Origin of the sequence: Agrobacterium sp. O3.4 (assembly GCF_041414895.1) — a bacterium.
In the GTDB taxonomy this organism is placed as follows: Bacteria; Pseudomonadota; Alphaproteobacteria; order Rhizobiales; family Rhizobiaceae; genus Agrobacterium; species Agrobacterium cucumeris.
Genome location: NZ_JALPZP010000002.1, coordinates 457,727 through 919,099, shown reverse-complemented (window position 1 = coordinate 919,099; position 461,373 = coordinate 457,727). Strand labels below are relative to the sequence as shown.

General features: G+C 59.4%; 418 protein-coding genes, 4 pseudogenes and 3 riboswitches (1 of these 425 running past the window's edge). Of the genes and pseudogenes, 164 read left to right on the top strand and 258 right to left on the bottom strand.

The window, feature by feature from the left end:
* The 5 genes from xylA to M0412_RS16905 all read right to left on the bottom strand — a co-directional run.
* Positions 1-712, bottom strand: partial view of a xylose isomerase gene (gene xylA / locus M0412_RS16925; RefSeq protein ID WP_269699467.1) — the 5' portion only. It extends 599 nt beyond the left edge of the window; the window shows 712 of its 1,311 coding nt (coding positions 1-712); its start codon is at positions 710-712; the stop codon falls past the left edge of the window.
* A gap of 206 nt (positions 713-918) precedes the next feature.
* On the bottom strand, positions 919-2,373 hold the full coding sequence (gene xylB, locus M0412_RS16920) for a xylulokinase (RefSeq protein WP_142842821.1): 1,455 nt from the start codon (positions 2,371-2,373) through the stop codon (positions 919-921).
* A gap of 103 nt (positions 2,374-2,476) precedes the next feature.
* Entirely contained in the window at positions 2,477-3,499 is a 1,023-nt protein-coding gene (locus M0412_RS16915) for a LacI family DNA-binding transcriptional regulator (protein ID WP_142842762.1), read from the bottom strand.
* 358 nt (positions 3,500-3,857) lie between these two features.
* Positions 3,858-5,441 carry a DHA2 family efflux MFS transporter permease subunit gene (locus M0412_RS16910; RefSeq protein ID WP_142842761.1) on the bottom strand — a complete coding sequence of 528 codons (1,584 nt, stop codon included), beginning with the start codon at positions 5,439-5,441 and terminating at the stop codon, positions 3,858-3,860.
* Between the two features lie 21 nt (positions 5,442-5,462).
* A complete protein-coding gene (locus M0412_RS16905) occupies positions 5,463-6,677 on the bottom strand; it encodes an HlyD family secretion protein (RefSeq protein WP_142842760.1) in 1,215 nt (404 codons plus the stop codon).
* Between the two features lie 160 nt (positions 6,678-6,837).
* Between M0412_RS16905 and M0412_RS16900 the strand changes: the two genes are divergently transcribed.
* From M0412_RS16900 to lysS, 5 genes are all read left to right on the top strand, one after another.
* Entirely contained in the window at positions 6,838-7,524 is a 687-nt protein-coding gene (locus tag M0412_RS16900) for a TetR/AcrR family transcriptional regulator (protein WP_142842759.1), read from the top strand.
* Positions 7,525-7,687: 163 nt separating this feature from the next.
* The gene (locus M0412_RS16895) at positions 7,688-8,428 is read left to right on the top strand and encodes a TerC family protein (RefSeq protein WP_269699466.1); all 741 of its coding nucleotides are present in this window, start codon (positions 7,688-7,690) and stop codon (positions 8,426-8,428) included.
* Positions 8,429-8,631: 203 nt separating this feature from the next.
* Positions 8,632-10,404: an SLC13 family permease gene (locus M0412_RS16890; RefSeq protein ID WP_142842757.1), complete on the top strand. Its 1,773-nt coding sequence runs from the start codon at positions 8,632-8,634 to the stop codon at positions 10,402-10,404.
* Between the two features lie 210 nt (positions 10,405-10,614).
* Complete coding sequence (gltX, locus tag M0412_RS16885; RefSeq protein WP_269699465.1) at positions 10,615-12,072, top strand: glutamate--tRNA ligase; 1,458 nt, start codon at positions 10,615-10,617, stop codon at positions 12,070-12,072.
* A gap of 248 nt (positions 12,073-12,320) precedes the next feature.
* Positions 12,321-13,820, top strand: a complete 1,500-nt coding sequence (lysS, locus tag M0412_RS16880; RefSeq protein ID WP_269699464.1) for a lysine--tRNA ligase — start codon at positions 12,321-12,323, stop codon at positions 13,818-13,820.
* Positions 13,821-13,895: 75 nt separating this feature from the next.
* Here the strand turns inward: lysS and M0412_RS16875 are convergent, their stop codons facing one another.
* A complete protein-coding gene (locus tag M0412_RS16875; RefSeq protein WP_269699463.1) occupies positions 13,896-14,828 on the bottom strand; it encodes a hypothetical protein in 933 nt (310 codons plus the stop codon).
* Positions 14,829-15,114: 286 nt separating this feature from the next.
* Between M0412_RS16875 and M0412_RS16870 the strand changes: the two genes are divergently transcribed.
* The 5 genes from M0412_RS16870 to M0412_RS16850 all read left to right on the top strand — a co-directional run bounded on the left by M0412_RS16870 (position 15,115) and on the right by M0412_RS16850 (position 18,885).
* Entirely contained in the window at positions 15,115-16,005 is an 891-nt protein-coding gene (locus M0412_RS16870) for a metal ABC transporter substrate-binding protein (protein ID WP_269699462.1), read from the top strand.
* Entirely contained in the window at positions 16,002-16,910 is a 909-nt protein-coding gene (locus M0412_RS16865) for a manganese/iron ABC transporter ATP-binding protein (RefSeq protein ID WP_269699461.1), read from the top strand. Before M0412_RS16870 ends, M0412_RS16865 begins: the two co-directional genes overlap by 4 nt.
* Entirely contained in the window at positions 16,891-17,751 is an 861-nt protein-coding gene (locus M0412_RS16860; RefSeq protein ID WP_269699460.1) for a metal ABC transporter permease, read from the top strand. Before M0412_RS16865 ends, M0412_RS16860 begins: the two co-directional genes overlap by 20 nt.
* Complete coding sequence (locus M0412_RS16855) at positions 17,748-18,602, top strand: metal ABC transporter permease (protein ID WP_269699459.1); 855 nt, start codon at positions 17,748-17,750, stop codon at positions 18,600-18,602. The genes M0412_RS16860 and M0412_RS16855 overlap by 4 nt, the downstream gene beginning before the upstream one ends.
* 109 nt (positions 18,603-18,711) lie before the next feature.
* Positions 18,712-18,885, top strand: a complete 174-nt coding sequence (locus M0412_RS16850; protein WP_003499086.1) for a DUF1328 domain-containing protein — start codon at positions 18,712-18,714, stop codon at positions 18,883-18,885.
* Between the two features lie 57 nt (positions 18,886-18,942).
* On the opposite strand, the gene M0412_RS16845 is transcribed toward M0412_RS16850, so the two are convergent.
* Positions 18,943-19,674 carry an SDR family oxidoreductase gene (locus M0412_RS16845; protein ID WP_153516615.1) on the bottom strand — a complete coding sequence of 244 codons (732 nt, stop codon included), beginning with the start codon at positions 19,672-19,674 and terminating at the stop codon, positions 18,943-18,945.
* 155 nt (positions 19,675-19,829) lie between these two features.
* Here M0412_RS16845 and M0412_RS16840 point away from each other — a divergent pair, with 155 nt between their 5' ends.
* Positions 19,830-20,603 carry an IclR family transcriptional regulator gene (locus M0412_RS16840; RefSeq protein ID WP_269699457.1) on the top strand — a complete coding sequence of 258 codons (774 nt, stop codon included), beginning with the start codon at positions 19,830-19,832 and terminating at the stop codon, positions 20,601-20,603.
* A gap of 105 nt (positions 20,604-20,708) precedes the next feature.
* On the opposite strand, the gene tal is transcribed toward M0412_RS16840, so the two are convergent.
* Positions 20,709-21,674 carry a transaldolase gene (gene tal / locus M0412_RS16835; RefSeq protein ID WP_269699456.1) on the bottom strand — a complete coding sequence of 322 codons (966 nt, stop codon included), beginning with the start codon at positions 21,672-21,674 and terminating at the stop codon, positions 20,709-20,711.
* 194 nt (positions 21,675-21,868) lie between these two features.
* Here tal and M0412_RS16830 point away from each other — a divergent pair, with 194 nt between their 5' ends.
* The gene (locus tag M0412_RS16830; RefSeq protein WP_142842747.1) at positions 21,869-22,855 is read left to right on the top strand and encodes a sugar-binding transcriptional regulator; all 987 of its coding nucleotides are present in this window, start codon (positions 21,869-21,871) and stop codon (positions 22,853-22,855) included.
* A 219-nt stretch (positions 22,856-23,074) separates the two neighbouring features.
* On the opposite strand, the gene M0412_RS16825 is transcribed toward M0412_RS16830, so the two are convergent.
* Positions 23,075-23,947, bottom strand: coding sequence for a bifunctional helix-turn-helix domain-containing protein/methylated-DNA--[protein]-cysteine S-methyltransferase (locus M0412_RS16825; protein WP_142842746.1), 873 nt, complete (start codon positions 23,945-23,947; stop codon positions 23,075-23,077).
* A 206-nt stretch (positions 23,948-24,153) separates the two neighbouring features.
* On the opposite strand from M0412_RS16825, the gene M0412_RS16820 reads away from it, so the two are divergent.
* The 6 genes from M0412_RS16820 (at position 24,154) to uxuA (M0412_RS16795) (ending at position 30,296) form a co-directional block, all read left to right on the top strand.
* Positions 24,154-24,870: a FadR/GntR family transcriptional regulator gene (locus tag M0412_RS16820; RefSeq protein ID WP_142842745.1), complete on the top strand. Its 717-nt coding sequence runs from the start codon at positions 24,154-24,156 to the stop codon at positions 24,868-24,870.
* A 63-nt stretch (positions 24,871-24,933) separates the two neighbouring features.
* The gene (locus tag M0412_RS16815) at positions 24,934-25,908 is read left to right on the top strand and encodes a sialic acid TRAP transporter substrate-binding protein SiaP (RefSeq protein WP_110760313.1); all 975 of its coding nucleotides are present in this window, start codon (positions 24,934-24,936) and stop codon (positions 25,906-25,908) included.
* 60 nt (positions 25,909-25,968) lie between these two features.
* A complete protein-coding gene (locus M0412_RS16810) occupies positions 25,969-26,541 on the top strand; it encodes a TRAP transporter small permease (RefSeq protein WP_020809476.1) in 573 nt (190 codons plus the stop codon).
* A 4-nt stretch (positions 26,542-26,545) separates the two neighbouring features.
* Positions 26,546-27,952, top strand: coding sequence for a TRAP transporter large permease (locus M0412_RS16805; protein WP_142842744.1), 1,407 nt, complete (start codon positions 26,546-26,548; stop codon positions 27,950-27,952).
* A gap of 72 nt (positions 27,953-28,024) precedes the next feature.
* Entirely contained in the window at positions 28,025-29,071 is a 1,047-nt protein-coding gene (locus M0412_RS16800; protein ID WP_142842743.1) for an L-idonate 5-dehydrogenase, read from the top strand.
* Between the two features lie 16 nt (positions 29,072-29,087).
* A complete protein-coding gene (gene uxuA / locus M0412_RS16795) occupies positions 29,088-30,296 on the top strand; it encodes a mannonate dehydratase (RefSeq protein WP_269699455.1) in 1,209 nt (402 codons plus the stop codon).
* A 16-nt stretch (positions 30,297-30,312) separates the two neighbouring features.
* Here the strand turns inward: uxuA (M0412_RS16795) and M0412_RS16790 are convergent, their stop codons facing one another.
* Positions 30,313-30,693 carry an antibiotic resistance protein VanZ gene (locus tag M0412_RS16790; protein WP_269699454.1) on the bottom strand — a complete coding sequence of 127 codons (381 nt, stop codon included), beginning with the start codon at positions 30,691-30,693 and terminating at the stop codon, positions 30,313-30,315.
* Positions 30,694-30,938: 245 nt separating this feature from the next.
* Between M0412_RS16790 and M0412_RS16785 the strand changes: the two genes are divergently transcribed.
* Together M0412_RS16785 and aztD are read left to right on the top strand one after the other, a co-directional pair.
* Positions 30,939-32,450: an aldehyde dehydrogenase (NADP(+)) gene (locus M0412_RS16785; RefSeq protein ID WP_127755851.1), complete on the top strand. Its 1,512-nt coding sequence runs from the start codon at positions 30,939-30,941 to the stop codon at positions 32,448-32,450.
* Positions 32,451-32,729: 279 nt separating this feature from the next.
* Positions 32,730-33,980 carry a zinc metallochaperone AztD gene (gene aztD, locus M0412_RS16780; RefSeq protein WP_269699453.1) on the top strand — a complete coding sequence of 417 codons (1,251 nt, stop codon included), beginning with the start codon at positions 32,730-32,732 and terminating at the stop codon, positions 33,978-33,980.
* Positions 33,981-34,049: 69 nt separating this feature from the next.
* Here the strand turns inward: aztD and M0412_RS16775 are convergent, their stop codons facing one another.
* Genes M0412_RS16775 through M0412_RS16760 form a run of 4 tightly spaced genes read right to left on the bottom strand, consistent with a single transcriptional unit; the run spans position 34,050 to position 38,916 of the window.
* Positions 34,050-35,048, bottom strand: a complete 999-nt coding sequence (locus M0412_RS16775) for a TRAP transporter substrate-binding protein (RefSeq protein ID WP_269699452.1) — start codon at positions 35,046-35,048, stop codon at positions 34,050-34,052.
* 16 nt (positions 35,049-35,064) lie between these two features.
* Positions 35,065-36,897 (bottom strand): TRAP transporter large permease subunit, encoded by a 1,833-nt coding sequence (locus M0412_RS16770; protein ID WP_269699451.1) that lies wholly within the window; start codon positions 36,895-36,897, stop codon positions 35,065-35,067.
* 28 nt (positions 36,898-36,925) lie between these two features.
* Positions 36,926-38,053 carry an LLM class flavin-dependent oxidoreductase gene (locus M0412_RS16765; RefSeq protein WP_269699450.1) on the bottom strand — a complete coding sequence of 376 codons (1,128 nt, stop codon included), beginning with the start codon at positions 38,051-38,053 and terminating at the stop codon, positions 36,926-36,928.
* Positions 38,050-38,916: an ABC transporter substrate-binding protein gene (locus M0412_RS16760; protein ID WP_269699448.1), complete on the bottom strand. Its 867-nt coding sequence runs from the start codon at positions 38,914-38,916 to the stop codon at positions 38,050-38,052. The genes M0412_RS16765 and M0412_RS16760 overlap by 4 nt, the downstream gene beginning before the upstream one ends.
* 211 nt (positions 38,917-39,127) lie before the next feature.
* Here M0412_RS16760 and M0412_RS16755 point away from each other — a divergent pair, with 211 nt between their 5' ends.
* Positions 39,128-39,493 (top strand): helix-turn-helix transcriptional regulator, encoded by a 366-nt coding sequence (locus M0412_RS16755; RefSeq protein ID WP_065117652.1) that lies wholly within the window; start codon positions 39,128-39,130, stop codon positions 39,491-39,493.
* A gap of 1 nt (position 39,494) precedes the next feature.
* Positions 39,495-40,124, top strand: a complete 630-nt coding sequence (locus tag M0412_RS16750) for a glutathione S-transferase family protein (RefSeq protein ID WP_269699447.1) — start codon at positions 39,495-39,497, stop codon at positions 40,122-40,124.
* Here the strand turns inward: M0412_RS16750 and M0412_RS16745 are convergent.
* Both M0412_RS16745 and M0412_RS16740 read right to left on the bottom strand, forming a co-directional pair.
* A complete protein-coding gene (locus M0412_RS16745) occupies positions 40,121-41,956 on the bottom strand; it encodes an ABC transporter ATP-binding protein (RefSeq protein WP_269699446.1) in 1,836 nt (611 codons plus the stop codon). The genes M0412_RS16750 and M0412_RS16745 overlap by 4 nt on opposite strands.
* 215 nt (positions 41,957-42,171) lie before the next feature.
* The gene (locus M0412_RS16740; RefSeq protein ID WP_080820943.1) at positions 42,172-43,368 is read right to left on the bottom strand and encodes an aminotransferase class V-fold PLP-dependent enzyme; all 1,197 of its coding nucleotides are present in this window, start codon (positions 43,366-43,368) and stop codon (positions 42,172-42,174) included.
* Between the two features lie 87 nt (positions 43,369-43,455).
* Here M0412_RS16740 and M0412_RS16735 point away from each other — a divergent pair, with 87 nt between their 5' ends.
* Positions 43,456-44,292 carry an IclR family transcriptional regulator gene (locus tag M0412_RS16735; protein WP_065117648.1) on the top strand — a complete coding sequence of 279 codons (837 nt, stop codon included), beginning with the start codon at positions 43,456-43,458 and terminating at the stop codon, positions 44,290-44,292.
* 6 nt (positions 44,293-44,298) lie between these two features.
* Here M0412_RS16735 and M0412_RS16730 read toward each other — a convergent pair whose 3' ends face one another.
* The 5 genes from M0412_RS16730 to M0412_RS16710 form a co-directional block, all read right to left on the bottom strand.
* Positions 44,299-44,793, bottom strand: a complete 495-nt coding sequence (locus M0412_RS16730; protein WP_020011822.1) for a RidA family protein — start codon at positions 44,791-44,793, stop codon at positions 44,299-44,301.
* Between the two features lie 79 nt (positions 44,794-44,872).
* Complete coding sequence (locus M0412_RS16725; RefSeq protein WP_080819110.1) at positions 44,873-46,096, bottom strand: amidohydrolase/deacetylase family metallohydrolase; 1,224 nt, start codon at positions 46,094-46,096, stop codon at positions 44,873-44,875.
* A gap of 1 nt (position 46,097) precedes the next feature.
* On the bottom strand, positions 46,098-46,973 hold the full coding sequence (locus M0412_RS16720) for an ABC transporter permease (RefSeq protein ID WP_065117645.1): 876 nt from the start codon (positions 46,971-46,973) through the stop codon (positions 46,098-46,100).
* The gene (locus M0412_RS16715) at positions 46,973-47,914 is read right to left on the bottom strand and encodes an ABC transporter permease (protein ID WP_269699445.1); all 942 of its coding nucleotides are present in this window, start codon (positions 47,912-47,914) and stop codon (positions 46,973-46,975) included. The genes M0412_RS16720 and M0412_RS16715 overlap by 1 nt, the downstream gene beginning before the upstream one ends.
* A gap of 264 nt (positions 47,915-48,178) precedes the next feature.
* A complete protein-coding gene (locus tag M0412_RS16710) occupies positions 48,179-49,705 on the bottom strand; it encodes an ABC transporter substrate-binding protein (protein ID WP_269699444.1) in 1,527 nt (508 codons plus the stop codon).
* A gap of 435 nt (positions 49,706-50,140) precedes the next feature.
* On the opposite strand from M0412_RS16710, the gene M0412_RS16705 reads away from it, so the two are divergent.
* From M0412_RS16705 to M0412_RS16670, 8 genes are all read left to right on the top strand, one after another.
* A complete protein-coding gene (locus tag M0412_RS16705; protein ID WP_142842732.1) occupies positions 50,141-51,265 on the top strand; it encodes a glycosyltransferase family 4 protein in 1,125 nt (374 codons plus the stop codon).
* A 309-nt stretch (positions 51,266-51,574) separates the two neighbouring features.
* On the top strand, positions 51,575-53,311 hold the full coding sequence (locus M0412_RS16700; protein ID WP_269699443.1) for a type I secretion system permease/ATPase: 1,737 nt from the start codon (positions 51,575-51,577) through the stop codon (positions 53,309-53,311).
* Positions 53,304-54,617, top strand: a complete 1,314-nt coding sequence (locus M0412_RS16695) for an HlyD family type I secretion periplasmic adaptor subunit (protein ID WP_269699442.1) — start codon at positions 53,304-53,306, stop codon at positions 54,615-54,617. Before M0412_RS16700 ends, M0412_RS16695 begins: the two co-directional genes overlap by 8 nt.
* 191 nt (positions 54,618-54,808) lie before the next feature.
* Entirely contained in the window at positions 54,809-55,771 is a 963-nt protein-coding gene (locus M0412_RS16690; protein ID WP_269699441.1) for a rhizobiocin, read from the top strand.
* 149 nt (positions 55,772-55,920) lie between these two features.
* A complete protein-coding gene (locus M0412_RS16685; RefSeq protein ID WP_269699440.1) occupies positions 55,921-56,970 on the top strand; it encodes an acyltransferase family protein in 1,050 nt (349 codons plus the stop codon).
* Between the two features lie 384 nt (positions 56,971-57,354).
* Positions 57,355-58,551 carry a polysaccharide biosynthesis/export family protein gene (locus M0412_RS16680; protein ID WP_269699439.1) on the top strand — a complete coding sequence of 399 codons (1,197 nt, stop codon included), beginning with the start codon at positions 57,355-57,357 and terminating at the stop codon, positions 58,549-58,551.
* Between the two features lie 397 nt (positions 58,552-58,948).
* Complete coding sequence (locus M0412_RS16675) at positions 58,949-60,235, top strand: efflux RND transporter periplasmic adaptor subunit (RefSeq protein WP_269699438.1); 1,287 nt, start codon at positions 58,949-58,951, stop codon at positions 60,233-60,235.
* Positions 60,232-63,372: an efflux RND transporter permease subunit gene (locus M0412_RS16670; RefSeq protein ID WP_269699437.1), complete on the top strand. Its 3,141-nt coding sequence runs from the start codon at positions 60,232-60,234 to the stop codon at positions 63,370-63,372. Before M0412_RS16675 ends, M0412_RS16670 begins: the two co-directional genes overlap by 4 nt.
* 61 nt (positions 63,373-63,433) lie before the next feature.
* Here the strand turns inward: M0412_RS16670 and M0412_RS16665 are convergent, their stop codons facing one another.
* The 5 genes from M0412_RS16665 to M0412_RS16645 all read right to left on the bottom strand — a co-directional run bounded on the left by M0412_RS16665 (position 63,434) and on the right by M0412_RS16645 (position 70,966).
* Entirely contained in the window at positions 63,434-64,009 is a 576-nt protein-coding gene (locus M0412_RS16665; protein ID WP_269699436.1) for an invasion associated locus B family protein, read from the bottom strand.
* On the bottom strand, positions 64,009-68,148 hold the full coding sequence (locus M0412_RS16660) for an autotransporter domain-containing protein (protein WP_269699435.1): 4,140 nt from the start codon (positions 68,146-68,148) through the stop codon (positions 64,009-64,011). Before M0412_RS16660 ends, M0412_RS16665 begins: the two co-directional genes overlap by 1 nt.
* A gap of 237 nt (positions 68,149-68,385) precedes the next feature.
* Positions 68,386-68,910, bottom strand: a complete 525-nt coding sequence (locus tag M0412_RS16655) for a flavin reductase family protein (RefSeq protein WP_142842818.1) — start codon at positions 68,908-68,910, stop codon at positions 68,386-68,388.
* A gap of 5 nt (positions 68,911-68,915) precedes the next feature.
* Positions 68,916-69,809 (bottom strand): aldo/keto reductase family oxidoreductase, encoded by an 894-nt coding sequence (locus M0412_RS16650; RefSeq protein ID WP_142842722.1) that lies wholly within the window; start codon positions 69,807-69,809, stop codon positions 68,916-68,918.
* Positions 69,809-70,966, bottom strand: a complete 1,158-nt coding sequence (locus M0412_RS16645; protein WP_065117634.1) for an LLM class flavin-dependent oxidoreductase — start codon at positions 70,964-70,966, stop codon at positions 69,809-69,811. The genes M0412_RS16650 and M0412_RS16645 overlap by 1 nt, the downstream gene beginning before the upstream one ends.
* A gap of 100 nt (positions 70,967-71,066) precedes the next feature.
* Between M0412_RS16645 and M0412_RS16640 the strand changes: the two genes are divergently transcribed.
* From M0412_RS16640 to thiD, 11 genes are all read left to right on the top strand, one after another.
* The gene (locus M0412_RS16640) at positions 71,067-71,771 is read left to right on the top strand and encodes a GntR family transcriptional regulator (protein ID WP_142842720.1); all 705 of its coding nucleotides are present in this window, start codon (positions 71,067-71,069) and stop codon (positions 71,769-71,771) included.
* A gap of 335 nt (positions 71,772-72,106) precedes the next feature.
* Positions 72,107-73,183 carry an ABC transporter ATP-binding protein gene (locus tag M0412_RS16635; RefSeq protein ID WP_269699434.1) on the top strand — a complete coding sequence of 359 codons (1,077 nt, stop codon included), beginning with the start codon at positions 72,107-72,109 and terminating at the stop codon, positions 73,181-73,183.
* A 52-nt stretch (positions 73,184-73,235) separates the two neighbouring features.
* Positions 73,236-74,471 carry an ABC transporter substrate-binding protein gene (locus M0412_RS16630; protein ID WP_065117631.1) on the top strand — a complete coding sequence of 412 codons (1,236 nt, stop codon included), beginning with the start codon at positions 73,236-73,238 and terminating at the stop codon, positions 74,469-74,471.
* Positions 74,472-74,645: 174 nt separating this feature from the next.
* Positions 74,646-75,557, top strand: coding sequence for a carbohydrate ABC transporter permease (locus M0412_RS16625; protein ID WP_003519885.1), 912 nt, complete (start codon positions 74,646-74,648; stop codon positions 75,555-75,557).
* Positions 75,558-75,561: 4 nt separating this feature from the next.
* The gene (locus M0412_RS16620) at positions 75,562-76,416 is read left to right on the top strand and encodes a carbohydrate ABC transporter permease (protein ID WP_035220846.1); all 855 of its coding nucleotides are present in this window, start codon (positions 75,562-75,564) and stop codon (positions 76,414-76,416) included.
* 12 nt (positions 76,417-76,428) lie between these two features.
* Positions 76,429-78,420: an alpha-glucosidase gene (locus M0412_RS16615; RefSeq protein WP_269699433.1), complete on the top strand. Its 1,992-nt coding sequence runs from the start codon at positions 76,429-76,431 to the stop codon at positions 78,418-78,420.
* Positions 78,421-78,456: 36 nt separating this feature from the next.
* Positions 78,457-78,559, top strand: a riboswitch (TPP riboswitch).
* Between the two features lie 128 nt (positions 78,560-78,687).
* Complete coding sequence (locus M0412_RS16610) at positions 78,688-79,473, top strand: ABC transporter permease (RefSeq protein WP_269699432.1); 786 nt, start codon at positions 78,688-78,690, stop codon at positions 79,471-79,473.
* On the top strand, positions 79,470-80,420 hold the full coding sequence (locus tag M0412_RS16605) for an ABC transporter substrate-binding protein (protein ID WP_269699431.1): 951 nt from the start codon (positions 79,470-79,472) through the stop codon (positions 80,418-80,420). Before M0412_RS16610 ends, M0412_RS16605 begins: the two co-directional genes overlap by 4 nt.
* Complete coding sequence (locus M0412_RS16600) at positions 80,417-81,157, top strand: hydroxyethylthiazole kinase (RefSeq protein WP_142842715.1); 741 nt, start codon at positions 80,417-80,419, stop codon at positions 81,155-81,157. Before M0412_RS16605 ends, M0412_RS16600 begins: the two co-directional genes overlap by 4 nt.
* Complete coding sequence (gene thiE, locus M0412_RS16595; protein ID WP_142842714.1) at positions 81,144-81,806, top strand: thiamine phosphate synthase; 663 nt, start codon at positions 81,144-81,146, stop codon at positions 81,804-81,806. Before M0412_RS16600 ends, thiE begins: the two co-directional genes overlap by 14 nt.
* Positions 81,803-82,597, top strand: coding sequence for a bifunctional hydroxymethylpyrimidine kinase/phosphomethylpyrimidine kinase (thiD, locus tag M0412_RS16590; protein ID WP_269699430.1), 795 nt, complete (start codon positions 81,803-81,805; stop codon positions 82,595-82,597). The genes thiE and thiD overlap by 4 nt, the downstream gene beginning before the upstream one ends.
* 217 nt (positions 82,598-82,814) lie before the next feature.
* Here thiD and M0412_RS16585 read toward each other — a convergent pair whose 3' ends face one another.
* Positions 82,815-83,273 carry an Lrp/AsnC family transcriptional regulator gene (locus M0412_RS16585; protein ID WP_003500727.1) on the bottom strand — a complete coding sequence of 153 codons (459 nt, stop codon included), beginning with the start codon at positions 83,271-83,273 and terminating at the stop codon, positions 82,815-82,817.
* 127 nt (positions 83,274-83,400) lie between these two features.
* On the opposite strand from M0412_RS16585, the pseudogene alr reads away from it, so the two are divergent.
* From alr to M0412_RS16570, 3 genes and pseudogenes are all read left to right on the top strand, one after another.
* A pseudogene (alr, locus tag M0412_RS16580) lies at positions 83,401-84,568 on the top strand (alanine racemase).
* A gap of 7 nt (positions 84,569-84,575) precedes the next feature.
* The gene (locus M0412_RS16575; RefSeq protein ID WP_269699428.1) at positions 84,576-85,832 is read left to right on the top strand and encodes a D-amino acid dehydrogenase; all 1,257 of its coding nucleotides are present in this window, start codon (positions 84,576-84,578) and stop codon (positions 85,830-85,832) included.
* A 179-nt stretch (positions 85,833-86,011) separates the two neighbouring features.
* Positions 86,012-86,515, top strand: a complete 504-nt coding sequence (locus M0412_RS16570; protein ID WP_052819027.1) for a BA14K family protein — start codon at positions 86,012-86,014, stop codon at positions 86,513-86,515.
* Between the two features lie 201 nt (positions 86,516-86,716).
* Here M0412_RS16570 and M0412_RS16565 read toward each other — a convergent pair whose 3' ends face one another.
* Positions 86,717-88,072 (bottom strand): sigma-54 dependent transcriptional regulator, encoded by a 1,356-nt coding sequence (locus M0412_RS16565; protein WP_269699427.1) that lies wholly within the window; start codon positions 88,070-88,072, stop codon positions 86,717-86,719.
* A 1-nt stretch (position 88,073) separates the two neighbouring features.
* Complete coding sequence (locus M0412_RS16560) at positions 88,074-89,915, bottom strand: sensor histidine kinase (RefSeq protein ID WP_269699426.1); 1,842 nt, start codon at positions 89,913-89,915, stop codon at positions 88,074-88,076.
* A 236-nt stretch (positions 89,916-90,151) separates the two neighbouring features.
* Between M0412_RS16560 and M0412_RS16555 the strand changes: the two genes are divergently transcribed.
* Together M0412_RS16555 and M0412_RS16550 are read left to right on the top strand one after the other, a co-directional pair.
* Entirely contained in the window at positions 90,152-91,501 is a 1,350-nt protein-coding gene (locus M0412_RS16555; RefSeq protein ID WP_269699425.1) for a dicarboxylate/amino acid:cation symporter, read from the top strand.
* A gap of 183 nt (positions 91,502-91,684) precedes the next feature.
* On the top strand, positions 91,685-92,122 hold the full coding sequence (locus M0412_RS16550) for an EamA family transporter (RefSeq protein WP_269699424.1): 438 nt from the start codon (positions 91,685-91,687) through the stop codon (positions 92,120-92,122).
* A gap of 44 nt (positions 92,123-92,166) precedes the next feature.
* Here the strand turns inward: M0412_RS16550 and M0412_RS16545 are convergent, their stop codons facing one another.
* Both M0412_RS16545 and M0412_RS16540 read right to left on the bottom strand, forming a co-directional pair.
* Positions 92,167-93,519 carry an aspartate aminotransferase family protein gene (locus M0412_RS16545; RefSeq protein WP_269699423.1) on the bottom strand — a complete coding sequence of 451 codons (1,353 nt, stop codon included), beginning with the start codon at positions 93,517-93,519 and terminating at the stop codon, positions 92,167-92,169.
* Between the two features lie 38 nt (positions 93,520-93,557).
* Complete coding sequence (locus tag M0412_RS16540) at positions 93,558-94,292, bottom strand: SDR family NAD(P)-dependent oxidoreductase (RefSeq protein WP_194287719.1); 735 nt, start codon at positions 94,290-94,292, stop codon at positions 93,558-93,560.
* Positions 94,293-94,526: 234 nt separating this feature from the next.
* On the opposite strand from M0412_RS16540, the gene M0412_RS16535 reads away from it, so the two are divergent.
* Positions 94,527-96,173, top strand: a complete 1,647-nt coding sequence (locus M0412_RS16535) for a GNAT family N-acetyltransferase (RefSeq protein ID WP_269699422.1) — start codon at positions 94,527-94,529, stop codon at positions 96,171-96,173.
* A 57-nt stretch (positions 96,174-96,230) separates the two neighbouring features.
* Positions 96,231-97,385: an amidohydrolase gene (locus M0412_RS16530; RefSeq protein WP_269699421.1), complete on the top strand. Its 1,155-nt coding sequence runs from the start codon at positions 96,231-96,233 to the stop codon at positions 97,383-97,385.
* Positions 97,386-97,423: 38 nt separating this feature from the next.
* Here M0412_RS16530 and M0412_RS16525 read toward each other — a convergent pair whose 3' ends face one another.
* The 5 genes from M0412_RS16525 to bcsN form a co-directional block, all read right to left on the bottom strand.
* A complete protein-coding gene (locus M0412_RS16525) occupies positions 97,424-99,772 on the bottom strand; it encodes a cellulose synthase (protein WP_269699420.1) in 2,349 nt (782 codons plus the stop codon).
* Positions 99,763-100,818 (bottom strand): glycosyl hydrolase family 8, encoded by a 1,056-nt coding sequence (locus tag M0412_RS16520; RefSeq protein WP_269699419.1) that lies wholly within the window; start codon positions 100,816-100,818, stop codon positions 99,763-99,765. The genes M0412_RS16525 and M0412_RS16520 overlap by 10 nt, the downstream gene beginning before the upstream one ends.
* The gene (locus M0412_RS16515) at positions 100,815-103,289 is read right to left on the bottom strand and encodes a cellulose biosynthesis cyclic di-GMP-binding regulatory protein BcsB (protein WP_269699418.1); all 2,475 of its coding nucleotides are present in this window, start codon (positions 103,287-103,289) and stop codon (positions 100,815-100,817) included. Before M0412_RS16515 ends, M0412_RS16520 begins: the two co-directional genes overlap by 4 nt.
* The gene (gene bcsA, locus M0412_RS16510; RefSeq protein WP_269699417.1) at positions 103,286-105,475 is read right to left on the bottom strand and encodes a UDP-forming cellulose synthase catalytic subunit; all 2,190 of its coding nucleotides are present in this window, start codon (positions 105,473-105,475) and stop codon (positions 103,286-103,288) included. Before bcsA ends, M0412_RS16515 begins: the two co-directional genes overlap by 4 nt.
* Positions 105,476-105,542: 67 nt before the next feature.
* Positions 105,543-106,445 carry a cellulose biosynthesis protein BcsN gene (gene bcsN, locus M0412_RS16505; protein ID WP_269699416.1) on the bottom strand — a complete coding sequence of 301 codons (903 nt, stop codon included), beginning with the start codon at positions 106,443-106,445 and terminating at the stop codon, positions 105,543-105,545.
* Between the two features lie 432 nt (positions 106,446-106,877).
* On the opposite strand from bcsN, the gene M0412_RS16500 reads away from it, so the two are divergent.
* On the top strand, positions 106,878-108,062 hold the full coding sequence (locus M0412_RS16500; RefSeq protein WP_269699415.1) for an AGE family epimerase/isomerase: 1,185 nt from the start codon (positions 106,878-106,880) through the stop codon (positions 108,060-108,062).
* A 52-nt stretch (positions 108,063-108,114) separates the two neighbouring features.
* Here M0412_RS16500 and M0412_RS16495 read toward each other — a convergent pair whose 3' ends face one another.
* The 5 genes from M0412_RS16495 to M0412_RS16475 are packed head-to-tail and all read right to left on the bottom strand — an operon-like array spanning position 108,115 to position 113,560.
* On the bottom strand, positions 108,115-109,077 hold the full coding sequence (locus tag M0412_RS16495; protein WP_269699414.1) for a glycoside hydrolase family 26 protein: 963 nt from the start codon (positions 109,075-109,077) through the stop codon (positions 108,115-108,117).
* A gap of 13 nt (positions 109,078-109,090) precedes the next feature.
* Positions 109,091-109,594 carry a DUF995 domain-containing protein gene (locus M0412_RS16490; protein WP_269699413.1) on the bottom strand — a complete coding sequence of 168 codons (504 nt, stop codon included), beginning with the start codon at positions 109,592-109,594 and terminating at the stop codon, positions 109,091-109,093.
* Between the two features lie 15 nt (positions 109,595-109,609).
* On the bottom strand, positions 109,610-111,556 hold the full coding sequence (locus M0412_RS16485; protein ID WP_269699412.1) for a glycosyltransferase family 2 protein: 1,947 nt from the start codon (positions 111,554-111,556) through the stop codon (positions 109,610-109,612).
* A complete protein-coding gene (gene galE / locus M0412_RS16480) occupies positions 111,553-112,536 on the bottom strand; it encodes a UDP-glucose 4-epimerase GalE (RefSeq protein WP_269699411.1) in 984 nt (327 codons plus the stop codon). Before galE ends, M0412_RS16485 begins: the two co-directional genes overlap by 4 nt.
* A gap of 1 nt (position 112,537) precedes the next feature.
* Entirely contained in the window at positions 112,538-113,560 is a 1,023-nt protein-coding gene (locus M0412_RS16475) for a UDP-glucuronic acid decarboxylase family protein (RefSeq protein ID WP_269699410.1), read from the bottom strand.
* Positions 113,561-113,956: 396 nt separating this feature from the next.
* On the opposite strand from M0412_RS16475, the gene M0412_RS16470 reads away from it, so the two are divergent.
* Positions 113,957-114,307, top strand: a complete 351-nt coding sequence (locus tag M0412_RS16470) for a hypothetical protein (RefSeq protein ID WP_269699409.1) — start codon at positions 113,957-113,959, stop codon at positions 114,305-114,307.
* 59 nt (positions 114,308-114,366) lie between these two features.
* On the opposite strand, the gene M0412_RS16465 is transcribed toward M0412_RS16470, so the two are convergent.
* Complete coding sequence (locus tag M0412_RS16465; RefSeq protein ID WP_142842693.1) at positions 114,367-115,137, bottom strand: helix-turn-helix transcriptional regulator; 771 nt, start codon at positions 115,135-115,137, stop codon at positions 114,367-114,369.
* 905 nt (positions 115,138-116,042) lie between these two features.
* Here M0412_RS16465 and M0412_RS16460 point away from each other — a divergent pair.
* The 5 genes from M0412_RS16460 to M0412_RS16440 all read left to right on the top strand — a co-directional run bounded on the left by M0412_RS16460 (position 116,043) and on the right by M0412_RS16440 (position 123,404).
* Positions 116,043-117,002, top strand: a complete 960-nt coding sequence (locus tag M0412_RS16460) for a fibrinogen-binding protein (RefSeq protein WP_142842692.1) — start codon at positions 116,043-116,045, stop codon at positions 117,000-117,002.
* Positions 117,003-117,152: 150 nt separating this feature from the next.
* On the top strand, positions 117,153-119,171 hold the full coding sequence (locus M0412_RS16455) for a hypothetical protein (protein ID WP_269699408.1): 2,019 nt from the start codon (positions 117,153-117,155) through the stop codon (positions 119,169-119,171).
* An 81-nt stretch (positions 119,172-119,252) separates the two neighbouring features.
* Positions 119,253-121,457 carry a type I secretion system permease/ATPase gene (locus M0412_RS16450; protein ID WP_269699407.1) on the top strand — a complete coding sequence of 735 codons (2,205 nt, stop codon included), beginning with the start codon at positions 119,253-119,255 and terminating at the stop codon, positions 121,455-121,457.
* Positions 121,458-121,465: 8 nt separating this feature from the next.
* Entirely contained in the window at positions 121,466-122,824 is a 1,359-nt protein-coding gene (locus tag M0412_RS16445) for an HlyD family type I secretion periplasmic adaptor subunit (protein WP_269699406.1), read from the top strand.
* 85 nt (positions 122,825-122,909) lie between these two features.
* Positions 122,910-123,404, top strand: a complete 495-nt coding sequence (locus tag M0412_RS16440; RefSeq protein WP_142842688.1) for a hypothetical protein — start codon at positions 122,910-122,912, stop codon at positions 123,402-123,404.
* Here M0412_RS16440 and M0412_RS16435 read toward each other — a convergent pair.
* The 4 genes from M0412_RS16435 to M0412_RS16420 form a co-directional block, all read right to left on the bottom strand.
* Entirely contained in the window at positions 123,401-124,669 is a 1,269-nt protein-coding gene (locus tag M0412_RS16435) for an O-antigen ligase (protein ID WP_269699405.1), read from the bottom strand. The genes M0412_RS16440 and M0412_RS16435 overlap by 4 nt on opposite strands.
* Positions 124,670-124,676: 7 nt before the next feature.
* Positions 124,677-125,936, bottom strand: a complete 1,260-nt coding sequence (locus M0412_RS16430) for a polysaccharide biosynthesis/export family protein (protein ID WP_142842686.1) — start codon at positions 125,934-125,936, stop codon at positions 124,677-124,679.
* Positions 125,937-126,126: 190 nt separating this feature from the next.
* The gene (locus M0412_RS16425; RefSeq protein WP_142842685.1) at positions 126,127-126,807 is read right to left on the bottom strand and encodes a sugar transferase; all 681 of its coding nucleotides are present in this window, start codon (positions 126,805-126,807) and stop codon (positions 126,127-126,129) included.
* A gap of 619 nt (positions 126,808-127,426) precedes the next feature.
* Complete coding sequence (locus M0412_RS16420) at positions 127,427-127,975, bottom strand: cupin domain-containing protein (protein ID WP_142842684.1); 549 nt, start codon at positions 127,973-127,975, stop codon at positions 127,427-127,429.
* A gap of 146 nt (positions 127,976-128,121) precedes the next feature.
* On the opposite strand from M0412_RS16420, the gene M0412_RS16415 reads away from it, so the two are divergent.
* Complete coding sequence (locus M0412_RS16415; protein ID WP_269699404.1) at positions 128,122-129,456, top strand: aspartate aminotransferase family protein; 1,335 nt, start codon at positions 128,122-128,124, stop codon at positions 129,454-129,456.
* A 145-nt stretch (positions 129,457-129,601) separates the two neighbouring features.
* The gene (locus M0412_RS16410; protein ID WP_269699403.1) at positions 129,602-131,422 is read left to right on the top strand and encodes a methyl-accepting chemotaxis protein; all 1,821 of its coding nucleotides are present in this window, start codon (positions 129,602-129,604) and stop codon (positions 131,420-131,422) included.
* A 74-nt stretch (positions 131,423-131,496) separates the two neighbouring features.
* On the opposite strand, the gene M0412_RS16405 is transcribed toward M0412_RS16410, so the two are convergent.
* The 4 genes from M0412_RS16405 to M0412_RS16390 all read right to left on the bottom strand — a co-directional run bounded on the left by M0412_RS16405 (position 131,497) and on the right by M0412_RS16390 (position 134,695).
* Positions 131,497-132,282 (bottom strand): L,D-transpeptidase, encoded by a 786-nt coding sequence (locus tag M0412_RS16405; RefSeq protein WP_046801347.1) that lies wholly within the window; start codon positions 132,280-132,282, stop codon positions 131,497-131,499.
* A 19-nt stretch (positions 132,283-132,301) separates the two neighbouring features.
* Entirely contained in the window at positions 132,302-133,357 is a 1,056-nt protein-coding gene (locus M0412_RS16400; protein WP_269699402.1) for a murein L,D-transpeptidase family protein, read from the bottom strand.
* Between the two features lie 172 nt (positions 133,358-133,529).
* A complete protein-coding gene (locus tag M0412_RS16395; RefSeq protein ID WP_269699401.1) occupies positions 133,530-134,315 on the bottom strand; it encodes an SDR family NAD(P)-dependent oxidoreductase in 786 nt (261 codons plus the stop codon).
* Positions 134,312-134,695, bottom strand: a complete 384-nt coding sequence (locus tag M0412_RS16390; protein WP_269699400.1) for a hypothetical protein — start codon at positions 134,693-134,695, stop codon at positions 134,312-134,314. Before M0412_RS16390 ends, M0412_RS16395 begins: the two co-directional genes overlap by 4 nt.
* A gap of 97 nt (positions 134,696-134,792) precedes the next feature.
* On the opposite strand from M0412_RS16390, the gene M0412_RS16385 reads away from it, so the two are divergent.
* Positions 134,793-135,383: a DNA-3-methyladenine glycosylase gene (locus tag M0412_RS16385; protein WP_269699399.1), complete on the top strand. Its 591-nt coding sequence runs from the start codon at positions 134,793-134,795 to the stop codon at positions 135,381-135,383.
* Here the strand turns inward: M0412_RS16385 and M0412_RS16380 are convergent.
* The 3 genes from M0412_RS16380 to M0412_RS16370 all read right to left on the bottom strand — a co-directional run bounded on the left by M0412_RS16380 (position 135,380) and on the right by M0412_RS16370 (position 137,148).
* Complete coding sequence (locus M0412_RS16380; protein WP_080842802.1) at positions 135,380-135,538, bottom strand: hypothetical protein; 159 nt, start codon at positions 135,536-135,538, stop codon at positions 135,380-135,382. The genes M0412_RS16385 and M0412_RS16380 overlap by 4 nt on opposite strands.
* 224 nt (positions 135,539-135,762) lie before the next feature.
* A complete protein-coding gene (locus M0412_RS16375; protein ID WP_269699398.1) occupies positions 135,763-135,960 on the bottom strand; it encodes a hypothetical protein in 198 nt (65 codons plus the stop codon).
* A 174-nt stretch (positions 135,961-136,134) separates the two neighbouring features.
* Positions 136,135-137,148, bottom strand: a complete 1,014-nt coding sequence (locus M0412_RS16370) for a substrate-binding domain-containing protein (RefSeq protein ID WP_269699397.1) — start codon at positions 137,146-137,148, stop codon at positions 136,135-136,137.
* Between the two features lie 267 nt (positions 137,149-137,415).
* On the opposite strand from M0412_RS16370, the gene M0412_RS16365 reads away from it, so the two are divergent.
* From M0412_RS16365 to M0412_RS16340, 6 genes are all read left to right on the top strand, one after another.
* Positions 137,416-138,681: an ABC transporter substrate-binding protein gene (locus tag M0412_RS16365; protein ID WP_269699396.1), complete on the top strand. Its 1,266-nt coding sequence runs from the start codon at positions 137,416-137,418 to the stop codon at positions 138,679-138,681.
* 64 nt (positions 138,682-138,745) lie between these two features.
* Positions 138,746-139,720: a carbohydrate ABC transporter permease gene (locus tag M0412_RS16360; protein ID WP_137004722.1), complete on the top strand. Its 975-nt coding sequence runs from the start codon at positions 138,746-138,748 to the stop codon at positions 139,718-139,720.
* Entirely contained in the window at positions 139,717-140,550 is an 834-nt protein-coding gene (locus tag M0412_RS16355; RefSeq protein WP_003523786.1) for a carbohydrate ABC transporter permease, read from the top strand. Before M0412_RS16360 ends, M0412_RS16355 begins: the two co-directional genes overlap by 4 nt.
* Before the next feature lie 10 nt (positions 140,551-140,560).
* The gene (locus tag M0412_RS16350; protein WP_269699395.1) at positions 140,561-141,589 is read left to right on the top strand and encodes an ABC transporter ATP-binding protein; all 1,029 of its coding nucleotides are present in this window, start codon (positions 140,561-140,563) and stop codon (positions 141,587-141,589) included.
* Between the two features lie 57 nt (positions 141,590-141,646).
* Positions 141,647-142,432 (top strand): ThuA domain-containing protein, encoded by a 786-nt coding sequence (locus tag M0412_RS16345; protein WP_046801358.1) that lies wholly within the window; start codon positions 141,647-141,649, stop codon positions 142,430-142,432.
* 6 nt (positions 142,433-142,438) lie between these two features.
* Entirely contained in the window at positions 142,439-143,488 is a 1,050-nt protein-coding gene (locus M0412_RS16340; protein ID WP_269699393.1) for a Gfo/Idh/MocA family protein, read from the top strand.
* 216 nt (positions 143,489-143,704) lie between these two features.
* On the opposite strand, the gene queE is transcribed toward M0412_RS16340, so the two are convergent.
* The 10 genes from queE to M0412_RS16290 form a co-directional block, all read right to left on the bottom strand.
* Positions 143,705-144,460: a 7-carboxy-7-deazaguanine synthase QueE gene (gene queE, locus M0412_RS16335; RefSeq protein ID WP_269699392.1), complete on the bottom strand. Its 756-nt coding sequence runs from the start codon at positions 144,458-144,460 to the stop codon at positions 143,705-143,707.
* On the bottom strand, positions 144,457-144,813 hold the full coding sequence (queD, locus tag M0412_RS16330) for a 6-carboxytetrahydropterin synthase QueD (protein ID WP_065117574.1): 357 nt from the start codon (positions 144,811-144,813) through the stop codon (positions 144,457-144,459). The genes queE and queD overlap by 4 nt, the downstream gene beginning before the upstream one ends.
* Complete coding sequence (queC, locus tag M0412_RS16325; RefSeq protein WP_142855870.1) at positions 144,813-145,523, bottom strand: 7-cyano-7-deazaguanine synthase QueC; 711 nt, start codon at positions 145,521-145,523, stop codon at positions 144,813-144,815. The genes queD and queC overlap by 1 nt, the downstream gene beginning before the upstream one ends.
* Before the next feature lie 143 nt (positions 145,524-145,666).
* A complete protein-coding gene (locus M0412_RS16320) occupies positions 145,667-146,800 on the bottom strand; it encodes a Gfo/Idh/MocA family protein (RefSeq protein ID WP_269699391.1) in 1,134 nt (377 codons plus the stop codon).
* Positions 146,801-146,823: 23 nt separating this feature from the next.
* Positions 146,824-147,588, bottom strand: a complete 765-nt coding sequence (locus M0412_RS16315) for a sugar phosphate isomerase/epimerase (protein ID WP_269699390.1) — start codon at positions 147,586-147,588, stop codon at positions 146,824-146,826.
* Positions 147,589-147,642: 54 nt separating this feature from the next.
* The gene (locus M0412_RS16310; RefSeq protein ID WP_269699389.1) at positions 147,643-148,731 is read right to left on the bottom strand and encodes an ABC transporter ATP-binding protein; all 1,089 of its coding nucleotides are present in this window, start codon (positions 148,729-148,731) and stop codon (positions 147,643-147,645) included.
* 5 nt (positions 148,732-148,736) lie between these two features.
* On the bottom strand, positions 148,737-149,678 hold the full coding sequence (locus M0412_RS16305) for a carbohydrate ABC transporter permease (RefSeq protein ID WP_003525110.1): 942 nt from the start codon (positions 149,676-149,678) through the stop codon (positions 148,737-148,739).
* A complete protein-coding gene (locus tag M0412_RS16300) occupies positions 149,671-150,573 on the bottom strand; it encodes a carbohydrate ABC transporter permease (RefSeq protein WP_142842667.1) in 903 nt (300 codons plus the stop codon). Before M0412_RS16300 ends, M0412_RS16305 begins: the two co-directional genes overlap by 8 nt.
* Before the next feature lie 143 nt (positions 150,574-150,716).
* On the bottom strand, positions 150,717-151,949 hold the full coding sequence (locus M0412_RS16295; RefSeq protein ID WP_142842666.1) for an ABC transporter substrate-binding protein: 1,233 nt from the start codon (positions 151,947-151,949) through the stop codon (positions 150,717-150,719).
* Between the two features lie 270 nt (positions 151,950-152,219).
* Positions 152,220-153,650: a mannose-1-phosphate guanylyltransferase/mannose-6-phosphate isomerase gene (locus M0412_RS16290; protein WP_142842665.1), complete on the bottom strand. Its 1,431-nt coding sequence runs from the start codon at positions 153,648-153,650 to the stop codon at positions 152,220-152,222.
* Positions 153,651-154,108: 458 nt separating this feature from the next.
* Between M0412_RS16290 and M0412_RS16285 the strand changes: the two genes are divergently transcribed.
* The 7 genes from M0412_RS16285 to M0412_RS16255 all read left to right on the top strand — a co-directional run bounded on the left by M0412_RS16285 (position 154,109) and on the right by M0412_RS16255 (position 162,841).
* Positions 154,109-156,397 (top strand): NADP-dependent malic enzyme, encoded by a 2,289-nt coding sequence (locus tag M0412_RS16285; RefSeq protein WP_142842664.1) that lies wholly within the window; start codon positions 154,109-154,111, stop codon positions 156,395-156,397.
* Positions 156,398-156,788: 391 nt separating this feature from the next.
* A complete protein-coding gene (locus M0412_RS16280) occupies positions 156,789-157,628 on the top strand; it encodes a transporter substrate-binding domain-containing protein (RefSeq protein WP_142842663.1) in 840 nt (279 codons plus the stop codon).
* A 192-nt stretch (positions 157,629-157,820) separates the two neighbouring features.
* Positions 157,821-158,564 (top strand): amino acid ABC transporter permease, encoded by a 744-nt coding sequence (locus M0412_RS16275; RefSeq protein ID WP_142842662.1) that lies wholly within the window; start codon positions 157,821-157,823, stop codon positions 158,562-158,564.
* The gene (locus M0412_RS16270; RefSeq protein WP_142842661.1) at positions 158,561-159,343 is read left to right on the top strand and encodes an amino acid ABC transporter permease; all 783 of its coding nucleotides are present in this window, start codon (positions 158,561-158,563) and stop codon (positions 159,341-159,343) included. The genes M0412_RS16275 and M0412_RS16270 overlap by 4 nt, the downstream gene beginning before the upstream one ends.
* Before the next feature lie 12 nt (positions 159,344-159,355).
* A complete protein-coding gene (locus M0412_RS16265) occupies positions 159,356-160,153 on the top strand; it encodes an amino acid ABC transporter ATP-binding protein (protein ID WP_142842660.1) in 798 nt (265 codons plus the stop codon).
* A gap of 4 nt (positions 160,154-160,157) precedes the next feature.
* Positions 160,158-161,504, top strand: coding sequence for an MmgE/PrpD family protein (locus M0412_RS16260; protein ID WP_142842659.1), 1,347 nt, complete (start codon positions 160,158-160,160; stop codon positions 161,502-161,504).
* Between the two features lie 26 nt (positions 161,505-161,530).
* Positions 161,531-162,841 (top strand): LLM class flavin-dependent oxidoreductase, encoded by a 1,311-nt coding sequence (locus M0412_RS16255; RefSeq protein ID WP_142842658.1) that lies wholly within the window; start codon positions 161,531-161,533, stop codon positions 162,839-162,841.
* An 82-nt stretch (positions 162,842-162,923) separates the two neighbouring features.
* Here the strand turns inward: M0412_RS16255 and M0412_RS16250 are convergent, their stop codons facing one another.
* Complete coding sequence (locus M0412_RS16250) at positions 162,924-164,660, bottom strand: PAS domain-containing methyl-accepting chemotaxis protein (RefSeq protein ID WP_142842657.1); 1,737 nt, start codon at positions 164,658-164,660, stop codon at positions 162,924-162,926.
* A gap of 329 nt (positions 164,661-164,989) precedes the next feature.
* On the opposite strand from M0412_RS16250, the gene M0412_RS16245 reads away from it, so the two are divergent.
* Positions 164,990-166,243, top strand: coding sequence for an FAD-binding oxidoreductase (locus M0412_RS16245; protein ID WP_142842656.1), 1,254 nt, complete (start codon positions 164,990-164,992; stop codon positions 166,241-166,243).
* 49 nt (positions 166,244-166,292) lie between these two features.
* Here M0412_RS16245 and M0412_RS16240 read toward each other — a convergent pair whose 3' ends face one another.
* Together M0412_RS16240 and M0412_RS16235 are read right to left on the bottom strand one after the other, a co-directional pair.
* Positions 166,293-166,826 carry a hypothetical protein gene (locus M0412_RS16240; protein WP_269699388.1) on the bottom strand — a complete coding sequence of 178 codons (534 nt, stop codon included), beginning with the start codon at positions 166,824-166,826 and terminating at the stop codon, positions 166,293-166,295.
* Positions 166,827-166,894: 68 nt separating this feature from the next.
* The gene (locus tag M0412_RS16235; RefSeq protein ID WP_161991423.1) at positions 166,895-167,119 is read right to left on the bottom strand and encodes an aa3-type cytochrome c oxidase subunit IV; all 225 of its coding nucleotides are present in this window, start codon (positions 167,117-167,119) and stop codon (positions 166,895-166,897) included.
* Positions 167,120-167,533: 414 nt separating this feature from the next.
* Between M0412_RS16235 and M0412_RS16230 the strand changes: the two genes are divergently transcribed.
* Both M0412_RS16230 and M0412_RS16225 read left to right on the top strand, forming a co-directional pair.
* The gene (locus tag M0412_RS16230) at positions 167,534-168,073 is read left to right on the top strand and encodes a TRAP transporter small permease subunit (RefSeq protein WP_269699387.1); all 540 of its coding nucleotides are present in this window, start codon (positions 167,534-167,536) and stop codon (positions 168,071-168,073) included.
* A gap of 32 nt (positions 168,074-168,105) precedes the next feature.
* Positions 168,106-169,575 carry a TRAP transporter large permease subunit gene (locus tag M0412_RS16225; protein WP_269699386.1) on the top strand — a complete coding sequence of 490 codons (1,470 nt, stop codon included), beginning with the start codon at positions 168,106-168,108 and terminating at the stop codon, positions 169,573-169,575.
* 390 nt (positions 169,576-169,965) lie between these two features.
* Here the strand turns inward: M0412_RS16225 and M0412_RS16220 are convergent, their stop codons facing one another.
* The gene (locus tag M0412_RS16220; RefSeq protein WP_269699385.1) at positions 169,966-171,060 is read right to left on the bottom strand and encodes a TRAP transporter substrate-binding protein; all 1,095 of its coding nucleotides are present in this window, start codon (positions 171,058-171,060) and stop codon (positions 169,966-169,968) included.
* 292 nt (positions 171,061-171,352) lie between these two features.
* On the opposite strand from M0412_RS16220, the gene M0412_RS16215 reads away from it, so the two are divergent.
* Entirely contained in the window at positions 171,353-172,108 is a 756-nt protein-coding gene (locus M0412_RS16215; protein ID WP_269699384.1) for a gamma-glutamyl-gamma-aminobutyrate hydrolase family protein, read from the top strand.
* A 118-nt stretch (positions 172,109-172,226) separates the two neighbouring features.
* Here M0412_RS16215 and M0412_RS16210 read toward each other — a convergent pair whose 3' ends face one another.
* The 17 genes and pseudogenes from M0412_RS16210 to M0412_RS16130 form a co-directional block, all read right to left on the bottom strand.
* Positions 172,227-173,258, bottom strand: coding sequence for an ABC transporter permease (locus M0412_RS16210; RefSeq protein ID WP_142842649.1), 1,032 nt, complete (start codon positions 173,256-173,258; stop codon positions 172,227-172,229).
* 32 nt (positions 173,259-173,290) lie between these two features.
* Positions 173,291-174,832, bottom strand: coding sequence for a sugar ABC transporter ATP-binding protein (locus M0412_RS16205; RefSeq protein ID WP_269699383.1), 1,542 nt, complete (start codon positions 174,830-174,832; stop codon positions 173,291-173,293).
* Positions 174,833-175,069: 237 nt separating this feature from the next.
* Positions 175,070-175,999 (bottom strand): sugar ABC transporter substrate-binding protein, encoded by a 930-nt coding sequence (locus tag M0412_RS16200; RefSeq protein WP_142842647.1) that lies wholly within the window; start codon positions 175,997-175,999, stop codon positions 175,070-175,072.
* Between the two features lie 371 nt (positions 176,000-176,370).
* Positions 176,371-177,813, bottom strand: coding sequence for a M20 family metallopeptidase (locus M0412_RS16195; RefSeq protein ID WP_142842646.1), 1,443 nt, complete (start codon positions 177,811-177,813; stop codon positions 176,371-176,373).
* 127 nt (positions 177,814-177,940) lie between these two features.
* A complete protein-coding gene (locus M0412_RS16190) occupies positions 177,941-179,485 on the bottom strand; it encodes an ABC transporter substrate-binding protein (protein WP_269699382.1) in 1,545 nt (514 codons plus the stop codon).
* Between the two features lie 36 nt (positions 179,486-179,521).
* On the bottom strand, positions 179,522-180,358 hold the full coding sequence (locus M0412_RS16185) for a serine hydrolase (protein ID WP_269699381.1): 837 nt from the start codon (positions 180,356-180,358) through the stop codon (positions 179,522-179,524).
* A 13-nt stretch (positions 180,359-180,371) separates the two neighbouring features.
* Complete coding sequence (locus M0412_RS16180; protein WP_269699380.1) at positions 180,372-182,006, bottom strand: ABC transporter ATP-binding protein; 1,635 nt, start codon at positions 182,004-182,006, stop codon at positions 180,372-180,374.
* Positions 182,003-182,821 (bottom strand): ABC transporter permease, encoded by an 819-nt coding sequence (locus M0412_RS16175; protein ID WP_003524591.1) that lies wholly within the window; start codon positions 182,819-182,821, stop codon positions 182,003-182,005. Before M0412_RS16175 ends, M0412_RS16180 begins: the two co-directional genes overlap by 4 nt.
* Positions 182,818-183,762, bottom strand: coding sequence for an ABC transporter permease (locus tag M0412_RS16170; RefSeq protein ID WP_269699379.1), 945 nt, complete (start codon positions 183,760-183,762; stop codon positions 182,818-182,820). The genes M0412_RS16175 and M0412_RS16170 overlap by 4 nt, the downstream gene beginning before the upstream one ends.
* A gap of 180 nt (positions 183,763-183,942) precedes the next feature.
* Positions 183,943-184,848: a LysR family transcriptional regulator gene (locus M0412_RS16165; RefSeq protein WP_110757939.1), complete on the bottom strand. Its 906-nt coding sequence runs from the start codon at positions 184,846-184,848 to the stop codon at positions 183,943-183,945.
* 103 nt (positions 184,849-184,951) lie between these two features.
* Positions 184,952-185,896, bottom strand: coding sequence for an isoaspartyl peptidase/L-asparaginase family protein (locus M0412_RS16160; protein WP_269699378.1), 945 nt, complete (start codon positions 185,894-185,896; stop codon positions 184,952-184,954).
* 44 nt (positions 185,897-185,940) lie between these two features.
* Positions 185,941-186,111, bottom strand: a pseudogene (locus M0412_RS16155) (hydantoinase/oxoprolinase family protein); the annotation flags it as partial.
* A gap of 69 nt (positions 186,112-186,180) precedes the next feature.
* Positions 186,181-186,891 carry a ribonuclease activity regulator RraA gene (locus M0412_RS16150; protein WP_142842640.1) on the bottom strand — a complete coding sequence of 237 codons (711 nt, stop codon included), beginning with the start codon at positions 186,889-186,891 and terminating at the stop codon, positions 186,181-186,183.
* Between the two features lie 56 nt (positions 186,892-186,947).
* Positions 186,948-188,672, bottom strand: a complete 1,725-nt coding sequence (gene araD, locus M0412_RS16145; protein WP_269699377.1) for an L-arabinonate dehydratase — start codon at positions 188,670-188,672, stop codon at positions 186,948-186,950.
* Between the two features lies 1 nt (position 188,673).
* Positions 188,674-189,753: a Gfo/Idh/MocA family protein gene (locus tag M0412_RS16140; protein WP_269699376.1), complete on the bottom strand. Its 1,080-nt coding sequence runs from the start codon at positions 189,751-189,753 to the stop codon at positions 188,674-188,676.
* Positions 189,750-190,766, bottom strand: a complete 1,017-nt coding sequence (locus tag M0412_RS16135; RefSeq protein WP_269699375.1) for a Gfo/Idh/MocA family protein — start codon at positions 190,764-190,766, stop codon at positions 189,750-189,752. Before M0412_RS16135 ends, M0412_RS16140 begins: the two co-directional genes overlap by 4 nt.
* Positions 190,759-191,811: a Gfo/Idh/MocA family protein gene (locus tag M0412_RS16130; RefSeq protein ID WP_269699374.1), complete on the bottom strand. Its 1,053-nt coding sequence runs from the start codon at positions 191,809-191,811 to the stop codon at positions 190,759-190,761. Before M0412_RS16130 ends, M0412_RS16135 begins: the two co-directional genes overlap by 8 nt.
* 118 nt (positions 191,812-191,929) lie before the next feature.
* Here M0412_RS16130 and M0412_RS16125 point away from each other — a divergent pair, with 118 nt between their 5' ends.
* Both M0412_RS16125 and M0412_RS16120 read left to right on the top strand, forming a co-directional pair.
* Positions 191,930-192,643, top strand: a complete 714-nt coding sequence (locus M0412_RS16125) for a GntR family transcriptional regulator (protein ID WP_142842635.1) — start codon at positions 191,930-191,932, stop codon at positions 192,641-192,643.
* 46 nt (positions 192,644-192,689) lie between these two features.
* On the top strand, positions 192,690-193,598 hold the full coding sequence (locus tag M0412_RS16120; protein ID WP_269699372.1) for an SMP-30/gluconolactonase/LRE family protein: 909 nt from the start codon (positions 192,690-192,692) through the stop codon (positions 193,596-193,598).
* A 24-nt stretch (positions 193,599-193,622) separates the two neighbouring features.
* Here M0412_RS16120 and M0412_RS16115 read toward each other — a convergent pair whose 3' ends face one another.
* The 7 genes and pseudogenes from M0412_RS16115 to M0412_RS16085 form a co-directional block, all read right to left on the bottom strand.
* A complete protein-coding gene (locus tag M0412_RS16115; RefSeq protein ID WP_269699371.1) occupies positions 193,623-194,936 on the bottom strand; it encodes an HlyD family type I secretion periplasmic adaptor subunit in 1,314 nt (437 codons plus the stop codon).
* Positions 194,923-196,785, bottom strand: a complete 1,863-nt coding sequence (locus tag M0412_RS16110) for a type I secretion system permease/ATPase (protein WP_269699370.1) — start codon at positions 196,783-196,785, stop codon at positions 194,923-194,925. The genes M0412_RS16115 and M0412_RS16110 overlap by 14 nt, the downstream gene beginning before the upstream one ends.
* Positions 196,786-196,799: 14 nt before the next feature.
* Entirely contained in the window at positions 196,800-197,555 is a 756-nt protein-coding gene (locus M0412_RS16105) for a hypothetical protein (RefSeq protein WP_269699369.1), read from the bottom strand.
* Between the two features lie 104 nt (positions 197,556-197,659).
* Complete coding sequence (locus tag M0412_RS16100; protein ID WP_269699368.1) at positions 197,660-200,434, bottom strand: TonB-dependent receptor; 2,775 nt, start codon at positions 200,432-200,434, stop codon at positions 197,660-197,662.
* Between the two features lie 147 nt (positions 200,435-200,581).
* Complete coding sequence (locus M0412_RS16095) at positions 200,582-201,577, bottom strand: FecR family protein (RefSeq protein WP_269699367.1); 996 nt, start codon at positions 201,575-201,577, stop codon at positions 200,582-200,584.
* Between the two features lie 112 nt (positions 201,578-201,689).
* Positions 201,690-202,190: an RNA polymerase sigma factor gene (locus M0412_RS16090; RefSeq protein ID WP_269699366.1), complete on the bottom strand. Its 501-nt coding sequence runs from the start codon at positions 202,188-202,190 to the stop codon at positions 201,690-201,692.
* A gap of 195 nt (positions 202,191-202,385) precedes the next feature.
* Positions 202,386-202,555: pseudogene (locus M0412_RS16085) on the bottom strand (LysR substrate-binding domain-containing protein); the annotation flags it as partial.
* A gap of 325 nt (positions 202,556-202,880) precedes the next feature.
* On the opposite strand from M0412_RS16085, the gene M0412_RS16080 reads away from it, so the two are divergent.
* From M0412_RS16080 to M0412_RS16070, 3 genes are read left to right on the top strand one after another with little or no spacing between them, the layout of a single operon-like run.
* On the top strand, positions 202,881-203,990 hold the full coding sequence (locus tag M0412_RS16080; RefSeq protein ID WP_269699365.1) for a 2Fe-2S iron-sulfur cluster-binding protein: 1,110 nt from the start codon (positions 202,881-202,883) through the stop codon (positions 203,988-203,990).
* Positions 203,991-204,032: 42 nt separating this feature from the next.
* On the top strand, positions 204,033-205,154 hold the full coding sequence (gene hisC / locus M0412_RS16075) for a histidinol-phosphate transaminase (protein WP_269699364.1): 1,122 nt from the start codon (positions 204,033-204,035) through the stop codon (positions 205,152-205,154).
* Entirely contained in the window at positions 205,151-206,572 is a 1,422-nt protein-coding gene (locus M0412_RS16070) for an FAD-binding oxidoreductase (protein WP_269699363.1), read from the top strand. The genes hisC and M0412_RS16070 overlap by 4 nt, the downstream gene beginning before the upstream one ends.
* A 58-nt stretch (positions 206,573-206,630) precedes the next feature.
* Here M0412_RS16070 and gfa read toward each other — a convergent pair whose 3' ends face one another.
* From gfa to M0412_RS16035, 7 genes are all read right to left on the bottom strand, one after another.
* Complete coding sequence (gfa, locus tag M0412_RS16065) at positions 206,631-207,203, bottom strand: S-(hydroxymethyl)glutathione synthase (RefSeq protein ID WP_269699362.1); 573 nt, start codon at positions 207,201-207,203, stop codon at positions 206,631-206,633.
* A gap of 64 nt (positions 207,204-207,267) precedes the next feature.
* The gene (locus M0412_RS16060) at positions 207,268-208,395 is read right to left on the bottom strand and encodes an S-(hydroxymethyl)glutathione dehydrogenase/class III alcohol dehydrogenase (protein ID WP_269699361.1); all 1,128 of its coding nucleotides are present in this window, start codon (positions 208,393-208,395) and stop codon (positions 207,268-207,270) included.
* 137 nt (positions 208,396-208,532) lie between these two features.
* The gene (locus M0412_RS16055) at positions 208,533-209,219 is read right to left on the bottom strand and encodes an ABC transporter permease (protein WP_269699360.1); all 687 of its coding nucleotides are present in this window, start codon (positions 209,217-209,219) and stop codon (positions 208,533-208,535) included.
* 4 nt (positions 209,220-209,223) lie between these two features.
* Positions 209,224-209,931: an ABC transporter permease gene (locus M0412_RS16050; RefSeq protein WP_269699359.1), complete on the bottom strand. Its 708-nt coding sequence runs from the start codon at positions 209,929-209,931 to the stop codon at positions 209,224-209,226.
* Between the two features lie 138 nt (positions 209,932-210,069).
* A complete protein-coding gene (locus M0412_RS16045; RefSeq protein ID WP_269699530.1) occupies positions 210,070-210,864 on the bottom strand; it encodes a transporter substrate-binding domain-containing protein in 795 nt (264 codons plus the stop codon).
* A gap of 74 nt (positions 210,865-210,938) precedes the next feature.
* Positions 210,939-212,912: a DUF2817 domain-containing protein gene (locus M0412_RS16040; protein WP_269699358.1), complete on the bottom strand. Its 1,974-nt coding sequence runs from the start codon at positions 212,910-212,912 to the stop codon at positions 210,939-210,941.
* Between the two features lie 136 nt (positions 212,913-213,048).
* Positions 213,049-214,089, bottom strand: a complete 1,041-nt coding sequence (locus M0412_RS16035; protein WP_142843548.1) for an aromatic ring-hydroxylating dioxygenase subunit alpha — start codon at positions 214,087-214,089, stop codon at positions 213,049-213,051.
* Between the two features lie 132 nt (positions 214,090-214,221).
* Here M0412_RS16035 and M0412_RS16030 point away from each other — a divergent pair, with 132 nt between their 5' ends.
* Positions 214,222-215,142, top strand: a complete 921-nt coding sequence (locus M0412_RS16030) for a LysR family transcriptional regulator (RefSeq protein WP_142843647.1) — start codon at positions 214,222-214,224, stop codon at positions 215,140-215,142.
* A gap of 27 nt (positions 215,143-215,169) precedes the next feature.
* Here the strand turns inward: M0412_RS16030 and M0412_RS16025 are convergent, their stop codons facing one another.
* From M0412_RS16025 to M0412_RS16005, 5 genes are all read right to left on the bottom strand, one after another.
* Complete coding sequence (locus M0412_RS16025; RefSeq protein WP_269699357.1) at positions 215,170-216,099, bottom strand: homocysteine S-methyltransferase family protein; 930 nt, start codon at positions 216,097-216,099, stop codon at positions 215,170-215,172.
* A gap of 78 nt (positions 216,100-216,177) precedes the next feature.
* Entirely contained in the window at positions 216,178-216,867 is a 690-nt protein-coding gene (locus tag M0412_RS16020) for an ABC transporter permease (RefSeq protein WP_269699356.1), read from the bottom strand.
* Between the two features lie 12 nt (positions 216,868-216,879).
* Complete coding sequence (locus M0412_RS16015; RefSeq protein WP_142843551.1) at positions 216,880-217,605, bottom strand: ABC transporter permease; 726 nt, start codon at positions 217,603-217,605, stop codon at positions 216,880-216,882.
* 11 nt (positions 217,606-217,616) lie between these two features.
* Positions 217,617-218,390, bottom strand: a complete 774-nt coding sequence (locus M0412_RS16010) for a transporter substrate-binding domain-containing protein (RefSeq protein ID WP_269699355.1) — start codon at positions 218,388-218,390, stop codon at positions 217,617-217,619.
* A gap of 48 nt (positions 218,391-218,438) precedes the next feature.
* Complete coding sequence (locus tag M0412_RS16005; protein ID WP_269699354.1) at positions 218,439-219,218, bottom strand: ABC transporter ATP-binding protein; 780 nt, start codon at positions 219,216-219,218, stop codon at positions 218,439-218,441.
* A gap of 167 nt (positions 219,219-219,385) precedes the next feature.
* Here M0412_RS16005 and M0412_RS16000 point away from each other — a divergent pair, with 167 nt between their 5' ends.
* Entirely contained in the window at positions 219,386-219,850 is a 465-nt protein-coding gene (locus M0412_RS16000) for an Lrp/AsnC family transcriptional regulator (RefSeq protein WP_269699353.1), read from the top strand.
* 74 nt (positions 219,851-219,924) lie between these two features.
* Here the strand turns inward: M0412_RS16000 and M0412_RS15995 are convergent, their stop codons facing one another.
* Positions 219,925-220,287: a MerR family transcriptional regulator gene (locus M0412_RS15995; RefSeq protein ID WP_142843555.1), complete on the bottom strand. Its 363-nt coding sequence runs from the start codon at positions 220,285-220,287 to the stop codon at positions 219,925-219,927.
* 78 nt (positions 220,288-220,365) lie between these two features.
* On the opposite strand from M0412_RS15995, the gene M0412_RS15990 reads away from it, so the two are divergent.
* On the top strand, positions 220,366-221,178 hold the full coding sequence (locus M0412_RS15990; RefSeq protein WP_269699352.1) for an aminotransferase class IV family protein: 813 nt from the start codon (positions 220,366-220,368) through the stop codon (positions 221,176-221,178).
* A gap of 152 nt (positions 221,179-221,330) precedes the next feature.
* On the opposite strand, the gene M0412_RS15985 is transcribed toward M0412_RS15990, so the two are convergent.
* From M0412_RS15985 to M0412_RS15975, 3 genes are read right to left on the bottom strand one after another with little or no spacing between them, the layout of a single operon-like run.
* Positions 221,331-222,368 (bottom strand): sensor histidine kinase, encoded by a 1,038-nt coding sequence (locus M0412_RS15985; protein WP_269699351.1) that lies wholly within the window; start codon positions 222,366-222,368, stop codon positions 221,331-221,333.
* A 4-nt stretch (positions 222,369-222,372) separates the two neighbouring features.
* Positions 222,373-222,810 (bottom strand): response regulator, encoded by a 438-nt coding sequence (locus M0412_RS15980; RefSeq protein WP_142843558.1) that lies wholly within the window; start codon positions 222,808-222,810, stop codon positions 222,373-222,375.
* Positions 222,807-224,261, bottom strand: a complete 1,455-nt coding sequence (locus M0412_RS15975; protein WP_269699349.1) for a CHASE3 domain-containing protein — start codon at positions 224,259-224,261, stop codon at positions 222,807-222,809. The genes M0412_RS15980 and M0412_RS15975 overlap by 4 nt, the downstream gene beginning before the upstream one ends.
* Positions 224,262-224,472: 211 nt before the next feature.
* On the opposite strand from M0412_RS15975, the gene M0412_RS15970 reads away from it, so the two are divergent.
* On the top strand, positions 224,473-224,847 hold the full coding sequence (locus M0412_RS15970) for a response regulator (RefSeq protein ID WP_269699347.1): 375 nt from the start codon (positions 224,473-224,475) through the stop codon (positions 224,845-224,847).
* 57 nt (positions 224,848-224,904) lie between these two features.
* Here the strand turns inward: M0412_RS15970 and M0412_RS15965 are convergent, their stop codons facing one another.
* The 5 genes from M0412_RS15965 to M0412_RS15945 form a co-directional block, all read right to left on the bottom strand.
* The gene (locus tag M0412_RS15965; RefSeq protein WP_269699345.1) at positions 224,905-225,921 is read right to left on the bottom strand and encodes a sensor histidine kinase; all 1,017 of its coding nucleotides are present in this window, start codon (positions 225,919-225,921) and stop codon (positions 224,905-224,907) included.
* Entirely contained in the window at positions 225,911-226,366 is a 456-nt protein-coding gene (locus M0412_RS15960; protein ID WP_269699344.1) for a response regulator, read from the bottom strand. Before M0412_RS15960 ends, M0412_RS15965 begins: the two co-directional genes overlap by 11 nt.
* Positions 226,359-228,569: an ATP-binding protein gene (locus tag M0412_RS15955; protein ID WP_269699343.1), complete on the bottom strand. Its 2,211-nt coding sequence runs from the start codon at positions 228,567-228,569 to the stop codon at positions 226,359-226,361. The genes M0412_RS15960 and M0412_RS15955 overlap by 8 nt, the downstream gene beginning before the upstream one ends.
* Before the next feature lie 150 nt (positions 228,570-228,719).
* Positions 228,720-229,751, bottom strand: coding sequence for a cyclopropane-fatty-acyl-phospholipid synthase family protein (locus tag M0412_RS15950; RefSeq protein WP_269699342.1), 1,032 nt, complete (start codon positions 229,749-229,751; stop codon positions 228,720-228,722).
* Positions 229,748-230,536: a DUF1295 domain-containing protein gene (locus M0412_RS15945; protein ID WP_269699341.1), complete on the bottom strand. Its 789-nt coding sequence runs from the start codon at positions 230,534-230,536 to the stop codon at positions 229,748-229,750. Before M0412_RS15945 ends, M0412_RS15950 begins: the two co-directional genes overlap by 4 nt.
* A gap of 191 nt (positions 230,537-230,727) precedes the next feature.
* Here M0412_RS15945 and M0412_RS15940 point away from each other — a divergent pair, with 191 nt between their 5' ends.
* The 7 genes from M0412_RS15940 (at position 230,728) to M0412_RS15910 (ending at position 236,449) form a co-directional block, all read left to right on the top strand.
* On the top strand, positions 230,728-232,101 hold the full coding sequence (locus M0412_RS15940) for an NAD(P)/FAD-dependent oxidoreductase (protein WP_269699340.1): 1,374 nt from the start codon (positions 230,728-230,730) through the stop codon (positions 232,099-232,101).
* Positions 232,098-232,919, top strand: a complete 822-nt coding sequence (locus tag M0412_RS15935) for a DUF1365 domain-containing protein (RefSeq protein ID WP_269699339.1) — start codon at positions 232,098-232,100, stop codon at positions 232,917-232,919. The genes M0412_RS15940 and M0412_RS15935 overlap by 4 nt, the downstream gene beginning before the upstream one ends.
* A complete protein-coding gene (locus M0412_RS15930; protein WP_142843567.1) occupies positions 232,906-234,138 on the top strand; it encodes a cyclopropane-fatty-acyl-phospholipid synthase family protein in 1,233 nt (410 codons plus the stop codon). Before M0412_RS15935 ends, M0412_RS15930 begins: the two co-directional genes overlap by 14 nt.
* Before the next feature lie 27 nt (positions 234,139-234,165).
* Positions 234,166-234,543 carry a DUF2147 domain-containing protein gene (locus M0412_RS15925; RefSeq protein WP_269699336.1) on the top strand — a complete coding sequence of 126 codons (378 nt, stop codon included), beginning with the start codon at positions 234,166-234,168 and terminating at the stop codon, positions 234,541-234,543.
* Positions 234,544-234,636: 93 nt separating this feature from the next.
* A complete protein-coding gene (locus M0412_RS15920; RefSeq protein ID WP_269699334.1) occupies positions 234,637-235,068 on the top strand; it encodes a DUF2177 family protein in 432 nt (143 codons plus the stop codon).
* 131 nt (positions 235,069-235,199) lie between these two features.
* Positions 235,200-235,742: a sigma-70 family RNA polymerase sigma factor gene (locus tag M0412_RS15915; protein WP_269699331.1), complete on the top strand. Its 543-nt coding sequence runs from the start codon at positions 235,200-235,202 to the stop codon at positions 235,740-235,742.
* Positions 235,739-236,449: an anti-sigma factor domain-containing protein gene (locus tag M0412_RS15910; RefSeq protein WP_269699330.1), complete on the top strand. Its 711-nt coding sequence runs from the start codon at positions 235,739-235,741 to the stop codon at positions 236,447-236,449. The genes M0412_RS15915 and M0412_RS15910 overlap by 4 nt, the downstream gene beginning before the upstream one ends.
* Positions 236,450-236,537: 88 nt before the next feature.
* On the opposite strand, the gene M0412_RS15905 is transcribed toward M0412_RS15910, so the two are convergent.
* Entirely contained in the window at positions 236,538-237,311 is a 774-nt protein-coding gene (locus tag M0412_RS15905) for an SDR family oxidoreductase (RefSeq protein ID WP_142843572.1), read from the bottom strand.
* A gap of 88 nt (positions 237,312-237,399) precedes the next feature.
* Between M0412_RS15905 and M0412_RS15900 the strand changes: the two genes are divergently transcribed.
* Complete coding sequence (locus M0412_RS15900) at positions 237,400-238,044, top strand: TetR/AcrR family transcriptional regulator (RefSeq protein ID WP_269699328.1); 645 nt, start codon at positions 237,400-237,402, stop codon at positions 238,042-238,044.
* A gap of 85 nt (positions 238,045-238,129) precedes the next feature.
* Here the strand turns inward: M0412_RS15900 and M0412_RS15895 are convergent, their stop codons facing one another.
* Entirely contained in the window at positions 238,130-239,620 is a 1,491-nt protein-coding gene (locus tag M0412_RS15895) for a PLP-dependent aminotransferase family protein (protein ID WP_269699326.1), read from the bottom strand.
* Between the two features lie 110 nt (positions 239,621-239,730).
* Here M0412_RS15895 and M0412_RS15890 point away from each other — a divergent pair, with 110 nt between their 5' ends.
* A complete protein-coding gene (locus tag M0412_RS15890; protein WP_269699325.1) occupies positions 239,731-240,963 on the top strand; it encodes a benzoate/H(+) symporter BenE family transporter in 1,233 nt (410 codons plus the stop codon).
* A gap of 168 nt (positions 240,964-241,131) precedes the next feature.
* On the opposite strand, the gene uxuA (M0412_RS15885) is transcribed toward M0412_RS15890, so the two are convergent.
* Positions 241,132-242,322, bottom strand: a complete 1,191-nt coding sequence (gene uxuA / locus M0412_RS15885) for a mannonate dehydratase (protein ID WP_269699529.1) — start codon at positions 242,320-242,322, stop codon at positions 241,132-241,134.
* 201 nt (positions 242,323-242,523) lie between these two features.
* On the opposite strand from uxuA (M0412_RS15885), the gene M0412_RS15880 reads away from it, so the two are divergent.
* From M0412_RS15880 to M0412_RS15845, 8 genes are all read left to right on the top strand, one after another.
* On the top strand, positions 242,524-243,264 hold the full coding sequence (locus M0412_RS15880; RefSeq protein ID WP_269699324.1) for a FadR/GntR family transcriptional regulator: 741 nt from the start codon (positions 242,524-242,526) through the stop codon (positions 243,262-243,264).
* A gap of 120 nt (positions 243,265-243,384) precedes the next feature.
* Positions 243,385-244,344, top strand: a complete 960-nt coding sequence (locus M0412_RS15875) for a substrate-binding domain-containing protein (protein ID WP_269699323.1) — start codon at positions 243,385-243,387, stop codon at positions 244,342-244,344.
* A gap of 68 nt (positions 244,345-244,412) precedes the next feature.
* On the top strand, positions 244,413-245,957 hold the full coding sequence (locus tag M0412_RS15870) for a sugar ABC transporter ATP-binding protein (RefSeq protein ID WP_269699321.1): 1,545 nt from the start codon (positions 244,413-244,415) through the stop codon (positions 245,955-245,957).
* Positions 245,954-246,946 (top strand): ABC transporter permease, encoded by a 993-nt coding sequence (locus M0412_RS15865; protein WP_161991486.1) that lies wholly within the window; start codon positions 245,954-245,956, stop codon positions 246,944-246,946. The genes M0412_RS15870 and M0412_RS15865 overlap by 4 nt, the downstream gene beginning before the upstream one ends.
* Before the next feature lie 100 nt (positions 246,947-247,046).
* Positions 247,047-247,832 (top strand): SDR family NAD(P)-dependent oxidoreductase, encoded by a 786-nt coding sequence (locus M0412_RS15860; RefSeq protein ID WP_269699320.1) that lies wholly within the window; start codon positions 247,047-247,049, stop codon positions 247,830-247,832.
* Positions 247,833-247,851: 19 nt separating this feature from the next.
* Positions 247,852-248,964, top strand: coding sequence for a mannonate dehydratase (locus M0412_RS15855; protein ID WP_269699319.1), 1,113 nt, complete (start codon positions 247,852-247,854; stop codon positions 248,962-248,964).
* 9 nt (positions 248,965-248,973) lie between these two features.
* Entirely contained in the window at positions 248,974-249,867 is an 894-nt protein-coding gene (locus M0412_RS15850) for an SMP-30/gluconolactonase/LRE family protein (protein WP_269699308.1), read from the top strand.
* Positions 249,864-250,889: a hypothetical protein gene (locus M0412_RS15845; protein WP_269699307.1), complete on the top strand. Its 1,026-nt coding sequence runs from the start codon at positions 249,864-249,866 to the stop codon at positions 250,887-250,889. Before M0412_RS15850 ends, M0412_RS15845 begins: the two co-directional genes overlap by 4 nt.
* Before the next feature lie 145 nt (positions 250,890-251,034).
* Here M0412_RS15845 and M0412_RS15840 read toward each other — a convergent pair whose 3' ends face one another.
* The 6 genes from M0412_RS15840 to M0412_RS15815 form a co-directional block, all read right to left on the bottom strand.
* Complete coding sequence (locus M0412_RS15840) at positions 251,035-251,730, bottom strand: superoxide dismutase (protein WP_142843583.1); 696 nt, start codon at positions 251,728-251,730, stop codon at positions 251,035-251,037.
* Between the two features lie 183 nt (positions 251,731-251,913).
* On the bottom strand, positions 251,914-253,941 hold the full coding sequence (locus M0412_RS15835; protein WP_305765219.1) for a hybrid sensor histidine kinase/response regulator: 2,028 nt from the start codon (positions 253,939-253,941) through the stop codon (positions 251,914-251,916).
* Positions 253,919-255,433 carry an ATPase domain-containing protein gene (locus M0412_RS15830; protein ID WP_269699527.1) on the bottom strand — a complete coding sequence of 505 codons (1,515 nt, stop codon included), beginning with the start codon at positions 255,431-255,433 and terminating at the stop codon, positions 253,919-253,921. Before M0412_RS15830 ends, M0412_RS15835 begins: the two co-directional genes overlap by 23 nt.
* 542 nt (positions 255,434-255,975) lie before the next feature.
* Positions 255,976-256,509: an invasion associated locus B family protein gene (locus M0412_RS15825; protein WP_161991488.1), complete on the bottom strand. Its 534-nt coding sequence runs from the start codon at positions 256,507-256,509 to the stop codon at positions 255,976-255,978.
* Positions 256,510-256,590: 81 nt separating this feature from the next.
* Positions 256,591-257,154 (bottom strand): invasion associated locus B family protein, encoded by a 564-nt coding sequence (locus tag M0412_RS15820; RefSeq protein WP_269699306.1) that lies wholly within the window; start codon positions 257,152-257,154, stop codon positions 256,591-256,593.
* Between the two features lie 10 nt (positions 257,155-257,164).
* Positions 257,165-262,552, bottom strand: coding sequence for a YadA-like family protein (locus M0412_RS15815; RefSeq protein ID WP_269699305.1), 5,388 nt, complete (start codon positions 262,550-262,552; stop codon positions 257,165-257,167).
* Positions 262,553-263,171: 619 nt separating this feature from the next.
* Here M0412_RS15815 and M0412_RS15810 point away from each other — a divergent pair.
* Complete coding sequence (locus tag M0412_RS15810) at positions 263,172-263,969, top strand: EAL domain-containing protein (protein WP_269699304.1); 798 nt, start codon at positions 263,172-263,174, stop codon at positions 263,967-263,969.
* Between the two features lie 78 nt (positions 263,970-264,047).
* Here the strand turns inward: M0412_RS15810 and M0412_RS15805 are convergent, their stop codons facing one another.
* Together M0412_RS15805 and M0412_RS15800 are read right to left on the bottom strand one after the other, a co-directional pair.
* A complete protein-coding gene (locus tag M0412_RS15805; protein WP_269699303.1) occupies positions 264,048-265,799 on the bottom strand; it encodes a tetratricopeptide repeat protein in 1,752 nt (583 codons plus the stop codon).
* Between the two features lie 182 nt (positions 265,800-265,981).
* Positions 265,982-267,661: a hypothetical protein gene (locus M0412_RS15800; protein WP_269699301.1), complete on the bottom strand. Its 1,680-nt coding sequence runs from the start codon at positions 267,659-267,661 to the stop codon at positions 265,982-265,984.
* A gap of 782 nt (positions 267,662-268,443) precedes the next feature.
* On the opposite strand from M0412_RS15800, the gene M0412_RS15795 reads away from it, so the two are divergent.
* Both M0412_RS15795 and M0412_RS15790 read left to right on the top strand, forming a co-directional pair.
* Positions 268,444-269,898 (top strand): amidohydrolase family protein, encoded by a 1,455-nt coding sequence (locus M0412_RS15795; protein ID WP_269699300.1) that lies wholly within the window; start codon positions 268,444-268,446, stop codon positions 269,896-269,898.
* Between the two features lie 12 nt (positions 269,899-269,910).
* Positions 269,911-270,759 (top strand): hypothetical protein, encoded by an 849-nt coding sequence (locus M0412_RS15790; RefSeq protein ID WP_269699299.1) that lies wholly within the window; start codon positions 269,911-269,913, stop codon positions 270,757-270,759.
* Positions 270,760-270,840: 81 nt separating this feature from the next.
* Here the strand turns inward: M0412_RS15790 and M0412_RS15785 are convergent, their stop codons facing one another.
* From M0412_RS15785 to M0412_RS15775, 3 genes are read right to left on the bottom strand one after another with little or no spacing between them, the layout of a single operon-like run.
* Positions 270,841-271,341: a flavin reductase gene (locus tag M0412_RS15785; protein WP_269699298.1), complete on the bottom strand. Its 501-nt coding sequence runs from the start codon at positions 271,339-271,341 to the stop codon at positions 270,841-270,843.
* Between the two features lie 27 nt (positions 271,342-271,368).
* Positions 271,369-272,397, bottom strand: coding sequence for a methionine synthase (locus M0412_RS15780; RefSeq protein WP_269699296.1), 1,029 nt, complete (start codon positions 272,395-272,397; stop codon positions 271,369-271,371).
* A 27-nt stretch (positions 272,398-272,424) separates the two neighbouring features.
* The gene (locus M0412_RS15775; protein WP_269699526.1) at positions 272,425-273,408 is read right to left on the bottom strand and encodes a DUF1852 domain-containing protein; all 984 of its coding nucleotides are present in this window, start codon (positions 273,406-273,408) and stop codon (positions 272,425-272,427) included.
* A gap of 349 nt (positions 273,409-273,757) precedes the next feature.
* Positions 273,758-273,964, top strand: a riboswitch (cobalamin riboswitch).
* A gap of 97 nt (positions 273,965-274,061) precedes the next feature.
* Here M0412_RS15775 and M0412_RS15770 point away from each other — a divergent pair.
* Entirely contained in the window at positions 274,062-274,895 is an 834-nt protein-coding gene (locus M0412_RS15770; RefSeq protein WP_269699294.1) for an acyl-CoA thioesterase, read from the top strand.
* Between the two features lies 1 nt (position 274,896).
* The gene (locus tag M0412_RS15765) at positions 274,897-275,778 is read left to right on the top strand and encodes a LysR family transcriptional regulator (protein WP_269699293.1); all 882 of its coding nucleotides are present in this window, start codon (positions 274,897-274,899) and stop codon (positions 275,776-275,778) included.
* A 205-nt stretch (positions 275,779-275,983) separates the two neighbouring features.
* On the opposite strand, the gene M0412_RS15760 is transcribed toward M0412_RS15765, so the two are convergent.
* The 9 genes from M0412_RS15760 to M0412_RS15720 all read right to left on the bottom strand — a co-directional run bounded on the left by M0412_RS15760 (position 275,984) and on the right by M0412_RS15720 (position 286,430).
* On the bottom strand, positions 275,984-277,933 hold the full coding sequence (locus M0412_RS15760) for a MacB family efflux pump subunit (protein WP_269699292.1): 1,950 nt from the start codon (positions 277,931-277,933) through the stop codon (positions 275,984-275,986).
* Between the two features lie 8 nt (positions 277,934-277,941).
* The gene (locus M0412_RS15755; RefSeq protein ID WP_269699291.1) at positions 277,942-279,135 is read right to left on the bottom strand and encodes an efflux RND transporter periplasmic adaptor subunit; all 1,194 of its coding nucleotides are present in this window, start codon (positions 279,133-279,135) and stop codon (positions 277,942-277,944) included.
* A 247-nt stretch (positions 279,136-279,382) separates the two neighbouring features.
* Entirely contained in the window at positions 279,383-280,732 is a 1,350-nt protein-coding gene (locus M0412_RS15750; RefSeq protein ID WP_142843597.1) for a HAMP domain-containing sensor histidine kinase, read from the bottom strand.
* Position 280,733: 1 nt separating this feature from the next.
* Entirely contained in the window at positions 280,734-281,408 is a 675-nt protein-coding gene (locus M0412_RS15745; RefSeq protein ID WP_080820132.1) for a response regulator transcription factor, read from the bottom strand.
* Between the two features lie 198 nt (positions 281,409-281,606).
* On the bottom strand, positions 281,607-281,891 hold the full coding sequence (locus M0412_RS15740; protein WP_110760633.1) for a YMGG-like glycine zipper-containing protein: 285 nt from the start codon (positions 281,889-281,891) through the stop codon (positions 281,607-281,609).
* 359 nt (positions 281,892-282,250) lie between these two features.
* Positions 282,251-283,003 carry an ABC transporter ATP-binding protein gene (locus tag M0412_RS15735; RefSeq protein ID WP_046801414.1) on the bottom strand — a complete coding sequence of 251 codons (753 nt, stop codon included), beginning with the start codon at positions 283,001-283,003 and terminating at the stop codon, positions 282,251-282,253.
* Positions 282,997-284,064, bottom strand: coding sequence for an iron ABC transporter permease (locus M0412_RS15730; RefSeq protein WP_269699289.1), 1,068 nt, complete (start codon positions 284,062-284,064; stop codon positions 282,997-282,999). The genes M0412_RS15735 and M0412_RS15730 overlap by 7 nt, the downstream gene beginning before the upstream one ends.
* Complete coding sequence (locus M0412_RS15725; protein ID WP_142843600.1) at positions 284,061-285,200, bottom strand: ABC transporter substrate-binding protein; 1,140 nt, start codon at positions 285,198-285,200, stop codon at positions 284,061-284,063. Before M0412_RS15725 ends, M0412_RS15730 begins: the two co-directional genes overlap by 4 nt.
* A 96-nt stretch (positions 285,201-285,296) precedes the next feature.
* Positions 285,297-286,430, bottom strand: a complete 1,134-nt coding sequence (locus M0412_RS15720; protein ID WP_142843601.1) for an ABC transporter substrate-binding protein — start codon at positions 286,428-286,430, stop codon at positions 285,297-285,299.
* 113 nt (positions 286,431-286,543) lie between these two features.
* Between M0412_RS15720 and M0412_RS15715 the strand changes: the two genes are divergently transcribed.
* Positions 286,544-287,392 (top strand): class I SAM-dependent methyltransferase, encoded by an 849-nt coding sequence (locus tag M0412_RS15715; RefSeq protein ID WP_142843602.1) that lies wholly within the window; start codon positions 286,544-286,546, stop codon positions 287,390-287,392.
* Positions 287,393-287,514: 122 nt separating this feature from the next.
* Here the strand turns inward: M0412_RS15715 and M0412_RS15710 are convergent, their stop codons facing one another.
* From M0412_RS15710 to M0412_RS15690, 5 genes are all read right to left on the bottom strand, one after another.
* Complete coding sequence (locus M0412_RS15710; protein WP_142843603.1) at positions 287,515-287,988, bottom strand: pseudoazurin; 474 nt, start codon at positions 287,986-287,988, stop codon at positions 287,515-287,517.
* Positions 287,985-288,785, bottom strand: coding sequence for an ABC transporter ATP-binding protein (locus tag M0412_RS15705; RefSeq protein WP_269699288.1), 801 nt, complete (start codon positions 288,783-288,785; stop codon positions 287,985-287,987). The genes M0412_RS15710 and M0412_RS15705 overlap by 4 nt, the downstream gene beginning before the upstream one ends.
* The gene (locus M0412_RS15700; RefSeq protein ID WP_269699287.1) at positions 288,782-289,810 is read right to left on the bottom strand and encodes an iron ABC transporter permease; all 1,029 of its coding nucleotides are present in this window, start codon (positions 289,808-289,810) and stop codon (positions 288,782-288,784) included. Before M0412_RS15700 ends, M0412_RS15705 begins: the two co-directional genes overlap by 4 nt.
* Positions 289,807-290,838, bottom strand: coding sequence for an ABC transporter substrate-binding protein (locus M0412_RS15695; RefSeq protein ID WP_142843605.1), 1,032 nt, complete (start codon positions 290,836-290,838; stop codon positions 289,807-289,809). Before M0412_RS15695 ends, M0412_RS15700 begins: the two co-directional genes overlap by 4 nt.
* Before the next feature lie 159 nt (positions 290,839-290,997).
* A riboswitch (cobalamin riboswitch) is annotated at positions 290,998-291,233 on the bottom strand.
* A gap of 128 nt (positions 291,234-291,361) precedes the next feature.
* On the bottom strand, positions 291,362-292,240 hold the full coding sequence (locus tag M0412_RS15690; RefSeq protein WP_269699286.1) for a GNAT family N-acetyltransferase: 879 nt from the start codon (positions 292,238-292,240) through the stop codon (positions 291,362-291,364).
* A gap of 231 nt (positions 292,241-292,471) precedes the next feature.
* Here M0412_RS15690 and argE point away from each other — a divergent pair, with 231 nt between their 5' ends.
* From argE to M0412_RS15660, 6 genes are all read left to right on the top strand, one after another.
* Entirely contained in the window at positions 292,472-293,596 is a 1,125-nt protein-coding gene (gene argE / locus M0412_RS15685) for an acetylornithine deacetylase (RefSeq protein WP_269699285.1), read from the top strand.
* 18 nt (positions 293,597-293,614) lie between these two features.
* Entirely contained in the window at positions 293,615-294,541 is a 927-nt protein-coding gene (locus M0412_RS15680) for a glyoxylate/hydroxypyruvate reductase A (protein WP_269699284.1), read from the top strand.
* Between the two features lie 28 nt (positions 294,542-294,569).
* Positions 294,570-294,926, top strand: coding sequence for a cupin domain-containing protein (locus M0412_RS15675; RefSeq protein ID WP_004438300.1), 357 nt, complete (start codon positions 294,570-294,572; stop codon positions 294,924-294,926).
* A gap of 190 nt (positions 294,927-295,116) precedes the next feature.
* A complete protein-coding gene (locus M0412_RS15670) occupies positions 295,117-296,580 on the top strand; it encodes an aldehyde dehydrogenase (RefSeq protein ID WP_269699282.1) in 1,464 nt (487 codons plus the stop codon).
* Positions 296,581-296,593: 13 nt separating this feature from the next.
* A complete protein-coding gene (locus tag M0412_RS15665; protein WP_269699280.1) occupies positions 296,594-297,637 on the top strand; it encodes a tartrate dehydrogenase in 1,044 nt (347 codons plus the stop codon).
* A 15-nt stretch (positions 297,638-297,652) separates the two neighbouring features.
* The gene (locus tag M0412_RS15660) at positions 297,653-299,110 is read left to right on the top strand and encodes an NAD-dependent succinate-semialdehyde dehydrogenase (RefSeq protein WP_269699279.1); all 1,458 of its coding nucleotides are present in this window, start codon (positions 297,653-297,655) and stop codon (positions 299,108-299,110) included.
* Positions 299,111-299,324: 214 nt separating this feature from the next.
* On the opposite strand, the gene M0412_RS15655 is transcribed toward M0412_RS15660, so the two are convergent.
* Positions 299,325-300,599, bottom strand: coding sequence for an FAD-binding oxidoreductase (locus M0412_RS15655; RefSeq protein ID WP_269699278.1), 1,275 nt, complete (start codon positions 300,597-300,599; stop codon positions 299,325-299,327).
* A 15-nt stretch (positions 300,600-300,614) separates the two neighbouring features.
* Positions 300,615-301,283: a haloacid dehalogenase type II gene (locus tag M0412_RS15650; RefSeq protein WP_269699277.1), complete on the bottom strand. Its 669-nt coding sequence runs from the start codon at positions 301,281-301,283 to the stop codon at positions 300,615-300,617.
* Positions 301,284-301,606: 323 nt separating this feature from the next.
* Here M0412_RS15650 and M0412_RS15645 point away from each other — a divergent pair, with 323 nt between their 5' ends.
* The 7 genes from M0412_RS15645 to M0412_RS15615 all read left to right on the top strand — a co-directional run bounded on the left by M0412_RS15645 (position 301,607) and on the right by M0412_RS15615 (position 310,071).
* The gene (locus M0412_RS15645; RefSeq protein ID WP_269699276.1) at positions 301,607-302,443 is read left to right on the top strand and encodes a GNAT family N-acetyltransferase; all 837 of its coding nucleotides are present in this window, start codon (positions 301,607-301,609) and stop codon (positions 302,441-302,443) included.
* Positions 302,444-302,471: 28 nt separating this feature from the next.
* Positions 302,472-303,845: an aspartate aminotransferase family protein gene (locus M0412_RS15640; RefSeq protein ID WP_142843616.1), complete on the top strand. Its 1,374-nt coding sequence runs from the start codon at positions 302,472-302,474 to the stop codon at positions 303,843-303,845.
* Between the two features lie 256 nt (positions 303,846-304,101).
* On the top strand, positions 304,102-304,815 hold the full coding sequence (locus tag M0412_RS15635; protein WP_269699275.1) for an HAD-IA family hydrolase: 714 nt from the start codon (positions 304,102-304,104) through the stop codon (positions 304,813-304,815).
* Positions 304,816-304,909: 94 nt separating this feature from the next.
* Positions 304,910-306,520: an ABC transporter substrate-binding protein gene (locus tag M0412_RS15630; protein ID WP_269699273.1), complete on the top strand. Its 1,611-nt coding sequence runs from the start codon at positions 304,910-304,912 to the stop codon at positions 306,518-306,520.
* Positions 306,521-306,614: 94 nt separating this feature from the next.
* A complete protein-coding gene (locus tag M0412_RS15625) occupies positions 306,615-307,565 on the top strand; it encodes an ABC transporter permease (RefSeq protein WP_065117497.1) in 951 nt (316 codons plus the stop codon).
* Entirely contained in the window at positions 307,565-308,416 is an 852-nt protein-coding gene (locus M0412_RS15620) for an ABC transporter permease (protein ID WP_142843619.1), read from the top strand. The genes M0412_RS15625 and M0412_RS15620 overlap by 1 nt, the downstream gene beginning before the upstream one ends.
* Positions 308,416-310,071 (top strand): ABC transporter ATP-binding protein, encoded by a 1,656-nt coding sequence (locus M0412_RS15615; RefSeq protein WP_269699272.1) that lies wholly within the window; start codon positions 308,416-308,418, stop codon positions 310,069-310,071. The genes M0412_RS15620 and M0412_RS15615 overlap by 1 nt, the downstream gene beginning before the upstream one ends.
* Before the next feature lie 251 nt (positions 310,072-310,322).
* On the opposite strand, the gene M0412_RS15610 is transcribed toward M0412_RS15615, so the two are convergent.
* Positions 310,323-310,799, bottom strand: coding sequence for an Lrp/AsnC family transcriptional regulator (locus M0412_RS15610; protein ID WP_046801438.1), 477 nt, complete (start codon positions 310,797-310,799; stop codon positions 310,323-310,325).
* A 232-nt stretch (positions 310,800-311,031) separates the two neighbouring features.
* Here M0412_RS15610 and M0412_RS15605 point away from each other — a divergent pair, with 232 nt between their 5' ends.
* Positions 311,032-312,357, top strand: a complete 1,326-nt coding sequence (locus M0412_RS15605; protein ID WP_269699270.1) for an FAD-binding oxidoreductase — start codon at positions 311,032-311,034, stop codon at positions 312,355-312,357.
* A 68-nt stretch (positions 312,358-312,425) separates the two neighbouring features.
* Here the strand turns inward: M0412_RS15605 and M0412_RS15600 are convergent, their stop codons facing one another.
* The 7 genes from M0412_RS15600 to M0412_RS15570 form a co-directional block, all read right to left on the bottom strand.
* The gene (locus M0412_RS15600; protein ID WP_269699269.1) at positions 312,426-313,361 is read right to left on the bottom strand and encodes an ABC transporter substrate-binding protein; all 936 of its coding nucleotides are present in this window, start codon (positions 313,359-313,361) and stop codon (positions 312,426-312,428) included.
* A gap of 118 nt (positions 313,362-313,479) precedes the next feature.
* Positions 313,480-314,418, bottom strand: coding sequence for an ABC transporter substrate-binding protein (locus M0412_RS15595; protein WP_269699268.1), 939 nt, complete (start codon positions 314,416-314,418; stop codon positions 313,480-313,482).
* Positions 314,419-314,439: 21 nt separating this feature from the next.
* Entirely contained in the window at positions 314,440-316,242 is a 1,803-nt protein-coding gene (locus tag M0412_RS15590) for an amino acid ABC transporter permease/ATP-binding protein (RefSeq protein ID WP_269699266.1), read from the bottom strand.
* A gap of 12 nt (positions 316,243-316,254) precedes the next feature.
* A complete protein-coding gene (locus tag M0412_RS15585; protein ID WP_269699265.1) occupies positions 316,255-316,812 on the bottom strand; it encodes a GNAT family N-acetyltransferase in 558 nt (185 codons plus the stop codon).
* Between the two features lie 21 nt (positions 316,813-316,833).
* The gene (locus M0412_RS15580) at positions 316,834-318,021 is read right to left on the bottom strand and encodes a M20 aminoacylase family protein (protein ID WP_269699263.1); all 1,188 of its coding nucleotides are present in this window, start codon (positions 318,019-318,021) and stop codon (positions 316,834-316,836) included.
* Positions 318,022-318,101: 80 nt separating this feature from the next.
* Positions 318,102-319,442 (bottom strand): LLM class flavin-dependent oxidoreductase, encoded by a 1,341-nt coding sequence (locus tag M0412_RS15575; RefSeq protein WP_269699262.1) that lies wholly within the window; start codon positions 319,440-319,442, stop codon positions 318,102-318,104.
* 22 nt (positions 319,443-319,464) lie between these two features.
* Positions 319,465-320,469, bottom strand: a complete 1,005-nt coding sequence (locus tag M0412_RS15570) for an LLM class flavin-dependent oxidoreductase (RefSeq protein ID WP_269699261.1) — start codon at positions 320,467-320,469, stop codon at positions 319,465-319,467.
* Between the two features lie 303 nt (positions 320,470-320,772).
* Here M0412_RS15570 and M0412_RS15565 point away from each other — a divergent pair, with 303 nt between their 5' ends.
* Positions 320,773-321,222 (top strand): Rrf2 family transcriptional regulator, encoded by a 450-nt coding sequence (locus tag M0412_RS15565; RefSeq protein WP_046801485.1) that lies wholly within the window; start codon positions 320,773-320,775, stop codon positions 321,220-321,222.
* Positions 321,223-321,229: 7 nt separating this feature from the next.
* Here the strand turns inward: M0412_RS15565 and M0412_RS15560 are convergent, their stop codons facing one another.
* The 6 genes from M0412_RS15560 to M0412_RS15535 all read right to left on the bottom strand — a co-directional run bounded on the left by M0412_RS15560 (position 321,230) and on the right by M0412_RS15535 (position 326,429).
* Positions 321,230-322,174 carry an acyl-CoA dehydrogenase gene (locus M0412_RS15560; protein WP_142843629.1) on the bottom strand — a complete coding sequence of 315 codons (945 nt, stop codon included), beginning with the start codon at positions 322,172-322,174 and terminating at the stop codon, positions 321,230-321,232.
* A 40-nt stretch (positions 322,175-322,214) separates the two neighbouring features.
* Positions 322,215-322,760: a flavin reductase family protein gene (locus M0412_RS15555; protein ID WP_142843630.1), complete on the bottom strand. Its 546-nt coding sequence runs from the start codon at positions 322,758-322,760 to the stop codon at positions 322,215-322,217.
* A gap of 266 nt (positions 322,761-323,026) precedes the next feature.
* Positions 323,027-323,224, bottom strand: coding sequence for a hypothetical protein (locus M0412_RS15550; RefSeq protein ID WP_269699258.1), 198 nt, complete (start codon positions 323,222-323,224; stop codon positions 323,027-323,029).
* 178 nt (positions 323,225-323,402) lie between these two features.
* A complete protein-coding gene (locus M0412_RS15545) occupies positions 323,403-324,581 on the bottom strand; it encodes a YeeE/YedE family protein (protein WP_269699257.1) in 1,179 nt (392 codons plus the stop codon).
* Between the two features lie 75 nt (positions 324,582-324,656).
* Positions 324,657-325,586: a sulfurtransferase gene (locus M0412_RS15540; RefSeq protein ID WP_269699256.1), complete on the bottom strand. Its 930-nt coding sequence runs from the start codon at positions 325,584-325,586 to the stop codon at positions 324,657-324,659.
* Between the two features lie 219 nt (positions 325,587-325,805).
* Positions 325,806-326,429, bottom strand: a complete 624-nt coding sequence (locus tag M0412_RS15535; RefSeq protein WP_269699255.1) for an alpha/beta hydrolase — start codon at positions 326,427-326,429, stop codon at positions 325,806-325,808.
* A gap of 332 nt (positions 326,430-326,761) precedes the next feature.
* On the opposite strand from M0412_RS15535, the gene M0412_RS15530 reads away from it, so the two are divergent.
* Positions 326,762-327,832 (top strand): LLM class flavin-dependent oxidoreductase, encoded by a 1,071-nt coding sequence (locus M0412_RS15530; RefSeq protein WP_142843635.1) that lies wholly within the window; start codon positions 326,762-326,764, stop codon positions 327,830-327,832.
* Positions 327,833-327,889: 57 nt separating this feature from the next.
* On the opposite strand, the gene M0412_RS15525 is transcribed toward M0412_RS15530, so the two are convergent.
* The 3 genes from M0412_RS15525 to M0412_RS15515 all read right to left on the bottom strand — a co-directional run bounded on the left by M0412_RS15525 (position 327,890) and on the right by M0412_RS15515 (position 331,771).
* A complete protein-coding gene (locus M0412_RS15525; protein WP_269699254.1) occupies positions 327,890-329,068 on the bottom strand; it encodes an acyl-CoA dehydrogenase family protein in 1,179 nt (392 codons plus the stop codon).
* Positions 329,065-330,096, bottom strand: a complete 1,032-nt coding sequence (locus tag M0412_RS15520; RefSeq protein ID WP_269699253.1) for an ABC transporter substrate-binding protein — start codon at positions 330,094-330,096, stop codon at positions 329,065-329,067. The genes M0412_RS15525 and M0412_RS15520 overlap by 4 nt, the downstream gene beginning before the upstream one ends.
* Before the next feature lie 67 nt (positions 330,097-330,163).
* Positions 330,164-331,771, bottom strand: a complete 1,608-nt coding sequence (locus tag M0412_RS15515; RefSeq protein ID WP_269699252.1) for an ABC transporter substrate-binding protein — start codon at positions 331,769-331,771, stop codon at positions 330,164-330,166.
* 270 nt (positions 331,772-332,041) lie between these two features.
* Here M0412_RS15515 and M0412_RS15510 point away from each other — a divergent pair, with 270 nt between their 5' ends.
* From M0412_RS15510 to M0412_RS15480, 7 genes are all read left to right on the top strand, one after another.
* Positions 332,042-333,031 carry an ABC transporter permease gene (locus tag M0412_RS15510; protein WP_065117478.1) on the top strand — a complete coding sequence of 330 codons (990 nt, stop codon included), beginning with the start codon at positions 332,042-332,044 and terminating at the stop codon, positions 333,029-333,031.
* Positions 333,028-334,023, top strand: a complete 996-nt coding sequence (locus M0412_RS15505; protein ID WP_065117477.1) for an ABC transporter permease — start codon at positions 333,028-333,030, stop codon at positions 334,021-334,023. The genes M0412_RS15510 and M0412_RS15505 overlap by 4 nt, the downstream gene beginning before the upstream one ends.
* Positions 334,020-335,018: an ABC transporter ATP-binding protein gene (locus tag M0412_RS15500; RefSeq protein ID WP_142843639.1), complete on the top strand. Its 999-nt coding sequence runs from the start codon at positions 334,020-334,022 to the stop codon at positions 335,016-335,018. Before M0412_RS15505 ends, M0412_RS15500 begins: the two co-directional genes overlap by 4 nt.
* Positions 334,996-335,931, top strand: coding sequence for an ABC transporter ATP-binding protein (locus tag M0412_RS15495; protein WP_174033855.1), 936 nt, complete (start codon positions 334,996-334,998; stop codon positions 335,929-335,931). Before M0412_RS15500 ends, M0412_RS15495 begins: the two co-directional genes overlap by 23 nt.
* A gap of 18 nt (positions 335,932-335,949) precedes the next feature.
* Complete coding sequence (locus tag M0412_RS15490) at positions 335,950-337,005, top strand: aldo/keto reductase (RefSeq protein WP_065117474.1); 1,056 nt, start codon at positions 335,950-335,952, stop codon at positions 337,003-337,005.
* Positions 337,006-337,074: 69 nt separating this feature from the next.
* Positions 337,075-338,313: an acyl-CoA dehydrogenase family protein gene (locus tag M0412_RS15485; RefSeq protein WP_269699249.1), complete on the top strand. Its 1,239-nt coding sequence runs from the start codon at positions 337,075-337,077 to the stop codon at positions 338,311-338,313.
* A 37-nt stretch (positions 338,314-338,350) separates the two neighbouring features.
* Positions 338,351-339,322 carry a LysR substrate-binding domain-containing protein gene (locus M0412_RS15480; RefSeq protein ID WP_269699248.1) on the top strand — a complete coding sequence of 324 codons (972 nt, stop codon included), beginning with the start codon at positions 338,351-338,353 and terminating at the stop codon, positions 339,320-339,322.
* 16 nt (positions 339,323-339,338) lie between these two features.
* On the opposite strand, the gene M0412_RS15475 is transcribed toward M0412_RS15480, so the two are convergent.
* The 59 genes from M0412_RS15475 to M0412_RS15185 form a co-directional block, all read right to left on the bottom strand.
* The gene (locus M0412_RS15475; protein WP_269699247.1) at positions 339,339-340,691 is read right to left on the bottom strand and encodes an LLM class flavin-dependent oxidoreductase; all 1,353 of its coding nucleotides are present in this window, start codon (positions 340,689-340,691) and stop codon (positions 339,339-339,341) included.
* A 48-nt stretch (positions 340,692-340,739) separates the two neighbouring features.
* Positions 340,740-342,335 (bottom strand): ABC transporter substrate-binding protein, encoded by a 1,596-nt coding sequence (locus M0412_RS15470; RefSeq protein WP_269699246.1) that lies wholly within the window; start codon positions 342,333-342,335, stop codon positions 340,740-340,742.
* 39 nt (positions 342,336-342,374) lie between these two features.
* Positions 342,375-342,725, bottom strand: coding sequence for a DUF3088 domain-containing protein (locus tag M0412_RS15465; protein ID WP_142843646.1), 351 nt, complete (start codon positions 342,723-342,725; stop codon positions 342,375-342,377).
* Positions 342,726-343,055: 330 nt separating this feature from the next.
* The gene (locus tag M0412_RS15460) at positions 343,056-343,517 is read right to left on the bottom strand and encodes a hypothetical protein (protein WP_269699245.1); all 462 of its coding nucleotides are present in this window, start codon (positions 343,515-343,517) and stop codon (positions 343,056-343,058) included.
* Positions 343,518-343,584: 67 nt separating this feature from the next.
* Positions 343,585-344,388, bottom strand: coding sequence for a DNA adenine methylase (locus M0412_RS15455; protein ID WP_269699244.1), 804 nt, complete (start codon positions 344,386-344,388; stop codon positions 343,585-343,587).
* Between the two features lie 284 nt (positions 344,389-344,672).
* On the bottom strand, positions 344,673-345,647 hold the full coding sequence (locus M0412_RS15450; protein WP_309568463.1) for a contractile injection system protein, VgrG/Pvc8 family: 975 nt from the start codon (positions 345,645-345,647) through the stop codon (positions 344,673-344,675).
* Positions 345,647-345,910: a tail protein X gene (locus M0412_RS15445; RefSeq protein ID WP_269699241.1), complete on the bottom strand. Its 264-nt coding sequence runs from the start codon at positions 345,908-345,910 to the stop codon at positions 345,647-345,649. The genes M0412_RS15450 and M0412_RS15445 overlap by 1 nt, the downstream gene beginning before the upstream one ends.
* Complete coding sequence (locus M0412_RS15440; RefSeq protein WP_269699240.1) at positions 345,907-346,338, bottom strand: phage tail protein; 432 nt, start codon at positions 346,336-346,338, stop codon at positions 345,907-345,909. Before M0412_RS15440 ends, M0412_RS15445 begins: the two co-directional genes overlap by 4 nt.
* A complete protein-coding gene (locus tag M0412_RS15435) occupies positions 346,338-348,653 on the bottom strand; it encodes a phage tail tape measure protein (protein ID WP_269699239.1) in 2,316 nt (771 codons plus the stop codon). The genes M0412_RS15440 and M0412_RS15435 overlap by 1 nt, the downstream gene beginning before the upstream one ends.
* A gap of 114 nt (positions 348,654-348,767) precedes the next feature.
* Positions 348,768-349,085 (bottom strand): hypothetical protein, encoded by a 318-nt coding sequence (locus tag M0412_RS15430; protein WP_269699238.1) that lies wholly within the window; start codon positions 349,083-349,085, stop codon positions 348,768-348,770.
* 102 nt (positions 349,086-349,187) lie between these two features.
* Entirely contained in the window at positions 349,188-349,706 is a 519-nt protein-coding gene (locus M0412_RS15425) for a phage major tail tube protein (RefSeq protein WP_269699237.1), read from the bottom strand.
* Between the two features lie 9 nt (positions 349,707-349,715).
* A complete protein-coding gene (locus M0412_RS15420) occupies positions 349,716-350,990 on the bottom strand; it encodes a phage tail sheath subtilisin-like domain-containing protein (RefSeq protein WP_269699236.1) in 1,275 nt (424 codons plus the stop codon).
* Positions 350,991-351,143: 153 nt separating this feature from the next.
* Positions 351,144-351,524 carry a hypothetical protein gene (locus tag M0412_RS15415; protein WP_269699235.1) on the bottom strand — a complete coding sequence of 127 codons (381 nt, stop codon included), beginning with the start codon at positions 351,522-351,524 and terminating at the stop codon, positions 351,144-351,146.
* 31 nt (positions 351,525-351,555) lie between these two features.
* The gene (locus M0412_RS15410) at positions 351,556-353,058 is read right to left on the bottom strand and encodes a hypothetical protein (RefSeq protein WP_269699234.1); all 1,503 of its coding nucleotides are present in this window, start codon (positions 353,056-353,058) and stop codon (positions 351,556-351,558) included.
* Complete coding sequence (locus M0412_RS15405; protein WP_269699233.1) at positions 353,030-353,197, bottom strand: hypothetical protein; 168 nt, start codon at positions 353,195-353,197, stop codon at positions 353,030-353,032. The genes M0412_RS15410 and M0412_RS15405 overlap by 29 nt, the downstream gene beginning before the upstream one ends.
* Before the next feature lie 13 nt (positions 353,198-353,210).
* On the bottom strand, positions 353,211-355,475 hold the full coding sequence (locus tag M0412_RS15400; protein WP_269699232.1) for a hypothetical protein: 2,265 nt from the start codon (positions 355,473-355,475) through the stop codon (positions 353,211-353,213).
* A gap of 15 nt (positions 355,476-355,490) precedes the next feature.
* Entirely contained in the window at positions 355,491-356,153 is a 663-nt protein-coding gene (locus M0412_RS15395; protein WP_269699231.1) for a phage tail protein I, read from the bottom strand.
* Positions 356,150-357,088, bottom strand: coding sequence for a baseplate J/gp47 family protein (locus M0412_RS15390; protein WP_269699230.1), 939 nt, complete (start codon positions 357,086-357,088; stop codon positions 356,150-356,152). The genes M0412_RS15395 and M0412_RS15390 overlap by 4 nt, the downstream gene beginning before the upstream one ends.
* Complete coding sequence (locus M0412_RS15385; protein WP_099087248.1) at positions 357,085-357,462, bottom strand: GPW/gp25 family protein; 378 nt, start codon at positions 357,460-357,462, stop codon at positions 357,085-357,087. Before M0412_RS15385 ends, M0412_RS15390 begins: the two co-directional genes overlap by 4 nt.
* A gap of 3 nt (positions 357,463-357,465) precedes the next feature.
* On the bottom strand, positions 357,466-357,684 hold the full coding sequence (locus M0412_RS15380) for a hypothetical protein (RefSeq protein ID WP_269699227.1): 219 nt from the start codon (positions 357,682-357,684) through the stop codon (positions 357,466-357,468).
* An 11-nt stretch (positions 357,685-357,695) separates the two neighbouring features.
* Entirely contained in the window at positions 357,696-358,247 is a 552-nt protein-coding gene (locus tag M0412_RS15375) for a phage baseplate protein (RefSeq protein WP_269699226.1), read from the bottom strand.
* Positions 358,240-358,761: a hypothetical protein gene (locus tag M0412_RS15370; protein WP_269699225.1), complete on the bottom strand. Its 522-nt coding sequence runs from the start codon at positions 358,759-358,761 to the stop codon at positions 358,240-358,242. The genes M0412_RS15375 and M0412_RS15370 overlap by 8 nt, the downstream gene beginning before the upstream one ends.
* Positions 358,758-359,246 (bottom strand): phage virion morphogenesis protein, encoded by a 489-nt coding sequence (locus M0412_RS15365; RefSeq protein WP_269699224.1) that lies wholly within the window; start codon positions 359,244-359,246, stop codon positions 358,758-358,760. The genes M0412_RS15370 and M0412_RS15365 overlap by 4 nt, the downstream gene beginning before the upstream one ends.
* Positions 359,243-359,662 carry a gp436 family protein gene (locus M0412_RS15360; RefSeq protein ID WP_269699223.1) on the bottom strand — a complete coding sequence of 140 codons (420 nt, stop codon included), beginning with the start codon at positions 359,660-359,662 and terminating at the stop codon, positions 359,243-359,245. The genes M0412_RS15365 and M0412_RS15360 overlap by 4 nt, the downstream gene beginning before the upstream one ends.
* A 72-nt stretch (positions 359,663-359,734) precedes the next feature.
* Entirely contained in the window at positions 359,735-360,190 is a 456-nt protein-coding gene (locus tag M0412_RS15355) for a hypothetical protein (protein WP_269699222.1), read from the bottom strand.
* 70 nt (positions 360,191-360,260) lie between these two features.
* Positions 360,261-361,238 (bottom strand): capsid protein, encoded by a 978-nt coding sequence (locus M0412_RS15350; RefSeq protein WP_269699221.1) that lies wholly within the window; start codon positions 361,236-361,238, stop codon positions 360,261-360,263.
* Between the two features lie 17 nt (positions 361,239-361,255).
* Complete coding sequence (locus tag M0412_RS15345) at positions 361,256-361,636, bottom strand: hypothetical protein (protein ID WP_052817234.1); 381 nt, start codon at positions 361,634-361,636, stop codon at positions 361,256-361,258.
* On the bottom strand, positions 361,633-362,730 hold the full coding sequence (locus M0412_RS15340) for a phage protease (RefSeq protein ID WP_269699220.1): 1,098 nt from the start codon (positions 362,728-362,730) through the stop codon (positions 361,633-361,635). The genes M0412_RS15345 and M0412_RS15340 overlap by 4 nt, the downstream gene beginning before the upstream one ends.
* Positions 362,731-363,065: 335 nt before the next feature.
* Entirely contained in the window at positions 363,066-364,283 is a 1,218-nt protein-coding gene (locus tag M0412_RS15335; protein ID WP_269699219.1) for a phage minor head protein, read from the bottom strand.
* Positions 364,270-365,889 carry a DUF935 domain-containing protein gene (locus M0412_RS15330; RefSeq protein WP_269699218.1) on the bottom strand — a complete coding sequence of 540 codons (1,620 nt, stop codon included), beginning with the start codon at positions 365,887-365,889 and terminating at the stop codon, positions 364,270-364,272. The genes M0412_RS15335 and M0412_RS15330 overlap by 14 nt, the downstream gene beginning before the upstream one ends.
* Positions 365,889-367,415, bottom strand: a complete 1,527-nt coding sequence (locus M0412_RS15325) for a hypothetical protein (RefSeq protein WP_269699525.1) — start codon at positions 367,413-367,415, stop codon at positions 365,889-365,891. The genes M0412_RS15330 and M0412_RS15325 overlap by 1 nt, the downstream gene beginning before the upstream one ends.
* Positions 367,416-367,551: 136 nt before the next feature.
* Complete coding sequence (locus M0412_RS15320; protein WP_156316008.1) at positions 367,552-367,728, bottom strand: hypothetical protein; 177 nt, start codon at positions 367,726-367,728, stop codon at positions 367,552-367,554.
* A complete protein-coding gene (locus M0412_RS15315) occupies positions 367,725-368,360 on the bottom strand; it encodes a DUF3486 family protein (RefSeq protein WP_269699217.1) in 636 nt (211 codons plus the stop codon). The genes M0412_RS15320 and M0412_RS15315 overlap by 4 nt, the downstream gene beginning before the upstream one ends.
* Entirely contained in the window at positions 368,357-368,671 is a 315-nt protein-coding gene (locus tag M0412_RS15310) for a hypothetical protein (protein WP_052817246.1), read from the bottom strand. Before M0412_RS15310 ends, M0412_RS15315 begins: the two co-directional genes overlap by 4 nt.
* Positions 368,664-369,056, bottom strand: coding sequence for a DUF2730 family protein (locus M0412_RS15305; RefSeq protein ID WP_269699216.1), 393 nt, complete (start codon positions 369,054-369,056; stop codon positions 368,664-368,666). The genes M0412_RS15310 and M0412_RS15305 overlap by 8 nt, the downstream gene beginning before the upstream one ends.
* The gene (locus tag M0412_RS15300) at positions 369,053-369,271 is read right to left on the bottom strand and encodes a TraR/DksA C4-type zinc finger protein (protein ID WP_052817252.1); all 219 of its coding nucleotides are present in this window, start codon (positions 369,269-369,271) and stop codon (positions 369,053-369,055) included. Before M0412_RS15300 ends, M0412_RS15305 begins: the two co-directional genes overlap by 4 nt.
* Positions 369,268-369,801, bottom strand: a complete 534-nt coding sequence (locus M0412_RS15295) for a hypothetical protein (protein ID WP_174000509.1) — start codon at positions 369,799-369,801, stop codon at positions 369,268-369,270. Before M0412_RS15295 ends, M0412_RS15300 begins: the two co-directional genes overlap by 4 nt.
* 1 nt (position 369,802) lies before the next feature.
* On the bottom strand, positions 369,803-370,774 hold the full coding sequence (locus tag M0412_RS15290) for a glycoside hydrolase family protein (RefSeq protein ID WP_269699215.1): 972 nt from the start codon (positions 370,772-370,774) through the stop codon (positions 369,803-369,805).
* Positions 370,775-370,873: 99 nt separating this feature from the next.
* A complete protein-coding gene (locus M0412_RS15285; protein ID WP_269699214.1) occupies positions 370,874-371,266 on the bottom strand; it encodes a helix-turn-helix domain-containing protein in 393 nt (130 codons plus the stop codon).
* Entirely contained in the window at positions 371,256-371,450 is a 195-nt protein-coding gene (locus M0412_RS15280) for a hypothetical protein (protein WP_269699213.1), read from the bottom strand. Before M0412_RS15280 ends, M0412_RS15285 begins: the two co-directional genes overlap by 11 nt.
* Positions 371,451-371,467: 17 nt before the next feature.
* A complete protein-coding gene (locus M0412_RS15275) occupies positions 371,468-371,917 on the bottom strand; it encodes a hypothetical protein (RefSeq protein WP_052817265.1) in 450 nt (149 codons plus the stop codon).
* The gene (locus M0412_RS15270) at positions 371,917-372,567 is read right to left on the bottom strand and encodes a regulatory protein GemA (RefSeq protein ID WP_269699211.1); all 651 of its coding nucleotides are present in this window, start codon (positions 372,565-372,567) and stop codon (positions 371,917-371,919) included. The genes M0412_RS15275 and M0412_RS15270 overlap by 1 nt, the downstream gene beginning before the upstream one ends.
* Positions 372,564-373,079 (bottom strand): MT-A70 family methyltransferase, encoded by a 516-nt coding sequence (locus M0412_RS15265; RefSeq protein WP_269699210.1) that lies wholly within the window; start codon positions 373,077-373,079, stop codon positions 372,564-372,566. The genes M0412_RS15270 and M0412_RS15265 overlap by 4 nt, the downstream gene beginning before the upstream one ends.
* 59 nt (positions 373,080-373,138) lie before the next feature.
* Positions 373,139-373,387, bottom strand: a complete 249-nt coding sequence (locus M0412_RS15260; RefSeq protein ID WP_269699208.1) for a hypothetical protein — start codon at positions 373,385-373,387, stop codon at positions 373,139-373,141.
* Entirely contained in the window at positions 373,384-373,635 is a 252-nt protein-coding gene (locus M0412_RS15255) for a hypothetical protein (RefSeq protein ID WP_269699207.1), read from the bottom strand. Before M0412_RS15255 ends, M0412_RS15260 begins: the two co-directional genes overlap by 4 nt.
* Positions 373,625-373,828 carry a hypothetical protein gene (locus tag M0412_RS15250; protein ID WP_172873593.1) on the bottom strand — a complete coding sequence of 68 codons (204 nt, stop codon included), beginning with the start codon at positions 373,826-373,828 and terminating at the stop codon, positions 373,625-373,627. The genes M0412_RS15255 and M0412_RS15250 overlap by 11 nt, the downstream gene beginning before the upstream one ends.
* Positions 373,825-374,517: a DUF2786 domain-containing protein gene (locus M0412_RS15245; RefSeq protein ID WP_269699206.1), complete on the bottom strand. Its 693-nt coding sequence runs from the start codon at positions 374,515-374,517 to the stop codon at positions 373,825-373,827. The genes M0412_RS15250 and M0412_RS15245 overlap by 4 nt, the downstream gene beginning before the upstream one ends.
* On the bottom strand, positions 374,514-374,723 hold the full coding sequence (locus M0412_RS15240) for a hypothetical protein (protein ID WP_269699205.1): 210 nt from the start codon (positions 374,721-374,723) through the stop codon (positions 374,514-374,516). Before M0412_RS15240 ends, M0412_RS15245 begins: the two co-directional genes overlap by 4 nt.
* Positions 374,720-374,998 carry a hypothetical protein gene (locus M0412_RS15235; protein ID WP_269699204.1) on the bottom strand — a complete coding sequence of 93 codons (279 nt, stop codon included), beginning with the start codon at positions 374,996-374,998 and terminating at the stop codon, positions 374,720-374,722. Before M0412_RS15235 ends, M0412_RS15240 begins: the two co-directional genes overlap by 4 nt.
* Positions 374,999-375,008: 10 nt before the next feature.
* Positions 375,009-375,536 carry a host-nuclease inhibitor Gam family protein gene (locus M0412_RS15230; protein ID WP_269699203.1) on the bottom strand — a complete coding sequence of 176 codons (528 nt, stop codon included), beginning with the start codon at positions 375,534-375,536 and terminating at the stop codon, positions 375,009-375,011.
* 62 nt (positions 375,537-375,598) lie between these two features.
* Complete coding sequence (locus M0412_RS15225; protein ID WP_269699202.1) at positions 375,599-375,889, bottom strand: hypothetical protein; 291 nt, start codon at positions 375,887-375,889, stop codon at positions 375,599-375,601.
* Entirely contained in the window at positions 375,876-376,274 is a 399-nt protein-coding gene (locus M0412_RS15220) for a transcriptional regulator (RefSeq protein ID WP_269699201.1), read from the bottom strand. The genes M0412_RS15225 and M0412_RS15220 overlap by 14 nt, the downstream gene beginning before the upstream one ends.
* Positions 376,271-376,906, bottom strand: coding sequence for a hypothetical protein (locus M0412_RS15215; protein WP_269699200.1), 636 nt, complete (start codon positions 376,904-376,906; stop codon positions 376,271-376,273). Before M0412_RS15215 ends, M0412_RS15220 begins: the two co-directional genes overlap by 4 nt.
* Positions 376,906-377,664 (bottom strand): AAA family ATPase, encoded by a 759-nt coding sequence (locus tag M0412_RS15210; protein ID WP_269699199.1) that lies wholly within the window; start codon positions 377,662-377,664, stop codon positions 376,906-376,908. The genes M0412_RS15215 and M0412_RS15210 overlap by 1 nt, the downstream gene beginning before the upstream one ends.
* 62 nt (positions 377,665-377,726) lie before the next feature.
* Positions 377,727-379,976 (bottom strand): DDE-type integrase/transposase/recombinase, encoded by a 2,250-nt coding sequence (locus tag M0412_RS15205; protein WP_269699198.1) that lies wholly within the window; start codon positions 379,974-379,976, stop codon positions 377,727-377,729.
* The gene (locus M0412_RS15200) at positions 379,973-380,146 is read right to left on the bottom strand and encodes a hypothetical protein (protein WP_156316010.1); all 174 of its coding nucleotides are present in this window, start codon (positions 380,144-380,146) and stop codon (positions 379,973-379,975) included. The genes M0412_RS15205 and M0412_RS15200 overlap by 4 nt, the downstream gene beginning before the upstream one ends.
* Positions 380,143-380,607 carry a hypothetical protein gene (locus tag M0412_RS15195; RefSeq protein ID WP_052817297.1) on the bottom strand — a complete coding sequence of 155 codons (465 nt, stop codon included), beginning with the start codon at positions 380,605-380,607 and terminating at the stop codon, positions 380,143-380,145. The genes M0412_RS15200 and M0412_RS15195 overlap by 4 nt, the downstream gene beginning before the upstream one ends.
* On the bottom strand, positions 380,604-381,455 hold the full coding sequence (locus M0412_RS15190; protein ID WP_269699197.1) for a ParB N-terminal domain-containing protein: 852 nt from the start codon (positions 381,453-381,455) through the stop codon (positions 380,604-380,606). The genes M0412_RS15195 and M0412_RS15190 overlap by 4 nt, the downstream gene beginning before the upstream one ends.
* Positions 381,456-381,502: 47 nt before the next feature.
* Entirely contained in the window at positions 381,503-381,808 is a 306-nt protein-coding gene (locus M0412_RS15185; protein WP_052817301.1) for a helix-turn-helix domain-containing protein, read from the bottom strand.
* Between the two features lie 247 nt (positions 381,809-382,055).
* Between M0412_RS15185 and M0412_RS15180 the strand changes: the two genes are divergently transcribed.
* Positions 382,056-382,754, top strand: coding sequence for a helix-turn-helix transcriptional regulator (locus M0412_RS15180; RefSeq protein WP_269699196.1), 699 nt, complete (start codon positions 382,056-382,058; stop codon positions 382,752-382,754).
* Positions 382,755-383,108: 354 nt separating this feature from the next.
* On the opposite strand, the gene M0412_RS15175 is transcribed toward M0412_RS15180, so the two are convergent.
* The 5 genes from M0412_RS15175 to M0412_RS15155 form a co-directional block, all read right to left on the bottom strand.
* Positions 383,109-384,698: an ABC transporter substrate-binding protein gene (locus tag M0412_RS15175; RefSeq protein WP_269699195.1), complete on the bottom strand. Its 1,590-nt coding sequence runs from the start codon at positions 384,696-384,698 to the stop codon at positions 383,109-383,111.
* Between the two features lie 34 nt (positions 384,699-384,732).
* Complete coding sequence (locus M0412_RS15170; protein WP_269699194.1) at positions 384,733-385,932, bottom strand: M20 aminoacylase family protein; 1,200 nt, start codon at positions 385,930-385,932, stop codon at positions 384,733-384,735.
* Between the two features lie 93 nt (positions 385,933-386,025).
* Positions 386,026-387,210, bottom strand: a complete 1,185-nt coding sequence (locus M0412_RS15165) for an LLM class flavin-dependent oxidoreductase (RefSeq protein ID WP_269699193.1) — start codon at positions 387,208-387,210, stop codon at positions 386,026-386,028.
* Complete coding sequence (locus M0412_RS15160) at positions 387,201-388,097, bottom strand: NmrA family NAD(P)-binding protein (RefSeq protein ID WP_269699192.1); 897 nt, start codon at positions 388,095-388,097, stop codon at positions 387,201-387,203. The genes M0412_RS15165 and M0412_RS15160 overlap by 10 nt, the downstream gene beginning before the upstream one ends.
* Before the next feature lie 7 nt (positions 388,098-388,104).
* Positions 388,105-389,172 carry an ABC transporter substrate-binding protein gene (locus M0412_RS15155; protein WP_269699191.1) on the bottom strand — a complete coding sequence of 356 codons (1,068 nt, stop codon included), beginning with the start codon at positions 389,170-389,172 and terminating at the stop codon, positions 388,105-388,107.
* Between the two features lie 355 nt (positions 389,173-389,527).
* Here M0412_RS15155 and M0412_RS15150 point away from each other — a divergent pair, with 355 nt between their 5' ends.
* A complete protein-coding gene (locus tag M0412_RS15150; protein ID WP_269699190.1) occupies positions 389,528-390,835 on the top strand; it encodes an NtaA/DmoA family FMN-dependent monooxygenase in 1,308 nt (435 codons plus the stop codon).
* Positions 390,836-390,921: 86 nt separating this feature from the next.
* Here the strand turns inward: M0412_RS15150 and M0412_RS15145 are convergent, their stop codons facing one another.
* Positions 390,922-391,950 (bottom strand): LLM class flavin-dependent oxidoreductase, encoded by a 1,029-nt coding sequence (locus M0412_RS15145; protein ID WP_269699189.1) that lies wholly within the window; start codon positions 391,948-391,950, stop codon positions 390,922-390,924.
* A gap of 421 nt (positions 391,951-392,371) precedes the next feature.
* Here M0412_RS15145 and M0412_RS15140 point away from each other — a divergent pair, with 421 nt between their 5' ends.
* The 3 genes and pseudogenes from M0412_RS15140 to M0412_RS15130 all read left to right on the top strand — a co-directional run bounded on the left by M0412_RS15140 (position 392,372) and on the right by M0412_RS15130 (position 395,835).
* A complete protein-coding gene (locus M0412_RS15140) occupies positions 392,372-393,520 on the top strand; it encodes a mandelate racemase family protein (protein ID WP_269699188.1) in 1,149 nt (382 codons plus the stop codon).
* A gap of 6 nt (positions 393,521-393,526) precedes the next feature.
* Positions 393,527-394,155, top strand: a pseudogene (locus M0412_RS15135) (SGNH/GDSL hydrolase family protein).
* Between the two features lie 81 nt (positions 394,156-394,236).
* Positions 394,237-395,835, top strand: coding sequence for an ABC transporter substrate-binding protein (locus tag M0412_RS15130; RefSeq protein ID WP_269699187.1), 1,599 nt, complete (start codon positions 394,237-394,239; stop codon positions 395,833-395,835).
* Between the two features lie 381 nt (positions 395,836-396,216).
* Here the strand turns inward: M0412_RS15130 and M0412_RS15125 are convergent, their stop codons facing one another.
* The 4 genes from M0412_RS15125 to M0412_RS15110 are packed head-to-tail and all read right to left on the bottom strand — an operon-like array spanning position 396,217 to position 399,725.
* The gene (locus tag M0412_RS15125) at positions 396,217-396,975 is read right to left on the bottom strand and encodes an ABC transporter ATP-binding protein (protein WP_269699186.1); all 759 of its coding nucleotides are present in this window, start codon (positions 396,973-396,975) and stop codon (positions 396,217-396,219) included.
* Positions 396,975-397,811: an ABC transporter ATP-binding protein gene (locus tag M0412_RS15120; RefSeq protein ID WP_269699185.1), complete on the bottom strand. Its 837-nt coding sequence runs from the start codon at positions 397,809-397,811 to the stop codon at positions 396,975-396,977. The genes M0412_RS15125 and M0412_RS15120 overlap by 1 nt, the downstream gene beginning before the upstream one ends.
* 4 nt (positions 397,812-397,815) lie before the next feature.
* Positions 397,816-398,703 carry an ABC transporter permease gene (locus M0412_RS15115; RefSeq protein ID WP_269699184.1) on the bottom strand — a complete coding sequence of 296 codons (888 nt, stop codon included), beginning with the start codon at positions 398,701-398,703 and terminating at the stop codon, positions 397,816-397,818.
* Positions 398,703-399,725, bottom strand: a complete 1,023-nt coding sequence (locus tag M0412_RS15110; RefSeq protein WP_046801475.1) for an ABC transporter permease — start codon at positions 399,723-399,725, stop codon at positions 398,703-398,705. The genes M0412_RS15115 and M0412_RS15110 overlap by 1 nt, the downstream gene beginning before the upstream one ends.
* Before the next feature lie 317 nt (positions 399,726-400,042).
* Between M0412_RS15110 and M0412_RS15105 the strand changes: the two genes are divergently transcribed.
* Positions 400,043-400,678: a LysE family translocator gene (locus M0412_RS15105; protein ID WP_269699181.1), complete on the top strand. Its 636-nt coding sequence runs from the start codon at positions 400,043-400,045 to the stop codon at positions 400,676-400,678.
* Positions 400,679-400,704: 26 nt separating this feature from the next.
* Here M0412_RS15105 and M0412_RS15100 read toward each other — a convergent pair whose 3' ends face one another.
* Entirely contained in the window at positions 400,705-401,436 is a 732-nt protein-coding gene (locus tag M0412_RS15100) for a FadR/GntR family transcriptional regulator (protein ID WP_269699180.1), read from the bottom strand.
* 200 nt (positions 401,437-401,636) lie between these two features.
* Here M0412_RS15100 and blh point away from each other — a divergent pair, with 200 nt between their 5' ends.
* Genes blh through M0412_RS15080 form a run of 4 tightly spaced genes read left to right on the top strand, consistent with a single transcriptional unit; the run spans position 401,637 to position 404,117 of the window.
* Positions 401,637-402,932 carry a bifunctional sulfur transferase/dioxygenase Blh gene (gene blh / locus M0412_RS15095; protein WP_269699177.1) on the top strand — a complete coding sequence of 432 codons (1,296 nt, stop codon included), beginning with the start codon at positions 401,637-401,639 and terminating at the stop codon, positions 402,930-402,932.
* Positions 402,926-403,279, top strand: a complete 354-nt coding sequence (gene bigR / locus M0412_RS15090; protein ID WP_269699176.1) for a sulfite-sensing transcriptional repressor BigR — start codon at positions 402,926-402,928, stop codon at positions 403,277-403,279. The genes blh and bigR overlap by 7 nt, the downstream gene beginning before the upstream one ends.
* Positions 403,276-403,683: a YeeE/YedE family protein gene (locus M0412_RS15085; protein ID WP_269699174.1), complete on the top strand. Its 408-nt coding sequence runs from the start codon at positions 403,276-403,278 to the stop codon at positions 403,681-403,683. Before bigR ends, M0412_RS15085 begins: the two co-directional genes overlap by 4 nt.
* On the top strand, positions 403,680-404,117 hold the full coding sequence (locus M0412_RS15080; RefSeq protein ID WP_269699173.1) for a YeeE/YedE family protein: 438 nt from the start codon (positions 403,680-403,682) through the stop codon (positions 404,115-404,117). Before M0412_RS15085 ends, M0412_RS15080 begins: the two co-directional genes overlap by 4 nt.
* 78 nt (positions 404,118-404,195) lie before the next feature.
* Here M0412_RS15080 and gpmI read toward each other — a convergent pair whose 3' ends face one another.
* From gpmI to M0412_RS15050, 6 genes are all read right to left on the bottom strand, one after another.
* Positions 404,196-405,713, bottom strand: coding sequence for a 2,3-bisphosphoglycerate-independent phosphoglycerate mutase (gpmI, locus tag M0412_RS15075; RefSeq protein ID WP_269699172.1), 1,518 nt, complete (start codon positions 405,711-405,713; stop codon positions 404,196-404,198).
* Between the two features lie 209 nt (positions 405,714-405,922).
* Positions 405,923-407,179, bottom strand: coding sequence for a dihydrolipoamide acetyltransferase family protein (locus M0412_RS15070; RefSeq protein WP_269699170.1), 1,257 nt, complete (start codon positions 407,177-407,179; stop codon positions 405,923-405,925).
* A 2-nt stretch (positions 407,180-407,181) separates the two neighbouring features.
* Positions 407,182-408,195: an alpha-ketoacid dehydrogenase subunit beta gene (locus M0412_RS15065; protein WP_153514590.1), complete on the bottom strand. Its 1,014-nt coding sequence runs from the start codon at positions 408,193-408,195 to the stop codon at positions 407,182-407,184.
* A gap of 3 nt (positions 408,196-408,198) precedes the next feature.
* Entirely contained in the window at positions 408,199-409,437 is a 1,239-nt protein-coding gene (locus tag M0412_RS15060; RefSeq protein WP_142841382.1) for a 3-methyl-2-oxobutanoate dehydrogenase (2-methylpropanoyl-transferring) subunit alpha, read from the bottom strand.
* Between the two features lie 176 nt (positions 409,438-409,613).
* Complete coding sequence (locus M0412_RS15055) at positions 409,614-410,741, bottom strand: acyl-CoA dehydrogenase family protein (protein ID WP_142841384.1); 1,128 nt, start codon at positions 410,739-410,741, stop codon at positions 409,614-409,616.
* A 12-nt stretch (positions 410,742-410,753) separates the two neighbouring features.
* Positions 410,754-411,917, bottom strand: coding sequence for an acetyl-CoA C-acyltransferase (locus M0412_RS15050; protein WP_269699169.1), 1,164 nt, complete (start codon positions 411,915-411,917; stop codon positions 410,754-410,756).
* A gap of 183 nt (positions 411,918-412,100) precedes the next feature.
* Here M0412_RS15050 and M0412_RS15045 point away from each other — a divergent pair, with 183 nt between their 5' ends.
* From M0412_RS15045 to panB, 8 genes are all read left to right on the top strand, one after another.
* Positions 412,101-412,574 carry an Lrp/AsnC family transcriptional regulator gene (locus M0412_RS15045; protein WP_003524741.1) on the top strand — a complete coding sequence of 158 codons (474 nt, stop codon included), beginning with the start codon at positions 412,101-412,103 and terminating at the stop codon, positions 412,572-412,574.
* Positions 412,575-412,649: 75 nt separating this feature from the next.
* On the top strand, positions 412,650-413,822 hold the full coding sequence (locus M0412_RS15040; protein WP_269699168.1) for an isovaleryl-CoA dehydrogenase: 1,173 nt from the start codon (positions 412,650-412,652) through the stop codon (positions 413,820-413,822).
* Between the two features lie 7 nt (positions 413,823-413,829).
* A complete protein-coding gene (locus tag M0412_RS15035; RefSeq protein WP_269699167.1) occupies positions 413,830-415,431 on the top strand; it encodes a carboxyl transferase domain-containing protein in 1,602 nt (533 codons plus the stop codon).
* A 7-nt stretch (positions 415,432-415,438) separates the two neighbouring features.
* Positions 415,439-417,436: an acetyl/propionyl/methylcrotonyl-CoA carboxylase subunit alpha gene (locus tag M0412_RS15030; RefSeq protein WP_269699166.1), complete on the top strand. Its 1,998-nt coding sequence runs from the start codon at positions 415,439-415,441 to the stop codon at positions 417,434-417,436.
* Position 417,437: 1 nt separating this feature from the next.
* Complete coding sequence (locus M0412_RS15025) at positions 417,438-418,364, top strand: hydroxymethylglutaryl-CoA lyase (RefSeq protein WP_269699165.1); 927 nt, start codon at positions 417,438-417,440, stop codon at positions 418,362-418,364.
* Entirely contained in the window at positions 418,354-419,130 is a 777-nt protein-coding gene (locus M0412_RS15020; protein WP_269699164.1) for an enoyl-CoA hydratase-related protein, read from the top strand. The genes M0412_RS15025 and M0412_RS15020 overlap by 11 nt, the downstream gene beginning before the upstream one ends.
* Positions 419,131-419,271: 141 nt before the next feature.
* On the top strand, positions 419,272-420,150 hold the full coding sequence (gene panC / locus M0412_RS15015) for a pantoate--beta-alanine ligase (protein WP_269699163.1): 879 nt from the start codon (positions 419,272-419,274) through the stop codon (positions 420,148-420,150).
* The gene (gene panB, locus M0412_RS15010; protein ID WP_269699162.1) at positions 420,147-420,986 is read left to right on the top strand and encodes a 3-methyl-2-oxobutanoate hydroxymethyltransferase; all 840 of its coding nucleotides are present in this window, start codon (positions 420,147-420,149) and stop codon (positions 420,984-420,986) included. Before panC ends, panB begins: the two co-directional genes overlap by 4 nt.
* A 204-nt stretch (positions 420,987-421,190) precedes the next feature.
* Here the strand turns inward: panB and rhaI are convergent, their stop codons facing one another.
* Both rhaI and M0412_RS15000 read right to left on the bottom strand, forming a co-directional pair.
* Positions 421,191-422,483 (bottom strand): L-rhamnose catabolism isomerase, encoded by a 1,293-nt coding sequence (gene rhaI, locus M0412_RS15005; RefSeq protein ID WP_269699161.1) that lies wholly within the window; start codon positions 422,481-422,483, stop codon positions 421,191-421,193.
* Positions 422,484-422,672: 189 nt separating this feature from the next.
* Positions 422,673-424,769: a bifunctional rhamnulose-1-phosphate aldolase/short-chain dehydrogenase gene (locus tag M0412_RS15000; RefSeq protein ID WP_269699160.1), complete on the bottom strand. Its 2,097-nt coding sequence runs from the start codon at positions 424,767-424,769 to the stop codon at positions 422,673-422,675.
* Between the two features lie 200 nt (positions 424,770-424,969).
* Here M0412_RS15000 and M0412_RS14995 point away from each other — a divergent pair, with 200 nt between their 5' ends.
* The 7 genes from M0412_RS14995 (at position 424,970) to M0412_RS14965 (ending at position 432,340) form a co-directional block, all read left to right on the top strand.
* The gene (locus M0412_RS14995; protein WP_065118076.1) at positions 424,970-425,800 is read left to right on the top strand and encodes a DeoR/GlpR family DNA-binding transcription regulator; all 831 of its coding nucleotides are present in this window, start codon (positions 424,970-424,972) and stop codon (positions 425,798-425,800) included.
* Between the two features lie 47 nt (positions 425,801-425,847).
* Positions 425,848-426,858, top strand: coding sequence for a rhamnose ABC transporter substrate-binding protein (gene rhaS, locus M0412_RS14990; RefSeq protein WP_065118075.1), 1,011 nt, complete (start codon positions 425,848-425,850; stop codon positions 426,856-426,858).
* Positions 426,859-427,085: 227 nt separating this feature from the next.
* Entirely contained in the window at positions 427,086-428,618 is a 1,533-nt protein-coding gene (locus M0412_RS14985; RefSeq protein WP_269699159.1) for a sugar ABC transporter ATP-binding protein, read from the top strand.
* 13 nt (positions 428,619-428,631) lie between these two features.
* Positions 428,632-429,633, top strand: coding sequence for an ABC transporter permease (locus M0412_RS14980; RefSeq protein WP_269699158.1), 1,002 nt, complete (start codon positions 428,632-428,634; stop codon positions 429,631-429,633).
* Positions 429,630-430,634 carry an ABC transporter permease gene (locus M0412_RS14975; protein ID WP_269699157.1) on the top strand — a complete coding sequence of 335 codons (1,005 nt, stop codon included), beginning with the start codon at positions 429,630-429,632 and terminating at the stop codon, positions 430,632-430,634. The genes M0412_RS14980 and M0412_RS14975 overlap by 4 nt, the downstream gene beginning before the upstream one ends.
* Positions 430,635-430,637: 3 nt before the next feature.
* Positions 430,638-430,961, top strand: a complete 324-nt coding sequence (gene rhaM, locus M0412_RS14970) for an L-rhamnose mutarotase (protein WP_269699156.1) — start codon at positions 430,638-430,640, stop codon at positions 430,959-430,961.
* On the top strand, positions 430,958-432,340 hold the full coding sequence (locus M0412_RS14965; RefSeq protein ID WP_269699155.1) for an FGGY-family carbohydrate kinase: 1,383 nt from the start codon (positions 430,958-430,960) through the stop codon (positions 432,338-432,340). Before rhaM ends, M0412_RS14965 begins: the two co-directional genes overlap by 4 nt.
* A 54-nt stretch (positions 432,341-432,394) precedes the next feature.
* Here the strand turns inward: M0412_RS14965 and M0412_RS14960 are convergent, their stop codons facing one another.
* The 4 genes from M0412_RS14960 to M0412_RS14945 form a co-directional block, all read right to left on the bottom strand.
* Positions 432,395-433,231, bottom strand: a complete 837-nt coding sequence (locus M0412_RS14960) for an alpha/beta fold hydrolase (RefSeq protein ID WP_269699154.1) — start codon at positions 433,229-433,231, stop codon at positions 432,395-432,397.
* Between the two features lie 261 nt (positions 433,232-433,492).
* Entirely contained in the window at positions 433,493-434,188 is a 696-nt protein-coding gene (locus M0412_RS14955) for an FkbM family methyltransferase (RefSeq protein WP_142841408.1), read from the bottom strand.
* Positions 434,189-434,348: 160 nt separating this feature from the next.
* Positions 434,349-436,283 (bottom strand): bifunctional diguanylate cyclase/phosphodiesterase, encoded by a 1,935-nt coding sequence (locus M0412_RS14950; RefSeq protein WP_269699153.1) that lies wholly within the window; start codon positions 436,281-436,283, stop codon positions 434,349-434,351.
* 9 nt (positions 436,284-436,292) lie between these two features.
* Positions 436,293-436,799: an oxidoreductase gene (locus M0412_RS14945; RefSeq protein WP_142841410.1), complete on the bottom strand. Its 507-nt coding sequence runs from the start codon at positions 436,797-436,799 to the stop codon at positions 436,293-436,295.
* A 623-nt stretch (positions 436,800-437,422) separates the two neighbouring features.
* Between M0412_RS14945 and M0412_RS14940 the strand changes: the two genes are divergently transcribed.
* On the top strand, positions 437,423-438,859 hold the full coding sequence (locus M0412_RS14940; protein ID WP_269699152.1) for an NAD-dependent succinate-semialdehyde dehydrogenase: 1,437 nt from the start codon (positions 437,423-437,425) through the stop codon (positions 438,857-438,859).
* Between the two features lie 237 nt (positions 438,860-439,096).
* The gene (locus M0412_RS14935; RefSeq protein WP_269699151.1) at positions 439,097-440,194 is read left to right on the top strand and encodes a DNA alkylation repair protein; all 1,098 of its coding nucleotides are present in this window, start codon (positions 439,097-439,099) and stop codon (positions 440,192-440,194) included.
* Positions 440,195-440,210: 16 nt separating this feature from the next.
* Here the strand turns inward: M0412_RS14935 and M0412_RS14930 are convergent, their stop codons facing one another.
* From M0412_RS14930 to M0412_RS14910, 5 genes are all read right to left on the bottom strand, one after another.
* A complete protein-coding gene (locus M0412_RS14930; protein WP_269699150.1) occupies positions 440,211-441,236 on the bottom strand; it encodes a sulfate/molybdate ABC transporter ATP-binding protein in 1,026 nt (341 codons plus the stop codon).
* A gap of 5 nt (positions 441,237-441,241) precedes the next feature.
* Positions 441,242-442,129 carry a sulfate ABC transporter permease subunit CysW gene (cysW, locus tag M0412_RS14925; RefSeq protein ID WP_142841414.1) on the bottom strand — a complete coding sequence of 296 codons (888 nt, stop codon included), beginning with the start codon at positions 442,127-442,129 and terminating at the stop codon, positions 441,242-441,244.
* 3 nt (positions 442,130-442,132) lie between these two features.
* Entirely contained in the window at positions 442,133-442,954 is an 822-nt protein-coding gene (cysT, locus tag M0412_RS14920; RefSeq protein ID WP_269699149.1) for a sulfate ABC transporter permease subunit CysT, read from the bottom strand.
* Between the two features lie 76 nt (positions 442,955-443,030).
* A complete protein-coding gene (cysP, locus tag M0412_RS14915) occupies positions 443,031-444,017 on the bottom strand; it encodes a thiosulfate ABC transporter substrate-binding protein CysP (protein WP_142841416.1) in 987 nt (328 codons plus the stop codon).
* A gap of 169 nt (positions 444,018-444,186) precedes the next feature.
* Positions 444,187-445,257, bottom strand: a complete 1,071-nt coding sequence (locus M0412_RS14910; RefSeq protein ID WP_269699148.1) for an enoyl-CoA hydratase/isomerase family protein — start codon at positions 445,255-445,257, stop codon at positions 444,187-444,189.
* A gap of 282 nt (positions 445,258-445,539) precedes the next feature.
* Between M0412_RS14910 and M0412_RS14905 the strand changes: the two genes are divergently transcribed.
* The gene (locus M0412_RS14905; protein ID WP_153514546.1) at positions 445,540-445,800 is read left to right on the top strand and encodes a DUF2934 domain-containing protein; all 261 of its coding nucleotides are present in this window, start codon (positions 445,540-445,542) and stop codon (positions 445,798-445,800) included.
* A 70-nt stretch (positions 445,801-445,870) separates the two neighbouring features.
* Here the strand turns inward: M0412_RS14905 and M0412_RS14900 are convergent, their stop codons facing one another.
* Positions 445,871-446,716: an SH3 domain-containing protein gene (locus M0412_RS14900; protein ID WP_269699147.1), complete on the bottom strand. Its 846-nt coding sequence runs from the start codon at positions 446,714-446,716 to the stop codon at positions 445,871-445,873.
* 257 nt (positions 446,717-446,973) lie between these two features.
* On the opposite strand from M0412_RS14900, the gene ubiG reads away from it, so the two are divergent.
* Positions 446,974-447,720: a bifunctional 2-polyprenyl-6-hydroxyphenol methylase/3-demethylubiquinol 3-O-methyltransferase UbiG gene (gene ubiG, locus M0412_RS14895; protein WP_269699146.1), complete on the top strand. Its 747-nt coding sequence runs from the start codon at positions 446,974-446,976 to the stop codon at positions 447,718-447,720.
* Positions 447,721-447,728: 8 nt separating this feature from the next.
* Here ubiG and M0412_RS14890 read toward each other — a convergent pair whose 3' ends face one another.
* Genes M0412_RS14890 through M0412_RS14870 form a run of 5 tightly spaced genes read right to left on the bottom strand, consistent with a single transcriptional unit; the run spans position 447,729 to position 450,723 of the window.
* Positions 447,729-448,298: a DUF3291 domain-containing protein gene (locus M0412_RS14890; protein WP_269699145.1), complete on the bottom strand. Its 570-nt coding sequence runs from the start codon at positions 448,296-448,298 to the stop codon at positions 447,729-447,731.
* Between the two features lie 8 nt (positions 448,299-448,306).
* Complete coding sequence (locus tag M0412_RS14885; protein WP_142841421.1) at positions 448,307-448,735, bottom strand: DUF1178 family protein; 429 nt, start codon at positions 448,733-448,735, stop codon at positions 448,307-448,309.
* On the bottom strand, positions 448,732-449,592 hold the full coding sequence (locus M0412_RS14880; protein ID WP_269699144.1) for a carbon-nitrogen hydrolase family protein: 861 nt from the start codon (positions 449,590-449,592) through the stop codon (positions 448,732-448,734). Before M0412_RS14880 ends, M0412_RS14885 begins: the two co-directional genes overlap by 4 nt.
* Positions 449,593-449,616: 24 nt before the next feature.
* A complete protein-coding gene (gene grxC, locus M0412_RS14875; RefSeq protein WP_046801873.1) occupies positions 449,617-449,871 on the bottom strand; it encodes a glutaredoxin 3 in 255 nt (84 codons plus the stop codon).
* A 60-nt stretch (positions 449,872-449,931) separates the two neighbouring features.
* Positions 449,932-450,723, bottom strand: coding sequence for a ComF family protein (locus M0412_RS14870; RefSeq protein WP_269699143.1), 792 nt, complete (start codon positions 450,721-450,723; stop codon positions 449,932-449,934).
* A 142-nt stretch (positions 450,724-450,865) separates the two neighbouring features.
* Here M0412_RS14870 and M0412_RS14865 point away from each other — a divergent pair, with 142 nt between their 5' ends.
* Positions 450,866-451,747 (top strand): methyltransferase domain-containing protein, encoded by an 882-nt coding sequence (locus tag M0412_RS14865; protein WP_269699524.1) that lies wholly within the window; start codon positions 450,866-450,868, stop codon positions 451,745-451,747.
* An 18-nt stretch (positions 451,748-451,765) separates the two neighbouring features.
* Here the strand turns inward: M0412_RS14865 and M0412_RS14860 are convergent, their stop codons facing one another.
* The 6 genes from M0412_RS14860 to M0412_RS14835 form a co-directional block, all read right to left on the bottom strand.
* On the bottom strand, positions 451,766-451,957 hold the full coding sequence (locus M0412_RS14860) for a Flp family type IVb pilin (RefSeq protein WP_269699141.1): 192 nt from the start codon (positions 451,955-451,957) through the stop codon (positions 451,766-451,768).
* A 96-nt stretch (positions 451,958-452,053) separates the two neighbouring features.
* Positions 452,054-452,368 (bottom strand): hypothetical protein, encoded by a 315-nt coding sequence (locus M0412_RS14855; protein ID WP_142841425.1) that lies wholly within the window; start codon positions 452,366-452,368, stop codon positions 452,054-452,056.
* A 158-nt stretch (positions 452,369-452,526) separates the two neighbouring features.
* Positions 452,527-452,940, bottom strand: coding sequence for an 8-oxo-dGTP diphosphatase MutT (gene mutT, locus M0412_RS14850; protein ID WP_046801869.1), 414 nt, complete (start codon positions 452,938-452,940; stop codon positions 452,527-452,529).
* Positions 452,937-453,728, bottom strand: coding sequence for an N-acetyltransferase (locus M0412_RS14845; RefSeq protein ID WP_269699139.1), 792 nt, complete (start codon positions 453,726-453,728; stop codon positions 452,937-452,939). Before M0412_RS14845 ends, mutT begins: the two co-directional genes overlap by 4 nt.
* Positions 453,729-453,746: 18 nt before the next feature.
* A complete protein-coding gene (gene argJ / locus M0412_RS14840) occupies positions 453,747-454,988 on the bottom strand; it encodes a bifunctional glutamate N-acetyltransferase/amino-acid acetyltransferase ArgJ (protein WP_142841427.1) in 1,242 nt (413 codons plus the stop codon).
* A gap of 92 nt (positions 454,989-455,080) precedes the next feature.
* Entirely contained in the window at positions 455,081-455,947 is an 867-nt protein-coding gene (locus tag M0412_RS14835; RefSeq protein ID WP_142841428.1) for a peptidylprolyl isomerase, read from the bottom strand.
* A gap of 243 nt (positions 455,948-456,190) precedes the next feature.
* On the opposite strand from M0412_RS14835, the gene secA reads away from it, so the two are divergent.
* The 3 genes from secA to M0412_RS14820 all read left to right on the top strand — a co-directional run bounded on the left by secA (position 456,191) and on the right by M0412_RS14820 (position 461,316).
* Positions 456,191-458,899 (top strand): preprotein translocase subunit SecA, encoded by a 2,709-nt coding sequence (secA, locus tag M0412_RS14830; protein WP_269699138.1) that lies wholly within the window; start codon positions 456,191-456,193, stop codon positions 458,897-458,899.
* Positions 458,900-459,138: 239 nt separating this feature from the next.
* Entirely contained in the window at positions 459,139-460,032 is an 894-nt protein-coding gene (locus M0412_RS14825) for a DMT family transporter (protein ID WP_269699137.1), read from the top strand.
* A gap of 81 nt (positions 460,033-460,113) precedes the next feature.
* Positions 460,114-461,316: an acyltransferase family protein gene (locus M0412_RS14820; protein ID WP_269699136.1), complete on the top strand. Its 1,203-nt coding sequence runs from the start codon at positions 460,114-460,116 to the stop codon at positions 461,314-461,316.
* Positions 461,317-461,373: the final 57 nt, after the last annotated feature.

Below are 461,373 nucleotides of genomic sequence, written 5' to 3'. Positions count from 1 at the left end.
TCGGCTCCTGCGGTTTCGGCTCGATCAGGATCGTGCCTTCAAAGCCGATCTTGTATTTATATTCCACCACCAGATTGAGGAAGCGGCCAAGCTGGTCCAGCTCACGCGACAGATCGGTATTGAGCAGCGTTTCGTAACCTTCGCGGCCACCCCACAGAACGTAGTTCGCGCCACCGAGCTTCTTGGTGGCGTCCATGCAGGTCTTCACGGTCGCGGCGGAGAAAGCGAAGACATCCGGGTCCGGATTGGTTGCCGCACCGGACATGAAACGCCGGTTGGAGAAGAGGTTCGCCGTGCCCCACAGCAGTTTCACGCCGGTCTGAGCCTGCTTTTCAGCAAAATAATCAACGATTTCGTTGAGGTTCTTCGTGTTCTCAGCAAAGTTTTTGCCTTCCGGACGCACATCCGCATCGTGGAAGCAATAAAACGGCGAGCCGAGCAGCGAGAAGAACTCAAAAGCCACATCTGCCTTCAGCTTCGCAGCCTGCATGCTGTCTTCGAACCAAGGACGCTCAAATGTCTGGCCGCCGAAGGGGTCACCGCCCGGCCAGGTGAAGGTGTGCCAGTAGGCCACCGCGAAACGCAGGTGATCTTCCATGCGCTTGCCGGCAACGATTTCATCGGGGTTGTAATGGCGGAAGGCCAGCGGGTTGGTGCTGTCGGGGCCTTCATATTTGATCTTGGCGATATCGCCGAAAAAACCTGTGCTCATGGTGGGTCCTCCTATGGTGGGTCTAGATGAAATGCCGGAGGGTTCGGTTACCCCCCTCTGTCCTGCCGGACATCTCCCCCACAAGGGGGGAGATCAGATGCCGTACTCGCTCGTTCCATGGGCGAGGTGTCCGCCGCTTGTCGATCTCCCCCCTTGTGGGGGAGATGTCCGGCAGGACAGAGGGGGGTAGCCACACCCCCAATACCTCAATGCGAAAGCGCCCGAATAGCCGGATAAAGCGCGTGATACCGCCGATAAGCCTCCTCATAGGCCCCAGCCAGATCAGACACCGGCTCAATCGTCCGCGCCGTCTCCGGCTGCGAGCAAACCGCCACCGGATCAGCCCCTGTCGCGGCAATCAGACCAAGACGGGCCGCACCGAAGGCCGCGCCGAAATCGCCCTCTGCCGGAATATCCACCGGCACGCCGAGCGAGGTGGCGATCGAGGCCAGCCAATAGGCCGAACGCGAACCACCGCCGATGGCGGTGACGCGCGAAATTGAGGTGCCGGCAGATTTCAGCGCTTCGAGATTGTCGCGGATGGCAAAGGTGACACCTTCCAGCACCGCCTGTGTCAGCGCCTTGCGGTCGCTTTCATGCGAAAGACCGATGAAGGAGCCGCGAATGGCCGCGTCATTATGCGGTGTGCGCTCGCCGGAAAGATAGGGCGCGAAGGTAACGCCGGTTGGCGCAAGCAGCGTCTCTCCCAGCTCGCCGGTCAGATCGGCGGCGGATTGGCCGGTGAGGCGCGAATACCAGTTCAGCGCATCGGTGGCGGAGAGGATGACGCCCATCTGGTGCCAGGTGTTGGGCAGCGCATGGCAGAAGGCGTGCACGGCGCTTTCCGGCTTCGGCAGATAAGACGCGTTGGCGGCAAACAGCACGCCTGATGTGCCAAGCGACACGAAGGCGTGGCCTTCCTTCACCGTGCCCATGCCGCAGGCGGAAGCGGCATTGTCACCCGCGCCGCCGGCCACCACGGTGCGGCCGGAAATGCCCCATTCGGACGCGAGTTCGGCGCGGAGCACGCCCGCCTCATCCGTGCCTTCCACCAGCGACGGCATGTGTTTTTCATCGAGGCCGGTGGCGGCGAGAAGTTCGGACGACCATTTGCGCGCCCCGGTATCGAGCCATGAGGTGCCGGCGGAGTCGGACATTTCCGAGATATATTCGCCCGTCAGCCACAGACGAAGATAATCCTTCGGCAGCAGTACCTTCGCCACTTTCGCAAAGATTTCAGGTTCGTTCTTCGCCACCCAGGCAAGCTTCGGCGCGGTGAAACCGGGGAAGACGATATTGCCGGTGATCTTGCGGAAACGCGGATCGGCATCGAGCGCAGCCGCCTCGGCATGGGAACGCGTGTCGTTCCACAGGATGCAGGGGCGCAACACCTTACCATCAGCATCAACAAGCGTCGCGCCGTGCATCTGGCCGGAGAGGCCAATGCCCTTTACGGCGGAAAGCTCTTTCGGGAACTTCTGCTTCAGGCCAGCAACGGCGGTTTTCGTGGCGACGATCCAGTCCGCCGGGTTCTGTTCCGACCAGCCATGATGCGGACGCGAAACCTCAAGCGAGCCATTGGCCGAGCCGACGATCTTCTGATCGCCATCCATCAGCAGGGCTTTGATGCCTGAAGTGCCAAGGTCGAGACCGAGATACATGTATTTCTCCATTCCGGCGCTCCATGCGCCACTTTCAGCGTTTTTTAAAAGTCACCGCATTTCCGGATGGAAAACCGGCGGCCACTTTTCCTGGAAAAGCTTGTCAGGGCAGATTGTCCCTGAGGAATATGTCGATACGGATACGTTCCTGCGCCGCGATGACAGACTGGCCGTCCGCACGTGCCTTCAACACGCGGATGGCGCTGCGCACCTCGTGGCCGGCATCCTGATTGAGCACGGCGTCAAGCACGCCTTCCCGCAGCGCATTGGCGGTGTTTTCCGTCAGTTCGTGGGCAATGACAGACAACGGCCTTTCACCGCCGGCGGCTCTCAGCGCCCGGATGAGGCCGCGATTACCGGCGCCGAGGCTGTAGATGCCTGACAGCGCGACATTGCCGAGCGCTCCGGCAACCAGCGCCTCGACGGTTGCCGGGTCATCCTTGCCCTCCAGTACCGGCAGAAGCCGCAATTGCGGAAATTCAGCCTCGATGACGGCGCGAAAACCTTCCAGACGTTCGCGATGGTCACGCACCAGCATGGAACCGGCGACAACGGCGATATCGCCGCCACGGCTGGAGAGGAAACGTCCCATCAGGCTCGCCGCCGTGCGCCCCGCCGCGGCATTGTCCACACCGGCATAATGGTCACGGCGTGAGCCGGAAAGATCGGAAACCAGCGTCACCGTGGCGATGCCGTCTTCCGCCAGCCGGTCTGCCGCTTCCGCCACATCTTGCGAATCGGTGGCGACGAAAGCCACGCCGGAGGGTTTTTCCCGCCGCGCCACTTCCAGTGCCTCGGTCAGCGCCGCGGCATTAAAGGGCGGCACCTCGATGATGCGGATCGCCGTGCGCTCCAGATGGGAGCGGGAGGCGGCAGCCCGCACCTCGGCCCTGAGTGTGGCCATGAAGGAATTGTCGTTGCCCGGCAGGATGAAGACCAGCGAATAATTGCGGCCCTTGGCCAGATTGGCGGCGGCGATATCGCGGACATAACCAAGCTCGGCAATCGCCGCCTCCACCCGGGCGCGGGTGGCGGCGTGGACGCCCGGACGCATGTTCAGCACTCGGTCGATGGTGGCGAGGCTGACGCCTGCGCGCTCGGCAATATCATGAACTGTCGGCTTCATGGCTCCTCCCCTCGCCCTTGAATATCCAGCTTTGGCACCGAGGTAAACCGAAAAATGATGTACGTACCTCATATTTCTTGGAAAGGCAGTGTGGAGGTCAGCGGCTCTTCGCAAAACGGTGCCGCTTGTTTCTTCTCCCCGCCGGGGAGAAGGTGGCCCGAAGGGTCGGATGAGGGGGCGACGTTAGCGATTGACCGAGAGCTTGCCCCCTCATCCCGCCGCCGCGACCTTCTCCCCCACGGGGAGAAGAAATATGCCGCACCCGCTCGCCCCGTATCCACTGCGGCAACAGGCAGACAAAAAAAGGGGCCGTCATTTTCGACGGCCCCAGCTCTGCGGTGGATGGGAGGGGATTTTTTTAGTGCGCCGCGTCTGGCGGCGGCGCTGCCTTGGGTTTCTGGATCAGGATCGTCATGAAGATCAGGCTGCCGAACAAAAGCGTCAGCGCGAAGAACACATCCGCGAAGGCCAAGATCCATGCCTGCTGCGAGACCATGCCGACCAGTTTCTTGATCGCGACGGACGCGCCGTCCAGCCCGTAGGAATCATAGTTCGCGCCGACATTGTTCAGCCATTCCAGCGCCTGCGGATTGGAGTAGCTGATATGTTCTGCCAGCCGCACATAGTGATCGTCGGTGCGCTGCGACAGCATGGTGTTGATGACCGCAAGGCCGACCGCGCCGCCAAGGTTACGGGTGAGGTTGAACAGGCCCGACGCATTGCGGATGCGGGCGGGCGGCAGCGTGCCGAGCGCGATGTTGTTGATCGGCACCATGCACATCATCAGGCCAAAACCGCGCAGGATCTGCGGGATCAGCAGTTCATAGAAGTCCCAGTCGGTCGTCACATAGGTCATGATCCACGTGCCGCAACCGAAGCTGATGAAGCCGATGGCCATCATCGCCCGCGGGTCGAGCTTGGTGGAGACCTTGCCGGCGATCGGCGCGGTGAAGAACATGGCAAGGCCGGAAACGAACATGGTCTCGCCGATCATCAGGGCATCGTAACCCCTGACCCGGCCGAGATAGAGCGGGTAGAGATAGGTCAGGCCATAAAGCCCGATGCCCATGACGAAGGAAAACAGCGAGCCGATGGAGAAGTTTCTATCGGCGAAGGCGCGGATATCCACGACCGGGAATTCCACCTTGAAGGCGCGCCAGAAGAACACCACCGCACCGATGACCATGGCGATGGACCCGATCACGATACGTTCGTCGTTGAACCAGTCCTTGTTGTTGCCTTCTTCCAGCACATATTCCAGCGATCCGAGGAAGACCCCCATGGAGATGAGGCCCCACCAGTCGAATTTCTTCCAGAGCGACCGTTCCGGCTTGTCGAAATCGATCAGGCTCCAGGTCAGGATGGTGACGATGATGCCCGGAATGATGTTGACGAGGAACAGCCAGTGCCAGGAAAAGGCATTGGAGAGATAACCGCCGACCGTCGGGCCGATGGTGGGCGCAAGCGTGGCGACCAGACCGATGATCGGCGAGACGACGGAGCGCTTCGACGGCGGGAAGATGGTAAAGGCCGCCGCGAAGACGGAGGGGATCATGCCGCCGCCGATAAAGCCCTGGATCGCCCGGTAGACGATCATCTGGTCGATATTGGTGGCGGTGGCGCAGAGCGCGCTCGAAAGCGTGAAGCCGGCAGCACAGGTGGCAAACAGCACGCGCGTGGACAGGATGCGCGCCAGCGTACCTGACAGCGGAATCATGATCACTTCGGCGATCAGATAGGAGGTCTGCACCCAGGCGATCTCATCCGACCCCGCACCGAGGCCGGCCTGGATTTCCGCCAGCGAGGCGGAAACGATCTGAATATCGAGAATGGACATGAACATGCCGAAGACCATCGCAAAGAACGCGATGAGCCTGCGCCTGTCCATCGGAGGATCGGCGGGGATCGAGGCCCCGCCCGTACCGACAACCGTAGCCGCCATGATCTTGCCCTCAACGAAGCCTTACTTGGCCTGCGGGTTAACTTGCGCCGTTTTCGTGGTTTCCGGCGCCGTGCGGGTATCGACATCAACCACCACGCTCAAGCCCGCGCGCAGATTGTGCTTTGCAAGGTCTTCCTTGGAGAAGACGATACGAACAGGCACGCGCTGGATGACCTTGGTAAAGTTGCCCGTGGCGTTTTCCGGCGGCAGCATCGAGAAGACCGAGCCGGAGCCGGGCGAGATCGACTGCACCGTGCCTTCAATGGTCGCATCATTGAATGCATCCACATGCACGCGCACCTTCGAGCCGGGCACCACGCTGGCCAGCTGCGTTTCCTTGAAATTGGCGTCGATATAAAGCTCATTCATCGGCACCAGCGAAGCCAGACGCTTGCCAACCGAGACGAGATCACCCGTCTGCACCGCCAGATTGCCGATGACGCCGTCATATGGCGCTTTCAGCACGGTGAAGGACAGGTCACGAGCGGCCTTGTCGCGGGAAAGCTGCAGCGAGCGGATGGTGCTCTCGGCTTCCTCGCGCTGGGCGCGCAGCAGCTCGACATTGGCTTTTGCCGAGGAGATCGCCGCATCGCCGGCCACGACATTCGCCCTGGCCTGATCGAGCGCGACCTGGGCGCTGTCGGAAGCGGCAACGGTGCCAACATCCTTCGCCTGCAATTCGCTGGCGCGCTTCTGGGTGATTTCGGCACCACGAAGGGCGGCATCCAGCGCGCCTTTCTGGGCGACGGCCTGTTCCTGCGACGCCTCGCCGCCGACGATCTGCGCATCGATACGCTTCAGCGACAGTTCCTCGGTGCGGATCTGGGCCTCAGCCTGATCGAGCGCGATGCGATAGTCGCCATCGTCGAGCGTCACGAGCGGATCACCCGCCTTGACTTCCTGGTTTTCAACCACATTCACCTTGGCAACGTAACCCGACACCTTGGGTGCGATGACGGCGATGTCACCTTCTATATAGGCATCATCGGTCGAGACCATGAAGCGGCCATCGATCCACCAGTTGTAACCGTACCAGCCGGCACCGGCCAGAAGGGCGACGGCGATGACCGGCAGAAGCTTCGAACGCTTCTTCTGCTTCGGAGCAGCGGTTGTCTGGGGCGGCTGTTGCGGCGGGGCATCTGCCGGCTTTGCCGGAGAGGTCTCGGCCTTGGCGGAGATATCCGCCTCTTCCGCATCGTTGACGGCGCGAACCGCGCTATTCTTCTGGGCCGACATGAGAGTATACCGTGATAGATTGAAGAAAGTTTTTCGAACTGAACCGTTCGGTTCGATTGACATAATCTCTTTCCTGACACATATCAAGTGTTATCGAACCGATTGGTTCGACGTCTGGTTAATTTTTTTTACGCCATTGTGGTGCTAGGAGGCGATAACGATGGCAGGGGAAAACATGGATATGGAAGCGGACATGGAAACGGGCTGTCCCGGAAACCCCGCCGGGCGTTTTGCGGCGGGTGAGGACCCGGCTAAGCGCGAGCAGATTCTCGCCGGTGCCTGGCGCGTTTTCAAGCGCAAGGGCTTCGACGCCGCCAGCATGAACGACATCACCCGGGAAGCAGGCGTTTCCAAGGGCACGATCTATGTCTATTTCTCCAATAAGGAAGATCTGTTCGCCGCCCTCGTCGATCAGCACCGGCAGGAGTTCGCCACCTCCATGCGCAACATTCTGGCCGGCACCGAAGAGGTGCGCGAAGGCCTGAAGCAGTTCGGCAAGGCCTTCGCCAACAAGATGATCTGTTCAGACATGGTCCCCGCCATGCGCTCGGTCATCGGCGTCATCGACCGCATGCCGAAGCTGGCGCAGCGTTTTTTCATCGCAGCACCCAACAATGTGCGCACCGTGCTTCAGGATTTCATCGAGCATCACGTCGCGCTCGGACACCTGAAAGTCGACGACGTCGAGCTTGCCGCCCGGCAATATATAGAGCTTTCCACCGGCACCTTCTTCAAGCTGCGCCTGTTCGGCGAAATCGATGGCCCGGTTCCCGAAGAGGAACTCGACCGGGTGATCAACAGCGCCATCACGGTATTCATGGCGGCTTACGGAACCAACAGGGCCTGACTTCATTCAGCAACGGCACCAGCGCCGACACCCGGCCTGCGCGAAATTTCGATGAAATCTTGCGTGGTGGGGGCCTCATGCGCTTGTTTCTCGCGTATTGCGCTATAAATTCCACCCACCGAATGTTTCGGCTGGCCTTGTTGCTGAAAGGAAATTTCCCCTGATGGAGTCCATTCTCCCTCTTCTGTCCGATCCCGCCGCCTGGGTGGCGCTCGTCACGCTGATCGTCATGGAGGTCGTGCTCGGCATCGACAACCTGATCTTCATCTCGATCCTGACCAACAAGCTGCCGCCTGAACAGCGCGAAAAAGCCCGCAAGATCGGCATCGGCCTTGCCCTCGTCATGCGTCTCGGTCTGCTCGGCACCGTTGCCTGGATCGTGCAGCTCACCACACCGGTGTTTGAAGTCTTCGGCCACGCCTTCTCGTGGAAGGACATGATCCTGATCGCCGGCGGTCTCTTCCTCGTCTGGAAGGCCACCAAGGAAATTCACCACAATGTCGATCCTGAAGATCACAAGGAAGACATGGTGGGCGGCCCGGTGGCGATGAACTTCGGCGCGGCCATCGGCCAGATCCTGCTGCTCGACCTCGTCTTTTCGGTCGACAGCATCATCACCGCCGTCGGCATGACACCGCACCTGCCGATCATGATCGTCGCCGTCGTCGTTGCCGTTGCCGTGATGCTGCTTGCCGCAACACCGCTCGCCAACTTCATCGAGCGCAACCCGACCATCGTCATGCTAGCGCTCGCCTTCCTGATGATGATCGGCACCACGCTGATCGCCGAAGGCATGGGCTTCCATGTGCCGAAGGGTTACGTCTATGCCGCCATGGCGTTTTCGGCGCTAGTGGAGGTGCTCAACATGTTTGCGCGCAATGCGCGGCAGCGCAAGAAGGCGTAGGCTTCGGGCGACACCCGGCATTAACACCCCGGTGTTAACGCCCCGGTATCAACGCGATTGTCTCCGTCATGCCGGATCAAATCCGGCATGACGGAGAGATATGAAGCTCCGGCCCGGAACCGCATGACCCCGCCTTGCGTTCTTCGGCACCATCACCGATAGAGCCCTCTACCGGCGCCTCTCCTTCGAAAGCACAGGCAAGCATGACGACCGACCAGATCCTCGCCTTCACCGTGATCGCCGGCATGATGGCAGCATTCATCTGGGACAGGTTTCGTTACGACGTCATCGCCTGCAGTGCATTGCTGGTGGCGGTGGCGCTTGGTGTCGTGCCGTTCAACAAGGCTTTCTCCGGTTTTTCCGATGATATCGTCATCATCGTCGCAAGCGCGCTGATCGTCAGTTCGGCCGTGGCGCGCTCGGGGGTCGTTGACATGACGATCAAGAAATATTTCCCGGAAATGCACTCCAAGGGCCTGCAACTGGCCTTTCTGATGATCGTCGTCGCCATCATGTCGGCCTTCATCAAGAATATCGGCGCACTTGCCATCATGATGCCGGTCGCTTTCCAGTTTGCCCGCAAATCCGGCAGCCCCGTCTCCTATTATCTGATGCCGATGGCCTTTGCCGCGCTGCTTGGCGGGCTGATGACGCAGATCGGCACCTCGCCCAACATCGTCGTTTCCCGATTGCGCGAAGAAATGACCGGCCAGAGCTTTTCGATGTTCGACTTCACCCCCGTCGGTGCGGGGTTGACAGTGATCGGCATCATCTTCCTGACCTTCGGTTACCGGCTTTTGCCGGTGCGCAACCGCCAGCAGGCATCGGTGGAAGATGCCCTCGATCAGGCGGCCTATACGGCGGAGGCAACGCTGCCGGCCGACAGCACCTTTGCCGACAGGCCGCTGCGCGAACTCTTGAAACAGGCCGACGGCGACGTGATCGCCAGCACCATCCTGCGCGGACCGCGGCGCATCTCCCCCTTCCCCGACGTCAAGCTGAAGGCCGGCGACACGGTTCTGCTGGAAGGCAGCCCCGAAGGGCTGGACCGCATCGTTTCGCAGGCGAAATTGCTGCTCTCCGGCAAACCGCTGACCGAAAACGGCCAGAAAACCGGCGATCTCATCTCCATGGAAGCGGTGATCAGCAATGAATCGGTGCTGAGTGGCATTTCCGCCCGCGAGCTTTCGCTGTCCTATACGCGCGGCGTCAATCTGATCGCCGTCAGCCGCCGCGGCCAGCGCGTCAGCCAGCGGCTCTCTGAGCTGACCCTGCAGGCGGGCGATGTCATTCTGTTGCAGGGCAGCCGCAAGAACCTGCCGCAGGTGCTGCAGGAATTTTCCCTTCTGCCGCTGGCCCAGCGTGAAATCCTGCTCGGCGTGCAGCGCCGCGCGCTTTTGCCCGTCATCGTGCTGGCCGCCGCCATGCTTGCCGCCGGCAGCGGGCTGGTGCCGGTCTCGGTCGCCTTTTTCGCCGCCGCCTTCCTGATGATCGTCGTCGGCGCAATCCCGCTTGCCGAAGTCTATAAATCCATCGACGGGCCGATCCTCGTCATGCTCGCCGCCCTTATTCCCGTCAGCGACAGTCTTCGCACCAGCGGCGCCAGTGAATTGATCGCCGCCTGGCTCGGCCAGGCGGCGCAGGGGCTGCCGCCTTTCGCGGCGCTCGGCATGATCCTGCTTACCGCCATGGCGGTAACACCCTTCCTCAACAATGCCGCCACCGTGCTGGTCATGGCCCCCATCGCCGCCGGTTTTGCCACCACGCTCGGTTTCCGGCCGGAAGCTTTCCTGATGGCGGTGGCGATCGGTGCCGGCTGCGACTTCCTCACCCCCATAGGCCACCAGTGCAATACGCTTGTCATGGGCCCGGGCGGTTACCGTTTCAGCGATTATCCGCGACTTGGCCTGCCGCTGTCGATCATGATCGTCATCGCCAGCATTCCGATGCTGCTTTACGTCTGGCCGGTCAACTAGGCGCGGCTCGCCCCGGGGAAGACGGCGCAAGCTCCTTATTTCCTTGACGCCTGCGGTATAATATGGCCTAAGCCGATGCCGAACGGGAATGTGCAAAAGGTACTTTATTTGTGCCTTTCGACATGATTTCCTGCCGCATCCAAACGAAAACTTCGTGATATACGGGTGAAACCACCCATATTTCAGCCACGTCCACGACGAGTGAATTTCATGACCACTTCCGGCGTTCGCGTCCGCATTGCACCTTCCCCCACCGGCGAGCCGCATGTCGGCACCGCCTATATCGCGCTGTTCAACTATCTCTTCGCCCAGAAACACGGCGGCGAGTTCATCCTGCGCATCGAGGATACCGACGCCACCCGCTCGACCCTTGAATATGAGCAGAAGGTGCTGGAAGCCCTGCGCTGGACCGGCCTCACCTGGTCGGAAGGCCCCGATGTCGGCGGCCCTTACGGCCCCTACCGCCAGTCGGAACGCAAGTCCATGTACTGGCCCTATGCCGAAGAGCTGCTGGAAAAGGGCCACGCCTTCCGCTGTTTCTGCACGCCCGAGCGGCTGGAAGAAATGCGCGAGGCGCAGCGCGCCGCCGGCAAGCCGCCGAAATATGACGGCCACTGCCTTAACCTCAAGGCCGAGGAAGTCACCGCCCGCGTCGCCGCCGGCGAGGCCAATGTCGTGCGCATGAAAATCCCGACCGAAGGCTCGTGTGATTTCCATGACGGTGTTTATGGCGATGTCTCGATCCCGTGGGATTCTGTCGACATGCAGGTGCTGATCAAGGCCGACGGCATGCCGACCTATCACATGGCCAACGTCATCGACGACCATCTGATGAAGATCACCCATGTAGCGCGCGGCGAAGAGTGGCTGGCCTCCGTGCCCAAGCACATCCTGCTTTACCGTTATTTCGGCTGGGAGCAGCCGGTGTTCATGCATCTCTCGCTGATGCGCAATGCCGACAAGTCGAAGCTTTCCAAGCGCAAGAACCCGACCTCGATCTCCTATTATTCCGCGCTGGGTTACCTGCCGGAAGCGCTGATGAACTTCCTCGGCCTTTTCTTCATCCAGATCGCCGAAGGCGAAGAGCTCCTGACCATGGACGAGCTGGCGGCGAAGTTCGATCCGGAAGCGCTTTCCAAGGCCGGTGCCATCTTCGATATCCAGAAGCTGGACTGGCTGAACGGCCGCTGGCTGCGCGAGAAGCTTTCCCCGGAAGAATTCATTGCCCGCACGCTGGAATGGGCGATGGAAAATGCCCGCCTGACCGAAGGCCTGAAGCTTGCCCAGAGCCGCATTTCGAGACTCGGCGAGTTGCCGAACCTTGCAGGCTTCCTGCTTTCGAGCGATGTCGGCCTGACGCCGGCTTCCTTTGCCGGGCTGAAGAGCAAACCGGAGGAAATTCACGAAATCCTCACCACGGTTGCCGCAGACCTCGAGAAGATGCCGGACTGGAACGTGGAAGCGATCGAGGCCGAACTGCGCGATGTGGCCGAACGCACGGGCAAGAAGCTGCGCGTCGTGACGCCGCCGCTTTTCGTCGCCGTCTCCGGTTCCTCGCGCTCGCTGCCGCTGTTTGACTCGATGGCGCTGCTCGGCCGCTCCGTTGTGCGCCAGCGGTTGAAGATGGCGATCGCCGTTGTGGCCACGATGGTTGGCAGCGGAAGCTGATAGTTATGTGCTGGCGGTGACGGCAGCACACTGAAATATATCCCTCTGCTTGGGGTACCCCCTCTGCCCTGCCGGGCATCTCCCCCACAAGGGGGGAGATCAGGTGCTGAACCCGCTCGTTTCTTGGGCAAGGTGCCAGCCGCTTGTCGATCTCCCTCCTTGTGGGGGAGATGTCCGGCAGGACAGAGGGGGGTAACCCAGAGCGCCAAGGGTAACCGCAACGAACAAGCCCGTTAAAGGCCAACACCATGAACGACAAGACGACCGAAACCACCGTCCTCTCCTCCGACGCGACAGAAGTGCGCCGCCAGAAACTTGCGCTGCTGCGCGAGCAGATCGGTGACGTCTATCCGGCGCATTTCCACCGCACCATGAGCAATGCGGAGCTTTCGGAAAAATACGCCGATATCGAAGCCGACGTCGAAACCGGCGATACGGTGACGGTTGCCGGTCGCGTTTATTCCTCGCGCAATTCCGGCATGTTCATGGATATCCATGACGCCTCCGGCAAGGTGCAGATCTTCTCCCACAAGGATACGACACCGGAAGCGGCGCGCAACCTTTTGCCGATGATCGATATCGGCGACATCATTGGCGTCACCGGCAAGGTGCGCCGCACCAAGCGCGGCGAGCTGACGATCAACGCCGAAGAAATCACCATGCTGACGAAGTCGCTGCTGCCGATGCCCGAGAAGTGGCACGGCGTCTCCGACATCGAGCTGCGTTACCGCAAGCGTCATCTGGACATCCTCTCCAACGAGGAATCCAAGCTGCGCTTCCTGCAACGCTCGAAAATCCTTTCCGGCATCCGCCGCTTCATGGAGACCGAAGGCTTCCTCGAGGTGGAAACGCCGATGCTGCAGACCATCTATGGCGGCGCGACGGCTGATCCGTTCAAGACCTTCCACAACACGCTGAAGATGGACATGTATCTGCGCATCGCGCCGGAACTGTTCCTGAAGCGCACGCTGGTTTCAGGCCTGACCGACAAGGTCTTTGAAATCAACCGCAACTTCCGCAACGAAGGCGTCTCCACAAGGCACAATCCTGAATTCACCATGATGGAGTGCTACTGGGCCTATGCCGATTACGAGGACATCATGGGTCTCGTGGAGCGGCTGTTCGAGACGCTGGCAATTGCCCTTCACGGCACGACCGAAGTAGAATTCCAGGGCCAGACGATTTCCTTCAAGGGCCCGTTCAAGCGCGTGCCGATGCCTGACGCGGTGAAGGAAGCAACCGGCATCGACTTCCTTGCCCTCAAGACGGATGAAGAAGCCCGCGCCGCCGCCAAGGCTGCCGGCTTCGCTGTCGAAAAGGACTGGACCTGGGGCGAATGCCTTGCCTTCATCTTTGAAGAAAAGGTCGAAGGCACGCTGATCCAGCCGAGCCATGTGACGCATTTCCCGAAGGACATTTCGCCCTTCGCCAAGGAAGTGCCGGGCGAACCGCGCCTCGTCGAGCGTTTCGAAAGCTATTGCAACGCCTGGGAAGTGGGCAACGCCTTCTCCGAACTCAACGATCCGGAAGAGCAGCGCCGCCGCATGGTGGAACAGCTGGAACAGGCGCACGCCCGTGGCGAAAAAGACAAGCAGCTGGACGAGGAATTCCTCGACGCCATTGACCAGGGCATGCCGCCCGCCGGTGGTCTCGGCATCGGCGTCGATCGCCTGATCATGCTGCTCACCAACGCCCCGTCGATCCGCGACGTCATCCTCTTCCCGGCCCGCCGCAACAAGGTGGATTGATCGAACGAAAACGAAGGCGGCCGCATGGCCGCCTTCGCTCTTCAAGCTCGGGACCGGCCCACTTCCTCACAACCCTTAATGCCCGGCCTTACCCGCAGCCGGCTCCTCAGCCGGCGCAGTCTCAGTCGCCGGTTTTTCCTCCGCCGCCTGCGCGGTCGTTGAGCCTTTTCCGAAAATCAGCGATTTCAGATAGGTCAGGCTGAAGATGCTGCCGCCATCGGCTTCCGGTGTCGAAGTCAGCAATTCATCGGCACCGGGTTCGCCCCGTGCTTCGGGAGACGGCTGTTCTCCATGCGCTTCCGCACCGGCCCCGCCTTCGTCCGCCTCCGCGGGTGCTGCACCATGGCCGCTGCCCTCATCCTTGGCTTCGCCATGTCCGGCAGCGCCTTTCGCAGCCTTGCCTTCATGGCCTTCCGAACCGGCATCCGAAGCTGGCGTCGCGCAATCGGCGGTATCGCTGAGGCTCGCGGCCATGGTTTCGGCGTCCTCAAGCGGCAGATCGATACGCAGCCCATAAAACTGGCCGCTGCCATTGGCCGCGCCATCATAATAAAAAGCGGAATAACGCTGGGCATCGGCGCCCTGCGGAATCTTGGTGGGATCAGGAATGAAGACGACCTGTGCGGCAATGGCCCGGCCGCGCATTTCCGAACGCAATTGCGGGCCATTCCTGTCGAGCACCGAAACCTGCACCAGATCGGGCTTCTGTTTGTCGTAAACCGCTTTGGCGACGCGGAGCGCGGTCTTCAACCGCTCCGTGCCATCACCGCCTGCGGTGCGGATGAATTTGCGCACCCATAAGGAACCGTTCTTGCGGATGTTGACCGTCTGGACTGCGTCGCAGGAAAGCCCGTTGGTGGAAGCGTAGGATGGGCCAAGCAGCCGATCGCTGCCGATGAACACGGCAGCAGAACCGGTCGCACCCGCCAAAAGCAGGATCCCGCCTACGATCACAACGAGTTTGCGCGAAAACCGCATTCGTCCGAATACAGCTTTCACCCACAACATCCTGACATCAAGTACCCCGCCTTATCGCCCTCACCCCGAAACGTGGCTCTGATGATGAGAAACACACGCGGGATAAGCTCGCAACCTCGCTGTCCGAGCCTTACGATACTGCCGCTTTCTCATTGAAAAAAGTTTAACCACCCCGGCGCAACGCCGGCAAAAACGCACCATTTTCAGACATTTTCAAATGCTGCTAAATTGCGAATGATTTGCAATAGCGTTGACAAGCGTGATTTTATAACAGATGGTATTGCGAATTAATCGCAACAAACATTCGGTGACAGACGTGAACTTCCAGAAAATCCGGCATGCTCTTTTTGCTTTCTCACTTTTTCTCCCCGCAGCCGCGGTGGCGCAGGAAAAACCGAAGGTGGTGACGACCTTCACTATCATCGCCGACATGGCCCGCAACGTGGCGGGGGATGCGGCTGAAGTGGAAAGCATTACAAAACCGGGCGCTGAAATTCACAACTACCAGCCAACCCCGCGCGACATCCTCAAAGCCCGCAAGGCCGATCTGGTATTGCGCAATGGCCTCAATCTGGAATTGTGGTTTGAAAAATTCCTGGCCAACCTCTCCGGCGTGCCGAGCGTGACGGTGAGCGACGGTGTGGAACCCATGGCGATCAGCGGCGGCGCCTATCAGGGAAAACCCAATCCACACGCCTGGATGTCCCCCGATAACGCATTGATCTATGTGGAAAATATCCGCAAGGGCCTTGCCGAGATCGACCCTGCCCATGCCGATGTCTATGCCGCAAATGCCAAGGCCTATTCGGACAAGATCAAGGCCACCGTCCAGCCCATTCGTGATACGCTTTCCGTTCTGCCGGAAAACAAGCGCTGGTTGGTAACGAGTGAAGGTGCCTTCTCCTATCTCGCCCGCGATTTCGGGCTGAAGGAACTGTTCCTGTGGCCGGTCAATGCCGACAGCCAGGGCACACCGCAGCAGGTCCGCGGCGTAATCGACGCCATGCGCGAGCACAATATCCAGGTCATCTTCAGCGAAAGCACGGTTTCCGCCGATCCAGCCGAACAGGTGGCCAAGGAAACCGGCGCAACCTATGGCGGCATACTCTACGTGGATTCGCTGAGCGAAGCGGACGGCCCGGTTCCGACCTATCTCGATCTGCTGCGGGTGACGAGCGAGACCATCGCAAAAGGCCTGTCATCATGAGGATGGGCGGTAAAAAAATAGCCGGCGGCCTTACGGTTCAAAATGCGACAGTGACCTATCGCAATGGCCACACCGCATTAAGAAATGCCAGCTTTTCCATTCCCCGCGGAACGATCACTGCACTTGTCGGCGTCAATGGCGCCGGCAAGTCCACGATTTTCAAGGCGATCATGGGTTTCGTGCCGCTGGCCGCCGGTTCCGTCTCGATCTTCGACCTGCCGGTGAAGGAAGCGCTCCGGAAAAACCTCGTTGCCTATGTGCCGCAGGCCGAGGAGGTGGACTGGAGCTTTCCGGTGCTGGTGGAGGATGTGGTGATGATGGGCCGTTATGGCCACATGAACTTCCTGCGCATCCCCTCCAAACGCGATCACCAGATGGTGGAAGAGGCGCTGAAACGCGTCAACATGCTCGATTATCGCAAAAGGCAGATCGGCGAGCTTTCCGGCGGGCAGAAGAAGCGGGTGTTTCTGGCCCGCGCACTGGCGCAGGAGGGTCAGGTCATCCTGCTCGACGAACCCTTCACCGGTGTCGACGTAACGACGGAAGAACAGATCGTCGCACTTCTGAAAGCGCTGCGCGACGAAGGCCGCGTCATGCTGGTCTCCACCCACAATCTCGGCAGCGTGCCGGAATTCTGTGACCGCGCCGTCTTCGTCAAGGGCACGGTTCTGGCGTCAGGCAAGACAGAGGATACCTTTACCGAGGAAAACCTGCAAAAAGCCTTCGGCGGCAGCCTGCGCCACTTCATCCTTGGCGGGGCCGACCTGCATGACGATGCCGATCCACGCCGGGTAAAGGTCATCACCGATGACGAACGGCCCTTCGTGATTTACGGCAGGAATGGCCAGAACGGCCATGATCCCGAGGCTTCGAAAGAAAAAGTCGATGATAAACAGCCTTCTTGAGCCCTTCACCTATGGCTACATGCTGAACGCCATCTGGGTCAGCGCGCTGGTCGGCGGCGTCTGCGGTTTTCTGTCTGCCTATCTGATGCTGAAGGGCTGGTCGCTGATCGGCGATGCGCTCTCCCATGCCATCGTTCCGGGTGTCGCCGGCGCCTATATGCTCGGCCTGCCCTTTTCCCTCGGGGCCTTTCTTTCCGGTGGGCTTGCCGCCGGCTCCATGCTGTTCCTGAACCAGAAGACGAGGCTCAAGGAAGACGCGATCATCGGGCTGATCTTCACCTCGTTTTTCGGGCTGGGGCTGTTCATGGTCTCGCTGTCGCCGACCTCGATCAATATCCAGACCATCGTGCTTGGCAATATCCTGGCAATCACCACCGAAGACACCATCCAGCTGGCGCTGATCGGCGGCATCAGCCTTTTGGTTCTGGCATTAAAATGGCGCGACTTCATGGTGGTGTTTTTCGATGAAAACCATGCCCGCACCGTGGGGCTGAAGCCTGAAGTGCTGAAGGTGATCTTCTTCACCCTGCTCGCCGCCTCCACGGTGGCCGCACTGCAGACGGTTGGGGCCTTCCTCGTCGTCGCCATGGTGGTGACGCCGGGCGCCACCGCCTATCTCTTGACCGACCGTTTCGAGCGGCTGATCCTGATGAGCCTCATCATCGGCGCGGCCACCAGTTTCGTGGGCGCCTATCTCAGCTATTTCCTCGATGGCGCCACCGGCGGCGTCATCGTTGTGCTGCAAACCGCGATCTTCCTGACTGCCTTTATATTTGCGCCCAAACATGGCCTGCTCGCCTCCAGGGCCAAGGCCCGCAAGGCACTGGAGGAAACGCCATGAGCGAATATCTCGAACTCGCCATCCTGCCGTTTCAATTGCCTTTCATGCAATATGCCTTCGTGATCACCCTGATGATCGCGGTGCCGATGGCGATGCTCTCCTGTTTTCTGGTGCTGAAGGGCTGGTCGCTGATGGGGGATGCGGTTTCCCACGCCGTGCTGCCGGGCGTGGTGATCGCCTATATCGTCAGCATTCCGCTTTCGATCGGCGCCTTCATCGCCGGCATGATCTGCGCGCTCGGCACCGGTTTCATCAAGGAAAACAGCCGCATCAAGGAAGATACGGTGCTCGGCATCGTCTTTTCCGGCATGTTCGGGCTGGGGCTGGTGCTTTACGTGAAGGTGCAGAGCGACATGCACCTCGATCACATCCTCTTCGGCGACATGCTGGGCATTGCCCCGTCAGACATGCTGGAGACCGGTCTGATCGCGCTTTTCGCCACGCTGTTCCTCGGGCTGCTGCGCAAGGATCTGCTGGTGAATGCTTTCGATCCGCAACATGCCAAGGCAATCGGTCTGCCGGTGCGTATTCTGCACTATGGTCTGCTGATGGTTCTGTCGCTCACCGTGGTCGGCGCGCTGAAAGCCGTGGGCATCATTCTCTCGGTCGCCATGCTGGTGACGCCGGGTGCAATCGCCTTCCTGCTGACACGGCGCTTTTCCGCCATGCTTGTCGTCGCCATCATGGTGGCGGTCGTCTCATCACTGTCAGGCATATGGCTGAGCTTCCTGATCGACAGTGCGCCGGCCCCCACCATCGTGCTGTTCATGAGCATCGCCTTCGTCGCAACCTTCATCCGCACCACCTGGAAAGCCCGCCGGATTGACGCGGCGGCTGAAAAAGGAATTTAAAACAACGATTTTTGCGGGCGCATGGAACATTTTCGCCTTTTGCGCGTCATTTTCAAGAGTCCGCTGCGAGGCGGCAGACTCTTGAAAATTAAGCGAAAGGGGAAGCTCCATGCTGAAATGGGCTCTTATTTTCTTTGTTATTTCTTTGATTGCGGGCGTATTCGGCTTTACCGGCATTTCGGCAGCGGCGGCGGGCGTGGCCCGAATTCTGTTCTTCATCGCCGTGGTGATCTTCCTGGTCTTCCTCGTGCTTGCACTGATGGCCGGAAGCGCCGTCGTCTGAATAAAAAAGGCGACCGGCTTTTACGCCGGTCGCCTCTTCTCTTTTCTTTTAAAAAGCTCAGCCCGTCCAGCCGCCGTCGATCACATGGATCTGGCCGGTGGTGAAGCCTGCCTCATCCGAAGCAAGGTAAGTGACGAGCGCGGCGATTTCTTCCGGCGTCGCGATGCGACCCATCGGCTGGCGGGCAATGAAGTCCGCGAGCGCCTGTTCGTAATTGCCAGTGGCGCGCAGGCGGTCATGCAAGGACGGGCTATCGACCGTGCCGGGGCAGATGGCGTTGCAGCGGATACCCTTGGTGACGAAATCGGCGGCGATGGCCTTCGTCAGACCCACGACGGCCGCTTTGGATGCGGTATAAGCGAAGCGGTTCGGCACGCCCTTCACGCTTGATGCAACCGAGGACATGTTGACGATCGCGCCCTTGCCCTTTTCCAGCATGCCGGGCAGGAAGGCGCGGCAGGTGCGATACATGGCCTTGGCATTGAGATCGAACGAGAAATCCCAGTCTTTTTCCTCGCAATCGAGAATGGTACCGGAATGCACGAAACCGGCGCAGTTGAACAGCACGTCGGCATGGCCGATATCGGCGGCGAAATCCTTGACGCCTTCGCCATCCAGCACGTTCAGAACCCGCGTTTCCGCACCCTTCAGGGTGGAAAGCGCCTGTTCGTTGATATCGGTGGCGATGACGCGCGCGCCAAGCGAGATGAACCGCTCCGCCGTCGCCCGGCCGATACCCTGGCCGGCGGCGGTGATCACCACTGTCCGGCCGTTAAAATCCTGCACCATGAATAGCCTCCCGCTATAGCGCGCCCGCCCATCGGGGTTCAGGCCGCTGAATTTCAGTGATCTCAAATATGGATCGACAATTCATATGTAAACGCGGTATTCATATGGCGTCAAGCAAACTTGCGCCGCAACCGCGCAAAACGCATCGAGGCCAGATGACAGAAGACGACAGCGAAAGATACCGCGCCCCCGCCCTCGACAAGGGCCTGGACATTCTCGAGCTTCTGGCCCGCACCGATGGCGGGCTGACACAGATCGAGATCGCCAAGGCCGTCGGCAAAAGCCCCAACGAGCTTTACCGCATGCTTGACCGGTTGGTGCGCCGGGGTTACGTGCAGCGGCTTGAGGGCGACCGTTTTTCGCTGACGCTGAAAATGTTCGGGCTGGCGCATTTCCACGCGCCGGTCCGCCGGCTCGTTTCTTTTGCCGCGCCTGTCATGCGTGATTTTTCCGCAAGCGCCGAACAGGCCTGCCATCTGGCCGTTTATGACCGCGGCAGCGTTGTCGTTATCGCCCAGCAGGAATCCTCCACCTATTGGGCCATGTCGATGCGGGTGGGCGCGCAGATGAGCCTGTTCCACACCGGCTCCGGCCATGTGCTGCTCGCCTTCCAGACCGAAGCGCAGCGCGAGATCATGATCACCGAACAGGTGCGCGGCAGTGGCGAGACCGTGCCTCCCGATCTCACCGAGCGGCTACGGCAGGTACGCAGCAACGGTTTCGAATCCATGGACAGCCTGCAGACCGCTGGCGTCCGCAATATTTCCGCCCCGGTGCTGACGCTCGACGGCACGGCGCTTGCCGTCATCACCTGCCCCTATATCACGCCGCTTGGTGGCAAGGCGCCCACGCGTGAGGCTTGCGAAGGGCTGATCCGCGATGCGGCAAAGCGCATTTCCGAGGTGGCGACTGGAAAAGGAACCGACTAAGGCGAACAAAAAAACGCGACCGGCAGGGGACCGATCGCGTTTTGAGTGACTGGAGATTTATGCTGTGTAAACGCAAGGGGAACGTGGATTGTTCCCCTTTTTTTATCAGGCCGCAGCCAGCGTCAGTTCCTTGCGGACCATTTCGCGCAGCGTCACCAGATCCTTGGCGAACAGGCGGATGCCTTCCGAGAGCTTCTCGGTTGCCATTGCGTCTTCGTTCATTGCCCAGCGGAATGCCTTTTCATCGAGCGACTTCAGCGGCTCGGGCTTGGCATTGTCCGGCGAGAGCTTGCGCTCCAGTTTGCCGCTGTCCTTGTCCAGCTCTTCCAGCAGCGCCGGGCTGATCGTCAGGCGATCGCAACCGGCAAGCGCTTCGATTTCGCCGACGTTGCGGAAGGACGCGCCCATGACGACGGTGCTGATGCCATTGGCCTTGTAGTAGTTGTAGATGCTGCGCACCGAAACAACGCCCGGATCGGTCTCGGCGGTGTAGTTCTCACCGGTGGACTTCTTGTACCAGTCGAGGATACGGCCGACGAAAGGCGAAATGAGGAAGACCTTGGCTTCGGCGCAGGCAATTGCCTGAGCCTGCGAGAAGAGCAGCGTCAAGTTGCAATCGATGCCTTCGGACTGGAGAACCTCGGCTGCCTTGATGCCTTCCCAGGTGGAAGCAAGCTTGATGAGGATGCGCTCGCGCTCGATGCCGCGCTCCTTATAGGCCGCGATGATCTGGTGCGCCTTGGCGATGGAAGCCTGCGTATCGAAAGAGAGGTCGGCATCCACTTCGGTGGAGACGCGGCCGGGAACGAGACCCGCAAGTGCAGCGCCAACGGAAATGGCAAGACGGTCTGCAACGGCGGCAACCACGGCGTCGGACTGGCCGCCCTGCGTCTTGCCCCATGCGACGGCTTCCTTCACCGCATCCGCAAAGGCCGGCGTGCCGAGTGCCTTCAGAACGATGGTGGGGTTGGTGGTGCAATCAACCGGCTTCAGGCGCGCAACCGCCTCGATATCGCCGGTGTCGGCAACAACCGTGGTGATGGCGCGAAGTTGTTCGAGTTTGGACGTCATATCGAATGATCCTTCATGATCTCTTGAAAACTTGCTCACCCGTCTTTTCGTTCCCGCACCATGGGTGCGCCCAAGGCCGAAATCGCGGTTTGTCCGGCTCCGACTATCGCAAGCGGCACGGTCGAAAGTCAAGACATTTGCGCATCGCAATTGACATAAGTTTCACGCCTGCGATACTCCGTACGATAAAGAGAATGGCGGAAACCGTGGCGAAACTGAGAAGAGAAACCCATACGGCCTATTCGGAAGCGGCATCGCTGAGGCTGCGCGCCGCTTGGCTTTATTATAACCAGGGCATGACGCAAAAAGACGTCGCCGAAAAACTGGGGATCAGCCGCTCCACCGTCATCCGCCTGCTCGACGAGGCGATGAAACGCTCGGAAGTGCAGATCTGGATCAATGAGGGCATCGAGGATTTCGTGGCGCTGGCCGGCCAGCTGGAAGCGGCCTACGGGCTGGATGAGGCCGTCATCATCCCCTGTCCCGAGAAGGCAAGCGCCGAAAGCACCGCCAAGGCGGTCGGTCTGGCACTTGGGCAATTCCTCTCCGAGGTGGTGCCGAACGGCGCCACCATCGGTGTCGGCTGGGGCCGCACCATGACCGCCTCGCTTTCCAGCTTTCGTCCGCCGCGCCGGGAAAACTGCAAGGTCGTCTCGCTGCTCGGCGGTATCGTCGCCGTGCACCAGACCAACCCCCTCGACTACACCTGGCGGCTGGCAAGCGCGCTTGGGGCCGAATGTTACATGTTTCTGGCACCGCTGCTGGTGGATTCCGTTGAGACCAAACGGGCACTGATCGAAAAATGCGGGCTCGCCACACTTTACGATCTGGCCGAGACGCTGGACCTTGCCATCGTTTCCTGCGGCGATATCGGCCCGCATTCCACATCGCTGTCGGAAGGTTTCATTTCGAAGGAGACGCTGCGCGAACTCATCGATGCCGGCTGCGTCTGCGATACCATGTTTAACTTCATCGATGCGGAAGGCCGCTCCGTCGACCACCCGATCAACGAGCGCGCCATGGCGATCGATCTCGATACGCTGCGCAAGGCCAAACACATCGTTCTCGCCTCTGGCGGCGCCCACCGCGCCATCGCCATCCGCGCCACCATCAAACGCACCGGCTGCAACACGCTGATCACCGATGAGGCGGCGGCGCGGGCGTTGATGGAGCTGGTTTAGGCTTCACGCTTAAAACACCCTGCCATTGCGGGACTGAGTTGAGGCCTTCTCGGTTTTATTCTCCCCGTCATACCGGCCTTGAGCCGGTATCCAGCCAGCCCAAGTCCTTGGGCTGAAAAGACTCTTTCCGTCGCGCAGACGCACGCCGGCTGGATTCCGGCTCAAGGCCGGAATGACGGAAGTGGTACGAAAGTTCGGCAAAGACAATCCAGGTCTCTCTCAAACCTTACCCGTCTCCCAACCAAGCATCGCCCGCTTGCGGGTCAGCCCCCAGTGATAACCCGTCAGCGCCCCGCTTTTGCCGACGGCACGGTGGCAGGGGACAACGAAGGAGACCGGGTTGGCGCCGACCGCGGCACCCACGGCGCGGGATGCTGTGGGCTGACCGATATCACAGGCGATGTGGGAATAGGTGACGGCGCGACCCATCGGGATTTTCAGCAGGCTTTCCCACACCCGCACCTGAAAATCCGTGCCGAGCAGCACGACACGCAGCGGCCTGTCCGACTGCCATAAAGACGGTTCGAAAATACGGGCGGCGTAAGATGCGGTCGCCTCGCGATCTTCGACATAATCGGCATTCGGCCAGCGGCCGGCCATATCTTCGAAACAGGCCCTTTCTTCGCCCGGATCGGCAAAAGCGCAGCCGGCAAGGCCTCGATCCGTCACCATGACCAATGCAAGACCGAAGGGCGAAGCGTGGAAACCGTAGCGGATCGTCAGCCCGCCGCCCTTGGCCTTCCATTCGCCGGGCGACATGGCCTCATGGGTGACGAACAGATCGTGCAGGCGGCCCGGCCCCGACATGCCAACCTCGATCGAGGTTTCGAGCAGCGGTAGATCTTCCTCGCGCAGCAACCTCTTGGCATGATCGAGCGTCACGGCCTGCAGGAATGCCTTGGGCGACAGACCGGCCCAGCGGGTGAAGGTTTTCTGCAATTGCGTCGGCGACTGGCCGAGCCTTGCGGCAATGGCTTCGAGGGAGGGCTGCTCGCGATAATCCAGCGTCAAAAGCTCGATAACCCCGCGTACCGTCTCGTAATCGGTGCCGATGGGGGTGATGTCTTCATTCAGCATGATGTTGGCGTTCATTGCATTTCTCCTAACGCCTCACACAAAACCACTAAAGCGCGTTCGTCTCCACCCGTTTCTTGCGTCCAACATTCTTCGATCTGGAGCAAGGCAATTTTCCACTCACGGTCCGATTGACAGCACCGCATAAATGTTCCCTAATAAAATTGGTAAGACAATCTTACCGCTTGCGCGAAGGGGGGAGACTTTCGCGCTGGGAGGATATCATGTTTGTGGCTCTGGAGCCGCGCCGCCTTTACCGGCTGGTCGCGGAACAAATTCGCTTGCTCATCGAGAGCGGGGAACTGACGGATGGTCAGCGCCTGCCGGCGGAACGCGACCTTGCCGAACGCTTCGGCGTATCCCGCCCGACAGTGCGGGAGGCGCTGATCGTTCTGGAAGTGGAAGGTCATATCCACATCCGCATGGGTTCGGGCGTTTATGTAAACGCATCGCGCAAACCGGACGCGCAAAAGCCGCCAATGCCGGATGCGCATGGGCCATTCGAAATCCTGCAGGCGCGCTGCATCATCGAAAGTGCGATTGCGGAAGAGGCCGCACGGCTTGCCACACCGGAATGCATCGCCAAGCTCGATGATATCATCGAACGCATGGCCGGCGCGCTCGACAGCTCGCCACAGGCGCTCAATTTCGACCGGGCCTTCCACACCGCGATTGCCGATATCATCGGCAATTCGGCGCTCAATCGCTTTACCGGCCTGATCTATGACGAGCGCAGCCTGTCACCCTTTTTCGAAAAGCTCGCCAGCTATTTCGAGGGACCGCACACATGGAACCTCGCCGTGCAGGAGCACCGCGCAATCCGCGACGCCATTGCCGCCAACGACCCGGAAGGTGCCCGCGAGGCGATGCGGCAGCATCTGACGCTGTCGCAAAAGAGATTTTCCGAGAGTTTCGGGGAGGAAACAATCGGGGAAGAGTGACCGTCGCCGCAACCGGCAACGGAAAAAACAGCACATCTGGCTTTAATTCGGGAGGAGTTAAGAATGAAAATCAGATTGTCGACTTTGATGGGCGCAACAGCCGCCATCCTGCTTTCCGCCCTGGCGGCGCAGGCACAGACCACGCTGAAATGGGCGCATGTCTACGAGACTTCCGAACCGTTCCACACCGATTCGGTCTGGGCGGCGGAAGAGATCGCCAAGCGCACCGATGGCCGTTACAAGGTGGATGTTTTCCCCGCCTCGCAGCTTGGCAAGGAAGCCGATATCAATCAAGGCCTGAAGATCGGCACCGTTGACATCATCATCTCCGGTTCGAGCTTTGCCGCACGTGATTTCAAGCCGATCGGCGTCACCTATTTCCCTTACATCTTCCGCGATCCGAGCCATCTGATCGCCTATACCAAGAGCGATATCTTCAAGCGCCTCGCCAAGGGTTATGAAGACAAGACCGGCAACCACATCGCCGCCGTCAGCTATTACGGCACGCGCCACACCACATCCAACAAGCCGATTGCCGCCTGCGCCGACATGGCGGGCCTGAAGATGCGCGTTCCCGACGTTCCGGCCTATCTGGCCATGCCGCGCGCCTGCGGCGCCAACACCACGCCGATTGCCTTCGCGGAAGTCTATCTGGCGCTGCAGAACGGCACCGTCGATGCGCAGGAAAATCCGCTGACCACCATCGAGGCGAAGAAGTTCTTCGAAGTGCAGAAGAACATCGTCCTGACCGGCCACATCGTTGACCACCTCAACACGGTGATCTCGAAGAACCTCTGGTCGCAGCTCTCCGATGACGACAAGAAAATCTTCACCGAAGTCATGCAGGAAGCCGCCGAGCGGACCACCAAGACCATCGATGAACGCGAGAAAAGCCTCGTCGAAGACTTCAAGAAGCGCGGCCTGACCGTTGCCGAAGTCGACAAGGCCGACTTCGAAAAGAACGTCATCGAAAAAGTGAAGTTCGAGGACTTCGGTTACGACAAGGCCGACTGGGAAGCCATTCGCGCCGTCAAGTGAGCCAAGATCCGGTGCGGCTTCTTTGCCGCACCGCCCTTTCTCTCCAGACGGGATATCTCAATGTCGCAGGAAATCCATACTCAGGTCACCCCTGAGGAACTCGCCCATACGTTCGATGAGGCGCCGCCCGAGGTCGATCTCAAGGTCTATTCATTCGAGGACTGGGTCACGCTCGGCCTTTTCTGGCTGATGACGGGCTGCGTGTTCCTTCAGTTCTTCACCCGCTACGTGCTCAACAACAGTTACGCCTGGACGGAAGAAATCGCCGTCAACTGCCTGATCGGCGTGGTGTTTTTAGGGTCGGTCATGTGCGTGCGTATGTCGCGCCACATTCAGGTGGATGTGCTTTATCACTATGTGCCGCCGCAGGTGGCCCGCGCCATGTCGATCCTTGTCGATGTGCTGCGCATCCTGTTCTTCGCCTACACGTCCTGGCTGATGTGGCGTTATCTGGAAATTGTCGCGGATGAGGAAATGGTCACCGTGGCGCTGCCGCGCAACATCGTTTTCTACACGGTTCTGGCGGCATTTGTCTTGATGTTCTTCCGGTCCGTGCAGGTGTTCATCGCCAATATGCAGCGCGGCTATTCCGTTCTGGAACGGCCCGAAGAATTCCAGAGCGCGGGGGATTGATCAGATGCTGCTTCTTATCGGCTCATTTCTTCTGCTGATGGTAATCGGCCTGCCGGTCGCCATTTCCATGGCCTCGGCGTCGCTGCTCTATATCGTGTTCTACAACGTCGCGCCTGATATCATCGCGGCGCAGCGCCTGATCGCCGGTGTGGAAAGCTTCCCGCTTCTGGCCGTTCCCTTCTTCATCCTTGCCGGCAATCTCATGAACACGGCAGGGGTGACCGGACGCATCTATTCCTTCGCCGTCGCACTGGTCGGCTGGATGAAGGGTGGTCTCGCGCAGGTCAACATCATCGGCTCGGTGATTTTTTCCGGCATGTCCGGCACAGCACTTGCCGATGCGGCCGGGATCGGCACCATCGAAATCAAGGCCATGAAGGACCACGGTTATCCGGTCGAAGCGGCCGTCGGCGTTACTGCCGCCTCCGCGACGCTCGGGCCGATCTTCCCGCCATCGCTGCCCTTCGTCATCTACGGCATGATGGCGAATGTCTCGATCGGCGCACTGTTCATGGCCGGCATCGTCCCGGGCGTCGTCATGACGCTGTTGATGATGATCACGGTTGCGGTCTTCGCTTATATCAAGGGCTGGGGCTCCGACACGCCGTTCAGCCTCAGAACCATCTTCGGCGCATCGATAGAAGTCTTCGTGGTGATGATGGTGCCGCTCGGCATCTATATCCTCACGGCATTCGGCCTGTCGCTCAACCTGTCGATCCTGATCGTGCTGGTCATCCTGCTCGCCTGCGACTGGTATTTCGACTTCTCCGCCGTGATGGCGCTGATGACGCCTGTCATCCTGATAGGCGGCATGACCATGGGCTGGTTCACGCCAACGGAAGCCGCCGTTGCCGCCGTTCTGTGGTCGCTGTTCCTCGGGCTCGTCCGTTACCGGACGATGACCTTCAAGACGCTGGCAAAATCGACCTTCGACACCATCGAAACGACCGCTTCGGTGCTCTTCATCGTCGCGGCGGCCTCCGTCTTCGCATGGCTGCTGACCGTCAGTCAGGCCGCACAGCTTCTGTCGGCGGCGATCCTGACGATCACCGACAGCAAGTGGATATTCCTCGTGCTGGTCAACCTCCTGATGCTGTTCGTCGGCTGCTTCCTCGATACGATCGCGGCGATCACCATCCTCGTGCCGATCCTGTTGCCGCTGGTGCTGCAATTCAATATCGACCCGGTGCATTTCGGCCTGATCATCACGCTCAACCTGATGATAGGGCTGCTGCATCCGCCGCTCGGCATGGTGCTGTTCGTGCTCTCGCGCGTGGCGAAACTCTCCGTCGAGCGCACCACCATCGCCATCCTGCCGTGGCTGGTGCCGCTGTTCGTGGCGCTGCTGCTGATCACCTTCATTCCGGCAATCACCTTGTGGCTGCCGACCGAAATGGGCCTGATCCGCTGACGCAAACATCATTGCCCGCGCGGTTCGCCGCGCGGGTTCATCCATAAAACACCCATAAATGAGGGCATCGTCATGCAGACACGCGTGGCACGTCTACACGGCGTTAAGGACATCCGCGTCGAAACCCAGGAGCTTGTGGCTCCCGGCCCCGGCGAAGTGCTGCTCACCATGGCGGCAGGCGGCATCTGCGGCTCCGATCTGCATTATTATCAGGATGGCGGTTTCGGCCCGGTGCGGGTGCGCGAGCCGATCATCTGCGGTCACGAGGCATCCGGCCATATCGCGGCTTTGGGCGCTGGCGCCAGCGGGCTCGCCATCGGCCAGCTCGTCGCTGTCAATCCGTCGCAGCCCTGCGGCCATTGCCAGTTCTGCCTGAAGGGCCAGCCGATCCATTGCCTCGAGATGCGCTTCATGGGCAGTGCCATGCGCCTGCCACATGAGCAGGGCATGTTCCGCGACCGGCTGGTGGTTCCGGCAAAACAATGCGCAACATTTTCAGACGCGACCTCGCCCGCCGAGGCCGCCTGCACCGAACCGCTCGCCGTCTGCCTGCATGCAGTTGCCCAGGCCGGCGATCTGACAGGTGCGAAGGTGCTGGTCACCGGCGCCGGTCCCATCGGCCTTCTGACCATTGCCGCCGCCCGCCATGCCGGCGCCGGCACCATCGTCGCCACCGATCTCACCGATGCCGCGCTGGAACGCGCACCCGCGATGGGTGCCGACCGCACCATCAATGTCGCGAAGGACGCGGAGGCGCTTTTGCCCTATCAGGACAACAAAGGTTATTTCGACGTCATTTTCGATTGCTCCGCCGCCGGCCCCGCCCTTCGAACCGCCTTTGCCTGCGTGCGCCCGCGCGGCACCATCGTACAGGTGGGCGTCACCGGCGACATCACCATTCCGCTCAATGCATTGGTGGGCAAGGAAATCCTCTGGCGCGGCTCGCAGCGTTTCCATGATGAATTCGCCATCGCCGCCGGGCTTATCTCCACGCACGGGATCGATGTGCGGCCGATCATTTCCCACAGCTTCCCGCTTGGCGAGGCGAAAGCGGCCTTTGAACAGGCCGGAGACCGCTCCGCCGCCTGCAAGGTGCAACTGACATTTTCAGCAGACTGATATTTGAGGATTTAAGATGAGACATACATGGCGCTGGTTCGGCCCAGTCGACAAGGTCACGGTTCAGGATGCGGCTCAGGCGGGTGCGGAAGGCATCGTCAGCGCGTTGCACCACATCGCCACCGGTGACGTCTGGCCGGTGGACGAAATCACCAAACGGCATGAGGCGATCAGGGCCGGCGGGCTTTATTGGGACGTGGTTGAAAGCGTACCCGTCTCCGAAGATATCAAGACCCAGACCGGGGATTGGAAAAATCACATCGCCAACTGGCAGGAAACCCTGCGCCGCCTCTCCGCCTCCGGCATCCGTACCGTCTGCTATAATTTCATGCCGGTGCTGGACTGGACCCGCACCGACCTTCGCTGGGAAACCAGACACGGCGCAAAGGCGATGCGCTTCGATCTTCCCGATTTCGCCGCCTTCGACATTCATATTCTGAAACGCCCGGACGCCAGGGCCGACTATCCGGACTGGCTGCTGGAGGAAGCGGCAAAACGCTTCGCCGAGATGCCGGATACAAAAATCACCGCGCTCGGGCGCAATATCGGCGCTGGCCTGCCCGGCTCGGCGGATGGTTATACGCTCGCCCAGCTGCTCGAAAAACTGCGCTCCTATCACGGCGTCAACCGTGAAAGGCTGCAGCAGAACCTGATCGACTTTCTCTCCGAGGTGACACCGGTTGCCGAGGAAGTGGGCATCAACATCTGCGCCCATGGTGATGATCCGCCTTGGCCGCTGCTCGGCCTGCCGCGTATTCTTTCAACGGAAGACGACTACGCCCATATGCTGTCGCAGGTCGACAGCCGCGCCAATGGCGTGACGCTCTGCACCGGCTCGCTTGGCGCTCGGGCGGATAACGACCTGCCCTTCATCGCCAGCCGTTTTGCCGATCGCATCCATTTCGTGCATCTGCGCAATGTGACGCGTGACACCGATACCGTGCCCTGCTCCTTCTTCGAGGACGAACATCTGGAAGGCGGCACCGACATGGTCGCCGTCATCGCCGCACTTCTGTCGGAGGAAACCCGCCGTCGCGCCGAAGGCCGTGAAGACCACACCATTCCGATGCGTCCCGACCACGGACAGGAAATCCTCGACGACCTGACGCGGGGCGCGCAGCCCGGTTATCCCGCCATCGGCCGCCTTAAGGGGCTAGCGGAGCTGCGCGGCATCGAACGCACCCTGTCGCATGGCCGTTTCGGGCTGGGAACGAGCGCCGAATGAGTTCCTTAGTCCGTCATCACGGCCTTGAGTCGGAATGACGGATCAGAGAACCTGCGGTCAATCGTGCCCTGAGCTGGAGATAGGAAAGAGCGGCCAGCCCACCGGCTATGGCGCCGGCGGCTTTCACCGCGGCGTCCATCAGATGCGGATGCCGTGTGGGCGACAAAAACTGCAGCGCCTCGATACCAAAAGCCGCAGTGACGCCCGCAACGATGACGGCGAGCCAGTGGCGCGGATAGGCAAACACGAAGGCGGCCGAGCAGAAGGCGAAGGCGGCGGCACGGTCTATCCCCACCGTCGTCAGCGTGTGAGGCCGAAAGCCGATGGGACAGATTGTAACGATCACGATCAGCAGAAAAACCGACCAGGCGATGTATTTCGGAAGTCTATTTGTCATCATGACGTCATATAAAACGCCGTGCGCGTAAACGGAAGCGGGTGTTTTTCACGTCTCGCCCAATTAATCACACTTTTTGGTCAAATAGTTGAGAAACCGCCTTTCGCTCAGGCCCCGCACGGGCTAAGGCAGAAGGCAACCGGGCGAGGATCGCGGCTGATGGCGTTTGTGCTGTCGCCTTTCGGTCCATGTCGCGGTGTCGGGTGGATTTTCCACGCAGGATCAGATTTTCAGGGAAGAGCACAATGAGTTTCAAGCCGCACGGCAAACATCTGGTTGCAGGAGAATGGGTCGCAACGGAAGCAAAATTCCGCAGCGAGCCTGCACATGGCGAGGCTTTCGATTTTTCGGTCGGCACGGTCGATCTGGTGAACAAGGCTGCGGAAGCTGCTGAAGAAGCCTTCTGGAGCTACGGCTACACCACCCGCGAAGAGCGCGCCGCATTCCTCGACACCATCGCCGATGAGATCGAAGCGCGCGCCGACGCCATAACCGAAATCGGCTCGTCCGAGACCGGCCTGCCCGCCGGACGCCTGCAGGGCGAACGTGGCCGCACCGTTGGCCAGCTCCGCCTTTTCGCCTCGCATATCCGCAAGGGTGACTATCTCGACCGCCGCCACGACGAAGCGCTGCCGGATCGCCAGCCGCTGCCGCGCCCGGATATCCGCCTGATGCAGCGCCCGATCGGCCCCGTCGCCGTCTTCGGCGCGTCGAACTTCCCGCTCGCCTTCTCCACGGCCGGTGGTGACACCGCTGCTGCTCTGGCCGCCGGCTGCCCCGTCGTCGTCAAGGGCCATTCCGCCCATCCCGGCACCGGCGAAATCGTTGCGGAAGCCGTTCTTGCCGCCGTCAAGAAGCACAATCTGCATCCAGGCGTCTTCTCGCTGATCCAGGGCGGCCGCCGCGATGTCGGTTCCGCGCTCGTGCAGCATCCGCGCATCAAGGCGGTCGGTTTCACCGGTTCGCTCGCCGGCGGCCGCGCGCTGTTCGATCTCTGCGCCCAGCGCCCCGAGCCGATCCCCTTCTTCGGCGAACTCGGTTCCGTGAACCCGATGTTCCTGCTGCCGGAAGCCGTTTCCGCCCGTGGCGAGGCCATCGCCAAGGGCTGGGCCGGTTCGCTGACCATGGGTGCGGGCCAGTTCTGCACCAATCCCGGCATCGCCGTCATTCTCTCCGAGCAGGCGGATGCGGTTGCTGAAACCGCGCGTGCCGCGCTTTCCGAAGTCGGCCCGCAGGTCATGCTGACGGATGGTATCGCTTCTGCCTATCGTGACGGCCGCGACCGTATCGCCGCCGGCAACGGCGTGCGCGACGTGCTGACCACCACCTGCAATCTGCGCAATGCAACGCCTTATCTGTACCGGGTGTCCGGCAAGGACTGGGTTGCCAACCACGCTCTTGCCGAAGAAGTCTTCGGACCGCTCGGCCTCATCGTGACGGTCGATAGCCCGGAAGAAATGCTGGAAGTGGCAAAGAGCTTCGAAGGCCAGCTGACCGCAACCCTGCATCTGGATGCCGGCGACGCCGAGCTTGGCCGCAAGCTGCTGCCGATCCTGGAGCGCAAGGCCGGCCGCGTTCTCGCCAACGGTTTCCCGACCGGCGTGGAAGTCTCCGAAGCCATGGTTCATGGCGGCCCTTACCCGGCATCGACGAACTTCGGCGCAACCTCTGTTGGCACCATGTCGATCCGCCGCTTCATGCGTCCGGTTTCCTATCAGAACATTCCTTCGGACGTTCTGCCTGACGATATCCGCTAAAACTGATGGAGGCAGGCGCAGCGCTGCGCCTGCCTTTTTTATTCGGCTTTACCGCCCTTCGGGAAATACGGCCTGACGCTGAAGCGTCACCCGCCTCCCCTTCTCCCGTCTCACGGTCCCCATCCAGATTTTTCCGTACCAAGACGTCGGCATCGGTTGACATCGCCCCCGCACGTAATGCTAATACGCAATCTCGTAACGTAATAACATTACAATCATCCTTCAGAACCGATACCGGTTCTTATCCGCACGGGGATGATAACGTCTGGAAGGAACACCATGAGATTTTCCCTTCAACAGCACCTTGGCATGAGCGCGCTTGCCACGTGCCTTGCCCTCACCCTGCCGCTCGCCTCTGGCGTGGCGCAGGCGGAAGAAAGCGGCGACAGCGTCAAGGAATGGCGTCTCTTCATTGCCGATCACACCCAGCCGGTGGTGCGCGCGATCAATTTCGAAACCGGTAAGGAACTCGGACGCTACGACCTGAAGGGCTATGCGGCGCTGACTGCCAGCGCCTCCGGCAAGACTGTTTTCGCCACACAGTCAGATTCAGATATCGTGCATGTGATCAAGACCGGCATCGTCTTTTCCGACCACGGTGAACACCGCGATCTGGATGTGGAAGATACGGCGCTGCTGCCCGTTACCTTCGAAGGCAAACGCCCGTTCCACGTCGTGCCGCATGATGATCATGCCATCCTGTTCTACGACCGTGGTGGCAAGGCTGAAATCATCGACGAGGCTGCCCTGCTGGATGGCAAGGCAAAGGTCCGCACTGTCGATACGACCGCCCCGCATCACGGCGTGGCAGTGACGATGGGCCGTTACGTTCTGGTATCCGTACCCAACACGCAGATCGAAACCAAACCCGACACGCTGCCGCCCCGCATCGGGTTGCGCGTTCTTGACAGGGAAGGCAAGCAGGTTGGTGAACAGGCGACATGCACCGATCTGCATGGCGAGGCGACATCCGCACGGCTTGCGGCTTTTGGCTGCAAGGAAGGCATTCTCGTTGCCCGGCCGGGCGGCACGGATGGCCCGAAGCTCGAAATGCTGGCCTATCCAGAAGATTTTCCGAAAGCCTATACCGGTACACTGCTCGGCGGCAAATCCATGCAGTTTTTCCTTGGAAACTACGGTGAAGACAAGGTCGTCCTGATCGATCCTGACAGCAAGGACGCTTTCCGTCTGGTGGAGTTGCCGACCCGGCGCGTCGATTTCATCCTCGACCCCGCCAATCCGCGCAATGCCTATATCCTGACGGAAGATGGCGACCTGCATGTGCTTGACGTGCTGGAAGGCGCCATCACCCGCAAGGCGAAGGTCACCGAACCCTACAGCAAGGATGGCCATTGGCGCGATCCGCGTCCGCGTCTCGCCGTTGCCGACGGGCAGGTGGCAATTTCCGATCCGCGCCATTCGCTGGTGCGCGTGGTGGATGCGGAAAGCCTGAAGGAAACCCGCACGCTTGCGGTGGAAGGCCAGCCCTACTCCATCGTTGCCGTTGGCGGCTCCGGCGCTTCGCACTGATACCGAACAAAAGAAACCCCGTGCGCCCGAAGGACGCACGGGGTTTCCTGATTTTGATGGGCCGTATTATCAGGCCGACTGCACAGCCTGTATCTTCTCGATGCCGCCAACAATGCCGGAGAAATCCTGCCAGACGCCCTGCGCGCCCTTGCGCCATTCGTCCAGCGCTTCCGGCTGCAGCACCTTGCCGCCCTTCGAAAGCGCAAGCTCGACGGACTTTACTTCGTCCTCGACGATCAGCTGGTTGAAATACTGCGCGCCTTCGCTCGATGCTTCAAGGAGAACATTCTTCTCTTCGTCGTCCAGCTGGTTCCAGAAGGTCGCACCGTAATAGACGACGCCTGAAGCCCAGATGTGGCCGGTTTCCGTCAGATAGGGCACGACCTCGTAAAGCTTGAAGCCGGCATAAGCGGACTTGGTGAGATCCATGGCATCAGCCACGCCGGTTGCCAGCGCATTATAGGTCTCGGTGATCGGAATACCGACCGGGGTGGTGCCGAAGGCGCTCCACAGCTTGGTGTGCAGCGGGCTCTGGATGACGCGGATCTTCTTGCCTTCCAGCTGCTCCGGCCGGGTGACCGGCTCCTTAGTCAGAAGATGGCGTGCGCCGTAATTGATGAAATCGGCAGCGATGAATTGCTGGGCGGCGAGCTTCGTCTTCAGATCAGCGCCAGTCTCACCCGTCACCACCTTGCGCACATGGTCGGTATCGCGAAACAGGAAAGGCAGATCGAGGATCTGCAGTTCCGGCACCCAGCCGGAGAGCGAGGAGACTGTCGAAAGGCTCGCCTGAACCGAGCCCAGGCGGATATTTTCCGCCACTTCCTTTTCACCGCCCAGCGCACCGCTCTTGACGATGTTGAAACGGAAACGGCCGGGCAGCTTCGCCTCCACCAGCTCGCTGATCTTCACCCAGATTTTCGTCTCGGGCTTGTCATCGGCAAACAGCGAGGCAACGGTGAGGCTGCGGGTTCTGGCATTTGCCGTGCGCACGAAGGCGGGGGCGGCGAGCGTTGCGGCGCCGATGGCGGAGAGTTTGAGGAGATTGCGGCGATCGATAATAGTCATGACTGAAACCCCAAATTTAGAAGAAAATGGCCCAGGCGCACAAAATGGCGAGGGAAACGAGAAGCGAGACGAGATAGGGAACGACGGCCCGGAAAAGTGCTGTCGCCGGAATGCGGGTGACGCCGCTGACCACGAAGATCAGCATGCCGAGCGGCGGTGTCAGGCCATGGATCATCAGATTGACCACGAGAATGACGCCGAAATGGATGGGATCAATGCCGGCCGCCACGGCAGCGGGCAGCAGGATCGGCCCGAACAGCAGGATGGCAGCACCAATATCCAGCACCAGACCAACCACGAGCAGGATGAGGTTGGAGAGCAGGAGCACCGCGATCTTGCTGCCGCCCAGAAGCGTCACAAAATCGGTGACGAGGCCGGAGACATTATCCACCGCCAGCAGGAAGGCGAAAGGCCCCGCCGTGCCGATCAGAAGACCGATGGCCGCCGCCTCACCCGCCGACTGGCGGAAGGTCGCGAAAATGCGGCCCGCGCCCAGCCGGTAACCGAAACCGAGAAACAGCGTGTAGAGAGCGGCAAGGGCCGCAGCTTCCGTGGTGGTGACAACACCGATGCGGATGCCGACCACCACGATGACGCCAAGCCCGAAGGCAGGTATCGCGGCCACGGCCGAACGCCAGCGTTCGCTGCCTGTCGCCCGCGGCAGGGTATCGACGCTGCGCACGCTGAGATGGATCGCCACCGCAAGGCAGATTGCCATAAGTCCGCCCGCGAAGAAGCCACCGACCAGCAACGAGCCGACCGACAGATTGGTGGCCGTTGCGAGGATGAGAAAGGCGATGGAAGGCGGAATGACATTGTCCAGCACCGAGGTAGCGGCAATGATCGCGCCCGCCTGCGCCGGCGGATAGCCGTGCTTCACCAGTTCCGGCTGGAAGGTGGAAGCCCCGAAGGCGGCATTGGCGACCGAGGAGCCGGATGCGCCGGAAAACAGCACGCTGGTCAGAAGCGTCGTCTGCGCCAGCCCTGCCCGCCGGTGGCCGACCATGGAGGCGGCAAAACGAACCAGCTGGTTGGCGACGCCCGATTCCGTCAGCAGGCTTCCGGCCAGCAGGAAGAAGGGAATGGCCAGCAGCAGGAATTTCGACATGCCCGTCACCGTCGAGGACACGATGGCCGGCTCTGGCAAGGTGCTGCCGAAGGCGATCGCCACATAGGCAGCGGCAAGGAAGGCATGGGCAAGCGGTGCGGCCAGAACCAGTCCCACGGCCGCCGTCAGCGCCAGAAACAGGCTCGGCGGCAGGCTCGTATCGACAAACAGTTCCGGCAGGCCGACATAAGAAACCACCGCGATGGCGACGGAAAGCAGAACGGCAAGCGCCTTGCCTTCACCGACCCGTTGAAGCGCCAGATAGACAAAGATCAGCGCGCCGCCTGCACCGAGAAAACCGAAGCGCACCCATTCCGGCAGACCGAGCGTTGGCGATGTGCCACCCAGCATGGCCGCAATTTCCACCCCGCCGAAAGCGAGGATGAGGGCTGCGACGAAGGAAAAGGCATCGGCCAGAACTTCGGTTGCGGCATGAAAGCGTTCCGGCAGGAAGCGCACGAATACATCCAGCCGCATGGCCAGAGCGCTCTTGAGGCTGAGCGGCGCGCCGACTGCGATCATCGCCACATTGAGCCAGATGCCCAGATCTTCCGCCCCGATGAAACCGGTATGGAACAGATATCGCAGGGCGACATTGACCAGCACCACCACAAGAAGCGTTGCAAGGATGGCTGCGGCAATCGCGCCCAGCGCCTTGTCCAGAACGGCAAGCGCCCGTTCGGCCACGCGTTGTGGACCGAAGCGCCGTTGCGCGATTGTTGTTGCCGGACTTGCCGTCATGTTGTTCTTCTCCACTCCCGCACCATGCTCAGGAGGCCTTGGCCGAGAGGTCGCGGTCGAACAGGGTCGACCAGGTGAATTGTTTCGCCGCTGACACTTCCCGCGATACATCGAGGCGTGGCAGAACCTTTTCGCCGAAGCGGAAGGCTTCCTCCAGCAATGGCATGCCCGAGAGGATAAAGGTGTTCACGCCCGCCTTCTTATAGGCCTCCAGCGTGCGGATGACAGTATCCGGCGAACCGACAATCGCGGTTCCCGGGCCCGGACGGACAAGCCCGATGCCGGCCCAGAGATTGGGGGCGATTTCCAGATCGCGCAGGTTTTCCGGTTTCTGCCCGCCATGCATCGCCGTCATGCGCTGCTGGCCGACGGAATCGGTCTTGCCGACAAAACGCTGGTTGGCGGCAATCGCACGCTCATCCATGCGCCCGTAAAGGTCGGCGGCGGCGGCCCAGGCCTCTTCATCGGTGTCACGCACGATGACATAGAGCCGAATGCCATATTCCAGTTCGCGGCCAAGCTGTTCCGCCCGCGCCTTGACGAGATCGACCTTCGCGCCGATCTGATCGGGCGTTTCACCCCAGGAGAGATAGGTCTCGACATGTTTGGCGGCAACATCGATGGCCTTGTCCGAAGAACCGCCGAACCACAAGGGCGGCGGTTCTATGCCCTGCCCCACCGGCAGCGCGAGTTTAGCACCCTCGGTCTGGAAATGCCGCCCCTTGAAATCCACCGTCTCGCCGGCGAAAAGCCGGTGCCAGATCTGCAGATATTCATCCGCCATGTCGTAACGCTCATCATGCGGCATGGTCATGCCGTAAGCGCCGAGCATCTTCGCATCGCCAGAGACGACATTGATCAGCAGGCGGCCGCGCGAAAACTCCTGGAGCGTCGCCGCCATCTTGGCAAGCAGCGTCGGCGCAATCAGGCCCGGATGGATGGCAACCAGCAGTTTAAGCCGCTCGGTATGGGAGAGCAGTGCGCCCGCCAGAACCCAGACATCATGCGCGCCGGTGGCAAACAGCGCGCCGGTATAACCCAGCTGATCGTAAGCCAGCGCCAGCTGCTTGTAATAACCGAGATCGACCTTGCGGGAGCCTTCCGGCTGCCAGGGATAAGCGCCATCGGGTGCGCACATGTACCAGAAAACATTCATCTGTCACCTCCGACGCTGGCTGATTGCGGGGCCGGGTTTTGCCCGGTCTGAACCGGTAAAGAGAAATGGCCGTGCCTGTAAAGCGTATCGGCCTCCTCCTGCTGTTCGGCAAGGATATTTTCAGCGGCGGGCACCACGGAAAGATCGCGTGAGCGCAGCACCTTCGCCCAGGATGCCGCATCACCCTCACTGCCCGGTTCGGCGGCAAGCAGCGCCGCAGCCGTGTCGATATCCGCCATGACGGCCCGGCCGACGCGGTCCAGTTCGGCCGCAATCGCCTGTCGTGTCTCCTGCGCTATATTGTGACGCGCCAGCGTCCAGAACAGCGATCGGTTGGGAATGGTTGAACCGCAGCGGACCAGAAGGCTGATCTCCTCATGGGTCAGGGCCTTTTCCAGCCGTGGCGACATCGTTACCCAGGCATCGACACGGCCTTCCACGAGGTCGAGCAGGCTGTCGCTGTCACCGCTTTCAATCCGCGTCACATCCGAAAGACCAAGACCGGCCCCTTCCAGGCTACGGGCCAGAAGATAGGTGTGAAACGATCCGTCGATCAGCGATATGCGCTTTCCCGAGAGATCAGCGGCAGAACGGATCGGGCTGTCGCGCCGCACGAGGATCGCGCCATTGGCGGGCCTCGGCGCGGAAGCGGCGATATAGACCGCCGCAAGCCCGCGCGCATCCGCCTCAATGGGCGGCGTCGAGCCGGTGCCACCGAAATGGATGTCGCCCTTTTCCAGCAGGGCCGCCGTATCGCGTCCTTCGCGATAGGTCACGAATTCCGGATTAAATTGCTCGAAAGCGCCGGGCCAGAGCCGGGCGAGCCGTAAATGCAGATTGTTGGGATGGACCCCGATTTTCATGTCGACACCTCATTTCGCAATCAATCTACTTTTTTATAGAGTGTCTTCGAGGAACGTTTTGGCGATCCTCAGCCGGAAAGCGAAAGAGAAATCTACTAATCCTGTAGATTTTAAAAATTCTGCAGCCGACTAAAAACGACCTGCATCAAGCCATTGAAATTTATCAGCATACAATTTACTTTTTTATAGTCTGAAACAGGGACCAGTAGTTGTGACGAAACCGGTTTCCAATCTCATCTGCCGCAGCGTGGTGGAAGCGAGCGAGCTTTTGAAGCTTGTCGCCAACGCCAACCGTCTGGCCATCGTCTGTTACCTCATGGAAACGGAAGCGTCTGTTTCCGCACTGGAATATGAACTTGGTATCCAGCAGCCAACGCTTTCGCAGCAGCTCGCCGAATTGCGCGACGCCGGTATCATTGAAGGCACACGGGAAGGCAAGGCGGTGATCTATCGTGTCACCGATCCGCGCATTATCCAGCTGGTTCTGACCCTGCGTGGTCTTTACAAGGACCTTTCCGATGTGACGGGCAAGAAAGGCCGTCGCGCCTTGCCGCTGGATGAGGCGATGTTCGACTGACATGATCGACCTTTACACCTGGATCACGCCCAACGGCCTCAAAATCTCGGTTGCGCTGGAAGAACTCGGCCTGCCCTATCGCAGCCACGCCATCGACATCGAAAAAGGCGAGCAGTTCGCGGCCGATTATATCCGCATCAATCCCGGCTCGAAAATTCCGGCAATCATCGACAATGACAACGGCACCGTCCTGACGGAATCGAACGCGATCCTCCTCTATCTCGCCGAAAAAGCCGACCGGCTTCTGCCCGCCTCCGCCACCGAGCGACTGATCGTCATGGAATGGCTGATGTGGCAGGCCGCCAATTTCGGCCCGACACTCGGTTATGCCCATTATTTCCTGACTTATAATGCCGGAGAGGCCCCCTTTGCCGAGGCACGTTTTGCCGCGGATGTGGAGCGCCTCTATCGGACATTGAACGACCGTTTAACGGGGCGGGAATATGTGGCGGGAGATTTTTCCATCGCCGATATCGCCATCTGGCCATGGGTCTCGCGTTTCGCGCGCCACAAAATCAATCTCGATGAATTTCCGGCGGTACAGCGGTGGTATCGCCAGCTTGGACAGCGGGAAAGTTTTAAGCGCGGTTATCGCGTCCCCTTCGCAACGTCGGACGTACCGGGGTTTTAACAGGCGACGAGGTGACCGGGCGAAACCTCGCGATATTCACGCGGCTTGACGACATAATCGACGGCGCGGATCGGGCTTTTCAGCTCGTCATTGGCAGCACCGCGCCTTGTGTTGCGGCGATCCGGGTCCGGCACCGGCACGGCGGCCATCAGCTTGCGGGTATAGTCGTGCTGCGGATTGTCGAAAACGGCAGCACGCGGGCCGATTTCGACGATCTCGCCGAGATACATCACCGCCACCCGGTGGCTGACGCGCTCCACCACTGCCATGTCATGGGATATGAACAGGAAGGCAAGATCGAGGCTTTGCTGCAGATCCAGCATCAGGTTGATGACCTGCGCCTTGATCGAGACATCCAGCGCCGAGACGCTTTCATCGGCGACGATGACCTTTGGCTTCAGCGCCAGCGCGCGGGCAATGCAGATGCGCTGCCGCTGGCCGCCGGAAAACTCGTGCGGGTAACGCGCCGCCATATCGGGCGAGAGGCCGACCTTTTCCAGCATGTCAGCCACCACATCCTTCGCTTCGCGGGCGCTGCCCATGCGATGCTCCAGAAACGGTTCGGCAATCGCCGCACCCACTGTCATGCGCGGGTTGAGCGAGGCGAAAGGGTCCTGAAAGATCATCTGAACCGTCTTGCGCATTTCGCGCATGCCCATCTTGTCGAGGGCGAGAATATTCTCGCCATTGACCACCACCGAACCGGCATCCGGCTCGATCAGCCGCATGATGGCACGACCGGTGGTCGACTTGCCGCAGCCGCTTTCGCCTACCAGCGATAGAGTCTCCCCGGCCCTCAGATCGAAGGACACGTTTTCCACCGCGTGGACGCGGCCGCTGAGCCGTCCCAGCAAGCCGGAGTGGATGTCGAAACGCTTGGTCAGCCCCTCCACCTTCAGCACCGGCTGGGCGCTGGCGTCAACGGTATCGGCCGGACGCGCCGGCTCCTGCGTTTCCCCCGTGGTGGTGTTGACGATGGGAAACCGGAGCGGTCTTTCCTCACCCGTCATCGACCCAAGAACCGGAACGGCGGATAAAAGCGCGCGCGTATAGGGATGTTTGCCGCGGTGGAAGATATCCGCCGTCGCGCCGACTTCCACCTGTTCGCCGCGATACATGACGACGGTACGGTCGGCAATCTCAGCCACCACGCCCATGTCATGGGTGATGAACAGGACGGAGGTACCCTCCTCTTCCTGAAGCGTCTTGATGAGGTCGAGAATCTGGCCCTGAATGGTCACATCGAGCGCCGTCGTCGGCTCGTCGGCGATCAGGAGCTTCGGCCGGGACGCAAGCGCCATGGCGATCATCACGCGCTGGCGCATGCCGCCGGAGAAGCGGTGCGGATATTCATCGAAACGCGAGGCGGCGGAGGGTATGCGGACCTTTTCCAGCAGGCGGATCGTCTCTGCCCGCGCATCGGCTTTCGACATCGGTTGATGGCACAGCAGAGCCTCGGAAATCTGGTCGCCGATGGTGAAGAGCGGATTGAGGCTGGTCATCGGCTCCTGAAAGATCATCGCCACCTCATTGCCCCGCACCCGCCGCATGGCATCCTCGGAAAGCGAGAGCAGGTTGCGACCTCCGAGCAGGATTTCACCCTGCACCCTGCTGCTTTCCCGATCCAGCAGCCGCATGATGGAAAGCGATGTGACGCTTTTGCCCGAACCGCTTTCGCCAACGATCGCAACCGTCTCGCCCGGCCCGACATCAAAGGAAATATCACGCACCACGGGTTTCCAGCCGCCATCCACGTGAAAGGACGTGGTGAGATTGCGGACGGAAAGCACGGCATCTTCGGCACTAAGCGGTGCTGCCTGCGGCATGGTCATGATCGTTCCCTTTTCTTTATTCTGGTTGCAATGCTTGGGCGGGCAGTTACCGCGGGTTTCTTCTCCCCGAGGGGGAGAAGGTGGCCCGAAGGGTCGGATGAGGGGGCAACGTCAGCGATGGACCGCACCCTTGCCCCCTCATCCCGCTGCCGCGACCTTCTCCCCGGCGGGGAGAAGAAGCTCGCGGCACCCGCTCGTTCCATATGCAGTCGTTATTAGTCCGGCCAGCGCAGCATGCCGTCGAAACGGTGGCGGCTGCGGTCTTCGAACGGCGTGGCAATCACCTCGTTGGAGGCGCGCGCCTTATCCAGCTCTTCCGCCAGGCGGGAAGCCACGATGGTTTCCTGGCCGGGATGCAGGTTGCAGGGGTCGAGATAGAAATAGCGGTGTTCAACCTCATGATCGCGGGCAATGATCGGCGGATTGCCCTTGGCCAGCGCCGTCGTAAGGTCCCATGCGGTGATATGGGCTTCTTCGGCATCGATGATGACGCGAAGCCGGTCGAGCGGGTTATTGGTCGGGTCGGGCTCGATCAGCGCCGTCACGCCGGGGCGTCCATCCAGCGTCTTTTTCCAGAGGTTGAGATAGCCGGTTTCACGCTCGCGGATGCCGTCATGGTCACGCTTTTCCCAGGCTTCCAGCGCCGCCATGACGCCATAAATGCTTTCCTTGCCGACCTTCATGCCGCGGCCGATGCCCATATTCTGGAGGAAAGCATTGCGCACCAGTTCCTTTTTGCCGGCGACGATGCCGGAAGTGGGACCGCCAAGGAACTTGTGGCCGGAATAGAGGACAACATCCGCGCCCGTCGCCAGAAACAGCTCCAGGTCATATTCGGACGCCGCATCGACGATAACAGGAACGCCCTTGGCGTGGGCAATCTCGACGAATTCGGAAAGGTGCAGCAGACCGTAATTCACCACATGGTGCGAGACGACATAGACCGCCGCCGCCGTCTTTTCGGTGATGGCGTTTTCCATGTGGAAACGATGGGTCGATGTCGCCTGCCCGATCAGCACCACCTTGCCGCCACCGAGGCGGATTGCCTGATCCACCGGCGCGCCATAGCTCACCACATGCCCCATCTGCACCAGAACTTCGTTCTTCTCAGGCGCGACATCGGGCAGCTTTTCGATGGCCAGCAGATTATTGCCGGTAATGGCGCCTGCTACAGCAAGGCTGATGCCGGAGGAGCAGGACGCCGTGACGAAACCAGCCTCGCCGCCCGTCAGTCTTGCAATGATCGCGCTAGCCTTGCGTTGCAGATCATTGATCTCGACGAATTGCGGCAGGATGGCCGCCATGGCCTGCACGGCCTCGGGAACGACAATCGACGCGCCGAGCGAGGTCATGGTGCCCGAGACGTTGATGACCGGGCGAAGGCCGATCCTGCTTCTGATATCCTCGGTCATGTCTTTCTCCTGTCTTTGCGATGCGATAGGCATCGACATATATGCCATAATAATGTAATAGCTTCTCAAAACCATGAGGAGCCAAAATTGGACGCCCATAGACTGGACGAAATGCCTTCAACCGCCGTGTCTCCCACGGAGGAAAATCCGGACGCGAAGACGGCCAAGCGCTCGCGCGTCAGCGGCATCGACCGCGCGCTTCAGGTTATTGATTACCTTTACGAAACCGGATCGCCAGCCGGCGCTTACGCGATTGCCAAGGCGATCAAGGCGCCGCTTTCCACCGTCTATGTGATCATCGACGATCTCGTCGAAAAGAACATGCTGGCGCGCAATGCCGATGGCAATATCTGGCTCGGCGCGCGGCTTTACCATTATGGCCTTGCTTATGCCCGCTCGCTGGATTTCATGGGTGTCGCTACCCACGAAATGCACGATCTGTGCCGCCATGCGGGCGAGACCGTGCAGCTTTGCGGCCGCGATGGCGACCATATGCTTGTTCTGGCCATGGCCGATGGTCCAAGCCATTTTCAGGTCGCGTCGCGCGTCGGCACCCGTGTTCCCCTGAACTGGACGGCCTCCGGCCGCCTGCTCGTCGGTCATTTGCCGGAGGCGGAGCGTGTCGAACTGTTCAAGCGCTGCGCCCGCACCTCGCCCACCGGCCGCGCGGAAATCAACCCGGAGACCCTGTCGCAATCGGCAGGTGCCGCTTTCCATGACCGCCTGTCGATACAGGTCGCCGAATCCGATTACGCCGTCGCCTGCATTGCCTCGCCGATCTGCGACAACAGGGGCGAATGCGTTGCGACGATTTCCATCGTGCTGCCGGAACAGAAGGTGCTGGCGGATGAAAACCATTACACCGAACAGGTCAGGGTCTCGGCAGAACGGATCGAAAAGCTGATGGGCTGGCGCAACCATTAAACGGCCTCACCCCTTGAGCGCGACGATGGCTTCGATCTCAACGGTGATGTTGCCCGGCAATGAGCCGAAACCCACGGCGGAGCGGGCATGTTGTCCCGCATCGCCGAACACATCGATGAAGAGATCGGAGCAGCCATTGATAACGCTCGGGTGATCGCGGAAATCGCTGACGGCATTGACCATGCCGAGCAGCTTGACCACTTTTTTCACCCGCGACAGATCACCCAGCGCCTCATGCATGACGGCAAGCAGATTGATGCCGGTGAGACGCGCATGATTATAGGCCTCTTCCAGCCCGATTTCCGCGCCCACCTTGCCGGCATAGAGATGGCCGTTTTCTTCCCGCGGCCCCTGGCCCGAGAGATAAAGCATGTTGCCTTCCACCACATGGGTGACGAAATTGGCAATTGGCGGCGGCGGCGGCGGCAGGGAGATGCCGAGCGCAGCGAGCCGGTCATAGGGCGAAAGGTGCCCTTCTGCATCAAGCGAAGACTGTTTCACGCGAATTCCTCATAATGCCGGGACGGGTATCCCGTAATGTCTGCGGAAGGCGGAGCGTGCCCCGCCATTCCATTCGGGTTCAGCGCCAGGAATAACCATGGCTGTGGCGCACCAGCTTGCGCGCCCTTGGAATATAACGGCTGGCGGCAATCGCTTCCGTGCCGATGACCGCGTAACGCGGCTCGAACAGACGCGTCAGGCGCGCCACATCGCCATTTGAATCGGTCGCTTCCAGATCGGAATCCACGAGATCGAAAATGGTGAAGTCGGCGCGCTGGCCAACATCGAGACGGTTTTCCATATCGAGGCGGATGACGGAGGCCGGATTGCGGGTAACGGCCTCGACGACATTTTCGAACGGCATATCGACCGACAGCAGCTTCGACATGGTCGTCGCCAGATCCCAGACCGGGAAATTCATCGAATGGCCATGCAAATCCGTCGAGATCGAGAACGGCAACAGGCCGCGTGCAATCGCCGCTTCCGCCACCTTGAAGGAGAAGGAGGCGCCGCCATGGCCGATATCCAGCCGGATGCCTTCACCGGCGCAGCGTTCGGCAAGGTTGAACAGGTCCTCGTCTTCCATGATGCTGGAGCCCGATTTGCCGTTGAAGCAATGGGTCACGACATCACCGGGGCCGAGGATTTCCAGCACCTCGTCATAGAGTGCCGGCGGTTCGCCCACATGCACCATCATCGGCACTTTCAGGATCTTGGCGATCTTCTTGCCGAGCTTGACCGGCGTCACACCCCAGGAACCGGTGATGACATGGCTCGCCCGCACCTTCAGGCCGACAATATGCTCGCTGTTTTCGGCGTAACATTCGAGGATACGATCTAGGTCGATATCCTTGATGTCGCGCAGTTCCGGCACCCGGTTGCAGGCAACAAGGCCGATGGAACCGAGATTGAGAAAGGCCTTGATGCGCTCTCTCGAGGGTTCGATGATATATTCGCGGAAACCGTGGAAATTCGCCTCGCCCGCCGAACCGGCATCCACCAGCGTCGTGACGCCGCGTTCCGCCCCGCATTCGGAGGGGCGGATGGAGATATCGGTGCCGCCGTGCCAGATGTGCACGTGCAGATCCACCCAGCCGGGCGAGATGAAGGCGCCCTTGGCATCGATACGCTGTGCATCCGCAGGCGCCTGCAGGGCAGAGCCTACCGCGGCGATCTTGCCATCGCCGCCGATCAGAATATCGGTCGAGGCCTGGGACGCCCCCTTTCCGAAACCGACAGGTTTGACATTGGTGAGAAGAATGGGAGCTTGAAGAGGCGCTTTCGCCTGTTCGCCGGACGACATATTACAAATCCCTTCGCAGTCTTGGGTCGAGCATGTCCCGCAGCCCGTCGCCGACCATTTGCAGCGACAGCACGGAAAGAATGATGGCAAAGCCGGGGAAATAGGTCATCCAGTCAGCCTGGCCGATATATTGGCGGCCAGCGGAGATCATGGTTCCCCAGGTGGGTATCTCGGGGCTGACACCGAGCCCCAGAAAGGAAAGGCCCGCCTCGGCCAGCATGGCGCTGGCAAAAAGGAAGGTGCATTGCACGAGGATGGGCGAGACCAGATTGCGCAGCACATGCCGCGTCATGATGTGGAAGGTGGAAATGCCAAGCGCCTTCGCCGCCTCCACATAGGGCAACTCACGGATCACCAGCGTCGAGGCGCGCACGATGCGGGCAAGGCGCGGCGAATAAACGACTGCAAGCGCGATGATGACAGTCGTCAGGGACGGGCCGAGTGCCGCCACCAGCGCAATCGCCAGCAGAATATCCGGAAAGGCCATCATCGCATCGATCAGGCGCGCAATCGGCGTATCCAGCTTCTGGAAGAAACCGGCAAGCAGGCCGAGCGTGATGCCGATCAGCGCCGAAAGCGCCACCACGGCGGCCCCGACCAGAAGTGACAGCCTTCCGGCATAGATGGTGCGGGAAAACACGTCGCGGCCGAACTCGTCGGTGCCGAACCAGTAGATTTCGCTCGGCGGCTTCAGGCGGTTCACAATCGACAGTTTCGACGGCGAATAAGGCGCAATCATCGGCGCGAAAACGGCAAGCAGCACGAAGACGACGAGAACGATAAGACCGGCAGCGACCGTCTTCCGCTTCAGGAGACGCCGAATGAACAGGATGGTCGGGTTGCGCGCCGGCGGGGTGGTGGAAACAATATCGGCCATCAGTAACGAACCCTCGGATCGACCAGCAGATAAAGCATGTCGATTGCAAAATTGATGAGCACGTAAAGCCCGGCGATGATGAGAAGCGCGCCCTGAATGACCGGATAATCCCGCCGCAGCACGGCTGAGACGACAAGATTGCCGACGCCCGGCAGGCCGAAGACGGTTTCCGTTACCACTGCACCGGAAATCAGCACGGCGGCGGTGAGGCCAAGCACGGTGAGAATGGGAATGAGCGCATTCTTCAGCGCATGTTTCATCACCACCCGGCGCTCCTTGACGCCCTTGGCTCTGGCGGTGCGGACATAATCGTCACCGAGAACATCCAGCATCGAGGCGCGGGTGAAGCGCAGAATGAGCGCGGAGGAAACGAGGCCGAGCGCGATGGCCGGCAAGGTCAGGTGATACATGCGCTGCAAGAAGCTGGCACCCGGCCCGCCATAACCCGAAACCGGAAACAGATCGAGCCGCACGGCAAAGACCTGCATGAGGATGAGGCCGAGCCAGAAGCTCGGAATGCTCGCCGCCAGCATTGCAATGGTGGTGGCTGCCTGATCCACGAAGGAACCACGCCGGTAAGCGGCGTAGATGCCGATGGGCAGCGCGATGACGCTGGCAATCAGCAGCGAAAAGATTGTCAGGAAGAAAGTCGGCTCCGCCCGGTCCAGCAGTGCCGATCCAACCGGCATGTTGAGGAAGATCGACTGGCCGAGATCGCCCTTCAGCAACTGGCCGATATAATAGACATATTGCACGCCAAGCGACTGATCGAGACCGAGCCGGGTGCGCAGCTCGGCAATATCCTGCGCCGAGGCATCCGGCCCCAGCATCACGGCAGCCGGGTCTCCCGGGGTGACGCGCAGGATGACGAAAACGATGGTGACGACGAGGAACATCACCACGATCATTCCCGCAAGTCTTTGGAAAATATACCGTATCACGTATCAAGGCTCCGAAGCGGGTGATAGGCCGCGACCAGGCGACGGTTGAACTGAGTTAAAGATGAATGCCGACACCTCCGGCACTCAGGGTCGGGAAAAACGCTTACTTCCGTCATGCCGGACTTGATCCGGCATCCAGCTACCACGCGTCGGCGTGGTAAAAGAATCCCTTGCGATCAAGGACTTGATCGCGCTGGATCCCGGCTCAAGGCCGGGATGACGGGGTGCGGCCGTAGCACCCAGCACCCCGAGACCAAGCTGATCCTATTTCGTGACCGAAGCGTTCCAGAAATACGGCCACGGAGCCGGGTCGACACCATCAAGCTTGTTGGACTTGGCCGCTGCGGCATTGAAGTCACCGATCTTGATGAGCGGCAGCTCGGCATAGATCGTCTTCTGCACGTTGGCCCAAAGCGCGAGGCGTTTTTCCGGATCGGCTTCCGACGTGAAGGCGTCAACTGCCGCCTTGCGTGCCGGCGTATCCCACCAGCCCGGTGAGCTGGTGGACAGAGCTCCCATCAGCGCCGGTTCCGGCAGGAAGGGGCTGTGGCTGATATAGATGTCCCAAAGCTTCGGATCGGCGCGGCGCTGCGTCAGCGTCGCCCAGTCCACCACCTGCATATCCACCTTGAAACCGGCAAGTTTCAGATATTCCGCCGCCACCTGCGCCATCTTGTAATGGAACTCATATTGGCGGCTGGTGAGGATGCGCAGTGGCTCGCCATTATAACCGGCTGCCTTCAGCTTTTCGGCGGCGGCTTCCGGGTTGCCGACATTATAATTGCCCTCGACACCCTCTTCCGTGTGCCAGGAAAAATTGTCGGGGTAATAGGCACCGTCCAGAGCGTAGAAATCCGTGCTGCCGAAAGCGGCTGCGAGCATGTCTTCCATGTTCAGAGCTTCGGTCACGGCCTTGCGGACCTCGAGCTTGGAAGCAAGCCCCTCCTTGGTGTTGAACACGAAGACCGGGAAACCGAATGGTTTCAGCATCATCGGCTGCGAGGCCGACGAGGACTTCACCTTGTCGAAGGATTCCACCGGAATGGAATCGACATAGTCATATTGTCCGGAAACAGCGGCTTCGACGCGGGTATTCGGATCAGGCACCGGGACGAAGCGGATTTCATCGAGATACTGATGGCGTGCACCGCCATAACCGTCGCTCTCGCCGTCACGGGATTTGTAGCCATCGAAACGCACGAGCTGGATATATTGGTCCGCCTTGCGTTCCTTCAGCATATAAGGACCGGTGCCGACAAATTCGGCCATCGGCTCCGCCTGTTTTTCAGCCGGCAGAATGATGGCGGCGGAGTTGTTGAAAGCCAGAAGCGAGGTCAGCGGCGCATAGGCCTGCTTGAGGGTGATCGTCACCGTTCCGGCATCGGGCGCGGAAATATTGTCGATGAAACCGGCGGCCTGCTTGCCGCGTGAGGCGATCTTCATCCAGCGGCCGAGCGAGGCGACGACATCTTCCGAGGTCATGTCGCTGCCATCATGGAACTTGATACCCTGCCTGAGCTTGATCGTGTAAGTTTTGCCATCCGCACTGATTTCCGGCAGACTTTCGGCCAGAAGCGGCGTCACCTTCCAGCCCTTGTCGAAGGTGTAAAGCGTTTCGAAAATATGCTGCGTGACGATGCCGACCAGATCGGCGGTCGAGGCCATGGGATCGAGTGTCGGCGGCTCGCCGATCGTCGCGACGTTGATGACGCCACCCTTCTCCGCGGCCATCATCACACCCGGCGCCAGCAACAGCGCGGCGGTGGCGAGAAATGCAATTTTACGTCTCATGTTGAAGCTCCCAGCTTTTTTTATCAACTCGATGTTCCATTATTATGTTATATGCATCTTTATAACAGAATATCCCGATAAGACGCCTTGTCAATGACCTCGTGGCGAGATCTCGGAATTCATGGGTTGAGGAACCAGCAGGAAATCTTTGCCAGCGTTAAAAGCAAGCTTTTGGGAATGACGGCCACGTCTTCCGGGCGAGACAGAAGAGAATTAACAGGTCGGGATATTTCGCATTTGCGAACAAACTGCTATTGAAGATCGAACCAAGACCAGTTTTCGACCGACATCGCTTAGCATTCCTATTATTTTTATATCATTCCGTCTCCGGCAGCCGCTTTTTCAGGACTGGAGACAAGCAGGCCATTCTATACCGCCGAGTTTTTTCGAAGGCGGATTATAAATTTTTATTACGTTGAAATTATTGAGGAAATTATGAAGACGGCAATCGTCCATGACTGGCTCACCGACCGAGGTGGGGCTGAAAAGGTGCTTCACAACCTTCTCGAAATCTATCCTCACGCGGATCTTTATTGCCTTGTCGATTTCATGAGCGAGCGCGACCGGGGCTTCCTCGGCGGGCGGCCCGTCAACACCTCTTTCATCCAGAAATTGCCCTTCGCCCGAAAGAAATACCGTTCCTATCTGCCGTTGATGCCGCTTGCCATCGAACAATTTGATCTCAGCGGTTACGATCTGGTGATCTCCTCAAGCTATGCCGTCGCCAAGGGTGTCATCACCGGTCCGGGCCAGTTTCACGTCTCCTATATCCACAGCCCCATCCGTTATGCCTGGGATCTCCAGCACCAATATCTGAAAGAAACAAAACTCAATCGCGGCTTCGCCTCATGGATTGCGCGCGCCATCCTGCATTATATTCGCATGTGGGATATACGCACCGCCAACGGCGTTGACCTGATGACGGTCAATTCCAAATTCATTCGCAACCGGGTGCGCAAATGTTACGGGCGCGATTCAACGGTGATCTATCCGCCGGTGGACACCTCGCATCTGTCTCCTTCCGAATGGAAAGGCGACTATTTCGTTACCGCGTCGCGGCTAGTGCCCTATAAGAAAGTGCACCTGATCGTCGAAGCCTTTGCGAAGATGCCCGAAAAGCGCCTCGTCGTCATCGGCGACGGACCCGACATGAAACGAATTCGCGACATCGCCGCGCCCAACGTTGAGATCCTTGGCTTCGTCGGCAATGAGGAGCTTCATAAATACATGGCGGAAGCCAGGGCCTTCGTTTTTGCGGCAGAAGATGACTTCGGCATCGTGCCGGTGGAATCGCAGGCGCTGGGAACACCGGTCATCGCTTATGGCAGAGGCGGCGTGCTTGAAACGGTCATCCCGCTCGGCGCTTCAAACCAGCCGACGGGCCTCTATTTCGGCGAACAGACACCGGAAGCGATCTGTGCCGCCGTGCAGGAATTCGTCGATAATTCCGAGCGCTTCGACAAGAACGCCTGCATCGACAATGCCGCCCGCTTCTCACGGGAACGTTTCCTGCGGGAATTTGCCGATACCGTGAATTTTGCACTGGCGGAACGGGCCTGAACGTCAACGACCCGTTGCGCGGCTGAAGACCGAGCCGTGTCGATCGATAATGCTAAACCGCTGGCGGCACGCCTGTTAATGACCGCGCCGAAGTAGATCCAGATCAGCGATCTCGCCTCAGCGCGAAGCATTTAAATATCGAGGATGCATACACAAAGGCCAGCCCTAATTATTAGCCGGATTTATTGTTGCAGGTTGCCACCGCAGCACTAAACCTAAGATGCTTTAATCGGTTTACCCAGTTCATTCTCAAACAGCATTGCCTAATTTTATTTATTGTGCGATTTTCGCGCAGTTTTAGGTGTTGATATGTTTTTATTTAATTCTTTTTTAACAAAAAATAGGCGCGCTTTTTTCGCTGTCGGCCTTGCCAGTGCGCTGATGAATATTCTTAATCTTTCCGGCTCGCTCTTCATGCTGGAGGTTTACGATCGCATTTTGCCCAGCAAGAGCATCCCTTCGCTTGTCGCGCTGGTCGTTCTCCTCATCATTCTTTACGCCTTTCTGATGGGCTTTGATGTTTTGCGCAGCCGGATATTGGCGCGTATCGCCGATACCATCGACGACGCGCTCAATCAGAAGCTTTTCAGGGCATCGATCGGCGCTCCTCTTTTTGCCTCCGCCAAGATCGATGGCTTGCAGATCGTCGGCGATCTCGATCAGATACGTCAGTTTTTGTCCGGTCCGGGCCCCGGAGCATTTTTCGATATTCCCTGGCTCCCCATCTATCTGCTGATCTGTTTTGCCCTGCACCCGTGGATCGGCTTTGCCGTGCTTGGCGGCGCCGTCATTCTCGTCATTTTGACGCTTTTGACCAATTGGCTCACTGAAAAGGCCACCAAACAGGCTTATGCCGCGCGTGGGCAGAGAAACACGCTCGTGGGCAACAGTCAGCGCAATATTGAATCCATCAAAACAATGGGCATGATGGGTGCGGTGACCTCGATGTGGAGCGATCTGCATTCTCAATATCGTGCCGTCACCCTTTCGACCTCCGATACGGCGGGCATGCTTGGCGCGATATCGCGCACATTCCGCCTGCTGCTGCAATCCGGCGTCATGGCAATCGGCGCCGTGCTGGTCATCGATGGCAATGCATCGGCGGGCAGCATCATCGCAGGCTCGATCCTTTCGGCAAAGGCGCTTGGCCCCGTCGAACATGCAATAGCCAACTGGCGCAGTTTCATGACGGCACGACAGGGCTGGAAGCGCATCAACGAATTTCTTGAACTGGTGCCTGAGCCGCCACCGCCACTTTCCCTGCCGCGGCCGCAATATACCGTTGCCGTCGATCGTGTGACGGGTGGGCCGCCGAGTGCTGCGCGCGATACGGTTGCCGATATTTCCTTTACGCTGAATGCTGGCGACGGGCTCGGTATCATTGGTCCAAGCGCGTCCGGAAAATCAACGCTGGCGCGCCTGATGACGGGGATCTGGCCCTATGAGCGCGGTTCCGTGCGCTTCGATGGCGCAGCGTTGAACCAATGGGATTTCGAGGTTCTCGGCAAATCCATCGGTTACATGCCCCAGCAGGTGGAGTTGATGGCGGGAACCGTCGCGCAGAATATCGCGCGATTTGACCGTGATGCGACAGCGGAAGCAATCGTTGCGGCGGCCAAGGCGGCTCAGGTTCATGACCTGATCCTGAGCCTGCCCAGCGGTTACGACACCTATATCGGCGATCGTGGCGAGGCCTTATCGGGCGGGCAGAAGCAGCGCATCGGCCTTGCCCGCGCGCTTTTCGGCGAACCGTTTTTTGTGATTCTGGATGAGCCAAACTCCAATCTGGACAGCGAAGGCGAGATGGCGCTGCGCAATGCAATCGGCGACATCAGGGCGCGGGGCGGCATCGTTGTCGTCATCGCCCATCGTCCCAGCGCCATCGAAAGCGTCAATCTCGTGATGGTCATGAGCGGCGGCCGGATGCTGCGCTTCGGCACCAAGGAAGAAGTGCTGGCGCAAATCCTGCGGCAAAACCTGCATCAGGTACCGGCAGCGGAGGAAGAAACGCGCAAGATCGAAAACCGGGTGGGCGAAAATGGTTGAGCAGGAAAAAGCCGGCGTCACGAATGCGTCTCTTCTAAAGCATTCCGCCGCAGTAATGGTTCTCGCCATCGGCCTGCTCGTCGGATTGGGCGGCTGGGCAGCCATGGCAAAGCTTGCCGGCGCAGTCGTCGCCACGGGACGGGTCGTCGTCGAAGGCAACTCCAAGAAAATCCAGCACCTTTCCGGCGGAATTGTCAGCGAGATCAGGGTCGCCGAAGGCGACAGGGTCGATGCAGGGCAGATTTTGCTGCGGCTGAGCGACACGATCGTTCAGGCCAATTTATCCATCGTTGAGAACACGCTCGCGCAACTTTATTCGCGCCGTGCCCGGCTGCGCGCCGAGATTACCGAGGCCTCGTCTTTCACCGTGCCGGAAGATCTGGTGGAATTGACCAATCCGAAATCCGCCAGGACATTCATCGACAGCGAACAGGGGCTTTTTAACAGCCGCCTCAGCGCGCTGACCGGCATGAAAAAACAGCTGGCAACGCGCAAGGAGCAACTTCTTGATGAGGCGCGAGGCATGGGCGTTCAGGTTGAGGCAACAGAAAACGAGCTTGCCATCGTCAAGGAGGATGTTTCCAAGACGCAGGAACTTTACAGCAAGGGGCTCGTCACGCTTCAGCGGCTCAATCTCTTGAAGCGGCAGCTGTCCAACCTCGAAGGCCAGCAGGGCCAATATATGGCGGCCCGCGCCCAGACGGTGGGCAAGATGAGTGAAATGGACCTGCAGTTGCTGCAGCTCGACGAAGACCGCAAGTCCGAAGTTACCAAAGACCTGACATCGGTCGAGGCAACGGTCGCCGAATACGAAGAACGGCTTGCCGCAACCCGCGATCAGCTGGATCGCCTTGATATTCGCTCACCGATCGCCGGGCGTGTCTATCAGCTTTCCGTGCACAATATAAACGGCGTCATTCAGCCGGGTGAAGTGCTGATGCTGGTGGTGCCGGAGAAAGACGACCTTGCAATCGAAGCGGACATACTTCCGCGAGACATTGACCAGATTTACGTCGGCCAGCCGGTCACCATCCGGTTCACGGCCTTCAACCAGAGCACGACACCTGATATCGTTGCCGAAGTCGCCATCGTCGCTCCCGATCTACAGATGGATTCCCGAACCGGAGCCTCCTTTTACACCCTGCGGATCAAACCGGATAAGATCGGGATGCATCATCTTCCGGGCGGAAAACTATACCCGGGAATGCCGGCGGAAGTCTTCATACAGACGAGTGAGAGAAGCGTTCTGTCCTATTTCGTGAAACCGTTTCAGGACCGGCTTAATAAAACGTTCATACAGGAATAAGCTTCTTTTTGCTGCATGTTATCCAAATGAAAACATTCACAAAATATGCGGGTCGATACTCAGTATAGTTAAAAATAAGCGTAAATTAGTCTCTTGTTTTATTATTTTTTATGGATTAAATATCGTAGGCATTGCTAAGTTTAGAGTAAATTTCAATTCATTTCAGTCTCAAAAATTTATAGGAGAGTAACATGGCATTAACTGTCACTTTCGGTAATGGCGGCGCTTCGACGGTTTCGTCGCTCACCAATCTCATCGATCAGGAAGCTTACAAGCTCCTCACGGAATCGACGACGCAGACCAAGAACGGCTCCTCGCTCAATTCCGGCGTCGTTGATGTCGGCGCCGTTTCGGTTCCCGGCAGCAGCGTGGGCGGCAAGGTCGATGTTGGATACGACGCCAGCACCAACAGCTTCAATTTCGACGTGACGTCGGCATGGAACTCGGTGAAAAACGTTCTCGCCAAGTCCGACTCCGCAGAAAACCTTTCGTTCAAGGATTTCGTGCAGGTTGACGTTCACCTTGGCGGCACCACCGCTTCCAACGTTGAAGTTCTCAATGCCAAGCGTGGTAATATCTCCACCGGCTCGGGCAATGACACGGTCACCCTCTCACTTCTGTCGAACGACAAAGCCTGGGTAAACGCCTTCAACATCGACACCGGTGCCGGCAACGACACCATCATCGTCAAGGCGGGCTCGGCCCTTAATGATCTGTCTTCGGCGGGCGCAGGCGGCGTTGCTGCCGGCACCAATGTCGTAAACGGCGGCAAGGGCATCACCGACGGTAGCGCAACCTCTGTCACGATCAACGCTGGTGACGGCAACGACACGATTGATCTTAGCGGCGTCAAGCTCGCTTCGTCGCTGGTAACCGGCGGCAAGGGCATCGATCACATCATCGCCAGCGGCGGTGCCGATACTTTCGTGTTCAATCTCGGCGACATGGCCAAGAGCCTTGCGACCGACTCCATCAGTGGCTTCAACGCCAGCGTGGACAAGCTCAAGCTGGTTGGCACGACAATCTCGGACTGGACGCTGTCGAACTTCGGCGACGACACCGTCCTCGACTACAATGTGGACGGCGCGCACAAGGGTGAAAAAATCATCGTTTCAGGTGTTCACCTTACCGGCAGCGGCTGGTTCACCGCATAATTCTCTCAAAGAGAATTTGCATTAGCAGCGCCATTGCCTAAAATGATCGTGGTCCGGATCGTATATCCGGACCACGATTTTTTTGTCCTGAAATTTCTCATTCTCTTTTGAACTTTTAGATTTTATCAAAAACTTTTCAGAGCACCGAGATGGAACAGAAAAAGTCGCGCGACAATAGTTATGATGTCGCCAAAGGCCTGTGCATGATCCTTGTGGTTTTCGGTCACGCGGAAAGGGGACTAAGCGTTTCCGGCGCACCACCGCAATTCAGCCTTCTGGGATTTTTCGACTACACGATCTATACTTTTCATATGCCGTTTTTTTTCTTCGTTTCGGGGCTTTTTTTCTCATCTGGAAAAACGACGGACCCCAGAGATTTCCTGGGCAAGCTGGGAAAAAATATCGCTTATCCCTATCTGTTCTGGTCGCTCCTGCACGGCAGCCTCATGGTTGCCATGGGGCGTCTCGGCCTCACAAATACTGTCATTGATTTTACCAGAATTCTCGAAATCCTGTGGAATCCGATCAGTCCCTTCTGGTTTCTCTACGCGCTGTTTTTCTGCCAGCTCGCATCCTTTGTTTTAACACAGCTATCCGCGCTAGTCCGCCTGGCACTCGCACTTGTTCTTTTCACACTGCTTTATTCACTCAGCCATTCCGTCCTCTGGGATATCGCCTACGGCTTCGTGTATTTCACACTCGGCATCGTCGCGAAACAATATGGTTTTCAGCAGCGACGATACGATACGCGCTCATTTCTCGGACTGCTCGTAGCCTTTGCAATTTCAGCCTATTTGTCATGGCAAGCCGAGATTCCCGAAAGGCTCCCATTTATCTCCGCTGTTCTCGGCATCTTTCTGGTGATCGCACTATCGCAAATTCTCGCGAGGAGCGAAAACGCGATATCGTCCGTATTTGAAACGCTTGGGAGACTGTCCGTCGGCATTTATGTCATGCACATCATCGCCATCGGCTTTGGCCGGGCTGTTGCAGTAAAACTGTTTCAGGTGACAGATATGGCAAGCCTTCTGGCAATCACGACAATCATCGGTGTTGCGCTGCCGGCCATCGTTCAAATGGCCGCCATCCGCCTTGGCATCCATGAGTGGCTGGCATTGCCCGCCTCGGCCCATAGAAGATCAAACGACATCACACCGTCTTTCGGGCGCATCCGCAAAAAGCTGAAAAAACATTCGTAAAACAAATAATTACCAATTCGTGATATCAAGACATAAAGAAACTTCTCAAGCGTGACAAAACTGCACTAGCGCAATGCAGCAATCGAAGAGATTATGGCTCTGACTGAATATTAAAAGCAAAGACATCAACGCTCCTCTGAACCACGAATGTGCGCGATTGCAGCTTTCTGGCACAGATGATCGGTGAATGAACTTGAAGCATCGCCTGGAATTGGGCATATGCCTGATGCGGGCAGAAGCAGTTTCTAAATACGTTTCTGCTTAAGGAATGTAATACCGGTGAAGTTTACTTTACCGGCTCTGTTTATGACGTGTCTATTTTTTAAAAATTATACGATGTCCGGACTGTTTTACTTTTCGGACGAAATTCATTTTGAGGACCAAATGCGTTTATTGAATGTTTCGATTCTGCTTGCCTCCGCAGCACTGACAGGCTGCACGGTCACAGCGGCGTCCGGGCCTGATGCGGCGTCAATCGAATCCAACGCTTCGGTAAAATTCGGTTCCAAGGACAAGCAGAAAACCGCAGGCGTCGACTACGCGCTGATCGACATAAACAGTTCCGTCCTGAATTATGTCGGCGATACCACGACAACGACCCTGCTCGGCAGCTTCGGTGGTGGCAAGGGCGGTGTGCCTGCGCTGCCAATGGGTGTCGGCGACGTGGTGCAGGTGGCGATCTTCGAAAGTCAGGCGGGTGGTCTGTTCATCCCGAGTGATGCGGGCAGCCGCCCCGGCAACTTTATCAGCCTGCCCAACCAGACGGTGGATCGGGAAGGCAATATCAGCGTGCCCTATGCCGGCAAGATCCGCGCGACCGGCCGCAATGTCGAGGATGTGCAGAGCGAAATCGAGGAGCGACTTGCCAACCGCGCCATCGAACCGCAGGTTCTCATCACCAAGATTTCCAGCCGTTCGGCGCAGGCCTCCGTGCTTGGCGATGTCAAGGAGCCGACAAAGGTCCAGCTGTCGGAAGCGGGCGATCGCGTTCTTGACGTGATCTCCTATGCCAAGGGCCTCAGCGCGCCCAATATCGAATCCTATGTAACGCTGATCCGCCGCGGCAAGACTGCGCGCGTCAACTATAATCACCTCGTCAGCACGCCGAGCGAGAACATCTATGTGGTTCCGGGCGACACGATCATGGTGGAACGTGAGCGCCGCACTTATCTCGCCTTCGGCGCTTCCGGCCTCAACGGCCGTTTCGAATTCGAGGACGCCGATCTCAAGCTTTCGGATGCGCTCGGCAAGGCGGGCGGATTGCTCGATTCCCGCGCGGATCCGGCCCAGGTCTATGTCTATCGCACCGTCAAGCGCGAGCTTCTGGTCAAACTGGGCATCAATACGTCCAAGTTCCCCGGGCAGGACGTTCCGGTCATCTTCCGCGCCAATCTGCGCGATCCCTCCACCTTCTTCGCCAGCACGAAATTCCCGATGCAGGATCGCGACATCATCTACGTCACGAATTCGCAGGCAACCGAACTTTACAAGTTCCTCGATCTCGTCGGCTCCGTTCCCGCAACGACGGGCAATGTGGCCGAGGATGTACTTGCGACGCGCAACGCCATCCGGGCCTTCTGACCCATGGCATCGCGCCGCTGACACCAAAGCCGCCCCGGAAACGAGGCGGCTTTTTTGGCTGAAACCATCAGCGGAGATTGTCCGCCGGTCAGGATGCATATCGACGACATTCCGCTCCAGCAACTGACGGCACCGGTGAACACAGATGCTGATCGTGGAGGCAGAGGCCGACGCTCAGGCAGCGGCTGTCGCGTGGTAAGCCGGCGACCGACATCGACCAAGAACCGCCACACCCCCTGCTCCGCAAGGCGTAGCGCCGTGGCCATTGTCGCCGCCATTACAAAAGTTTAAGGTGATTTCGCAGCGCAATGGGTATCTTCTGGGTGGCAAGCTGCTCCCAAGGCTTGCCGCACATGTTCGGGAAACATGTATCGCTCTCATTATGCGGAATCGTCAGATGAAACGTTTCTGGACCGCCCTCAGCGTTCTTGCCATCGCAGCCATCGGCGCGTGGTATTTCAAAGACCGCCTGCCGCTCGATCAAATTCCCTATCTCAAGCAATTCGCCAGCGTCTCGCAACAGACGGCCCCTGCCACGGCTGATACCAGGGCGCAGCACGCACAAAACGGCCAGGCCGCCCCACAACAGGGCCAAAGACAGGGTGGCGGGCGGCGCAATGGCGGACCGCCCACCGTCAGCACCATCGCCGTCGACAAGGCGACGCTGCCGATGGATGCCATGGCGACAGGCTGGGCGGTTGCGGCCGATATCACCAATATCGCCCCGCTTCAGGCCGGTCTCGTCACGGAAATCGCGGCAAAGGACGGCCAGCATATCAAGGCCGGTGATCTGATCCTGAAAATGGATGACCGCATCGCCCGCGCCGCCGTCGACAAGGACCAGGCCAATATTGCCGCCGATCAGGCGACGCTCGATCAGGCCGAGGCGGCTTTCCAGCGCGCCGCCAATCTGGTCAAGCAGAATGCCGAAGCCCAGCAAGTGCTGGATCTCGCCAAGGCGGCGCGGGATTCGGCCAGCGCCAAGATCGGTGCTGACCGCGCGGCACTGGCCGCCGACCAGGTGACGCTCGAGAATATGGAGATCCGTGCGCCCTTTGACGGTCGGCTGGGCGATATCAGCGTCAGCCCCGGCGCTTATCTCAGCGCCGGCGTCAATATCGTGACGATCACGAAATACGACCCCATCGATGTCAGCTTCCGTCTGTCCCAACGTTACCTGCCGCAATTGCGCGAAGGCCTCGAGAAGGGCGCAACTGTGGATGTGGACCCGGCGGCAACCGGCGGTGAAGCCATGCAGGGCGTGCTGCGCTTTTACGACAATACGGTGGACCAGACCTCCGGCACCGTGCTGGCGAAAGCCGAATTCAAGAACGACCGCGGCCTTTTATGGCCCGGCCAGTCCGTCAACGTCACAGCCCACTTCGTCTCGGATGAAGAGATGATCGTCGTGCCGACGGTTGCGGTTCGGCCGGGGCCGAAGGGAAGTTTCGTCTATACCGTCGATGAAAACCACCGTGTCCATATGACGACGGTCGAAGTCGCCCGTTCGAACGGCGATCTCACCGCCATCGCCAGCGGCCTGTCCGGTGGAGAACATGTCATCATCGAAGGCCAGTCGGAACTCGCCGATGGCCAGCAGGTTGTCGAGCAGTTTTCCGACAAGGGTGGCGCAGATGGCAATCTGGCCGCCAATGTTCCACAGGAAAAGGCTGGCACCCCATGATCTCGAATTTCTGCATCAACCGGCCCGTCGCAACCACTCTTCTCGCCATCGGCCTCGTGCTGGCCGGGCTTGCCGGTTTCCGCCTGCTGCCCGTCGCCGCACTGCCGAAGGTCGATTTTCCGACAATCAGCGTCTCGTCGTCGCTATCGGGCGCTTCGCCGCAGACCATGGCCACATCGGTCACCACCCCGCTGGTCAAGCAGTTCGAGACCATTCCGGGCGTCAGCGAGATCAGCGCCACCAATACGTTGGGCAACAGCTCGATCGTGCTGCAATTCGACCTTAACCGCGATATCGATGCGGCGGCTGCCGATGTTCAGGCAGCGATTTCGCGCGCGCAACGGCAATTGCCAAGCAACATGACGACGACGCCAAGCTACCGCAAGACCAACCCGGCCGATGCCCCGGTGCTGTTGCTGGCGATAAACAGCAAGGAACTGCCAACCAGCAAGGTGGATGAGATCGCCGAAGATATCATCTCGCCGCTACTTTCCACCATTTCCGGCGTCGCCCAGGTCAGTGTCTATGGGGCGCAGACCTATGCCGTGCGCATCGGCCTCGATCCGGCGCAGCTTCAGGCGCGCGGGCTCGGCGTCGATACCGTTACCAATGCGATAGCACAGGCGAATAATCAGGTGCCCGTTGGTGCATTACAGAACGACAACCAGCGCCTGACAATCGAGGCCGATACCCAGCGCACGGATGCCGCGGCCTTCCGTACCCTCGTCGTAGCGACGAATAATGGCGCACCTATCCATCTCGGTGACATCGCCAATGTTACCGATAGCATCGACAACACCAATGCCGGTAGCTGGTTTGACGGCGAACAGGCGATCATCCTTGCCGTACAGCGACAGCCGGACGCCAATACCGTCGACGTTGTCGATGCCATCAAGGCCAAGCTGCCGGCACTTCGCCAGCAATTACCGCCCTCGGTGAACATCAACGTCATGAATGACGCCTCGACCGCCATCACGGATGCGATCTCCGATGTCCAGTTCACGCTTTTCCTCACCATCGGGCTGGTCGTCGCGGTCATCTATCTTTTCACCGGCCACCTGACGGCGACCATCATTCCGGGCCTTGCCGTACCTTTGTCGCTGATCACCGCCTTCGGCGCCATGTATGTGCTGGGTTACAGCATCGACAATATCTCACTGCTTGGCCTCACATTGTCCGTGGGGCTGGTGGTGGACGATGCCATCGTCATGCTGGAAAACATATTACGCCTGCATGAAAAAGGGCTGACCATGCGGGAAGCTGCCCTTCAGGGGGCGGCCGAAGTCAGCAATACCATCCTGTCCATGTCCATCTCGCTGGTTGCCGTGTTTATTCCCATCCTGTTGATGGGTGGGGTGATCGGCAGGCTCTTCAACGAATTCGGCATGGTCGTCACGCTCGCAATCATGGCCTCGGCGCTGGTGTCGCTGACGGTAACGCCGATGCTCGCCTCGCGCCTTTCCGGCAATTCGTCCAGACCGCCAGCCATCGTCCGGTGGTTTGATGCCGGTTTCGAGCGCACGCTGCGTGGTTATGGCCGTGCAGTCGGCTGGTGCCTTTCCCACCGCCGTGTGGTTCTGGCTTCGTTTCTGGCCTCGATTGCCGCCTCGCTCTATCTGTTCGAGACCCTGCCCTCCAGCTTCTTCCCGCAGGAGGATATTGGCCGTCTTTCTGTGTCGACGCAGGCGCGCGAGGATATTTCCTATACTGCGATGCGGGACCTTCAGGCCCAGGTCGCCGACCAGATCCGCAAGAACCCGGCCGTTGTGCATGTCACCTCCATTGTCGGCGGCAACTCCCGCAATCCGCTGAACAATGGTTCGATGTTCGTTGAACTTAAGCCCAAGGAACAACGCGCGCCGCTCAGCCAGGTGCTAGCGGAACTGGGGCAGGCCACATCGAAAGTGGCCGGCATCCGCACCTATATCAATCCGCAGCAGAGCCTGCGTTTCGGCGGGCGCAGTTCCGCCAGCCAGTATCAGCTCGTCGTTCAGGGCCTCAATGCCGATACGACCAATGACTGGTCTAACAAGCTGATGGAAGCGATGCGCCGCGACCATACGTTCACTGCCGTCACTTCCGACGCCCAGAACGGCGCCATCGCCGCAACAATCACCGTCGATCCGGAAAAAGCCGCCGCCTTCGGCATCACCAATGACCAATTGCGCAAGACGCTGGAAATGTCCTTCGGCGGTTATACGGCGGCGCAAATCCAGTCGACTGGCGACAGCTATGATGTGATCGTGGAGTTCGACAGTTCGAAACAGTGGAATGATGATTTCCTGAGCGATATCAATATTCTCTCGGCCAAATCCGGCGTTCTGGTTCCGCTTTCCAATTTTGCTGCCCTCACCCGCACCCAGGCACCGGTCACCATCAACCAGACCGGCCAGCTCGTTTCCACGACGATTTCCTTCAACCTGCCGGATGGGGTGGCGCTGTCCGATGCCACCAGCCGGATCGATCAGCTCAAAAGCACGATCGGCCTGCCGCAGGACGTTTTCACCAGCTATGGCGGCACGGCGGCAATCTTCCAGCAGAGCCAGGGCAATACCGGCATCCTCATTCTTGCGGCGGTGCTGACCATCTATGTGGTTCTCGGCGTTCTCTACGAGAGCTTCATTCACCCGCTGACCATTCTTTCCGGCCTGCCGGCAGCAGCCTTCGGCGCGCTGGTGGCGTTGAAGGTGATGGGCATGGATTTCTCGATCATCGCGCTTATCGGCCTGTTGATGCTGATAGGCATCGTCAAGAAAAATGCGATCATGATGATCGACGTGGCGGTGGAACTGATGCGCGAAAAGGCCGAGCCGGCCGTCACCGCCATTCACGAAGCCTGCGTTCGCCGGTTTCGGCCGATCATGATGACGACCTTCTGCGCGTTGCTGGGCGCGCTGCCAATCGCGCTCGGCTCGGGTGCCAGTTCGGAACTGCGCCAGCCGCTCGGCGTCGCCGTGGTTGGCGGCCTTATCGTCTCGCAATTGCTGACGCTGTTCATCACCCCTGTTATCTTCGTGGAAATGGACCGGTTCGGCAATTTCCTCGCCGGTCTGTTTTCCCGCAAGAAATCAGCCGGCAAGCACGCCGAGCCACAAAAGCCGGAGGGTGAAGGCGAGCCTGATTCCGTCGCTGCCTAGATCGTTTTGATTTTACGCGTTGTCCGGACGTAAAAGCGTTTCCGCTTTTACTGGAAACGCTCTAACGCAGATTTCCGAGGCGCTTCAGCGCCTCGGAAAAACCCGCCGCTTGCAACTGGAACGACACCGTGCGGCCCTGCAGATCGGGGGCTTCAATCGTCAATGTCTTTCCCGCCTCAAGCGCCGAGACGAGCTCGACAAAGGGCGTGAAGGACACGATGCAGCCGACGGGCAGGCAGGTGCTGACCTGCACTTCCTGCAGCCGCACAGTTCCGGATTTCACCGAAAACAACTTTGTGACGGCAAGGCCGAAAGGCATGACGATGGTGCCGGACAATTTGTCCGGTATTTTCGGATCATCAATCCGGAATTCGACCGAGACGACAAGCTTGCGGGTTTTCTCCTCAAGCTGCACCTGGGCTATGGCGCAGGCCGGCTTTTCCGCCGCCACTGAAGCGTTCGGGTTGGCCTCGTCGTTTTCCGCTGGTGCCGCGCAGGCGAGCTGCCAGCTTCCATAAACCTCGTGCATGGGCGCAGCAATCTTCGCTGCCTCCTGCGCAAGCGCACTCGCTGCAACACTGGCAAAGAGGAAGGCAGCGAGGGTTGTCTTCCCAACCAAGTTTTGACCACGCCTCATCAAAAACGGACTCCCAGTTCGGCAGAGGCGGATTGATCCAGCATGCCTGCTCCGAAAACAGCGCCATAACGGAATGTCAAAGTGGCGGCAGGATTGAGGTCGTAGCGCAGTCCCAGATTGATCAACGCCACATCCTGCGCCATCGCCGCACTTGTAACGGAAAAGCCTTGGCCACCCGTGTAGAACAAGGTGCTCTCAACCGCCGGATCGCCATAGGCATGACGCCAGCCGATATCGAACATCGCCTGCCCAGCCATGCCCTCAAATGCGATATCACGGCTGAAACGCGCACCAAGCGTCGAATAAAGCTGGTCATGGCTGGCGGAGCCGGAAGAAACGGCGGCCATGCCGCCCTTCTCGCCGAAGGCATCCGACCGTGTGTTCACATAGCTGATATTGGCATAGGGCTCAAACTGGACGAGATCAAAATCGAAACGCCAGGCGGCCTCGGCAAAGACCTGCGTGGTGGAGGCGTCATAGCCGGCGGTCAGATTTTCCTGCAATGTCGAAAACGACACCGCCCGGCGGGTTTCGACGTCCTGAAAAGCGTGGATCGCTCCGAGGCGCAGCGAGGCCGGGCCAATTGCTCCGCCCGCATAGGCGGCCGCATAATAGCTGTCCACATCCGCCGACGCCAAAAAAGACTTCTGGCTGATGACATCACGGCCATAACCGGCAGCAACACCGGCGCGCCAACCGTTGCCCCAATCACCATCGAGACCAAAAAAGACGCCGCCACCCTTCATACTGACCGACGAGCCGTTGCCATCGCCATCGATATGTCCGCGCGACCCGAAACCATTGGACCAGAAAGTGAGGGAGCCTTCATCGATATTCATCGGATCCGATGCACCCGCCCTTCCGACAGCGGGCAGGATCGGACGCGCATCGATACCCTTGAAGGCGCTGCGCAGCCGGTTGAGAATAACGTCGCGGGTCAACTGACTGCGGTTTATCAATGCCATGGCAATTGAAGGATGCAGTTCACCGGCAAGCTGTGAGAAGGCGGATTGGGTTTCGCCGTCCTGCAGAAACAACGCCGCCTGATAAAGCGAGGAAGCCTCCCCAAGCGCCTCGACGGCCTTGGCGGCGCTGCGCGCGTTATCCGACGATGTTGCAGCAGCAAAAAGCCCGTTCTCCGATGATGCCCGATTGAAGGAGAGATAGGCGTTGCCGTTATCTGCGCTCTTTGTGACACTCGCAATTACGTAAGCGAAATTATCATCCACACCGGAGAATGTGCCAACAATACCGCCCGTCGCCGTCAGGATTCGATATTGGGTGTCGAGACTGTAGGCCGCATAGTTTGAAAGCGGTGTAACGACGAGACGGACATTGTTATCGATGGTGATGGCGCCATTGACATCAAGCCTGTCGGAACTGCCTGATGCGTCGATTTCGACCGCATAGGCCGAGCCGCTGGCGAATGTCACATCGCCCGTGGAGGTGAGCGTGCCGATGGAATTGCCGGGCGAAAGCGTGCCGCCCGAGGCGACGGTCAGGCCGCCGATGGTGCCGGACCCGCCGAGCACCGCACCGCCGCCGACCGAAACCACGCTTGTGAGTGATCCATTGACGCTGAGCTTGCCCGACGAGACCTCGGTGGGGCCTGAATAGGTGCTGTTTCCGGAAAGGACCAGATTGCCCTCACCGGTCTTTTCGAAAGCACCGGTGCCGCTGACGACGTTCGAAAACGTGCCGGCACCATCTACGGCGAGTTTCGCATTATTGACGATGTTCCCCGAGCCGAAGCTTTTTGCGGTTCCCGTCAGCGTGCCGGCCGAAACAGTGGTGCCGCCGGAATAGCTGTTGTCGCCGGCGAGAAGGAGATTGCCGGTACCCGTCTTTTCAAACGAGCCGGAACCGCTGATGACATTGGAAAGCCTACCGGCCCCATCCACGATAAGCTGCGCATTATTGGCGATCTCGCCCGAACCGAAACTGCTGGCGGCTCCCTTCAGCGTGCCGCCCGAAATCATCGTTCCACCGGAATAGCTGTTGTTGCCGCTGAGCGTCGTGACGCCGTTTTCGGCATTGATCCGGCCAGCGCCGGAAATATCCGCGGAAAGTTCGTAGTCGCTTTCCGAGTGGTTGAGGACGATGCTGCCGTTGCCGGAACCGAAGGCAATCGCATTCGCCTCAACCTCCCCGGCAGAACGCGCCGTCTGCCCGGCGGCAGCGCCGATATTCAAAACGCCGGTGGACCCCGCCGCCGATGCGATCACGATGGTCGTCGCGGCAAGGGAACCACCGCCCGTCACCTCCACCATGCCGCTGCCGCTTTTCCCGATAACGAGGGTGTTGCCGATTTCCGCGCGTGACCCCGCCCCGGCGACCTGCAATGCCCCGTCCGAACCGGCCTCCGCGCCGAGAAAAAGCTGATTGGCATTCAGGGAAGCGCCATTGAATACCGTTACGGAGCCGCTGCCGGAGCGGCCGATATTCATGGAGCCGGAACCGGCAAGGTTGTTATCGACCGCAACCGTGACATTCGAGCCGGTGCCTTCGATGGTCATTGTGCCGGACGAACCGGCAAGTTCGCCCAGGGTTATCTGCCCTGCCTCAATGCCGCCGCCGGTACTGACCACCACCTCTCCCTCGGCATCATTCTGATATCCGACGAAAAGGGTCTTCGCCACCGTCCAGCTCGATCCGCCGCCGTCGACGATCACGGAAGATCTCGAACCGCTAAGCGTTGCGACATAACCGGTATCGCTGTCGACGGAGCCGCCCGTATCGATCTGCAGCGAGCCCTCGCCGGCATTGCCGACATGGAGATTTCCGGAATTGCGCAGGGCGCTCCCCGAACCGGAGATACTGGCGGAGCCGACGCCGCCGGCATTTACCCCGAGAACCGTATCGACCGCTTCGACAAGCCCGCCGCCGGTTATTGTCAGCCGGCCTGTGCCGTTGACGCCAACGCCGAGACTGCCGCTGCCGACCGTCCATACGGAACCGCTGCCATCCACGCCAACATTACCCGTCGCACCCGCGGCATTGCCGAGACGCGCGGATGTACTGTCCACCGCGCCTCCCGACTTCACATTCAGCGTGCCATAACCAGCCGTTCCCACCGGGTCTGACGCATCGCCGCCAATCTGCAAATCACCCGTCGTCCATTGCGTGCCGCCGCCGGTTACATCCACCACGGCAATCGAATGGCGGCCGATGGTGACGGCGCCGCTGGTGACGGTCGCGGCTGTACCGACAGCCATAGTGGCCGCGCCCTCATTGCCGACAACCAATGTGCCCTGGGTTTCCAATACGGAACCAGCGCCATCTATCCTGAGCCCACTTCCATCCGATGACCCCAGATTGCCAACGACCGTTTTGCCTTGGCTGATCACCACGCCCCCGCCAGCGATGGAGAAAGAGGCTAGCCCGCCACCGCCGATGATCATATCGCCGGAGCCTGTCACTGTGCTGCCGGCACCCTCCACGGATACGGTCCCCATGGAGCCAACTCCGTTGGCGACAACCAGTCCGCCGGTGGTAAACTCGCTTGCGCCCAGCACCTCCAGCAAACCGAAGCCGCCATAACCCACGAAAACGGTGCCGGAATTGTCAAAGCTGGACGAATTGTCCAGTTTGACGGTGCCATATCCCAACCCGTCCTTACCGACGTAGATATTTCCCGCAGACGTGGCCGAACTTCCACTGAGTGAAAGCTCACCGACGCCGCTTCCGCCCACGGTTATATCGTCGGTATTCGACCAGGTTCCCCCCGAAAAGTTCAATTTTCCGGTAACGCCGGCGTTGTAGCCAATGTCGCTCCCGACTGTCGTCAGGCCGCCATTGACTGAAAGCGAGCCATCGGTGTCGATCCCGATCAACAGATCTGAGATATCGGCATGCTTCCCCACTGCAATCGTCGGCCCCGCGGAATTGAAGCCGGCAGTATCGTTTGGTCCAGGAACTCGCGTATAGCCGTACCAGTTGGAGGGCAAGAACCAGTCGTCCGTCGATGATCCAACCCAGACGATCGTCTCCGCCAGCGCGGGTGACGCGAGTGCGGCGGAAAACATCAGGGCAAAAAGGCTCGTCGAGCCACGCAGAGAGCGCCAGGATACGGGCGCTGGCTTCAAGGGCGCCTTCTGCGGATCTTTCTCTTCAGAAACACCACAGAACCAACCGGACATCCAAGCTCCCTCACCGGCGCATTACGCCGCCCTGCCCTGACCGGCGAATCACTGTTTCAGACAAATCAATTAGCCCATTCTGAAAGATAATTGATAGTATAAACAGCATAAAAATTGCTCTGAACGTCTGCGCAAATATAAAATGGAGCGTGACAGGCACGCTCCATGAAATAGTTGGAAAGATTGCTTGAGCAGCGGAATTTTTGCCGAAAACCGAAGCGGAAACGGCAGTTTCTACTACTGCCGGGAAAACCGCCCAAAGGCTCCGCCTGAAAAGCACAGGGGATCGCCATCACGGTGTGCGGCGCGCAAAACCTCGCCGACGATGATGGTGTGGTCGCCCGCATCATGGGCGGCGGCCTGCCGGCATTCAAACCGGGCGAGCGTTCCGGGAATGACCGGCACACCCTCATCGTTCAATTCCCAGTCCAGATCGTCAAAGGCACGGCCATTGCGGGTGAAGCGGGCGCTCAGCACGTCCTGATCGGCGCTCAGCACATGAATGGCGAAATGGGTGGCACCGCTGAAGGCCTGATAACGCGACGAGTTTTTGGCAGGCGACCACAGCACCAGCGGCGGATCAAGCGATACCGACGCGAAGCTGTTGACCGTCATGCCGATCGGTCCGTCCGGCGTCGTTGCCGTCACAACCGTAACCCCCGTCGTGAAGGCGCCGAGCGCGTTGCGAAAGCTGCGGCTGTTCTCGCCGCCGGGAACAAATACATGCTCATTGGGCATTTTGATCGCCTCTGCCATTGCCACTGTCATCACGGCACCTCGTTTCCGATTGCGAGTGTATAAAGCTCAAACCATGTCTGGCGGTCGATCGTGACGCGCAGGGCGTCGGCCGCCGTTTTGATGCGCTCGATATTGTTGGTGCCAAGCACCGGCACGATCTTGGCCGGATGGCGCAAAAGCCAGGCGATGGCGACAGCGGTGGCATCCACGCCCTGCTCTTTGCCGATGCGCTGCAGCGCCGCCATCGTTCCCCCATGGGCGCCGGAAAATAGCGAGCCGCCGCCAAGCGGTGACCAGGCCATCGGCGAAACGCGCTTTTCCTGCAGGAAGGCGAGATCGCCATTGGTGAAACTATCCGTGGCAAGCAGGCTCATTTCGATCTGGTTCGTCACCAGCCGGTTTTTCATGGCCGATTGCAGCAGCGAGAAATCCCATGGCCGGAAGTTGGAGACACCAACGGCCTTCACCTTGCCCGACGCGACCAGTGCGTCGAGCGCCTTGCCGGTTTCCTCCGCATCAACAAGCGGATCAGGGCGATGAATGAGCAGGAGATCGACATAATCGGTTCCCATGTCGCGCAGCGACGCCTCGACCGAGGCATTGATATGGCCTGCCGTCGTATCATAGTGCTTGACGCGGGCGGCGGAATGCCGGCCGGCCGGTGCGACGATGCCGCATTTGGTGACGATCTCTATTTTGTCGCGCAGTCCCGGAGCAGCCTTGAGGCCGTTACCCAGAATGGCTTCCGCCGTGTATCCGCCGTAAATATCGGCCTGATCCATGGTGGTGATGCCCTGCGCCAGGCAGGCTTCGATCTTGGCCTGCACATGGGCGGGCGAAGTGTCCTTATCGTCGCCGATGCGCCACATGCCATAAACGATGCGGCTGAGTTCGAGTTTGTCGGAAAGAGCGATGCGTTCCATCAGTGGCGTTCCCCGTTGCCGAGCGGCGTGGCAGGCGTTTCAGAAGGTACCCGGCCGTAAGCATGCGGCAGGGAGCAGGTTTTCATCTGCGGCAGAACCTTGGTGCCGAAGTGTTCCGCCTCATCAATATGCGGATAGCCGGAAAGAATGAAGGCGCGAATGCCCATCTTCTGGTATTCCTCCAGCGTCGACAGAACCTGATCCGTCGAACCGACGAGAGCCGCACCGCAGCCGGAGCGCGCCCGACCGATGCCGGTCCACAGATTGGGTTCGACATAACCGAACTTGTCAGCCAGTTCGCGGGCACGCGCCTGATGCGACACGCCGAGCGAGCCGCTGTCATGGGCGCGGTTACGGATCAGCTGGCCATATTCGTCATCAAGCTTCGAGACCAGATGTTCGGCGTATTCGCGCGCTTCCTGTTCGGTATCGCGCACCACCATGTGGACGCGCAGGCCGTAATCCAGCGTGCGGCCATGGGCGGCTGCACGTTCATTGGCGGCGCGCATGCGGTCCGCCAGCTGGTCCTTCGTCTCAGGCCACATCAGATAGACGTCACACTGCGCGCCACAGAGTTCCAGCGCATCCGGCGAATAACCGCCGAAATAAAGCAGCGGTCCGCCATTCTGCTGGTAAGGCCGTGCCGGCTCGGTGGAGACACCCTTGAACTGGTAGATTTCACCGTCATGGTCGATGGTGTCGCGCGTCCAGGCCTGACGCAGGATCTCAACGACCTCGTGGCTGCGCTTGTAACGAAACGCACTATCGGCCACTTCTCCGGGAAAATCGGAGCTGATGACGTTGAGCGTCAGGCGGCCCTTCAGCATGTGGTCGAGCGTCGCCACCGTGCGCGCCAGCATGATCGGCTGCATCTCGCCGCAGCGGATCGCCGCAAGGAAATTGATGCGGTCACTGATCGGCGCACAGCCTGCAACGAAGCTCAGCGTATCCTGCCCGACCTGATAGGATGAGGGGCAGAGGATGTTGCGGAAACCGAGTTCCTCGGCCTTTTTGACGATATCGGAGCAATGGTCGAAGCTGGAGCGCAGGCTGCCGTCTGGCACGCCCAGATAGGCGTAATCATCGGAGCACAAAGCGGAAAACCAGGAGACCTCGGCAGCATCGAGATCAGCGGATGTAACGGGTACGACGGTCATGCAATTCCTCCTCAGGGCCGCTCTTGTTTTTCTTGCATAACATCAAGAAATATGTAAATCAATGATGTATCAATTTTTGTTTCGGGGAGGAAACGACATCATGAAAAACACTGGCGGCAGCCTGCCCATGTATCTGCAGATCGCCGAAATGCTGGTGCGCGAGGTGGCGGCGGGCCGGCTGATCGACGGCGAAAAGCTGGCGCCGGAGCGTGATATGGCGGCCGATCTCGGCATTGCCGTCGGCACGCTTCGCAAGTCACTCGCCGAATTGCAGGAGCGCGGCCTGCTGGAGCGCGTGCAGGGTTCGGGCAATTACATCCGCGCCGTCAGCGATCCGCAAAGCGTTTACGCCTTCTTCCGCCTCGAGATGATCGAGGGCGGCGGCCTGCCGACGGCAGAGGTTCTGGATGTGGCGCGGCTTGCCAAACCCGCCGCCCTGCCCGCTTTCGGCACTTCCGCCGAAGGGCATCGCATTCGCCGCCTCCGGCGCATTGCCGGAAAACCGGCGGCCATCGAGGAAATCTGGCTTGATGGTTCTTATGTCGACACGATCGCCATCGAGAACATGTCGGAATCCCTCTATCTTTATTATCGCACCCGTCTCAATCTCTGGATCTCGAAGGCGGAAGACCGCATCGATCTGGGCGACGTACCCGACTGGGCACCCGAGGCCTTCGGCCAGAAGCCGGGCGCGCCGGTGCCGCGCGTGCTGCGTCTCAGCCAGGCGCAGGATGGCGCGGTGGCCGAAGTTTCATGGACATGGTTCGACCATACGGTTGCCCGCTACGTTTCTCGCATACGTTGAGATCGCCGCATATTCGCGTGATCTACATGGAGGCAAGAATTTGACGGGAGGCAAGGAAGCGACGACCTGCCTTGCGGCGAGTTTCGCCACTATATTTCTTTAAATCAACGACTTAATAGTTTTTGATTTCTGTCAGAAATAAAATTGATACACTATTGATTTCCTTTTTGTGAAAGGTAATATCACGGAATTAGGGAGACAGGCGTTTCGCCATCCCACGCTATCGCCGGATAATCGGAACAGATTTTCGACAGAGCGATACGTGGAACTTGAAGGTTGATACCGGCTTTTGCGTCCATCGGGATTTTGGACGCGTCGGTTGTGAGGAGGAAAATATGGCTTCAGTCAGCCTGCGCAAGCTGGATAAGAGTTACGGTGCCCTGCGCATCGTCAAGGGCATCGACCTTGAAATCAACGACGGTGAATTCGTGGTGTTCGTCGGCCCTTCCGGCTGCGGCAAATCCACGACGCTGCGTATGGTCGCGGGTCTGGAAAGCATCAGCGGCGGGGAGGTCATGATCGGTGACCGTGTCGTCAACAGGCTGCCGCCGCGCGAACGCGACATCGCCATGGTGTTTCAGGATTATGCGCTTTATCCGCACAAGACCGTGCGCGAAAACATGGGTTTCAGCCTGAAGGTGCGCGGCGTGAGCGCTTCGCAGGCCAATGCCAGCATCGATGAGGCGGCAAAGATGCTCGGCATCGAGCATCTGCTCGACCGCCGGCCCGGCCAGCTTTCCGGCGGCCAGCGCCAGCGTGTGGCCATGGGCCGCGCCATTGTGCGCCGCCCGCAGGTCTTCCTGTTCGACGAGCCGCTTTCCAACCTCGACGCCAAACTCCGCGGACAGGTGCGCACGGAAATCAAGCGCCTGCACCAGCAGCTTGGCACGACAATCATCTATGTCACTCATGACCAGGTGGAGGCCATGACGCTGGCCGACCGCATCGTCATCCTGCGTGGCGGCGATATCGAGCAGGTCGGCACCCCGGACGAGGTCTATAACCGTCCGGAAAGCGTCTTTGTCGGCGGCTTCGTCGGTGCTCCCGCCATGAATTTCGCCCGCGCCAGGGTAAGTGGCGACCGGCTGACATTTTCCGACGGCAATTTCCTGCCGATGGCGGCCATCCGGCCAGCCCGCGAAACGGGCCTCGAAGGGCGCGACGTCATTGTCGGCATTCGCCCGGAACATTTCGGCCCCGCCGAGGGCTTCGACAGCCAGCTTGCAGTCAAGGTGCAGGTGGTGGAACCGCTGGGTTCCGATACGCTCGTCCATTTCAGCCTCGGCGATGCGGCGCTGACCGCCAGAATGCCGCCGCAGCTTCGCCCGGCGCCGAACGAGGAGCTTAAGATCGGGCTCGATCCGTCCAAGGTCCATCTTTTCGACGCCGCGACGGAACGCTCCATTCACTGATTGCCGGGCGTGGAAACGCTGCGGCCAACGGGTTTAATAACGGGAGGAACACATGAAATTCAAAGCTATAACCAGGGCAGCGCTCTGCGCAACCATGCTCACTTTCTCGGGACAGGCCTTTGCCGATGCCGAACTGAAAATCTTCGTTTCCAGCCAGCATCAGCCGGATGTCTGGCGCAAGGCGCTCGATCAATATGAGGCGAAGACGCCGGGCGTGAAGGTTGTCATCGAGACAGGCGGCAACACCTCGGAAATGCAGGCGCAATATCTCAACACCGTGATGTCGGCCAAGGATTCCAGCCTCGACGTGCTGATGCTCGACGTCATCCGTCCCGCGCAATTCGCCACCGCCGGCTGGACAAGCGATTTTTCCGGCAAGGACATGTCCGCCTATCTGCCGACCTATGCCGAAGCCAACACCGTGGACGGCAAGATCGTGGCGCTGCCCGCCTTCGCCGACTCCATGTTCCTTTATTACCGCAAGGACCTGCTGGACAAATACGGCATTCAGCCGCCAACCACCTGGGACGAGCTGAAGGAAGCATCCAAGAAGGTGATGGAGGGTGAAAAGAACCCGGAGCTTCAGGGCCTGTCCTTCCAGGGCAAGGCGATCGAAGGCGCGGTCTGCACCTTCCTCCTGCCCTATTGGAGCGAAGGCAAGTCGCTGGTCGAAAACGGCAAGCTGAACTTCGATAATCAGGCCGCCGTGGATTCGCTGAAGCTCTGGAAGAGCTTCGTCGATGAAGGCATTTCCAAGAAGAACATTTCCGAAGTCGCGACCGACGACACCCGCAAGGAATTCCAGGCCGGCAAGGTTCTCTTCGCCGTCAACTGGTCCTATGCCTGGACGCATTTCCAGGGCAAGGAATCGCAGGTGAATGACAAGGTTGGCGTCGCCCGCCTGCCGGCCGTCAAGGGCGGCGAGCAGACAACCTGCCTCGGCGGCTGGGAATTCGGCGTTTCCGCCTATTCCAAACAGCAGGATGAAGCCAAGAAGCTGGTGGAATATCTCTCCGGTCAGGATGTGTCGAAGTTCATGGCCATCAACGCCACGCTACTGCCGACCTATGCCGCGCTTTACAAGGATGCCGACGTGACCAAGGCAATCCCGTGGTTCGCCGATGCCCTGCCCGTGGTTGAAACCGCCAAGGCCCGTCCCGTGACGCCGCGTTACAACGAGGTCAGCGAGACGATCCGCACCACCGTCAACGGCGTACTTGCCGGCGTCATGACGCCGGAGGACGGCGCAAAACAGATGGAAAGCCGTCTGCGGCGCGTGTTGCGCTAAGCTTCAAGGCCGGAAAGCGGCGTGGTTTCATGCCCTTTCCGGCTGCTTCGACGGACAGGAATAAACGCGCCCGGGCGGTGCGATAAACGGGCCGGGTATGAACCGGTCCGATCGGGAGACGATGACGTGAATCCAGTTGCGGGAGTGGCAGGTGTGACAATGCCGGAAAGAACCATGGTCCGGGTGGACGAAAAGCAGCTGCCGCGCTGGACGCGGTGGCTCGATCTCGGCGACCGGTCGCTTGCCGTGCTTCTGCTGGCGCCTGCTGCCATTCTTCTGTCGCTGATCATCGTCTATCCGGTGGCGCGGCTCGTTTATACCTCGTTTTTCAGCCTGTCGCTGACATCGGGCCTGCCGGCGGAATTCATCGGCTTTGAAAACTACACGGCGATGTTCGACGATCCGATCTTCTGGGAAACGACCTGGAACACGGTTCTGATAACGCTGATTACCGTGCCCGGCGCCCTGTTCATGGGCCTTGGCCTCGCGCTGCTCGCCAACCTGCCCTTTTCCATGCAATGGCCGATGCGGCTGTCGCTGCTCATCCCCTGGGCGCTGCCGCTCTCTTTTGCCGGCCTGATCTTTGCGTGGTTCTTCCACTACGAGTATGGCGTGGTCAATGATGTGCTGAACCGGCTGGGCTTTGAAGGCGTCATCTGGTTCAACTCCCCCAACTGGGCGTTTGCGGCCATCTGCCTGACGATCATCTGGAAGACATCCTCTTTCATGGCGCTGATGATCCTTGCCGGCCTGCAGACCATTCCGCGCTCGCTCTATGAGGCGGCGGATGTGGATGGCGCCGGCAAAATCCGGCAGTTCTTCGAAATCACCCTGCCGCTGCTCAAGCCCTCGATCGTCGTCGCCCTCATCTTCCGCACGATCACGGCGCTGCAGACCTTTGATATTCCTTACATGATGACCGGCGGTGGCCCCGGCACATCCACCACGACGCTTGCCATGTACATTCACCAGAACACCGTTTCCTTCCTCGATCTCGGTTACGGTTCGGCGCTCGCTGTCATGATGTTTGCGCTCTCCATGTGCGTCACCGCCGTTTATCTCCGCATCATCAGGACGAAGGACTGATCCCATGAGCACCGTTGCAAATTCCGGTCTGTCCTCGTTCTTCTCCGGCAAGCCGCTGCGCTTCATCGCGGCCTCCATCCTTTTGGTCAACGGCCTGTTTCCGGCAATCTGGATCCTCTTCACCTCGCTGAAGACCGAAGCGGAACTGACGGCGAAGCCGATCACCTGGTTTCCGCACGCGCCGACGCTGGCCAACTACATGCAGGCCTTTTCCGATCAGCCGCTGCACCTCTTCCTGTTCAACAGCTTCATGGTGGCGCTGCTTTCGACCGCACTCACCATCCTGATTTCGGTGCTGGCGGCTTACGCGCTGGCGCGGCTCAACCTAAAATACCGGGCGCTGATCCTCTCGCTCATCATCGCCGTTTCCACCTTTCCGCTGGTAACGCTGCTGGTGCCGCTGTTCGAAATCATGCGGGCGCTGAACCTGCTCAACAGCTGGACGGCGCTTATCCTGCCCTACACCGTGCTTTCGCTGCCGGTCTGCACGTTGATGCTGGTCTCCTTCTTCGAAAGCATTCCGCGCGATCTCGAAAACGCCGCCATGATCGATGGCTGCACTCGCATCGGCGCGCTGTTCAAGGTGGTCGTGCCGCTCTGCGCACCGGGCGTTTTCACCGCCGGTATTCTCGCCTTCGTTAATGCCTGGGATGAATTCCTGCTGGCGCTTTCCTTCAATTCCAATCCGGCCCTTCGCACCCTGCCCGTCGGCATCCAGCTTTATCAGGGTGAATTCGCCTTCCCCTGGCCGGTCATTTCGGCGGCGCTGGTGGTTGGCATCGTGCCGGTCGCCATCCTGATCGTCATCTTTCAGGAACGGGTTGTCTCCGGCCTCACCGCCGGCGGTCTCAAGGGCTAAACAGGTACAGTCATGCATTTCGAAAAGACCAAAGACGGCTTCACGCTCGCAATCGGCGGCCGCACCATCCTGTCCCATTCGCCAGACAACCCCGCCTTCTTCGCCGGTTCTGGCCGCGAGCGGATGGATATGTATCGCGGCAATTTCGACATAGAGGATTATGTCATCGAGCGGATCGCCCTGCGCCACGCCGAGTTGAATGGCGACAGCGTTACGCTTTCCTCCGCACCAGGACAGGCACCTCACCTCCGCCTGACGCTCGACGGCAACGCCATCAGGCTGACGGCGCTGGATGAAACCATCAACCGCCTGTGGCTGCGCATCGTTGCGGAAACGGACGAGCACGTCTGGGGCGGCGGCGAGCAGATGTCCTATTTCGACATGCGCGGCCGGTGTTTTCCGCTCTGGACTTCTGAACCCGGCGTCGGCCGCGACAAGACCTCGGAGATCACCTTCAAGGCCGATGTGAGCGGCAAGGCGGGCGGTGATTATTACAACACCAACTACCCGCAGCCGACGTATCTCTCGTCGCGCAAATTCGCCCTGCATGTGGAAACGAGCGCCTATTCGGTGTTCGATTTTCGCAACGGCGATTTCCACGAAATCGAAATATGGGCGATCCCGGAAAAGATCGAGTTCTTCGCGGGCGATGCCTTCACCGATATCGTCTCCGCCCTGTCGCTGCGGTTCGGACGCCAGCCGGAACTGCCGGAATGGGTCTATAACGGCGCGATCATCGGATTAAAGGACGGCGTCAACTCCTTTGCTCGATTGGAGAAAATCCGTGCGGCCGGAACGAAGGTTTCCGGCCTCTGGTGCGAGGACTGGGTGGGCCTGCGCCAAACATCTTTCGGCGCGCGTCTCTTCTGGGACTGGCAGGCCAATGACACCCGCTACCCGCATCTGCGCCAGAAGATCGCCGAGCTGGCCGATCACGACATTCGTTTCCTGGGCTATGTGAACCCCTATCTCTGCGTTGACGGCCGGCTATTCCCGGTCGCCGAGGAAGCCGGTTATTTCGCAACTGGCGCAGACGGCAAGACGGCGCTGGTGGATTTCGGCGAATTCGACTGCGGCGTCGTCGATTTCACCAATCCGGCCGCCGCCGACTGGTTTGCCGAAGAGATCATCGGCAAAAACATGCTGGATTTCGGCCTTTCCGGCTGGATGGCCGATTTTGGCGAATATCTGCCGATCGACATCAACCTTTCCAACGGTGTCGATGCCAAGCTGATGCACAATGCCTGGCCCACCCTCTGGGCCGAGGTTAACGCGAAGGCCGTCGAAAGCCGGGGCAAGACGGGTGAAGCGCTGTTTTTCATGCGCGCCGGCTTCACCGGCGTGCAGGCCCATTGCCCGCTGATCTGGGGCGGCGACCAGTCCGTCGATTTCTCCCGCCACGACGGGCTTGTCACCGTCATCTGCGGCGCGCTCTCCTCCGGCCTGATGGGCAACGCCTATCACCATTCCGACATCGGTGGATACACCAGCCTGTTTGGCAATGTCCGGACAGCGGAACTCATCATGCGGTGGACGGAGATGGCCGCCTTCACGCCTGTCATGCGCACCCATGAGGGCAACCGCCCGCGCGACAATCTCCAGATCGATCAGGACGAAACGGTTCTCGCCCATTTCGCTCGCATGACGGCAATTTACGTCGCGCTCGCCCCCTATCTTAAATCGCTTTCCGCAGAGGCGGCCGAGACAGGTCTGCCGGTGCAACGCCCGCTTTTCCTGCATTTCGAGGATGACCGGCAAACCTACGCCATTCAGGACAGTTATCTCTATGGAGCCGACGTGCTGGTTGCGCCGGTCTGGAAAGCGGGCGAAACGCAGCGCACGCTTTATCTTCCGGGCAATGGCGAATGGGTGCACCTGTGGAGCAGCGCGCGCCATCCCGGCGGGCGCGAAGTCACCATCGAAGCGCCGCTCGGCCAGCCGGCGGTTTTCTATCGTGCCGATAGCCGACATATCGCCCTGTTTGAACAGCTTCGCAGCATCTGAGCCGTTGACAGCCAGCTAAAAAAGCGACAGTTTCCGACGCATTCCGAGGGGAGCACCGAACGGTGCTGAGATGGCGATGAGCCGGACCCTTGAACCTGATCCGGGTCATGCCGGCGTAGGAACGGAAACTGTCGCACCCTTCAGGCGCTGCCCTTTCTCTTCTCCGCTTGGCCATGATCTCCGTGATTGTCACATCTGGAGACTGAATGATGATGCTGAAACCTTCTGTCCTTCGCACATGGTGCGTTTGCGTCTGAGGTCCGGCTCATGCGTGCCACCCATGCATTGAACGGTATCGGTCTCCTGCTGCTTCTGTGGCAGGCAGGCACTTGGCTGTTTGCGCCGCCGCGCTATATCCTGCCGTCGCCCGCCGATGTCGCCGCCGCCTTCTGGCGTCAGCCCGGCTTCCTGTTCGGCCAGGCCATGGTAACGCTTGGCGAAATGGCGCTCGGGCTAGCGGCCGGTGTTACGGCGGGCATTCTCGTCGCGTTTACGATCGCCGCCATCCCGCGTCTTGGCCGCCTCGTCTGGCCCATGGTTCTGGTGCTGCAGGCCTTCCCGGTCTTCGTGCTCGCCCCCATTCTCGTGCTCTGGTTCGGTTTCGGCATGGCCTCGAAAGTGGTGATGACGGCGATCATCATCTTCTTCCCCGTCGCCTCCTCCTTCACCGATGGCCTTAACCGCACGGATCGCGCCATTCTCGACGCCGCCTCGCTGACGGAAGCAAGCCACTGGCAGATCCTCACCCGGCTGCGCGTGCCGCTGGCGCTGCCATCGCTTATTTCCGGGCTGAGGGTCGCCGCACCACTCGCCCCGCTGGGCGCCGTCATCGGCGAATGGGTGGGTGCTTCGGCCGGGCTCGGTTTCGTCATGATCCAGTCAAATGCCCGCATGCAGACCGACACGATGTTTGCCGCCATGGCCATTCTTGCCGTCATGGCGGTGCTGCTGCGGCTCATCGTCGACCGGGCGACCGCCAATCTGGCCCCCTGGGCCAAGGAAACAGAACATACCATTCCTCTCAGATATTTACGGAGACTTTCGGCACCATGAAACGAACGCTTCTTTCCCTCGTCGTCGCGGCAGCAGGCGCATTTGCCCCCATGCAATCACAGGCGGCCGACAAGCTTACCGTATTGCTCGAATGGTTCGTGAACCCCGATCATGCGCCGATGGTGATCGCCAGGGAACGTGGCCTGTTTGCCGACGCCGGGCTGGAGGTGGAACTGGTGCCGCCGGCCGACCCTTCCGCCGTGCCGCGTCTCGTCTCGGCAAAGCAGGCCGATATCGGCGTGCATTACCAGCCGAACCTCTATCTCGATCACGATGCCGGCCTGCCGCTCGTGCGTTTCGGCACACTGGTGGAAACTCCGCTGAACACCGTCACGGTTCTCGCGGATGGGCCGATCAAGAGCCTGAAGGACCTGAAGGGCAAGAAGGTCGGTTTTTCCGTTTCCGGTTTTGAAGATGCGATGCTTAAGCGCATGCTGGAAAAGGACGGCCTGACGAAGGATAATGTCGAACTCATCAACGTCAATTTCTCGCTCTCGCCGTCGCTGATCGCCGGCAAGGTGGATGCAACGCTCGGCGGTTTCCGCAATTTCGAACTGACGCAGATGAAGCTCGAGGGGCACGAGGGCCGTTCCTTCTTCCCGGAAGAACATGGTGTGCCGGCCTATGACGAGCTGATCTTCGTCACCCATCGCGATCTCGCAAAAGACAACCGCCTGCCGCGTTTCCTCTCTGCCGTGGAGCAGGCCGCGATCTTCATCACCAATCACCCGCAGGACTCCTGGCAGCTTTTCATCAAAGCCTATCCGAACCTTGACGATGCGCTGAACAAGCAGGCCTTCTTCGACACGCTACCGCGTTTCGCCAAACGTCCCGCCGCTCTCGACCGCGCGCGCTACGACCGCTTCGGCGCCTTCATGCAGGAGATGCAGCTGATCAAGCAGGCACCGAAGGCAGACGATATCGCCGTGGAGCTGCAGCAGCCATGACGACGAATTTCCCGACAGCGGCAAAAGCCGCCGAGATTCTGGAGCGGGTGCGCAAGACGCGCCCGCGCGTACACTGCCTGATGAACACCGTGGTGCAGAAATTCACCGCCGACGGCATCACCGTCGTCGGCGGCATTCCCTCGATGACCACCTCGCTCGAGGAAATCGAGAGCTTCGTCACCAAGGCGGATGCATTGACCGTCAATCTCGGCACGCTGGATGCCGAGCGGCGCAAGGTCATCCGGCTGGCGATCGAGATCGCCAATGCATCCGGCAAGCCGTGGATCGTCGACCCCGTCCATTGCGATTATTCGCCATCCCGTCTGGAGTTTGCCCGCGAACTCATCGCACTTTCCCCGACGATCGTGCGCGGTAACCGCGCCGAAATGAGCCTGATCGGCGATGTGCCCGACGCGGTGCGGATCGAAACAGGGCCGGTCGATCATCTCCGCGACACGACCCGTGGCGTCAGGATCGTCAACGGTCATCCATGGATGGCAAAGGTCACCGGCACCGGTTGCCTCTCGGGCGGCATCATCGCCGCTTTCATGGCCGTGGAGAAAGATGCGCTGGCGGCGGCGTCCTCCGCCCTTGCCGTGACAGGGGTTTCCGCCGAGTTAGCTGCGAAACAGGCCAGAGGCCCCGGCACCTTCGAACCGGCATTTCTGGATGCGCTTTCCGAAATTTCAGGGGAAGACATCATCAACCACGCGAGGATAGAGCATGAACAAGGTTGATTACCGCCTCAACGCATTGGTCGATGCCAGTCTTGCCGATGTCGCGCCCTTACCCGAGCTTGCTTTGGCGGCCGCACTCAACGGTGCGACCATTCTGCAATATCGTGACAAGCACGGCTCGACGCGGGAGATGATCGACAACGCCCGCGCCATTCATGAGGCCATCGCCGGCACCGGTGTCCCGCTTGTTATCAACGACCGCGTCGATGTGGCGCTCGCCTCCGGCGCTGATGGCGTGCATCTCGGTGCCGATGACATGGATGCGAAGACCGCACGGCGCATTCTCGGCGAAAAGGCGATCATCGGCCTCACCGTCAAGAACCGCGCCGATGCCGAGCGAGCGGCCTCCATGCCTGCCGATTACGCCTGCATTGGCGGCGTGTTCGAAACGGTTTCCAAGGTGAACCCGGACAAGCCGGTCGGTATCGATGGTTTTGCGACGCTTCGCGCCCTGCTGCGCGAATGGCGGCCGGATATGCCTGTCGGCGCCATCGCCGGTATCGACCTTGCCCGTGTACCGTCAATCATCGCCGCCGGCGCGGATGGTGTCGCGGTTATTTCCGCCATCTTCCGGGCAGGCGATATTGCCAGCGCAACCAAGGGCTTCCGCTCTGCAATTGACGCGGCGCTGAAAGCGAGACAGCCATGACATCCATTGCATTGACCATTGCCGGCTCCGACAGCGGCGGCGGTGCCGGCATTCAGGCCGACATCAAGACCTTCTCCGCTCTCGGCGTCTATGCCGCCAGCGTCATCACCGCCATCACCGCCCAGAACACCAGGGGCGTGACGGCGGTGGAGGATATTTCGGTGGCCACCATCATTGCCCAGATGGACGCGGTTTTTTCCGATCTCGCCGTCAACGCAGTGAAGATCGGCATGGTCTCACGCATCGAAACCATCGCCGCCATCGCGGAACGGCTGCGGCGGCAATCGCAACCGGTGGTGCTCGACCCCGTCATGGTGGCGACATCAGGCGACCGGCTGCTGCATGAAGACGCCATCGAGACATTGCGGCGGGAGCTTTTGCCGCTCGCGGCCATCATCACGCCAAACCTGCCCGAAGCGGCGCTGCTGACCGGCACGCCGATTGCACAGACGCAGACGGACATCAACCGCCAGGCCGAGACGATCCTCAAGGCCGGTGCAAAAGCCGTGCTCATCAAGGGCGGACATGGCGATGGGCCTGAGAGCACGGATTATCTGTTTGCTGATGGCACCATGCTGGCGCTTGCCGCGCCGCGGGTGGACACGAAGAACGACCACGGCACCGGCTGCACGCTGGCGGCGGCGATTACGGCCCACATTGCCAAGGGTTGTGAGCTGCGGGAGGCGGTCGGGCTTTCGAAGGAATATTTGAACGGAGCGCTTGAGGCTGGGCGCGGGCTTGCCGTCGGGAATGGGCGGGGGCCGGTGCATCATTTTTATCGGTGGTGGTGACGGGATGCCGCAGGAGCGTGGGGCTCCCCCCCCTCTGTCCTACCGGACATCTCCCCCTCAAGGGGGGAGATCGACAAGCGGCTTGCTCACCATTCAATGAGCGAAGTTTCTCACATTGAGAGGATTGCGTGGGACTGAGGCAGAAACCTCACCCGATCTCCCCCCTTGAGGGGGAGATGTCCGGCAGGACAGAGGGGGGTAAGCCCCAACCTCGACGCTACCTCGCCTTCGGTGTCGCCAACACATTCCGGATCGCAAAACTCGAATGAATCCGCGAAACCCCCGGCAGTTTCGATAGAATCTCCTTGTGAATCCGTTCGAAATCCCCCGCACTTTCCGCCTCACAGCGGAGGAAATAATCCGAGCCGCCCGTCATCAGGTAACATTCGCGGATTTCCGGATACCGCCGCACCGCATTCTCGAACCGGTTGAGAAAATCCTCCGTCTGGCGGTCGAGCGTAATCTGCACGATGACCGAGATGACCTCGCCGCCCGCGAGACCGCTGGTCAGCGCCGTATATCCGCGGATAATGCCCTCCCGTTCGAGAATATCGACCCGGCGCAGGCAAGCCGAGGCCGAAAGCCCGACCTCCGCGGCCAGCTTTGCATTGCTGATACGGGCGTTGAGCCGAAGCAGGCGGATGATGTGGCGGTCGGTCGCATCAAGTGACGACATAGAAAATTCCAATCAGACAAAGAAAATTGCGCCATTTTTAATTCTATCGCATTTCCTTCGAACAATCGCCAAGAAATTCGATAATCGTTGCAATACTCTCATGGGATAAGAATGAGGGTGAACGACCATGGACATGCAGATCAGCCGCCAGCAGGCAGCCGGTGGTGCAAGCGGCCATCTGAGCATCGATCTCGGCGCATTACGCGACAATTACCTGACCCTTGCGGCCATGGCCCCGGCATCGCAGACGGCAGCGGTCGTTAAGGCGGATGCTTATGGCCTCGGCGCTGATATCGTCTCGCAAACCCTGTTCGACGCAGGCTGTCGCAATTTCTTTGTCGCCCATATCGATGAGGCGCTGGCGCTCCGGCTTCGTCTGTCGGCACAGGCGCGGATTTTCGTGCTCAACGGTCTTCAGCCCGGCAATGAGACCTCCTGCGCCGCCATGGCCGTCACCCCGGTTCTGAACTCGCTGGAGCAGATTGCGCAATGGTCGGCCCACGCGCGCCATCTCGGCAAGACGCTACCGGCGGCGGTGCAGATCGATACCGGCATGTGCCGTCTTGGCCTCTCCCCCGCAGAGCTGGAAATCCTCACGTCCCAGCCGCAATTGCTCGATGGTATCGACACCGCCTTCGTCATGAGCCACCTCGCCTGCGCCGACGAGCCGGATCATGCCGCCAACGCCCTGCAGCTTGCGGTGATGCGTAAAGCTGCCATTGCTTTTCCCGATGCGCCCGTCTGCTTTTCCAACTCCGGCGGCATATTTCTCGGCAATGACTACCACAATCATCTGCTGCGCCCCGGCATCGCGCTTTATGGCGGCGCGCCCTCCGTTGCCCGCCCGAACCCGATGAAGCCGGTCGTGCGTCTCGATCTCGCCGTCATCCAGACCCGCACCGTGTCCGCCGGCTCGCTCGTCGGTTATGGCGGCTCCTTCGAAGCCGCAGGTCCCACATGTCTTGCAACAATCGCCGCCGGTTATGCCGATGGTCTGCCACGCTCGCTCAGCAATCGCGGGGCGGCGTGGTATAATGGAATTCGTCTGCCAATTGCCGGGCGTGTTTCGATGGACAGCATCATTCTCGACATATCGGCCCTGCCCGAGGGAACATTAACCCAGGGTAGCCTCGTTCAGATGATAGGGCCTGAACAGACACTGGAAGACATCGCCGAGGATGCCGGCACGATTGCCTATGAAATCCTGACCGGCCTCGGACGCCGTTACCGCCGCAGCTACATTCAGCCGGGAGAAACCCCCGGTAACCGCTTCAACATCAGTCAATCATAAGTGAGACGATCATGAACGTCACTATCCTCGGAGCCGGCGTTGTCGGCGTGACATCCGCCTGGTACCTGGCCAAAGCCGGACACAAGGTGACGGTGATCGACCGCCAGCCGGCCGCAGCGCTCGAAACCAGCTTCGCCAATGCCGGTGAGGTCTCCCCCGGCTACTCCTCGCCATGGGCAGCGCCCGGCATTCCGATGAAGGCGATGAAATGGCTGTTCATGAAACATGCCCCCCTCATCATCCGCCCGACGGCCGATCCGGCGGCGTGGCGCTGGATGAGCCAGATGCTGCGCAACTGCACCTCGGCGCGTTATGCCATCAACAAAAGCCGCATGGTGCGCGTCGCCGAATATAGCCGCGATTGCCTGATGGCGCTGCGCGACGAGACCGGCATCCAATATGACCAGCGCATGCAGGGCACGCTTGAGGTCTTCCGCACCCAGAAGCAGTTCGATGCCATCGGCAAGGATGTCGACGTGCTGACCGCCGGCGGTGTACCCTTCGAAATTCTCGACCGCGACGGGTGCGCTGCCATTGAGCCCGGTCTTGCACCCGCCAAGGAGAAGATCGTCGGTGGCCTGCGTCTGCCCGGCGACGAGACTGGCGACTGCTTCATGTTCACCACCGAGCTCGCCCGCATGGCGGAAGAAGCCGGTGTTACCTTCATCTATGATACCGGCATCATGCGTCCTGTCGTTGAAGCCGGCCGCATCAAGGCCGTGGAAACCACCAAGGGTCTGGTGGAAGCCGATGTTTTCGTCGCTGCACTTGGCAGCTATTCTCCGCAATTCGTGCGCCAGCTCGGCCTCAACCTGCCGGTTTATCCGGTCAAGGGTTACTCCATCACCGTTCCGGTCGTGAAGGAGGAGCGCGCCCCCGTCTCCACCGTGATGGACGAGGCCTACAAGGTGGCGATCACCCGGCTGGGTTCGCGCATCCGCGTCGGCGGCATGGCAGAGATCGCCGGTTTCAGCAAGGATCTGCCGGCCGCGCGGCAGGGAACGCTGACCCATTCAGTGGAAGACCTGTTCGGTGGCGCGGGGGATCAGAGCCAGGCGAAATTCTGGTCTGGCCTGCGCCCGATGACACCGGATGGTACGCCAGTCATCGGCGCTACCCGCTACAGCAATCTTTACCTCAACACCGGCCACGGCACGCTTGGCTGGACCATGTCCTGCGGTTCCGCCCGCGTACTTGCCGATCTCATCAGCGGGACCAAGCCGGAGATCGACACGCACGATCTGGCGATCAGCCGTTACGCCGCATGATCAACGCTTGCCGCGCCGCCACCTGGCGGCGCGGCTTGCGAAAATCGGGCCGGCCCGCGCGAATTTCGGCCGTCAACACGCCACAATTCATTCAGCGCCCGTTCAGCAGCAGCGCTATATTTCTTTAACCATCGAATTTGCAACTGGCAGCGCCCCTGCCATCTGGATGGAAGAAGACCATGTCGTCCTTTGCAGCTAAAACCGTTCTGGCCGTCGCCGTAGCCGCCGCCACCATCGTTCCTTTCAACACCGCGTCTGCCGACGACTGGGGTCGCCGTGACCGCCGCGACGCCGCCATTCTGGGTGGCGTACTTGGCCTTGCTGCCGGTGTTGCCGTCGGCTCCGCCCTTTCCCGCCCGGCGCCTGTTGACGATGAGCGCGTCTACATCGACCCGCCGCGCCGTTACGAGCCGAGCTATGTCTATGACGAGCCGGATTACCAGGAATACCGCCCGGCCCCCGTCTACCGTCCCGCTCCCGTCTATCGCCCGGCACCGGTCTATCGCCCGCAGCCGGTTTATGACAGCCGCCCGGTCTATGGCCAGCGCGCCACCTATCGCACCATCGAGCCGTGGACCAACGCCTGGTACGACTATTGCTCGCAGCGTTACCGCAGCTTCAATACCCGCACCGGCACCTATACGGATTATGACGGCCAGCGTCATTTCTGCGTCGCGGGCTAATAGCGCCAGCGGCTTCCAGCAGGAGCGACAGCAGAAAAGCTGAGCGTCATACTGGCGATGCGCGCCAAAGTCTCCTCCGTCATCCTCGCCCTTGAGGCGAGGATCCACACTTTCGATCTCCGATGGATCCTCGCCTCAGGGGCGAGGATGACGCCGAGTGTGAGAAAGCCGTCCAAAGCGTTGCGGCTCTTTCACGCCCCCTCAGTTCTTCACATAATCCGCCCGGTTGATGCCGTGGCGTTGCAGCTTGTCATAAAACGTCTTGCGGGCGATGCCGAGCGTTGCAATTGTCTCCGCCACATCCCCATTCGACTGTTCCAGCGTTTCGCGAATGATCCGCGCCTCGATCGCATCCATGCGTTCGGGCAAGGTGCCGGATGCGGGCATGGCAGCCTGCGCAACGGGTGCAACGGCCGCTTCCGTTTCCAGTCCCAGAACCACCCTTTCGGCGAAATGCCCGAGTTCGCGCACATTGCCCGGCCAGTCATGATCCTGAAGCCGACGGGAAATTCCGGCGCTGATCTGCGGCACGGCCATGTTGAAACGGTTGGCGGCCTTGGTGACGAAGTGGGAGAACAGCAGCGGAATATCCGCCTTGCGCTCCCGCAGCGGCGGTATCGACAGCGTCACCACATTCAGTCGGTAGTAAAGATCCTCGCGAAAGGTGCCGCGCTCGGCGGGATCGCCGAGATCGACCTTGGCCGCCGCCACCACGCGGATATCGACCGGCCGTTCCTCGTTTGAACCCAGCGGCGACACCTCGCGCATTTCCAGCACGCGCAGCATCTTCACCTGCACGGCAAGCGGCATGCTTTCAATCTCGTCCAGAAACAGCGTGCCGCCGCTGGAATGCTCGATACGGCCGACACGTTTCTTCTGCGCGCCGGTAAAAGCGCCGGGCTCATGGCCGAAAAGCTCGCTTTCGATCACCGTTTCCGGCAGTGCACCGCAATTCAGCGCCACGAAATTTCCTCGCGAGCGCTTCTTGCTCCAGCGGTGCAGCGCCGTCGCCACCACTTCCTTGCCGCTGCCTGTCTCACCCGCCACCAGCACATCCACATCCGTATCGGCAATGTGCCTGAGCGTGGTGCGCAGACGCTCCATGGCCGGCGTCTGGCCAATCAGCGGCAAATCGTCTTCCGCCTGCCCGGCAGCGCGGCGAAGCGCGCGGTTTTCCAGCACGAGGCGGCGCTTTTCCAGCGCACGGCGGGCACTCTCCACCATGCGTTCGGCGGGAAAGGGCTTGGCGATGAAATCATAGGCGCCGTTATGAAGCGCATCGACCGCCATCGGCACGTCGCCATGGCCGGTGATGAGGATGACAGGCAGATCGGCATCGATCTTGCGGACATGGTCGAAGAATTCGAGGCCGGTCATGCCCGGCATGCGCACATCCGTGATGACGATGCCGTCGAAATCCTCGTTCAGCGCCGCAAGCGCCTGTTCGGCGCGGGAAAAGGAGGTGACCGGCAATCCGTCGAGTTCCAGCGTCTGCACCATCGCCTTGCGCAGCTGCGAGTCGTCATCCACCAGGAATATGGTTCCATCCACCGTCATGTCATGCTCGCTTCAGATATACGGAAAAAGCCGTGCCCGCCCCGCTGCTCGTCACCTCGATACGTCCGCCATAATCCGAGGCAATATCGTTGGAGATGACGAGGCCTAGACCGAGGCCGCTTTCCTTTGAGGTGTTGAAGGGCGAAAACAGCTGGGCGCGGATGGCCTCGGGAATACCCCCGCCATTGTCGCTGACCGAAAGCACGACCATGTCGCTCTCCTCGCGCACGCGCACTTCCACGCGGGCAGCGCTAATCTCTTCGGTGGCTTCCAGCGCGTTTTGCAGAAGGTTGATGAGGATCTGCTCCAGCCGGATGCGGCTGCCGAGCACCTTCAAATCCTCATCCGGAAGCGCGATATCCAGCGCATCCATCTGCCCGGAAAAACGGCTGCGCAACAGCATGACCGCGCCTTCGATGACCAGTTTGAGGCTGACCGGCTCGGCGGCGGTGCGGCCCTTGCGGGCCAAAATCTTCAGGTCACCGGTAATCGTGCCGATGCGCTCGGTCAGCGCGGCGATGTTTTCGAGATTTTCGGTCGCCTCGGACAAACGGTCGCGTTTCAGCAGGGTGCGGGCATTGTCGGCAAAGGCGCGGATGGTCGCCACCGGCTGGTTGATTTCATGCGCCACACCCGCCGCCACCTGGCCGAGAATCGAAAGGCGGTTGGCCTGCACCAGCTCATGCTGCACATTGCGCAACTCGCCCGTCGTCTTTTCATGCAAAGCGATTTCCGCCTGCAGATGGTCGCGGGTCTTCGTCAGGTCACGGGTCCGCTCCTGCACCTTCATTTCCAGCTCCGCGCGGGCGCGCTGCTCCTCTTCCTTTTCCTTGAGCGTCTTGTGCCGGCGCCACAGCCACAGGGCCGAAAGACCCATCAGCGGCATCAGCGTCGCCAGCGCCACCACCCGGCCCTCGCGGATTGCGGCGTTCAGCGCAGGCGCTACGGGTTGCAGGTAATGCAGCGTCCATGTGGTCGTCGGCACCGACGTTTCCAGCCGCAGATAATCGCCGCGCTCCCGCCCCGGCTCATCGACATGGATGAGCGGAACATCATCGCCCGATGAGCGGGCCGGCCGGAACGGCAGGATCGCCAGCGTCTCATTGCCGAATTGCAGGCTTTCGGAAATCACCTTTCGCCGCGCTTCGTCAATCGGCGCAACGGTCTTGAAGCGCCATTCCGGCACGCTCGTCATCAGCACCACGCCGTTTCTGTCGACCACATAAACCGGCTTGCCGCCAATGTTCCAGTCCGATTCCAGACGATTGAACTCCACCTTGGCGATGACAACACCAAGCGGCCGCCCGTCCGCGGCATCGATGCGGCGGGAAATATAAAGACCCGGCCGGCGGCTGACATTGCCGAGCGCATAATGTTCGGACATGCCGGTCTTCATCGCCGCCTGAAAATATTCGCGGAACGCGTAGTTGGAGCCGACGAAGCTGTCCTCCTCCCGCCAGTTGCTGGAAGCGATGGTGAGACCGGTTGGCCCGGTCACATAGATGACAGACGACTGCGTGCCTTCGATCAGCCCCTCCAGCTTGCGGTTCAGCCGGTCGACCGCGACGGCGTCGCCGCCATCCAGCGCGGTGGAAAGATCGGGATCACCTGACAGAACCAGCGGAATGGCCCGCGGCCGCTCCAGCGCGACATTCAGCAACGCAATCTTCAGTTCAGCATCGGTTGACGCCTCGAAACCCGCCGTTCGCATTGCCTGATGACGGGCGAATTCATCGGCCACCAGCAAGGCACCAAGACTGACGAGCAGCCACAGGCCGGCCAGCGCCAGCCACTGCGCGCGACGTTTCGCCTGAGAATGAGGTGCCTGATCCTGATAAGTCATGCGCTAATTGTGCGGATTTACACACAGACCGCAAGAGAATTTGTCCGGAATTCCGCACAAATGCTCGTGAGCCGGCAAAGCACCAATAAAAAGTACTTTTTAAATCAGGTAATTACGACAAATAAGCAAGTCTGGCATGCGTATTGCACATGACTCCGCAATCGGCGCGAAGCCGTCAACGTCACGGCGATCCCGGGAGGCCAATAAAGGCAGGGTGAGGCCGAGGAGGAAAAAACATGATCGATAGCACAGCCGTGGCCGCAGGCCACGCCAAGCAGCCATTTTACAAGCACCTGTATTTCCAGGTTCTGGTCGCCATCATCGCCGGTATCGCGCTTGGCCATTTCTATCCGACCTTCGGTGAGCAGCTGAAGCCGCTCGGCGACGGCTTCATCCGCCTCGTCAAGATGATCATCGCTCCCGTCATCTTCCTCACCGTCGCAACCGGCATTGCCGGCATGAACGACATGAAGAAGGTTGGACGCGTGGCCGGCAAGGCCATGATCTACTTCCTGGTGTTCTCCACCCTCGCGCTCGTTGTCGGCCTCATCGTCGCCAATACCGTGCAGCCGGGTGCCGGCATGAACATCGATCCTTCGACGCTGGATGCCAAGGCCGTCGCGACCTACGCCGACAAGGCCCATGAGCAGACCATCACCGGCTTCCTGATGAACATCATCCCGACCACCATCGTCGGCGCATTTGCCAGCGGTGACATTCTGCAGGTGCTGTTCTTCTCGGTTCTGTTCGGCATCGCGCTCGGCATCGTCGGCGAAAAGGGCAAGCCCGTCACCGATTTCATGCATGCCATGATGTATCCGATCTTCAAGCTGGTCGCGATCCTGATGAAGGCCGCCCCCATCGGCGCTTTCGGCGCCATGGCGTTCACCATCGGCAAATACGGCATCTCGTCCGTCACCAACCTCGCAATGCTGATCGGCACCTTCTACGTCACGTCGGCCCTGTTCGTGTTCGTGGTTCTCGGCGCCGTCTGCCGCTACAACGGCTTCTCCATCGTCGCGCTCATCCGCTACATCAAGGAAGAACTGCTGCTGGTTCTCGGCACCTCGTCTTCCGAAGCCGCCCTGCCGGGCCTGATGAGCAAGATGGAAAAGGCCGGCTGCAAGCGCTCCGTCGTCGGCCTCGTCATTCCCACCGGTTACTCCTTCAACCTTGACGGCACCAACATCTACATGACGCTGGCGGCCCTCTTCATCGCCCAGGCCACCGGTATCCACCTGTCCTTCGGTGAACAGATCCTGCTGCTGCTCGTCGCCATGCTCTCCTCCAAGGGCGCGGCCGGCATCACCGGCGCAGGCTTCATCACGCTCGCTGCAACGCTCTCCGTCGTGCCTTCCGTTCCGGTTGCCGGCATGGCGCTGATCCTCGGTATCGACCGCTTCATGTCGGAATGCCGCGCGCTCACCAACTTCGTCGGCAACGCCGTCGCCACCATCGTCGTCGCCCGCTGGGAAGGTGAACTGGATCAGGACCAGCTTGCCCGCGTGCTCAGCGGCCAGGAAGAAATCTCCGGCATTGCCGATGTGGATGCGGCACTGCCGGCATCGGTTCAGCCCGCCGAATAATACGACCTCCCAAGGTCCGGCCTGTCCCGGCTCCGTCCGGACAGGCTCTTACAAGAAGGCCGGCGCATCATGATCGATGCGCCGGCCTTCCACGTTCAGATATAGTCGTGAAAACAGTTCTTATCGCCGGGCAGATGCTGTAGAGCCAGACGGGAGCGAATGGATGAACGGAGTTGGCATCATATGAAGAACCTGTTTCTCGCCTGGCAATTCTGGGCACTGCTGTCAGCGGCTTTTGCGGCGCTCACCGCCATTTTTGCGAAGATCGGCATCGAAAACGTCAATTCCGATTTCGCCACCTTCATCCGCACCATCGTCATTCTCGCCGCCGCCGGCCTGATGATTTACATCACCGGCAACTGGCAGCAGCCCTCCACCATTTCCGGGCGCACCTGGTTGTTCCTCGTGCTTTCAGGCCTGGCGACCGGCGCATCGTGGATATGTTATTTCCGGGCACTGAAAATCGGCGATGCCGCCCGCGTCGCCCCCATCGACAAGCTGAGCGTCGTCTTCGTCGCCGTCTTTGCGGTGCTGTTTCTCGGGGAAAGGCTGTCGTTGCCCAATTGGCTCGGCGTTGTCCTGATCGCCTGCGGTGCAGTGCTCGTGGCCTACAGGGGATAAGCCAGCCGGGCAGGAACGCTCGGCCAGCGCAATCGATAAAATCGTCAGCCGCGTGCAGCCGCGACCTTGTCCAGTCCGCGTTTCACGCCAGCGAATAGCTCATCCAGCTGCTCGGCCGTGATGATCAGCGGCGGGCAGAAGCAGATGGATTCGCCGATCGGCCGGGTGATGACACCCTCCTCCTCGATGGCGGCGGCAATGGCGAGCGTCGTATCGCCGGCCTTCAGGCCTTCCCATGGCTTCACTTCCAGCGCGCCAAGAAGACCGACGCCGCGCGAGGAATGAATGAGCGGGTGATCGGCAAGCGCCTTCAGATGATCGAGAAATTTGCCCTCCAGCCGGGCAACGTTGCCGACCAGATCCCGCTCCTGGATGATCTTCAGGTTTTCCAGCCCCACTGCCGTCGCGACCGGATGACCGGAAGCGGTGTAACCATGGCCGAAGGAACCGATCCGGTCGGACTCATCGGCAATCGGCTGGTAAAAACTGTCATTCATGATGATCGCCGAAAGCGGCATGTAGGACGACGAAATCTGCTTGGAAACAACAAGCACATCCGGCTTGATGCCATAGGTCTCGCAGGCAAACATCTTGCCGGTGCGGCCAAAACCGCAGATCACCTCATCCACGACAAGCAGAATGTCGTATTTCTTCAGGATCGCCTGCACGCCTTCCCAATATCCTTCCGGCGGCAGGAGAACCCCGCCGGCGCCCATCACCGGCTCGCCCCAGAACGCGGCGACGGTTTCGGGGCCTTCGCGAAGGATCAGGTCTTCCAGCTCCTTCAGGATACGCGTGGTGAAATCCGCTTCGCTTTCCCCATCCTTGCCGAAATGCACATAGGAGGGGCAAGCCGTATGCAGCATACGGTCCAGCGGCAGGTCGAAGCTTTCATGGTTGCGCGGCAGGCCGGTGATCGAGGCTGATGCGATGGTCACGCCATGGTAACCCTTGATGCGGCCGATGATCTTCTTCTTGTCTCGTCTGCCGAGCGCATTGGAGCGATACCAAACCATCTTGGCGGCAAGATCATTCGCCTCGGAACCGGACGATGTGAAGTGCACCTTCGACATCGGCACCGGCGAAAGCTCGATCAGCAATTCAGCGAGATCAACGGATGGGCCATGCGTCTTGTAGGAGAAGGTGTGGTAATAGGGCAGCTTCTGCATCTGCTTCGTTGCAGCATCCACCAGCCGCTGTTCGCCAAAACCGAGCGCCACCGACCACAGCCCCGCCATCGCCTCGATATAACGCTTGCCGCTGCTGTCGGTGACGTAGATGCCCTCGCCGCTTTCGATCACCAGACCGCCGGTCTTTTCGAATTTGCGCAGGTTGACATTCGGGTGCATCTGATAGGCGATGTCGCGTGCCTCGACGGAATTCGGCAGGATGGTCATCGGTAAGGGCTCCGTTTCGGTTGGATTGGGCTGAGGCGTCAGACGTGCTGGCCGCCATTGATGTGAATTTCCGCGCCATTAATGTAGCGCGACTGGTCCGAGCAGAGGAAATAGATGGTCTGCGCCACCTCCGCCGTGGTGCCCAGCCGGCCGAGCGGCACCTGGGCTTCTACCAGCTCCGCCGTTCCGGGAGAGAGGATGGCGGTGTTGATCTCGCCCGGCGCAATGGCATTGGCGCGCACGCCGCGAGGGCCGAATTCATGTGCCAGTTCCCGCGTCAGCGCCGCGAGCGCTGCCTTCGAGGTGGCATAGGCCACGCCGGCAAAAGGATGCACGCGCGAGCCGACAATCGAGGTGACATTGACGATGGAGCCTTTCGCGGCCTCCAGTTCCGGTAAAAGCGCGCGGGCGAGCAATGCCGTTGAAACGAGGTTGACGTTGAGCACCCGCGTCCAGATGTCAGCCGTGGTATCCGCCACACCAAGTCGGCTGCCGCCTTCGCCCTTCGGTGAAATACCGGCATTGTTGACGAGAGCCGCGAGTTTTCCTTCCGGCAGGCGCGAACGCACCTCGGCCGCCAGATCTTCAATGCCGGATAAATCCTCGAGATCTGCCTGGATATGGCTCTCCCGCGCCGATGGCCAGCGGCATTCCTCCGAGAACGGTTGCCGCGATACGGTAAGGATCCTCCAGCCCTTCTCCTGAAACAGCTTGACGGTGGCATGTCCTATTCCACGGCTGGCGCCGGTCAGAAGCATAAAAGGAACTGCCATATGAGAACTCCCGTGCCATGCGGACCGTTGAGCCGATCGAACATTCAGCCCGCATGTTAGAGAGTTACAACCGGTGGACAAGGGCTTTTTTGTCGCGGCGCACCGGCGGGAAAACCGCCACGGGTTAATCCCATTTGATGGGCGCCTTTCACCCGAAGGGAATATTTGAAGCCGGCCGTTTGCCCATAAAATGAAGTCTCCCGAATTTGTGATCTGTATTGGGAGGGGGCAAAAATGCGTATCGACATCATCGACACCGACGCCGGTTTCGAGGCGATCCGGCAAAACTGGGACGCGGTGTTCATGGCCGATCCCCATGCACGGCATTTCCTCTCCTGGGGCTGGCTCAGGGATTATATGCCACGCCGCAAGCGCTGGTTCATTCTGGCCCTGCGTGAACGCCCGGAAGGCTCGCCCTATGTGGCGTTTTTCCCGCTGCGCCTCGTCACCGAGCCGGACAAGAAAACCGGCCGCTTCCACGACAGCATCGTCATGGCCGGCAATGCAGCGGCGGATTACACCGGCTTCATCACCCTGCCGGACTATGAAAATCACGCCGTCGCCGGTTTCTGTTCCTACATTCGCCAGCAGAACTGGACCGAACTGAAACTCGACTACCTCTCCGGCCCGCCGGAACGGCACAGTGCGATGGTCCGTGCGCTGCAGGGTCCGCTCGTCATGTTTCGCGACAACATGCCGACCAACCCCTATAACATCAACAATTGCATCTGCCCGGTGGTCGCCCTGCCCGACACTTTCGACGGCTATCTCGACAGCCATATGAGCAGCCAGACCCGCCAGAAGCTCAGGCGCTTCCTGCGGAAAGTGGAGGGCGGCGATGAATATCGCATCACCTTCGCAACGAAAGAAACGATCAAACGGGACATGGATATCCTGTTCGACTTCTGGCGCATCCGCTGGGCGCCACACAAGGGCAAGGAACGCACGGAACTGCTGATCGGCGCAACACGGCAGATGCTGATGGATGTCTATATCCGAGGCGATCTGGAAGTGCCTGTCCTGTGGTTCGGCGACCAGCCGCTCGGTGCACTCGCCAACATCATCGACCGGCAGAAAAAGTCTGTGCTGTTCTACATCACCGGCCGCGACGAAAACTGGAAGACCCCCTCGCCCGGTCTTGTGCTGCACGGGCATTGCATCCGCAGAGCCATCGAGCAGGGTTTCAAAACCTATGACTTCCTGCGCGGTAATGAGCCCTATAAATATTTCTTCGGACCGGAAGAGCAGAAGCTCAGCTGCACGCTGTTCCGCACCCGCTCGGGCGAAAATCTCGGCGGCACGCTGCATCCACGCAGTATCCGTTTCGTCTATGAACAGGGTCTCAAATTTTACAAGACCGGCAAGAAACCCGCCGCCAACATCGCCTTTGCCCAGGTGCTGGCGGCAGCACCCGACCATTCCGGCGCGCAATTCGGTCTCGCCAACCTGTCTTTCGACCGGGGTGAATTCCGGGAGGCGGAAATCGCCTTTCTGGCACTTCTCGCCAGCGGTCAGGACCCGGTTCTGCTGTGGATGCGCATCGGTGAGGCGCGGCTGGCGCAACAACATTATCACGAGGCATCGGAGGCTTTCCGGCAGGTGACCAATCGCGCGCCTTTCCACCGCGAGGCGCTTTATAAATGCGCCGTCGCCCTCATCGCCGCCGAAAGGGCGGTGGAAGGTGCCGAAATCCTCGACAGGCTGCAGCACTACCATTCGGACGACGCCGCGCATCTGGAATATGCCGAGAAGGCACGCGTGGCCCTTGCAAGGCTGGAATTGGCCAAACCAAAGGCCGCCATGCCTGCCGATGTCATCACCCTAGCCGCCAAGCCCAAAACAACCGGCAAACGCTGGCACCCGCCAAAGGTTTTGCATTGAAGGCAATGATCTGTAAGTTGCGGCAGGAAAAACCGGCCGCAACCCGCAGGGATTTTTATGTTTCTGACCAATAAGGACATGCTCGATCTCATCGAGCTTCGCCATGATCTTCACCGCCATCCGGAAATCTCCGGCGAAGAAAAGGAAACAGCCCGACGCATCCGCGCTTTCCTCGAACAGGCAAAACCCGACCGGCTTTATGCCGATCTGGGTGGCCATGGCGTCGCGGCGGTCTATGACAGCGGCAAAAGCGGCCCGGCGATCCTGATCCGCTCGGAACTTGATGCCCTGCCCATCCACGAAAAAAGCGAGGCCGACCACCGTTCCGGCACCGACGGCAAGGGCCACCTTTGCGGCCATGACGGCCATTCGACCATTTTGACGGCGCTGGCGCTTGGCCTTTCCCGCAACCGACCGCAAACCGGCAGCGTCATTCTCCTTTACCAGCCGGCGGAAGAAACCGGCGCTGGGGCGGCAGCCGTCATCGCCGATCCGCGCTTTGGCGAGATAAAGCCGGACTACGCCTTTTCCCTCCACAATCTTCCAGGCCTGCCATTCGGCCATGTCAGCGTAGTGGAAGGGCCGGTCAACTGCGCTTCGCGTGGCATCAAAATCCGTTTCTCCGGCAAGACGGCGCATGCCTCCTCGCCGGAACACGGCGTTTCGCCGATGCGGGCGATATCGCAGCTGATGCCGGCCTTGACCGATCTCGGCTCCGGCTTTCCGCCAGAACCCGATTTTTCGATGGTGACGATCACCCATGCGGTGATGGGCGAAGCGGCCTTCGGCATCTCGCCGGCCGACGCGGAAATCTGGGCGACGCTGCGCACACTCACCGACGACCGGATGGAAAAGCTCTGCGCGGCTGCGGAAGCGCTCGCAAAAAAGCAGGCGGACGAACAGAAACTGATGCTCGACATCACCTACGACGATATTTTCCTGCATTGCGAAAATGCGCCTGACGCGGTCAATCACATTCTACAGGCGCTGGAGGAAGAGAAAATTTCCCATAGTTCGGAAGGGCTTCCCATGCGCGCTTCCGAGGATTTCGGCCGCTTCCGCGCCGTCTCGTCATCGGCCATGTTCTTTTTAGGCGCCGGCAAGGATTATCCCAACCTGCACAATCCCGATTATGATTTTCCGGACGCGCTGATCGGCATCGGCGCAGGCATTTTCATGCGCATCATCCGCAACCTGACGGATGCGGGATAACAGCGGCCATTTTCTGGCCGCCGCCTTCTCTCCCAACGTCAGCCACCTTGCGGACCGTTGCTCGGCCGGGCCGCGCGCACCGCCGCCAGTCCGCGGATACCGTCCTTATTGCCGATGGACGTCAGGCTTTCGAAAATCTGGGTCGCTTCGCCGTAACGGCGCATGGCAAGATAGGAATAACCGCGCAGCACCATCAGATCCGCACGCTCATCGGCAAGCCGAGAACGCTGATCGAGCAGCAGCAGCGTCTCCGCATAGCGTTTCGACTGGAAGGCGGAAACCGCCCTGTCCGCCAGGATAGAGACCTGCAATTCGGTCGCGCGGGACCGGTCCATCCCCGATTTCGTCGCTGAAACGGCCGCATGGTCCGTCAGCCCCATGCGCAGATAAGCAAGGCTCTGGCCATAGGCCGCATCGCTTTTGACCGTCGACTGGCCGCCTTCAATGGCGGATTCGAAGGCTTTCAGGGCCTCCGCCGGCCGGTTTGTCTCCATCAGGCACCAGCCAAGATCGAGCGCCTGCTGCGGCGGCAGTCGCTGCGGATCGGGATAGGCTGTGCAGGAACGGGGGCGCGATGCGGCGCGGGCTTCCCGTTGCGCTTGCGCCGGGCGGCGTGCCTGCTTGCGCGAAGGCTCCGGAGCCGATTGCTGAACGGCTGGCTGGCTGTACACCACCGCTGTCTCCGCCTGCGGCACATAGGGCGCGGGTGCTGTCGTCGGAGAGGCCGCGGCAACAGGCGGTGAGGTTACCGGCGCCAGCGGCTGGCCGGACTGGTCCACCATGCGTGCGGTTCCCACATCGGCGATGCGCTGCGAGCGGCTTGCCCATTGCTGCTGGATGCCGCGCAGACCGGCAAGATTGCGCAGGTCATGATAGCTGAGCGCCACGCCATAGGCCGAAGGTTCGTCATCCGGTTTCCAGCCAAGCGCCGTACTGAACCATTGCAAGGCAAGCGGCGTCTGCCGGAAAGCGAGCGAATACCAGCCGAATTGCTGCGCCGTCGCCGCATCCTTGCGCGCCACCGTTTCGGCGGCGATGCGTTGCAGCACATCCGGCGGCAGCACGACAGGCGGTTCAAGCGCCAGAAGATTGGCAGTCGCGGCAAGATAGGTGGCACGCGCGTCATCGGAAGAGGTGCGCCACTTATACATGACGTCCTCGGCCTCACGCGGCTCGTTGCGGTCGATCAAGGCCAGCGCCAACCCTTGCGAGGCAGATGCGCTGTCTTCCTCTTCCCGCGCCTTGCGGAACCATTTTTCCGCCTCTGTCATGTTTTTCTGGCGAATATTGTACCAGCCGAGCAGCAGGGCGTCGCTGGCCAGCTTGTCAGTCTCGGCAAGTCTTTCAAGCCGCATCAGGTAAGCGGAAGGAACGGCAATGCCTTCCTTCTCCCCCGCCTTTGCCACGAACTGGCGGGCGAGATCATTCTTGACCGGTTCGAATTCCAGCTGGCCATCGGCGCCGGGCTTTTCCTTGGCCAGCAGCTCGCTCATCATCTCCGTCGGCAAAAGCGCGGATGCCTTCTGCACCGTGGCCAGCCTGTCGCTTGGCATCATGCAATTGTTGAGAATGTAGAGATAAGCGTCCCGTGCCCGCCCCATGCGGTCGGTATTGGCAAATGCATCGGCGACCCGCCATAAAACATCGACTTCGCTGCAGGTCAGCAGGCCGGGATTGTTTGCCGCAGCGTCAACCACCGTCGCATATTGCTTGAGATCAGACGCATTGACGAGGCGCTGGCGCGCTTCGGCGAGAGACAGCATGCCGGTCAGATTGTCGGGCGGCTGCCAGCCGGGTTCCGTCTGCTGGCGGTCGGCAATCGCCTTTCGCACTTCGGCATAACGGCCGTCGGTATAAAGCTGCCACATGGCATCGAGTTTGGGATCGCCATTTTCGGGAATGGCGAGCGGATCGGCAGGCGGCGTCCAGTTCGGATAAAGCGTGCGCAGCCGGGCAATCTCGGCCTGAAGGCGCTGGGTATCGCCTCTGGCCGCGAAGTAACGCAGCGCGCTGAGATCGACCTCGGGCATATCGGCCGCAGCCGGCTCAGCCGCGCGGGGAGTGGGCGCCTGCGCCATTTGCGGCTGTGGTGATTGCCAGCCGGTCTGTGACGGGCGGTCCATCGCCGGCACCGTTACCGGCGGCGTTGCGGCCGGCACCGTGACAGGCGGCGTTACCTGCGCCATCTCGCGATTTTTCAGGAAGGCATTGATCTGCGCGGGATTGGCCGCAGCCGGGGATGGGCGCGGCACCGCACGGTTGTCGCCAACCGCCGACGTATGCACGTCAGACACCCGCCCGAGAATGCTGTCGCGCCAGTGGAAGGCGGCAAGCGCAATCAGAAGCAGGATGAGAGCCGAGGTCGACAGTGGCTTGTTCATCGGCATTCCCCGTTATTCCTTGCCAGAAACGACAATGCCAGAAGATGCAATGTGGAAGGATAATAAAGTGTTGGCTGGAAGCTTTTAAGTTCGGCGGGAATGGCCGGACCGCCGGCAACGCAGGCCGCCAGCGCCGGAATGATGCGGTAGCCGGGGTCCGACAGGACGTCCTTGACCGCTCCGCTCTTCAGGTCGAAAGTCCCTGCGGCACCGCTTTCCAGCATCATGCCATCCTTCAGCCGCGCAAGCAGTTCCGGCGCTCCCATTTTTGCCCTTGAGAGATAAAGCGGGATGCGCACCGCATTATAACCGAATTCGGGAGGAAAACCCGAAGCCGGCTCCGGCTTCGTCTTCACCGACACCCAGTCGGCCGGCAACTTTCTGTCGCTGAAGGCAAAAGCGCCGACCTGTGCCACGCCGTCATCGGCAAGCGCTTTCCACAGCGGTGATGGCGCAACCAGATCAAGGACCGGAAACGCCTCGAAAATGAGGTAGGAGGGGTTGACCACCGGGCCATCGCCTCGGTCATCCTCACCAAAACCGCTAGCGGCCGGCAAAAGCAGTGTTCGCCCGCCGCGCTGCACCACGGTCTTCCTGAGGATGGCGGATGCGATGGCTGCGGATGCCTCGGCATAATCCTGTCGGTTCCACTGGCCGGCGGCGAGCGCCAGCGCATAGGCGATCAGGATATCGCCATCGGTCGCGTTATTGATATCAGTGACGTGCGGCCTTGTGCGCGGATCCCATTTCCAGGCGGAAAGTCCGTCGTCGCGCACCAGCAATTCTGTCCGGGTAAAGCTCCAGATCAGTTCGAAATCGGCAAGGTTGTCGGAGAGCACGGCGAGCCACATGCCGTAGCCCTGCCCTTCGCTGTGGCTGATATTGCCGTTACCGGTATCGATGATGCGCCCGCCGGGATCAAGGAAGGCACTTTTATACACGGACCAGGCCTCCGGCGACACCGACGCGGCGCGGCCGGCGGAGATGCCCGCGACCAATGCCATCACCGACAGGCAGATAATGCGGGCAAGTTTCGAAATCCCGCCCGTCATCGATGTCGTCCCATCAGGCGCAGCATCACGAAGGTGGCAAAGCCCAGAAGCGACACGAAGCCAATGAATGCCAGCGAATAGGAAAGCACATTGGAGGACAGCCAGTTGGCAGCGATCAGTCTCCAGTTGGAGAGCGAAAACGCCCCGGTAATATAGAAATACGGTCGTTCCACCTCGACTGTTTCGACCTTTCCAGCCGCCGCATCGTAAGCGGCGACCCGTCCGGTGACGTCGCCCCAGCGGTTCTCGCGCGTCATGGCCGACATGCCGTCGAGAAGCTCTGCCGACGTTGGCGCGGTGGCAAGCGTCCAGACGCCTTCTCCGGAAGGGCTGAGCCCCTGCGCCAGCATGAAGGAGGCGTTGGCAGGCGGGGCATAGGGCTGCTCGGCGGCCGGCAGGAAACGCAGCGTATCCGAACTCAGATCGAAATTCCGCTTCATCCAGTCCTCGAAGGACGAGACCTGCCCCTCCCAGACGCCGCCATCCACCCTCTCCCGCCAGTCGTTGAACAGGGTCTCGCTGTTTTGCGCGGGTGGCTGGACACCGGTTCCGACTTTCCAGGATATCTGGCTGGAGGGAACGAGATTGAACTGGCTGATCAACGCCTGCGGAAATTGCGAAATCGTTCCGACAAACAGCGCATCTCGATCGCCGATGACCAGGGGCGAAGCGACGGTCTCAACATTGATCGGATGTCCCGCAACACTCGCAAGCCGGCTGACGAGAGTTGCCGCCGCCGACATGGTGTCGGTATCGAACCGATCCAGCGAAAGCGCAACCGGGCTTCCGGCAGCCCTGTAAGGCTGGCCGGCACCCGCCATCGCCGCGAGATCCGGTTTGCGACCGATCCGGGCGTAATCCGGAATATGGATTTCGGTGGTGTCGAACAGGGCAAACCGCGGGGTCGTGCTGGCCGGCGCGCCCGGTGCGCAGGCCTGATCCTGCGCCGTCATCAACACCGCCTCGATCGTTATCTTGTTCGGTCCCGGCTTCAGATGGCGCATCGTGACATTGATGGGCAGATGCCGGAAAATACCGCCGCCATTGTTGGAGATCGGCACCGTCGAAGCAATCTCGTTATTAACGTAGATGTCGATATGGCTGCCGGGCAAGACCTGCGAGGAATAGGCAGCGTCGAGCAGCAGCGATGCCTCACCATAGGCTGACGCATAAAAATCCGCGGGCATGCCGATGTAAAACTCGTTGCGGAAACGACGTCCGCTAAATTCGCTGCTTTCGAGACCAAGTTCGGAAAGCGCGATGCGGCGATCCGAGGTGATGAGCGGAACGTCCGGCGCATGCCAGCTGCGGGTCGAAAAAGCCGTTCTCTGGGAGCCAGGGGCGCGCGAGATCGAGGAAAACAGTGTCTCAATGGCCGCCTGCACCGCCTGCGGAGTGGGGCCGCTGACAAAAAGCGGCGAAAAACCGCGAGGCACGGCACCGCCAAAACCGGCAAAGGCGCCCGCCGATGCTTCCGGCGGCAACGCCCCGGCTATACCCGCAATCTCACGGGCGGTGCCTACCAGAACCGTCAGCGTTCCGGGCTTGCGCTCGGATGAAGGGGCCGTCACGAAGCGGATCGACTGGTTCGGCATCAGGGTTCGGAGCGCCAGCGCCTGCGAAAGGCGCAGGAGTGAATCCGCAAATGCCGGATTACCGAGCGACGGCGCGACTATCTCGATCGAGGTCGTGGCTTTACCATCAGGTCCAGTTGCCTGAATGTCGTCTATGTTAGTGAAAGCGCCGGCAACATCGGCATTGAAGCCGATATAGGTGTTCGCCGGACTGACGTCGGTCCACAGATCGTAGGTGGACTGGATCGTGCAATCGGTCCTGTGTCGCTGCTGCACACCGAGCGTCACGACATTCGAGCCGACCTGCAGCACGCCGGGCGGGATTTTCAGGGAGACATTGCCCTCACCGTCAGGCGCTTCAATGCGCGCCACATCCAGTGGAACATTGTTCAGGCTGACCTGAAAATTCGAGCTTTCAGGCGCAACCACAATGGCGTTCTGATACCCGATATTAAGCGAAACGGCGGCATTGGCCTGCTCTGGAGTAAGATAGATGCCCCATTGCCGCCGGTCCGTCTCGCCGGAAAGGCTGAGCTTCTCATAGGGCAAAATGTAACGGCGGCGGCTATCAGCAGGGGACAAGGGGGTCTGCACCGTAGCTGGTCTTGCTCCCTCCTGACGCGGAGGAACAGTAACCGGCGGAACGACGGAGCGCTGCGGCGCTGGCGAAACGGGCGCCGGCTGAATCACAAAGGGCGGCTGCGCCGGTGGTATGGCAGGCGGCTGTCTGGGTGCCGCTGGAGGAACAACGACGGGCGGCGACACCGGTGCAGGCGCAGTCTGCGCCGGCCTTTCCGGGGACATATCAAAGGGTGAGGACTGCGCCATCGCACCGCTTGCGGCGGCGCCCCACATCAATGCTGTCAGAGAACCCCTGATCTTTTTACCGCCGGTCATTTTACAGCTCCGGCAGGTTTGACGTTTTTGGCCGCGGGCCGGAGCGCCTTGACCAGATAAAAGAGACCGCGCTGCGTCTGGAACAGCGATATGGCAAGGAAGATCGCCGTACCGCGAATGAGGCCGGGGTTTCTGCGGCGCACGCGCTGGAACTCGCTCCACTGTTCGGAATTGGCGAAGATCAGGTCGGCGATCAGGCGGTGATCGACGGCGCGCTGTGGTGAGAAGGTGCACCCGATGGAAACCAGTCCTTCGCCGCGCACCGTCCGGACCACCTTGACGGGCATGGTTTCCGGCACGCCCTCGCTGTGCGGCTTCACCTTCACGATCGCCGTCGTGTTCTTTTCGACGGTCGTGGCACTGTCGAACAGATTGATCAGCAGCCCATGCACCGATACGTTGTCGATGGAGGCCGGCACCCATGCGTCACTGCCCTCGAGCTTGACCTCACAGCGCCGCTTGACGGTGATGCGGCGCGACGCCGACTTGTCACCGCGTTCCGAGACGACACCGAGCGCGCAGCCGGCAAAAATGAGGTTGAGCAGGTTCCAGCCGCCGACGACCAGCGTCACATCGGCCTTGTAGGGCTCGCTATAGATGCGCCAGATGGCAAAGGCCATCGCAACCACCAGAAGCGCGAAAATCACGAAGAAGGGACGGCTGATTTCCGATAGCCGCGCCTCCGCAATGGATTCGTCCTTGGCCGTCACCTTGAAGGTGGGTTTGCCGGGATTGAAAATCACGGAGACGACCGCAGGCAGAAGGTGGACCGTCTGCACATATTCGTAAAGTTCAGAAATCCACGGCCAGCGGAAGCTGCCATAGAGATAGTTCTGCATCATCAGGTTCACGAGCATGTAGGCGGCCGTATAGGCGAGGAATTCGCCACCCGAAGCCACGAAAATCTGAAGGTCGAAGAACAGGTAAAACAGCGGCGCGAACAGGAAGATCGTGCGCGGGAACGGAAACAGCCAGAACAGCGTCGACGACATGTAACAGAGGCGCTGCGTGAAGGAGAGGCCACGCTTGAACAAAGGCTGACGGAAGATCAGGATCTGCATCATGCCCTGCGCCCAGCGGCTGCGCTGGCCGATGAAGCTTGCAAACGTGGCCGGCTGCAGGCCGGCGATCAGCGGTTTGTCGACATAGATGCTGTTCCAGCCGCGCGAATGCAGCGCCAGTGCCGTTTCGCAATCCTCGGTGATGCTGACACCGCTGAAGCCTTCGGTATCCTGCAGCGCCTCGCGCCGCAGCACGGCGGCGGAACCGCAGAAAAACGCGCCGTTCCACTTGTCGAGACCACGCTGGATGATGCCGTAAAACATCTCGTTTTCGCTGGGCATCGTCTCGAAGGTGCGCAGATTGCGCTCGATCGGATCGGGATTGACGAAGAAATGCGGCGTCTGCACCAGGAAGAGCCGGGGGTCTTCCTCGAAATAACCAACCGTCTCCAGAAGAAAATCGCGGGCGGGCGCATGGTCGGCATCAAACACCGTCACCAGTTCGCCGGTGGAATGGGCAAGACCATTATTGAGATTGCCGGCCTTGGCGTGGACGTTGCGCTCGCGCGTCAGATAACGCACGTCGAGATCCTCGCAGAGCTGCTTCAGCTCCTCGTGACGACGCTGCGCCGCTTGCGCCTCGACGATGTTGCTGGAATTGCGCTTCTGCACCGAGCCGCCATCATCCAGTAGCCACACCGTGAACCGGTCGGCCGGATAATCCATGTTCTTGGCCGCCGCCAGCGTGTTGGCCAGAAGCTCGGCATCCTCATTATAACTCGGCACGAAGACATCGACCGTCGGCCGATAGTCCGGTGAGCCGGGCCGCGTCTTGCGCGACGGCAGCGGCATGGAGACGATGACAAGGCTGAGGCCCAGCATCACGACGCTGTACATTTCCGCCAGATAAAGCAGAAAGCCGGGAATGAAGTTCTCGAGCTGGTTGACGGGCGGCAACGTGCTGGTGGTGCGCCAATAGACGTAACGCAGAACGATGGCCGTGCCGAAACCCAGCGCCACCAGACGCCAGGCCCCCTGCCCGTTGAACCCCTTGATGGTCGCCAGAAGAACCAGCGAGATCGCGGTCGCGACCAGATGCGTCTGCAGGCTGACCGGCATCGTGACGATGGCCAGAACGCAAAGCGACACAAGCAACCAGACAATGACTGTGATGGCCTTGTTCATCCAGAAACTTTCCGTTCTCTTCGCCATCCGGAATTTCGGCCCGGAATTTCCGCTTCATTCCCGGTGATCATCTGCATCCCTGGGCCACTCCCGAACCGGCCAGACATGCTGGCGAGGGAATGGACACCTGCGGAACCTGTGATGGTTGCTGGCCGCTCCTTGCCGTTCCGCTCTCGGCGCGCTGGCCCATTGCTGCTGGTCGTGCAGGCTGAACGGGCGCGCCAGCCGATGTGGGCGACGGAATATTGACAGCAGCAACGGGCGGCAGCGGCTGTGGTTCCGGCTGCACCGGCGGGGCGGCAACCGCGCGACGGACTGGCGGCGTTGTCGGCACGCTGGCAGTCACTTCACCGCCGGGCCGCATCGGCACCTCGTTTGTCTTCAGGGGATAAACCGGATTGCCCGGCCGTCCGAGGTTTTTGTCCACCGCCTGCGGCGTGCCGTAAGGGTTCCAGCTTTCAGAAGCATAGGTGCCGGTGATCGTGTAATTATACATGACCGCCAGAAGTCGCTCGACACTCGCGCCGGACTGGCAGAGGCGCAGCCGCACCTTGATGCGGCCGAGATTGCGGAAATCCTGCCGCATGCTTTCCGGCGAGCGTATATCCTGCCAGCCATAAAGGCAGGTATCATCACCCCGGCCGCTGCCGGCGGCATAAGAAAAGGCGCCATAGCCATTCTGCAGGTAGTTCGCCGACATGGCGATGTTTTGTCCCGGAAATTCGGTGCGGATTTCGCGCGCGACTGACGCAGCCCGGAAACCGCTGAAACCAAGAGCGTCGCGATCGGTATCACCAGCCTGCTGCGGGCCGAAAAACTCCGCCTTGATGTAGTTCTGTCCGGGTGTGGCAGCCTCGGATCGCAATATGACCTGTTGCGCCACCGCATTGGAATAGGTGCGGTTGACCACGGTGACAATTTCCGGACCACCAGGCGGCGGGAAAACCAGCGCTTCGGACGGAGACAACATCTGTGCGCCCCCGAACGAGCGAACGCCCGCGGGAGTATTGCAGCCCGTAAGAACCACAATGGAGAACAGCAATGAAGTATAGGCAGAAAATCTCACTGCCTTGTGCCCCTCTATTTCCCCAACGCCGCCCATATTAAAAAGAGGCCGAATCACTAATGACGAGACCATTGCTACGAAATACGTGAGGACTACGAATAAGCAATCTCAAATTTTCGTTGTAATTTCTGACACTTTGTGGATTCCGAATCACCCTGGACGCACTATTTGCCACTGAGGACCGTGGAACCAAACGCACGAATGCGGGTTGGCTCAGGGTGAGGTCGATGATTTTACGGTTGCAGCGCAATATGTCCCATGGTCTACTTGCTTCTATAATCACGTATTTTTATTGATCTATTTTTTCATTCGACTGTAAAAACAGAGAGTTAACTGATGACAGTGCAATTTCCGAGTGCCGCCCAGGCGCTTGCCGAAGAGATCGGAACATTACGGAAATGGCTGGATGAGGATGCCCTGCCGCTATGGTGGGAGGCGGGTTCGGCCCGCCCGGATGGCGGCTTTTACGAGCGCCTCGGCCAGGATGCCAAACCGGTTTTTTCCGATGATCGTCGCGCCCGCGTGCAGCCGCGTCAGGCCTATTGTTTCGCCGCCGCCGGCCAGCACGGCTGGCAGGGGCCCTGGAAAGAGGCGCTCCTGCATGGCCTCAGCTGGTTCGAAAAGGTCTATCGTCTCGATAACGGTCTTTACGGCAACCTCGCCGACCAGACCGGCAAACTGATCGATCCGTCCTTCGATCTCTACAATCAGGCCTTTGCGCTTTTCGCCGCCGCCCAGACCGCTGCGAGCCTGCCCGAGCGCAAGGACGAGATGCGCGGCCGGGCGCTGGATATTCTTGCCATCCTCAAACGTGACTACAAACATCCCGTCGCCGGTTTCGAGGAGGCGAACCCGCCGCGCACGCCTCTCTGTTCCAATCCGCACATGCATCTGTTCGAGGCGATGCTGGCCTGGGAGGTGCAAGATCCAGATGGCCCATGGTCGGCTTTGGCCGACGAGATCGCCGATCTGGCGCTCACCCGCTTCATCGATGGCGGCAATGGCGGCCTTCGAGAATTCTTCGAGCATGACTGGACGCCGCATAAGAGCGACAAGGGCCGGATCATGGAGCCGGGCCACCAGTTCGAATGGGCATGGCTTCTGGTGCGCTGGGGCAGCCTGCGCAACAGCGGCGAGGCGATCGAAAAAGCCAAGCGCATGTTTGAGATCGGCGAAGAGCATGGCATCTGCGCCCGCCGCAAGGTGGCGGTCATGAGCCTCTACGACGATTTTTCGGTGCATGACGCGTTGGCGCGCCTATGGCCCCAGACGGAATGGCTGAAGGCGGCGGTGCGCCTTGCCAGCGTCACATCAGGTGAGGAACGGCAGCGTTACCTTGCGTCGGGCCTCAGGGCCATCGGCGCGCTGCAGCCTTTCCTCGACACGCCGGTGAAGGGTCTCTGGTTCGACAAATGGCCGGCCAACAGGCCGATGCTCGACGAGCCGGCACCGGCCAGCACGTTCTATCACATCGTCTGCGCCATCTATGAGGCTGAGGCCGTGCTGGCGGTCAGCGGATAATGTCCGGGCGGGCGAGCGGGCCGGGCGTCCGCTCGGCCCGCTCCGGCCTCAATCAAGCCTTGGCCGGGCGCACCACGCGCCAGTCGGGCTTGCCGAGATTGTGCGGCCAGGGGTGCACGTCCTTGTCGTTGAAATAGACGACTTCTTCCAGCCTCGGAAAATCCGCCTGTTTCAGCGTTACGTCGTTCATCCATGGACGGACATAGGAATCGCCGCCTTCATAACCGAGTTCTGCGACCCAGACCGGTCGGTTGAAGGTTTCGACAAGTCCGTATCCCTTGCGCAGCAGATCGGAGAACGTCTTCGGTCCGCCATATTCGATCTTGTCGTAATCTTCGAGACCGAAGACCGAAAGGCCGACGAGATCGGCGTAGTTATCGCCGGGATAATAAGCCCGAAGGCCATCAAGTCCCTTGGGCGACCACATCACCTTGACACCGGGAACCGCCCTGCGGGTCATGTCCACCATGCGTTTATAGGCCGTGATGTAGTCCCGAGGGTTCCAGCCGGACCATGAGAAGCGGCCGGACGTGTCTTCCATTTCCTGACCCCAGCGCAGGATCAGCGGGCTTTTCATCGCCGACATGCGTGCGGCTATCGCCTGCATGTTCTTGTCGTAGTCGCCTCCCAGCACCTTGCGGCGCAACTCGTCGGAGGAAAGCCGCCAGTTGACGTCCCATGACCATGGTTCGACGGTGATCAGCACATTGCGCTTGCGCTCCAGGGCATACGCGTCCGCGAGCGCAAGACTGTCGAGATCCACGTCTTCCCAGGGCAGGAACAGATGTTCCGTCGCCACCCCGGCCTGTCCGGTGAAATCACCATGCGGATCGTAAGCACCGAAACGGATACCATCCGCATGCAATGTCGGACGTTTGTCGGCAAGCGTCTTCATGCCCGTGGCGCCCATGGGTGCAACACCCTGCGCATCCAGTTTGAACATGGGGTACATGCTGGCCGAAAAAGCCACTGCCGCCCCGCTTGCGAAGAGAAGTTTTCTTCTTGTTATCTGCATGACACTTTCCTCCCTACCGCGTCGCCGTCATCGCCTTGCCATAGGCGGCGATCTGCGGGGTGACGTCGTCCTTGCGGACAAGTTTCAGGAATTCATCGCCGGGCCTTGGCGGGTTGTGCCGGAACACATACCACTGGCCGCCCTGCTTGCGCTGATAGAGCATCTTGCCGATGCGGCCGTGGTCAAAGCAGGTATCGGCCTTGCCGCTGCCATTATCGGCTTTCCAGGTGGCGCGCATGCACAGCGTGCCTTTGGCATCGACGGTCCAGATGCCCTCACCGACGGATTTTTTGCCTTTTTCTTCCGTCAGGGCGATGAATTTGCGGCCATCGGCAATGAAACGCCCGCCGCCCGTATCCCATTTCCAGGTCTTGTCGAAGTACATTTCCACGACTTCGCTGGTTCTGAGCGGTTTCGGCGTCTTCGTGCCGCCTGCGGCGTGGACGGCACTGGGCGCGATCACCGCAAGGCAGAGTACGAAAGCGGAGAATCCGCAGTTGCTTATTGTTGTTCTCATCACAGCCTCCTCCTTCTATTGTCCGACCCTATTGTCGGCCAGCATGATTTCTCCGGTTGCCACTGTCGGCGACGGTGCGACGGCCGGTTCCGCCTGCATTTCCCGATGACCGGGCAAGCCCGGCAGGGTGATGCGCAGCTTCACGCGCACCGATCTCGCGCCCTCCACACCCGCACCGGCAACCGTAAAACGCGTTTCGGTGAAGGTGACGTAGGGCTGCCCGTGCGACAGGGCTTCAAGCCCACCGATCGCATGTGAGCTGAGTTCCGCGGCGCTGCCGGCGACGAGCAACAGTGAACAGGCCGCAGCGGTTGCGCCGCCGCGCATCGCCGGCAATCGCGGCAAGCCGTTTTCCATCACGTGGCGGATGAGCAGGAACACGGAAAGTCCCGCATAAATCGCCACATTGATCGCCCCGAAAATGAAGAAGCCTTCCGCTCCGCTATCGCGTGGCGCCAGCACCATGGCGAGAAAGCTCACCGCCGCCAGAACCATGTAGGGCACGATGACCCGCAGCGGCAGCGGCGGTTTGGCCTGCGTGCCCTTGGGCGTGATGCGGAAATCGACGAAGTCACCACGGATGGTGTCGCGGATCGCCGCCAGCACGCCCATCAGCGACCAGGGCCAGCGCAGGAACAGGAACACCATGGCTTCCCAGCTGAAAAGCTTCGCATCATGAGGGCGGAATGCCCCCGTTGCCCGCCAGAAGAAGGCGAACAGGATCATGATCAGCGAAATGGGCAGGAAATGCGCCAGGAACGCCGGATAGGACGCATTGACCAGCACTTGCCCACGCAACAGGGCAACGACGGGAAGCACGAACATCAGCGCCATGAAGCCGGAAAACAGCGGATACCAGAGCTGCGAAAACAGGAACTGGAATTTCAGCCGCAAAGGCAGCTTCGGCACATAGTGCCGTGAATATTGCAACAGGATGGTCATCAGGCTGCGTGACCACTGGAATTCCTGCACGATGAGATCGGCAAAGGTCGCCGGCCCGTCGCCATGGGCGATGGCGTTGACGGCATGGACACCGCGCCAGCCACCGGCATTCATCAAAAGCGTGGTGGAATGATCCTCGGCAAGCTCGGGGCCGAGACCGCCCACCTCACGCAGCGCTTTCGTGCGCACGGCGTAGTGAGAGCCGATGCAGAGCGGCGCCCAGCTATTGTTGTAACCGAGCTGCAGCGCGCCGTGCAGGCTTGCCTCCGCATAAAGCCTGCCGCGCGCGGCCCAGCTCTCGCTGGCATTGGCGTCGCAGATGCTTGGGGCGGAGACATATCCAACCGACGGATCGGCAAAGGGACGGATGATCTCGCTCAGATAATCCGGTTCCGGCACATGATCCGCGTCGAACTGTGCGACGAAATCATAACGCTCATAGCCATAATGATCGTAGAAATAAGCGAGATTACCTTCCTTGCAGCGGGTGCGGCGCGGCCAGGTCTTGCGGTGATAATCAGCGACGCCCTTCCGGGTCGAGACGAAAACACCATGCGCACCACACCAGGCAAGCGTCTGCGCATCCGGATCTTCATCCGCAAGCCAGACGTCGAATTCCAGGCCCTTCTGTTCCATGCCCCTTTGATCCAGCATGGCCAGCAGCGTCTTGCGCACCACGGCGAAAGGCTCCGACGGGGCCTTGGTGACCACCATCGCCACCCGGCCCTTGGGCAAAGGGGAACGCCGGTCAACGACGCGGGCGTTGAGGAATATGAAAATGAAATAGGACGGCAGCAGCGTGATCCACGCCAGCGTCAGGGTAACGACGGTATAATAGGGCCAGTCGATCACCCGGTCACGGTCGAGCCACCAGACCCAGAAATAGCCAAGCGTCACCAGCCAGCCGCCGATGCCCAGACGATAGGCCATGCGGTTCCAGCCGGTGAAGACCGGCAGCATCCGCAATGAGCCCGCGGCGGCACGTACAGGTTGGACGGAAGGAGTGGAGCGCGCCGTCATGACCGCACCTCCAGTCCGAAACCGGGACCGGCCGTGCGGATGATCGTGTCGATATCGGAATGTTTCGGCGCAAAGCCGAGCGTCTGCCTTGCCCTTTCAATATCGGCGAACAGCGCCGGCGGATCGCCCTCGCGCCTCGCGCCGAAATGCACTGGCACTTCCTGACCCGTAACGCGATGGATAGCCCGGATGATATCGCCAACCGAGGTGCCGTGGCCCGAACCAAGATTGACACGCAGCGTCTCCCCGCCATCCGCCAGATAATTGACGGCGGCCACATGGGCATCGGCGAGATCGCTGACATGGATGTAGTCGCGAATGCAGGTGCCGTCCGTGGTGTCGTAATCCGCGCCGAAGATATCGAGTTGCGGCAACCGCGCCGCAGCCGCCATCAGTGCCCGGGGGATCAGGTGGGTCTCCGGTTCGTGGCGTTCGCAAAGCTCGCCATCGGGATCGGCGCCGGCCGCGTTGAAATACCGCAGCGCCACGAAACGCAGGCCATAGGCCGCGGCGTAATCATCCAGCGCCATTTCGAAAATCAGCTTGGTGCGCCCGTAAGGATTGACCGGCATCTGCGCGGTTTCCTCGCGGATTGGTAATTGTGGCGGCACGCCATAGGTGGCGCAGCTGGAGGAGAATACCAGCCCGCCAATATTCTGGTCGAGACAGGCATCCAGCAGCGAAAGGCTGCCGCCGACATTGTTGCGGTAATATTTGCGCGGATCTTCGACGGATTCGCCGACATAGGCGTTGGCGGCGCAATGGATGACGAAGGCCGGCTGGAACTCCCTGAGCGTGGCCTTCAGCAGGCCACGATCAAGAATGTCACCCTCGATGAAAGGCCCCCAGCGAACCGCATCCGCATGGCCGGTCGAGAGATTGTCATATGCGATGGGCCTGAAGCCGGATTTTGCCAGCGCCTTGCAGATGTGGCTGCCTATGAATCCGGCCCCGCCCGTGACGAGGATTGTGCGGGCCATCTCATACGGCCTCCGCCACTTTCCTGCCGGACAGCAAAGCATCGAAATAGACGATGGTTTTTTCCAGTCCGATTTCGAGCGGCACGCGCGGTTGCCATCTCAGCTGCTCGTTGGCCCGCGAAATATCCGGGCGGCGCTGCTGCGGATCGTCGATTGCAGCCGGCAGATGCACGATGCGCGAGCGGGAACCCGTCATGCGAATGACGATATCGGCCAGCTGCCGCACCGGAATTTCGCTCGGATTGCCGAGATTGATCGGCCCGGTGCAATCCTTCGGCTTGGCCGAAAAACGCAGGAAACCATCGATCAGGTCATCGACATAACAGAAGGAGCGTGTCTGGCTGCCATCGCCATAAATGGTGATGTCGGCCCCCTTCAGTGCCTGGACAATGAAGTTGGAAACCACACGTCCATCATCGGGCCGCATGCGCGGCCCATAGGTGTTGAAGATTCGTCCCACCTTGATATCAACGCCATAAAAGCGGTGATAATCGAAAAACAGCGTTTCGGCGCTGCGTTTGCCCTCATCGTAACAAGCTCGCGGCCCGATTGTATTTACATTGCCGAAATAGCTTTCCGGCTGGGGATTGACGAGTGGATCGCCGTAGACTTCCGATGTAGAGGACTGCACTACGGTTGCACCGCATCTGCGCGCGACCTCCAGCACATTGACGGCGCCAAGCACATTGGTGAGCAAAGTGCCGACGGGATCGCGCTGGTAATCCGGCGGCGAAGCCGGCGAGGCGAAGTTGAAGATCAGCGAGACGTCGATATCATAGGGTTTGCGCACGTCGTGCTCGACGAGCAAAAACCGCTTATTGTCCCGTAAATGCTCCACATTCGCCGTCCGCCCGGTCGAAAGATCGTCGAGACAGATCACTTCGTGGCCGCAGACCAGCAGACGCTCGCAAAGATGGGAACCAAGGAAACCAGCGCCGCCATTGACGAGAACGCGCTGGCCAGGACGCCATTCCGAGTAGATCGTGACGCCATTATCATGCTCGTTGGGAACGAAATTACGCATTACACACTCCTCCCCATGAGGAATCAGCCCGGCTGATTCATCTTGAACTGAATCAAACTCCCGATTGTGCGGTATCTTGAATATCATCCTCCGGTTTTTATTTCTTCTGGAGGTTTTAATATTTCGATTCGATAGTTTTCAACTTTTATGATAGGCGCGGTGAAAAACAGGTCAACTTCATTTTGTCGAAATATTACAATTGATTACCCTGAATTACTAAAAATAGCCCTTGGTTTAATACTTTTTAACTACGCCTCCTTTATGCCTTTGTTATTGAGCATTAGCGCAAGCTTCGCTCAACCAGTCGGGACTATCCTGGTTTTGTAAGGCTCGGTCCACCGGGACAAAACCGCCCGGCGAGATGCGACAGACAGTCGATTTCAGGGGACATACACGATGAATGAAATGCCTTATTCCAAGAGTGGCAAAGCGGCCAGACGCAATCATTTTGCGCTCGTTGCCGCAGCCCTTTCAGCACTCACTTTCGCAACGGCCTCGTGCGCCGTGGTCGAAGACGCTGTTTTCATCAAGACCGCATCAGCGGATACGACAACAATGAAGACGCGGGTTACTCCTACCAGGGCTTCCTACGGCTACGACAAGACAGGCAATGCAGCTGTAACGCTTGTTGCCGACGCGTCGTCCGAGGCACCGTCGATAGCGCGACATTCCTATTCCGGTTCTTCTCCCTATATTTGCTCGCCGAGCGGATTTGGCCAGAAGTCCCGCTGCTTCCTGAGACCGTAAGTCTCGGGCCGGAACATCGGCGGAAACCGGCGCCCGGGCGGCCTCGGCCTGCCTGATGCTTAGTTCTTCCAGCCGGATAACGTAGCGTCGTCGTCCTTGTTGAAGAAGCGCGATGCCGCCTCGGTTCGGTTGCGCACGTTCATCTTCTTATAGATGTTGCGAACGTGAACCTTCACGGTGTTTTCGGACAGATGCAGCTTGTCAGCAATGATCTTGTTTTGCGTACCCTTGCAAAGCAGGTCGAGGATTTGCACCTCCCGTGTCGTCAGCGCCGCCATTTCACCCCTGTTTGCCGCAAGGGCGTCGGCGCGGTTGGCAATAACGGCGTTTGTCTGAACGCTCTTGCCGCTGACGGCCTGGGAATAGGGTGTGAGCTTGCCGAGGAGAGCCGCGGGAAAATGTTCTCCGCCCTTCATCAAAAGATCAACAGCCGCCATGAACACGTCAAGCCGCAGATTGAGCGGCAACACGCCGTCGATGACGCGCATTCCCACCAACTGCTTCAGCGGTTCCTCAAACTTGTCGATGGTTTCGACCACCAGTGCGATCGGCGCATCCGGATGCTTTTCGTGGATTGCCGCAAGAAGATTATGGAGCCGCTCGCCGGACATGCGATAAGGCAGCACCAGCCGGACATTCGCCCCGTAGTCGTCGTTAATAGTCGACGACGAGGTAACGCTCACCACCGCGAATGTGGGGAACTTTTTGCCCAACGCCTCCACGAGGCACTCGGAAAACAGGTCCGGATCCGCTATGATCAATAAAGTTCCATTTATAGGTGAAACGGCGTTTTTTTGTTTTGCCGCATAATCTGAAGTTCCCATGAACATTGACGCCTCCCTAAAGCGCTTACGCATTACATTCTTTTTGGTGTGCCGTCTGTCGTCCGCCAGGACGCCCCCAAGACCATAGGGGGCAATTCCCGCCTCAAGCCATGTCAACTATCATTAATTACCTGTTAATTTAGGAGGCTAATACGAAAAGCTGTGTAAATAAATGGCCCATACGGGTTATTTTTTACATTAGGCATACAAAATTGATTACGGTGAGAGAAAATCATTCACTTGGAAATCATCAAGGAAACAAAGGCGTTAGAAATGCCTCCGCTCCGGTTTTGTATTCCAAGAAAATATAACTTTTAGTTGAAAGACCTTTTCATATCTCGCCTGCAAACGATCCCGGACGATGTGCCGTTTCGGGATAACGCCCTTTTCCCTTGCAAAAGCACGATGGTTTTAAGAGGCCGGTTTTTTGCCGCCAAATCTGCGGATATTTGCTGCAGCGGCCGCGAAAACGAGCCTTGGCCTACCCCTCCGGCATATATATTCCGGTTACGGGTGCCGATATGTTTAGCCCGAATTGATAGCTAGAAAGCGCAATTTTTCTGCGGCACAGTCTGACCGTCGCTAAACGGCGGCCGATGAAAAGACTATCCCGGCCTTAACGTGTGTTTGCCAACGCCGGTTCCTTTTCAAGAAAACACGCAAGCAAAAAGACGAAGCCACCGCGCTCCCCATTGGAGCGAGGAACGGATTTGTGCGCCTTTTTACCGAGTAGCGCACAGGGGCTGAACGAAAAGAGCCCGGTCGCGGGCCGATGCCGAACCGCAGATGAAACGTACCGAGTGCATCTGCAAACATCAATCTTTGTGCAACACGGAGCAAGCGCGAAAAAATCCCGTTTGAGATGAGAGGGATTTCGAAAGCTGCTCCGAGCTTTTTCGGAGGAAATCGAAATGGGTTACAATTCACAGCCAGCCGGCGACGACATCACCAAGATCGGCGCTCTTTCCGAGGGTTTTGCCAACACCTCGACCAATGACGCCAAGGTGGAAGACAGCAATGTCGGCACCGCAAACGGTGAAAACCGCAACAACGACAACAGCGACAACAGCACCAATGTGGATGTTGACGCCAAGATCGATGTAGCAGTCGGCAATGGCGACAATCGCGACAACGACTATGACTGGAGCTATGACAGCAAGTCGTACAGCGACAACGACACGACCACCAAGACGAGCACCGAAACCAACACTGATATCAAGACGGATTACGACTGGAGCTACGAAAGCAAGTCGTACAGCGACAATGATACCAATGTGAAAACGATCACGGACACGGACAACAAGACGTTCTCCTACTCCGACAACGACACCTCCACCAAGACCACGACGACCTCCGACAGCTTCAACTCCGCCGACAGCTACTACAAGTCTGATGACGACTTCGGTAACATCGCCGGCGTCAAGGATGTCGGCAATCTCGGCATCGCCGGCGGGGACCTCACCTTCAACCTGGGTGACGACTTCTCCTTCACGCTCGATGTCGACAACATCCTCAACAGCTCGCTCAACGGCGACGGCAATGACACCGGCTTCAGCATGGTGCAGGCCAACCACCTGGCAGACCAGGATCAGGCCTACGACATCAAGATGCAGAATGGCGGTGCGGAAAACCACCTGAGCGCCAATGCCGGCGACGCCTATGGCGCGGAAGGCATGGACGGCAAGGGATGGGACCTCAAGGCCGGCGACGACGCAGCAGGCACCAGCACTGCAGATGCATCGGCAATCCTTGCAAATTCCGGCTTCCATCTGGAACTGGTGCAGGGCGCCAACATGCTCTCCAATGCCGTTGACGTCACGATCACAGGCGGTAACTCGCATGTATCCGATGTCGGTGAGGATCACTCCTGATACCCACCTCTTGACGAAAAGAGCTGCACCGGCACCCGCCGGTGCAGTTCGCGGTTGAAGGACCGGTCTGCGTAAGACGAAGCACCGCCTTTGAGACGGGTGCCCTGCGCAGCCTCAGGCTCTGCCGCGATGATCAGGGAGGGACCTTCAATGCATATCGACAAGATTTCCGACATGATCGCGCATTTCATCGGCATGTTCGACACGGTGGTCGAGGAAGCGCGTCTGAGAAGCAACTATAGCGAAGGCCCGGCGCATTCCGATCCGGACCGACTGCCGGACGATGAGGTAGCAAGGCTGCTCGACAAGAACTATGACGTCCCGCTCGAGGATTACGATCCCGGCGTCAAATATCGCTCCGGCTATTACGATTTCGATTACATGCGACCGCATTTCGCCCGCGCTGTCGAATACGACATGCAGCAGCTTGCAAATGCCATCCCGGTCGATATTTCCGGCGCGCATTTCCGTTTTCCCGGCCGCCTTTCCTTTGATGAGCGCGAACTGGTGGTTCATACCGGTCCAGGCTCGGTAGCCGGCCATCTTACTCAGGTCAATATTCTCCAGGACGATGACTATCTGAACATGACGGACGGCCCGAATGTGGCGCGCGACACGACCTTCGTGACCGAGCGCACTGTCGAGTTCTACAACGAAGCCGCCGTCTTCACGCCCTTTTCCACCTTCCAGCGCACCGATAATTACGACGCGCTACAGGCGCTTGCCAAATCCGCGCACGACTATATCGAACACGCCCGCGACAATGACGTGACCTCGCTTGGCACCGGCGCGGACCAGGATTTCGTTCTGGCCGGCAACGATATCAACGGTCTTTATATCAATGGCGCCGTGGCCTACGACAAGCCGACGCTCGACGACTTCATGCCGGACCGCGGCATTGCCAAACCCGCCGAGGCACCGGAAAAAAGCGACGTCTCCCTGCATGAAGACAGCCCGGCCGGCAACAGCCTCGATATCGCCGCTGGCGCCAATGTCGTCGCCAACATCGCCACGCTGGTCAATACCGGCGTCATGACCTCGGTCACCGCCGTCATGGGCGATTATCACCAGATCGACGCCATCACCCAAGCCTATATCTACAGTGACCGGGACGAGATTTCTTCCGTCTTCACGCACTCGGAGGATCAGGCGGCAACGGCTGCCTACAACATCGCCAGCTTTCAGCGCAGTGTCTATCCGGGCGCGGAAAATGCCGCGGCGGACAGCCATGAGAGCGGCGAGCCGCCGATATTCCCCACCGCCTGGCGCGTCAGCGTGCTGGAAGGGGATGTGTCCTTCGTTCACTGGATCGAACAATACCAGTTCATCAGCGACAATGACACGATGACCATCACCACATCGGGTGCAAGTGTCAGCCTTTTGACCGGCGGTAACGCCGCGCTCAACATCGCCAATTTTCTCGGCATCGGCATGCAGTACGATCTGATCATCGTCGGCGGCAATGTGCTGGACATGAACCTCATCAGCCAGATTGCCGTGCTTTACGACAATGACTGGGCCCGCGCCAATCCCGATGCACCTGGTGGCGCCACCATCCAGTCCGGCAATAACCTGCTGTGGAACGATGCCAGCATTCATAATGTCGGCAGCAACGACCGCTTCGAGACCATGCCGGACTATATGCACCAGACGGTAAACGCGATCAACGAACGCGATCCCAACATGCCGGATGCGCTTGCCCACGACGCCAACTTCGCCGGCTATCAGGGGCTGAACGTCCTTTACATCACCGGCAACCTTTATGATGTCAGCATCATCAAGCAGGTGAGCGTGCTCGGCGATTCCGACGACGTGACCCAGGCCGCCGCCAAGGTCCTCGAAAACAACGACAATGCCACGGTCCATATCGATACCGGCAGCAACGCCGTCGTCAATATCGCACAGATCATCGATTACGACAGCTTCGGCTCCACCACCTATGTCGCTGGCGGCGTTTATTCCGATGCCATTCTGATCCAGGGCGGCATCATCGAAAACGACACGTCGCAGCCGACACAGCACGGCCAGCTGGCAAACGAGGTCATCGCCTTTCTTCACGACGATCCCGCCACCATCCAGAACGAATCCGACGGCGTCATCAATGGCGGCCACGACCTCTCATGGTCCAACGCCCACCCATCCGACGTCATGCAGACGGTCGTTGCGTAACGTCCGGCGGACGCGGCGGCAAACACGCCCCGCAATAGCCGAACCCGCAAACGCCGCAAGATCACCGGGGACCGATATAAAATGGATCATATCTCAAGGAAAACGATTGCCGACGGACGCTCGCTGGATTTGCCGCTGGATCAGGAAGCGGAAGACAGCAAACTGACGGACGCCTGTATTTCAGCCATCAACGAAGCCGTCGAAAATCTGCGCCAGTTATCCGGCGCGGAACAGGCGGCAAAAACCACCATATCCCCCACCCAGCCAACACCCCCGCAAACTCCTTCCGAACCGCTTGCAAAGACGGCACATCCCGAACAATTGCGGGACGTTCCACCGGTAAGGCCAGCGCCACAGCCAGAGCGGCAACCCGCCTCCCCGGCGCAACCGCAAGCCAAGATCGACAATACAGAGCTGCCTTTCGTCAAAACCATCGACAATAATGACGGGCCGATCCGCGAAAACGAACGCCGGCCAGTGACGGGTGGTGGCGGCAAGGAGCCGACGGACAATGGCGGCGGCGGTGGCGGAGGTGGTGGTGGCGGAAGCCAGAGCGGCTTCCACAAGCGCAGCGAGCCGATCAATTTCGCCGCAAGTCTTGCAAAGGGCATCGCCGCCGTTCGCCGTAACATGGTGGTGGTGATGCTGTTCACCATCGCCATCAACATCCTGCTGCTCGCCATCCCGCTTTATCTGTTCCAGATATCAGACCGGGTGCTGACCAGCCGCTCGATGGATACGCTTGTCATGCTGACGGTGGCCGTGCTCGGCGCGGTTCTGCTGCAGGCCTTCATGGATGCCATCCGCCGCTTCATCCTGATGCGCACCGCCGTTGAGCTTGAAGTGCAGCTTGGCGCGCCGATCCTGTCCGCTGCCGCCCGCGCCTCCCTGCACGGCAACGGCAAGGACTACCAGATCCTGCAGGATCTGCAGCAGCTGCGCTCCTTCCTGACGTCAGGAACGCTCATTGCATTTCTCGATGCGCCGCTGATGCCGCTCTTCATCGTGGTGGTCTATCTCGTCCATCCGCATCTCGGCATCATCATCATGGTTTGCTGCGCCGTGCTGTTCATCATCGCCTGGTTGAACCAGCGTTTCACCGCAAGGCAGTTTTCCGAAGCCTCGGGTTATCTCAGCCGCGCCAATTTCCACCTCGATTCCATGTCGCGCAATTCGCAGATCATCAATGCACTCGCCATGATACCCGAGGCGGTGAAGATGTGGGGCCGTGAAACGGCCGGATCGCTGAAGTCGCATGTGGCGGCACAGGATCGCAACATCATGTTCTCCGGCGTCTCCAAGGCGGCCCGCATGATCACCCAGGTGGCGCTTCTAGGCTGGGGTGCGCATCTGTCACTTTCCGGCGAACTGACCGGCGGCATGGTCATCGCGGCCTCCATCATTTCCGGCCGTGCGCTGGCGCCCATCGAAGGCGCGATCGAAGGCTGGCACCAATTCAACAAATCCGCCGCCTCCTATGGCCGTATCAAGCAGCTTCTCATCAGCTCGCCGCTGAATTTCCCGCGCCTGCGCCTGCCCAATCCGGAAGGGCGTCTCGATGTGGAGCGCATTCTCTTCGTACCGCCGCCGCAGAAGAAGGTGATTTTGAACGGCATTTCCTTTTCGCTGAAAAAGGGGGAATCGCTTGCCATCATCGGCAATTCCGGTTCCGGCAAAACGACGCTCGGCAAGATGCTGGTCGGCTCCATCCTGCCCACCTCAGGCAATGTGCGCCTCGATCTCATGGACCTGCGCAACTGGGACCAGCGGCAATTCGGTGAAAGCATCGGTTATCTGCCGCAGGACGTGCAGCTTTTCCCCGGCACCATCAAGGCCAATATCTGCCGCATGCGCGACGATATCGACGATCGGCAGATTTACGAAGCGGCAGTGCTGGCCGATGTGCATGAGCTGATCGCCGGTTTTCCGCAGGGTTATGAAACCGTAGTTGCCGCCGATGGCGCACCGCTGTCCGGCGGCCAGAAACAGCGCATCGCACTTGCCCGCGCCTTCTTTGGCGATCCCAAATTCGTGGTGCTGGATGAGCCCAACTCCAACCTTGATACGCAGGGCGAACAGGCGCTGGCCAAGGCGCTGCTGCACGCCAAGAAACAGGGCATCACCACCGTCACCATCACCCAGCGCCCGGCACTATTGCAATGTGTCGACAAGATCATGGTGCTGAAAGACGGATCGCTCGCCATGTTCGGTGAAAGGATCGAGGTGCTGAAAGCACTTTCCGGCAATGGCCGTCCGGCCAACCAGTCCCCGCAGATCGAGGGTTGAGGTTCGTCATGTTCAAGAAGAAAAACGCCATTGCCGAAATCAAACCGCAGGGCCAGCTAGAATGGTATAGCGAAGTGCCGCGCTCCATCCGCCTGCACAGTTCCATCGGACTTGCCGTGCTGCTCGCCTCATTCGGCGGCTTCGGATATTGGGCCGGTACCGCACCGCTCTCTTCCGCCATCATTGCCCAGGGCAGCTTTGTCGCCACCGGCAACAACAAGATCGTCCAGCATCTGGAAGGCGGCATCATCAAGGAAATGATGGTCAGTGAAGGCGACACGGTCAAGGAAGGCGACGTGCTGCTGACGCTCGACAAGACGACGGCGCTTGCCAATGAACGCATGTTGCAGCTGCGGCGTCTTCGCCTTGAAACCATCGTGACGCGCCTTCGCGCCGAAGCGCAGGGCGAAAAGACTTTCAAGGTGCCCGAAATCGTCATGAAAGAGGCCGGCGATCCTGACATCAACTCCATCATCCAGAGCCAGAACATCGTGTTCCACAGCAAGATCGTCAAGCTCGACGAGCAGCTGAACCTGATCGAAAAGAATATCCGTTCGCTGGAGTTCCGCTATGCGGGTTATGACGGGCAGAAACAGTCCTTCGACCGGCAACTCGCCCTTCTGACGCAGGAGCGCGATTCCAAGGAAAGGCTCGCCAAGGACGGCGTCATCCGCAAGACCGATATGCTGGCACTGGAACGCGCCATTGCCGACGCCATGGGCGATATCGCCCGTCTGACCGGCGAGATGAACCAGAGCGAGGCGGAAATCGCCAAGTTCAAGCAGGAAGCGATCATTGCCGTCAACGCCAACAAACAGGCGGCGCTCGATGCGCTGGAAACGGCTGAATCCGATCTCGACAGTGTCCGGGAACAGGTGCGTGGCGCTGCCGAAGTGCTGGAACGCACCGTCATCCGCTCCCCCGTCAACGGCACGGTGGTGCGGGCCTATTATCATACCCCCGGGGGCGTCATCACCACAGGCAAGCCGATCATGGAAATCCTGCCCGCCCATGTTCCCCTGATCCTTGAGGCGCAGGTGCTCAGAACCTCCATCGATCAGCTACATGAAGGCCAGACCGCCGCGATCCGTCTGTCAGCGCTCAACCGCCGCACCACACCGGTTCTGAACGGCAAGGTGTTTTACGTTTCCGCCGACAGCATCGAGGAAAATGCCGGCCTGCAGGTCAAGGACGTCTATATCGTGCGCGTGCAGGTTTCCGACGACGAGATCGCCAAGGTCCATAATTTCCATCCCGTGCCCGGCATGCCGGCCGATGTTCTGATCCAGACCTCGGAGCGCACCTTCTTTGAATATCTGACCAAGCCGATCTCCGACAGCATGTCCCGCGCCTTCAAGGAAAGATGAAGAAATATCAGTAACCTATACTGTCTTTTCCGCAGCGCTCAGCATATGATATCCGAATATATTTCGCCGGGGCGGGAGAAGCAGCATGGCGGTGATGTCGGATGTGTTGCTACTGGTCGGCAGGCTGAATTATGTGTGGACGAACACTGAAAGCCTGATGATCTATCTGATCGTCCATCTCCTGAAAGTGGAGAAGGAAGCGGCCATCGTCGTGTTTCTGACGCTCAATACCACACGGGCGCGCATGGACCTCATCGAGCGTCTGGCGAAACTCCCCTCAACGCCGACGCCGGACCGCAAGACCATTCTCTCCATCATGGCGCGGCTGAAGAAAGAAGCGCGGACGCGCAACAAATACAATCATTGCATCTATTCCTTCGACGAAAAGGGCGAAATCGCCAGCACCCAGCTGATGCGGCTGGTGGAGGACGACAGCAAGGTTCGTTACGGCAAGGTCGAACGCATGGACGAGAAGGAAATCGAGCACCTGGAAAAGTCGATTGCCGATATCGTCGATGTCAGCAAGGATATGTGGAAATTCATCCACGCCAGCCCGCATGTCTCGGCGGATTATCTCTAGGCTCTTGTCTGCAACCGCATACCGATCGCCGGGTGAGTTTCACCATTCTGCGCTGCCTTCACTGGCAGGCACAGTTTGCCGGCAGCGAAATAAAGCAGGAACGAGCCGATCTGGTACGGGAAGATGATATCGATCTCCACGAAGGAGCGCACCACGAACAGCGCACAGATCGCAAAGAGAATAACGCCCTGCGGATCGCTCCTGCGCATCAGCACCGAGCGCAGATGCCCGAGCAGCGTTCCGTAAAGCACCATGCCAAGCAGCACCATGCCGACGATGCCGTTTTCCACCACCGTCTCGATATAGGTATTATGGAAATGGAAGCCGGTGCGGCCGGTAATGAAGAAGTCGTTCCACAGGCGTTCGGCATCGGCAAAACCCGCCACCCAGAAACCCTGATAACCGACACCGAGGATTGGCGTCTGTTTTGCCGCCTCTATGCCCTGCTGCCAGAGATAGGTGCGGCCGGTAAGCGTCGAATCCTTGCCGAAGACACCAAGAATGGCATCGAGCAGGCCGAATTGCAGGGAGGCGACCACAAGCAGCCCGCCAAGGCCGCCGAGCACGAAAAACGTCATCTTGCGGTTGGCGGGAGACAGCATGCCGATAGGGATGAAGCCGATTATCAGTGCAACCACCGCCGCGGTGGTGATGGTGGATGTCGCCGATTGCGATGCAAGGAGGCTATAAGCCGATAAAAGCCCGGTAACGCCGGCGATTGGCAGCCAGATGCCTCTCTGTTTGAGAACCAGCACCGAGGCGGCTGCAAAAATGACGCCGAGAGAGGCATAAAAACCGAGCTGGTTCTTCGACGAGAAGGCGCCGACGAAACTATACGTGCCATCCAGCGCATCGAAGAGATAGATGCCGAACAGCAGCGAATACAAAAGAACCACGGCGATGCCGATCAGCGCGCCGCGTGTCAGCGTCCGAATGGATATCACCCGCATGGCGATCAAGGCGCAGACGATATGCGTCATGTACTGGATGGAGGCGCGCATGGTCACCGATGCTGCCTCCGACCAGAAGCTGGACAGCACGGTGAGGATACCGAAGGCGAATATCCACAGATAACGCGGATAATTGCCAAGCACCTGCCGGTAGTTGACCACCACCAGCGGCAGCCACATGCCATAATAGGCCAGAACCGAGATCTGCCCGAAACGCGACGAGTAGGCGAACACGAAGAATGACAGCGCAACAGCCGCCATTCCGAAGATTTCATTGCGTTCGGGATCGATCAGCGCCGATTTGGCAATCCGCATGCGAACCTCACTGCATCAGGATTTCGGACGAAACCTTGATGACGTCGCCGGGCTGAAGCAGGGTGTTTTCATCCACCTTCACTTCCTTCGGCTTGCCGTTTTCCTCACGCACCACAAGATAGGTGATGGTCGCGGATTTACCCGATGGATCGAAACGGATCGCCTCGGCCGATTGCGCCAGCGCCTCTGACATCAATTCGCGGCTGGTGGTCAGCTGCAGATTGAGCTTGTCGAGTTCCGCTTCGGTATCCTGCAGTTCCTTGGAGCGCTGTGCCACCCAGTCGTTGCGCAGGTTGATTTCGTCCTGGGTCGCCTTGTTGATATCCTGCTTGGCGCGCAGCGACTGCGTGTCGATATCAAGCAGGGTGGATTCCACCTCCGCCGCGCGTTCTTCCGCCGAGATGCGCCGCTGTGACAGTGCAAGCCCCTGCTCGTTAAGCCGGTTGACGCGGTCGCGGTCCTCGTTGGCGAGCTGGAGCTGGCGGTTTTGTGTTTCCGATTTTTTATTCAGCGATTCGACTTCACTCTGCAAAAGGGCATGCAGATCCGTCAGCGCCTTCAGCTGAAGCGTATAACGCTCGGTACGGGATTTCATCAGCGCGCTTTCGCTGGCCAGAAGCGTATCGATCTCGCTGATCTTTTCCATTTCTGGCGTCTTGGCGATGGCCTGATCGCCCTTGACCTCGGCAACCAATCGCGCCTGACGGGCGAGCAGCCTTGCCCGCTGGTTGTCGTAGACGGCGGCATCGCCGCGTGCATTGATAAAGTCGCGGGCAAAACGCTGGCCGGCATCGGAGCGACGCAGGCCGCCGGCGAGACTGACGGCCTTCAGCACCGTGAGATTGGCGGCATAGGGATATTCTCCCGGCGTCTGCACGTCGCCGCTCAGAAAGATCGGCCGAAACTGGGCGATTTCGACGGAAGCCGAAGGCAGGTTGCGAAGCGCGAATTTGCTCTGAAGCTGGGCGCCGATCGCCTCACCGACTTCCGAAGGCGTTTTCCCCGAAACCTCCAGCTGGCCGATAAATGGCAAGGACAGCGCGCCGGATGGGCCGACGGAATAATCGCCGTTGATGACGTCCCAGTTGCGGATGCTGCCATCGGCCGGCTGCCATTCGGCAACACGGATGCGCAGCTTGTCGGCGGTGCCAAGCTTATACTGCCCACCCTCTGCCGCCAATGCGCAGAGCGGTGCGGCCAGGGCGACGGAAGCGGCAAGCACGAGGGCGGCAAGCGGACGGCGGGGGGTGGCAAAAAGGCCGTTCATCGGGAAACTCCCTGTTTGCTGAGCGCCATGCAGGCGATCAGACGATAGGCAACCGGGCAAGGCCGGCTGCGCAGCGCCGCAGAAGCGGCCGCTATTGTTAGCACCAATGACGCACCCGAAGACCGGACTTGGGATCCCGGTCGGGTGCGTGTCGAAACGAAAATCGATAAAGCCGAACTCAATATTGATTTCAGTAGCTGCCGCGCGACAGGCACACGGCGGGAATGGTCTTGACGATGATGAAGACATCCTGCCGCATCGACCAGTTCTGCACATATTGCGTGTCGAAAGCCACGCGGGTCTTGTAGGAGACGTCGTTACGGCCGCTGATCTGCCACAGGCCGGTCAGGCCAGGGCGGGTGCTGAGATAATAAGCGGCAGCGCTTTCATAATAGCTCAGTTCCTCGTCAACGACGGGGCGCGGGCCAACCACGCTCATTTCACCACGGATGATGTTGAGGAGCTGCGGCAGTTCATCAAGGCTAAGCTTGCGCAGCACGGCACCGACGGCGGTGACACGCGGATCGTTCTTGAGCTTGCGGGTCGCGCGCCATTCCTCGGCGGCTTCCGGATTGGCGGCAAGATATTGCCGCAACATCTCGTCACCGTTCATCGCCATCGTCCTGAATTTCAGGCAATGGAAATAGCGGCCATTATGTCCCACACGCCGGTGACCATAAAAGATCGGGCCGGGATCGGAAAATTTCACCAGAGCGGCGATCAACAGGAAAATCGGGCTGAAGATGAGCAGCGCAAGTGCAGCCGATGCCATATCGAAGCTGCGTTTTGCGATGCCCCCGATAGGGAAACTGACATCGAAATCTTCGGAACTGCTGAGTGTCTGTTCAGCCGATTGGGTCGCGGACTTCATAGAGTGAACTCCATTTATGTTTTGCGATTGGTCGGTGCCCGAAGGCGCGTATTTCCGTCTAAAGGAGATAACAAGTCTGTGTTCGGAATTTGATGCTAATGGATTTTTTGTAAGGCACATTGCCCATGACCGTCTATGCGATTTCTTGCGGTGGCGGTCGATCAACCCCAAGGCAATATTAAGGGTTGCATAAAAAAGAAACAAATGTGCCTGCGGCCATGTGCACAGAGCATGGGTGGCCTCCCGGCATGTATTGTATTTTCGACCACCTGCAGTCTTTTCTTATATGTTTCTTATGACTTAATCGGATGAGACAGGAACGCCAAGAACAGCCATGCGTGTAACAGACTATTAAATTTTTTTGCGGCGCAGCAAGATTGCGGCAATGCATATAAAATTTGACATATTAGCCGGGATTTTTTTACCCGACACTCGGGCTTCGCCAAGAAAAAGCGATGGAAAAATTGCAAGAGCGGCGCAAAAGCGGCAAAACAATGGCAAAAATCCGCGCTTGAGCCGCGGAATATCTTGAAAATATTCGAGCCCTAACCCGGATTCGGCCCTGCCTGCGACAGGCAGAGCGCTTTCAGACCCTCACATCAAGCAAAACGCGGTGGAATCAGAAGGTGGGCGGCGTACAGGCGCTGATGACTTCGCACGGGACCGGCCCGATGCAACGGAAGCGGTGCGGCCTGCGGCTCTCGAAATAATAGGCATCGCCCGGCCCCAGCACCCGCCGCTCCTCATCAACCGTCACTTCCAGACGCCCGGAGAGGATGATGCCCCCCTCCTCGCCATCATGCACCAGTGGCACCTTGCCGGTATCGGCGCCCGGCTGGTAACATTCCTTCAGGATTTGCAGGCTGCGACCGAAGACATTGTCGCCCACCTGCCGGAAGGAGATTGGCCCCTTGCCGATCTCGACCAACTCATCCGCCCGATAGAAGGCCTTGCGGTTCGTCTCCGGCTCGAAGGCGAAAAATTCGGCAAGACCAATGGGTATGCCATCGAGAATACGCTTCAGCGCGCCGACGGACGGGTTGGAGGTATTGCTCTCAATCAGCGAAATCGTTGAATTGGTCACGCCGGCGCGCCTTGCCAGTTCACGCTGGGAAATGTTGTGACGCAGCCGCAAATGGCGCAAACGCCCGCCAATATCCACCGACATGCTGCTGCCCCCGTTATCGTTGTTCGAAATATCGAAAATACTGCATTTCGACTACAGCATTTTCAATGACTTGGCCACAGAGAGAAAAGGGCTTGTTCGGTTTGGAAAATAGCTTTCAATCATCGGCAACGAACAGGAGAACCATTATGGACAACCCCAGCCGATCCAATTCCACCTCGCTCGACAGCTACTGGATGCCGTTTACCGCCAACCGGCAGTTCAAGGCCAATCCACGCCTGCTGACGAGCGCCGAGGGCATGTATTACACCAGCAACGACGGCCGTCAGGTTCTCGATGGCACGGCTGGCCTGTGGTGCGTCAATCTCGGTCATGGCCGCCAGCAGATCGCCTCCGCCGTCAAGCACCAGCTTTCGACCATGGATTACGCGCCCTCCTTCCAGATGGGCCACCCCGTCGCCTTCGAATTCGCCGAGCGGCTGGCGGAAGTCGCGCCCGGCCCGGAAGGGGCAAAGCTTGATCGCGTCTTCTACACCGGCTCCGGTTCTGAATCGGTCGATACGGCGCTGAAGATCGCCATCGCCTATCAGCGCGCCATCGGCCAGGGCACCCGCAGCCGCCTGATCGGCCGTGAGCGCGGTTACCACGGCGTCGGTTTCGGCGGCATCTCCGTTGGCGGCCTCGTCAACAATCGCCGGGTTTTCCCGCAGATACCGGCCGACCATCTGCGTCATACCCATGATCCCGCAAAGAACAGCTTCGTGAAGGGTCAGCCCGAGCACGGCGCCGAGCTTGCCGACGATCTGGAACGGCTGGTCGCCCTGCATGGCGCAGAAACCATCGCTGCCTGCATCGTTGAGCCGGTGGCCGGCTCCACCGGCGTGCTGGTGCCGCCGAAGGGTTATCTGGAGCGCCTGCGTGCCATCTGCGACAAGCACGGCATTCTCCTCATTTTCGATGAAGTCATCACCGGTTTCGGCCGCATGGGCTCATCCTTCGCCAGCAACTATTTCGGTGTTACGCCCGACATCGTCACCACCGCCAAGGGGCTGACCAATGGCGCGATCCCCATGGGTGCGGTCTTCACCAGCCGCAAGGTGCATGATGCGCTGATGCATGGCCCGGAAAGCCAGATCGAGCTGTTCCACGGCTACACCTATTCCGGCCATCCCGTTGCCTGCGCCGCCGGTATCGCCGCGCTCGATATCTATCGCGACGAAGGCCTTTTCACCCGCGCATCGCAATTGCAGGATGACTGGCACGATGCCATCCATTCGCTGAAGGGTCTGCCAAACGTTATCGACATACGCACCATCGGCCTCATTGCCGGCATCGAACTGCAATCGCGTGACGGCGCCATCGGCGCGCGCGCCTATGACATCTTTGTCGATTGCTTCGAGCGCGGTCTGCTTGTCCGTGTCACCGGCGATATCATCGCGCTTTCGCCGCCGCTGATCGCCGAAAAATCCCATTTCGATGACATCGTCTCGATTCTCGGTGACGCGTTGAAACGCACAAATTAAAAGTATAAACCTCTAATATAAGAAAGGCTGCAATAGAAATTGCAGCCTTTTCTCATTTTTATCAAAAACATAGCGTACATAGATCATTTATTAAGCATGTTCTATTATTTTCCCGCAGTATAACCAACAGCGCGGGAACGTCCCCATGGCGTCGATTCAGAAAAAGATAATATTGGCAAGCATTGCGATCTTTTCCATCACCGGCGCCGCCACGGGCGTTGGCATGTGGGCAACGGAAACGCTGAACCGCAACAGTGAATATGTTGCACTCTCGGCCGAAGTGCTGCGCAACCACATGCAGGCGGACATGATGCATGATGCATTACGTTCCGACGTACTTGCCGCCATTCTCTCCACCAATGCCAGCATGGGCCTCGACCTCAAGACGGTTGAGGCTGACCTTGGCGAACATGAAGCCAGCTTCCGCGAAATGATCGAGGCCAACAGGTCCCTGTCAGCAGGCACAAACGTCAAGGCCGTGATCGACGGCGTCGAAAAACCGCTGCTTGCTTATATGGAAGCCGCCAATGCGGTTGTCGGCCTTGCGGGCTCCCGCCCGGAAGAGGCGATCAAGCTGATGCCCGAATTCATGCGGCAATTTTCGGCGCTTGAAAAAGCGATGGAAACGGCCGGCGACCAGATCGAGGCCCTGTCCGATGCCGCCTCGGCCGAAAGCGAAAAGACCAAAGCGACCATCAACCTTGCCTTGAAGGGCCTGCTGGTTCTGGCGGCAATTTTCTCCGTCGGGCTTTTCCTTCTCACCCGCAGATCGGTTATCCAACCCATCCTGCAATTGTCAAAGAATATGGAAACATTGGCTGGCGGCGATACGTCTCAGCCACCCTCGGGCATCGATCGCAAGGATGAGATCGGCTCCATGTCCGTTGCCGTTGAAGTCTTCCGACAGGCGGCAATCGCCAACCGGGCGCTTGAAGAACAGGCGGCAGCGGCCCGCCGGCAGGCACAGGCCGATCAGGAGGCAACCCGCCAGCAGGCCGAGGAGGACGCTTCCGAACGGCTGCGCATCGCCACATCCGGCCTCGCAGCCGGTTTGAAGCGGCTGGCTTCGGGTGATCTGGCCTTCCAGCTCGATCAGGCCTTCGCCCCGCAATTTGAAGCCCTGCGGCACGATTTCAACAGTTCTGTCCGGCAGCTGGCCGAAACATTATTTGCGATTTCCGATGGCATCGGCACGATTGACGGCAGCAGCCGTGAGATTGCCGCCGGCGCCGGCGACCTTTCCCGCCGTACGGAAAATCAGGCAGCCTCGCTCGAACAGACCGCCGCAGCGCTCGAGGAAATCACGGCCAATGTTTCAAACGCCAACAAACGCACGTCCGAGGCGCGGCTTGCCGCCACCGACGCCAACCACAGCGCCCTGAAATCGGTTGAGGTGGTCAGCCACGCCGAAGAGGCGATGCGCCGCATCGAGACATCATCGCGGCAGATTACCGGCATCATCGGCGTCATCGACGAAATCGCCTTCCAGACCAATCTTCTGGCGCTGAATGCCGGGGTGGAGGCCGCCCGCGCCGGTGAGGCCGGCAAAGGCTTTGCCGTGGTGGCGCAGGAAGTGCGCGACCTCGCCCAGCGTTCCGCAAAGGCCGCAAGCGAAATCCGCGACCATATCCGCCAATCATCAGCGGAAGTGGAAAGTGGCGTGAAGCTGGTTCTCGATACCGGTACGGCGCTGAAGGATATCGGCGAACGCATCGCCGGCATCGACCAGCACATGACCGCGATTGCGACATCCGCCGCCGAACAATCAACGGGACTTGCCGAAATCAACGCTGCCGTGAACTCCATGGATCACGCCACCCAGCAGAATGCGGCCATGGTGGAACAATCCACCGCCGCTTCGGCAACGCTTGCCGCGGAAACGGCAAAGCTGCGCGCGCTGGTTTCACGTTTCCGTCTGGATATGGAAGATATTGGTGGGCATGACGTTATCCGTCACGTGGCCTGAGACGGGGCGCATTGCGCCGCCATTCGTCCATCGTTTCCAGCCGCTGACCTCAGCGGCTGGAAATTTTTTATTTGTCAGTAGGTCTGAACCGGCTGCGACAGGCCGTCGCCAACCACGCCATTGCCATATTGGGCAACGGGCACGCCTTCCTGGCCGATCGGCACGCCCTGCTGCGCCGGGCCAAGCGCCGTCACCACGATCGGCGTACCGTCCGGCACGCGATTATAGAGATCGACGATGTCCTGGTTGATGAGGCGCACGCAGCCTGATGATACCGACTTGCCGATGGTCCACCATTCCGGCGAACCGTGCAGGCGGTAGATCGTGTCCTTGCCGTCCTTGAAAATATAGAGCGCACGCGCGCCGAGCGGGTTCTTGAGGCCGGGCTCCATGCCGCCATTTCGGCTGCTATAGGGCTCCAGCTCCGGCTGGCGGGCGATCATTTCATCAGGTGGCGTCCAGCGCGGCCACTGGCGCTTGTACTGAATGACGCCGCGGCCGGCCCATTCGAAACCCGCACGCCCGAGACCGACGCCATAACGCATGGCCTGACCGTTCTCATAGGTGAGGTAAAGGAAATGGTTGGCCGTATCGACGACGATGACGCCGGGGCGCTCGCCCGTTGGATTGGCCACCATCTGCCGCAGGAACTGGCGCGGAATCCGCTTATAGGGAATTTCCGGCAGCGGAAACTGCTCGTCCGGCTTGGGACCGTACATCAGCGCATACATCGGATCTTCCGCGGGGGCGGCCGGCCGTGCGGCTTCACGCGCCGTGGTGTTGCAGCCCGCAAGGCCGGCAAGCGCCAATCCACCTGCTCCAAGCAGGAAACCCCGCCGGGTCGTTGTCGTCTCGTTCAATTGAAAAACCTCATTTACGTCATCTCACACTGGCAAAGGGGTCTGCCAGCGCCGCATCGGGGCGGCTGATAGGGTACTTCGTGCCGGAAACCTGCAATGCCATGGACTTGGCGCCGCTGGATTTCAGAATGGCACGGAAGCTCGGATGCATGCCGCCGTCTACATACGCGCTGAGTGGGGCGGAAGTTCCCTCGTTCATCGCGGCGGCAATTTTTTGTTGTTCCTCGGCCAGTTTCGATGCCACCGCCGGGTCCGGCTGATTGATGGCTGGCGGGCAGGCCGCCAGAGGATCGGCAGGCTCACCCTCGGCGAATTCGCTGTTAAAGACATAGCGCCGGCCGCAAACGGAGACCTTCGGCTGGCGGCGCGTCACCTCGAAATAGTCGTAGCCTTCCTTGAGCGTGCGCCAGAAGGGCATGTTGGGATCGTCGCGATGCGCCACCATGTTTCGTGCACTCATGCGGAATGGATAGGCCTGCACCTGGAAACGATCCTGCCCGCCCTGCAGCGCGCGCGCCACGACGGCGTAAATCTCGCCCACCTGTTGGTCGGTCATGGCGTAACAGCCGGACGACGAACAGGCGCCGTGCACCATTAGCGCCTCGCCGGTGTAACCGAGCGCCGATTCCAGCCGGTTGGGATAACCGAGATTGAAGGAGACGTAATATTGCGAATTCGGATTCAGCATGCCGGCCGAGACGTGATAAAAACCTTCCGGCGCCTGCCGGTCACCGGTCTTCATCTTCGGTCCGAGCTTTCCGGACCAGCGGCACATGGGATAGGTCTTCAACAGCGCATAGCTTCCGGTCTTGTCGATCTTCCAGACCTCAAGCTCGCTTTCCTGCTTGAAAATACGAACGAGGACCGGGCTTTCCGGCCGCATGCTCTTGGCGGACATCTGCGCCATCATCTTGGACGACAGCTTCGGCGGATCCTTCTTGACGCTATCGAGACCCATGGAGGTGCACGCAGCAAGACCGCCGCCGATCACGACGACCGCAGCTACTCTTACCCCCGCCATCACCTTCAGCCGTAACCCCGCAACCGCGAAATCCAGCAATGCCTTCATGTCCATGGATCGTTCTGCCCGCCTGATTTGCCCGCCTTTCCGGCAGACGCTTAACTAGCGAAGGTGGCCATAACGCGGCAACCTCGCACATGGACAAAGTCTCGTGAACAGACGTTACCCTTTCGTTAATCATAGGGACACAAGCCCGTGAGGGGTACGTCAGCAGGGCAGACGCCCCCTATCGAAGCAGCCCCTGCCCGCCATCGATCCATACCGGCGTGCCGGTAATGTGGCGCGATGCGTCCGATGCCAGAAAAGCGATCAGCGCGGCGACATCGTCGCTTGACCCCGCCACACCGCCGGTCACAGGAATATCGCCGGTCGGAAACCGAACCGGCACCTCGGTCTTTTCGCGTCCGCGTATATCGGTGTTTTCGTCGATTGCCGTTTCGATCTCGCCCGGACACACGGCATTAACGCGGATGCGGTGACGCCCAAGCTCCAGCGCCAGTTGCTGGGCCATGGCAAGTTGCCCCGCCTTCGTAACGGAATAAGCCGTAGCACCGGGGGAGGTAAAGGTTCGTGTGCCGTTGATCGAGGAGACGATCACGATGGAGCCGCCACCGGCCGCCTTCAGATACGGAACGCTGGCATGCACGGTGAGATAGGTGCCGCGCAGGTTGATGCGGATCGTGTCGTCCCAATCGGAAGGCTTCAACTCATCAATGGGCGCCCAGACACCGTTGACGCCGGCATTGGCCACCACGAGATCAAGGCGACCGAAATCCTCCACGAGCGCTGCGACCGCGTGTCGCATGGCAGCCTCGTCCGAAACATCGGCGAGAAGAACTCTGGAAGAGCCGGATGCGGTCTTTATCTCTTCGGCCACGGCCTGCAATTCGGATTCGGTGCGGCCGAGCAAGCCAACCGAAAAACCTGCGGCAGCCAGATGGAGGGCGGCGGCACGTCCGATGCCGGAACCTGCGCCGGTGATGAGGGCAACTTTGCGATGAGCCAATGTCACACCCCGCCTTTTCTCGAGGCTATCGAGGTGACGGTGGCCGAAACCGGATCGCTGGCTGGAAAGCTGTCTTCCAGTCCCTCGTCCAATTCCTCTTCCAGAGTATCCCGATCCTTCGCGGTGCGGGCGCTGGCCTGACCATGCGGACCATCATCCTGCGCCGTTCCAAGCGCGGAAAACTGCGACGACGCATCAGCGCCGTGGCGGGTGCCGAAAGCCGTCAGCTGAACCATCACTGCGCTGGCACGCTTGATGGCCTCCGCATCATCGATGCCTTCAAGCCCATCGGCGAGACGGACGGAAACCTGGTCGCCGTCGCTGCCGACGAACTCAACGGATATGACACCGTTATTGCGTTTTACATAGGTCGTGGAAAGTTGCATGACATGCCCTCCGATTTGACAAACATCGGCCTATCCATCCGATGCGGTAACACTGAAACCTGAATTCACAACGATGGCAGAGCGGAAGGGGTTCCAGATGAATCAGGCCTTTAGCCCGGAAATGCAGGCGAGTTTCTTCAAGCGTGACGCGCTGGATGTCGCCCGTGCGCTCATCGGCGTGGAATTTCGCGTCGGCAATGCCGGCGGCATCATCGTGGAAACCGAAGCCTATCATCCCGACGACCCGGCGTCTCACGCCTTCAACGGGCAGACGCCTCGCAACAGGGCAATGTTCGGCCCGGCCGGCCATCTCTATGTCTATCGGTCCTATGGCATTCACTGGTGCGCGAATTTCGTCTGCGCACCCGGCTCTGCGGTGCTTCTGCGCGCCATCGAACCTCTGAGCGGTCTGGACATGATGAAACTGCGGCGGGGAACCGACAAGCCAAAACTTCTGTGCTCCGGCCCCGGCAGACTTTGTCAGGCCATGGCGATTACCGGCGACATGGACGGCATGCCGCTCGACGCCCCTCCGTTTTTTCTGCGTTTGCCAAAGGAAGCCGCCGCAGTGACCAGCGGCAGGCGTATCGGCATCAGCCGCGCGGTGGATTATCCGTGGCGCTTCGGGCTTGCAGGCTCGTCCTTCATCAGCAAGAAGTTCGAAAATCCGGGAACGCAGGACGTTTAAAGCACTTTCGGCGGCTGATCGTTTTCGTCGGGATTGGGGGTTGGAATTTCATCCGGCAGCCTGTCGGGTTCGGGCTCTTCCACCGGCGGAATATCCGGCTGCGGCGGCACCGGCATGGGCGGTTCGGGATAGGGTTCGACGGGAACGGTCGACATCGCGGCCTCCTGATATAAATGCGCGACCCAGACCGGATTGCGCTTTCATCTATCGGGACAACGCGCCTGCGCCGTCGCCATTCAGGCGGCGCAACACACAAATTCGCCCATCGGTCATATGCCGATCAGGTCCCTCCGGTCCGGTTGCGCCGCCCCGTGGTTGTACAGGGAAAACGCCGGGACCGGCGGTCCGTTCCGTTTTTTGAAGAAGCTTTTTTGACGGCTCAGGCAAAACCGAGCGCGCTACGGGAGATATCGCGGTTTTCGCAATAGTCGCGGGAGTGGGCCTCATGGCCATGCTCACGGGCGGTCGAACGGGTCAGTTCCGGGCTTGGAACATTGAGCAGCGCGTCGGCATAGGTGCCGGTCGCTTCCACGTCATCGATCACTGGCTGATGTTGCGGTTTTAAAAATTCAAACATCCATCGTCCTCCTTCGACACGTCCCCTCAACGCGCCGGCCCAAGTCCTGTTCCATAACGAACACGACTGCTTCGATTATACATGAGATGTCGCCGCCGTATAGATGACGAAAGACGAACGCTATCAACTGACGTTCACAAAATGGAGTGGAATCAGTGAGCTATGCCGACAAGTTCAGGCAGGCCCGACCGACTCCCGTAGGATCAGCTCCACCGGCCACAATTCCTGCACTTCGCGCACCGGCCTGCCGCCGATGATCTGCAAAAGCAGGTCGGTCACCCGCATGCCGGCCATACGCATGGGAGAACGGGTGGTGGAAAGCGGCGGCAGCATGCTTCCCGGGGTGAGATAGGGAAACACGTCATCATGGGCGATGACGGAGACGTCCTTGCCGATCGTCAGCCCCATCTGGGTTGCCGCACGATATACACCCTGCGCCGTCATCATCGCACCCGCAACGAAGGCCGTCGGGCGCGGCGTCTGCTCCAGAAGCGAGCGGGCGAAGCGAAACGCCGTCTCCTCGCTGAAATGCTCGCTGATCATGAAACGCGGATCCGGCGTGATACCGTGGGTCGCCAGCGCATCGCGAAAACCCTGTTCCCGATCCTGCACGAAAGTACGGCCGACCGGACCGTTGATGAGAGCAATCCGCCTGTGCCCACGCTCCAGAAAATGGATCGTCGGACGATAGGTCACATCATGATTGTCGATATCGAGCCAGGCATGTTCGAAGGGTGTCTTCGAGCGGCCATGCACGATGAACGGCACACCCAGCCTGTTGAGCAGCGCAATGCGCTCATCCTCCGGGCGCGGTGAATGCACGATGATGCCATCCACCCTTCCGCTCGACGCAAGTCGGCTGAAAATCGCCAGTTCCTCGTCAAGATCATTGTCGACAGTGACGCTGACGAGGATGTCGGTCTCTTCCCCTTCCAGCCGGGTCGCCATTCCACCCATGAACTCCGAGAAGAAATGCCCGCCGCCTGAACGGCCCATGACGACACCGATGGCACCCGCCCTGCCGGTTGCCAGCCTGACCGCGTTGGCATTGGGCCGGTAGCCGTATTTCAGCGCAGCCTCCATCACCCGCTGCCGCGTTTCCTCGCGCACCTCGGGGTAGCCGCCAAGCGCCCGGCTGACGGTGGTGGGCGACAGCCCGACCTTCTCTGCGAATTCCTTGAGCTTCATGTTTTTTGCCAATTTGCCCCTGCATGCGTCGCCGCTGCGGATTTTTCAAGCCGACAAAAATTGAAAACGATTTCAATTTTCTCCCATCTGAAACCTTACAGTTGGTTTTCCTGAAAGGCAAAGCCGAAAAATTCCAGACGAAAATCCCCAATTTTCGCTCAATTAGAAAGAGTATTGACAGATTGTCTAGCTTTTGCGAGCTTTCCGTCAGTCAAAAGCGCTTTCAATTTTGAGGATAATCGGGAGCGTCAACGGAGGAGTTTGACAATGAATATTTCCATGAAGACTTTGTTCCTGTGCGGAGTGGCGTTTTCTGCCGCTGTTTCCGCGCAGGCAGCTGAACTTTCCATCGCCGCCAATTCGACCGGCAAGAACGTCGCGTTCTTCCGCGAACGCATCGCCGCCTTCGAGAAAGAAACCGGCCACAAGGTCAATCTCGTCACCATGCCGTCGTCTTCCAGCGAGCAGTTCAGCCAGTACCGGCTGTGGCTTGCCGCCGGCAACAAGGATGTCGACGTCTACCAGACGGACGTGATCTGGGCGCCGCAGCTGGCCGAGCAATTCGTGGATCTGACCGCAGCGACCAAGGATGTTATCGGCGATCATTTCCCCTCCATCGTCGCGTCGCAGACGGTTGACGGCAAGCTCGTCGCCATGCCGATGTTCACCGACGCGCCGGCGCTGTTCTACCGCAAGGACCTTCTGGAAAAATACGGCAAGCAGCCGCCGAAAACCTGGAAGGAACTGAGCGAGACCGCCAAGGAAATTCAGGACAAGGAACGCGCGGGCGGACAGAAGGATCTCTGGGGCTTCGTTTTCCAGGGCAGCGCCTATGAAGGCCTGACCTGCAACGCGCTGGAGTGGATCGCGTCGGCCGGCGGCGGCCATATCGTCGAAAGCAACGGCGATATCTCCATCAATAACGAGAAGGCTGCAGCCGCCATCGAAACAGCCAAGGGCTGGGTCGGCACCATCGCGCCGCAGGGCGTGCTCGCCTACAAGGAAGAGGAAGCGCGCGGCGTCTGGCAGACCGGCAATTCCGTCTTCATGCGCAACTGGCCCTACGCCTATGCGCTTGGAAACGGCGCGGACAGCGCCATCAAGGACAAATTTGGCGTCACGCCGCTGCCGGCAGGCGAAGAAGGTTCAGCGCCTGCCTCCACACTTGGCGGCTGGAACCTTGCCGTTTCGAAATATTCCGACGACCAGGAAGCCGCCATTCAGCTCGTGAAATTCCTGGCATCGAAGGACACCCAGAAGCTGCGCGCAATCCAGCTTTCCAACATGCCGACGATCGCTTCGCTCTACGATGACAAGGATGTCGCCGAAGCACAGCCCTTCATGCCGACATGGAAGCCGATCTTCGAGACCGCTGTTCCGCGTCCTTCCGCCTCGGCCAAGGTCAAATATAACGAGGTTTCGGCCAAGTTCTGGGGTGCCGTGCACAACACGCTCTCCGGCAACGGCACGGCGGCGGAAAATCTCGAACTTCTCGAGGTTGAACTGACCGATCTCAAAGGCAACGGCTGGTAATCCGGCCCGCGCGGGAGGCGGCCTCGCCTGACCGTTTCCCGCGCCCCAACCGCGAGATATCCCCATGAACGACATCGCCCTTCAAAGACCGGTCGCGGCAGCCGGCACCGGCTCCGATCTGCAGTCGGAACGTCTGAAATCCGCCTGGCTGTTTCTTGCCCCCACATTTCTGGTGCTGGCGCTGGTGGCGGGCTGGCCGCTGGTGCGCACCGTCTGGTTCAGCCTCACCGACGCTTCGCTCACCAATCTCGAGGGTGCGCAGTTCGTCGGCCTCAAGAACTACCTCACCTGGATCACGCTCAGCAGCGGCCGCACCATCTATCGCGGCCTGCTTGCCGATCCCGCATGGTGGGGCGCGGTTCTCAATACGCTGAAATTCACCGTCGTCTCCGTCAGCCTCGAAACGGTACTCGGCCTCATCGTCGCGCTGGTGCTGAATGCCGAATTCAAGGGACGCGGCCTCGTGCGCGCCGCCATTCTCGTGCCCTGGGCCATTCCGACCATCGTCTCGGCGCAGATGTGGGCGTGGATGCTGAACGACCAGTTCGGCATCTTGAACGACCTGTTCCTCAATCTCGGACTGATCTCCAACAAGATCGCCTGGACCGCCAATCCTGAAACCGCGATGGTGGCCGTGCTGATCGTCGACATCTGGAAGACGACGCCCTTCATGGCGCTGCTCATCCTTGCCGGACTGCAGATGGTGCCGAAGGACATGTATGAGGCAGCCAAGGTGGATGGCATTCATCCGGTCAAGGTGTTCTTCCGCGTCACCCTGCCGATGATCCGACCCGCGCTCATGGTCGCCGTCATCTTCCGCATGCTGGATGCGATGCGCGTATTCGACCTCATCTACATCCTGACGCCGAATAATGCCCAGACCCGCACCATGTCGGTGCTGGCACGCGAGAACCTGTTCGATTTCGACAAGTTCTCCTATGGCGCCGCCGCCTCCACCATGCTGTTCCTCATCATCGCCTCGATCACGGTCATCTACATGTGGCTCGGGCGCGTCAACACCGATGGAGCCGCGCGATGACCCTGCCAAGCATCCTGAAAACCACCGCCTTCTACGCGCTGGTCGCCATCATCATGGTGATTTCGGTATTCCCGTTTTATTACGCGATCCTGACGAGCCTGAAATCCGGCTCGGCGCTGTTCCAGGTCAATTACTGGCCGCGTGACTTCTCGCTGACCAATTACAGCTTCGTCATCGGCAACGGCACTTTCCTGCGCAATCTCGGCAATTCGCTGTTTGTCGCATCTTCCGTTGTCATACTCTCGCTGTTCCTTGCGGTAACGGCGTCCTATGCTCTCGCCCGCGTCCGCTTCCGTGGCCGCGCGCTGCTGCTGCTCACCATCCTCTCGGTTTCGATGTTTCCGCAGATCGCCGTTCTCGCCGGCCTGTTCGAACTGATCCGCTGGGCGGGCATCTTCAACACGCCGCTGGCGCTGATCTTTTCCTACATGATCTTCACCCTGCCCTTCACGGTCTGGGTGCTGACAACCTTCATGCGCGACCTGCCGATCGAAATCGAGGAAGCGGCGATCGTCGATGGTGCGACGCCCTGGGTCATCATCACCCAGGTGTTCATGCCGCTGATGTGGCCGGCGCTCGTCACCACAGGGCTTCTCGCCTTCATCGCAGCGTGGAACGAGTTCCTCTTCGCGCTCACCTTCACCTCATCGAACGAGCAGCGCACGGTGCCTGTCGCCATCGCGCTGCTGTCGGGCGGCTCGCAGTTCGAAATACCCTGGGGAACGATCATGGCGGCCTCCGTCATCGTCACCGCCCCGCTCGTCGTCCTCGTTCTGATCTTCCAGCGACGCATCATCTCCGGCCTCACCGCCGGCGGCGTCAAAGGCTAGGAGAAACATCATGACCACCATTCAACTGCGCGATCTTCGCAAATCCTTCGGCGCCTTCGATGTCATCAAGGGCATCGACATGGACATCCGCTCCGGCGAGTTCATGGTTTTCGTCGGCCCCTCCGGCTGCGGCAAGTCCACGCTTTTGCGCCTCATCTGCGGGCTGGAGGAAATTTCCGGCGGCACGCTCTCCTTCGATGGCGAGACGGTGAACCGCCTGCCGCCCGCCAAGCGCGGCGTCGCCATGGTCTTCCAGTCCTATGCGCTTTATCCGCATATGACCGTGTTCGAAAACATGGCCTTCGGCATGAAGCTATCAGGCGCGGACAAGGAACAGCGCAAAAAGCGCGTCGAAGCGGCAGCCGAGATGCTGCAGCTCACGCCCTATCTGGAACGTCTGCCAAAGCAGCTTTCCGGCGGCCAGCGCCAACGTGTCGCCATCGGCCGTGCCATCGTGCGCGATCCGAAGGTGTTTCTGTTCGATGAGCCGCTTTCCAACCTTGATGCGGCATTGCGCGTTGCCACGCGTCTGGAAATCGCCAAGCTGCACCGCTCGATGCATGACACGACGATGATCTACGTTACCCACGACCAGGTGGAGGCAATGACGCTCGCCGACCGCATCTGCGTGCTGCGTGACGGCCGGGTCGAGCAGATCGGCACACCGCTGGAGCTTTACGAAAGCCCTGTCAACACCTTCGTCGCCGGCTTCATCGGCTCGCCGAAGATGAACTTTCTGTCAGGCAAATATGCCGAGACGGAAGGCGCAAAAACCATCGGCATCCGCCCGGAGCACATCACCATCACCACCGACGGCAGCGGCTGGAGCGGTGAGATCGTGCATTCGGAAATGCTCGGGTCGGACAGCTACATCTATGTCGAGATCGGCGCCGGTGAACCCGTCGTCGTTCGCGAAGAAGGCGTGACCGACCGCAAAGCGGGCGAGCGTATCGCCCTCGTGGCGGATGTGGCGCAGATCCATCGTTTTGATGCCGAAGGCCGGGCGCTTGCCCGTAACCCCGCCCGGGGCGCTGCCTGAATTTTTCACTTTCGCCGGGATCACCCAAGGTCCCGGCTTTCACCGAGGAGCATGAAAATGACCATCAACACCGTTGTATGGGGCGAAAATATCCACGAACACATCAATGAGACGGTGCGTTCGATCTATCCAAACGGCATGCACAACACCATCGCCGATGCGCTGAACCAGAACCCCGAGATCAATGCCACCACCGCCACGCTGCAGGAGCCGGAACACGGCCTGTCGCAGGAGCGCCTCGACAAGACCGACGTGCTGGTCTGGTGGGGCCACAAGGACCATGGTGCGGTGCAGGACGAGATCGTCGAGCGTGTTGCCAAACGCGTCTGGGAAGGCATGGGCCTCATCGTCCTGCATTCCGGCCACTTCTCCAAGCCGTTCAAGCGGCTGATGGGCACACCCTGCGCGCTGAAATGGCGTGAGGCGGGTGAACGCGAGCGTCTGTGGACGATCAATCCGCGCCACCCGATTGCCGCCGGTCTGCCTGAGCATTTCGAGCTGGAAAACGAGGAAATGTACGGCGAGCAGTTCTCCGTGCCGGAGCCGCTGGAAACCGTGTTCATCTCCTGGTTCCAGGGCGGCGAAGTCTTCCGTTCCGGCCTCACCTGGCGTCGCGGCGCCGGCAATATCTTCTATTTCCGCCCCGGCCACGAGACCTATCCGACCTATCACGATGCCAATGTCCAGAAGGTCATCAGCAACTCGGTGAAATGGGCCTATAATCCGGTTGGCGCACTGAAGAGCATTCACGATGCCCCCAATGTTCCCGTCGACAAGGCGCTGGAGCCGATCGAAGAACGCGGCCCCAAGCTGCATAAGGCAGGCGAAGCAGGTTACAGGTAAAAAGCCATGAGACTTCTCATTCTCGGAACCGGCGGCATGGCCAACAACCATGCCACCTATTTCTCTCAAATCCCCGGCGTCGAACTGGTCGCGGCGGTGGATGTGGACGATGTGGTGGTGCGCGGCTTTGCGCTCCGCCACAATATCCCACTCTCCTTCACCTCGCTGGATGACGCCATTGCCTGGGGTGAATTCGACGCGGCGGCGAATGTCACGCCGGATGCCATCCACCATCCCACCAGCCTGAAACTGCTGGCAGCCGGCAAGCATGTCTTCTGCGAAAAGCCGCTGGCGGAAAACTACGCCAAGGCCGCCGAAATGGCCGATGCCGCCGAAAAGGCAGGCCTCGTCGCCATGGTCAACCTAACCTATCGCAACGTCGCCCCCTTGCAGGCGGCGCGTGAGATGGTGCTGGCAGGCAATATCGGCAAGGTGCGGCATCTGGAAGCCTCCTATCTCCAGAGCTGGCTGGTTTCCAAGGCCTGGGGCGACTGGATGACGGAGAGCAAGTGGCTGTGGCGGCTTTCCACCAAGCATGGCTCCAACGGCGTACTGGGCGATGTCGGCATCCACATTCTCGACTTCGCCTCCTATGGCGCGGGCAGCGATGTGGAACGCATCTTCACGCGGCTGAAGACCTTCGACAAATATGAAGGCAATAAAATTGGCGTCTACGACCTCGACGCCAATGACAGCTTCACCATGACCGCCGAACTGGAAAACGGCGCCATGGGCGTCATCCATGCCAGCCGCTGGGCGACGGGGCACTTGAACGAGCTCCGCCTGCGCATCCATGGCGACAAGGGTGCGCTGGAAGTCATCCACACGCCCGACTATTCCAGCCTGCGTGCCTGCATCGGCGAGGATGTGGAAAAGGCGATCTGGAAGACGATCGATGTCGACCCCGTGGCAACGAATTACGAAAAATTCGCCAAGGCGGTCATGAAAGGCGGCCCCGCCGATCCGGACTTCCGCCATGCCGCCAATCTGCAGAAGGTGCTCGATCTATCGATCATCGCGGATCGGGAACGGCGTGAGGTGGCTGTTTCGGCTTGATATGAAAGAACAACATGCGGCACCACCTTGCCGCATGTTTCTTCTCCCCGAGGGGGAGAAGGTGGCCCGAAGGGTCGGATGAGGGGGCGACGTCCCCGGATTTCGGCGAGCAAGCCCCCTCATCCCGCTGCCGCGACCTTCTCCCCCTCGGGGAGAAGAAACAAGCGGCAACCGATCGCGTCTCATGGGCGCGAGATTTTACCTTTCCGCGCCGCCTCAAACCCCGCGCTTGTTCCCCCACAACAGCACATGCAGCTGTGGCAGCACCCGGGCCGAAAACCAGCGGTCTTCACTGACCTTGTCCACCAGCCACAACATCCGGTCCATCACCCCGTCGATATCCACACGCGCATCGTCATCATCGGGCGGCGGCGGGGTATGGTTGCCGGGCTGGAGATAGACGGGCAGATGCGGGAAGCGCGCGGATGCCGCCTTGGCATAGGCATAATCCGCATCGTCGAACACCACGATCTTCAGCGCCACCTGTGGCCCCTCGCCGGCGGCGGCAAGACAGTCCTCGAAAGCCCGCCAGTCCGTTTCCATGCCGCTTGATGGCGGCTTGGGGCTTAAAACCAGATGGTCGAGATCGGCAAACCAGTCTTTCGCGATGCTGCCCTGGGTTTCCAGCGCGAAGCGATACCCCTCGTCCTGCCCTCTGACAATCAAGGGCCCGAGCGGCTGGATGGCCGGATTGCCGCCTGAAAGTGACACCGTCAACGGCACACCACCGGAAAGCCGCCGTACCTCCTGCCAGATCGCCTCGACCGACAGCGGTTTCCACGTGTCACGGTAGTCGCTATCGACCGCATGCAACGTATCGCACCAGGAACAGCGGTAATCACAGCCGCCGGTACGCATGAAAACCGTTGGCAGACCAATCAACAAACCCTCACCCTGAATGGTCGGGCCGAAGATTTCGCTGATGCGGATCGTGGTTTCCTTGGCTGCAATCTTGTGTGCAGCCACCGTCATGGCCGGTATTCCGCCCAGGTCTTGGCGGTTTCGCTGACCCGAACCGCACTGGTTTCCGGCAGGCGATCCTTGCACCAGTCGTAGAAATGCTTCGCCAGATATTCCGCCGTCACCCGGTCATGGCCGAGAACGTCGTTCAGGTGGCGATGGTCGAAATGATCGTCGATATAACGCTTCAGCGGCGAAAGCTCGTGATAGTCGCGCACGAAACCGTGCTCGTTCAGGGCTTCGCCCGATAGTTCGACCTCAACGATGTAATTATGGCCGTGCAGACGGTTGCACTGGTGATCGGACGGCAGGCTTTTCAGCTGATGCGAGGCGGAAAAGTGAAATTCCTTGGTAATGCGGAACATCAGCGCACCTCCTGTGCCGCAAAGGCATGGGTGGCTGCTACCCAGAAGTCCGGATCCTCATAATCGGTCGGATCGGTAACGCCGGCCAGATGAAAGGCCTCGCGCCGCTCCACGCAGGTGCCGCAGCGGCCGCAATGACGCAAGCCGCCCTTGTAACAGGACCATGTTTCGCCAAACGGCGTGCCGTATTTCACCGCATCGGTAACGATTGCCGCCTTGGAAACCGTGACATAGGGCGCAAACAGGGTGACATCGGCATAACCTTCCAGCGCATGCGCCTGCATGGCATTGAAGCTGTCGATGAAGCCCGGCCGGCAGTCGGGATAGATGAAGTGATCGCCGCCATGCACGGCAATCGCCACCGCATCCGCCTGCTGCGCGGCAGCCAGTCCAAAAGCGATGGTGAGCATGATGGCGTTGCGGTTCGGCACCACGGTGGAGCGCATGGTCTCCTCCGCATAATGGCCATCAGGCACGTCGATATCGTCGGTAAGCGCCGAACCGGTGAGATGCGCCCCGATGGGTCTGATATCGATGACATGATGCGGCACGCCGAGCCGTTTGGCACAATCGGCGGCAAAATCCAGCTCCTTCCTGTGGCGCTGGCCATAATCGAAGGAGACGAGAGCGAGAAGTTCATGTTCCGCCGCGATTTTATGCGCAAGCGAAACGGAGTCCAATCCGCCGGAGCAGATGACGATGGTTTTCATAATTTTGGATCCCTTGTTTTGACCGGGTGGGCTGCGACCGGATACGGCGCGGCTTTAAACCAAAGCGAAGGGATTGTGAAGAGCTGCAGCAAAAACAGAAAAGCGGCGAAACCACCCTCGCCGCTTTCCTGATAGTGAACGCGTCAACGCAGCAGCGCCTGCGCCTCTTCTATGCCAAGTGCGGCCGGCTGGGTGCAGGTCGTCGTCATCTCGATGAAACGACCGTCTTCACCCGACTTCAGGATAGAAGTCATCACGTCGATGCCATGCAGGGAGCGATCCAGCGAGCAGCGGGCATCGCGGCCTTCCAGAATGGCAATCGCCATATCCGCAAGTCCCGCCGTGCGGTAATTGGCGCGCGGGCCGTTCGGGCTTTCCTGATTGGCGATACCGAAGGGATGCGCCCAGTCTTCCAGCGGCTGGATGTTCTTGTCGCGGCCGCTGGCCTCCACCACACCGCCGAAGAAGTTCGGGTCCGGCACGTAGATCGAGCCTTCCGTGCCGTAAAGCTCCATATTGGCGTGGCGGTGCGACCACACGTCCCAGCTGGCCGAAAGCGTGATCGTCGCGCCGTTCACGAATTCCAAGAGCGCATGGATGTTGGTCGGCGTTTCCACCGGAATGATCTCGCCGTTCATCGGCTGGCTGGTCACCGTGCGGGTGGGGTTCGCCATCGTCGTCAGCGCACCCACACGCTTTACCGGGCCAATGAGGTTGATGAGATTGGCAACGTAATAGGGGCCGAGATCGAGGATCGGCCCGCCGCCCTTCAGGAAGAAGAAGCCCGGATTGGGATGCCACATCTCCATGCCAGGGCTCATCACATGGCACGTGCCTGAGGTGATGCGGCCAACCTTGCCGTCATCGATATATTGTCGGGCAAGCTGATGCGCACCGCCGAGGAAGGTATCTGGTGCGCAGCCGACGGAAAGCTTTTTTTCGCGGGCGATGCGCCGTAGTTCTTCACCTTCCTCCAGCGAGAGCACCAGCGGCTTTTCCGAATAGACGTGTTTGCCTGCCTCGAGCGCCGCTTTCGATACCGGAAAATGCGCGGCGGGAATGGTGAGGTTCACCACCACATCGATTTCGGGGTTGGCGAGCAGTTCCTCGATGGACTGCGCGACGACACCGAATTCTTCCGCCCTCAGCTCCGCCGCATTGCGGTTGAGGTCGGCGCAGGCGAGCACCTTGATGCCCTTGAAGAGCGGTGCCAGCGAAAAGTAAGCAGACGAGATATTGCCGCATCCAATGATGCCGACGCCAAGATCTCTGGCCATGATGAAACTCCGAAATGTGAGACTTAGTAGGTTTTGAACGAGGCGATCGAGCGGGTGATCAGCCGGTCGATGTCTTTTGGATTGTCGTGTTCGACCACGAAATGTTTCGTGGCGGATTTGGCCTTCAGCGCCGCGACAAGGCCCTTCCAGTCCACCGTGCCATGGCCGACATCCGCCCAGCCGTCCTCATCGGTGTTTTCTCCAGATGGTGCGATATCCTTTACGTGCACGGCGGTGATGCGCTTGCCGTAGCTTTCGATCCAGGCGAGCGGATCGGCATTGCCCCTGATGATCCAGGCGATATCCGCTTCCCATTTCAGGTCCGGTCCGCCGGCAAAGATCTGCTCCTGCGGGGTGGAGCCATCGGCAAGCGCCTTGAACTCGAAATCGTGGTTATGCCAGCCGAAGGTCAGCCCGGCATCCACGAAGGGTTTACCGGCTTCCTGCAGCCGCTTGCCGAAGGCGAACCAGCCTGCGGCATCCGCCGGGCGCTGATCGGGCATCAGGTACGGGCAATAGATCGCCTCCACACCCAGAACCTTGGCAATATTGAGCGCCTTTTTCGGATCGCCTTCCAGAAGATCGAGGCCGAAATGGCCGGTTGGCATGGAAAGGCCGTTGGCATCAAGTTCGGCGCGCAGGCCCTTCAAACCGGCATCATCCAGAGAGGCATACATCGCGCCATAACCTTCGACCTGTTTGTAACCCGCCGCCGAAAGCTTCTTCAGAATATTGGAAAAAGGCTGGAAATTGCGGGCGCTGTAAAGCTGGAAACCGAGTTCTGTCATTGTCTCCTCCATAGAGATGTTGGTCTTGGGATTGTGTAGGGAGTAATCGCGCGCTTAAAGCCGATCCTCGCTCCCGGCGTCGAACAACGAGGCCATGGTCAGGTCGAGGCCGAGGCGAACCTTGGTGCCGGGCGAAAACCGCCGGTGGCCGCCGACGCGCACCGACATGGTGTGGCCAGCATGTTTCAGCCAGATCAGATTGTCGGCACCCATCGGCTCCTCGATATCGACGATCGCCTCATGCACCTCGCCACCGACGATATCGGCATCGACCCGCACATGTTCGGGGCGAACGCCGAGAACCACGGCGCGGCCCGCGGTGAGCGGTGCTTCCGGCTGATAACCGTCCAGCGAAAAGGTGACGCCGTTGGTGGCGAAGGCCACCTTGCCGTCCTTTTCGATCAGCTCGCCGCGCAGGAAATTCATTGAGGGCGAACCGATGAAGCCGGCAACGAAGAGGTTCTTCGGCTTGTTGTAGATGGTGACGGGATCGGCAAGTTGCTGGATGACGCCACTTTTCATGATGGCGATGCGGTCCGCCAGCGTCAGCGCCTCGATCTGGTCATGCGTCACATAGATCATGGTGTTCTTCAGCGACTGGTGCAGCCGCTTGATTTCCACACGCAGTTCCGAGCGCAGCTTGGCATCGAGATTGGAGAGCGGTTCGTCGAACAGGAACACGTCAACATCGCGCACCAGTGCCCGGCCGATCGCCACGCGCTGGCGCTGGCCACCGGAAAGCTCGGCCGGCTTGCGCTTCAGCAGCGGCTCGATCTGCAGGATACCGGCCGCCCTTTTGACGCGCCGCTCGATTTCCTCTTTCGGCACCTTGGCGACCTGCAGACCGAAGGACAGGTTCTTTTCCACTGTCATCTGCGGATAAAGCGCATAGGACTGGAACACCATGCCGATGCCGCGATCCTTCGGCTCCTCCCAGGTGACGTTGCGGTCCTTGATGAATATCTGCCCGTCGGTTGGCTCCAGAAGGCCGGCGACGCAATTAAGAAGGGTCGACTTGCCGCAGCCAGAAGAGCCGAGCAGGACGAGGAATTCGCCGTCGTAAATATCGAGATTGAGGTCTTTCAGCACGGTAACGGCACCGAAGGACAGGGAAAGATCGCGGATGGAAACGCTTTTGTTCATATAGCTCAACCTTTTACTGCGCCTGCGGCAATGCCGCGGACGAAAAGCCTGCCGGAGACGAAATAAACGATCAGCGGCACGGCACCCGTCAGCAGGGTTGCGGCCATGTTGACGTTGTATTCCTTCACGCCCTGCACGGAGTTGACGATATTATTGAGCTGCACCGTCATCGGGTAATATTCCGGCCGCGTGAACACCACGCCGAACAGGAAGTCATTCCAGATGCCGGTCACCTGCAGGATCATCGCGACAACGAAGATCGGCAGCGACATGGGCAGCATGATGCGGAAATAGATCTGCCAGAAATTGGCGCCATCAATGCGCGCCGCCTTGAACAATTCTTCCGGCAAAGAGGCGAAATAATTGCGGAACAGCAGCGTCAGGATCGGCATGCCGAAGATGGTGTGCACGATGACGAGACCGGTCAGCGTGCCATAAACACCCATTTCCCGCAGTACGATGACAATCGGATAGATCATCACCTGATAGGGGATGAAAGCGCCGATGATGAGGATGGAGAAGAACAGCTCCGACCCCTTGAACTTCCAGTTGGCCATGGCATAGCCGCTGACGGAAGCAACGACGATCGAAATGACGACGGAAGGAACGAGAATGCGCACCGAGTTCCAGAAGCCGCGCGAAAGTCCGTCGCAGTTCAGGCCCGTGCAGGCATTCGCCCAGGCTTTGACCCAGGGTTCGAAAGTGATCTCCACCGGCGGTGCGAAAATATTGCCAAGCCGGATTTCCGGCATGCCCTTCAGCGAGGTGACGACCATCACGTAAAGCGGCAGCAGGTAATAGGCGGCGGCCACAAACAGCGTGCCGTAAAGAATGATGTTGCGGCGGGAAAAGGTTTTCCTCGGCTTCCTGCCGCGCGGGCCGGAAAGGTCTTTGGCAACCGCATCGGTGGCGGCCACGACCGTATTTAGTGTGCTGATATTAGCCACGCTTCTTGCCTCCAAATTCGAGGTAGGCCCATGGAATGACGATGATCGCGACAGTCAGAAGCATCATGGTCGAGGCGGCAAAGCCCTGCCCCAGGTTCTGCGCCTGAAACATGTAGTCATAGACATATTTCGCCGGCACTTCAGATGCGATGCCCGGCCCGCCACTGGTCTGCGCCACGACGAGATCGTAGACCTTGACGATGCCGCTGGCGATGATGACGAGGGTGGTGATGAAGACAGGCCGCATCATAGGAATAATGATGAGGATATAGGTCTTCCACATGGGAATGCCGTCAACGCGCGTCGCCTTCCAGATATCCTCGTCTATGCCGCGAAGACCCGCCAGCATCAGGCACATGACGAGCCCAGTGCCCTGCCAGAGCGCCGCAATCAGGATGCCGTAGATGACAATCTGCGAATTATAGAGCGGATCGAAGGTGAAGCTTTCCCAGCCCATCGAGCGGACCACGGACTGGATGCCGAATTCCGGGTTCAACAGCCATTGCCAGACAAGGCCGGTAACGATGAAGGACAGTGCAAAGGGATAAAGGAAAATGGTGCGGAAGGTGTTTTCGAACCGGATTTTCTGGTCCATCAGCGCCGCCAGCACGAAGCCGATGACGAGACTGAAGATCAAAGACAAAATGCCATAGATCGCCAGATTCTGGATGGAAACGATCCAGCGTGGTGCTGCCCAGAGCCGCTCATACTGATCAAAACCGATGAAGCTCGCCCGTGGCAGAAGCTTGGAATTGGTGAAGGAATAAATCACCGTCCAGACCGTGCCGCCGAGGAAGATCACCATGGCGGTCAAGATCATGGGAATGGAGGCAATCTTGGAATTGAGATTGCGAAAAAGCTGATTTGGACGCCTGGAGCGCGTTTGACCTGCCATGCTACCTCCTCCTGTAACGTTACAGTAAACGGTCAGGCAAAAGCCTTACCGCATGAAACCTCTGCCCGCACTGGTGATTATCGCACGGACCGGACGTTGGAGCGGGGAGCGGCGAACCGCTCCCCAACCCGGAGAGATCACAATCAGTCAGCGGAACCGATGAGGTCCGCGAAGCGCTTCTGGCCATCTGCCGCCGACATCGAGCCAGCGAAGAATTCGGCCATCAGGTCTTCCTTCTGTTTCTGCGTATCGGCAGAAATCAGCTGGTCGGTGCTGGTGAGCGCATTGCCCTTGGCCAGAATTGCCAGACCCTTCTTCATGCAGTCATTGGCGGCGTTGAGATCGACGTCGCCACGGATCGGCAGCGAGCCTTTCTTCAGGTTGAAGGCGACCTGCGTTTTCGGATCGACGATGGTTTCAGCCAGCACGTCCTGCGCCTTGGTTTTCGCCTCGTCCTTCAGGACCGGGAAATAAAAGGCGTCACCACCGGTGGTGATATAGTCATTGAGACCAAGACCCGGCAGGCAGGAATAATCCGTCCCGGCCTTCTGATTGGCCAGCTGGAATTCACCCTGTGCCCAGTCACCCATGATCTGGCCGCCAGCCTTGCCGGTTATGACCAGGTTGGTCGCCTGGTTCCAGTCCTGAACATTGGTGCCCTTGGCCATGTCACGCGCCTCGACGGCCGCCGCAAAAATCTTTGCCATATCAGGTCCGGCTGCCGCTTCGGCATCCTTGTCGCCATAGACTTTCTGGTAGAGATCCTTGCCGCCAATCGAAAGCGTCAGCGTGTCGAACAGGCCGTTGGCCTGCCATGCCTGCCCACCGAGCGCGAGCGGCTGGATGCCGGCCTTTTTCAGCGCCGGCGCGGCTGCAACAAATTCCGTCCAGTTCTTCGGAACTTCGACGCCCGCCTTCTTGAAGGCTTCGTTGGAAAGCCACAGCCATTGCCAGGAATGAATGTTGACCGGTGCGCAATAGATCTTGCCATCAATGGTGCAGCTATCGAGCAGGCTTGCGGGCTTGATGACCTCTTTCCAATTGCCCTTTTCGGCAACATCGGAAAGGTCGCGCATCAGGCCGGCCTGCACCAGCTCTTCCGCCTGCCGGCCGTGGTTGAACTGGGTGGCGCCCATCGGGTCACCGCCGGTGATGCGGCTGATCATGATCGGACGGGCCGTCCCGCCCGAACCGGCAATTGCGCCATCCACCCATTTATTGCCGGTGGCGTCGAAAGCCTTGGCAAGCTCGGCCACCGCTGCGGCTTCGCCGCCCGATGTCCACCAATGGGTCACCTCAAGATCGGTGGCCCCGGCCATGCCCGCCGGAATCATGACACTGGCCAAAAAGGCCGCAGAAATAACACGCATTCGCATGAGTCTCCTCCCTCACTGAAACGTTGCAGTTGGAACGTATGCGAAGATTTTTGATTAGGCAACCGCCTAAAATACGAATCTATTCAGGGTCATTTCGGGGCTTTTACAGGCCGGGAAACCGTGCGGGCCGGCGCCGGGGACTGGAGGCGGCGATGTTTTCCCATGCCTTTGCCCATTGCGTAACCGCACTGGCATCGTGAACGGGAAAAGGCGAGCCGGACAGCAGTCCGACTCGCCTTCGATCATACGGATTTCATACGGCCGGCGATATTATTGCCGCTTGTAATCATCCTCGATGCGGATGACATCATCCTCGCCGATATAGGCTCCAGTCTGGATTTCAACCAGTTCAAGCGGGATCTGCCCCTCATTGGCAAGCCGGTGCGGCTGGCCGATCGGGATATAAACCGACTGGTTTTCCGTCAGCAGCTTCGTTTCTTCGCCAATCGTCACCGTCGCCGTTCCCTTGACGACGATCCAGTGTTCCGAACGGTGATAATGTTTCTGGAACGAGATGCGGTGGCCGGGATCGACCGTGATATGACCGACCCGGTAGCGCTCGTCCACATACATGTGTTCGATATAACCCCAGGGACGATAAACGCGTTTGTGCGTCTGCGTCTGCGGCGCATGGTCGCCGTCCTTCAGCGTCTCCACCAGCCCTTTCACATCCTGCACCCGGTTTTTCGGCACCACCAGAACCGCATCCTTGGTGGCCACCACCACCAGATCCTTGGCGCCCACCACTGTCGTCAGCAATTGCGTGGAGTGAATGAGGCAGCCCTCGGAATCGATGAACACGCCATCGCCCTCGAGCGCATTGTCATTGCCGTGCTTGTCGGCAATCTCCCAGATCGCGTCCCAGCTGCCGATATCCGACCAGCGGAAATGGCCATGCACCACCGCCATGCGTTTGGTTTTTTCAATCACCGCATAATCGATGGAGTTTTTCGGCGAAGCCTCGAAGCTTTCCTGATGCAAGCGAACAAAGCCAAGGTCGCTTTCATATTGCTCGACCGCCTGCGTCACTGCCGAAAGAATCTCCGGCGCGAAGGCCGTGAGTTCGGCGATCATCACGTCGGAGCGGAACAGGAAGTTGCCGGAGTTCCAGAGATACCCTTTTTCCAGATAGGAAATCGCCGTCTTCATGTCAGGTTTTTCCACGAAGGCATCGACGGCGCTGAGATCGGCCTCACCGTCGATCGCCTCACCCGGCTTGATATAACCATAGGAAGTGCGCGGCTCGGTCGGCACCAGACCGAAGACGACGATATTGCCCTGATCGGCGGCTTTTGCGCCGAGTTTCACGGCGTCGGAAAACTTGTCGGCATCAAGCACCACATGGTCGGCGGCAAGCGCCAGTACCAGGCATCCTGGCTCACGGCGCTCGGCCAGAACGGCGGCTGCGGCCATGGCGGCGGCGCTGTCGCGGCGGGCAGGCTCCAGCACCACCGTTGCCGGCAGGTCGATCTCTTCGGCCTGACGGCGGGCGAAGAAACGGAAATCCTCATTGGTGATCACCAGCGGCTCGGCATAAAGCCCCTTGTCGCCCACCCGCATCAACGTCTGTTGATAGGTCGAAAGATTGCCGACCAACGGCTGGAACTGCTTGGGCAGCTGGTCACGCGAAACAGGCCAGAGCCGCGAACCAGCACCGCCAGCAAGAAGAACCGGCGTGATCTTTCGAGAGTGTTCCTTCACAATAAAACCTTTCCAACTCTAAAAAATTTCCCGGCGCGCCGGACAATATACATATTTGCCAATGCTGCCATCATCGGTTCACGGGCACACAAGCGCAAGCTCATAAATTCGCCCTGTGAAAGCTTGGTGAATAGATGGCAAGGGCAGCTGGAGGGCATGTATATTGCCTGCGGGTTCCTCCGCTAACGCAAGGTCGCTTGTGAGGTTCCATCCGATGCGGCACGAAAATATCGCGGAAAATGGGAACCCCCTTCGGCAGCGGGAGCACTGATCCACCGAACCTGCCGACCCCGCGCCAGGCGAAGAATATTGACTTAATCGATTGAATCGGCCGCAAATTTCATCACGCTTAAATTTGCTGCACTGAACAACATTCAAGGCTTGGCAGGCGTGCAAAAAATACCATAACAACAACGAATATTTTTATACTGATAACGACAGGAAAGCGCACACAGCCCATGTCCGATACGCCAAAAACCGCCAGCACCAGAACATCGGTTACGGATCAGGAAGCCCTGGATTTCCACTCTGAGGGCAGACCGGGGAAACTGGAAATCACCCCGACCAAGCCGATGGCGACGCAGCGGGATCTGTCGCTCGCCTATTCGCCGGGCGTGGCTGTTCCGGTGAAAGCCATCGCCGAAAATCCGGCAACGGCTTACGATTATACGACACGTGGCAACATGGTGGCGGTCATCTCCAACGGCACCGCGATCCTCGGTCTCGGCAATCTCGGCGCGCTCGCCTCCAAGCCGGTCATGGAAGGCAAATCGGTCCTCTTCAAGCGCTTCGCCGATGTCGATTCCATCGACCTCGAGGTCGATACCGAAGATGCGGATGAATTCATCAATTGCGTGCGTTACCTCGGCCCATCCTTCGGCGGCATCAATCTGGAAGACATCAAGGCGCCGGAATGTTTCATCATCGAAAGCCGCCTGCGCGAGCTGATGGATATTCCCGTTTTCCATGACGACCAGCACGGCACCGCCATCATCGCCGCCGCCGGTCTCATCAACGCCATTGAGCTGACCGGCCGCGATTTCAAGACGACGAAACTGGTCTGCAATGGCGCGGGCGCTGCTGCCATCGCCTGCATGGACCTTATCAAGGCCATGGGCTTCAACCCGGAAAACATCACGCTTTGTGATACCAAGGGCGTGATCTATCAGGGCCGCACCGAAGGCATGAACCAGTGGAAATCCGCCCATGCGGTAAAAACCAATGATCGCACGCTGGCGGAAGCCATGAAGGGTGCGGATGTGGTCTTCGGCCTGTCGCAGAAGGGCGCTTTCAGCGAAGACATGATCCGCTCCATGGCGCCGAAGCCGATCATCTTCGCCATGGCCAATCCGGACCCGGAAATCACACCGGAAGAAGTTTCACGCATCCGCGACGACGCCATCATGGCGACCGGCCGTTCGGATTATCCGAACCAGGTCAACAATGTCCTCGGCTTCCCCTACATCTTCCGCGGCGCGCTCGATGTGCGCGCCCGCCAGATCAACGACGCGATGAAGATCGCCGCCGCGCAGGCGCTGGCCGATCTCGCCCGTGAAGACGTGCCTGACGATGTGGCCGCCGCCTATCAGGGCAACCGCCCGCGTTTCGGGCCGCAATATATCATTCCCGTTCCCTTCGATCCGCGTCTGATCTCGGCCATTCCGGTGGCCGTGGCGAAAGCCGCCATCGAGACCGGCGTCGCCCAGCGCGAACTGCCTGATCTCGACGCCTATGCCCGCGAGCTTTCCGCCCGCCGCGACCCGATGGCCTCGACGACGCAGCGTCTTTACGAGCGCGTGCGCCGCTCGCCAAAGCGCGTGGTCTTTGCCGAAGCGGAAGAAGAACAGGTCATGCGCGCGGCGATTTCGTTCACCGCTCAAGGTCTTGGCACCGCCATCCTGCTCGGCCGCGACGATATCATCAAGGCCAATGCCGAACGTGCCGGCATCGATCTCGACCGCGCCAATATCGAGATCACCAATGCCCGCCTCTCCAGCCGCGTCGATGCCTATGTCGATTATCTCTATGCGCGGCTGCAACGCGGCGGCTTCCTGCTGCGCGACGTGCAGCGCCTGATCCACAATGACCGTAACCACTTCGCCGCCTGCATGGTGGCGATGGGCGATGCGGACGCCGTGGTCACCGGCGTTACCCGTAACTATTCGACGGCGCTCGAGGATATCCGCCGCTGCATCAACACCAAGCCCGGCCATCGCGTCATCGGCGTTTCGCTGGTTGTCTCGCGCAACCGCACCGTATTCGTCGCCGATACCGCCGTACACGACATGCCGTCGGCCGAAGACCTGGCTGATATCGCCGAAGAGGCAGCCGGCCTCGCCCGCCGTTTCGGTTACGAACCGCGTGTCGCCATGCTTGCCTATTCCACCTTCGGCCAGCCGACCGGCGAGCGTTCCGACAAGGTGCGCGAGGCGGTGAAAATCCTCGACCGGCGCAACGTCAATTTCGAGGTCGACGGCGAGATGTCGGCCGATGTGGCGCTGAACCATCATCGCATGCAGAGCCAATATCCCTTCGCCCGCCTTTCCGGCCCGGCCAACGTTCTGGTCATGCCGGCCATCCATTCCGCCTCCATCTCCACCAAGATGCTGCAGGAACTGGGCGGCGCAACCGTCATCGGCCCGCTTCTCGTCGGCCTCGACAAGTCGGTGCAGATCACCTCGATGGGTGCGAAGGACAGCGATATCGTCAACATGGCCGCGATCGCGGCTTATAACGCCGGGAGATAAGCACAGGGCGTGCCACTTGTTTCTTCTCCCCGCCGGGGAGAAGGTGGCCCGAAGGGTCGGATGAGGGGGGCAACGTTGCCGTATCTCACGACCCTTGCCCCCTCATCCCGCTGCCGCGACCTTCTCCCCCTCGGGGAGAAGAAATAGGCGGCATTCGTTCGTTTTCCCATTGGCCATTCGGTCGACAAACGGTGTCCGGATTGTCCTGCGCGCCTTACGGCAGACGCAGACAAAGAACAGGATTCTACGATTTTAAATTATTAGGATATTTTTTCGCCCTCAAAGCTTTATTGGAACACGATTTTATTCATAGTATTTTTTGCGCAATGCCAATTCTCGCTCTTGGCGGGTGCCTCATGTAGTTTCCACCTACAATCAAAAGGAAATACCCATGGCCCTCTCTTTTTCCAGATTTGCCGCAAAACTCATTGCCGGAACCGTCGTCATCGCTTCGATGGCCACTGCCGCCCATGCGGATGCAACGCTTGACCGTATCAAGGGTCGCGGCAAGCTCACCGTCGGTGTCATCCTCTCTGGTGCGCCTTTCGGCTTCATCGATCCGAAGACGCAGGAGCAGAAGGGCCTCAACATCGATGTCGCCAAGGCGCTGGCTGCCGGCCTCGGCGTCGAGTTGGTCACCGAAACCGTTACCCCGCCCAACCGCGTACAGTTCCTGCAGCAGGGCAAGGTCGACATTCTCATCGCCAACATGCAGTACACCGAAGAACGCGCCAAAACCCTCGATTACGTGCAGACCCCGTATGACCGCCAGGGTGGCGCCGCCATCGGCCGCAAGGACAGTGGCATCAAGGACTGGTCGGATCTGAAGGGCAAGATTGCCTGCGTATCGCAGGGCTCCAACTACACCCAGCCGCTGATCGAGCAGTATGGCGCGCAGGTTAAGGCGCTGCCGAGCCAGCCGGAATCGCTGCTGGCGCTGAAGGGCGGCAATTGCGATGTTTCCGTTCACGTCAACGGCACGCTGAGCCTGATGCTGCAGGACCGCGCCGACGAGTGGAAGGATTACGGCATTCTTATTCCCACCGACCTCATCCCTTCCGATTCCGTGATCTGGCTGCGCAAGGGTGAGGCTGACACGCAGGCCGCTCTGGACAAGATCGTCAAGGAGCTGCACGCTTCCGGCAAGATGATCGAATTCGCCAAGGCGAACCGCCTGCCAAGCATCGGCTACATGGAAGAGCAGCAGAAGAAGCTTTCCGCCGCGCAATAAGACCGACGCAGGGTCTCTCCGTTTCATGCCTCTCGTCACCGCAGGGTGAGGATGATGCCGAACACGCGGAGTGATTTCCCATGACCATCAGGAACGGCCGGTTTCGCCTGCCGTTCTTTTCTGCTTTATAACAAGGCAGGCCATTCTGGCGCCGCCCGCCGGGCGGTTCCGCGATAACAGCATGGATTTCCGATGCAGGATTCATTTACAGCGCGCTTCATTGAACTCGCCGCGCATCTCGGCCTCAACTATGATTTTCTGAACAGCGGTTACGAGGTTCAGATCTGGCTTGACGGCATGAAGATGACGCTCATCCTCGTCGCCGTCACTTTGCCGCTCAGCCTCATCTTCGGCTTCATTTTCGCGGCCATGCTGACATCAGGCAAAGTCTGGCTCGCCGGCCCGGTGCGCGCCTATGTGGAACTGACGCGCAACACGCCGACGCTGGTGCAGCTGATGTGCGGTTTCCTCGTGCTTAACATGCTGATTTCCAACGTGCTGGGCGGCGCGCAGAACAACCCGCTGACGCCATTCTTCTGGGTCGTCGCCATCACCGGCCTGCATATCGCCGCCTTCCATGCGGAGGCCTTGCGCGGCGGCATCGAAGCGGTTCCAGCCACCACCATCGAAGCGGCGCGCGCGATCGGTTTCAGCTCCTTCGAGATTTTACGCTATGTGGAGTTTCCGCTGGCGATCCGCACGGCGCTGCCCTCGATCATCAATAATCTCGTCAATCTGGTGAAGCTCACCACGGTCGGTTCGGCAATTGCGGTCGGTGAAATCACCTATGCCTCGATCCTGATCTGGACGCAGCGCGACAATGTGGTCGAGCTGATGCTCGTTATCCTCCTTTTCTTCAGCGTCATCAATTTCATCGTCGCAAGGGCCGGTCTCTGGCTTGAGCGGCGCCTTGCGGTTCCGGGGTTCGGTCAATGAGCGCGGTGGTTTCTCAAACGCGGGCGGCAAAAAAGCTGCCCTTCGGCACCATTCTGCTGCTCGGCGTGCTGATATCAGTCATTCTGTGGCTGATCCTCGATCCGTCGCTCGGTCAGGTGCTGCTGCAATGGCTGCCCTATCTGGCCAAGGGTTTCGCCATGAACGTGCTGATCAGCATCCTTGCGATCGCCATCGGCACGTTCATCGGCGTCCTGCTCGGCATCATGGAGCTTGCGCCCTATCGCCTCGTGCGCGCACCGGCGCTCACCTATGTGCAGATCTTCCGCAACGCCCCGCATCTGGTGCTGATCTTTGCCGCGACCTACATCTTCCCCTTCGAGATCGTCGCCTTCGGCAATTACATTCCGTTTCCGGACTGGATCAAGGCCGTGGTCGGGCTTGCCATTCCGGCCAGCGCTCATATTGCCGAAATCACCCGCGGCGCCATCCAGTCCATCCCCACCGCGCAATGGGAAGCCGCCCAGGGTCTTGGTTTTTCACGCAATCAGACCCTGCGCTGGATCATCCTGCCGCAATGCGTGAAACGTTCGCTGCCGCCATGGATGAACCTTTATGCCTCGATCACCATGGGCACGGCGCTTGCCTCACTGGTCGGCGTGCATGAGTTGCTGCATGCCGCAACAGACGCCAGCACCGCCGTGCAGCGCAACGATTTCACCGTCGTGGTCTATCTCACCGTTCTGATGGCGTTCTTCCTGTTCTGCTATCCCGTCTCCCGTTTCACGCAGCGCCTCGAGCGGCGCTTCGCTTCCCGCTGATTGGAACAAGCCATGTCCGCACCCGCACCACAAACCGCCCAAGCGCTTGTCGAACTCGAAGGAATTCATCTCTCCTTCGGCGACAACCAGGTCCTGAAAGGCATCGACCTCACGGTCAACAAGGGCGACGCCGTTTCCATCATCGGCCCTTCCGGCTCCGGCAAGTCCACTATCCTGCGCTGCATCAACGGCCTGCTCATCCCGCAATCCGGCAAGATCACCGTTGGTGGCACCCGGGTAGACCAGCTGAAGACCGAGGCCGAGCGCATCGCACTGCGCAAGCGTATCGGCATCGTCTTCCAGCAGTTCAACCTCTTCCCGCATCTGACCGTCATGGAAAACATCACCATCGCGCCGATCAAAATCCTCGGCACACCGAAGGCTGAAGCCGAGCGTCATGCTCGCGAACTGCTGGAAAAGGTCCGCCTTTCCCAGAAGGTCGATGCCTATCCCGGCCAGCTTTCCGGCGGCCAGCAGCAACGCGTGGCGATTGCCCGCGCTCTTGCCATGCGACCGGAACTGGTGCTGTTTGATGAGGTCACCTCGGCGCTGGACCCGGAAACCGTGGGCGAGGTGCTCGCCGTCATCCGCGATCTCGTCAATGACGGCATGACCAGCATTCTCGTGACCCATGAAATGCGCTTTGCCGAGGAAATCAGCGACAAGATCGTGTTCACCGAAAACGGCCTGATCGTTGACCAGGGCACGCCTGATCATATCTTCTACAAGTCGACCAATCCGCGCATCAACGCCTTCGTCAAGGGTCTGGGAGGACAGGCGGCACGGCTCAATGATGGCGAGGGGATCTGACACCATGGCCACCGAAGAAAAACTCACCCTTCAACTGGCCGAAGCCATCGCCGCGTCTGATCCGCTGCGCGACGATGAGGCGGTGACGATTGCCCGCACGGCGTTGATCGATTTTTTCGCCTGCGTACTGGGCGGTGCTGCCGACAGAAGCACGAAAATTCTGATCGATACCTTCACGACAGGCACGCAAGGCACGGCCGGCATCATCGGCCATGACCTGCGCACAGACGTCTTTACCGCCGCCCTCATCAACGGCCATGCCGGCCATGTGCTTGATTATGATGATGTGCATGGCAGCGTGCGCGGCCACCCCACCGTCGCCATCATTCCCGCACTTCTGGCCGTTGCGGTCGAGGAAAATTCGACGGCGGACGCCTTTATCGCCGCCTATATTGTCGGGCTGGAGACGATGGCGCGGATTGGCTTGTCGCTTGGCACCAAACATTACGAAAACGGCTTCCACGCCACCGCCACGCTCGGCCCTATCGGCGCTGCCGCTGCCATCGCCCATCTTCTGAAATTCGATCCGCAGACCACAGCGGTCGCACTTGGCCTTGCCGCCACGCAATCGGCCGGGCTGCGTCTGCAATTCGGGTTCGATGCCAAGCCGCTGCATGCCGGGCTTGCCACCCGCGCCGGCCTCACCGCCGCGCGGCTGGCACGCTCAGGGTTTCAGGGCGCACCGGATTTTCTGGAAAACCCCATCGGCTTTTATTCCGCCTTCGCCTTTGGTGCAGAGCAACCCAAACGGGTCCTGTCTGGCTGGGGCGCGCCCTGGCAGATCGTCTCGCCTGGCTTGACGCTCAAAGCCTTTCCCTGCTGCACCGCCGCCCACCCCGTCGCCGTCGGCGCGCTGGCACTGCGTAACGCGCATGATCTGACGCCGGACGAGATCGAAACTGTTATCATCACCTTCCCGCCGGGCGGAGATGCCGCCCTTGTCGGCACCGCCACGCCCGCTACCGGCATCGATGCGCGCTTCAGCCCCGAATATGTTTTTGCCGCAGCGCTTGCCGATGGAGCACTCGGGATTGGCCATTTCGACGAGCGCCCTGTTCGTGCCGACCTGCTTACACTTTCGGCAAAAGTCTCGCGCCGGCATGATGAAACAGCCCGCCGCCTGTCCCCCGATCCGACCACCCGTTTCGTGGTCATCGATGTGACAAAGAAAGACGGAACATTGCTGTCACGCCGCATCGACGGCCTGCCCGGTATCGACGATCCGACGGAGAAATTCGCCGATGCCACCGGCGGCAATGAGAAATTCGCCGAAATTCCGGCACTGGTGCGTTCCATGAAAACCGCAGCCGATCTCAGGAAGCTCGAAACGCTTCTGGCAACTGAAATATAACACGACCGACATGAAGGCATGACCCCATGACCAATACGACCCGCAAAAGACAGATGCATCTCGGCCTTTTCCTGCAGGGCGCCGGGCACCACGTTTCCGGCTGGCGTCACCCCGATGCGGAGGCTGGCAGCGAGAATTTTGACCTGCTCACTCGCGTCACGAAAATGGCGGAAGCAGCGAAGTTCGACATGGTTTTTCTGGCCGACGGACTGACCAGCGGCGTTGACGCGCATCCTTCCATGATTGCCCGCTTCGAGCCGCTGACCCTGCTTGCCGCCCTTGCCATGGTGACAGACAAGATCGGGCTGGCCGCCACCGCCTCCACCACCTATGGCGAGCCCTATCACACCGCCCGCGCCTTCGCTTCCATCGATCATCTCAGCCACGGCCGCGCGGCGTGGAACATCGTCACCACATCCTATGCCCGCACGGCGGCCAATTTTTCCAAGGACCACCCCGAGCATGACGAACGTTATGCGGTGGCGGAAGAATATGTGAATGTCGTTCGCGGGCTGTGGGACAGCTGGGATGACGACGCCTTCGTCAAGGACAAGCAGGCGGGCCGTTACGTCGATCCGGAAAAGGTCCATATCCTCAATCATGAGGGCAAATATTTCACGGTCAAGGGGCCGCTCAATATTCCACGCTCGCCGCAGGGCCACCCGGTTCTCATACAGGCCGGCTCTTCCGGGCCGGGGCAGGATCTCGCCGCCCGCACCGCCGATATCGTCTTCACCGCCCAGCAGGCGATTTCCGAAGCGCAGGCCTTTTATACGAGCCTTAAAGCCCGCGTGGAGAAATTCGGCCGCAATCCGGCAAGTGTGGCCGTGATGCCGGGCTTCATGCCGATCATCGGCAGCAGCTTCGAAGAGGCCGGTGAAAAGCTGAAGGAACTGAACCGCTGGACGGACATCAAGAGCGCCATGCCGCTGCTTGAAGAACGCATCGGCCACAGCCTTGCAGATTACGATCTCGATGGTCCGCTGCCGGACCTACCGATCTCCGACCAGCTGCGCAGCCGCGCCGAACTTCTGACAGAGCTGGCGCGCCGTGAAAAGCTGACGATCCGCGAACTGGCTTTGCGTGTCGCCGCCGGTCGCGGCCACCACATTGTCATGGGTACGGCAAAAGATGTGGCCGACCGCATGCAGCAATGGTTTGAAAATGGTGCGGCCGATGGCTTCAACGTCATGCCGCCCTTCTTCCCCGGCGGGCTGGAAGAGTTCAACCGCGAGGTCGTGCCGCTTTTGCAGGAGCGCGGCCTGTTCCGCAGGGATTACGAGGGCACGACGCTGCGTGACCATCTCGGCATTGATCGTCCGGTATTGCGGACATAACGGCGTGCGGATGCCTTTGACCAAAGGCACCCGCATCACCAGATTTCATCGATAAGTCAGGGCGGGCAGAAGCCCCGCCCTGTCACGCGGCAGCGCGTCCTGATTGTTGATCGCGCCGGCCGGCATTTGAAAATTCCGACCGGACGGACGATCCGTCTTCACGCTGAATGTTACGACGGTTCAGTTTGAACAGGCTGACAAGCTGCGCAAGCACATCGGCACCCTGAGCCAGCGTGGCACTGATTGCGGTGGTGCGCGCGCTCATCGCGGCATTTTCCTGCGTCATCCGGTCGAGCCGGTTGACCGCCTTGTTGATTTCGCTGATGCCAACGGCCTGTTCGTCGGCCGCCTTTGAAATCATCTCGACATTGCCGTCGATGTGCCTGACCAGCGCGTCGATCTGCTTCAGCGCCTCACCGGTTTCGCCGACCAGCCTGACGCCTTCCAGAACCTCGCTGCCGGAATTGTTGATGAGCGCCTTGATTTCCTTGGCGGCATTGGCGGAACGTTGTGCAAGTTCGCGCACTTCCTGTGCCACCACGGCAAAACCCTTGCCTGCCTCACCTGCACGTGCTGCTTCAACACCGGCATTCAGTGCCAGAAGGTTGGTCTGGAAAGCGATTTCATCGATAACACCGATGATCTGGCTGATTTCCCGCGATGCCGTCTCGATGCGCTGCATGGCATCCACCGTCCGTTCGACCACTTCCGTGGAGGCCACCGTGGATGTCCGCGCGCTCTGCACGAGTTTGCGCGTTTCCTTCATGTTCTCGGTGGAGGAGCGAACCGTCGCGGTTATCTCTTCAAGCGCCGCTGAGGTCTCTTCCAGCGCCACCGCCTGCTCGCGGGAGCGTTCTGCGAGATTGACGGAGGCTTCGCTGACTTCCTGGCTGCTGCGGGTCAGGTCGCCGGTCTGGCCGAGAACATTCTCCAGCGTTTTCTGGAATTCCGCGATGGACTTGTTGAAGTCCCGCCGCAGCCCTTCGAACTCGCCGACGAACGGCTTGTCCAGCGTGACGCGGATGTTGCATTGGGAAAGCCGCTCCAGCGCCGCGCCGAGCTCTTCCACGGCATGCACCCGGTCCGACACGTCGAAGGCGAATTTGGCAACCTTGAAGACCTGTCCCCGATCATCGAGGATCGGGTTGTACGAAGCCTGGATGAAGATGCGTTTGCCATCCTTGCCAAGCCGCATGAACTGGCCGGTGGAGAAACGGCCGGTTCGCAGGTCTTCCCAGAAGGTGCGGTATTCCATCGACCCGGCATATGAGGGTTCGCAGAACATCGAGTGGTTCTTGCCGATGATCTCCTGCGCCTGATATCCCATCGCTTCGAGGAAATTTTCGTTGGCGCTGAGGATCGTTCCATCGGGCGAAAATTCGATCATGGCCTGGGCACGGGAGAGCGCCGCGAGCTTGCCGTTATCATCGGCGCTCTGGCGCTTGATGGCCGTAATGTCGGTTGCGATCTTGACGACCTTGTAGGGTTTGCCGAAACGGAAGACCGGATTGTAGGAGGCTTCGATCCAGATATCCGCACCGCTTTTCGCACGCCGACGATATTGACCCTTGTCATGCTCGCCGCGGGCCAGTTTTTCCCAGAAGGTCTTGTATGACGCAGACGCTGCATCTTCGGCGGAAAGGAATGTGCGGTGATGGAGCCCGACGATCTCGTTTTGGCTATAGCCGATGGCCTTGCAAAAATTATCGTTCGCTTTGAGCACCTTGCCGGTCAGATCAAACTCGATGATGGCCTGTGAGCGGTTCAGGGCTTCCAGCACCGCAGATGCATCCAAACCAAATTTAGAAAAATGAGACATGCTTTCGAACCCCCAACAATGATCAGTTTGCGGACCTCCTCAACCCTGAATTAGACAAGAGATGAAACTGATCGGTCTGCCCGCACGCAAACTAGCTCGACACCGTTAAATAGCGATTAATGATGAGCTATAACCATCGTCTCACAGGTCTAATCTGTCGCTAAAAAACCGAAAGGCCCGAACCCCTCCGGCATGCGGCATCCCCCAGATGTGGACCGCTTATTTGCCACAGTGCTGATATTTCTGCGGCTGCGGCGCAATGCGGCCTTTCATTGAAACCGCATTCATTGTTATGGCGGGCCTGAAAGATTTGTGTTGCAGGAGCGCTAATGACCAAAACCCTGAAATGCGACGTGCTGGTGATCGGCACCGGCATTATCGGTTCCATGGCGGCGCTTTACCTGCAAAATGCCGGACGAGAGGTTGTGCTTCTCGAACGTGGCGAAGTTGCCGGCGGTGCAAGTTCCGGCAATGCCGGCATTCTGGCCTTTCCGGAAATCATCCCCATTCCCTCTCCCGGTATCATGAAAAAAGCGCCGCGATGGCTTTTCGATCCGCTCGGCCCGCTCAGCGTGCCACCAGCCTATGCCGCAAAGATCGCCCCCTGGCTCTGGCGTTTCTGGCGTGCCAGCGCCGAGCGCAACTTTCGTCATGGGCTGAGGGTACTGAGCGAGATCAACCGGCTGGCAGCCAGTGAAATGGCGCATGTCGCCGCCATGCCGGAGCTTTCGTCCCTCGTTTCGAAAACCGGTACACTCGATCTTTATGACACAGAAGCAAGCTTGAATGCTGCGGCGAGGGGCTGGGAAGAAAAACAACGCGCCGGGTTCTCCTTTGAGCGTGTCGGCCGCAGTGAGATAGACGAGCTGCAGCCGGGCCTTGCCCCGCAGTTCCGCCACGCCATGTTCTCCCCAGATGGCCTGCAGGTCTCCGACCCCCTTGATTTCACCCGCGCCATTTTCGATCTGGTGATTGCCCGGGGCGCAAGCCTGCGCAAGGGTGAGGCGGAACGCATCGACGCCGTTGGCGAAAGCACGATCGTCACCCTCGAAAATGGCGACAAGATCGATGCCGACAGGGTGGTAATCGCCTGCGGCGCCTGGTCGAAGAAACTTGCCGCGACGCTTGGCAATATCGTGCCGCTGGAAACCGAGCGCGGTTACAACACCACCCTGCCCGCCGGTGCCTTCAACCTGACGCGCCAGCTCTATTTCAACGATCACGGCTTTGTCGTGACACCGCTGTCTTCAGGCATCCGCGTCGGCGGTGCGGTCGAGCTTGGCGGACTGGAGCTGGAGCCGAATTTCAAGCGGTCGGAAGCGATGCTGAAAAAGGCGGGGCGTTTCCTGCCCGGTCTCAAGGTGGAAGGCGGAACGCAATGGATGGGTTTCCGTCCGTCAATGCCGGACTGTCTTCCCGTCATCAGCACAGCGCGTACCACGCCCTCAGTCATCTACGCCTTTGGCCATGGCCATCTGGGACTGACGCAATCAGCAGCCACGGCCCGCCTCGTGACCCAGCTGGCAAACGGCGAGGAGACCGCGATTTCGGTCGATCCTTTCCGACCGGGGCGTTTTTCGTAAGGGAAGAACGCGAAGCCCGCCTTGAAGCGGCCTGACAGCAATATGCGGGTTATTTTACCGGCTGCATGGAATCATCAGGGAATTCCACCGTAGCGAAGGACGGATAGACTTTTCGCAGGATCGTAACCTGCTGCTGATCGCTCACGCGTAGCAGATACCAGTCCGTGCCATCCATCAAGGCGAGTGTATGGGATTTCGCCTCGATCGTCTGGCCGCCGGTTTCCATCACCGTCTTTGTCGGAATGAGCGCATAGGGCCTTCCATCAGGCGTCTGCTCAACGCTGATCGCCCCTTTATCCATGGTAAATTCGGTTATCTTGACCGCCGCGAGCGCCATCTGCATCTGCGTCGTCAGGGCGCTGCGCAATTGTTCGACGGTCACGCCCGCATCGCTTGCGATAAACTCGAAGATTTTGGGCGGCACCGTCTTGCCGACGGTGTCGAAATCCTGCCCGTTCAAGGCGGCGCTGAACCGTTCAATCTGCGTATGCAGCCTGTCTTGCTCAGACGGTAAAAGATCCCGCGACAGAACGGGCTGCGAAAGCGCCGCAAACAGGATCAGGCAGGATAACAGGCGCTTCATGACTAGCCTTTCCGATGTCCGGCGTCGCCCGGTTTCCGCACCGGGAAACCACTCGCGAAGGAGATCGTTCAGCGCAGCAGAATGAAGCCTGCGGCCGAAAGCACCAGAAATACGATAAGACCACCAAGAAAACCCGCAGAGGTGAAGAAACCAGCGACCATGGCCAGCATCAGCACGCACAGGAGCATGGTGCCGTATTTCGTCAAAGCCAGAAAGCCGTTATAGGTCTTTTCGTGCTCGACGTAATTCATCTCGGCGCCAACTTCGACCGGACCCGTGTGGTGTTCGCTCATTCCGCTTCCCCTTTGCTCCATCCGTCATGCCGTCGTAAAAGACGATTTCTCCCGCGTATGATTACGGGCTCATGCCGGACTCTCCGTAGCCAGAGGTAACATGAAGTCGTCGAAAAGCGCAATGCGTTCTCTGTGAAAGAACATCGCGTCGCCAGGACGATGCGGGACAAACAGAACAGCACCGGCAATTAAACAATGGTCCTACGCCAATAGTCGAATAGAGGCGTTATTTGGACCGTTTTGTGGCGGTTTTGGTTGCTTTTCAAGCAGCCTGCCCATACACGGATTCCGTGGGGAGGAATCTGGAATTTGCAGGAGCGGACAGACGTGGAAGCGCGGCCGCCCCGAGGAAGTTCCCGGCTTTCTTCTTCGCCATAACCCGCAAAGGGCCCGGCAAGGGAAGAGGGGAAAGTCATGAAATCGCTTTTAAAAATAAGTGCTTTGATAGACCTTGCGAGCGAAGCTCTGGGCAAGGTCGCCGGTTACCTGGTGCTCATCTGCTGCATTGTCAGCGCCGGCAACGCCATGGTTCGTTATGCCTTCAATTACAGTTCGAACGGCTGGCTGGAAATCCAGTGGTACATGTTCGCCTTCATCGTGCTGATCGGCGCATCCTATACGCTGCGCATGAACGAGCATGTACGTGTCGACATCATCTATGGGGCGATTTCGCCGCGCAACCGCATCTGGGTGGATATTATCGGCATCGTGCTGTTCCTGCTGCCCGGCTGCTTTTATCTGGCCTGGCTGTCCTGGCCCATGTTCACGCTCTCCTGGCATCAGGGCGAAATGTCCTCCAATGCCGGCGGCCTCATCCGCTGGCCCGTGAAACTCGTCATCTTCGCCGGTTTCGCCCTGCTGGTTCTTCAGGGGTTTTCAGAACTCATCAAGCGCATAGGCGCCCTCAACGGGCTTTATGCGCTCGATACGAAGTATGAAAAGCCCCTGCAATGATCGCGCCGATCTGAACCTTCAGGATATTTCCCATGTTTGAATATGGTATTCTTCCACCTCTGATGTTCCTCGGCATGATCATCTTCATGCTTTACGGATTTCCGGTTGCCTTCTCACTTGCCACTGTCGGCCTCGTCTTCGGTGTCATCGGCATCTTCACCGAGCATTTTTCTCCGGCCTTTCTGCAGGCCTTGCCGTTGCGCATTTTCGGCATCGTCTCCAACGATCTTCTGCTCGCCATCCCCTTCTTCACCTTCATGGGCGCAATCCTCGAGCGATGCGGACTGGCGGAGGATCTGCTTGAGGGAACCGGCAAGCTGTTCGGCGCCATTCCCGGTGGTCTCGCCTATGCCGTCATCATCGTTGGCGCGATCCTCGGCGCAATCACCGGCACGGTTGCCGCCTCCGTCATCACCATGGGCGTCATCTCGCTGCCCATCATGCTGAAATACGGTTATAATCCGCGGCTTGCCACCGGCGTCATCGCCGCATCGGGCACGATCACGCAGGTCATCCCGCCGTCCCTCGTCCTCATCGTTCTCGCCGACCAGCTCGGCAAGTCTGTCGGTGACATGTATCTTGGCGCAATCGGCCCATCGATCCTGCAGGTGGCAATCTTCATGCTCTTCATCTTCGTGATGTCGATGTTGCGGCCGAAGGATTTGCCGGCGCTGCCGCCGGAAGCACGTGGCGAGCTCAACCGGGCGCTGGTGTTCCGCGTGCTGGCGGGCATGATCCCCTCCATCGTGCTGATCTTCCTCGTGCTCGGCACCATCTTCCTCGGCCTTGCCACCCCGACGGAGGCCGGTGCGCTCGGCGTCGTCGGCGCCATGGCGCTCGCCGCCGCCCACCGCCGCCTTACCTGGGATCTCGTCAAACAGGGCATGCATTCGACCATGCACATCACCTCGATGGTGGTGTTCATTCTCGTCGGCGCCACCTGCTTTTCCCTTGTCTTTCAGGGCATGGACGGCTCGCTGTGGATCGAGCATATGCTGTCGGGCATTCCAGGCGGCCCCATCGGCTTCCTGATCTTCGTCAATATCTTCATCTTCTTCCTCGCCTTCTTCCTCGATTTCTTCGAGATCGCCTTCATCGTCATTCCGATGCTGGCGCCGATCGCCCAGTCGCTCGGTATCGACCTGATCTGGTTCGGCGTGCTGATCTGCATCAACATGCAGACGAGCTTCATGCATCCGCCCTTCGGTTTTGCCCTGTTTTATCTGCGCTCCATCGCGCCGCGCTCGGTCAAGACATCGGATATCTACATGGGCGCCATCCCTTGGCTCGGCATGCAGCTTATCCTCGTCGCCATCGTGATCTTCTGGCCGGAATCCGTCACCTACTGGCTCGACAAGGCGCCCGATGTGGATCTGAACTCCATCAAGATCGAAATCCCCGCCTTTGGTAATCAGGGCGGCAACACAATGCCCAATTTCGGTCAGCCGGGTGGATTGCCCGGCATGCCGAACCTCGGTGAACCGCCGAAGATCGGGCCGTGAGAGCCGCCTTGTAAGGATTTGGCGAAACGCTTATAGTTGCGGAGTGGAAGACAGGGTTCCAGCCCCGCCTTCCCTTTGCTTATCTGCTTAGAAAATTGAACCGGACGGAGACAGACCAGCCCGTCCGGTTCTTCCTAAACCAAAGCGTAATGCTCAGTGGTTTCCACATCACATCACCTCCACAGTTGAGAGCAAGGCCTTTGCCGAGGTCGGCGTGGCCAATCCTCGCCGACACTCCGGCTGGCCCCGGAGCCTGCTGCTTTTGCGCCCAACAGCCTTGATCGTAAATCACCCTTTCTTGTCGGGCGCATGAAGGCCGACACGCAAACAAAAACCCCGGAAACCGAAGTTTCCGGGGCCTTTGCCAGGTCCGCCGCCGTCACTGAATAATCAGAGCTTACCGTTACGTTGCTGGATCATCATGAACGTATCAAAGGTGTATTCCGCAAGCTGCATCCACAGGTAACCTTCGCGCTTGAACGCGACCTGGTCCTCGTAGATCTTCTTGAAGTCTGGATTGGTGGCCGAAATATTGGCGTAGACTTCCAGTGCCGATTTGTAGCAGGCCTCGAGGATTTCCTGGCTGAACGGCCGCAATACGGCACCTTCCGAAACCAGCTGCTTGATGGCGATGGGGTTCTTGGCGTCGTATTTCGCCATCATGCTAGTGTTGGCGAAGGCGCAGGCATCCTGCAGCGCCGTCTGGTAGTTCTTCGGCAGGCTGTTCCACTTGTCCAGATTGACGAAGGAGTGGATGACAGGGCCGCCTTCCCAGAAAGCCGGATAATAGTAATATTTCGCCACCTTCTGGAAGCCGAGCTTGTGGTCGTCGTAAGGGCCGACCCATTCGGCGGCATCGATGGTGCCTTTTTCCAGCGCCGGGTAGATGTCACCGCCGGCGATCTGCTGCGGCACGACGCCAAGCTTTTCCACCACCTTGCCGGCGAGACCGGCAATACGCATCTTCACGCCCTTGAAATCCTCAACGGTATTGATTTCCTTGCGGAACCAGCCGCCCATCTGGGCGCCGGTATTGCCTGAGATCATGCCGTAAAGATTGTGCTTGGCGTAAAACTCGTTGAGCAGCTTGTTGCCGTTGCCTTCGTAGAACCAGGAATTGGTCAGGCGGGCATTCAGGCCGAAGGGTATCGCCGTGCCGATGGCGAAGGTCGGGTCCTTGCCGACGTAATAATAGGAGCAGGTGTGGCACATTTCCACCGTGCCTGACGACACGGCATCGGCCGCCTGCAGGCCGGGCACAATTTCACCGGCAGCAAAGGGCTGGATGGTGAAATTGCCATCCGTTGCCGCGGCAACGTGTTTGGCTATGTCCTCGGCGCCGCCATAGATCGTGTCGAGCGATTTCGGAAACGACGACGTCAGGCGCCAGTTAATCTTGGTATTTTGCTGTGCAATGGCGGGCGCGGCCAGAGCCGTAGCGGCTCCCGCAAGCGCACCTTTTTTCATAAAGGAACGGCGATCCATCTATATCCTCCCAGATATGAACGCTGCCCGCAGCTTGAATTCCCCTCTTTGCTGTTCAGGCATCGCAGCAAAGTAAGCACGGTTACCGCCCGGCTGACAAGCACCCGCCCCAAGAATTAATCGCGGAAAACCGGCCTTTTCGGAAAGTCTCCTTCGTATTTTATTTGCAACTGAAATATCCTCGCGGCGCCTTATACTTTAGGCGCATCCACTACCGGCAAAACGCAAAACACCTGCTTGACTTGGTTCACCGGCAGTCGCACAAATTTCGAAGATTCGCCCCGGAGCAACCATGCCAAAACCCATCATTGCAGTTCCCGCCGACATCAGGCATTTCACCGGAGCCGACTGGCACGCCGCGCAGAACCAGTATCTTTCCGCAGCTCTGAAGGTCGCCGGTGTCATGTCCTTCATCGTTCCGGCCTTCGAGGACGGTAACGAGGTCGACGCCATTCTGGACCGGGTGGACGGCCTGCTCGTCTCCGGCTCGGCAACCAATGTTCACCCTGCCCTTTACGGAAAGGAAGCACGGGAAAGCGATGGTCCCTTCGATCCCGCTCGTGACGCGACCAGCCTGCCGCTCATCCGCCGCGCCATCGAACGCGGCATTCCGATGCTGGCGATCTGTCGCGGTATTCAGGAATTGAATGTCGCGCTTGGCGGCACGCTTGCTTCGGAAATTCAGGAACAGCCCGGCGTGTGGGATCACCGCAAGCCGGAACATGACGACCGCGACGTGGCCTTCGCCATTCGCCAGCCGGTGCAGGTGCGCGAAGGTTCGTGCATTGCGCAGCATCTTGGCATGTCGGGTGAAATCCAGATCAATTCGCTGCACCGCCAGGCAATTGCCGAAACCGCGCCGCGCCTGCAGGTCGAAGCCACGGCGGCTGATGGCACCATCGAAGCCGTTTCCGTCATCGACGCCAAGGGCTTTGCGGTCGGCGTGCAATGGCATCCGGAATATTGGGCCGAGACGGATGCGCCGTCGCGCGCCCTGTTCGAGGCCTTCGGCAAGGCTGTTCACGAATACCGAAACAGCAAGGCGTAAAAATCGGCCCTTCCCTTCAAGGGTCGCCCCGGCCCTTCAAGGCAAGCCGCATCTCCGACGCTAGCGCAAAAAAAGGGGCAAGCCCGAAAGCCTGCCCCAAGTCCGGGAGGAGGAGTGCTTAGCGCTTTGCGCGTTTCTTCTGTCGGTAGACGTCGGCGACGACGGCAGCGACGATGATCAGGCCTTTGACGATCTCCTGGTAATAGGCATCAACCCTGAGGAACGTGAAGCCGGATGTCATGACGCCGAGAATGATGGTGCCGATGACCGTTCCGGTGATGCGTCCAGCGCCGCCGGCAAGCGATGTGCCGCCGATAACGGCTGCGGCAATGGCGTCGAGTTCATACATCACGCCCATGCCGGCCTGCGCCGTCTGTGCACGGGCTGCGGTGACGACACCGGCAAGACCGGCCAGCATGCCGGCAATGGCATAGACCTTGATCAAATGCGCCTCGATATTGATACCGGAAACGCGTGCCGCCTGCTGGTTAGCGCCGATCGCATAGGTGAACTTGCCATAACGCGTGTAACGCAGCGCGATGTGGAAGATGATGGCGACGACGAGGAAAACGACGACCGGCCAGATGCCCGTACCGATGAAGTTGAAGCCATCGGTCAGGCCGGAGATCGGCTGACCCTTGGTGTACCACTTGGAAAGACCGCGCGCCGTCACCATCATGCCGAGTGTTGCGATGAAGGGCGGGATTTTCGTTCGCGCGATAAGCTGCCCGTTGATGAACCCGGCCAAAGCCCCGGCCAAGATGCCGACAGCAAGCGGTATGAAGAATGGCAGGTCGGTGAGGCCCGGATAAAGCGCCCGCGGCCAGGTGGAGGATTGCGCCACACTGGCAGACAACATCGCCGTCAGACCGACAACCGAACCGGAAGACAGGTCGATGCCGCCGGTAATGATGACCTGCGTCACGCCAACGGCGATGATGCCGATCACCGACACCTGCAGGATCATGATCGTCAGGCGCTGCTGGTTCATCAGGAAGCTCTGGCCGATGAAAATCCAGCCGAGAATTTCATAGACCAGCGCGATGCCGATCAGCACGAAAAAGATATTGGCTTCCGGCGGTATGCGCCTGTGCGGCTTGCGTCCGGATTTTGCATCCAACTCTGCGTTGGCGGTGGCGTTCGTATTCATAGTTGTTCCTCCTCGAGAAATCCCGGCGCGCCTCACCGCGATGCGAGATCCATCACCTTCACCTGCGTGGCTTCACTTCTGTCAAGGAAACCCGTCACCCGACCCTCATGCATGACCATGACACGGTCGCTCATACCCAGAACCTCCGGCATTTCGGAGGAAATCATGATGACGGCGACGCCTTGACGCGCCATCTCGCAAACCAGCTTGTGAATCTCCGCCTTGGCCCCGACATCGATGCCGCGCGTCGGTTCATCCAGAATGAGGATGCGCGGCTTGGTCAGCATCCAGCGGCCGATCAGCACCTTCTGCTGGTTACCGCCGGACAGGTTTTCGATACGCTCGTACAGATGAGGCGTCTTGACCCGCAGCTTGCGGCACATCTCTTCGCAGGCGTCCGAAAGGGCGTTTTCCTGCACGAAGCCATTGACGACATATTTGTCCTGCAGGACGGCGATCTGCATGTTCTCCAGAATATTGAGGATCAGCAGACATCCCGTATCCTTGCGGTCCTCGGTCAGGAACGCCATGCGGTGGCGAATTGCCTCGGTCGGGCTGTCGATCGCAACCTGTTTACCGTCGATCGCAACGGTACCCGAGGAGGCCGGCGTAACACCGAACACCGTCTCGGCAACATTGGAGCGTCCCGAGCCGACAAGACCCGCAACGCCTAAAATTTCGCCGGCGCGAACATCGAACGACACATCATGGAACACGCCATCAAGCGTCAGGTTCTTGACCGACAGCACCACATCGCCGATCGGAACCTCTTCCTTCGGGAACATCTGCGTGATTTCGCGGCCCACCATCATGCGGATGATGTCATCGCGCGTCACATCGGTGGAAGCATGGGTACCGATATATTTACCGTCGCGAAAGACGGAAAACTCGTCAGCGATCTCGAACAGCTCGTTCATCTTGTGGGTGATGTAGACGATGCCGATGCCACGCTCCCTGAGGTCGCGGATAATGCGGAAGAGATGCTCGACCTCTCGTTCCGTCAGCGCCGATGTCGGCTCATCCATGATCAGAACGTCGGAATCGTAAGAAACCGCCTTGGCGATCTCGACCATCTGACGGCTCGCAACCGACAGCTCGCCGACGCGCGTTTCCGGATCGAGGTCGATACCGAGCCTTTCCAGCAGCGTCTCCGTGCGACGATACATTTCGCCATGGTCGATGAAACCAAACCGGTTTTTCGGCTCCCGGCGAATCCAGATGTTTTCGGCCACCGTCATATAGGCCATCAGGTTGAGTTCCTGATGGATCATGGCAATGCCGTTTTCGAGCGCGTCGAGTGGGGAATCGAGGCGTATCGGAGCACCTTTAAGGCGGATTTCACCAATGTCCGGCTGATAGATACCAGCGAGAATCTTCATCAGCGTCGATTTGCCGGCGCCGTTCTCGCCCATCAGCGCATGCACGGTGCCGCGCTTGAGGTGGAACGACACATCATCAAGCGCCACGACGCCGGGAAATTCCTTGCGTATACCGTCCGCTGCCAGAAGAAATTCTGCATTCGGCACGGCGCCGCTGGCGCGCACGGCGGCCATTGTCGATGGACTGACGACCATCTCACCCTCCACAATAGACAAAAATGACCGGAAAATTGGCCTGCGAAATCGCGGCCTTCCTCCGGGGAGGCTTACAGCGCCGTGTCACCGAAGACAGGCATGGGCGCTGTAACACTTTGAATTCAATGAAATTATATTCTATGCATCAGCCCGCAGGCTGCGCCTTCAGTTGCCGTCCGGCTCCGGCATCTGCTCCCGATGTTATTTCAATCGAGCGCAAATGCCGGAACGGGATCGTCAGTTCTTGGCCACGTAATCCTTGACGTTCTCAGGCGTGACGAGCTGGAAGGGAATGTAGACCTTCTTGTCGACCTTGTCGCCCTTGACGAGCTTCAGTGCTGCGTCGAGAGCGCCCTTGCCCTGACCAGCGGCATCCTGGAACACCGTCACATCAAGATCGCCGGCGCGCATGGCGGCAAGCGCGTCCTGCGTGGCGTCCACACCGGCAACGACGTAGTCCTTCATGTCCTTGCCAGCGGATTTCAGCGCCTGAATGGCACCAATGGCCATTTCATCATTGTTGGCGATGACCGCGTTGAATTCGACACCACTGGAGAGCCAGTTGGTGACGAGATCGGCGCCCTGTGTGCGCTGCCAGTTGGCCGTCTGCTCTTCAACCACCGAAATACCCTTGCATTCATCGGTTTTCAGAACATCGTGCACGGCCTGCGTGCGCATGCGCGCGCCTTGGTTGGAAAGCTCGCCCATCATGACAACGGCTTTACCTTTACCACCGAGAAGGCGGCAAACTTCCTTGGTTTCCAGCGTACCGGCCACCGTTTCTTCAGATGCCACGAAGGCCTGACCTTCCGGCAGGCTGTCCACGTTCACCGGCTGGCGGTTAACGTAAACCAGCGGGATCTTGGCTTCTGCCGCAAGTTTCGACATGGCCGCCGTCGCGTCGGTATCGACCGGGTTGACGATGATCGCATCAACCTTGGACGCGATGAAATTCTGGATCTGGCTCTGCTGCTTGGCAACGTCGTTCTGCGCGTCTTCAACCTGCAGGGTAACGCCCTTCAGTTCCTTGGAGTAATCCTGCATGCCGTTTCGCAGCACGGTCAGGAAGTTGTCGTCGAACTGAGCCATCGAAACACCGACGGTTTCTGCATGTGCCGCCGTGCCCAGAAGCACAGACATGGCTGCACCAATAATAAGCTTCTTCATTGTTTTCTCCTCCACAGTGTCCGGCGCCACCTCTCCCAGCCGGAAGCGGACCCGAAAGCCCGCCGCTATCTCCACATTCAGAAAACGGAATAATGAAACCGATTTTCTGCTGTTCGATATATTTATTCCATTTTTGGTTCGAACGTCAATGTTTTCTTCGCAGCCAGGCGACGAAGCGGCACACAAGGCGGTGATGATGGGAGATTAAGGAAAACGGAGCTTCCTCCCCGCCCTTGCGGCGAGGAGAGATAAGCCGTTGAAATCATGGATCCCCGGGGCAAGCCCGAGGATGACGCCAAGTTTGATGGCAGGTCGAATTCAATCGCAAGCTCGCATATCATCCAGCGAAAAGGATGCTGGAACGGTACGTTCTATCTGTGCGAACTGGGCATGACATCTGCAGGAATCGGGCAGACGTAATCGCTGCCTTCGGTTTTTTCCTGCCATTCCTTCTTTGCACTGGCGAGCAGTTCCGGCGAGGTCATCAGCGCAAGCCCGGTCGATGCAAGCGTCTTGGCGGCATGCGCCATGGCCTTGTGAGCGGCGGGGCTTTTGCCCTGCGCTACCACCTGCCAGGTATGCGGATTGGTCCCGATCGCCCAGGCCGGCGTCCAGCACTGCGCCGTCGGCGTGATCCAGCTGACGTCGCCGACATCGGTGGAACCCGCCCGGAAATGCGACTGGCCCTCGAAAGCGCGCAGGCCGAGATGCAGGGGCGTCGAACCATCAATCATCCGGTTGGAAAAAACATCGCCCTTTATCTGGTAGAGCCGGATGCTGCTTTTGATCGCCTCGTCGGTGAAAGTATCCTGAATGCTCTTTGCGAAAGCAATATCCGCTTCGTCGAAGGCGATGGGGCCGAGCGTCACCATGTTTTCATGCATCGCCGTTTCCAGCGTGATGTTAGGCAGAAGGTTAGTGGACGCGGTATCGAAGACGATCTCAACCTCGGTCTCGGTCATCATCGCCGCGCCGCGCGCCACCTTGTCCACCCGTGCAGCAAGATCGAGCGCCTGGCGCATTTCCGGGGCGCGGATCAGGTAAAGCACTTCGGCCTTGGCCTGCACAACATTCGCCGCCTTGCCGCCGGTATCGGTGATCGCATAATGCACCCGGCAATCCTGCGGCATGTGTTCGCGCAGGAAATTGACGCCGACATTCATGAGTTCGGCGGCATCAAGCGCCGAGCGGCCGAGATGGGCGGCGTTGGAAGCATGGGCCGCAACACCCTTGAAACGGTAGAAATATTCCAGCACGGCAAGATTGTTGGTGGAACGCACGCCGTTGAACGGTGCCGGATGCCAGGTCAGCGCCGCGTCGACATCATCAAACAGGCCAGCGCGCACCATGAAGGTCTTGCCGGAACCGCCCTCCTCACCGGGGCAACCGTAATAACGCACGGTGCCGGGCAGATTATTGGCTTTCAGATGCCGGGCGAGCGCAATGGCCCCCATCAACGAGCCGACACCGAGGAGGTTATGGCCGCAGCCATGGCCGGTGGCGTCCGCCTCGCGCGGCTGCACCTGCGCCACATCAGCCACCTGGCTCATGCCGGCCAGCGCATCGAATTCGCCGAGGAAGGCAATGACCGGCTTGCCGCTGCCGAATTCGCCGATGAACGCCGTTTCCATGCCTGCCACGCCGCGGCGAACCGCAAAGCCGTTTTCCTCAAGCGCGGCGGCGAGAACGCCAGCGGATTGCCGTTCTTCAAATTTAAGCTCGGCAAAATCCCAGATGCTGTCGCTTAGGGTGGTGAAGTCGGGCTTCATGGCCTCGACCTCGGCGGCAATCGACATCACGGCATCACGGTTCATGGCTTGTCCTCGCATTTCCGCCCTTTACGGGCACGCGCAAGCGCTTCGGCGGATGCACCGCCAAATCCTTGCACCCTATGATGGAAAGCCCGCGCCGGGGTCCGCCTCCGGCGCGGGCAACAGTGGATCAGTTGTCGACCGAGACTTCCCAGAGACGGGCGTTCGACTGCCAGACCGGCTGGCCCTTGAGTTTCTTCGTGGCGCCCCAGACATCGACCATGTCGTAGAGGAAGATGCCCGGCATTTCCTTCAGCATCAGCTCATGGAACTCGTCGAAAATCTTCTGGCGCTTCGTCTGGTCGGCCTCGACATAGGCCGCCTTCATCAGCTCGATCGCCTTCGGATCGTCCCACATCAGGGAGGCGTTCTTGTCCTTGTTGCCGACATAGAAGGCATACATCAGCGCCGGGTCGAGGCGCGGGGCGACCGACTGCGAGATCACCTGATAATTGCCGGAGCGACGGCGATCGACCTGAGTGGCATAATCCAGCACCTCGATCTGCACGTTGAGACCCGCCTGCTGCATCATCGCCTGCGCCATGACGGCGGCCGGGAAGCTCGGCACGTTGCCACGCTTGTTGGCGATGATGGAGATCGGCTCGCCCTTGTAACCGGCCGCCTCGAGTTCTTTTTTCGCGGCCTCGATGTCATAGGCCGGACGCTTTTTCTGGGTCTCGTCGAAATACACCGAGTCCTGCGAGACCATCGAGCCGTTGGCTTCACCCGTGCCGTTCGATGCGGCAGCAACCAGTTCATCGAGATCGAGCGCCATCGCCATGGCGCGGCGCACACCTGGATTACTCAGCACCTTGTCGCGGGTCTGGATGTAGAACAGGTTCTTGCCGTTGTTGCGGGCAACGATGAGCTGCATCTTGTCATTGGTCTTGAATTCCGGAATGAGATCGGGGGAAATCTCGGCCGTGTCGAGCACACCGGATTCAAGGCCCGCCTTCACCGTCGAAGCATCCGGAATGACCATGAATTTGATGCCATCGGCAAGCGGCCGCTTGGAGCCGACCATGCCGTCAGGCTTACCGTCATTTGCCGGCGAAACATAATCGGCAAATTTGGCGAGGCGGATATATTCGCCTTTCTTCCATTCGTCCCACTGGAACGGACCGGTGCCGATCGGCTTGACGAAACTGCCGTCGGCAGCAACCGATTCCGGCGAGATCATGCCGGTATAACCGCATTCCGGCCGAGACATCAGGCCGAGGAAAACGGCGGAGGGTTTTTCAAGCGTGATCTCGACCGTGGATGCATCCGTGGCCTCGACGCCGGTGACGTGCGCTGCCCCGCCTTCCGCGAAATCGTTGAGGCAGGTCCATTTTGTTTCCGGCTTCAGATAACGTGTCCAGTTCCAGGCAACATCCTCTGCGGTGAGCGGCTTGCCATTGTGGAATTTCACGTCCTTGCGCAGCTTGAACGTATAGGTCAGGCCGTCAGGCGCAACCTCGACGCTTTCGGCCAGAAGCGGCTTCACCTCTCCGGCATTGTTATAACCGACGAGGCCTTCGACGATGTGCAGGATAACCCCGTCCGTATTGCCGTCGCGGTTCACGCCGGGATTGTTGCTGCGCAGATCCGAGCTTTGCGCAATGGTGACGTCGCGGGCCGCCGCGATGTTGGCCGTTACCAGCAGGGCAACGCCTGCGAGAAGAAGTTTTTTCACTGTTCTACCCTCTTTGTTGTCGTTGATTGTAATTGATTAAAAACCGTCCCAGCAGGCCTGTGCCAGCCGGCCGATCGTCTCGAGCGCGATGGTGTATCCCGGCGTTCCGTCGGGCATGGTTTGCGGCACCTCATCGGTATAGGTGGTGATGATGAAGGACGGCTCGCCGTTTCTGTAGACGATGCCGGCATCCATGCGCCCGCGCTTGCCGCGGCCGCTCTTGCTGGCCACCACCGCCTCGAAAGGCAGGCGGGAGCGAATTCCATACCGCAAAATCTGGTTCTTCAGCGTCTGCATCGCCCACTCGCACAATTGCGGGCTGCAACCGAGCTTTGCCTGCGCCTCCGGTGAAGATTGCGCATCGAGAATGGTCTGCAGCAGAAGCACCTGATCCGCCGCCGAGGTGGTCGTAACTGTCTTCAACGGATGGTCGGCCGCCAGCGCCAGCGGCGGGATGAGGAAACGGTGGTGGGTATTGGCCATGCCGAGCGATTTGCAATAGCCGTCCACCTCTTCCAGCGTCAGCCTCTCCAGCACCATCTTGGTGCAGACATTGTCGCTCAGCACCATCATGCCGGCAACGGCATCGCGTAGTGAGATGACGATGCCCGGCGTCATATAACGGAACATGCCGCTCGCGACCTCTTCCGCCAGCCGTTTTTCATAGGTGACGGGCTGGTCGAGATCGATCCGCCCTTCGCTGGCGGCTTTCAGCACAGCCATCATGATCGACGTCTTGCGGGTGCTGCCCGATGGCGTCTCCTCGTTTTCTCCCCGGCCGATCTCTTCACCGGTCAGGAGATTGCGCACCATGAAGCGCGTCACGAAAGGCTGTGCATCACAGATCGCATTTAATTGGGCAGCCACAGTCATTGTCATCTTCCTGTTAAACTTCATCTTCCAGACGCCATTTCAGTGTCACACCGCCCTTTTCATTCTGGTCGAGGGCGGGAATGGCCGAGAGCAGCCGGCGCGTATAGGCCTCTCTCGGACTGTCGAAAATCGTGTCGCGGTCACCCTCTTCGATGATGCGACCGTCCTGCATGACGACGACACGGTCGGCCACCTGCTCCACCACGCCGAGATCGTGGCTGATGAACAGGCACGAAAAGCCATAACGTTTCTGCAGATCGGAAAAGAGATCGAGCACTTGCGCCCGCACTGTCACGTCGAGTGCCGAGACCGGTTCGTCGGCGATCAGGAACCGCGGGCGGCGGGCAATGGCGCGGGCAATCGCCACGCGCTGGCGCTGGCCGCCGGAAAGCTCATGCGGATAGCGGGCGGCAAAATCGGCGCCGAGCCCCACTTCCTCCAGCGTTTCCAGCGCCCGCTTGCGCTTGGCGGCCTGGTCGAGGTCAGGCACGAGGCGCAGCGCCTCCTCCACCAGCGCCTGAATGGTCATGCGCGGATCGAGCGAGGAATAGGGATCCTGAAACACCATCTGGCAGTTGAGGCGATAATCCTTCCAGTCCTCGTTGCGCTCGCGGCCCTGAAAGCGGATATGCCCTTCGCTTTCCTTGACGAGCCCGGCAATGGTGCGGCCAAGCGTCGTTTTGCCGGAACCGGAACCACCGACGAGCGCCACGACCTCGCCCTCATGAATATCGATGCTGACGCCATGCAGCGCCCGCTTCGGTTTGGCTTTTTTCAGCAGCGATTTGCGGCCGGCATAATCCACAACGATATCGCGGGCCGAAACCATTGGCGCCTTGGAGGTGTCGATGCTGCGCGGCTCGCCACGGAATGGCAGGGAGGAAAGCAGCTTTTTCGTATAGGGGTGCTGCGGCGCGTCCAGCAGGTCCTCGGTGCGGCCCTGCTCGACGATCGTGCCTTTTTCCATCACCACGATGCGGCTGGTATAACGTGCCACCATCGGCAGATCGTGACTGATGAGGAGAACGGCGGTGCCTTCCGCCCGCGTCAGTTCCACCATCAGTTCCATGACATCGCGCTGGATGACCGCGTCAAGCGCCGTCGTCGGCTCATCGGCAATCAGCAAAGCGGGTTTCAGCAGCATGACCGAGGCCAGCATGATGCGCTGGCGCATGCCGCCGGAAAACTCGTGCGGATAGGCCGTCAGCGCACCTTCGGGATCGCGGATGCCGACCCGGCGCAGCATGTCGAGAATTTTCTCGCGGCGCTCTTCAGGCGACAACTTCGTGTGAAGGATCAGCCCCTCTTCCAGCTGCCGACCAATCGTCATCGATGGGTTGAGGGAGGTCATCGGCTCCTGAAACACCACGCCGATCTCCGCGCCGCGCAGACGCCGCAGATCCTTCACCGGCAGGGACATGACATCCTGCCCCTTGTAGATGATCGACCCGCCGGTGACGGCGATGGCCGGCGGCAGAAGCGAGATGAGCGCGCGGGTGGCGAGCGTCTTGCCCGAGCCGCTTTCGCCGACGATGCCGAAGATTTCGCCCGCAGCAATATCGAATGAGACATCCTTGACCACCCGGTGGCCGGTTCTGGCGACTTCGAGCGAAAGGCCGCGAACAGTGAGAAGTGTATTGTCTGTCATTTGAGACCTCTCATGCGCGGGTCAAGCCTGTCGCGAAGGGCATCGCCCAGAAGATTGATGCCAAGCAGCGTCAGCGCGATGCAGAGACCGGGGAAAAGCCCGAGCCACACGGCCTGCTGGATGAAGGGACGGCCGGCGGCCAGCATGTTGCCCCAGGTGGGCGCCGGCGGCGGCACGCCAAGGCCGAGGAAGGAGAGCGCGCTTTCCGACAGGATGGCCCAGCCGAACATGGAGGTGGCAAGAACCGTGATCGGCGCGATGCAATTGGGCAGGATGTGGCGGAACATGGTGTAGATCTCGCCATTGCCCATCACCAGCGACGCCTCGATGAATTCCCGCTCGCGCAGAGAAAGCACGGCACCGCGCACCACGCGGGCCATGGATGGCGTATAGGCGATGCCGAGCGCGAAGATGATGCCATACTGGTTTGCGCCGAAAACCGCGAGCAGGCCGAGCGCGAGTAGAATGCCCGGGAAGGCCAAGAGCGCATTGTTGATGGCCATGATGACGCCATCCACCCAGCCCCGCGCATAACCGCTGACAAGGCCGATCAGCGTACCGAAGATCGTCGCGAAGCTGACCGTCAGGAAGCCGATCCAGACACTGGCGCGCGCGCCCACCATCAGGCGGCTCAAAACATCGCGCCCGAATTCGTCGGTGCCGAGAAGATGGCTGGCGCTTGGACCGGCCAGACGCGAGGCAAAACCGAGCTTCATCGGGTCATAGGGGGTCCAGAACAGACCTGTTGCGGCGGTGATGAGCAGGAGGGCGATGAGAAAGCCGCCGATAAGCCCGTTAAGTGTGAACTTTTTCATTCGGCAACCACACGCGGATCGAAGAGGGGATAAAGAAGGTCGACGAACAGGTTGACCAGCACATAGGACAGCGAGACGAACAGCAGGCAGCCCTGTATGACCGGATAGTCACGGGCAAAAATACTGTCGACCATCAGCCGTCCGAGGCCGGGAATGGTGAACACCGTCTCGATGACGGCGATGCCGCCGAGGAGATTGCCGAGGATGAGGCCGATCATCGTCCAGGTCGGGCCGAAGGCGTTCTTGAAGGCGTGCCGCCAGAGCACGGCGCTTTCCGAAAGGCCCTTGGCACGGGCATGGGTAATGTAATCCAGCCGCAGCACTTCCAGTGTCGAGGCGCGCGCCATGCGGATCAGAACACCCATTTCGTGGATGACAAGCGTCATGACGGGCAGGACGAGATAAAGCATGCCGCCGACAAGATTATCGCTGATCGACACATATCCCAGCACCGGCAGCCAGCCGAGCTTGAGGCCGAAAAACAGAAGAAGCAGCAGGCCCAGCCAGAATGTCGGGATGGAGAGGAGCAGGGTCGCCGTTCCCACCAGCGCAAGATCGGTCAGGCTGTTCTGTTTCCAGGCGGCGATCACGCCGGCCGGAACCGCAATCAGGCTGGCGAGCACTACGGCGACCACAACGATCTCGGCGCTGACGAGAAAGCGCGACACGACCAGCGGCAACACCGCTTCGTCATTAACGATGGAGCGGCCGAAATCGCCCTGCACCACATTGCCGGCCCAGATCATGAATTGTTGCGGCATGGACTTGTCGAGGCCGAGTTCGGTCCTCATGGCTTCGATCTGTTCCGGTTGCGCCATGTCGCCCAGCATCAGGGCAGCCGGATCGCCCGGAATGAAGCGGATGAGCGCAAAGACCGTGATCGACACGAATGCGATCGTCGGCAGCGCCATCAAAAGACGGCTCAGTATGAATCTTATCATCGGTTCCCCACGATTGATGGCCGGGAATGACATCCCGCCTCTATCGGTTTCGTTGCTTGCGACTATGACGGATTGAGAAATATCACGCAATATTATGCGTAAATGTCATATGTCTATGCAGAATGGCGGCGCGTTTCTTCCTGATGAGGACAATGAGATTTTCCGCCCAAAATCCCGTTTTCAGTCGATTTTTTGCGAAAGCTGGATTTCCCGCTTCAGGGCATCGCTCAGTGCCTGCGCCGCGATGGACAAGGGTGCACCGGAAGCGCGGGCAAGACCGAATTCCTGTGTCGCCTGCGGAACGAATGGTCGGGCGACAACGGGAAGGTGCCGGTAGAGGTTAGCATAAAAACTGCTGATGATCGTTACCCCCAACCCGTGCGCCACATAGGCGCAGGCGGAACTGTTGGTATGGGTCTCGATCTTCACCATCGGCTTGACGCCGGCCTTCTTGAACACCTGATCGAGCGCCATGCGGTTCGGCCGCTGCCGGCCAATCAGGATGAGCGGAACATTGCGCAGATCCTTGACGGTGATTTCAGTGAGTTCAGCCAGCGGATGATCCTCCCGGACCACGCAGACGCTCTTGCCGGTCGCAACACGTTCGACATCGATGCCCGGCCCGATCTCACCTTCCATCCGCAGGAAACCGAGATCGATCACCCGCTCGCCCACCAGCTTGTTGATGGCGGTGGTCGTCTCGAAGAAGGTTTCGATACGCACGCCGGGAAAATCCCGGACATAATCGATCAGCATGGCGGGCGCGAAGTTTTCCCACATGCTGCTCGGTAGGCCGATGCGAACGATTTCCGGGCCGGCCGCACCATTGCGCAGATCTTCGGCGTGGCCGGACATGCGATCGACGGCGAGCAGCACGTTTTCGGCATCACGGGCAAGAAGTGCGGCTTCCGGCGTCGGAATGAGCCGCCCTTTGTCACGGGCAAACAGTGTCAGCGACAGATCCGATTCGAGCTGCGCCAGAAGCCGGCTGACACCGGACTGGCTGAGACCCATGGCCTTGGCCGTGGCAATGGTCGAGCCGGTGGAAAGAAGCGTGCGCAGGACTTCGAGCTGCTTGATGTTCATGAGGCCAGCACCATGGATGAAAAACGCGCCTGTATCGGTTCAAACCTTTTGCCGCCGATAGCGCTTCCTGTCACCGGTTTTTTATCCTACCCGCGACAGCGACCTACAATTTCACCTCATAGACCGTGTCATGGGTGGCCACGCGTGCCTCTCCCGATGGCGTCACCCAGCCGCGAAACATGCCGGATGTATTATAGGGCGCGGATATGCCGCCTTCGGCATCGATCGCCACTAGCCCGGCACCGATATTGTAGGGGGCCAGATCCTTGTGCACGAGATTGCCGGCGGCGGTCTCCAGATCCTGCCCAAGATAGGCAACGCGGGACGCGATCTCGTGGCCGACGACATAACGGATGAAAAACTCGCCCTTGCCGGTGCCCGAGACCGCACAGGCGCCATCCCGCGCATAGGTGCCGGCGCCGATCACCGGGCTGTCTCCCACCCGGCCGTCCGGCTTGTTGGTGTAACCGCCGGTCGAGGTGGCCGCAGCAAGATGCCCCGCCGCATCGAGCGCCACTGCGCCGACGGTCCCGTGCTTTTCGTTTTCAGTCGCTTCCGTGCCTGTGGCGGCGTGGCGCTTCATCGCCGCCAGTGCCTCCACGCGCTTTTGCGTGGTGAAGTAGGATTGAGGCTCGGTGGCTAGCCCCTTTTCCCTGGCGAAGCGGTCCGCCGCCTCACCCGTCAGGTAGACGGCACGCTCATCCACCATCAGCGCACGCGCCGCCTTCACCGGGTTGCGGATGGCGCGGGACGCGCTGATCGCGCCCGCCGCAAGTGTGGCACCATCCATGATGGATGCATCGAGTTCGTGAATGCCGTTTTCGTTGAGTGCGGCACCATGCCCGGCATTAAAATGCGGGCTGTCCTCCATGACAACGACCGCCGCCTCGACCGCCTCAAGCGCGCTTCCGCCAGCCTTCAGCACGCCGTAGCCGGCACGCAGCGCCGCTGCCAGATCATCGCGCGCAGCAGCCCACTCCTCAGACGTCATGCTGTCTTCCGGCATCACGCCGCAACCACCATGGATGGCCAGTGCGATCTTCGTCATGTGCTCACTCCTTCGTCACCCCACTCCGGCAGGGCCTCTTACCATCAATGAAAGGCGATATCGCCGATGACCCGTACGCGCACTCTGCGAGCGCCGCCCGGCAGATAGGCGATCGGGATATCCTCCACCTCAAGCGTCTTGAGGCTCGCCCGCTCCGCGCCAGACGCAACGGCTGCGTTCTGCGCCTCGGTCTCGGCTTTTGCAAGCAACTGTTCCGCAAGCTGGATTGCAAACGCCGTGCGGAGGCGATCCGCGCGGCAAAAACACTGGGTTGGCTGTAAGGCTCAGCGGTTGTTCTTCTTGCGCCATTCGGCAAAAGCCGTCTGGTGTTCTTCCTTGGTGCAGGGGTAAAGCCCGATGATCGTCTGGCCGGCCTTGACCTGCTCCACCACGAAATCCTCATAAGCCGTCATTTCCACCGCCTCGGTGGCGATCTCGTCGGCAATGCCGGCGGGAATGACGATGACGCAGTCCGCATCGCCAACGATGATGTCGCCGGGAAAGACAGGCGCGTCGCCGCAGCCGATCGGGCCGTTGATCTCGATCGCCTCATGTTTGGTGAGGTTGGTCGGGCTGGAAGGCCGGGTGTGATAGGCCGGAATATCCAGTTCGGCGATGGTGGCGGCGTCGCGGAAACCCCCATCGCTGACGATGCCGGCACCGCCGCGCACCATAAGGCGCGTTACCAGAATATCGCCGGCCGAGGCGGCGCTTGCATCCTTGCGGCTGTCGATCACCATCACATGGCCCGGCGGGCAGGTTTCGATGGCAACGCGTTGCGGATGGGCGGGATTGCGAAATTCCACGAGCTGGTTGCGGTCCTCGCGTGCGGGCATGTAACGCAGCGTAAATGCCGGCCCGACCATGTTGGTGCCCTTATAGCCGAGCGGATGTACGCCCTGTATGACCTGGTTTCGCAGGCCACGCTTGTAAAGCGCTGTCGCCAGCGTGGCGACGGAAATGGTTTTCAGCTTGTCGCGGGTCTCTTGGTTCATCCCGGTCTCTCCTGTCATTCTATATCATTGGCGAGGGCTCTGCCCTGCTCGTGGCTTCAATAAATATCCGGCTCACCAGCCGAGCGGCCGAAATCGGTCTGCAGGAAGTCGAAATCGCACCCCTGATCGGCCTGGCTCACATGTTTGGAAAAGATGTAACCGTAGCCGCGCTCATAGCGCCGCGGCGGCGCCTGCCAGGCGGCCCGGCGGCTGGCGAGCTCCTCATCGCTGACCAACATGTCAAGGCGGCGCTGCGGAAGGTCGAGCCGTACGATATCACCTGACTTCAGCAAGGCGAGCGGCCCGCCGATGAAACTCTCCGGCGCGACATGCAGCACGCAGGCGCCATAAGAAGTGCCGGACATGCGGGCATCGGAGATGCGCAACATGTCGCGATGGCCTTTCTTGATCAGCGCCTTGGGGATCGGCAGCATGCCCCACTCTGGAAAACCGGGGCCGCCGAGCGGACCGGCATTGCGCAGCACCAGCACATGATCCGGCGTCACATCGAGATTTTCATCGTCGATTGCCGCCTTCATCTCGGGATAGCTGTCAAAAACCAGCGCCGGGCCTTCATGGATGTGAAATTTCGGATCGCAGGCGGCGGGTTTGATGACCGCTCCATCCGGACAGAGATTGCCGCGCAAAACAGCGAGTGAGCCTTCCGCATAGACCGGATTGTCGAGCGAACGGATCACATCGTCATTATAAACCTTCGCGCCCTCGAGATTTTCACCCATGCTGCGGCCGGTCACCGTGAGAGAAGAGCAGTCAAGCCGGCTTTCAAGCTGCTTCATCAGGGCGCGCAAACCGCCCGCATAATAAAAATCCTCCATCAGATAGTCTTTGCCCGAGGGGCGGACATTGGCGATGAGCGGCGTGACACGGCCAAGCTCGTCCAGCTCATCGAGCGTCATCGGCACACCGGCGCGGCGCGCCATGGCGATGAGGTGAACGACTGCATTGGTGGAGCAGCCGGTCGCCATGGCAACGATGGCGGCATTGCGGAATGCAGCCGCCGTCAGAATGCGATCCGGGGTCAGATCCTCACCCACCATTTCCACGATGCGGCGGCCGCAGCCTGCCGACATGCGCTGGTGTTCGGCATCAACAGCCGGAATGGAGGATGCGCCCGGCAGCGTCAGGCCCAGCGCATCGGTAATCGCCGTCATGGTCGATGCCGTGCCCATGGTCATGCAGACACCGGCGGAACGGGCGATGCCGCCCTGCAGCCCACGCCATTCCTCGTCACTGACATTGCCAGCCCGGCGTTCGTCCCAATATTTCCAGGCGTCGGAACCGGAACCCAGCACCTTGCCGGCATAATTGCCGCGCAGCATCGGCCCGGCCGGCAGATAGATCATCGGTACGCCGGCCGAAATCGCGCCCATGACAAGGCCGGGCGTCGTCTTGTCGCAACCACCCATCAGCACCACGCCGTCAAGCGGATGCGAGCGGATCATCTCTTCCGTCTCCATCGCCAGCATGTTGCGATAGAGCATCGAGGTCGGCTTGGTGAAACTCTCATCGACCGAAAGCGATGGCATTTCCACCGGGAAGCCGCCCGCCTGCAAGACACCGCGCTTCACATCCTTCACACGTTCGGGAAAATGCGAATGGCAGGTGTTCAATTCGGACCAGGTGTTGAGGATGCCGATGACGGGTTTGCCGACAAAATCTTCCTCCGCATAACCGAGCTGCATCATGCGGGAGCGGTGGCCGAAACTGCGCAGGTCATCGGGTGCGAACCAGCGGTCGGATCTCAATTTTCTGTCGGTCATGTCAGACTTTCCGCGAAACGGGCGTCTCAGGCGCCCAACCTTTATAGAGATCGTCACCCTCGCTCAGCGGCAACCGCACGGGCTGCCCCTGCCGTACCGACTTATAGATGGCGGTGACGAGTTCGATGGAACGCAACCCGTCGGCAACGGTCACTTCATTGCCGCCCCTGCCCTTGATCGCATCGGCGATGGCTTCGAGGAAACCGGCAAAACCATCCAGCCCCGTACCGACCCGCGCCAGAACCGCATCGATCTCCTGCTGCGTCGTCGGCGCGCGGGCAGTGAAGTGCCACGTGTCCTCGGCCGGCGCATAGGGTTTGGTGCCGCTTTCAGCGGTCAGCCCCTCGAAACAGAAACGCAGCCGCGACGTGTCATTGCCAGCGCCAAGCGTCACGGAGCTCGTCACCAGCGCACCGCTTTTCATGCGCAGGCTGATGGCTGCACAATCTTCCGTTTCAATGGTGTTCACCCGCGTATCGGCGAAGGCAAACACCTCCTCGACCGGGCCGAGCACGTGGCAGATAAGATCATGGGCATGGATGGCATGCCCGAGCGTCGCGCCGCCACATTCACCCTTCCAGGTGCCGCGCCATGGAATTGAATAATAGTCAGCACCACGGTTCCAGTGCACTTCGGAACTGGCGACAAAGGCCTTGCCGGCAAGGCCGGCATCGATCAGTGCACGCAGCTGCCGCATGGCGTGGCCGAACCGGTACTGGAACACCGGAAACACCTGCCGTCCGGTGTTTCTCACCGAAACAAGCAGCGCATGCGCCTCCTCCAGTGAGCGCACCAGCGGCTTTTCGCAGATCACATCCTTGCCGGCGGCATGGGCCTGCAGGGCAACCGGAAAATGCAGGTGCGGCGGCAGGCAGATATCGATCAGCGAAATGCTGTCATCCGCCAGCACCTCCTCAAGACTTGCCGTCACCTTTATCGAGGGATCATCCTCGGCGAGCTTGCGCGCCCGCTCCAGATCGAGATCGCAGATGGCCTTTACCGTAAAGCGGCCTGGAAGCGCGCGATAGCCCTTGAGATGCAACGCGCCGATGCCCGCGCCGATGATTGCAACGCCGATCATGCCGTTCTCCCTTCGGCTTTTGCCTGCGCCTTCAGCGCCAGCTCACACACCCTGAAAGCGTGAGCCTGAGGCACGGCGGTTTCGGTGCGGTTGCGGATATCGGCGGACAGGCGGTCGAAATAGGGCAGGCCGGCATCCGAGGCATCTATGTATTCGCAGCGGTCGCCATTGACGAGAATAAGCCTGTCCGTGCCCGGCTTGTTGCCGAGATCGACATATTTCCGTAGCTCGATATAGCCTTCCGTTCCCAAAATGGTCAGGCGGCCATCGCCCCAGGTGGGCAGCGCATCCGGCGTGTACCAGTCGACACGAATATAGCCATGGCCGCGATCACCGCGCAGCAGCACCTCGCCGAAATCCTGCAAGCCCGGATCGCCGGGATTGGCATAATTCGCGACTGTCGCAGAAACGACTTCCACATCCGTCGAGCCGGTGAAGAACATGAACTGGTCGATCTGGTGGCTGGCAATATCGGTGAGGATACCACCATAGGATTCCAGATCGAAAAACCAGTCGGCGCGCAGCGCCCGGTTGAGACGGTGCGGCCCCGTGCCAATGGTCTGCACCACCCGGCCGATAGCGCCCGCCGCCACCAGTTCCGTCGCCTTCGTCACGCTCGGCACTTCGAAACGCTCCGAAAAATTCACCGACCAGATGCGTTTCGTGCGGGCCACGGTGGCGCGCAGCTGCTCCAGCTGGGCAAGCGTGGTGCATCCCGGCTTGTCCGACATCACATCCTTGCCCGCTTCCATGGCACGAACGGCAAGGTCGGCGCGCTTCTTCGGAACATCGGCAATCAGGACGAGATCGATGGTCGGATCGGCAAGAATTTCTTCAACGCTCTCCACACGCGGAACATCGGGGAAGCGCTTCAGGAAACCCTCCACAATTTCGGGTTCGCCTTCCGTCCACCAGCCGGCAAATTCCGCGCCGGCATTCAGCATGTTCTGTGACATGCCGAAAATATGCCGGTGCTCGATACCGAGAGCCGCAAACTTGATCGGTTTAGTCATTGCGCAGTTCCACTTCCTTGCCGCCTTCGGCAGATTTGACGATTGCATCGATCAGTCGGTGAGAAAGGAGCGCGGCCTCACCGGTCACCACCGGCTCCCGCTCCAAAACAAGGGCATCGACAAAATCCTCGATAATGCCCTGATGCCATTCATGGGTGAACGCCATGGGATCGGCGCCGCCACCCGTGCCGGATGCCGCCCCGCCAAAGACCTCGCTGCGCCCATCCCGCCAGTCGACTTGCAACACGCCGGAGGCAAGCCGCAGACTGGCCTTGTCGAAATGCAGGGCAATGGTTTCGGCACTTCCGGGAAAACTGGCCGTGCTTGCCATCAGCGAACCAACAGCGCCATTTTCGAAACGCAGCCCGGCAGAGACGAAATCCTCGGTCTCCATCCGATGAAACCGCGTCGTCGCCGCCATGGCCTGCACACGTGCCACCGGCCCGGCAAGGCTGAGCGCCAAGTCGATCGTATGGATCGCCTGCGATATCAAGACACCGCCGCCATCCCGCTCCCGCGTTCCGCGGCCCGGCTCGTCGTAATAGGCCTGTGCGCGCCACCACGGCACGGAAATTTCGCAGACGCCCAATGCACCGAGGGTGCCGCCCGCGACAAGTTCCTTCGCCTTGAGCGAAGCCGCGCGCATGCGGTGCTGGAAAACAATGCCAAGCGAGATACCAGCGCTTCGGCAGAAGGCAACCAATGCGGATGCTTCCGCCGTGTTACGGGCAACCGGCTTTTCAAGCAGGACATGTTTTCCGGCGCGGGCGAGCGGCTCCACCACGCTTGCGCGGGCATTTGGCGGCGTCACCACGATGGCGAAATCCACTCCGGGATCAGCCGCCACATCTTCAACGGAGCGATAGACTATGACCTCATGGCCCATCAGCGCGGAAGCTTCCTGCGCCAGACGGGCGGCCCGGCCGGAGCCGCCATCCACGATGCCCTTGAGATTGACTTTGTCAGGAGATGCAGCTGCGGCAAGTAAATGCGTTCTGGCGACCATTCCGGCACCCACAATGACACAAGTTTTGCCTGTTCGCATGATCGCGAGCCTCCCAACCCACGTTTGGTGGTTAAAGTGCATACCGGTATGCCGGTTGTCAATAAATTTGCATTCCGGTAAACAGGTTCATGAAAAATTGCCGGACGCAGGGGGGAAAATGCGAAAAGGCCTGACAACGGAATATCCGACTCCGGAAATGGAGCCGCTGGATCTGAACCGCCCGGCGGTGGACCAGATTTATGCCGCGCTGAAAGCGGCAATCCTTGACCGGCAGCTTGCGCCGGGTCAGGCCGTCTCGGAAAACGATATCGGCCAGCTTTTCAATTCCAGCCGCACGCCGGTTCGTGAAGCATTGAGCCGCCTGCGCGACGACGGCCTGATCGTCACCCTGCCGAGCCGGGGAACCTATGTCTCCAAGCTCTCTGAACTGCAGATCAGAAGTGCGCAGTTCATTCGCGAGGCGCTGGAAGTGGCGGCCATACGCAGGCTTTGCCAGATGGACCTGTCGGGGCGGGCCATGCGCGACATCGAACAGGCTCTGGCTGCGCAGCGCCAGGCGATGACCGACGGTGACCGAAAGGCGTTCCGCCTGCATGACGACCAGTTTCACAGCGCGCTGGCGGCCGCCACCGGCCTCGATCGTCTGGAAACCTTGCTGATGCGGGAAAAAGCCGCTCTCGACCGGTTAAGGGTGCTCGCCATCACCGACGAGGCGCATATGGCCCGCCTGCTTTCCGAACACGAGGCCGTTTATGACGCGGTCAAGGCGAAGGACGAGGACCGTGCGGTGGAATGGCTGCGCCAGCATCTGCGCCGCGTCCTTGGCATCCTGTCGCAAATCTACGAGGCCCATCGCGAATATTTCGAATAGGCCAGCAAGATACGTCGAATATCAGCCCCAGTGAAATGAGAGTGCCATGGCAAAAATGATGCTGAATATGGAACGAGCGGAACTCGTCTGCGATGTGATCGGCACTCTTTCGGAATCACCCGTATGGGACGAACGGCGGCAGACGCTTTTCTGGTGCGATATCATGGAAAAGAAGCTCCATTCCATCGTGCCCTCGAGCGGCAAACACTGGACACGCGCACTTCCAGACACGGTCTCCTGTCTCGGCCTTTGTGAAAGCGGCAAGCTGATCGTTGCCTGCGGCATGCAGATTCTGCTGGTGGACCCGGAAAACGACACGATTGAGACGCTTGCCACCATTCCCGCACCCGACGACCTGCCCTGCCGGCTGAATGACGGGCGTGTTGGTCCCGATGGCGCCTTCTGGCTTGGCACGATGGACGCCGGTGCCTTCAACGATATTCGGCCGATGGGGCAATTATGGCGGGCCACGGCGACGGACATTCGCTGTACCGAAACGGGGCTGACCTGTCCCAACGGCCTTGCGTTTTCCGCCGATGGCACGGTGATGTGGCACAGCGATTCCGTGCAGCGCTGGATCCGCCGACGGCATTTCGACCGGCGAACCGGTCTCTTCGACGAAGGCCGGATCATCGCCAGGCCGACAAAGGAAGACGGACGCCCGGACGGTGGATGCGTGGATGGCGACGGCCGCTATTGGAGCGCCGGCGTTTCCGCCGGCGTGCTGAACATTCACGGCGATGACGGCACGCTGCTGGAAAAAATCCCGATGCCGGTGCCGCACCCCACAATGTCCTGTTTCGGCGGCCCGGATTTCCGGACACTTTTCGTCACCTCACACCGCAACAACATGGACGAAGAGACCCGCACGCGTTTTCCGCGCTCGGGCGGCGTATGGGCCATTCCGGCCAATGTTGAGGGTTTTCCGGCCTTCCGCTTTGCGGATGGAGCTTGAGCCGGCCGCTGCCTTTCCGAAAATCTAATCCTCCCGGAAGGCGCGGCTGATCTGGTCCGTCAGCGGTTTGGCGATATAGGAGAGCGCCGTGCGCTCGCTGGTCTGGATGAAAGCCTCTGCCGGCATGCCCGGCACCAGCGGCGCGTTGTTCAGCTTTTCCCGCTCTGTGACCGGCACGGAAATCCGCGCCAGATAATAGGAGAGACCGGTGCGCTGATCGGTGGTGATATCCGCCGCGATGCGGCTGATATGGCCTTCCAGTTCCGGCGTGACGCGCTGGTTGAAGGCGGTCATGCGCAGCATGGCCTTTTGCCCCACCTGCAACTGGTCGATATCTTTCGGCACGATCTGCACCTCGAGCGCCAGCTCGTCTCCGTCGGGTACAATAAGCATGATCGGGTCAGCCGGCGTTACCACCCCGCCGACGGTGTGCACGGCCATTTCATGCACCATGCCGGATTGCGGCGCGATGATATCGATGCGTTTCAATTCATCTTCGGCGGCGACCTTGCGCTCGACAAATTCGCCCATCTGGGCCTGTATCTCACGCAGCTCCCGCCCGACTTCGGTGCGCAATTCCTGATCGATCTGCAGAATTTGCAGCTTCGTTTCAGTAATCCGGCCGGCTGTCTGCGCCTGATAGGCAATTTTTTCGCCACGCTCGCCGCCAAATGTCGCGGCCTGCGTCTGCAGGCTGTTCAGCCGCTGCACGGACACGACGCCCTGTTCCCGCAGGGATTTCTGCGAGGTGATTTCAGCCTGTAAAACCGCAAGGCCGTTATCATAGGCAACTTCCTGCGCCTTCAGGCCTTCGATTTCATGCTCGAACTGGGTAATTCGTTCGGAAAGCTGCGCTTTTCGACCCTCACGATAGGACTTGCGGAACTCGAACAGCTTGGTTTCGCTACGCATGGAGGAAGCGACATCGGGATCGTCCCTGCGTACCACCAGAGCCTGCGGGAAGACCAGTTCGGGCATATCGTCCCGCTCGGCTTCCAGCCTCGCCATGCGCGCATTCAGTTCATCCAGCCGTTTGGTGACGATGGCGAGATTGGCGCGGGTCTGGGTCGCATCGAGACGCATGACGACATCTCCGGCCTTCACCCTGTCGCCTTCATTCACCAGAATTTCGCCGACGACGCCACCGCTCGGGTGCTGCACTTTCTTGCTGTAGGAATCCACCACCAGATGACCGGAGGCGACGACGGCACCGGCAAGATTGGTCGTCGCAGCCCAGCCGCCGACACCGGCCAGCAACGCAACACCTGCGGCAAGACCGGCGAGCAGATGTGTGCGGATGGAACGCGACACATGGGTGCGTTGATCAATGTTTGACATCCGCATCTCCTTCCTGGCTGTTCTCTTCCCGGGCATCGTCCAGCGCCACTGGCTGGGCCTGAGCATTGGCCACGACACGCAACGGCGAGATCGTCTGGGCGGATGCGGCGTATCCCTTGGGAGCCTGCCCTTTTTGAGCCTGCCCCTGGGGAACACGCAGCACCTTCGAGAGCACCTCGTCGCGCGGGCCGAAAGCCTTCATCCGCCCCTCTTCCATCATCAGAATGAAATCGACGACGCCGATGGCGCTCGGTCGGTGGGCGACGACGACGGCAATACCGTTGCGCGCCTTGACCGACGCAATCGCCTTGACCACGGCGGCTTCGCCTTCCGCATCGAGATTGGCGTTCGGCTCGTCCAGCACCACGATGAAGGGATCGCCGTAAAGCGCGCGGGCAAGCCCGATACGCTGGCGCTGCCCGGCAGAAAGCGCAGAGCCTGCCTCGCCGATATCGCTGTCATAGCCCTTTTCGAAACGCAGGATCAGTTCATGCGCTCCGGCAGCTTTTGCCGCAGCGATAATCGCCTCGGGATCGGGATTGTCCTCGAAACGGGAGATATTTTCGCCGATCGTGCCGTCGAACAGCTCCACGCCCTGCGGCAGATAGCCGATGTGGCGGCCAAGGGCCTCGCGATCCCATTGATCGAAGCTCGCGCCATCCAGCCGCACCTTGCCGGCCGCCGGCATCCAGGCGCCGGTGAGAATACGTGACAGGGTAGATTTACCGGAGCCGGAGGGGCCGATTACCCCAAGCGCATTTCCGGCAGTGATGACAAAACCAAGGCCGGTCACAGTCGGCTTTCTCTCGCCCGGCGGGACAATGGTGGCGTTCTCTACCCGCAGTTCCTTTTCAGGTTTCGGCAGCGCCATGGCCGTGGCATTGGCCGGCATCTGCGCGAATAGCTCCCTCAGCCGCGCCCAGCTCTGCCGAGCGGCCACGAAGGACTTCCAGTTGGAAATGGCAAGATCGACGGGCGCCAATGCCCGGCCCATCATGATCGAGCTGGCAATCATCACGCCGCCCGAAGCCTCTTGGTTGATGACGAGCCACGCACCAACCGCAAGAATGGCCGATTGCAGCACGACCCGCAGCGATTTCGCGATATTGCCAAGACCGCCGGCCACATCGCCCGCCTTGCGATTGGCGGCGAGATAGGCCTCGTTGGAGTTTTGCCAGCGTTTGCCGAGCCGGCCGGAAAGCCCCATGGCCTGCACAACCTCGGCATTGCGGCGCGAGGCCTCCAGCTGGCGATTGCGGGCCATGTTTTCGACCATCGTGTCGCGGATCGGTTTCTGGGAAAAGATGTTGGTCAGGATCGTCAGCGATATGAGCAGAATGGCGCCGGCAAGGGCCGTCACGCCGATCCAGAAATGAAACAGAAAACATATGCCGAGATAAAGCGGCATCCACGGCAGATCGAAAAAGGCGGTCGGCCCGGTGCCGGAGAGGAAGCCGCGCACATTGTCGAGATCGCGCAGCGGCTGTAACCCGTCGCCCGGCATGCGGTTGACGAGCGGCAGGCGCACGACGGCATCATGCACCCTGCCGGAATGGCGCATGTCGAAATCTTCGCCGATGCGGATCAGAACGCGGGCGCGGATGATATCAAGCAGGCACTGAAAACCGTAAAGGCCAAGCGCCAGAAGGGCGAGCCCGACCAGTGTCGGCAGGCTGCCGCTGGCCAGCACCCGGTCATAGACCTGCAGCATGAAGAGCGGCGAGGTGAGCGCCAGTATGTTGACCACGCCGCTGACGAGCGCGACACCGAGAAACGTACTTTTAAGGGGCGAAACAACCGCCGCAGTGAGGGACTGCGGCGGTGTCTGCTGGTGGTTTTGAAAGCCCACAGCCTGTTTTTCCTTTACGCGGCAAGCGCCGATGCGCTGGCGAAAATGAAGTCCGATGCGTCGAGTACGCTTGCATCGACACCGACGAGTGTGATCGAAACGGAGGCGTTGGAGTCGGATTCCACCACCGCATTGCCGTTGAGGTTGTACCAGAACAGGTCTGCGACCGAGGTCGAACCCCAACCGGATACGTCAAGCTTATCAGCACCATCCTGATAACCATAGGTGCCGGTTGGTCCAGCGGTTACGATATCGTTACCCCCGGAGAAGACGAATGTATCAGCGCCGGCAAAACCGGTCAGCGTGTTCGAAGATGCAGTATCTTCGATTACAGTGCCGGTAGCTGCGAAGTAGTCATAAAAACCGGCAAGCGAGCCAAAACGGGCAAGCTGGTAAACGGCGAGATCGAGCAGATCGCGGGCGCCGGCAAGCGAGTAAGCGCTGTCGGGATCGATCAGCAGTTCCTGCTGGCTGACGGCAATGCCGCTGGTGGACTGGCTGTAGCCGGTGCCGAGAACAATGCTGTCGACCGAACCCGTCAGGTTGCCCTGGGAGTATTGCAGAGCGCCGCTCATGACGATGCCCTTGCCGCCGTTGCTGCCATCACCCCACGCCTCATAGGTCGTGCTCGGGTTGATGGTGGTCGTGGCGAGAGAGCTGGTCTGAGCGTCGTAGAACGCACCATAGGTCGAACCGAAACCGCTCGTCCAACCGTTGAGGTAGCCGATCAGGTCGGAGGAAGACTGCGTCAGTTGAATTGTGGTAGCCATAGGTGTACTCCTTTACTGGCCAATATAGATACCTTCGTCCTGTGACGAAGGCGTTTCATCTCCGGGACGGGCTGCAACCCAACCCGGAGAATTTCTTCCGCGCCTCAGAACTTCACGTTCATCGTCGCGATGAAGGTACGGCCAGGCGCGGTGTAGGCGCTTGTTGCCGGAATATATTTGCGGTCCATCAGGTTGTTGACGGCGAAACGAAGTGTCGCCTTGTCATTGAAAGCGTAGGACCCATAGAGGTCGACCGTCGTGTAGGGATCGGTCACCTCACGCAGATTGCCCTCCGTATCGAGCGAGCGCGATTGTGTCGGTGTGACGTGGTTCAACCGTGCGCCGAGAGCGAATTTCTCTTCAAAGAAACGCATACCGCCATCGAGCGTGAGTTTCACCTTTGGCGCCACATCGCCGGGCCAGGCGACGATCTCGCCGCTCGTTGTTGTGGTGCCGTTGGAAAAAACCTGCGTTTTGTCCGGCCAGTCGGTCTTCAGCAACGTTGCCGAACCACCAAGCCAGAAGCTTCGCGCATCATAATTGCCCTCAAATTCAAGCCCGCGCATATAGGTCGTGCCGTCAAGATTGACGAAGCTGGTATAGGTGCGGTCGGGAACCTGATCGGTGACGAGATAACCGAGCGCGATGTAATCTTTCACCTCGCGGCGAAAGGCAGCCATTTTGATGCGCACGGAATCGTGGTCCAGCAACACGCCGTCGAAGCTCATATTCGCGCCGATTTCATAGGTCGTGGCTTTTTCGGCCCGGAGGGACTGGTTCGGGGCATACTCGTAACCAACGGAATCTCCGGGGCGAGCACCGGCGAAAAAAGCCTCGAGAATTGTTGGCGGGCGCAGGCTCTGGGAATAACTTACATAGGGCCGGAACCAGTCGAACGGCTTGAACTCTATCGTGGCGGAGGGCAGCCACGCACTGTATGTGCGGTCGATATCCATCTCATAAGCAGGATTTTCGACGACATTTTCGTAAGTGGTCGCCAGCGGACCTGTACCAGGCATGCAGTTCGCCGCAATGCCCGACCATAAGCGGCTAGTAAATCGAGCTTCGGTAATCGTCGTTCCCGGATTTTGCCCCAAGAACACGTTATTATAATATTGAGACGCCGTGTAATTGTTGCCTATCGGATCACAGGCTACCGTTATCGTCCGCCTATAGGAGTTTTCGCTGTAGTAAGTGGCGGATCCCTTCAGACGCGACCAATCATAACGCACCCCGCCACTTATCGTTATCCAGTCTGCCGGCTCAAGCTCTCCATTTAAGAACAGGCTGGCGACATCACGGCGACCGGGGGGGCTAAAGGCGGTGAAGCTGCTGGCATAGGCGGGATTTTTCGCGATCGCAGAACTCATGGCAGCCGACGAGGCTATATCCCGGAAGGCTTCAGCCCCATAATTAAGGCTGAGCGTGCCGACTTTGGTATCGAAACGGCTGGTGTTTTCCACGCTACCACCGAAGCTGCGCAAGCCCATGTCGAGTTCGGTTTCGGAGGCATAGGAACGCGCCGACCGCAGCTCATGCGTCATGTTATCGTTCAGCCATAGCGACGACTTGAAGTCGATGAGTTCGCTTTCCGGATCCCAGTCCAGCTTGGCCACGATGCTGTCGTTGCGTACACTTTCCCGGTCAACCTGCTCGGCCGCGCCCTGCACGAAATCATTCTGCTGATGCATCCATGACAATGAAGTCTGCACGTCCCCAAAATCGCCTTCTCCCTTGAAGAAGGTCGACCAGCCGTCCCGGCCGAGCAGGTCTTTCATTGTCAGTGCGGTGCTTCGGGCCTCACCTTTCGTTCCGATCTCGTATTCGTCCATGATCGTGCGGCTGTAACCTGCGACGAAAGAAAGAGGACCATCCGGCTCTCGAACGGCAGCCAGAACCGAACCCTGAAAGTCGTAACCATTGGTGCCGCGGGAGATATTGACCTCACCACCCTTGTTCGCGCCTTCGGGGATCAGATCGGCGGCGCGGATGGTGCGGAACTCAACCTTGCCACCCAGAGAACCGGCATTACCGGAGGTGGCGTTGGTCATTTTCTCGACTTCGACCGCACGGATAAAGGCCGTATCCACATAGGCCTGGCCATTATTTGCGGAATAAATCGAAGCGCCGCCGGTGCTGAAACCACGCTGCGCATTCTGCCGCGCTCCATCGATGGAGACGACCACGCGGCCGCTCTCCTGCAAACCGCGCACATTGGGCGAAACTGTCGGGAAGCTGCCGTTGCCTTCACCGGCATAAACACCGGACACGCGGTTGAAAACATCGCGCGTATTGCGCACGCCGGCGGATTGAATCGCCTCGCGGCTGACGATACTGATGCTGGCAGGGGTTTCATAAACCCAGTCCGGCGTCCCCTGATAACCGGTGCCGGCAATGGAATTGCGCCCGGTTTTACCGGTGACGGTGATTGCTTCCAGAACGGTCGTGCCTTCGGTCCCGGAAAGATCGGCCGCCGCCTGCCCCGTGCCGATGACAACAGCTCTGCCATTTCCGGCGATGCGGAAATTGACGCCCGTGCCAGCCAGCAGCCGTGATAGGGCCTCCCGCACCGTGAAACTGCCGGTGACGGCATTGGTGCGCACATTGCCGGCAGATGGCGTGGCAAGCGTGACCTGAAGGCCGGATTGCCGCCCGAAAGCGCCGACGACCGACGATAGTGACTGGGCCGGAATATTGAATGGCCGCGTTGCGCCCTGCTCACCACCGGCGCGCTGACCATTTGCGGTATTCGTTGCGGTCTGCGCAAAAGCCGGCATCGAAATTGACACGGCGACCACTGTCGTGGCCAGCAGGGCGGCCCTGTGCGCCCGCTGCCCCGCTTTTTTCTGTGAACCGGTCGTACGTATCTGGAGGCGCATGCTGGCTTTGTCTTCCTGTCTTTCACTCCGGACATATGTTGACCGGATTACTCAACAAAAAGACGATTGCCTCGGCAATTTTTTTCAGGCTTTCGGAAGAAATTTTATAAATCACTGAAAATAAATACGTTTTTGTTTCAGAAGGTTTCAGAAGCGGGTAATGATGCGGGCGCTATCGCCAATCGCGTGAACTTTACCCTTATAGGGCTCCACCAAAGCTTCCAGCGCGCGGTCAGGGTCGCGTAGATCGTAAAAACCCGTCACCCGCTGCCCGGCAAGCGTCTTGTCGGCCATTGTCAGCCACGCCGGATGGTAACGCTGGATCTGTTCCACCACAGAACCGATCGTCGCGTCCACAACGTAGAGCTCGCCGTTGCGCCAGCCGCCAATATCCTCGACGGAAACATTCTCTTTCCGGATCGCACCGGAAGCGTCGACAATCAGCATCTCGCCCGGCACAAGCCGGGTTGGCGGTGCATTACGGAAGGAGGCCTCCACGGAACCATGGGCAAGCGCGACTTGCGTTACACCGTCCGTGAGGTCAACGTCGAAAGCCGTGCCCAGCACCTGAACCGTGACGTTTTGCGCCTCCACGGTGAAGGGGCGTGTGGTATCCGGTACGACATCGAAGAAAGCTTCGCCCTTCAGCACTTTCACAGTGCGGCGGCCATTGGTGAAATCCGTGGAAAGCGCACTCGCCGCCGCAAGCTGTACCCTGCTGCCATCATCGAGGGTTATCGTGCGGCTTTCACCGGTGGTGGTCTGATAATCGGCCTTGATACGGACGAGAGATACCGGGACGAACAGCACGGCAAGACAGAGAGCAGCCGCCGCCATCGCCGCACCGGCATAATGCCGCCCGGACCAACGTCGCCGCGATATCGGTTTCATAGCCTTTTCCGGCAAATGCGGCGCGTCTTCCCAGAGGTTCTTGAATTCCGGCTCTACCAGACCAAGGTTGCGCCACGTCCTGCAGGTCCGCTCCCAGGCAAGACGGTTTGCCGCAGACGCTGCCAGCCATCGGTCGAATTCAGCCTTCAGCCGCGGTTCCACTGCGCCTGCCTGGAGGCGGAGCAGCCACTCGGCCGCTTCTTCCGCCTTCCCGTCCGGTAATTCTATTTTGTTATCTGGATCAATGGTCATTGAACCCGGCCAGTTCCTTTGGGCAGGCGGAGGTGCCGCCTCGTCTTCCGCGTTGTTATAAAGACGTTTGAGAGAGAGATTTTTTTCACGGGATGTGGCAAGCAGGGCAATTTTACTTCATTTCTCTGGTAATCGCGGCAATGCTGCCCTTGATCAGACGGTGAGCGCTGGCCACGGACACCCCGAGGTGACGCGCGATCTCTTCCATATTGTAACCACCGAACCTGTGCATTTCCAATGCCACACGTGCCTGAACCGGCAGGGAGGCCAAAATCGTCTGCATCTGCCGAACTTCATCGCAGAACAGCGCATGCTCCTCCGGCGTACCATGATCCTGCGGCACACCCCAGAACGGCGTGTCATCCGGCCGCTCCCGCAGGTCCTGCCGGCTGCGCCGGCGATTATCAAGGGCAAGGTTGCGAACGATCCGGAAGAGATAGGATTTGAGGTTGGAGGGATTGCCGGAGGCTTCCGGAACGAATTTCAGGAATGCCTCCTGAACAACGTCTTCCGCATCCGCCCGGGACCCCAGAATGAGGGTGGCGTATTTGATCAGGTCGACCCTATGCGCGACGTAAGCGTTATAACGCTTGTCATCTTCCCGTATGCCCATGTCTCAACCGAGAGAAATTTCAAGGATCAACGAAACTGCAAGCCGCCGATTGGCAGCGCAGATTTCCGGTAAAGACCTCTAGCACCCAAACCGTCAGCCGAACAGATATTTCATGACAATTATCATCAAGAATCACAGTTTTTGTCGCAATGTTGATCGGAATGCTTTGAATTCCAACCCGATTGCATCCACGCCTGGCCCGGTCAGAATGAGATCGAGACGGTCAGCCAGAAGTTTCGGGATAAGGCGGATCGATTTGCCTTCCACGAGTTGCGTCAGGGTTTCCGGTGAACGCTCGCGAAAATCCTGAAGCAATTGGGGACGAGGCCCGCCGCCGCACTGTCTATGGCAGGAAGCCGCAGAACGTGAGTGGGCAGTGCGTTGCCAGATCGGCCGACGCACCGCTCTTTCGTTTAGTTATTCTAAACAAAAACACATGACCGGCGGGATTGTTTCTGCCTATGCCCGCGCAAATAATCAGTTTTGTCAGAGGGATAAATCGAGGTCCGGCGTGGGACGATAGATTGGTCGTGGCCAATCAGCAAACACAGTCTTAAGGGGCTCGCGCCTCCCGCCAAAACCTTGGGCCTTCTGAAGATTGAATCCAGCCGTTGTCGATCGGTCTCGTGGGCAGTCCCCAGGGTGACGCCTGCGGATCGCCGACACGGCAATCATGAGGACAAGCACATTATGGCGAATACCCTAGATACGCGCTTTCGGCCGTTCAAGGTAAAGATGAAAAAGCAAGAGAGCACCACGATCTCGTCTTTTTACCTCGCACCCGTCAACCCCGAGGATTGGCGTCCTTTCGAAGCGGGCCAGTTTCTCACGATCCAGATACCCAATCCCGAAGGTGGTGAACCGCTTATCCGGAACTACACCGTGTCGTCAGGACCGGGTGACGTCGGGATTTATCGCATCACCGTCAAACGGGAGGCGGCCCTGACGCCGGATATGGCCGATGGTATCGCGTCGTGCTGGCTGCATGACACGGTCGAAGAAGGCATGGTGGTGCATATCGACAGGCCACGCGGCGCCTTCAAGCTCGACAGGGCCAGTCAGCGACCGGTCATTCTGCTATCCGGTGGCGTCGGGCTGACGCCGACCGTTTCGATGTTGAAGGTACTGGTTGCGGAAAGCGACCGGCCCGTCTGGTTCGTGCATGCCTGCGACGGGGCCGCCACCCACGCGCTACGCGATGAAATACGGGCGCTCGCCGAACAGCGCGACAATGTTCATGTGCACACCTGTTATCGCTTTGCGACCGATGAAGACGCGAAGGCGGGGCTGTTCCATTCCACCGGCTTCATCACACGTCAGACCTTGCAGTCTTGTCTGCCGCTGGACGACTACGAGGTCTATATGTGCGGCCCGCCGCCTTTCATGCAGGCGATGTATGATCTGCTTCTTTCACTCGGGTTGGAAAAGAGCAGGATCGCCTATGAGTTCTTCGGACCCGCATCGCTGCTTTCACCATCGCCGCCGAAGACGGATGCAAATCCCAGCCCAAATAGCGCTGCCGCTCCGCAAGCAGCCAAAAGCACTGGCATCGAGATCGTCCTTGGAAAGTCAAATGCCAGGTTCGAGTGGGATGCAGCCTCGGAATCGATCCTGAGTTTTCTGGAAAATCAGGGTGTCGAACCTGCATTTTCATGCAGGGCTGGCGTTTGTGGAAGCTGCGTTCAGGGCCTCGTTTCCGGCGACGTGGAATATGTGGAAGAGCCGCTGGATGACGTGCCGGCCGGCCAGGTTCTCCTCTGTTGTACCAAACCCGTCAATTCGGTCGTGCTCGACCTCTGAAAGCCAGTTTCCAGCATCCATCCAAAATCAGCGAGACAAGCCATGGTCGAACCACTCAGACTCAATCCGTACGTTGCGGAACTCCCGCCCTATAATGCCGGGATGAACATTGCGGTGGCGCGCAGCAAGACGGGTTTGACCGATATTGCAGCGCTTGCCAGCAACGAGAACCCCTATGGCTGTTCGCCAAAGGTGGCCGCGGCGCTGGCCGACCTTGATCCATCCCGTTATGCGGACCCCACCTGTGTGATCCTGCGGGACGCGCTGAGTAAAAAGCTTGGTGTTGACGGCGACCGAATTGTCATCGGAAACGGCTCCGAAGAGATGATCGCTGCGGTTTGCCGCGCGGTTCTGCGTCCGTTTGCCACCGTGGTGGCAATGACGCCGGGCTTCGGTCTCCATGAAATCGAGCCCAGAGCAAACGGCGCGCAAATCGTCAGGATACCGATGACGAAAGACCTGCGGTTCGATCTTGAGGCGATGACGATTGCCCTGCGAGACAAACCGTCAATATTCTTCATCTCTTCGCCTTCAAACCCGGTCGGGCCGGCGCTGGAGCGGGATCAGCTCTCACGCCTCATCTCGGCTGTTCCGAATAAGACATTGCTTGTTTTTGATGAGGCGTATTTCGAATTCTGTGACGAGAATATGCCCGACGGGCTCGAGCTTTTGGCGAAGAGCGCGATTTCCTATGTCGTACTGCGAACATTCTCCAAGGCCTACGGGCTGGCTGGATTGCGCGTGGGTTATGCCGTTGCCTCCGATGCACGGCTGGCGCAGGCCATGTCATCGGCAAAAACACCGTTCAACGTCAATGCCGCCGCACAATTGGCAGCGGTTGCCGCCCTTGAAGACGAGGGCTGGATGCGCGGTTCGGTGGCGAAGGTTATTGGGGAACGCAGACGCATGGCTGAGGCAATGACATCGCTTGGCCTGTTCGTTCCGCAATCCCGTACCAATTTTCTGTTCATCGACATCGGTTGTGACAGCACGATCGCTTTCGATCATTTTCTGTCGCATGGCGTTATCGTCAAGCCCTGGAAAGAACCGGGATTTACAAGCTTTATCCGTGTGACCGTTGGACTGCCCGCGCAAAACGATCGTTTTCTCGACGCATTGCGCCTGCTGAAAGAAAAGCTGCTTGAGGCGAACGTCCCGTCATGATCGAGCAAAATGCCCATGCGACAGGGGATTTGCCCGTGACGTTCCTCAGGGATATCGAAACGACCATCGGCCTTTCCCACCTGAAACAGGGGGATGCCATCGCCAATCTCGATTATGGCGTAACCCCCGCAAATTTCGGCGCGGACGCGGTGGCTTTCCCGTCATCGACACAGGAGATCGCCTGCATCATCAGAAGCGCCGCTGCGCATGGCGTTCCCGTTGTGCCGCAGGGCGGTCGAACCGGGCTTGTCGGCGGCGGTGTTTCCAGTCCCGGTCAGATCGTCGTATCCACCACCCGGCTCAATCGGATCGTTGAAATTTATCCCGATGAGCGGGTTGCTGTGGTTGAGGCGGGCGTGACGCTACAGGCATTGCAGGCGGCCGCGTCGGAATATCAGCTTGAGCCGGGCATCGACCTGCCGTCGCGTGGTTCCGCCACGATCGGTGGCATGGTTTCGACGAATGCCGGCGGGATTTCGGCTTTTCGTTATGGGGTGATGCGCCATCGCGTCCTCGGTCTGGAGGCCGTCCTGCCGGATGGCTCGATTTATTCCGACCTGACACGGGTGGTGAAAAACGTTGCCGGCTACGATCTCAAGCATCTCTTCATCGGGGCTGAGGGAACGCTTGGCATCGTCACCAGGGCGGCGATCAAGCTGGAACCCGTTCCCGCAGCGACGGCCACGGCGCTTTTCGGGCTCCCCTCGGTGGAAGCGGCTCTTGAGGCGACCAAACTCGGGCTCAGCGTCGAGTACGGCCATATGCGTGCGGCGGAAGCCATCTGGAACTCGTTTTTTTCCCTGACATCGGGCGAGCATCTCTGGTCAGCGACCGACTATTACCCCGACTATCCCGTCAATCTCATCATGGCACTTGGCGGAGGGGACGAGGAACAGCTGCAGACGCAGCTTGGCCGGATATATGAGGAACTATATGAGACCTATCCCGAGATGTCCGCCGTCGTTGCAACATCGCAGACGCAGGAAGCGGAGTTGTGGCGTCTCAGGGAAGATACGGACCTCATCTATCGCAGATATCCGGCCGCGCCGTCTTTTGACGTCTCCGTCCCACTGTCGCGCATCGAAGCGTATGTGACCCGTTGCATACCGGAACTTCAGTCAATCGATCCAACCTTCGATCCCTACCTTTTCGGGCATATTGCCGACGGCAATCTTCATATCGTCCTGAACGCGGCAGGTGCGGATCTGACGCCTGAAAAGGCCGCCGCCGTCGAAGCTGTTCTCTACCGTGACCTGACGCAATCGGGAGGCTCGTTCTCGGCAGAGCACGGCATCGGCTCCAAACGCGTTCACGCGCTGCGTGCGACAGCCGACCCCGTAAAATTTGCCCTGATGACCCGGATCAAGGCCGCCATTGATGCAGGACACACCCTGAACCCCGGCAAGGTCACCGGCTGACATGGCAACGCCGCGCTTTCTGGAAGCGCGGCGCCGAGAAATGTGAACCGATTACGTGTCAGTTCGCCAGAACGCCGTTCTTCTTGGCCGTCCAGGTCGCGATATAGTCCATCAGGGCGGGAGACAGGCAGTCGTAGGGTTCAAGGCCGCTATCCTTCAGCTTGGCGCGTACCCCGGACATCTTGTCTGGAGAAAAACCCGCCTCAATGATGGATGACACGAAGGCGGCGAAGCCCGGTGCTGCCCAACCCTTTTCCTCGAACCGCTCAGGGTGAATGAATGCCAGTCCCTTGAAGGGATGATCACGCTCCACGGGGCCGTACATGTGGACGCCGCATTGAGTGCAGGCATGCCGCTGGATCAGCGCGGATGGATCGACAACAGCCAGTTTGTCGCCGTGTTCCAAAACTTCCACACTCTCGGTCGGCGCAACCGCGACCACGGAGAACAGCGATCCCTCCGGTTTCCAGCATTTGGTGCAACCACAGGCGTGGTTGTGGGCAATGTCACCTTTAACCCGGAGTTTGACCGGCCGGGATGTACATGCACACACCAGTGTTCCGCCTGAGAAGGCTGTATCGGTTGCTCGATAGCCCGAGTCGACAGTCGGATGAATGGCAATCATCGTCATGATAAGGTTCCTCCCTTTTTTGCCGGCGCGAAGTGCGCCGGCTATCTTGCATGGGGCATCACGCCTAGTAGACCACGACGCCGCGGATGCTCTCACCCTTGTGCATCAGTTCGAAGCCCCTGTTGATGTCTTCGAGCGGCATGGTGTGTGTGATCATCGGATCGATCTGGATTTTGCCTTCCATGTACCAGTCGACGATCTTCGGCACGTCGGTGCGGCCGCGCGCGCCGCCAAAGGCGGTGCCCATCCAGTTGCGACCGGTGACCAGCTGGAACGGGCGGGTCGAGATTTCCTGGCCGGCGCCGGCAACGCCGATGATGACCGACTTGCCCCAGCCGCGATGCGAGGCTTCCAGCGCCTGGCGCATGACCTTCGTGTTGCCGGTGCAGTCGAAGGTGTAGTCAGCACCGCCGATCAGGTCGCCATTGCGCTTCGTCATGTTGACGAGATAGGGCACGATGTCGTCACCGATATCCTTCGGATTGACGAAGTGGGTCATGCCGAACTTCTCGCCCCAGGCCTTGCGGTCATTGTTGATGTCGACGCCGATGATCATGTCGGCGCCGGCAAGGCGCAGGCCCTGCAGAACGTTAAGGCCGATGCCGCCGAGACCGAAGACGATGGCTGTGGAGCCAATCTCGACCTTGGCGGTGTTGATGACCGCACCGATGCCGGTGGTGACGCCGCAGCCGATGTAACAGACCTTGTCGAAGGGCGCGTCGGGATTGATCTTGGCGAGCGCGATTTCCGGCAGGACGGTGTAGTTCGAGAAGGTCGAGCAGCCCATGTAGTGGTGGATCTTGTCCTTGCCGATCGAGAAGCGCGAGGTACCATCCGGCATGACGCCCTGACCCTGGGTGGCGCGGATGGAGGTGCAGAGATTGGTCTTGCGCGAGGTGCAGGAATAACACTCGCGGCATTCCGGCGTGTAGAGCGGAATGACATGGTCACCCTTCTTGACCGAGGTGACGCCGGGGCCGACATCGACGACGATACCGGCACCCTCATGGCCGAGGATGGCCGGAAACAGACCTTCCGGATCGGCACCGGAAAGCGTGAAATCATCGGTGTGGCAGATGCCGGTCGCCTTGACCTCAACAAGTACTTCGCCGGCGCGCGGACCTTCCAGCTGAACGGTCATGACCTCGAGCGGTTTTCCTGCCTGAATGGCAACAGCGGCGCGTACGTCCATCTCAATTTCCTTTTCATGTTTGTTCGAGGTTCGGCAATCAGGCGACAGGGTTCGCCTGGCAATTCTGGCGAAACACCATGGTCAGCTTATCGGCAATCAGACGATGCATGCCGTTGTCTCTCCGGCATCATATACTCTCAGCGCGCCGCATGCCGCATCATATGTCGCTCGGCCACGCGGATGAGCATCACAAGGGTGAGATTGATGACGAGGTAGATCGCACCCGCCAGGGCGAAGACCTCAAAAATCGCGAATGTCTGGCTCATCAGACGTTTTGCATATCCGGTGATCTCGAGAACCGTGATTGTCGAGGCAAGGCTCGTCCCCTTGACGACGAGGATAAGCTCGTTGCCGTAAGCTGGCAGCGCCTGACGAATGGCGAGCGGGAATTCGATCCGGCGGAAGCGCAGAAATGGCGACATTCCGGTGGCTTTGGCCGCTTCCTTGAGACCCACGGGAACGGAGAGCAACCCGCCACGCAGAATTTCGGATGTGTAGGCCGCCGTGTTCAGAGCCATGGCCATGACCGCACAGCGCGTGCCGTCACTGACGATCCACCAGGTGATCGCATTGTTTTTGATGAAGCCGAGCTGGCCGAGCCCGTAATAAAACAGGAACAGCTGCACCAGAAGCGGCGTCCCACGAAAAACCATGCTGTAATATTTCGCAAACCCCGAAACGAAGCGGTTTTCGGACAGTCTCATCAAGGCAAGGCCAAGACCGAGGTTGAAACCGATCGCGACGGATATCACGGTTATCGCCGCCGTTGTCGAAAGACCTCTTAAAAGGAACGGCAACGATGTTTCCCAAAATTCGATATCCATCGCGTTATGTCCTTGCCCTAAGTCTCACCATACGCTCCACCCTGTCAAAGCCGGCCTGGCTGATCAGGGTGATAGCGAAGTACACGGAAGCTGCGATAAGGAAAAAAATCAGCGGATTGCGTGTGCTGCCAGCACCAACGGAGGCGGTACGCATCAATTCCTGCAATCCGACGACCGATACCAGCGCCGTGTCCTTGATGGTTGTTTGCCAGACATTATTCATGCCGGGGATGGCGATGCGCAGCATTTGCGGCAAGATGATGCGCCTGAAGATGCGGCGTCCGGGAATTCCCAAGGCCCGCGCCGCCTCGATATGTCCTGCCGGGATGGAGGCCAGTGCGCCCCTGATGACCTCGGTCGAATAGGCGCCCGAGATCGTTCCGACGGCAACCACGGCGATGATGAAGGCGTATCCGCTGTCGGCAAGAGCCGCATATCCGAACGCCGTGGCAACCTGCGTGACGAATTCCACCGAGGAAAAGAACAGCAGATAGATGATCAGCAGTTCAGGCACACCGCGCACGAGCGAAGTATAGGCGTCCACCACAAGTGTCAGCGGAAATATCCGCGCCCACTTGATAACCCCGCACAGGGTCCCGATCAGCGCACCGACAACGATGCTCACCGTGCCGACGGCAATGGTTATCGCCGCGCCCTGCAGAATGGCCCTTATCCACCCACCCTGCCAAACCAGCATCAGACTAGACTCCATGAGACCTGCCCCCAAGTTTTGCTGGCTCTTCCAGCACCTTGCCGGCACCGGACATCTTCAGCATTTTCGACCGTGCAAACCCTTAGAGCTTGCGATGGAACGATCGCCCCGCACTCCGGTGGAGAGCGGGGCAGACACTTAGTTACAAGGGCGGGAGATATCCATTTTGAACCATTTCTGGCTCGACTTTCCAATCGATCCATCGGCAACGAGGTCGCAGAGGGCCTTGTCGATCTTTGCTTTAAGTTCCGTGTTATCTTTGGCGATGCCGACACCGATGCCTTCACCAAGGGTGGAATCGAATTTGCTCTGGACCTTCACGTCGACAAACTGAAAGTCTTTGCCTTCAGGCTTGGCCAGAAAATCCTGCAGCGCGGAGGCATCGGCAAATGCCGCCTCGATGCGGCCGCTTGCGAGATCGATCTGCATGTTGTCGAGCGTGTCGTAAGTCTTGAGATTGGCTCCGGGGATCCGCTTTTCGACGAAGTGGGCGTGTGTCGTGCCAGTCTGAACCCCGATGGTTTTCCCATCGAGCCCCTTCAGCAAGGCATCGATGTCCTTGATGCCGGCGAGATCCGAGGTCTTGGGGACCAGGAACATGTTCGCCAGTTCGGCATAGCCGACCGAAAAATTGATTTCCTTTTTCCGATCCTGAGTAATCGACATCCCGGAAATGATGATGTCGAAGCGTTTCGCCTTGAGGGCCGGTATCAGCCCATCGAAGGCCTGCACGACGAACCGACATTTCATGGCGAGTTTCGTGCATAGTAGATTGCCGACATCCGCATCAAAACCGGTCACCTTGCCGGCGGAATCGGCCATGCTCCACGGCGGATACGCGCCTTCGGTGCCGATCGACAGTTCACCTTCCGCGGCGTTGGCCGTGCTGACGCCGGCAAGAAGCAGGGCAAGAGACAAAACTTTCAAATTCATAACGCGAGTTCCCCTATTGGTTATTTGTTGCGTTTTAGGTGCCGGACGCCGTCCGACAGAAAATCGGCGGCAGCTCATAAAGTCCGCGACAGGAACTGACGCAGTCGTTCCGATCGCGGATTGCTGAACAATTCCGCAGGCGTACTCTCTTCCTCCACCTTTCCCTGGTGCAGGAACAGAATCTTGTGCGATACCTCGCGCGCAAACTGCATTTCATGCGTGACGAGGATCATGGTGTTGCCCTCTTCCGCCAGCTGGCGGATCACCCGCAGGACTTCGCCCACGAGTTCCGGGTCGAGAGCCGATGTCGGCTCATCGCAGAGGATGACTTTCGGCCGCATGGCAAGCGTTCTGGCAATGGCGGCGCGTTGCTGCTGGCCGCCGGAGAGCTGACCGGGATACTGGGCATGTTTTTCCGAAAGCCCGACCTTCTTCAGCAACTGATGGGCGTGTTCGATCGCATCATGACGACGTTCACCCAGCACATGCACCGGCGCCTCGATGATGTTTTCAAGCACGGACATATGGGGCCAGAGATTGAAGTTCTGAAACACCATACCGACGCGAGCGCGAATACGCTCGACCTGGCGCATGTCGGCGGGATGAGAGCGGCCGTTCCCTGCGCTCTTCATCCGTATTTCCTCACCATCGATGACGATCGTGCCGCTGCTGGGCTGTTCGAGCAGGTTTATGCAGCGCAAAAACGTGCTCTTGCCGGAACCGGACGATCCGATCATCGAGACGACTTCGCCGGGGTCGGCGCTCAGCCCGACACCTGACAGCACCTCGTGCGTGCCGAAGCTTTTATGCAGATCGCGAACTTCAACGGCTGGTCGGTCATGACGCTTGATGTTGACCGGGATCGCCGGTGGCCAGTTGATGACGGACGCAGGAGCGGCCGCTGTTGTGATTTCTCTCTCCCTATCCGGCCCGGCGACCGAGGCGAGCGCCGTCAGTGCGCGGTCGAAATATCGCAGGCTTGTCCCAAGACAGTTCTGCTGCCATTCGGGATCAACCGGAATGAAGGCTGTGCGCAGCGTCGTCTTGATTTTCCGGCCAAGCGGAGATTCGATATTTCCGAACAGATGCAGCCAGTTATCCGCCTGCACGGCATCCATCACAACAGGGCCTTCAAGGGTTCCGCATTCGATCACGAGCGGCAGCACACGGCTGTTCGGCAGGGATTTGCGCACAGCTGCCGAGACATAACCCGTGGCGGTCGCGGCAATGCCGGTATCTGTCGTTGCACCCTTGCCGGTCATCACGACCGCCAGCGCATGCCCATAGGTTTTCCTGCCCCATTCCAGCCCGTCATGGTCCTCTTCGGCGACGCTGAGCAAAGCGGGATATCCGTAAGGTCCGGCACCGGTATGCAGATCGAAGACGATGACATCGGACGCACCGCTGACGAAGGTATTCAAAACATCCCTGAGAGTGTGGTTCGACCATGTCGGACCGCTGCCGCCGTAAAATAGTCCGTCCGGACAGTCATATTGGCCTGCTTCAACGATTGCAGCGATGCCGGCATGACCACCCGCTGCGGCTTTGGCGTCTTTCAGTTTTTGATCGGCACGATCACGATCAGGCCCATCCCACTCGGCGCAGGCAAAGGCCTCGTGAAGCGCCGCATATCGCTCGTTTCGCGGAACGGCGGCTTCCCAGTCAATGAAATTGCGGTTGAGATCGACATTGTCTTCGTTGACCCGACGGCTCCATGCCGTCCCCCAGGGATTGATCAGGTGAATGATCACGACAGCCGTATCGGCGGCGAGGGGCAACGGATTGTTCGCAGAGAGCCATTCGGCCTGGCATGCCGATCCGAATTGCCCCTCCACCCCGTGGGTGCCGGACAGGATGACAAGCTTTTTCGATGCATTGCGTTCACCGAGATAAGCAACATCGGTAAAAAGCGGCTCGCCGCCGGGGCCATGCAATGGATGTTTGTATTCAAACAGGGCAGCGCCGGACCGGCGTGCCGCGGAGAGAAAACGCTGTCGCAGCACAGTATAGTCCACAGAATAGAGCTCAGGCTGCCTGATGTGGCGCATCAAGGATACTCCCGATTGATTGCAGAGGTCGGCTTTTGCCGTTCACCCGCTATGTTCCAGATTATTTTTTGTGATCTTCGCCTGGCTCCATGGGCCAAGCGAAGAACCTATTGCTAAAGCATTCCGGCGCTGGCGATTATTCTGCGGCAGCGACCATGCTCACAGTCTCGCTTTCGATCATCTGCGAAAGTTTACGCCGGAACCGCAGGGGGCCAACGTCGATCTTCAGATCAAGGTTGGGGGTCTGCTTGTTGGCAATACCGTGATGAACCGCTTCCAGCACGATACGGTCCTCTTCAAACGCACCACGAACGGAGGTTGCAAAACGCGCCGAAACATCCGGGTCGTCGGGTGCGAAATTGCGCATCTGGAACCAGTAATATTTCGTGCGGTTCTCATCCACCGGTGTCATGAAGTTGTAGCTGTCCATCAGGAACGTATTGTCCGGCAATTCCCGGCCCTCGCCACCGGAGCCGGACGGTGCAAAGATCGCCTTGATGATGGCGTTGCTGGGATAGCGAACCTCGTAATGCTGTTTGCGGTCGCACGTCCCTTCAAACTGCAGAAAGGGGGCGTAGAAAGGCGCGGGTTCCGAATCCAGCATCCACCGCCAGACCACCACGCCATCGCTTTTCACCGTCGTTTCCAGCGGCGTTTCTTCGCAGGCCGAACTGGCGAACGAACTCTGATGCACCCAGGCAACGTGGGACGGATCAAGCAGATTGTCCGTCATATAGAGGTAATTGCAGTTGATCGTCATGGACTCGCCGCGATTGACGCCCCAGGACGGATCGCCGAAATGCTCGACATGGAAAATCTCGGCGGGATCGGCTTTCGCAGCGTCACCCATCCAGATCCAGACAAGTCCGTAACGTTCTTCGACCGGATAGGACCGCACGCAGGCCACATGTGGAATACGCTCTGCCCCCGGTACGCGGGTGCAGGCGCCCGAACAGTCGAAGGTCAGGCCATGATAACCACATTCGACATCATCGCCCTTGATGCGCCCCATGGATAAGGGCAGCTTGCGATGGGGACAGGCATCTTCAAGGGCTGCCAGCTTTCCACTCTGCAGGCGATAAAGGACGATATTTTCGCCGAGCATCGTAACGGGTGTCAGGTCGCGGCCGATTTCATGATCCCATGTCGCGACGTACCAGGCATTCCTGAGAAACATTTTTCTTCCCCTTCTTCCAGCTTCCAGTGAGAGAAGTATTTTCTTTGTGGCGCTGGCCGACAAGCGGATTTCCATTGCGTTCTTGTTTAGAAAAACTTAACAAAAGACAGAATCGGAGATACCGTCTTGGCCATGCCTCCCCTCCATGCCCTGCAAGCTTTTGAAGCCGTTGGAAGGTGCGGTACGATGAGGACCGCTGCAAAAGAGCTTGGCGTGACACCCAGCGCCATCAGCCAACAGGTGCGCAAGCTTGAGGATCATCTCGGCGTCACGCTTCTTGAGCGCGTGGGACGCCGTGTGGAGTTGACGTCATGGGGCGTCCTTCTTCACAAGGAGGTCGCCAAGGGTTTCAATCAGCTTCATCATTCCGTCGATGTGCTTGAGCGGGCGCGGAGCCAAACCGGCATTGTGCTCACCGCTCTCAGTTCGGTCGTCAACAAATGGATCGGCCGCAAAATCTTCGATTGGCAGGCTCTCTACCCCGAAGCCAATGTTCGCATCATCGGCAAGGACGACGAACCCAGCCTCACAGCCGGGCAGAGCGATTTCCGCATAACCTATGGAAAGCGCGCAGAAGTGCACGCCCATTTCGCTCCTCTCTACACGGACTGGGTAGTTCCCGCCTGCTCGCCCCGTCTGCTGGGCGACCGAACTCTGGCGACCGCCGCGGACGTTCTCAAATTCCCTTTGCTCAACATCGAGTGGGAATCCCATTACAGCCGGCCGCCACAGTGGAGCGAATGGGCGCAGCTCGTTGGTGCGACCGTGAATGAAAGGCTCTCAAGTCTGTTTTTCGCACTTTCGAGCAACGCAATCGACGCCGCCGTCAACGGCCACGGCTTCGTTCTGGCTCAGCTTTCTATGATCGAGGACGAGTTGGAGGCAGGCACTCTTATCGTGCCGTTTGATATTCGCCTTCCACTTCCCGAGAGTTATTATCTGGCCTGGGATCGCTCCGCATTTGAGAAACCCTATGGAAGAGAATTTCATATGTGGGTGATGGGGATTGCGAAAAAGCAATCCGTCATCTCATCTCCAGCGGGCAGCGCCTGATCGGGGAAACTTCGCAGATCGCGATCGCTATTGCGGCCTTTCTGTTTGCCCATTTGGAAGTGTCATCCTCAAGCGGTGAATATGGGCAGCCCCGATGCCGCAGCAGCCGCCGATGATCGTCGCGCCGGCCTCTGCCCAGGAGCAGGCATAACGCGAATAGACATCGTCATTCAAATCCTTGCGCGTGTCGTGCAGGCCCTCATTGGCGGCCGCTTCACCCTGTTCGCCTTCGAAGGCATTGGCGTAGACACCGATTTCGAGGCGGACATTCTTCTCCCGGAAGACACGCGCTGCCACCTCTACGGCCCCCTGCATGACCTCGGGCTTGCTGCAATTGAACAAAATGGCTTCGGCACCCGATGAAGCCGCCCAGGAGGCGGCATTTTCAACAGTTTCGGTTGACCGGAGTTTCGGTTCGTCGCCGCTTATCGCTGCCTCGCCATCCTCCAGTGTAAACGAAATCCAGAGCGGTTTGCCGGTTGCCGCCACCGCTTCGCGGACGGCGTCCGCCTCGGCGATCAGGCTCAGCGTCTCGCCGAGCCATACGTCGACGAAGGGCGCAAGGTTTTCGACGAGCACTTTCAGATAGTCCTGCACTCGCGAAGGCTGAAAATTCTGCGGCTCGTAGGAGCCGAAGATCGGCGGCAGCGAACCGGCAACCAGCACTTTGCGATCCGTGACCGCATCGGCTGCTTCCCGCGCCAGACGGCCTGCGAGGCGGATCAGCGCTGGCCCCTCGTTCCGGAACCTTTCCTCACCGATGTGGAAGGGGACGAGCGCGTAGCTGTTCGTGGTGATGATCTGCGTCCCCGCGGCGATGAATTCCCTGTGAACCTCGCGCACGATGTCAGGTGAATTCATCAGCGCCAGTGCCGACCATTCAGGCTGCTTAAGCTCGGCGCCGAGCCGCAGCAGCTCGCGACTCATACCGCCGTCGAGAATTCGTATTGTGCTCATGAGTTCATCTCCATTCAGGCTATCGCGCCGTCACCGGCAGCGGGATTTTCAAAACAATGTGGTGGATTGTCCGTGCAGCTAGCGGCGAACCGGCACCTGTGCTTCCAGACCTCGAAAGACACGGGCGATCAAGGCCGTCAGGGCAAGATAGAAGCAGGTAACAACGAGCAGCGGCTCATAGACCAGCAGGGTGTCCTGGCGAACCTTGTTGGCCACGGCATAGAGATCCATCACGGTGACGGTGAAGGCGAGCGGCGTCGCCTTTAGCTGCATGATGATTTCTCCCGCAATCGTCGGCAGGGCGATGCGAATGGCGCGTGGCAGCCAGATGCGGCGGGTCAGCTTCCAGGGTGAAAGGCCAAAGGCCCGACCGGCCTCGAGTTCGCCCTTGGGAACGGCAAGCAGCGCGCCGCGCAAGACCTCGGCCTCATAAGCCGCATAATTCAGCGTGAAGCTGACGGCAGCGAAAAAGAAGCCCTCGCGCAAAATCGGCCAGAACAGGCTCTGGCGAAGCCCGGGAACCATGGGCAGCAGCGAACCGACCCCGTAATAAAGCAGCCAGAGCTGGATCAGCAGCGGCGTGCCGCGAAAGAAGGTGCAGTAGCCGCGAGCCAAAAACCGCGTCAGCCTGCCGCCGCTGACCTGCGCGAAAGCAAGCCCGATGGCGAGGATGAAGCCGAACACCACCGAGATCACCAGCAGCGCCACCGTCTGCCACGCACCCGTCAGAAGCAGCGGCCAATAGTTCGGTATCCAGTCAAAACTCATGGGGTGCTTTCCTCAGGCAAGGCGCGGCTGTCCGCGCCGCACCCGTCCTTCGATCATTTTGACGACGACGTTGGAAACGAGCGTGATGGCGAGGTAAAGAAATGCCGACGCCAGGAAGAACAGGAAGTAATGTTTGGTGCTTGCCCCGGCGAGACGGGTGGCGAGCGCCAGCTCCTGATAACCGACCACCGCGACCAGCGCGCTATCCTTGGTGACCGACATCCATAGATTGGCAAGGCCCGGCAGCGCATTGGGCAGAAGTGCCGGCAACAGGACCCGGCGGAACCTCAGGACCGGCCCCATGCCAAAGGCCTTGGCGGCGTCGATCTGCCCGGCGGGGATGGCGAGGATTGCACCGCGCAGCACCTCTGTCATGTAGGCGCCCTGAACGAAACCCAACACGGCGACGGCCGCGATGAAACCGTTGACCTCGACAGGCGGCAGGTTGAGAGCCGCCAGCAGCCGATTGAGACCATCGGTGCCCGCATAATAAAGCCCGACGATCAGGATCAATTCCGGAACGGAGCGGATCACCGTCGTATAGAGATCAAGCGGAAGCCGGAGCAAAGGATGACCCGAAAGCTTTCCAAGCGCACCGGCCGTGCCAAGCAACAGCCCGATCGCGAAGGCGCAGGCCGAGATGGCGACCGTGGCGACGGCACCTGCCAAAAGCACGCCGCCCCATCCCGGAGGATAGGGAGACAGCAGTTCCAGAATGCCCTGTTGCGCGTTCGCCATCTGATGACTGCTTATTTCGCGCCGTAGATGTCGAAATCGAAGTATTTCTTCGTGATCGCTTCATACTGGCCGTTGGTGTGAACCTCAGCTATCGCCTTGTTCAGCCTGGCTTTCAGTTCGGTGTCTTCCTTGCGCAGGCCGCCCGAAACGCCGGCTCCAAGTATTTCCTTGTCATCGGAAACGTCGCCCATTTTCACGCAGCAATCCTTGCCACCATCGCTTTTCAGGAAGGCGTCGAGTGCCAGTGAATCACCGAAGACATAGTCGATGCGGCCAGCAGCCAGATCCTGGAATGCCTCATCGAGTGTCTGATAGGTCTTTTCGTCGGCGACGCCGGCAAAATACTTTTTGTAGTACTCAGACTGGATGGTCGACACCTGGATGCCGATCGTCTTGCCCTTCACGTCTTCAGCCGCGGCGCCGGGCTTCTGGTCTTTGGGGCCGATCAGCGTGCTTGGCGTGTTGTAATATTTGTCGGTGAAGTCGATCACCTTCGAGCGCTCCGCCGTGTTCGACATGGACGACCAGATCACATCGAACTTTTTGCTCTGCAGGGCCGGAATGAGGCCGTCCCAGGAAATATCCACGATGGAGCATTTTTCCTTCATCTCTTCGCAGACCGCGTTCATAAGGTCGATTTCCCATCCGTGCCATGTGCCCGAGGCGTCCTTGGCGAAGAAGGGCGGATAGGATTCGTTCATGATGCCAAAGCGGACTTCGGCCTGTGCCGTGAAGGCAGACAGCGCAAACGCAGCGCCAGCGAAAAACATGGGAAGCAGTTTCATTCGCAAGGTTTCTCCTGATGGGTGTTGTCGATGATGGCGGGTTGTGCGTCAGTGGGCGATGAGGCCGGTGAATTCCCGGCATCGGGCGCTGACGGGTGCACCGAATATTTGTTCCGGCGGGCCTTCCTCCTCGACCTGTCCCTGATGAAGGAAGAGAACGCGGTTCGAGACATCGCGGGCAAAGCGCATTTCATGCGTGACGATCAGCATGGTTCTGCCCTCTTCCGCGAGATCGCGGATGACTTTGAGAACCTCGCCGACCAGTTCCGGATCAAGCGCCGATGTCGGCTCATCGAACAGCATGACATCAGGGTCGACGCAAAGCGCTCTGGCGATCGCCGCACGCTGCTGCTGCCCCCCGGAAAGGAAGGCCGGATAGGTATCGCGCTTTTCGAAAAGCCCAACCTTGTGAAGCAGGGCCTCGGCTTTTTCGACCGCTTCACGCCGCGGCATGCCCATGACATGAACAGGCGCCTCGATGACGTTCTCCAGCACGGTGCGATGCGCCCAGAGATTGAAGCTTTGAAAGACCATGCCGAGCCCGGTGCGCAGCCGTTCAACCTGTCGCCAGCTGCGCGGCTGCAACCGCCCGTCGCGACCGGCCTTCAGCGCTATCTCCTCGCCGTTCACAGCAATGCGGCCGCGATCGGGCGTTTCCAGAAAATTGATGCATCTGAGGAAGGTGCTTTTGCCGGAACCCGAGGAGCCAATAATGGAAATCACATCAGACTTGTGGGCCTGCACCGAAATCCCTTTGAGAACCTGATGCGGGCCGAAGCTTTTGTGGAGATCTTCGACGCGAAGAGCAGGAAAGGACTGGTCTGGCATGCATGGTTCCGGCTAATTTGAATTTGCGGAGAATAATGACAAAATAACGCGGTTTTTTCGCGCAATTTCTATCTATTTTGCTTTTTTCATGCAAAATAATCTTCTTCATGCGGCAAGTGCGGCGAAATACCTGAAGGGCCGCAGCTGAAACCGAACTGGATCAGACAATGGAACAACTGGATCGTTTTGACCGTGACATTCTGGATATCATTCAGCGAGACTGCCAGTTGAGGGCCGAAACGATCGCGGAACGGGTGGGCCTGTCCGCCTCGGCCGTACAAAGACGGTTGAAGCGTCTGCGCGAAGAAGGGATTATCAGAGCGGAAGTCGCCGTCATCGATCGAAAAGCAACGGCAACATCGATGGTGTTTATCGTCGGAATGGAGATCGAGCGGGACAATTATGACGCGCTGGCGAAGTTTCGCGTCTGGGTGGAGAAGCAGGATCATATCCAGCAGGTCTATTACGTTACCGGCGCGGTCGATCTTATTGCGATCGTCACCGCCCGCGACGTCGAACACTATGACGACATCGCCGCGTTGATCATGGCGGAAAATCCGCAGATCCGCCGAATGCACACGAATGTAGTGCTGCGCGACGTCAAACTCGGCCTGTTCGTGCCGCCGGAGTAATGCTCACGCCCACTACGGCGGATCTCAGATGCACCGACCATTTGGCGTTGCCGGCCGTGTGTCTTCGAGTGAGTTTACGTGGGTGTCGATTCCTCAAACGCTTTTAACAGCCCGGCCAAAAGGTTCCGGCTTTCTGATAGTTTGCGGCTCTTCTCGTCAATCGAACTTATTTGCGTATGCAATTGTGACTTCAATTCGTCGCAGGGTTCGAAAGCGTGCCGTCGGTCAAGGGAACACGGTAGGAACTGCCGGATGACTGCCAATGTCATGCCTGCATCTGAAAGCAATCCGATACGTCCAACGGTCTCCACGTCGGCATGACTGTAATCACGATATCCCGATTGAGTACGAACCGGTGAGAGAAGACCCTCTGTTTCGTAATAACGCAGCATTCTTATGCTGATGCCGGTCCTTCGAGACAATTCGCCGATCTTCATGTTAGCCCTTGACTCTGACAGTACTGTCAGACTGTAGGGAGAAGGCTCCAGAATGTAAATTGCAAAAGGAGCATTAGAATGACTAATCAGTTTGATTTTAGGACGGAGATCGACGGCCGTGAGGCTACAGTCGAAGCTCTCTCTTCTCTGGCTTTCGCAGGCTTCGCGCACTTTACGGCCATGCAAGTTCGCGATGGCGCAGTAAGGGGATTGGACCTTCACTTAGCTCGGCTGCATCGTGCATCGGTTGAGTTTTTTGGGCAAGCACTGTCCGACGATCTGGTGCGGGAACGTATTCGGAACGTCTTACAGGATGCGCCTTCGGCAGTTTCGGTAACGGCAACGATGTACTCTCGGAGCGGCGAGTTTACGCCGACCGGAGTTGACAACGATCCGGCCGTTTTAGTGCGCACAGCACCCTCGTTCGATGGCCCTGAAGGACCTCTGCGCTTGACCGTCGTCCAGCACGAGAGGCCATTTCCAACGATCAAACATGTCGGCGAGGCATCAAAAACGCAGTATCTCCGACGCGCTGTCGAAAATGGTTTTGACGATGCGGTATTCGTCGATAGTCATGGACATGTAAGCGAAGCCACTATCTGGAACATAGTGTTCTGGGACGGAAAAGCCGTTGTCTGGCCCAAGGCAGCGCTTCTGCCAGGCGTCACGATGGGGATCATCCGCCGTCAACTTGCAATCCTTGGAATTACCCAGCGGGCAGAGCAGATCACACTCGCGCGGCTGGCTGATATGAAAGGCGCAGCACTCATGAATTCGTGGACGCCGGGTGTTGCCGTCAACGGCTTTGATGCTGTTTCTGTACCCTCGTCAGCGACCCTAATAGAAATCCTCAAAGAGGCCTATGCGCGAGAGCCGTTGGTCGCCATCTAAAAGGCATGATGTCCGCTTTCGGCAAAGGTAACCGTTTGAGAGAGCGTTCAATCAGGAACTCACCGATTTTCCTGTCGAACCAAGAAGAGTGCGACGAGCTTGAGCGTCGCCTCAAATGCAGAAATACATGTCAGGAAGGCAGTACGCAGCCGCTACTTTTCATTCCACGTCATCGTGTAACGCGTTCCCGCGTTCCGTTCCGGATGAGTATACGTCTGATTGACGCGGGCATTGATGTTCTTCGCCATTGCCATGATCAGTTTTGTGCCTAGCCCGGTGCCCTTCGGCGATGCATCAGGCCCCGATCCTATTCCGTCATCTTCCACGACAAGAACGAACTGTCCGTCCTGTTCTGACAGATTGACCCGCACGGTCCCGGTTTGATCGGGATAGGCATATTTCAGCGCGTTGGTCAGTAGTTCGGTGATGATAACACCGAGAGCAACGGCGTGGTCTGCGCTCAGATCAACCTCGCATAGCGACGTTTCAACCGTGATGGAGGAGGAGCCGGGTACGGCTTGAAACAGATCGCTGATGATGGAGGTCAGGTACGAACCGAGGGATACAAGTCCCACATTGGCTGTATTATAGAGGCTGCGATGAACGCCGGCGATGGCGGAAATCCTGCTTTGCGTTTCCAGCAACGCGGTTTCTGCTTCCTGCGACTTCAGGGTATTTATTTGCAGGCGGATCATGGCCGAGACCAGCGAAAGGCTGTTTGCGACACGGTGGTTCATCTCTTTCACCATCATTTCCGCGTGCTCCTTGGCTTTTACCAGCAGACGGTCAGCCTCCTCCTTCGTCTGGCGCAGGCGATGATTTTCCAGAGCCTGATTAATGGCGGTGAGCAAGAGTGGAAAAAAGTCGTCTCCGACGTTTTTGATGACGTAGTCCGCAGCGCCCGCCTTGATGGCATCTATGGCGATCTGGGCCTCGTTTGACCCCGTCACATAGAGAACCGGAACGCGCGCCGGTATCGTCTGGATCGCGGCGAGAAATTCCATGCCTGTCGCCGTCTGGAAATAGTGGTCGAGAACCACGACATCGAACTGTCCGTTTTGAAAAAGCTCGAGTCCGGACGCTACGGAGGCGGCATGAACCACCTCCATTCCATGACGACCAAGAACGCGGCTCGAAAGCCGCGCCAGAGCCGGATCGTCATCAACATACAAAATGCGCAGAGCCATCATGCTTTCAGGGTATCTGGATTACGGAAAAGAACAGGCCGAGGTTTTTGATGGCATTCGCAAAGCCCTCATAATCGACCGGCTTGGTTATATAAACATTCGCACCGAGATCATAACATTTCTGAATTTCAGTCTCATCATCGGTTGTCGTCAAAACCACCACAGGCAAACGGCGTGTGTATTCATTGCTCTTGATCTGCTCAAGGATGTTGATGCCCGACATATCGGGGAGATTAAGGTCGAGTAACACGAGAAGATAACGATCTTTGCTGACAAGCCCATCCCGACTTTCGCCCAAGATGTAATCCAGCGCCTTCGCACCGAGCGTAAAGGGCACAATCTCGTTGTTCACGCCGGCGCGCCGCACGTTTTTTTCGATCAGGCGCGCATGGCCCTCGTCGTCTTCGATCATCACGATCGTTACTTCCTGACCGGTCGCTTTCATTTGTCGCCTTCCTTCGTCACTCTTCTGAGGTCACTCGGCAGCAGCAGGAAAAACGTGCTGCCCTCACCGAGTTTGGACTCCACCCTAATGTCCCCGCCTAAATTTCTTATTAGCGAACGAACATGTGCGAGACCTATTCCCTCTCCCGGCTGATCCTGACTGCCTGCCCGACGAAAAAGCTCGAAGACCCGTTCAAGATCCTGCTCGCCGATACCACGCCCATTGTCGCCAACCTCGATACAAATCGCTCCGCGCCCGGCCGGGTAGGCACGCGCGGTCAACCGCAACGGACGACCCGGCATCTGGTATTTCACCGCATTGTCAAAGAGATTTCCAAGAATCTGATCGAGAGATATGCGATCGGTGACAATCGTGAGCTTTGGCGTATCAACATCGATCTCGCCGCCATTGGCGGTGATCTGATGACGCACCGTCTCGGATAGTGACGAGAGCAATGTTTCTATATCGACCTTCTCCGGCTGCAGCTTTCGCTGACCGTCGCGGGATATTTTCAGGATGGCGTTGATCAGTTGATCCATTTTCCGCGTCGATGAACGGATAAAGCCAATGGCCTCGGGAATATCCTCCTGAACCGCCAGCCGTGCTTCCCGGACCACCTCTTCCGGTGGGGTTTTACCGTCGGCCAGGACATAACTGGTCACCGGCTTGAGCGAGGTATCGAATTCGGAGAGGAAACCCATGATATTGACGAGCGGCGCGCGCAGGTCATGGGTGACAATGTAGGCAAAGCGCTGAATTTCCTGATTGGCGCGACGAAGATCGCGCGTCCTTTCCTCGACACGTTCCTCCAGATGGCGATTGAGCTCATCAACATCCTCCCGAGACCTGGTCAAAGCGCGGATATAGGTGAAAACGAGAAAGATCGAGCCGCCGACGACAAGGAGAATTGCAAGGGCGCCGCCCACCGTCACCCATCGAAGCGTATTGGCTGCACCGAGCTGATCGCCGACGATGACGCGCAATCGATCGTCAGTGTCTGTTTGCAAGCGCGACAGGACATCCCTGATTTCGGTCATGAAGCGTTTGCCGTCATTGTTTCGGACGACATCCACCGCCTCGGTCATGCGGCCGGCCTTTTGCAAATCGATCGTTTCGCGGGTCTCGGCCAGTTTCGCATCGATCGCTTCGGTCAGTTGCGACAAGGCCTGTTTATATCGGTCCTCGTCCTTTAGGAGATCAAGAATTCTGGACTGGCGCTGTGGCAGGCCGCGCAACGCCTCTTCATAGGGCACCAGATAATCGACATTGTTGCTAAGCAGATATCCTCTCTGGCCGGTTTCAATGTCCTGCATTGTTGTCAGCACATCGAGAACCGCTGCACGCACACGTCGCAATTCCGCGGTTTCCTGAGAGTACCGGTTGTTCACCTGAACAAGCCATAATGACATGGAGACCATGCCAATCAAAATTGCGACACCCACAGCAAGCATCAAAAGGCTTCGCTGGGCAAACGGTGAAAAACCAGTCACAGCAATAACATTCCCGGTAGGCAGCTAATAAGTGCGACAAACTAGATGACGGTTGCGGCAGATGCGAATGATTTCTTTTTACGCAACCGTGGAACCACGTCACATTTCAGGAGTTCAGCAATGTTGGTGAAAACAGCCCCCGACACGGCTGAAACGATGTGAATGCGGTGAGATGAGATATAATTTTCAGGGAAAACAGATCCTTGTTTTGGAAGACGACGCACTTCTGGCGATGGATATGGAAGACTTTCTGTCAGATCTGGGTGTCAACGTTGTCGGACCCGTCTCCCACATAGAAGCGGCGCTGGAAAAAATAAACGCAACCGAGCTGGATGGTGCCGTCATCGATCTCAATCTGAGGGGTGAATTGTCCTTTCCGGTTATCGAGGAACTGAGGGCCGCAAAGGTGCCTTTCGTCGTTTGCAGCGGATATGCGGAAATACCCGGAGTGCGAGCGCAGCTGGCCGGGCTGACAGTGGTTTCAAAACCCTGCAACTTTGACGATCTCTCACATGTTCTGGCGAATGAATTCTCACCCAATCAGTGAGGCGAGAATTCCGGGCTTAATACGCCACACCGTATGCAGGTCCTTTCATCTTCCACATCAATCCAGTGGAAAGGCCACCTGGTATTGCAGACCGGCCTGATCATAGTGGATTTCGCTTTCCGCCTGCAGTTCGTATCTGGCGCCTTTTGTTATCAGGGTCGTTCCAAAACCGGTTTCCTGGGGCGCAGAAACCGGGGGCCCACCGCTTTCTTGCCACCGGAGATCGACATGATCGCGCCCCTGACTGTCACGCAGCGTCTTCCAGAAAACCTCCACCTTCCCGTGCGCTCCGGAAAGTGAGCCGTATTTCTGAGCATTCGTCAGCAGCTCATGCAGGATCATCCCGAGCGCCAGTGCGGATTTTGGTGACACCTGAACACCTTCAGGACCCTCAAGTTCGACCCGGCTTGCGAAACTATTATGGGGCTCAATCGCCCGCTTCACGACATCCTTCAGATCTGTCTCGCCCCAGTTGCTCTGAAAAAGCAGGGCGTGGCTTTCGGCAAGGGCCGTTACGCGGGCCACAAGCCTCTCCTGATAATCGTCGACGGACGTGCTGCCTTTTGCCGTTCTGCGGATGATGGAAATGACCATCGCCATGGTGTTCTTGACGCGGTGGCTAAGCTCACGGACAAGCAACTCCTTGTGGATCTCCGCCCGCTTCCGCTCCTGTTTCTCCCGCGCTTCCGCAAGCGCCCGTTCGACAGCAGACGGCAATCTTGCCAATCGTTGTTTGAGGACGTAATCGGTCGCACCGCGCCTGAATGCATCGATTGCTGCGTCTTCACCCAAAATGCCCGACACAAAAATGAACGGTGTGTCTGGAAACCTTTGCATGGTGACATCGAGCGCAGACATGCCATCGAAATCCGGCAGAGAAAAATCAGCAAGGATGATATCGAACTGCTGGTTTTCCAATGCCTCCATGAACGATGCCTTGCCTACCGCCCTTGTCACCGCAGGCGGCGGCAAAATGCGCGAAAGCTGCTCTTCGATCAGCTCCGCATCAACAGAGCTGTCCTCAAGGAGAAGAAGCCTGCTTGCTTCCATTTGCAGCATTGCCTCATTCACCATTGCGACGCGCACCCGGTGGTGGCTCGTTCAAGAGCGCCCAGAAAACCCCGAGATCCTTGATGGCCTTGAAAAAATCGTTGAACTCGACGGGCTTGACGACAAAGGCGTTCACGCCGAGTTCGTAGCTCTTCACAAGATCCTGTTCTTCGCGGGACGAGGTCAGCATGACAACGGGGATATGCCGCAGGTGATCGCTGCCCTTGACCATCTGCAAAACCTCAAGCCCGTCTACTTTTGGTAATTTGAGGTCAAGAAGAACGACCGTGGGATCACCCGTTGGGCGATTGTGATAGGCGCCCGTGACATTGAGATAATCAAGTGCCTCGGCTCCGTCCCGCGCAACAACAACCTCGTTTGCAAGTTGGCATTTCTCAAGTGCGGTCAGCGTTAATTCCAGATCGCGTGGATTATCTTCCACCAGCAAAATAGGTCTGAGTTCAGGCAATTTCGTCCTCTTCAATTTTCATAACCGGCAATGTGAAGGAGAACGAGGCTCCCTCGCCTACGGTTCCCTGTGCACCGACCGAACCGTGATGGCGCTCAACAATGCGCCTGACGAGAGCAAGCCCGATACCTGTTCCCTCAAAATCCTCAACACGTTGCAGCCTCTGGAACACACCAAAGAGCTTGCTGTAATAGGCCATATCGAAGCCGACGCCATTATCGTCCACCGAATAAGTGACGTCGTCTTCGGTTTCAACCGCACCGATAGTGATGATCGAGACCGGTTCCTGGCGGGAATATTTGATCGCGTTGTCGATGAGATTGTACCAGACCTGCCGCAACAGGGTCGGATCGCCGCGCGTAACCGGCAGACGACCAATACGCCACTCGATCTGACGATCAGTCATGGAAGGGGCCAGGGAGCGGCGAACCTCGCTCACCACCTTTTCCATGTCCACGGATTTCATGGCGATTTGCGTGCGGCCAAGTTGCGAGAACTTCAGAAGATCGTCCACGAGCCTGCCTGCCCCTAGAGCCGCCTCGGAGATCATTTGCAGATAATGCACTGATTTGTCGTCCATGGTGTCGCTGCGCTCGCGCAGCAACTGCGCAAAGCCGACAATATGGCGGAAAGGCGCGCGCAGGTCGTGCGAAACGGAATAGGAAAAAGCTTCCAGCTCCTTATTGGTTCGCTGCAATTCTCGCGTCAGATCTGCCATTTCCTCGGCCTTGCGCAGGACAATGCCGATAATCGCACTTCGAAGCTCCCGTGCCGCCGAAAGTTCCGGTTCAGACCACGGCAAAGCCGTGTTACGCACCTGCTCCTTCCAGATTTCGAAGGACTTGCGCGGATGTATCCGCCCACTTTCCTGCACGGTTTTGTGCGGATCTCCTCCCCAGCGTACGGTTTTTACGACTTCCGGCCGAAACCAGATAAGCCAGCTGCCGTGCAGTTCCGAGATGCGCATCGCAATAATCCCGCTTGCTGCGCCGGCATAAGACGCAGCTGCAGGATAATCGTTCACAAGGTTCTCGGCCGCAAAGACATCCGTGACCGCCTGCTCGCCGAGCCACAGGACCAGCTCTTCAACCTGCTGCCGTGACGGCGTCTTGCCGACCAGCTGATATTCATTGCCCCGGACGAGCGCAGCGCCATCCGCTCCCACCTGTTTCAGCAGATCTTCTCTTTGATCATCGCCTTCAAGAAGGCCATCAGCCCATTTTTCGGCCCCTGCCATCCCCTTCAGCAGGCGCGCCTGAATATGGCCAAGCTCCACGCGGCGGGACGCATCCTGGGAACTCTGCTCCATGGCTATCCGCATCGACAGGAGCTGTGCGGCAAAATCACAGGCTTCACGCACGGCAAGGGACACCGAATGAGACGTGGCGTGATGACAGGCAATCAGACCCCACAGGGTGCCGTTGACGATAATCGACACCGACATGGAAGCGGCCGTACCCATGTTGCGCATATATTCGAGATGGACCGGCGACACGCTGCGAAGCTGCGAAAAGCTCATATCAAGCACCGCCCCCGTTGCCGCATTCAACTGCGGTGTGACCGGGACAGGTCGATAATCGACATCGGGGATCATCCGCAGGCGGTTGATCGTGTAGAGCTGCCGTGCCTGCGGCGGAATATCGGCCGCCGGAAAGCGAAGTCCAAGATAAGACGGCAAATTGCCACTTCCGGCTTCCGCAACGACATGGCCGCTCCAGTCCAGCCCGAAGTCATAGATCAAGGTACGGTCATAACCGCTGATAGAGGACACCAGTTGGGTTGTCCGCAAAAGCGCGTCTTCCAGCGAGGGTGCGCTGTTCAGATATTGCGCCAAACCGGTGAGTTCGCCCATCGACTTTTCAGCCGATTCGCCGTGCCTCGCTTTTTCGAATTCGATTATGATCAAGGCGCCGGATCGATACGCAGAAACATCGAGTGCCTTTTCGGTCCAGACATATCTGAAATTGTTTTCGTCACCGGAATACCATTCGGATAAGGCAGCTATGAACGGCAGGACCATAACATTTGCAGCCGCACCAATCGGCAGGGGCGCCTCAATGTAATCATGGAGATTATCACTCGCCTGCACGACAAAAAATTCGCTGGCAGCCAGGACCAGAAGCGCACCATGTTCCTGAATAGCGCCGGGGATGTGGATGGGCTCGGCGCCGCAACTATCCAGTTTCGGCGTAACTGAACTCATGACTTTCTCCAGCCGCTCTCTGTAGAAGAACGATCGACCTGCTCAAAAGATGCCGCCAACCTATTGATTATTGCGGCGATGTAAACGCTCGTTTTCAGCAAATCGTGTCAGGACGACCACCAGAATTTCCGAAGATCGTCGCTCCAGTCGCTATGACCCAACGCTTGTCATGAGATAATGACCCACCCCCCAGACGTCACCGCCGTCATGGCCGAAAAGCCCGGCGGTTGCCAGAAAGAACAGTCGCCAGCGCCGTTCCCACAAGCGCGCATCAACGCCGTAAACCCGCCGCAGGATCGGTCGTATATGCTCGATCTCCCGGTCGAAATTCGCCAGCCAGTCGAGCGCTGTCCGACGATAATGCGATCCCGACCAGCGCCATTCCCGTTCGACGGTGAAAAGCGTGTCGAAACGATGGGGAAGATCGAAGGCAGGCATGATGCCGCCGGTGAAGAAATGCTGCGCGATCCAGTCTGCCGGATTATTGTGGTCAAAACGGTAGGATCGGTCACGGTGATTAAAGACGTGCAGGAAAAAGCGGCCTTCCGGCTTCAGCCATGCATGAACACGCTCAAACAATGCGCGCCAGTTGGACATGTGCTCGAACATTTCCACCGAGACGACGCGATCGAAACGCGCGCCAACGGTGAAATCATTCATATCGGCGGTCACTACCGACAGATTGGAAAAGCCGCGCTCCCGGGCGCAGCCGATTATATATTCGCGTTGCGATGCGGAATTTGAGACGGACGTGATCCGCGCGTTGGGAAAACGCCCCGCCATATAAAGGGAAAGCGAGCCCCAGCCGCAGCCGAGTTCGAGAATGTCCATACCATCCTGCAACCCGGCATGGGACACGGTCTCGGCCAGCGCAGCAGTTTCCGCCTCATCAAGGGTCGTCGCGGCATCGGGATAATAACAGCAGGAATATTTGCGCTGGCCCCCAAGAACGAGCGCGAAAAATTCCGCCGGGACCTCGTAGTGCTGCCTGTTCGCCTCGTCGGTATGGCTGGCAATGGGGAATTTCGCCATATCGGCCGCAAAAACCAATTCGGCATCGGCCGGGATTTTTGCAAGCCGCCGTTTCGTTCTTGCGCAGAGCATATCTATCCCGGCGAGAGTGACGCTGTCGTTAAGCGGCGTACGTTCCGCGGCATTGATGGCGAAGGAGAGCATGTTCATGGCGTTTCCTCGTTCTTGCGCGGCCCCGGAAAGAAAGCGTTGACGCGGCGTTGCAGGGCGCGGAATTTTTCCCCGCGCGATTTCAGCATGTGCTCTTCAAGCGGCGGAATGCCGGAGACATGGACGAGCAGCCAGTACATCATGACCGGTGCGGCGAGCGAGGCCCATGACAAGGCGTGGGCCTGAACCGCCAGCAACGGCAGGCTGCACCAGAAGAGCCATTCGAAGAAATAATTGGGATGGCGGGAATAACGCCAGAGACCGGTTTCACACACGCCGGTTTTTGCTTCAGGGGTTTTCCTGAATTTCGATAGCTGTGCGTCCGAGAGAGCTTCCCCTGCCAGCGCTGCAACGGCAATCATGGTGGCAAGAAGGTCGAGAACACGCAGGAAACTCTGGCCATTACTGGCCGCAAGGTAAACCGCCAGAACAAGCACGAAGGCGGCAATGGCCTGTATCTGGAGGAAGATGAAAAGTCGCAGGGAGGCCGCGCTGCCCCATTTTTCGATGAGTTTCGCATAACGCGGATCTTCCCCGCCGCCCCGCGTGCGCAGGCCGATATGGCCGGCAAGCCGCAGGGACCAGACGGCAATAAGCAAAAATACGATGGCGCGTCGCCCGCCGTCTCCTTCCGCCAGTAAAACAGCCAAGACGCCTCCGAGCCCCACGCTTGCCGACCAGACGGTGTCGATCCAGCCGCTAGAGCCGGTTGCTCTCTGTAATGCCCACGCTCCGGCCATGAGCAGCGACATGAGAATGGCAAGCATCAAGATCACAGAAAACATCACTACTTCGCTCACCGTTTTGAACAGATCGAGGCCGGGTGTCCGTGATGGCAAATACGAGCGAACCGGCAAAAGAGTTTCAGGGTTCGGAAAAAAATCAAAAAAACTGCCGGCCGCTGAAACTTATCAGGCGCCGGCCTCGTATCTGCGCTGTCCCAGGGCAAATTTCTGTAATGCGATAGCGAGGATAGATGACCGACACCGAAGCAACACGAGGACATAGCCGGCGGCGCATCGCCATAGTGGGAACAGGAATTTCCGGCCTGTCGGCGGCCTGGCTTTTGTCGCAACGGCACGATATCACGGTCTTCGAGGCGGCGGATCGCATCGGCGGCCACACCAACACGGTAACATTCAATACGGATAATGGGCCGGTTCACGTCGATACCGGCTTCATCGTTTATAACGAATCGACCTATCCCAATCTCACCGCGCTTTTTCAGACACTGGACGTGCCGACCGCGGCCTCCAACATGTCTTTCGCCGTTTCGCTGAACAATGGCAGCTTTGAATATTCCGGCGGAAACGGTCTTGGCCTGCTGGCACAAAAGAGAAATGCGCTACGACCTCGTTTCTGGTCGATGCTGGCGGACCTGCTGCGGTTCTACCGCAACGCTCCGCGAGACCTGCATGTGATGGGCGACGTGTCTCTCGACGACTATCTCACGCGCAATCGCTACGGGGCGGCCTTCCGCGACGATCATCTTTACCCCATGGCCGCGGCCATATGGTCCACGCCGGCGATGGAGGTCGGTCGTTATCCAGCGGCACATTTCATCAAATTCTGCCGCAATCACGGTCTGCTGCTGCTACGCAATCGGCCGGTCTGGCGCACCGTCGTCGGTGGCGCACACGAATATGTAAAACGCATCACCGCACCGTTTGCGGATCGAATTCGTCTCTCGACGCCGGTGACGCGCATCCACCGCCTGCCTGACGGCATCGAAATCATCACTGCGGAGGGCGAAACCGCTCGCTTCGATGACGTGGTGATCGCAACCCATGCGGATCAGGCGCTCGATATGCTTGTGGATACAACGCGCGCCGAACGGCGCATTCTCGGCGCCTTTACCTACACCCGAAACCGCGCCGTGCTTCACACCGACAGCAGCTTCATGCCGCGCCGGCGCGCTGCCTGGTCAAGCTGGAACTATGTGGCCGACAAGAGCATTGAAGCTCGTCAACCGAGCATCACCTACTGGATGAACAGGCTGCAGCCGCTGGGCAAAACCCCTGATACTTTTGTAACGCTGAACCCGGCGCGGGAACCGGATCAAGGAAAAATCATCGCCGAGGAAACCTATCACCACCCGGTTTTTGACGCTGGCACCGAACAGATGCGTCAGGAATTATGGGCCTTGCAGGGCCTGCGAAACACCTGGTTCTGCGGCGCCTATTTCGGCTCTGGTTTTCATGAAGACGGCCTTCAGGCGGGCCTTGCGGTTGCCGAAGATCTTGGCGGCGTATCCCGCCCATGGAAGGTTGCGGACGACAGCGGCCGGATCATTCGCCTGGATTTGGCGGCGATTGCGACGGACACACAACTCATGGAGGCAACGTCATGACGCCTCCCCTCACATCGGCGCTTTTCCCGGGCCACGTGACCCATGCGCGTTTCAAGCCAAAAACCCACAAACTGGACTACCGGATTTATTCGCTGCTTCTCGATCTCGATGAGTTGGAGACGCTCGACCGGAAATTGCGGTTTTTCTCTGTCGACCGTTTCAACCTGTTTTCATTTCATCGCAAGGATCGCGGCAACGGTGACAACACGATCGGGCTGCGCCAGCAGATAGAAACGGCCATGGCGGCGGCGGGCATGGCCGCCGATGGCGGACCCATCCGCCTGCTTACCATGCCGCGCCTGCTTGGCTGGGCCTTCAACCCGCTCAGCGTGTTCTTCTGCCACGGGCGCGACATGTCACTTAAAGCCATCCTCTGGCAGGTCGACAACACCTTCGGCCAAAGACACTCCTATCTGATCCCGGTAGAGGCCGGCGCGGGGACAGAGATCGTCCAGCGATGCGACAAGGCCTTTTATGTCTCGCCCTTCATGGACATGAACCTCCACTATGTTTTCCGCGTCGTCCCGCCCGGTGACAGGCTGAAGATCGTCATTGAAACTTTCGACGATGAAGGCGCCGTCCTGACAGCCCGCCATTTTGCCCGAAGGGTCGAGCTGACTGATGGCGCGCTGCTGAAAGCCTTCGTCGCCATCCCCTTTCTCACGCTGAAAGTCGTTGTCGGCATTCACTGGGAAGCCCTGAAAATCTGGCTGAAGGGCGTGCGGCTGAGAAAACGTCCGCTGCCACCCGTCGAGCCCATCTCCTTCGTTTCCCCTTCATCGTCGCAAATCGAGGCCAGAATTCATGACCCCGTTTGAAAATCTCTCCGAGTTACCGGCGCAGAATACCCGCCTCAAGGGCCGCACAGGCATGGGCATATGGCTCATCAACCGGCTGCTGAACAATATCGACCGGGGACGGCTGCGCGTCGTCCTTCCTGGCGGCGGAACCGTCGAAAAATCAGGAAAATCGGAAGGCAGCGACGCCGTTATCGTGCTGCATAACTGGCGGGCAATCCGCAGGCTGCTCGTTAACGGCGATATCGGCTTCGCGGAAGGCTTTATCGAGAATGACTGGTCTACGCCTGACCTGACGGCGCTCATCCGTTTCGCCGCTCAAAATCGCGAGGCATTTGCAAGGTCGATGCGCGGCAGCCTGCCCATGCGCCTCATCAACCGGCTTGCACACGGGCTGAATGCCAATACCCGACGCGGCAGCCGCCGCAATATCGAGGCGCATTACGATCTCGGCAACGAGTTTTACCGGCAATGGCTCGACCCCTCGATGCTCTATTCGTCGGCGATTTTCGACGGCACGACACCCAGCCTTGAGGCCGCGCAACGTAAGAAACTCGAGCGCATTGCGGAAAAACTCCAGTTAACCGGCAACAAGAGCGTATTGGAAATCGGCTGCGGCTGGGGTGCGCTCGCCATCCACCTCGCCACGCAGCACAATGCCAGCGTGACCGGCATCACCCTGTCCCCGTCCCAGTTGAACTGGGCGAAAAATGCGGTGGAAAAAGACGGCAAGGCCAGCCGGATCGATCTCAGATTGCAGGACTACCGCGACGTGACCGGCCAATTCGACAATATCGTCTCCGTGGAAATGTTTGAAGCGGTCGGTGAAGCCTACTGGCCAAGTTATTTCGAAACGCTGAAACGCTGCCTGAAACCCGGCGGCCGTGCGGTGCTGCAAATCATCTCCATCGAGGAAAACCGCTTCGATACCTATCGGCGCAAGGCAGATTTCATCCAGAAATACATCTTTCCCGGCGGTTTCCTGCCCTCCGATTCAGCGCTCGAAAAAGCCGTCGGGCAAGCCGGCCTGAAGCTCACGGAGACAGAACTTTTCGGCCAGTCCTATGCGCTCACGCTTTCGGAGTGGCGTCAGCGTTTCCATGCCCGGTGGCAGACGATTTCACTGCTTGGATTCGACGACCGCTTCCGGCGGCTCTGGGATTATTACCTCTGCTATTGCGAAGCAGGTTTTGCCGAAGGGACCATAAATGTCGGCCTGTACACGATAGAACAAGGATAAGGCGGGGCCAACCGGTGGAGAAAGACAATGAAAATCATGAGATTGGCAATTGTATCTGCCCTGTCCCCGATGCTGGTCGGCTTCGGTGCGACAGCGGCGGAGATCGACGGCAACTGGGCGCGCGGCGACGGCAAGGCAAAAGTGCTGATCGCGCCCTGCGGTGAAAAAATATGCGCCACAAACACCTGGATCAAACCCGGCACGCCGAAGGAGAAGACCGGCGACCGCCTGATCATGGACATCAAAGAGAGCGAGGCGGGCATCTATTCCGGCACCGCCTTCGATCCTCAGCGGGACAAATCCTACAGGATAACAGTCACCCTTGCCGGCAATAACATGACCACGAAGGGCTGTATCGTCGCCGGCCTTCTGTGCAAGGGCATAAGCTGGACCCGGATCGACTAGCGCAGATCACGCGCCGTTCCGCCTATTAATTGCATTGTCTGCCGAACGAAAAAAACTCGCCGCCTTCTCAATGCCCGGCAAAGGAAAACACCGATGAAGACCTATTTCGCAGCCTATTTTTTCACGCTCGTCGCGTTTCTGGTGATCGATTTCATCTGGCTGAGCACCATGGCGTCGCGTCTTTACCGCCCGGCTATCGGCGATCTCCTGGCGGAAAATTTCCGGCTCGCTCCAGCGGTCGTCTTCTACCTCATCTACGCCGGCGGGCTGACCTTTCTTGCCGTGCGCCCGGCCCTGCTTTCCGGTGAATGGACGACGGCGCTGCTTTACGGCGCGATTGTCGGTTTCATGGCCTACGCCACCTATGATCTGACCAATCAGGCGACGTTGAAGAACTGGCCAACCACCCTCACCATTGCCGATCTTCTTTGGGGGACCTTCGTTTCCGCCGCAGCGGCGATCATCGGTTACCTCGTCACGGTGCGCCTCCTCGGCCCGCTGGAAAATTCGACGGGCATATCATGACGACGCTTCCTCTCGGCTACGGCGCAAGTGCGGCCCTCCTGTGGGGGTCCCATCGTGAACTTCCTCTTCCTCGTCCCTTGTCTTCGTGTGAAAGACGACCTTATAAAGGAAGCGCAGCAAGGAAGGTTCGAATGCAGGGCACAGAGATAGCAAGCCTAATCAACCGTGTCGGCATGGGTGATCGTTCAGCATTCGTTTCGCTCTACCAGGCAACCAGTCCGAAGCTTTTCGCGATCTGCCTGAAGATCCTGCGGGACAGAACCGAAGCCGAAGAGGCGCTGCAGGAAATCTATATCAAGGTGTGGCAGCGCGCCCGCACATTCGCCGCAAGCGCCGGCAAGCCGGCCACATGGCTTGCCGCCATCGCCCGCAACCACGCGATCGACACGATCCGGGCCCGTAAACCCATAAGCGATGATATTGATGAGGCCTATGAGCTGGCCGACGATGGCATTCGCGATCCTGAACAGCAGGTCGTTCTGGCGGACGAAGGCCGCAGGATCGAGGATTGCATGCGTGAACTTGAAACTGTTCACGCAAAGGCGGTACGCCGAGCCTATGTTGAGGGTTTAAGCTATCTCGAACTGGCAGATGAATTGCGCGTGCCACTGAACACGGTCAGAACGTGGCTGCGGCGCAGTCTTCTCAAACTCAGAGAGTGCATGCAGCGATGACAACGGGCGACCAGAGCGGCGGAATGTACTCGCGCGACGAAATCCTCGCCGGCGAATATGTGCTGGGCGTCCTGCCACTCGAAAAGCGCCGCGAACTGGAGCGGCGTATTGAGGACGACAGGGTCTTCGCGCAACTGGTGCAGCGTTGGGAGCAGGAATTTTCCGACTTCAATGCCGATTATGAAGAGCAGGTACCGAATGCGGCTGTTCTTGCTCGCATCGAAGAGCGCCTGTTCGGCAGCAGGGATATCAACGCCAACGGCAGCCTGTGGAATTCCGCGTCCTTCTGGCGCTGGATATCGGTTGCCACCAGCGCGACCGCCGTGGCCGCCGTCGTCTACGCCGCCTTTCCCGAAAAACGGCAGGGCGTCACCCCGCTGGTGGCGGAACTTGCGACAACCGACAGCCAGGTCAATCTGCTTGCCTCCTATGACGCGGAATCCGGACGGATGCGCATCATCCCCGTCGCAACCGGTAAGACGGACGAAAAATCACTGGAACTGTGGCTGGTCATGGATGGCGGCAAGACGCGCTCGCTGGGCGTGTTCCAGCCCGGCACGTCTGGCGATCTCATCATCCCCGCCGATATGCGCAGCACAATCACGGAAGGCACGACCTTCGCGATCAGCGTGGAGCCCTTCGGCGGATCGCCAACCGGTCAGGCAACCGGCCCAGTTATCGCCGTCGGCAGCGCGCGGCTGTTATAGAAGGCCCTTGCAGCAGCATCCCACGGACCCGGGATTGCTACACCGTTGAGGAGGCATAGGCTCTCCTTGCAAAGGAGAGCCCAACCGATCAGATCCGGGCGCCACCGGTTGCATCTATCATCTGTCCCGTCGTCCAACGCGCATCGTTCGATGCGAGGAAAGCAATGACGTCGGCAATATCCTCCGCTCGTCCGACACGCGAGAAGACCGAGAGGGCTTCCGCACCGGCGCGCGCATCAGGCGATGCCAGCCACTCGGCATTCATATCCGTTTCCGTCACACCCGGTAGCACGGCATTGACTGTAATTCCGCGCGCTGCAAATTCAGGTGCCAGTGCAAGCGTCAATGTCTCAAGCGCGCCTTTGGAAGCAGCGTAGGCGGGATGCGTCGGCGCCGCGATCCGTGTAAACCCGGTCGAGACATTGATGATCCGGCCGTTCTCGCGAATATGGTCGGCGACCGCCTGGATCAGGAAGAACGGCGCCTTGTAGTTAATCGTCATCACCTCGTCGAAAACAGACTCGCTCGTCTGCTTCAACGGCAATGCAGGCGCGATGCCGGCATTGTTCACCAGTATGTCGAAACCGGACGAACCCGTCTCGTTACGCGCCGCTTCACTGAACTGCGCCCACAGGCTGTCGGCCGCCTCCTTACCCTGTCTGAGGTCGGCCTTCACCGCGACGGCCTTGACGCCAAGCGCCTCGATGTCGCGTACCGTTGCATTGGCCGCATCCAAATTGGCGGTGTAGTGAACGCCAATCAAGGCGGCGCCCTCCCTGGCAAAAGCGAGGCCAACTGCCCGGCCGATACCGCGTGAACTTCCAGTAATAAGGGCTATTTTGCCTGCGAGACGCTTGGACATGGATCACTCCGTTGCTAAAATAAATAGTGATCCCTACAATAAGAGCTGAAATACGTCTGTCAACAATTTAATAGGGATCGCTATTTTAATGGAGAAGCCAGTCCGCAAACGCGGCAGACCCCGCATGTTCGACCGCGATATTGGCCTCGACATCGCGGCCCGGCTGTTCTGGGAACATGGCTACGAAGGGACATCGATCGCCGATCTTACGAGGTCGATGGGTATCAATCCGCCAACTCTCTATTCCACCTTCGGCTCAAAGGAAGAATTGTACCGTCAGGCGCTCGACTTCAGCATTGCCCGTGAAAACAGCCGCCGGTCGAACATCCTGCAATCGGATCTTCCGGTTTATGAAGCCTTGAGGCTCTATCTTTACGATATCGCTGACGGAGACACCCAGCCGGACAAACCGCCCGGCTGCATGGTCTCGACGGCCGTCCTGCAACATGCGCAAGAAAATGCATCCGTGGCGCGGATGACGGCATCCTTGCGCGAAACGTCAATGCAGACACTCAAAGCCCGTTTCGACCGCGCCGTCGAGGAAGGGGCGTTGCCTGCAAATACTGATACCGACACGCTCGCACGCTTTTATGGCGCGATCATCCAGGGCATGTCCGCCCAGGCTTGCGACGGCGCCTGCAATGCCTTGCTGAAACGGCTGATCGACCTTGCACTTGTGGCCTGGCCTGGAAAACGTCAGACCTCCGCAGAGACGCAGATTAGGAGCACTTAACCACGCAATCACCAATCCGCGACTGACAATTGGACCGCGCTTACTTGTGCGTTTATGCCCGTTCAGGAAAGTGGGACAGGTGAAATCATGGTTTTGCCACCGCCCGAAGCGCCTTCGCCAGTTTCTTGATGGCCTCTTCTATCTCGAGAGGTGTGTATGCAGCAAAACCCATCAGGAAACCGGCCTTCGGGTCACCGGCAGCGTATAGACCCGATAACCCCAGAAGCTCGATACCCACGCGCCGTGCCGCATCGATGGCAGAGCGTTCCGAAAGTTCACCAGTCAATACACAGGACATTTGCAGCCCACCAACGGGAACATGCGGCTCGATGAAATCCGACAGATGCTTGCTGGCGAGACGAGCCAATACGTCGAGCCGTTCGGCGTAGATGCCGCGCATGGCGCGTACATGTGCTCCGAAATGCCCACCTTCCATAAAGCGGGCGAGCGTCAGCTGCGCCATCGGCGCCGTATGACCGTCCAGCAATGTGCGCGCAACGGTCATCGGCTTGACGAGCTGGGACGGCAACACGACATAGCCGATCCGCAAACCCGGAAAGAGCGATTTGGTGAAGGTGCCGATGTAGATAGTCCGGTCGTGGGGATCCAGACCTTGCACACAGGCAGTTGGCTTGCCCGCGTAATGAAATTCACTGTCATAGTCGTCTTCGATGATCCACATCTGATGCCGGGCCGCCCATTCAATCAGCGCCAGACGACGGTCCAGAGCCAGCGTCGCACCAGTCGGAAATTGATGGGATGGGGTCAGGAAAATCGCCTTGGCCCGGCGCGGGTGAGCCATGATCTGCTCGACGACGACGCCCTGCCGGTCGACAGGGATAGAAACACATTCCAGTCCCGCTGCATCGAACGCCTTGCGCGCGCCGTAATAGGCGGGATCTTCGATGAATATCCGATCGCCGGGATCAAGCAGCATGTTGGCGCACAACGACATAGCCTGCTGCGAACTGGTCAATACCAGCACCCTGTCGGCGGTCGCGCGTGCGCCCCGCTCAAGGTTGACATAATCGGCGATGGCGCGCCGAAGCGGTTCTGCTCCCTGCGGGTCACCGTGAAGCAGAGTTTGTGCGCCAACCTCCTTGCGAACCTGCCGTTCGAGACGCTCCCAGATCTGAAGCGGAAAGGTGCGCGTCTCCGGTATCCCGTGAGCGAACGGCCGCGGTGACAGCATCTCGCGAACACCGCCGCTGCGAAACATGGCCGCTCCCCGCCTGCTGAGACTGGGGGCCTGACTGCGCAGGAGCATGGCCTGCCGGGAAAGACGGGGCCCGGGCATGAACTCCGTCATCTCCGCGACGAAGCTGCCGCTGCCAACACGCCGGTCGATGAAACCTTCGGCGTGAAGCTGGGCATAGGCCGCTTCGATCGTATCACGCGATACCTCCAGCGATTTGGCGAGCGCGCGTGAGGCGGGCAACGGCCTGCCCGGCCCCAATGCACCACCGACAATCAATTGGCGGATCGCCCTTTGAATCCGCACGTGAAGCGGCATGGCGGCATGGGCTGGATCGGCAATCCAAGCCTTTACGGTTTCGAGTTGGGAATGCTTGAACAAATGGTCTGCTCGCATCGTCAAAATTGGCTGGGTTAATCAGTCCATTAATGGACTAAATGTCAATGCGCCTTGTTCACGGCCTACGCAAACTGCAGGAGATTTCCCAGACTATGCCACCGCATTTCTCGCCTTCATCCGTCCGCCTTGACGACCTTCCCCATCCCGTTGTTGCGGGATTGATCTCCGTCATCGTCAACTATGGCGGCACGTTCATCCTGGTCTTTCAGGCAGCGAAGATTGCAGGCCTGAGCCCACAACTCACGGCATCCTGGGTGTGGTCGATCTCGATCGGCGTCGGATTGACTGGGCTTTTCCTCAGCCTGTGCTATCGCGAACCGATCATCACGGCATGGTCGACACCGGCTGCGGCATTTCTCGTCACCGCGCTGGCGGGAACACCATATGCCGAGGCAATTGGCGCTTACATGATCTCTGCGGCGGCCTTCGTCGTGCTCGGCGTATCCGGCTACTTCGAGAAAGTCATCCGCCTGATCCCACCCGGTATCGCCTCAGGTTTGCTTGCCGGCATTCTGCTGCAATTCGGCATCGGAGCCTTCGCTGGTGCAAGTGTCGATCCGCTATTGGTCGGCTCGCTAATCTTCGCCTACGTGGCATTGAAAAGGCTCTCCGCTCGCTACGCAGTGGTCGGTATTCTGGTTCTGGGGCTCGTTTTCCTCCTGGCGCAAGATCGCGTCGATCTGTCCGGCCTCACGCTGAAGTTTGCAGCGCCGGTCTTCACCATGCCGGAATTCTCGTTGAATGCGCTGCTGTCCGTCGCGCTTCCGCTATTCCTGATTACGCTGTCCGGCCAATATATGCCGGGAATGCTGGTCTTGCGGAATGACGGCTTCAAGACAAGCGCCAATCCCATTGTGACCGTGACCGGACTTGGTTCGCTCGCCATGGCTCCTTTCGGCTCCCATGCCTTCAACATCGCAGCGATCACGGCGGCGATCGCCACGGGTAAAGAAGCGCATGACGATCCTTCCAAACGCTGGATTGCCGGAGTTGCCGCTGGCTGTTTCTATATTCTGGTCGGCGTGTTCGGCGTAACGCTGGCTGCCCTCTTCATGGCGTTTCCAGCAACCTTCATCACCACGCTCGCCGGTCTTGCACTTCTTGGTACCATCGGCAGCAGTCTTGCGGCAGCGATGGCAGACCCGAGTTCCCGCGAGGCGGCGCTGATTACCTTCCTCGCATCTGCCGCCAATATCAAATTGCTCGGCATTGGTGGGGCGTTCTGGGGCCTGCTAATCGGCCTCGCCGCCGCCATCGTCCTCAACGGGCAACTGCCGCGGCGCGTACGCCAACCAAAGACAGCAAGCGAAGGAACCTCCAAATGAGCCGCAGACCGCCACCATTTCTCGATCCAGAGCCAAGTCGTGCACAGGGCTCGGGGCAATAGCGCGGCTCTGCCACGCCTGCCCACGGGCCGATCGATACCAGCCGTCACATTAGTCCGACTATAGCGAGTTTCGTGGAAACGCGGCGTTGTGGCACGGGGAAATTCGTCATTCACTGTGCGCGAGAGCTATTGCGATACCTTGCATCACGCCTCGGATTTCGGCGAGGCCCTTCAAGCGTCCGATTAGGGAATAGCCGGGATTGATCCGATCCTTGCCGATATCATCGGCTAGCAGGTGTCCGTGATCCGGACGAAGTGGGATTTGCCAGTCGGCGCGGCCCTCGCCTACGCGCCGCTCCTGCTCCTGCATCAGTGCAAGGATCACCGCCGGCATGTCGCTCGATCCGCCGAGATGATCGGCTTCGTAGAACGAGCCATCATCCTCGCGCTGGACATTGCGGAGGTGCGCGAAGTGAATGCGCGGGCCGAACTCGCGAACCATGGCCGGCAGGTCGTTGTTGGCGCGTGTGCCATATGAGCCGGTGCAAAAAGTGATACCGTTGGCGGGACTATCGACAGCGGAGAGTATGCGTCTGACATCGGCGGCCGTCGAGACGATACGCGGCAGACCATAGAGCGAAAAGGCCGGATCATCGGGGTGGATGCAAAGCCGTATACCGACCTCTTCGGCAACGGGCACGATCTCCCTGAGGAAGCGCGCGAGATTCGCATGCAGGACATCGGCGGCCACACCGTCATATTCGGCGAGCGCGGCGAGAAAGCTCGCTCGGTTGAACTGGCGCTCGGTTGCCGGCAGGCCAGCAATGAGATTGCGCTCGATCCGGTCGATCTTTGCCTGATCCATGCCATCGAGACGCTGACGCGCCGTGAATATCTGCTCTTTGGAGTAACTTTCTTCGACACGCGGCCGCTTCAGCACGAAAAGATCGTAGGCGGCAAAATCAACCGCGTCAAAGCGCAGCGCATAACCGCCATTAGCCAGGGGCTGCATCAGCTCGGTGCGCGTCCAGTCCACCACCGGCATGAAATTGTAGCAGACGATCTCAATGCCAGAGCGCGCCAGTGCCCGCAGTGTGTCCTTGTACCAGCCGATATAGCGCGCGCTGTCTGATGTTCCTAGTTTGATCGAGTTGTGAACCGGGATGCTCTCGACGACGCTCCAGCGCATTCCGGCAGCTTCGATCTGCGCCTTCTGCGCCAGGATTGCGTCGTCAGACCAGGGCGAGCCATCATAAATGTGGTGCAGCGCCGAAACGATCCCCGTAGCGCCTGCCTGCCGGATATGGCTGAGCGGCACCGGATCGTTTGGCCCGTACCAGCGAAAGCACTCTTCCATCAGTCTCATGCAGAACTCCTACCGCTTCAGGTGGCTATTGTTGGACCACAAAGACCGATAATGTCCAATTGGCCCAACAATTCAAGCCTGACATTATGTAATTTTGCGATTTAAGCTCTGATAAGAAAATATTTTGAGAGGTTCTCTTGACTGAGGTTTAAATCTGGACCAACAAATAAGCCATCGCACGGAGGATGATCGGTGAGCAGTTCTGCAAGGGAAGATGCGCTGTCGAGCATGGAGATTGTCGAACCCGGCAAGACCTCGGCGGTCGATCGGCTGGTTGATCAGATCCGCGAGATGATCTCGGAACGCGGCCTTGGGATAGGCGACGCGCTGCCAACCGAGCGCGATCTCGGCGAGCAGTTTCAGACCGGCCGCAACACCGTGCGCGAGGCACTGCAGGTGCTTCGCGCCTTTGGTATGGTCGAGACCAGGCCAAAGGTCGGTGCCGTCATCAGCGGTGGCCATGGCGAGGCAATCCGCCGCCTTTTCGCCTTTCACAACGGTATTTCGCCGGACTCCTTCCGAGATCTGCAGGGCTTCCGTCGCATCATTGAAACCGGCATCGGTGAACACATCATCCTCACCGCAAGCGAAGCGGATTTCGACAGGCTCGACAAGATCAATACGCGAATTCTGGAGGCCGAAAGCGTCGAGGCGGCAGCGCGCTGCGACTATGAATTCCATTCGGCGATCGTCGAACTTTCCGGCAACCGCACGACCCTTGCCGCCTATCACATGCTGCGCTCGGTGATCGAGGAGGTCATGCGGCTCGGCAAGACGGAACGTCCGGTGCATGCGGCAACCTTCGAAACGCATGCGGAGATCGTCCGTGCATTGAGGGCTCGCGATCGCATCGCCTATGTTTACCTGATGAGCCGTCACTTGGAGTTCGGCATCCGTTTTGTCGATGCAGCACCTCGGGGTCAACCGTTGTGATGAGCATATGAGATTTTAGCTGAACCGCTCCCAATGTGGGCGGTGCAGGCAGCCGTTTTCCGGATCCACTCGCCCGTTGGTCCGGCGGTACGAACAGGGCGCTTTGGGAGGAGAACCAATATGAGCAACATGAAACGTCTGGCGCTTGCCGCGCTGCTTGCCACCGTAAGCTTTGCGCCGAATGCTGCATTTGCCGGTGGCAAGGCAATCGCCGGCATCGTTTTTCAGCAGGACCAATATTTCCGTGGCATCCAAATCGGCATGGAAAAGGCGGCGAAAGCTGCCGGTGACGAGCTCCTGGCGGGTAACAGCGATAGCAAGCTCGAGAAGGAAGCCCAGCTGATCGACACCTATATCGCCCGTGGCGTGAACTCGATCGTCGTCGCGCCACTCTCGGCCGACGCCTCGGTGCCTGCACTGAAGAAGGCACGTGACGCCGGTATTACGGTCGTTACCTACGGCACCTCGGCCAATGGCGACGTCGCACAGGCGACAGTGACGAGCTCCGACCGCGATATCGGCATCGGCACCGGTAAGGCCGCGACTGATTTCCTGAAGACACTCGGCAACGGCGAGAAGGTCAAGATCGGCATGCTCGCCTTCAAGGCGCTGCTGCCCGAACAGTCCAATGCCCGCGTCGAGGGTTTCCTGAGCGTCGTTAGTGATCAGGTCGATATCGTTGCCCAGCAGGACGCCTGGCTTGCCGAAAAGGCGCTCGCCGTCGCCAGTGACATGCTGACGGCCAATCCGGGTATCCGCGTCATATATGCCGCCAACGAAGGCGGTACGATTGGCGCCGTCCAGGCCGTGAAGAAGGCCGGCCTGGAAGGCAAGGTCTTCGTCTTCGGCACAGACGGTTCCGAGCAGCTCGCCAACATGCTCCTGAATTCCGACAACGTGCTGCAGGCGACAACGGCACAGCAGCCACTCGAAGTCGGCAAGCAGGCGATCGAGGCGGCGCAGAACCTGCTCGACGGCAAGAAGATCGAGACCAAGGTCAACGTGCCGGTGCTGCCTCTGACACGCGCCAACGCCGAAGGCATCGCTGCCTACAAGGAAGGCCTGAAGGCCCTGAAATAGGGCCAGGACGTGAGCCGCGTGGCGGGTTTTGCCCGCCGCGCCTTCGCACCCGACAGCAGGAAATCCGTATGAGCAATCCGCAATTGAGGTCAGCCGCGTTGCAAGGGGCGCAGGGACGGCTGGACTTTCAGGCCGTGACCAAGCGTTATGGCCCGACGGTCGCCCTTTCCGAGTTCACCCACAGTTTCGCGCCGGGCCAGGTGCATGCCCTGATGGGCAAGAACGGCTCCGGTAAGTCGACGCTTGTCAAACTTCTTGCCGGTGTCACCGAACCGACATCCGGTACGATCAGCGTCAATGGCGAGGATCGCCGCTTCACGTCGCCGCATGACGCTTTCGCAGCCGGCATCGTCACCGTGCACCAGGAGCTTTCGCTGGTGCCGGAGCTTTCGGTCGGCGAAAACATCTTTCTCGGACGCCTCCCTCATCGCCGCCGCGCCGGTTTCAGCGTCGTGGACTGGGAGGGGCTCCATCGCCGCGCCGGCGAACTGCTCGCCGACATGGGGCTCACGATCGATTCCCGTCAGCCGGTGTCCGCGCTCAGCGTCGGTCAGCAGCAGGTGGTGGAGATCGTCAAGGCGATGTCCTTCAATCCGTCGATCCTGCTTCTGGACGAGCCGACTTCGGCGCTTGCTTCCCGCGAGGTCAAACAGCTCTTCGCACTCATCGAACGCCTGCGCGCCCGCGGCGTAACGATGATTTACATCACCCACCGGATGAGTGAGCTTTTCGAAATCGCCGATACCTGCACGGTGATCCGCGATGGCCATTACATCGGCGCGGTTGCGATGAAAGAGACGACGCCATCGGCCATCGTCGGCATGATGTTCGGCGATGCCGCACGCGCCACACGCCCGCCACGGCGAACACTCGATCGCGCCGAGCCGGTGCTTGAGGTCCGCAACCTCAGTCGATCCGGGCATTTCCAGGATGTCTCCTTTGATCTTTACCCCGGCGAAATCCTCGGCATTGCGGGCCTGCTCGGCGCCGGCCGCACCGAGCTGATGCGGGCAATCTTCGGTGCTGACCCGGTTGACGGCGGTTCAGTGATGTTCAACGGCCGTGATATGACCGGTGCCAGCCCACGCGACATGCGCAAGGCCGGTCTCGGCTACACCCCGGAAAACCGCAAGGAAGTCGGCCTCGTGCAATCGCTCTCGACGGCCGACAATCTCTGCATGGCGAGCCTTGGTCCGATCTCCAGCGGAGGTTTCATTTCCCGTCGGCGCGAACAGCCGTTTGTCCGCCGCCAGATCACGGCGCTCCACATCAAGTGTGGTGACCCCGAACTGCCCGTGTCGTCGCTGTCAGGCGGCAACCAGCAGAAAGTGGTGATCGGCAAGTGGCTAAACCGGCAGCCTTCGGTGATGTTCTTTGACGAACCGAGCCGCGGCGTCGACGTTCAGGCGAAGAGCCAGATCTTCGATATCATCTGGCAGAAGGCGGCTGACGGTCTTGCCAGCATTTTTGTCTCGACGGAACTCGAGGAAGTCCTCGAAGTGGCTGACCGCATTCTCGTCATGCACCACGGCGAAGTCGTTGCCGAGGTGGACCCGGCAAAAACCGACCTTACCGAACTTTACGGCCTATGCATGGAAGGGGCCAGACAATGACGCTTGTAAACCCGACAACGGAAGCCCGTGGCCAGAATACGCTGCTCAAGCTTCTCAAGACCTACCCGATGGAGATCATCCTCGCGGCACTGGTGATTTTCCTCATCCTGGTTGCGCCCGGCTTTGCCTCGACTGCCAATATGCTCAATGTGCTTCGTACCGTCTCCATGCTTGGCATCATCGCCTTCGGCATGACGGCCGTGATCATTAGCGGCGAGATCGACTTGTCTGTCGGTGCCGGCGCCGCCCTCGCCGGCTGCATCGTCGCCTGGTTCGCGGACCGCTTTGCCGGCGTCCTCGGCGATTGGGGCGCAGTCGCGGTCGGCTTTGCCGTGGCGCTCCTGCTCGGTTTCACGCTCGGCTATCTCACCGGCCGTTTCCGCCAATGGTTTAACGTGCCGACCTTCATCACCACGCTCGCCCTGTTTGCGGCGCTGCGCGGCGTTGCCAACCTCATCACCGGCGGTTTCCCACTGTCGTCCTTCCCGCTCGGCTTCGATTTCCTCGGCGGCGGATACCTCTTCGGCATTCCGTTTCCGGTCTATATATTCGCGCTCACTTTTGCCGTCATGCACTTCCTGATGAAGTACACGAGCTTCGGTCGCGAGGTTTATGCCGTCGGCGGCAATATGGAAGCTGCCCGCCTTTCCGGTATCGACATCTGGAAGGTGAAGGCGCTGACACTGGGCCTCACCGGCGCACTGACGGCCCTTTCAGGCACGTTGATCGCCTCGCAGATTGGCGCTGGAACCGGGACGACGGCCACCGGCATGGAGCTCGACGTCATCGCAGCCGTGATCATCGGTGGCACCTCGCTCTTCGGCGGCAAGGGCCGCATCTGGGGCACTCTCATTGGCGTCCTGTTCCTCGGCTGCATCTCTAATGGCATGACACTGATGAATGTCAGTGAATATTGGCAGTACGTCGTGCGCGGCGGTATCATCCTCGGCGCCGTGCTTCTCAACCAAGTTCTGGAACGGGTGCGTTGAGGCAGACGCCTTGCATATCGCTCCCCTATGAAACTTGATCGTGCTTATGGTTTCGGGCCTGTCCGGACTGAAACCATGACGATCTGTCGCGGAGACAATCATGACTGAATTCAAGGAAAAAATCGCGCTCGTCACCGGCACCTCCGGGATCGGTCTTGCCTCGGCGATCCGTCTGGCGTCATCAGGCGCGACCGTGCTTGCATGCGGTAACGACGCCGCCACCAACGAGATCTTCGACCGCATCGCCAAGGAGCGCGACCTGCCGATGTCGGCACGGTCCACCGATGTCGCCGTGGAGGCAGAGGTCGAGGCGGCCGTGCGCGAAACAGTCCTGCGCCATGGCGGGCTCGATATCATCGTCAACGCCGCAGCCGTCCACCCTTTTGGCACGGTGCTCGATACCAGCGCCGAGACCTTTGCCCGCTGCCTCGCCGTCAATGTCGGCTCCATCTACCTCACCGGTCGCTTCGGCATTCCGGAGATGGCGAAGCGCGGCGGCGGTGCGATCGTCAACATCTCCTCGGTACAGGGCCATGCCTGCCAGCAGAACGTTGCAGCCTATGTCGCCTCCAAGGGCGCCATACATGCACTGACCCGCGCCATGGCGCTTGACCATGCGGCAGCGAAAGTCCGGGTGAATTCAGTAAGCCCCGGATCGGTGCGCACGCCGCTGCTTGCGCTTGCGGCCCGCACCTATGGCGGTGAGGGTGTCAGCGAAGCGGAAGCCTTCGCCCGCTTCGGCGCCGCGCACCCCATCGGTCGCATCGGTGAACCGGAGGAAGTGGCGGAACTCGTGGCCTATCTCGCCTCCGACCGCGCAGCCTTCGTCACCGGCTCGGACTTCCGCATAGACGGTGGCCTTACCGCCGGCATTGGCGTCAAATAATCAGACAGGAAACGACAACATGAAGATCGGCCTTGGACTTTACCGGGAGCAGCTCACCCCCGACAATTATCAGTTTGCGCAGCAAGCGGGTGCAACCCATGTCGTTGCGCACCTGACCAACTATTTTGCCGGCAAGGATCCCAAGATCGACAGCGGTGACACAGGTGGCTGGGGCGATTGTTCCGGCGACCGGCTGTGGTCTTATGAGGAACTGTCGGCTCTGGTGAAGGACGTGCGCGCCGGCGGTCTGGAGATTGCAGCGATCGAGAACTTCTCGCCGCGCTTCTGGCATGACGTGCTGCTCGACGGACCGGAGCGGGCTCAACAGATCGAGGGGCTGAAACAACTCATCAGAGACGCCGGACGCGCCGGCATTCCCTGCATCGGCTACAATTTTTCGCTTGCCGGTGTCTATGGGTGGACGCGCGGTCCCTATGCCCGCGGCGGCGCGGAATCCGTGGGCTTCGGCGTCGAAAACAGCATTGCACCCAGTCCGGACGCACCGATCCCGGATGGCATGGTCTGGAACATGCGCTATCGCCGCGCGGTCGCTGACGCGGCCTCCGTCTCGGTCAGTTCGGCTGAACTTTGGGACCGTCTTGGCCGTTTCCTGAAGGAGATCGTGCCCGTTGCCGAAGAGGCGGGCGTCGTGCTTGGCGCTCACCCGGACGATCCGCCGGCGGAGGAACTGCGCGGGACGGCACGGCTCGTCAACCGCCCGGAAAAGTACGACCGGCTGATGGCGATCGTGGATTCGCCCTCGAACGGTTTGGAACTCTGCCTCGGGTCGCTGCAGGAAATGCCGGGCGGCGACATCTATGAGCACGTTCGTCGCTTCGCCCGCTCCGGCCGCATCGGTTACATCCATTTCCGCAACGTGCGCGGAAAAATGCCGCGTTATGTTGAAACCTTCGTCGATGAGGGCGATATCGACATGGCCGAAATCATCCGCATCCTGCGTGACGAGAATTACCGGGGCGTGCTGATCCCCGACCATACGCCAGCCATGACCTGCGGTGCTTCCTGGCATGCGGGCAAGGCTTTCGCGCTTGGATACATGAAGGCGCTTGTGCAGAACGCCGAAGCTCTCGGACCGTCGCGGTCGATCACCGCGAGCATAGCGGCGGAATAGGAGGTGCGGATGGCACGCGAACCTGTCTGTGTCGCGCCCGTGGGCGACCGCTGCGGTGAAGGTGCAGTCTGGTCGGCGCCGGAAGCGGCACTCTACTGGACCGACATCAACCGTTTTCTCATTCATCGCTACGACGAGGAAACACTCGCGGTCAGGACGTGGCTCTTCGAGGAGCCGGTGGTCGCTATCTCGCTCACAGACGAAGATGGCCGACTGCTTGTCGCCCTCGGCTCGAAGCTGATCTGGTGGTGGCCACAGACCGACCGGCGCAAGGATCACGGCTTTGTCCTGCCCGGTGCCCCACGCGTCCGCTTGAACGACGGACGCACCGATCCGGCCGGAAACTTCTGGGTCGGTTCCATGAAGAACAACGTCCTTCCCGATGGTCAACTGGGCGATGTGGCGCCCGGCGAAGGCATCCTCTACCGGATCGCGCCGGACGGCGCTGTCAGCGAATGGCGGGCTGGCCTTGGAATTTCCAATACGCTTTGCTGGAGTCCGGGCCGAAGCACCTTCTATTTTGGCGATACGCTCGCGAACGAAATTTACGCTTTCGACTACGATGTATCAAAGGGTGCCATATCGGCAGAGCGGCACTTCTTCACCGGCTTCGAGCGCGGTTCGCCCGACGGTTCGGCGATCGACAGCCAAGGCTTCCTCTGGAACTGCCGTTATGGCGGCCGTTGTCTGGCCCGCATCGCACCTGACGGCAGCCTGGCGGAGGTGATTGATATGCCGGTCACCAACATCACCACCTGCGCCTTCGGTGGCGTGGATCTGAAAACGCTCTACATCACAACGGCAGGCGGGGGACCCGCCGAGCGCCTCGCAGGCAGTCTCTATGCCATCCGGGTAGACATCGCCGGCCTTCCGGAAAACCGCTACGGAGCAGCGACACCATGAGCGGAATGACCACACGACGTGCACTTGCCTGGGCGCATGGATGCGTCGCGGTGCAGTCGCTCGGCGGTATGCTTGGTCCGGTATTGTTCCTGCTGCCTGACGGGCGGCAGGTCAGCCCACTGCATGTCGCACCCTGGGGCAATGAGGCTGAGCGCGAGAAACTGCCGGAAATCCTGCAGGAGCTTCGCGGCGAATGGCCTTGCGTTCCCTTCGGCAGCGACGCGGGCAGAAGGCTCCCACCAGGCTGGTCCGCAACGGGCGAGAGTTTCGACGGCGCGGGCGTGCCGCATGGTTACAGCTCGAATGCCCATTGGACCTGGAACAATTGCGACGAGCGACAGATCGCAATGGAATGCCGCTATCCCGACCTTCATCCGATCCGCTTGCTTCGCCGGAGGATCATTCCGGATCAAAGCGCGGCTGCCATCGACATCATCCTGGAGATCGAGGTTCGGCACCCTTGCCGCCTTCCGATTGGCCTGCACCCGACCTTCCGGCTGTCGCCGCGGCCAGGGTCCGTCATTATCGAGCCCGGCGCCTGCGATCAGGTCTGGAGTTTCCCCGGAGATGTCGAACCGGGTGCTGCGCTGTTTGCACCCGACCGGCAATGGCCCTCGCTCGGCACGGTCGAGACGCGCGGCGGTTCGACGGTCGATGCAGCGAAAGTACCCCTTGCCGAAAACACCGAGGACCTTCTACAGCTTTCCGGCATCGATGGCAGGCTGGCGCTTCACTATCGCGACGAGGGTTTTCGCGCACGGCTCACGTGGCAGAAGGAGCACTTTCCCAGCCTCCTCCTCTGGTACAGCAATCGCGGACGCAAGGCCTATCCCTGGAATGGACGGCACCTGGCGCTTGGTGTCGAGCCGGTTGCTTCCGCCTTCGACCTCGGCCCTGCGGTATCAAACGCTGCCAACCCGCTGGCATCATCCGGCATAGCGACTGCAATCGCATTCGAGCCAGACCGGACCTTCACCACCCGCTACCGGCTTGCAGTCGAAGCTGCTTCGCAGACCAGCTAGGAAGCACGGGTATTCACCAGGAACGAACGGAAGAACTGCATATCCTGATCGAAGCGCTGTGCAGAAAAACATATTGATAGAAAAATGAAATCGGCGCAGGAATTGCAGCGCCGAGTTTTCACCGTGGATTTCGCACCAGCGATCTTCAGGCGTTGATACGCTCTTCAACGACCTTCCAGTTGATCAACCTGTCGAGAACCGCGCGGATATGTTCGGCTTTGCGATTTTCATAATCCAGGTAATAGGCGTGTTCCCAGATATCGATGCCGAGATAGGCGGGACGGCCGACGGCGACGGGATTGTTGCCGTCTTCATATCCGATCAGGGCGAGCTTGTTGTCATCGTCGCGTGTAAGCCAGACCCAGCCGGTTCCAAACACCGTATCCGACACATCAACGGCGCGTTTGGTAAAGCCGTCATAGCCGCCGAAGGTCTCGTCAATAGAAGCTGCAAGATTGCCTGTCGGCCGGTTTGAGCCACCGGGAACGAACTGATCCCAATAAGCAACGTGGTTCCAGGCCTGCGCGGCATTGTTGAAAATCTTGACATCATCCGCGCCTTTCGATTTGGCGGCTGCCTTGACGATCTCGATCAGGTCCATATCCGCATAACGGCTGCCAGCTGCCAGTGTGTTGAGCTTGTCGAAATAGGCCTTGTGGTGTTTGCCGTAATGCAGGCCAACCGTTTTTGCCGAAATGACCGGCGCGAGATCAGCTTCCGCAAATGGAAGGGCCGGTTGCTTCAAAGGCAAGGCTGCGCGGGCGATGTGAGGGAGCGGAAAGACTGTTGCGGCAGCTGCCGCCGCGCCTGTTACGAGAATGGTGCGTCGGGTTATGGTCATGACGTCCTCCTTTAAATGTCTACCAGTGGATAATCCGCGAAAGCGGCGCTGGTTTCCTCCGGCTGACAGAAAACCGATGAAGAACGGCGGCGATGTAAAGAAGATGCAATGTCGCCATGACCCGGACGCCCGGGGAAATTCGCGAGATTGAGGCTGTGGCGCCGTAAAAGGGGGCGCTATAGTTCAGGAAAGAATTCTGGCGATCTCTCGCTCTAACTGTTCCTGCGTGTAGGGTTTTCCCAGTCTTGGAAGACCCATTTCGGTCCCTGCCGGCAAATCCGCATAACCCGTCGCAACCAGGATCGGCAGGGCTGGGCGCAATTCGCGTGCGGCCTTTGCGAGTTGAGATCCATTCATGCCTGGCATCGAAAAGTCAGTAATCATCAGGTCAATGGCTGGCTCATTTTTTATGATATCCAGCGCCTGTTGCCCCGAATTTGCTTCGAGCACGCGATGTCCGAGATCTTCGAGCATGTCGACGGAACTCATGGCGATCAAGGCATCATCGTCAACCAGCAGGATTATCGCTGGCCCGCGCGGCAGTTCATCTGACGGGTCGGGCATCGATACTTGACGGCGCACTTCTGTGGTCACCGGAAGCCAGAGCTCGGCCAATGTGCCCTCGCCCAGTGTGCTGGTGAGTGTCAGTGCGCCATTGAGCTGGACAGCCAGACCATGGATCATCGACAAGCCCAGCCCCGTCCCCTTGCCCAGTTCTTTGGTGGAAAAAAACGGATCTACGGCACGCCGAACGGTTTCTTCGTCCATCCCGGATCCGGTGTCCCTTACGCTGAGGCATACATATGCACCCAGAGGAAGCCCCTCGGAAGGTACCACCCTTTCTTCAGCGCGGACGCTTATCGACAACTGGCCGCCCTCCGGCATGGCGTCGCGCGCATTAACGACAAGGTTGAGCAAAGCAAGTTCGACCTGATTGCCGTCGACCAGAACCAATGGCAGGCCGCCGGCGATGGCAGTGGTAATCTGAATGGACGAGCCGACGGAGCGTGCCAGCAGTTCCTGCATGTTTGCCACAAGTTCGGAGAGATCTGTCGGCTCCACCTCAAGATCCTGCCGGCGTGCAAACGCCAGCAGTCTCTGTGTCAGGGAGGCGCCACGCCGCGCACCCTGAAGCGCGCCATCGATCAAACGTGTCAGTCTCGGATCATCGGCAGCATGTTTTCTGGCGAGGTCGAGGTTGCCAAGCACGGCCATGAGCAGGTTGTTAAAGTCGTGGGCGACCCCGCCCGTCAACTGGCCAATCGCCTCAAGTTTCTGCGATTGAAGCAACTTCTGCTCGGTATCCTGCCGCTGGGCTATTTCCGCCTTCAGCGCCTCGGTTCGTTCTTCGACCCGACGTTCCAGCGTTTCATTCATCGAGCGTAGCGCCGCCTCGGCATGCTTGCGGGATGTGATGTCGGAACCGACACCAATAAGACGCTGGGGCTTGCCACGCTGATCATGGACAAGACGGCCGCGAACCTCCGCCCAATGCAGGCTTTGGTCCGGCCAGATAACACGATATTCGGAGACGTAGTCTTCGCCTGCATCCACGCTGCGTCGAAGACCATCTTCACGGCCTTGCCTGTCATCGGGATGCACGGAGGCTGTAAGCTCGTCGTAAGTCAGCTCCTTGTCTGCACATCGGCCGAAAATCTGACGAAACTCGGGGGAGGAGCCAAGCTCCCAACTCGAGAGGTCTAGGCTCCATGTGCCTAGATGCCCTGCAAGCAATGCAGTCTTGAGGTTGAGCTCGCTTTCACGCAATTCGATAATGCGGTTGCGAGCTTCAAGTTGCCGCCGACGGTTCTTGCGTGCCGACTCCACGACGCTGACGAAAGTTGTCGGGTGGAACGGTCGTTCCAGAAAGGAGACGTTTCCAAGTGCCTGGGCAACTCTTGCGGCAGCAGGGTTTCTCTCCGGCCCCGCTCCTTTGTGCGTCAGGACGATGAAAGGGAGATCCGACCAGCTTGGCTGGGACGTCACCCAGGCGTTGATAGGCCCGAGATTGCTGGAGCGAAGGACCTCTTCCACGACGACGACAAAAAGAGCATTTTCTCCAAGGCACTCGGCCAGGGCCTCAAGGCTTGCCACCGGCTGCGATGAAATACCGCGCTCCTGCAGGATGGATGCTGCGACAACGCTGTCGCGACCGTTCGGGGCGTAAATGAGGGCGACACTGTCACGATCAGGAATCGGAATTCCCTCCAATGTCGAGCATGTTTTTCTGTTCGCCGACAAAATGGGGTATGCCGCGCAAGACACCCTTGAAGCCCGCGAGTGGATCGCCGAGTACCAGACCGCACTCGCCGATATTGTATTCCCGAATTGTCGTTTCGTGTCTTCCAGTGCGCTTCTTGACGACCGACACGGCGCGGCGCACCTTTCCCATGGCCTCGAAGTAACGCAGCAGGACGACGCTGTCGGCGAGATAGGTGACGTCGACAGGCGATTTCATATCGCCGAAAAGGCCATGCTGGGAAACAGTGAGAAACGTGTTGGCGCCCTGCCTGTTGAGATATTGCAGCAATTCATGGATATGCAGAATGAGTGCATTTTCTTGCGGCATCGCGGCCTGGTAGCCGTTAATACTGTCGATTACGATCGTCTTGGCTTGGGCAATATCGACACGCTCCCGCACCCTATGAGCAAATTCCCCCGGCGACAGTTCTGCCGCATCGAGTTGCTCAATATGCAGCATGCCGCTTTCACGCATGGCGTCGATATCGATACCGATCCCGCGCATGCGATTTGACAGAAGCCCCAGCTCTTCGTCGAAGCCGAAAAACGCTGCCTTTTCTCCACGGGCGATCGCTGCTGCGACAAACTGCATGGTAAAGATCGTTTTACCGGTTCCGGCAGGTCCAAGCACAAGCGTGCTGGAGCCCTGCTCGATCCCACCACCCAGCAATGCATCGAGTTCCGCAATTCCGCTGCGGGCCTGATGGCGGTCGTAGGTTGTGAAATGCTCATTGGCACGCAACCGCGGAAACACCGCCACGCCGCCTGTCCTGATGGTGAAATCGTGATAGCCACCTCTGTAGGCCTGGCCGCGGTATTTGACGATCCTCAACCGACGGCGCTCTGCCCCATAGTCGGGAGCCAGTTCCTCAAGATGAATAACACCGTGAACAACGCTGTGAACGGTCTTGTCGAGAACATCGGCCGTCAGGTCGTCAAGCAGCAGGACCGTGGCCCCCTGACGCGCGAAGTAATGCTTCAGGGCGAGAATCTGCCGACGATAGCGCAGCGAACTCTGCGCCAACAGCCGTATTTCCGAAAGGCTGTCGAGCACGACACGCGCGGGTTTGACCCGCTCAAATGCTTCGAATATCAGCTTTGTCGTCTCGCCAAGCTCAAGATCAGCCGAGTAAAGAAGGCTCTGCTGGTGTTCCGCGTCAAGCAGGCTTTCCGGCGGCACAAGTTCAAAGACGTCGATTAAACCGGGGATTTCCATTCCATGCGAGTTCGCCCCTTCTCGCAGTTCTGTATCGGTCTCGGACAGGGTTATATAGAGACCCCGTTCTCCGTCCTCTGCGCCATCGCGCAGGAACTGCAGGGCAATCGTTGTCTTTCCAGTTCCGGGATTGCCTTCAAGAAGAAACACGTGACCTTTGGACAGGCCTCCTCCGAGAATGTCATCCAACCCGGAGACACCCGTTCTTGCCTTTAAAGCTCCTACCATCTCCACCCCTTCGACCATCTGCTCCATTTGGCACTAGGCCCATCCGGCAGTTGCCCGCAATTCAATTTGACACGTATATTCCCCTAAACGTCTTGGCCCCCCGGGTGGTTTCATTCTAATCATCACTCGCCTGTGTTGTCGACGTATCGATGACCGGGCATCCAGGACAAAGCTTGCATGTGCCGGCGGGCTCGCCGACCAGCCGACAATGCGACAGGCGAAGCCCTGACAGGTGACGGAACAGGTAAAGCCTGCTGAGTGCGGGGGCTTCGAGCTGCCGGTCAAGCCGGCTCCAAGCCATCTTGCGAGAATGTCGTGCGGGCTGGCGCGAAGGGTGTTCTGCTCCGTGAGCCAGCGCCATACGGATCTTACGTTCGAGGACTTCAGGCGAGAAACTGTTCGTTATCTTGCTCATATCGGCTCAGCCGGAGCGGCTAAAAACGAAACTCCATGCAAACCGTTTCCGCCGCTTATGAGGTACAGCAATTTCTCACAACACTTAGTGGAATATTCTGTCCACAAATGCACCAGAATTTATCCGGCGCGAAGCATTGCTATGCTCAAGAACGCATCAACAAAAGGGCTCTCTCGGATGCGGCGGAAAAGCCGCCCAGCGGGATCCGAAAAGGATGCTCCTTCGAGTCCGGCACCGTGCCCAGGATGTTGAGAGCCGCCCCGGCGCGCATTGCCTTAACAAGAGCCGCACTCAATGTGAACTCGACAATGCAACCTATAGGCTGGCAGGTGTGGAAGGGCAGTGGCACATCGCCTACCGCTCCCTCATCAATCTGGATTCTGACGCCCTGTGTCAAAATCAACCCAAATGGCAGGACCATCGTACCACTTACCGTGCCTTCATTCTGAGGCCGGATGTTGATCAGCAGCAGGCGTCGCCCGTCGCTTTGAGTCTGCTCCTGTGAAATTATGCAGTCACTGGCGTTCCCGATCACCTGGCACTCGACGATCCAGTCGCGAAAAACCTCACGGACGGAGGTCGCTCCTCCTGGTAACGTATGTGACGTCGGTGTCTGGGCGTGCGAAAAAGTGGCGCCCGCCAAGACAAGGAAAGCTCCGATGCTCGCGGTAATTTTCATGACTGTTTTCATATAAGCACAACGATCTCTGACAGGTTCAAATGGAAGATTGTGTCCGCAACGCGCTTCATCGGGGCGCGACTACTCGATAGCGGCCAAAGCGGCAACAAGCCCCGCCAATGGCGCCTTTAAACTGACATTACCCATGGCGGCGGATGAATAGCTGACCGCTATCGTGGCCTTTTGGCGGATTTGCTCACGCATCATCGCCCCTACCGGCAAAAAGGCCGTACAGACGGATACATCGCAGGCTTGGATTTTGATGCTGACCGGCTTTTGGCGCCCGGGCACGTTTAAGACAATCATCCTGTCTCCGTCCGGATCCGGACGTGTCCGCAGTATCATGACAGGCTGGCCCCCGTCTGTGGCAGCCAGGGACCAGCTGAAGGCAACCTTTCCCTCCCCGTCCACGATAGACTGGGTCACATTGCAGATTTTTTTCATCGAAACGAGGTTTTCGTCACAGATCAGCTCCCAGTTCTCAAATGGGCGAACGACCCGCTGATAGTTGCCAAGTACGGATCCTGCCGGCACCACCACGTCGGAGGGCTTCAACCGAAACGGCGAACCGTCCTCCGCGGCAGCAATTGCGCCATCAAAGGCAGACACGATCGAAATCAACAGCATTGTGTAAAAGAGACGCATAGCCAGCCAACTAGTTGAGAGTAAAACTCAGGCCGGCGCCCACACCGAAATTCCCTTCGGTCATGACACCGGAAACATTCATCCGCATGTTGCCGGTTTCGCTGGTGTAACCGAGACCGAAAGCTCCGGCACCGGCTCCGCGCCAGGCGCCTGCACCAACCGCGAGACTAAGCTTGCCGGGCCTGTCGTCAAACCTCAGCGAGGCCGCCGCCAGTCCGATTGCCGCAGCTTGCCTTGCCTCCCCACGCACCTCGTTTATGCTTGAGCTGAGCCTGTTGAAGCCTTCATTCATATCGCCCGCAAGCGAGCCGACATACTGGTCGGTGTATTGCATGGAGGTCGTCAGCGTGTTTGACCCGACCTCATCGGCATAAGACTTGCCGGCCACCAGGGTATCAACATTGGATTGATCAACATAGGCACGGGCCTCCGTCGCACGTTGACGATCTTGCGCTTCCAGCTCCTGCTGGGCCTGTTTCAACTGCCGGACATTCACCCCGTCCTGTTCATCGACACCCATCGCCACATTCCTGATCAAGACAGGGGCATTAGGGTCACCGCCAAGCAATGTTACTGAGTTTGCCCGGGAGCCGTTCGGTGTAGCGTCGTAGGTTAGGCTGGCTGCCTGCGCCTCTGCCAGATCGTCGACGCGGGTGTTGACTGTACCGATATTGTCGCCCAGGGCGGCAAGTGCGCTGCCTGTATTGTTATACAACCTCTGGCCTTGGGTCGTGCCGTCCGCTCCGATCATGGCAATCTCATAGGCCGGCGTCGTTAATGTGCCATCGGAATTCGTGGTGACACCACCACCGAGCGCATTCGCGGCAGAGCGTCCAACTTCGGCGATGCGGGCAGCAACAGTTTCGTTGGGTCCGATCCCAACCAGCTGGGACTGGGCGGCGGTAGCGGCAGCCATGGCGCCATCAGCCGTCCCCTGCGCATCATTTGTGGCATCGCTGACGACATTCAGCTGCCCGACATTTACGGCATCGGTGTCGCGTGTACCGGCAGCGACATTGCCGACACGGTTGGTCTTGTCATCACCATGGCTAGCGCTGAAAGCTCCCTCACCTGCATCCCACCTAAGGCTTTCATCAGCTAGATTATCAATGCGACTGTTGACGACTTCGACATTGCCACGGAGGCTTCCAAGTGCATCGCCAACGTTGCTGAAGATTGTCGGGGACTGCACCGTACCGTCGGGGCTGATGGTCCCAATTCCGTATGCCGGTGCCGCAACACTTCCATCGGCATTCAGCACCGCGGCTCCACCAAGTGCTTGCACCAATGCCTCTTTAAGCCCGTCAACTTGTTGAGAGCTTTCCTCTGTCAGATCAAATGCATCACTCACCCGCTTATTGATCGCTTCCAGTTGCCCGAAATTGACGGCATCGGTGTCAGCGACACCCGCCGCCACGTTGGCAATCCTGCTCGTCTTTTCGTTGCCATGCGTGGCGCTGAAGGCGCCTTCGTCATCGCTCCACAGCAGGCTGTCGCCAGCCAGATTGTCGACACGGCTGTTAACCGTATCGATATTGCCATCGAGTGCGGAGAGTGCGTCTCCGACATTATTATGCGCTGTCGGATCCTGCTTCGTACCGTCCGGCGTTATCGTGGCAATCCCGTAGGACGGGGCCGTCACCGTACCGTCGGAATTAACGGCCGCGCCGCCTCCAAGCGCATCGGCAGTCGACTGACCAAGGTCTGCGATACGGCCAACAACGGTTTCATCGGCGCCAACCCCCGCCAGCTGGGATGAGGCGTTCCCCGCAGCGGCCAGAGCGGCATTAGCCGTGTTTTGTGCAGTCGCCGCCACATCCCGTGCGGTATCGGCCGTATTCTGTGCAGCCCCTGCCGCGGCCAGAGCGTTATCAGCCACGACCTGCGCCGCATTCGCAGAGGTCTGCGCGGCGCCAGCCGCGGTTTCTGCGCCCTGTGCCGCCTGCTGGGCAGTGCCCGCAGCCCTCAACGCAGTGTCGGCGGTGCCTTGTGCGGCAGTCGCCGCAATCTGCGCCGCATCTGCAGCGCTTCGAACGGTGTCCAGCTGCCCCAAATTCACGGCATCGGTCTCAGCGACACCCGCCGTCACATTCGCGATGCGGCTTGTTTTCTCAAGGGCGTGGCTTGCGCTGAAAGCACCTTCCTCCTCGCTCCAAAGCAGGCTGTCATCGGCAAGATCATCCACGCGTGTGTTGACCGTGTCGATATTGCCGTCGAGTGCAGAAATTGCATCCCCGACATTGTGATGCACCGTCGGGTCCTGCGCCGTGCCGTCCGCCCCTATCGTGGCAATCTCGTAGGCCGGCGCTGTCACCGTGCCATCCGAATTCACCGACGAGCCGCCGCCCAGAGCATTGGCGGTCGATTGTCCAACGCCGGCAATGCGGCCAGCAACGGTTTCGTTGGCACCAATCCCTGCGAGCTGGGAACCGGCGGTGTCGGCCGCAGCCAAAGCAGCATCGGCGGTGCCTTGCGCAGCGTCGGCAGCGGTCTTTGCGCCGTCGGCAGCAGCCCGGGCACCATCGGCAGCGGTCTTCGCACCGTCGGCCGTCGTCTGGGCAGTACCCGCCGAAGCCAGGGCATTATCGGCTGTACCTTGCGCGGCATCAGCAGCGGTCTTAGCGCCATCGGCGGCGGCCCGGGCGCCATCGGCAGCGGTCCTCGCACCGTCAGCCGTCGTCTGGGCGGTGCCCGCCGAAGCCAGGGCATTATCGGCTGTACCTTGCGCAGCATCAGCAGCGGACTTACCGGCATCGGCAGCGGCCCGGGCGCCATCGGCGGCGGTCTTTGCACCGTCGGCCGTGGTCTGGGCGTTGCCCGCCGCAGTCAGGGCATTATCGGCCGTACCTTGCGCGGCATCAGCAGCGGTCTTTGCACCATCGGCGGCAGCCCGGGCACCATCGGCAGCGGTCTTAGCACCGTCGGCTGTAGTCTGGGCGGTGCCCGCCGCAGCCAAGGCATTATCGGCTGTACCTTGCGCGGCATCAGCAGCGGTCTTAGCGCCATCGGCGGCAACCCGGGCACCATCGGCGGCGGTCTTTGCACCGTCGGCCGTGGTCTGGGCGGTGCCCGCCGCAGTCAGGGCATTATCGGCTGTACCTTGCGCGGCGTCGGCGGCGGCCCGGGCACCATCGGCAGTGGTCTTAGCGCCGTCGGCTGTGGTCTGGGCGGTGCCCGCCGCAGCCAAGGCATTATCGGCTGTACCTTGCGCGGCATCAGCAGCGGTCTTGGCGCCATCGGCGGCAGCCCGAGCACCATCGGCGGCGGTCTTCGCGCCGTCGGCCGTCGTCTGGGCGTTGCCCGCCGCAGTCAGGGCATTATCGGCCGTACCTTGCGCGGCATCAGCAGCGGTCTTGGCGCCATCGGCCGTGGTCTGGGTAGCATTGGCAGATGCTTGGGCGTTATCAGCGGCAGTCTTGGCGGCGTCTGCAGCGGTCTGCGCGGTGCTGGCGGCCAATGCCACAGTTTGCAACTGCCCGACATTGACGGCATCATTTACAAGCACGCCATCGGCAATGTTGGAGATCTTGCTGGTTGCCGATGTTCCGTGGCGGGCATCGAACGCACCGGACGTCTGGTTCCAAAGCAGTGAATCCTCACCAAGGCGGTCAGCCTTGGTGGCAAGATCGGTAACGCGGTCGTTGGTCTCGGACAATTGACCACCCGTTACCGCATCCGACGATTCCGGGGTAAGAGCTCCGGGTGCGAGATTTGTTATCTTTCCATTTTCACGCACCATCATCGGGTTGCCATCACCGTCCAGCAATTGCCTTCCATCAGCATCAAGCTGGGGAACGATGCGTTCAGCATCGAAGGCTTTTTTGTCAGGGTGCCACAACAGCGCACTTTCAATGATTGCTCCAATGGCGCGGTCATTCTTGATCATTTCATTGTCGAGCGCGGCGATTGCACCCAGAAGGCTGTCGGGTTGTTCGGCTGGGACGGTGTTTCCGTTGCCGTCAACTGTTGCTCCAAGGCTATTCAATGTAATTTGCGGCATGACGAGACCGCCTGCCTCATTGATCACCGCGCCGCCTCCGATCGCAGCGCGCACGGATTCGTCCACACGTGTCTGTCCGGGGTTCGTTCCGGCAGCTGGAAGGGCGGCCATCCTTGTTTCGAGATCGTTGACCCGACTGTGTGTTTTCCCGATCTCTGAGAAAGCGGCAAAGAGCTGCGAACCATTTATGGCGTCCGTACTCTCGGAAGTGATCCGCCCCGATGCAACATTCGTGATCTGTCTTTGCTGTGCCAAACTACCAACTGAGAGTTCGGCGTGTGGTGCACCGCCTGCGAAGTTATAGACTGTTCCAGCCAAGGTTGCTGTTGGATATGCAACCATGTTCCCGGTTCTCGCATTGGAACCCAGCGCAACACTGAAGTCATTTTCAGCAGTGGCTCCGAATCCCAACGCCATTGCGTCGCGTATGTTCTGCTCAACGAGGGCGTTTCTTCCCAATGCTATCGCGTTTTCCGCTCTTGCCCGTGCGCCGTAGCCCACAGCGACGGCGCCTTCTGCGACAGTCAACTGGTTTGCGATCCCTGCTATTGCATTCCGTCCGACTGCAGTTGTATTGGGTCCATAGGCCTGTGCAAATCGACCTGCGGCCAGAGCGGAATATCCCTCCGCCTGCGTCGATGGACCTACAGCTGTGGATCGCTGGCCTCTTGCTTTCGCTGCCGTACCGACCCCGAGGGCATAGGTCCCGATCGCCTCTGAATTATTGCCGATCGCGACCGCAAAACCTTGCGCGGCACCATCCGCAACACTTCCGTCTGCCGAGGCCTGTCCGCCGATTGCGATATCGCCGGCGTGTACGGTCCTGGTTGTTGCGCTTCCGATCTTGAATCCGGCCCCTGTATCTCTTCCCATTTGAAGAGTTGCCATCGGAATATGAACGTAGCCGTTGAGCATCGCGAGCCCGTTGACGTAAATTTCGCCTCCTAAGCTCAGCGAAGTGGCTCCGACTCCGTTCACACCTGCTGGACGGTAGAACAGAACAGAATTTGTCTGGGTTGCCTTGTTGTTCGAGTTACATTCGGCAGCATTGTTGCGCAAGTTGATATAGGCGGTTGCGTCCTGGATAAAAGTCGGCGAACCCACTGCGAAGCTGTCCTGCGGATCGTTGATGCTCACGCACCGCCCGTCTGTGTTTGCATTAATGTATATGCCATTCGCCATTACAAGCGAGGCGGACGCGAGACCGAGTCCAGCGGCAATTCCCAAAAGTCCTAGGCCGCGCCGCGATTTGATGCCGAGAACCCGATAAGCCATACGCAGCATGGCGAACAATCGGCGTCGTGCGAAACGGGAATCTGCATTTTTGCCAAACCAATTCTCTGCAAAACGAGAAACCTTTTCTTTTGCAGTTTTGGCACTTTGCGCTTTATGCTTCATAATTCTGGACTTCTTCCCAGTTGCAAGCCGGACATAGGCCCGTCAAAATTTTCAGTACAGACGGGATTACGATTTTGAAACGAAGACCCAGCTGCATGCGAAGCGCCTGCTAACCTCAAACAAGACCGTGCGGGAGGTGTGATACCGTTGCGAGACATGTTGCAAACGGAGAAAAAAGAATAGAAGCCATTGTTTTTTAATGGCAATTCTACGCGCAGCGATACACTCGTCGACATACGTTTTGGGACTATTGAGGTAATGAATATCTATAATTCTGCTTCGAACGCAGTGATCCCGGAGATTCGCAAAGTCAGGTTTCTCTCCTCAAGCACAAAAAGTGCGCCCAACATTCATTGAACCCTGCTTAGCTGTGCGATTTCACCCACGTCCGAATATTTACAGCGATATCTCGCCTCACGCTCTGGGGCGCCATAACCTCAGGTAATGCCGGATTAGAACTGCGGGAGCGCGACGCCCAATCGCGCTTGGTACCGTGCTGTAGCGGTATCAAACTGATCTTTTCCGTTAAAGAATGCCAGATTTGCGCATCGGACGTTTGCGATACAACTGAGCATTACCCGTCCTATATCCACCAATTTGTAGGTCGAACGTGATAAGCATGAATTTCCCTTTTATCAAAAAGCCATCCGCAAAAGATGACTTTCTATCTGCGGTGGCTCAGGATCGGATGACTTATGTTGTTCAGCCAATTTCCTGCGCACTGGACAACACGCTGGAACTATACGGTGAATGTCTCGTCCGTATGGTGAACCGCGAAGGACGCCTTGTGGCCCCAGATGCCTTCATTCCGCAATTGGAGGCTGCCGGCAACATCAGCCTGTTAGACGAGCACATGATCACACTTGCGCTTTCCCATCTCAATCAGACCGAACGGGGCGCACTTGGGTGTAATATTTCTGTCGATACCATCCAGGACAACAACGCCTGGAACAGCGTTTACAAAATCATCGCAGAAAATTCTCATCTCGCAGACAGATTGATCATCGAAATAACGGAAACTCGTCCGATCGCGCATATTGACGCGTTCATTGAAAATCTTGCCCAGGCTCGCAGCTTGGGATGCCGCATTGCCGTGGATGATTTTGGCGATGGCTACATGTCACCAGCTATGCTTTTGAGACTTGAAGTCGATATTGTGAAGATCGATAAGTCGCTGCTACGAAATATCCGATCGAGCGGGCAAAACCATTCTTCGCTACATCATATTATCGGGTTTGCGAAAGCCGTCGCGCCGCTGGTCGTCGTTGAGGGGGTTGAGGACGCTCGAGATCTTATACGCTCGGCTGCAGCTGGTGCGACACATGTGCAGGGCTATTTTATTTGCAAACCAAGGCCGAAAGGTTTTTTACCTGAGCATTCGCCGATAGACCCAATTCGTCAGAGCCTGTTGTTTTAACGCTTCGGAGGAAGGCCCCAAACACACGGCTCCCGCCAGAAATTCCTGCACAGACGTCACGATCGCTTTTGGCGGCAGTCAATGTAGCTGGGCCTGAGGATCAACGACCTGCAACCCGGCTTTTCTTAATCCGACCGCAATGCTGTCGATAATGGGCTTTGTAACGTTGTTATGATTAAAGTCGTAATAGAGATTCTCTTCATAATCGGGGCGTAACGCATGCAACCGGCTTACCGCCTGGTTCATTTCTTCTGATCGACCGAGCTGCGCCATCGTAATTGCGCGTAATAACGGCACGAGGTAATAATCCTCCGCGTTAACGCGGCTTAACATTTCAAGCGCACCCAGCATGTCTCCCCGGTAATATCGTTCATAGCCGAGCGACAGGTAGCCCAGGCCCTGCAGTTCACCTGATTCCTCAATCCCTTCTCGTGTGAGCGGAATTCCCTCATCGTCCCGACCAATGTTCGAGAAGGCATTACCGATCCTGATTTTAAGATGAGGGTCATGAAAACGGCTTAGAATTCGTCTGGCTACAAATTCGAACCCCTGGAAATCCTTCTTGTCGTAAGCAGCATACATCGATGCTTGCATTCCGAGAAACGATTGAGGGGCGAGCTCTACGCTTTTCTGGGCTGCGTCACTTAACAACTGACTGAACTCGCTTGTATCCTTTCCAAAAGACGCAGCATTTCGACCGAGCCTGTGATACAATTGCGCAAGCACGCCCCAGGCCTCCGCATCAGCTGGATCCTTCTCCACGACCTTCTCAAGGCATTGCCGCATATTTTGCTGAAATGCTGAGTGATAAATAAATGCAATTCTTTGCGGTTTCGTCAGGCACTCTCTACGATCAGCGTGATCGCCGTATATAATCGAAAGCACAGTCGGTATTGCCCCTTCGAGCCCGACCAGGCGTCCGATCACGACGTCCGCGACAGCATTGGGGTCGCGCAGTGCCTCGTTTTTGACCGGTTCCTCGGTTGCCCAGACGACGACACCGCTGCGGGCATCGTTTAATTTCCAGAGGACGGAGAGAGCTCCGCCCCCTTCCCGCACCAGGCTGTCAAATGTAAAAACGTCGTCATCGGGGCGAGACTTAACAATTGAGCTGACGAAGTCTGCTGCTTCCCCGGCGGCATCGACTATTTTTATTCCGCCGTGGTTTACAAGCTTTCCGACGACAAGCTCGGAAAAATCCTGTGCCAAATAGTGCGCGGCCTGACTTCCGGCAGTTGCCGTTGTATCCCGAACTATTACCACCACAGAGGCCGTGTGATCAGGCACACTCGTAAAAGGCGGCCATGGTATGAAATCAAGCAGGACTGCTGTTATCACCAATGCGACCGCAGCGACGACAGATAGGGAAATTCCCGCATAAGCAAATGGAGCGCTTGGCCAGCGCTTTCTTTTATTCAAAGTTTCTGTTCTGGCGGGGCCCGTTTCCGTGTCATCCAGCCGCGTTTCCTGTCGTTCCTCCCTTCGTTGAAATTCAGGGACATAACGGCCCTTGGGCAATTGGATTATGATGCCATTCTCGTTGTTGGCTGTTTGATTATAGCGATCGAGAAGTGATCGCAAACGCGTTGCTGTCGTTCTGACGATAGGGTCTTCCGCAGAGTCAAAACCGGAATTGCGACCGAAAACTTCGATAGCGATCGAATAGGACTTAATGCGGTCAGCACGGCCTTCCAGGGTTTCGATCACGATATATCGCAGGAATTGCTGCATCCGTTCGGAATTGCGAAACATCTCGGACGCAAACATCTGCGATAGCGCGGCCATCACCTCCTCGCGATCGATCGGGTTGATTTTGAGATCACCTGTCAAGCGGAACTCCAGCAAATACTACTGCGCACTCCGAGCCAAAAAATTGGCAGCCATACATGAAAACCTACCGTGGCAATATCTACACTAAATTAAAGCATTATCTAAATTACAAATTTCAAAAATGTTGTTTGGGAGGCGGGCGGGTGATCTTGGCCCGAAGGTAAGTGCAGATGGAGAGCGTGTCATTGATTCATCGCCTTCAACTTTTGCAAACTGTTGCTCATCTTCTCGATATAGGCTTCCGAGAAATTTGCGTTCCGAAGATCAAAGTCCAGGTGATCTTCGTATCCGGGCCGCAACCGGTGCAGTTCCGCCAACGCGATGCGAGCGTCGGCCGCATGCCCCAGTTCTGCGAGAAGAACCGTTTTGAGTAGAGGAAGCTGATAATGATCCTCGCTCGTCACGTAGGACAATTTCTGAAGCCCGCCTTGATAATCACCTGCAAAATATGAGGCATATGCGAGCCATAAGAATGGTCCCGTTTCCTTAAATTCGGTCTCGTTGAGCCCTTGTCGCAGTAAATTGACGCCCTCCTCCAGCCGACCGATGGCGACGAGTGCTGCACCGAACCGGATTTTCAGATGGGGATCATGGAAGTCGTCGATCAATTCGCACGCAACATCGGCGAATACCCCAAAATTCTTCGCATCAATGGATGCGTACATTTCAGCCAATCGCGATGAAAAACTATTTGGCGCGAGTAACATCGACTGCGTGGCGGCTTGTTGCAGCAGGTTTTGATAAGGTTTCGGATCATCGCCGAAGGAGGCGGCCCGCCTGGCCAACCTGAAATATACCTGCACGAGCAACCCCCAGGCGTCGGCGTTTGTAGGTTGGTCTCTGACGAGTTTTTCCAGACAGGAGCGCGTCGAAGGTCCAAAGTCAGAGTGATAGACAAGTGAGATTCGTTCGGCACGTGTAACGCATTGCACCGGGTTACCAACTGCGGCACTGATCTTCGACAGTGCTCCGTTCAGTCCCAGAACTTGAACAGCCAAACGTTTGGCAATGAGACTCGTGTCCAACCGCTCCAACGGCCCTAGATCGTCGCGATCAGCCCATAAGATTTCATGAGTATCAACGTCGACTATTTTCCAGAGTAGAAAAACGCTTTCATCTACCTCGAGTAACGAACTCCCGAGCGAGAAGCTCGGATTGTGCGTATGCGTTAACTGGTTTGGCTGGACCCTTGAAGATGACGCATCAATGATATTTGCACCACCATAATTGGCCATTTGCCCTGAAATGAGAGCGGGGAACTCTGTGGAGAACGCGTTAAGCCGTTTGTCATTCTCGCGATACTCCATTTCCTGAACGAACAGTGTCGGGGCAGCTGAAGGCTGCTCGGGAGAAATCAGGCCATATGCCATCACCAATATAACGAGCAGTACCAGGGCGCAGCAGAGGGGCCAGCCTACTCGCAGCGTCTTCCGAAATTCAACTCCAGCCGGATCGCTCCGCTCATAGGCGGGATTCCTGTTGAAATCAGGAATATAAGCTCCCCGGGGAAGAGTTATCACGATCGCATTTGCGGGTTTGGGGGAGCTGTTGTAGCGCTCAAGTAGCAGTCGCAGCCGCGTTCCCGCCGTCCGCACAACAGAATCATTGATAATTGCTGCCGAAGGCGATCTGTCAAATACGTCCGTTGCAATGACATAGGACTTGATACCATTTGCGCGACCTTCGATCGTCTCCACCACGATGTAACGGAGAAAACTCTGCATCCGCGGAGAATTTCGGAAAGTGTCCGAAGTGCAGATGTTGGAGAGCGTGTGAAGTATCGCCTCTTTTTCACGTTCCGCCGAAAGCACTCTGCTGGTGTCTGGTTTGCTTTTCTGCGGTTCCGCCAAGGCGACGATCATTTCTGCTGTCCTGGTACATCTCATTAAAAAAGCCCGCAGCCGTCGCTGCGGGCAGATTTAGACAGCTTATGGCGGAGCCGTCTGGTACGTTGACGCATTCTTCAGGCGCCAACTTCGAGACGTTAGATAAGGAGTTGCAGCGAATATAAAGGCGTGAAACCGCATGGAACGGTGTTACGCGGAGCATTGATCGACGGCGACCGGCAAATATCCATCGCTTACTCTCCCTGTCACGTTGACAGGAAAATGAAATTCGCGGAACGCATCCGTGTATCGGTCTGGATCGACCACGATGTCCATGCCTTTGCAGGTACGACAGTTGTTGGGCATCGGTCTGTAACCCCCAAGGCCGCCTGATCGCCGATGCCGCGGAGCCTTTTTTTGCAGGGTCAATGACGGAGCCATACCCGACAGGAAATTTCGCGTAGCGCCTTTGCCGCGGTCGTTGCGGCCCGAAAACCAGCTGGCCTTATCCAGTCTAAAGGAAAGCGGCACCAACCAGCAGGTAGTTGGTCGGTGGAGAAGCGGGCCGTTTCGGTGAATTGCGGTTCTCAGGCCATCCATAGGCCAATGGAAGAATTCGCCTTTTTCGCTGCGGTTTTTCCCTAGCTCCCTGGACATAGGGCCCCACCAGCGAAAACGGAAAATAGCTGCGGTTCGAAAGGCGTTGGAAGGATAACCCGACCTTCCAATCGTGTTTTTATCTCGACACAATATTAGGGGTTGCGCAAATTCCAGCTGCCGCCTAGTACAATCTTTACGTGAAACGAGGAGTGTGCAGATTGTTTAGCCTCGGTCGTCAATACCAGCATCTTAATCATGCCGGGGGCTGCGCGTGTCATAGTTCAAACGCACAGCAGCTTTTCGCACGGATCGGCAAAGAAATGTCGCGCCGCTCGGTTCTAAAAGGCATCGCGGCAACGCTCGCCGTCCCTGCGCTTGGAATCGCGAGCCCCGCATTCGCACAAAAAGCGGAAAAGCCGATTCTGCTTCTGAACGTCAGTATTTTCGATGGGATAAACTCCAAGCTGATCACAGGCCGAAGCGTTCTCGTGGAGGGCAAGTTCATTAAAGCCCTGGTCGCATCGGCCGACGACGTTGCCGATGCAGACGTTATTGAGTGCGGTGGGCGGACCCTGATGCCAGGCATGATCGATGCGCATTGGCATTCGCTCCTTGCGGGAATTTCGCAAATAACAGCGATGACTGCTGATATTCCCTACGTTCATCTGGTTGCCGCACAGGAAGCCGAACGGACGGTATTGCGCGGCTTTACAACCGTCAGAGATGTCGGTGGGCCCTCATTTTCGCTCAAACGGGCCATAGATGAGGGGCGCGTCGCAGGGCCGAGAATATACCCTTCCGGTGCGATGATTTCGCAGACATCAGGGCATGGCGACTTTCGTATGCGTAATGATCTGCCGCGTACATCACAAAGCGCTCTTAGCATTGCGGAGCAGGCCGGGATTTCGGCGATCGCCGATGGAGAAGCGGAAGTTCTTCGCCGCGTGCGCGAGCAACTCATGCTTGGTGCGAGCCAGATCAAGATCATGGGCGGTGGCGGCGTTGCCTCGAGTTACGATCCAGTCGATGCTCTGCAATATTCAGAGGCAGAAATGAAAGCTGCCGTATCTGCTGCGGCAGATTGGGGGACATACGTATGTATCCACGCTTACACGTCGGCGGCGATACAAAGAGCGATTTCCTGCGGCGTCAAATCGATTGAGCACGGTCAGCTTGCCGACGATAAAACGGTCAGGCTCATGGCTGATGCTGGCGTTTGGTGGAGCATCCAACCTTTTCTCGCCGATGAAGACGCGAATACCTATCCTTTGCCCGAGCAGCGAGCGCAGCAGCAAAGCATTGCCGAGGGCACGGCCCGCGCTGTGGAACTCGGACGCAAGTACGGAGTAAAAATGGCGCTCGGCACAGACATCCTGTTCAATCCCAAGGGAACTGCGACACAAGGTCGGCAACTCGCCAAATTCGCTCGATGGTATGACAATGTCGATGTGCTACGCCTGCTGACAAGTGGGAACGCGGAACTCGCAGGCCTCTCGGGACCACGCAACCCCTATCCGGCAAAGCTCGGGCGCATTGAAGCCGGTGCTTATGCGGACCTTCTGCTGATAGATGGCAATCCGCTTGAGGACATCTCGCTGATCGCTGATCCCGATCGCACGATGAAACTCATCATCAAGGATGGCCGGATCCATAAAAACACGATTTCAGCCTGAGCGAGGAAAAAATTGAAGCGGTTTTCTCTTTTCATTGCACTGTCTCTTTGCGGGATGCCGGTTGCATATGCGGCTGACACAACTCGTGACCTGCTGTCCGAACGCGTTCCAGAAGGGACCACTCGTCCAGGCTGGGCGTTTCAGGTAACGCCTTATCTGTGGGCGGCAGGCCTTGATGGCAGCCTGTCACCTTTTAGGCGCGGTCCAACGATAGACGTGGACAAATCCTTTTCCGATGTGATGGACGATCTCAACTTCGGCGGGTTTGTGAACCTGTGGGGGCGTTACGACCGGTTTATCTTCTCAGGCGACATCATGTATGTCGACACCACTGATAGTCATGCCACAGGGCCGCTCTCCGCCTTCCAGATTCCAGGATTGGGTGTCGCGATACCGCCTGGGGCTACAATCGACGGGAAGGTTGACACAAGACAGTTCATGGCGACGCTGCAGGGCGGATACCGGGTTATCGACACATCTCAGTTTACACTGGATGCTCTTGCTGGAGCACGTTTCTGGCATATTTCGAATGACGTCACGGTCACCGCAAGTCATTTCGCCATCGGAAGCCAAACGGCCACGCACGATGAGAGCTTTGGATGGGTCGACCCGGTGGTTGGCCTGCGAGCGTTCCTTCCACTGACTGAGAAGCTCTCCGTTCAGGCCCAAGCCGATGTCGGCGGCTTTGGAGCAGGATCCGACATCACCTGGTCAGTGCTTGCTACCGCCAACTATCTGGTTACGGATAACCTCTCGGTATCTGCCGGCTACAAGGCGTTGAAAGTCGATTATGATCGCGACGGTCATGTCTACGACACGATGCTGAGTGGACCTGTCCTTGGGATGACCTGGCGGTTCTGATTGGCTTTCACTGAAAGTAGCCCTCAGACAGTTGTGGCTACACAGTCGTGTCTTGAACGGATACGAACTCGCGACCTGCGCCTAGCCGGCGAGATAGCGACGCATGCAATAGAGCAGCGTTGCCCGTGCTTCATTCTCACGAATGTCGATCACACGCCCGAAGAAGATGCGGTGCGTCGCCTCGTCGACAGTACTGGATAACTCGCATTCGAAGCTGACCGAGGAGTTGGCAAGGATCGGCGCACCCGTAAGCCCTTCCCTCCAATCGCCGAGCGCAAATCGATCTTCTGCCGGCGTCTTTCCACCAAAGCGTTCGGATATGTCCTCCTGACCTGGCATCAACGTGTTAACGCAGAAATGGCGCGTGTTCTCGAAGGCATGAAAACACGAGCTCGCACGATTGACGCAGACGAGAAGTGTTGGCGGCGTATCGCTGACACTGCAAACCGCCGAGGCCGTGAAGCCGTAACGCTTGCCGCCTGACCTGGTGGTGACAACGTTGACGGCAGAGCCGAGGCGCGACATGCCATTTCGAAACGCGGCTTTGTCCACAATTTCGAAGCGGTGGTTCACCATGTTCATGTCGGCCTCCTGCTGCTGAGCCAACGTTTAGACCAATAGTTCTTTGCGGACAATTTCCGCACCGGCGGCGAGGGCATTCAGCTTGCCTCTGGCTACGCGACGAGACAGGGGTGCCATCCCGCAGTTGGTGCAAGGGTAGAGCTTGTCAGCATCTACGAACTGAAGTGCTTTTCGCAGAGTATTGGCGACTTCCTCCGGGGTCTCAACGGTATTGGTTGCCACGTCAATGGCGCCCACCATCACCTTTTTGCCTCGAAGGAGCTCAATGAGATCTATCGGCACATGAGAGTTGTGGCATTCCAGCGAGATCAGATCGATGCTGGATTTTTGCAGTTTGGGGAAGGATTCCTCGTATTGACGCCACTCCGACCCCAGGGTCTTTTTCCAATCTGTATTGGCCTTGATGCCGTAGCCATAGCAAATATGGACGGCAGTTTCGCATTTGAGCCCTTCGATTGCCTTTTCCAGGGTAGCGACCCCCCAATCATTCACGTCATCAAAGAAGACGTTAAAGGCGGGCTCGTCGAACTGAATGATATCGACACCGGCAGCCTCCAGTTCCCTCGCTTCCTCGTTGAGGATTTTGGCGAATTCCCAGGCCAGCTTTTCACGGCTTTTATAGTGGCTGTCAAAGAGTGTATCGATCATCGTCATCGGACCCGGCAGAGCCCATTTGATCGGCTGGCTGGTCTGCTGACGCAGGAACTTGGCGTCTTCGACAAAAACTGCCTTTTTGCGAGAGACGGCACCAACGACTGTCGGGACACTCGCATCATAACGATCCCGAATTCTGACCGTCTCGCGCTTCTCGAAGTCAACGCCTTCGAGGTTCTCGATGAACGTCGTGACGAAATGCTGGCGTGTTTGCTCGCCATCGCTGACAATATCGATACCTGCCTGCCGTTGATCATCGAGAGACAAACGCAGAGCGTCCTGCTTGCCGCTGATCAATTCCTCGTCCTGCAGTTTCCAGGGCGACCACAATTTCTCAGGTTCCGCAAGCCACGAGGGCTTGGGCAAGCTGCCGGCGGTTGACGTGGGCAACAGTGTTTTCATGATAGGCAACCTTGTGTGTTTGGCTCGTCAGTGAACGTGATTGGCAGACCATTGCTCAAGAACGGTCTTGTACGGTTTGATGAAATGCTCTTCAGCAAACCTTCCCTGCTCGACAGCCAGCCGGCTGCGTTCCTCGCGATCGTAGACGATGCGCGTCAGGGAATAATCCTGGTGCCGGAGATTGGGCTGATAGCAGGCCCCTGCCGCAGAATTGGCGTTGTAAATCTCCGGCCGGTAGATTTTCTGGAAAGTCTCCATCGTGCTGATGGTGCTGATAAGCTCAAGATTGGTGTAGTCATCGAGCAGATCACCGAGAAAATAAAAGGCAAAAGGTGCTACGCTGTTCGGCGGCATGAAAAATCGAACCTGCAACCCCATTTTCTGAAAGTAGTGATCGGTCGAAGACAATTCATCCTGCTGGTATTCAATACCTAATACAGGGTGCTGATTACCGGTTCGACGATATGTCCTGCTGCTGGAGGCACTCAGGCAAATGACTGGCGGTTTGTGAAAATGCTCTTTGTAAGCCTGTGAGTTCAGGAAACATTTGAACAGGTTTCCATGCAGATCGCCGAAATCCTCTGGCGTACCGAAGGCGGGGCGATCCTTGTTGTAAGCAGGCAGCACCACGCTGAAGTCGTAATCCCGGACGTAAGAAGAAAAGTTGTTTCCAACGATACCTTCGATGCGCTCGCCGGTCTTTTGATCAGCGATATTCGTTTTCAGGATTTCAATCAGGGGAAAGGCATCATTATTGCCCTGCGCACCGACATTCATCTCAACCGAAATGATTTCGAGTTCGACAGAATAACGATTACCTTCGGGGTTATCCCAGTGCGCCAGAGCGTTGAAACGATTGTCAATCATCCTCAAGGCGTTGCGGAGGTTCTCTGCGCGGTTCTCGCCTCTGGCGAGATTGGCAAAATTCGTCGTGACGCGCGTATTTTCTGACGGGCGATACCCCTCATCAAAAGAAATCTTCTTTATATTGAAGCTAAAATCTTTGGTCATCACGATCGAACGCCCTAAATCCCCAGATGAACCCTGATTTCATTGACGTAAGTTTCAGGACGCACCGGATGTTATTTTCAATAGCCTCAGTCGACAGCTTTTAATCTGTCCCGACCCGAGAGCGATGTGCGTTTTGTGCCTGAGAGATCGATCGAATAAAAATGGTATTATCTCACGGAAGTATGAGCCCTGCTCATGATTTGGTACGAGAGACGGTCCGCCCGGAGTTTGGGAATGTCCCAGTCTTCCGAAACCCTTAGGGCGGGACGGATGTATATCTCGGCCGAGGTGATGACCTTCACTTCCACGAAACCGATGGTGGACGCCTTGACCACTCCAGCGACATACGACATTGGTTTGTCATCGTGGTTCTGCGGGCGAAAGTCCGGAGCTAAGAGGGAATTCGGTCAGGGCTTTGCTGCCTGAAGCCGAAGCTGCCCCCGCAACTGTAAACGGCGAGCGAAAGTCCATCCATGTCACTGAGGCAAGCCTCGGGAAGACGGACCAAAGCGACGACCCGTAAGCCAGGAGACCTGCCGCGATAGATAACGTCCACGGGCGGGGTGTCCCGGAGTGCCGCTTTCGCGACAGGCATTCCCGTGCCGTCGTCTTGCGTCATGTTCCTGCCCTGCCAAAAGCTGATGGTAGTGCCGATGACAGAAATCCCGACAATAGAAAAGCCTGCTCAGCGCGGCGCAATAACCAGTCTTATCGATATCGTCTTTCCAGGAGATACAAATCACCACGGTACGCTCTTCGGAGGAACCGGTCTCGCGCTCATGGATCGTGTTGCCTTCATTGCGGCGACCCGGTTCGGGCGGGCACCTTTCGTGACTGCCTCTTGCGAGCGCATTGATTTCCGGCAGCCGGCGCGCATCGGGCACATCGTCGAATTCACGGCCAGACCAGTCAGGGCCGGCCGTCGCTCTCTGACGGTCGAGGTCGAAATGGTGGCGGAAACCATTGTCGGTCGTCAACGACACACCTGTACGAAGGGCATCTTTCATATGGTTGCCGTTCCAGAGGGCGAGAATGCATCGAGCTACGCCTTGCCCGTACTCGCTCCCGAAGAAACCAGGGAAGCCAGTGAAACAGTGGCCATGGTGGAGATCGTATTTCCAGATCAGGCCAACAGTGTAGGCCGGATGTTCGGGGGCGAAGCGATCGCCTACATGACCAAGGCGGCATTCGTTGCGGCGTCGCGCTACTCCGGCAAGCTTGTGGTACTGGCCTCATCCGAGCGCATCGACTTTGCAAGATCAATCGAGATCGGTGAGATTGTCGAGGCGGTGGCGCACGTCACGCGTGTTGGCCGCAGCTCCATGTCCATCGAAACAAAACTCTGGTCCGAAAACCTGCTGACCGGTGAGAGACATATTACCGCCACCGGACATTTCACGATGGTCGCGGTCGACGCGGACCACCGGCCGGTTCCTGTCCGCGATAGCACTCCTGCACACCCGGCTCCTTACCAAGGTCGGGCATAACATGCTGGACAGACAACATCTATCGATCCTGCGTGAAGTCGACCGCTTGGGCAGCCTGACAGCGGCGGCGGAGCGGCTGAACGTCTCCCAGTCTGCTCTTAGCCACACGATCCGCAAGCTGGAAGAACGCTATGGCGTGCCGATGTGGGAGAAGGACGGCCGCAACCTCCGTCTCACCGAGGCCGGCCGCTACATCGTGACATTGGCGCAGCGCGTTCTCCCACAGATCGAAAGGGCCGAAGATGTCCTGTCAGATTATCGCCACGGCCAGCGCGGCTCGCTCAAGATCGGCATGGAATGCCATCCTTGCCATCAATGGTTGATGGGTGTCACAAAGCCCTATCTTATGGAATGGCCAGATGTGGGCCTGGAACTGACGACCTCATTTGCCTTCGGCGGCGTGACAGCTCTCACGGGATACGAAATCGACATCCTGATCACCCCGGATCCGATCGAGACACCTGGCATCCATTATTTGCCGGTGTTTGACTACGAGTTGGTGCTTGCCGTGCCAATCGATCATCCACTGGCATTGAAAGACCACGCAGAACCCATGGACCTGCTGGATGAGACACTGTTCACCTATCCGGTGCCGCCGGAGCGGCTGGACGTCTTCACACAGTTCCTGGTGCCCGCGAACTGCCGTCCTCGCCACCATCGCAATGTCGAGACGACGGAGATGATGCTTCAACTCGTCGCGGCAGGGCGTGGGGTCAGCGCCGTTCCCGACTGGCTGGTACGTCGGGAAGCGGCAGCGCTCGGCGTCCGCCCCATCCACATTGGTCCGGAAGGCATACGGAAAAGCATCCACCTCGGACTAAGAGAGGGCGACGACGCTGTGGATTTCATAGCCGGGTTTGTTGAGACGTCACGGCAAAGATGAGCGTCGCGATCGCGGCGGCGATTAGACCCTCGATGTGACAAAACCTCTGTGGCCGACATGGCTTTCTGCCGAGCATCACCCAGAAAACAGCCGACCAGTGCTCCGTAGAAAAGAAGCGCCAATTACAAGAGCAGCAGTGAAACGATGAGCGCAGGCATCAACCGCCCAGATTGCGTCTGGCCACCGAGCAGACGCTTGTAGTTCATCAGTCACGCGCCAAGGCCTCGATCGGGTCCAGCTTTGCCGCATTGCGGGCGGGAAGGAAGCCGAAGACGATTCCGATCAGGGTTGAGCAGGCGAAGGCCACCATAATGGAGCCCGAAGAGAAGATCATTTTGAAGTCGGGGCTCAGCAAATTGAAAAGAGCGCTGATCCCGAGGGCGAGCATCACTCCCATGAAGCCGCCGACAAGGCAGACCATGACGGCCTCGATCAGGAACTGGGAAAGGATGTCGCTGCGGCGCGCGCCGACAGCCACACGAACGCCGATCTCCTTGGTACGTTCGGTCACGGATACCAGCATGATATTCATCACGCCGATGCCGCCGACAATCAGCGAGATCACGGCGACTGACGAAATCAGCAGCGTCAGGGTTTGCGTGGTGGTCTCGATAGTCTCGCGAATGGTCGCCGAGTTGGTGAGGAAGAAGTCTTTCGCGCCATGCCGACGCTCGATAAGGCGGGAAACTGCGGCTTCGACATTGCCCGGATCGACATCGTCTCTGATACGGACCGTTATGCCGTCGACGTTCGGACGACCCAGCATGCGGCCCATGACGGTTGTGTAGGGCGCATAAACGGTCAACGTATCAACCGCCGGGCCGAAGGAGTTTTCCCGTTTCGTCACACCTACGACCCTCGCCGGCATTGTGCCCAGAAGGATGACCTGCCCCACCGGGTTTACCCGGTCTGGAAACAGGTCTCGCGCGGCGTTTGCATCGATCACCACATTCTGGCTGTAGGCGGTAACGTCCTGGGCGTCGAACAGTTGTCCATGCGCCACCTCAAGCCCCCGTACGCGAAAGAAGTCGGCGCCAACTCCGGTGACTGACGCATTGACGGCCACGGCGGCGCGCTTGACAGTTACGCTCGTCGTGACGGTTGGTGTCACGCTGTCGACATAGGGCTGGTTCACCAGCGCTTCGGCATCGGCGGGAACCAGGGTCCGTATCTTGCCCGCTTCCAGATCGCCGAAGCCTTTCCCGGCCCGCACCTCGATCGTGTTGGTGCCAAGCGAACTGATACTGCTCAGGATTTGTTGCTGCGAGCCGGCTCCCAGTGCCGAGATAGCCGCCACCGAGGCGATACCGATGATGATGCCGAGCATGGTCAGAAGCGAGCGCATCTTGTGCGCCCAGATTGCCGCGCCCGCCATACGAAAAGCTTCAGCCATCCGGTCAATCGCACCACGCCAACCAGCGCCCGGCGCGTGCTCGCGGATGGGACGCGCCGTCGCGGCGGATTTGGATATATTGCGCTCATCGGAAATGATAACGCCGTCGCTGATCTCGACAACCCGATCCGCGTGTTCGGCGATCTTCTTGTCGTGAGTGACGAGGATGATGGTGTGCCCTTCGGCATGAAGCTCGCGCAGGATCTTCATGACTTCGGCGCCACTGTGCGTATCCAGCGCTCCGGTTGGTTCGTCGGCCAGAATTATCTCGCCGCCATTCATCAGGGCGCGGGCGATCGACACCCGCTGCTGCTGGCCGCCCGAAAGCTTGCCCGGGATATTGCCCGTCCGCTCGGCAAGGCCCAGTCGGGTCAACAAGGAGATCGCTCGCTTGTGCCGGTCGGATCGGCTGCGTCCGGCATAGATGGCCGGCACCTCGACGTTGCTGGCCGCGCTGAGATCGCCAAGCAGATGATAACGCTGGAAGATGAAACCAAAACGCTCACGGCGTAGTGCCGCCAGTTCGTCCACTGACATCTTCGAGGTCTCGCGTCCTTCGATCCAATAGCTGCCGTCCGTCGGACGATCGAGGCAGCCAAGAATGTTCATCAGCGTCGACTTGCCGGAGCCCGAGGCGCCGATGATGGCCATCATCTCGCCGGCCTCGATGTCGAGGTCGACGTCTTTCAGCACCCGCACCATCTCGTCGCCTGCGGGGAAAGCGCGGGATACCCCACGTACGCGGATCAGTGGTTCAGTCATAACGCGCCCTACCGCTTCGCCGCAGCCAGTTGAGCCTGGCCATCCGTGCGTTCGTCCGTGGATGCTCCAAGCACGATGGTGTCGCCTGCCTGAAGACCGCTAAGTATCTGGATGTCCGCGCCGTTATCGATACCGACCTGGACCTGCCGGATCTGGACCTCGCCCATCGCGTCCAGTATGCGCACACGCGCCGTATCGCCGGCCCGGGGCGCCCCTTCCACTGCACTGAGCGGAACCAGCACGGCGCCGCTGACGTGGCTCAAGACGATGGACACCTGCGCCGTCATGGAGGGCCGCAGGACCCCGTCCGCATTCGCCACGTCGATCAGCCCGGTGTAATAGACCGCGCCGTTGGTTGAGCCAATCCGGCTCGCAGCGGTATTGCTCTCGTTGGCGATGGAGGCCGGGGCCGGTTCCACCTGTCGCAACTCCCCATCGAAACGACGCTTCGGATCGCCAAGAATGCTGAACCAGACCGGCAGGCCCCGCCGCACACGCACGACGTCAGCCTCGGAGATATCCGCGCGCACCGTCATTGTGTCCAATCGCGCGATCATGACGATGGTCGGCGCGGTCTGCAGGGCATTCACGGTTTGGCCCTCGTCAGTGACGATCGCGACCACCGTGCCGGCGATTGGGGCAGTGATGCGCGTATAGTCCAGTTCTATACCCGCAGACTCCAGCGCGACCTGCGCTTGGGCGACCTGAGCGTCCAGCGACTGAACCTCAGCCCGCGCGGTGTCTCGCATCGCAACCGCAGCGTCATACTGGGCGCGTGGCGTGGAACCACCTGCCAGCAGGTCACGCTCGCGCTCGAAATCCTTCTCGGCTTTCACCAGACCGGCGCTGCGCGCGGCGTGAACGGCGCGGATGTTGGCCAAAGCGGCCTCGCGGTCCCGCAAGGTATTGCGCCGGGTCTGGGAATCGATCTCGGCCACCAATTGGCCAGCCTCAACGATGTCACCGATCTTGACAGCCAGATGCTCGATGCGACCCGAGGCCTGGGCGCCGACACGCACCAGCTCGAGCGGTTCGAGAACCCCCGTCGCCAGCACCACCTCTTCAATGTCACCCGTTCGCGCCTGCGCCGTCACCAGTTCAAGCTTTGCCGGCGGACGCAGAAACAGCAGCCAGACGCCCAGCAGACCGACAAGGGTTGCCGCCCCCAGGATCAAACGCTTGCGGGTAATGTGTCGTGTCATTTAGTCGTGGCCCATGCTATTGAAATTTGAGGGCTTTCTCTGTCACGAGAGTTACCTGAAAATTACGGAGGGTCGTCGTCGCGCCTGATCCGTTTGGCAAGCGCTGTAAAATCAACCGATCGGCAAAGAGTGTTTGCGATGTGGATGGCGTGCCAGAGACTGCCCGCCAGGCATCAAGTGATCGCGGCCGTGCTCAGCAAACGTCGACGGATAAAAACGCCTTGACCTGTTGGCGCAGGAGACGGACCTACCGCTGCTGGAAAACGCGCTTCTCGCGCCAGCGTACGGCAAATGTGCTGCCCTTGCCTGGAGCGGACGAAAGCTCAACGTAGCCGCCGTGACGGGTGACGATCTCGTTGACCATGCTGAGCCCCAGGCCCGCACCTGAGCCGTGAGGGCTGACCCGGTAGAACGGTTCGAATATGCGCGACTGCTTGTCGCCGGCAATTCCACAGCCCTGATCGGCGACAGTCACGCTGCCGTCAGCCTCAATACTGACCGATATCTGTCCTCGTCCGCCCCCGTACTGGACTGCATTACGGACCAGATTGACGAATGCACGCTCCAGAGCTTCGGCATCCCCGGGAACGAACAGGCTTTCCGCATCGCTATCGAACGAAATCTCGTAACCTTCGGCAATCGCCAGAGGAGCAAGGTCGGCGACCACCTTCGACACAACGCTGTTGAGATCGACAGGTGCATTCTGCTGGGGCTTCTGCCGGTACTTTTCGGTGTCGAGAAGCTGGTTTGCGATTGCTGTAAGCCGCTTGATGGCCGTCTGCAGGTGTGTCTTGTCCGCACCTGGTGAAAGCGTATCGATTCTCACCTGCAGGACAGCAATCGGCGTTCGAAGTTCATGGGCCGCGTTGACGAAGAAGCGCTCCGTCGCCTCGAAGCCGCTATCGAGACGACGCAGCGCCCTGTTGATGTCGCGCACCAGACGAAGCACCTCAGTGGGCAAGCCCCGCTCTTCCACCAGGGCGCCACGTGTGTCGAGGTCGATCCTGTCGAGACGCCTGGTCAGGTCGCTGAAGGACCGCAAAGCCCAGCGTGTGACAAACGGGACGCCAATAAGGGAAATGGCGACGAGGATCAGCGCCGGCACACCGATGGCAAGGTTCCCCAACAGCACGGTCACACCATATTGGGACATAGAAACACCGCCGGCAAAAATCGTTGCCTCACCGGCCTCTGTGTCGAAACGCTCCATGCGGGCGACACTCAGCGGATCGTTCAGGTCACCATGGAGCTCGACACTTCTGAACGCCCGCAGGAATGGCATGTTGTCGGCAATTTTCCCGGGAGGCGCGCCGTGTGCAAGGACAATATCTTTTCCAAGGTCTGCCACGAACCACAGGTCAGGCGCTTCCTCCATAATCTCTTTAAGCTCGGCCGTCGGAACCAGATGGGGCCGGCCATTCGGCTCGAGACGAACCGAGTCTGCGATTTCTTGAGACAGCCAGATGGACGTGATCGCCACATCGGGCTTGAGGCCAGAAAGGAGATAGAAAACCAGGCTGAGCGAGGCGATGACCGCGCAGAGCTGCAGGACAATAAAACCAAAAGTAAATCGCCAGCGAAGGGATGTGCTGGTCATCCTATTTCTGCTCATGAAGGTAGTAGCCTATGCCACGAATGTTCTTGATAACAATATCGGCCTCCGCTTCGCCAAGCTTTCGGCGCAGGCGAGACATATTGGATTCCAGTGAGTTCGACTGGATTTCATCGTCAAAGGAATAGACCTGCCCCTCAAGGGACGAGCGCAACACGGTACGACCACGATTTCTCAGAAGAGTTTCGATGATGAGCAGTTCCCTGCGGGTGAGCGCAAGCCTGATGCCGTTGACATGCACATCGCATGAAACCCGATCGTAGGTAACGTTTCCTGCCGACAGGACGAATGGGCCGGCTGTCGGCACCCGCCTCAGCACAGCGCTCATTCTGGCAATCAGCTCGGGAATTTCGAACGGCTTCGGCAAATAGTCATCGGCCCCGTCATTGAGGCCGGAAATTCGCTCGTCGGTCGACCTCAGAGCGGAGATGATGATCGATCGCGTATTTGAACCCGTGCGGTGCAAATCGGCGAGGAAGGTACTGCCATCGCCATCCGGCAGTTGCCGGTCGATAAGGACAATATCGTAATCCGCCATGGCGATTGCTTCCCGCGCCATCGCCAGATCTCCAACAGCGTCCAGCACGATGCCATGCTGCGAGAGGGCCGTCCTCAAGGCATCCGTCATTTCCGGATCGTCTTCGATAAGCAGAAGTTTCATAGTGGCCTGATCGTGCAAGTCCCGGACAGCTGTTCTCAAGAATTCTAACAGCAAATTGATATGTGTGGTTCAGATAAACTCGACTGCCATGACCGACTGGCCGCCAAGTCAATCGGCGGTCCAGATGTCCGGCACCGGGGAACCGAAACCTGCTGAGTATCCAGCCGGCTTTTAGTCCCCGTCGCCAAGGCCAGCCCCTTATCGGCAGCGGCCGTAGTTATCGCGATATCTGCAACCGTAATCGCGCCGGTCCCGATTTTCCCAGTGATCGCGACGGTTCCTGTCGTTTCGTTCACTGATGTTCCCGATGACCGCACCTCCAGCACCTCCCGCGGCGGCTCCCACTGCAGCACCTTGCCACGTGCCGCTTGCCAGCCCGCCAATGATGGCGCCACTGGCCGCACCAATACCGGCGCCCTTTTCCGTCTGGCTGCAAGCCGTCAGCGTCAAACAAACGAATATGCCTGAAATGATCTTTTTCATGTCTGTCCTTTCGATCCATCGCCGCTACGGTCGCCCGTCGACCGTGGAGACGCACCAAGGTGCAGACATATGGCCACCGAAAATTACGTGGAAGTTACGCAGAACCGTCGGCGTCGACACCGGTCGAAAGTGCAAATTCGTGTAGGATGCGCGTCTTCACGATAAGTCATTCTCAGCTAATTCCGCCCGCCTCATCGATAGGCTCCGACGCCGCCGTGTCAATCACTGCGTTTGAGAATGGTGGGTCGAAATACTGGGGCAGACCGTTGCCGAGCTTGCCTATGGAGATTGACGGCGGTTCGGCGGCCCTGACCGGAAGGATAGTCCGGCCGCCGGCAGATGGCCTGTTTCTGCAGCCCTCAGATAGCTCCGTCGACGATAACCATCGGCCGACCCTGGGAACAGGGCTCGATGCGGGCATCGATGCGATAGATATCGCGCAGCATGTCCGAGGTTATCACCGCCTCGGTACTGCCGCTCACCACCATTTCACCGCGGGCGATCACCATCGTATTCTCGCAATAGCGCAGCGCATGGTTGAGGTCGTGCAGGGCGATCAACACGATCATGCCGGTTTTCTGGGCAAGCTCGGTGACGAAGCCCAGAACCTCGATCTGCCGGTGAAGATCAAGCGCCGATGTCGGCTCGTCCATCAGCAGCACTTCCGGCTTGCGCGCCAGTGCCTGCGCCAGCGACACCAGCTGCCGCTGGCCGCCGGATAGCTCGCCAAGGCCGCGGAAAGCAAGATCGTGGATTTTCAGCGCCTTGAGAATGGCATCTATCTCAAACAGCTCATCATCCTGAACCCGCCAGCCACCGCCCTGTTTGGCGGAAAGAAGCACGGATTCATAGACCGTCAGAACGGCATTGGCGCCGGTATCCTGCGGCATGTAACAAATGGCGCGGTTGCCGCGCGCCGTATCGGAGAGTTCGACCAGGCCGGGACCGGAGATCAGGCTGGCAATGCGCTTGAAAAGCGTGGATTTGCCGGCGGCGTTGGGGCCGATCACTGCCGTCACGCTGCCGCTTTCCAGCGTATCGATGCCGACCTTGGACAGAACCGTGGTGCGGCCATAGGCGGCACCGACATCCTTCAGTGCGAGCGCTACCATGCGCGTCTCCTGTTGCCGAAAATGAGCACGAAAAAGAACGGTACGCCGACCAGCGCCGTAATGACCCCGATCGGCAGAATGGCGCCGGGTATGAGGATCTTGCTGATGACCGAGGTGGTTGACAGAAGCAGCGCGCCGCAGATCACCGAGCCGGGCAGGAAAAAGCGCTGATCTTCACCGACCAGCATACGGGCGATGTGCGGACCGACAAGCCCGACAAATCCGATGGTGCCGACGAAAGAAACAGGAATGGCCGCCAGAAGGCTGACCGTCAGCATGGTTTGCAACCGCAGCCGGCGCACATTGATGCCCATGCTGGCCGCCTTGTCATCGCCCAGCCTGAGTGCCGTCAGCGCCCAGGCGTTGCGCATGAACATCGGCACGGTGATGACGAGGATGGCCGCGGTCACATAGACCTTTTCCCAGGTTGCCTTCGTCAAGCTGCCCATGGTCCAGAAAACGACGGCGGCAAGCGCCTGTTCGGAGGCCAGATATTCCAGCAGCGACAGCGCCGCATTGAAGGTGAAGACCAGCGCGATGCCGAGGAGCACGATGGTTTCGACCGTCACACCACGCAGCGTAGAGGCAAAATGGATGAAAAGCGCCGCAACCATGGCCATGATGAAGGCGTTGATCGGCACCATATAATGCACGGCACCCGGAAAGATCGCCACGCCGCCAACGAGCGCCAGCGCCGCGCCAAAACTTGCAGCGGCAGAAATGCCGAGCGTGAAGGGGCTGGCGAGCGGGTTGGACAGGATGGTCTGCATCTGCGCGCCCGCAACCGACAGCGATGCGCCGACAGTGACCGCCATCAGCGCAATCGGCATGCGGATATCCCAGATCACCACTCGCAGCTGGTTTGCAGCAGCGGCCGGATCGGCAATGGTCGCCAGAACTTCGGAAATTGTATAGCGCGCCGGGCCGAGCGCCATATCCGCGGCCATGCTGAAACACAGGGCGATGAAAAGCCCGACAAGAATAACGATCCTGCGCGCGGCAAGGGCGCGATATTGATCGCGCCCACTGACGCCAACGGCGCTTTCATTCAGCGAACTCATTGGTTCAAACCTTTTTCGAGCGAGGCGAAATAGCCCGGCTTGTAGGTAACGGGGAGGAACTTCCGGTAAAATTCCTCAGCGTTTTTTTCCGGGTCGAGATCAGCGAAGAGGTCCGGATGGAACCACTTGGCAAATTGCTGGATCGGCAAAAACTCGTAAGGAGCGCCATAAAACTGGTGCCAGACGGCATGGACATTGCCCTGCTTGACCGCCTTCAGTTCCGGAAACGGCGTACGCGTCATCAGATTGGCCAGCCGCTCGCGCGAAAGCGCCGTGTCTGCTCCGAGCCCAAGGGGAACGAACTGGTTGATATCGGATTCCGCCGCCCAGTTCGAGCCGGTGACGATGACATGGTCAGGATCAGCGACGACCAGCTGCTCGGGATTGAGATCGCCGAAGGTCGTCTTGATGATGCCGTCGGCAATATTGTGACCACCGGCCAGATCAACCATCGCGCCGAAATTGGCGGATCCAAAGGTGCGGCAGCAATTGTTCTCGCCGGAAATGCCGGGCGAACGCTCGATAAAGACATTCGGGCGCTTGAGGTCCTTGACGCTGGCGACCCGGTCGGTCACGCGGGCGATTTCAGCACGGCGATAGGCGATGAATTCCTTGGCGCGCTCTTCCGCACCGAACAGTTTTCCGAGAATTTCGATCGAGGCTTCGCTGTTCTTATCGGGATCGATACGGAAATCGAGATAAACGATCTTGATGCCGGCAGCGGCAGCCTTCTCTTCGAAACCACTTTCCTTGGCGGTTTTTTCCGTTTCCAGATTGAGGGTGATCACGTCAGGAGAAAGGGTGATCGCCGTTTCCAGGCTGAAGTCACCCTGCGGCAGATAACCGAAGCGCGGCAGTTTCTCGATCTGCGGAAAACGCTCGACATAGGCCGTGTAGCTGTCGGGGTCCTTCTTGAGCAGATCGTCACGCCAGCCGACGATGTTTTCGAAGGTCTTGTCGCCCTTCAGCGCCGCGATGACGTGGATCTGGCGGGCTTCGCCAACGATGACACGCTTGGCCGGCAGGTCCAGTTCGACCTTGCGGCCGGTGACATCGGTGATCTCGCCTGCATGGGCTGTTACGGCGAGAAGAGAGAAGGCCAGCACCGCAAGATGCCTCAGAGCATTGAGCCGCATGAGAAGTCCTCATTGAGTTCCAAAAGAAAATGATGAAACCGCATCACTGCGGTCTCATCCATCGAACGGACGGCGCTCCTCTTCACCGTCCCTGTCTTATTTCGCGTCCTTCAGCGACACGAAGTAGCCGGGCTTGTAATCAAGCGGCAGGAAGCGGGCATGCAATTCCTTGAAGGTCGCCTCGGGATCGAGATCCTTGAAGAGATCAGGATGCAGCCACTTGGCGATTTCCTGAATGGCCACGAACTGGTACGGGTTGTTGTAGAACTGGTGCCAGATGGCGTGGACATTGCCGTCCTTCACCGCCTGCACACCGGTAAAGGCCGGGCGCTTGGTAAGGTTTTCGAGCTTCCGATGCGCTTCCTTCACATCCGCACCATAACCGACACCGACCCAGTTGCCGCCGGGAACGTAGCCATTCCAGTTACCGCCGGTGATGATGATCTGCTCCGGGTTGGAGGCGATGATCTGTTCCGGATTGACGGTGCCGAAGGTGCCGGGAATGATATCCTTGGCCATGTTGATGCCGCCGGCAAGCTCGACCATCTTGCCGAAATTCTCGTTGCCGAAGGACATGCAGCAATCGTCGGAGTAACCGCCGGCGCGCTCGACAAACACCACCGGCTTCTTCGGATTGGCCTTGGCGAGTGTATCGGTGACCTTGGCGATGGAGTCAGCACGGAACTTGATGAAGTCCTCGGCGATCTTTTCCTTGCCCGTCAGCTTGCCCATCAGGCGCATGCTCGGCTCGGTATTTTCCATCGGCTTTTCACGGAAGTCGACATAAACAAGCGGAATGCCAACCTTGGCGAGCTTCTCGATGTAGCCTGCCTCTTCGGTCGCCGTCTTGGCGTCGATATTCATCAGGATCACGTCCGGCTTAAGCGCAACGGCCTGCTCGACGTCGAAAGTGCCGTCCTTCATGCCGCCAAAGGTCGGCAGCTTGGCGATCTCAGGATATTTGGCAAGATAGGCGTCATAGGTTTCCGGATCGGCCTTGGCGAGGTCATCGCGCCAGCCGACGACGTGCTGGAAAGGGTTTTCCTTGTCGAGCGCCGCGAGGAAATAGATCTGCCGGCCTTCACCGAGAATGACGTGCGAAACGGGAACATTGACTTCGACATCCCGGCCGGTCACATCCTTGACAGTGACCTTTTCGGCCAGTGCCGGCCAGGCGGCGGATACGAGAAGGCCAAGGGCAAGTGCCGTGGATTTGGCTGAGATGCGTATCGGATATTGCTCTCCAGTGTTGACTGGCGGGGCTGTATTATTTTCTGACTGTACTAGTCAACATTTATGTTTTAGAGCCATTCTCAACTGACCGGCGCATGGGTTGAAGACCAATGATCGACACTATCCAATATGGCAAGAACGACAGCCTGCGAGACGAAATCAAAGCCTATTGGTCCGGCCGCGCCGCGACCTTCGACCTTTCCCCCGGACATGAGATTTTTTCCGAAGATGAGCGAGAAGCGTGGCATGCCCTGCTTTTGAAGCATCTGGGACAGGGAGAAGGCCGCAAGGCGCTCGATCTCGCCAGCGGAACCGGCGTCATTTCGCATCTGATGGACGATCTTGGTTTTCAGGTCACGGGCATGGACTGGTCGGAAACCATGCTGGCGCTCGCGAGGGAAAAAGCGAAAAGCCGCGGGCGCAATATCCGCTTTTTTGTCGGCGATGCCGAAAACACCATGGAGCCGGATGAAAGCGCCGATGTCATCATCACCCGTCATCTCGTCTGGACACTGGTGGACCCGCAGGCAAGCTTTGCCGAATGGTTCCGCGTGCTGAAACCGGGCGGGCGGCTGCTGATCGTCGACGGCGATTTCGTCAATGTCGGCTGGCGCGAAAAACTCGTCAAGAAACTGGCCGCGGGTCTGGAAAGCATCGGCCTCGTGAAACCGGACCAGCTGCACAAGCCGGCTGATCCGGCCAATACCTTCAACAGCATTCTTTCACGCGTCTATTTTTCCGGCGGTGCGCGGGCTGACGATGTCGCGGCGATGTTGCGTGCGACGGGATTCGAACCCGTCGCGGTTGATCAGGAACTTCAGGCCATCCATCGCGCCCAGTCGAAGAACTTCAGCCTGCTAAAGGGCATCCTGCGTGGCCTGCAGCACCGTTATGCGGTCTGCGCCGTGAAGCCGGACATGTCCGCGAATATCATCCGCACGCCGTCACCCCGGACCTGATCCGGGGATCTAGTGCGATCAAGTCCTTGACCGCGAAAGACTCTTTCCCGGCTTAGACGCGCCGGGGCTGGATGCCGGATCTAGTCCGGCATGACGGATGAGGGAAACTCGGCGCAGAATCCTCATTTTTCCGCTTGCTCGAAGAGATCGTCCAGCCGGGGCTTCGCTCGGCCGGGCACGTCGACTTCCCTGTAGCTCTGCGGCAGGGTCGCCTCGCCCACCTTGATCAGCATGACCATGCCCATGCCGTAATGCGGCGAGCATTTGATTCCGTAAAAGCCCGGTCTGTCGAAAGCAGTCTCGAATTCATCATTGATCCGGCTTTTGAAACCCTCGGCGCCTTCGGGAATCATGCCGTCGATGGTCGCGGCATTGTGGCTCTTGTGGGTCGGCACAAAGCGCACACGGTCGCCGGGGGCGATTTCCAGAAAATCGGGCTCGAACACCATCGGACCTTTTTCGCCCCGGTTCAGCATTTTTACCTCGAAGGTTTCGGCCATGGCATGCAGGGGAAAGCCCGTAGCCAGCGCCAATGCAATTCCAGCCAGAGCATTACGCGGCTGCACGCCAAGGCGAAGCATCTTCAATTTCATCATCGTACCAGTGCTTTCTTTGTCTGAGCGGCCATTCCATGGGCCGGCAGAAAACGAATATGAGAAAAGCCGCCCTCATCCGTGGTGACGACGGACTGCACCCCGAAAACATCGGCGATCGTCGCCGATGTGAGGACCTCGTGCGGCGGACCGGCCGCAATCATCCGCCCCTGATGCATGATGGCGACGCGGTCGCAGAACACGGCGGCGTGATTGAGATCATGCAGCGCCGCAACGACGGTCAGCCCCTGTCGGCGGACCAGATCGAGCAGGCCGATCTGATGGCCGATATCGAGGTGATTGGTCGGCTCGTCCAGCAGCAGGATATGCGGCTGCTGCGCCAGCGCGCGGGCAATATGCAGGCGCTGGCGTTCGCCGCCGGAAAGGTGGTGCCAGCTTCGTTCTGCCTTGTCCGCCATATCAACATTGTCGAGCGCGGCGTCGACGATGGCGTCGTCATTGGCCGACCAGGCAGAGAGCGGACCGAGATAGGGCGTGCGACCAAGTTCGACAGCCTGTCGAGCCGTAATTCGCTCTGTGGTCTCTGCCTGCTGTTCCACAAAGGCCAACCGGCGGGCAAGATCACGCCGTCCGAATGAGGCAAGCGCATCGTCACCAAGCGTGACGTGGCCGCGTCGCGGCTTGCGGATGCCGGCCAGCATGGAAAGCAGCGTGCTTTTGCCGGAACCATTCGGGCCGATAATGCCCAGAAACTCTCCGGAACCGACATCGAGCGAAACGCCACGGACAATATCGACATTGCCGGCATGGAAATGCAGGTCATGGGCGGATAATTTCATGACCGCCCCCTCTTCTGCCCGAGAATGAAGGCGAAGGCCGGCGCGCCGACGAGCGCGGTGATGACCCCGATCGGCAGCACCTGACCAGGAATGACGATGCGCGAGAGAATATCGGCAACAATCATGAAAACAGCACCGGTCAGCGCCGTTACCGGCAGCAATAACCCGTGGCGAACGCCGACGAAGATGCGCGCCGCGTGCGGAATGACGAGACCGACAAAACCGATGGAACCCACCAGCGACACCATCACCGCCGTCATGATCGCCGAAACCGAGATCAGCACCGCATAGGTCCGGCGCACCGGAATTCCGAGCGAGGCGGCGGCCTGACCGCCGAAGGCGAAGGCATCCAGCGCCCGGGAATACCATAGACACACCGCGAGACCGGCGATGCTGACCGGCAAAGCCAGCCAGACATCCGGCCAGCGCACCCCGGAAAGATTGCCGAGAAGCCAGAATATAATGCCGCGCGCCTGTTCGGCATTGGCGGATTTGGTGACGATGAACGAGGTCATGGCATTGAACAGCTGCGAGCCGGCCACCCCGGCCAGAATGATGGCGCTATTGCCGTGACCAGCCCGCACCGCCAGAAGGCTGACCAGCGAGAATGCAACGAAAGCGCCGATCAGCGCCCCCGCCGGCATGGTCAGGAGCCCTGCCCCGAAACCCAGAAGCGCAACCGCGACCGCCCCGGTGGAGGCGCCTGCGGAAATGCCGAGAATATAGGGATCGGCCAGCGGGTTGCGCAAAAGCGATTGCAGCACCGCGCCGGCAAGCGCCAGAGAAGCACCGCAGCAGGCGGCGACAACGGCGCGGCTGAGGCGATAGCTCCAGACGATACCCTCATCCAGCGGCTCCAGCGGATAACCCGCATGGAAGACACGGTTGGCGATGGTTTTCGCCACCACATCGAAGGGAATGGCAGTCTCGCCGATGGCCGCTCCGGCCATCAGCGCGACGAGCAGCAGGGCGAGCGCGGCAAAAGCCAGACCCGCCCTGCCGAGATGGACGGAAAAACCGTTCACTTGGCGAGGCCGGCAGCCGAAATCGCCTCGGCCAGCGTTTCAATACCTTCGATCGTGCGGATGGTCGGGTTCATCGCCTGCGCATCCATATCGAACACATGACCTTCCTTAACGGCGGGCATGATGCTGGCGACGGGGTCGGTCGCAAGGAACTTGTGCTTGACGGCAACGTCATCGGCCGGGAAACGACGACGGTCCATCTTGCCGGCGACGATGACGGTCGGATTGGCCTTGGCGATGGTTTCCCAGCCAACGGTCGGCCATTCCTCATCGCTTTCGATGATATTGGTCAGCCCGAGTGCGGACATGATGTAACCGGGCGCGCCATGGCGGCCCGCCACATAAGGGTCGATATCCAGTTCGGCGCTGGAGAACCAGAAGACGGCGGAAATCTTGCCATTGGCCGAAGCGATCTTGGCGCGGGCGGCTTCTTCACGCTTTTTCAGGTCGGCAACAACCTCTTCGCCGCGGTCCTGCACGTTGAAGATTTTGGCGAGATCGCGGATCTCCTGATAGATCAGCTCCATGGTAAAGCCGGTCTTGCGAACGCCGTCCCCGCCGCCGGAATTATCCTTGCCGACGCAATCGGCCGGCGAGGTGTAAACGGGAATACCGAGTTCGGCGAATTGCGCGGGCGTGCCGACAACACCTTCCGGGCCGATCTGCCACTGGAACTGCGTCGTTACCAGGTCCGGCCTCTTGCCGACAACGGCTTCGAAACTCGGATCATTGTCGGCCAGACGCTCCACCTTGGCGTTGGCTTCCTCGTAACCCTTCAGAACCGGGCCGATCCACAGCGCCGTGCCCACCACCCTGTCGGCAACGCCGAGGAGATAAAGAACCTCGGTCGTGCTCTGGCCGACGGATACCGTGCGGGCCGGCGCCTGTTTGAAGGTGATGTCCTGACCGCAGCTGTTGATCGTCAGGGGATAGACCGTTTCGGCGGCATGGGCGGAAGCGGCGGGCAAAGCCGTAAGCGCAGCGGCCAGAAGGCCGGCATAGGCCGGCAGGCGTCCAGGATTAAACATGTGTTCTCCAGTCGAAATTAAATCGCTTATTCCAGAGCCGCAGGCGTTAGAACGCGCAGCAACAGCGGGACGTCTTGTACGGAGAACAACGACGGGACGCAAACCAAATGTTATGAAATAACATTACAATTTCCTCCTCCGGGCTTCCCCGCCCGTAACGATGGTTCATATTTTGACGGCAGGTCTCCTGGCTCACGGATTTGCGCCGTTCATCTGCCTTCCCGCATTCCGGAGAATACAGTGGCATGACGCCTTGAGGCGCCACGGGGATGAGCGGCAATCCGCTTACAGTTGCGGGGGCAGCCACGGCATTGGGCGATCATCATCACCCGCACCATGTTCCCTATTAATCCCTTCGCCTTTCGGCTGCAGGAACCGTCGCTTTCTCACATAAGGGGCAAGAGCCGGAGCGTCAATCGCCAAAGCATGTCTCACAAGCGTATGGAAACCGTTCTGCGACAAAGACACGCACACAGCAGGAACCCAAAGTGCGTAACATGAAGTCGATGGGAAACGAGGTGCTTCAACACAGGGATGGGCCTGCCAGAGCGAAAATCCCAGCCGAGCCGGAACCTTCCGGCTGCGGCGCATTTTTTGACATGGTCGTCAGTGTTTCAATCACCACCAGTCCGGATTGCGCCAGAAAATCGGTGAGAACACCGTCATCACGCAAGGCATCGAGCCGGACAAGCTGCCCGTCGAGATCGGCAAAATGCCGCCTTACCAGCGCGACTGCCTCCGCTTCCCCCTCCGCAACCACCGGGCCGATGATGTGGCCCCGCCCTGCCGCCCGCCGCAGCGCAAAGGCGGCCAGACGATCCGCCTCGAACAGGCCGTAGCCGGTGTTTTCCCGCAGGAGACGCTGCAGCACGCCCCGGCGTGAAACGCCGAAAGCCGCCCGGTCCAGATCTTCCACGGCGGGGAGATGATGTTCCGAAACTGGCTCGATCCTCTGTTTCTTGCCAAGCTGCGGCGCCTCGGTGGTGCGACGGGCCTTGCCGCGCAGAAGATGCACCCGTTCCGCATCCCCGGTAAAACCGAGCCCGGCAAATAGCCGCCGGGACACCTCCGTTGCATTCAGCCGCAAGGCGGCGGCAGGATATCTCGCCACAAGCTGCCGGACCAGCCAGGGTGCTACGCCCTGCCCCTGCAGGCGTGGGGAGACTATGACCATGCCTAACGTCGCAAAAGCCTGATCATAGGGAAAAAGCATGGCGGTCGCGACAACCCGGTCAATCTCGTCCAGCGCCGCAAGACCCACACCGCACTGGCGCAGGAAACACCATTCATTGGCATGATACCGCCATCCGACAGCCATGGAGAGGGCATGCAGATGATCCGCCTCCACATCGGCGATATCCACGGTCCGCAACTCGAAACTATCGACCTTGAGCAGCTCCATAGCAAACGGCTCTCATTCCCTCCGGCGCGGAACCCTAGGGCCCCGGAAGCCCAGCCCACGACATCCGAAGATAACCGGCCCTGCCCGCAGGAATTTTCTGAAAGCACTGGAAGGACACAACAATCTACCGAAATCATCGGCATTTCAGCAGATAAACGCCGCCGGCCACTCTAAGCTTCTGCGGTGAATAATCCGGCCAGCGGCCAATGGGAACGACCAGCGGGGACGACCATGAACGCAATCGAAATCCTTGAGCGTCTCGTCGCCTTCCCGTCCGTTGTCGGAACCGCCAATGGCGATATTGCCGGATGGATTGCCGATTATCTGGAAGGCCATGGCGCGAAAGTCTCGCTGTTGCCCGGACCGGAGGGCGACCGCGCCAATCTCTTCGCCACGTTCGGCCCGGCCGATCGGGCCGGTTATATCCTGTCCGGCCACATGGATGTGGTGCCGGCCGGAGAACCGGAATGGACCTCCAATCCCTTCACGCTGAGAACCGAAAACGACCGGCTCTACGGGCGCGGAACCACCGACATGAAAGGGTTTCTCGCCACTGTGCTCGCCGCAGCGCCGGCATTTTCGCGCATGACGCTTGAACGGCCGATACACATCGCCTTTTCCTATGACGAGGAGGCGGGCTGCCGTGGCGTTCCCCATCTCATCGCCAGACTGCCGGAACTGTGTGCCCCGCCGGCGGGCGCCATCATCGGCGAACCCAGCAATATGCGCGCCGTTCGCGCCCACAAGGGCAAGGCCGCAGCGCGCATCACCCTGCACGGCCGATCCGGCCATTCCTCACGGCCGGATCAGGGGATAAACGCCATTCACCTGATGACCGGCATCATGGCAAAAGCAGTCGAAACCGCCGATACGCTGACGCGGGGACCGTTCGAAGCAACCTTCGAGCCGCCCTACTCCTCCTTGCAGATCGGCACGGTCAAAGGCGGGCAGGCGATCAACATCATCCCCGATCATTGCGCAATCGAACTGGAAGCGCGGGCAATTTCGGGCGTCTCCCCGCTCGCCCTGCTGGAGCCGGTAAAAAGCGCTGTCGAAGAGATCGCCGCAACGGGCGTCGATATCGAATGGACGCCGATGAGCGCTTATCCGGCCCTGTCGCTTCCAGCCGATGCGCCGCTTGCTTTGCTTCTGGAGGAACTGACCGGCACCGCCAACCTCGCAGCCGTAAGCTACGGAACGGAGGCCGGGCTTTTCCAGGCGGCGGGCATAGATGCCATCATTTGCGGCCCGGGAGATATCGGCCGCGCCCACAAGCCGGACGAATTCATAACCGCGGACGAACTTGCCGCCTGCCAGTCGATGCTGGAAACACTCGGCCGCCGCTGCGCCGCTTAATCAAATGACGGGTATTAGATGACGTTTCTCTTCAATTCCGACGCAAAGCGCGGCGAAATCTTCCGGCAGGCTCTGGCCACAGAGCTGCCGGACCTGCCATTTTCGATGGATGCCGCCACTGTCGATCCCGATGCGGTGCGTTATCTCATTACATGGACGGTGCCAGAGGATATCGCGCGTTACCGCAATCTCGAAATCCTGTTTTCGATCGGCGCGGGTGTCGACCAGTTTCACATCGATGCAATCCCGGAAACGGTGAAGGTCGTGCGCATGGTGGATGAAGGCATCATCCGCATGATGCAGGAATATGTCTGCCTCGGCGTGCTTGCCCTTCATCGCAACCTGCTGGCCTATCTGGAACAGCAACGCCAAAACCTATGGAAAGCCCTGCCGGGCCAGCGGCAGGCGGAAGAATGCCGCGTCGGCGTTCTCGGCCTCGGCATGCTGGGTGTTGCGGCACTGGAACGGCTGAAACCTTTCGGTTTTCCGCTTGCCGGCTGGAGCCGTTCTCCGCGCCAGATCGATGGCGTCACCTGCCACCATGGCGATGAAGGGCTGAAAGCCATTCTTTCCACCAGCGATATCCTCGTCTGCCTGTTGCCGCTGACGGACGAGACCACCGGGCTTTTGAATGCCGGGCGCCTCGGCCTGCTGCCGGATGGCGCGGCTCTCGTCCATGCCGGGCGCGGCAGGCAGCTCGATCATGACGCACTCCTAGATGCACTCGACAGCGGCAGGCTTTCCGGCGCGGTGATCGACGTCACCGATCCCGAGCCACTGTCTGAGGGCCATCGTTTCTGGACTCATCCGAAAATTCTGCTGACGCCGCATATCGCCAGCGTCACCCAGCCCCACTCCGCCGCCCGCACCGTCGTCGACAATATCAAACGATACGAATCCGGCCTCGAACCGCTCGGCCTCGTTGACCGCAGCCGCGGATATTGATCATCCGCCATCTCAGAAAGGAAAATCCATGCCGCTTCTCAAGCCTATCGACACCAATCCCGATTTCGAGCCGAAGGCCTCCAAGGCCCTGCCGGAACGCCTGATCGCCGGCGACCCTTCATTCAAGACCTGGGCGCTGGACGAAGCCCGCGATGGAACCGTAAAGACCGGCATCTGGGAAGCGACCCCGGGCGAAAGCCGTTCCATCAAGGGCGAGACCTTCGAATTTTGCCATATTCTGGCCGGCGTAATCGAAATCACCCCTGATGGCGGCGAACCGCAGCGTTATACGGCTGGCGACAGCTTCGTCATGAAGCCGGGTTTCGTCGGCGTCTGGAAGACCATCGAAACGGTTCGCAAGATCTACGTCACCGTGAATGGATGATGTAAAACCCGCGTTTTTTAACGGTCGCTCACGGTACCGGCCAGAAATACACGACAGGCAGCGCGCCGCAAAAGATTGCGCTGTCTGTTGGCAACAAAACGGGATTTTCATTCATCGCCCGCGCCACAGTCGGTCGATTTCGCTTGGCGGCAGGGATTAGCTTTAAGGGCATATCCACAGAGGATTTCCCATGACGCTCAGCTTCGATCCAGACAGCCTGTCTTTGCCAATTGGCCATTTCATCGGCGACCGGCTGATCCCGGCTAAAGACGGCATCGACATGCATCGCCCATCGGACGGCATGGGATATGCCGGCTGCCCGAAGGCGGATGCGACGCTGGTGGATGAGGCGGTGCAAACCGCCAAGGCGGCGCTGAAGCGCAGCAACTGGGGCGGCGTTCGCCCGCGCGAGCGCACCAGGGTCTTGCAGCAGTGGGCCGACCTCATCGAATCGGAAGCCGAGACCTTGGCGAAAATCGAGGCACTGTCCTCGACACGGCCGGTGGGCCAGCTGATTGCCGGCGACATCGCCGTTACCGCCGAGCAGATCCGCTTCTTCGCCGAATTCGCCGACAAGGAAGGCGGCGATCTGGTGCCGACCGACGACACCAGTCTCGGCATGATCATGACCGAGCCCTATGGCGTTGTCGGCGCGATCACACCCTGGAATTTCCCTGTCTCCATGGCCGGCTGGAAGCTCGGCCCGGCGCTGGCGGCCGGTAATGCCGTGGTGCTGAAACCCTCGGAAATGACCCCCTTCTCCAGCATTTTCATGGCGCAGCTGGCGATCAAGGCAGGGCTGCCCGCCGGCCTCATCAATATCGTGCTGGGTGACGGGCCGGTGACCGGCAATGCCATCACCGGGCACCCTGATATCTCCAAGGTCAGTTTCACCGGCTCCACCGCTGCGGGTGCCGCCATCATGGCCAATATCGCCCGCACCGGCATCAAGCCGATGACGCTGGAACTCGGCGGCAAGAGCCCGCAGCTGGTTTTCGCCGATGCCGATATCGAAAAAGCGGCGGCAGCGATTGCCGGCAATATTCTTTCCAATGCTGGGCAGGCCTGTGTTGCCGGCTCACGCATCATCGTCGAGGAAGCGGCGGCAGATGCCCTTTCCGCCGCCATCATCGCCCGCATGAAGGCGGTAAAGCCCGGCCCGACATGGGACGAGACGACACAATATTCGCCGATCATCTCCGAGGTACAGCGCAAGCGTATCGATGGCATCGTGCAGGCGGCCGTTGCCCATGGTGGCGAGTGCCTGACGGGTGGCGCGATCATGGACGGCCCCGGTTATTTCTACCAGCCGACGCTGATCGCGAATGTCGACCAGACCTCGCCCGCCGTAACCGAGGAAATCTTCGGGCCGGTGCTGACGTTGCAAACCTTCCGCACGGAAGAAGAGGCTCTGGCGCTTTCCGATCATCCGACCTACGGTCTGGCGGCAGGCCTTTTCAGCCGGGATATTTCGCGCGTCATGCGCCTGTCGCGCGCCATTCAGGCGGGAACGATCTGGGTCAACCGTTATGGCCGTTCACGCGACCACATATTGCCAACCGGCGGTTATAAACGCTCCGGCATCGGCAAGGACCTCGGGCGGGAGGCCTATCTCGCCAACCGCAAGAGCAAAAGCGTCCTGATTGGACTGTAACAGGGGAAATCTTTTGAAAACGCATCGCATCGCACTTATTCCCGGAGACGGCATCGGCAAAAGCGTGACGGACGCCGCATGGCAGGTGCTCAACGCCGCCGCCAAAACCTCCGGTTTTGCGCTTAAAGGCACGGAGTTCCCCTGGTCCTGTGCGTTCTACAAGGAAACCGGCGCGATGATTCCCAAGGACGGGATCGAGACCCTGCGCGGTTTCGACGCCATTCTGCTCGGCGCGGTCGGCTGGCCGGCGGAAGTGCCGGACTCGGTCTCGCTGCATGGCCTGCTGCTGCCGATCCGCAAGGCTTTCGTGCAATATGCCAATATCCGCCCGCACCGGCTTCTGCCCGGCGTGCAGGGACCTTTGAGGGCTGACGGCTTCGATATTCTCTGCATCCGTGAAAATACCGAGGGTGAGTACTCCGGTGCCGGCGGTCGCGTGCATCAGGGCACCGACGACGAGGTGGCCGTCGAAACCTCGATCTTCACCCGCAAGGGCGTGGAGCGCATCCTGCGCTTCGGCTTCGAACAGGCGCAGAAACGTCGCGGCAAGCTTGTCTCCGTCACCAAGTCGAACGCCCAGAAATATTCGATGGTGTTCTGGGACGAGGTGACCCACAAGCTTGCGGCAGAATATCCTGACGTCGAGGTTTCGAGCTATCACATCGACGCCATGGCGGCGCGCATGGTGATGGCCCCGGAAAGCCTCGATGTCGTGGTCGCCTCCAATCTCTTCGGCGATATTCTGACCGATCTGGGTGCTGCCATTCAGGGCGGCCTCGGTTTTGCCGCCTCCGCCAATATCAACCCTGATCGTAACGCGCCGTCCATGTTCGAGCCGGTGCACGGTTCGGCTCCTGACATAGCCCATCTCGGCATTGCCAATCCCATTGCCGCCATCTGGTCCGGTGCGATGATGCTGGAGCATCTCGGCGAAAAGGCTGCGGCGGCGAAGATCATGACGGCGCTGGAAACGGCGACCGGCCAGGGCGTCGGCACCGTGCCGGGCAAGGACAAGACGGACGCCATAACGGCTGCGATTCTCGCTGCACTCGACTGATTTCGGAGACAGATGATGCATGGATTGAAGGACAAGGACCTCTTCCGCCAGACAGGTTTGATCGGCGACGTATGGAAGGCTGCGGCATCGGGCAAGGTGGTCGACGTGATTGATCCCGCCACACAGGCGGTGATCGGCACGGTGCCTGACATGGGCAGCGCGGAAACCCGCGCGGCGATCGAAGCCGCCAACGCCGCTTTCGGGCCATGGAAGAAGAAAACCCATGCGGAGCGCGCAGCGCTTCTCGAAAAATGGTTCGCACTGATGATCGAACATATCGACGATCTCGGCCTGATCCTCACCACCGAACAGGGCAAGCCTCTTGAAGAGGCGAAGGGAGAAATCCGTTACGGCGCATCCTTCGTCAAATGGTTTGCGGAAGAAGCCCGGCGCATCAGCGGCGGCACCATTCCCTCGCCGACGCCGGATCGGCGCATCGTGGTGCTGAAGGAACCGGTCGGTGTCTGCGGCATCATCACGCCGTGGAATTTTCCGAATGCGATGATCACCCGCAAGGTTGCGCCGGCCCTTGCCGCCGGCTGCACCGTGGTCATCAAGCCATCGGAATTCACGCCCTATTCGGCGCTGGCGCTTGGCGTTCTTGCCGAACGGGCCGGCATTCCCGCAGGCGTCATCAACATCGTCACCGGCATGCCGACTGACATCGGCAACGAAATCATGGCCAATGAGACGGTGCGGAAAATTTCCTTCACCGGCTCCACCCGCGTCGGCTCCCTTTTGATGCGCGGCGCGGCCGACAGCATTAAGCGACTGTCGCTGGAACTTGGCGGCAACGCGCCCTTCATCGTGTTCGACGATGCCGATCTCGATCTCGCCATCGAAGGTGCACTCATCTCGAAATTTCGCAATGGCGGCCAGACCTGTGTCTGCGCCAATCGCATTCTGGTTCAGTCGGGCGTCTACGATGCTTTTGCGAAAAAACTGGCTGACCGTGTCGATGCCATGCGCGTCGGCCCCGGCACCGAGCCGGGTGTTGCCATCGGCCCGATGATCAACGAACCAGCCATCGCCAAGATCCGCGCCCATGTCGATGACGCCATCTCCAAGGGTGCGACGATCATCACCAAACCGCATGATCTGCCGGATGGTCCACAATATACCGCCCCCGTCGTCCTGACCGGCGCGACCACCGCCATGCGGCTGGCAAGCGAAGAGACCTTCGGTCCGGTGGCGCCGCTTTTCCGTTTCGAGACGGAAGAGGAAGCGCTCGCCATCGCCAACGGTACGCCCTTCGGCCTTGCCGCCTATTTCTACACCGAGAGCCTCAAACGCGCCTGGCGCGTGGGCGAAGCGCTGGAATTCGGCATGGTCGGCCTCAATACCGGCGCGATCTCCACCGAAGTGGCACCCTTCGGCGGCGTCAAACAATCCGGCCTCGGCCGTGAAGGCGCGCAGGTCGGTATCGAGGAATATCTGGAAATCAAGACGTTCCACATCGGCGGGCTCGCCTGAGCCTCCAGTCTTTCTCCCCGCCTCAAGGGCCGCTAAGCGGCCCTTCTTTTTGTGCCGATACCAACAAAAAAGCGGCCCATCGGCCGCCCTCTCCTCCGTCATCCTCGGGCTTGACCCGAGGATCCATTCTTCGTGTGGCAGTGGATCCTCGGATCAAGTCCGAGGATGACGTCGAGTTTAGGGGAATACCCTCTCAGCGCTCTATGACGCCCTCTTACTGAAATTTGTCCAGCATCTTGTAATAATAGCCCACCAGCGGCAGGAACCACGGTTTGCCGAAATGGCCCGGCACCGCCGGCCAGTCCAGCCCCTTCAGCGGGTTGTTGTCCGGCCGCCCCAGAATGGCGTCGGCCATGATCATGCCAAGATGGGTGGAAAGCTGAGCGCCGTGGCCGGAATAGCCCATGGCGTACCAGACGCCGTCATGAAAACCGGCACGCGGATAACGGTCCTTGGTCATATCCACCAGACCGCCCCAGCAATAATCGATCGGCACATGCGAAAGCTGCGGGAAGATGCGGTGCAGGGCTTCCGTCAGGATCGCGCCGCTCTTGGCATCCGAACGCTGGTCGGATGTGGCGGAAAAACGCGCACGGCCACCGAAGATCAGCCGATTATCCGGGGCAAGTCGGAAATAATTGCCGATATTCATGGAGTTGACATAGGTGCGGTTGCCCGGAACAGAGGCCCGAATTTCCGCATCGGTCAGCGGCCGCGTGGCGATGATGAAACTGCCGACAGCGATGATGCGACGACGGAAGTAGCTGAAGCCGGAGGGCGTGTAAGCACCGGTCGCCACCAGAACATTGTCGGCCGTCACCTTGCCGCGTGCGGTTTCCAGCGTGTGGCTTTTGCCGTTCTGCGCGTGCTTCGTCACCGCCGCATTTTCGAAGATCACCGCGCCGTGCCGGCTGGCGGCCTCGGCAAGGCCGGCCACATAGCGCCCCATATGCATCATGGCGCTCTTCTTCGACAGCATGCCGCCATAAAATGGCGAGCCAATTTCCGCCTTGAGATCGGCGACGGACAGAAGCGCCGTGTCGGGATCGACCTCGGCATGCAATGCCTCGAAATTCTTCGCCAGACCTTCGAAATGCTGCGGCTTGGAGGCAAGTTTCAGCTTGCCCGAGCGGCGAAAATTGCAGTCAATCCCCTCCTCGGCAATCAGTGCCTCCAGCGTATCGACTGAATCATCCAGCGCCTGGTAAAGGGCGATGGCGCGTTCCTTGCCGAGCTCCGCCTTGGCGGAAAGATAGGAATGGGCAAGACCATTATTGAGATGCCCGCCATTGCGACCGGAGGCACCCCAGCCGACCCGTTCACCCTCCAGTACCACCACGCGCGCGCCCGCCCTGGCAAGCTGACGCGCGGCGCCGAGACCGGTGAAACCGCCGCCAATGACGGCGACATCATAATGACCTTCGACGGGACCTTGCGCCGCCCCTGCAAACAGGGGCGCCGTGTCGTGCCAATAGGAAACGAACTTCATGGTCCCGACCTTTCCTTACAATCCAACCACGCCTGCCAGGCCGGAAATATCCGATATCTCGACATAACCGTAATAGGGGTTGGCCGGCTCGTGGCCGCGGTTGACCCAGACCTTGTTCTTGATACCGAGATCATGGGCCGACATCAGGTCGTAACGGAACGAGGAGGAGACATGCAGCATGTCTTCGGGGCCGCAGCCGAGCATGTCGAACATATATTCAAATGGCCTGAAGCGCGGCTTGTAGGCCTGCGCCTGCTCGGCCGTATAGACCGCATGGAAAGGCGCACCAAGCTTTTCGACATTCGACATGATCTGCGAATTCATGGCGTTGGACAGAATGACGAGCGGAATTTCTTTCGCCACCTTTGCAAGTCCGGCCGGCACATCGGCATGCGGACCCCAGGTTGGAACACGCTCGTAAACGAAGGTCGCGTCCTCATCCTTGAAAGCAACGGCATTGCGCTTGCAGGTGCGCGAGAGCGAATTATGAACCACCTGGGCATAGGGCTTCCAGTCACCCATGATCTCATCCAGACGATAAGCCGAAAAATTCTTGATGAACTGCTGCATCTGCGCTTCGTCCAGACGATCGCCATAGAGATCGCGGGCGGCTTCGGCCATCTGGAAATTGATCAGCGTGCCGTAGCAATCGAAGGAAATGTATTTCGGGCGGAAGATGGTCATGTCGTCGTCATCCTTGCTTGGAGATCGGCCGTGCCGGAATGAATTGATCATAGAAAGCCTTTGCCCGGTCGGCGCACCGCAATTGCCATCAGCGGAAGCAGATTGTTGCGTATGCAGCCGCCAGTTTGGCAGAGAGTTGCGTTGGCATATCTCCCGACCTCGCGTGCGCCCCTGCCCCGGCATCGAAAGCGAATAACACGCGGCATAAGATGCGGCGGCGGGTAAAAGCAACAGTGAAACATATCGAACCTTGCCATTCGTCGGGACAATGTTCTTTTACCCCCGGTCTATCAATGAATGAGCAGAATAAACGGAGTTGGGCCATGCAAGCCAGCCTGATCGATATCCAGAATTTCGAACCTGAACACCTCGATGCCGCCGTCGAACTTTCCCGCCAGGCCGGCTGGCCGCACCGCCGGGAAGACTGGGCGCTAGTCCTTTCACTCAGCAAGGGTTTCGTCGCGCTGGAAAATGGCCGCGTTGTCGGCACAGCGATGGCAACGCTTCTTGGCGAAACCTGCGCCTCCGTCAATATGGTGATCGTGGATGAGACCATGCGTGGCCGCGGTCTCGGACGCCAGTTGATGAACGCCGCCCTTGAAGCAGCCGGAAATCGCGAATGCCGCCTGACCGCTACCGCCGATGGCCTGCCGCTTTATGAAAAACTGGGGTTCGTTGCCTGTGGTGAAGTTCGCCAGCATCAGGGAATTCCGGCAGCCTCGGCCAAGCCCGCCAGTGTGGAGTGGGAGGAAACGATTGCCCCGTCCGAGCTTGCGGCCCTTGATGCGCAGGCCTTCGGTGCTGATCGTACCGCGCTCTTCACGGAACTTGCCGACAGGGCGCGTTTCGCAATCGTGAAACAACAGGGCGTCATCAAGGGTTTTGCCGGCCTGCGCGCCTTCGGCCGCGGTGAAGTCATAGGCCCGGTTGTGGCGGAAAATGCTGATATCGCACGAGATCTGCTGGCTTTCATGCTGTCGGAACGCTCCGGCGCATTCCTGCGCGTAGACACCACGGTCGATACGGGCCTTGGCCCCTGGCTTGCCGAACAGGGCCTTGCCCATGTCGGCGGCGGCATCGCCATGCGCCGGTCAAAGGCCGAAATTCCCGCTGACAAAAAACTGAAAACCTTCGCACTGACCAGCCAGGCGCTGGGCTGACCTGCTGGGCTTTAATCTGGAGAGACCCATGTTAAGCAATTCCCTGATCGAACTGGACCGCGCCCATCTGGTGCACCCCGTCTCTTCCTTCCGCGGCCATGAAAAGCTTGGCGTGCGGGTGCTGACATCGGCGAAAGGCGCCACCGTCACCGATATGACCGGCCACCAGCTGATCGACGGTTTTGCCGGTCTCTGGTGTGTCAACGCCGGTTACGGTCATGACAGCATCGTTGAGGCGGCGGCAAAACAGATGCGGGAACTGCCCTACGCCACCGCCTATTTCGACATTGGCAGCGAACCGGCCATCCGGCTCGCTTCCGAGCTTGCCGACCGGGCTCCCGGCGATCTCAACCACGTTTATTTCACGCTTGGCGGTTCCGATGCGGTGGACAGCACCATTCGCTTCATCCGTTATTACTGGCATGCAAAGGGTGAGCCGCAGCGCGACCAGTTCATCTCCATCGAACAGGGTTATCACGGTTCCACCACGGCCGGTTCGGGCCTCACCGCCCTGCCCGCCTTCCATGCCGGTTTTGGCGTGCCTTACGACTGGCAGCATAAAATCCCGTCGCATTATGCCTACCGTAACCCGGTTGGAAACGACCCGGCCGCCATCATCGCCTCCTCGCTGCAAATCCTGAAAGACAAGATCGAAGCCATAGGCCCGGACCGGGTCGCGGCGTTTTATGCCGAACCGATCCAGGGCTCGGGCGGCGTTCTCGTGCCGCCGCCGGGCTGGATCAAGGCGATGCGCGACCTCTGCCGCTCCTATGGCATCCTTTTCGTCGCCGACGAAGTAATTACCGGCTTTGGCCGCACCGGCCCGCTATTTGCCTGCGCCGACGAGGACATCGTGCCGGACTTCATCACCGCCGCAAAGGGCCTGACGTCAGGCTATGTGCCGATGGGCGCCGTCTTCATGGCCGATCATGTTTATGATACAATTGCCGACTTCGCAGGCGAAGCGGCCGTGGGGCATGGATACACCTATTCCGCCCACCCCGTCAGTGCCGCCGTTGGTCTGGAAGTGCTGAAGCTTTACGAAGGCGGACTGCTGGAGAATGGCCGCCGCGCCGGTCATCGACTGATGGCAGGACTGGAGGGCTTGAGAAGCCACCCGCTGGTGGGCGATGTCCGCGGCCGCGGCATGCTTGCGGCGATCGAGCTTGTGACCGACAAGGAAAAGAAAACGCCGCTTCCGGCAGCCGCCACGCCGGCCCGCAAGGTCTTCGACCGCGCATGGGAAAACGGCCTCATCGTCAGGGCCTTTGCGAATGGCATCCTCGGTTATGCACCGCCGCTCTGCTGCACCGATGGCGAAATCGACGCCATCATCGAGCGGACGCTGAAAACCCTCGACCAGACGCTAGAGGACCCGGCCGTGCGGGCGGCAATGGCCTGAGGCGTAACCCGGCTGTATCGCGACACCTTCTCTAAATGTCGCAACACACCGCATATTCGCAATATTCTGCCGAAGAGCCGATCCATTTCGGCGAATCCGGCGTGCTGGAAGTGCCAAACTATCCTTAGAAAAAGCACAAAGCGCCATGAAAACCGGCGTTTTCAAAAATAGGAACGGGACAAGGATCTCGTCCGGGAACAAAATAAAATGCCGCAACCTCCCCCAAGAGGACGAGGCGGCAGAGCGGAGACCGACATTGCCCAAAAAATTGAGCGACTTCAAATATATGAGCTTCGATGTGGTGGGAACTCTCATCGATTTCGAAGGGGGTCTGAAATCGACCCTGACGCAGATCGGTGCTGAGAATGGCGTCGAAGTCGATGGTGAAAAGGCGCTCGGCCTTTACCGCGCGGCCCGTTATTCAGACGCGACAAACCTGTTTCCGGACGATCTCGTCCGCGTATATCTCATCATCGCTCCGCAACTTGGCTTGCCGGCAGAACGTGCTCTTGGCGAACGCCTGCGCGACGCCGCCAAGAACTGGAAGGGGTTCGAAGACAGCCGTGCCGCGATGGCGCAGCTTGCAAAGACACACCGCCTCATCGCTATGACAAACGCCCAGCGCTGGGCCTTCGAACATTTCTCGAAAGAACTCGGCAATCCCTTCCATGCCGCTTTCACGGCGGATGATACCCGCACCGAAAAGCCGGACCCGGCCTTTTTCGAGAAGGTCTTCGCGTTTGTTGAGAGCGAGGGCGCCTCGAAGGACGACATCCTGCATGTCGCGCAAAGCCAGTACCACGATATCGGCATTTCCCGGAAGCTGGGCATGACCAATTGCTGGATTGAGCGCCGCCATGACCAGAAGGGATATGGCGGTACGATCGAGCCGGAAAACTTTACCGAGCCGGATTATCACTTCACCTCGATGGCCGGCCTTGCCGAAGCCGCGAGGCAGGCGGGCGGCTGAACCGCCCTCCACCAGGGCGTGGCGCGAACTGGGACGCGGACCGCCGGAATTTTCTGCAGACGCATTTCAACAAATCATACAAAAGGGGAAGACCATGAGTGACAGGATTACAAACTGGACCCGCTCCGACGATGCCGCCGTTGAACAGGCGATCCGTCGCGGCGCGACGCGGCGTGAGCTGCTTCACATGATGCTGGCCGGCGGCGTCGCCCTTTCTGCCGGCTCGGCCATTCTCGGCCGCGCCTCGCAGTCGCTCGCGGCCACTCCGGTTTCCGGCGGCACGCTGAAGGCGGCCGGCTGGTCCTCCTCCACAGCCGATACGCTCGACCCCGCGAAAGCCTCGCTTTCCACGGACTACGTCCGTTGCTGCGCGCTTTATAACCGGCTGAGCTTCCTCGATGCTTCCGGCACGCCGCAGATGGAGCTGGCCGAATCCATCGAATCCAAGGACGCCAAGACCTGGACGGTCAAACTGCGTTCCGGCGTCACCTTCCACGACGGCAAGGCGCTGACGGCCGATGACGTGGTCTATTCGCTGAAGCGCCATCTCGATCCGGCTGTCGGCTCCAAGGTCGCCAAGATCGCCGCCCAGATGACCGGCTTCAAGGCGCTCGACAAGAGCACGGTCGAGATCACGCTTGCCAGCGCCAATGCCGACCTGCCGACAATCCTTGCGATGCACCACTTCATGATCGTCGCCGACGGCGCGACCGACTTCTCCAAGGGCACCGGCACCGGCGCCTTCAAGCTTGAAACATTCGAGCCGGGTGTGCGCTCGATCATGTCCAAGAACAGTAATTACTGGAAATCCGGCGGCCCGCACGTCGACAGCTTCGAGTTCTTCGCGATCTCGGACGACAATGCACGCGTCAATGCGCTTCTCTCCGGCGACATCCAGCTCGCGGCCGCCATCAATCCGCGCGCGCTTCGCCTGCTCGACAAGCAGGAAGGTGTCGTCCTGTCGAAGGGAACTTCCGGCAACTACACCAATCTCAACATGCGCCTCGATCAGGCTCCGGGCAACAAGGCCGATTTCATTGCCGGCATGAAGTCGATCGTCAACCGTGAGCAGATCGTCAAGGCGGCCTTGCGCGGTCTTGGCGAAGTCGGCAACGACCAGCCGGTTCCGCCCATGAGCCCCTATCATAATCCGGACCTGAAGCCGAAGGCCTTCGATCCCGAGAAGGCCAAGTTCCACTTCGAGAAAGCCGGCCTCCTCGGCCAGTCCATCCCGGTCATCACCTCGGATGCGGCAAATTCGGCCATCGACATGGCAATGATCATCCAGGCCTCCGCTGCCGAAATCGGCCTCAAGCTGGATGTGCAGCGTGTTCCCGCCGACGGCTACTGGAGCAATTACTGGCTGAAAGCGCCGATCCATTTCGGCAATATCAACCCGCGCCCGACACCGGACATCCTGTTCTCGCTGCTTTATGCGTCCGACGCTCCCTGGAACGAGAGCCAGTACAAGTCGGAGAAGTTCGACAAGCTGATGCTCGAGGCGCGCGGCCTGCTCGATATGGAGAAGCGCAAGCAGATCTACTTCGAGATGCAGACGATGATCGCCGACGAAGCCGGCACCATCATTCCCGCCTATCTTACCAACGTGGACGCCATCAGTTCCAAGCTGAAGGGCCTGGAAGCCAATCCGCTCGGCGGCATGATGGGTTACGCCTTTGCGGAATACGTCTGGCTAGAAGCCTGATAGACCATGGAGCCGGGCGCAAACGCAGCGCCCGGCCAAGTTTTCCGCCGATGCGGAAAGCCTCCACAATCAGGCAGGTCGCAGGAGCATGTGAATGAACAGCCGGATATTGTCCCTTGTCGCCCGGCGGCTGGTCGTCATGCTGACGACGCTGCTGATCGTGTCATTTATCGTCTTTTCCGCCACCAGCCTGCTGCCCGGCGATACGGCGACGATCCTTCTCGGTCAGGCGGCAACGCCGGAGGCCGTGGCCGGCCTGCGCACCGCCATGCATCTCGATGATCCCGCCCTGCTGCGCTTCGTTCGCTGGCTTTTCGGCCTGCTGCATGGCGAACTCGGCACCTCCTATGCCAACAACATGGCGATTGCCGATCTCATCGGCCCGCGCTTCGTCAACTCCATGAAGCTGGCCGGCATCACCACGCTCATCGCCGTGCCACTGGCGCTCACACTCGGCATCAGCTCCGCCATGCTGCGTGGAACGCTTTATGACCGCATCGTCACGGTGCTGACCATCGGCGTCATTTCCGTGCCGGAATTCATGATCGCCACGCTCGCCGTCCTGCTTTTCGCGGTTTATCTGAAATGGCTGCCGGCGCTGTCGCTGGTCAGCGAGGTTCACACGCTGTTTGATGTACTGCGCGTTTACGCCATGCCGGTCATCACGTTGACCTTCGTCGTCTCGGCCCAGATGATCCGCATGAGCCGCGCCGCGGTGATAGAGACGCTGGATACGCCCTATGTCGAAATGGCGCTGCTGAAGGGCGCGCCGCGCATGCGCATCGTGCTGCGTCACGCGCTTCCCAATGCACTCGGCCCCATCGTCAATGCAGTGGCGCTGTCGCTTTCGTACCTTGTCGGTGGCGTCATCATCGTCGAGACGATCTTCAACTATCCCGGTATCGCCAAGCTGATGGTCGATGGCGTGGCCACCCGCGATCTGCCTCTGATCCAGACCTGCGCGATGATCTTCTGCGTCGGTTATCTCCTGCTCATCACGACGGCTGACATCATCGCCATCATGTCCAATCCGAGGCTGCGCTGATGGCCGATCATATCAAGACATATCAGGGGACCGCGCGTTTGGGTTACAAGATCAACGCAGTCGGCGTTTTCGGCTTTCTCGTCATTTTCCTCTGGGCCATGGTTGCGATCTTCGCGCCCTATCTCATTCCCCATCCGGTGGGTGAAATCGTCGATCTCGATTATTTCGGGCCGATGACGTCAGATCTCTGGCTCGGTTCCGATTATCTCGGTCGCGACGTATTCTCCCGTATCCTCATGGGCGCGCGTTTCACGGTCGGCATTTCGCTGGCGGCCGTCACCATTGCCTGCACCTGCGGCGTCGTGCTCGGCATGTGCGCCGCCGTCATCGGCGGCTGGTTCGATGCAGCACTCAGCCGTTTCCTCGACGCGGTGAATTCCATTCCGAGCAAGCTGTTCGGCCTCGTGGTCGTGGCGGCCGTCGGCTCGTCCATTCCGGTGCTCATCGTCACGCTGTCGGTCATCTATACGCCCGGCGCCTATCGCTTCGCGCGGGCGCTGGCCGTCAATGTCAACACCATGGATTTCGTCACCGTCGCGCGGGTGCGCGGCGAAAGCCTGCTTTATCTCATCAGTTCCGAAATCCTGCCCAACATCATCCGGCCCGTACTTGCCGATCTCGGCGTGCGTTTCGTCTTCATCGTGCTGCTTCTGTCCGGCCTGTCCTTCCTCGGTCTCGGCCTGCAGCCGCCAAACGCCGACTGGGGCGCGCTGGTGCGTGAAAACATCGGCGGCCTGCCCTTTGCCGCACCGGCCGTCATCTTCCCGTCGCTGGCGATTGCCAGCCTGACGATCAGCGTCAACCTGCTGATCGACAATCTGCCGCAGAAAATCCGCGACAGGAGCGAATAATGAGCAATCTCGTTGAAATCCGTGGACTGAAGGTCGAGGCCACCACCGATTCCGGCCGCCGCATCGATATCATCAAGGGTATCGACATCGATATCGCCGAGGGCGAAATCGTCGCGCTGATCGGCGAAAGCGGTTCCGGCAAGACTACCATCGCGCTGACCCTGATGGGGTACGCGCGGCCGGGATGCCGCATTTCCGGTGGCAGCGTCACGGTGGCAGGCCGGGACATGGTGCAGCTTTCCGAAGCCGAGCGCGCCAGGGTGCGCGGCACGAAAATATCCTATGTGCCCCAGAGTGCGGCCGCCGCATTCAACCCGGCGCAGAAAATCATCGATCAGGTCATCGAAGTCACCCGCATACACCACCTTATGCCGCCTCAGGAGGCGCGTAAAAAAGCGGTCGAGCTTTTCAAGGCATTGTCACTGCCCAATCCGGAAACCATCGGCGAGCGTTACCCGCATCAGGTGTCCGGTGGCCAGCTGCAGCGCCTCTCGGCCGCCATGGCGCTGATCGGCAATCCTCAACTGGTGATTTTCGACGAACCGACGACCGCACTTGATGTGACGACCCAGATCGAGGTTCTGCGTGCCTTCAAATCGGCGATGCGCAAGGGCGGCATTGGCGGCGTCTATGTTTCGCACGACCTTGCCGTCGTCGCCCAGATTGCCGACCGGATTGTGGTGCTGAAAGGCGGCGAGGTTCAGGAAACCGGCACGACCAAGGATATTCTGGAGAACGCCCAACACCCCTATACCCGCGAATTGTTGACCGCCTTTAACGACAAGGTGCGCGTCGTGACACCGCCCAAACAAAGTGAGGCGACACCGCTCCTCGATATCGACCAGCTGATCGCCGGTTATGGCACGAAAGGCGATGACCGCATGCCGCTGGTGCGTGCGGTGGATTCCGTCAGCCTTGCGGTCTATCCCGGCCGCAATCTTGGCATCATCGGCGAATCCGGCTGCGGAAAATCGACACTGGCGCGTGCCATTGCCGGCATCCTGCCGGCCGCAAGCGGCCACGTCGTCTTCGAGGGCCATGAACTCAACGCCGATGCCCGGCGTCGAACCAGCGACCAGCTTCGCCGCATGCAGATCGTGTTCCAATATGCCGATACCGCGCTCAATCCGGCAAAACCCATCGAAGATATTCTCGGCCGGCCGCTGACTTTTTATCACGGCATGAAAGGCAAGGCCCGCGATGCGCGGATCGATGAGCTGCTCGATATGGTGAAGCTGCCGCGCTCGGTCCGTCACCGCCATCCCTCCGGCCTTTCCGGCGGGCAGAAGCAGCGTGTCAATTTCGCCCGTGCGCTTGCGGCCGAACCATCGCTCATCATCTGCGATGAAATCACCTCGGCGCTGGATACGGTCGTCGCAGCCGCGATCATTGATCTGCTCGGAGAATTGCAGCGGGAACTGAACCTCTCCTACATCTTCATCAGCCACGATCTTTCGGTGGTTGAGACAATCTGCGACGAAATCGTCGTTATGTATGGCGGCCAGAAAGTGGAGCATCTGGAAACGGAGGCGATCAAATCGCCCACCCATCCCTATTCGAAGCTGCTGTTTTCCTCGGTGCCGAAACTCGATCCGACATGGCTCGACAATCTTGAGCAGGATGCGGAGCTGGTGCGGGCGTTTTCCAAACGGTGAGCCGCTGGAAAACAGTAAGGCGTTGCAAAAACCTGGGTGAGTGCCAAAGAGGATTGAGAAGCTGTCCTCCGTCATGCCGGACTTGATCCGGCATCCAGCCACGGCGCGTCTGCGCCGTGAGGAAATGAGTCTTTCGCAATCAAGGACTTGATCGCGCTGGACCCCGGATCAAGTCCGGGGTGACGGAGTGTAAGTGCAACGCCCTGTCAAGCCCATCGGTTCTGCGGACGTCTGATGCACTCCCTCTCACCTCAAAGCGGAAACAGGCTGGTCAGCGGCATGTGCGATTTGGTGATCGGCGATTTCAGCACCACGAAGCTGAAATATTTGTCGATGCCGACATCCATATCCGTCAGCCGCTCCATGATCGACTGATATTCTACGATGCCTGATGTGACGAATTTCAGCAGGTAGTCGTAACCGCCGGAAACGAGGTGGCATTCCACCACCTGGTCGATCTTCTCGACGACACCGAGGAAGCGGGCGAAATCGATCTGCCGGTGGTTCTTGAGCGTGATTTCGGTAAAGACAGTCAGTGTCTGGCCGAGCTTGTTGATGTTGATCTGCGCCGAATAACCTTCAATGTAACCTTCGGACTGAAGTTTCTTGACCCGCATCAGGCAGGGGCTGGGCGAAAGATTGACAAGCTCCGCCAGTTCCACATTGGTGATGCGACCGTTTTTCTGCAGTTCGTAGAGGATCTTGATATCGATCCGGTCAAGTTTCATCACGTGCGGAACCCCTTTTTTGTTTTTTCGAGTGCGCGGCATAAAATTCTGACGCTGCAGTGGAAATCTTATCACATGCACGTGCCCTGTCGATGTAAGCATGTTTTTTTGATGCAGCATAAAGAGTTGCAGACATGGCCATGAACAGCAGGAGATTCCGGCAAACCACTCAGTCTGGCAGCGTTTACACGCCAGCCAAGGTAAATTAGGACGAATATAAGGAGTCCGACCCATGCCCGCCCCGCTGCAACAGATCACGACATCGCCGGAGCTGCCGAAAACAGCGGACGCCGTCATTATCGGCGGTGGCATCGTTGGGGTGTTCGCGGCCTATTACCTCGCCCGGCGCGGCCTGAAAGTGGCTCTGGTGGAAAAAGGCCTTGTTGGCGCGGAGCAATCCAGCCGCAACTGGGGCTGGTGCCGGCAGCAGAACCGCGATGCGCGTGAATTGCCGATTTCGACCCAGAGCCTTGCATTGTGGGAGCAATTTGCCAGTGAAAGCGGCGAAGACACCGGCTTTCGCCGTTGCGGATTGTTTTACCTCAGCGACAACGAGGCGGAACTTGCCGGCTGGGCGCGCTGGCGCGACTTTGCCATCACCGCCGGTGTGACGACGCATATGCTGAGCGCCGATGAGGCAAGTGAGCGCGGCCACGCCACCGGCAAACGCTGGAAGGGCGGCGTCTTCTCACCCACCGACGGCACGGCCGATCCTTCCATGGCGGCACCCGCCGTGGCGCGCGCCATCATCAAACTCGGCGGCACGGTGCATCAGAATTGCGCTGCGCGCGGGCTTGAGACCGAGGGCGGCCGGGTCAGCGCCGTCGTCACCGAAAAAGGCACGATCCGTACCAAAACCGCCATCATGTCCGGCGGGGCCTGGGCGTCTTCCTTCTGCCGCCAGCTGGGCATTCGTTTCCCGCAGGCCTCCGTCCGCTCCTCCATCCTGTCGGTCACGCCAGGTGCGGAAGGCCTGCCGGATGCGCTGCACACCGCCGTCGTCTCGGCAACGAAGCGAAGCGACGGCGGTTATACCCTCGCCATCAGCGGCCTTGGCCGTATCGACCCGACTGCGCAGCAGATGCGGTTCGCGCGTGAATTCGTGCCGATGTTCCTCAAGCGCTGGCGCAGCCTGCGGGCGGGTGGGCTGGAAGGCATTCGCGGCGGCCACGAGACGTTGAAGCGCTGGCGGCTGGATGCGCCGACGCCGATGGAGCGGGTTCGCATTCTCGATCCAAAACCCAATGCCGCCGCCATCCGCGAGACCCATAAACGGGCGCTGGACCTTCTGCCCGCGCTTCGCAACACCCAGATTTCCGCGGCCTGGGCCGGTTTCATCGACAGTACGCCGGATGGCGTTCCGGCCATTGGCGAAACCAGCGAATTACCCGGTTTCATCCTCGCCGCCGGCTTCAGCGGCCATGGTTTCGGCATCGGACCGGGGGCCGGTCATCTGATCGCCGATATCGTCACGGGTTCCAACCCGATCGTCGATCCCATTCCTTATCACCCCAGCCGTTTCCTTGGTTCGTCATGGGGCAAGGTTGCGGATTTCTGAAGCCATAGAGCAAAACAATATCCGCAGGCGAACCTGCGGATATTGCCGTCCGCCGCATTTTTGACCGGTCAGCTTTTTGGCAGACCGGGGGGATTGGTGCGCGATTCCGGCAGGGCTTCTTCCGCTAGCTGCCAGCGATCGAGAATTTTTGCGTAAGCACCATTTTTGATCAGATCATTGGTGGCAAGCGTCAACGCGTCGGCCAGTCCAGAACCCTTGCGGGTGGTGATGGCGACATCGGAGCGCTCCGGCCAGCCGGCGGAGAGCGTTCCCACCCGCTTGATGGTCTTGTCGCGCGCGGCGATGAAAACCAGCTGCGCATGCGGCTGGACGATCACATCCGCCCGGCCGGCTGAAAGCGCGACGAGCCGGGTGGCTTCGTCATCGTAATATTGCAGCTCGATCGGCTTCAAACCGGCAGCGACATTCTCGTCGCTCCATTTCAGCAGAATACGCTCCTGATTGGTGCCGGCACCAACGATGATCCTCAGACCGGCGGCATCCTTCGGCTCAGTGATGGAGGTTATGCCGCTGTCGGATTTGACGAAAAAGCCGTGCAGGCCCTGGCGGTAGGTGGAGAAATCGAACTTTTCCTTGCGCTGTTCGGTCACGCCGACATTGGAGATGACGGCATCATATTTGCCCGAGGCAAGGCCGAGCGGCCAGTCGGCCCAGGCCACGGCCACCAGTTCCAGCTCGAGACCGAGGCTGTCGGCCACGGCGAGCGCGTAGTCCGGGTCTGCGCCCACGACGGTCTTCGCATCCGTCGCGTAGGTGGCCAATGGCGGTCCACCGGGAGAAACGGCGACGGTGAGTTTGCCCGGCGTGACGAATTTGAAATCTTTCGGAAGGGCGGCGATGGCGCCGGGGTCTTTTTCAACCCTGATACGGCCGGGCTGATCCGGTGACAGATCGAAGACATCGGTTGCGAAGGCCGGGACGAAACCGGCGATGGAAAGAAAGACGCCGAACGTGGCCTTGGCGAAACGAGAGGTGAAGGTCATCATGATTTTCCGATGAATGATTGCGGGACGAGGGTAGCGCGGGCGGGAGGATGCCCGCGCTACCGGCTGAGTGATGTCCCACCTTCGACTCAGCTTTTAGGAGCTCCGGTTTTCACGCTCAGCTCTTGGGCAGACCGGGCGGATTGGTGCGGGATTCGGTGATGGCTTCCGAGCCGAGATTCCAGCGAGCGAGAACCTTGCCGTAATTGCCGTTCTTGATCTGGGCATTCAGCGCAGCGGTGACGGCCTCGGCGATGCCGGCATCCTTTTTCGAAGCGAAGGCGATTTCCGCCGCTTCCGGCCAGCCGCCCGAGAAGGTGCCGACGAGCTTGGTCTTTTTCTGGCTTGCTGCCTGAAAGGCAGAGGTGGCATTGGGGCCGAGATAGGCGTCCGCACGGCCGGATTGCAGGGCGACGTCAAGCACGGCCTGATCGTCGTAATATTGCACTTCGGTGTCGGCCAGTCCCTTCGCCTTGTTGTCCTTGATCCATTTCAGCAGGATCTGCTCCTGATTGGTGGCTGCGCCAACGATCACCTTCAGCCCGGCGACATCCTCAGGCTTGCCGATTGATGTGACCTTGCTGTTGTTGCCCACATAAAAGCCGAGCAGATCGTTGCGATAGCTGGAGAAATCGAACTTCTCCTTGCGCGCTTCCGTCACCGTGATGTTGGAGGCGACGGCATCATATTTGCCCGAAGCAAGGCCGAGCGGCCAGTCGGCCCAGGCAATCGGAACGAGCTGAAGTTCAAGTCCAAGGCTGTCGGCAACCAGCTGGGCGATATCCGGCTCCACACCGATCGGCGTTTTCGTGTCGCTCGCATAATCGACCAGCGGCAGGCGGAAGGGCACGGTCGCGACCGTCAGCTTGCCATCGGCAACGAATTTATGGCCGGCGGGCAGAAGCTTGATTGCCTCCTCAACCTTTTCGGCGCGCACCCGGCCCTTCTGTTCGGGCGACAGGTCAACCTCCTGCGCATGCGCGGCCGGAATGAGCGCGGTGGTGGCGGTGAAAAGACCGCCGGCGAGCAGGGACAATAATTTCGATGAAAAAGCCATGTGAGTGTTTCCTTGTTATGATTAGAGAACTTTTGCGAGAAATTCGGCCGTGCGCGGATGTTCAGGGTTGTTGAACACCTTCTCCGGTGTGCCCGTTTCAACGATGCGGCCCTGTTCCATGAAGACGACCCTGTCGGAGACTTCGCGGGCAAAACCGATCTCATGGGTGACGATGATAAGGGTGACGCCGGAGCGGGAGAGCTCCTTGATGACGTCAAGCACCTCATTGACCAGTTCAGGATCGAGCGCGGATGTTGGCTCATCGAACAGCAGCACCTTTGGCCGCAGGGCGAGTGCCCGGGCAATCGCCACGCGTTGCTGCTGGCCGCCGGAAAGCTGGCGCGGGTAGGCATTGGCCTTCTCGGCAAGGCCGACACGAGCCAGAAGATCGCGCGCCTCCGCTTCAGCCTGTTCTTTCGAGATGCCGCGAACCGCGACCGGCGCTTCGATGATGTTTTCAAGCGCAGTAAGATGCGGAAACAGGTTGAAGCTCTGGAACACCATGCCCACTTCGACGCGGCGTTTGAGGATTTCCCGCTCCTTCAGCTCATAAAGCGTATCGCCGTGCTGGCGATAACCAACCAGCTCGCCGTCTATGGCGATAAAGCCGTCATCGACGCGCTCCAGATGGTTGATGGAGCGCAGCAGGGTGGACTTACCCGAACCAGATTGGCCAAGAATGGTGGTGACGCTGCCTGCCGGAATGGAAAGGGAGACATCATCCAGCACCTTGAGTGTGCCGAAAGACTTGGAAACACCGTGGATATTCACCGAACCGCCACGATTGCCGATGCGGAAGCCTCCCGCACGCGCCGATACCGAAGCCTCCCGCTTTGCAGGCACTGTCACCAGGGCCGCCGGCTCCGACGCTGCCCGGCGTGGCAGGAAGGTGCGGTAGACGGTGGCGAAAAGCGAAGGGGGCGGATTGCGAAGCGCACCCCGGGAAAAATGCCGTTCGATATGATGCTGAACGATGGATAGCGCCGTCAGGATCACCAGATACCAGACGGTTGCGACCATCAGCAGCGGGATCACTTCCAGATTGCGGCGATAGATGATCTGGATCGTGTAGAACAATTCCGGTAGCGCGAGGATATAGACCTGCGATGTTCCCTTTGCGAGGCCGATGATGTCGTTGAAGGCCGTCGGCAGGATGGACCGCATGGCCTGCGGCAGAACGATGCGGGAGGCCTGCCGCCGACGTGGAAGGCCGAGCGCGGCGGCGGCTTCCAGCTGCCCCTGGTCCACCGAGAGAATGCCGCCACGTACGATTTCCGATGCAAAGGCCGCCTGATTGAGAGTGAGGCCCAGCACGGCGGCCGCAAACGGCGTCATCAGCTGCGTCGTATTCCAGCTGAAGAAGTTGATGCCGGTATAAGGCACGCCGATCGTCACGGTTTCATAGAGATAACCGAGATTGTTGAGGATCAGCAGAAGCACGATCAGCGGGATCGACCGGAAAATCCAGATATAGGTCCAGGAAACGGCAACCAGCAACGGCGAGCGGGACACACGGGCAAGTGCCAGCAGCGTTCCGAGAACAAACCCGAACAGCGCACCCAGCACCGTCAACAGCAATGTCCGGCCAAGGCCAACGAGTACCGGTTCGGCGAAGAACCATTCGGCAAAGACGTCCCAACCCCAGCGCGGATTGCCGAAAACGGAATGCAGCACGGCCGCAATGATCAGGACGGAAAAAACCGTGCCCACGGTGCGCAGGGGATAACGGGCGGGAACGATACGGAAATGGCCGTAACCACCTTTAACCGGCTCGCCCTTCTGCTCGCTGACCGCCACATGCGGAAAATCAGAGGCTATCGTCATCTAAAGAGCCTTTCACGGATGGGCGGAAGAGGGTTGCGGATGGACGGCCGGTATCGGCGTGCCGTCCGGGACGGAACCGCAAGCCGCATCGGCAAGAAATTTTTCGAAGGGCAGCGACCTGATCGTCTCGGGATCAGCCGCCGTATCGAACAAGGCGCGATAACCATTGGTGAGATAGAGGCCGACGGCTTCCGGCTGGCGGAACCCCGTGGTCAGATAAACACGGGCATAACCCTGCCGGATCGCCTGCTGCTCCAGTTCCCGAAGCACGAGCTTCGCCAGCCCCTGCCGACGATGGGCCGAATGGGTCCAGACCCGCTTGAATTCGGCAGTCTCCTCGTCGTAACGCATGAAAGCGCCGCCGGCGATCGGCTTTCCATCCCGCAGAAGCAGCAGGAAATTGCCAGATGGCGGACTAAAGGCTTCCGGCGGATATTTGTTCAGCTCCGCCCTTGCCCCTTCCGCATTGAAGAATGTGCCGTAACGGCTGTCATATTCGAACAGCAACTCCTCCAGAAGCGGAGTTGCGAGCGGATCCTTGACCGATGTGTAGAAAAAACTGTCGCTCATGTCCTTGTCCTAAATTTCGTGTCAGGAGAGGTATGCTTCAGCCAGGCGCACCCAGAAGCGTGCCGCAGGCGCAATGATTGCATCGTTGAAATCATAGTGAGGGCTGTGCAGGGAGGCGCTGTCGCCATTGCCGACGAAGAGGTAGGAGCCGGGTCGCTCCTGCAGCATGAAAGCGAAATCTTCGCTCGCCGTGCGCGGCTGAAACCCTTCGACGATCTGTCCGGCTGGAAAATGCCGTCTGGCGACATCGCGGGCGAAAACCGTCTGCGCCGCGTGATTGATTACAGGCGGAAAACCACGGGAATAGGCAACGTCAGCCCTCGCGCCAAAACTTTCCGCCTGCGCCTTGGCGAGTGCCGGAAGCCGTTCTTCCAGCCTGTCGCGCACGGCGGGTGAAAAAGCCCGGGCAGTGATCTGCAGTTCCACGCTCTCGGGAATGACGTTGGAGGCGGTTCCGCCATGGATGGAACCGACGGTCAGCACCGCCATTTCGCGCGGATCGACGTTGCGGGAAACAATGCTCTGCAGGGCGGTGATGAAGCTTGCCGAGGCCAGAACCGGATCGACGGTCTCATGCGGCGCCGCACCGTGACCGCCCTTGCCGACGATCCGCACCCGCGCCTTGTCGACGGAGGCCATGGCAGGGCCTTCAACGAAACCGAACTGTCCGGTTTCCACACCCGGCCAATTGTGCAGGCCGAAGACCGCATCAACGGGAAACCGCTCGAACAGCCGGTCCTTTATCATCGCCCTCGCACCCGCGCCGATCTCCTCGGCGGGCTGGAAGATCAGCGTCAAGGTGCCGGAAAAATCCGAGGTTTCAGCAAGATAACGGGCAGCAGTGAGCAGGATCGTCGTGTGACCATCATGACCGCAGGCATGCATGACGCCCGGCGTTTCGCTGGCATAGGCAAGGCCGGTCTCTTCATGAATTGGCAGCGCATCGATATCGGCGCGGATGCCGAGACGTTTTTCACCATGACCCCGTTTCAGGGTGGCAACGACACCGTGACCGCCGACACCTTCCGTCACCTCATATCCGAACGACAGCAGATAACGGGCGATGAGCGCCGCCGTGCGGTTTTCCTTGAGCGACAGCTCCGGATGCCGGTGGAGATCATGCCGGATGGCGATGCTCTCCTCGATGAAGGCAAGGATTCCCCGTTCGGCGTCGTCCTGCGGACGCGCGCCGTTAATGCGGATATTCATGGTTCTGTCTCCTGCACGGCTTTTTGCGCGCCGCGCCTTGTAATCTGCGCGGACGGCGGCCTTGCCGCCCGGCCGCAGCTTTATGCTATGGCCTTGTCCGCGCCGCTTTCGCCGCTGGAATAGACGCTTTCCCGGAAAGGCAGGCCGAGATGATCCCGCAGGGTTGCCCCTTCCAGATGCGGATCGAAATAACCGCGCCGCTGCAGCACTGGAATGACGAGGCGGATGAAATCGTCCAGCCCTTCGGCAATGACCGGGAAGCCCAGGATGAAGCCATCGGCCGCATCATTTTCCACCCAGCGGATGATTTCGTCCGCCACCTTGTCCGGCGTGCCGATGAAACCTTCGCGTGGGGTTGCAGCCTCCAGCGCCGCTTCCCGCAGCGTCTGGTTCTTTTCTTTTGCCCGGCGCTTGATACGGTCGGTCGTTGAACGGAAGCTATTCTTGCCGATATCACCGAGTTCGGGGAAAGGTTCATCCAGCGGATAGGCGCTGAAATCATGGTGGTCGAAAAAGCGGCCGAGATAGGCAAGCGCATCTTCGATGGTGATGAGGTTGCGGATGACGTCATATTTCGCCTCCGCCTCTTCCTGCGTCTCGCCGACAATCGGTCCGATACCGGGGAAAATCTTCACGTCGCTTGCGGATCTGCCCTGCGCAACGGCGCTCTGCTTTACACGTTTGAGGAAGGTCTGGTTTTCTTCCAGCGAAGCGGAATTGGTGAAGACGGCATCGGCATGTTTGCCCGCAAGGCCGATGCCCGCATCGGAGGAGCCGGCCTGAAACACCACCGGCTGCCCCTGTGGCGAGCGCTGGATGTTCAGCGGGCCTTCCACCTGGAAGAACCGTCCCTTGTGACCGAGCGTATGGAGTTTGTCGCGCTCGAAGAACTGTCCGCTCTCCCGGTTGCGCACGAAGGCGTCGTCGTCCCAGCTATCCCACAGGCCCTTGATGACTTCGAGATATTCATCGGCAATCTCGTAGCGCAGCGCATGTTCCGGATGATTGCGGCTGTAATTTTTCGCCGTGCCTTCAAGCGGCGTCGTCACCGCATTCCATCCGGCACGGCCGCCGCTCAACAGATCGAGCGAGGCGAACTGGCGGGCGATTGTGAAAGGGTCGCTATAAGACGTCGAAACAGTACCCGCGAGGCCGATCTTCGAGGTGACGGAGGCAAGCGCCGAAAGAATGGTCAGCGGCTCGAAACGGTTGAGGAAATGCGGGATCGACTTGTCGTTTATGTAAAGCCCGTCCGCCACAAAGGCGAAGGCAATGCCGGCGGCTTCCGCCTTCAGCGCCGTCTTCCTGAAGAAGTCAAAATTGACGCTGGCGTCGACCGGGCTTTTTGGGTGCCGCCAGGCGTTCATATGCCCACCGGGACCCTGAAGCATGATGCCGAAACGGATTTTCTTTCTCGTCATGTCATTTCTCCTGAGGACAAGATCACGCCGCGCGGGAAAGGCGATGCGTGGCCAAGAGTTCAATCGAGGCAAGCCGCTGATCGGCTCCCACATGCGGCGGTTCGATGATGAATTCCTCGATGCCGTGTTCTTCGGAAAGCGCACGCAACGCCCGGTGAATATCTTCTGGCGCGCCATGGAGCACGTTGGGCTTGCGCTCCTCGATGCGATAATCGCTGCCACCGGACTGGCGGGCGAACTCTTCCGCCTGCTCCCGCCGGCCGAGGTTGAATGCCCTGCCATCGCTCAGAAATACCCGGTAGATGCGCTGTCCCTCCACCTGCCTTGCGGCGTGATCGGGGTCACTCGCGGCAAAAGCCGACAGGGCAAGGACCGGAGCTTTGCCGCCGCTTTGTTCTCGGAAAGCCAAAACACTGCTGCGAAGAACCTCCGGATCACCATTGAGGTGACCGGCAAAAACGAAGTTCCATCCCTTTGAGGCCGCAAGCCTTGCGCTTTCCGGGCTGGCGCCGAGCAGAAACCTCTCCGCTGCAACGGGAGGCGCCGGCGTTGCCTGCAATCCGGCCTGCGCGTGGTCCTGTGGCGCTGCACCAGACAAGAATGTGGTGAGTTCCCCGAAAGCCGTTTCGAAATCCGGCTTTCTCGCCGGGTCATAAGCCTGTTGCAGGGCTGAGGTTGCCAGCGGCAACCCGCCCGGTGTCTTGCCAACACCAAGATCGACCCGGCCGGGTGCAAGCGCCGATAGCACGTTGAAGACTTCGGCAACCTTATAGGGGCTGTAATGCTGCAGCATCACGCCACCTGAACCGACGCGGATGCGGGATGTCTTCGCCAGAATCCACGCCACCAGCGCCTCGGGTGCTGAACCGGCGAGTTCCGGCGAATTGTGATGCTCGGCCACCCAGAACCGCCGGTACCCCAGATCTTCGGCGCGTCTGGCAAGGTTGATCGTGTCGCGGAATGCGCCCGCCGCATCCTCGCCCGCCGAAACGGGGCTCTTATCCAGCAAACTGAGAGTATACATCATCACCTCGCACGTCTTTTGATGCATACTTTGTCTACTGATTTTATATTCTAATAAAGAACGTTCGTTCCACGTTGCAGCGCGATCAGAGAAAATATTGTTTTCCGCCACGATTCTGAAACCGGTCTAGGCAAAAAATATCCGCAGTGCTGGAGATGTGACGTTTAAAAGGCGGAAAGCAGGCGGTTTTCAAGGCCATATCCGGAGGAAACGGCTTGCGCGGGAATTCGCTAAAAACTACTTAGTAAGTTAGGAATAATATGGCCGGCGTTGCGGAATGTACCGGCCCTCTTTGCGGATCAGGCGATGTTGACCAAAAAAGGCAAATACGGATTAAAGGCTCTGGTCGATCTGGCGCGGTTGCCCCAGGGAGAAACCGCCTTCGTGACCGAGATTGCCACGCGCAACAATATTCCGAAGAAATTTCTGGACACCATTCTTCTGGAGCTGCGCAACAGCGGTATTCTGCGCTCCAAGAAGGGACCGAATGGCGGTTATTCCCTATCGAAAATGCCATCCGAAATCATGATCGGCCAGGTCATCCGCACGCTGGACGGGCCTTTGGCTCCCATCCGCTGTGCCAGCCGTACCGCCTTTGAAGCCTGCGACGACTGTGACGATCCCGAGACCTGTCAGGTCAGGGTTTCGATGACGGACGTGCGTGACGCCATCGCGACCATTCTGGACAATATGACGCTCGCACAATTCGTCGCGAAGGATGGGCAGGACGCGCTTTCCATTCCTGCCGGAAAATAGGCTTCGCTTATTGCCGGCGCAGATCATCCTCCAGAGAGGCAATCAGCCCGGATTCACTCAGGCCATCGATAAGGCCGAGACGCGCCATCAGGATTTCAAGCGTGATGGCATTGTTTCTGACCGAGCGAAAGGTCACGTTTTCCGCGCCCACCTGCGCCGCATCGATATTTGCCGCCAGGCTGGAGATTTGCGCTTTCAGCAGTTCAATGGCGAGAAAAACCTCGCCGATGACGGGACGCGCCACGCCCTCGTCTGCCAATCGATCAATCAGTAGCGTCGAGAGTTCACGCTGTTTTTCACCCAGCGCCACCGCGGCTTTCAGCAGGGTGGCGACGGAGGCGGCGAGATTTCCTGCGCCCTGCGCAAGAAATGTAACCTGATCGGCGCGCAGCAGGCCATCCCATGATGTATCCGGCCGATTGCGCAAAACCACGAGCAGGTTTTTTCCCGCCGCATTCACAGCCGGAACCACAATCCAGTCCGCATCGGTCGCAACAGGGCGCACCACGTCGTCGGGAAGCCGCAGGGCGAAATCGTCGTCATTCGTTAAGACCGCATGCTCCGCGCTGAGATCGGAGGAAGCAAGCGCGAAGGTTTCGCCAAGATCGAGACGGCCAAAGAGGGCCTTGCGTTGCTCTTCGCCGCCGGCATTCCGGATGAATTCAAGCGCAGTGAAATGTTCGACCAGATCACGCGCTGCCTCCGCATCCGCGGCAGCAATAATCGAAAGCGCCTGGGCGAGAATATCGTTGGTTATATCCGCTCCACCCAGTTCGTTCGGAACGGAGAGGGCAAGAAGGCCGGAGCGGGCGATCCGCGCGTGGATCTGTCCGCTATTTTCGAAGGGACATTTCCCGGCAATTGCCCGGGCGACGGTCAGCACATCGCCATCCGCGCCGAGACGTGGAGGAACGAAACGAATTCTTTCGCCGAGAGGCGTGACAGATCCCATGCTCAACTCCCTCAAAAAATAACCCGTTGAAAGCGCTCACTCAGTCCAGCGAATGATAACGCCCGTTCTGGTAGACCAGCGAATGTCCGGAGCCTATGCGGATCGCCTCTACCTTGCCGATGATGATGACATGGCTGTGCCGCTCGATTGCTTCTTCAATGGTGCAATCGATAGCGGCAACGGCGTCCTCAAGGATGGGCGCGCCACTTGCAAGCCTGGTCCACTCCGCGCCGCGATAACGGTCCGCACCCTTCAGGCCGCCAATGCCGGCAAACTGGTTGGCGATGAACTGGTGGTTCGCGCCGATAATGTTGACGGCGAGGTGACCAAAACGCTGCACCACCGGCCATGTGGACGACGAACGGTTGAGCGCCACCAGAATTCTCGGCGGATCGACAGACAAAGCGGTAGCTGAAGTGACGGTCGCACCCGTGCGCGCCTCGCCTTCTCCGGCGGTGATGACGCTGACACCGCCGCCGAGCGTTCTCAGCGCCGCCTTGAGACTGTCGGCATCCGCAGCCTTACCCGAGACCGGATCGCGAAGATTGATGAATTGTTGATCCTTGGCCGCATATTGCAGTGTCATCGATCGCTCCTGAAAACAGCTGAATTGTCCAATAGCTAGCAGCGGCGGCAGGGCATTAAATAGACATCGTTTTCCATAATATTTATATTCTATGGAAATAATGTTCTATCTGTCAGACCCTTTCTTACTCATCCCGGCCGGCAAGAAACCGGACAAAAAGAGGGTAGCCAATTCCCCCGGCTATATAAGAAATTTCGTTCCAATTTTTCCGAATAGGGGAGTGTTTGTGTCTCCCGCGAGTCTTGCCACACCGGCGGTCTGTAACCTTAGAAAACCGGGTACAGGCTAAGCATGGCGAAGTTCATTTCGCAGATTTCTTCCCGCTCAAGCTCGAGATCGCTTTTTCCCTGCCTGATACGCCCGGTATGATCCAACGGATGAAGAGTAACCTGCTCATCTGCGTGCGGCCGACGCCGTGTCAGACCGAACAGATCAAAAGTAAACGCATGAAATCCCTGCGGCATGTGCGCCTCCTTTGCTCAACGTCCACTATCCTCCGGCGCGGATCCAAAATCGTCAATATTTTCCATAAAATTACTATTCTATAATTGGTGAGCAGCCTGCAAAGGTGGCCTAAGGTTGCCCTAATGGGGGAAATTCCATTTCGCAGGCCAGAATCGGCAGGATTTCAGCGTATGAGCCTCACGGCCAGGCCAACCGACGTTTGAGAATGAGGCCTGTAAAAGCGCCAAGACCACAAAAAAGGAAAAATACCCAACCCGACACCGCGCCCGCATGAATGCCCGACAGCAGCACGCCGATGGTGCAGCCAAGCGCGGTCATGCCACCCCAGCCCATCAGCACACCTCCGGCAAAACGGGTTGCCAACCCGCCGGCAGACGGCCAGGATGGCTGGAATTTTCCCGCCGAAAGCGCGGCTGCGAAGCTCGCGAAAATCAGCCCCAGCACGAAGACGCCGTTAGGCGACAGAAGCGTGGTTTTCACCGCACTGATGCAGCCCCGCACCGTATCGAGGCCCGCAAGCGTTTCCGGCACCCATGCCGCGGATGCGCCGGCCGTTCTGACGACGCTGCCGAGTTCGGCGGTTACCCCAAGCGGCGCAACGCGGAAATAGGAAAAGGCGCTGATGGCTGCGACCACAACCCCGGTGACGACAGGCGGCCAGCGTTCGACGAAAACGCTTCGCAGGGCCTGCTGCAGCCGGTTTTCTGGTACGCCCAATGGAACAACCGCTGACTTGTCGAAAAAAAGAACAATGAAGATCAGCCCGACCAAAACAAAACCGGCAAGCAACAGTGCCAAGCCGTATCCCAGATGGTGCGGCAGCCAGACCGGTGGGTCGTTGAATACGCTGAGCGTATAAAGAAAATTCCAGCTGAGGAACGCCAGCAGAAAACCGAGCGCCGCACCGGCAATGGCAAGAACGGAGCCAAGGGCTCCCTCCCCCAACCGGTAAAAATGCCCGGACAGGCAGGAGCCGGAAAGTGCAGCGCCTACACCAAAAACCGTCGAAGCCAACGCCAGGACCCAGCCGACCGGGCCGATATGCGCATTGGGCGGCAGACGGCCAGGTTGCGGAACCGGCATCCACGCGATGGTGATGATCTGATAAAACACCACGCCCGCAAGAAGTGCGACGAGAATTGCAAGGACGCCATCCGAGCGCCTGTCGTCGATGAAATCCCGGAAATTGCAGAGGAAGCAGAACCGTCCGCGCTGCATCACGATGCCGAAAGCGATACCGGCCAACAGTGAAAATGCAAGCTGCCTGCCATTTTCAAGCGTCCCCAGTTGGTGAGCAGCAACAGTCAGCGTGCATAAAATGGCGAGGGCCGCGGAGCGGCGAAAGGTAAGATGCATGAAATACCGGATATGGCAGGAGAAAACGCCGGTGCACCTCACTGGCGCACCGGCTTCAAAAACGAAGGCTGCGGTTTATTTACCCGTCCAGACCGTACCGGTCGGATTGCTGATGGGAACGCCGACCGCATTGCCATATTCGGTCCAGGAACCGTCATAGTTGCGGACGTCGTACCCAAGTATCTTCTTCAAGGCGAACCAGGTGTGGCTGGAGCGCTCGCCGATACGGCAATAGGTGATGACCGGGGCGGAGCCGTCGATACCCTTTTCCGCATAGATCGCCTTGATCTCATCTGCAGATTTGAAGGTGCCGTCCTTGTTGACGATGGTGCCCCACGGCACGTTGACAGCGCCGGGAATATGACCAGCCCGCACTGACAACTCCTTGACGCCATCGGGGGCGAAAATCTTGCCGGAATATTCATCCGCCGAGCGAATATCGACCAGCTTGATATTATGTTTTCCTTCGGCCACGGCGACCACGTCAACAAACCGCGCTCGCACCGACGTATCCGGTTCATCAAGCTTCAGTTTCGTTTCGGCCGTTGCGGGTGCTGATGTGTCGAAAGGCAGGCCCTGCGCTTCCCAGAGCTTGCGGCCGCCATCCAGCAGCTTCACCCGGTCGCCAAGGCCATAGGTTTCAAAAATCCACGCGCCCCAGGCGGCGAACCAGTTATTGTTGTCGCCATAAAGAACGATCGTCGTATCGTCGCCGACGCCGGCCTTTTGCAGCAGGGACTGGAAATTTTCCCGCGCGGCAATATCGCGCCGTTCCTTGTCGACGAGGTCCGTATGCCAGTTGAGGTTCACCGCGCCGGGAATATGCCCGCGCTCGTAGACACCCGTATCGACGCTGACTTCGAAAACCCGAACCTTCGGATTGTCGAGATTTTCCTTCAGCCAATCGGCCGTCACCAGCGCGTCCGATGCTCCGGCAGCGGACAGCGATACCGTCGACAACAACAATCCGCCGAGAGCCGACGCTACAAACTTGATCCTGGACATTCCCTTACCCCTTCCTGATTTGATGGCCATTGAAAGGTCGCAACAAAATCGTCCGGAGCGAAGAAACGCTTTTTCATATTTTCTGTAGAAAATAAATGCAGTCACTAAAAACAATCAAAAGGTGAGATTCGAAATTTATGGCGGATAAAACAGCCATAAAGCGCTCAAAGGTTGTGCATGCGACGTTTGGCTTGACCACATCCGTTTGCAACGGATGGATTAGAGTGCGCTTACATCACCCTGAAGATGCGCACCACGAGCCGCCGGCAGTCCCCTTATTCTCGATCTGGTCGCAGGCGTTTCAGAACCCGCACCCGTTTTCAGGCGTGCCAGCAGGTCATATCCCTCTGGCCACCTTCCGAAACCGGCAGCGATATTGATATGTCCTGCCGGGCCAAGATTGACGAGATCGCTTCCCCAGCTGGCGGCCGTCTGTGCCAGATCTTCCGGGCTCATATAGGGGTCGTTCACACTGCCGACGACGAGACTGGGGAAGGCAAGCGGCACCAGGGGAAAGGCTCCAAACCGGACAATACAGGGATGCATCGCTTCCACCCTGTCCAGATGGGCCGGCGCGACAAGAAGCGCACCTCTGATTTTTGCCGCCGCCGGCCGGGAGGCCATATTCGCGACCAGCACGCAACCGAGGCTGTGGGCGACGATATAGGCGCTGTCGACAGAGGCAAGCGCTGCTTCAAGACGATCAAGCCAGTCCTCGAGAACCGGGCATTGCCAGTCATCCTGATCTACCAGCTGCGCTGCGGGATCATCCAGCAGCCAGTGCCGCTGCCAATGCCCCTCATCCGAACCGTTCAGTCCGGGAACAATCAAGGTGGTACACATGCCTGCTCCGTGGTTGCGGGTGGTCCGTGCAAAGCATGATGATTTTTACGATTCCAGTCGAATGCTGGCTTGCTCACCTTTCTGGACCAAAGAAAAAATCGATCTGAAGAAATTCGATACAGAAGAAAATGCGTTCTCAACCGCCGATAAATTCCTGTTAAGGCGGAATCATTTACTCACATTTTTTACATAGAAAATATGTGCAATATATTCCCTTCCTGCGAAAAGCTTTTCCTCCGTCACACATCAAATGAGACACCGCTGCTTGGCCCATCCGCCGCCGCTTTGTCATTCTCCCACCGCGACATGAATCGAAAATTCAGGCGGATAATGTGAGCAGCACGAGCGAATTTCTCTGGTACATCCCCAATGACGTCAAACCCGGCCACAGGGGCGATGCCGTCAGCGACAACCATAACAGCCTCGATACATTGACCAGCCACGCAAAGGCGCTGGAAAATCATGGCTGGAAAGGTGCGCTGATCGGCACCGGCTGGGGCCGGCCCGACACATTCACGGTGGCGGCCGCCCTTGCGGCGCGCACCACCACCTTCGAGCCGCTGATCGCCATCCGCCCCGGCTACTGGAAACCGGCCAATCTCGCATCCGCCGCCGCCACACTCGATCAACTCTCGGGTGGCCGGGTACGGATCAATGTCGTCTCGGGTCGCGACGAGCTGGCTGCCTATGGCGATGAAGAAGGTGATCAGGCGCAGCGTTATGCGCGCACGAAAGAGTTCATGCGGCTGGTGCGGCGGCTCTGGACGGAAGAAAATGTCACCTTCGACGGGGATCATTTCCGGGTCAGGAATTCGACTGTCCTGCCGCGTATCGCCGCACGCGACGGCCGGCCGCACCCGAAGCTTTATTTCGGCGGCGCGTCCGAGGCGGCCGAGCAGGTCGCCGCAACCGAGGCGGACGTGCAGCTGTTCTGGGGCGAGCCGCTCGCCGGTGTGGGCGAACGGATAGAAAGGCTCAGGCATTTCAGTGAAACGCTTGGCCGCGACCTGCCGCCGCTGCAATTCGGCCTGCGGATCACCACGCTGGTCCGTGAAACGACGGCAGAAGCATGGCGCGACGCGGAAGCGAAGGTTGCCGAAATGGCAGCAAATAACGGAGCGCGCTGGAACGATCATCTGCAAGGCGTGGCAATCGGCCAACGCAGGCTGCTGGATCTGCACCGTCAGGGCGATGTTCTGGACGATAATCTTTACACCGCACCGGGCAAGTTCGGCGGCGGCGGTGCGGCAACCACATGGCTGGTGGGTTCGGCGGAGGATGTCGCGGCGTCACTGCGTAAATACCGCGCGCTTGGCATCACCCACTTCGTGCTTTCCGACACGCCCTATCTGCAGGAGATCGAACGGCAGGGCGACAGGCTCTTGCCGCTGTTGCGGGATTGATGCCGAGACGATGCCGGGTGATCTTGCAGAGGCAAGGCCGCCCGGCGTTTTCATCGATCAGCCGCCCGCCGCCTTGATGCTCTGACGGCCGAGAATCGTGCGGATCATGTGGCTTTGTGGCGCATGCGCCCTTGCCGTGATGGCATCGCGATGATGGCGTTCGAGATTATAATCCCGGCGCAGGCCGCGATTGCCGCCAAGCTCCAGCGCCAGATCCGTCACCGCCACCGCATTGTCGATCACCACATGGCGAACGGCGAGCGCATCGGTTCCCACCCTTTCGCCAGCGTCGATATCGCGGGCGACGGAGAGAAGTAAACGCCGGTTTGCAGCAAGAAGCACTTCGATCTGGCCGAGACCTTCCTGAATGCGGGGAATGGAGGAGAGCGGCGCACCAAGGCTTGCCGGGACATGGCCATTCAGATGACGCAGGAGATCGTCACGTGCCGAAAGCGCTACACCGTGATAGACGGAAGCCAGTAGCGCGAAGAAATTATAGCCGTCTGCCTCATCGCGCCGCAACGGCTCATCCGCCGGCTGTTCGGCAACGATATCAGCAAGCGCCACCCTTACCTCCTTCAGCACCAGGTCATGGCTTGCGGTGGCATACATGCCGGTCGCCTCCCATGCCTTTTCCTGGGTGATGCCCGGCGCATCGAGCGGTACCAGAAGCTGGATCAGGCGCGGCGCCTCTTCCGTCGTTACCGCAAGCACGATCGCCCATTTCAGACCCGGCAAGCCAGTGACGAAACTCTTGCGGCCATTGACAACCCAGACATCGCCCTCGATCCGCGCCGTCGTTTCCGGCAGGCCGCCATGAGCCGGCGAACCGACCCCCGGCTCCGCCTGCGCATTGTTCAAAAGCGCCGGCTCCCTGCTATTGGCGGCCAGCACCCTTGAAGCAAGTGCCACCGGCCATTTGCCGCGCCGTATCGCGGCATGAACGCTGTAATGCATGGCGAGGATGAGGGCGGTGGACGGATCGCCCCTGGCAATGGCGGCGATGACGGCATGGGCCGTCTCAATGCCCTCGCCCCAGCCGCCATCCTTTTCAGCCGTGACGAGACCCAGCAGGCCGGACTTGAAAAGCGCCTCGAAATTGCCGGCGGCGAATTCGCCGCTTTTGTCATGGTCCGCCGCCGTCAGGCTGAAATCGTCGGCCAGCGCAGTTGCAACGGCAACGGGGCTGGATTGCTGCTCCAGCGGGCGCGGAACGGCAGATAACGCACCACTCATGCCACCGCCCTTTCACTTGCCGTCACGAAACGATCGTCAATCCATTCGCCGAGATCGAAGTCGTTTTCAAGGAAACCCCATTGATGCAGGAAATCCTTGTAGTGACCGACAGCGGCGACAAGGTCCGCATCAAGGCCAAGGCCGAGATGGCGGTGGACCTCCGGCCCGTTGGCGGCCAGAACCTGTTCCTCCGTCGCGCCGGCCTCACGGGCAATAAAACGACGCGTTTCTTCCGGATGCTGCTCCGCCCAGAGCGAGGCTTTGCCGATGGCGGCAACCAGCCGCTCCACCAGATCGGGACGCTCATCGGCAAGCCGCCCATCAACCGTCAGCACCCGGGGCGAACCGGAATTGATGCGTATTTTCGGATCGGGGTGAAAACCGAATTCCACCACCTGCACCGCACCGATCAGATTGGCGGCAGCAATACCCGCCGTTCCCTTGATGAAGATCGCGTCGACCTCACCCCGCAATAGCGCGATGATCTCCTCACCGAAAGACTGCCGGCGCTTCAGTCCGAAAAGCGACGGTCCTTCCTGCGTGGCCAGCACCGAATCCGTGATGACGATATCCTTCAGTTCGACATCCTCTACCGTCAGCCCTTCCAGCGAAAGCGCAGAGACAATCCCCTTCAGCGCCGTCGCCCGCATGAAATCGACAATGCCTTCCGGCCTGCGCGGCACGCCGAAACGGCGACCGACAAGATCGGCAACAGAGCGGATACCGGTCTCAGGCAGGGTGATGATTGCCTGAAACTCATCCGTCCAGGTAATGCCAACAAGGCGCGTATTGCGCCCTTCCGAACGGGCGCGGATGGGCGGCACATTGCCGCCGTGACGGAAGGACCATTCCAGCGTGTGGTTGAAATGGCTCTGACGAACGGAACGGTCAGGCGAATCGATGATGGATTTCAGCGATATGCCGACCTCCTCGAAGGTCTGCCCGAGATAACCGAGCTGCGCCGCCAGTCCCACGGGCGTGGGCACCGGGCAGCGTGTGTACCAGATTTCAGAAAGTGACGTGCTCATGGCTTTGTCCTCGATGAAAGGGAAAAGTCCCGGCCCGCAGCAAAGGGGGCCGGGTCTGGTGAAACGATCAGGATGCGGCGATATGCGCGAAGGCGAGGCTTCCCGCCACACCTTCGGCGCCGATGGTGTGATCGGCGATACGCTTGTTGAAGATGGTAATTTCGGGTGCCGCAACGATATCGATGGCCGGCACGTCCTCTACGAGAATCTGCTGAATTTCCTTCCATTGCGCGACGCGCTTTTCCGGATCGATCTCGATGGCGGCGGCTTCGAGAAGCGCATCCACCTTCGGATTGCTGTAGGCCGCACCATTGGAGAAAGGCACGCCCTTCTTGAAGTTCTTCGACCAGTAAAGCCGCTGCACGCCGACGGTCGGATCGAAGAGATTGCTCATGCCCTCATAGGCAAAATCGAAATCGCGATCCGTGTAGATGCGCTTGGTATAGGTGGCGAAATCCTGCGTGCGCACCGTCACGTCGACGCCGACTTTCGCCAGCGCCTGGCGAATATAGTCCGCGCCGCGCGGATAGGCTTCGGTGCTGGGCACATAATCCAGATTGAGCTTGAAACGGATGCCATCTGCACCGCGCTTGTATCCGGCCTCATCGAGAAGCGCTTCGGCGGCCTTCAGATCGATCGGATAGGTTTTCAGATCATCCACGAACCATTTCGTCAGCTTGGGATTGATCGGCCCGGTGATGGTTGCGCCGTAACCGTAATTAACGGTGTTGAAGATGACGTTGCGGTCGATCACATGCGCGAAGGCGCGACGGACGCGCACATCCTTGAACACATCCTTTTCGAGATTGAACTCCACGCGGCTGACGGAATTCGAATATTGATAGCCGTTTGTCTCAAAACCGAGGCTGGGAAGCTCTTTCAGGCGGTCGAGATCGCTATAGGCGACCGGCGTGCTGGGGGCGAGATCGATCTCGCCGGTTTCAATGGCAATCGCGCGGGCGGATGCGTCGGGAATGAAGCGGACGATCAGCTTGTCGAGATAGGGGCGCGGCGCATCCCAATAATCGGCATTGCGCTCGAAAACGATATGGCTGCCGCGCACCCACTCCTTGAACTTGAACGGGCCGGTGCCGATGGGGGCGAGATTGACCGGGTTTTCCGTCACTTTCGTACCTTCATAGAGATGTTTCGGCACGATGGGCGTTTCGGCGGCGGCGAGCGCCGTTATCAGGTATGGCGCTGGTTTGGAAAGAACCAGAACCGCCGTCAACTCATCAGGCGTCTCGACGCTTGTGAGGTTCAGGAATGTATTACGGCCGCGCGGATGCACTTCCTTGATGGTATTGATGGAGAAAGCCACATCGGCGGAAGTGAAGGGCTTGCCGTCATGCCACTTTACGCCGGGCCTCAGCTTGAAGGTATAACGCAGGCCATCTGCACTCACATCCCATGATTTGGCCAACAGCGGCTTGGGATTGAGATCGAAATCATAGGTCAGCAGACCTTCGGTAACCTTTGGCGATATATAGACGGAATTATAGGCCGTATGCGCGATCGTCGTCAGCACCGGCGGTTCCGATGAGATGAGCAGGGTGGCCGTGCCGCCACTTGCCGGCTCCGCCGCGCGGAGCTTCAGCCCCGGCAAAGACACCACGCCAAGCGCCACCGAGGCCAGCAGAAATCCTCGCCGCGTCGTCTGGTTGAAAATAGTCATACGATACCCTCTCCTTGATTGAACCGGCGAAAAACCGGCAAACTGAACGGTCGCGCTTAGGAAGAAGTTTGTTCCGCAGAGGAGAGTGAGTTTGGCATGAAGAACCAACCATTCTCATAATTAGGAATTATCTTTTCTTTATGGCGCATATTTCCGTAAATTTCAGAAAATAATTCTATTACTCTTTGACAAATTCCATAAAATTAGTCAACTAATGCTCACGCCTTTCGAGGCTGATTTTATGTTTCCCACGCTTACGGACTGGAGCCGATGTCGAATTCGAAACGGATTTTATCGCAGGCAAGACGGGTGGCCATTCAGGCCATTCCGACGGTTCTCGGTATCGTCATCCTGAACTTCTTCCTGCTGCAGCTGGCACCTGGCGATGCCGCCGATGTCCTGGCAGCGGAAGCGGGTTCGGCAACCGTCGAGACCATGGCGGAAATCCGCTCCCGCTTCGGGCTTGATCTGCCGGTTCTGCATCAGCTGATGAACTATCTCGGCAATCTGGCCCAGTTCAGCCTTGGTTTTTCGCCGCGATACGGCATGCCTGTGGCAGACCTTATCGGCCAGCGCCTGCCCGGCACGCTGGCGCTGATGGGCGCAGCCCTTGGTATCGCGATCTTCGTCGGCGTGTTCCTCGGCTCCATCATGGCGCTTTTCTCCGGCAAGCTGCCGGACCGGATCATTTCGATTGGCTCACTGATCTTTTATTCCGTACCGGGTTTCTGGATCGGCCTGATGCTGATCCTGACCTTTTCGGTCAAGCTCGGCTGGCTTCCGTCCGGCGGCGACAGCACCATCGGCAGCAGCCTTACCGGGTTTTCAGCCTTTCTCGACAGGCTGCGTTACATCGTGCTCCCTGCCCTGTCGCTGGCGCTCTATTTTCTGGCCATTTATGCCCGCCTCACCCGCGCGGCGATGCTGGAGGTGAAATCCCAGGACTATGTGCGCACGGCGCGTGCCAAGGGCGTTTCGCCGATTAGGCTCACCACGCGCCATATCCTGCGCAACGCCCTCATACCCATCACCACCATGGCCGGCATGCATATTGGCGGCCTGCTCGGCGGCGCCGTCGTGGTTGAAACCGTCTTCAGCTGGCCGGGCCTTGGCCGCCTTGCTTTCGAAGCCGTCATGGCGCGTGATTTCAGCGTGTTGCTCGGCATTCTGCTTCTCTCCTCCCTCGTCGTCATCATCGTCAATGCGGCCGTGGACCTGTTGCAGGCATGGCTTGACCCCCGCATCGGAGAAAGCCGATGAACTCATCCCACACGACAGCGGTTCTCAACACGGCCGAACTTGGCGCTGAAGAGACCAATCCCAAACCGAAAAAGCCGGAAGAAAAGGCCTGGCCCTATATTCATGCGCCGGATGCGCTTTCGGCCCGCTCCGTCTCCGTGCCGCGACGTGGACTGCGGCGCGAACTGAAAATCTTCCTCACCAATCCCAATGCCATCGTCGGGTTGCTGTTTCTCGCCACCGTCATCGTCACCGCACTGATCGCCCCGTTGATCTATCCTGGCGATCCCCTGGAAATGGTGGCCCGCCCGTTCCTGTGGCCGGGCCAGAACGCGGCCTATCCGCTCGGAACCGATTCCATGGGCCGGGATGTTCTGGCCGGCATCGTGCATGGCGCGCGCATCTCGCTCACCGTCGGTGTCGTGGCAACGCTGATCGGCCTCACCATCGGCATCGCGGTTGGCGCTTTCGCCGGTTATTTCGGTGGTGTGATTGACGACATCCTCGTCAAGCTCATCGAAATCTTCCAGACCTTGCCGAATTTCGTGCTCTTGGTAGTGCTCGTCGCCATCGCCCAACCGTCTGTCACCACGGTCACGTCAGCCATCGGCATCATCACCTGGCCGCTCGTTGCGCGCCTTACCCGTGCGGAATTCCGCGCCATCCGCGAAAAGGACTATGTGCTCGCCGCGCGTAGCCTCGGTTATGGCCATGCCCGCATCGTTTTTCAGGAAATCCTGCCCAATGCGCTGCCGCCGATCATCGTCACCTCCTCGGTCATGGTGGCGGGCGCGATCCTTATGGAAGCAGCGCTGTCCTTCATGGGTCTCGGCGATCCCAACCGTGTCTCCTGGGGTTCGATGATCGGTTCCGGCCGTGATGTCATCCGCACGGCCTGGTATCTGACCGCCCTTCCCGGCCTTGCCATCGTCTTCACCGTCATTTCGCTGAACCTCATCAGCGATGGCCTCAACGATGCGCTCAACCCCCGCTTTTCGGAGGAACGCCGATGAGCAAACTGATCGAAGTCCATGATCTCTCCGTCAGCTTCGGCTCAACCCAGCCGGTCAAAGGCGTCAGTTTCGATGTCAGCCCCGGCGAAATGCTGGCGATCGTCGGCGAAAGCGGCTCCGGCAAATCCCTGACGGCGCTTGGCCTGATTGGCCTCCTGCCCTCCCACGCCAAGACCGGCGGCCGGGTTCTGCTCGAGGGCCGCGATCTGCTGCCGCTTTCCGAGCGGCAATGGCGCGGCATTCGCGGCCGGGATATCGGCATGATCTTTCAGGAGCCGATGACCTCGCTCAACCCGGTGCTGACGGTCGGCGAACAGATCATCGAGGTGCTGCGCATCCATGAGAAGATCGACCGGCATCAGGCGCGCAAACGCGCCATCGAGCTGCTGGACCTCGTCAACATTCCCGATGCCGGCCGCCGGGTGGATGATTATCCGCACCAGCTTTCCGGCGGCATGCGCCAGCGTGTGATGATCGCCATCGGCGTTGCCTGCAATCCGAAACTCCTGATCGCCGACGAGGCGACGACGGCTCTTGACGTGACGATACAGGCGCAGATCCTGCAGCTGCTCGACAATCTGCGCCGCGATCTCAACATGGCGGTCATCCTCATCACCCACGATCTCGGTATCGTGGCACAATGGGCAGACCGGGTGATGGTCATGTATGCCGGCCGTAAAGTGGAGGAAGGGCTGCCGGAACCGGTTTTCTCCAACCCCTACCATCCCTATACGCGCGGCCTGCTTGCCGCCTCGCCGCGCGCGGAAGATGGCCAGCATTATCGCGACGGGCCGCTCATCGAGATTCCCGGCTCCATCGTTTCCGCCACGGGGGAACGCGGTTGCGCCTTCCGGCCACGCTGTCCGAGCGCCCGTGGTTTCTGCGGGCAGTTCGTGCCACCGCTAAGGCCGATTTCGGAAGGCCGCTACGCCGCCTGCCCCTTCGTATCCCCCACATCCCAGGAGGTGTCCAATGACGCTCTTGTCAGTGCATAGTCTTTCCACCCACTATACGGGCGGACGCGGAACCGTGCGCGCCGTCGATGACGTCTCGCTCGATATCGAGGCGGGCGAAACCGTGGCACTGGTGGGCGAATCCGGCTGCGGCAAATCCTCGCTCGGCAAGTCGCTGATGCGTCTGGTCGAACCGTCATCCGGCAGGATCACCTTCAAGGGCGCCGATGTGACGGCAATGACGCCTTCGCAGCTGCGCGGCATACGCCGCCGCATCCAGATGATCTTTCAGGATCCCTTCGCCTCCCTCAATCCGCGACAGACGGTGCGCACCATCCTTACCGGGCCGCTGAAAGTGCACGGCATCGGCGACCGGGCGCGCCAGCGGGAGATTGTTGAAGCCATCGTCGCGCAGGTCGGCCTGCCCACGGATTCGCTCGACCGTTATCCGCATGAATTTTCCGGCGGTCAGCGCCAGCGCATCGGCATTGCCCGCGCACTGGTTCTGGAACCGGAACTGGTGGTCTGCGACGAGCCGGTCTCGGCGCTCGATCTGTCGATACAGGCGCAGATCCTCAATCTTCTGGTGGAGATGAAAAAGCGGCTTTCGCTGTCCTATCTCTTCGTCTCGCATGATCTGTCCGTGGTGCGTTATTTCTCCGACCGCGTGCTGGTCATGTATCTCGGCAAGATCGTCGAAAGCGCACCGACATCGGAACTTTGGGCTTCTCCGAAGCATCCTTATACTCGCGCCCTTCTCGCTGCCGTTCCGGATCCCGCGCGCCGCAAGCAGGCCGCGCCCATTTCCGGCGATCTGCCGAGCCCGCACGATCCGCCATCCGGCTGCCGGTTTCACACACGCTGCCCGCTCGCCACCGATCTCTGTCGCGAAAAAGCGCCGGATTACACCCTTTTCGGCAAGAACCACGCCGTGGCCTGCCACCATGCCCAATAACTTAAAGGAGCAACCATAATGGTCGACTATCGCTATCTCGGACGCAGCGCGCTGAAAGTTTCACCGCTAAGCCTCGGCACGATGATGTTCGGAGGCCCGACACCGGATGACGTGGCCTTCCGCATCATCGACAAGGCACGCGAACAGGGCATCAACTTCATCGATACAGCCGATGTCTATCACGACGGCAAGTCGGAAGAGGTCGTTGGCCGCGGCATCAAGTCCACGCGCGATCACTGGGTTCTGGCGACGAAATTCGTCAATTCCCATACCAAGGGCCCGAACCTTGGCGGCCATTCGCGCAAATGGGTGATCGAGACCGTCGAAAATTCGCTGCGCCGCCTCAACACCGACTATATCGACATCCTCTATTTCCACCGCGCCGTCTTCGATGCGCCGCTGGAAGAGCCGGTGCGCGCCATCGCCGATCTCATCCGCGCCGGCAAGCTGCGCTATTTCGGCGTTTCGAACTTCCGCGGCTGGCGCATTGCTGAAATTTCGCATCTGGCCGACCAGCTCGGCATCGACCGGCCGGTTGCCAGCCAGCCGCTCTACAACATCGTCAACCGCACGGCCGAAGCCGAGCAGCTGCCGGCGGCCAATCATTATGGCCTTGGTGTCGTGTCCTATTCGCCGCTCGCACGCGGCGTACTGACCGGCAAATATCAGCCGGGCGAACAGCCGGGTGCCGATACCCGCGTTGGCCGTGGCGACAAGCGCGTTCTGGAAACGGAATGGCGTCCGGAATCGGTTGAAATCGCCCAGAAGGTTGCGGCCCATGCCGCTTCGAAGGGCGTTTCGGCGGCGGATTTCGCGCTCGCCTGGGTGCTGAACAACAAGTTCGTCACCGCCGCCATTACCGGCCCGCGCACCGAAGAGCACTGGAATGGCTATATCCGCGCCCTCGATGTGAAAATCGATGCCGAAGATGAAGCACTGGTCGACAGCCTTGTGACGACAGGCCATCCCTCGACACCCGGCTTCAACGATCCGAGCCATCCCGTCGAAGGCCGCGTGCCGCGCAATCTCGAGGCCGCGCACCGCCCGGCGCTCAAGCCGCGCGCGGTCGCCTGATCGCCCAGACGAACATGCCTGCGGCGCGTAGTGCCGCAGGCCCTCACATCCGCTCACGGGAAAACCGCAATGTCCAATCCGAAACCACAGACAACCACCACCAATAATTCCGGCGTGCCGAGCCGTGACGACATCCTAGCCCGGGCAAAGGACATTGCGGCTATCGCGGCCCGGGATGCCGCCCGCCGCGAGCGTCAACGGGAACTGCCCTTCGATATCTTCGCCCTTATCAAGGAGGCAAAGATCGGCACGCTGCGTGTCCCCGAAGCCAAGGGCGGACCGGGCGGCTCGATTGCCGACTATATCGAAGTGCTGATGATCCTCGGCGAAGCCGACAGCAATATTCCGCACGCGCTTCGCAGCCATTTCAATTTCACCGAAAATCTCGCCCTTGCACCCATCGAGCTGGAGGACCGGCGGCATCTCGAACATGTCCTTGCCGGCAAGCTCTTTGCGGGCGCCAGCACCGAGCAGGGCACCAAACGCCCCGGCGAAATCACCACGCGGCTGAGTGCCGATGGCGACCGCTACCGGCTGAACGGCCGCAAATGGTATGCGACCGGTACGGCCTTTGCCGATTTCGGCACCTTCAGCGCCATTGGCGATGACGAGCAGCCGATCGGCGTGCTCATTCCGCTTGATCGCACCGGCATCACCATCCTCGACGACTGGGACAGCATGGGCCAGCGCATGACGGCAAGCGGCGGCGTGCTGCTTGAAAATGTCGAGGTGCTGCCGCATGAGCTGACAACCCGCAAGCTCGGCACCCAGATCGGCCGCCACAGCTCGGCCATGCGGCAGCTGCACCTTGCTGCGTCTGCCGCCGGCGCAGTTCAGGGCGCGCTTAATGACGGTGTGGAATATGTTCTGCGCCAGGCGCGCACCACGCTTCACAGCGCTGCGGAAACCGCCAATCAGGATCCCTTCGTGCAGAAGATGCTGGGTGAAATCAGCGCCGGCGCTTTCGCCGTCAAGACTTTGATCCGCGAAGCCGCCAGAACGCTCGACCGAACGGCTGCCGCCTTCGCGAATGGTGACGAAGAGGCCATTGAGGCAGCCCTGCTGGAAGGCTCGCTTGCCACCGCCCGCACCCAGATCATCGCCTCGCAGCTTTCGCTGACCGTCGCCACCAACCTCTATGAACTCGGCGGCGGCTCGGCGACCTCGAGCGACCGGAATTTCGATCGTCACTGGCGTAACATCCGCACTGTCTACAATCACAATCCACTTGCCCATAAGGCGCGGGTGATTGGTGACTATTACCTCAATGGCACCACGACGCATCTCAGGGAAGGCCGGGTGTTCTGACCATGCGAAAGATGCAGGCGGCAAAGGAGGAACAGCAATGAGAACGGAGTTTGTCGCTCCCGCCGCGAGCCGGGCAGCTTTTCGCCTGCCCACACTTTCCCGCCTGCCGCCGCTGACCGCCTTGCGCGCCTTTGTGGTGGCCGCCCGCCATGCGAGCTTTTCGCGGGCGGCGGAGGAACTGCATGTCTCCACCGCCGCCATCGGCCAGCAGGTCCGTATTCTCGAAACCCATCTCGGCCAGCCGCTTTTCAGCCGCCAGCGCGGTGAATTGCTGCTGACGGATGCCGGCAGCGCGCTTTATCCCGGCCTTGCCGATGCTTTTGAGACCATGATCGGCAGTCTTTCCGACCTTATGGTTTCGAATGCCCGACCGCAGTTGAAGGTTCTGGCGGAAGGTTGCTTTGCCGCCCGCTGGCTGGCGCCGCGGCTGGGCAGCATCGTTCCGGCCCTCGGAGACATCGAGCTTTCGATCGAATCCATCGAGGGTGAAACCGTCGATCTCACCCATTTTGATGCCGATTGCGCCATCGTCGCCACCCACGCGCAAATTCCGGGCTTTCTTCACGAGCCGCTTTTCGCCGATACCGTTAGCGCTGTCTGCACTCCGCAGTTCGCAGCCCGCCATGAGCTTGCAGGCGAGCCCGCCCAATTGCGAAATCTCGGCTTTGCAATGTTGCGCGGCAATGGCCTCGACGCCGCCTTCGAATGGGCGAATTGGCTGCGCGCCTGCCGCATTCCGCTCCGGCTTTCGGCGACAGGCCCACGTTTTTCGCGCCAGACGGCGCTGATAGAAGCAATCTTATCCGGCCATGGCATCGGCCTCGCGCGCCACTCGCTAATTTCGGAAGAGCTGAAAAACGGCCGTCTTATCGCCCCCTTCGGCTCACCACAGCCGACTGCAAGCCGTTACCACCTGCTGACCAGTCCTGACAGGCGGCGGCTGCCGGAGGTCGCATCTCTACTCGCTCTGTTGCGCGAGGATATACGCTCCCTCGAAGCCGCCGCCTGAACACGCCCGTCCCACCTCAGGCGCGTTCCCTTTGCAACTCTCTGGCCGCGTAGATGTTATCCGGCCGTGGCAGGCCATAATGGTCGCGCAGCGTATCGCCTTCGTAATCATCACGGAACAGGCCACGCCGCTTCAGGATCGGCACCACCTCATCCACGAAGATATCGAACCCGCCATTCAGCCATGGCGGCATGATGTTGAAACCATCGGCTGCGCCTTCGCGGAACCAGGTCTCTATCCAGTCCGCCACCTGTTCCGGTGTTCCGGAAATCACCTTGTGGCCGCGCCCGCCGGCAAGCCGGTGCAACAATTGTCGGATCGTCGGGTTTTCCCGGTCTATGACATCGAGGACCAGCTGATGGCGGCTGCTATCCGCCTGCGCGCGCGTCGCCTCGACGGCCTCTATTGGCAGCGGCTGGTCAAGATCGGCCGATGACAGGTCTATGCCTGTCATGCGCTGCAATTGCCCGAGCGAAAAGGCCGGCTGGATGAGATCGTTGAAGGAGGCCTCAAGTTTGCGCGCCTCCTCCTCGGTTGAGGCGATAAAGGGGCTGATGCCAGGCAGGATTTTAACATGGGCGGGGTTGCGCCCCGTGGCGGCAACACGTCTCTTGATGTCAGAATAAAAAGACCGCGCACTCTCCAGAGTTTGATGCGCGGTAAAGATTGCCTCAGCATAGTGAGCCGCAAAACCACGGCCCTCCTCCGAGGAGCCGGCCTGCACATAGACCGGCCGGCCCTGGGGTGAACGCGGCACGTTGAGCGCGCCCCGCACCCGATAAAATTCGCCATCGTGATTGGCGGGGTGGATGCGGTCTGTCTCGGCAAACAGACCGCTTTCCTTGTCGGCGACGATGGCATCGTCTTCCCAGCTGTCCCAGAGCTTCGTCACCACATCGACGAACTCAATGGCCTGACGGTAACGGTCGGCATGCGGCGGATGCTTCTGGAGATTGAAGTTGCTGGCCGCCGCATCCGCCGAAGTCGTGACGATGTTCCAGCCAACCCGGCCGCCGCTGATATGATCGACGGACGCAAACAGCCGCGCGAGATTATATGGCTCGTAATAGGTGGTGGAGGCCGTGGCGATGAAGCCGATCTTTTCGGTGACGGCGGCGAGCGCCGAAAGCATGGTGATCGGCTCCAGCCGGTGGCGGGCGGCGTAGCGGATATTGGCATCCAGCACCGGCGCATCGGCAAAGAAGATGGCATCCAGTTTCGCCGCTTCGGCCTTGCGGGCGATATCCTGATAGAGCTTTATATCGGTGACGCGATGCGGCTCCGAATCCGGATGCCGCCATGCCGCCTCATGATGTCCGCCCGGATAGATGAAGGCATTGAGAACCAGCTTTTCGGATTTTCTGCTCATGGAAATAACCTCTTATTCGCTCTGATGCGGCTTGAAACCGAAGGAGGTTCACGCCTCCTTCGTCACCCAGGCTTTGGCGAGATTGCCGCTCAGCCCCTCTGCGCCTGTCGCATAGTCCTTGATGCGCACGCTGCCGACGACCGGCTGGATGGGAGAGACGAGATTGATGACGGGAAGATCCCTGGCGACGACGGCCTGAAATTCCTTGAAGAAAGCCGCGCGCTTTTCGATATCCGGCTCCACTGCCGCCGCTTCCAGCAGCCGGTCCACTTCCGGATTGGCGTAATGGCTGGCATTGGAGAAGGGCAGGCCGATCTTGAAGTTCTTGCTCCAGTAGACACGCTGCACACCGGCTGTCGGATCGAAGGTGTTGGAGAGGGATTCCACCGAAAGGTCCCAGGCGCGGTCGGTATAGACGACCTTCACATAGGTGCCGAAATCGAATTTCTGGATATCCGCCTCGATGCCGATCTTCGATAGCGCCTGCGCGATGAAATCCGAATAGGTCTGCGGATTGAACGGGTTGGTGGTGACACGCAGCTTGAAGCGCTTGCCGCCGTCCTTGCGCGGAAAGCCTGCCTCATCCAGCAATTTCTCCGCCTGCGCAACGTCGAACTTGGCAAAACCGATATCCGCATTGTGGAACTTCGCAAGGCCGGGGCTGATCGGCGTCGGCGATGGCACGGCATAACCATAAAGCACGGTATCGATGAGCGCCGGAACGTCGATGGCATGGGCGATGGCCTGTCTGACCTTCAATTCCTTGAGATATTCGTTCTCAAGGTTGATGACGAGCTGATTCTGCTGGCCGGCATAGGCATAGATGCGGTCATCCACCTTCAGCGTCGGAATGGATTTCAGCCGTTCCAGATCGGCAAGCGCGACCGGGTTGGGGCCGATGTCCCCTTCCCCGGTTTCCAGTGCGGCAGCACGGGCACCCGCATCGTTGATGAGGCGGATGATGACGCGGTCGAGATGAGGGCGCGGCGCGTCCCAATAATCGGCATTTTTCTCCAGCAGGATATGACTGCCCGGCACCCATTCCTTCAGCACGAAGGGACCGCTGCCGATGATCTGGGCGGGCTTCGGATTATCTGTCGGCTTGAAGGTTTCGAAAATATGCTTCGGCACGATTGGCGATTCCGACGAGGCAAGCGCGGTGATCAGGCCCGGGGCGGGCTTGGAAAGCTTCACCTTCGCAACCAGCGGATCTGATATATCGACGCTTTCAACGTTCGAGAACGTCGCCCGGCCGCGCGGATGCGCCTCTTTCAGCCGCAGGATGGAGAATTCCACATCCGCCGATGTCACCGGTTTGCCGTCATGGAACTTCGCATTCGGCTGCAGATGGAAGACATATTCCAGCCCGTCGGCCGAAACGCTCCATTCCCTAGCAAGACTTGGCTGGGGCGACAGCTCGTAATCATAGGTCAAAAGCCCATCATAAATCTTTGAGCCGATGAACTGCGGGCCGCCCGCACTGGTATTGATGGCCACGAGCTGGGTCGGCTCGGGAAAATAAACGATCTTCAGCGTGCCGCCCGAAACGGGCTCTTCGGCAGCGGCGAAAGAACCACCGGGAAGCGCCACGAAAGCGCCGGCGGCAAGTGCAATCTTATGAAACTGGCGTCTGGAAATGGTCATGTCTGTCTCCGAAAAAATCCGATGTGCGGGTGCGACAGCTCAATGCAGCTGCGGGAACCCGTGGCGCTCGGCGAGAATTTGCAAAATGCGTTTGGTGTCCTGAATGAAGTGCGTATCGCCCTTTGCCGCGGCGTCAGCGGGCGCCTCGCCGGCAAAGACGAACAGCGGCAGCGACTGGTTTTCTTCACCCACAGCGGCGATGACCGCCTCACGCGGGCGCTGAAAACCGACGCGGCGGATATCGATCTGCCCCGCCAGGTCTGGAAAGGCGGCAAGCAGACCCTCGATCTGGTTACAATGCGGGCAGACGAAACGGACACCCGGGTGCTTGGGGTCTTCAAAACCGGGGGAGATCAGAAAAAGCGTGTCCTTGGCCATGGCATCCATCATGTGAGGGTGAGATTTCCAGTTCACAGTGCAGGCAGCCAAAGCGTGGGTCCAGAAAGCAATTCTTGCTTTAAAACGAAGAATTGCTTTGCGCTAAATTATTGATGAAATTGATTTTTTTGAAATTTCAAATGCCGGCATCGCTGTTCCTGCCGGCCTGTTCCAAAAGCAATGTTTTTCCCGAAAATACCATTATCACGCGACAGCGAAAAAAGGCCGGACAGCAATTTTCAGCAATAAAAAACCCGACAGAATTGCCGGGTTAGAGTTGATGAGGAAGATCGTAGACCGCTCTACTGTAGCGCGCAAAATCGAATGGCGCGAAGCGCAATATCAGTTGGCAACAGTTTCAGGTAGTGCAGTGCCGCCAAAGCGGTAGCAAATGAGATCGGCTTTAGCCAAAGTTCCGGCCTGCACAAAGGTGTCGCCTTTCACGGTATCAGTGCTGCCCGGTGCGATGAGGTCAAATGGAGGGTTTGCGCTCAGTGCCGCTAGGGGCAAACTATCCTTGCCAAGCGCCAACACGTCCGCCGATAGGTAGGCATTCTCGTTGCTCCTATTGACGACGGAGAACGTAACCACCAGCTGCGTCAGTGGTTTTGCCGTGAATGCTTTTTTCTCGATCACGCTGAGATTGTTGATTTTGAATGAGGGGCCTTCAGCTTTGAAATTTTCCAGCTCGGTGACCTTTACACACGAATAGCTCCAAGTCTTGGCACCCTGCACCGGCTCCTCGGCTGATTGAGCGCTTGTAGCCAAGACAGTGGTCATCAGAAAAACAGCGAAGTGTTTCATCGTAAGTTTCAAAGCCCCCTAGATAAGATAGAGGGCTTTGAAGCATGAATTTGAACGGTACGCAAATTCAAGCGTGCGGTCCGGAGATAACAACCTCCTTCACCGCTTTAGTGTTTCCTGCGCCCTGTATGGAATACGTGCAATCCACCTCATCAATTCGAAAATCCTTGAAGGTTTCGAAGACGCCTTGAACGGCATTTAAAGACAGTATGAAGCGGCCTTTAATCTGCCCGAGAACATCCGCCATTTCTGCAAATTCCTCCCGGCTAAACACACCAGAGCCATAGTCCGTTTCATTTCCGAAGTACGGCGGATCGAGATAGAAGAGTGTTTCCGGCCGGTCGTAACGCTCAATGAAGCGCCGCCAAGGAAGCTGCTCGATGACGACGCCTGCCATCCGTTCGTGGATCGCCTCCAGTTGCGGGGCGAGCTTCAGAAGATTGAAACGAGCGCCTTGCATCGTGACCCCGAAGTTCTGCCGGGCGACTTTACCACCGAATGCGGTTCGCTGGAGATAGAGGAACCGCGCAGCCCGCTCCAGATCGGTCAGTGTAGAAGGGTCGACACGAGAAAGGCGCTCGAACTCGCGGCGGCTCGTGACCTGATATCGCAGCGTCTCCATGAACTGCGGGTAGTGCCGCTGCAATATCCTGAAGAGATTGGCTACATCGCCGCTGATGTCGTTGATGACCTCCATGCGCGGCTGGAGGTTTCGGCGGAGGAAGACACCGCCCATGCCCACGAACGCCTCCGCATAGCTTTCGTGGGGCGTCTCGTTGATGCGAGCGATGATGGCTTTCGCCAGAACACGTTTTCCACCGATATAAGGAGCGGCGGGGGTGGCCGGAGCCACCGGCGTCAGATTCACCATTTCAAATATCTCTCGACTCAGTCACAGCAAATCCGCCCTGCAGGGTACGGGTGTGACAGTTATCGAATGTTGCTGTCGGACGGGTTAGGACGCCAATCTTTGGCCCGTCGCTTGGGTGCACGACGCACCCCGGCCACCCGGCTTGCCGGATGACTATTCTCGCAATCAGACGATCTGGACGTGGTTCACGATCCACCAGATGGCAAAGCCCAATCCTCCCAAAAGGAAAATGGCTCCGCAGATCAGACCGAAAATCGCCAGATAGAAAATCTCATTCATCGCGCTCACTCCTTGCCGCTTTCCGGCGCTTCGACCGCTACACCGGTCTTGTAACTGTCGGCCGCGAAGGTCTGGGTGACTGTTCCAGCGCGCCATGCGCCGTTTGCCTCGGGCCGAAACCCCGTGAGGTTCAAAGGCGTATCGGCCATCAATTCCGGTCGGCCAAACATCATGAGATTGCCTGATCCGGTCGCCCTACCGAGCTTGTCGCCCTCGGAACCGGCAGCAGCTTCCGCCTCGACCTTGTTGGCATAGACTGTTCGTAGCCGACGCACCGGCCCCTTCATCCCCGTCGAATGCGACACGATCTCGGTCTTACCGGTTGAACGATCAAAATAAGAGGCTTCGACCGTGCCAGATTTCATACGTGGCTCGACCTCAAAATCGCCGCTCTCGCATTCGCTTTTGTCGATAGTGATCGTCGGCAGGATGCCGCGAGACAGGAACAGGAACTTGTTGCCCTTGATCGAAAAAAGCGCCCGGTTGCGGTCAGCAAGGCGGGTCAGGAAATCAAGCGAACTCTGCCCGACGCGGGCTATGTATTCGATTTGCTTCGACGCCAGCTCGGGACTGACCTTTGCGTCATAGCCGTGCCGCTTGGCGAGCTGCTCAACCACATCACCGATCGTCGTCTGATCAAAGTGTTCAGAGCCTTGCTCTTTAACGTCCTCGCGCATGTCGGCCGAGTGACCGGAAATGGTCAGTTTGTCGCCGTCCTGCCCGAAGCTGATCCTGTTTTTCTCGACCGTGAATTCGCCCATGACCCACGAGCCGAATTCCTTGTAGCCGAATGACACAGATAGCTTTGCCCCCTTCTCCGGCATCTGGATCGCATTACCGGAATCATCGAACACCAGCTCAATACGATCGGTCTCCTGTCCCCCATTATCCGTGACCGTTGCCGTTGACAGGCGATCATAGAAGCCCGGTGCGACGGCTTTCCCGCCGACAAAACACTCAATGAACGGTTTATGGCGCATCAATCCCAAAGCCTCACGACAGAGGTGGACGTGGCCCGGATAGTGAACTCCGGCAGAATGATTGTGCTTCCCAACGGAAGAAGGAGGCCGCGATCGGCAATACTTGGATTGGCTTCGAGGGTCGCCTCGACATAACCATCCAGTTTGCCCGCCACGCGTCGATCATTGAGAGCCTTGAAGGCGTGCTCAAAGCACACGAGGTCGATACTCAGGTCTTCCAGTTCGATGACGCGGGTTCCGGCCGGGATAATGGTGGCGCTCATAGGAACAGCCCCACAGGCTTGCCGCCGTCATGGAAGGGCGCGACCTCGATCGTGTAGCTTACCTTGCGGCCGAGACCGGCCCTGTTAATTGCCGACTGCTCGTCATCGACAAACAGGATCACGACGCGACCGTAGATCGTGGCGACAGTGGAACTGGCGTCGGCCCAGCCGATCAGCATGACCGGATTGGCGGCGCGTTGCGTTATGCGCACGGCCTCGTAATCGGACCTGTCGCCGAATTCGTCGGGAAACAGCAGACCCGAGATCGTGATCGTGTCATCGCCGTAACCGACGAACTGGCGGCCGGGATAGGTGCCAAAGCGCGGGATAGAAGCCCACTTTGCTTCCGTTGACCGCGCAAACTGCTGATAGTTCAATCGGTCGATCTGAAAAATGTGGGGGCCAAGGGCAAGAAGAGCCGAACTCATCAATATGCTCCGTCATTATACATGCCGGATTTCACAGAATTGATTGCCGCTCCCAACTTGGAAGCCGCAGCGTCACCAGCAGCCTTGGGATCAGGTGAAGAGATGTTCTGTGTCACATTCTGGTTGACGGTGGTGACGTTGGACGTCGTGTTGCCAGCAGCAGGTGTGACGCCTCCGGTTTGTTGCGGCTGGTACGGCTGCGTAGCAGACATATCATCACTACCGCCAAATATTGCAGGCCACTTAAAAAGGCCGGTGAGATCGATACTGCCAATGGCAGCACGAATTCGCCCTGGCACACCAGCCAACCAACCATAGAGCGCTTCAAAAGCCGCTTTGAAGCCATCGACAACAGCATCGCCGAGCGCCGCACCGGCAGCACGCATCGCCTCCTTGTCAGCGTCAGAGAGCTTTTCCTGCGAGAAGAAAGACGTGATCGCTTTCCATATCTCGCCGAGCTTCTCCTTTGCGGCGTCAATCATGGCGCTAAAATCGAACATCTTCGCCATGGAGGCTTTGAACGCTGCGATCGAAGCGGGATCAATGTTGAGCGCCGTGCCGATACGGTCCACGAGGAGCGACAGCGCCTTCGTGACACCCTCGACGCCGGTATTGAAGAAGGCGACAATCGGGCCTGCGAAACCGGACGCGAATGACGAAATGCGATCCCAATACTTCCAGACTGCAAATCCGGCTCCCGCCAGAACGGCCGCGATCGCCCAAACCGGCGCTGTGATCCCGGCGACGATGCCCGCAAGACCAGAGGCGAAGGCGGTCAGTGCGGCTGTCACGGCCGACAGCGAACCGGCAAGCCCGCCGCCGCTCGCGGCCGAGATGAAGGAAAGACCGGCGATCGCGTTTCGCAGCATCGGAATCCGGCCTGCGACCGGCAGAAGCGCCGAGCCGAGCGCCGAGGCGCTGCCCGCCGCAAACCGCCATGCACCGGCGATGATGCGCCAGCCGGTGGCGATGTTCCTGCCATCCTGAAACCGCAGGAAGGTCGAAGTGAAGCCAATCGCGGACAGCCGCATGGCGGCGAAGGCATAGGAGGCAACGCGCATGGCGACGGATGCCGCCAGCAGCCCGGCCGTGATTTTCACAATCGTCGCCGTCAACTCGGGGTTCGCCGTGGTCCAGTCATTGACCATCCGCACGATTGCCGTGCCGCGCAGGACGATGTCCTGCACCACCGGCAGCAATGCGCCGCCTGCAGAAAACAGGTTATCGATCTCAGTCACGAGACCCTTGATCTGGGTTTTCAGGCCAGACATGACGTTGACGAAATCCTTGTCGATGACGCCGCTGGCAGCACCGGCTTCATCACGGATGCGCTTGTAATCCTCCAGATTGGGGATCAGGGCGCGAAGGAAATCGAGAACCTGCTTGTCGGCGAATAGCTCGCCCATCTTGTACTGGTCGCCGCCCGTCGCCTTTTTGATCAGCTCCAGCGAATGCAACAGGGGATCGGTACCCTTGGCAGCGGCCGACTTCATTTCCTTCTCGATGTCGATACCCATCTTCTTGAAGTTCTTCACCGTGTCCGGCGAAGTGATCTTCCCTAGGAAATTCGACATGTTGTTTGCGGCCTGATCGGCAGAACCTGCCGACTTCATGGCGATCTGGAGCGCGGCGGCAAGCGATGCCACGGCCGGGACGCCCTGCATTTTCAGCGCCGAGGCGTTGGCCGTCAGTTCGGGGAAATTGCGCGCCATGTCCTTCAGCTCGAATGAGCCGGACTTGCCGGTGGACGCCATGACATCGAACGCCTTGGCAAGATCGGTCGCGGCAACCTTCAGGTTATCCATAACGGCGTAACCGGCATTGCCCATGTCGCCGACTTCCGCCTTGGTGGCAGTCGATGCCCGGCCGGTCGCCTCGATCGCCGCAAGGCTCTCGTCAAGGTCCATGCCCTTGCCGACATAGGTGGCAAGGATTTGCAGCAGCTCGGTCTTGTTCTTGCCGGTGGTGCGGGTCTGTGCAATCAGCCGCGCCTCGATCTCGCCCATGCGGTCGATCGGGATTTCCGCGACGTTTGCGAAGTCGATAAAGGCGTCCTGAAAATTCGCGCCCTTGAAGATCGGCGCGGCAAGCGTCATGGCCTGCCCGAATGCGCCAAGCATGCGGCCGCGAGCATCGCGCAGTGCCGCCTCGGCGTTTCTGGTAGCGGTTTCGATATTTTCGACGGTAAAGCCGTCCTTGATCGCGCCGGAGAAGCCCTGCTTGGCCGCTTGGCCCAAATCAAGAAGGCCGGACTTCACCTTTTTGGCGGGTCCGGTCAGTTGGTCGATCAGCCGAATGACAAAAGAGATATCCATGTCATTCGGTCCTTTGGGCGGTTCCGGTCAATCGGGGAAGTTCGGCGCGATAAGAGAGAGCGTCCAGCCAAGGCATCTGTGCGATTTCCGAGGGCTGGAACTTGTAGACGGCCGCTAGGTCGGCTGCGTATTCGAACGCCCGAGGGACCGGAGTGCCGGAAAAAAATCAAGCAACGCCTTGCCGACAGCGACAAGATCGAGCCAGTCGAGCTGATCGATAAAAGCCGAGTCCTCCCGCGACATCGAAGCGACGATCCCGGTCAGGCTGTCGAGGCCGTCCGTGGTCAGCAGCGTGCTGGAAAGTTCGGTAATAAGCCCGCCAATATCGACATCATCGATATTCGCTTTGCCGTCGCTCATCAGTTGCGAGGCGAGCTTCGGGCCAATCAGCACAGCGAGCTGCTTGGCGTGGGCGACGTTCGGCCGGAACATCGTGAAACTGTCCCGCTTGGCCTCTTTGCCGTCAGCATCCTTGACAGGAACCGGGACCGTGAGCGGGATTTTGACTTGTTGAACGAGCGACATGGCGAGACCTTACGAAAACAGGATGGAGCGGCGGGTGGAATTGATGGCCTGATAGTTCCAGATGTCCCAGCCACCCTTTTTGAAGCTGAAACGGTGCATCACGCGACCGTCCCAATATTCGGTGTAGGACCAGATCGACTTGATCTCGTGGTCGTAACCGGTGGCCTTACCGCCAGCCATCGCCTCGCCCTCGACCTTGGACAGACGGCCGGTCACGTCGATCGAATGCTCGTGCTCGGTACCGTCTTCCTCGGAAATCACCAGCTTCTTGCCGGTCCAGTTCTGACGGACACCGGCAGGCCCGCCGAACAGGGCAAGCGTTTCCGGCGTGTGGCTCTTCAGCTTGAACGGCATGGTGAGTGCCTTGATGCCGAGGCCGGTAATGTCCAGCTCCATGTCCGAGCCGCCCGGCTGGAAGGTTTCGGTGATTTCTTCCAGCGCTGGAAGCTTCAGCGTCTCGATGTCGAGCGCCAGATTGACGTTGTCGTTGACGTTGAGCGTGAAGCCCCTGATGATGCGCAGTGTCATGGTGGCCCCTTATGCGGCGGAGAGATAATCGGCGATCGTGCCGCCGAACTCGGCAGTCACACGGCGCTGGATTTCATTGGCGAGGGTGTCGAAGTAAGCCTCGTTGCGGCGCGAGCCGAAGATCAGGTCTTCCAGCGGCGGCGTCTCTTCGGCATCGAACTCGACGCGCAGCTTGCCGAGGCGCAGGTTCGCATTGCCGTTCATCGCCCGGTCCCAATAGACGCGACCACCAAGGATGGCGCCAACCGCCTGCATGCTGTCGAGCAGGTCCTGCAGGCTGCGCATCACGGCGATGACATGCTGCGCCGTCAGGTTCTCGTCATTGGCCCATGGCCGGAAACCGTTGATGATGGCTTTCTCGATGGTGGCGCGGGTACGGACCACGTTGACGAACTGCCAGAGGGTGTCCGTGGAGGCGGTGCGGTTGCCCCACAAAATGCGACCGTTCGTGGCGAACTGGCCGCTGGCACCCTGCGAAAGCCGGGACGGGATGAAAGTGGCGATGCCGTTCTGGTTGAGGAGGTTCGCCTCGTGATCGATTTCGCCGTCAAAATAGGTGATCGGCCGTGCCGTGCCGAGGATGCCCTTGACCTCTTGGTTCGAGGGGGACCAGTACGCTCCACCCTTTTTCTTGTCGCGCTTCACGAACATTGCCGCAGCGAAGGGCGAAGCAGGCTTGGTGACGATCGTCGCGCCGGAAGCAACCCGGACGAATGGGTCGACCAGATAGGTGTAGCGGGAGGAAAAATCGGCTCTGAATGCGAGACTGGTCGCGGAATTGGGACCGCCCGTGTCAATAACTGCGATCGCCTTCAGCTTCTCAGAAACCTGCTCCAGCGCATCAGCGAGCGGGTTCTTGGCGTCCTCGACGCGACCTGAAGAATAGCCGGGCGCGATCACGAGACCCGGCTCGACACCGACATGACCACGGGCAAAGGAAAGAGCATGAACGCCCGTCATCGACGCGGCCGAACCCTGCAACTTGGCGCGGGTTGCTTCCGGTGTCTGACCCGCCTCGCAACGGACGAACACGCACTGCGCCTCGATCCCCTGCGCCCGGATCGCATTAATAATGTCGATCGCGGTACCGGTGGTGCCGAGCGCGGCAACCTTATCGGCCTCGTGGGTGTAGAACGCCACCGGCTCATCATAGGGGAAAAGCGTGTTTGAGGCGTCCGGCGCAATGACGGCCGCGCCGATCGCAGAGCTGTCGGCCGTCTCAAGCGGCCTGCTTTCGCTGCCAGCATCAATTACGCGGACGCCGTGATTAAAATCGAGTGCCATAAGCCGTCTCCAAAGGTCGAATTGGAGACCACATTAGGAAGTCAAGCTTGACACTGTCAGGCTGACACTGTCAGGCCCGGCAATGAAAAAGGGCGGTTTGAACCGCCCTTGAAGCCTATTTAATGACCTATTTAAGATCGCATGTCCATCCGGTCAGGTGTAGTTCGAAAGCGCCCACGTCCAAAGATGATCGAGCTGCGCCTGCGAAATATTTTCCAGCTCGGCCATCTGGTTCAAAAGCGGGTCAGTGCGCCGGTAAAGCTGCGCATCCTCGAAATATACAATCGCCTGCTGCTTTTCGACACCTTCAGGCATGGCGTCGATATGGGCTTTCACACCTGCCTTGGTGACGCCAACTTCAGCGGCCGCAAGCCAGAAGCCAAGTCGAGGGATCGGCGGCACCAGCGTGGGGGGAGTAACGTAAGCCGGGATAGAATTTCCAGCAGCCTCCCACTCGGCAATAATTTGACGATGCCGATTTCCCATATCGTCAGGCACAAACAATACCTGCTCATCGATCTCGATGCGGATCATTCCGCTTTCGGTATATCCGATAACGTTCATATCAAATCCTCGCATCCGCGATCCATACGCTGTTAGCTTGGAACGTGTCCTGCCTTCCATTGATAGACGCCGTAAGTGTTTCTACCCCACCGAACCCCGTGAAACCTGCGCTTACGGTCACACTAGGGGTTGCTCGCATTCTAGTTCCGATGTCCATGTAACAAGACTTCGTTCTCACATCCGCTCCATTCCCCGTGATGCTATCGGGAAGCGCAACCTTGGGGATGGTCGATCGGAAATAATACCGCATGCAAGCCCGCCAGACGTCGCCAATGTTGGGGAGTTCCCATTCCGGCAATTGCCCTCCGGCGTAAAGGCCGATGTCAGCCACCTCTACTATATTCCCTACCGTTGCCATGAACGGGGTAAGGGAAGCCGTGGCAACGAAATTTCCGTTCACCCATTCGTTTTCTTGGGCCGTAAGGAAGCTGCTGCCGCTGGAAAGCGTTATTCTAACGGACAATCCAGAAGCACTGCTGTCCTTCACCCACGTGCCAGTTTTGCACCCCGGAACTACCGCCGTTATCAGCTTATCCTTGTTCGCCTCTGCCGCCGTCACCGTGAACATTTTTACGTAGGATCGGGTGAGGCTAGTGTTGGTGAAGGAAAGACCGTAGCTTCCCTGCGGCAGCTTCACCACCCCGCGCCAAACGAACGGCATAGCGTCAGCCGTTCCGAATTTGAGGTCGGCAACTTCGATGCCCTCAATGGGAAATACGACTCCGTAATAGTCTCCTGTGCCAAAAGCGGCATCAGAAGTAAGAACGGTTGCTCTGAACCGATACGGCGAACCACCGGGGGTGTCAGATGCGAGTTGCCCGGCCCTGAGAACGCCGCCACCCGTCGAGTTTACATGGACTCCGTCCATGACGTATTGAGCGGAACCGACATCGATCGTTCCCGAAGTTCGATCTTGGCAAACTTGGAACGCCGGGTTCAGGTGCCGATTGCGTTTACTGGCCTTCGTAGACGTCGAATTGGCAGCGGCCAGCACTACAGCGTCGATTGCCTGCTGCTGCGCATCGCTTACAGGCTTGTCCTTGTCCGCCGTGTTATTGGCGTTACCGAGGCCAACATCGCCTTTTTCAATCGCAATATCACCGGAAAGCTCTTTGCCATTCACCTTGCGAGTGTTGGGTACCTTTCCGGCCAAACCGTCCGAAAGGGCGCTCGCCGTCGCGTAGTGGGCGGGCAACTGACCGCCGAACTTGAGTGCATCCGGTGCCTTGCCGCCAACAATGATCTGATCGATCTGGTTTTGGGCGAGCGTAATGGACTGCTGCAGATTTACGATCTGCGGCGCGACGTTGATCTGTATATAGTCAAGCGACGCCTGAATGCCCTGAGCCTTCAATGTCTCGAAGGTGGCCTCAAGCTGCTCACGAGCTGCAATGCGATCGGCAAGGTCACCAAATATCGCGTTCCACAGATCGGCCGTGAACTCGGTCGGAGGCCATGAGGGAAGCTGGTAGCGATTATCGCGCGTTGGCGTAGTCAATGACATCCTCCCCTTCCTGCTCGATGACGGATTTCAGAACCGAGCCGGACATTTCGATTTCGTTGAGCGGCCGATACCGGAACGGTCCCAACGTCACCGGCCGCGTCAGTTTGACGTCATAGGTCTTTTTTTCATCAACTTTCATGGATGCCTCGGGTCTAAAGGGCGGAGATGAAACCGTCCTGAAGGAACGGAACGGTCACGGGATTGTCGGTGTTGGCGGCAAAATGCATGCGGGCGTTCTGTGTGGCAGCGCCCAGCGAATAGGTGGACAGGAAGGTTCGCCGTGCCGGATTGCTTGGATCAATCGTGACTTCCGTTGTGCCAGGAGCGATCACGTTGTTGCCCACCATGATCCGGGGGGTGAACTGGTGATGCGCCGGGTCAAAGGCATCCAACGTATATTGCGTCACGATCGCGCTGGTGGAGACACCGAACTCGAAGGCTTTGCTGAGGGCTTTCATGTTGGTGCGGTTGCGAGCCACCCGCGAGACAGCGGTCGCGTCCAGCTGGATCATGGGCTGAAGATCAGCCGTGCCGACCATCACGAGGCGCAGCTCCACCGATGCCGGCAGGCCAACGAGAGGGTTCGTGGCGGGATCACCATCATCCAGCTCGACCCACGCGGTCGTTCCTGCAGGACGGATTTCCCATACCAGCGCCGTGCCGCCCGGCACCCAACCCGAGAAAAGCATGTCGATCTGGGTCATGCCGTCAGCGAGATTGAGAGCCTGCATCGGGACTACAGTGCGCGGGCTGTGATATCGCGCTCCATTCACTCTGAAGCAGAAATCAATGTCCATCGAGCCTTGGGCGAACACGCCGTCCGTGCACGAGAACTGCGTGCCACCGGTGTACTTATTCCCGGTAGAGACAGAGAGCGCATGTGCGCCCGTGGTCACGGTCACGATGGCATAGCGCTTTCCGCTCTCCATGAGCGTGTACGGCATAACGCAATTGACCCAGCCAACCGCCATGTCCTTGTGTTCGATCTTGCTGACGGCAAGCACGCGGTCGAACAGCGGTGTTCCACCCGTCGAAACTTCGACCACAGCCATGTGAACATCGCCATCAAGTCCGACTTTTGCAAAATGCAAGTCGATGGACGTCATCAGCATGGGCTGGGCGACGAGGAACGATTGGGCATAGATCGAGCCATTCATTCCGACTTTTTCAGTGACGTAGCCCCAATAGGGTTCGCTGTAGATCTCGTAACGGATTTGGCGCACGCCGTAGGTTTGATGACCGACGCCGAGGTTCGCCCGGATTTCAACAACTTCGAACTGCTCGCCACCCACGTTCAGCATCTGGCCCACGCGGGAATCGCCGCCCAATCCAGCCCACCCGGCGGCGTTTTCACAGGCCCCCATTGTCGGACCGTAGGTGAGACGAATGCGGGAGGCTTCCATCCGCGTCAGCGTCGTTTGCGTGTGGACCAACTGAGAGATGTTGAGCGTGCTGTCGAGCGACGTGTTCTCGATCTTCACGACCTCGTCAAAGGCCGGGACCATGCGGCGGGTCCGGAAGGCAATCTGCGGATTGTCCTCGGCCTGCACTTCGAGACGCGCCTGCGTAATCGCTGCGAAACCAAAGCGAACGCCTTCTTCGACCCGCGCCAGCCAGTCCACATGCTGCAGGTCCCACCGATCGGGGATCAGTCCGTTGTCGAAGACATAGGCGCGAGCCTCGTCAGGCAAATCGACCTTCAGCCTTGCGGCACCGATATCGCGCTGCATCTGCCGAATAATGGCCGGGCGCGGAATATCGGTCAGCCGGGTGGCGATGTTGGTGATTTGCGTTTCAATAGTCTGCGTGCGCAAAAAGAGGCCCGAAAGGTCAATTTCCAGCGCAGTTACGCGGTTTTCTACCTCGTACAACGTCTTAACGCGGCTGGCGTTTCCCGGCTCGATGACATCAACACCGGTCGATTTCAGGAGGACGAAAGCGATGCAAGCGTCGGTCTCGGCCACCACCGGCTTTGCCGGAACCGGGTTCGCCTCGCCAGCCTGCACGATCAGATTAACGATGCGTCGCACGGTCTTGGGCGTGACGCGCTGAACCGGGATCGAGGTTTCCGGGTCTTGCGATGTTTCGAACGGCCTGCTTGCAGTCTCGGTAATTTCTTCGCCGCGCAGCAGGATTGCCACCCAGCGCTGGTCAGAAGCTGCGGGCGGAATTTGAAGCTGAAGATTGACGTCCTTGGAAGCCGCCTGCGCATAGACTTTCTCACCCGCGACATAGCGGCCGGGCGACACGGTAATTTCCTGCACGGACTTTCGGGCAACGGTAAAATGCGACCAGTGCGCTGGATAGCCGATTGCGTCCCGCCAAACGCCATCTACATCCTGCTGGGCAAACAGGCTGACATTTTCAAAGTCGGTGTGATCGGCGATTTCGGCATTCGAGAAGGTAACGCGGGGCATGGGCTGGTCCTCGTATCAAAGATATTGGCGCTGGCGATAACCGCCCGGCGAAGTGCTGCCGTCGATCATGACGGCGTCCTGCAGGGTGATCGGTCGACGCCATGCGAAGCTGACGGTGTAGAGGGTGTCCGGCGTCTTTGCGGTGACCATGGCGCGCTGTGCGCGACGGATCGGCTCAAGATCGACGGATGTGAGGGCGGCGCGGCCAAGAGCCGACCGGCCGATCTGAAAATGATTTTTCGGGGCGCGCAACGTGACGTGCACGAGGTAATGCGCCGTGAACGGTTGGTGCGCGATCGGCGTGCGGCCGATGACGGCGCGACCGAAGGTGAAACGGGCCGGATGGGCGATGCGGTCGATGATATCGGCATCCACGAAAGCCAGATAGCGCTTCAGGCCGACAAGCGTGCCTTTCAGGGCCGCCAACCGCGAGCCGGGATAGAGGACAGAACGCCCCGCACATTGGGCGATCATTTCCCGCTTCCGCTCCTCGCTCCAGTCGTCGTACCAGAGGTCAACCGAATGGTGCGCGGCGAGATAGGGCAGCAGCCGCGCTTCCGTCTTGTACGGGTCCATCAGGTCTGCGAAAGGCACAGCCAGGTCATCGGACATGCCACCGGCAAGCGCGTATTCAAAAGGCTCGGAATTGGACGGAAGAAGCGCTGCAACGTCCCTCATGTCCGAACCTCCGTTACCACCGTCAGCCCGGTCATGACCGGCACGGTGTATGGATCGGGCTCGATCGCCACCGGCGCGAGGTCGCGCACCTTCACGATGTTGGCGCCATAGGCAGCGCCGGACAGCAGCCCTTCAGGAATTTCGCCGCCGACGGTGGTTCGCTCGATCGCTGCGGCCGTCACACGCTTTTCCGCCTCGGCCTTCAGCAGATCAGGTGACGGGCCGGTCCCGACGATCTCCAGTACCAGAGACACCTGATATTCCCTGCGGGTCGCCGTCATGATGGAAACGCTGACAGCTTCCGGCGTGCGGTCTGGATCGAGAACAGCGGCGCGCACGGTCGCCAGTTCGACCGAGGTCGGTTCACGGCCGAAGGGTCCAATCAACACGACATCGGTATCGCCGCGACGGCCATGGATAGCGCGGCCGTTGATCCGGGCGTCCCACAGGCCAAGTGTTTTGTCGTCAGTTTGCGGCCACGCCGTCCACGCATCATAGAGGTATCGGCCGGGAGAACCGGATGCGGGCGCGTCAAGCGACAACAGGTAGCGGCGAAGCAAAGACGCATCGCCTTCCATCACGGCATCTGTGTTTGCGGTTGCCGGTGTCACGATCTGGCGCGCAACGTTGTTGTCGGCGGCGATCGCCTCCAGATCAGAACCCTTGGCATAGGGCGCGAGCAGTGCGCGAAAGGCATCGTTAACACGCTGGCGATCGAGAAGGCGCAGATAGGTCCAAGCCTGACCGACAATGTTGGCGCTGTCGGTTTCAAGATCGAGCGTCTCATAGGCAGGCAGCGTCGGATCAAGCTGACGCTGGATTTCCCAGACCTGAATGAAGCGCGCCTTGAAGGCAGCAATCATCGCCTCGGCGCTCAATGTCTCGATCGCGTCGGGAACCGGCAGGCGGGAAAGGTCGATAATCTGAAAGCTCATGCGGCCTCCGGCCAAGACGTATTGACGGTTTCGTAGACGGACCAATCGCCGAGGTGGCCACGCGGGAACCAGACGCCCGTCAGAATGAAAATGAAGCGGCCGGTGCGCTTGTATTCGAGCAGCTCGATCTTCTGCAGGCTGAAACCGGGTTCGCCACCATCAGGATCATTGAGCGCGTCGGCAATTGCCCGATAGGCTGCAAGAATGGTTGTGGCATCGGCGTTGCCGTCCTGCAGCTCGCGCAGTACCGAGCCGATATGACGGCGAAGAACACGGCTTCCCAGCCGTGTCGTCAGGCATTTCCTGATCGACTGGACGCAATGGTTCCAGCCGAGCAGCATCTTGCCTGTCCTCGCGTCGATACCGGCCCGCATGGTTTACTCCTTCACAGCCTTGGCTTTGGCTGCAGGCGTGGTTTCGGTTTCACCTGCAGGCGCTTCCGCCTTCTTGCCCGGCTCCTCGATCTCACCCGCGATCAGCGGATAGGCCGCCTGTTCGTCGGTCAATTCGATGGGCTTGCCGACGCCGGGCGAACGGACGCCCGCGACAAAAATTCCGGCTTTGGCGGTGACGGTGAAAGTCTTTTTAGAGGTCATTGAAGGCTCCTTTATTCGTTGGGTTCGTAGGTGTTTTCTCCGCCCCTGCGGATGCCGCCGTGGTTGTGGCTGTCGCCGACATTCTTTTCGTTGTGGCGCAGGCGGGCAGAAAGGGCGTGAATCGTGTCTTCCGAAAGCGTGATGCTGGAGCCGCCATGCGAAAGCTTCAGGCCCTCGGCCGTCATGCGTATCGCGGACCCGGCATAGGTGATTGTCAGCTCTTTCGGCGTCCCGGCCGGGTTCTGTGCGTCGTCGGTGTGGCTGTCGCGGATCGCGAGCGATTGACTGCCGATCTCGCCGTTCGGCGAAAACAGCCGCATCGGATTGCCGATTTCCACGGGCATGTTTGTGCCGGTGGCTCCGGCCGCCTCCTGCACCTGCACCCATGGCGACAGGAACGGTTTGCCGTTGGCACCGACCGCCGCCAGTTCCAGCCGCACGCGGCTGCCGTCGATCTCGGCGACACGGCCGGTCATCTGCGATGCCACGAGGCGGCGATTGAGATCGTCAATATTCTTGTAGATGCCGCGAAACTCGCGGACGATGATATCGGCATCAGACATGACCGGCCTCCGGCGTATCGAGCTGCTCGCCGTTCACCTCGAATTCGGAGATGACGACGCCGTCAGGACCGAACAGCCCGTCGCCGAGCTGCCGGAGCGTCTGGTTCCACTCGACCGACATGACGCCGACGCCGCGCTGTTTCACGGCTGCGGATATGATCGGCTGGATGACGACAGAAGACGGCGCGGTGAGCTTCGTCATGCCCCAGAGCTGCGCCGGGTGAAGAAGCGTGCCAATCGCCTCGGCAATGTTCCAACCGTCTTCCTCGCGCTTGGAGCCTTCGGTGATGACAAAGGCGACCATGTTCAACGCGGCCTCGGCCTGTCCGTTCGGTTGCCATGCAAGCGGGCTGCGCAGGATCGCAAGGCGCACGCCCGGCGCACGGATCATTTCGCGCTCCAGCTCCGACAGATCGAAGCGGCCGAACTGCGCCTCGCACGACTTGATGTTCGGCAGGATGCGCTTGATGTCGGTCAGAACCGATTCACGGAAGGTGATAAGACGGCCGCTCATCGCTGCACCAGTCTGGAAAGCCAGTCCTCTGTGGTTTCCACCATTTCGTTCTGGTTGGCGACGGACATGCCAAGATACGGCCGGGCGGGCATTTCGACCTGTTTGACCACGGCGAAATTGACAAAGCCGCCGGAGACCCACCAGAACTTCAGCGCACTGCCGTTCTTGGGCTTGATGATGCCGCCGAGCTGGTGGATACGGGCATAGACCAGACCGGAGCCGATCATGATGGTGGTGGCGTCGGCGATATAGTCGATCGAGCGGGAAAGAGCGCCTGAAGCAAACAGGATGCTGGTTCCCTGATTGTTGCGAACCCACGGCGTTCCGTCCGGCTCGGTCTTTTCGACCTCGATACGGTGACGTATCTGACCCTGCACGAGACGGCCGATGCCTTCGTTCAATTCGCCGAGCGGCGCGTTCTCAATCCCATCAAGGGTGAGAATCGCCTCCTCGTAACCGACAAGTTCCGTGACGATACCGCTCATGGCAGGCGATCCCGGCCGAACAGACGAGGCCCGGAATAGAATGCAGCACCACTGGAGGACAGGCCGTCATCGGTCGGAACCTTCGGCTCGTCAGAGCCAAGACCCGCCTTGCCATCGGCAACGCGCTTCAGAAGCTCGACGGCCTGCTTGTAGCGGTCCTCGATCGTGGTGGTGAGACTGGTGTGGCGGATCGCCAGATAATAGACGGCAATGTTCACGCAGGGCATGACGAGCGCCTGCGGCGTGCCGGGAATCGGTGTCGCATAACGGGCAGAAAGATGGGTGTCGATTTCGCCGCTGGCCTGTTCGACGGCGCGGGCGATGGCAACCTCGGCGTCCACGTCCTCGCGAATAAGGTCCGCGATGAACTCGGAACCCCACAAATCCTCGATATTGGTGCGACTTGCATATGCCATGGAAGAAACCCGTTGAAGATGCTCCCGCAGCCGGATTGCTGCGGGAGCTGGTCGCGCCGCTTGGGAGGCGGATCAGATAGCGCCGAACGTCCTGAAGGTGTCGAGATCGGTCTCGCTCACGTCGCCGGGCAGGTTCTCACCCGGCGCGTATGTCTTGCCGGGCAGGCGGATTTCCTGTTTGGCCTGCGGGCCGGGCTTGGCGGCGGCCGCAGCAGCTTTCGCCTCCGCCTCCGCTCTGGCCTTCTCGGCCGCCTCAGACTTCGCCTTTTCTTCCGCTTCCGCCTTTGCTTTGGCAGCGGCCTCGGCTTTGGCCTTTTCCTCGGCCTCGGCTTTTTCCCTCGCTTCAGCGTCAGCCTTCGCTTTTGCGTCGGCTTCCGCCTTGGCTTTCGCGGCTGCTTCCGCCTTGGCCTTTTCCTCGGCCTCGGCCTTTTTCTTCGCTTCCGCGTCAGCCTTTGCCTTTGCGTCGGCCTCTGCCTTGGCTTTCGCGGCCGCTTCGGCCTTGGCCTTCTCTTCTTCGGGAGTTCCCATGTCACTGTCTCCGGTCGGGTTGTACGACCGGCCCCGCAGGGCCGATGATGGTTTCAGGGGAGAACGCCGATCAGGCGACGGCGTTCTGGATCAGGTAGCCGACGCTCTTGGCGCAGACGAGTTCGCGGACCTTTTCGCCGACACGGACGCGCTTGCCGCCTTCGAGGCCGATATCCTTGTCCTCGATCGAACCGGCGATGCGCTTGCCGTTGGCAGCGGTGAAGCCCCATGTGATGACAGAGCCATCCGCCTGCTTTTTCGTCGGGTCGATGTAGAGCAGCGAGATCGTCTTGCCCCAGACACGGCTGAGGTTCACCTGCTGACCCTTGCGGGAAAGGTTCACCTGGGCGACACCGATCAGCAGGTTCTTGATGTCGATTTCAAAGAGATCGGCGAACTGCTGCTTGGTGATCGCGCCGTCTTCCGTCAGCCCGCCCTTGACGGCCTTGATCAGCTTCGGATGGCGCTTGATCTTCGACCATGCAGGCTGGCCCATGGTGATTGTGTTCGGGCGATAGACCAGCGTCTTGTCCATGCCCTCATCAATCACGGCATAAGGATCGGAATTGGCGAAGTCGGAAAACTGCTGGTTCCCCGCCAGAACCAGACGGCGGGCAGCATCATAGTTGTTGGGGTCCTGCACCACGGCGGCGGCACGAACCTCGCGGCCGAGCTGGAGAAGATTGGTGAGACCCTCGGTTGCCATCGACTCGGGGTCGATCGTGGACCGCTTTTCGCGCCGTGCCTTCTCGGCCTCCTTGATATCCGAATAGGGAATAGGATCATCAAGGCCGAAATTGCGGACGCTGCTGTCGCGCTCCTCGCCGGTGAACTCAATGCGGCCGGGCTGGCCGGTGCGGCCGACTTCCAGCTCCGGCACGGTGAAGGCTTCGCCGAGCGGGAATTCGGTCCATTTGAAGGTGTCGCCGAGGACATCGACTTCCGGCAGCACGCGATCATAGATCAGCGTGGCGGCCGGATTGCGATATCCGATGGAAATCGCCGTCAGTGTCGGCGAGACCGGAAAGGGTCGATTGGTGGTGTTCACTTAAAGCGTCCTCGAAATTAGGCGGGCGTGGAAAGAACGCCGGGCGCGACCTGATAGGGAATGACATCGTCGGCGGAGCCGTCCGACATCGCGAAGCCGATGATGCGCACCACTGACCCGGCAACCGGCACGGCCTTGACGGCCTTTGCGTTGGCATTGGAGGTCAGCGGGTCACCAAAGGAGATGTTGCCGCCGCAGCGAACCTCGGACCAACCGGCCTGATCGACATCAAGGATGCCTTCAGCCGGAGCGCCGAGCATGGTGGCTGCGCCGACCAGCGGGTCGGTTGGAGCCGCAGCTGCGGCAACCTTGCCTTCGGCCGCAGCCTTGACGATGAGATAGCCGGCGATCGCGGCGAGGCCGACGCGGAAAGACTTGATGAGAATGGGCGTCGTCATTTCGTCTTCGTCTCCTCGACATGGCGGACGGCCTCGGAGATCGAGACGCTGATGCCGAGTGCGGCCTGATCGTCCTGATACTTGCGGGCAAGCGATGCGATCACGACAGGGTCGCGGTCATCCTCGACGGTCCGGGTGTTGACGTTGCGGTTGTCCAGATCGGACGGCGCGCAGATGACCGGCAGGGTCGCGGCAAGAGCCGTGAACCGCTCCAGCCCGCCTTTTTCGGCGCACATGGCACGATAGCCGTCACGGGATGCCGGGGTGATTTTCCCGGCCGCGATCTCGGCATCGAGGGCGGCGTCGATCTCGCGATCGGCGTCCTTTTTCTGGAGCGCGGCAAGTGCCGTGCGGGTCTGGTCCAGATCGGTCTTCAGGGCCGCGACCTCGGCGACAGACGTATTCGACTTGACGGACGCAAGCGCCGTTTCGGTCTCTGTCTGCAGCTTGGTGACGGCGGCTGTGATCGCCTCGGCTTGTGCGCCGGTCTCGATCTTGAGCAGGCCGCACAGGGCGGAACGCTCATCCTGACGCGCAGTCAGTGCCGCAAGGATAGCCTTTTCATCGGCATCCTCCGCAAGACCGAGCGCCTTGGCAATTGCCTTGGACATCGGTGGATTTTCCTTTTCTTCAGGGGAGACACGGCTCAAAGCCGTCATGACCAGTGCAGGCCGGTTTACGAGGCCAGCACCGTTGAGGCGCAAAATCAGGCCATCAATCGTGTGATCGAAATCGGGAGACAGGAAACGGTATTCCTTGTCGACAATTGCCGCAGATGCCTTGGGCGTCCAATCGACCTTGCCCCAGACACCGCCGTCGCGCTCCTCGACAAGCACGATCCAGCCAGCAGCCGGGGCAGCAATGCCCTGCGGTGCGAGATGGGCCTGACCATGCTCATAGTCGATCGCAAGCGGGCCATCGTTGAGCTTGAAGGCTTCAACGACGATCTGCGGCTGGAGCGTCCAGTTGCGGCCGTCCCGCGCCTTGATCTCGGGACCGGCCGGAAACAGCTCGACCCATTCCGGAGGGGTCTTTCCCTTCGAAGCGGCGATTGCGGCGAGGCTGAAAATTGCGGTTGCGGTTTTTTTCGTCATGGGCGATTAATGCCCTGACGGCGGGAGACCTAAGAGACTGACACTGTCAGTGCCACGCCGATCTTTCCCAAAACCTGACCTGTGATGAAGAATACCCGAACGGCATCAAAATTGAAGCCGGATTGAAAGCCGTACAGGCGATTTCTCTGCCGGGACGAGCGATTGAGCGTTTCAGCCCGCCGTCGCGCTCTGTGGCCGTTTATTTCAATCCGGTGCTGGAGCAAAGCCCGGCTTGATAATTTCGGGGTTCGGGCGCATATTGATGGCAGGCGCGAGCAAGGTTTACTTGGACGGTTTTACCGGATCAACGAGGGAGTGCCGACCCTCCGCGCCTTTCAATCCCCCTCAATCAGATTTCCAGCCCGCTTCGCCCGCTCAATGACCTTGTATGTCTCGGCGTAGCTTTTGCGATGGAAGCTGGTCAGCCACCATTCCGAGCCGTTCCCGGCCGTCTTCACGGCAAGCCGCCACCAGAAGCCGTCCGATGATTTCCCAAGCAGGGAGACCGCGTTGGTCGAGGCGCTACGGATGATCGCGGCCGGATTGATGATGACCTCGATCGCCGCCTCGATATTATCGAGATCAAGCCCGCGCTCGGCGCGCTCCTGAAGAATATGGACGAGGCTGTCCGACGACAGGCGAACAACCGAGGTGGATGCGCCAAGCGCCTCGACAGCCGGTCCCGGCATCTGCGCCACCGGCAGATAGGATTTCGGCATTTTGCCGCGTGCCATCGCCTGCAGGAGCGGAGAGCGGACGATATCGCCGATGGCGATGCGCTGCCGATCTGCGGGCATGGAGCCGAGGCGCTCCTCAAGAAAGCGGGAAACATTCTGGCCGCGATACTTGCCGGGGTTGGTGTCCCAGCCCGGATCGATGCCGACCGGCACCATGCGGGTTTCGCCGGTACGCTTGTTCACCCATGGCTTCTCGACCAGCGGCATGACGGGCGTGTCCTCACGCCAGCCAAGACGGATCGCCTCGCTGCGCGAGATCTGGCGCACACCGCACATGCAGCCCCAACCGTTCGGCGGATAGAGGCGGTTCCATATCGGATCGTCCACCGGAGCGACAAACCCGACCCAGCCTTCATGCTCCAGCCGTTTCCGCTCGGCCGTGGACAGGGTGTAGACGAGGAAGGGCAGGAAATCCTTGTTCCGTTGCGTCCGTTCCCATTCGCCCGCCGCATGAGCCGACATGGTGTTTGCCCAATAGATCGTGCGCAGACGGCGCGGCGAGCCGAGCTGCACGAGCTTCTCCTCGCCGGTCTCCGGGTCGATCGCCAGCGTCTTGCCCCACCAGCCCTTCTGCTGCAGCACCGGCATGAGGTTGCGCTGAAACTCCTCAAACGGCGTCTTGCCGGTGATCGCATCGGAGATCGCAGAGCGGACATCGTCCAGAATGTCGTAACCGGCCGACTTGGCGACGGTGAAGGAAAACGCATGTTCCTGCGGCGCGATATCCCGCCAGTCGAATGTCGGAAGGCTGGCCTTGCCGTCAAAATACCGGGTGACTTCCTTCGGCGCGGTCTTGAAGAGATCAGCTACGCCCATCGCCGATATCCCCCAAACCTCTGGCCTTCATCTGCAGCTTGGCAAGCCGGTCGGCGAGCGGCCCGGCATCCATCTTGGCAATCAGGTCATCGAGACCGGCCTCAAGCTGCGCATAGCTTTTGGACGTTTCAAAGAGCCTTTGAAGCGGCTTTACGAGCGGCTCAAGATCGGTTTCCCATTCCGAGAGCGCTTCGTCGGCAAGCGCCTCCAGTTCGGGCCGCTGGTCAGCAGCAACGGCATGAAAGCCGCCGCAATGGGCGCACGGCTGGACGCGGGCCTGCGCGCTGTCCTTCGGCTTCAGCGGGTTGTTTTTCTCCGGCGCTGGCGGCTCCTCGGGCTTTGGCAGGGCTGTGCCAGGCACAACGGATTTGAGAAGTTTTTCATCTTCGTCCGGCTCCTCGAAACCGATGCGCTCGCGGACCTTGGACATGGAAACCTCAAGGCCAAGCGGTACCAGTGCCTGCACCGCCTCGACCAGCGCCTTGATGTCTTCGTTTTCGGTGATCGGGATGACCATCGTCGGATATTTGTCACGAGGCCCGAAATTCAGGTCCACAAACGGCCGGATAAGATCGCGGTTTGCGGTCACCGCCGTCTGGCGGGCATCGGCGCGGGCAATGTCATGACGGACGTTCTCATGCACGGCCGCCTGACCAAGCGAGGAACCGTCATCCGTGGTCATGGTCTGGCCAAGCACGCCCTTGGAAATCTGCCGGTCGAGATATTCGGCCTTGGCCGAGAAGACGGCATTACCGGTGCCACCCTTGGCCTCGATAAACTCGATATCCATTTCCTTCGGGATAATGGCGGCGGCGTCCGAGCTGATGTTGCGCACTGCCGTCAGAAGCACGCGCTTCTCCGCGTCCTTGGCGTTGCGGCTGTAACGGCCGACGCGGAGCGGCATGCCGTAGACTTCCAGAAACGCCATCCAGTCCTTGAGCGTATAGCTCTTGTAGAGGAAAGCCCATGCCGCCAACCGGGCCAGACCGGCGCGGATCGGCAGGCCGGACATCAGCTTCGGGCGATGAATCGAGAACTTGAAGGGCGGCAGGTCAACGCCTTCAATGCTGCTGTCCTTCAGGCGCAGCGTGCGGCCGTCGCGCTGGTCGATCACGAAATGCCGCTGGTCGCGCCACTCGTATCGCTTCGGATGCCATTCCTTGGCGCTGCGGTCCCATATGGTCTCGACAACCGAATAGCCCTTGCCCAAGGCGTCGAGCAGGTCGGTCAGATAATCGTCCACGAACTCGGGCTGGCCGATCATTTCCCGCACGGCCTCGGCAATCTTCTCGTCCTCGGCCGAGTTCGACGCGGCAACGACAAGCGGCGTGATACCGGTCAGCGCCCGCTTGCGGGTGCCAAGCACCGCCGCATAATGCAGGTCGCGTTCCTCCATGTCGGTCGCGAGCGAAAAGAAGCGGTCGGGATAACCGCGACCTGCCTGCCGCAGAACTTCCGCAAGTGCATGCGGGGTCAGCCCGCTGACAATGGTTTCCTGCCATACAGAATGAATGCCGCCCAAGGTGGGGGCGGCGAATTCATCTTCAAGGACTGTGGTCGAGATCGGGTTTCCCCACTGGTCGATGATCCGGGGTGGCGTGGCCATCAGTGAAGACCTCCATTCAATGTCGGGATAAGAGCGTCTCCGGTCGATACCGCCTCGAAGAGCTGGATGCCGTCCATGGTGTCCAGTTCATCGACCGTGGTGTAACCGAAGTATTCAAGTTCGGATCGGGATGCGAAATAGGCCAAGGCTCCGGCGATCGCGGTGTCGCCGTGACGGTTGAAACCGTTCGCGCCCTTGAAGCGATGGCCGTCCGGCACCTTGATATAGCCGCCGCTCACATAGGCGAGGGCCTGATGGTCGGCCAGAACGTCGGCATCAAGCGGCAGGACGATCGTCTGGTCGCCGAATGCGGCGACATAGGCGGTCATCTCGCGGCGATACCATTGTTCGGAGAATTTCACCTCAATGATGCTGGAGCCGTATCTCTGGGTCGCTTTTTCCGCGAGATACGAACCGTTGCCACCGGCATCGAGCGCGCCACCGGCAAGGCTTGGGATGCGATCGCAAACATAGAAAAGGATCTCGCGCTGCTGGTCGAACGGCATGTTGTGCAGCTCGACAATGAAGCGGGTGCGCCTGACGAGGTCCTGACCGATCTCCATCAACACGATCGCGGTGGCATCGCCGCTGCGGGCAAAGTCCACGCCGAACACATGCTGACGGCGATGGTCGAGCCGCTCCAGAACGGCGATCAGGTTTTCCTTGCACCACTTCAGCGCCTCGGCCGTGCGGTCCTCTTCACCCCAGTTCTTGAAATCGTCGGTCTGGGCATAGCGCAGGATCGGGATATCCTTCTCCATGCGGCTTTCGATCTGGACGCGGGTGAGCGCTGCGCCCGCCTGATCGGCCGGGATCGCGTCCAGCTCCTGCCGCATGGCGCTGAGACGAACGCCGTAGGAGCCACGGATTTTCTTTTCCCATGCGTCCTGTCCCGCTTGGGTCCACTCTTCGCCCTTGAGCATGCAGACGCGCCGGAACAGACCGTTCTTGACAGCGAGCGCGAACGGAATGTGATGAACCGAGAACGGGATTTTTCCGGCGTGCGCTTCCCGGATCAATTCGTTGAACGGATTGAGGACGCCGTTGTGGGTCGAGATCACGCGGATTTTGCCGCCCCAGATCAGCAGCGCGTTGACGGCATCGAGGACGCCGCGCACGTCGCGGTGATAAGCGGCCTCGTCAATGCAGACAGTTCCCTGCAGACCACGGATGTTTTCCGGGCGCGATGACAGCGCCTCGACACGATAACCCGACCGGAAGCGCACCCGGTAGGCGGCGATATACCGGGTCGAACCGTCCTTCAGCTCGTCTTCAAACAGGAACTCCTCGATCTGCCCGAGATCGTCAGCGATGGTTTTCGCAAACTTGGCGACATAGCCGATGAATTCGCGGCCCTTGTCCTTGGTGTCGCCGATATAGAAATAGTTCTGGCCACCGGCGCTGGGAGCCGATGACGAAATCAGGGTCGCGTCGGTCGCCTCGGCAAAGGTAATGCCGGTGCGTCGGCCCTTTTCGCCGAGCTTCAGATCGGAATCATCGGCGAGCCACTCGGACTGATGTTTCATCAGCACGCCTTCGGCGAGCGGATCGAGATCGTCCGGTACATCCGCACCGCGGGGCAGTTCAGGAGGCAGGTCAGCCAGACTGGCGAGAACGGTCGAGCCGTCCCACTTGCCACGCGGCAGGCCGGGCAGTTCACCCTCAGTCACGACGCACCTCCATGCAGGCAAGGCCGCTGCCCTTGCACGGCTTGCAGATCACCTTCAGGTCATAGACGACGCTGGAGATCGTGCCGTCCCGGCGACGGTTGATGCGTTTGACAGCCTGCCCGACGCCACCGCACCGGCTGCACGGCTCTGGGCGGGCAGCTTCCATCATTCCTGCGATCCTCTGGTGGTGACGGTTTCGGGTTCCGTCTTGTGTTCCGGCCGCACGCCGAGGAAGTCACGGCGCAGCTGCGCAACGCGCTCGGACGAAAGGCCCATTTCCTTCGAGACCTTGTCGATGACGTTCTCGGCTTTCTTGGAGAACTCGGCTTCGACCTTCTGACGCCGGGCCGTCGAGACGCCCTGCGCACGGGTTGCCGAAAACAGGGCGTCGGCAAGAGCCTTCGCGCCCTTGGGATCGAACCCGGCCTCGCCTCCGGCCGTCACCAGCTCGAACACCAGCGTCTTGATCGCCTCGGAGGCGATCAGCGTTAGATCGTCGGAGGCGGCGGCATCGAACTTGCTGGCAAGCGTCGTGGCGATTTCCCGCGTCTGGTTGAGGCGCTGGGTCAGCGTTGCAAGGCGGATCGAATAGCGATTGAAGGCCGAGAATGAGGGAATGGTGAATTCCAGTTCGCCCCGGTATTCTTGGTCGAGCGCCTCAAGCTTGCCGACGAACTCCTCATAGATTTCCGTCTGCGTTCGCTCACGCTTCTGAAGTTCCTCGGCGGCCCATGCGACAACATCCGCGCAGGCTTCGGGCAACAGCTCAATACCGGATAGACGACCGCGACCCATGGTCATTCACCCGGCTCGGAGGGGCGCAGGATGCCTTCAATAGCAATGTCGCGCTGAAGATGGCGGCGACCACGTTTATTGAGCGTGGCAATCATGACCGTTCCGGCCTTGGTGAGCGTCACCGCGTCCCGTTCCGCCAGATACTCCATCTGCTCGTGTATCCAGAGGCGTGTTTCCCGGATGGCAAAGCTCGGCATGATTTCTTCGATCATGCTGCTGTCCAAGGAACCGTTCACCTGCTCGGCCAGCGCCTTCAGGATGATGAGCCGTGCACGCTCGCGGCGCATCCGCGCCCAATCCACACCGATATCAGACATTGGCCTGTCGCGCCCTTTCCAACAGCAGTTCGTTCATAGCCTCGCCGTTCGCCTTGATCGGCTTGAGGGTTTCATTGAGGGTGTCGAGACGCCCGTTGACCTTTTCGAGCGCCAGCTCCAGCCGGTGCTGGCTTTCCCGGTCGGGCAGATATTTCATGTCGCTCTCGACCGACTGGATGCGACGGTCGTGTTCGATCAGCTTTTTCTCGTGCGACTCGTCTTCGCTTTTCAGCGCCGCGACATCGGCCGCCTGTTGTATTTTCAGGGCAGCGACATCTTCTGTCAGTTGCTTTTCGCCCGTGTTCATCCAGCCTTTTACGTGTCCGAATATCGCAATGGCGGAGAGGGCAAGGCTGCAATAAAGGGCTATTTCTGCGGTGGTCATACTCGCGATCTCTCCAGCATGGTCTGGCAGACGATGCAGCGTGTGGCGGATGGCAATGCGAGGCGGCGTTCGCGGGCGATATCGCCGCCGCAATCCTCGCACTGCATGGTGCCGGGGCCGCGCAAGGTGCGGGAGGCGTCGGCGATCGCGGCCTCCCGTTCCTGTTCGGCGCGCAGTTCGGCCTGCTCAAAAGCAGCATTTCCACCGAAGTTCATGGAGTGCGCTTCCACGTCTTGACGGCTTCGACGGCCTGCTTGCCGAACTCCTTCAGCGTATGGCCGCCCATGTAGAGGGAGATGAACCAGCCCGTCAGCGTCATCAGCGTGGCGCTGTCGATCGGATCGATATAGACGCCGAAGACACGCAGAACCGGGAAAAGCAGGAATGCGCAAATCCACAGAAAGGCGAGCAGATACATCCAGCCCCAGCGCCACGCGCTTTGCCAGAAGCCTTCGGCCTGCTCTGCCTGGAGGAGCGCAAACTGCCCCTGAAGGCCCTTGTCATAGAGGGCGATCAGCTCCGGCATATTGGCGTTGACCTCGCTGACGGCATCGCCGAGTTCGGCCTGATCGACGGACGGAAGCGCCTCCGGCTCGACACCGAGGCGCTCGGCAACCTGATCGACCACGGTACCGGCGAGCGTTCCGGCAAGCCCGCCGACGTGCTTTTCCAGCACGCCCTTGACGATGGGAGCGCCGACTTTCGCGGCGGCTCCGATAAGAATGGAGGTGATGGCTGCGCTCATGTCAGAAGCTCCGCAGCCAGTTCGCAAGACGCGGGGCCTTGTCGGCAACGCGCACGGCGATGATGTCACGGTACTGGTACGCCTGCCATGCGAGATAGGCGACGGCGATCACGGCGATGCCGCCACCGATCCACGAGGCGAGATGATCCGGCACCACCGAAGTCGGATCGGCGGGCGCTGGCGTGGTGACCGTGCTGACGGCCTGATCCCCTGCCGCGACGGTGGTGCTGGCAGCGGTCGTTACCGCACCGCTCTTTGCCTTGCGCCGGGCGTCCAGTTCGCGCTGCAGGGTGGACAGGGTTGCCCTGCCGATCCTGCCGTCGACCGTGAGATTGTAGGCTTTCTGGAAGCCTTCAACCGCCGATCGGAGGATTTTGCCGGTTACGACACCTGCATCAAAACCGATACTGGTGAGACTGGCTCCGACCTCCTCGATTTCCGGCGTCGTCGCCGAAACCACGAACACCGCAAAAAGGCTCGTTTCCGATGTGGTGGGCAGGCTTACGGACTCGATGTCGGCGGGATATTTACCGAGCAACAGGATGTTCGCTTCCTCAGCACGGCGGCGCGTCAGGCCGCGCAGCACCTTGCCGCCTGCCTTGTTCCAGAGGCCGAGGCGCTGACGGGCCTCGTCTTTTTTTCCAGCAAGGAAGGATTTCACCCACGAGGCCTTGTGGATTGCGCCGGTGTTCCAGTCGAAAGAGACGCCCGCATCGATCGCGAAAGGGCTGACATTCGCACCGAGCGCTTTCACCACGCGGGGCAGATAGTTGCGTCCGACAGCGAGGTCGAACAGCTCATCGCATTTTTGGGAAGTAATCGTCATGCCCGCCTTGGGCGTGATGACACCGGAGGCAGCGGTCAGGCCGGGGCCGATCGTCCACACGCCGACAACGTCACGATAGGCTTTCAGGACGACGCCTTCGTGTCCGTAGATGAATTTCCGTCCTTTCGGACTGACGTTGGGAGACATAAAAAAAGCACCTTGAACGGTTCGTTGAAATCCGTTCAAATGTGCTTCAAAGGTTGTGCCGTCGCGCCCCTGACACTGTCAGTGCCAGCCTATGTTTCTTCAGAAAAGACTGCCCTGATCGTCGTCGCTGTGCTTCATGCGCTTGCGGGCGCGAAAGGCTGAGCGAACATGCATGCCAGCGGCTGCGGCAGCATCCGGGGCCGACATGCCGTCAGCCAGTGCCTTGACCAATCTTAACCGCTTCGCGGCGTCCTTGGCAATCGGGACCAGAATACGGTAGCCGGAATCGCCCGCCTTGTAGAAGCTGCAGATTTTGGCGGCGGCTTCCATGCCGACCAGTTCCGGCAACCAATGGCCCGGCGCGGCCTTGGCCGGAATATAGGCCACCCGGCCACCCTGTGCCTGCACGATGGCCCATGCGGCTTCCAGACCGGCAACTTCGGCAATCTCGCGCATGACCACGGGCAGATGGGCGAAACGGTCATCTTCCATGATTGATCCTGCTCGATAATCTCAGTTGTTCTTCGGTCAAGGCTTTCAGCCGCACTTCCAGCTCTAGGCGTTTGTGTGAAAATCTCGGGAGCTTGGCGGCGCGTGCCGCCAGTTCGTCCCGCTTCGTCTGAAGGACGTCGATCTCCCGCTGCTCCGGCCAGCCGAAGAGCGGCATGACGGTCATGGGAGAGACGTCCCGGTTCATGGCGTCGGTGCCTCCGGTTGCCAGCGAATCAAGACGCCGGTGAACTTGGAGACGCCGGGATGATTGGCGATCCAGAACCGGCCCATCGTCTCCCGCGCCGTTCGGCCGTAGAGCTTGACCGGATAGCTGTTGCCTAGCAGCTCGGGCGCAAAGCCGTCACGGCGGGCGAACGCCTCGACCTCTGTCCGGTGCAGATGGACACCGCCGATGACGATGCTGGCGATCAGCTCGTTGATCAGGTCGCTCACCACGATCTCAATCGGCACCACATGGGTGCAGACCGGATCGGCGACGATCTTGCGGCAATACTTGGTGCGCATGGCCTCGTAGAGCTGCACGCGCTCGCCCGGCCGGGCATGACGGGCGCGGTCACCGCGTACCGTCTGCCGCTTGTGGCCGCTCTCGATCTGGCCACTGAAGAAGGATTTGAAACCGTACGCGACCATTACGCGCTCGCCTTCGTCTTCGGTGCACGGCGGCCACGAATGAGCTTGCCGTAATAATCCATGACCGTGATCCACTCCTTGTCGGTCACGGCGCGATAGGTGATCTCCTGATCGACAATGCCGGTCACCGAAGGCCAGAAGCCGTCGCAGAGCATGGATTTCAGCATGGCGTGCTGCGCGATCGCGATCTTGTAGCCGTAGCGCATGGTATATGCCTCGCAGGGCTTGCGATCGCCCCACACCACACCGGCCTCGCGGGCGATCCAGCTTTTCAAGGCCTCGACAACCGCTCTGGCATCGTCGGCGTTGTTGACCCACCGGCCGCTGTCGAGACCTGTCTGGCGCTTGACGAACGCTTCAAGCGCCCGGTCCTCGCGGTCCTCGACAATGCCGAGATTGTAGGCTGCGATCCACAGCGACTGCATCTTCGGCGCATAGCGGCCGTCGAGGCGACGGCGGCCATTGCGGCGCACTGCCTTCGGCTTGTAACCGAGGCGGCGCAGTTCCTTCACGACAGCGTCCTGTTGCTGCGCGTTCATCAGGGACAGGCGAGGTTGTCCTGTCACGCGAGAGTAGATGGCGCGCTGCGCGTCTTCTTCAGTAATACCGAGTTGGCGGAAACCGCCGAAAATCGCACGTTGAATGCTCATGCTGCTTCTCCAAATTTTCCGGTTTCATCACCCCATACCGTCCAGCCCTTGCGGTTGGTCCGGCTGAAAAGCTCAAGACGCCGGGCGTTCGGCATCAGTTTTTCAGCGTGCCGATAGCCTTCCTCGGGTTTGCGGGAGTGGCCACGGACCACACCGGCAAAGGAGGAACGGACGGATTTCGTGGTTTTCGGCTCGCCGCGTTTCCCGATGAGGTATGGTTCGTTAGATGTGCGTAGTACGTAGCCCGGCCCAAACGCCTGCTTCCCGTTCTTGGTGATCTTTTCCCAAGAACCTGCCGTGACGAAATCGAAGCCCCAATCGGTCAAAACCTCGTAGGCCTGAAACAGCATCGGGTTGGTGGCATAGAGCCAGAGCAGGCAGTTTTCCGATGCAAGATCGAGAACGGGCATCGCCTTGATCTTATCCAGCGGCATGCACTTGTAATGAGCCTGAGCGGATTTGCCTTCGCCCTTTTCCGATCGCACTTTGTAAAGCCACGGCGGGTCGGCCATGATGAAGTCGAAAGAGAACGGCGGCAGGTCACCAAAACACCAGACATCAGGGAACAGCCTCACTGGATCGACCCTCCGCTGTAAGGGCGGTCACCATTCTCAAGGGCATAATTGACAGTCTCCCGAAGGGTATTCGCCCAAAACTGAGCGTTGCCATCAGGATCGTCCGACTGGCTGATCGCGTGTGAAATGATGGAGACCATCGCGGTTATGACGTTGTCGGCGCTATGGGGCTGGATGACGCCGATGATCTTGAGGGCGATGCTGACCTGTTCATCCGTAAGACCTTGGTTTTCGACCGTGCTCATTCGCAAATCTCGCTGATTTCGGTGGTGGTGAAGGTGGCTTTGAAGACCGGCACGAAAAAACGGACATAGACGAACTGGACGGACCAGCCCCGGCCTTGAGCTTTTTCCCATGTCTCGCGTTTGCGGTACTTGGTTGCGATCGCCTTTTTGGCGGTCGCGCCCCAAGTGTTCGGCTGAAGCTTTCCCGATGGGGAGCAAAGCACATAGCCCTTGGTAAAGGCCGCAGGGATTTGGCGCTTACTCGTCATAGGCGACAAACTCCAATTCGGCCGGGTGGCAGTTGCTGTAATGCTTGTCGCCTTGGAAGTGCACTTTGACGTAATGCCGATGCTCGCGACCTTCCGGCTTGATCTTGCCGTAGCGGGCGGTCACCGTGTGCCGGACGAGCCGGTTCACGGTGATTTCGATGCCATAGTAATTGCGGATATAGTCGTAGCTCACGAGCGCACCCCAATCAGTCGGGGGGCCGAGGAAGCGCCGTCCACTCCATGGGACAGGTTCACCCGCTCACCCGCTTGCCAGCCAGCATGTTCAGCCTCGTCAAAACGAGGCTTGTGAGCTTTCTGCTTGACGGTTCCGGTATGCGGATGGCGACGATCGAGATACGCTTCCGCCTCTAGCAATGCCGCGCCCGATTTGCTCTGAGCGAACAATGCGCGCAATCTGACGGCCAAACGCTGCACCAGTCCAAGGGTGAAATCGTCCACGGCCTTTCGCTTGGTTTTGGCAGAGCGGCGGCGCTGATAAAAATCCCCGGCCCGAAATTTCGAAAGCTCATGCTTGATCGCATTTTCGCAAACTTCGAAAAGATAGGCAGCAATCTGCGGGCCGGGTTCACGACCGAAAAAAGTGATATCGCGACCCGTTGCCATCCGGCGTTCGGACACCAGCGCTCTGCAGTTTGCGCAGGTCGCGATGGTGTTCCACAGCAAGGCTTTCGGTGAAGCGACCGGCGTTCTTGTGCCTATGCTCGCCTCGGTCATGACCAGATCGGAAGCGTTGAGGCCGTGATCCCGCATCAACTGAGCTGCTTTGGCCGCAGCTTCCATCGCCTCGGCCTCGGTGCAACCACGCGCTGTTGTACGCTCGCGCAAAGCCTTGATGCGGCGCTTGATGGCGTCTGTCGTCATACCGCGCCGCCTTTCTTCTTGGCGGCACGCAAGATGCGCCGGGCGTGGGCGGCCGACTTGCGAAGCTCATGCATGCGCTCATCCACCATGGCGATCAGCCGGGCGGCGGCAGCTGCTTCGTCTGGAAAGATGCCGAAACCGTCATCGGTCGGCGTCACACGCAGTACGTTCGGGTCAGTCCCTACGGAGATGGCAAAGCTGGTCATGCTGCGTTCCCTTGCTCAAGAGGGACGATTGCGGCAATGGCGACATGGCCGGCAGCGTTGTTCAGCACCATGACGATGTTTGCAGCGAGCAGCGCGACGGTGTCGTCGGGCATGGCGCCAGCGGAATCGACGGTGAGAAGCTCATCACCGTCTGCATCCAGCAGGACACCCATGTCCCGCTGAGAGCATGTCAGCGGAAAGGCAACTCCCAATTCGTTCATCGCCTGAACGAAAGCTTCCGGTGTGGTGGGATTTTCTACGGGGATATTCTTCATCGGCCCGCCCTCAGTTCAACGCAGAGGTTTCGAGTTCGGCGGGTTCGATCACGAAATCCTCGCCCTCAGATGAGATCGTCACGCCGTTGACGAGGCGGGCCTTGTCGGGATCGGCGAGCATGGCATCCTTGTTCAGTTCCTCGCGAGTGCGGATGAACGCACTCAGGCCAAGTTTCCTGAATGCCTCGATCGCGGCCTCGACGCCGCGAATGGATACCTTCGGCGGGCGGGAGCGCCAGTTGATCCGGCCGTTTCCGAAATCGTGGTATTTCACCTTGCCGTCATTGGTCAGGGCAAGGCGGTTCGCTTCGCAGAAGGTTTGCACGCCCCGCTCATGTTCGGCGAGTTCCTCCAGCATCTCCGCTGTGTCGGCTTCGAACTTCTCACCGACAAGGCGGATGGCTTCGTCAGCCAGCGCCTTATGCGCGGCGATGGCGCGGCGCAGGACACCGATCCGGCCGACTGCAAAAATGGCGTCCTCGCGGTTCTGCGGTACGCGGGAGATGGCTTTTGTCTTCGTCTTCAATGCGTTTTTCAAGGTCGTTTCCTCGGTTCTAAAAGGGAATTGGAAGGGCGCTCGAACGCCCTTCGAAGGCGGTTTCAGGAGGTGTGCGGAGAGCGCGGGAACGGCACAACGTTGGTGCCAGGACGCATCATGTGCAGGACCGTGGCGCTGGCGGGTGGGACCAGCCGATCAAGGGCGTCCCGGCTGACCAACTGGAAGTCCCGCACGAAAATTTCCAAGTCTCTGGCGGTTTCCGCGCAACCGTCGAGGCACTGAACAAGCAGCTCGACCTGCTCACTGGATAGAACCACGCCGCCGTGCCGGTAGTCGGCGATCAGGTTGCGGGTTTCACGCAAACGGTCTGAAAGAAGATTAGGCTGGCTCACTGTTCGTCTCCTTTATGCGGCTGTGAGGGCAATTATTCCGGCAGGCCTGATGCATGCGGACGGCGTTGGCGCTGGCGGTGCTGAAGGGGCGGCGCTGCCACCCGAGGCAGATATCCCGGCCGATCTCCTGAAGGACCGGGCAGCGCACGGTCTCGGACATGAGCGCACCGCGAACGAGCTGCTCGATGCGGCCGACATCGCCGGGATAGCTGTTCGAAAGAAGCTGGCTGACGGTCGAACCGGCATAACCGATACGCTTGCCAACCAGCGTCTGGTTCTCGGCGTTGCAGGCTTCCGCCAGTGCAACGATCCATTCGGGGGTCTGCTCGCCCCATGCGGCGCGGGCCTTTTCCAGATTGTCGGGCTTGGGCTTTGTCGGGGTCATTGCTCGACCTCGACAGTCTCGGGCTCGCCGAAAATCTTCTCGGCGTTCGGGTCATAGACGCACAGGGTTTTCAGGAGCTTCGGCGCGGCAGGGCCGGTGTTCTGGACAAGTCGCCAGATCGTCGGCTCGGTCCGGGTACCCTTCTGCAGCACGATCAAATATCCGGCCCGCAGGAGGCAGGAAATGTAGAGCCGCGCCGAACGCTGGTTGATTTCCAGCGTATCGGTAGATGCATGCACCGAAATATCGATCAGCTTGAAACCGTTCCTGAAGAACGGCGAGCGCATGGCGTTCCAAAGCGCCTGCCGTGCCGTCATCTGGTCGCCGATCGGAGTGCCGTCACGTTTGAACATCGGCGTGGCGGACTGGCGGGCAGCGACACGGTAGAGGGCCATGCCACGCGGGTTCGTTTCGCCGGTGCGGCGGATGATCTTGGCCTTTTCCAGCATGTCGATGAATTCCGATATCTGCAGGCGGCTACGGTTGTTGGACAGGCCGAAGATATCGTCCACGCTGAAGGGCTGCTCACGCATGTCGGCGTCCATCATCAGCTTCCAATAGTGGTCGCGGCCGGTCAGGACGCGCTGGCCCTTGGCGACAGCGATCTTGAGAGCAATCGGAGTGACCCGCATTATGCTGCCTCCTTTCTGGTCGGCAGACGTGGACGGGAGAACAGGCCTCTACCGCCTTCGTAGGTTGCGAGATCGATGGAGCTGACACCTATCCTCGCCGCAGCTTCGGCTATGTTGTGCAGCGAATTTCCGACGCGACGGACATTGCCCTTGCCTTCGTCCTTGGCCTTTTCGAGCAAGTCATCGGTAATCATCAGCTTGGGATAGAAGGTTCTCGCGAGGGTCCGAGCATCATCGAGATCGCAAGGTTGCGCATATTTGGTATCGAGAACGAGATCTCGGAAGCGGTCGCCGACATGCTCCAGCTTCTGCGGGAACAGTTCTTCACCGATCAGCATCACCGGAACACCGCTGGCCTTTGCAATGCCGCGCACCAGCTCAATCAGGTTCTTTTTGATCAGCAGGTCGCTTTCATCGATGATGAGTGGGCGGCGCGGATCGCGGGCAAGAAGGCCGATAACTTCGTCTTCCATATCTGCAAGAGTACCGCGTGGCTGGTAGATGCCGAGTTCGGAGAGGATCGAGCGCAGCAGCTTGGCGCGGGTCCACGTATCGCGGACTTCGACATAGGCAGCGCTGGTTTTGTTCTGGCAATAGAGCGCCGCTACGCTTTTGCCATAACCGGAGTAACCGGCGAGAACGCCGAGGTTGGGTTGCAGGGGATGACGGTTCTGGAGGCTGTATACAAGAGCGAGCGCCGTCGAGACGTTCTTGATCGGAGCCGTGTCACCATTGACTTTCATCGGTTGTGTCGTCATTTTGATCCTCGTATTTATTGCAATGCAGAGGGGTCGATGGCAGTCGGCCCCTTTTTCTTGACCTAGCCGCGGAGTGCGGCGTCGATCCCGAAATCTTCGAAAATGTCCCGGCGCGTCTGGTAATCGGCGCTGGCCTTGTAGCGAGCGAGCTTGCCAGCCGTGGCGTCATCAATGACGACACCGGAGGCGATCTGCGCCTCGACAGCCTGCGCCCATTTGAACATGCGGGCGCTGTCGGAAAGCGCCGCATCCGGGTCCAGATGAATGACGGTGGAATTGCCCTTCTGCTCGGCCTCGCGGACGATGGCCGCGTGGATTTCCGCCGCTTTTTCGTTGAGCGTGGCTGACTGCGGCACCTTCGGCGCGGTCATGGCTTCCAGTGCGGCGGCAATGGCGGGCGTGCTGTGCTGCTGTTCGCGCTTGGGCAACTGGATGACGTTGGCGGTTCCGGCTTCGCGCTCTGCCTTCTCTTTCTTGGCAAGACGGATAGTGCGCTCGATGCCGGAAGGCCCTTTCTTCAGCTCACGAATATCGGCCTTGATCTCGCGTTCCTTCTCGCGGATCAGCTCGGCGGCAATCTGTTTCTGTGCCTTGACGTAAGCCTGTGGATTGACCTCGGAGAGTTCCGGGCAGATGGCGACATCGAGATACCGCCCGGTTTCGCCGTCAAAGACGTACATCCGGCCCATATCGAGCGGATCGAGGCGGCAGAACACATCGGTGCCGACCATGATGGAACCGGCGAGATAGAAGAAACCATCATTCTGAATGCCACGCTTCTGCATGACGCGATGGCCGTTCTTGCCAGCCACCGGCATCAGCAGCGCGTCCAGTGCACGCTCGTCAACACGATTGATCTTCGCCAGAGAAGCGGCTGCGACCTCGTTGGGTGCGCGGTCTTTCAGACCGCCGTGTTCGCGCTCGTGATAGACATATTCGAGCCAGTCATCGATATGATGCTGGAGCTGCTCGGCGGTCAGAGCGACTTCGAACAGTTCCTTTTCGTCAGCGCCGAGGCGTTCGGCAAACGACTTGCGACCTTCGATCGCTTTCCGATCGGCAACCGAATGGCCGATGTAACCGGGGAGCTGCGGGCAAACCTCATGCTGGAACGTCCTGATGACGCGCTCGACATGACCCTTCTGCTCGGGGCTGTAAGCGTCGGACGGATCGGGTTCGATATCGAGATCGGTAAACAGGCGCTTGATGGCGATGGCCACGAAATCCGAGCCATTATCCGTCTTAATGACCTTTGCGACGCCCCATTTCAGGATGGCTTTACGCATCATCAGGCCAACGGCGGAGGCACGTGGTGTTTTCGAAAGGGTGATGACCAGCCTACGCGTGGCGATGTCGATGCAGGCATATAATGAGTGGCGACCGTCTATGCAGAGTGCATCGACCGGAGAGGCGTCGATCATCCAGAGCGCGTTCGGCTCGGTAATGTGACGGAACGTGCCGGTACCGGAAAGCTTCATGTGCGACCGGAACTTGTCAGGATCGGTGATCTTGGTCAGGACAACCTTTTCCGAGGACTTCAACTGCGCGATGAAATGCTGGAAGGTGCGCTCCGGCGGGAGCGGCTTCAGTTCGCCGTTGCGGTCAACCAGCTCCGCGCCAAAAAAATCCTTGCAGTAGCCCCTGATGACATCGGCCGACAGCGCCGGGTTCTTGGCGATCCATGCCAGCACGAAGGCACGAACCTCTCCCGCGTTCGCGGTGTCGAGCAAGCCCTTGCCCTTGCGCGCTTCCGACCGATCGACGGCGAGCTTGTCCTTTGCTCCGGCCTGTTTGGCTGAGCGCCACCGGAAAACCGACCGCTGCGAAATCTGCGGCAGGATGTCCTTCACCCAAGCGTCTGCTTGGATCATGTTCATGTTCCACCGGTCGCAGAAGATGAACATGCTGGCCTGCACCGATATCTTAAGGCCTTTTGAGAAGGTCTCGAAGGCGGCGACAACAGCCAAGCGGGCATCACGTTCGCGCCGGGCGCGATCGGTCAAAGCCGCAGAGACTGACGTTTCTGGCTCGGCCTGCGGCTGCACCGGCTCGCTGCCGACAACCATATAGCGCTGCACATAGGTGACCTGAGCGAGGGTCGGGAACAGGCGATAGTGATATTCCAGACCACCGCCAAAGCCAGCGTGGTCACGGGTCAATGAGGGGACGTCGTTCCAGCCCTCACGCTTCGCGAACCGTATCACGGCGCTCTTCGTGGTTGGCAGGCCGGGCAAGGCTTCCTCCGCAATCTCACGGGCGGTCAGCCATTCCTTCAGGCGTCGGGTTTCGGAGGGAAAGGGAACCGTGTTCAACGTGTCGCCCTCACGATGAGGACAAGCGCCGTGGCGACCTGCGAGAAATAGATCATCCCGAGGATGAAACAGGTGACTGCCCACAAGGCGGAAACGTCTTTTACGATCTGGCTTTTCGCGACACGGCAGACGAACTGCAGGAATGGCGCGATGCTGCTGGCTATATTCATCGGCGTGCTCTCTTCCTTACGGCGCGAGCTGCTCTCAGCGCCTCCATTTCCTTGATGTGATCCTCAAGGAGCTGGTCCTCGATCATCTCGGCGTATTCGTCCTCGATGACGGTGAGACCGAACTCGCCCGGCACGAAACCGAGCAGCTCCTTGGCTTTGGTGGCGTGGACAAGCGCGATGAAGGCATCGAGCGGAATGCGGTGTTCGCCGCTGCCTTCCGAGGCCCATTTGTCGAGCATCGCGCTTGAGATCGTGCGTCCGAGATATTTGCTCATGGCGCTGGCGATCTCTGACCGCTGCCAGCCGTCATCGCGGGCATCGCGCAGGGCGCGGGCGATGAGGCGGGAAATACGATTGTCGAGCGGGCCGCGACCGGTCACGCCTTCTTCGTAGCGGATTGCCACCTGCGGCGGCGTCCACTCGAAAAGGTCCTTTGTGAGAGGGTCGCGGCGTTTGCTCATCGGCGAGCGGCCCTACGCTCGGCAACCCAACGCATGATGGAAGCTTCGTTCAGGGAGAAGAATGCGTCCTGTTCGGTGGGCTTCATCCGCGTGAAGCGGTCATTAAGCTTTTCCCATGCCGCCAGTGGATTGGCGCGGGGAACTTGGTCGATGATCGCGATGGCGTCGGCATAGTTCGTCGCCTCGCCGGAAATCAGCAGCTCTACGATACGAGCGGCGCGCTCGTAGGGCAGGCCAGCGATATCCATAAGGGTCTGCTGGTTGTCGGCCAAGCCGTCATCCAGCGCGATACGCTCCCGCAGGTCGGCCGGAATACCGGCGATCTTGAGGGCGTTGAAAACATTGCGGCGGCTGATCTTGAGGAAGCGCTGTGCCGCCTCGCTGAAAGTGCCGGAGAACGCGGCGGCTGTCTCGATTGTCTCGACATCGGAGTTTAGTGCAGAGTCTGCACTTAATTCCTGCTTAGGCTTGGGGCCGCGCCGGACCGGGTTTGCTGCCCGCCAGATCGCGCACCAATCGGCAACGTCGACGCTGTGTTCCAGCGCCGTCAGTTCGTGGCGATAGAGAGTTTCGGAAATCTCGGTCAGGCGAATTTGAGCGTCGTTCGCGAATTCGTCCGATTGGCGAACGATGGCGGATATGTCGATGCCGAGCGATATGGCTGCGGCAAGGCGCTTGGCACCAAAGACGAGGCGATATCGCCCCTCGGTACCGGCGATAACCTCGACCGGAACGCGCTGCCCGATCTGCTGGAAGCTTTCGGCCAACGCCTGAATGGCGTCAGGGGAGACTTTTTTCGCGTCTGAGGAGACGTCGATCAGTTGGGGAGACAGAAGTTCAATCTGCATGTGGCACTCTGGATTGTCAGGAAAGGTTGCGCGGCCTGACGAAAACATCAGGCGGCGTTCTGCGCGCCGTCAGACTTCGACGACTTTTTTGCTCTGGTGTTGCCGCTCGTGTTGCTGCTAGTGTCGCCTCGGTCGTGACGACCAAGCGTGTAGCTGTCGGGAAACATCTCGCGGAAAGGCACGCCCAGCGCCTTGGCTAAAGCCTCAGCGCCGGGACGGCTTGCCCCGAGAACCGCCGCACGGCACGCGCTGGAATAAAGGCCAGCATCGCGAGCTATTCCGGTCAGAGTTTTATTCTGCCGTAAGAGTTCCGCTTTGATGGCTGCCCGATCCCACTTCTTTGTGGTCGTCATGATTGCTCCCTGTTTTTCTGACCTTCGGCAAAAGGTCGGTTTGGTTGGGGGTTGGCGTTCAAACTTTGTTGCAACGGGATATTCGCGTAATTGCGTGAAAATGTCAACGAAACTCTCGTCATTACGCGGGTCATAGTTTCGAAATTCACGTAATTCCGAAAATCTGCCATAGGGCATTGAAAATGTTTGGGAAAATCGGGAAGAAGTCGCAAATTTCCGACTGTGCCGCTTGGTCACGGTTTGCGTTATGACGGGAGAAACATTCTCGCAGCGTCTTGAAATCGTGTTGGATGGCGAATCAATTCACGCTTTTTCGAAAAGGGCGAAAATCCCTGATTCCACCTTTCGCCAATATCTGGCTGGCACAATGCCGGGGCTGGAAAAGCTCATCTCGATTTGCGAGGCTGGGAATGTATCGCTGGATTGGCTGGCGACGGGGCGCGGGCGTATGCGACCAGACAACGACAACGTTGCTGGAACGTTGATCGTCGCAGGCGAGCCGAACATTGTCTCAGTTGACGGAAAACAGCACGATATAACACTGGTTCCGCGCCTTGACGTTCGTGCGTCTGCCGGACTTGGTTTGATCGCATTTCAAGAGCAAGCCGTTGAAATAATAGCGTTTCAGTCGGAATGGCTTAGGTCGATCGGCGTTGCGCCATCATTTGCCCGCATCATCACGGCGCGTGGCGACAGCATGGAGCCGACGATCCGCGACGGCGATGTTCTTTTGATCGATACGTCCGTGACCGAAGTGCGCGATAACGGCATCTATTGTGTGGTTTACGGGAATATGCTGCTGGTTAAGCGCGTTCATCCGAGAATGAACGGTTCCCTGCAGCTGATAAGTGACAATGCTGTATATCCGCCAGAAGAGGTCACCTCCGCAGAGGTTCCTGCGCTGTCTATTGCTGGACGCGTGATGTGGTATAGTCGTTCACTGTGAGAGCTAGCGGCCTGAAGCTCTGATTTCGTTCCGGCCGCGTTGCCTGCCATTTGTTCTTGCGGCCGGATTTTCTTGGAAGGCCCTTCAAGACCTTCTTTATGATGTCGTGAGTGCCGAGAAAATAAGGCCTTTAACCGCAGGTTCCCGGATTTTCCCAGTTATTCCCGGTTAAAGCCTACTCCTGCCATCTGGTATTGCGGGTTACATCTACCGTCATGCCGGGCTTGATCCGGCATCCAGCCACGGCGCGTCTGCGCCGTGAGAAGAGTCTCTCGCGATCAAGGACTTGATCACGCTGGACCCCGGATCAAGTCCGGGGTGACGGAGTGGGGATGAACTCACATTTCAAAACGCTTACTCACTTTTCCAGGCAGTCGACAAATCCCCATAGGCAATGTCGATGGTCGTGACGAGCGACTTCAGACTGGTGTTGCGCAGAATGACGGTCGGCAAAGCGACGATGGAGAAATTCGGCAGGTCGTCGCCGGTGATTTTCTGGATGTCGCGGAATTGCGCCGCCCGCTTCGTTTCATCCACCTCGATGGCGGCCGCACGGAAAAGATCATCCACCTTGGGGTTATTGTAGTGGGCGGCATTGACGTAAGGCGCGGGGTTCTTGATGCCATCGGACCAGTAGAGACGCTGCACGCCCGCCGTTGGATCGAACAGCCGGCTGATGCCGTTCACCGTCAGGTCAAAACCGCGCTCGGTGTAAACGCGCTTGATGAAGGTTGCGAGATCGCCTTCGACGATGTCTACCTTCACGCCGAGTTTGCCGAAGGAAGAGCGCAGATAGTCGGCTGTCTTGCGGAAGACGTCGGATGGCAGGAAGGCGAGCCGCAGCGAAAAACGGGTGCCATCAGCACCTCTCGGGTAACCAGCCTTGTCCAGCAATTCGTTCGCTTTGGCGAGATCGAAAGGATAGGTGAAAGGCTTTTCATCATTATAGGCGGTGAAGACGGCCGGGATGTTTGAACCAGCAGGTTTGGCCGTTCCGAAGAAGATCGCGTCATTGATGAAATCGCGGTCGATGGCATGGGCCAGCGCGTGGCGGACTTCCTTTTTGGCAAGGATCGGGTTTTCCAGATTGAACTCGAAGATGGCGGCATTGTTGAGATAGGAGTCTGTATAGACCTCCACCGCAAGCTTCGGATTTTGCCGCAGACGCTCCAGATCACTGTAGGAAACGTCAGCGGTGTAATCCGCCTCCCCCGTTTCCACGGAGATGGTGGTGGAGGCCGCATCCGCAACGAAGCGTGCCACGAAACCATCGAGATAAGGCAGATCGGCCTGCCAGTAATGCGGGTTCTTCTTCAGCTTCACATAGCTGCCGCGTTTCCATTCCTCGAACACGAAGGGGCCGGTGCCGATGGGCGCATTGCCGTTCGGGCTTTCATTGTAGTTTTCCGAAGCATAGGCGTGGGCCGGCAGTATGGGTGTTTCGCCGCCCGTCAGCGCCCGCAGAAGGTAGGGTGCGGGTTTGGAAAGCACCACCACCGCCGTCAGCGGATCGGGCGTTTCGATATCGGCAATATTGGCAAAGGTGATACGCCCGCGCGGACCGACCTTCTTGAAGGCCAGCAGCGAGAATTTCACATCCTGCGCAGTGAAATCCCTGCCATCATGCCATTTGACGCCCTTGCGCAGCTTGAACGTGTGACGCAGCCCGTCGGCGGAGGTTTCCCAGCTTTCGGCGAGAACCGGATGCGGCTTGAACTCGCTGTCGAACCGCACCAGCCCTTCAAGAATTTTCGTGGAAATGGCGCGGGTGCGCGTATTGGAATCGGAAAGCGGCACCAGCGTCGTCGGCTCGCCGAGACCCGCAAGAGTAACGATTCCGCCCTTTTTCGGCGTTTCCGCCGCCAGTGCGGGCAAGGACGGCAACAGCATGGCCCCGGCAAGCGCGGCACTCAGAAGCAATGTCTTACGTCTTGTAATATTCATGGATGTTTCCTCGTAGAGACTCGTTTTCAAATTTTCAGGCAGGTTTCAGCCGGGTTTCCACCAGCCGGGCAAACAGCGTGGCGCCAACCGGCAGGATGGCGTCATCGACGATGAAACCGGGATTGTGGGCAGGCACGGTGCCGGAATGGCCAAGGGTGAAAAATGCGCCGGGCGCGTGTTTCAGGAGATCGGCGAAATCCTCGCTGCCCATGAAGCGGCCCGGCTCAGTGGAGACGCGCTCGTCTCCCAATACCTCGCGGGCCACGCCGGCAACGATCTCCACCGATGCATCGTCATTAGTGAGAACCGAGAATATGTCGCGAATATCCACCTCGGCGGTCAGGCCATGGGCGGCGGCAAGGTGATCGGAAATCGTGCGGATGCGCTCCCGGATGGTTTCGCGCACGCTGTCGGAAAAAGCCCGCACCGTTCCGGCAATCGAGGCCGTTTCGGGAATGACATTATAGGCCGACCCCGCCTCGATGCGCGTGATCGACAGCACGGCAGGATCGGTCGGCGGCACGTTGCGGCTCACAATCGTCTGCAAGGCCTGGATGAGTTCGCCCGTGGCCGGCACCGGATCACGCGAGACATCGGGGTGGGCGGCGTGGGCACCCCTGCCCTTCAGCCGGATATCGAAGAAATCCGCACCTGCCAGAATGGTGCCGGGCGAGACTTTCAGATGATTGGGCGCGGCATGGGTGGAATTATGCAGGCCATAAATCTCGTCGACAGGGAAATCCTTGAACAGCCCGTCGGCAATCATGGCGCGCGCGCCGCCAAGACCTTCCTCGGCCGGCTGAAAAATGAACACCACCGTGCCGGCGAAATCACGGGTTTCCGCCAGATAACGGGCGGTGCCGAGCAAAATCGTGGTATGCACATCATGTCCGCAACCGTGGAACTTGCCGGGATAAACCGACGCATAGGGCAGCCCGGTTTCCTCCGGCATCGGCAGGGCGTCCATATCGGCCCGAAGCCCGATGGACCGGTTACCCGCATGGCGGCCGTGCAACACGCCGACCAGGCCGGTCTTGCCATAACCGCGATGCACCTCGATTCCCCAGGAGGCGAGCTTTTCAGCGACGATGCCTGAGGTGCGCACCTCCTCGAAGCCGATTTCCGGATGCTGGTGCAGATCGTGGCGGATGGAGACGAGTTCGGGAACATAGGTCCCGATCCGGTCCAGAATTTTCGGTGCTGATGTTTTGACGGGATCGACGGCGATATTCACGGCATCTCCTCAGGGCAAACAATATCGTTTTCGCAATCGGGCGATTGCGAAGGGGGTTAGCTTCGGAACTGGAAAATCAGGGCTGGAAAGGCGTCAGAGCCTCAGGCCAGCCTCCTTCATCAAGGGCAGAATGCGCTCGGCGAAGTAATCAAGGTCTTCACGGAAATCGTAGAAATTCAGCTGAACCCCATCGATGCCGGCCTTTTTTAAACCGACAAGCTGCTCGACCACCTGTTCCGGCGAACCGATGATTTCGATATTGCCGCCGAGATTGCGCCCCTGCTTGTGGCGCGCATCGCCGCGGCCGCGCCAGGCATGGGCGTCGCTGTCGTAATTATTGGTGGCAAAGGCACGGGTGCCGGCCTGCGGTTTTCCAGCCTCGATGGCATCGGCATAGGCGATCGCCTCCTTTTCCGTATCGCGGCTGACGATGATCGGATTGATGAGCGTCTTCACCTGCCGGCCATAGGCTTTGGCACGGTTCTTGATCGTGGCGACATGATCGGGCAGCGTTTCCAGAGCGCTGTCTATATGCGCGCCGCCTGGCGAAGTGACGAAAACCAGATCGGAATGGCGGGCGGCGAAATCGATACCAGCAGGCGAACCCGTCGCCGTCACCAGCGGCGGGCGGCCAAAGGCCGGCTTCGGCGTGATCCAGCCATTGTTGATCGCCCACGGGTTTAGTTTGCCTTCATAGGAGAAGTTTTCTGTCTCGCCCCACAGGCGGTGAAGCACATCGAACAATTCACCCGCCATATCATAACGCCTGTCATGGTCGATCCGCTGCCAGCCGAACATTTCGTGCTCGATGGCGCGGTGGCCGGTGACGATGTTGATGCCCCAGCGCCCCTTGGCGATATGATCCAGCGTCGCTCCATATTTGGCGAGATGCAGCGGATGTAGAGGCCCGTAAAGCACATGGATGGTCGAGATCAGCAGAATGCTCTTCGTCACCGCCGCCATGGCGCCGAGCGCGATGAAGCTGTCGAGTGAGGATTCGCCGTCATATCCGCCCTTGGGCAGCCATTGGGTGCGGCTGAAGGCGATTTCGAAACCAAGTTCCTCCGCCCGCTTCACCAGTTCGACGTTATAATCGAAAGTCCAGCTGTTGCTGGTCGGCAGGCTGGAGAAATTGATGTCCTGCAGGTTGAGGAACAGGCCGAGCATCAACGGCTGCTTCACCGCTCGGCTCAGCGGGCTGTCTTCGAAATCGGCGGGACTTTTCAGTTCGAGACCTTTCAGCTCCGAACCATCGGGCAAAGGAACACTCAGCGCCATGTCTTTTCTCCCTCGGAATGATCACCCTGCGGTGCGGCTGCGGCCAACCGAGTGCGCAGGTAGCTCTCCACGCCCCGGGGTTGACGACCGGTGATCCGGTCGATGGTATCGGTGACGGATGCCGCCAGACCTTCGCGGATGAGCTGACCGAATTCGCCGATCGCTTTCTGTTCGAACACGCCGATATCCGGTGGAAAGGCCAGCACGGCATCATGCGAAACACCAACCGGCCGATGCAGGATACGGGCCGCAATGCGGGCGATCTCCAGCCCCGTCAGGGCTTCGCCGCCGGTCAGCACCAGGGGGCCGGCAAGCGGTTCATCGGCAGTCAGCGCGTGAACCGCCACATCGGCGATATCGTCGGCATCGATGAAGGAGACGGCCGCATTGCCGAACCGGGCGGGCACATCCTCACCCTTGCGCAGCGCGGCGACAACGGGTTCCAGCACCACCTGCATCCATGCATTCGGCCGCAGTACCGTATGCGCTATGCCGGTTCTGGCAAGATGCGCCTCCACCTCGGCATGGGCCGCACCCGAGATGGAACGGGCGGCATTTTTTATGGTCCAGTCGGAGCCGGATATTTTTACGATCCGCGACGCACCGGCCGAGAGAGCCGCATCGATGACCGCATTCTGGTCAACTGCCAGCGCTTCTCCGATGGGGGAAAGCACAAAGACGGCATTTATGCCGCGCGCCGCCTCCTTCAGGCTGGCCGGATCAGAAAAATTCCCCTCCGCAATCTCGACCCTGTCACCCCAGAGCTTCAGCGCATCCTCGCGCCTGCGGGTCAGCACGCGAACGCTCTCCTGTTTTTGCAAAAGACGGCTGACGACACGCTGGCCGAGCTTGCCGGTTGCACCCGTTACAAGAATGGTGGCTGCCATGACGTCCTCACTTTCCAGCTTTGTGTTGTGCGGTCTCTTGCAGTGAAGAAAGAGCACGTGGATCGGCCCAGTCCCGCACATCGAAATCGTCAGGGATAAATTTCCATTCCAGCAGGAAATCCTTGAAATGGCTCAGCGCATCCAATTCCGCCGGATCGAGATCGAGCCGCAGATTTTGGTGCACATCCGCGCCATTGGCAGCCAGGACCGCCTCTTCGCTGACGCCGATCTCGCGGGCGATGAAACGCACGGCCTCCGCCGGATTGTCATTTGCCCACTGGGCAACCCGCTGAACGGTGGCCACCAGTTCCGCCACCAGATCGGGCCGCTCATCGGCAAAGGTGGCGTCCACCGTCAAGGGACGCGGCGTGCCATTATTGATGCGGATTTTCGGATCGGGATGAAACCCGGTTGATACGACGACCTGAGCACCGATGAGATTGGCGACGGTGACACCTTCGGCGCCCTTGACGAAAAATGCATCGATCTGGCCGCGGTGCAGTGCTGCAATTTCCTCACCATAAGGAAGCCGCCGGCGCAGGCCATGGAAACGCTCATCCGTGGGACCAAGCAGCACTGGCTCTCTTGCTGTCAGATCGACAAGTTCGACATCCGCAACGGTGAGATCGGAAACGGTGAGTGCCGACACGATGCCCTTCAGCGACGTGGCGCGCTGGAAATCGATGGTTTCATTCGGACGTTTCGGCAGGCCGACGCGCCGCCCCTTCAAATCGCGGCCCTTGTTTATTCCGCTTGCGGGCAACGCGATGACCGCCTGAAACTCATCGGTTCTCGTCAGCCCCACCAGCCGCGTCTGCCGGCCACCCGCCTTCGCCCAGATTGGCGGAATGTTGCCGCCCTGGCGGAAGGACCAGTCCAGCCGATGATCAAAATGGCTCTGCCTGATAGCTGGATCGGCCGCATCTCGAATGGAGGAAACGGAGATGCCGTGACCGGCAAAACGCTCCTCTATCCAGCCAAGCTGCACCGCGATCGAGAGCGGCGTTGGTGCCGGGCAGCGGGTGTACCAGAGGGTCACGGGTTGGGTTGCTTGGCGAAGGGCGGCATCAGCCATGGCGGTCGTCCTCGAAATTGCGATCTGGACAGCACACTACACGTTGCGGGATATTTTCTATAGATAAAGTGTACTATTTAGGAGGCGATTGAAGAAATTCGTTTCCATAACACTAGGACCTCGCACGGTGAAGGAAATATCCTTTCGAAAATGGCGTTATTTTCGAACACAACTCCCAACGCAGCCATTCATATCCGGGGCATCCACGTGGGAGCCGGGAAAGCCATGGCTCGAAAGTTTTTCTTCTCCCAGCAGCAAGGATTTTTAACTCGCGACCGAAATCGCGGCTGTTACGCTTTCGGACAATTGCACCCGCCACAGGCTGGAAATCCCATACAGACGGAAAAATAAAAGCATGAGCAACACCAAACGCCGGCTCAATCTCAATGTCGGCATCAACACAACGGGATATCTTCCCAATGCCTGGAAATACAGAAGCGGAGACCGGCACGATATCAATGATATCGGCTATTACCGGCGGCTGACGGAACTGGCCCATAAAGGCCAGTTCGACGCTGTTTTCCTCTCCGACCACCCGGCATTGCTGACCGACCCGGCCAGCCGTCCATTTCACACCATCGATCCGCTCATCCTCTCCACCTCACTTGCCGCGCAGGTGCCGGATATCGGTTTTGTGGCGACGATATCCTCCACCTATAATTCACCCTATAATTTTGCGAGACGGACGCAGTCTATCGACGTGGTCACCGGCGGCCGGCTGATCGTCAACATCGTCTCCTCCTTCAATCCCAATGTCGCGGCCAATTTCGGCAACGATCCGCTGCCACCACGCAGCGAACGTTATGCCAAGGCCACCGAATTTCTCGATGTCGCGAAAAAGCTCTGGTCGAGCTGGGATCCGCGCCGTGAGGGAGACGTGCCGGAAGATCGCTTCTGGGATGCCGCAACGGCGGAAACCATCGATCACGAGGGGCAATATTTCCACGTAAAAGGGCCGCTCAACGTTCCACGCGGGCCGCAGGGACATCCCGTCATCGCGCAGGCCGGCGCTTCCGAAGGTGGCATCGATCTGGCGGCTCGCCATGGCGAGATCATCTATTGCAACATCCTGTCACGCCCGGCGGGTCAGGCCTTCGGCAAAAAGGTGCGTGACCGTGCTGTCTCTTTCGGCCGCGATCCCGCCGGCATCCGCATCGTTCCCGGCCTTGTCGTCATTCTCGGCGAGACCCGTGAGGAAGCGCTGCGCAAGCATGAACTCTTCAGCGGGACCGGCTCGGAAGACGGGCTTCTGGCGCGTTTCGCCAAGGAAAACGGCATTGATCCGCGCGATTTCAACCCGGATATAAAACTCGACGGCGAGCGCTTCATTCCCGACCAGAACCGGCAATGGGCTGTTGGCATGGGGCTTGGCCTGTCCGAGCTGCTGACCCATGAAAAGCTCACCGCGCGTGAGGCCGTGCGCCGCTCCGAGGGACACCACCGGCTGCTGCTCGGCACGCCGGAAGAGGTGGCGGATGGCATCATCGACCTCTGGCAGGATGGCACCGTGGATGGCTACACCCTGCAGCCACCGCGCGCGCCCGATGATATTGCCGAATTCGTCGAAAAGGTCGTGCCGGTGCTGCAGGACCGCGGCGTTTATCCGCGTGAATATGACGGTGCGACGATCCGCGACCGCTATGGTCTGCCTTATCCCGATTGAACCAAGGATGTGGCGCGGTTAAAGCGCCACACCTCCATCGCCCGCCATTTTTGCCGTGTACGACAATGGCGGGTGCCAGGGACGTATTATTGACCTGCCGCCACTTTCAAAACCGGCCGGCCGCCGGAAAGCTGCGGCACGACGGAGGCGAAATCCGTGACGATCTGGCGATAATCTTCCGGCTGAAACTCATAGGGCAACTCCAGACGGAATTCCGAGACATGCGGCAGCACGGGATCACGCGACAGCGTCTCCAGAATCTCCTCAGTCGTGCCAACGATGTCGGGCAGGAAAAGCGTGCGGCGCGCGCCATGCGGCGTATGCGTGCGCTTGTCACGCTCAGCGGCGAATTCCGCATAACGGCGGCGTGTCGCGGGGCTTGCGCTATCGGTTGGCAGGATCACCCGTCCCAGCGCGACACGCGGCTGGCGCTCATGCGCCCATTCCTGCCGGAAGCGGGCGACAAGAGCTGCCTGTGCGGTCAGAAAATCATCGGTATTTTCACCGCTGACGATATTACCGGTCAGAAGATTGAACCCGGCCCTGCCGGCCCACCGGGCGGAGTTCTGCGATCCGCCGCCATACCACAGCCGGTCGGTCAAACCCCTGGCGAAGGGCCGAAGACGCGGCACCTGAGCACCAGCGGCATTGCCGGCCTCCGTGTCACTGGACAAAGGTTCCGATCTCAAAGCCTTCGCCAGCTTTTCCGCGCGACCGTGGCTGTAATCCGCATCGGCAGCAATATCGACATAGTCCGAAATGAGATGCGCAAAGGGCGGCGCGCCCACCGAAACGCCGACATTCAGCCGCCCGTGTGACAGGACATCAACCGTGGCGAGGTCCTCGGCCAGCCTGAAGGGATTTTCATAACCCAGCTGAATGACGGCAGTGCCTAGCCCGATCCGCTTCGTGCGCTGCGATGCAGCGGCAAGAAAAGTGGCTGCCGATGAAACGCCCCGTTCCAGATGGCGCTGACGCACCCAGGCGCTGTGATAACCCAGCGCCTCCCCGGCTTCGAAAAGCTGCAGGGTTTCTTCCAGCCCCTTTGCAGGGTCATCATCGTGATAATTGCCGGGAACCAGAAAGGCGAAATGAGAAATACGGGAAAGAGGCATAGTGAACGTCCGGGAATGGTTGTTGACGGAAGACGGGCTCAGGCGATGCTGCTGCGGCCGTTCTTCCGTGCCGCGCATACTCCAGCAGAATGCCCGATGAAGGGCGCGGCTTGCACGGCATGGTCTTTTATAGTCCCGGTCATTGTTGAAAGATCGTTGCGCAATTTAGTAGTCTACTAAAATTATGGGTTATTCACGACGATCTTGCCGCGTCCTGCTCTCCACTTCCCCCGTCCCTTCGCAGCTCCTAACAGCCACAAAGCCGGTCTGGCCTACGACGCCCGTTACGGGCTACCCGACAAAAACTTGATTTCCGCCTCAAACATGTAATACAGATTATCATACATGTTGACAAATAACGCAGACATGTATGACATTGCGGCAATCATGAACGCTGCGATACCTGCATGAGGGAGGAATTATGATCATCACCGACGTCGAGGTCCGTGTTTTCCACACGACGACCCGTCGCCACTCGGACAGCGCCGGTCACGCGCATCCCGGGCCGGCGCATCAGGTGGAACAGGCCATGCTGACCATCCGCACGGAAGATGGGCAGGAAGGCCACTCCTTCACCGCGCCGGAGATCGTTCGCCCGCATGTCATCGAAAAATTCGTCAAGAAAGTCCTGATCGGTGAAGACCATCGCGACCGGGAACGGCTGTGGCAGGATCTTGCCCACTGGCAGCGCGGCTCGGCTGCGCAACTGACGGACCGCACATTGGCGGTGGTGGATTGCGCATTGTGGGACCTTGCCGGCCGCTCGCTCAATCAACCTGTATACAAGTTGATCGGCGGTTATCGCGACAAGGTGCTGGCCTATGGCTCGATCATGTGTGGTGACGAGCTGGAAGGCGGGCTGGCGACGCCGGAAGATTACGGCCGTTTTGCCGAAACGCTGGTAAAGCGCGGTTACAAGGGCATCAAGCTGCACACCTGGATGCCGCCCGTCAGCTGGGCACCGGATGTGAAGATGGACCTCAAGGCCTGCGCCGCCGTTCGCGAGGCGGTTGGCCCCGATATTCGCCTGATGATCGACGCTTTCCACTGGTACTCCCGCACCGATGCGCTGGCGCTGGGGCGTGGTCTCGAAAAACTCGGTTTCGATTGGATCGAGGAGCCGATGGATGAACAGTCGCTGTCCTCCTACAAATGGCTTTCCGACAATCTCGATATTCCGGTCGTCGGCCCGGAAAGCGCTGCTGGCAAGCATTGGCATCGCGCCGAATGGATCAAGGCCGGCGCCTGCGATATTCTGCGCACCGGCGTCAACGATGTCGGCGGCATCACCCCGGCGCTGAAGACCATGCATCTGGCCGAAGCCTTTGGCATGGAATGCGAAGTCCATGGTAACACGGCCATGAACCTGCACGTTGTCGCCGCCACCAAGAATTGCCGCTGGTATGAGCGTGGCCTGTTGCACCCCTTCCTCGAATATGATGACGGCCACGATTATCTGAAATCGCTGTCCGACCCGATGGATCGCGACGGCTTCGTGCATGTCCCTGACCGGCCGGGCCTTGGCGAGGACATCGATTTTACCTTCATCGACAATAACCGGGTGAGGTAACGGGCGATGAAGACGGTGCTCGCCTTCGGAGACAGCCTCACCTGGGGTGCTGACCCGGCAACGGGTCTGCGGCACCCTGCCGAACACCGCTGGCCGGAGGTTCTGGAGGCCGAGCTTGCCGGAAAGGCAAAGGTTCACCCGGAAGGGCTTGGCGGCGCACCACCTGCTATGATGACCATGCCGGCCCCGCCTGCCGCAATGGCGTGCGGGCGCTTGAAGTCGCGCTGTCCTGCCACATGCCACTTGATCTCGTCATCATCATGCTGGGCACGAACGATATCAAGCCGGTGCATGGCGGGCGGGCGGAAGCCGCAGTTTCCGGCATGCGGCGGCTGGCCCAAATTGTCGAAACCTTTATCTACAAGCCGCGCGAGGCGGTGCCGAAACTGCTGATCGTCGCACCGCCGCCCTGCGTCGCAGGCCCCGGCGGAGAACCGGCGGGTGGGCGGGACATCGGCCAATCGCTCAGGCTTGCGCCGCTTTACCGCAAACTTGCCGGCGAACTCGGTCATGCCTTCTTTGATGCCGGATCAGTTGCCAGCGCCTCACCAGTGGATGGCGTGCATCTGGACGCGCCGGCAACGGCGGCAATCGGCCGGGCGCTCGCAGCACCGGTCAGAGAGATTCTTGGCTGATCCTGCGACGCCCGAGGAGGAACCGGGCGCGAGGATCAAAACGTGGAAAGGCCGTATGAACCGGCCGTATTGGGAGGAAAAATGAAACATTTTCTTGCAACCGCAGCGCTTGGCGCATTGCTGATCGGCGCCATGCCGCTCAGTGTTTTCGCCGAAACGCCGAAAGACCAGCTCATCGTCGCCACAACCATGAGCAATATCCTGACCCTCGATCCGGCCGCCATCACCGGCCGCGAGACCGTGCAGGTCTTGAACAACGTCTATGACACGCTGGTCGTGCTTTCGCCTGAAGATCGCAGCGTGCAGCCCCGCCTTGCCGAACGTTGGGAAATTGGCGAAGACCGGAAATCGATCCGCTTCCATCTGCGCGCCGATGCCAAATTCGCCTCCGGCAATGCCGTGACGGCAAAGGACGTGGCGTGGAGCCTGAAACGCCTGCTCGCCCGCAATCTGGCGCAATCCTCCTTCCTGAAAACCCGTGGTTTCAAGCTGGAGGAAGCCGACAAGCTGTTCGTTGCCGAAAACGACCAGACCTTCGTGCTGAATATTCCGAAGCCTGACGACCCCAATCTTCTCCTGATGATCCTTGCGCAAAACGGTCCCGGCTCGATCATCGACAGCAAGACCGCGCTTGAGAACGAGAAGGACGGCGATCTGGGCGGCGCATGGCTGACGCTGAATTCCGCCGGCTCCGGCCCCTTCAAGCTGACGCAATGGAAATCCAACGAATATATCATCCTCACCCGCAACGACGATTATTGGGGTGAGAAGGCCAAGATGAGGCGCATCCTGATGCGTCATCTGCCGGAATCGCAGTCGCAGCGCCTGATGCTGGAAAAAGGCGATATCGACGTTGCCTATTCCCTGCAGGCCCCCGATCTGAAATCGCTTGAGGCCGACAAGGCCGTCACCATCGAATCCACACCCGGCTCCGGTTTTTATTACCTCAGCGTTTCGATGAAGGATGAGAAATTCGCCAATAAGAAGGTGCGCGAGGCCCTGCGTTACCTGATCGATTACGACGGTCTCGACAAGGCGGTCATGCCCTATTACGGCAAGGTGCATCAGCGTTCTCTCAGCACCGGTGTCATGGGTGCGCTGCCGGATCAGGGCTACAAGCTCGATATCGCAAAAGCCAAGGCGCTTCTGGCTGAGGCCGGTTATCCCAACGGTTTCAAGACGACGCTGCGCGTACTCTCGGAAGATCCCTTCATGAAGGCGGCAACGGCGATCCAGAACACGCTGGCGCAGGCCGGTATTCAGGCCGAGCTGATCAGCGGCTCCGGCGACCAGATCTATGGCGCCATGCGCGAGCGGAATTTCGAACTGCTGCTCGGCCGCGGCGGCGGCGGCCAGCAGCCGCATCCCGACAACAACCTGCGCTCCATCGCCTATAATCCCAACAATGCCGACGACGCCAAGCTGACCAACTATCAGAGCTGGCGCACCAGCTTCTTCGATGAAAAGCTGAACAAGATGATCGAAGAAGCGCTTGTCGAGCGCGATGTGGCGAAACAGACGAAGCTTTATGAGGACCTGCAGGGCTATATGGACGAGATCGTCATGTCGATCCAACCTTTCTCCGAAGTCATCGACACCGCCGCCTTCCGCAGCGATATCAAGGGCATGATCGTCAGCCCCTGGCTTTCGCGCTTTGAAGAGGTGAGCAAGGAGCGGTGATCGGCCGTCCTTACTGCGAATGAAAAGGCGCGGCTAACCCCGCGCTTTTTTTTGCGGGAAGACCGCGTAGAACTGCTCCGACGGGCAAAACATATCGCCTCCGTCATTCCGGCCTTGAGCCGGAATCCAGCCGACGTGCGTCTGCACGGCGGAAAAGGTCCTTTCAGCCCAAGGACTTGGGCTGGCTGGATGCCGGATCTGGTCCGGCATGACGGAAGAGAGGTTTCTGCTTTGTCAGCAGCACGAGGCCCAATCATCACCCAGCCTTTTCTATTTTTGGCCTGCCCCCAAAAAAAATGCCCGACAGGGAGGCCGGGCAAGGAAGGAGGATGTTATTTGTCCGTGACGCCCCGGAGGAGGACAGTCACGTTTTGGGAAGCGTCAAGCGCCTTCATATTCCAGAGAGGCACCGATCAGTTCGCGGGCATAGGGATGCGTCGCGCCATTGCCGGCGATAGCCTCGCGCGGCAGGATTTCGGTGATCTCACCGCGCAGCATCACGGCGAAACGGTCGCACATGTGATCGACCACGGCGAGATCATGGGTGACCATGATATAGGTGAAACCGCGCTCTTCCCGCAGCCGCTGCAACAGATTGAGGATTTCCGCCTGCACCGAGACATCGAGCGCCGAGGTCGGCTCATCAAGCAGAAGCAGAGACGGTTCGAGGATCAACGCACGGGCAATCGCCACACGCTGCCGCTGGCCGCCGGAAAGTTGATGCGGAAAGCGGTCGAGAAAGGAGACGGGCAGACCGACATCGGTGATGACTTTGCGCATGCGCTCTTCACGGTCGCCGAGCTTGTGGATCGCAAGCGATTCCGAAAGCACGGTGCGCACCGACTGGCGGGGATGTAGCGAGCCGTAAGGGTCCTGAAATACCATTTGCAGCATGCGGCACCGCTCGATCAGCGGCATGTCACGCACCGACCTGCCGTTGATGAGGATTTCGCCACTCCAGAAATCGTTGAGCATCGACACACAACGCAGCACGGTGGATTTGCCCGAGCCGCTTTCGCCGACCAGCCCGAAGCACTCGCCAGGCTCCACCTTGAAGGAGACGGAGGGCAGCACTTTCAGCGCCGTATGGCCGCTGCCGAAGGTAATGGAAAGATCGCGGATTTCAACGGAAACGGCCATTATACGTTCTCCTTCAGCCATTCGGGACGGCGATCCAGCACCGCAAGCGGTGAGCGCGAGCCACCGATGCGTGGCTGCGCGGCCAGAAGGCCACGCGTATAGGGATGCTGCGCCTGATCGAGATCGCGCGCGGCCAGCGTTTCCACCACGCGGCCGGCATACATGATGAGAACCCGGTCACAGAAATTGCGCACGAGGTTGAGGTCATGGCTGATCATGATGAGGCCAATGCCGCGATCCCGAACCAGACCGTCGAGAATGTTCAAGACCTGCAACCGCACAGTCACATCCAGCGCCGAGGTCGGCTCGTCGGCAATGACGAGATCGGGATCGGCGAGCAGCATCATAGCGATCATGACACGCTGGCCCATGCCGCCGGAAATCTCGTGCGGATATTGCTCATAGACGCGCGCAGCATCGCGGATCTTCACCGCATCCAGCATGGCGAGCGCCTTTTCCCGAGCCTCGGATTTCGACGCCTTGAAGTGGCGAAGATAGGTTTCCGTTACCTGTTCGCCGACGCGGCGAATGGGATTGAGGGAAAATTTCGGATCCTGAAGGATCATCGACATGCGTCGCCCACGAACCTTCAGCATTTCTTTTTCACTGAGCGCGAGAAGATCGAGGCCTTCGAAATCGAGCTTGTCGGCAGTGATCGTCGCCGATGGCAAAAGGCGCAGCAGAGCCCGGCCGACGGTTGATTTGCCCGAGCCGCTTTCACCGACGATGCCGAGCCGCTCCCGGCCAAGCGTGAAGGAGATGCCACGCACCGCCTCGGTTGCCGAGCCGCCGTAACGAATGCGGAGATTTTCGACGTCAAGGATTGGTTTTTCCATCGTCTTATCTCCGGTTCATCTGCTTAGGATCGAGCGCATCGCGCAGGCCGTCGCCTAAAAGATTGAAGGCGAGGCTGACGGAGAGGATCGCGACGCCGGGGAACGTCACCAGCCACCAGCTGTCCAGCATGTAACGCCGCCCGGTGGCGATCATCGCCCCCCACTCCGGCAGCGGCGGCTGCGCGCCGAGACCGAGAAAGCCGAGGCCGGCAGCAGTCAGAATAACGGTCGCCATGTTAAGCGTCAGGCGGATGAGGACCGAAGGCAGGCACATGGGCATGATGGATTTGACGATGATGCGCAGCGGCGAGGCGCCCTGAAGCCGCGCAGCGGCGATATAATCCGCTTTCCGAAACGTCATGGCCTCGGCGCGGGCAAGACGCGCGATCGGTGGCCACGAGGTGAGCGCAATCGCGATGATCGCATTGTTGAGGCTCGGCCCGAGTGCTGCAACGAAGGCAAGCGACAGGATGAGGCTGGGAAACGACAGGAAAATATCCGTGATGCGCATCATCGCCGTATCGAACTTGCCGCCGAGATAACCGGACGCGGTGCCGACCAGAAGGCCGACCGGGCCGACGATGACCGACACCAGCGTGATGATGGTGAGCGTGATGCGCGCACCCCAGAGCAGGCGGCTGTAGATATCGCGTCCCAGCTCATCCGTACCGAAGACATGGCCATTGCCGGGCGGCTGCAGCGTGTTGGCGAGATCCTGCACATAAGGATCATGCGTCGCGAGCCATGGCGCGAAAATCGCCGAAATGACGAGCAGCAGCAAGATCAGCAGACCGAAGGCCGATGTCGGGCTTTTCAGCAGGAAAAGGATGATGTTCTTCAGCGCGTTTAACGGCACGGGAAGACGAGAGGAGGTTTCTGCACGAGCCGTCATCAGCGGGTCCTCGGATCGAAAAAGCGGTAGAGAATGTCAGACAGGAGATTAAGCCCGATGAAGATGACACCGACGATAAGCACGCAGGTCATCACGGCATTCATGTCGCCGATGATAAGATTGCTGGTGAGATATTGCCCGAAACCCGGCCAGGCGAAGACGGTCTCGATAAGCACCGCGCCTTCCAGCAGCGAGCCGTAAGCAAGGGCAATGATGGTGACCAGTTGCACGCGAATATTGCCAAAAGCATGCAGCCACACCGTCTGTCGCTGCGACAGGCCTTTGACGCGGGCGGTCGTGACATATTCCTGGCCCAGCTGATCCAGCATGAAGCTGCGCGTCATCCGGGTGATATAGGCCGAGGAGGAATAACCGAGCAGGGCGGCGGGAAGGATGAGGTGGTTGATCGCCGACCAGAACACTTCCATGTCACCCGCAAGCAGGCTGTCTATCAGCAGGAAGCCCGTCCGCTCCTCCACCAGACCGATATAGAACTGGTCCATGCGACCACCGCCGCCGACAAGGCCGAGATGGGCGTAAAAAACGATCAGCGCGATCATGCCGGTCCAGAAAATCGGCATGGAATGGCCGAACAGGCTGAGTACGCGCACGAGATGGTCCTGCCAGCGGTCTTTCTTGACGGCGGCATAAACACCCATGGGAATGCCGAGGCCGGCACCAATCAGGATCGCGAAGGTCGCAAGCTCCATCGTCGCGGGCATGACCCGGATGATGTCTTCGATGACCGGTCGGCCGGTGCGGATCGAAGTACCGAAATCGCCGGTGAACACATCGCCGAGATAATAGATGAACTGCTGCCACAGCGGACGGTCGAAGCCGAGCGCATGATAGACCTGTTCATAGGTTTCACGGGTTGCATCCTCACCGACGATCGCCCGCACCGGATCGGCGGGCATCAGGCGACCGATGAAAAAGGTCAGCAGCAGCAGTCCAAGCAGCGTAACGGCAATACTTCCGATCTGGCCGGACAGGCCATAAAGCGAAAGGCGTCTTTTTGACATGATTCCTCCCTTGCCAGAAACCGATCGGCGCAAGGATGAATGCGCAATCCTGTCTGACAACTATTCACAAGTTGTCACAGGTGTAGAAAGCTGTCAAGCACGGGTCAGCAAAATCGACAGCGCCAGAGGCTCCGAAAAATTTATCCCGGTGGAAATTTCACCCTGCAGTTACCGGGGTTTCCCCTTCACCGGAAAATAAACCCCTTACGTTGTCGCAACCGCAAAAGCCTGTATTCTTTCGTTTCGAAAATATGCCGGCGCGAATGCAGTTCCAGGCATTGCCGACAACATCGAGGGCTTCCGGGGGAGAGCAAGAAATGGCCGATATGACGCTTCTGGCATTTGCCCTCGTCGCTTTCATCGGTATCGCGACGCCCGGTCCGACTGTTTTGCTGGCGCTTTCGAATGGCTCGAAATTCGGAATTCAGCGCGCTTTGACCGGCATGGCCGGCGCAATTCTCTCCGATTTCGTTCTGATCGGTGCGGTTGCGCTGGGGCTGGGAGCCCTGCTCGCTGCCTCGGAATTCTGGTTCAGCGTCGTCAAATGGGTGGGCGTCTGTTATCTCGTCTTTCTCGGTCTCATGCTGCTTCGCTCCAGAGGCACGCTCGACGGCGCGCTGCAACCGACAGATAGGAACGGGGCGACATCCGCACGTTCGGTCTTTCTCAAGAGCTTTCTTGTCGCGGTGACCAACCCCAAGGGCTATCTGTTCTTTTCTGCTTTCCTGCCGCAGTTCATCAACCCTTTGGCGCCGCAAATCCCACAATATGCGGTGCTTGCGCTGGTCTTTGCCGCCATCGATTTCATCGTGATGTTCGGATACGCCCTGCTGGGCGCACAGGCCGTCAGAATGTTACGCAAATCCGGCGCCCTGTGGCTTGACCGGATTTGCGGCGGTGCGCTGCTGACGCTTGCCGCCTCTCTGGCCCTTTATCGCCGGGCAAGCACCTAAGCCATTGAGACGGCTATCTTTCCGTCTTACTCCGCCGCCGTACGGGAGCGCAGAAGTACCTTGTAACGTTCAAGACTGCCACGCAGATGCGCCGCCATATATTGGCGCGCGGCATCCGCATCGCTTTCTATGATGGCGTCGACGATCCTGGCATGTTCCTCCTGCAGATGGAGATTATAGTCCTTCGGACGTGCGCCGGGTGCCGCGCCCTGCAATTCGCCACGCGGAATGATGCCGGAACGAATGAGTTGAAGGAACTCCGGAAAACGCCGGTTCTGCGTTGCCTGCGCAATTGCCAGATGGAATTCGAAATCGGCATCCCGTGTCGGCAGCCCGGCGGCCAGGCAATCACCAATCCGCCGGTGCGCATCGACAATCGCCTCCACCTGCACGGCGGAACGACGCGATGCCGCAAGGCCGGCGGATTCAACCTCAAAAACCGTTCGCAATTCCAGCAACTCGATTACCGAGGAAATCCGCCCGATAGCCAGATCGTTGAAAGGCAGTTCCTTGGCTGGTTTCGTCTCCACGGCAAAAACGCCCGCGCCCTTGCGGGCTTCAACGAGACCATCGGCGCGCAGAATGGCGATGGCTTCGCGCACGACGGTACGGCTTACGGAATATTCACGCGTAAGCGCGCTCTCGCTCGGAAGACGGTCACCCGGGCGGAACACGCCCTCCGACAAATCCCGCCTCAGTGCCGAACTGATTTTCGCCGCGAGCGATACCCCCTGCTTCGTGCTGCTCTCACCGTCCATTCCAGCCCACCTGTTTTTAACCTGTCTGGCATGTTAGCAAACACCCGCAACATTGCAAGGGCCGGCCACCTTGACGATTGGCTTGGCGGACCCTCGCGGTCATCCATCCTGTCGCTCGAAAAGAAATTTTCAACATCTTGCGGGAAGACGATATACATTATACAATAACATATATTAATTTAGAACAACAGGAGATGCTGATGAGCGCCGTCAAGATCAACGAGCGTCTGACCGTAGCGGGCCAGCCGGAGATCGCCGATTTCCCTTCAATCTCCTCTCAAGGGTATAAAAGCATCATCAACGCGCGACCGGATGGCGAAGACGCCGGCCAGCCGGGCAATATGCGGGAAAAAACTGCCGCCGGCACAGCGGGTCTGACTTACAGCTTCATTCCGGTGACGGGACCGACCATGACCGAGGCCGATATTCGCGCTTTCCAGCAGGCGATGGCCGCGGCCGACGGCCCTGTTTTTGCCCATTGCAAAGGCGGCACCCGCGCGCTGACACTCTACGTGCTCGGCGAAGCGCTTGACGCGCGTATGCAGCAAAGCGAAATCGAGGCTTTCGGCAGGACGCACGGTTTTGACCTGTCCGGCGCGGTTCGCTGGCTGGAGCGGCGGGCTTTGGCGGCACCCCACGTCAAGGCATTCTTCGATCCGCGTACATCCAGCCTGCAATATGTCGTTTCGGACCCGGCGACCGGACGCTGCGCCATTATCGACCCCGTCTTTGATTTCGATGAAAAATCCGGCGCGACGGGCACGATGAATGCCGATGCCATTCTGGCCTATGTCGAAAGCGAAGGCCTGTCGGTAGAATGGATACTCGATACCCATCCGCATGCCGACCACTTTTCCGCCGCCTATTATCTGAAACAGAAAACCGGCGCCCAGACCGCCATCGGCGCAAAAGTTACCGGTGTGCAAAAACTCTGGCAGGCGAAATATAACTGGCCCGATCTGGAGACCGATGGCTCGCAATGGGATCGGCTGTTTGAAGCGGGTGACAGGTTCAACATCGGTTCACTGGATGCCCGCGTGCTGTTTTCGCCCGGCCACACACTGGCTTCCGTCACCTATGTCGTGGGCGACACCGCCTTTGTGCATGATACGGTTTTCATGCCGGATTCCGGCACCGCGCGCGCCGATTTTCCAGGTGGCAGCGCCGGGGAGCTTTGGGCTTCCATTCAGGATATCCTTGCCCTTCCTGACGAAACACGGCTTTTCACCGGCCATGACTACCAGCCCGGCGGCCGCGCACCGAAATGGGAAAGCACGGTCGCAGAACAGAAACGCAGCAATCCGCATCTGGCCGGCGTGACGGAAGAAGGCTTCATCCGTCTGCGCGAAGCTCGGGATCGCACCTTGCCGATGCCCAAGCTCATTCTGCACGCACTGCAGGTCAATATCCGTGGTGGCCGCCTGCCGAAGCCGGAGGCCAACGGCAAACGCTACCTCAAATTCCCGCTCGATGGGCTGGAGGGTAGCACATGGTGAAAGACAATAATTGGCAACAGGTTCCGGGGATCGCCGAAATCCCCCTGCCCGCCATGGAAGAACGCGCCGTCGAAGTTGCGCTGCTTTTAAAGACACTCGCCCATCCTGCCCGGCTGATGCTGGCCTGCACTCTGGCGCAGGCAGAATTTTCAGTCGGCGAACTGGAGACGAAGCTTGATATTCACCAGCCCACACTTTCCCAGCAGCTCGGCGTGCTGCGGGAAGCGGGTGTCGTCGAAACCCGGCGCGAAGCCAAGCAGATTTTCTACCGGATGAGCGAAACGAAAGCGGCCCAGCTTATCGAGGCTCTCTACGCCATATTCTGTGCACCGGAGGCGGCCCCGTGAGCCCCTATTGGCCCTCGCTTTTCGGCGGCATGCTTCTCGGTCTTGCATGCATCCTCCTGTTTCTGTTCAACGGCCGCATCGCCGGCATCAGCGGTATCATGGGCAGGATGCTCGGCCGGGAGCGGCGGCTTGCCGATCTGGCCTTCTTGGCCGGCCTGCTGGCCGGGCCCTATCTTTACGCCGCCGCATTCGGCCGGCTTCCGACGATAACCATAATCGCCCCATGGCCGCTGATCATCATTGCCGGTCTGCTGGTGGGTTTTGGCACGCGCATGGGCTCCGGCTGCACCTCCGGCCACGGCATCATGGGGCTGGCCCGGTTTTCCCGGCGCTCCATCGCCGCAACCGCAACCTTTCTGATGACCGGCATTGTCGCGGCAACGATAACGGGAGCCATGTCATGAAAAATCAAGCCATGGCGCGTGTTGCGCTGGCATTGATCGCAGGAGCACTGTTCGGTTTCGGTCTGTCGCTCTCCGGCATGGTCGATCCGGCCCGCGTTTCAGGTTTTCTCGATGTGGCGAGCGGCCATTGGGACCCGAGCCTGATGTTTGTTCTTGGCGGTGCAGTCTCGGTCGCCGTGCCGGGTGTTCTGCTCAGCCGTTTTATTGCCAGACCGGTTCTTGCCGAAGACTTCAGCCTTCCGGCAAAAACCCGCATCGACCGGCCGCTCATCCTTGGTTCAGCCATTTTCGGCATTGGCTGGGGGCTTGCCGGTTTCTGCCCCGGCCCGGCACTGTCGGCTTTCGCTCTCGGGCTTCTGCCGGTCATTCTTTTTGTCTGCGCCATGATTGCAGGCATGTTGGCGCATGATCGCCTCCTGGCAAAAAAGCCATAGAGCAAACCGCCAACCTTCATACCCAGGCATGATAAGAATGGGCAGCGCGGGTGGCAAAACACCCGCGCCAAGACCTTATTACAGGTCGATCAGGCTCTTGCCCGTCATTTCCGGGGGCAACTGCACGTTCATCAGTTGCAGCAAGGTGGGCGCGACATCGGCGAGAATGCCGTCATGCAGCTTTGCACCCTGCGGGCCGCCAAACAGGATCACCGGCACCGGATTGGTGGTATGCGCCGTGTGCGGGCCGCCGGTTACGGGGTCGACCATGGTTTCGCAATTGCCGTGATCAGCGATTACCAGCATGGCGCCACCGACTGTCTCGAGAGCGGCGACGACAGCAGCAAGCCCGCGATCCACGGCTTCGCAAGCCTTGATAGCGGCCTGCAGATCCCCGGTATGACCAACCATGTCCGGATTCGCGTAATTTGTGACGATAAGATCGTAGCCCTTGCCGATCGCCTCGACGAATTTCTCCGTCACTTCCGGCGCGCTCATTTCCGGCTGCAGATCATACGTCGCAACCTTGGGGGATTTCGGCATGAAGCGGTCTTCGCCCACCTCCGGCTCTTCCTTGCCGCCATTCAGGAAGAAGGTGACATGCGGGTATTTTTCGGTTTCGGCGAGACGGAACTGCGTGAGCCCGTGTTTTGCCACCCATGCACCCAGCGTATTGGCGATATCGCGCTTCGGATAGGCCGTCGTCATGAAAGCAGCGTGCCGGGTGGAATATTCCACCATGCCAAGCAATGCCGAAAGCACGGGCTTTTCACGCGCGAAACCATCAAAGTCATCCGCACCGATGGCAAGCAGGATTTCACGGGCACGGTCAGCGCGGAAGTTCAGGCAGAACAACCCATCGCCGGCCTTGAAACCCTCATAACCATTGATCACAGTCGGCAGAATGAATTCATCCGTCACATCGTTCTTGTAGCTCTGCGCGACCGCGCTAACCGCATCAGGCGCATGTTCGCCCTTGCCGAGAACCATGGCGTCATAGGCCTTTTCAACGCGCTCCCAGCGATTGTCGCGATCCATCGCATAATAACGGCCGATCACAGTGCCGATGCTGGCGCCTTGCGGCAGGCTCGCCACCAGCGCCGCAACAAAATCTTCCGCCGATTGCGGCGCGACATCGCGGCCATCGGTGATGGCATGCACGACGACTTTCAGACCATGGCTGATCATGAGCTTCACCGCCGCCTGACCGTGGAGAATATGGCCATGGACGCCGCCATCGGAAACGACGCACATCAGATGCGCCACACCGCCCGCGGCCTTCACCGTGGCGGCGAAATCGAGCATCGCCGCATTGCGGAAAAAGCTGCCATCCTCAATGGCCAGATCGATCTGGCCGAGATCCATGGCGACGATGCGGCCGGCGCCGATATTGGTGTGGCCGACTTCCGAATTGCCCATCTGCCCGGTGGGCAGACCGACATTCGGGCCGAAGGTGGTGAGCCTCGCATTCGGGCAGGTGGCGAAAAGCCGGTCCACGGTGGGCGTATTCGCCAGCACCGGCGCATTGCTGGATGTGTCCTCGTTCAGCCCCCAGCCATCGAGAATAGTCAGGACAACGGGTTTGGGAGTGCGCATGGGAGGACCTTCTTCTTCATTCGGTTGCCGGCGGAGGGCGGACCGCCGGGCGCCGGAGCGCCGTCTTCCGCCACTATGATCATGATGAGAAAACATGCTTCTCGTTCTTCTCTTCTATACCCGAAGATGACGAACGCAAGCCTATACCGACACCGAAACAGTTCCGTGAAGCCGGAGTGCTTCACGGAAAAAAGCTTTTGGATGAAACCTCAACCGTCGATGAATATCAGTGCCGGCTTTTCCAGGAGCGCCTTGACGGCCTGGATGAAGACGGCGGCATCCCAGCCATCGACCACCCGGTGATCAAAGCTGGACGACAGGTTCATCATCTTGCGCGGCACGAAGCGTGAGCCATCCCAGACCGGACGCGTCATGATCTTGTTGACGCCGATGATCGCCACCTCCGGATGGTTGATGATGGGCGTCGAGACCACACCACCCAGGGCTCCGAGCGAACTTATGGTGATGGTGGAGCCCATCAGTTCCTCCCGATGCGCCGTGCCGGTGCGGGCGGCTTCGGCAACGCGTGAGACCTCGTCTGCACATGCCCACAGGCCGAGTGCTTCGGTGTGGCGCACGACCGGAACGGTGAGGCCGGACGGTGTTTGCGTGGCAATGCCGATATGGACGGCTTCGTAATGGCGGACGACACCGTTCTCATCGTCGAAAGTGGCATTCATGCCAGGATGGTCAGCCACGGCTCTCACCAGAGCGCGCATCAGAAACGGCAGGATCGTCAGTTTCGGCTGTCCGGAACGACGATTGCCGTTCATGGTCGCGCGCAAATCTTCGAGATCCGTCACGTCGATTTCCTCGACATAGGTAATGTGCGGAATACGGAAAGCGGAGAGCACCATCTTCTCGGCAATCTTGCGCCGCAGCCCCGTCACCTTCACTTCCTCGACGGCGCTATCGTGGGCCGCTGCCGGCTCGGGGCGTTCCGGCCTTTCCCGCACGGTTAAGAACCCATCGAGATCGGCATGGGTGATATGCCCGTCCGGCCCGGTTCCCTTGACCTTTGTGAGATCAATATCGAGATCGTCGGCACGCTGGCGAACGGCGGGAGACGCCAGCGGTTTGTGGTGCGGTTCGGCTGGAGGCGGCGGCAGCGGCGAATTCTCGGCGGGACGCGCAGCCGGCTGGGTTTCGACGGGTGGCGGCGCTTCCGTCATATCCGCCGGCGCTTCGGCTTCCGGCGCGTTGACCTCGGGAGCGGCGGCAGAGACATCGGTTTCGATGCGGACAAGTGGTGCCTTCACCGGCACGGTATTTCCGACCGTCACGGCCAGCCAGGTGACGATGCCCGCCACCGGCGACGGAATCTCGACCGTTGCCTTGTCAGTCATCACGGCGGCCAGCACCATGTCCTCATGCACCGGATCACCCGGCTTGACGTTCCATTCTACCAGTTCGGCTTCAGCGACGCCTTCGCCGACATCGGGCATTGTAATGGTATATTCCGCCATAATCAGGCCTCCATGACTTCGACAAGTGCGCGTCCGACGCGGGCGGGTCCGGGAAAATAGTCCCATTCCTGCGCATGCGGGTAAGGCGTATCCCAACCGGCGACACGGACGACGGGGGCCTCCAGATGATAGAAACAATGTTCCTGCACCAGCGACACCACTTCGGCCCCGAAGCCGGAGGTCAACGTCGCCTCATGCACCATGACACAGCGGCCGGTCTTGGAAACGGATTTGACGATACTATCGAGATCAAGCGGTAGCAGGCTGCGCAGATCGATGATCTCGGCATCCACACCGGTTTCTTCCGCTGCCGCCAGCGCCACATGCACCATGGTGCCATAAGCGATGACGGTGACAGCGTTTCCGGGGCGGCGGATTTCGGCCTTGCCGATGGGGATGGTGTAGTGCCCTTCCGGCACCTCGCCCATATCGTGTTTGGACCACGGGGTGACCGGCCGGTCGTGGTGCCCGTCGAAGGGACCGTTATAGAGCCGCTTCGGCTCCAGAAACATCACGGGGTCGGGGTCTTCGATCGAGGCAATCAACAGCCCCTTGGCATCATAAGGGTTGGAGGGAACAACCACCTTCAGCCCGCAGACATGGGTGAAAAGCGCTTCCGGGCTCTGGCTATGCGTCTGCCCGCCGAAAATACCGCCGCCAGTGGGCATTCTGAGCACGATCGGGCAGGTGAAATCGCCATTGGAGCGATAACGAATGCGCGCCGCTTCCTGGGTGATCTGGTCATAGGCGGGATACATGTAATCGGCGAACTGGATTTCGACACAGGGTCGCAACCCGTAAGCGGCCATGCCGATGGCGGTGCCGACAATGCCGGATTCGCTGATCGGCGCATCGAAACAGCGGGTCTTGCCGTATTTCCCCTGCAGCCCCTGCGTGGCGCGGAAGACGCCGCCGAAATAACCCACGTCTTCGCCGAACACCACGACATCGTCGCTGCGCTCCATGGACACATCCATGGCGCTGCGAACGGCTTCAATCATCGTCATTCTTGCCATGTCTTACCATCCTGCCTTCTGGCGCTGGCGGGCGAGATGCGGCGGCATCTCCTCGTAAACGCCTTCGAAAATATCCTTTTTCGGCGGTTTTTTGCCTTCATGCAGCGTGCCGTGGCTTTCCGCCTCGCGTTGCGCTTCAAGCACTTCGTCGGCGATTTCCGCCTCTGCCTGCCGGTGCCGTTCATCCGACCAGACGCCGCGCAGGGTGAGATGTTTCTTCAATCGCAGAACCGGATCGCCGAGCGGCCAGGCTTCGGATTCGGTCTTTGGCCGGTAAGCACTAGGATCATCCGAGGTGGAATGGGCGCCGACACGATAGGTGACATATTCGATCAGCGTCGGGCCGAGATTGCGGCGCGCCCGCTCCACGGCCCAGCGCGCCACGGCATAAACCGCGAGATAGTCATTGCCATCGACCCGAAGTGCTGGAATGCCGAAGCCCAGCCCGCGCGCCGCAAATGTGCCGGACCCTCCGCGCGCAATGCCCTGAAAGGTGGAAATGGCCCATTGATTGTTGACGATGTTAAGGATGACCGGGGCCTTGTAGGTGGAGGCGAAGACCAGCGCGGAGTGGAAATCCGACTCCGCCGTCGAACCGTCGCCAATCCAGGCGGCCGCGATCTTCGTATCGCCCTTGATGGCCGAGGCCATCGCCCAGCCAACCGCCTGCACATATTGTGTGGCGAGGTTGCCGGAGACGGTGAAGAAACCGTGCTCCTTCGAGGAATAGAGCACCGGCAATTGCCGCCCGTGCAGCGGGTCGAGCTCGTTGGAATAAATCTGGTTCATCATGGTGACGAGCGGATAGTCATCGGCGATCAGCAGCCCGGCCTGCCGGTAGGTCGGGAAATTCATGTCGCCTTTGGAAAGCGCCTTGCGGAAGGCGCAACTGACTGCCTCCTCCCCCAGATGCTGCATGTAAAAGGAAGTCTTGCCCTGTCGCTGCGCCATCAGCATGCGCGCATCGAAAGCCCGAAGCCGCATCATGTTTTTGAGACCGACCAGCAATTCCTCGTCCGAAAGCAGCCCGGCCCACGGCCCGACGGCTTCACCCTGATGATTGAGGACGCGGATGATCGAATAAGCGAGATCGCGCATGCTTTCCGGCGCAGCCTCCACATCCGGACGCGGCACGGAGCCCGCCTTGGGTATCTTCACATTGGAGAAATCCGGCTCCCCGCCGGGCCGCACCGCAGGCTCTGGAACATGCAGGCTGAGATGTGGCGTTTCTGATATATCCATTCTACTCCTCCGGCGGGCTAGCGCGCCCCATAATTCCGTCATTCCGGCCTTGAGCCGGAATCCAGCCGACGCGCGTCTGCGCGGCGGGAAGGACTCTTTTCAGCCCAAGGACTTGGGCTGGCTGGATACCGGCTCAAGGCCGGTATGACGGAGGTTTTCCTTTCCAATCATCAGCCTCACAAATTCCGTGCGATCACCATGCGCTGGACATCGCTTGTCCCCTCGTAAATCTGGCAAATGCGCACATCGCGATAAATCCGCTCCACCGGATAATCCGCCATGTAGCCGTAACCGCCGTGGATCTGGATGGCGTCCGAGCAGACGCGTTCGGCCATTTCGGAGGCGAAGAGCTTGGCCATCGAGGCCTCCGAAAGACAGGGCTCTCCCGCCTCCTTCAGCGCTGCGGCATGCAGCACCAGCTGCCGCGCCGCCGTAATCCGCGTTGCCATATCCGCCAGCCGGAACGCGACCGCCTGGTGCTCCACGATTGCCTGCCCGAAGGCCTTGCGCTCGCGGGCATAATCCCGCGCCGCCTCGAAGGCCGCCTGCGCCATGCCGACAGCCTGAGCGGCGATGCCGATGCGGCCACCCTCCAGATTGGCAAGCGCGATGCGATAACCCTGCCCCTCTTCGCCCAGCCGCAATTCGACGGGGACCGCCATCTCGGTGAAGGCGATCTGGCAGGTATCGGACGAATGCAGGCCGAGCTTTTCTTCGACCCTTATCACCTCGTAACCCGGCGTATCCGTCGGCACGATGAAGGCGGTGATGCCCTTCTTGCCCGCCGCCGCATCGGTGACGGCGAAGACGATGACGACATCACCATTCTTGCCTGACGTTATGAACTGTTTTGCACCATCAAGAATATAGCGGTCGCCATCCCGCCGGGCGCGGGTCTTCAGGTTGGAAGCATCTGAACCGGCCTGCGGTTCGGTCAGCGCAAAACCGCCGATCCATTCGCCGGAAGCGAGTTTCGGCAGGAAACGCTGTTTCTGGTCTTCCGTGCCGAATTTCAGGATCGGCACGCAGCCGACTGAATTATGGACGCTCATGATGGTGGAACAGGCCCCGTCACCGGCAGCAATTTCCTCCAGCGCCAGGGCATAAGCGACGGCCCCGGTTTCCGACCCGCCATAATCCTCCGAAACCAGCATGCCGAGGAAACCGAGGTCTCCCATTTCCTTCAGTTCGTCTTTCGGGAACCGGCTTTCCCGATCACGCGAAGCAGCCCCTGGGGCCAGCCGCTCGCGGGCGAAATCGCGGGCCATGTCACTGATCTGCTGCTGGGCTTCGTTCAGGATCATCGCCGCCTCCCCTTAATGCCGCTCGATGCCGAGCGCGGTTGCTTCACCGCCGCCAATGCAGACTGCGGCCACGCCGCGCTTCAGCCCGTGACGCTGCAGGGCCGCCAGCAGGGTGACGACGATCCTCGCGCCGGAAGCGCCGATCGGATGACCGAGCGCACACGCCCCGCCATGCACATTCACCTTGTCATGCGGCAGATCGAGATCGCGCATTGCCGCCATCGCCACCACGGCAAAGGCCTCGTTGATTTCGAAGAGATCGACATCCCTCGCCGTCCAGCCGGTTTTATCGAACAGCTTTTTCATCGCGCCGATGGGAGCCGTTGGATATCCGGCAGGGGCATCCGCATGGGAGGCCTGACCGATGATGGTCGCCAGTGGTGAAAGACCCCGCCTTTCCGCTTCGGAGCGACGCATGAGAACGAGAGCGGCCGCACCATCGGAGATAGAACTGGAATTGGCCGCCGTCACCGTTCCGCCATCGCGAAAGGCGGGCTTCAGCTGCGGGATTTTCTCCGGCCTTGCCTTGCCCGGCTGCTCATCCACGGCAACATCGCCGACAGGCGTGATTTCCGCTTCAAAGGCTCCCTCCGCTATGGCGCGACGCGCCCGCTCCAGCGAGGCAAGCGCATAGTCATCCTGCATGGCGCGGGTAAATTGATAGGTTTCAGCGCAATCTTCCGCGAAAGTGCCCATCAGCCGGCCCTTGTCATAGGCATCCTCGAGACCGTCGAGAAACATATGGTCGATGACCTTGCCGTGGCCGAGACGATAGCCACTTCGGGCGCGATCCAGCAGATAGGGCGCATTGCTCATGCTTTCCATGCCGCCCGCCAGCACGATGGAAGAGCTTGCCGCTGCGATCTGGTCATGGCCCAGCATGATCGCCTTCATGCCCGAGCCGCACATCTTGTTGATGGTCGTTGCGCCAATCGAATTGGGAATGCCGGCGGCAATGGCTGCCTGCCTGGCGGGCGCCTGCCCCTGCCCGGCCGTGAGCACACAGCCCATCAATACATCATCAATATCAGAAACCGGAACAGCGGCCCGTTCGACGGCCGCACGGATCGCCGCGGCCCCAAGATCGGGCGCAGCCACCGATTTGAATTCGCCCTGGAACCCACCCATAGCAGTACGGGCGGCCCCGACGATCACGACAGGGTCATGCACAGTCAAATTCACCTCCCTTGGGCATTCTCTCGCTTGAGAAAACGACCGTCATCGCGATCTCCTCCAGACCTCGAATGACATGAACGCTATCACCAACTCGAATTCATTTCAAAGCTATTTTGATTGACAGTTTTTTGATTGACGATATCTTTGATCCAACAATTAGTCATATCATAGAGCAAATGATCCATGATTGAGCTCGACAGTTTCGACCGCAAGATTTTGCATGTGCTCGGTGATGACGGGCGGGTGAGCTGGCGCGATCTGGCGGCCCGCATCGGTCTTTCCTTCACACCAACGCTGCGCCGTGTACGCAAACTGGAAGAGGAAGGCATCATTCGTGGCTATACCGCCGTGTTCGATGAAAACCGGCTGCTCGGCAATATGGGCGTCTTCATCTCCGTCACGCTGGAACGGCAGATCAAGGAAGCGCTGACGACCTTCGAACACCATGTCGCTTCTATCCCCGAAGTCGTGGGCGGTTATCAGACCAGCGGCAGTTCCGATTACCTGATCCACGCCATGGTGCGGGATTTGCCGCATTATCAGGAGCTACTGGATTTCCTGACCACGGTTCCCGGCGTGTCGCGCATCCAGTCCAATTTCGCCATCAAGACATTCGTGCGCCGTTCCGCCGCCTTCACCGGGGGTGACACGCCGTAAATAAGGGCTGCCGGCGCGGAGGAGGCGCCGACTGCTGAAAAGAGGGACGGCCTGCCGTCCGGAGGAGGAGACGCGATGAGTTTGAACCTCGCCGCCATTTTCGATGCCGATCTCGGCCCGGAAATCGCAGCATTGCGCGACAGCGCAAGTGCATTCGCAGATGATAAAATCGCCCCGCTGGCGGCAGAGATCGACAGGGACGATCGTTTTCCACGCAAGCTCTGGCCGGAGATGGGTGAGCTCGGCCTGCACGGCATTACCGTTTCGGAAGAGTTCGGCGGTGCCGACATGGGTTATCTCGCCCATTGCGTGGCGATGGAGGAAATAAGCCGGGCTTCGGCTTCCATCGGCCTTTCCTATGGCGCTCATTCCAACCTCTGCATCAACCAGATTCACCGCTGGGGAACGCGAGAGCAGAAGCACAGATATCTGCCGAAACTCGTCTCCGGCGAACATGTCGGCTCACTCGCCATGAGCGAGACGGAAGCCGGTTCGGATGTCGTGTCGATGCGGCTGAAGGCGGAGCGCAAGGGCGACCGCTACGTGCTGAACGGCGCAAAAATGTGGATCACCAATGGTCACGAGGCCGATACGCTGGTGGTTTACGCCAAGACGGATATGTCCGCCGGCCCGCGCGGCATCACGGCCTTCCTGATCGAAAAGGGCTTCAAGGGGTTTCGCCCGGCCCAGAAACTCGACAAGCTCGGCATGCGCGGCTCACCCACATCAGAACTGTTGTTCGAGGATTGTGAGGTGCCGGAAGAGAACATTCTCGGCCGCCTCAATGACGGCGTGACGGTGCTGATGAGCGGGCTGGATTACGAGCGCGCCGTGCTCGCCGCCGGCCCTGTTGGTATCATGCAGGCGGCAATCGATCTGGTGCTGCCCTATGCCCGCGAGCGCAAGCAGTTCGGCAAACCGATCGGCGAATTCCAGCTGGTGCAGGGAAAGCTCGCCGATATCTACTCGTCCATGAATGCATCCCGTGCCTATGTCTATGCCGTGGCCCGGGCCTGCGACAATGGCCGCATCACGAGGCAGGATGCGGCGGGCGCAATCCTCTTTGCCGCCGAGCGGGCGACACAGGTGGCGCTGGATGCGATCCAGCTTCTCGGCGGCTCCGGCTATGTCAATGAAAGCCCGGCCGGACGGCTGCTGCGCGACGCCAAGCTTTACGAGATCGGCGCGGGCACCAGCGAAATCCGCCGGATGCTGATCGGCCGCGAACTGGTCAAGGGCAACGGGTGAGAACGCGATGAAGCTTACTTCCAGTCTGAACCGCGACCCCACCTTTGCTGCCAATGTCGATTTCATGTCGGGGCTGATCGACGACCTGCGCCAGCACGTCGAAAAAATCTCCCGGGGCGGCGGCGAAAAGGCCCGCGAACGGCATCTTTCCCGCGGCAAATTGCTGGCGCGTGACCGCATCGAGGCCCTTCTCGATCCCGGCAGCCCGTTTCTGGAATTGTCGCAATTTGCAGCTTACGAGGTCTATGAAGAACCGGTTCCTGCCGCCGGCATCGTCACCGGGATTGGCCGGGTCTCGGGCCGCGAATGTGTGATCGTTGCCAATGACGCGACGGTGAAGGGCGGCACCTATTATCCGCTGACAGTGAAGAAACATCTGCGCGCGCAGGAAATTGCCACTGAGAACCGCCTGCCCTGCATCTACCTCGTGGATTCCGGCGGCGCGAACCTGCCCAATCAGGACGAGGTGTTTCCCGACCGCGATCATTTCGGCCGCATCTTCTACAATCAGGCCACTATGTCGGCGCAGGGTATCGCCCAGATCGCCGTGGTGATGGGCAGTTGCACGGCGGGCGGGGCCTATGTGCCTGCCATGAGCGACCAGTCCGTCATCGTCAAAAATCAGGGCACGATCTTTCTCGGCGGCCCGCCGCTGGTGAAAGCGGCGACCGGCGAGGTGGTAAGTGCGGAGGACCTCGGCGGCGCGGATGTGCATTCCCGCCAATCCGGCGTCACCGATCATTATGCCCATGACGACCGCCATGCGCTGGCGCTGACCCGGCGGATCGTCTCCACCCTCAACCGCCGCAAACAGGTGGAGCTGGATATCCGCGAACCGGCAGAACCACTTTACCCGCCCGACGAGCTTTACGGCATCGTTCCCGCCGATACGCGAAAACCCTTCGAGGTGCGCGAGATCATTGCCCGACTGGTGGATGGTTCCGAATTTGACGAGTTCAAGGCGCTTTACGGAACGACGCTGGTCTGCGGTTTCGCCCATATCCACGGTTATCCCGTCGGCATCATCGCCAATAACGGCATCCTGTTTTCGGAATCGGCGCTGAAGGGCGCGCATTTCATCGAACTCTGCTGCCAGCGCGGCATCCCGCTGGTTTTCCTGCAAAACATCACCGGCTTCATGGTCGGCAAGGCCTATGAAGCCGGTGGTATCGCCAAGGATGGCGCAAAGCTCGTGACTGCGGTCGCTTCAGCCAAAGTGCCGAAATTCACCGTCATCATCGGCGGCTCCTTCGGGGCCGGTAATTACGGCATGTGCGGCCGGGCCTATTCGCCACGCTTCCTGTGGATGTGGCCGAATGCCCGCATTTCGGTGATGGGTGGCGAACAGGCGGCGTCCGTTCTGGCGCAAATCCGCCGCGACGGCATCGAGGCCGATGGCCGCCATTGGTCGAAGGAAGGCGAAGAGGCGTTCAAGCAGCCGATCCGGGAAAAATACGAACGGGAAGGCCATCCCTATTATGCCAGTGCAAGGCTATGGGACGACGGCATCATCGATCCGAAGGATACCCGCCTCGTGCTGGGCCTCGGTCTTTCCGCAGCACTCAACGCACCGATTGACCCCACCCGTTTCGGCATATTCAGGATGTGAGGCGACGATGTTCTCGAAAATACTGATCGCCAACAGGGGCGAAATCGCCTGCCGCGTCATCCGCACCGCCAACCGCATGGGCATCCGCACCGTGGCGGTCTATTCGGATGCCGACCGAAACGCCATGCATGTGGCGCTGGCCGATGAGGCCATCGGCATCGGCCCCGCGCCGGCGCGCGCCTCCTATCTCGATGCGGAAAAAATCATCGCGGCAGCAAAAACAACCGGCGCGGAGGCGATCCATCCGGGTTACGGCTTTCTCTCCGAAAATGCTGCGTTCGCCGAAGCCTGTGCCGCCGCGGACCTCATTTTCATCGGTCCGCCGCCGCAGGCAATCCGCGCCATGGGCGGAAAAAGCGAGGCGAAGGCACTGATGACGGAGGCGGGTGTTCCCGTCGTTCCAGGTTATCACGGTGACGAACAGTCCGAAAAACGGCTGGCAAGCGAGGCGGAGAAGATCGGTTATCCGGTGCTGCTCAAAGCCTCGGCTGGCGGCGGTGGCAAGGGCATGCGCGTTGTCAGGCAAAAGCGCGACTTCGCCGCGGAGCTTGCCGGCGCGAAACGCGAAGCGCTTGCCGCTTTCGGCAATGACCGCATGCTGATCGAAAAATACCTGGAACGACCACGGCATGTGGAAGTGCAGGTCTTTGCCGACGGCCACGGCAAATGTGTTTCGCTGTTCGAACGCGACTGCTCGATCCAGCGCCGGCATCAGAAGGTGATAGAGGAAGCCCCCGCCCCCGGCCTGCCCGATGCCTTGCGGCAACGCATGTATGATGCGGCAACCGCCGCCGCCCGCGCCATCGATTATCGCGGGGCCGGAACCGTGGAGTTTCTGCTCGACCCCTCCGGCGCCTTCTATTTCATGGAAATGAACACCAGGCTTCAGGTCGAGCATCCGGTGACGGAATATATTACCGGTCTCGATCTGGTCGAATGGCAAATCCGCGTCGCCAACGGCGAGCCCCTGCCGGAGGGCTGGGCCGACCTTGCCATCAACGGCCATGCCATCGAGGCGCGGATTTATGCCGAAGACCCGGCGCATGATTTCCTGCCGTCGATTGGCACGGTCAGCCATCTCGTTTTTCCCGATGAGGGCCCGCATCTCAGGATCGACAGCGGCATCCGCGCCGGCGACGCCATCACCGTGCATTACGATCCGATGATCGCCAAGCTGATCGTCTGGGATCATGATCGCCCTTCTGCCGTGCGGCGGCTGCGGCTGGCGCTGGAAAAACTGGCGATCTGTGGCGTCACCAGCAATGCCGCCTTTCTGGCGCGGCTTGCGAGGCTCGAGAGTTTCGCGGCGGCCGATCTCGATACCGGCTTCATCGCCCGCAACGAGGCGGCACTATTCGCCCCCGCAGCCATCGGCGAGAGCGAGATCGCTGTAGCCGCGCTTGGCCTTCTTCTTTCGCGACAGAAAACGGCCAAGACGAGTTCTCTGTCATCGGCCGATCCCTATAGCCCATGGAACAGCACCAGCGCTTTCCGCCTGAATGCACCGACGCGGGAAACCCTGTATTTCACTCTCGACCATCAGCCGCGCACAGTTGCCGTTACCCATGAGGAGGACGGGTTTTCAATGGAGATTGACGGCGGGACGATCCGCATCGGCGGCAATCTCGCGGAGAATGGCAAGCTGCGTGCGGTCATCGATGGCAGGCAGAGGCGGGGCTATTTCTTTGCCGAAGACAGCGGCCATACGCTTTTTCTGGACGGCGAGCATTATCGCATCAGCCAGCCGGACCCCGTCGATATAGCGGACGTCACCATCCACACCGGTGGTCTGGAGGCGCCCATGCCGGGCGTTATCCGTGCTTTGCTCAGCCAGAAAGGTGCGCTCGTCGAAGCCGGCGAGGCGCTGGTGGTGATGGAGGCGATGAAAATGGAGCACACGATCCGTGCCCCGGCGAAAGGTATCGTCGCCGCCATTAACTGTGCCGAAGGCGATATGGTGGCAGCCGGTGCGGTGCTGGTGGATTTCGAGCCGGAGGGCGCGTGACATGAGCTGGCCTGAAACCGTCAAAATCGTCGAGGTGGGCGCGCGTGACGGCCTGCAGAACGAAAGCACCGAAGTTCCCGTCGCCATCAAGATCGAACTGATCGAGCGGCTCGCAGCAGCAGGCCTGCCGGCGGTCGAGGCTGGCGCTTTCGTTTCACCCAAGAGAGTTCCGCAGATGGCGGGTTCGACGGCGGTGTTTCAGGGTCTAAGACAGCGGTACGGCACAGCCTATCCGGCGCTCGTTCCAAATATGAAAGGTTTCGAGGCGGCCATTGAAGCCGGCGTGACGGAAATCGCCGTTTTCGTCTCCGCATCCGAAGGCTTCAGCCAGCACAATATTGGCTGTTCACGTTCGGAAAGCCTCGAGCGACTACACGATGTCGCGCAGGTAGCAACCAGCCAGAATATCCGCATGCGCGGTTACGTTTCCTGCATTGCCGGCTGCCCCTATGACGGCGCGGTTGCGCCCGATGAGGTGGCGGCAATGGCCGACGCGCTTGTCACCATGGGGTGTTACGAAATTTCGCTCGGCGATACGATCGGCGTCGGCACAGCTGGCCAAATCCGCAACCTCATCGAGCATGTATCGACCCGCATCCCGCGTGAAAAAATCGCCATGCATTTCCATGACACCTATGGGCAGGGCGTGGCCAATGTGCTGGCCTCGCTTGAGGAAGGCATCGCCGTTTTCGACAGTTCCGTTGCCGGGCTGGGTGGCTGCCCCTTTGCGCCAGGAGCGAGCGGCAATGTCGCCACCGAAGATGTCGTTTATCTACTGCAGGGACTTGGCATCAAAACCGGTATCGACCTGATGGCGGTGGCGAAGACCGGTGACTGGATCAGCCGGCATCTCGGCAGGCCAAATGCGGCACGCGCCGGAAAAGCGCTGCTTGCCGCAAAACAGGAGGGTGACCTGCATGGCGGATGAGTTGTTACGCGAAACACGCAAGGATGTTCTGTGGCTGACACTCAACCGGCCGGAGGTGCACAACGCCCTCAATGCCGCCATGACCGATGCGCTCACGGATGCCATCCGCGCTGCATCCGGTGACCGCAATCTGCGCGCCGTGGTGATAACGGCGGCGGGAGATCGCAGTTTCTGTTCCGGAGCAGATCTCAAGGAAAGCGCCGGTGGCATGTTCCTTTCGCGCGATGGAACAAACCCCATTGCCGATGTGATGCGCGCCATCGAGCGATGCGAAAAACCCGTCATTGCCCGCATCAACGGCCGGGTCCTGGCTGGCGGGCTAGGCCTGATTGCCGCCTGCGATCTTGCCTATGCCGCCGATCATGCGGAATTTGGTCTGCCGGAAGTGCGGATCGGACTTTTCCCGGCCATGGTGGCGGCAAAGCTTCTGGCGAAAATGCCCTTGGGCGGGCTTCAGGAAATGGCTTATCTCGGCCAGCCGGTCAGCGCTGCGGAGGCAACACGCCTAGGCCTCGTCAATCGCACCGCGCCTGCCGCTGAACTCGATCGCTTGATCGAGGATGTTCTTGCAAAGCTGCGACAGAATGCGCCGGGCGCCATCGCAGCCGGAAAGGCAGCCTTGCTGGCGATGCGCGACATGCCGTCCGATGAACGGCTGGCCTTTGCCGAAACTACCATCGCCACCCTCAGCGGTAGCGATGAGGCGCGCGAAGGGCGGCAGGCTTTTGCGGAAAAGCGGCCGCCTATATGGGCGGGAACATCCTGAACCGCAGCACTTTCACCGCAGTCGTCACCTCTTGAGGCGTTAATCGATATAATGCCAATAGCCGCGTTGACCCCGTTCAGCAAATCGCGTTCTATCCAGCACCTTTCGCCGGATGGCGATCGGGCAGCCGGAGGAGACCCCATGCGCCTTGTAAAAACCGTCGCCGAATTGCGGAATGCGATTGCCGCCTTTCGCCGCGAGGGCAAGACTGTCGGCTTTGTGCCGACCATGGGTTTTCTCCATATCGGCCACCTCACCCTCGTTGCGCGAGCCAAGGCAGAAAACGACGTGACGGTGGTTTCCATCTTCGTCAACCCGCTGCAATTCGGCGCGAATGAGGATCTGGCGCGTTACCCGCGTGACCTCGCCCGCGACAGCGCGCTGCTGGAAGAGGCGGGCATCGATATTCTCTTCGCGCCAGAGGTGACGGAGATGTATCCGCGCCCGATGTCGACCGTCGTGGATGTGCCGGAACTGGGCAGCCAGCTGGAAGGCGCGGTGCGGCCGGGGCATTTTGCCGGCGTCACCACCGTCGTGACCAAGCTCTTTAACCTCGTCCAGCCGGATGCCGCCTATTTCGGCGAAAAGGACTATCAGCAGGTGACGCTGATCCGCCGCATGGTGGAAGACCTTGCCCAGCCGGTGCGGGTCGTGCCGGTCGCGACGGTGCGGGAGGTGGATGGCCTCGCCTGCTCCTCACGCAATGTCTATCTGACCCCCGAGCAACGCGCTGCCGCCGTGATCGTGCCGCGCGCGCTTGAAGAGGCTAGCCGGCTTTACGACCAGGGCCTCGACGATCCCACCGCCCTGGAAGCGGCGATAGAAAAATTTATCGCCTCTGAGCCACTGGCTTTGCCGGAAGTCGTTGCGGTGCGCGATCCCGATACGCTGGCGCCGGTTACCTCCGTGCAGTTGGGACCCGTGCTGGTGGCGCTGTTTGTGCGCTTCGGCAGCACGCGCCTGCTCGACAACCGCGTCATCGGCCGCGACAGAACTGAAAAAAGAGAGGCTGCCCAATGAGCACCCATGGAAAACTGAAGCGGCTGACGACAGCCTCCATCCGGCAGATGAAAGGTGAGGCTCGCATCGTCTGCCTCACCGCCTATACGACGCCGATTGCGCGCCTGCTCGATCCGCATTGCGACCTGCTGCTGGTGGGCGATTCACTCGGCATGGTGCTTTACGGCATGGACACGACGGTTGGCGTGACGCTGGACATGATGATCGCACACGGCCGCGCCGTCATGCGCGGCGTCAACCGAGCATGCGTCATCGTCGATCTTCCCTTCGGCACCTATCAGGAATCGAAGGAACAGGCCTTCCGCAACGCGGTGCGGCTGATGCAGGAAACCGGCTGCGACGGCGTGAAGCTGGAAGGCGGCGAAGAAATGGCCGAGACAATCGCCTTTCTGGTGGCCCGTGGCATTCCTGTCTTTGGCCATGTCGGCCTGATGCCGCAGCTTGTCCACACCGCCGGCGGCTTCCGCTCGCTCGGCCATTCAGATACGGAAACGCAAAAGATCTGGCGTGATGCGATTGCGGTCGATCAGGCGGGCGCCTTCGCCATCGTCGTGGAAGGCACCGTCGAGCCGCTTGCCCGCGAGCTGACCGAGAAACTTTCCGTCCCCACCATCGGCATCGGCGCATCACCGGCCTGCGACGGACAGGTGCTCGTCTCCGACGACATGCTTGGCCTGTTTTCCGATTTCAAACCGAAATTCGTCAAACGTTTTGCTGATCTTGGTGCGGCGGTTTCGGAAGCAACCGCTGCTTATGCCGACGAAGTTCGCTCAGGGGCATTTCCGGGGCCGGAGCATACGTTTCAGGTGCGCAAGCAACCCGTTAAGGGGGAGTAAGAAGCTTAGCCAGTATGTCGATGGCAAGCCTTGCCCTAAAACTCAACGTCATCCTCGGGCTTGACCCGAGGATCCATAACCTGACGCACCATGGATCCTCGGGTCAAGCCCGAGGATGACGGCGGAGAGGTGAGGCAATGCTGTTTGCTGTTAACCGCCTGCTCGGCCTGATCGCAGTCTTTGCGCATCCAGCAAATCGAACGACTACACAATACCACCGCTGCCACCAACCGAAGCCGGCCGTTCCGCCGCCACCCGCTTGCGATAACCGCTCGCCCGATATGTCGCGATGGGGTCGATTGCACCACCAGCCAATTGCCGGGCCTGCGCGAGGATGGGCTCTACATCGGTGCGATAAGCCCGTTTCAGCGTATCAGAAGCCAGCAGCGCATCATTTTCCTGCTGATAGCCGTCGAGAGCCACGCGATCCACCAGCAGTGCCTGCGCATAGGCGCGGCGGATTTCATTGGCGCTGGAGATCAGGCTTTCGATCGGGTCCGTCACATTATGCGACTGGTCGATCATATGGGCGGGGTGGAAGCCTTTCACGCCGCGATATTCGGCATCCACCAGTTCGTTGAACACGAGGAACAGGCGGTATGGCTCTATCGAACCGGCATCCAGATCGTCATCGCCATATTTGCTGTCGTTGAAGTGGAAACCGCCGAGCTTGCCGAACTGGATGAGCCGGGCGACGATCATTTCGATATTGGTGTTCGGCGCATGGTGGCCGAGGTCGACGAGGCAGAAGGCCTTTTCGCCGAGCGTATTGGCGATGAGGTAATTGGTGCCCCAGTCCTGCACGACGGTGGAATAGAAGGCCGGCTCGTACATCTTGTGTTCGGAGAAAATGCGCCAGTCATCCGGCAGCGCCTTATAGATATCGGCCATGCCGGCAAGATAGCGCTCGAAACTTCTGGTGAAATTACTCTGGCCGGGGAAATTGGAGCCGTCGCCCACCCACACCGTCAGCGCCTTGGAGCCGATGGCGTTGCCGATCTCGATACATTCGATATTGTGTTCGACGGCCTGCCGGCGCGTGGCGGCATCCGTATGGCTGAGGGAGCCGTATTTGTAGGAATGGCTCTGACCGGGCGCATCCGAAAACGTGTTGGAATTCATGGCGTCGAAGCCGAGACCCAGCGCATCGGCATGGGCCTTCAGCCGCTTCGGGTCTTCCTTGTCCCACGGAATATGCAGGGAAACGTTTGGTGTAGCGCGCGTCAGCTGGTTGATGACGGCGCAATCATCGAGCTTGTCGAAAATGCCGCGCGGCTCACCCGTGCCGGGAAAACGGGCAAAGCGCGTGCCGCCCGTGCCAACGCCCCAGGAGGGCACGGCGACGAAAAACTCCGCCACCTTGGCCGTAACGGCATCGATATCGATGTTACGGCGCGCAAGCTGGTTGCCCAGCGCCTGATAGTCGTCTTTCTGTGCGCCGGCGCGCTTTTCGTTTTCAGCCGCGATCACATCGGCGGCGATTTTCGTCTCGGTCATCTTTTCCTCCCGGGAATCGGTCCAGTGCATGCTTAGCTTATCGACCTCATCTCCGTCATACCGGCCTTGAGCCGGTATCCAGTCGACGCGCGTCTGCGCGGCGGGATAAGTTCCTTCAGCACAAGGACTTGGGCTGGCTGGATTCCGGCTCACGGCCGGAATGACGGAAATAAGAACGCACCAAACGCCTTATCGCGTAAAACTCTGCGCATTGCCGGCATCAACATTGATGATGTTGCCGGTGGACTTGGCGGAAGCGTCGGACGCCAGGAAGTAGATCGCCTCGGCGATGTCTTCCGGGAAGACGTTGAGCTTCAGCATCGAGCGTTTGCGGTAATGTTCCTCCAGATCGGTCACCTCGATCTTGGATGAAGCAGCACGCTGCTCACGCCACTCACCATTCCAGATTTTCGAGCCACGCAACACGGCATCGGGATTGACGGTGTTGACGCGAATGCCCGCTTCCGCCCCTTCAAGTGCAAGGCAGCGGGCCAGATGGATTTCCGCGGCCTTCGCCGTGCAATAGGCCGACGCATTGGGTGAAGAGGCAAGGCCATTCTTGGAGGCGACGAACACGACGTTGCCGCCGAGATTCTGACGCCGCAGCAGCCGGAATGCTTCTCGCGAAACAAGGAAATAACCCGTGGCGAGAATGTCGATATTCTTGTTCCACATGGCAAGCGTCGTATCTTCCACGGGTGCGGAAGAGGCAATGCCGGCGTTGGAAACGAGAATATCCACACCGCCGAATTCCACGCTCGCTTGCGCAAAGGCCGAAATGACCGCGTCTTCCTGCGTCACATCAAGCTTGACGGTACGCACCGCGTCGGCGCTGTAACGCTTGGCGAAATCGCCCTTGGCGGCTTCCAGCGCCGTCTCGTCAATATCGGCCAGAACCACGCAGGCACCCTCACCCGCCAGCCGTTCCGCCGTTGCCCGGCCAATGCCGCCGGCGCCGCCGGTGACGAAGGCCACGCGGCCGGCAAGGCTTTTCGGCTTCGGCATGCGCTGCAGCTTTGCTTCTTCCAGCAGCCAATATTCGATATCGAAGGCTTCCTGCTCGGGAAGCCCCTGATATTCGGACACGGTGGAAGCGCCGCGCATGACGTTGATGGCGTTGACATAAAATTCGCCGGCGATGCGGGCCGTGGCCTTGTCCTTCGCGAAGGACAACATGCCGACGCCGGGGATCAGGAAAATAACCGGGTTTGGATCGCGTATATCAGGCGAATTATCGTGGCGGCAGGCTTCATAGTAGCGGGTATAATCCGCGCGGTAAACTTCCAGCGCCTTGTCGAGACCCGCCGTCACAGCGTCCACATCTGGGTTCGCGGTATCGAGCTCAAGGATCAGCGGGCGGATTTTGGTGCGCAGGAAATGATCGGGGCAGGATGTGCCGAGATTTCCGAGCGGCTTCAATTCCTTCGAATTGACGAATTCAAGAACCGCATCCTGATCGTCAAAATGGCCAAGCTTGCGCTCCTCGCGGCCAATGCGGCCACGGATTTCCGGCATCAGCCGCGCGGCGATGGCGCGGCGTTCGGCAACCGGCAGGCTCTTGGCCACGGCACCGCCGAAGATCACCTTGCCTTCGGTCTTTCCAGCAAACCACTCGATCGCCTTGTTGATGATGGCGAGCGTCAGTTCGTAACATGCCTTGGCGTCATTATCCCAGGTGAACAGGCCGTGGCTTTCCAGCACAACGCCCTTGGCCTTGGGATTGGCCTTGACGAAGGCTTCGAGATCAAGCCCGAGCTGGAAACCGGGACGACGCCAGGGCAGCCAGCCGATGTCATCGCCGAAGATCTGCTGCGTCAGTTCCTTCGAATTCTTCGAAGCGGCAATAGCGATGATCGCATCCGGATGCATGTGATCGACATGATCGTAAGGCACAAAACCGTGCAGCGGCGTATCGATGGAGGCAGCACGCGGGTTGAGGTTGAAGGTGCAATGCGGCAGGAATCCGACCATGCGGTCCTCGTCTGCAACGCCTTTGTAAATGCCCTTCAGCGCTTCCAGCTTGTCGAGATAAAGCGTCGAAAAACCATCGAGCTTGATGGTGCCGACATCACCGCCGGAGCCTTTGACCCACATGACGCGGACCTTTTCACCGGTCAGCGGATCGGTTTCCAACACCTTTGCAGAGGTGTTGCCGCCGCCGTAATTGGTGATGCGCTTGTCCGCACCCAGCAGATTGGAGCGATAAAGCAGCTTGCCAGGCTCATCGAGCGTCCTGGCGTAAGCGTCGTCCCAACGGCTTTCGAGAAGGCGGGATGTTCCCGTCATGTCTTCCTCCCAATATCTGTCTTCATTCGCGGAGCCGATATCGGCCCGCCTCCTTTGATGGCAGGTATCGCGCATCCAAAAGCACAATGTCAATCAAAAACGATCATAATTTTTCATGTTGCAGCGCGATATTGATTAATTTGATCGTTCTTGATTGACAACGTAAAGAGATTGCGAATAATCACGGTCAGGAGGACCCCATGCACGAACGCGAACGCCATCGCATCATCTTGAGCGCCACGCAGGAAAAAGCTGTCGTGACGGTGCAGGATATTGCTGAACTCACGGATGCGTCGGAAGCGACAATCCGCCGGGATATCGCGTCTTTGCACGTTCAGGGCAAGTTGCGGCGCGTGCGCGGCGGAGCGGAAGCGGTGCATCCGCCGCAGCTCGGTAATCTTGCCGCACGTCCCTTCCGCGTGTCCGAATCGGTCAATATCGACAAGAAACGCGCAATTGCGCGCAAGGCGGTCGATCTCTGCAATGATGGCGACGCGATCATCCTGAATGGCGGCACCACGACATTCCAGATGGTGCATTACATGGCGGCACGCCGCCTGCAGGTGATGACCAATTCCTTCGCGATTGCCGAGCATCTGGTCAAGCATTCCAAATGCAGTGTCAGCGTGCCGGGCGGCGCGATCTATCGCGACCAGAGCCTTATCCTGTCGCCTTTCGAGAACGACGCGATCCGCAATTTTTATGCGCGACGGATTTTTCTCGGCGCGCAGGGCGTGGGCGCGCTCGGCATCATGGAGTCCGACGCGCTGGTCATCCAGAGCGAACAGAAGCTGATGCGGCAGGCGGAAGAACTGATCGTGATGGTCGATTCCTCGAAATTCAGAAAACGATCCAGCCTGATTTTATGCCCGCTCGAAAATGTCACGACCATCATCACCGATGACGGGATTTCGGACGAAGCGGCAAGGATGGTGGAAGATGCCGGCGTCGAATTGCTGATCGCCGGTGCGGTGGCAGCGGGAAAAACCGCCGGTCCGCCGGATGAGGAGAATTCTTCTTCAGTCGCTTGAGGAGTGCTGGAGGGAAAAGCAAGGTTCAAAACGGGAGGAAAAGGGACATGAAACTTACACGCAGAACATTGACCAGCGTTCTGGCACTCAGCGCGGCGCTCTCCGTCGCGGGGCTTGGCAGCGTTGCCCAAGCAGCAGACGTCAAGATCGCACTGGTGGTCAAGTCACTCGGCAACGGCTTTTTCGAAGCCGCCAACAAGGGCGCGCAGGAAGCGGCAAAGGATCTCGGCGGCGTCGAGATCATCTATACCGGTCCGACCAGCACCACGGCGGAAGGCCAGATCGAAGTCATCAATTCGCTGATCGCGCAGGGTGTCGATGCCATCGCCATTTCCGCCAACGACCCCGACGCCGTTGTTCCGGCGCTGAAAAAGGCGGCACAGCGCGGCATCAAGGTCATTTCCTGGGATTCCGGCGTGGCGCCCGAAGGCCGCATTCTCCAGCTTAATCCTTCTTCCAACGCGCTGATCGGCAAGATGTGCCTGCAGCTTGCCGCATCGCATCTGGAAGGCGGCAAGGGCGACTTCGCCATTCTTTCAGCCACCACCACCTCCACGAACCAGAATATCTGGATCGACGAAATGAAGAAGCAGCTGAAGGACTTCCCCGGCCTCAACCTCGTCACGACCGTTTACGGTGACGACCTTGCCGACAAGAGCTACCGCGAAGCGCAGGGCCTGCTCTCCTCGCAGCCGAATGTGAAGGTCATCGTCGCGCCGACGACGGTTGGCGTTCTCGCCGCCTCTCAGGCCGTGAAGGATGCCGGCAAAATCGGTCAGGTCTTCGTGACAGGCCTTGGCCTGCCGTCGGAAATGGCCGGCGCCATCAAATCGGGCGCGACCAAGGAATTCGCCATCTGGAACCCGATCGACCTCGGTTACTCCGCCACCCAGATCGCCTATCGCCTTGTGAAGGGTGAAGCCGACGGCAAGCCGGGCTCGGAAATCGAAGCCGGCCGCATGGGCAAGATCAAGGTTGGCGAAAACAGCGAAGCGGCCATGGCTGATCCGTTCATCTATGACGCGAAGAATATCGATCAGTTCTCGAAGATTTTCTGATCTGAGAAGTGACGGCAGGGCGTGGAGGGCACCCCCCTCTGTCCTGCCGGACATCTCCCCCTCAAGGGGGGAGATCGATATGCGGCGGCCTCTCGGCCATCTCCAACGTTGCGAGTGAGCGAGCGTTTTCTTCTGGCCGATCTCCCTCCTTGTGGGGGAGATGCCCGGCAGGGCAGAGGGGGGTGGCCCCGATCACTTCACTCAAAACTGACCGGTAAGACCTGATAATGCGTGCTGAAACCCAAACCATCAACATGACAGAGGCTTCGAGCGCCACGCCCATTCTGGAAATGCGCGGCATCAGCCAGATATTCCCCGGCGTGAAAGCGCTGGATGGCGTCGATATTGCGCTTTATCCCGGCAAGGTCACCGCGCTGATCGGCGAGAATGGCGCGGGCAAATCCACGCTCGTCAAAATCCTCACCGGCATCTACCGCCCGAACGAAGGCGAAATCCTGCTGGATGGCAAGGCTGTGACCTTTCACGGTGCGCAAGATGCCATCGATGCCGGCGTCACCGCCATTCATCAGGAAACCGTGCTGTTCGACGAGCTCTCGGTCGGCGAAAACATCTTCCTCGGCCATGCGCCAAAAGGCCGTTTCGGCCTGATCGACTGGAAGACCATCAATGAGCGAGCCAGAATTCTGCTGGAACAGCTCGAAAGCACCATCGACCCTACCATCCGGTTGAAAGATCTTTCGATCGCCCAGCGCCATCTGGTGGCCATCGCCCGTGCGTTGTCAGTCGAGGCGCGCATCGTGATCATGGACGAACCGACGGCTGCGCTTTCCCGCAAGGAGATCGATGATCTCTTCCGCATTGTCGAGAACCTCAAACGGCAGGGCAAGGCGATCCTCTTCATCAGCCACAAGTTCGATGAAGTCTATGAAATCGCCGAGAATTACGCCGTGTTCCGCGACGGGAAAATGGTCGGAGCCGGCACACTCGCCACCACGCCACAGGATGAGATCGTGCGCCTGATGGTCGGTCGCGACGTGACGAACGCCTTCCCCAAGCAGGCCGTCACTCTGGGACCAACGGTTTTGTCAGTTCGCGATTACTCGCACCAGACGGAATTCCGCGATATTTCGCTCGAGCTGCGCAAAGGCGAGATTCTCGGCCTTTACGGGCTGATCGGCGCCGGTCGCTCCGAACTCTGCCAGTCGCTGTTCGGCATCACCCGGCCGGCCTCTGGTGAGGTGACACTGAACGGCCAACGGCTCACCATTCGTTCGCCGGAGGATGCGATCCGCGCCGGCATCGTTTACGTGCCGGAAGAGCGCGGCCGCCATGGGCTGGCGCTGGACATGCCAATCTATCAGAACATGTCGCTGCCCTCTCTCACGCGCACATCGCGCAAGGGGTTTCTCGCCGCCGCCAATGAATTTGCGCTGGCGCGCAAATATGCGTCCCGTCTCGATCTACGTGCGGCTGCACTCTCCGTGCCTGTTGGCACGCTTTCGGGCGGCAACCAGCAGAAGGTAGTGATCGGCAAGTGGCTCGCCACCCAGCCCAAGGTCATCATTCTCGACGAGCCGACCAAGGGCATCGATATCGGCTCCAAGGCCGCCGTGCATGGCTTCATCAGCGAGCTTGCGGCCGAGGGGCTTTCCATCATCATGATTTCATCCGAACTTCCCGAAATCCTCGGCATGTCCGACCGTGCCATCGTCATGCGCGAAGGCCTGATGGCGGGCCAGTTCGAACGCGCCGATTTTTCTCCGGAAAAGCTGGTGCGCGCCGCCACCGGCAATGCCTGAGAGGGGCAACCACATGCAACGTCTACTCAAAAATCGCGAATGGCTGCTGGCGGGCATCATCATCGTCATGATCGCCGGTTTTGCGCTGCGCGCGCCCGGTTTCAGCCGGCCCGGCAATCTCGTCAATATCTTCAACGACACGTCCATCCTCATCATTCTGGCGCTTGGCCAGATGGCGGTCATTCTCACCAAATCCATTGATCTCTCCGTCGCCGCCAATCTCGCCTTTACCGGCATGGCGGTGGCGATGACCAATGCCGCCTTTCCGGGTATTCCCCTGCCGCTTCTCATCGCCATGGCGGTCGGCATCGGTGCGTTTCTCGGCTCGCTCAACGGCGTACTGGTCTGGTGGCTCGGCATTCCGCCCATCGTCGTCACGCTCGGCACGCTCACCATCTATCGCGGCATGGCCTTCGTGCTGTCGGGCGGCGGCTGGGTGAATGCGCACCAGCTTTCGCCGACCTTCCTCAATGTACCGCGCACCGTAATCCTCGGCATGCCGGTTCTTTCATGGGTGGCGATCCTCATCATCGTCGGTGCCTGGCTGGTGCTCAGCCGCACCTCCTTTGGCCGTTCGGCCTATGCATCGGGTGGTAATCCGAGTGCAGCCGTTTATGCGGGCATCGATGTCGGCCGCACGCGCTTCTTCGCCTTCGTACTGTCAGGTGCGCTTGCCGGGCTCGCCAGCTATCTCTGGGTATCGCGTTATGCGGTTGCCTATGTCGATATCGCCGCCGGTTTCGAACTGGACAGTGTGGCGGCCAATGTGATTGGCGGCATCTCGATTGCCGGTGGCATCGGCTCGGTGGCCGGCGCCGTGCTTGGCGCGCTGTTCCTCGGCGTCATCAAGAACGCGCTCCCGGTCATCGGCATCTCGCCCTTCGCGCAGATGGCGATATCAGGCGTGGTGATCGTGCTTGCCGTCGTCTTCAACGCCCGCGCCGAAGCTCGAAAAGGCCGCATCATCCTGCGCGACCGGGCGGCAGCCGATCAGGCCAAGGAGGCCGCAGCATGACCTCGCAACCGACACAGACACCCCGCATCATCCCGGACAAGCTCGGTACGCCGCTGCGCCGTGTCATGGCCAGCTGGGAAGTGCTACTGCTGGGCGTTGCGATCCTGATCTTCATCGCCAACTCGCTCGCCTCGCCCTATTTCCTCAATGCCTGGAACCTCTCCGACGCAACCTTCAATTTCACCGAAAAGGCGATCATCGCCTTTGCCATGGCCCTGCTGATCATTGCCGGTGAAATCGATCTATCCGTCGCCGCCATCATTGCGCTTGCCTCCACCGCCATGGGTGCGGCGGTACAGATGGGCGTCGGCACGCCCGGCCTCGTCGCCATCGGCATCGGCACTGGGCTTTTGTGCGGGGCTTTCAACGGCTTTCTGGTCGCCGGGCTGAAACTGCCGTCCATCGTCGTCACCATCGGCACGATGAGCCTGTTTCGCGGCATCTCCTATATGGTGCTGGGCGATCAGGCCTATGGCAAATATCCGGCCGACTTCGCCTATTTCGGCCAGGGTTACGTGATCTCGGTCATATCCTTCGAATTCGTGCTGTTCATCGTCATGGCTGTCCTCTTCGCCATTCTGCTGCACACCACCAATTTCGGCCGGCAGGTCTATGTCATCGGCACCAATCCCTTCGCCGCCCGCTTCTCCGGCATTCCCGTCGAGCGGGTGAAGTTCATCCTCTTCCTGCTCACCGGCCTGATGAGCGGCATCGCCGCCGTCTGCCTCACCTCCCGTCTCGGCTCCACCCGCCCGTCGATCGCTCAGGGCTGGGAGCTTGAAGTGGTGACCATGGTGGTGCTGGGCGGCGTTTCCATTCTCGGCGGCTCGGGCACCATTGCCGGCGTCGTCATCGCCGCCTTCGTCATGGGCCTTGTCACCTTTGGTCTTGGCCTGCTGAATGTGCCTGGTATCGTCATGTCGATCTTCGTCGGCCTGTTGCTGATCGTCACCATCGCCATCCCCATCGTCGTTCGTCGCCTTAGAGCCATGAGAGGCTGAGCTATGCCGGAATTCGAAAAACACGCCTTCAAGATGAAGCTCCATGCTGGCAAGCAGGCCGAATACAAAAAACGCCATGACGAAATATGGCCGGAACTGGTGACGCTGCTGCATGAAGCCGGCGTGAGCGATTACTCCATCCATCTCGACCCGGAAACGAACATCCTGTTCGGCGTTCTCACGCGTCCCAAAAACCACGGCATGGCGGCATTGCCCGAGCATGCCGTGATGAAGAAATGGTGGGCGCATATGGCAGATATCATGGAAAGTAACGCCGACAATTCACCTGTGGCGAAAGACCTCGTGCCGGTGTTCCATCTGCCATGAGCGACAGCATCAAGCCCGGTCGCATCGCGGTCATCGATATCGGCAAAACCAATGCCAAGGTCGTCGTCATCGACACCGGTAGCGGTGAGGAAATTGCCAGCGACAGGCGGGCAAACCCCGTCCTTCGCGACGGCATTTATCCGCATTACGATGTGGAGATGCTCTGGAGCTTCATTCTCGCCTCTCTGCAGCGGTTTGGCGAGGAACCGGGCTTCGACGCGATTTCGATCACCACCCATGGCGCAGCGGCTGCCCTTCTCGATGAGAACGGCGATCTTGCCATGCCGGTGCTGGATTATGAGCACAGCTATCCCGCCGCTGTTCAGGAAGCCTATCTTGGCCTGAGACCCGATTTTTCAGAAACCGGCTCGCCGCAGCTTCCCGTCGGGCTGAACCTTGGCGCACAAATCCATTTTCAGAAAACCGCGTTTCCACAGGAGTTCGCCAGGGTACGCAGCATCGTCACCTATGCGCAATATTGGGCGGGGCGGCTGACCGGCGTTCACGCGACCGAAACGACGTCCCTCGGTTGCCACACTGACCTCTGGAACCCGCGGCGAAAAATCTTCTCCTCGCTGGTCGATCGTCTCGGCATCGGGCAATTGATGGCGCCGGTGCGTTCCGCTTTCGATGTGCTCGGGCCGGTTCGCAGGTCACTGGCGCAGGAAATGGGCCTTTCGCCTGACATGCCGGTCTATTGCGGTATCCACGATTCCAACGCATCCCTCCTGCCGCATCTGTTGCGCCGGCAGGGCGATTTTTCGGTCGTCTCGACCGGCACATGGGTGGTGAATTTCGCCATCGGCGGCACAGTGGATACGCTGGACCCCGCCCGTGACACGCTGTTGAATGTCGATGCTCTCGGACGCCCCGTTCCGTCCTCCCGTTTTATGGGCGGCAGGGAATATGAAATGTTGACGCAGCAATTCGGGCCTGCGCCGGACGACGAGATCGAGGCGACGCTTGGTGGTGTGCTGGCCAGGGGCATGATGCTGTTGCCCAGCGTCGTCGGCGGTTCCGGCCCCTTTCCCGGCAAAACGGCGCGCTGGATCAATGACGAAAACGCCACGGTCGCGGAGCGGCACGCGGCGGCATCCCTTTATCTTGCGCTTATGACGGAGTTCAGTCTTTCGCTGATCGGGCGAAAAGGCCCGGTGCTGGTTGAAGGCCCATTTGCCAGCAATGCGCTTTATCTCAAGGCGCTGGCGGGTTTTGCCAATACGGAGGTGATCGCCGTCGGCGGTTCCACCGGCACCAGCGCGGGCGCCGCACTCCTCACCGGCATCAGGCCGCTTGCCGGCCGGGAGCGTCATTTCGCTCCTGATAGCATCGCCGGGCTTGATCCATATCGTAGCGACTGGCTCGCGCGTCTGGGTTGACGCAAAATACGAAATGCGGCCTCGAATGAAGCCGCATTTCGTTTCGTCTTAAGATCAGCCCTTGATGAAGGCCAGAAGATCGGCGTTCAGCACATCGGCGTTGATGGTCAGCATGCCGTGCGAGAAACCGGGATAGGTCTTCAACGTACCGTTTTTCAAGAGCTTTACCGACTTCAGCGCGGAGTCGGCAATCGGCACGATCTGGTCGTCTTCGCCGTGCAGCACCAGTGTCGGTACGCTGATCGCCTTCAGGTCTTCCGTCTGGTCGGTTTCGGAGAAGGCCTTGATGCCATCGTAATGGGCCTTTGCGCCACCCATCATGCCCTGCCGCCACCAGTTCTGGATCACACCTTCCTGCGCGGTCGCACCATCACGGTTAAAACCGTAGAACGGGCCGGACGGCACATCGCGGAAGAACTGCGCGCGATTTGCGGCAAGCGCCGAGCGGAAGCCGTCAAAAACCTCCATCGGCAGGCCTTCGGGGTTTTCCGCGGTCTTGAGCATCAGAGGTGGCACGGCGGAAACGAGCACGGCCTTGGCAACGCGGCCGGCGGGTTCGCCATGTTTGGCAACATAACGGGCAACTTCGCCGCCGCCGGTGGAGTGGCCGATATGGACGGCATTCTTCAGGTCGAGCGCCTCGGCGACGGCAAAAGCGTCAGCGGCGTAATGATCCATGTCGTGACCTTCGGCAACCTGGGCAGACCGGCCATGGCCACGGCGATCATGGGCGATGACGCGAAAACCCTTGGAAAGGAAGAACAGCATCTGCGCATCCCAATCATCGGAAGAGAGCGGCCAGCCGTGGTGAAACATGATGGGCTGGGCATCCTTCGGGCCCCAGTCCTTGTAGAAGATTTCGGTTCCGTCTGTCGTCTTTACAAAGCCCATGATCATTCTCCTTCGGTTGCGTTGGCATCTTCCGGTGCGGTGTCAGTTGTGCGCCGGTTTGATGGAGGGATGATGACGCAGGGCAACGGTTGCGACAATTGCAACAATAATTGGCAATGAATTGCTGTTTATGAAATTATCTTTTCGATCCGCCTGGCTGCACACGCATCGAACCGCTCCGCGCCCTCACTCTGCAGTGAGAACGAGAGGATAGGCAGACGGTTCCGTGAATTCAATCACCTACTGGGGCGACCCTCGTCTTCAATCCACCTCGGGATCGTATTCCCTCGGGCTGTCATCCTTGGAAAACAACACACAAGGTCCGCGGGAACCGCGCGGATCATAGGCATAGCCCTTGGCCGTCAGCGCCTGCATGATATCGCGAACCCCGGCAAGGCCATAAAGATGGTCATGCAGCTCGACGAATATCCGCTCCACGCCGGCAAGATCGGCCCTGCCAAGCAGGTCACGTTCGGCGCCTTCAATATCCATCACGAGGGCGGTAATGCCGTGGCCGGCAATAAATTCATCGATATTTTCGGAAGAGATTTCGATGCGCTGTTCATAAGGCCCCTGATTTTCGTCCATGGAGGACATCCAAAGATCCTTGCGGACGTAGAAAGGATAGGTGCTCGGCGCATCGGCGGTGAGAAGCCCCTGCGAAAACACGACATTGCCGCGGCAATTGGCCTTGAGCACCCGCTCTGCCAGCGCCGCCGTCGACGGATTGGCCTCAAAAGCCCACACCGAAACATCGTCAATGCCGGCAATGATGGAGGTGATGATGCCGATGCCGGACCCCAGTTCCAGCACGCGGTCGCCGGGCTTGATGGCTTTCAGGACGCTGCGGGCCTCTTTCGCCTCATAGCTGCCGTCGGTCAGCGCCTGCCAGATGACGGGCGACACCTCATCGGAAGAAAGAGGCAGGGCAACTCCATGCACGTCCAGTATTTCCATGTCTCAAGCCTTTTCGCAAAACCCGGTCGTTTCACCAGAACGATCCCGTATCGACCGGAATGCTCTACAGCATCGATGCAGCAACCGGTATCGGTTTTAGCAGGAACCGATGCATCCGGTTAAAATTTCGATACGCTTGCAGTGATGCGAAAAGGGGATTTCAGACGGAGCTCCAGAACACCAGTTCCTTGGCCGGCAGCGGCCTGCTGATCAGATAACCCTGTACCTGATCGCAACCCAGACGTCTGACGCATTCATATTGCTCTTCCGTCTCGATGCCTTCGGCAATCGTGGTCATCCGCAGACTACGGCCCACCCCGACCACAAATTCGACGATCGCCAGCGCGTCACGATCGCTGGTAATATCGCGCAGGAAGGACCGGTCGATCTTGATCTTGTCGAAGGGTACGCCACGCAAATTCGCAAGCGAGGAATAGCCTGTGCCAAAATCATCCATGGCGATCTTGATGCCGACATCCTTCAGCCGGGTCAGCGTATTGATCGTCTGATCGCTCTTGTTCAGCAGGATCGATTCGGTGATCTCAAGCTCAAGCCGGCTCGGCTCCAGCCCGCTTTTTTCAAGGGCACCCATGACGTTCTGGATGAGGTTGGTGCTGTGAAACTGAACCGGTGACAGGTTTACCGCCACTTTCATGTCCTCGTCCCAGCCCATCGCCTCGCGGCAGGCGGTCTCCATCACCCATTTTCCGAGCGAATGGATAAGGCCGGTTCGTTCCGCAACGGGAATGAACACGCTGGGCGGCACATCCCCCCGCACGGGATGCTTCCAGCGCAGAAGTGCCTCGAAGCCGCAGAGCTTGCGTGTCTGCGTTGCCACCTGCGGCTGGTAATAGACTTCCATCTCATCGTTCTGCAGCGCCGTCTGCAGATCGGCCTCGAAGGATTTCTTTTCGGTCAGCTGCTTCTGCATACGGACCTTGAAAACACTTGCCCGGCCCGGACCGATGGCTTTCGCCTCATAAAGCGCCAGATCGGCGCGTTTGAACAATTCATCCGCATCGACTGTACCATGCGATATGGCGATGCCGATGCAGGTGCCGATTTTGACCTCCTGCACGCCAAGCTGGTAGGTGCGGCTGATCTGGTCGATGAGCTTGGAGGCAAGGCGGCGGGCCGTGTCCTCGTTAAGGTCATCGGAGACCACGGCAAATTCGTCGCCGCCCAGCCGGCATACCATGTCGTAATCGCCGCTGATGGCCGAAAGCCGCTGCGCCACGGCCTGGAGCAGCGCATCACCCGCATCGTGGCCAAGCGTATCGTTGACGTCCTTGAACCCGTCGAGATCAAGCAGAAGGATCGCCGTCGTTCCGGTACCGCCGAAGGATCGGCGCAATCTCTCGATCAATTCCTGGCGGAACAGGGACCGGTTGGGCAGTCCGGTCAGCGCGTCGTGATAGGCGTCATGTTCCAGCCGCACGTTTTTCGCCTGCAGCTCCAGCGTTGCGGCGCGCAGATCGTCCGTCAGGCCGCGCATGCTTTTCTGTGCACGATTCAGAAGGTCGTTCTGACGAAGCAGCAATATGACTAGCGCGATACCGCAGAGGATGAGGCCACCCGCCAACGCGGTATAGACGATGTGAAGCTTGCGCACATCCTCATGGGCTGTATCGATGAGATTGACGTCATAGGCCACTGATGAGGAAGCCAGTGTCGTCATCGGCGCATCAAGCGCGCTCATGGCCGAAAGCAGATCCGGAACATCCGCCGGTTCCAGACTGTTAATCTGCTGTTCCAGGCGCGCCAGAACGGCATCAAGCTGGGTTACCAGATCTCGCCACTGCTGCTTTTCATGGATGAAGGCCCCCAGATTACCCTGTTTCAAAAGCTCCAGGCGGCTGAGCATGATGTCCAGACGCAGCTGCAATTCATCCCGGTCAAGCTTGCCGGGGCTTAGCGCGAATACGGCAAGCTTGTTCTGAAGTCGAAGATATTCCGCCACGGTCTGGCTGACGGCCCACGAATCGTTATAGCGGGCGAACTTCTGCAAAGCGGTTTGCCGCTCGGCAATGACGAAAGCGATATAGCCCGTTGCCAGGACGAAGCAACAGATGATCACCGCCACAAGTTTTCGCAAACGGCACCTTTATTCCACTATCAATTTGGCGACTTGCCACGCGGACCGCGAATAGTAGGTCTGCTTCTGTAATTCCGGGTCGCTGTCATAGGGGTAGATGACGAACAACGGACCCTTTTCTCGAACTGTCATGTAGTTGCCATCCAGTTTGATCGCCAGAATAACGTTAAATTTCTTAAAATCCTCAACCGGTATCGTGCTGACATAATCATTGAGAGCGACCGCCGTGATGCTGGTGCCCGTCGCACCGACGACCTCCATCAATTTTTCCAGCGAAACACCATCGAAACGGACGCGACCATCGTGCCATGGCGTCGTCGTCTCCACCGTCACCATGCCAAGCGCCTCCAGCATGTCGCGATCGAACTGCGCAGCACCATCGGCATTCGTATTGGTGATCTTGCCGGATATGGTTAATATCGGCTTTCCTTGCGGTTTGGCAATTGTCCCCGCTTGGGCACAGGAAAGCCACACGAGCGACAAGAACGCGCTGAGAAGTACCCGGGCGAAACTCATACTTTTTCTCCATCGATAACGTTCAGGTCGAAGGTTTTCGCCAACCGCTGATGGTCAAGGGAACCGACGTCCGCAATATATATCAGGAAAGTATGTTATATCCTCACTGAGATTTTATCCGTATTTTCTCTAGGTTTTGAGTAAACCCTTTGGATAATTTTTCCGTCTTATTTGTACTTTTTTACGTTTCGCGCACTGTTATGACGCATGCAAAGCCCGCTCATGCCGCCACACCAAATTCCTCCGGCGGAACGAAGGCCAAATCGTGACGGGGGCTTTCCTGGCCACATACGGAAACATGTGATTCGCGCAAACCGGAGGTTGCGACCGGAAACCCGGCATCGACTTGCATGCTAAACATAAATGACAAAAGACAAGTTCCACGTCACAGAAAAATCATCGTCTTTGCCAGAGCCGACGGTTGAAACATACCGCGCGGAACTTAATATAAAGGCTGTCGTTTCCGTTTCCGGCAACTCCAGAATCCCCGCCGGAAATGTCCAGACACACGTTCCGCGCAGCGAAAGCCGCGATGCCGGATATCGTCCGGCCAGGAAAATTCTGTTCACGTCTCCGGGCCGGACGGCATCTGCCGTATTGGCCGCATCATGAAGGTAGCCCCTATGCACACCTATCCCGACATCAAACTTCTCATTGATGGCGAATGGCGAGACGCCGTTTCCGGCAAGACGATCGCCGTGTCCGATCCGGCAACCGACGAGATCATCGGCGCGATCGCCCATGCAGAGAAGGAAGACCTCGATCTGGCACTTGCCGCCGCTGACCGCGGTTTCAAGGTGTGGCGCGACACCTCGCCCTTCGAGCGTTCGAAAATCATGCGCAAGGCCGCGGATATCCTGCGCGAACGCAAGGACAAGATCGCCTATATGATGACGCGCGAGCAGGGCAAGCCGCTGGCGCAATCCGGTACCGAAATCATGGGCGCCGCTGATACCATCGACTGGTTCGCCGAAGAAGCCCGCCGCACCTATGGCCAGGTCATTCCCGCGCGTGCGGCCGGCGTTTCGCAGCTTGCCATCAAGCTGCCGGTCGGTCCCGTTGCAGCGTTTACGCCGTGGAACTTCCCGATCAACCAGATCGTCCGCAAGCTTTCCGCAGCGCTCGCCACCGGCTGCTCCATCATCGTCAAGGCGCCGGAGGAAACCCCGGCATCGCCGGCGGAACTCATCCGCGCTTTCGTGGATGCCGGCGTACCGGCGGGCGTTATCGGTCTCGTTTACGGCGTCCCATCAGAGATTTCGGAATATCTGATCCCGCATCCGATCATCCGCAAGATTTCCTTCACCGGCTCCACTCCGATCGGCAAGCACCTCGCGGCGCTGGCCGGCAAGCACATGAAGCGCGCCACGATGGAACTCGGCGGCCATGCGCCGGTGATGATCTTCAACGACGCCGATATCGAAAAGGCGATTGAGGTGACTTCGCTTTCGAAGTTCCGCAATGCCGGACAGGTCTGCGTGGCCCCCACCCGCTTCCTCGTGCAGGACGGCGTTGCGGACCGTTTCCTTGAAGGTTTCGTGGAAGCCGCCAAGGCGGTCAAGGTCGGCAATGGTCTGGAAGACGGCGTCATCATGGGTCCGCTCGCCAATGAGCGGCGTATTCCGGCGCTGGAAGGCCTCATCAGCGACGCGGTTTCCCATGGCGGCGAATTGAAGACCGGCGGCCGCCGCATCGGTAACAAGGGCAACTTCTTCGAACCGACGGTTCTCGCCAACGTGCCGACCAGCGCCAAGATCATGAATGACGAGCCCTTCGGCCCGGTCGCAATCATCAACCGCTTCTCGAGCTTCGACGATGCGGTTGCCGAAGCCAACCGCCTGCCCTTTGGTCTTGCATCTTATGCCTTCACCGGTTCGGTCAAGACCGCACATGCGCTCGGTCACCAGGTTGAAGCCGGCATGCTGACCATCAACCATAATGGCTTGGCGCTTCCCGAAGTCCCCTTCGGCGGCATCAAGGATTCCGGTTACGGTACCGAAGGCGGCTCGGAAGCCGTTCAGGCCTATCTGGAGACCCGCTTCATCAGCCAGATGAGCTGATTTGCGCAAAATCTCTTCTCCCCGCCGGGGAGAAGATGGCCTGAAGGGTCAGATGAAGGGCAAGCTCTCCGCATATCTTTGCCGTTGCCCCCTCATCCCGCTGCCGCGACCTTCTCCCCCTCGGGGAGAAGGCGAAAGTCGCGGTCGCTCGATAGATTCTCAACCCCGAGAGTTGCCATAGCTTGCCTCCAGCCTCATCCTGCCTTAAAAGAACAAAAAGTGAACTTTGAGGGCGATATGAGCGACACGGCGGCACCGGCGTTGAAGGAAATCTTCAACCGCGAAAAATTGCGGCATATTGCCGATCAGACCAAGGCCGTGCATCCGCCGTTTGATGTTTCCGCCTTCATCGCACTCGCAACGACAAATCTCGACGCGCTCGGCATCATGCAGCGCATGCGGCAGGTGGCGACCAGCCTGCATGCCACGCTGCCGGGCGACTATGCCCGCAACATCGAAATCCTGACCGCTGCTGCCCCCGGCATCGGCAATGGCTTTGCATCCATTTCGCTGCCGGAATATGTGGCGCTTTATGGCCTCGGCGATTTCGATCTTTCCATGCAGGCGCTGCAATATTTCACCCGCTTCGGCTCCTCGGAATTCGCCATCCGCCATTTTTTGCAAAAGGATATCGCCCGTACCCTTGCCGTGATGGAAACATGGTCGCGGCACGAGAACGAGCATGTACGGCGTCTGGCAAGCGAAGGCTGCAGGCCGCGCCTGCCCTGGTCGTTCCAGCTCAAGCCGCTGATCGACGACCCGTCGCCGGTAACCGCAATCCTGGATACAATGAAAGCCGATGAAGCGCTTTACGTGCGCAAATCCGTTGCCAATCACCTGAACGACATCACCAAGGACAATCCCGCCTTCGTGCTGGCGCTGATCGACACATGGCCGAAAGACAATCCGCATACGCGCTGGATTACCCGGCAAGCCTTGCGTACGCTGATCAAGAAGGGCGATGCCGCCGCACTCTCCCATCTCGGCGCGCATGAGAAAGCGCAGATCGCGCTTGCAGCGTTTCAGGTCTCACCGGAAAAGATCGTTCTAGGCAATCCCGTGCGGATTTCGGCCTCCTTCACCTCCACGGCAAAGAGCCCGCAGAAACTGGTGATCGATTACGCCGTGCATTACGTCAAGAAGAGCGGCGACGCCTCGGCGAAGGTCTTCAAGTGGAAGGAGATCGAACTTCAGCCGGGCGAGACATGCACACTGTCAATCAGCCGCGCCATGCGCGACTTTACCACCCGCAAGCACTATGCCGGTGTCCACAAGGTCGATCTCATGGTCAATGGCAGGCTGGCAGCCGAGGCCTCTTTCGAGCTTCTGATCTAAGGCTGCCGAGGGTCACTCACGCCGCCGGGAAAATCTTTGCCCGGCGGATGATGATGGAGCCACGATCACCGGCAGCGACATCATTTTCCGGCGGCACGTCGAATTCCAGGAGATCACCGCCATCGGTGCTGGCGATCACCCGGCGCTCTCCCGCCCGGTCGAGAACGCGCGCCACCGAAGCCGGAATGCCCTCATGCAGGTCCTCCCATTCGAGATCGCCGGGACGGGCATAGATATCGACGGCGCCATCTCCCTGTCCATAGGAGAAGGGCAGTTCATTGTCGCCGACATAGACCTTGCCGCCACGCGCCACGCCGGAAACCCGGTTGGCATCGCCGAGAAAACGCATGACGAACGAACTATTCGGCTGGCGGCACACTTCTTTCGGCGTTCCCTGCTGCACGATCTCTCCCTGGTTGAGAATGACGACACGGTCAGCCAGATCGAGCGCCTCTTCCTGATCATGCGTCACGAAAATCGTGGTGATACCGAGTGCATCATGGATTTCGCGCAGCCAGCGACGCAGGTCGCGGCGCACATTGGCGTCGAGCGCGCCGAATGGCTCATCCAGCAGAAGAACTTTCGGGTCGACCGAAAGGGCGCGCGCCAGCGCCACGCGCTGCCGCTGCCCGCCGGATATCTGCGCCGGAAAACGGTCACCCAGACCGTCGAGTTTGACAAGATGCAAAAGTTCCGCGACACGGGCGTCAATCGTCGCCTTGTCACGCTTGACCTTTGATACCTTCATACCGAAGGCGATGTTCTCATGCAGCGTCATATGCGGGAACAGCGCATAATGCTGGAATACGAAACCGACGCCGCGATCGCGCACCGGAATATTGGTGGCGTCCTCGTCCCCAAACAGGATGCGGCCGCCATCGCTATATTCGAGACCGGCAACCATGCGCAAAATCGTCGTCTTGCCGGAGCCGGAAGGCCCGAGCAGCGCCAGAAGCTCGCCGCTTTCGATATCGAGTGAGACATCGCGCACGGCGCGGAAGGTATCGAAGGTCTTCACCACATTTTCGAGGCGGATTTTCATGGGAATCAGGTCTCCGTGGCGATGGCAGCATCGCCGTTGGTCTTTTTGCGCCCACGCCCGGCACCGCGCCGTTCCAGCGCCACTTTGGCAATGATGGTGACGACGGCGAGCAAGGCAAGGATCGACGCCGAGGCAAAGGCGCCGGCCGTCTGGTAATCGTGGTAGAGCAGCTCGATATGCAGCGGCAACGTGTTGGTCTGGCCGCGAATATTGCCTGACACGACCGATACCGCGCCAAACTCACCCATCACGCGGGCGTTGCACAGAACAACACCATAAAGCAGCGCCCATTTGATATTCGGCAGCGTCACCGAAAAGAAGGTGCGCCAGCCGGATGCGCCAAGCGAAGTTGCCGCCTCTTCCAGATCACGGCCTTGCGCCTGCATCAAGGGAATGAGTTCACGCGCCACGAAAGGTGCCGTGACGAACATCGAGGCGATGACGATGCCGGGCAGCGCGAAGAGGATCTTGATGTCGTGCGCATCGAGAAACGGCCCGAACAACCCCTGTAATCCGTAAACAAAGAGATAGGCGACACCGGCGACGATCGGCGAGATGGAGAAGGGTATTTCGATCAGCACCAGCAGGAAGCGCCGGCCGGGAAAATCGAACTTGGTGATAGCCCATGCGGCCGCAACGCCGAAGGCCGTATTGATGGGCACGGCGATCAACGCCGTCAGCACCGTCAACATGATGGCGTGGCGGGTGTCGGGATGAGTGATGGTGGCGGAATAGACCTTCCAGCCCTGCGAAAAAGCCTCGACGCCGATGATGATCAGCGGGGCGACAACCAGCAAAGCGCCGATGACCAGCACGAAGGCGATCAGGCTGCGGCGAACCCAGTTTGCATCTCCGACGCGCGGCGGCTTGCGGTGTTGGGAAAAGGCGCTCATGTCCTAGTTCCTCACCGTGTAACGCAATGCGCGCGTCTGCAGGTAATTGGTCACGGCCAGCATGATGAAAGCGGTGATGAGCAGTACGGAGGCGATGGCGGCTGCGGCCTGATAATCATATTCTTCCAACCGGATGAAGATCAACAGAGCGGTGATTTCAGTCGAAAATGGCTGGTTGCCGGCAATGAAGATGATCGCTCCGAATTCGCCGAGGCTGCGGGCGAAGGAAAGCGACAGACCGGCCAGAAGAGCGGGCGTCAAAAGCGGCAGGATGACCTTGCGGAAGATTTCGAGATCCGAACCACCGAGCGACTGCGCCGCTTCTTCCAGCGCCGGATCGAGGTCTTCCAGCACCGGCTGCACGGTGCGGACGATGAAGGGCAGGCTGGTAAAGGCCATCGCCACCATGATGCCAACGGGCGTATAGGCCACCTTGATGCCGAGCGGTGCCAGCAGCGAACCAAACCAGCCATTGCCCGCAAACAGCGTCGTCAGCGCAATGCCGGCGACGGCGGTGGGCAGCGCAAAGGGCAAATCGACGATGGCATCAACGAAACGCCAGCCGGGAAAGCGGTAACGCGTCAGCACCCAGGCGAGCGCCAGCCCGAAAATGACATTGAACAGCGTGGCGGCCAGCGCGCAGAGCACGGTGACGCGATAACTGGCAACGGCACGCGGCGAAGAAATGATTGCCCAATATTCGGCCGGCCCAAGGCTTGCCGCCTTGAACACCAGCGCCGAGAGCGGCAGGAGCACGATGATCGCGACGTAAGTCAGGGTAACGCCAAGGGACAATTTCAGCCCCGGCAGAACATTCCGCTTCAAACCCCCGCCCCCATTTCATCATGAAGCGACCCGGCAGTTTCCCGCCGGGTCGTTTTCAAATTCCGTTTCGTTGTGATTAGCGGCTGCCGTAAAGCGTATCAAGCGTCGCGCCGGATGCAAAATGCTCTTTCTGGATTTTATCCCAGCCGCCGAACACGTCATTGACGTTGACGAGGCGAATCGCCGGAAAGTCACCCTTGAATTCGCCGACGACTTTTTCGTCATGCACGCGGTGGCCGAACTGCGCCGCAATGCGCTGGCCTTCTTCCGTATAGAGGAAATCAAGGTAGCTCTTGGCCAGTTCACGCGAACCGCGCTTGTCGACCACCTTGTCCACCACCGCCACCGGGAATTCGGCCAGCAGGCTGACGGAAGGCACGACGCCTTCAACCTTGTCCTTGCCATATTGCTTGGCAATGCCACGGGTCTCGGCCTCGAAGGTGATCAGCACGTCGCCGATTTCACGCTCGACGAAAGTGGTGGTCGCAGCACGCCCCCCGGTGTCGAAAACCGGCGTGTTGTCGAAAATTTTCTTGACGAATTCCTGAACCTTCTTCTCGTCACCGTTGAACTTCTCCTTGGCGTAAGCCGTGGCAGCGAGGTAGGTGTAGCGGGCGTTACCCGAGGTTTTCGGATTGGGGAAAACAACCTTCACGTCGTCGCGGGCAAGGTCGTCCCAATCCTTGATGCCCTTGGGATTGCCAGCCCGCACGAGGAAGGACGGGAAGGAATAGAACGGCGAAGCGTCGTTCGGGAAATCCTTCTGCCAGTCGGCGGAGACAAAACCCTGCTTCACCAGAAAGTCGACATCGGTCACCTGGTTGAAAGTGACGACATCAGCTTCCAGACCCTCAACGATGGCACGCGCCTGCTTGGAGGTGCCGGCATGCGACTGATCGACAGTGACGCCCGGGTGCTGCTTGATGAAAGCCTCGTTCTCGGCTGCAAAAACCTCGCGAGCGACATCGTAAGATGCGTTGAGAATGGTGGTCGGAGACTGCGCCTGCGCCGCACCTGCAAAAAGGGCAGCAATGGCAGTGCCGATAATAAGAAGACGTTTCATGAATACCCCCGAAAAATCGAATGGTGTTCAACATAGAGGGCAGAGGCAACTGCGGCGAGAAACAGTCATGCTTTACGGGAGCACGAACTGGAAATTTCGCCCAAAGAACAAAATTTCGATAGGCGATAATTTCATATATGGCGACAAGGCGGATTTCTTTTGCGTCGAACTAAAGATGGTGCTCGGGAAACAGGTTGCCGGAATGATCAACAAGGTAGCGTGAAATATCCTCCTCGCGCACCTCCTCCAGCCGCGCCGGTCGCCAGCGCGGATTGCGGTCCTTGTCGACCAAGGCGGCACGCACGCCTTCGTAAAAATCATGCTGGCGCAATATCTCGGTGCCGGCGGCAAACTCCCGCTCCAGACACTCGATCAGGCTCGCACTTTCGCGGCCAAGGCGCAGAAGCTTCAGTGTCAATTTCAGGCTGGTGGGAGAACGTTTTTGCAGAACTTCAAGCGTTTCTCGCGAAAAGGCATCATCGCGCATCGAAAGCGCTGCGAAAATCTCCTCGACGGTATCGAAGCGGAATGTAGCATCGATGACCTCCCGGTTTTTAGCCAGCACGCCTTCATCCGCATCGGTGGCATAGGCCGCTATCGCCGCCTCCACACCTTCGACATCCGTCGTTTGCGACAGATCCTGCATCAGAGCTTCGAGACGGTCCGAAGGGACGAAATAATCGGCAAACCCGGCATAGATCGCGTCGGCAGCGTTAACGGCGTTGCCGGTTAGCCCGAGCCACGTGCCGCATTCGCCTCGCGCCTTCGGCAAAAGCCAGGAGCCGCCAACATCCGGGAAATAACCGATACCCGTTTCCGGCATGGCAAGCCTTGTCCGCTCGGTGACGATGCGGTGGCTGCCATGAGCGGAAATACCGACACCACCTCCCATGACGATGCCATCCATCAACGCGACATAGGGTTTGCCAAAACGGGCGATCCGATAGTTGAGCGGGAATTCTTCGCGCCAGAAATCAAGCACCTGCGGGTCACCCGCCTTGCCGAGATCGTGAATGATGCGGACATCACCCCCGGCACAGAGCCCTTTTTCGCCCTCCCCCCTCAGCACGACGCAGGATATGCCGGGGTCTTCCTCGAAACGCTGCAGCGCCTGAAACAGGGCGCGCACCATCGGCAATGTCAGGCTGTTGATGGCTTTCGGACGGTTAAGGCTGATGATGCCGGCCCTTTGCCGTTTCTCTACGATGACCTGCACCTCCGCTTCGGTTCCCAGTTCCAATCTCGCCTCCTCCGCTGCCAGTTATCCACCCATCTTGGCGGCCTTGGCGCAATCACGCAACGTTGATCTTCTCGTATGGGAACGTCTTTCGCTTAAACCGCTTTCCCAAGCGTAAAATGCCTGGAATCCGCTTTCGCAATGCAGCATGTTTGCTTGACGCCCGGAAGATCATGGCATGTAATGGGTCCTGGAAATGCCGGCATTGATTCCTGTCGAGCGTGTGCCGGACCAAGCGGAATGTCGCCTTCTCAAAGGCGCTGTAAACAGCAACGGGAGACGAGCATGCAGGTTTCGGAAAACGAGTGGATCAGCAAACGTGCCTATACACTCTGGGAAAAGGAAGGCCACCCCCACGGCCGCGATGCGGCACATTGGGAACAGGCAAAACATGAATTTTCACTTCTGAAGACATCGGAAGCAACGAAACCGGCCCAGCGCAAGAAGGCAGCTCCCAAAGCCGTCTCCGCTGATGCCGCAGCACCGGATGCAGAAGCCCCGGCGAAACCCAAAGCCCGCGCTCGCAAGGCCGCCGCTGCGAAATAAAGACCTCCCACATAGTCATCTGAGGCAGCAAATGAAAAAGCCCGACGAAATCTCGCCGGGCTTTCTCTGTTTAGCGTGCGTCGCAGCCCGGATCGCCAATCCGGCAACCGCCCCGGAGGTTTTCCGAAGCAGGTGCGCGGCGTGGATCATCCCACTGGCGACGCTCCGGAGGGAGCTGGCCCCCATTCTCGTTTGGTTGACGGTCGCGGTTGCGGTCCCGGTTATCGTCTTCGGCGCGGGGGCGATTGTCCTCGCGGCGCGGTCTGTCGCCCTGATTTCTGTCACCCTGATTACGATCGCCTTGGTTCCAGTCGCCATAACGGCGCTCCCAGCGGCCATCATTCGGTCCGCCGCCCTGGCGCGGATCACGTGATTCATCGCGGCGACCGTCGCGCCAGTCATCCCGGCGACCGTCACGCCAGTCGTCCCGGCGGCCATCACGCCACTCGTCGCGCGGACGCGGACGATCCCAGTCTGCGCGCGGCGGCGGTGCGACATTCCAGTAACCGCCGGACGGGCGACGCCAGCGATCACGCTCGCGGTAAAAATCGCGGTCGCGATAATAGCGGTCCCAGTACCGGCCGGCTTCGAAGGTGATGATCGGCACGCCGAGATCGCGGTAGTAGCGCGGCTCGACATAGACCCGGTTCTGCCGGTAGGTGGTTTGGATATAACGCCCGGCAACCCAGCCGCGACCGGCCACAAAGGAAACATCGCACCAGGGCGTATCGGACAGGCAGCCATGCACCGTGAGCGGTGCGCCGTTCGGGATCACGACGACGGCCGGGTAAGCCGTGCTCGGGCCGGAGCGCATATTCACGTTCGCTGTGGCAAAGCCGCGCGTCGCGGCTTCGGCAAGTGCCGGCGCAGCGAGCATGGCCACCAGCGCAATTGCGCCAAACAGTTTTCTCTTCACTTCTTTCTCCTCAAGCAAAGGCCCGCTTTGCCCTTGTCGGCATCCATCTTTTTCGATGGACGAGTATGCGTTCCGCATACTGCCACGATCGGAAAATACGCGTCTCTCCATGAACGCAGCATGAAACAAATGAGGCGCCGTATCAGTTCCACCTGCGGCATTGCGCCCCCGACAAATTGCCAGCGGAATGGCCCGTCGGTCTTGACTTCGGGGGGCAATCATCCGACTTCAGTGCAACAGCAATATGGAGCAGAACCATGAGCGAAACCGCACAGACGACCGTCGACCAGAGCGAAGTGGATCGTTTCTCCGCGATGGCTGCCGAATGGTGGAGCCCGACGGGCAAGTTCCGCCCGTTGCACAAGTTCAATCCCGTGCGGCTCGAATATATCCGCAACCGCGTCTGCGAGAATTTCGGTCGCGACCCGAAGGCGCATCGCCCGCTGGAGGGGCTGCGCGTTCTGGATATCGGCTGCGGCGGCGGCCTGCTTTCCGAACCCGTAGCGCGCATGGGCGCCACCGTGGTGGGCGCAGATCCCTCGGAGAAGAATATCGGCATCGCCTCCACCCATGCGCGTGAGAGCGGCGTCACCGTCGATTACCGCACTGTCACCGCCGAACAATTGCAGGAAGCGGGCGAAACCTTCGACGTCATCCTCAACATGGAGGTTGTGGAGCATGTGGCCAATGTCGATTTCTTCGTCACCACCTGCGCCAAAATGGTGCGCCCCGGCGGGCTGATGTTTGCCGCCACCATCAACCGCACGCTGAAGGCCCGGGCACTCGCCATCTTCGCCGCAGAAAACGTGCTGCGCTGGCTGCCGCGCGGCACCCACCAATATGAGAAGCTGGTTCGCCCGGAAGAGCTTGAGCGGCCGATGGTTGCAAGCGGCATGGATATCATCCACCGCACCGGTGTCTTCTACAACGTGCTGCAGGATCGCTGGAATCTCTCGCCGGATATGGACGTCAACTACATGATGCTGGCGAAACGGCCGGCATAAATCGGCATTCACACTGGAATAGCCTGCACCGCAGACAGCAGTTCCTTTTGCCCGGCAGCATTTCTTGCAGCGATCTTCCGGACCTCGGCCCGGTCGATTTCAATCGGAGTTCCGTTCACCGCGAAAGGTTGCTTGAAATTGAACGCCTGCGGCGACGGGCCATGGTCGTGCAGATGTTCGAACCTTCTGACGGCATCAGTCCAGAGGGGATTATCCGCAGCATCCATCCACCATAGAACAAGCGGTGGCCATTTCTGCGGAGTATTCCAGTTGCGTCCATGCTTCAGGGCCTCGGCATGCACGCCGGAGTAGGAATAGGCCATCAGCGATTCAAGATCGCGCCAGAGCGAAAAGGACGAAACACCGCTTGTCGCGCCGTTTTCCTTCAGGAAACGCGGGAAGACCTGCACGCCCCAGCTCGCGGGTCCGGGTTCGCCTTCGTAGCCGGACCGACCGATGAAACCTTCCGCGCGTTCGGCGGCCATGAAATTCAAAGGTTCGCGCCGGGCAAATCCGGCAATGGCGGGATCATCATAGGCGGCAATCTGTATTCCGAAATTGTAGATTGCTACCCGCATAGAAAAACTCAGTTTATGTCGTCAGGTAACGACGGCAGCGGCGCGATTTCGATGCCCTCGTCCAGCAGGGCCTTGGCTTCCTGCACGGAGGCATTACCGATAATGCCGCGCTCGTCCGCCTCACCATAATGGATTTTGCGGGCCTCTTCAGGGAATTTATCGCCGACATCCTCCGCATTGGCGCGAATATTGGCTACGGCCTCGCGGATTTTCGCAATCGCTTCCTTTTTCGCCGTGTCCATGGCGAGTGTCTGGCGTTCATCCTTCTTGCGAGCGGTGGAGACCGACGGCGCCATCAGAAGTTTGGAGACCTGCACGGAATTGCAGACCGGACAGGTCAGCAAGCCGCGCTGCAACTGATTATCGAAATCGTCGCTACCGGCAAACCAGCCTTCAAACTCATGGCCTTTCTCACAGGCCAGCGCATAACGGATCACGCCGCCTCACCTCCGGCAGGTTTCAGGGGAATAACGGTATCCAGCCCGAACTCGCGGGCATTGCGCAGATTGGGAATTTTTCCGCGTGCGGCCGCCACCAGCGCCGTATCGATCTCGGCGAAGATGATCTCCTCCCCGCCGCCGTCGGCAATGGCCAGAACCTTGCCCCAGGGGTCGATGATGATGGAATGGCCGAAAGTCTCACGTCCATCCTCATGCACGCCGGCCTGTGCGGCGGCGATGACGAAAGCGCCGTTTTCAATGGCGCGGGCGCGCAGCAGGATTTCCCAATGGGCTTCCCCCGTCTGGCGGGTGAAGGCGGCGGGCACCGTCAGAACTTCGGCACCAGCCAGTGCTTCCGCCCGGAAAAGCTGCGGGAAACGGACGTCATAGCAGATCGCGAAGCCAAATTTCGCCAACGGAAGTTCGGCGACACGCGCCACTTCGCCGGGCTCATAGGCAGCGCTTTCGCGCCAGCTTTCGCCATTGTCGAGATCGACATCGAACATGTGGATCTTGTCATAGCTGCAGATGCGCGAACCATCAGGCGCAAAGAAAAATCCGCGATTGGCAATCTTGCCATCCGGTCTGGCAATCGCCGTCGAGCCGACATGGACATGAATACCGAGTTCGCGCGCAAGGCGCGAGGCGGTCGCAACGATGATGTCACCGTCATCATCACGCAGCTGGGCACGAAGCGCCTGTCTGTCCTTCTGGATCGCGCCCGTCATTTCCGGGGTCTGCACATAAACAGCGCCTTCCGCCGCAGCGGCGCGCACCAGCCGTTCCATATCGGCGGCGTTTTTCGCCGGATCAACGCCCGAGCGCATCTGGATGGCGGCAGCCTTGAAACTCATCACATCCTCCGTCGATCGGGCCGATCAGGCCGCCAGCATCGCGTCCAGTTTGCCGGCACGCTCCAGGGCGTGCAGATCATCGCAACCGCCCACAAGCTCGCCATTGATGAAGATTTGCGGAAAGGTCGTTCCGCCGGATTTCTCGATCATTTCCTGCCGGTATTCCGGTGTTGTGGTCGCGTTATATTCCGCATAATCAACGCCCTTGCTGTCCAGCAGCGCCTTGGCGCGCGCGCAATAACCACAAAAATCCCGCGTATAGATCGTTACCGGTGCCATGTCTTTCAAAGCCTCGCAAACGTGCGATCAAACGCACGGTTTCCTCACGTTATCAAGGCTTCATATAGGCCCGGAAATGGCCATTGCAAAGGTCAAAACTGTCACATCCACGGCACCTGCCTTGCGCAGGGCGCGGCTTGCCGCACCCACCGTCGCTCCGGTCGTATAGACGTCGTCCACCAGCACCACGCGCTTGCCATGAACATCGATTTCCCGGCCGGGCGCAAACGAGAAAGCGCCGCGCACATTATCCCGCCGGGCAAGAGCGGAGAGTCCCACCTGACGCTCGGTCGGCTTCACGCGCAACAGCGTGCCGGCGAGCAGCGGTTTGCCGGCGACCCCCGCCAGATGCCGCGCCAGCTCGGCGGATTGATTGAAGCGACGGCGCAGGAAACGGTGACGATGCAAGGGCACGGGCACAACACAATCGCAGGCATCCACCGTTCCGTCGCTTGCCCGCAGCATCCACAGCGCCATCAACCGGGCGAGATCGGTGCGGTCCTGATATTTCAGGCGATGCACCAGCTTTCGGGCAGTGCCTTCATGGCTGGCGACGGCGCGCAGGCGATCAAAGGGTGGCGGATCGGCAATGGCCTGCGCACTGACAACACCTTCGCCGTGATCACGCGAAAAGGGGATACCCAAAACCTCGCAGAAAGGTCGTTCGATGAAGGCAACCTCCCGCCAGCAATCGGGACACAACGCCCCCTCGCCGCCCGTCATGCGATTGCAGCCTGCGCAGGTGGGCGGATAAACCATGCGGAAGGCCGCGCGCAACAGACCACGGGCAACGGCCGGCACGGTAGCGGACTTCGACAGTAAACCCGAAAACAGATCTTCACCAGCACCCATGAGGTTGACTTTAGCGCCGAACGGGTGCCTTTGCGAGAGCGATATGGTCCGGCCAGATACCGGAAAACGATGCCCCAGGGGCATGACAGCAAAGATACGGCCCGCCGATCCCGAAGGCGCTATTGGCCGAGCAGGCAAGACGATGGATATTCTCTTTGACCAGGCCCTGATCGAACAAAACCGCCGCCGGGCATGGAACCGGCGTGACGACAAGGCCCTGTTTCTTCTCGATCTGGCAGCTGAAGAACTCGCAGACAGGCTCGCCATCGTCGAGCGCCAATTCGAGACCGCGATCGAACTGCATGGTGGAACCGGCATCACCGCGCAGCGCCTGGCTGAAACAGGCAAGGTGGAGGCAATCCGCCGTATCGAGACCGAGAGCTGTTTTGCGACGGATGGGAATATTCCCGCAGCCGCTTCCATGGAACATCTGCCGCTTGAGGAAGCTTCCGCCAATCTCGTCGTTTCACCGCTTGCCCTGCATCTGACCAACGATACGCCCGGCGCGCTGATCCAGATCCGGCGGGCGTTGAAGCCGGATGGCCTTTTTCTCGGCGCTATTCCCGGCAGTGGCACCCTTCATGAACTGCGCGACGTGCTGTTGACGGCGGAGGCGGAACTGACGGGCGGTGCCAGCCCGCGCGTCATTCCCTTCGCCGATGTGCGTGATGTCGGGGCGCTATTGCAACGCGCCGGCTTTGCGCTTCCGGTCACCGACTCGGAAACCTATACGGTGCGGTATGATTCGATTTTCCCGCTGATGCGCGACCTGCGTGCCATGGGCATGGCCAATCCCCTGGCAAGCCGCAGCAGAAAACCGCTCAACCGCGCGTTTTTCCTGCGGGCAGCGGAGCTTTACGCCGAACGTTATTCCGATCCGGACGGACGGATAAGGGCGACTTTTTCGATTATCTATGTTTCGGGCTGGGCGCCGCATGAGAGCCAGCAGAAACCACTGAAGCCCGGCTCCGCCAAGGTGCGTCTGGCCGATGCGCTGAAGACAACCGAGGTGAAACTGTCCTGAGCGCTTGCCCCAGCACTTTCAACTGTTGGCGAAAGTATCGGCGATAAACTTGAAAACCGTGTTGATGTTACTGCTGATGGTGCCGGCGCCAGCGATGAGTGCCGCGGAAATCACCCCGACGATCAGACCGTATTCGACTGCGGTAGCCCCGTCTTCGTTTTTGCAGAAATTGATAAAAGAACGCAGCACAGGATATTCCCCATCCGCCATCCGGTTTATTCCGCCGGCCGGCACTATGCTTTATTGAAATCGAATATATCTTAAGACGACCAGTGTGAGGAATCGGTTACCGATGATGGTAAACGATCAGCAACCGCTATCGTTATTATAACCGGTCACGACGCAGGGCATTTCCGGCATCGGCTGGGTGATGCTGCGGCGGATGGAATAGGTCTTGCCCGTATCCGTCTTCTTGATCGAGCCGGTGCTGATCATGTCATAATTGTCGGGAAACTGTGCCACGCGGGTGGATGATTTTCCGGCAAGCATAGGGGTGATGATCAGGGAAAGCGCGATAACGGCCGTGCCGAAAAGCAGCGCTACATTTAGAACGCCGGTGCGACGGGATTTATCGGAATAAGAGTGACGACCTTCCACCGTCTTCCAGAAATCCTCGTTCATGACCAACCTCGTCTCGCGCAGTTTACCGCTTCTTTAGATTAACAATCTGCCAGAGGGTGCTGAACGATCTCTTAACGCAGCCCCGTTTTGGCACGGCAAAGCGGGCTTGCAAGGGCATTTTCACGAAGCTGTGACGGCGCAAAGCGGCAGGCGCCGCCTTAAAGCAGATCCTGCAGGAAAGGGATCAGCGGCTCATCGGCCGGCGGCATGGGGTAATCGCGCAGGGCCTGCGGCTTTACCCATTTGAGCGCCTGCCCTTCCCGCCCGTGCGGGATGCCTTCATAACGACGGCACACATAGAGCGGCATCAGCAGGTGAAAGGTCTCATAAGTATGGCTGGCGAAGGTCAGCGGTGCGAGGCAGGCAACCTTGGTCTTGATACCCAACTCTTCGTCCAATTCGCGGACAAGTGTCTCTTCCGGCGTCTCGCCGTGCTCCACCTTGCCGCCTGGAAATTCCCACAGGCCGGCAAGAGACTTACCTTCCGGCCGCTGCGCCAGAAGGATGCGACCGTCCTGATCGAGAAGCGCGCAGGCAGCGACCAGCAGGATTTTTTTGCCCGCCTCACTCATTCTTCAGCGCCCTTGTCCTCAGCACCCTTGTGCCAATAGCGGTAACGATAAGCTTCGGTGAAACCGAATTTTTCATAGAGCGCAATCGCGGCAGCATTGGTGGAAACCACCTGCAACCATGCGCTTTTCGCGCCGCTGATTCTCGCCCAGCGCAACGCCGAGGCTAAAATCTGCGTGCCGAGACCTTTTTTTCGTTGCGACTTGTCAACATCGAGGGAGATGATGCCGGCAAGATCGTTATCCTGAACGCAAATAACAGTCGCAAGCGGGCTGCCCTCAACTTCTTCGTTGATGAACAGGCCGAGTGTCGGCTTGATGGAACTGACGATCTCGGCAATCGCCGGACGCAGGGACGCATCGCCATCGCTGACCTTGAGGCTGGCTTCCACAAAACGGCCGATATCGTGGCTCGGCAGGCTGACTAGCGTCTCCGGAAGCTCCATTCCGGAAAGATCGGCCGTCATCACCTTGACTTCCTCGAACACGGACCAGCCGTCCTTGACCAGAAAGTCTTTCAGTTGCGGCGGCATCAGCGTCGTTTCGCGCACCACCAGCGGGCGGCCGAAATCCTCAAAACGCTTGCGTGCCTTTTCCAGCCGCACCGCGCTGTTGCCATAATCCGACGGATCGAGCGGCACCACGCAGTTGATACGCTTGGATGGATGTGAACCCGTCAGGCGGATTTGCCAGCTGCCGTCATAAATCACCGACGAGGCAGGCCATGCCCGGAAACTGACGGCTTCCAGACGGCGAACCAGCGGCAGATTGACGGCCTTGTTGTCCTGCATTTTCTTCGGCTCCAACGGTCAGCTCCGGTAGTCGCCGTTGATCGCAACATATTCCTTGGTCAGATCGCAGGTCCAGACCGTGGCCGTACCCTCACCGAGACCGATATCCACCTTCACCGGAATGTCTTCCAGCCGCATCACGGCGGTGGTCTCCGCTTCCGAATAATCCGGGTCGCGTTCGCCATTCACGGCCACGCGCACGCCGCCGAACCAGATGGCGAGGCGGTCGCGATCAGCCATTTCGCCGGACTTACCGACAGCCATGACGACACGGCCCCAATTGGCGTCTTCGCCGGCAACCGCGGTCTTCACCAGCGGCGAATTGGCGATGGAAAGGGCTATCTTCTTGGCGGCGGCATCGTTTTCCGCACCCGTGACGGTGACTTCCACCATCTTGCGCGCGCCTTCGCCATCGCGAACAACCTGCAAAGCGAGGTCCTTCAGAAGATCGTTCAGCGCGGCGCGGAAGGAGGACAAGCGCTCGTCATCGGCGCTCGTTACCTTTACCTGGCCGTCTTCGGCCGCCGCACCCGTGGCAAACAGCATCAGCGTGTCTGACGTGGATGTGTCGCTATCAACAGTCACGGAATTGAAGGTCGGGCCGACACCGGCGGAAAGCAGGGATTGCAGGGCGGCAGGCTCAATATCGGCATCCGTCACCACAAAAGAGAGCATCGTCGCCATATCGGGGGCAATCATGCCCGCCCCCTTGGAAATACCATTGATCGTCACGATCACGCCGCCGATTTCGGCGGTGCGGGTCGCGACCTTGGGGTAGGTGTCTGTCGTCATGATCGCCTTGGCAGCTTCCTGCCAGAAATCGGCTTCCGCCCTGACATTCATGTCGCCGAGAACACCGGCAAATTTCGAGGCATCCAGCGGCTCGCCGATCACGCCCGTCGATGCCAGGAACACTTCACCCTCAGAGCAGCCGACGGCAGCGGCGGCGGATTTCGCCGTCAGCTCGGTCGCGGCCTTGCCCTTGACGCCGGTAAAGGCATTGGCATTGCCGGAATTGACCACCACGGCACGCGCTGCGCCGCCGCCGAGATTGGCGCGGCAGAAATCAACGGGAGCCGAGGGGCATTTCGATTTGGTGAAGACGCCCGCCACGCTTGCCGGTTTGTCGAACACCATCAGGAGAACGTCGGTGCGGTTCTTGTACTTGATGCCCGCAGCAGCCGTCGCCATGCGAACACCGCGCAGCGCAGGCATGTCGGGATAGGATTTCGGAGCAAGCGGGGAAACGGCAACGGACATGGGAAGCGCCTGAAATTCTGGAAATGGGAGGTATGGAAGTGCCGGAGATGAAACGGGGCGGCCTCAAAGCCGCCCCGTAACATGGGTCTTTATTACTGCTGCGGCTGCTGAGCCTGCTGTTCCTTCGTGGCTTCGTCGTAGCCCTTCTTCAGCGTCTCATCCATGATTTCGATCTTCTGGTCAGCCTTTGCCTTCTCGATGAGGGCAACGTACTTGTCACGCATGACAAGCTGACGAACCTGCGGCTCGACCTGATCGAAAGCCGGCGGCGGGGCGATGCGCTTGTCTTCAAGCTTGATGACATGGAAGCCGAACTGCGTCTTGACAGGCGTCTTGGTGTAAGCGCCCTTTTCGAGGCCGAAAGCGGCTTCTTCAAATTCAGGTACCATGCGACCCTTGCCGAACCAGCCGAGATCGCCACCGTCATCCTTGTTGGAATCGGTCGACTTCTCCTTGGCGAGAACTGCGAAATCCTTGCCCGAATCAAGCTGCTTGATGATGTCCTTGGCTTCATCTTCGCTGGCGACCAGGATGTGGGCAGCCTTGATTTCTTCTTCCTGCGGCAGAGCTGCCACTTCCTTGTCGTAGCGTGCCTTCACTTCGTCAGCGGTAACAGCATCAACCACATGCTTGCGGAAATAGGCATTGTGCAGCTCACGGTCCTGGATGAATTCCATGCGCTTCTTGAAATCCTCGGTCTTTTCGAGACCTTCTGCGCTGGCGTTCTTCACGAGAAGCTTGACGTCGATCGCGCCGGAAAGGGCTGCAACCTTCTTCTGCTCGTCGGGAAGCTGCGCGAGCTGCGGATCGAGATTGCCCATGGCGAGGTCGAGTTCGGACTGGTGGATTTCCAGATCGCCGACCTTGGCGACAACCTTGTCTTCCTGTGCAAAAGCCGGAAGCTGGAGGCCGAGCGTGGCCACAATCACCGCAGCCGCAATTTTATTATAGCGCAACATTTTGAACCTTTCGGGGACAATGCCGGCTCCAGACATGGTTTCCGGCTCTGAAAAAACTTCCAAACACCGGATTGTGGCCATTCTGTAACGGGCAGAACCGTTGACATCATTTGCCCCCCCTCTTATCTGTCACGCAACCTCGCGTCCAGATACGTTGAAGGGCGAAGTCCGTCATTTGTTGCTGAAATCAGCGTGACGGAGAAAAGCGCCCGCGAAAACGGAATTTCAGAAAGGGCCAGTAAGATGGTCAGTCTCGGCGGAATAGCCCGCAAGTTGTTCGGTTCGGCAAATGAACGCCGCGTCCGCTCCTATAAAAGCAAGATCGCAGCCATCAATGCGCTGGAAGAGGCCACCAAGGCCTTGTCCGACGAAGCGCTGGCGGCAAAGACGGCGGAATTCCGCCAGCAGCTTGCCGATGGCAAGACGCTGGATGACCTGCTGATCCCGGCTTTCGCCGTCGCCCGTGAGGCGTCGCGCCGCGTCCTGCACATGCGCCCCTTCGACGTGCAGCTGACCGGCGGCATGATTCTTCATGGCGGCGCCATCGCCGAAATGAAGACCGGTGAAGGCAAGACGCTGGTGGCGACCCTTGCGGTCTACCTCAACGCGCTCGCCGGCAAGGGCGTGCATGTCGTTACCGTCAACGACTATCTCGCCAAGCGCGACGCCGCCACGATGAGCAGGCTCTACGGCTTCCTCGGGCTGACGACCGGCGTCATCGTGCACGGTCTGGACGACGACCAGCGCCGCGAGGCCTACGCCTGCGACATCACTTACGCGACGAATAACGAGCTCGGCTTCGATTATCTGCGCGATAACATGAAATACGACCGCGCCCAGATGGTGCAGCGCAGCCATAATTACGCGATCGTCGACGAAGTCGACTCGATCCTCGTTGATGAAGCGCGCACACCGCTCATCATCTCCGGCCCGCTGGACGACCGCTCCGATCTCTACAACACCATCGACGCCTTCATTCCGCTGCTGACACCTGAAGATTACGAAATCGACGAGAAGCAGCGTTCGGCCAACTTCTCCGAAGACGGCACCGAGAAGCTCGAAAACCTGCTGCGGCAGGCGGGCCTGCTGAAGGGCGAATCGCTTTATGACGTCGAGAACGTCGCCATCGTTCACCACATCAACAATGCGCTGAAGGCCCACAAGCTCTTCACCCGCGACAAGGACTACATCGTCCGTAACGATGAAATCGTCATCATCGACGAATTCACCGGCCGCATGATGCCGGGCCGCCGTTATTCCGAAGGTCAGCACCAGGCTCTGGAAGCCAAGGAAAAAGTGCAGATCCAGCCGGAAAACCAGACGCTTTCCTCCGTCACCTTCCAGAATTATTTCCGCATGTACGCAAAGCTCGCCGGCATGACCGGTACGGCTTCGACGGAAGCGGAAGAATTCGGCAATATCTACGGCCTTGATGTCATCGAAGTGCCGACCAACCTGCCGATCCAGCGTATCGACGAGGACGACGAGGTCTACCGTACCGGCGAAGAGAAATTCCTCGCGATCATCACCGAGATCAAGGCGGCGCATGAGCGCGGCCAGCCGGTTCTGGTGGGCACGACGTCGATCGAGAAATCCGAGCTTCTGGCCCATATGCTGCGTCAGTCCGGCTTTACCGATTTCCAGGTTCTGAACGCCCGTTACCACGAGCAGGAAGCCTATATCGTTTCGCAGGCCGGCGTTCCCGGCGCCGTCACCATCGCCACCAACATGGCCGGCCGCGGTACCGACATCCAGCTCGGCGGCAACGTCGACATGCGCCTTGAGCGCGAGCTTGAAGGCATGGAGCCCGGCCCTGAGCGTGACGCGAAGGAAGAGGCTATCCGCGCCGAAATCAAGGTGCTGAAGGAAAAGGCGCTGGCCGCCGGCGGTCTTTACGTCATCGCCACCGAGCGCCACGAAAGCCGCCGTATCGACAACCAGCTGCGCGGTCGTTCCGGCCGTCAGGGCGACCCGGGCCGCTCGAAATTCTATCTGTCGCTGCAGGATGACCTGATGCGCATCTTCGGCTCCGAGCGCATGGACTCGATGCTGCAGAAGCTCGGCCTGAAGGAAGGCGAGGCAATCGTCCATCCGTGGATCAACAAGGCGCTGGAACGCGCCCAGAAGAAGGTCGAAGCCCGCAACTTCGAGACCCGCAAGAACCTTCTGAAATATGACGACGTGCTGAACGACCAGCGCAAGGTGATCTTCGAGCAGCGCCTCGAGCTGATGGAAGCCGACAATATCGGCGAAACCGCAGCCGACATGCGCAACGAAGTCATCGAAACGCTCGTCACCAAGCATGTTCCGGAAAATGCCTATGCCGAACAGTGGGATATTGCCGGTCTGAAGGCTGGTATCGCCCAGTTCCTGAACCTCGACCTGCCGGTGGAGGAATGGGCCAAGGAAGAAGGCATCGCCGAGGACGACATTCTTCAGCGCGTTACCGAGGCGGCCGACAAATACGCCGCCGAACGTGCGGAACGTTTCGGTCCTGAGATCACGACCTATGTGGAACGTTCGGTCATTCTCCAGACGATCGACCATCTGTGGCGCGAACATATCGTCAACCTCGACCATCTGCGCTCCGTCGTCGGTTTCCGTGGTTACGCCCAGCGTGATCCGTTGCAGGAATACAAGGCGGAAGCCTTCGAGCTGTTCCAGGCACTGCTTGCCAATCTGCGCGAAGGCGTCACCGCCCAGCTGATGCGCGTGGAACTTGTGCAGCAGGAACCGCAGCAGCCGGAACTGCCTGAGATGACCGCCCATCATCTCGACCCCGTCACCGGCGAAGACGAGATGGCGCATGGCGCACCCGTCGCTTTCGTGCCGGCCGAGGAGCGCGATCCGAACAATCCCGCCACCTGGGGCCGCATCGGGCGCAATGAAATGTGCCCTTGCGGCTCGGGCAAAAAATTCAAGCATTGCCACGGCGTCTACGAACAGGCGTAATTCAGGCCCGCTTACGATGATTATCGCCCGTAACCCCGTGTTACGGGCGATTTTCTTTGCGCCCGTTCATTGCTGTTGACGGATATCAGCGATTTCCAATATGGGAGCCTGACTATCTTCCAGAAAACGCTTTCATGAGCGCATCTGGCCCAGATGGAAGCGTCGGACGGGCTCACGATCTTTGTTTTTGTGCATTTTCCGGACGTACAACCGCTAAGCCCTTTTGACGGAAATGCCCCATGGCCCCTCGCGATCTCGCCGCCTATATTTTTCTCGCGCTCGCATGGGGAATGTCTTTCCTGCTGCTTCTGCATGTCGTTGCGGCGTTCGGCTGGATCGGTGCCGTCACGCTTCGCTCGCTTGTCACTGCCGTCACCCTCTTTCTCATCGCGCGGGCCGCGCGCCGCAGGCTCGCATTTTCGGCCAGCTGGCGTGCCTTCACCGTGGTTGGCGCGACAACGGTTGCCGGGCAGCTGATCGGCCTTTCTTATGCGACACCGCTGGTCGGCACCGCCATGGCCGCCATTCTGGTGGCGACAATTCCGCTCTTTTCCATGCTCATCTCGCAGATATGGGGGCTTGAGCGGCTGACGCGACAGGGTATTGCCGGCCTTGTCATCGGCTTTGCCGGCATCATCCTGCTCGTTGGTTTTCCCGCCGTTCCCGTCACAACCGGTTTCATCATCGGCTGCGCCGCCGCTGTCGCCGCCTGCATCTGCGCCGCCTATGGCAGCAATTATGCCAGCCGCTACCTGAAAGGCGTCGGCTCCTGGGAAATCACCATCGGCTCCTTTCTGGCGGGTGGCCTGATGACCCTGCCGCTTCTGCTGGCCGTGCCATTGCCCGGAACGCCGGCTCTCATCGACTACGTCTATCTTCTGATACAGGCAGTGGTCATGAGCGGCCTTACCTACATCACCTATTTCCGGCTGGTCTCCACCATCGGCGCGACGAAGACCATCAGCGTTGAATTTGCCGTAACCGTCGTGGCGGTTCTTATCGGCGCTCTGGTGCTGGACGAACCCCTGTCACTTCCCCAGCTTTTGGGCGCGGGCATCATCATTTTGGGCTGCGCGCTCGTGCTTGACCTTTTGCCCAAGAAAAAAGCGCCGCCCACGCCATCCGGCGCATGAAGGGTTTATTAGCGTTTTCCACTAATAGTCGTGGTGGCTACCGCTGATCACGCGTGATCGCGTTTGCGACGCGAGGGGAAAATGCAACCGGGCAAGTCAGATTATGAGCATTATTGGGATCCCTTGCGGGCTCTCCTCATGCTGCTCGGCATTCCCTACCATGCCTCCCTGCTCTACAGCCACGCCCTGCCCTGGGATATCAAGGATTTTGAAACCAGCCCGGTGCTGACGGCACTTGGCGCGGCGCTCGTCACCTTCCGCATGCCGGCGTTTTTTCTGGTGGCCGGTTATTTTTCCGCCATGGTCATCGGCAAGAAGGGCAAAGCGCCGTGGCTCAGGCAGCGTTTCCTGCGCCTTGGGCTGCCTTTCATCGTGGCCGTGCTGATGTTGGGGCCGCTGCAACTTTTCCTGCTGCAACTGGCTGGTATCGCCAAGGGTGATATCTCCGCCGACCGGCTGATACAGAGCCTGCCGGGTCTACTGCGCCCGAGCGAACAATGGATCATGCATCTGTGGTTCCTGCCTGCCCTCATTGCCTATTCCGTCCTGCTTGCAGGCCTGTTGTTCCTCGCGGAACGCCCGCCACTGGCATATGCCAGAGACCGGTTCGGCAGGGCGCGGGCACGTTATCCGGCGCTGTTTTTTTTCGCGCTCTGCGCCTTTCCCGTTTTGTGGGAGCTGATGGTCTACGGCTCGGGCCTGCTTGCGGGGAAAACCGGAAATGGCCTGTTTATCCTCTATGAACGGGCCTCCGATCCCTATGCGCGTTATCTGCCGTTTTTTCTCATCGGGGCGCTGTTGAACCGCGACCGAGTTCTCTTTCACCGCTTCCGCCAGACGGGCCCCCTCACCGGTATCATCGCCTTCGTCACCATCGCAACCGCGGTGACGCTGCGGCTGCAAAACCCGTTTTCCAGTTCAGCCATGCTCGTGCTGGTTTCGACGATTGCGGCGGTGGCGGCAAGCCGCCTGCTGATCGACCTCGCCTGCCGTTATTTCGACAGGCCAAGCCGGATTGCCGGACGGATGACGGATGCCTCTTTCACCATCTACCTGTTTCACCACCCGCTGATTTACGCTTTCGGCACGCTTTTCATCCTGATCTCGCTGCCGCCCATCCTCGAATTTACCATCATCGTCGCGGCGACGACCTTTACGGCCTATCTGCTGCACCAGGTGATACGCCGCAGTCCGCTGGCGCTTTTTCTTCTCAACGGCACCCGCAAACCACGGGCGCCAAACGACATCGGGACAGGCGCTGCCGCCTCCCAAACCCTTCGTTAAGGATAAGGCGGTTACAATCCGGCTGCCTATTTAACTGGAAATGATGGCGTGTGGATC

Coding starts and splice junctions, on each gene's coding strand:
- xylB (WP_142842821.1), bottom strand. CDS start 2,373: ATGTATCTCGGTCTCGACCTTGGCACTTCAGGCATCAAAGCCCTGCTG.
- M0412_RS16915 (WP_142842762.1), bottom strand. CDS start 3,499: ATGAAGCCGACAGTTCATGATATTGCCGAGCGCGCAGGCGTCAGCCTC.
- M0412_RS16910 (WP_142842761.1), bottom strand. CDS start 5,441: ATGGCGGCTACGGTTGTCGGTACGGGCGGGGCCTCGATCCCCGCCGAT.
- M0412_RS16905 (WP_142842760.1), bottom strand. CDS start 6,677: ATGTCGGCCCAGAAGAATAGCGCGGTTCGCGCCGTCAACGATGCGGAA.
- M0412_RS16900 (WP_142842759.1), top strand. CDS start 6,838: ATGGCAGGGGAAAACATGGATATGGAAGCGGACATGGAAACGGGCTGT.
- M0412_RS16895 (WP_269699466.1), top strand. CDS start 7,688: ATGGAGTCCATTCTCCCTCTTCTGTCCGATCCCGCCGCCTGGGTGGCG.
- M0412_RS16890 (WP_142842757.1), top strand. CDS start 8,632: ATGACGACCGACCAGATCCTCGCCTTCACCGTGATCGCCGGCATGATG.
- gltX (WP_269699465.1), top strand. CDS start 10,615: ATGACCACTTCCGGCGTTCGCGTCCGCATTGCACCTTCCCCCACCGGC.
- lysS (WP_269699464.1), top strand. CDS start 12,321: ATGAACGACAAGACGACCGAAACCACCGTCCTCTCCTCCGACGCGACA.
- M0412_RS16875 (WP_269699463.1), bottom strand. CDS start 14,828: ATGTTGTGGGTGAAAGCTGTATTCGGACGAATGCGGTTTTCGCGCAAA.
- M0412_RS16865 (WP_269699461.1), top strand. CDS start 16,002: ATGAGGATGGGCGGTAAAAAAATAGCCGGCGGCCTTACGGTTCAAAAT.
- M0412_RS16860 (WP_269699460.1), top strand. CDS start 16,891: ATGATAAACAGCCTTCTTGAGCCCTTCACCTATGGCTACATGCTGAAC.
- M0412_RS16855 (WP_269699459.1), top strand. CDS start 17,748: ATGAGCGAATATCTCGAACTCGCCATCCTGCCGTTTCAATTGCCTTTC.
- M0412_RS16850 (WP_003499086.1), top strand. CDS start 18,712: ATGCTGAAATGGGCTCTTATTTTCTTTGTTATTTCTTTGATTGCGGGC.
- M0412_RS16845 (WP_153516615.1), bottom strand. CDS start 19,674: ATGGTGCAGGATTTTAACGGCCGGACAGTGGTGATCACCGCCGCCGGC.
- M0412_RS16840 (WP_269699457.1), top strand. CDS start 19,830: ATGACAGAAGACGACAGCGAAAGATACCGCGCCCCCGCCCTCGACAAG.
- tal (WP_269699456.1), bottom strand. CDS start 21,674: ATGACGTCCAAACTCGAACAACTTCGCGCCATCACCACGGTTGTTGCC.
- M0412_RS16830 (WP_142842747.1), top strand. CDS start 21,869: ATGGCGGAAACCGTGGCGAAACTGAGAAGAGAAACCCATACGGCCTAT.
- M0412_RS16825 (WP_142842746.1), bottom strand. CDS start 23,947: ATGAACGCCAACATCATGCTGAATGAAGACATCACCCCCATCGGCACC.
- M0412_RS16820 (WP_142842745.1), top strand. CDS start 24,154: ATGTTTGTGGCTCTGGAGCCGCGCCGCCTTTACCGGCTGGTCGCGGAA.
- M0412_RS16815 (WP_110760313.1), top strand. CDS start 24,934: ATGAAAATCAGATTGTCGACTTTGATGGGCGCAACAGCCGCCATCCTG.
- M0412_RS16810 (WP_020809476.1), top strand. CDS start 25,969: ATGTCGCAGGAAATCCATACTCAGGTCACCCCTGAGGAACTCGCCCAT.
- M0412_RS16805 (WP_142842744.1), top strand. CDS start 26,546: ATGCTGCTTCTTATCGGCTCATTTCTTCTGCTGATGGTAATCGGCCTG.
- M0412_RS16800 (WP_142842743.1), top strand. CDS start 28,025: ATGCAGACACGCGTGGCACGTCTACACGGCGTTAAGGACATCCGCGTC.
- uxuA (WP_269699455.1), top strand. CDS start 29,088: ATGAGACATACATGGCGCTGGTTCGGCCCAGTCGACAAGGTCACGGTT.
- M0412_RS16790 (WP_269699454.1), bottom strand. CDS start 30,693: ATGACAAATAGACTTCCGAAATACATCGCCTGGTCGGTTTTTCTGCTG.
- M0412_RS16785 (WP_127755851.1), top strand. CDS start 30,939: ATGAGTTTCAAGCCGCACGGCAAACATCTGGTTGCAGGAGAATGGGTC.
- aztD (WP_269699453.1), top strand. CDS start 32,730: ATGAGATTTTCCCTTCAACAGCACCTTGGCATGAGCGCGCTTGCCACG.
- M0412_RS16775 (WP_269699452.1), bottom strand. CDS start 35,048: ATGACTATTATCGATCGCCGCAATCTCCTCAAACTCTCCGCCATCGGC.
- M0412_RS16770 (WP_269699451.1), bottom strand. CDS start 36,897: ATGACGGCAAGTCCGGCAACAACAATCGCGCAACGGCGCTTCGGTCCA.
- M0412_RS16765 (WP_269699450.1), bottom strand. CDS start 38,053: ATGAATGTTTTCTGGTACATGTGCGCACCCGATGGCGCTTATCCCTGG.
- M0412_RS16760 (WP_269699448.1), bottom strand. CDS start 38,916: ATGAAAATCGGGGTCCATCCCAACAATCTGCATTTACGGCTCGCCCGG.
- M0412_RS16750 (WP_269699447.1), top strand. CDS start 39,495: ATGATCGACCTTTACACCTGGATCACGCCCAACGGCCTCAAAATCTCG.
- M0412_RS16745 (WP_269699446.1), bottom strand. CDS start 41,956: ATGACCATGCCGCAGGCAGCACCGCTTAGTGCCGAAGATGCCGTGCTT.
- M0412_RS16740 (WP_080820943.1), bottom strand. CDS start 43,368: ATGACCGAGGATATCAGAAGCAGGATCGGCCTTCGCCCGGTCATCAAC.
- M0412_RS16725 (WP_080819110.1), bottom strand. CDS start 46,096: ATGTCGTCCGGCGAACAGGCGAAAGCGCCTCTTCAAGCTCCCATTCTT.
- M0412_RS16720 (WP_065117645.1), bottom strand. CDS start 46,973: ATGGCCGATATTGTTTCCACCACCCCGCCGGCGCGCAACCCGACCATC.
- M0412_RS16710 (WP_269699444.1), bottom strand. CDS start 49,705: ATGAGACGTAAAATTGCATTTCTCGCCACCGCCGCGCTGTTGCTGGCG.
- M0412_RS16705 (WP_142842732.1), top strand. CDS start 50,141: ATGAAGACGGCAATCGTCCATGACTGGCTCACCGACCGAGGTGGGGCT.
- M0412_RS16700 (WP_269699443.1), top strand. CDS start 51,575: ATGTTTTTATTTAATTCTTTTTTAACAAAAAATAGGCGCGCTTTTTTC.
- M0412_RS16695 (WP_269699442.1), top strand. CDS start 53,304: ATGGTTGAGCAGGAAAAAGCCGGCGTCACGAATGCGTCTCTTCTAAAG.
- M0412_RS16690 (WP_269699441.1), top strand. CDS start 54,809: ATGGCATTAACTGTCACTTTCGGTAATGGCGGCGCTTCGACGGTTTCG.
- M0412_RS16685 (WP_269699440.1), top strand. CDS start 55,921: ATGGAACAGAAAAAGTCGCGCGACAATAGTTATGATGTCGCCAAAGGC.
- M0412_RS16680 (WP_269699439.1), top strand. CDS start 57,355: ATGCGTTTATTGAATGTTTCGATTCTGCTTGCCTCCGCAGCACTGACA.
- M0412_RS16675 (WP_269699438.1), top strand. CDS start 58,949: ATGAAACGTTTCTGGACCGCCCTCAGCGTTCTTGCCATCGCAGCCATC.
- M0412_RS16670 (WP_269699437.1), top strand. CDS start 60,232: ATGATCTCGAATTTCTGCATCAACCGGCCCGTCGCAACCACTCTTCTC.
- M0412_RS16665 (WP_269699436.1), bottom strand. CDS start 64,009: ATGAGGCGTGGTCAAAACTTGGTTGGGAAGACAACCCTCGCTGCCTTC.
- M0412_RS16660 (WP_269699435.1), bottom strand. CDS start 68,148: ATGTCCGGTTGGTTCTGTGGTGTTTCTGAAGAGAAAGATCCGCAGAAG.
- M0412_RS16650 (WP_142842722.1), bottom strand. CDS start 69,809: ATGGAACGCATCGCTCTTTCCGACAAACTCGAACTCAGCCGCATCGTT.
- M0412_RS16645 (WP_065117634.1), bottom strand. CDS start 70,966: ATGACCGTCGTACCCGTTACATCCGCTGATCTCGATGCTGCCGAGGTC.
- M0412_RS16640 (WP_142842720.1), top strand. CDS start 71,067: ATGAAAAACACTGGCGGCAGCCTGCCCATGTATCTGCAGATCGCCGAA.
- M0412_RS16635 (WP_269699434.1), top strand. CDS start 72,107: ATGGCTTCAGTCAGCCTGCGCAAGCTGGATAAGAGTTACGGTGCCCTG.
- M0412_RS16630 (WP_065117631.1), top strand. CDS start 73,236: ATGAAATTCAAAGCTATAACCAGGGCAGCGCTCTGCGCAACCATGCTC.
- M0412_RS16625 (WP_003519885.1), top strand. CDS start 74,646: ATGGTCCGGGTGGACGAAAAGCAGCTGCCGCGCTGGACGCGGTGGCTC.
- M0412_RS16620 (WP_035220846.1), top strand. CDS start 75,562: ATGAGCACCGTTGCAAATTCCGGTCTGTCCTCGTTCTTCTCCGGCAAG.
- M0412_RS16615 (WP_269699433.1), top strand. CDS start 76,429: ATGCATTTCGAAAAGACCAAAGACGGCTTCACGCTCGCAATCGGCGGC.
- M0412_RS16610 (WP_269699432.1), top strand. CDS start 78,688: ATGCGTGCCACCCATGCATTGAACGGTATCGGTCTCCTGCTGCTTCTG.
- M0412_RS16605 (WP_269699431.1), top strand. CDS start 79,470: ATGAAACGAACGCTTCTTTCCCTCGTCGTCGCGGCAGCAGGCGCATTT.
- M0412_RS16600 (WP_142842715.1), top strand. CDS start 80,417: ATGACGACGAATTTCCCGACAGCGGCAAAAGCCGCCGAGATTCTGGAG.
- thiE (WP_142842714.1), top strand. CDS start 81,144: ATGAACAAGGTTGATTACCGCCTCAACGCATTGGTCGATGCCAGTCTT.
- thiD (WP_269699430.1), top strand. CDS start 81,803: ATGACATCCATTGCATTGACCATTGCCGGCTCCGACAGCGGCGGCGGT.
- M0412_RS16585 (WP_003500727.1), bottom strand. CDS start 83,273: ATGTCGTCACTTGATGCGACCGACCGCCACATCATCCGCCTGCTTCGG.
- M0412_RS16575 (WP_269699428.1), top strand. CDS start 84,576: ATGAACGTCACTATCCTCGGAGCCGGCGTTGTCGGCGTGACATCCGCC.
- M0412_RS16570 (WP_052819027.1), top strand. CDS start 86,012: ATGTCGTCCTTTGCAGCTAAAACCGTTCTGGCCGTCGCCGTAGCCGCC.
- M0412_RS16565 (WP_269699427.1), bottom strand. CDS start 88,072: ATGACGGTGGATGGAACCATATTCCTGGTGGATGACGACTCGCAGCTG.
- M0412_RS16560 (WP_269699426.1), bottom strand. CDS start 89,915: ATGACTTATCAGGATCAGGCACCTCATTCTCAGGCGAAACGTCGCGCG.
- M0412_RS16555 (WP_269699425.1), top strand. CDS start 90,152: ATGATCGATAGCACAGCCGTGGCCGCAGGCCACGCCAAGCAGCCATTT.
- M0412_RS16550 (WP_269699424.1), top strand. CDS start 91,685: ATGAAGAACCTGTTTCTCGCCTGGCAATTCTGGGCACTGCTGTCAGCG.
- M0412_RS16545 (WP_269699423.1), bottom strand. CDS start 93,519: ATGACCATCCTGCCGAATTCCGTCGAGGCACGCGACATCGCCTATCAG.
- M0412_RS16540 (WP_194287719.1), bottom strand. CDS start 94,292: ATGGCAGTTCCTTTTATGCTTCTGACCGGCGCCAGCCGTGGAATAGGA.
- M0412_RS16535 (WP_269699422.1), top strand. CDS start 94,527: ATGCGTATCGACATCATCGACACCGACGCCGGTTTCGAGGCGATCCGG.
- M0412_RS16530 (WP_269699421.1), top strand. CDS start 96,231: ATGTTTCTGACCAATAAGGACATGCTCGATCTCATCGAGCTTCGCCAT.
- M0412_RS16525 (WP_269699420.1), bottom strand. CDS start 99,772: ATGCCGATGAACAAGCCACTGTCGACCTCGGCTCTCATCCTGCTTCTG.
- M0412_RS16520 (WP_269699419.1), bottom strand. CDS start 100,818: ATGACGGGCGGGATTTCGAAACTTGCCCGCATTATCTGCCTGTCGGTG.
- M0412_RS16515 (WP_269699418.1), bottom strand. CDS start 103,289: ATGACCGGCGGTAAAAAGATCAGGGGTTCTCTGACAGCATTGATGTGG.
- bcsA (WP_269699417.1), bottom strand. CDS start 105,475: ATGAACAAGGCCATCACAGTCATTGTCTGGTTGCTTGTGTCGCTTTGC.
- bcsN (WP_269699416.1), bottom strand. CDS start 106,445: ATGTTGTCTCCGTCCGAAGCGCTGGTTTTCCCGCCGCCTGGTGGTCCG.
- M0412_RS16500 (WP_269699415.1), top strand. CDS start 106,878: ATGACAGTGCAATTTCCGAGTGCCGCCCAGGCGCTTGCCGAAGAGATC.
- M0412_RS16495 (WP_269699414.1), bottom strand. CDS start 109,077: ATGCAGATAACAAGAAGAAAACTTCTCTTCGCAAGCGGGGCGGCAGTG.
- M0412_RS16490 (WP_269699413.1), bottom strand. CDS start 109,594: ATGAGAACAACAATAAGCAACTGCGGATTCTCCGCTTTCGTACTCTGC.
- M0412_RS16485 (WP_269699412.1), bottom strand. CDS start 111,556: ATGACGGCGCGCTCCACTCCTTCCGTCCAACCTGTACGTGCCGCCGCG.
- galE (WP_269699411.1), bottom strand. CDS start 112,536: ATGGCCCGCACAATCCTCGTCACGGGCGGGGCCGGATTCATAGGCAGC.
- M0412_RS16475 (WP_269699410.1), bottom strand. CDS start 113,560: ATGCGTAATTTCGTTCCCAACGAGCATGATAATGGCGTCACGATCTAC.
- M0412_RS16470 (WP_269699409.1), top strand. CDS start 113,957: ATGAATGAAATGCCTTATTCCAAGAGTGGCAAAGCGGCCAGACGCAAT.
- M0412_RS16465 (WP_142842693.1), bottom strand. CDS start 115,137: ATGTTCATGGGAACTTCAGATTATGCGGCAAAACAAAAAAACGCCGTT.
- M0412_RS16460 (WP_142842692.1), top strand. CDS start 116,043: ATGGGTTACAATTCACAGCCAGCCGGCGACGACATCACCAAGATCGGC.
- M0412_RS16455 (WP_269699408.1), top strand. CDS start 117,153: ATGCATATCGACAAGATTTCCGACATGATCGCGCATTTCATCGGCATG.
- M0412_RS16450 (WP_269699407.1), top strand. CDS start 119,253: ATGGATCATATCTCAAGGAAAACGATTGCCGACGGACGCTCGCTGGAT.
- M0412_RS16445 (WP_269699406.1), top strand. CDS start 121,466: ATGTTCAAGAAGAAAAACGCCATTGCCGAAATCAAACCGCAGGGCCAG.
- M0412_RS16440 (WP_142842688.1), top strand. CDS start 122,910: ATGGCGGTGATGTCGGATGTGTTGCTACTGGTCGGCAGGCTGAATTAT.
- M0412_RS16435 (WP_269699405.1), bottom strand. CDS start 124,669: ATGCGGATTGCCAAATCGGCGCTGATCGATCCCGAACGCAATGAAATC.
- M0412_RS16430 (WP_142842686.1), bottom strand. CDS start 125,936: ATGAACGGCCTTTTTGCCACCCCCCGCCGTCCGCTTGCCGCCCTCGTG.
- M0412_RS16425 (WP_142842685.1), bottom strand. CDS start 126,807: ATGAAGTCCGCGACCCAATCGGCTGAACAGACACTCAGCAGTTCCGAA.
- M0412_RS16420 (WP_142842684.1), bottom strand. CDS start 127,975: ATGTCGGTGGATATTGGCGGGCGTTTGCGCCATTTGCGGCTGCGTCAC.
- M0412_RS16415 (WP_269699404.1), top strand. CDS start 128,122: ATGGACAACCCCAGCCGATCCAATTCCACCTCGCTCGACAGCTACTGG.
- M0412_RS16410 (WP_269699403.1), top strand. CDS start 129,602: ATGGCGTCGATTCAGAAAAAGATAATATTGGCAAGCATTGCGATCTTT.
- M0412_RS16400 (WP_269699402.1), bottom strand. CDS start 133,357: ATGGACATGAAGGCATTGCTGGATTTCGCGGTTGCGGGGTTACGGCTG.
- M0412_RS16390 (WP_269699400.1), bottom strand. CDS start 134,695: ATGCAACTTTCCACGACCTATGTAAAACGCAATAACGGTGTCATATCC.
- M0412_RS16385 (WP_269699399.1), top strand. CDS start 134,793: ATGAATCAGGCCTTTAGCCCGGAAATGCAGGCGAGTTTCTTCAAGCGT.
- M0412_RS16380 (WP_080842802.1), bottom strand. CDS start 135,538: ATGTCGACCGTTCCCGTCGAACCCTATCCCGAACCGCCCATGCCGGTG.
- M0412_RS16375 (WP_269699398.1), bottom strand. CDS start 135,960: ATGTTTGAATTTTTAAAACCGCAACATCAGCCAGTGATCGATGACGTG.
- M0412_RS16370 (WP_269699397.1), bottom strand. CDS start 137,148: ATGAAGCTCAAGGAATTCGCAGAGAAGGTCGGGCTGTCGCCCACCACC.
- M0412_RS16365 (WP_269699396.1), top strand. CDS start 137,416: ATGAATATTTCCATGAAGACTTTGTTCCTGTGCGGAGTGGCGTTTTCT.
- M0412_RS16360 (WP_137004722.1), top strand. CDS start 138,746: ATGAACGACATCGCCCTTCAAAGACCGGTCGCGGCAGCCGGCACCGGC.
- M0412_RS16355 (WP_003523786.1), top strand. CDS start 139,717: ATGACCCTGCCAAGCATCCTGAAAACCACCGCCTTCTACGCGCTGGTC.
- M0412_RS16350 (WP_269699395.1), top strand. CDS start 140,561: ATGACCACCATTCAACTGCGCGATCTTCGCAAATCCTTCGGCGCCTTC.
- M0412_RS16345 (WP_046801358.1), top strand. CDS start 141,647: ATGACCATCAACACCGTTGTATGGGGCGAAAATATCCACGAACACATC.
- M0412_RS16340 (WP_269699393.1), top strand. CDS start 142,439: ATGAGACTTCTCATTCTCGGAACCGGCGGCATGGCCAACAACCATGCC.
- queE (WP_269699392.1), bottom strand. CDS start 144,460: ATGACGGTGGCTGCACACAAGATTGCAGCCAAGGAAACCACGATCCGC.
- queD (WP_065117574.1), bottom strand. CDS start 144,813: ATGTTCCGCATTACCAAGGAATTTCACTTTTCCGCCTCGCATCAGCTG.
- queC (WP_142855870.1), bottom strand. CDS start 145,523: ATGAAAACCATCGTCATCTGCTCCGGCGGATTGGACTCCGTTTCGCTT.
- M0412_RS16320 (WP_269699391.1), bottom strand. CDS start 146,800: ATGGCCAGAGATCTTGGCGTCGGCATCATTGGATGCGGCAATATCTCG.
- M0412_RS16315 (WP_269699390.1), bottom strand. CDS start 147,588: ATGACAGAACTCGGTTTCCAGCTTTACAGCGCCCGCAATTTCCAGCCT.
- M0412_RS16310 (WP_269699389.1), bottom strand. CDS start 148,731: ATGAACAAAAGCGTTTCCATCCGCGATCTTTCCCTGTCCTTCGGTGCC.
- M0412_RS16300 (WP_142842667.1), bottom strand. CDS start 150,573: ATGGCAGGTCAAACGCGCTCCAGGCGTCCAAATCAGCTTTTTCGCAAT.
- M0412_RS16295 (WP_142842666.1), bottom strand. CDS start 151,949: ATGCGAATGCGTGTTATTTCTGCGGCCTTTTTGGCCAGTGTCATGATT.
- M0412_RS16285 (WP_142842664.1), top strand. CDS start 154,109: ATGTCCGATACGCCAAAAACCGCCAGCACCAGAACATCGGTTACGGAT.
- M0412_RS16280 (WP_142842663.1), top strand. CDS start 156,789: ATGGCCCTCTCTTTTTCCAGATTTGCCGCAAAACTCATTGCCGGAACC.
- M0412_RS16275 (WP_142842662.1), top strand. CDS start 157,821: ATGCAGGATTCATTTACAGCGCGCTTCATTGAACTCGCCGCGCATCTC.
- M0412_RS16270 (WP_142842661.1), top strand. CDS start 158,561: ATGAGCGCGGTGGTTTCTCAAACGCGGGCGGCAAAAAAGCTGCCCTTC.
- M0412_RS16265 (WP_142842660.1), top strand. CDS start 159,356: ATGTCCGCACCCGCACCACAAACCGCCCAAGCGCTTGTCGAACTCGAA.
- M0412_RS16260 (WP_142842659.1), top strand. CDS start 160,158: ATGGCCACCGAAGAAAAACTCACCCTTCAACTGGCCGAAGCCATCGCC.
- M0412_RS16255 (WP_142842658.1), top strand. CDS start 161,531: ATGACCAATACGACCCGCAAAAGACAGATGCATCTCGGCCTTTTCCTG.
- M0412_RS16250 (WP_142842657.1), bottom strand. CDS start 164,660: ATGTCTCATTTTTCTAAATTTGGTTTGGATGCATCTGCGGTGCTGGAA.
- M0412_RS16245 (WP_142842656.1), top strand. CDS start 164,990: ATGACCAAAACCCTGAAATGCGACGTGCTGGTGATCGGCACCGGCATT.
- M0412_RS16240 (WP_269699388.1), bottom strand. CDS start 166,826: ATGAAGCGCCTGTTATCCTGCCTGATCCTGTTTGCGGCGCTTTCGCAG.
- M0412_RS16235 (WP_161991423.1), bottom strand. CDS start 167,119: ATGAGCGAACACCACACGGGTCCGGTCGAAGTTGGCGCCGAGATGAAT.
- M0412_RS16230 (WP_269699387.1), top strand. CDS start 167,534: ATGAAATCGCTTTTAAAAATAAGTGCTTTGATAGACCTTGCGAGCGAA.
- M0412_RS16225 (WP_269699386.1), top strand. CDS start 168,106: ATGTTTGAATATGGTATTCTTCCACCTCTGATGTTCCTCGGCATGATC.
- M0412_RS16220 (WP_269699385.1), bottom strand. CDS start 171,060: ATGGATCGCCGTTCCTTTATGAAAAAAGGTGCGCTTGCGGGAGCCGCT.
- M0412_RS16215 (WP_269699384.1), top strand. CDS start 171,353: ATGCCAAAACCCATCATTGCAGTTCCCGCCGACATCAGGCATTTCACC.
- M0412_RS16210 (WP_142842649.1), bottom strand. CDS start 173,258: ATGAATACGAACGCCACCGCCAACGCAGAGTTGGATGCAAAATCCGGA.
- M0412_RS16205 (WP_269699383.1), bottom strand. CDS start 174,832: ATGGTCGTCAGTCCATCGACAATGGCCGCCGTGCGCGCCAGCGGCGCC.
- M0412_RS16200 (WP_142842647.1), bottom strand. CDS start 175,999: ATGAAGAAGCTTATTATTGGTGCAGCCATGTCTGTGCTTCTGGGCACG.
- M0412_RS16195 (WP_142842646.1), bottom strand. CDS start 177,813: ATGAACCGTGATGCCGTGATGTCGATTGCCGCCGAGGTCGAGGCCATG.
- M0412_RS16185 (WP_269699381.1), bottom strand. CDS start 180,358: ATGACTGTGGCTGCCCAATTAAATGCGATCTGTGATGCACAGCCTTTC.
- M0412_RS16180 (WP_269699380.1), bottom strand. CDS start 182,006: ATGACAGACAATACACTTCTCACTGTTCGCGGCCTTTCGCTCGAAGTC.
- M0412_RS16175 (WP_003524591.1), bottom strand. CDS start 182,821: ATGAAAAAGTTCACACTTAACGGGCTTATCGGCGGCTTTCTCATCGCC.
- M0412_RS16170 (WP_269699379.1), bottom strand. CDS start 183,762: ATGATAAGATTCATACTGAGCCGTCTTTTGATGGCGCTGCCGACGATC.
- M0412_RS16165 (WP_110757939.1), bottom strand. CDS start 184,848: ATGAACATCAAGCAGCTCGAAGTCCTGCGCACGCTTCTTTCCACCGGC.
- M0412_RS16160 (WP_269699378.1), bottom strand. CDS start 185,896: ATGACGAAGATCGCACTGGCCATCCATGGTGGTTGCGGCGTGATGCCG.
- M0412_RS16150 (WP_142842640.1), bottom strand. CDS start 186,891: ATGAACCAAGAGACCCGCGACAAGCTGAAAACCATTTCCGTCGCCACG.
- araD (WP_269699377.1), bottom strand. CDS start 188,672: ATGACCGACAGAAAATTGAGATCCGACCGCTGGTTCGCACCCGATGAC.
- M0412_RS16140 (WP_269699376.1), bottom strand. CDS start 189,753: ATGATCGGCGTTGCAATCATCGGCGCGGGCATCGGCGCGTTGCATCTC.
- M0412_RS16135 (WP_269699375.1), bottom strand. CDS start 190,766: ATGACTAAACCGATCAAGTTTGCGGCTCTCGGTATCGAGCACCGGCAT.
- M0412_RS16130 (WP_269699374.1), bottom strand. CDS start 191,811: ATGCGAACAGGCAAAACTTGTGTCATTGTGGGTGCCGGAATGGTCGCC.
- M0412_RS16125 (WP_142842635.1), top strand. CDS start 191,930: ATGCGAAAAGGCCTGACAACGGAATATCCGACTCCGGAAATGGAGCCG.
- M0412_RS16120 (WP_269699372.1), top strand. CDS start 192,690: ATGGCAAAAATGATGCTGAATATGGAACGAGCGGAACTCGTCTGCGAT.
- M0412_RS16115 (WP_269699371.1), bottom strand. CDS start 194,936: ATGTCAAACATTGATCAACGCACCCATGTGTCGCGTTCCATCCGCACA.
- M0412_RS16105 (WP_269699369.1), bottom strand. CDS start 197,555: ATGGCTACCACAATTCAACTGACGCAGTCTTCCTCCGACCTGATCGGC.
- M0412_RS16100 (WP_269699368.1), bottom strand. CDS start 200,434: ATGCGCCTCCAGATACGTACGACCGGTTCACAGAAAAAAGCGGGGCAG.
- M0412_RS16095 (WP_269699367.1), bottom strand. CDS start 201,577: ATGACCATTGATCCAGATAACAAAATAGAATTACCGGACGGGAAGGCG.
- M0412_RS16090 (WP_269699366.1), bottom strand. CDS start 202,190: ATGGGCATACGGGAAGATGACAAGCGTTATAACGCTTACGTCGCGCAT.
- M0412_RS16080 (WP_269699365.1), top strand. CDS start 202,881: ATGGCGAATACCCTAGATACGCGCTTTCGGCCGTTCAAGGTAAAGATG.
- hisC (WP_269699364.1), top strand. CDS start 204,033: ATGGTCGAACCACTCAGACTCAATCCGTACGTTGCGGAACTCCCGCCC.
- M0412_RS16070 (WP_269699363.1), top strand. CDS start 205,151: ATGATCGAGCAAAATGCCCATGCGACAGGGGATTTGCCCGTGACGTTC.
- gfa (WP_269699362.1), bottom strand. CDS start 207,203: ATGACGATGATTGCCATTCATCCGACTGTCGACTCGGGCTATCGAGCA.
- M0412_RS16060 (WP_269699361.1), bottom strand. CDS start 208,395: ATGGACGTACGCGCCGCTGTTGCCATTCAGGCAGGAAAACCGCTCGAG.
- M0412_RS16055 (WP_269699360.1), bottom strand. CDS start 209,219: ATGGATATCGAATTTTGGGAAACATCGTTGCCGTTCCTTTTAAGAGGT.
- M0412_RS16050 (WP_269699359.1), bottom strand. CDS start 209,931: ATGGAGTCTAGTCTGATGCTGGTTTGGCAGGGTGGGTGGATAAGGGCC.
- M0412_RS16045 (WP_269699530.1), bottom strand. CDS start 210,864: ATGAATTTGAAAGTTTTGTCTCTTGCCCTGCTTCTTGCCGGCGTCAGC.
- M0412_RS16040 (WP_269699358.1), bottom strand. CDS start 212,912: ATGCGCCACATCAGGCAGCCTGAGCTCTATTCTGTGGACTATACTGTG.
- M0412_RS16035 (WP_142843548.1), bottom strand. CDS start 214,089: ATGTTTCTCAGGAATGCCTGGTACGTCGCGACATGGGATCATGAAATC.
- M0412_RS16030 (WP_142843647.1), top strand. CDS start 214,222: ATGCCTCCCCTCCATGCCCTGCAAGCTTTTGAAGCCGTTGGAAGGTGC.
- M0412_RS16025 (WP_269699357.1), bottom strand. CDS start 216,099: ATGAGCACAATACGAATTCTCGACGGCGGTATGAGTCGCGAGCTGCTG.
- M0412_RS16020 (WP_269699356.1), bottom strand. CDS start 216,867: ATGAGTTTTGACTGGATACCGAACTATTGGCCGCTGCTTCTGACGGGT.
- M0412_RS16015 (WP_142843551.1), bottom strand. CDS start 217,605: ATGGCGAACGCGCAACAGGGCATTCTGGAACTGCTGTCTCCCTATCCT.
- M0412_RS16010 (WP_269699355.1), bottom strand. CDS start 218,390: ATGAAACTGCTTCCCATGTTTTTCGCTGGCGCTGCGTTTGCGCTGTCT.
- M0412_RS16005 (WP_269699354.1), bottom strand. CDS start 219,218: ATGCCAGACCAGTCCTTTCCTGCTCTTCGCGTCGAAGATCTCCACAAA.
- M0412_RS16000 (WP_269699353.1), top strand. CDS start 219,386: ATGGAACAACTGGATCGTTTTGACCGTGACATTCTGGATATCATTCAG.
- M0412_RS15995 (WP_142843555.1), bottom strand. CDS start 220,287: ATGAAGATCGGCGAATTGTCTCGAAGGACCGGCATCAGCATAAGAATG.
- M0412_RS15990 (WP_269699352.1), top strand. CDS start 220,366: ATGACTAATCAGTTTGATTTTAGGACGGAGATCGACGGCCGTGAGGCT.
- M0412_RS15985 (WP_269699351.1), bottom strand. CDS start 222,368: ATGATGGCTCTGCGCATTTTGTATGTTGATGACGATCCGGCTCTGGCG.
- M0412_RS15980 (WP_142843558.1), bottom strand. CDS start 222,810: ATGAAAGCGACCGGTCAGGAAGTAACGATCGTGATGATCGAAGACGAC.
- M0412_RS15975 (WP_269699349.1), bottom strand. CDS start 224,261: ATGCTTGCTGTGGGTGTCGCAATTTTGATTGGCATGGTCTCCATGTCA.
- M0412_RS15970 (WP_269699347.1), top strand. CDS start 224,473: ATGAGATATAATTTTCAGGGAAAACAGATCCTTGTTTTGGAAGACGAC.
- M0412_RS15965 (WP_269699345.1), bottom strand. CDS start 225,921: ATGGTGAATGAGGCAATGCTGCAAATGGAAGCAAGCAGGCTTCTTCTC.
- M0412_RS15955 (WP_269699343.1), bottom strand. CDS start 228,569: ATGAGTTCAGTTACGCCGAAACTGGATAGTTGCGGCGCCGAGCCCATC.
- M0412_RS15950 (WP_269699342.1), bottom strand. CDS start 229,751: ATGAACATGCTCTCCTTCGCCATCAATGCCGCGGAACGTACGCCGCTT.
- M0412_RS15945 (WP_269699341.1), bottom strand. CDS start 230,536: ATGTTTTCTGTGATCTTGATGCTTGCCATTCTCATGTCGCTGCTCATG.
- M0412_RS15940 (WP_269699340.1), top strand. CDS start 230,728: ATGACCGACACCGAAGCAACACGAGGACATAGCCGGCGGCGCATCGCC.
- M0412_RS15935 (WP_269699339.1), top strand. CDS start 232,098: ATGACGCCTCCCCTCACATCGGCGCTTTTCCCGGGCCACGTGACCCAT.
- M0412_RS15930 (WP_142843567.1), top strand. CDS start 232,906: ATGACCCCGTTTGAAAATCTCTCCGAGTTACCGGCGCAGAATACCCGC.
- M0412_RS15925 (WP_269699336.1), top strand. CDS start 234,166: ATGAAAATCATGAGATTGGCAATTGTATCTGCCCTGTCCCCGATGCTG.
- M0412_RS15920 (WP_269699334.1), top strand. CDS start 234,637: ATGAAGACCTATTTCGCAGCCTATTTTTTCACGCTCGTCGCGTTTCTG.
- M0412_RS15915 (WP_269699331.1), top strand. CDS start 235,200: ATGCAGGGCACAGAGATAGCAAGCCTAATCAACCGTGTCGGCATGGGT.
- M0412_RS15910 (WP_269699330.1), top strand. CDS start 235,739: ATGACAACGGGCGACCAGAGCGGCGGAATGTACTCGCGCGACGAAATC.
- M0412_RS15905 (WP_142843572.1), bottom strand. CDS start 237,311: ATGTCCAAGCGTCTCGCAGGCAAAATAGCCCTTATTACTGGAAGTTCA.
- M0412_RS15900 (WP_269699328.1), top strand. CDS start 237,400: ATGGAGAAGCCAGTCCGCAAACGCGGCAGACCCCGCATGTTCGACCGC.
- M0412_RS15890 (WP_269699325.1), top strand. CDS start 239,731: ATGCCACCGCATTTCTCGCCTTCATCCGTCCGCCTTGACGACCTTCCC.
- uxuA (WP_269699529.1), bottom strand. CDS start 242,322: ATGGAAGAGTGCTTTCGCTGGTACGGGCCAAACGATCCGGTGCCGCTC.
- M0412_RS15875 (WP_269699323.1), top strand. CDS start 243,385: ATGAGCAACATGAAACGTCTGGCGCTTGCCGCGCTGCTTGCCACCGTA.
- M0412_RS15870 (WP_269699321.1), top strand. CDS start 244,413: ATGAGCAATCCGCAATTGAGGTCAGCCGCGTTGCAAGGGGCGCAGGGA.
- M0412_RS15865 (WP_161991486.1), top strand. CDS start 245,954: ATGACGCTTGTAAACCCGACAACGGAAGCCCGTGGCCAGAATACGCTG.
- M0412_RS15860 (WP_269699320.1), top strand. CDS start 247,047: ATGACTGAATTCAAGGAAAAAATCGCGCTCGTCACCGGCACCTCCGGG.
- M0412_RS15855 (WP_269699319.1), top strand. CDS start 247,852: ATGAAGATCGGCCTTGGACTTTACCGGGAGCAGCTCACCCCCGACAAT.
- M0412_RS15850 (WP_269699308.1), top strand. CDS start 248,974: ATGGCACGCGAACCTGTCTGTGTCGCGCCCGTGGGCGACCGCTGCGGT.
- M0412_RS15845 (WP_269699307.1), top strand. CDS start 249,864: ATGAGCGGAATGACCACACGACGTGCACTTGCCTGGGCGCATGGATGC.
- M0412_RS15840 (WP_142843583.1), bottom strand. CDS start 251,730: ATGACCATAACCCGACGCACCATTCTCGTAACAGGCGCGGCGGCAGCT.
- M0412_RS15830 (WP_269699527.1), bottom strand. CDS start 255,433: ATGGTCGAAGGGGTGGAGATGGTAGGAGCTTTAAAGGCAAGAACGGGT.
- M0412_RS15825 (WP_161991488.1), bottom strand. CDS start 256,509: ATGAAAATTACCGCGAGCATCGGAGCTTTCCTTGTCTTGGCGGGCGCC.
- M0412_RS15820 (WP_269699306.1), bottom strand. CDS start 257,154: ATGCGTCTCTTTTACACAATGCTGTTGATTTCGATCGTGTCTGCCTTT.
- M0412_RS15815 (WP_269699305.1), bottom strand. CDS start 262,552: ATGAAGCATAAAGCGCAAAGTGCCAAAACTGCAAAAGAAAAGGTTTCT.
- M0412_RS15810 (WP_269699304.1), top strand. CDS start 263,172: ATGAATTTCCCTTTTATCAAAAAGCCATCCGCAAAAGATGACTTTCTA.
- M0412_RS15800 (WP_269699301.1), bottom strand. CDS start 267,661: ATGATCGTCGCCTTGGCGGAACCGCAGAAAAGCAAACCAGACACCAGC.
- M0412_RS15785 (WP_269699298.1), bottom strand. CDS start 271,341: ATGAACATGGTGAACCACCGCTTCGAAATTGTGGACAAAGCCGCGTTT.
- M0412_RS15780 (WP_269699296.1), bottom strand. CDS start 272,397: ATGAAAACACTGTTGCCCACGTCAACCGCCGGCAGCTTGCCCAAGCCC.
- M0412_RS15775 (WP_269699526.1), bottom strand. CDS start 273,408: ATGACCAAAGATTTTAGCTTCAATATAAAGAAGATTTCTTTTGATGAG.
- M0412_RS15770 (WP_269699294.1), top strand. CDS start 274,062: ATGACAGAAATCCCGACAATAGAAAAGCCTGCTCAGCGCGGCGCAATA.
- M0412_RS15765 (WP_269699293.1), top strand. CDS start 274,897: ATGCTGGACAGACAACATCTATCGATCCTGCGTGAAGTCGACCGCTTG.
- M0412_RS15760 (WP_269699292.1), bottom strand. CDS start 277,933: ATGACTGAACCACTGATCCGCGTACGTGGGGTATCCCGCGCTTTCCCC.
- M0412_RS15755 (WP_269699291.1), bottom strand. CDS start 279,135: ATGACACGACACATTACCCGCAAGCGTTTGATCCTGGGGGCGGCAACC.
- M0412_RS15750 (WP_142843597.1), bottom strand. CDS start 280,732: ATGACCAGCACATCCCTTCGCTGGCGATTTACTTTTGGTTTTATTGTC.
- M0412_RS15745 (WP_080820132.1), bottom strand. CDS start 281,408: ATGAAACTTCTGCTTATCGAAGACGATCCGGAAATGACGGATGCCTTG.
- M0412_RS15740 (WP_110760633.1), bottom strand. CDS start 281,891: ATGAAAAAGATCATTTCAGGCATATTCGTTTGTTTGACGCTGACGGCT.
- M0412_RS15735 (WP_046801414.1), bottom strand. CDS start 283,003: ATGGTAGCGCTCGCACTGAAGGATGTCGGTGCCGCCTATGGCCGCACC.
- M0412_RS15730 (WP_269699289.1), bottom strand. CDS start 284,064: ATGAGTTCGCTGAATGAAAGCGCCGTTGGCGTCAGTGGGCGCGATCAA.
- M0412_RS15725 (WP_142843600.1), bottom strand. CDS start 285,200: ATGCGGCTCAATGCTCTGAGGCATCTTGCGGTGCTGGCCTTCTCTCTT.
- M0412_RS15715 (WP_142843602.1), top strand. CDS start 286,544: ATGATCGACACTATCCAATATGGCAAGAACGACAGCCTGCGAGACGAA.
- M0412_RS15710 (WP_142843603.1), bottom strand. CDS start 287,988: ATGATGAAATTGAAGATGCTTCGCCTTGGCGTGCAGCCGCGTAATGCT.
- M0412_RS15705 (WP_269699288.1), bottom strand. CDS start 288,785: ATGAAATTATCCGCCCATGACCTGCATTTCCATGCCGGCAATGTCGAT.
- M0412_RS15695 (WP_142843605.1), bottom strand. CDS start 290,838: ATGTTTAATCCTGGACGCCTGCCGGCCTATGCCGGCCTTCTGGCCGCT.
- M0412_RS15690 (WP_269699286.1), bottom strand. CDS start 292,240: ATGGAGCTGCTCAAGGTCGATAGTTTCGAGTTGCGGACCGTGGATATC.
- argE (WP_269699285.1), top strand. CDS start 292,472: ATGAACGCAATCGAAATCCTTGAGCGTCTCGTCGCCTTCCCGTCCGTT.
- M0412_RS15680 (WP_269699284.1), top strand. CDS start 293,615: ATGACGTTTCTCTTCAATTCCGACGCAAAGCGCGGCGAAATCTTCCGG.
- M0412_RS15675 (WP_004438300.1), top strand. CDS start 294,570: ATGCCGCTTCTCAAGCCTATCGACACCAATCCCGATTTCGAGCCGAAG.
- M0412_RS15670 (WP_269699282.1), top strand. CDS start 295,117: ATGACGCTCAGCTTCGATCCAGACAGCCTGTCTTTGCCAATTGGCCAT.
- M0412_RS15660 (WP_269699279.1), top strand. CDS start 297,653: ATGCATGGATTGAAGGACAAGGACCTCTTCCGCCAGACAGGTTTGATC.
- M0412_RS15655 (WP_269699278.1), bottom strand. CDS start 300,599: ATGAAGTTCGTTTCCTATTGGCACGACACGGCGCCCCTGTTTGCAGGG.
- M0412_RS15650 (WP_269699277.1), bottom strand. CDS start 301,283: ATGACCATCTTCCGCCCGAAATACATTTCCTTCGATTGCTACGGCACG.
- M0412_RS15645 (WP_269699276.1), top strand. CDS start 301,607: ATGCAAGCCAGCCTGATCGATATCCAGAATTTCGAACCTGAACACCTC.
- M0412_RS15640 (WP_142843616.1), top strand. CDS start 302,472: ATGTTAAGCAATTCCCTGATCGAACTGGACCGCGCCCATCTGGTGCAC.
- M0412_RS15630 (WP_269699273.1), top strand. CDS start 304,910: ATGAGTGACAGGATTACAAACTGGACCCGCTCCGACGATGCCGCCGTT.
- M0412_RS15625 (WP_065117497.1), top strand. CDS start 306,615: ATGAACAGCCGGATATTGTCCCTTGTCGCCCGGCGGCTGGTCGTCATG.
- M0412_RS15620 (WP_142843619.1), top strand. CDS start 307,565: ATGGCCGATCATATCAAGACATATCAGGGGACCGCGCGTTTGGGTTAC.
- M0412_RS15615 (WP_269699272.1), top strand. CDS start 308,416: ATGAGCAATCTCGTTGAAATCCGTGGACTGAAGGTCGAGGCCACCACC.
- M0412_RS15610 (WP_046801438.1), bottom strand. CDS start 310,799: ATGAAACTTGACCGGATCGATATCAAGATCCTCTACGAACTGCAGAAA.
- M0412_RS15605 (WP_269699270.1), top strand. CDS start 311,032: ATGCCCGCCCCGCTGCAACAGATCACGACATCGCCGGAGCTGCCGAAA.
- M0412_RS15600 (WP_269699269.1), bottom strand. CDS start 313,361: ATGACCTTCACCTCTCGTTTCGCCAAGGCCACGTTCGGCGTCTTTCTT.
- M0412_RS15595 (WP_269699268.1), bottom strand. CDS start 314,418: ATGGCTTTTTCATCGAAATTATTGTCCCTGCTCGCCGGCGGTCTTTTC.
- M0412_RS15590 (WP_269699266.1), bottom strand. CDS start 316,242: ATGACGATAGCCTCTGATTTTCCGCATGTGGCGGTCAGCGAGCAGAAG.
- M0412_RS15585 (WP_269699265.1), bottom strand. CDS start 316,812: ATGAGCGACAGTTTTTTCTACACATCGGTCAAGGATCCGCTCGCAACT.
- M0412_RS15580 (WP_269699263.1), bottom strand. CDS start 318,021: ATGAATATCCGCATTAACGGCGCGCGTCCGCAGGACGACGCCGAACGG.
- M0412_RS15575 (WP_269699262.1), bottom strand. CDS start 319,442: ATGACGAGAAAGAAAATCCGTTTCGGCATCATGCTTCAGGGTCCCGGT.
- M0412_RS15570 (WP_269699261.1), bottom strand. CDS start 320,469: ATGATGTATACTCTCAGTTTGCTGGATAAGAGCCCCGTTTCGGCGGGC.
- M0412_RS15565 (WP_046801485.1), top strand. CDS start 320,773: ATGTTGACCAAAAAAGGCAAATACGGATTAAAGGCTCTGGTCGATCTG.
- M0412_RS15560 (WP_142843629.1), bottom strand. CDS start 322,174: ATGGGATCTGTCACGCCTCTCGGCGAAAGAATTCGTTTCGTTCCTCCA.
- M0412_RS15555 (WP_142843630.1), bottom strand. CDS start 322,760: ATGACACTGCAATATGCGGCCAAGGATCAACAATTCATCAATCTTCGC.
- M0412_RS15550 (WP_269699258.1), bottom strand. CDS start 323,224: ATGCCGCAGGGATTTCATGCGTTTACTTTTGATCTGTTCGGTCTGACA.
- M0412_RS15545 (WP_269699257.1), bottom strand. CDS start 324,581: ATGCATCTTACCTTTCGCCGCTCCGCGGCCCTCGCCATTTTATGCACG.
- M0412_RS15540 (WP_269699256.1), bottom strand. CDS start 325,586: ATGTCCAGGATCAAGTTTGTAGCGTCGGCTCTCGGCGGATTGTTGTTG.
- M0412_RS15535 (WP_269699255.1), bottom strand. CDS start 326,429: ATGTGTACCACCTTGATTGTTCCCGGACTGAACGGTTCGGATGAGGGG.
- M0412_RS15525 (WP_269699254.1), bottom strand. CDS start 329,068: ATGAGTGGTGCGTTATCTGCCGTTCCGCGCCCGCTGGAGCAGCAATCC.
- M0412_RS15520 (WP_269699253.1), bottom strand. CDS start 330,096: ATGAGCACGTCACTTTCTGAAATCTGGTACACACGCTGCCCGGTGCCC.
- M0412_RS15515 (WP_269699252.1), bottom strand. CDS start 331,771: ATGACTATTTTCAACCAGACGACGCGGCGAGGATTTCTGCTGGCCTCG.
- M0412_RS15510 (WP_065117478.1), top strand. CDS start 332,042: ATGTCGAATTCGAAACGGATTTTATCGCAGGCAAGACGGGTGGCCATT.
- M0412_RS15505 (WP_065117477.1), top strand. CDS start 333,028: ATGAACTCATCCCACACGACAGCGGTTCTCAACACGGCCGAACTTGGC.
- M0412_RS15500 (WP_142843639.1), top strand. CDS start 334,020: ATGAGCAAACTGATCGAAGTCCATGATCTCTCCGTCAGCTTCGGCTCA.
- M0412_RS15495 (WP_174033855.1), top strand. CDS start 334,996: ATGACGCTCTTGTCAGTGCATAGTCTTTCCACCCACTATACGGGCGGA.
- M0412_RS15490 (WP_065117474.1), top strand. CDS start 335,950: ATGGTCGACTATCGCTATCTCGGACGCAGCGCGCTGAAAGTTTCACCG.
- M0412_RS15485 (WP_269699249.1), top strand. CDS start 337,075: ATGTCCAATCCGAAACCACAGACAACCACCACCAATAATTCCGGCGTG.
- M0412_RS15480 (WP_269699248.1), top strand. CDS start 338,351: ATGAGAACGGAGTTTGTCGCTCCCGCCGCGAGCCGGGCAGCTTTTCGC.
- M0412_RS15475 (WP_269699247.1), bottom strand. CDS start 340,691: ATGAGCAGAAAATCCGAAAAGCTGGTTCTCAATGCCTTCATCTATCCG.
- M0412_RS15470 (WP_269699246.1), bottom strand. CDS start 342,335: ATGACCATTTCCAGACGCCAGTTTCATAAGATTGCACTTGCCGCCGGC.
- M0412_RS15465 (WP_142843646.1), bottom strand. CDS start 342,725: ATGATGGATGCCATGGCCAAGGACACGCTTTTTCTGATCTCCCCCGGT.
- M0412_RS15460 (WP_269699245.1), bottom strand. CDS start 343,517: ATGAAACACTTCGCTGTTTTTCTGATGACCACTGTCTTGGCTACAAGC.
- M0412_RS15455 (WP_269699244.1), bottom strand. CDS start 344,388: ATGGTGAATCTGACGCCGGTGGCTCCGGCCACCCCCGCCGCTCCTTAT.
- M0412_RS15450 (WP_309568463.1), bottom strand. CDS start 345,647: ATGCGCCATAAACCGTTCATTGAGTGTTTTGTCGGCGGGAAAGCCGTC.
- M0412_RS15445 (WP_269699241.1), bottom strand. CDS start 345,910: ATGAGCGCCACCATTATCCCGGCCGGAACCCGCGTCATCGAACTGGAA.
- M0412_RS15440 (WP_269699240.1), bottom strand. CDS start 346,338: ATGAGTTCGGCTCTTCTTGCCCTTGGCCCCCACATTTTTCAGATCGAC.
- M0412_RS15435 (WP_269699239.1), bottom strand. CDS start 348,653: ATGGATATCTCTTTTGTCATTCGGCTGATCGACCAACTGACCGGACCC.
- M0412_RS15430 (WP_269699238.1), bottom strand. CDS start 349,085: ATGTTCCGGCCGAACGTCGCCCACGCCAAGCAGCTCGCTGTGCTGATT.
- M0412_RS15425 (WP_269699237.1), bottom strand. CDS start 349,706: ATGACACTGCGCATCATCAGGGGCTTCACGCTCAACGTCAACGACAAC.
- M0412_RS15420 (WP_269699236.1), bottom strand. CDS start 350,990: ATGGCACTCGATTTTAATCACGGCGTCCGCGTAATTGATGCTGGCAGC.
- M0412_RS15415 (WP_269699235.1), bottom strand. CDS start 351,524: ATGATCCGCATCGAGATCGATGAGCAGGTATTGTTTGTGCCTGACGAT.
- M0412_RS15410 (WP_269699234.1), bottom strand. CDS start 353,058: ATGTCATTGACTACGCCAACGCGCGATAATCGCTACCAGCTTCCCTCA.
- M0412_RS15405 (WP_269699233.1), bottom strand. CDS start 353,197: ATGAAAGTTGATGAAAAAAAGACCTATGACGTCAAACTGACGCGGCCG.
- M0412_RS15400 (WP_269699232.1), bottom strand. CDS start 355,475: ATGCCCCGCGTTACCTTCTCGAATGCCGAAATCGCCGATCACACCGAC.
- M0412_RS15395 (WP_269699231.1), bottom strand. CDS start 356,153: ATGAGGGACGTTGCAGCGCTTCTTCCGTCCAATTCCGAGCCTTTTGAA.
- M0412_RS15390 (WP_269699230.1), bottom strand. CDS start 357,088: ATGAGCTTTCAGATTATCGACCTTTCCCGCCTGCCGGTTCCCGACGCG.
- M0412_RS15385 (WP_099087248.1), bottom strand. CDS start 357,462: ATGCGGGCCGGTATCGACGCGAGGACAGGCAAGATGCTGCTCGGCTGG.
- M0412_RS15380 (WP_269699227.1), bottom strand. CDS start 357,684: ATGACCTCTAAAAAGACTTTCACCGTCACCGCCAAAGCCGGAATTTTT.
- M0412_RS15375 (WP_269699226.1), bottom strand. CDS start 358,247: ATGTCTGATGCCGATATCATCGTCCGCGAGTTTCGCGGCATCTACAAG.
- M0412_RS15370 (WP_269699225.1), bottom strand. CDS start 358,761: ATGAGCGGCCGTCTTATCACCTTCCGTGAATCGGTTCTGACCGACATC.
- M0412_RS15365 (WP_269699224.1), bottom strand. CDS start 359,246: ATGAGCGGTATCGTCACGGAACTTGTCGGTTACGAGGAGGCGATTCTC.
- M0412_RS15360 (WP_269699223.1), bottom strand. CDS start 359,662: ATGGCATATGCAAGTCGCACCAATATCGAGGATTTGTGGGGTTCCGAG.
- M0412_RS15355 (WP_269699222.1), bottom strand. CDS start 360,190: ATGGGAACTCCCGAAGAAGAGAAGGCCAAGGCCGAAGCGGCCGCGAAA.
- M0412_RS15345 (WP_052817234.1), bottom strand. CDS start 361,636: ATGACGACGCCCATTCTCATCAAGTCTTTCCGCGTCGGCCTCGCCGCG.
- M0412_RS15340 (WP_269699220.1), bottom strand. CDS start 362,730: ATGACGAAAAAAACCGCAACCGCAATTTTCAGCCTCGCCGCAATCGCC.
- M0412_RS15335 (WP_269699219.1), bottom strand. CDS start 364,283: ATGGGCGTAGCTGATCTCTTCAAGACCGCGCCGAAGGAAGTCACCCGG.
- M0412_RS15330 (WP_269699218.1), bottom strand. CDS start 365,889: ATGGCCACGCCACCCCGGATCATCGACCAGTGGGGAAACCCGATCTCG.
- M0412_RS15325 (WP_269699525.1), bottom strand. CDS start 367,415: ATGAAACATCAGTCCGAGTGGCTCGCCGATGATTCCGATCTGAAGCTC.
- M0412_RS15320 (WP_156316008.1), bottom strand. CDS start 367,728: ATGATGGAAGCTGCCCGCCCAGAGCCGTGCAGCCGGTGCGGTGGCGTC.
- M0412_RS15315 (WP_269699217.1), bottom strand. CDS start 368,360: ATGACCATGGGTCGCGGTCGTCTATCCGGTATTGAGCTGTTGCCCGAA.
- M0412_RS15310 (WP_052817246.1), bottom strand. CDS start 368,671: ATGTCTGATATCGGTGTGGATTGGGCGCGGATGCGCCGCGAGCGTGCA.
- M0412_RS15305 (WP_269699216.1), bottom strand. CDS start 369,056: ATGACCACCGCAGAAATAGCCCTTTATTGCAGCCTTGCCCTCTCCGCC.
- M0412_RS15300 (WP_052817252.1), bottom strand. CDS start 369,271: ATGAACTTCGGTGGAAATGCTGCTTTTGAGCAGGCCGAACTGCGCGCC.
- M0412_RS15295 (WP_174000509.1), bottom strand. CDS start 369,801: ATGAGCGCAGCCATCACCTCCATTCTTATCGGAGCCGCCGCGAAAGTC.
- M0412_RS15290 (WP_269699215.1), bottom strand. CDS start 370,774: ATGTCTCCCAACGTCAGTCCGAAAGGACGGAAATTCATCTACGGACAC.
- M0412_RS15285 (WP_269699214.1), bottom strand. CDS start 371,266: ATGGAAGATGACCGTTTCGCCCATCTGCCCGTGGTCATGCGCGAGATT.
- M0412_RS15280 (WP_269699213.1), bottom strand. CDS start 371,450: ATGACCGTCATGCCGCTCTTCGGCTGGCCGGAGCAGCGGGAGATCGAC.
- M0412_RS15275 (WP_052817265.1), bottom strand. CDS start 371,917: ATGGTCGCGTACGGTTTCAAATCCTTCTTCAGTGGCCAGATCGAGAGC.
- M0412_RS15270 (WP_269699211.1), bottom strand. CDS start 372,567: ATGAGCATTCAACGTGCGATTTTCGGCGGTTTCCGCCAACTCGGTATT.
- M0412_RS15265 (WP_269699210.1), bottom strand. CDS start 373,079: ATGGCCGACCCGCCGTGGCTTTACAAAGTGCGATCGGAAAAGGGCGAA.
- M0412_RS15260 (WP_269699208.1), bottom strand. CDS start 373,387: ATGAGCACGGTCGAAAACCAAGGTCTTACGGATGAACAGGTCAGCATC.
- M0412_RS15255 (WP_269699207.1), bottom strand. CDS start 373,635: ATGACGAGTAAGCGCCAAATCCCTGCGGCCTTTACCAAGGGCTATGTG.
- M0412_RS15245 (WP_269699206.1), bottom strand. CDS start 374,517: ATGACGACAGACGCCATCAAGCGCCGCATCAAGGCTTTGCGCGAGCGT.
- M0412_RS15240 (WP_269699205.1), bottom strand. CDS start 374,723: ATGACCAGCTTTGCCATCTCCGTAGGGACTGACCCGAACGTACTGCGT.
- M0412_RS15235 (WP_269699204.1), bottom strand. CDS start 374,998: ATGAAGAATATCCCCGTAGAAAATCCCACCACACCGGAAGCTTTCGTT.
- M0412_RS15220 (WP_269699201.1), bottom strand. CDS start 376,274: ATGACCCCGACAAAGCCCAAGCCCGACAATCTGGAAAAGGCCCGCGCC.
- M0412_RS15215 (WP_269699200.1), bottom strand. CDS start 376,906: ATGCGGGTCACTCCGATTGCTCTCAAGATCGCTGTCGCCAAGGGCCAG.
- M0412_RS15210 (WP_269699199.1), bottom strand. CDS start 377,664: ATGACGACACAACCGATGAAAGTCAATGGTGACACGGCTCCGATCAAG.
- M0412_RS15200 (WP_156316010.1), bottom strand. CDS start 380,146: ATGAATATAGCCAGCAGCATCGCGCCATTCCTGCAGTTCGTCTGCCGT.
- M0412_RS15195 (WP_052817297.1), bottom strand. CDS start 380,607: ATGAGCAAACGCCGCGACCCTCTCACAAAGGACCTTTTCGAGTGGACG.
- M0412_RS15190 (WP_269699197.1), bottom strand. CDS start 381,455: ATGCAGATTGAACTTCTGTCTCCCCAACTGATCGACGTCTCCTCAGAC.
- M0412_RS15185 (WP_052817301.1), bottom strand. CDS start 381,808: ATGACGACCACAAAGAAGTGGGATCGGGCAGCCATCAAAGCGGAACTC.
- M0412_RS15180 (WP_269699196.1), top strand. CDS start 382,056: ATGACGGGAGAAACATTCTCGCAGCGTCTTGAAATCGTGTTGGATGGC.
- M0412_RS15175 (WP_269699195.1), bottom strand. CDS start 384,698: ATGAATATTACAAGACGTAAGACATTGCTTCTGAGTGCCGCGCTTGCC.
- M0412_RS15165 (WP_269699193.1), bottom strand. CDS start 387,210: ATGGCGCTGAGTGTTCCTTTGCCCGATGGTTCGGAGCTGAAAGGTCTC.
- M0412_RS15160 (WP_269699192.1), bottom strand. CDS start 388,097: ATGGCAGCCACCATTCTTGTAACGGGTGCAACCGGCAAGCTCGGCCAG.
- M0412_RS15155 (WP_269699191.1), bottom strand. CDS start 389,172: ATGGCTGATGCCGCCCTTCGCCAAGCAACCCAACCCGTGACCCTCTGG.
- M0412_RS15150 (WP_269699190.1), top strand. CDS start 389,528: ATGAGCAACACCAAACGCCGGCTCAATCTCAATGTCGGCATCAACACA.
- M0412_RS15145 (WP_269699189.1), bottom strand. CDS start 391,950: ATGCCTCTTTCCCGTATTTCTCATTTCGCCTTTCTGGTTCCCGGCAAT.
- M0412_RS15140 (WP_269699188.1), top strand. CDS start 392,372: ATGATCATCACCGACGTCGAGGTCCGTGTTTTCCACACGACGACCCGT.
- M0412_RS15130 (WP_269699187.1), top strand. CDS start 394,237: ATGAAACATTTTCTTGCAACCGCAGCGCTTGGCGCATTGCTGATCGGC.
- M0412_RS15125 (WP_269699186.1), bottom strand. CDS start 396,975: ATGGCCGTTTCCGTTGAAATCCGCGATCTTTCCATTACCTTCGGCAGC.
- M0412_RS15120 (WP_269699185.1), bottom strand. CDS start 397,811: ATGGAAAAACCAATCCTTGACGTCGAAAATCTCCGCATTCGTTACGGC.
- M0412_RS15115 (WP_269699184.1), bottom strand. CDS start 398,703: ATGACGGCTCGTGCAGAAACCTCCTCTCGTCTTCCCGTGCCGTTAAAC.
- M0412_RS15110 (WP_046801475.1), bottom strand. CDS start 399,725: ATGTCAAAAAGACGCCTTTCGCTTTATGGCCTGTCCGGCCAGATCGGA.
- M0412_RS15105 (WP_269699181.1), top strand. CDS start 400,043: ATGGCCGATATGACGCTTCTGGCATTTGCCCTCGTCGCTTTCATCGGT.
- M0412_RS15100 (WP_269699180.1), bottom strand. CDS start 401,436: ATGGACGGTGAGAGCAGCACGAAGCAGGGGGTATCGCTCGCGGCGAAA.
- blh (WP_269699177.1), top strand. CDS start 401,637: ATGAGCGCCGTCAAGATCAACGAGCGTCTGACCGTAGCGGGCCAGCCG.
- bigR (WP_269699176.1), top strand. CDS start 402,926: ATGGTGAAAGACAATAATTGGCAACAGGTTCCGGGGATCGCCGAAATC.
- M0412_RS15080 (WP_269699173.1), top strand. CDS start 403,680: ATGAAAAATCAAGCCATGGCGCGTGTTGCGCTGGCATTGATCGCAGGA.
- gpmI (WP_269699172.1), bottom strand. CDS start 405,713: ATGCGCACTCCCAAACCCGTTGTCCTGACTATTCTCGATGGCTGGGGG.
- M0412_RS15070 (WP_269699170.1), bottom strand. CDS start 407,179: ATGGCGGAATATACCATTACAATGCCCGATGTCGGCGAAGGCGTCGCT.
- M0412_RS15065 (WP_153514590.1), bottom strand. CDS start 408,195: ATGGCAAGAATGACGATGATTGAAGCCGTTCGCAGCGCCATGGATGTG.
- M0412_RS15060 (WP_142841382.1), bottom strand. CDS start 409,437: ATGGATATATCAGAAACGCCACATCTCAGCCTGCATGTTCCAGAGCCT.
- M0412_RS15055 (WP_142841384.1), bottom strand. CDS start 410,741: ATGATCCTGAACGAAGCCCAGCAGCAGATCAGTGACATGGCCCGCGAT.
- M0412_RS15045 (WP_003524741.1), top strand. CDS start 412,101: ATGATTGAGCTCGACAGTTTCGACCGCAAGATTTTGCATGTGCTCGGT.
- M0412_RS15040 (WP_269699168.1), top strand. CDS start 412,650: ATGAGTTTGAACCTCGCCGCCATTTTCGATGCCGATCTCGGCCCGGAA.
- M0412_RS15035 (WP_269699167.1), top strand. CDS start 413,830: ATGAAGCTTACTTCCAGTCTGAACCGCGACCCCACCTTTGCTGCCAAT.
- M0412_RS15030 (WP_269699166.1), top strand. CDS start 415,439: ATGTTCTCGAAAATACTGATCGCCAACAGGGGCGAAATCGCCTGCCGC.
- M0412_RS15025 (WP_269699165.1), top strand. CDS start 417,438: ATGAGCTGGCCTGAAACCGTCAAAATCGTCGAGGTGGGCGCGCGTGAC.
- M0412_RS15020 (WP_269699164.1), top strand. CDS start 418,354: ATGGCGGATGAGTTGTTACGCGAAACACGCAAGGATGTTCTGTGGCTG.
- panC (WP_269699163.1), top strand. CDS start 419,272: ATGCGCCTTGTAAAAACCGTCGCCGAATTGCGGAATGCGATTGCCGCC.
- panB (WP_269699162.1), top strand. CDS start 420,147: ATGAGCACCCATGGAAAACTGAAGCGGCTGACGACAGCCTCCATCCGG.
- rhaI (WP_269699161.1), bottom strand. CDS start 422,483: ATGACCGAGACGAAAATCGCCGCCGATGTGATCGCGGCTGAAAACGAA.
- M0412_RS15000 (WP_269699160.1), bottom strand. CDS start 424,769: ATGACGGGAACATCCCGCCTTCTCGAAAGCCGTTGGGACGACGCTTAC.
- M0412_RS14995 (WP_065118076.1), top strand. CDS start 424,970: ATGCACGAACGCGAACGCCATCGCATCATCTTGAGCGCCACGCAGGAA.
- rhaS (WP_065118075.1), top strand. CDS start 425,848: ATGAAACTTACACGCAGAACATTGACCAGCGTTCTGGCACTCAGCGCG.
- M0412_RS14985 (WP_269699159.1), top strand. CDS start 427,086: ATGCGTGCTGAAACCCAAACCATCAACATGACAGAGGCTTCGAGCGCC.
- M0412_RS14980 (WP_269699158.1), top strand. CDS start 428,632: ATGCAACGTCTACTCAAAAATCGCGAATGGCTGCTGGCGGGCATCATC.
- M0412_RS14975 (WP_269699157.1), top strand. CDS start 429,630: ATGACCTCGCAACCGACACAGACACCCCGCATCATCCCGGACAAGCTC.
- rhaM (WP_269699156.1), top strand. CDS start 430,638: ATGCCGGAATTCGAAAAACACGCCTTCAAGATGAAGCTCCATGCTGGC.
- M0412_RS14965 (WP_269699155.1), top strand. CDS start 430,958: ATGAGCGACAGCATCAAGCCCGGTCGCATCGCGGTCATCGATATCGGC.
- M0412_RS14960 (WP_269699154.1), bottom strand. CDS start 433,231: ATGGGCTTTGTAAAGACGACAGACGGAACCGAAATCTTCTACAAGGAC.
- M0412_RS14955 (WP_142841408.1), bottom strand. CDS start 434,188: ATGGAAATACTGGACGTGCATGGAGTTGCCCTGCCTCTTTCTTCCGAT.
- M0412_RS14945 (WP_142841410.1), bottom strand. CDS start 436,799: ATGAGTTTCGCCCGGGTACTTCTCAGCGCGTTCTTGTCGCTCGTGTGG.
- M0412_RS14940 (WP_269699152.1), top strand. CDS start 437,423: ATGCACACCTATCCCGACATCAAACTTCTCATTGATGGCGAATGGCGA.
- M0412_RS14935 (WP_269699151.1), top strand. CDS start 439,097: ATGAGCGACACGGCGGCACCGGCGTTGAAGGAAATCTTCAACCGCGAA.
- M0412_RS14930 (WP_269699150.1), bottom strand. CDS start 441,236: ATGAAAATCCGCCTCGAAAATGTGGTGAAGACCTTCGATACCTTCCGC.
- cysW (WP_142841414.1), bottom strand. CDS start 442,129: ATGAGCGCCTTTTCCCAACACCGCAAGCCGCCGCGCGTCGGAGATGCA.
- cysP (WP_142841416.1), bottom strand. CDS start 444,017: ATGAAACGTCTTCTTATTATCGGCACTGCCATTGCTGCCCTTTTTGCA.
- M0412_RS14905 (WP_153514546.1), top strand. CDS start 445,540: ATGCAGGTTTCGGAAAACGAGTGGATCAGCAAACGTGCCTATACACTC.
- ubiG (WP_269699146.1), top strand. CDS start 446,974: ATGAGCGAAACCGCACAGACGACCGTCGACCAGAGCGAAGTGGATCGT.
- M0412_RS14890 (WP_269699145.1), bottom strand. CDS start 448,298: ATGCGGGTAGCAATCTACAATTTCGGAATACAGATTGCCGCCTATGAT.
- M0412_RS14880 (WP_269699144.1), bottom strand. CDS start 449,592: ATGAGTTTCAAGGCTGCCGCCATCCAGATGCGCTCGGGCGTTGATCCG.
- grxC (WP_046801873.1), bottom strand. CDS start 449,871: ATGGCACCGGTAACGATCTATACGCGGGATTTTTGTGGTTATTGCGCG.
- M0412_RS14870 (WP_269699143.1), bottom strand. CDS start 450,723: ATGGGTGCTGGTGAAGATCTGTTTTCGGGTTTACTGTCGAAGTCCGCT.
- M0412_RS14865 (WP_269699524.1), top strand. CDS start 450,866: ATGGATATTCTCTTTGACCAGGCCCTGATCGAACAAAACCGCCGCCGG.
- M0412_RS14860 (WP_269699141.1), bottom strand. CDS start 451,957: ATGGCGGATGGGGAATATCCTGTGCTGCGTTCTTTTATCAATTTCTGC.
- M0412_RS14855 (WP_142841425.1), bottom strand. CDS start 452,368: ATGAACGAGGATTTCTGGAAGACGGTGGAAGGTCGTCACTCTTATTCC.
- mutT (WP_046801869.1), bottom strand. CDS start 452,940: ATGAGTGAGGCGGGCAAAAAAATCCTGCTGGTCGCTGCCTGCGCGCTT.
- M0412_RS14845 (WP_269699139.1), bottom strand. CDS start 453,728: ATGCAGGACAACAAGGCCGTCAATCTGCCGCTGGTTCGCCGTCTGGAA.
- argJ (WP_142841427.1), bottom strand. CDS start 454,988: ATGTCCGTTGCCGTTTCCCCGCTTGCTCCGAAATCCTATCCCGACATG.
- M0412_RS14835 (WP_142841428.1), bottom strand. CDS start 455,947: ATGTTGCGCTATAATAAAATTGCGGCTGCGGTGATTGTGGCCACGCTC.
- secA (WP_269699138.1), top strand. CDS start 456,191: ATGGTCAGTCTCGGCGGAATAGCCCGCAAGTTGTTCGGTTCGGCAAAT.
- M0412_RS14825 (WP_269699137.1), top strand. CDS start 459,139: ATGGCCCCTCGCGATCTCGCCGCCTATATTTTTCTCGCGCTCGCATGG.
- M0412_RS14820 (WP_269699136.1), top strand. CDS start 460,114: ATGCAACCGGGCAAGTCAGATTATGAGCATTATTGGGATCCCTTGCGG.